General features: G+C 38.3%; 490 protein-coding genes, 1 tRNA gene, 7 pseudogenes, 4 riboswitches and 3 other annotated features (2 of these 505 only partly in view). Of the genes and pseudogenes, 341 read left to right on the top strand and 157 right to left on the bottom strand.

Annotated features, from left to right (window positions below):
- From IEV41_RS11840 to IEV41_RS11825, 4 genes and pseudogenes are all read left to right on the top strand, one after another.
- Positions 1-430: pseudogene (locus IEV41_RS11840) on the top strand (MIP/aquaporin family protein) (its annotated part extends 278 nt beyond the left edge of the window); the annotation flags it as partial.
- A gap of 79 nt (positions 431-509) precedes the next feature.
- Positions 510-2,000, top strand: coding sequence for a glycerol kinase GlpK (gene glpK, locus IEV41_RS11835; protein WP_188388574.1), 1,491 nt, complete (start codon positions 510-512; stop codon positions 1,998-2,000).
- 223 nt (positions 2,001-2,223) lie between these two features.
- On the top strand, positions 2,224-3,918 hold the full coding sequence (locus IEV41_RS11830) for a glycerol-3-phosphate dehydrogenase/oxidase (protein ID WP_188388573.1): 1,695 nt from the start codon (positions 2,224-2,226) through the stop codon (positions 3,916-3,918).
- A 136-nt stretch (positions 3,919-4,054) separates the two neighbouring features.
- A complete protein-coding gene (locus tag IEV41_RS11825) occupies positions 4,055-5,086 on the top strand; it encodes a flavin-containing monooxygenase (protein WP_188388572.1) in 1,032 nt (343 codons plus the stop codon).
- Between the two features lie 42 nt (positions 5,087-5,128).
- Here IEV41_RS11825 and IEV41_RS11820 read toward each other — a convergent pair whose 3' ends face one another.
- From IEV41_RS11820 to IEV41_RS11810, 3 genes are all read right to left on the bottom strand, one after another.
- Positions 5,129-6,094: an LCP family protein gene (locus tag IEV41_RS11820; protein WP_188388571.1), complete on the bottom strand. Its 966-nt coding sequence runs from the start codon at positions 6,092-6,094 to the stop codon at positions 5,129-5,131.
- Between the two features lie 111 nt (positions 6,095-6,205).
- Positions 6,206-6,460: a YhdB family protein gene (locus IEV41_RS11815; RefSeq protein ID WP_188388570.1), complete on the bottom strand. Its 255-nt coding sequence runs from the start codon at positions 6,458-6,460 to the stop codon at positions 6,206-6,208.
- 162 nt (positions 6,461-6,622) lie between these two features.
- Positions 6,623-7,171, bottom strand: coding sequence for a GNAT family N-acetyltransferase (locus tag IEV41_RS11810; protein WP_188388569.1), 549 nt, complete (start codon positions 7,169-7,171; stop codon positions 6,623-6,625).
- Positions 7,172-7,301: 130 nt separating this feature from the next.
- Here IEV41_RS11810 and IEV41_RS11805 point away from each other — a divergent pair, with 130 nt between their 5' ends.
- Positions 7,302-8,009, top strand: a complete 708-nt coding sequence (locus IEV41_RS11805) for a nuclease-related domain-containing protein (protein ID WP_188388568.1) — start codon at positions 7,302-7,304, stop codon at positions 8,007-8,009.
- Positions 8,010-8,080: 71 nt separating this feature from the next.
- On the opposite strand, the gene IEV41_RS11800 is transcribed toward IEV41_RS11805, so the two are convergent.
- Entirely contained in the window at positions 8,081-8,800 is a 720-nt protein-coding gene (locus IEV41_RS11800) for a pentapeptide repeat-containing protein (RefSeq protein WP_188388567.1), read from the bottom strand.
- Positions 8,801-9,035: 235 nt separating this feature from the next.
- Here IEV41_RS11800 and IEV41_RS11795 point away from each other — a divergent pair, with 235 nt between their 5' ends.
- A complete protein-coding gene (locus IEV41_RS11795) occupies positions 9,036-10,457 on the top strand; it encodes a SpoVR family protein (protein ID WP_188388566.1) in 1,422 nt (473 codons plus the stop codon).
- Between the two features lie 124 nt (positions 10,458-10,581).
- The gene (locus IEV41_RS11790; protein ID WP_188388565.1) at positions 10,582-11,367 is read left to right on the top strand and encodes an HAD family hydrolase; all 786 of its coding nucleotides are present in this window, start codon (positions 10,582-10,584) and stop codon (positions 11,365-11,367) included.
- A gap of 213 nt (positions 11,368-11,580) precedes the next feature.
- Here IEV41_RS11790 and IEV41_RS11785 read toward each other — a convergent pair whose 3' ends face one another.
- Positions 11,581-12,768 (bottom strand): RtcB family protein, encoded by a 1,188-nt coding sequence (locus IEV41_RS11785; protein ID WP_188388564.1) that lies wholly within the window; start codon positions 12,766-12,768, stop codon positions 11,581-11,583.
- 246 nt (positions 12,769-13,014) lie between these two features.
- On the opposite strand from IEV41_RS11785, the gene IEV41_RS11780 reads away from it, so the two are divergent.
- Positions 13,015-13,827, top strand: a complete 813-nt coding sequence (locus IEV41_RS11780) for a DUF368 domain-containing protein (RefSeq protein WP_188388563.1) — start codon at positions 13,015-13,017, stop codon at positions 13,825-13,827.
- 337 nt (positions 13,828-14,164) lie between these two features.
- Here IEV41_RS11780 and IEV41_RS11775 read toward each other — a convergent pair whose 3' ends face one another.
- From IEV41_RS11775 to IEV41_RS11760, 4 genes are read right to left on the bottom strand one after another with little or no spacing between them, the layout of a single operon-like run.
- Positions 14,165-15,109: a nucleoside hydrolase gene (locus IEV41_RS11775; RefSeq protein ID WP_188388562.1), complete on the bottom strand. Its 945-nt coding sequence runs from the start codon at positions 15,107-15,109 to the stop codon at positions 14,165-14,167.
- A 50-nt stretch (positions 15,110-15,159) separates the two neighbouring features.
- Positions 15,160-15,729: a manganese catalase family protein gene (locus IEV41_RS11770; protein WP_188388561.1), complete on the bottom strand. Its 570-nt coding sequence runs from the start codon at positions 15,727-15,729 to the stop codon at positions 15,160-15,162.
- A 12-nt stretch (positions 15,730-15,741) separates the two neighbouring features.
- Positions 15,742-15,969, bottom strand: a complete 228-nt coding sequence (locus IEV41_RS11765) for a spore coat protein CotJB (RefSeq protein WP_205181511.1) — start codon at positions 15,967-15,969, stop codon at positions 15,742-15,744.
- 32 nt (positions 15,970-16,001) lie between these two features.
- Positions 16,002-16,214 carry a spore coat associated protein CotJA gene (locus IEV41_RS11760; RefSeq protein WP_188388779.1) on the bottom strand — a complete coding sequence of 71 codons (213 nt, stop codon included), beginning with the start codon at positions 16,212-16,214 and terminating at the stop codon, positions 16,002-16,004.
- Between the two features lie 123 nt (positions 16,215-16,337).
- Here IEV41_RS11760 and IEV41_RS11755 point away from each other — a divergent pair, with 123 nt between their 5' ends.
- Together IEV41_RS11755 and IEV41_RS11750 are read left to right on the top strand one after the other, a co-directional pair.
- Positions 16,338-16,661, top strand: a complete 324-nt coding sequence (locus tag IEV41_RS11755) for a VOC family protein (RefSeq protein WP_188388559.1) — start codon at positions 16,338-16,340, stop codon at positions 16,659-16,661.
- A 153-nt stretch (positions 16,662-16,814) separates the two neighbouring features.
- Positions 16,815-17,792, top strand: a complete 978-nt coding sequence (locus IEV41_RS11750) for a LacI family DNA-binding transcriptional regulator (protein WP_188388558.1) — start codon at positions 16,815-16,817, stop codon at positions 17,790-17,792.
- A gap of 42 nt (positions 17,793-17,834) precedes the next feature.
- On the opposite strand, the gene IEV41_RS11745 is transcribed toward IEV41_RS11750, so the two are convergent.
- On the bottom strand, positions 17,835-18,605 hold the full coding sequence (locus IEV41_RS11745; RefSeq protein WP_188388557.1) for a Cof-type HAD-IIB family hydrolase: 771 nt from the start codon (positions 18,603-18,605) through the stop codon (positions 17,835-17,837).
- Positions 18,606-18,771: 166 nt separating this feature from the next.
- Between IEV41_RS11745 and IEV41_RS11740 the strand changes: the two genes are divergently transcribed.
- Positions 18,772-19,305, top strand: a complete 534-nt coding sequence (locus tag IEV41_RS11740; RefSeq protein ID WP_188388556.1) for an NADPH-dependent FMN reductase — start codon at positions 18,772-18,774, stop codon at positions 19,303-19,305.
- A gap of 234 nt (positions 19,306-19,539) precedes the next feature.
- Here IEV41_RS11740 and IEV41_RS11735 read toward each other — a convergent pair whose 3' ends face one another.
- Positions 19,540-19,683 (bottom strand): hypothetical protein, encoded by a 144-nt coding sequence (locus tag IEV41_RS11735; protein WP_188388555.1) that lies wholly within the window; start codon positions 19,681-19,683, stop codon positions 19,540-19,542.
- 221 nt (positions 19,684-19,904) lie between these two features.
- Here IEV41_RS11735 and IEV41_RS11730 point away from each other — a divergent pair, with 221 nt between their 5' ends.
- The 7 genes from IEV41_RS11730 to fakB (IEV41_RS11700) all read left to right on the top strand — a co-directional run bounded on the left by IEV41_RS11730 (position 19,905) and on the right by fakB (IEV41_RS11700) (position 26,001).
- Complete coding sequence (locus tag IEV41_RS11730) at positions 19,905-20,045, top strand: imidazoleglycerol-phosphate dehydratase (RefSeq protein ID WP_188388554.1); 141 nt, start codon at positions 19,905-19,907, stop codon at positions 20,043-20,045.
- A 91-nt stretch (positions 20,046-20,136) separates the two neighbouring features.
- Complete coding sequence (locus IEV41_RS11725; RefSeq protein ID WP_188388553.1) at positions 20,137-21,492, top strand: cytochrome ubiquinol oxidase subunit I; 1,356 nt, start codon at positions 20,137-20,139, stop codon at positions 21,490-21,492.
- Positions 21,485-22,510 carry a cytochrome d ubiquinol oxidase subunit II gene (locus tag IEV41_RS11720; protein ID WP_188388552.1) on the top strand — a complete coding sequence of 342 codons (1,026 nt, stop codon included), beginning with the start codon at positions 21,485-21,487 and terminating at the stop codon, positions 22,508-22,510. The genes IEV41_RS11725 and IEV41_RS11720 overlap by 8 nt, the downstream gene beginning before the upstream one ends.
- Before the next feature lie 124 nt (positions 22,511-22,634).
- A complete protein-coding gene (locus IEV41_RS11715; protein ID WP_373284190.1) occupies positions 22,635-23,321 on the top strand; it encodes a class I SAM-dependent methyltransferase in 687 nt (228 codons plus the stop codon).
- A 24-nt stretch (positions 23,322-23,345) separates the two neighbouring features.
- On the top strand, positions 23,346-24,038 hold the full coding sequence (locus IEV41_RS11710) for a glycosyltransferase family protein (RefSeq protein WP_188388778.1): 693 nt from the start codon (positions 23,346-23,348) through the stop codon (positions 24,036-24,038).
- Between the two features lie 162 nt (positions 24,039-24,200).
- Complete coding sequence (gene fakB, locus IEV41_RS11705) at positions 24,201-25,049, top strand: DegV family protein (RefSeq protein WP_188388550.1); 849 nt, start codon at positions 24,201-24,203, stop codon at positions 25,047-25,049.
- Positions 25,050-25,155: 106 nt separating this feature from the next.
- Positions 25,156-26,001 carry a DegV family protein gene (gene fakB / locus IEV41_RS11700; RefSeq protein WP_188388549.1) on the top strand — a complete coding sequence of 282 codons (846 nt, stop codon included), beginning with the start codon at positions 25,156-25,158 and terminating at the stop codon, positions 25,999-26,001.
- Positions 26,002-26,043: 42 nt separating this feature from the next.
- Here the strand turns inward: fakB (IEV41_RS11700) and IEV41_RS11695 are convergent, their stop codons facing one another.
- The 3 genes from IEV41_RS11695 to IEV41_RS11685 form a co-directional block, all read right to left on the bottom strand.
- Positions 26,044-26,610 (bottom strand): YdcF family protein, encoded by a 567-nt coding sequence (locus IEV41_RS11695; protein ID WP_188388548.1) that lies wholly within the window; start codon positions 26,608-26,610, stop codon positions 26,044-26,046.
- A gap of 106 nt (positions 26,611-26,716) precedes the next feature.
- Positions 26,717-28,402, bottom strand: a complete 1,686-nt coding sequence (gene argS / locus IEV41_RS11690; RefSeq protein ID WP_188388547.1) for an arginine--tRNA ligase — start codon at positions 28,400-28,402, stop codon at positions 26,717-26,719.
- A 41-nt stretch (positions 28,403-28,443) separates the two neighbouring features.
- Positions 28,444-28,655, bottom strand: a binding site (T-box leader).
- A 50-nt stretch (positions 28,656-28,705) separates the two neighbouring features.
- Entirely contained in the window at positions 28,706-30,136 is a 1,431-nt protein-coding gene (locus tag IEV41_RS11685; protein ID WP_188388546.1) for an amino acid permease, read from the bottom strand.
- 135 nt (positions 30,137-30,271) lie between these two features.
- A riboswitch (Lysine riboswitch) is annotated at positions 30,272-30,454 on the bottom strand.
- Between the two features lie 257 nt (positions 30,455-30,711).
- Between IEV41_RS11685 and IEV41_RS11680 the strand changes: the two genes are divergently transcribed.
- Complete coding sequence (locus IEV41_RS11680) at positions 30,712-31,620, top strand: EamA family transporter (protein ID WP_188388545.1); 909 nt, start codon at positions 30,712-30,714, stop codon at positions 31,618-31,620.
- A gap of 103 nt (positions 31,621-31,723) precedes the next feature.
- Here the strand turns inward: IEV41_RS11680 and IEV41_RS11675 are convergent, their stop codons facing one another.
- Entirely contained in the window at positions 31,724-33,160 is a 1,437-nt protein-coding gene (locus IEV41_RS11675; RefSeq protein WP_188388544.1) for an NADP-dependent glyceraldehyde-3-phosphate dehydrogenase, read from the bottom strand.
- A gap of 558 nt (positions 33,161-33,718) precedes the next feature.
- Between IEV41_RS11675 and IEV41_RS11670 the strand changes: the two genes are divergently transcribed.
- Together IEV41_RS11670 and IEV41_RS11665 are read left to right on the top strand one after the other, a co-directional pair.
- Positions 33,719-35,470 (top strand): ABC transporter ATP-binding protein, encoded by a 1,752-nt coding sequence (locus tag IEV41_RS11670; protein WP_188388543.1) that lies wholly within the window; start codon positions 33,719-33,721, stop codon positions 35,468-35,470.
- Positions 35,467-37,485 carry an ABC transporter ATP-binding protein gene (locus IEV41_RS11665; RefSeq protein WP_188388542.1) on the top strand — a complete coding sequence of 673 codons (2,019 nt, stop codon included), beginning with the start codon at positions 35,467-35,469 and terminating at the stop codon, positions 37,483-37,485. The genes IEV41_RS11670 and IEV41_RS11665 overlap by 4 nt, the downstream gene beginning before the upstream one ends.
- A 47-nt stretch (positions 37,486-37,532) precedes the next feature.
- Here IEV41_RS11665 and IEV41_RS11660 read toward each other — a convergent pair whose 3' ends face one another.
- A complete protein-coding gene (locus tag IEV41_RS11660; RefSeq protein WP_188388541.1) occupies positions 37,533-38,012 on the bottom strand; it encodes a hypothetical protein in 480 nt (159 codons plus the stop codon).
- 277 nt (positions 38,013-38,289) lie between these two features.
- Between IEV41_RS11660 and IEV41_RS11655 the strand changes: the two genes are divergently transcribed.
- From IEV41_RS11655 to IEV41_RS11640, 4 genes are all read left to right on the top strand, one after another.
- Positions 38,290-39,573 carry a hemolysin family protein gene (locus IEV41_RS11655; protein WP_188388540.1) on the top strand — a complete coding sequence of 428 codons (1,284 nt, stop codon included), beginning with the start codon at positions 38,290-38,292 and terminating at the stop codon, positions 39,571-39,573.
- Positions 39,574-39,809: 236 nt separating this feature from the next.
- Positions 39,810-40,697, top strand: a complete 888-nt coding sequence (murQ, locus tag IEV41_RS11650; protein ID WP_188388539.1) for an N-acetylmuramic acid 6-phosphate etherase — start codon at positions 39,810-39,812, stop codon at positions 40,695-40,697.
- 24 nt (positions 40,698-40,721) lie between these two features.
- Positions 40,722-42,143: a PTS transporter subunit EIIC gene (locus IEV41_RS11645; protein WP_188388538.1), complete on the top strand. Its 1,422-nt coding sequence runs from the start codon at positions 40,722-40,724 to the stop codon at positions 42,141-42,143.
- A 160-nt stretch (positions 42,144-42,303) separates the two neighbouring features.
- Entirely contained in the window at positions 42,304-43,149 is an 846-nt protein-coding gene (locus tag IEV41_RS11640; protein ID WP_188388537.1) for a MurR/RpiR family transcriptional regulator, read from the top strand.
- A 97-nt stretch (positions 43,150-43,246) separates the two neighbouring features.
- Here IEV41_RS11640 and IEV41_RS11635 read toward each other — a convergent pair whose 3' ends face one another.
- Complete coding sequence (locus IEV41_RS11635; protein WP_188388536.1) at positions 43,247-43,450, bottom strand: alpha/beta-type small acid-soluble spore protein; 204 nt, start codon at positions 43,448-43,450, stop codon at positions 43,247-43,249.
- A gap of 250 nt (positions 43,451-43,700) precedes the next feature.
- Here IEV41_RS11635 and IEV41_RS11630 point away from each other — a divergent pair, with 250 nt between their 5' ends.
- Complete coding sequence (locus IEV41_RS11630) at positions 43,701-43,943, top strand: hypothetical protein (protein ID WP_188388535.1); 243 nt, start codon at positions 43,701-43,703, stop codon at positions 43,941-43,943.
- A gap of 45 nt (positions 43,944-43,988) precedes the next feature.
- Here the strand turns inward: IEV41_RS11630 and IEV41_RS11625 are convergent, their stop codons facing one another.
- On the bottom strand, positions 43,989-45,350 hold the full coding sequence (locus IEV41_RS11625) for a YheC/YheD family endospore coat-associated protein (protein ID WP_188388534.1): 1,362 nt from the start codon (positions 45,348-45,350) through the stop codon (positions 43,989-43,991).
- Positions 45,351-45,357: 7 nt separating this feature from the next.
- Complete coding sequence (locus IEV41_RS11620) at positions 45,358-46,431, bottom strand: YheC/YheD family endospore coat-associated protein (RefSeq protein WP_188388533.1); 1,074 nt, start codon at positions 46,429-46,431, stop codon at positions 45,358-45,360.
- Positions 46,432-46,711: 280 nt separating this feature from the next.
- Here IEV41_RS11620 and IEV41_RS11615 point away from each other — a divergent pair, with 280 nt between their 5' ends.
- The 6 genes from IEV41_RS11615 to IEV41_RS11590 all read left to right on the top strand — a co-directional run bounded on the left by IEV41_RS11615 (position 46,712) and on the right by IEV41_RS11590 (position 52,652).
- A complete protein-coding gene (locus IEV41_RS11615) occupies positions 46,712-47,836 on the top strand; it encodes a DUF445 domain-containing protein (protein WP_188388532.1) in 1,125 nt (374 codons plus the stop codon).
- A 53-nt stretch (positions 47,837-47,889) separates the two neighbouring features.
- Positions 47,890-48,240, top strand: coding sequence for a YlbF/YmcA family competence regulator (locus IEV41_RS11610; RefSeq protein WP_188388531.1), 351 nt, complete (start codon positions 47,890-47,892; stop codon positions 48,238-48,240).
- A gap of 57 nt (positions 48,241-48,297) precedes the next feature.
- Positions 48,298-48,453, top strand: coding sequence for a DUF1540 domain-containing protein (locus IEV41_RS11605; RefSeq protein WP_188388530.1), 156 nt, complete (start codon positions 48,298-48,300; stop codon positions 48,451-48,453).
- Positions 48,454-48,596: 143 nt separating this feature from the next.
- Positions 48,597-49,469: a Cof-type HAD-IIB family hydrolase gene (locus IEV41_RS11600; protein ID WP_188388529.1), complete on the top strand. Its 873-nt coding sequence runs from the start codon at positions 48,597-48,599 to the stop codon at positions 49,467-49,469.
- 129 nt (positions 49,470-49,598) lie between these two features.
- Positions 49,599-51,095, top strand: a complete 1,497-nt coding sequence (locus IEV41_RS11595; RefSeq protein WP_188388528.1) for a coproporphyrinogen III oxidase — start codon at positions 49,599-49,601, stop codon at positions 51,093-51,095.
- Between the two features lie 768 nt (positions 51,096-51,863).
- On the top strand, positions 51,864-52,652 hold the full coding sequence (locus IEV41_RS11590; protein WP_188388527.1) for an enoyl-CoA hydratase: 789 nt from the start codon (positions 51,864-51,866) through the stop codon (positions 52,650-52,652).
- Positions 52,653-52,889: 237 nt separating this feature from the next.
- Here the strand turns inward: IEV41_RS11590 and IEV41_RS11585 are convergent, their stop codons facing one another.
- The gene (locus IEV41_RS11585; RefSeq protein WP_188388777.1) at positions 52,890-53,075 is read right to left on the bottom strand and encodes a YhzD family protein; all 186 of its coding nucleotides are present in this window, start codon (positions 53,073-53,075) and stop codon (positions 52,890-52,892) included.
- Between the two features lie 147 nt (positions 53,076-53,222).
- On the opposite strand from IEV41_RS11585, the gene IEV41_RS11580 reads away from it, so the two are divergent.
- The 5 genes from IEV41_RS11580 to IEV41_RS11560 all read left to right on the top strand — a co-directional run bounded on the left by IEV41_RS11580 (position 53,223) and on the right by IEV41_RS11560 (position 59,450).
- Positions 53,223-54,464: a metallophosphoesterase family protein gene (locus tag IEV41_RS11580; protein ID WP_188388526.1), complete on the top strand. Its 1,242-nt coding sequence runs from the start codon at positions 53,223-53,225 to the stop codon at positions 54,462-54,464.
- Positions 54,461-57,361, top strand: coding sequence for an AAA family ATPase (locus IEV41_RS11575; protein WP_188388525.1), 2,901 nt, complete (start codon positions 54,461-54,463; stop codon positions 57,359-57,361). Before IEV41_RS11580 ends, IEV41_RS11575 begins: the two co-directional genes overlap by 4 nt.
- 46 nt (positions 57,362-57,407) lie before the next feature.
- Positions 57,408-58,355, top strand: a complete 948-nt coding sequence (gene yhaM / locus IEV41_RS11570; protein ID WP_188388524.1) for a 3'-5' exoribonuclease YhaM — start codon at positions 57,408-57,410, stop codon at positions 58,353-58,355.
- 67 nt (positions 58,356-58,422) lie between these two features.
- The gene (locus IEV41_RS11565) at positions 58,423-58,626 is read left to right on the top strand and encodes a sporulation YhaL family protein (RefSeq protein ID WP_188388523.1); all 204 of its coding nucleotides are present in this window, start codon (positions 58,423-58,425) and stop codon (positions 58,624-58,626) included.
- Between the two features lie 104 nt (positions 58,627-58,730).
- Positions 58,731-59,450, top strand: a complete 720-nt coding sequence (locus tag IEV41_RS11560) for a 3-ketoacyl-ACP reductase (protein WP_188388522.1) — start codon at positions 58,731-58,733, stop codon at positions 59,448-59,450.
- Positions 59,451-59,561: 111 nt separating this feature from the next.
- Here IEV41_RS11560 and IEV41_RS11555 read toward each other — a convergent pair whose 3' ends face one another.
- A complete protein-coding gene (locus IEV41_RS11555) occupies positions 59,562-60,434 on the bottom strand; it encodes a peptidylprolyl isomerase (RefSeq protein WP_188388521.1) in 873 nt (290 codons plus the stop codon).
- Positions 60,435-60,639: 205 nt separating this feature from the next.
- On the opposite strand from IEV41_RS11555, the gene IEV41_RS11550 reads away from it, so the two are divergent.
- The 3 genes from IEV41_RS11550 to IEV41_RS11540 all read left to right on the top strand — a co-directional run bounded on the left by IEV41_RS11550 (position 60,640) and on the right by IEV41_RS11540 (position 61,431).
- The gene (locus tag IEV41_RS11550) at positions 60,640-60,717 is read left to right on the top strand and encodes a YjcZ family sporulation protein (RefSeq protein ID WP_188388776.1); all 78 of its coding nucleotides are present in this window, start codon (positions 60,640-60,642) and stop codon (positions 60,715-60,717) included.
- 79 nt (positions 60,718-60,796) lie between these two features.
- Entirely contained in the window at positions 60,797-60,880 is an 84-nt protein-coding gene (locus IEV41_RS11545) for a YjcZ family sporulation protein (protein WP_188388775.1), read from the top strand.
- Between the two features lie 206 nt (positions 60,881-61,086).
- Entirely contained in the window at positions 61,087-61,431 is a 345-nt protein-coding gene (locus IEV41_RS11540) for a DUF1878 family protein (RefSeq protein ID WP_188388520.1), read from the top strand.
- A gap of 1 nt (position 61,432) precedes the next feature.
- Here the strand turns inward: IEV41_RS11540 and IEV41_RS11535 are convergent, their stop codons facing one another.
- The 3 genes from IEV41_RS11535 to IEV41_RS11525 all read right to left on the bottom strand — a co-directional run bounded on the left by IEV41_RS11535 (position 61,433) and on the right by IEV41_RS11525 (position 63,014).
- Positions 61,433-61,990 carry an HTH-type transcriptional regulator Hpr gene (locus IEV41_RS11535; protein ID WP_188388519.1) on the bottom strand — a complete coding sequence of 186 codons (558 nt, stop codon included), beginning with the start codon at positions 61,988-61,990 and terminating at the stop codon, positions 61,433-61,435.
- Between the two features lie 176 nt (positions 61,991-62,166).
- The gene (locus IEV41_RS11530; protein ID WP_188388518.1) at positions 62,167-62,523 is read right to left on the bottom strand and encodes a YtxH domain-containing protein; all 357 of its coding nucleotides are present in this window, start codon (positions 62,521-62,523) and stop codon (positions 62,167-62,169) included.
- A 56-nt stretch (positions 62,524-62,579) separates the two neighbouring features.
- Positions 62,580-63,014, bottom strand: a complete 435-nt coding sequence (locus IEV41_RS11525; protein WP_188388517.1) for an HIT family protein — start codon at positions 63,012-63,014, stop codon at positions 62,580-62,582.
- A gap of 714 nt (positions 63,015-63,728) precedes the next feature.
- Here IEV41_RS11525 and IEV41_RS11520 point away from each other — a divergent pair.
- From IEV41_RS11520 to hemY, 7 genes are all read left to right on the top strand, one after another.
- Positions 63,729-64,466 (top strand): ABC transporter ATP-binding protein, encoded by a 738-nt coding sequence (locus IEV41_RS11520; RefSeq protein ID WP_188388516.1) that lies wholly within the window; start codon positions 63,729-63,731, stop codon positions 64,464-64,466.
- A complete protein-coding gene (locus IEV41_RS11515; protein WP_188388515.1) occupies positions 64,466-65,680 on the top strand; it encodes an ABC transporter permease in 1,215 nt (404 codons plus the stop codon). The genes IEV41_RS11520 and IEV41_RS11515 overlap by 1 nt, the downstream gene beginning before the upstream one ends.
- 41 nt (positions 65,681-65,721) lie before the next feature.
- A complete protein-coding gene (locus IEV41_RS11510; protein ID WP_188388514.1) occupies positions 65,722-66,465 on the top strand; it encodes an EcsC family protein in 744 nt (247 codons plus the stop codon).
- 43 nt (positions 66,466-66,508) lie between these two features.
- Positions 66,509-68,635 carry a transglycosylase domain-containing protein gene (locus IEV41_RS11505; protein ID WP_188388774.1) on the top strand — a complete coding sequence of 709 codons (2,127 nt, stop codon included), beginning with the start codon at positions 66,509-66,511 and terminating at the stop codon, positions 68,633-68,635.
- 339 nt (positions 68,636-68,974) lie between these two features.
- Positions 68,975-70,021 (top strand): uroporphyrinogen decarboxylase, encoded by a 1,047-nt coding sequence (gene hemE / locus IEV41_RS11500; RefSeq protein WP_188388513.1) that lies wholly within the window; start codon positions 68,975-68,977, stop codon positions 70,019-70,021.
- Between the two features lie 20 nt (positions 70,022-70,041).
- Entirely contained in the window at positions 70,042-70,968 is a 927-nt protein-coding gene (hemH, locus tag IEV41_RS11495; RefSeq protein ID WP_188388512.1) for a ferrochelatase, read from the top strand.
- A gap of 27 nt (positions 70,969-70,995) precedes the next feature.
- The gene (hemY, locus tag IEV41_RS11490) at positions 70,996-72,435 is read left to right on the top strand and encodes a protoporphyrinogen oxidase (RefSeq protein WP_188388511.1); all 1,440 of its coding nucleotides are present in this window, start codon (positions 70,996-70,998) and stop codon (positions 72,433-72,435) included.
- 568 nt (positions 72,436-73,003) lie between these two features.
- Here hemY and yhfH read toward each other — a convergent pair.
- Positions 73,004-73,132, bottom strand: a complete 129-nt coding sequence (yhfH, locus tag IEV41_RS11485; RefSeq protein WP_188388510.1) for a protein YhfH — start codon at positions 73,130-73,132, stop codon at positions 73,004-73,006.
- 144 nt (positions 73,133-73,276) lie between these two features.
- Here yhfH and IEV41_RS11480 point away from each other — a divergent pair, with 144 nt between their 5' ends.
- The 7 genes from IEV41_RS11480 (at position 73,277) to IEV41_RS11450 (ending at position 82,131) form a co-directional block, all read left to right on the top strand.
- Positions 73,277-74,008: an MBL fold metallo-hydrolase gene (locus IEV41_RS11480; protein WP_188388509.1), complete on the top strand. Its 732-nt coding sequence runs from the start codon at positions 73,277-73,279 to the stop codon at positions 74,006-74,008.
- A 3-nt stretch (positions 74,009-74,011) separates the two neighbouring features.
- A complete protein-coding gene (lplA, locus tag IEV41_RS11475; protein WP_188388508.1) occupies positions 74,012-75,007 on the top strand; it encodes a lipoate--protein ligase in 996 nt (331 codons plus the stop codon).
- Positions 75,008-75,266: 259 nt separating this feature from the next.
- Positions 75,267-76,796 carry a fatty acid--CoA ligase family protein gene (locus IEV41_RS11470; protein ID WP_188388507.1) on the top strand — a complete coding sequence of 510 codons (1,530 nt, stop codon included), beginning with the start codon at positions 75,267-75,269 and terminating at the stop codon, positions 76,794-76,796.
- Between the two features lie 131 nt (positions 76,797-76,927).
- Complete coding sequence (locus IEV41_RS11465; protein WP_188388506.1) at positions 76,928-78,193, top strand: M48 family metallopeptidase; 1,266 nt, start codon at positions 76,928-76,930, stop codon at positions 78,191-78,193.
- Between the two features lie 206 nt (positions 78,194-78,399).
- The gene (gene aceB, locus IEV41_RS11460; protein ID WP_188388505.1) at positions 78,400-79,983 is read left to right on the top strand and encodes a malate synthase A; all 1,584 of its coding nucleotides are present in this window, start codon (positions 78,400-78,402) and stop codon (positions 79,981-79,983) included.
- 30 nt (positions 79,984-80,013) lie between these two features.
- Positions 80,014-81,291 (top strand): isocitrate lyase, encoded by a 1,278-nt coding sequence (gene aceA, locus IEV41_RS11455; protein WP_188388504.1) that lies wholly within the window; start codon positions 80,014-80,016, stop codon positions 81,289-81,291.
- Positions 81,292-81,534: 243 nt separating this feature from the next.
- Entirely contained in the window at positions 81,535-82,131 is a 597-nt protein-coding gene (locus IEV41_RS11450; protein WP_188388503.1) for a competence protein ComK, read from the top strand.
- A gap of 218 nt (positions 82,132-82,349) precedes the next feature.
- Here the strand turns inward: IEV41_RS11450 and IEV41_RS11445 are convergent, their stop codons facing one another.
- On the bottom strand, positions 82,350-83,249 hold the full coding sequence (locus IEV41_RS11445) for an HNH endonuclease (protein WP_188388502.1): 900 nt from the start codon (positions 83,247-83,249) through the stop codon (positions 82,350-82,352).
- A 191-nt stretch (positions 83,250-83,440) separates the two neighbouring features.
- Here IEV41_RS11445 and IEV41_RS11440 point away from each other — a divergent pair, with 191 nt between their 5' ends.
- A complete protein-coding gene (locus IEV41_RS11440; RefSeq protein WP_188388501.1) occupies positions 83,441-83,590 on the top strand; it encodes a hypothetical protein in 150 nt (49 codons plus the stop codon).
- 81 nt (positions 83,591-83,671) lie between these two features.
- Here IEV41_RS11440 and IEV41_RS11435 read toward each other — a convergent pair whose 3' ends face one another.
- On the bottom strand, positions 83,672-84,625 hold the full coding sequence (locus tag IEV41_RS11435; RefSeq protein WP_229722195.1) for a thermonuclease family protein: 954 nt from the start codon (positions 84,623-84,625) through the stop codon (positions 83,672-83,674).
- Positions 84,626-84,785: 160 nt separating this feature from the next.
- On the opposite strand from IEV41_RS11435, the gene IEV41_RS11430 reads away from it, so the two are divergent.
- Positions 84,786-85,802 carry a S66 family peptidase gene (locus tag IEV41_RS11430; RefSeq protein ID WP_188388500.1) on the top strand — a complete coding sequence of 339 codons (1,017 nt, stop codon included), beginning with the start codon at positions 84,786-84,788 and terminating at the stop codon, positions 85,800-85,802.
- Positions 85,803-85,833: 31 nt separating this feature from the next.
- On the top strand, positions 85,834-86,370 hold the full coding sequence (lepB, locus tag IEV41_RS11425) for a signal peptidase I (RefSeq protein WP_188388499.1): 537 nt from the start codon (positions 85,834-85,836) through the stop codon (positions 86,368-86,370).
- Positions 86,371-86,421: 51 nt separating this feature from the next.
- On the opposite strand, the gene IEV41_RS11420 is transcribed toward lepB, so the two are convergent.
- Complete coding sequence (locus IEV41_RS11420; RefSeq protein ID WP_188388498.1) at positions 86,422-86,685, bottom strand: DUF3986 family protein; 264 nt, start codon at positions 86,683-86,685, stop codon at positions 86,422-86,424.
- Positions 86,686-86,793: 108 nt separating this feature from the next.
- On the opposite strand from IEV41_RS11420, the gene addB reads away from it, so the two are divergent.
- Together addB and addA are read left to right on the top strand one after the other, a co-directional pair.
- Positions 86,794-90,300 carry a helicase-exonuclease AddAB subunit AddB gene (addB, locus tag IEV41_RS11415; protein ID WP_188388772.1) on the top strand — a complete coding sequence of 1,169 codons (3,507 nt, stop codon included), beginning with the start codon at positions 86,794-86,796 and terminating at the stop codon, positions 90,298-90,300.
- On the top strand, positions 90,297-94,019 hold the full coding sequence (gene addA, locus IEV41_RS11410; RefSeq protein WP_188388497.1) for a helicase-exonuclease AddAB subunit AddA: 3,723 nt from the start codon (positions 90,297-90,299) through the stop codon (positions 94,017-94,019). Before addB ends, addA begins: the two co-directional genes overlap by 4 nt.
- Before the next feature lie 69 nt (positions 94,020-94,088).
- On the opposite strand, the gene IEV41_RS11405 is transcribed toward addA, so the two are convergent.
- The 7 genes from IEV41_RS11405 to IEV41_RS11375 are packed head-to-tail and all read right to left on the bottom strand — an operon-like array spanning position 94,089 to position 96,276.
- Entirely contained in the window at positions 94,089-94,304 is a 216-nt protein-coding gene (locus IEV41_RS11405; RefSeq protein WP_188388496.1) for a spore germination protein, read from the bottom strand.
- A 12-nt stretch (positions 94,305-94,316) separates the two neighbouring features.
- Positions 94,317-94,532 carry a spore germination protein gene (locus tag IEV41_RS11400; protein ID WP_188388495.1) on the bottom strand — a complete coding sequence of 72 codons (216 nt, stop codon included), beginning with the start codon at positions 94,530-94,532 and terminating at the stop codon, positions 94,317-94,319.
- Positions 94,533-94,537: 5 nt separating this feature from the next.
- Positions 94,538-94,978: a spore germination protein GerPE gene (locus IEV41_RS11395; RefSeq protein WP_188388494.1), complete on the bottom strand. Its 441-nt coding sequence runs from the start codon at positions 94,976-94,978 to the stop codon at positions 94,538-94,540.
- 18 nt (positions 94,979-94,996) lie between these two features.
- Positions 94,997-95,173, bottom strand: coding sequence for a spore germination protein GerPD (locus IEV41_RS11390; RefSeq protein WP_188388771.1), 177 nt, complete (start codon positions 95,171-95,173; stop codon positions 94,997-94,999).
- Positions 95,174-95,178: 5 nt separating this feature from the next.
- Positions 95,179-95,790 (bottom strand): spore germination protein GerPC, encoded by a 612-nt coding sequence (gene gerPC / locus IEV41_RS11385; RefSeq protein WP_188388493.1) that lies wholly within the window; start codon positions 95,788-95,790, stop codon positions 95,179-95,181.
- A 43-nt stretch (positions 95,791-95,833) separates the two neighbouring features.
- Positions 95,834-96,025 carry a spore germination protein GerPB gene (locus IEV41_RS11380; RefSeq protein WP_188388492.1) on the bottom strand — a complete coding sequence of 64 codons (192 nt, stop codon included), beginning with the start codon at positions 96,023-96,025 and terminating at the stop codon, positions 95,834-95,836.
- 29 nt (positions 96,026-96,054) lie between these two features.
- Complete coding sequence (locus IEV41_RS11375) at positions 96,055-96,276, bottom strand: spore germination protein (protein ID WP_188388491.1); 222 nt, start codon at positions 96,274-96,276, stop codon at positions 96,055-96,057.
- A 134-nt stretch (positions 96,277-96,410) separates the two neighbouring features.
- Between IEV41_RS11375 and IEV41_RS11370 the strand changes: the two genes are divergently transcribed.
- Positions 96,411-97,310 (top strand): fumarylacetoacetate hydrolase family protein, encoded by a 900-nt coding sequence (locus tag IEV41_RS11370; protein WP_188388490.1) that lies wholly within the window; start codon positions 96,411-96,413, stop codon positions 97,308-97,310.
- A gap of 46 nt (positions 97,311-97,356) precedes the next feature.
- Here the strand turns inward: IEV41_RS11370 and IEV41_RS11365 are convergent, their stop codons facing one another.
- Positions 97,357-98,565, bottom strand: a complete 1,209-nt coding sequence (locus IEV41_RS11365; protein ID WP_188388489.1) for an ornithine--oxo-acid transaminase — start codon at positions 98,563-98,565, stop codon at positions 97,357-97,359.
- Between the two features lie 139 nt (positions 98,566-98,704).
- Between IEV41_RS11365 and IEV41_RS11360 the strand changes: the two genes are divergently transcribed.
- On the top strand, positions 98,705-99,052 hold the full coding sequence (locus IEV41_RS11360; protein WP_188388488.1) for a DUF1516 family protein: 348 nt from the start codon (positions 98,705-98,707) through the stop codon (positions 99,050-99,052).
- 82 nt (positions 99,053-99,134) lie between these two features.
- Here IEV41_RS11360 and IEV41_RS11355 read toward each other — a convergent pair whose 3' ends face one another.
- Complete coding sequence (locus IEV41_RS11355; protein ID WP_188388487.1) at positions 99,135-99,680, bottom strand: DUF2777 family protein; 546 nt, start codon at positions 99,678-99,680, stop codon at positions 99,135-99,137.
- A gap of 148 nt (positions 99,681-99,828) precedes the next feature.
- Between IEV41_RS11355 and asnB the strand changes: the two genes are divergently transcribed.
- From asnB to IEV41_RS11340, 3 genes are all read left to right on the top strand, one after another.
- Complete coding sequence (asnB, locus tag IEV41_RS11350; protein ID WP_188388486.1) at positions 99,829-101,679, top strand: asparagine synthase (glutamine-hydrolyzing); 1,851 nt, start codon at positions 99,829-99,831, stop codon at positions 101,677-101,679.
- A 64-nt stretch (positions 101,680-101,743) separates the two neighbouring features.
- On the top strand, positions 101,744-102,019 hold the full coding sequence (locus IEV41_RS11345) for a hypothetical protein (RefSeq protein ID WP_188388485.1): 276 nt from the start codon (positions 101,744-101,746) through the stop codon (positions 102,017-102,019).
- Between the two features lie 171 nt (positions 102,020-102,190).
- Complete coding sequence (locus IEV41_RS11340) at positions 102,191-102,826, top strand: hypothetical protein (protein WP_188388484.1); 636 nt, start codon at positions 102,191-102,193, stop codon at positions 102,824-102,826.
- A gap of 40 nt (positions 102,827-102,866) precedes the next feature.
- On the opposite strand, the gene IEV41_RS11335 is transcribed toward IEV41_RS11340, so the two are convergent.
- From IEV41_RS11335 to IEV41_RS11320, 4 genes are read right to left on the bottom strand one after another with little or no spacing between them, the layout of a single operon-like run.
- Complete coding sequence (locus tag IEV41_RS11335; protein WP_188388770.1) at positions 102,867-103,637, bottom strand: class I SAM-dependent methyltransferase; 771 nt, start codon at positions 103,635-103,637, stop codon at positions 102,867-102,869.
- Positions 103,638-103,697: 60 nt separating this feature from the next.
- Positions 103,698-104,660 (bottom strand): DMT family transporter, encoded by a 963-nt coding sequence (locus IEV41_RS11330; RefSeq protein ID WP_188388483.1) that lies wholly within the window; start codon positions 104,658-104,660, stop codon positions 103,698-103,700.
- Between the two features lie 46 nt (positions 104,661-104,706).
- Positions 104,707-105,183 carry a DMT family transporter gene (locus IEV41_RS11325; RefSeq protein ID WP_239534587.1) on the bottom strand — a complete coding sequence of 159 codons (477 nt, stop codon included), beginning with the start codon at positions 105,181-105,183 and terminating at the stop codon, positions 104,707-104,709.
- A 13-nt stretch (positions 105,184-105,196) separates the two neighbouring features.
- Entirely contained in the window at positions 105,197-105,619 is a 423-nt protein-coding gene (locus IEV41_RS11320) for a DMT family transporter (protein ID WP_188388482.1), read from the bottom strand.
- A 124-nt stretch (positions 105,620-105,743) separates the two neighbouring features.
- On the opposite strand from IEV41_RS11320, the gene yeiL reads away from it, so the two are divergent.
- Together yeiL and IEV41_RS11310 are read left to right on the top strand one after the other, a co-directional pair.
- Complete coding sequence (gene yeiL / locus IEV41_RS11315) at positions 105,744-106,436, top strand: transcriptional regulator YeiL (RefSeq protein WP_188388481.1); 693 nt, start codon at positions 105,744-105,746, stop codon at positions 106,434-106,436.
- A gap of 206 nt (positions 106,437-106,642) precedes the next feature.
- On the top strand, positions 106,643-108,379 hold the full coding sequence (locus tag IEV41_RS11310; protein ID WP_188388480.1) for an ABC transporter ATP-binding protein: 1,737 nt from the start codon (positions 106,643-106,645) through the stop codon (positions 108,377-108,379).
- A 121-nt stretch (positions 108,380-108,500) separates the two neighbouring features.
- Here the strand turns inward: IEV41_RS11310 and IEV41_RS11305 are convergent, their stop codons facing one another.
- The 3 genes from IEV41_RS11305 to IEV41_RS11295 form a co-directional block, all read right to left on the bottom strand.
- The gene (locus tag IEV41_RS11305; RefSeq protein ID WP_373284188.1) at positions 108,501-108,845 is read right to left on the bottom strand and encodes a P-II family nitrogen regulator; all 345 of its coding nucleotides are present in this window, start codon (positions 108,843-108,845) and stop codon (positions 108,501-108,503) included.
- Positions 108,846-108,857: 12 nt separating this feature from the next.
- Positions 108,858-110,084, bottom strand: coding sequence for an ammonium transporter (locus tag IEV41_RS11300; protein ID WP_188388767.1), 1,227 nt, complete (start codon positions 110,082-110,084; stop codon positions 108,858-108,860).
- Positions 110,085-110,294: 210 nt separating this feature from the next.
- Positions 110,295-112,031: an alpha-glycosidase gene (locus IEV41_RS11295; RefSeq protein ID WP_188388479.1), complete on the bottom strand. Its 1,737-nt coding sequence runs from the start codon at positions 112,029-112,031 to the stop codon at positions 110,295-110,297.
- Between the two features lie 160 nt (positions 112,032-112,191).
- Between IEV41_RS11295 and IEV41_RS11290 the strand changes: the two genes are divergently transcribed.
- The 3 genes from IEV41_RS11290 (at position 112,192) to IEV41_RS11280 (ending at position 114,705) form a co-directional block, all read left to right on the top strand.
- On the top strand, positions 112,192-113,508 hold the full coding sequence (locus IEV41_RS11290) for an alpha-amylase family glycosyl hydrolase (RefSeq protein ID WP_188388478.1): 1,317 nt from the start codon (positions 112,192-112,194) through the stop codon (positions 113,506-113,508).
- A 113-nt stretch (positions 113,509-113,621) separates the two neighbouring features.
- Positions 113,622-114,128 carry a DUF4829 domain-containing protein gene (locus IEV41_RS11285; protein ID WP_188388477.1) on the top strand — a complete coding sequence of 169 codons (507 nt, stop codon included), beginning with the start codon at positions 113,622-113,624 and terminating at the stop codon, positions 114,126-114,128.
- An 88-nt stretch (positions 114,129-114,216) separates the two neighbouring features.
- Positions 114,217-114,705, top strand: coding sequence for a DUF4829 domain-containing protein (locus tag IEV41_RS11280; protein ID WP_188388476.1), 489 nt, complete (start codon positions 114,217-114,219; stop codon positions 114,703-114,705).
- Positions 114,706-114,742: 37 nt separating this feature from the next.
- Here the strand turns inward: IEV41_RS11280 and IEV41_RS11275 are convergent, their stop codons facing one another.
- Positions 114,743-115,060 carry a magnetosome magnetite crystal formation protein family gene (locus IEV41_RS11275; RefSeq protein ID WP_188388475.1) on the bottom strand — a complete coding sequence of 106 codons (318 nt, stop codon included), beginning with the start codon at positions 115,058-115,060 and terminating at the stop codon, positions 114,743-114,745.
- A 179-nt stretch (positions 115,061-115,239) separates the two neighbouring features.
- On the bottom strand, positions 115,240-115,731 hold the full coding sequence (locus IEV41_RS11270) for a YajQ family cyclic di-GMP-binding protein (protein WP_188388474.1): 492 nt from the start codon (positions 115,729-115,731) through the stop codon (positions 115,240-115,242).
- Between the two features lie 134 nt (positions 115,732-115,865).
- Here IEV41_RS11270 and IEV41_RS11265 point away from each other — a divergent pair, with 134 nt between their 5' ends.
- A complete protein-coding gene (locus IEV41_RS11265) occupies positions 115,866-116,726 on the top strand; it encodes a CvfB family protein (protein ID WP_188388473.1) in 861 nt (286 codons plus the stop codon).
- A 50-nt stretch (positions 116,727-116,776) separates the two neighbouring features.
- Here the strand turns inward: IEV41_RS11265 and IEV41_RS11260 are convergent, their stop codons facing one another.
- Entirely contained in the window at positions 116,777-116,908 is a 132-nt protein-coding gene (locus IEV41_RS11260; RefSeq protein ID WP_188388472.1) for a DUF3941 domain-containing protein, read from the bottom strand.
- A gap of 121 nt (positions 116,909-117,029) precedes the next feature.
- On the opposite strand from IEV41_RS11260, the gene IEV41_RS11255 reads away from it, so the two are divergent.
- Positions 117,030-117,875: a YitT family protein gene (locus IEV41_RS11255; protein ID WP_188388471.1), complete on the top strand. Its 846-nt coding sequence runs from the start codon at positions 117,030-117,032 to the stop codon at positions 117,873-117,875.
- A 70-nt stretch (positions 117,876-117,945) separates the two neighbouring features.
- On the top strand, positions 117,946-118,449 hold the full coding sequence (locus IEV41_RS11250; protein WP_188388470.1) for a hypothetical protein: 504 nt from the start codon (positions 117,946-117,948) through the stop codon (positions 118,447-118,449).
- Between the two features lie 77 nt (positions 118,450-118,526).
- Here the strand turns inward: IEV41_RS11250 and IEV41_RS11245 are convergent, their stop codons facing one another.
- The 3 genes from IEV41_RS11245 to IEV41_RS11235 all read right to left on the bottom strand — a co-directional run bounded on the left by IEV41_RS11245 (position 118,527) and on the right by IEV41_RS11235 (position 120,358).
- The gene (locus IEV41_RS11245; protein WP_188388786.1) at positions 118,527-118,676 is read right to left on the bottom strand and encodes a hypothetical protein; all 150 of its coding nucleotides are present in this window, start codon (positions 118,674-118,676) and stop codon (positions 118,527-118,529) included.
- A 69-nt stretch (positions 118,677-118,745) separates the two neighbouring features.
- On the bottom strand, positions 118,746-119,552 hold the full coding sequence (locus IEV41_RS11240; protein ID WP_188388469.1) for a Cof-type HAD-IIB family hydrolase: 807 nt from the start codon (positions 119,550-119,552) through the stop codon (positions 118,746-118,748).
- 227 nt (positions 119,553-119,779) lie between these two features.
- On the bottom strand, positions 119,780-120,358 hold the full coding sequence (locus IEV41_RS11235) for a TetR/AcrR family transcriptional regulator (RefSeq protein ID WP_188388468.1): 579 nt from the start codon (positions 120,356-120,358) through the stop codon (positions 119,780-119,782).
- Between the two features lie 198 nt (positions 120,359-120,556).
- Between IEV41_RS11235 and IEV41_RS11230 the strand changes: the two genes are divergently transcribed.
- The 7 genes from IEV41_RS11230 to IEV41_RS11200 all read left to right on the top strand — a co-directional run bounded on the left by IEV41_RS11230 (position 120,557) and on the right by IEV41_RS11200 (position 128,217).
- Positions 120,557-120,736 carry a YjzC family protein gene (locus IEV41_RS11230; protein WP_188388766.1) on the top strand — a complete coding sequence of 60 codons (180 nt, stop codon included), beginning with the start codon at positions 120,557-120,559 and terminating at the stop codon, positions 120,734-120,736.
- Positions 120,737-120,837: 101 nt separating this feature from the next.
- Positions 120,838-123,435 carry an ATP-dependent chaperone ClpB gene (gene clpB, locus IEV41_RS11225; RefSeq protein WP_188388467.1) on the top strand — a complete coding sequence of 866 codons (2,598 nt, stop codon included), beginning with the start codon at positions 120,838-120,840 and terminating at the stop codon, positions 123,433-123,435.
- Between the two features lie 72 nt (positions 123,436-123,507).
- Positions 123,508-124,161 carry a pyridoxine/pyridoxamine 5'-phosphate oxidase gene (locus tag IEV41_RS11220; protein WP_188388466.1) on the top strand — a complete coding sequence of 218 codons (654 nt, stop codon included), beginning with the start codon at positions 123,508-123,510 and terminating at the stop codon, positions 124,159-124,161.
- Positions 124,162-124,325: 164 nt separating this feature from the next.
- Entirely contained in the window at positions 124,326-125,441 is a 1,116-nt protein-coding gene (gene hppD, locus IEV41_RS11215; protein WP_188388465.1) for a 4-hydroxyphenylpyruvate dioxygenase, read from the top strand.
- A gap of 64 nt (positions 125,442-125,505) precedes the next feature.
- Entirely contained in the window at positions 125,506-126,123 is a 618-nt protein-coding gene (locus IEV41_RS11210) for a flavin reductase family protein (RefSeq protein ID WP_188388464.1), read from the top strand.
- Positions 126,124-126,138: 15 nt separating this feature from the next.
- Positions 126,139-127,044, top strand: coding sequence for a fumarylacetoacetate hydrolase family protein (locus IEV41_RS11205; protein ID WP_188388463.1), 906 nt, complete (start codon positions 126,139-126,141; stop codon positions 127,042-127,044).
- Positions 127,045-127,056: 12 nt separating this feature from the next.
- A complete protein-coding gene (locus IEV41_RS11200) occupies positions 127,057-128,217 on the top strand; it encodes a homogentisate 1,2-dioxygenase (protein ID WP_188388462.1) in 1,161 nt (386 codons plus the stop codon).
- 84 nt (positions 128,218-128,301) lie between these two features.
- On the opposite strand, the gene IEV41_RS11195 is transcribed toward IEV41_RS11200, so the two are convergent.
- Complete coding sequence (locus tag IEV41_RS11195; RefSeq protein ID WP_188388461.1) at positions 128,302-128,487, bottom strand: YjzD family protein; 186 nt, start codon at positions 128,485-128,487, stop codon at positions 128,302-128,304.
- 260 nt (positions 128,488-128,747) lie between these two features.
- Here IEV41_RS11195 and IEV41_RS11190 point away from each other — a divergent pair, with 260 nt between their 5' ends.
- The 6 genes from IEV41_RS11190 to IEV41_RS11165 all read left to right on the top strand — a co-directional run bounded on the left by IEV41_RS11190 (position 128,748) and on the right by IEV41_RS11165 (position 134,605).
- Positions 128,748-129,482 carry a lipase family protein gene (locus IEV41_RS11190; RefSeq protein WP_188388460.1) on the top strand — a complete coding sequence of 245 codons (735 nt, stop codon included), beginning with the start codon at positions 128,748-128,750 and terminating at the stop codon, positions 129,480-129,482.
- 56 nt (positions 129,483-129,538) lie between these two features.
- Entirely contained in the window at positions 129,539-130,309 is a 771-nt protein-coding gene (locus IEV41_RS11185; RefSeq protein ID WP_188388459.1) for a Rossmann-fold NAD(P)-binding domain-containing protein, read from the top strand.
- A gap of 71 nt (positions 130,310-130,380) precedes the next feature.
- Complete coding sequence (locus IEV41_RS11180) at positions 130,381-131,313, top strand: beta-ketoacyl-ACP synthase III (protein WP_188388458.1); 933 nt, start codon at positions 130,381-130,383, stop codon at positions 131,311-131,313.
- Between the two features lie 63 nt (positions 131,314-131,376).
- Positions 131,377-132,615, top strand: a complete 1,239-nt coding sequence (gene fabF, locus IEV41_RS11175) for a beta-ketoacyl-ACP synthase II (RefSeq protein ID WP_188388457.1) — start codon at positions 131,377-131,379, stop codon at positions 132,613-132,615.
- Between the two features lie 178 nt (positions 132,616-132,793).
- A complete protein-coding gene (locus tag IEV41_RS11170; protein ID WP_188388456.1) occupies positions 132,794-133,594 on the top strand; it encodes a DUF2268 domain-containing putative Zn-dependent protease in 801 nt (266 codons plus the stop codon).
- Positions 133,595-133,852: 258 nt separating this feature from the next.
- Entirely contained in the window at positions 133,853-134,605 is a 753-nt protein-coding gene (locus IEV41_RS11165) for a YjbA family protein (RefSeq protein ID WP_188388455.1), read from the top strand.
- 43 nt (positions 134,606-134,648) lie between these two features.
- Here the strand turns inward: IEV41_RS11165 and trpS are convergent, their stop codons facing one another.
- Positions 134,649-135,638: a tryptophan--tRNA ligase gene (trpS, locus tag IEV41_RS11160; protein WP_188388454.1), complete on the bottom strand. Its 990-nt coding sequence runs from the start codon at positions 135,636-135,638 to the stop codon at positions 134,649-134,651.
- Positions 135,639-135,694: 56 nt separating this feature from the next.
- Positions 135,695-135,906 (bottom strand) — a binding site (T-box leader).
- Positions 135,907-135,962: 56 nt separating this feature from the next.
- The gene (locus tag IEV41_RS11155; protein ID WP_188388453.1) at positions 135,963-136,337 is read right to left on the bottom strand and encodes a DUF3899 domain-containing protein; all 375 of its coding nucleotides are present in this window, start codon (positions 136,335-136,337) and stop codon (positions 135,963-135,965) included.
- 317 nt (positions 136,338-136,654) lie between these two features.
- Here IEV41_RS11155 and IEV41_RS11150 point away from each other — a divergent pair, with 317 nt between their 5' ends.
- The 18 genes from IEV41_RS11150 to IEV41_RS11065 all read left to right on the top strand — a co-directional run bounded on the left by IEV41_RS11150 (position 136,655) and on the right by IEV41_RS11065 (position 155,391).
- On the top strand, positions 136,655-138,271 hold the full coding sequence (locus IEV41_RS11150; RefSeq protein ID WP_188388452.1) for a peptide ABC transporter substrate-binding protein: 1,617 nt from the start codon (positions 136,655-136,657) through the stop codon (positions 138,269-138,271).
- A gap of 97 nt (positions 138,272-138,368) precedes the next feature.
- Positions 138,369-139,298 (top strand): oligopeptide ABC transporter permease, encoded by a 930-nt coding sequence (opp3b, locus tag IEV41_RS11145; protein ID WP_188388451.1) that lies wholly within the window; start codon positions 138,369-138,371, stop codon positions 139,296-139,298.
- Positions 139,295-140,317: an oligopeptide ABC transporter permease gene (opp3C, locus tag IEV41_RS11140; RefSeq protein WP_188388765.1), complete on the top strand. Its 1,023-nt coding sequence runs from the start codon at positions 139,295-139,297 to the stop codon at positions 140,315-140,317. Before opp3b ends, opp3C begins: the two co-directional genes overlap by 4 nt.
- A 19-nt stretch (positions 140,318-140,336) precedes the next feature.
- Positions 140,337-141,383, top strand: coding sequence for an ABC transporter ATP-binding protein (locus tag IEV41_RS11135; RefSeq protein ID WP_188388450.1), 1,047 nt, complete (start codon positions 140,337-140,339; stop codon positions 141,381-141,383).
- Complete coding sequence (gene oppF, locus IEV41_RS11130) at positions 141,373-142,311, top strand: ABC transporter ATP-binding protein (RefSeq protein ID WP_188388449.1); 939 nt, start codon at positions 141,373-141,375, stop codon at positions 142,309-142,311. The genes IEV41_RS11135 and oppF overlap by 11 nt, the downstream gene beginning before the upstream one ends.
- Positions 142,312-142,348: 37 nt before the next feature.
- Positions 142,349-142,489 carry a hypothetical protein gene (locus IEV41_RS11125; protein WP_188388448.1) on the top strand — a complete coding sequence of 47 codons (141 nt, stop codon included), beginning with the start codon at positions 142,349-142,351 and terminating at the stop codon, positions 142,487-142,489.
- Positions 142,490-142,627: 138 nt separating this feature from the next.
- A complete protein-coding gene (locus tag IEV41_RS11120; protein ID WP_188388447.1) occupies positions 142,628-143,323 on the top strand; it encodes a DUF2711 family protein in 696 nt (231 codons plus the stop codon).
- Between the two features lie 149 nt (positions 143,324-143,472).
- The gene (locus IEV41_RS11115) at positions 143,473-144,429 is read left to right on the top strand and encodes an SDR family NAD(P)-dependent oxidoreductase (RefSeq protein WP_188388446.1); all 957 of its coding nucleotides are present in this window, start codon (positions 143,473-143,475) and stop codon (positions 144,427-144,429) included.
- 154 nt (positions 144,430-144,583) lie between these two features.
- Positions 144,584-145,471 carry a WD40/YVTN/BNR-like repeat-containing protein gene (locus IEV41_RS11110; protein WP_188388445.1) on the top strand — a complete coding sequence of 296 codons (888 nt, stop codon included), beginning with the start codon at positions 144,584-144,586 and terminating at the stop codon, positions 145,469-145,471.
- 191 nt (positions 145,472-145,662) lie between these two features.
- Entirely contained in the window at positions 145,663-146,232 is a 570-nt protein-coding gene (locus tag IEV41_RS11105) for an AarF/UbiB family protein (protein WP_188388444.1), read from the top strand.
- A 149-nt stretch (positions 146,233-146,381) separates the two neighbouring features.
- On the top strand, positions 146,382-147,038 hold the full coding sequence (locus IEV41_RS11100) for a PIG-L deacetylase family protein (RefSeq protein WP_188388443.1): 657 nt from the start codon (positions 146,382-146,384) through the stop codon (positions 147,036-147,038).
- Positions 147,035-148,393 (top strand): glycosyltransferase family 4 protein, encoded by a 1,359-nt coding sequence (locus tag IEV41_RS11095; RefSeq protein WP_188388442.1) that lies wholly within the window; start codon positions 147,035-147,037, stop codon positions 148,391-148,393. Before IEV41_RS11100 ends, IEV41_RS11095 begins: the two co-directional genes overlap by 4 nt.
- Positions 148,394-148,406: 13 nt before the next feature.
- A complete protein-coding gene (locus IEV41_RS11090) occupies positions 148,407-149,582 on the top strand; it encodes a carboxylate--amine ligase (protein ID WP_188388441.1) in 1,176 nt (391 codons plus the stop codon).
- A gap of 6 nt (positions 149,583-149,588) precedes the next feature.
- Complete coding sequence (locus tag IEV41_RS11085) at positions 149,589-150,644, top strand: phosphotransferase (protein ID WP_229722194.1); 1,056 nt, start codon at positions 149,589-149,591, stop codon at positions 150,642-150,644.
- A 76-nt stretch (positions 150,645-150,720) separates the two neighbouring features.
- A complete protein-coding gene (locus IEV41_RS11080; protein WP_229722193.1) occupies positions 150,721-151,977 on the top strand; it encodes a glycosyltransferase family 4 protein in 1,257 nt (418 codons plus the stop codon).
- A gap of 156 nt (positions 151,978-152,133) precedes the next feature.
- Positions 152,134-153,000 (top strand): glucose-1-phosphate thymidylyltransferase RfbA, encoded by an 867-nt coding sequence (gene rfbA / locus IEV41_RS11075; RefSeq protein WP_188388440.1) that lies wholly within the window; start codon positions 152,134-152,136, stop codon positions 152,998-153,000.
- A 121-nt stretch (positions 153,001-153,121) separates the two neighbouring features.
- On the top strand, positions 153,122-153,970 hold the full coding sequence (gene rfbD, locus IEV41_RS11070) for a dTDP-4-dehydrorhamnose reductase (protein ID WP_188388439.1): 849 nt from the start codon (positions 153,122-153,124) through the stop codon (positions 153,968-153,970).
- A 32-nt stretch (positions 153,971-154,002) separates the two neighbouring features.
- Positions 154,003-155,391 carry a glycosyltransferase gene (locus tag IEV41_RS11065; RefSeq protein WP_188388438.1) on the top strand — a complete coding sequence of 463 codons (1,389 nt, stop codon included), beginning with the start codon at positions 154,003-154,005 and terminating at the stop codon, positions 155,389-155,391.
- Positions 155,392-155,515: 124 nt separating this feature from the next.
- On the opposite strand, the gene IEV41_RS11060 is transcribed toward IEV41_RS11065, so the two are convergent.
- Entirely contained in the window at positions 155,516-155,719 is a 204-nt protein-coding gene (locus tag IEV41_RS11060) for a hypothetical protein (protein ID WP_188388437.1), read from the bottom strand.
- A 467-nt stretch (positions 155,720-156,186) separates the two neighbouring features.
- Between IEV41_RS11060 and spxA the strand changes: the two genes are divergently transcribed.
- The 5 genes from spxA to pepF all read left to right on the top strand — a co-directional run bounded on the left by spxA (position 156,187) and on the right by pepF (position 162,399).
- Positions 156,187-156,585 (top strand): transcriptional regulator SpxA, encoded by a 399-nt coding sequence (gene spxA, locus IEV41_RS11055; protein ID WP_188388436.1) that lies wholly within the window; start codon positions 156,187-156,189, stop codon positions 156,583-156,585.
- A 288-nt stretch (positions 156,586-156,873) separates the two neighbouring features.
- Entirely contained in the window at positions 156,874-157,557 is a 684-nt protein-coding gene (mecA, locus tag IEV41_RS11050; protein WP_188388435.1) for an adaptor protein MecA, read from the top strand.
- Positions 157,558-157,687: 130 nt separating this feature from the next.
- A complete protein-coding gene (cls, locus tag IEV41_RS11045) occupies positions 157,688-159,229 on the top strand; it encodes a cardiolipin synthase (protein ID WP_188388434.1) in 1,542 nt (513 codons plus the stop codon).
- 120 nt (positions 159,230-159,349) lie between these two features.
- Positions 159,350-160,552, top strand: coding sequence for a competence protein CoiA (locus IEV41_RS11040; protein ID WP_188388433.1), 1,203 nt, complete (start codon positions 159,350-159,352; stop codon positions 160,550-160,552).
- 41 nt (positions 160,553-160,593) lie between these two features.
- Complete coding sequence (gene pepF, locus IEV41_RS11035; protein ID WP_188388432.1) at positions 160,594-162,399, top strand: oligoendopeptidase F; 1,806 nt, start codon at positions 160,594-160,596, stop codon at positions 162,397-162,399.
- 262 nt (positions 162,400-162,661) lie between these two features.
- Here pepF and IEV41_RS11030 read toward each other — a convergent pair whose 3' ends face one another.
- From IEV41_RS11030 to IEV41_RS11010, 5 genes are read right to left on the bottom strand one after another with little or no spacing between them, the layout of a single operon-like run.
- Positions 162,662-163,240, bottom strand: coding sequence for a DUF2812 domain-containing protein (locus IEV41_RS11030; RefSeq protein WP_188388431.1), 579 nt, complete (start codon positions 163,238-163,240; stop codon positions 162,662-162,664).
- A 44-nt stretch (positions 163,241-163,284) separates the two neighbouring features.
- Complete coding sequence (locus IEV41_RS11025; protein WP_188388430.1) at positions 163,285-163,848, bottom strand: DUF2812 domain-containing protein; 564 nt, start codon at positions 163,846-163,848, stop codon at positions 163,285-163,287.
- 33 nt (positions 163,849-163,881) lie between these two features.
- Positions 163,882-164,454: a DUF2812 domain-containing protein gene (locus IEV41_RS11020; protein WP_188388429.1), complete on the bottom strand. Its 573-nt coding sequence runs from the start codon at positions 164,452-164,454 to the stop codon at positions 163,882-163,884.
- Positions 164,455-164,483: 29 nt separating this feature from the next.
- On the bottom strand, positions 164,484-165,059 hold the full coding sequence (locus tag IEV41_RS11015) for a DUF2812 domain-containing protein (protein WP_188388428.1): 576 nt from the start codon (positions 165,057-165,059) through the stop codon (positions 164,484-164,486).
- Positions 165,060-165,069: 10 nt separating this feature from the next.
- A complete protein-coding gene (locus IEV41_RS11010) occupies positions 165,070-165,378 on the bottom strand; it encodes a PadR family transcriptional regulator (RefSeq protein ID WP_188388427.1) in 309 nt (102 codons plus the stop codon).
- Positions 165,379-165,710: 332 nt separating this feature from the next.
- Between IEV41_RS11010 and IEV41_RS11005 the strand changes: the two genes are divergently transcribed.
- Together IEV41_RS11005 and rpmG are read left to right on the top strand one after the other, a co-directional pair.
- On the top strand, positions 165,711-166,898 hold the full coding sequence (locus tag IEV41_RS11005; protein WP_188388426.1) for a GTP-binding protein: 1,188 nt from the start codon (positions 165,711-165,713) through the stop codon (positions 166,896-166,898).
- Positions 166,899-166,927: 29 nt separating this feature from the next.
- Entirely contained in the window at positions 166,928-167,077 is a 150-nt protein-coding gene (gene rpmG / locus IEV41_RS11000; protein WP_188388425.1) for a 50S ribosomal protein L33, read from the top strand.
- A gap of 184 nt (positions 167,078-167,261) precedes the next feature.
- On the opposite strand, the gene IEV41_RS10995 is transcribed toward rpmG, so the two are convergent.
- The 4 genes from IEV41_RS10995 to IEV41_RS10980 form a co-directional block, all read right to left on the bottom strand.
- Positions 167,262-167,702, bottom strand: coding sequence for a hypothetical protein (locus IEV41_RS10995; RefSeq protein ID WP_188388424.1), 441 nt, complete (start codon positions 167,700-167,702; stop codon positions 167,262-167,264).
- Entirely contained in the window at positions 167,699-167,899 is a 201-nt protein-coding gene (locus tag IEV41_RS10990; protein WP_188388423.1) for a helix-turn-helix transcriptional regulator, read from the bottom strand. The genes IEV41_RS10995 and IEV41_RS10990 overlap by 4 nt, the downstream gene beginning before the upstream one ends.
- Before the next feature lie 387 nt (positions 167,900-168,286).
- A complete protein-coding gene (locus IEV41_RS10985; protein ID WP_188388422.1) occupies positions 168,287-169,174 on the bottom strand; it encodes a DsbA family protein in 888 nt (295 codons plus the stop codon).
- 144 nt (positions 169,175-169,318) lie between these two features.
- On the bottom strand, positions 169,319-169,903 hold the full coding sequence (locus tag IEV41_RS10980; protein ID WP_188388421.1) for a CYTH domain-containing protein: 585 nt from the start codon (positions 169,901-169,903) through the stop codon (positions 169,319-169,321).
- A 157-nt stretch (positions 169,904-170,060) separates the two neighbouring features.
- Between IEV41_RS10980 and yjbM the strand changes: the two genes are divergently transcribed.
- Genes yjbM through IEV41_RS10965 form a run of 3 tightly spaced genes read left to right on the top strand, consistent with a single transcriptional unit; the run spans position 170,061 to position 172,413 of the window.
- Complete coding sequence (gene yjbM / locus IEV41_RS10975; RefSeq protein WP_188388420.1) at positions 170,061-170,684, top strand: GTP diphosphokinase; 624 nt, start codon at positions 170,061-170,063, stop codon at positions 170,682-170,684.
- Between the two features lie 29 nt (positions 170,685-170,713).
- Positions 170,714-171,508 carry an NAD kinase gene (locus IEV41_RS10970; protein WP_188388419.1) on the top strand — a complete coding sequence of 265 codons (795 nt, stop codon included), beginning with the start codon at positions 170,714-170,716 and terminating at the stop codon, positions 171,506-171,508.
- A 17-nt stretch (positions 171,509-171,525) separates the two neighbouring features.
- A complete protein-coding gene (locus IEV41_RS10965) occupies positions 171,526-172,413 on the top strand; it encodes an RluA family pseudouridine synthase (protein ID WP_188388418.1) in 888 nt (295 codons plus the stop codon).
- Between the two features lie 52 nt (positions 172,414-172,465).
- On the opposite strand, the gene prpE is transcribed toward IEV41_RS10965, so the two are convergent.
- A complete protein-coding gene (gene prpE, locus IEV41_RS10960; RefSeq protein ID WP_188388417.1) occupies positions 172,466-173,203 on the bottom strand; it encodes a bis(5'-nucleosyl)-tetraphosphatase PrpE in 738 nt (245 codons plus the stop codon).
- Between the two features lie 79 nt (positions 173,204-173,282).
- Positions 173,283-174,464 carry an FtsW/RodA/SpoVE family cell cycle protein gene (locus IEV41_RS10955; RefSeq protein ID WP_188388416.1) on the bottom strand — a complete coding sequence of 394 codons (1,182 nt, stop codon included), beginning with the start codon at positions 174,462-174,464 and terminating at the stop codon, positions 173,283-173,285.
- Between the two features lie 134 nt (positions 174,465-174,598).
- Here IEV41_RS10955 and mgtE point away from each other — a divergent pair, with 134 nt between their 5' ends.
- The 11 genes from mgtE to IEV41_RS10900 all read left to right on the top strand — a co-directional run bounded on the left by mgtE (position 174,599) and on the right by IEV41_RS10900 (position 185,393).
- The gene (gene mgtE / locus IEV41_RS10950; RefSeq protein WP_188388415.1) at positions 174,599-175,966 is read left to right on the top strand and encodes a magnesium transporter; all 1,368 of its coding nucleotides are present in this window, start codon (positions 174,599-174,601) and stop codon (positions 175,964-175,966) included.
- Positions 175,967-176,247: 281 nt separating this feature from the next.
- Positions 176,248-177,015: an enoyl-ACP reductase FabI gene (fabI, locus tag IEV41_RS10945; RefSeq protein WP_188388762.1), complete on the top strand. Its 768-nt coding sequence runs from the start codon at positions 176,248-176,250 to the stop codon at positions 177,013-177,015.
- Between the two features lie 325 nt (positions 177,016-177,340).
- Positions 177,341-179,230: a glycosyltransferase family 2 protein gene (locus IEV41_RS10940; RefSeq protein ID WP_188388414.1), complete on the top strand. Its 1,890-nt coding sequence runs from the start codon at positions 177,341-177,343 to the stop codon at positions 179,228-179,230.
- A 15-nt stretch (positions 179,231-179,245) separates the two neighbouring features.
- On the top strand, positions 179,246-180,154 hold the full coding sequence (locus IEV41_RS10935) for a glycosyltransferase family 2 protein (protein WP_188388413.1): 909 nt from the start codon (positions 179,246-179,248) through the stop codon (positions 180,152-180,154).
- Positions 180,155-180,173: 19 nt separating this feature from the next.
- Positions 180,174-181,298 carry a DegT/DnrJ/EryC1/StrS family aminotransferase gene (locus IEV41_RS10930; RefSeq protein WP_188388412.1) on the top strand — a complete coding sequence of 375 codons (1,125 nt, stop codon included), beginning with the start codon at positions 180,174-180,176 and terminating at the stop codon, positions 181,296-181,298.
- A 10-nt stretch (positions 181,299-181,308) separates the two neighbouring features.
- Positions 181,309-181,866 (top strand): GNAT family N-acetyltransferase, encoded by a 558-nt coding sequence (locus tag IEV41_RS10925; protein ID WP_188388411.1) that lies wholly within the window; start codon positions 181,309-181,311, stop codon positions 181,864-181,866.
- Positions 181,867-181,926: 60 nt separating this feature from the next.
- Positions 181,927-182,841, top strand: coding sequence for a glycosyltransferase family 2 protein (locus IEV41_RS10920; protein ID WP_188388410.1), 915 nt, complete (start codon positions 181,927-181,929; stop codon positions 182,839-182,841).
- A gap of 122 nt (positions 182,842-182,963) precedes the next feature.
- Positions 182,964-183,530: a dTDP-4-dehydrorhamnose 3,5-epimerase gene (gene rfbC, locus IEV41_RS10915; RefSeq protein WP_188388409.1), complete on the top strand. Its 567-nt coding sequence runs from the start codon at positions 182,964-182,966 to the stop codon at positions 183,528-183,530.
- On the top strand, positions 183,527-184,495 hold the full coding sequence (gene rfbB / locus IEV41_RS10910; RefSeq protein ID WP_188388408.1) for a dTDP-glucose 4,6-dehydratase: 969 nt from the start codon (positions 183,527-183,529) through the stop codon (positions 184,493-184,495). The genes rfbC and rfbB overlap by 4 nt, the downstream gene beginning before the upstream one ends.
- Positions 184,496-184,555: 60 nt before the next feature.
- Entirely contained in the window at positions 184,556-184,750 is a 195-nt protein-coding gene (locus IEV41_RS10905; RefSeq protein WP_188388407.1) for a hypothetical protein, read from the top strand.
- Positions 184,743-185,393, top strand: a complete 651-nt coding sequence (locus tag IEV41_RS10900) for a CotO family spore coat protein (RefSeq protein ID WP_188388406.1) — start codon at positions 184,743-184,745, stop codon at positions 185,391-185,393. Before IEV41_RS10905 ends, IEV41_RS10900 begins: the two co-directional genes overlap by 8 nt.
- A gap of 58 nt (positions 185,394-185,451) precedes the next feature.
- On the opposite strand, the gene IEV41_RS10895 is transcribed toward IEV41_RS10900, so the two are convergent.
- The gene (locus IEV41_RS10895) at positions 185,452-185,985 is read right to left on the bottom strand and encodes a CotY/CotZ family spore coat protein (RefSeq protein ID WP_188388405.1); all 534 of its coding nucleotides are present in this window, start codon (positions 185,983-185,985) and stop codon (positions 185,452-185,454) included.
- Between the two features lie 223 nt (positions 185,986-186,208).
- On the opposite strand from IEV41_RS10895, the gene IEV41_RS10890 reads away from it, so the two are divergent.
- Positions 186,209-186,565 (top strand): DUF1360 domain-containing protein, encoded by a 357-nt coding sequence (locus IEV41_RS10890; protein WP_188388404.1) that lies wholly within the window; start codon positions 186,209-186,211, stop codon positions 186,563-186,565.
- A 65-nt stretch (positions 186,566-186,630) separates the two neighbouring features.
- A complete protein-coding gene (locus IEV41_RS10885; RefSeq protein ID WP_188388403.1) occupies positions 186,631-186,774 on the top strand; it encodes a hypothetical protein in 144 nt (47 codons plus the stop codon).
- A gap of 127 nt (positions 186,775-186,901) precedes the next feature.
- Here the strand turns inward: IEV41_RS10885 and IEV41_RS10880 are convergent, their stop codons facing one another.
- A complete protein-coding gene (locus IEV41_RS10880) occupies positions 186,902-189,175 on the bottom strand; it encodes an ATP-dependent helicase (protein ID WP_188388402.1) in 2,274 nt (757 codons plus the stop codon).
- Positions 189,176-189,303: 128 nt separating this feature from the next.
- On the opposite strand from IEV41_RS10880, the gene IEV41_RS10875 reads away from it, so the two are divergent.
- The 22 genes from IEV41_RS10875 to IEV41_RS10765 all read left to right on the top strand — a co-directional run bounded on the left by IEV41_RS10875 (position 189,304) and on the right by IEV41_RS10765 (position 206,509).
- Positions 189,304-189,549: a hypothetical protein gene (locus tag IEV41_RS10875; protein ID WP_188388401.1), complete on the top strand. Its 246-nt coding sequence runs from the start codon at positions 189,304-189,306 to the stop codon at positions 189,547-189,549.
- A gap of 190 nt (positions 189,550-189,739) precedes the next feature.
- Positions 189,740-190,714: a Tle-like phospholipase domain-containing protein gene (locus tag IEV41_RS10870; protein ID WP_188388400.1), complete on the top strand. Its 975-nt coding sequence runs from the start codon at positions 189,740-189,742 to the stop codon at positions 190,712-190,714.
- A gap of 22 nt (positions 190,715-190,736) precedes the next feature.
- Positions 190,737-191,204: a hypothetical protein gene (locus IEV41_RS10865; protein ID WP_188388399.1), complete on the top strand. Its 468-nt coding sequence runs from the start codon at positions 190,737-190,739 to the stop codon at positions 191,202-191,204.
- Positions 191,205-191,343: 139 nt separating this feature from the next.
- Complete coding sequence (locus IEV41_RS10860; protein WP_188388398.1) at positions 191,344-191,523, top strand: hypothetical protein; 180 nt, start codon at positions 191,344-191,346, stop codon at positions 191,521-191,523.
- Complete coding sequence (locus IEV41_RS10855; RefSeq protein WP_188388397.1) at positions 191,510-191,860, top strand: Imm8 family immunity protein; 351 nt, start codon at positions 191,510-191,512, stop codon at positions 191,858-191,860. The genes IEV41_RS10860 and IEV41_RS10855 overlap by 14 nt, the downstream gene beginning before the upstream one ends.
- A 33-nt stretch (positions 191,861-191,893) precedes the next feature.
- Complete coding sequence (locus IEV41_RS10850) at positions 191,894-192,364, top strand: phosphate transporter (protein WP_188388396.1); 471 nt, start codon at positions 191,894-191,896, stop codon at positions 192,362-192,364.
- A gap of 114 nt (positions 192,365-192,478) precedes the next feature.
- Positions 192,479-192,907 (top strand): barstar family protein, encoded by a 429-nt coding sequence (locus tag IEV41_RS10845; protein ID WP_308420337.1) that lies wholly within the window; start codon positions 192,479-192,481, stop codon positions 192,905-192,907.
- 224 nt (positions 192,908-193,131) lie between these two features.
- Positions 193,132-193,623 (top strand): SMI1/KNR4 family protein, encoded by a 492-nt coding sequence (locus IEV41_RS10840; RefSeq protein WP_308420329.1) that lies wholly within the window; start codon positions 193,132-193,134, stop codon positions 193,621-193,623.
- A 140-nt stretch (positions 193,624-193,763) separates the two neighbouring features.
- Positions 193,764-194,381 (top strand): hypothetical protein, encoded by a 618-nt coding sequence (locus IEV41_RS10835; RefSeq protein ID WP_188388393.1) that lies wholly within the window; start codon positions 193,764-193,766, stop codon positions 194,379-194,381.
- Positions 194,378-194,545 carry an Imm53 family immunity protein gene (locus tag IEV41_RS20355; RefSeq protein WP_188388761.1) on the top strand — a complete coding sequence of 56 codons (168 nt, stop codon included), beginning with the start codon at positions 194,378-194,380 and terminating at the stop codon, positions 194,543-194,545. Before IEV41_RS10835 ends, IEV41_RS20355 begins: the two co-directional genes overlap by 4 nt.
- Positions 194,546-194,624: 79 nt before the next feature.
- On the top strand, positions 194,625-195,080 hold the full coding sequence (locus IEV41_RS10825) for a hypothetical protein (RefSeq protein WP_188388392.1): 456 nt from the start codon (positions 194,625-194,627) through the stop codon (positions 195,078-195,080).
- 88 nt (positions 195,081-195,168) lie between these two features.
- A complete protein-coding gene (locus IEV41_RS10820; RefSeq protein ID WP_188388391.1) occupies positions 195,169-195,852 on the top strand; it encodes a hypothetical protein in 684 nt (227 codons plus the stop codon).
- Entirely contained in the window at positions 195,845-196,519 is a 675-nt protein-coding gene (locus tag IEV41_RS10815) for a DUF7003 family protein (RefSeq protein ID WP_188388390.1), read from the top strand. Before IEV41_RS10820 ends, IEV41_RS10815 begins: the two co-directional genes overlap by 8 nt.
- A 123-nt stretch (positions 196,520-196,642) precedes the next feature.
- Entirely contained in the window at positions 196,643-197,350 is a 708-nt protein-coding gene (rluF, locus tag IEV41_RS10810; protein WP_188388389.1) for a 23S rRNA pseudouridine(2604) synthase RluF, read from the top strand.
- A gap of 174 nt (positions 197,351-197,524) precedes the next feature.
- Positions 197,525-198,247: a ribonuclease E inhibitor RraB gene (locus IEV41_RS20035; RefSeq protein ID WP_229722192.1), complete on the top strand. Its 723-nt coding sequence runs from the start codon at positions 197,525-197,527 to the stop codon at positions 198,245-198,247.
- A gap of 62 nt (positions 198,248-198,309) precedes the next feature.
- Positions 198,310-199,611, top strand: coding sequence for an SMI1/KNR4 family protein (locus tag IEV41_RS10795; protein ID WP_188388388.1), 1,302 nt, complete (start codon positions 198,310-198,312; stop codon positions 199,609-199,611).
- Positions 199,589-200,551 carry a YxiG family protein gene (locus IEV41_RS10790; protein ID WP_188388387.1) on the top strand — a complete coding sequence of 321 codons (963 nt, stop codon included), beginning with the start codon at positions 199,589-199,591 and terminating at the stop codon, positions 200,549-200,551. Before IEV41_RS10795 ends, IEV41_RS10790 begins: the two co-directional genes overlap by 23 nt.
- Positions 200,514-200,993 (top strand): DUF2716 domain-containing protein, encoded by a 480-nt coding sequence (locus IEV41_RS10785; RefSeq protein WP_188388386.1) that lies wholly within the window; start codon positions 200,514-200,516, stop codon positions 200,991-200,993. The genes IEV41_RS10790 and IEV41_RS10785 overlap by 38 nt, the downstream gene beginning before the upstream one ends.
- 19 nt (positions 200,994-201,012) lie before the next feature.
- The gene (locus tag IEV41_RS10780) at positions 201,013-201,381 is read left to right on the top strand and encodes a hypothetical protein (protein WP_188388385.1); all 369 of its coding nucleotides are present in this window, start codon (positions 201,013-201,015) and stop codon (positions 201,379-201,381) included.
- A gap of 333 nt (positions 201,382-201,714) precedes the next feature.
- On the top strand, positions 201,715-204,291 hold the full coding sequence (locus tag IEV41_RS10775) for a M60 family metallopeptidase (protein WP_188388384.1): 2,577 nt from the start codon (positions 201,715-201,717) through the stop codon (positions 204,289-204,291).
- Positions 204,292-204,467: 176 nt separating this feature from the next.
- Complete coding sequence (locus IEV41_RS10770) at positions 204,468-205,682, top strand: barstar family protein (protein WP_188388383.1); 1,215 nt, start codon at positions 204,468-204,470, stop codon at positions 205,680-205,682.
- Between the two features lie 53 nt (positions 205,683-205,735).
- The gene (locus tag IEV41_RS10765) at positions 205,736-206,509 is read left to right on the top strand and encodes a barstar family protein (protein WP_188388382.1); all 774 of its coding nucleotides are present in this window, start codon (positions 205,736-205,738) and stop codon (positions 206,507-206,509) included.
- A gap of 117 nt (positions 206,510-206,626) precedes the next feature.
- Here the strand turns inward: IEV41_RS10765 and IEV41_RS10760 are convergent, their stop codons facing one another.
- Both IEV41_RS10760 and IEV41_RS10755 read right to left on the bottom strand, forming a co-directional pair.
- Positions 206,627-206,827 (bottom strand): hypothetical protein, encoded by a 201-nt coding sequence (locus IEV41_RS10760; protein WP_188388381.1) that lies wholly within the window; start codon positions 206,825-206,827, stop codon positions 206,627-206,629.
- A 215-nt stretch (positions 206,828-207,042) separates the two neighbouring features.
- Complete coding sequence (locus IEV41_RS10755) at positions 207,043-207,750, bottom strand: alpha/beta fold hydrolase (protein WP_188388380.1); 708 nt, start codon at positions 207,748-207,750, stop codon at positions 207,043-207,045.
- Between the two features lie 137 nt (positions 207,751-207,887).
- Between IEV41_RS10755 and IEV41_RS10750 the strand changes: the two genes are divergently transcribed.
- From IEV41_RS10750 to IEV41_RS10735, 5 genes and pseudogenes are all read left to right on the top strand, one after another.
- Positions 207,888-208,796 carry a LysR family transcriptional regulator gene (locus IEV41_RS10750; RefSeq protein WP_188388379.1) on the top strand — a complete coding sequence of 303 codons (909 nt, stop codon included), beginning with the start codon at positions 207,888-207,890 and terminating at the stop codon, positions 208,794-208,796.
- 81 nt (positions 208,797-208,877) lie between these two features.
- A complete protein-coding gene (locus IEV41_RS10745; RefSeq protein WP_188388378.1) occupies positions 208,878-209,684 on the top strand; it encodes an alpha/beta fold hydrolase in 807 nt (268 codons plus the stop codon).
- A 396-nt stretch (positions 209,685-210,080) separates the two neighbouring features.
- Positions 210,081-211,139, top strand: a pseudogene (locus IEV41_RS10740) (chitinase); the annotation flags it as partial.
- Positions 211,134-211,601: a carbohydrate-binding protein gene (locus IEV41_RS20030; protein ID WP_229722228.1), complete on the top strand. Its 468-nt coding sequence runs from the start codon at positions 211,134-211,136 to the stop codon at positions 211,599-211,601. The pseudogene IEV41_RS10740 and the gene IEV41_RS20030, both read left to right, overlap by 6 nt.
- Positions 211,602-211,683: 82 nt before the next feature.
- A complete protein-coding gene (locus IEV41_RS10735) occupies positions 211,684-212,529 on the top strand; it encodes a YxiH-YxzG fusion protein (protein ID WP_188388376.1) in 846 nt (281 codons plus the stop codon).
- 20 nt (positions 212,530-212,549) lie between these two features.
- Here IEV41_RS10735 and IEV41_RS10730 read toward each other — a convergent pair whose 3' ends face one another.
- The 3 genes from IEV41_RS10730 to IEV41_RS10720 are packed head-to-tail and all read right to left on the bottom strand — an operon-like array spanning position 212,550 to position 213,862.
- Positions 212,550-212,879 carry a hypothetical protein gene (locus tag IEV41_RS10730; RefSeq protein ID WP_188388375.1) on the bottom strand — a complete coding sequence of 110 codons (330 nt, stop codon included), beginning with the start codon at positions 212,877-212,879 and terminating at the stop codon, positions 212,550-212,552.
- A gap of 40 nt (positions 212,880-212,919) precedes the next feature.
- A complete protein-coding gene (locus IEV41_RS10725; protein WP_188388374.1) occupies positions 212,920-213,342 on the bottom strand; it encodes a GNAT family N-acetyltransferase in 423 nt (140 codons plus the stop codon).
- 4 nt (positions 213,343-213,346) lie between these two features.
- Positions 213,347-213,862, bottom strand: a complete 516-nt coding sequence (locus IEV41_RS10720; RefSeq protein WP_188388373.1) for a YjcG family protein — start codon at positions 213,860-213,862, stop codon at positions 213,347-213,349.
- 169 nt (positions 213,863-214,031) lie between these two features.
- Here IEV41_RS10720 and IEV41_RS10715 point away from each other — a divergent pair, with 169 nt between their 5' ends.
- Complete coding sequence (locus IEV41_RS10715) at positions 214,032-214,292, top strand: YiaA/YiaB family inner membrane protein (RefSeq protein WP_188388372.1); 261 nt, start codon at positions 214,032-214,034, stop codon at positions 214,290-214,292.
- A 73-nt stretch (positions 214,293-214,365) separates the two neighbouring features.
- Here IEV41_RS10715 and IEV41_RS20025 read toward each other — a convergent pair whose 3' ends face one another.
- Positions 214,366-215,139 carry a YncE family protein gene (locus IEV41_RS20025; protein WP_229722227.1) on the bottom strand — a complete coding sequence of 258 codons (774 nt, stop codon included), beginning with the start codon at positions 215,137-215,139 and terminating at the stop codon, positions 214,366-214,368.
- Positions 215,140-215,257: 118 nt separating this feature from the next.
- Here IEV41_RS20025 and IEV41_RS20255 point away from each other — a divergent pair, with 118 nt between their 5' ends.
- Positions 215,258-215,902: a collagen-like protein gene (locus IEV41_RS20255; RefSeq protein ID WP_275583740.1), complete on the top strand. Its 645-nt coding sequence runs from the start codon at positions 215,258-215,260 to the stop codon at positions 215,900-215,902.
- A gap of 246 nt (positions 215,903-216,148) precedes the next feature.
- Here the strand turns inward: IEV41_RS20255 and IEV41_RS20015 are convergent, their stop codons facing one another.
- On the bottom strand, positions 216,149-216,796 hold the full coding sequence (locus IEV41_RS20015; protein WP_229722226.1) for a YncE family protein: 648 nt from the start codon (positions 216,794-216,796) through the stop codon (positions 216,149-216,151).
- 262 nt (positions 216,797-217,058) lie between these two features.
- Here IEV41_RS20015 and IEV41_RS20250 point away from each other — a divergent pair, with 262 nt between their 5' ends.
- The 4 genes from IEV41_RS20250 (at position 217,059) to IEV41_RS10685 (ending at position 221,526) form a co-directional block, all read left to right on the top strand.
- Positions 217,059-217,682, top strand: coding sequence for a collagen-like protein (locus tag IEV41_RS20250; RefSeq protein ID WP_275583739.1), 624 nt, complete (start codon positions 217,059-217,061; stop codon positions 217,680-217,682).
- Between the two features lie 614 nt (positions 217,683-218,296).
- Entirely contained in the window at positions 218,297-219,172 is an 876-nt protein-coding gene (locus IEV41_RS10695; RefSeq protein WP_188388759.1) for a DMT family transporter, read from the top strand.
- Between the two features lie 72 nt (positions 219,173-219,244).
- A complete protein-coding gene (locus IEV41_RS10690) occupies positions 219,245-221,146 on the top strand; it encodes an alkyl/aryl-sulfatase (protein WP_188388368.1) in 1,902 nt (633 codons plus the stop codon).
- Positions 221,147-221,301: 155 nt separating this feature from the next.
- Positions 221,302-221,526, top strand: coding sequence for a hypothetical protein (locus IEV41_RS10685; RefSeq protein ID WP_188388367.1), 225 nt, complete (start codon positions 221,302-221,304; stop codon positions 221,524-221,526).
- Positions 221,527-221,670: 144 nt separating this feature from the next.
- Here IEV41_RS10685 and IEV41_RS10680 read toward each other — a convergent pair whose 3' ends face one another.
- The 4 genes from IEV41_RS10680 to IEV41_RS10665 all read right to left on the bottom strand — a co-directional run bounded on the left by IEV41_RS10680 (position 221,671) and on the right by IEV41_RS10665 (position 225,169).
- Positions 221,671-222,489, bottom strand: coding sequence for a hypothetical protein (locus tag IEV41_RS10680; protein ID WP_188388366.1), 819 nt, complete (start codon positions 222,487-222,489; stop codon positions 221,671-221,673).
- Positions 222,490-222,874: 385 nt separating this feature from the next.
- On the bottom strand, positions 222,875-224,290 hold the full coding sequence (panF, locus tag IEV41_RS10675) for a sodium/pantothenate symporter (RefSeq protein ID WP_373284210.1): 1,416 nt from the start codon (positions 224,288-224,290) through the stop codon (positions 222,875-222,877).
- A gap of 20 nt (positions 224,291-224,310) precedes the next feature.
- On the bottom strand, positions 224,311-224,589 hold the full coding sequence (locus tag IEV41_RS10670) for a YhdT family protein (RefSeq protein WP_188388364.1): 279 nt from the start codon (positions 224,587-224,589) through the stop codon (positions 224,311-224,313).
- A gap of 109 nt (positions 224,590-224,698) precedes the next feature.
- Complete coding sequence (locus tag IEV41_RS10665) at positions 224,699-225,169, bottom strand: metal-binding protein (protein WP_188388363.1); 471 nt, start codon at positions 225,167-225,169, stop codon at positions 224,699-224,701.
- Positions 225,170-225,396: 227 nt separating this feature from the next.
- Here IEV41_RS10665 and putP point away from each other — a divergent pair, with 227 nt between their 5' ends.
- The 10 genes from putP to IEV41_RS10615 all read left to right on the top strand — a co-directional run bounded on the left by putP (position 225,397) and on the right by IEV41_RS10615 (position 237,961).
- On the top strand, positions 225,397-226,869 hold the full coding sequence (gene putP, locus IEV41_RS10660; RefSeq protein WP_188388362.1) for a sodium/proline symporter PutP: 1,473 nt from the start codon (positions 225,397-225,399) through the stop codon (positions 226,867-226,869).
- Positions 226,870-227,258: 389 nt separating this feature from the next.
- Positions 227,259-228,530 (top strand): D-alanyl-D-alanine carboxypeptidase family protein, encoded by a 1,272-nt coding sequence (locus IEV41_RS10655; protein WP_188388361.1) that lies wholly within the window; start codon positions 227,259-227,261, stop codon positions 228,528-228,530.
- 157 nt (positions 228,531-228,687) lie between these two features.
- Positions 228,688-230,061: an aldehyde dehydrogenase gene (locus IEV41_RS10650; RefSeq protein ID WP_188388360.1), complete on the top strand. Its 1,374-nt coding sequence runs from the start codon at positions 228,688-228,690 to the stop codon at positions 230,059-230,061.
- Positions 230,062-230,642: 581 nt separating this feature from the next.
- Positions 230,643-231,617, top strand: a complete 975-nt coding sequence (locus IEV41_RS10645) for an ABC transporter ATP-binding protein (RefSeq protein WP_188388359.1) — start codon at positions 230,643-230,645, stop codon at positions 231,615-231,617.
- The gene (locus IEV41_RS10640; RefSeq protein ID WP_188388358.1) at positions 231,614-232,465 is read left to right on the top strand and encodes an ABC transporter permease; all 852 of its coding nucleotides are present in this window, start codon (positions 231,614-231,616) and stop codon (positions 232,463-232,465) included. The genes IEV41_RS10645 and IEV41_RS10640 overlap by 4 nt, the downstream gene beginning before the upstream one ends.
- Positions 232,462-233,256, top strand: coding sequence for an ABC transporter permease (locus tag IEV41_RS10635; protein WP_229722191.1), 795 nt, complete (start codon positions 232,462-232,464; stop codon positions 233,254-233,256). Before IEV41_RS10640 ends, IEV41_RS10635 begins: the two co-directional genes overlap by 4 nt.
- Before the next feature lie 114 nt (positions 233,257-233,370).
- Positions 233,371-234,429 (top strand): ABC transporter substrate-binding protein, encoded by a 1,059-nt coding sequence (locus IEV41_RS10630; protein ID WP_188388357.1) that lies wholly within the window; start codon positions 233,371-233,373, stop codon positions 234,427-234,429.
- Positions 234,430-234,570: 141 nt separating this feature from the next.
- Positions 234,571-235,221, top strand: a complete 651-nt coding sequence (locus tag IEV41_RS10625) for a phosphatase PAP2 family protein (RefSeq protein WP_188388356.1) — start codon at positions 234,571-234,573, stop codon at positions 235,219-235,221.
- 2 nt (positions 235,222-235,223) lie between these two features.
- The gene (locus IEV41_RS10620) at positions 235,224-237,416 is read left to right on the top strand and encodes an MMPL family transporter (RefSeq protein ID WP_229722190.1); all 2,193 of its coding nucleotides are present in this window, start codon (positions 235,224-235,226) and stop codon (positions 237,414-237,416) included.
- Positions 237,417-237,520: 104 nt separating this feature from the next.
- Positions 237,521-237,961, top strand: coding sequence for a YodN-related protein (locus IEV41_RS10615; protein WP_188388355.1), 441 nt, complete (start codon positions 237,521-237,523; stop codon positions 237,959-237,961).
- 59 nt (positions 237,962-238,020) lie between these two features.
- On the opposite strand, the gene IEV41_RS10610 is transcribed toward IEV41_RS10615, so the two are convergent.
- Positions 238,021-238,647 carry a YitT family protein gene (locus tag IEV41_RS10610; RefSeq protein WP_373284209.1) on the bottom strand — a complete coding sequence of 209 codons (627 nt, stop codon included), beginning with the start codon at positions 238,645-238,647 and terminating at the stop codon, positions 238,021-238,023.
- A gap of 744 nt (positions 238,648-239,391) precedes the next feature.
- Here IEV41_RS10610 and adhE point away from each other — a divergent pair.
- From adhE to IEV41_RS10565, 9 genes are all read left to right on the top strand, one after another.
- On the top strand, positions 239,392-241,995 hold the full coding sequence (adhE, locus tag IEV41_RS10605) for a bifunctional acetaldehyde-CoA/alcohol dehydrogenase (protein WP_188388353.1): 2,604 nt from the start codon (positions 239,392-239,394) through the stop codon (positions 241,993-241,995).
- Between the two features lie 250 nt (positions 241,996-242,245).
- Positions 242,246-242,677 (top strand): S-Ena type endospore appendage, encoded by a 432-nt coding sequence (locus IEV41_RS10600; protein ID WP_188388352.1) that lies wholly within the window; start codon positions 242,246-242,248, stop codon positions 242,675-242,677.
- Positions 242,678-242,862: 185 nt separating this feature from the next.
- Complete coding sequence (locus IEV41_RS10595) at positions 242,863-243,243, top strand: S-Ena type endospore appendage (RefSeq protein ID WP_188388351.1); 381 nt, start codon at positions 242,863-242,865, stop codon at positions 243,241-243,243.
- 107 nt (positions 243,244-243,350) lie between these two features.
- Positions 243,351-244,277, top strand: coding sequence for an RluA family pseudouridine synthase (locus IEV41_RS10590; protein WP_188388350.1), 927 nt, complete (start codon positions 243,351-243,353; stop codon positions 244,275-244,277).
- Positions 244,278-244,437: 160 nt separating this feature from the next.
- Positions 244,438-244,866: a MarR family winged helix-turn-helix transcriptional regulator gene (locus tag IEV41_RS10585; protein ID WP_188388349.1), complete on the top strand. Its 429-nt coding sequence runs from the start codon at positions 244,438-244,440 to the stop codon at positions 244,864-244,866.
- Positions 244,867-244,895: 29 nt separating this feature from the next.
- Positions 244,896-245,531, top strand: coding sequence for a nitroreductase family protein (locus IEV41_RS10580; RefSeq protein WP_188388348.1), 636 nt, complete (start codon positions 244,896-244,898; stop codon positions 245,529-245,531).
- 189 nt (positions 245,532-245,720) lie between these two features.
- Positions 245,721-247,601: an FtsX-like permease family protein gene (locus IEV41_RS10575; RefSeq protein WP_188388347.1), complete on the top strand. Its 1,881-nt coding sequence runs from the start codon at positions 245,721-245,723 to the stop codon at positions 247,599-247,601.
- Positions 247,602-247,647: 46 nt separating this feature from the next.
- On the top strand, positions 247,648-248,238 hold the full coding sequence (locus tag IEV41_RS10570; RefSeq protein WP_188388346.1) for an undecaprenyl-diphosphatase: 591 nt from the start codon (positions 247,648-247,650) through the stop codon (positions 248,236-248,238).
- Between the two features lie 239 nt (positions 248,239-248,477).
- Entirely contained in the window at positions 248,478-248,903 is a 426-nt protein-coding gene (locus tag IEV41_RS10565; RefSeq protein WP_188388345.1) for a cytidine deaminase, read from the top strand.
- A 61-nt stretch (positions 248,904-248,964) separates the two neighbouring features.
- Here IEV41_RS10565 and IEV41_RS10560 read toward each other — a convergent pair whose 3' ends face one another.
- The 3 genes from IEV41_RS10560 to IEV41_RS10550 form a co-directional block, all read right to left on the bottom strand.
- Entirely contained in the window at positions 248,965-249,354 is a 390-nt protein-coding gene (locus tag IEV41_RS10560; RefSeq protein WP_188388344.1) for a VOC family protein, read from the bottom strand.
- A gap of 173 nt (positions 249,355-249,527) precedes the next feature.
- Positions 249,528-250,205, bottom strand: coding sequence for a hypothetical protein (locus tag IEV41_RS10555; RefSeq protein WP_229722189.1), 678 nt, complete (start codon positions 250,203-250,205; stop codon positions 249,528-249,530).
- A 181-nt stretch (positions 250,206-250,386) separates the two neighbouring features.
- Positions 250,387-250,815 carry a hypothetical protein gene (locus tag IEV41_RS10550; RefSeq protein ID WP_188388343.1) on the bottom strand — a complete coding sequence of 143 codons (429 nt, stop codon included), beginning with the start codon at positions 250,813-250,815 and terminating at the stop codon, positions 250,387-250,389.
- Positions 250,816-251,215: 400 nt separating this feature from the next.
- Between IEV41_RS10550 and IEV41_RS10545 the strand changes: the two genes are divergently transcribed.
- From IEV41_RS10545 to IEV41_RS10510, 8 genes are read left to right on the top strand one after another with little or no spacing between them, the layout of a single operon-like run.
- Complete coding sequence (locus IEV41_RS10545; RefSeq protein ID WP_188388755.1) at positions 251,216-251,923, top strand: phosphoadenylyl-sulfate reductase; 708 nt, start codon at positions 251,216-251,218, stop codon at positions 251,921-251,923.
- Between the two features lie 12 nt (positions 251,924-251,935).
- On the top strand, positions 251,936-253,009 hold the full coding sequence (cysP, locus tag IEV41_RS10540) for a sulfate permease (protein ID WP_188388342.1): 1,074 nt from the start codon (positions 251,936-251,938) through the stop codon (positions 253,007-253,009).
- 54 nt (positions 253,010-253,063) lie between these two features.
- On the top strand, positions 253,064-254,197 hold the full coding sequence (gene sat / locus IEV41_RS10535) for a sulfate adenylyltransferase (RefSeq protein WP_188388341.1): 1,134 nt from the start codon (positions 253,064-253,066) through the stop codon (positions 254,195-254,197).
- Positions 254,194-254,784 carry an adenylyl-sulfate kinase gene (cysC, locus tag IEV41_RS10530; RefSeq protein WP_188388340.1) on the top strand — a complete coding sequence of 197 codons (591 nt, stop codon included), beginning with the start codon at positions 254,194-254,196 and terminating at the stop codon, positions 254,782-254,784. The genes sat and cysC overlap by 4 nt, the downstream gene beginning before the upstream one ends.
- Before the next feature lie 12 nt (positions 254,785-254,796).
- Positions 254,797-256,425 (top strand): nitrite/sulfite reductase, encoded by a 1,629-nt coding sequence (locus IEV41_RS10525; RefSeq protein WP_188388339.1) that lies wholly within the window; start codon positions 254,797-254,799, stop codon positions 256,423-256,425.
- 12 nt (positions 256,426-256,437) lie between these two features.
- Positions 256,438-256,659, top strand: coding sequence for a DUF3906 family protein (locus tag IEV41_RS10520; RefSeq protein ID WP_188388338.1), 222 nt, complete (start codon positions 256,438-256,440; stop codon positions 256,657-256,659).
- A 13-nt stretch (positions 256,660-256,672) separates the two neighbouring features.
- The gene (gene cobA / locus IEV41_RS10515; RefSeq protein ID WP_188388337.1) at positions 256,673-257,443 is read left to right on the top strand and encodes a uroporphyrinogen-III C-methyltransferase; all 771 of its coding nucleotides are present in this window, start codon (positions 256,673-256,675) and stop codon (positions 257,441-257,443) included.
- Positions 257,444-258,202 (top strand): sirohydrochlorin chelatase, encoded by a 759-nt coding sequence (locus IEV41_RS10510; RefSeq protein WP_188388336.1) that lies wholly within the window; start codon positions 257,444-257,446, stop codon positions 258,200-258,202.
- Positions 258,203-258,323: 121 nt separating this feature from the next.
- Here the strand turns inward: IEV41_RS10510 and IEV41_RS10505 are convergent, their stop codons facing one another.
- Positions 258,324-259,082 (bottom strand): class I SAM-dependent methyltransferase, encoded by a 759-nt coding sequence (locus tag IEV41_RS10505; RefSeq protein WP_188388335.1) that lies wholly within the window; start codon positions 259,080-259,082, stop codon positions 258,324-258,326.
- 185 nt (positions 259,083-259,267) lie between these two features.
- Between IEV41_RS10505 and IEV41_RS10500 the strand changes: the two genes are divergently transcribed.
- Both IEV41_RS10500 and IEV41_RS10495 read left to right on the top strand, forming a co-directional pair.
- Complete coding sequence (locus IEV41_RS10500; RefSeq protein WP_188388334.1) at positions 259,268-259,438, top strand: hypothetical protein; 171 nt, start codon at positions 259,268-259,270, stop codon at positions 259,436-259,438.
- A gap of 372 nt (positions 259,439-259,810) precedes the next feature.
- Positions 259,811-260,812 (top strand): cytochrome d ubiquinol oxidase subunit II, encoded by a 1,002-nt coding sequence (locus IEV41_RS10495; RefSeq protein WP_188388333.1) that lies wholly within the window; start codon positions 259,811-259,813, stop codon positions 260,810-260,812.
- Positions 260,813-260,838: 26 nt separating this feature from the next.
- Here the strand turns inward: IEV41_RS10495 and IEV41_RS10490 are convergent, their stop codons facing one another.
- Entirely contained in the window at positions 260,839-261,600 is a 762-nt protein-coding gene (locus tag IEV41_RS10490) for a formate/nitrite transporter family protein (RefSeq protein ID WP_188388332.1), read from the bottom strand.
- Between the two features lie 148 nt (positions 261,601-261,748).
- Here IEV41_RS10490 and IEV41_RS10485 point away from each other — a divergent pair, with 148 nt between their 5' ends.
- From IEV41_RS10485 to IEV41_RS10470, 4 genes and pseudogenes are all read left to right on the top strand, one after another.
- Positions 261,749-262,054, top strand: coding sequence for a cyclic-phosphate processing receiver domain-containing protein (locus IEV41_RS10485; protein WP_188388331.1), 306 nt, complete (start codon positions 261,749-261,751; stop codon positions 262,052-262,054).
- 48 nt (positions 262,055-262,102) lie between these two features.
- Positions 262,103-262,384, top strand: coding sequence for a hypothetical protein (locus IEV41_RS10480; RefSeq protein ID WP_188388330.1), 282 nt, complete (start codon positions 262,103-262,105; stop codon positions 262,382-262,384).
- An 87-nt stretch (positions 262,385-262,471) separates the two neighbouring features.
- Positions 262,472-262,804 (top strand): annotated as a pseudogene (locus IEV41_RS20005) (ASCH domain-containing protein); the annotation flags it as partial.
- A 785-nt stretch (positions 262,805-263,589) separates the two neighbouring features.
- A complete protein-coding gene (locus tag IEV41_RS10470) occupies positions 263,590-263,883 on the top strand; it encodes a hypothetical protein (RefSeq protein WP_188388328.1) in 294 nt (97 codons plus the stop codon).
- Between the two features lie 219 nt (positions 263,884-264,102).
- Here the strand turns inward: IEV41_RS10470 and IEV41_RS10465 are convergent, their stop codons facing one another.
- The 8 genes from IEV41_RS10465 to phaQ form a co-directional block, all read right to left on the bottom strand.
- Positions 264,103-264,906 (bottom strand): TerC family protein, encoded by an 804-nt coding sequence (locus tag IEV41_RS10465; RefSeq protein ID WP_188388327.1) that lies wholly within the window; start codon positions 264,904-264,906, stop codon positions 264,103-264,105.
- A gap of 52 nt (positions 264,907-264,958) precedes the next feature.
- Positions 264,959-265,122, bottom strand: a riboswitch (yybP-ykoY riboswitch).
- A 56-nt stretch (positions 265,123-265,178) separates the two neighbouring features.
- The gene (locus IEV41_RS10460; protein WP_188388754.1) at positions 265,179-266,498 is read right to left on the bottom strand and encodes a TrkH family potassium uptake protein; all 1,320 of its coding nucleotides are present in this window, start codon (positions 266,496-266,498) and stop codon (positions 265,179-265,181) included.
- Between the two features lie 441 nt (positions 266,499-266,939).
- Positions 266,940-267,743, bottom strand: coding sequence for a TerC family protein (locus tag IEV41_RS10455; protein WP_188388326.1), 804 nt, complete (start codon positions 267,741-267,743; stop codon positions 266,940-266,942).
- A gap of 49 nt (positions 267,744-267,792) precedes the next feature.
- Positions 267,793-267,960, bottom strand: a riboswitch (yybP-ykoY riboswitch).
- Between the two features lie 110 nt (positions 267,961-268,070).
- Complete coding sequence (locus IEV41_RS10450; RefSeq protein WP_188388325.1) at positions 268,071-268,826, bottom strand: DUF8817 family protein; 756 nt, start codon at positions 268,824-268,826, stop codon at positions 268,071-268,073.
- Positions 268,827-268,995: 169 nt separating this feature from the next.
- The gene (locus tag IEV41_RS10445; RefSeq protein WP_188388324.1) at positions 268,996-269,184 is read right to left on the bottom strand and encodes an alpha/beta-type small acid-soluble spore protein; all 189 of its coding nucleotides are present in this window, start codon (positions 269,182-269,184) and stop codon (positions 268,996-268,998) included.
- A 117-nt stretch (positions 269,185-269,301) separates the two neighbouring features.
- Complete coding sequence (locus IEV41_RS10440) at positions 269,302-269,745, bottom strand: MaoC family dehydratase (protein WP_188388323.1); 444 nt, start codon at positions 269,743-269,745, stop codon at positions 269,302-269,304.
- A gap of 50 nt (positions 269,746-269,795) precedes the next feature.
- Entirely contained in the window at positions 269,796-270,320 is a 525-nt protein-coding gene (gene phaP / locus IEV41_RS10435; RefSeq protein WP_188388322.1) for a polyhydroxyalkanoic acid inclusion protein PhaP, read from the bottom strand.
- A 44-nt stretch (positions 270,321-270,364) separates the two neighbouring features.
- Positions 270,365-270,793 carry a poly-beta-hydroxybutyrate-responsive repressor gene (gene phaQ, locus IEV41_RS10430; protein ID WP_188388321.1) on the bottom strand — a complete coding sequence of 143 codons (429 nt, stop codon included), beginning with the start codon at positions 270,791-270,793 and terminating at the stop codon, positions 270,365-270,367.
- Between the two features lie 195 nt (positions 270,794-270,988).
- On the opposite strand from phaQ, the gene phaR reads away from it, so the two are divergent.
- From phaR to IEV41_RS10405, 5 genes are all read left to right on the top strand, one after another.
- On the top strand, positions 270,989-271,492 hold the full coding sequence (phaR, locus tag IEV41_RS10425; protein WP_188388320.1) for a polyhydroxyalkanoic acid synthase subunit PhaR: 504 nt from the start codon (positions 270,989-270,991) through the stop codon (positions 271,490-271,492).
- A 24-nt stretch (positions 271,493-271,516) separates the two neighbouring features.
- Positions 271,517-272,260 carry a 3-oxoacyl-ACP reductase gene (locus IEV41_RS10420; RefSeq protein ID WP_188388319.1) on the top strand — a complete coding sequence of 248 codons (744 nt, stop codon included), beginning with the start codon at positions 271,517-271,519 and terminating at the stop codon, positions 272,258-272,260.
- Positions 272,261-272,335: 75 nt separating this feature from the next.
- Positions 272,336-273,421, top strand: coding sequence for a class III poly(R)-hydroxyalkanoic acid synthase subunit PhaC (gene phaC, locus IEV41_RS10415; RefSeq protein WP_188388318.1), 1,086 nt, complete (start codon positions 272,336-272,338; stop codon positions 273,419-273,421).
- Between the two features lie 104 nt (positions 273,422-273,525).
- Positions 273,526-274,731 carry an NAD(P)/FAD-dependent oxidoreductase gene (locus tag IEV41_RS10410; RefSeq protein WP_188388317.1) on the top strand — a complete coding sequence of 402 codons (1,206 nt, stop codon included), beginning with the start codon at positions 273,526-273,528 and terminating at the stop codon, positions 274,729-274,731.
- A gap of 93 nt (positions 274,732-274,824) precedes the next feature.
- Positions 274,825-276,165 carry a TrkH family potassium uptake protein gene (locus IEV41_RS10405; protein WP_188388753.1) on the top strand — a complete coding sequence of 447 codons (1,341 nt, stop codon included), beginning with the start codon at positions 274,825-274,827 and terminating at the stop codon, positions 276,163-276,165.
- 55 nt (positions 276,166-276,220) lie between these two features.
- Here the strand turns inward: IEV41_RS10405 and IEV41_RS10400 are convergent, their stop codons facing one another.
- Positions 276,221-276,559, bottom strand: a complete 339-nt coding sequence (locus IEV41_RS10400) for a DUF3905 domain-containing protein (RefSeq protein ID WP_229722188.1) — start codon at positions 276,557-276,559, stop codon at positions 276,221-276,223.
- A 64-nt stretch (positions 276,560-276,623) separates the two neighbouring features.
- On the opposite strand from IEV41_RS10400, the gene ykzP reads away from it, so the two are divergent.
- Positions 276,624-276,779, top strand: coding sequence for a protein YkzP (ykzP, locus tag IEV41_RS10395; protein WP_188388315.1), 156 nt, complete (start codon positions 276,624-276,626; stop codon positions 276,777-276,779).
- Positions 276,780-276,801: 22 nt separating this feature from the next.
- Here the strand turns inward: ykzP and IEV41_RS10390 are convergent, their stop codons facing one another.
- Together IEV41_RS10390 and IEV41_RS10385 are read right to left on the bottom strand one after the other, a co-directional pair.
- Positions 276,802-277,053, bottom strand: a complete 252-nt coding sequence (locus IEV41_RS10390; RefSeq protein WP_188388314.1) for a hypothetical protein — start codon at positions 277,051-277,053, stop codon at positions 276,802-276,804.
- A gap of 155 nt (positions 277,054-277,208) precedes the next feature.
- Positions 277,209-278,966, bottom strand: coding sequence for a B12-binding domain-containing radical SAM protein (locus IEV41_RS10385; RefSeq protein ID WP_188388313.1), 1,758 nt, complete (start codon positions 278,964-278,966; stop codon positions 277,209-277,211).
- A 528-nt stretch (positions 278,967-279,494) separates the two neighbouring features.
- Here IEV41_RS10385 and mtnB point away from each other — a divergent pair.
- A complete protein-coding gene (gene mtnB / locus IEV41_RS10380; RefSeq protein ID WP_188388312.1) occupies positions 279,495-280,133 on the top strand; it encodes a methylthioribulose 1-phosphate dehydratase in 639 nt (212 codons plus the stop codon).
- Between the two features lie 24 nt (positions 280,134-280,157).
- Here the strand turns inward: mtnB and IEV41_RS10375 are convergent, their stop codons facing one another.
- The gene (locus tag IEV41_RS10375) at positions 280,158-280,940 is read right to left on the bottom strand and encodes a divergent polysaccharide deacetylase family protein (RefSeq protein WP_188388311.1); all 783 of its coding nucleotides are present in this window, start codon (positions 280,938-280,940) and stop codon (positions 280,158-280,160) included.
- A 221-nt stretch (positions 280,941-281,161) separates the two neighbouring features.
- Here IEV41_RS10375 and IEV41_RS10370 point away from each other — a divergent pair, with 221 nt between their 5' ends.
- On the top strand, positions 281,162-281,353 hold the full coding sequence (locus IEV41_RS10370; RefSeq protein ID WP_188388310.1) for an aspartyl-phosphate phosphatase Spo0E family protein: 192 nt from the start codon (positions 281,162-281,164) through the stop codon (positions 281,351-281,353).
- A gap of 223 nt (positions 281,354-281,576) precedes the next feature.
- On the opposite strand, the gene IEV41_RS10365 is transcribed toward IEV41_RS10370, so the two are convergent.
- The 3 genes from IEV41_RS10365 to IEV41_RS10355 all read right to left on the bottom strand — a co-directional run bounded on the left by IEV41_RS10365 (position 281,577) and on the right by IEV41_RS10355 (position 284,844).
- Positions 281,577-282,350 (bottom strand): flagellar motor protein MotB, encoded by a 774-nt coding sequence (locus IEV41_RS10365; protein WP_188388309.1) that lies wholly within the window; start codon positions 282,348-282,350, stop codon positions 281,577-281,579.
- On the bottom strand, positions 282,343-283,134 hold the full coding sequence (gene motA, locus IEV41_RS10360; protein WP_188388308.1) for a flagellar motor stator protein MotA: 792 nt from the start codon (positions 283,132-283,134) through the stop codon (positions 282,343-282,345). The genes IEV41_RS10365 and motA overlap by 8 nt, the downstream gene beginning before the upstream one ends.
- A gap of 192 nt (positions 283,135-283,326) precedes the next feature.
- Positions 283,327-284,844 carry an ATP-binding protein gene (locus IEV41_RS10355; RefSeq protein WP_188388307.1) on the bottom strand — a complete coding sequence of 506 codons (1,518 nt, stop codon included), beginning with the start codon at positions 284,842-284,844 and terminating at the stop codon, positions 283,327-283,329.
- Between the two features lie 135 nt (positions 284,845-284,979).
- Between IEV41_RS10355 and IEV41_RS10350 the strand changes: the two genes are divergently transcribed.
- Both IEV41_RS10350 and IEV41_RS10345 read left to right on the top strand, forming a co-directional pair.
- Positions 284,980-285,408 (top strand): MarR family winged helix-turn-helix transcriptional regulator, encoded by a 429-nt coding sequence (locus tag IEV41_RS10350; RefSeq protein ID WP_188388306.1) that lies wholly within the window; start codon positions 284,980-284,982, stop codon positions 285,406-285,408.
- Between the two features lie 71 nt (positions 285,409-285,479).
- Positions 285,480-286,181, top strand: coding sequence for a pirin family protein (locus tag IEV41_RS10345; RefSeq protein ID WP_188388305.1), 702 nt, complete (start codon positions 285,480-285,482; stop codon positions 286,179-286,181).
- 56 nt (positions 286,182-286,237) lie between these two features.
- Here the strand turns inward: IEV41_RS10345 and IEV41_RS10340 are convergent, their stop codons facing one another.
- Positions 286,238-286,855, bottom strand: a complete 618-nt coding sequence (locus IEV41_RS10340) for a TetR/AcrR family transcriptional regulator (protein WP_188388304.1) — start codon at positions 286,853-286,855, stop codon at positions 286,238-286,240.
- Positions 286,856-286,985: 130 nt separating this feature from the next.
- Between IEV41_RS10340 and IEV41_RS10335 the strand changes: the two genes are divergently transcribed.
- Together IEV41_RS10335 and IEV41_RS20000 are read left to right on the top strand one after the other, a co-directional pair.
- The gene (locus tag IEV41_RS10335) at positions 286,986-289,202 is read left to right on the top strand and encodes an MMPL family transporter (protein ID WP_188388303.1); all 2,217 of its coding nucleotides are present in this window, start codon (positions 286,986-286,988) and stop codon (positions 289,200-289,202) included.
- Positions 289,203-289,264: 62 nt separating this feature from the next.
- Positions 289,265-289,497, top strand: a pseudogene (locus IEV41_RS20000) (M3 family oligoendopeptidase); the annotation flags it as partial.
- Between the two features lie 19 nt (positions 289,498-289,516).
- On the opposite strand, the gene IEV41_RS10330 reads toward IEV41_RS20000, so the two are convergent.
- On the bottom strand, positions 289,517-290,086 hold the full coding sequence (locus tag IEV41_RS10330; RefSeq protein ID WP_188388302.1) for an ATP-binding protein: 570 nt from the start codon (positions 290,084-290,086) through the stop codon (positions 289,517-289,519).
- A gap of 112 nt (positions 290,087-290,198) precedes the next feature.
- Here IEV41_RS10330 and IEV41_RS10325 point away from each other — a divergent pair, with 112 nt between their 5' ends.
- From IEV41_RS10325 to pdxK, 6 genes are all read left to right on the top strand, one after another.
- Positions 290,199-291,896, top strand: coding sequence for a M3 family oligoendopeptidase (locus IEV41_RS10325; RefSeq protein ID WP_188388301.1), 1,698 nt, complete (start codon positions 290,199-290,201; stop codon positions 291,894-291,896).
- A gap of 67 nt (positions 291,897-291,963) precedes the next feature.
- Positions 291,964-293,661, top strand: a complete 1,698-nt coding sequence (locus tag IEV41_RS10320) for a M3 family oligoendopeptidase (RefSeq protein ID WP_188388300.1) — start codon at positions 291,964-291,966, stop codon at positions 293,659-293,661.
- 49 nt (positions 293,662-293,710) lie between these two features.
- Positions 293,711-295,408 (top strand): M3 family oligoendopeptidase, encoded by a 1,698-nt coding sequence (locus IEV41_RS10315; RefSeq protein ID WP_188388299.1) that lies wholly within the window; start codon positions 293,711-293,713, stop codon positions 295,406-295,408.
- Between the two features lie 42 nt (positions 295,409-295,450).
- Positions 295,451-297,148, top strand: coding sequence for a M3 family oligoendopeptidase (locus IEV41_RS10310; RefSeq protein WP_188388298.1), 1,698 nt, complete (start codon positions 295,451-295,453; stop codon positions 297,146-297,148).
- A gap of 75 nt (positions 297,149-297,223) precedes the next feature.
- Complete coding sequence (locus tag IEV41_RS10305; RefSeq protein WP_188388297.1) at positions 297,224-297,610, top strand: hypothetical protein; 387 nt, start codon at positions 297,224-297,226, stop codon at positions 297,608-297,610.
- Between the two features lie 132 nt (positions 297,611-297,742).
- A complete protein-coding gene (pdxK, locus tag IEV41_RS10300; RefSeq protein ID WP_188388296.1) occupies positions 297,743-298,558 on the top strand; it encodes a pyridoxine/pyridoxal/pyridoxamine kinase in 816 nt (271 codons plus the stop codon).
- Positions 298,559-298,717: 159 nt separating this feature from the next.
- Here pdxK and IEV41_RS10295 read toward each other — a convergent pair whose 3' ends face one another.
- Both IEV41_RS10295 and IEV41_RS10290 read right to left on the bottom strand, forming a co-directional pair.
- Positions 298,718-299,983 (bottom strand): ATP-binding protein, encoded by a 1,266-nt coding sequence (locus IEV41_RS10295; protein ID WP_188388295.1) that lies wholly within the window; start codon positions 299,981-299,983, stop codon positions 298,718-298,720.
- Positions 299,984-300,059: 76 nt separating this feature from the next.
- Positions 300,060-301,328: an ATP-binding protein gene (locus IEV41_RS10290; RefSeq protein ID WP_188388294.1), complete on the bottom strand. Its 1,269-nt coding sequence runs from the start codon at positions 301,326-301,328 to the stop codon at positions 300,060-300,062.
- A gap of 189 nt (positions 301,329-301,517) precedes the next feature.
- Positions 301,518-301,561, top strand: a riboswitch (PreQ1 riboswitch).
- A gap of 155 nt (positions 301,562-301,716) precedes the next feature.
- Here IEV41_RS10290 and queC point away from each other — a divergent pair.
- The 4 genes from queC to queF are packed head-to-tail and all read left to right on the top strand — an operon-like array spanning position 301,717 to position 304,073.
- The gene (gene queC, locus IEV41_RS10285; RefSeq protein WP_188388293.1) at positions 301,717-302,379 is read left to right on the top strand and encodes a 7-cyano-7-deazaguanine synthase QueC; all 663 of its coding nucleotides are present in this window, start codon (positions 301,717-301,719) and stop codon (positions 302,377-302,379) included.
- Positions 302,379-302,861, top strand: coding sequence for a 6-carboxytetrahydropterin synthase QueD (gene queD, locus IEV41_RS10280; RefSeq protein WP_188388292.1), 483 nt, complete (start codon positions 302,379-302,381; stop codon positions 302,859-302,861). Before queC ends, queD begins: the two co-directional genes overlap by 1 nt.
- Complete coding sequence (gene queE / locus IEV41_RS10275; protein WP_188388291.1) at positions 302,854-303,570, top strand: 7-carboxy-7-deazaguanine synthase QueE; 717 nt, start codon at positions 302,854-302,856, stop codon at positions 303,568-303,570. Before queD ends, queE begins: the two co-directional genes overlap by 8 nt.
- A gap of 5 nt (positions 303,571-303,575) precedes the next feature.
- Entirely contained in the window at positions 303,576-304,073 is a 498-nt protein-coding gene (queF, locus tag IEV41_RS10270) for a preQ(1) synthase (protein ID WP_188388290.1), read from the top strand.
- A gap of 43 nt (positions 304,074-304,116) precedes the next feature.
- Here the strand turns inward: queF and IEV41_RS10265 are convergent, their stop codons facing one another.
- The 3 genes from IEV41_RS10265 to IEV41_RS10255 form a co-directional block, all read right to left on the bottom strand.
- Positions 304,117-304,536 carry a YhfM domain-containing protein gene (locus IEV41_RS10265; protein ID WP_188388289.1) on the bottom strand — a complete coding sequence of 140 codons (420 nt, stop codon included), beginning with the start codon at positions 304,534-304,536 and terminating at the stop codon, positions 304,117-304,119.
- A 65-nt stretch (positions 304,537-304,601) separates the two neighbouring features.
- Entirely contained in the window at positions 304,602-304,787 is a 186-nt protein-coding gene (locus tag IEV41_RS10260) for a YkvS family protein (protein WP_188388752.1), read from the bottom strand.
- A gap of 316 nt (positions 304,788-305,103) precedes the next feature.
- Entirely contained in the window at positions 305,104-305,601 is a 498-nt protein-coding gene (locus IEV41_RS10255; protein WP_188388288.1) for a competence protein ComK, read from the bottom strand.
- 350 nt (positions 305,602-305,951) lie between these two features.
- Here IEV41_RS10255 and IEV41_RS10250 point away from each other — a divergent pair, with 350 nt between their 5' ends.
- From IEV41_RS10250 to mle, 3 genes are all read left to right on the top strand, one after another.
- Positions 305,952-306,293: an NIPSNAP family protein gene (locus IEV41_RS10250; RefSeq protein ID WP_188388287.1), complete on the top strand. Its 342-nt coding sequence runs from the start codon at positions 305,952-305,954 to the stop codon at positions 306,291-306,293.
- Positions 306,294-306,325: 32 nt separating this feature from the next.
- On the top strand, positions 306,326-307,210 hold the full coding sequence (locus IEV41_RS10245) for a GNAT family N-acetyltransferase (protein WP_188388286.1): 885 nt from the start codon (positions 306,326-306,328) through the stop codon (positions 307,208-307,210).
- A 333-nt stretch (positions 307,211-307,543) separates the two neighbouring features.
- On the top strand, positions 307,544-308,407 hold the full coding sequence (gene mle / locus IEV41_RS10240) for an alpha/beta fold macrolide esterase (protein ID WP_188388285.1): 864 nt from the start codon (positions 307,544-307,546) through the stop codon (positions 308,405-308,407).
- Positions 308,408-308,478: 71 nt separating this feature from the next.
- On the opposite strand, the gene IEV41_RS10235 is transcribed toward mle, so the two are convergent.
- Positions 308,479-309,198, bottom strand: a complete 720-nt coding sequence (locus tag IEV41_RS10235) for a phospholipase A2 family protein (RefSeq protein ID WP_188388284.1) — start codon at positions 309,196-309,198, stop codon at positions 308,479-308,481.
- A 148-nt stretch (positions 309,199-309,346) separates the two neighbouring features.
- On the opposite strand from IEV41_RS10235, the gene IEV41_RS10230 reads away from it, so the two are divergent.
- From IEV41_RS10230 to IEV41_RS10205, 6 genes are all read left to right on the top strand, one after another.
- Entirely contained in the window at positions 309,347-309,553 is a 207-nt protein-coding gene (locus tag IEV41_RS10230) for a hypothetical protein (protein ID WP_188388283.1), read from the top strand.
- A tRNA-Cys gene (locus tag IEV41_RS10225) sits at positions 309,549-309,619 on the top strand. Before IEV41_RS10230 ends, IEV41_RS10225 begins: the two co-directional genes overlap by 5 nt.
- 124 nt (positions 309,620-309,743) lie before the next feature.
- Complete coding sequence (locus IEV41_RS10220) at positions 309,744-310,322, top strand: sigma-70 family RNA polymerase sigma factor (RefSeq protein ID WP_188388282.1); 579 nt, start codon at positions 309,744-309,746, stop codon at positions 310,320-310,322.
- Positions 310,315-310,497: a hypothetical protein gene (locus IEV41_RS10215; RefSeq protein WP_188388281.1), complete on the top strand. Its 183-nt coding sequence runs from the start codon at positions 310,315-310,317 to the stop codon at positions 310,495-310,497. The genes IEV41_RS10220 and IEV41_RS10215 overlap by 8 nt, the downstream gene beginning before the upstream one ends.
- Positions 310,498-310,502: 5 nt before the next feature.
- Positions 310,503-311,135, top strand: coding sequence for a DUF3953 domain-containing protein (locus IEV41_RS10210; RefSeq protein ID WP_188388280.1), 633 nt, complete (start codon positions 310,503-310,505; stop codon positions 311,133-311,135).
- 39 nt (positions 311,136-311,174) lie between these two features.
- On the top strand, positions 311,175-311,573 hold the full coding sequence (locus tag IEV41_RS10205; protein ID WP_188388279.1) for a hypothetical protein: 399 nt from the start codon (positions 311,175-311,177) through the stop codon (positions 311,571-311,573).
- A 210-nt stretch (positions 311,574-311,783) separates the two neighbouring features.
- Here the strand turns inward: IEV41_RS10205 and IEV41_RS10200 are convergent, their stop codons facing one another.
- On the bottom strand, positions 311,784-312,344 hold the full coding sequence (locus IEV41_RS10200; RefSeq protein WP_188388278.1) for a histidine phosphatase family protein: 561 nt from the start codon (positions 312,342-312,344) through the stop codon (positions 311,784-311,786).
- A 102-nt stretch (positions 312,345-312,446) separates the two neighbouring features.
- On the opposite strand from IEV41_RS10200, the gene IEV41_RS10195 reads away from it, so the two are divergent.
- Complete coding sequence (locus IEV41_RS10195; protein WP_188388277.1) at positions 312,447-312,689, top strand: hypothetical protein; 243 nt, start codon at positions 312,447-312,449, stop codon at positions 312,687-312,689.
- Positions 312,690-312,726: 37 nt separating this feature from the next.
- On the opposite strand, the gene tet is transcribed toward IEV41_RS10195, so the two are convergent.
- Together tet and IEV41_RS10185 are read right to left on the bottom strand one after the other, a co-directional pair.
- On the bottom strand, positions 312,727-314,667 hold the full coding sequence (gene tet / locus IEV41_RS10190) for a tetracycline resistance ribosomal protection protein (protein WP_188388276.1): 1,941 nt from the start codon (positions 314,665-314,667) through the stop codon (positions 312,727-312,729).
- Between the two features lie 174 nt (positions 314,668-314,841).
- On the bottom strand, positions 314,842-315,402 hold the full coding sequence (locus IEV41_RS10185) for a GNAT family N-acetyltransferase (RefSeq protein ID WP_188388275.1): 561 nt from the start codon (positions 315,400-315,402) through the stop codon (positions 314,842-314,844).
- Between the two features lie 116 nt (positions 315,403-315,518).
- On the opposite strand from IEV41_RS10185, the gene ytfJ reads away from it, so the two are divergent.
- From ytfJ to ykzS, 3 genes are all read left to right on the top strand, one after another.
- Positions 315,519-316,067, top strand: coding sequence for a GerW family sporulation protein (gene ytfJ, locus IEV41_RS10180; RefSeq protein ID WP_188388274.1), 549 nt, complete (start codon positions 315,519-315,521; stop codon positions 316,065-316,067).
- A 145-nt stretch (positions 316,068-316,212) separates the two neighbouring features.
- On the top strand, positions 316,213-317,106 hold the full coding sequence (locus IEV41_RS10175; RefSeq protein WP_229722187.1) for a CPBP family intramembrane glutamic endopeptidase: 894 nt from the start codon (positions 316,213-316,215) through the stop codon (positions 317,104-317,106).
- A gap of 61 nt (positions 317,107-317,167) precedes the next feature.
- On the top strand, positions 317,168-317,362 hold the full coding sequence (ykzS, locus tag IEV41_RS10170; protein WP_188388750.1) for a protein YkzS: 195 nt from the start codon (positions 317,168-317,170) through the stop codon (positions 317,360-317,362).
- Between the two features lie 31 nt (positions 317,363-317,393).
- On the opposite strand, the gene IEV41_RS10165 is transcribed toward ykzS, so the two are convergent.
- A complete protein-coding gene (locus IEV41_RS10165; RefSeq protein WP_188388273.1) occupies positions 317,394-317,891 on the bottom strand; it encodes a sigma-70 family RNA polymerase sigma factor in 498 nt (165 codons plus the stop codon).
- Between the two features lie 215 nt (positions 317,892-318,106).
- Between IEV41_RS10165 and IEV41_RS10160 the strand changes: the two genes are divergently transcribed.
- From IEV41_RS10160 to IEV41_RS10140, 5 genes are all read left to right on the top strand, one after another.
- Positions 318,107-318,427 carry a hypothetical protein gene (locus IEV41_RS10160; RefSeq protein WP_188388272.1) on the top strand — a complete coding sequence of 107 codons (321 nt, stop codon included), beginning with the start codon at positions 318,107-318,109 and terminating at the stop codon, positions 318,425-318,427.
- Between the two features lie 115 nt (positions 318,428-318,542).
- Positions 318,543-319,226 (top strand): class I SAM-dependent methyltransferase, encoded by a 684-nt coding sequence (locus IEV41_RS10155; protein WP_188388271.1) that lies wholly within the window; start codon positions 318,543-318,545, stop codon positions 319,224-319,226.
- A gap of 65 nt (positions 319,227-319,291) precedes the next feature.
- Entirely contained in the window at positions 319,292-320,200 is a 909-nt protein-coding gene (locus IEV41_RS10150) for an AraC family transcriptional regulator (protein ID WP_188388270.1), read from the top strand.
- Between the two features lie 321 nt (positions 320,201-320,521).
- On the top strand, positions 320,522-321,844 hold the full coding sequence (gene brnQ / locus IEV41_RS10145) for a branched-chain amino acid transport system II carrier protein (protein ID WP_188388269.1): 1,323 nt from the start codon (positions 320,522-320,524) through the stop codon (positions 321,842-321,844).
- An 89-nt stretch (positions 321,845-321,933) separates the two neighbouring features.
- Positions 321,934-322,845 (top strand): alpha/beta hydrolase, encoded by a 912-nt coding sequence (locus IEV41_RS10140; protein WP_188388268.1) that lies wholly within the window; start codon positions 321,934-321,936, stop codon positions 322,843-322,845.
- A 96-nt stretch (positions 322,846-322,941) separates the two neighbouring features.
- Here IEV41_RS10140 and IEV41_RS10135 read toward each other — a convergent pair whose 3' ends face one another.
- Both IEV41_RS10135 and IEV41_RS10130 read right to left on the bottom strand, forming a co-directional pair.
- Positions 322,942-323,469: a DUF4871 domain-containing protein gene (locus IEV41_RS10135; protein WP_188388267.1), complete on the bottom strand. Its 528-nt coding sequence runs from the start codon at positions 323,467-323,469 to the stop codon at positions 322,942-322,944.
- A gap of 41 nt (positions 323,470-323,510) precedes the next feature.
- Positions 323,511-325,979, bottom strand: coding sequence for an Ig-like domain-containing protein (locus IEV41_RS10130; RefSeq protein ID WP_188388266.1), 2,469 nt, complete (start codon positions 325,977-325,979; stop codon positions 323,511-323,513).
- Positions 325,980-326,421: 442 nt separating this feature from the next.
- Between IEV41_RS10130 and nrdI the strand changes: the two genes are divergently transcribed.
- The 9 genes and pseudogenes from nrdI to IEV41_RS10085 all read left to right on the top strand — a co-directional run bounded on the left by nrdI (position 326,422) and on the right by IEV41_RS10085 (position 333,660).
- The gene (gene nrdI, locus IEV41_RS10125) at positions 326,422-326,781 is read left to right on the top strand and encodes a class Ib ribonucleoside-diphosphate reductase assembly flavoprotein NrdI (RefSeq protein WP_188388265.1); all 360 of its coding nucleotides are present in this window, start codon (positions 326,422-326,424) and stop codon (positions 326,779-326,781) included.
- Positions 326,768-327,895: pseudogene (locus IEV41_RS10120) on the top strand (ribonucleotide reductase barrel domain-containing protein); the annotation flags it as partial. The gene nrdI and the pseudogene IEV41_RS10120, both read left to right, overlap by 14 nt.
- 147 nt (positions 327,896-328,042) lie before the next feature.
- Positions 328,043-328,789 carry a hypothetical protein gene (locus IEV41_RS10115; protein ID WP_188388264.1) on the top strand — a complete coding sequence of 249 codons (747 nt, stop codon included), beginning with the start codon at positions 328,043-328,045 and terminating at the stop codon, positions 328,787-328,789.
- A 165-nt stretch (positions 328,790-328,954) separates the two neighbouring features.
- Positions 328,955-329,911 (top strand): annotated as a pseudogene (locus IEV41_RS10110) (ribonucleotide reductase barrel domain-containing protein); the annotation flags it as partial.
- Positions 329,912-329,982: 71 nt separating this feature from the next.
- Positions 329,983-330,951 (top strand): class 1b ribonucleoside-diphosphate reductase subunit beta, encoded by a 969-nt coding sequence (gene nrdF, locus IEV41_RS10105; protein WP_188388263.1) that lies wholly within the window; start codon positions 329,983-329,985, stop codon positions 330,949-330,951.
- A 342-nt stretch (positions 330,952-331,293) separates the two neighbouring features.
- On the top strand, positions 331,294-332,067 hold the full coding sequence (locus IEV41_RS10100) for a GNAT family N-acetyltransferase (RefSeq protein WP_188388262.1): 774 nt from the start codon (positions 331,294-331,296) through the stop codon (positions 332,065-332,067).
- 63 nt (positions 332,068-332,130) lie between these two features.
- Positions 332,131-332,529, top strand: a complete 399-nt coding sequence (locus tag IEV41_RS10095; protein ID WP_188388261.1) for a YrvL family regulatory protein — start codon at positions 332,131-332,133, stop codon at positions 332,527-332,529.
- A gap of 108 nt (positions 332,530-332,637) precedes the next feature.
- Positions 332,638-332,796, top strand: coding sequence for a YvrJ family protein (locus IEV41_RS10090; protein ID WP_188388260.1), 159 nt, complete (start codon positions 332,638-332,640; stop codon positions 332,794-332,796).
- Positions 332,797-332,847: 51 nt separating this feature from the next.
- Positions 332,848-333,660, top strand: a complete 813-nt coding sequence (locus tag IEV41_RS10085; RefSeq protein WP_188388259.1) for a hypothetical protein — start codon at positions 332,848-332,850, stop codon at positions 333,658-333,660.
- A gap of 38 nt (positions 333,661-333,698) precedes the next feature.
- Here the strand turns inward: IEV41_RS10085 and IEV41_RS10080 are convergent, their stop codons facing one another.
- Positions 333,699-334,943, bottom strand: coding sequence for an ATP-binding protein (locus tag IEV41_RS10080; protein WP_188388258.1), 1,245 nt, complete (start codon positions 334,941-334,943; stop codon positions 333,699-333,701).
- A gap of 152 nt (positions 334,944-335,095) precedes the next feature.
- On the opposite strand from IEV41_RS10080, the gene IEV41_RS10075 reads away from it, so the two are divergent.
- The 4 genes from IEV41_RS10075 (at position 335,096) to IEV41_RS10060 (ending at position 337,582) form a co-directional block, all read left to right on the top strand.
- Positions 335,096-335,944: a DUF72 domain-containing protein gene (locus IEV41_RS10075; protein WP_188388257.1), complete on the top strand. Its 849-nt coding sequence runs from the start codon at positions 335,096-335,098 to the stop codon at positions 335,942-335,944.
- 324 nt (positions 335,945-336,268) lie between these two features.
- Positions 336,269-336,688 (top strand): YhfM domain-containing protein, encoded by a 420-nt coding sequence (locus IEV41_RS10070; RefSeq protein WP_188388256.1) that lies wholly within the window; start codon positions 336,269-336,271, stop codon positions 336,686-336,688.
- Complete coding sequence (locus IEV41_RS10065) at positions 336,688-337,158, top strand: PH domain-containing protein (protein WP_188388255.1); 471 nt, start codon at positions 336,688-336,690, stop codon at positions 337,156-337,158. Before IEV41_RS10070 ends, IEV41_RS10065 begins: the two co-directional genes overlap by 1 nt.
- Positions 337,133-337,582, top strand: coding sequence for a PH domain-containing protein (locus tag IEV41_RS10060; RefSeq protein WP_188388254.1), 450 nt, complete (start codon positions 337,133-337,135; stop codon positions 337,580-337,582). Before IEV41_RS10065 ends, IEV41_RS10060 begins: the two co-directional genes overlap by 26 nt.
- On the opposite strand, the gene IEV41_RS10055 is transcribed toward IEV41_RS10060, so the two are convergent.
- Positions 337,562-337,804 (bottom strand): DUF2164 domain-containing protein, encoded by a 243-nt coding sequence (locus IEV41_RS10055; RefSeq protein WP_188388253.1) that lies wholly within the window; start codon positions 337,802-337,804, stop codon positions 337,562-337,564. The genes IEV41_RS10060 and IEV41_RS10055 overlap by 21 nt on opposite strands.
- A gap of 106 nt (positions 337,805-337,910) precedes the next feature.
- Entirely contained in the window at positions 337,911-338,618 is a 708-nt protein-coding gene (deoD, locus tag IEV41_RS10050) for a purine-nucleoside phosphorylase (RefSeq protein WP_188388252.1), read from the bottom strand.
- A 256-nt stretch (positions 338,619-338,874) separates the two neighbouring features.
- On the opposite strand from deoD, the gene IEV41_RS10045 reads away from it, so the two are divergent.
- The 4 genes from IEV41_RS10045 (at position 338,875) to IEV41_RS10030 (ending at position 340,951) form a co-directional block, all read left to right on the top strand.
- Entirely contained in the window at positions 338,875-339,249 is a 375-nt protein-coding gene (locus IEV41_RS10045; RefSeq protein ID WP_188388251.1) for an ArsR/SmtB family transcription factor, read from the top strand.
- Between the two features lie 19 nt (positions 339,250-339,268).
- Positions 339,269-339,781, top strand: a complete 513-nt coding sequence (locus IEV41_RS10040; RefSeq protein ID WP_188388250.1) for a GNAT family N-acetyltransferase — start codon at positions 339,269-339,271, stop codon at positions 339,779-339,781.
- Between the two features lie 12 nt (positions 339,782-339,793).
- On the top strand, positions 339,794-340,282 hold the full coding sequence (locus IEV41_RS10035) for a DUF456 domain-containing protein (RefSeq protein WP_188388249.1): 489 nt from the start codon (positions 339,794-339,796) through the stop codon (positions 340,280-340,282).
- A 108-nt stretch (positions 340,283-340,390) separates the two neighbouring features.
- Positions 340,391-340,951 carry a DUF7010 family protein gene (locus IEV41_RS10030; protein ID WP_188388248.1) on the top strand — a complete coding sequence of 187 codons (561 nt, stop codon included), beginning with the start codon at positions 340,391-340,393 and terminating at the stop codon, positions 340,949-340,951.
- A gap of 128 nt (positions 340,952-341,079) precedes the next feature.
- Here IEV41_RS10030 and IEV41_RS10025 read toward each other — a convergent pair whose 3' ends face one another.
- On the bottom strand, positions 341,080-341,280 hold the full coding sequence (locus IEV41_RS10025) for a hypothetical protein (protein ID WP_188388247.1): 201 nt from the start codon (positions 341,278-341,280) through the stop codon (positions 341,080-341,082).
- Between the two features lie 701 nt (positions 341,281-341,981).
- Between IEV41_RS10025 and IEV41_RS10020 the strand changes: the two genes are divergently transcribed.
- The 3 genes from IEV41_RS10020 to IEV41_RS10010 all read left to right on the top strand — a co-directional run bounded on the left by IEV41_RS10020 (position 341,982) and on the right by IEV41_RS10010 (position 344,882).
- The gene (locus tag IEV41_RS10020) at positions 341,982-342,587 is read left to right on the top strand and encodes a hypothetical protein (RefSeq protein WP_188388246.1); all 606 of its coding nucleotides are present in this window, start codon (positions 341,982-341,984) and stop codon (positions 342,585-342,587) included.
- A 439-nt stretch (positions 342,588-343,026) separates the two neighbouring features.
- The gene (locus tag IEV41_RS10015) at positions 343,027-343,977 is read left to right on the top strand and encodes a serine hydrolase domain-containing protein (protein WP_188388749.1); all 951 of its coding nucleotides are present in this window, start codon (positions 343,027-343,029) and stop codon (positions 343,975-343,977) included.
- Between the two features lie 80 nt (positions 343,978-344,057).
- Positions 344,058-344,882, top strand: a complete 825-nt coding sequence (locus IEV41_RS10010; protein ID WP_188388245.1) for an aldo/keto reductase — start codon at positions 344,058-344,060, stop codon at positions 344,880-344,882.
- 24 nt (positions 344,883-344,906) lie between these two features.
- Here the strand turns inward: IEV41_RS10010 and IEV41_RS10005 are convergent, their stop codons facing one another.
- Both IEV41_RS10005 and IEV41_RS10000 read right to left on the bottom strand, forming a co-directional pair.
- The gene (locus IEV41_RS10005; protein ID WP_188388244.1) at positions 344,907-345,083 is read right to left on the bottom strand and encodes a hypothetical protein; all 177 of its coding nucleotides are present in this window, start codon (positions 345,081-345,083) and stop codon (positions 344,907-344,909) included.
- 12 nt (positions 345,084-345,095) lie between these two features.
- Complete coding sequence (locus IEV41_RS10000) at positions 345,096-345,731, bottom strand: histidine phosphatase family protein (protein ID WP_188388243.1); 636 nt, start codon at positions 345,729-345,731, stop codon at positions 345,096-345,098.
- Between the two features lie 78 nt (positions 345,732-345,809).
- Here IEV41_RS10000 and IEV41_RS09995 point away from each other — a divergent pair, with 78 nt between their 5' ends.
- Entirely contained in the window at positions 345,810-346,250 is a 441-nt protein-coding gene (locus IEV41_RS09995) for a GNAT family N-acetyltransferase (protein ID WP_188388242.1), read from the top strand.
- Positions 346,251-346,880: 630 nt separating this feature from the next.
- Here the strand turns inward: IEV41_RS09995 and IEV41_RS09990 are convergent.
- Positions 346,881-348,983 carry a fibronectin type III domain-containing protein gene (locus IEV41_RS09990; protein ID WP_188388241.1) on the bottom strand — a complete coding sequence of 701 codons (2,103 nt, stop codon included), beginning with the start codon at positions 348,981-348,983 and terminating at the stop codon, positions 346,881-346,883.
- 742 nt (positions 348,984-349,725) lie between these two features.
- Between IEV41_RS09990 and IEV41_RS09985 the strand changes: the two genes are divergently transcribed.
- Positions 349,726-349,887: a hypothetical protein gene (locus IEV41_RS09985; protein WP_188388240.1), complete on the top strand. Its 162-nt coding sequence runs from the start codon at positions 349,726-349,728 to the stop codon at positions 349,885-349,887.
- Between the two features lie 439 nt (positions 349,888-350,326).
- Here IEV41_RS09985 and IEV41_RS09980 read toward each other — a convergent pair whose 3' ends face one another.
- The 3 genes from IEV41_RS09980 to IEV41_RS09975 form a co-directional block, all read right to left on the bottom strand.
- Positions 350,327-350,881: a delta-aminolevulinic acid dehydratase gene (locus IEV41_RS09980; protein ID WP_188388239.1), complete on the bottom strand. Its 555-nt coding sequence runs from the start codon at positions 350,879-350,881 to the stop codon at positions 350,327-350,329.
- A 75-nt stretch (positions 350,882-350,956) separates the two neighbouring features.
- Positions 350,957-351,085 (bottom strand): hypothetical protein, encoded by a 129-nt coding sequence (locus IEV41_RS20175; RefSeq protein WP_268235135.1) that lies wholly within the window; start codon positions 351,083-351,085, stop codon positions 350,957-350,959.
- A complete protein-coding gene (locus tag IEV41_RS09975) occupies positions 351,082-352,365 on the bottom strand; it encodes a tetratricopeptide repeat protein (RefSeq protein ID WP_188388238.1) in 1,284 nt (427 codons plus the stop codon). The genes IEV41_RS20175 and IEV41_RS09975 overlap by 4 nt, the downstream gene beginning before the upstream one ends.
- A gap of 196 nt (positions 352,366-352,561) precedes the next feature.
- On the opposite strand from IEV41_RS09975, the gene IEV41_RS09970 reads away from it, so the two are divergent.
- The 3 genes from IEV41_RS09970 to IEV41_RS09960 all read left to right on the top strand — a co-directional run bounded on the left by IEV41_RS09970 (position 352,562) and on the right by IEV41_RS09960 (position 356,469).
- Entirely contained in the window at positions 352,562-354,271 is a 1,710-nt protein-coding gene (locus tag IEV41_RS09970) for a M4 family metallopeptidase (protein ID WP_188388237.1), read from the top strand.
- A 257-nt stretch (positions 354,272-354,528) separates the two neighbouring features.
- The gene (locus IEV41_RS09965; RefSeq protein WP_188388236.1) at positions 354,529-355,755 is read left to right on the top strand and encodes an aminopeptidase; all 1,227 of its coding nucleotides are present in this window, start codon (positions 354,529-354,531) and stop codon (positions 355,753-355,755) included.
- Between the two features lie 186 nt (positions 355,756-355,941).
- Positions 355,942-356,469, top strand: coding sequence for a DUF4352 domain-containing protein (locus IEV41_RS09960; protein WP_188388235.1), 528 nt, complete (start codon positions 355,942-355,944; stop codon positions 356,467-356,469).
- Between the two features lie 204 nt (positions 356,470-356,673).
- Here IEV41_RS09960 and IEV41_RS09955 read toward each other — a convergent pair whose 3' ends face one another.
- On the bottom strand, positions 356,674-357,417 hold the full coding sequence (locus IEV41_RS09955) for a DUF5694 domain-containing protein (RefSeq protein WP_188388234.1): 744 nt from the start codon (positions 357,415-357,417) through the stop codon (positions 356,674-356,676).
- Between the two features lie 117 nt (positions 357,418-357,534).
- On the opposite strand from IEV41_RS09955, the gene IEV41_RS09950 reads away from it, so the two are divergent.
- The 12 genes from IEV41_RS09950 to IEV41_RS09895 all read left to right on the top strand — a co-directional run bounded on the left by IEV41_RS09950 (position 357,535) and on the right by IEV41_RS09895 (position 364,538).
- Positions 357,535-358,116, top strand: a complete 582-nt coding sequence (locus IEV41_RS09950) for a TetR/AcrR family transcriptional regulator (RefSeq protein ID WP_188388233.1) — start codon at positions 357,535-357,537, stop codon at positions 358,114-358,116.
- A gap of 83 nt (positions 358,117-358,199) precedes the next feature.
- On the top strand, positions 358,200-358,544 hold the full coding sequence (locus IEV41_RS09945; RefSeq protein WP_188388232.1) for a DMT family transporter: 345 nt from the start codon (positions 358,200-358,202) through the stop codon (positions 358,542-358,544).
- Between the two features lies 1 nt (position 358,545).
- A complete protein-coding gene (locus IEV41_RS09940; RefSeq protein WP_188388231.1) occupies positions 358,546-358,863 on the top strand; it encodes a DMT family transporter in 318 nt (105 codons plus the stop codon).
- Between the two features lie 143 nt (positions 358,864-359,006).
- Positions 359,007-359,468, top strand: coding sequence for an AAA family ATPase (locus tag IEV41_RS09935; protein ID WP_188388230.1), 462 nt, complete (start codon positions 359,007-359,009; stop codon positions 359,466-359,468).
- 91 nt (positions 359,469-359,559) lie between these two features.
- Positions 359,560-359,748, top strand: coding sequence for a hypothetical protein (locus IEV41_RS09930; RefSeq protein ID WP_188388229.1), 189 nt, complete (start codon positions 359,560-359,562; stop codon positions 359,746-359,748).
- A gap of 204 nt (positions 359,749-359,952) precedes the next feature.
- The gene (locus tag IEV41_RS09925; RefSeq protein ID WP_188388748.1) at positions 359,953-360,888 is read left to right on the top strand and encodes an ABC transporter substrate-binding protein; all 936 of its coding nucleotides are present in this window, start codon (positions 359,953-359,955) and stop codon (positions 360,886-360,888) included.
- On the top strand, positions 360,888-361,922 hold the full coding sequence (locus tag IEV41_RS09920; RefSeq protein WP_188388228.1) for a FecCD family ABC transporter permease: 1,035 nt from the start codon (positions 360,888-360,890) through the stop codon (positions 361,920-361,922). Before IEV41_RS09925 ends, IEV41_RS09920 begins: the two co-directional genes overlap by 1 nt.
- On the top strand, positions 361,909-362,718 hold the full coding sequence (locus tag IEV41_RS09915) for an ABC transporter ATP-binding protein (RefSeq protein ID WP_188388227.1): 810 nt from the start codon (positions 361,909-361,911) through the stop codon (positions 362,716-362,718). The genes IEV41_RS09920 and IEV41_RS09915 overlap by 14 nt, the downstream gene beginning before the upstream one ends.
- A 44-nt stretch (positions 362,719-362,762) precedes the next feature.
- Positions 362,763-363,086, top strand: coding sequence for an antibiotic biosynthesis monooxygenase (locus IEV41_RS09910; RefSeq protein ID WP_188388226.1), 324 nt, complete (start codon positions 362,763-362,765; stop codon positions 363,084-363,086).
- A gap of 120 nt (positions 363,087-363,206) precedes the next feature.
- Positions 363,207-363,377 (top strand): hypothetical protein, encoded by a 171-nt coding sequence (locus IEV41_RS09905; protein ID WP_188388225.1) that lies wholly within the window; start codon positions 363,207-363,209, stop codon positions 363,375-363,377.
- Complete coding sequence (locus IEV41_RS09900) at positions 363,374-363,988, top strand: DNA-3-methyladenine glycosylase (RefSeq protein ID WP_188388224.1); 615 nt, start codon at positions 363,374-363,376, stop codon at positions 363,986-363,988. The genes IEV41_RS09905 and IEV41_RS09900 overlap by 4 nt, the downstream gene beginning before the upstream one ends.
- 139 nt (positions 363,989-364,127) lie before the next feature.
- The gene (locus IEV41_RS09895) at positions 364,128-364,538 is read left to right on the top strand and encodes a hypothetical protein (protein WP_188388223.1); all 411 of its coding nucleotides are present in this window, start codon (positions 364,128-364,130) and stop codon (positions 364,536-364,538) included.
- Between the two features lie 29 nt (positions 364,539-364,567).
- Here IEV41_RS09895 and IEV41_RS09890 read toward each other — a convergent pair whose 3' ends face one another.
- Positions 364,568-365,317, bottom strand: a complete 750-nt coding sequence (locus IEV41_RS09890) for an AAA family ATPase (RefSeq protein WP_188388222.1) — start codon at positions 365,315-365,317, stop codon at positions 364,568-364,570.
- Between the two features lie 213 nt (positions 365,318-365,530).
- On the opposite strand from IEV41_RS09890, the gene IEV41_RS09885 reads away from it, so the two are divergent.
- The 3 genes from IEV41_RS09885 (at position 365,531) to IEV41_RS09875 (ending at position 368,125) form a co-directional block, all read left to right on the top strand.
- On the top strand, positions 365,531-366,307 hold the full coding sequence (locus tag IEV41_RS09885; protein WP_188388221.1) for a DUF8832 domain-containing protein: 777 nt from the start codon (positions 365,531-365,533) through the stop codon (positions 366,305-366,307).
- A gap of 17 nt (positions 366,308-366,324) precedes the next feature.
- Positions 366,325-367,146: an HAD family hydrolase gene (locus IEV41_RS09880; protein WP_188388220.1), complete on the top strand. Its 822-nt coding sequence runs from the start codon at positions 366,325-366,327 to the stop codon at positions 367,144-367,146.
- 103 nt (positions 367,147-367,249) lie between these two features.
- Positions 367,250-368,125, top strand: coding sequence for a ComEC/Rec2 family competence protein (locus IEV41_RS09875; RefSeq protein WP_188388219.1), 876 nt, complete (start codon positions 367,250-367,252; stop codon positions 368,123-368,125).
- Between the two features lie 232 nt (positions 368,126-368,357).
- Here IEV41_RS09875 and IEV41_RS09870 read toward each other — a convergent pair whose 3' ends face one another.
- On the bottom strand, positions 368,358-369,047 hold the full coding sequence (locus tag IEV41_RS09870; protein ID WP_229722186.1) for a thermonuclease family protein: 690 nt from the start codon (positions 369,045-369,047) through the stop codon (positions 368,358-368,360).
- 210 nt (positions 369,048-369,257) lie between these two features.
- Here IEV41_RS09870 and IEV41_RS09865 point away from each other — a divergent pair, with 210 nt between their 5' ends.
- Positions 369,258-370,388 (top strand): 3D domain-containing protein, encoded by a 1,131-nt coding sequence (locus tag IEV41_RS09865; protein ID WP_188388218.1) that lies wholly within the window; start codon positions 369,258-369,260, stop codon positions 370,386-370,388.
- A 131-nt stretch (positions 370,389-370,519) separates the two neighbouring features.
- Here the strand turns inward: IEV41_RS09865 and IEV41_RS09860 are convergent, their stop codons facing one another.
- The 3 genes from IEV41_RS09860 to IEV41_RS09850 form a co-directional block, all read right to left on the bottom strand.
- Entirely contained in the window at positions 370,520-370,879 is a 360-nt protein-coding gene (locus tag IEV41_RS09860) for a hypothetical protein (RefSeq protein WP_188388217.1), read from the bottom strand.
- Positions 370,880-371,218: 339 nt separating this feature from the next.
- Positions 371,219-371,491 carry a hypothetical protein gene (locus tag IEV41_RS09855; protein WP_188388216.1) on the bottom strand — a complete coding sequence of 91 codons (273 nt, stop codon included), beginning with the start codon at positions 371,489-371,491 and terminating at the stop codon, positions 371,219-371,221.
- 544 nt (positions 371,492-372,035) lie between these two features.
- A complete protein-coding gene (locus IEV41_RS09850; protein ID WP_188388215.1) occupies positions 372,036-372,602 on the bottom strand; it encodes a hypothetical protein in 567 nt (188 codons plus the stop codon).
- 116 nt (positions 372,603-372,718) lie between these two features.
- On the opposite strand from IEV41_RS09850, the gene bacA reads away from it, so the two are divergent.
- A complete protein-coding gene (gene bacA, locus IEV41_RS09845; RefSeq protein WP_188388214.1) occupies positions 372,719-373,519 on the top strand; it encodes an undecaprenyl-diphosphate phosphatase in 801 nt (266 codons plus the stop codon).
- 198 nt (positions 373,520-373,717) lie between these two features.
- On the opposite strand, the gene IEV41_RS09840 is transcribed toward bacA, so the two are convergent.
- Positions 373,718-374,104: a hypothetical protein gene (locus IEV41_RS09840; RefSeq protein ID WP_188388213.1), complete on the bottom strand. Its 387-nt coding sequence runs from the start codon at positions 374,102-374,104 to the stop codon at positions 373,718-373,720.
- A gap of 280 nt (positions 374,105-374,384) precedes the next feature.
- Between IEV41_RS09840 and IEV41_RS09835 the strand changes: the two genes are divergently transcribed.
- From IEV41_RS09835 to IEV41_RS09805, 7 genes are all read left to right on the top strand, one after another.
- Positions 374,385-375,497, top strand: coding sequence for a hypothetical protein (locus IEV41_RS09835; RefSeq protein ID WP_188388212.1), 1,113 nt, complete (start codon positions 374,385-374,387; stop codon positions 375,495-375,497).
- Positions 375,498-375,572: 75 nt separating this feature from the next.
- Positions 375,573-375,875 (top strand): hypothetical protein, encoded by a 303-nt coding sequence (locus IEV41_RS09830; RefSeq protein WP_188388211.1) that lies wholly within the window; start codon positions 375,573-375,575, stop codon positions 375,873-375,875.
- Positions 375,876-376,054: 179 nt separating this feature from the next.
- A complete protein-coding gene (locus IEV41_RS09825; RefSeq protein WP_188388210.1) occupies positions 376,055-376,975 on the top strand; it encodes an ABC transporter ATP-binding protein in 921 nt (306 codons plus the stop codon).
- Between the two features lies 1 nt (position 376,976).
- Positions 376,977-378,182 (top strand): ABC transporter permease, encoded by a 1,206-nt coding sequence (locus IEV41_RS09820; protein WP_188388209.1) that lies wholly within the window; start codon positions 376,977-376,979, stop codon positions 378,180-378,182.
- A 71-nt stretch (positions 378,183-378,253) separates the two neighbouring features.
- Positions 378,254-378,535 carry a hypothetical protein gene (locus tag IEV41_RS09815; protein ID WP_188388208.1) on the top strand — a complete coding sequence of 94 codons (282 nt, stop codon included), beginning with the start codon at positions 378,254-378,256 and terminating at the stop codon, positions 378,533-378,535.
- A gap of 79 nt (positions 378,536-378,614) precedes the next feature.
- Positions 378,615-379,343 (top strand): NUDIX hydrolase, encoded by a 729-nt coding sequence (locus IEV41_RS09810; protein WP_229722185.1) that lies wholly within the window; start codon positions 378,615-378,617, stop codon positions 379,341-379,343.
- Entirely contained in the window at positions 379,340-380,056 is a 717-nt protein-coding gene (locus tag IEV41_RS09805; RefSeq protein WP_188388207.1) for an NUDIX hydrolase, read from the top strand. The genes IEV41_RS09810 and IEV41_RS09805 overlap by 4 nt, the downstream gene beginning before the upstream one ends.
- A 43-nt stretch (positions 380,057-380,099) precedes the next feature.
- Here the strand turns inward: IEV41_RS09805 and IEV41_RS09800 are convergent, their stop codons facing one another.
- The 4 genes from IEV41_RS09800 to IEV41_RS09785 form a co-directional block, all read right to left on the bottom strand.
- The gene (locus tag IEV41_RS09800) at positions 380,100-380,849 is read right to left on the bottom strand and encodes an HAAS domain-containing protein (protein ID WP_188388206.1); all 750 of its coding nucleotides are present in this window, start codon (positions 380,847-380,849) and stop codon (positions 380,100-380,102) included.
- A gap of 43 nt (positions 380,850-380,892) precedes the next feature.
- Entirely contained in the window at positions 380,893-381,426 is a 534-nt protein-coding gene (locus IEV41_RS09795; protein WP_268235141.1) for a DUF1129 family protein, read from the bottom strand.
- A 236-nt stretch (positions 381,427-381,662) separates the two neighbouring features.
- On the bottom strand, positions 381,663-382,340 hold the full coding sequence (locus IEV41_RS09790; protein ID WP_188388204.1) for a DUF1129 domain-containing protein: 678 nt from the start codon (positions 382,338-382,340) through the stop codon (positions 381,663-381,665).
- A gap of 26 nt (positions 382,341-382,366) precedes the next feature.
- Positions 382,367-382,693 carry a PadR family transcriptional regulator gene (locus IEV41_RS09785; protein ID WP_188388203.1) on the bottom strand — a complete coding sequence of 109 codons (327 nt, stop codon included), beginning with the start codon at positions 382,691-382,693 and terminating at the stop codon, positions 382,367-382,369.
- A gap of 690 nt (positions 382,694-383,383) precedes the next feature.
- Between IEV41_RS09785 and IEV41_RS09780 the strand changes: the two genes are divergently transcribed.
- From IEV41_RS09780 to IEV41_RS09755, 6 genes are all read left to right on the top strand, one after another.
- Complete coding sequence (locus tag IEV41_RS09780) at positions 383,384-384,553, top strand: cation:proton antiporter (RefSeq protein WP_188388202.1); 1,170 nt, start codon at positions 383,384-383,386, stop codon at positions 384,551-384,553.
- Positions 384,554-384,643: 90 nt separating this feature from the next.
- A complete protein-coding gene (locus IEV41_RS09775) occupies positions 384,644-384,868 on the top strand; it encodes a YxzE family protein (protein ID WP_188388201.1) in 225 nt (74 codons plus the stop codon).
- A gap of 47 nt (positions 384,869-384,915) precedes the next feature.
- Positions 384,916-385,077, top strand: coding sequence for a hypothetical protein (locus IEV41_RS09770; protein ID WP_188388200.1), 162 nt, complete (start codon positions 384,916-384,918; stop codon positions 385,075-385,077).
- A 114-nt stretch (positions 385,078-385,191) separates the two neighbouring features.
- Positions 385,192-385,944 carry a polysaccharide deacetylase family protein gene (locus tag IEV41_RS09765; protein WP_229722184.1) on the top strand — a complete coding sequence of 251 codons (753 nt, stop codon included), beginning with the start codon at positions 385,192-385,194 and terminating at the stop codon, positions 385,942-385,944.
- A 301-nt stretch (positions 385,945-386,245) separates the two neighbouring features.
- Positions 386,246-387,430, top strand: coding sequence for a macrolide family glycosyltransferase (locus tag IEV41_RS09760; protein WP_188388199.1), 1,185 nt, complete (start codon positions 386,246-386,248; stop codon positions 387,428-387,430).
- 50 nt (positions 387,431-387,480) lie between these two features.
- Entirely contained in the window at positions 387,481-387,918 is a 438-nt protein-coding gene (locus IEV41_RS09755; RefSeq protein WP_188388198.1) for a YhfM domain-containing protein, read from the top strand.
- Positions 387,919-388,087: 169 nt separating this feature from the next.
- Here IEV41_RS09755 and IEV41_RS09750 read toward each other — a convergent pair whose 3' ends face one another.
- The gene (locus IEV41_RS09750) at positions 388,088-388,732 is read right to left on the bottom strand and encodes a response regulator (protein WP_188388197.1); all 645 of its coding nucleotides are present in this window, start codon (positions 388,730-388,732) and stop codon (positions 388,088-388,090) included.
- Between the two features lie 2 nt (positions 388,733-388,734).
- A complete protein-coding gene (locus IEV41_RS09745) occupies positions 388,735-389,553 on the bottom strand; it encodes a sensor histidine kinase (protein WP_188388196.1) in 819 nt (272 codons plus the stop codon).
- 174 nt (positions 389,554-389,727) lie between these two features.
- Here IEV41_RS09745 and IEV41_RS09740 point away from each other — a divergent pair, with 174 nt between their 5' ends.
- From IEV41_RS09740 to IEV41_RS09725, 4 genes are all read left to right on the top strand, one after another.
- On the top strand, positions 389,728-390,453 hold the full coding sequence (locus IEV41_RS09740) for a FixH family protein (RefSeq protein ID WP_188388195.1): 726 nt from the start codon (positions 389,728-389,730) through the stop codon (positions 390,451-390,453).
- A 68-nt stretch (positions 390,454-390,521) separates the two neighbouring features.
- Positions 390,522-391,895, top strand: a complete 1,374-nt coding sequence (locus IEV41_RS09735) for a PepSY-associated TM helix domain-containing protein (RefSeq protein WP_188388194.1) — start codon at positions 390,522-390,524, stop codon at positions 391,893-391,895.
- 11 nt (positions 391,896-391,906) lie between these two features.
- On the top strand, positions 391,907-392,365 hold the full coding sequence (locus IEV41_RS09730; protein WP_188388193.1) for a FixH family protein: 459 nt from the start codon (positions 391,907-391,909) through the stop codon (positions 392,363-392,365).
- A 193-nt stretch (positions 392,366-392,558) separates the two neighbouring features.
- Positions 392,559-393,275 (top strand): N-acetylmuramoyl-L-alanine amidase family protein, encoded by a 717-nt coding sequence (locus IEV41_RS09725; protein WP_188388192.1) that lies wholly within the window; start codon positions 392,559-392,561, stop codon positions 393,273-393,275.
- Positions 393,276-393,324: 49 nt separating this feature from the next.
- Here the strand turns inward: IEV41_RS09725 and IEV41_RS09720 are convergent, their stop codons facing one another.
- The 4 genes from IEV41_RS09720 to IEV41_RS09705 form a co-directional block, all read right to left on the bottom strand.
- Positions 393,325-393,519, bottom strand: a complete 195-nt coding sequence (locus IEV41_RS09720; RefSeq protein ID WP_188388191.1) for a hypothetical protein — start codon at positions 393,517-393,519, stop codon at positions 393,325-393,327.
- A gap of 2 nt (positions 393,520-393,521) precedes the next feature.
- Positions 393,522-393,833, bottom strand: coding sequence for a hypothetical protein (locus IEV41_RS09715; RefSeq protein ID WP_188388190.1), 312 nt, complete (start codon positions 393,831-393,833; stop codon positions 393,522-393,524).
- A gap of 103 nt (positions 393,834-393,936) precedes the next feature.
- The gene (locus tag IEV41_RS09710) at positions 393,937-395,271 is read right to left on the bottom strand and encodes a 6-phospho-beta-glucosidase (RefSeq protein ID WP_188388189.1); all 1,335 of its coding nucleotides are present in this window, start codon (positions 395,269-395,271) and stop codon (positions 393,937-393,939) included.
- Between the two features lie 189 nt (positions 395,272-395,460).
- Positions 395,461-395,889, bottom strand: coding sequence for a hypothetical protein (locus IEV41_RS09705; protein ID WP_188388188.1), 429 nt, complete (start codon positions 395,887-395,889; stop codon positions 395,461-395,463).
- A 219-nt stretch (positions 395,890-396,108) separates the two neighbouring features.
- Between IEV41_RS09705 and IEV41_RS09700 the strand changes: the two genes are divergently transcribed.
- The 5 genes from IEV41_RS09700 (at position 396,109) to IEV41_RS09680 (ending at position 400,551) form a co-directional block, all read left to right on the top strand.
- On the top strand, positions 396,109-397,200 hold the full coding sequence (locus IEV41_RS09700; RefSeq protein WP_188388187.1) for a DUF871 domain-containing protein: 1,092 nt from the start codon (positions 396,109-396,111) through the stop codon (positions 397,198-397,200).
- A 12-nt stretch (positions 397,201-397,212) separates the two neighbouring features.
- A complete protein-coding gene (locus IEV41_RS09695; RefSeq protein WP_188388186.1) occupies positions 397,213-398,112 on the top strand; it encodes an N-acetylglucosamine kinase in 900 nt (299 codons plus the stop codon).
- 177 nt (positions 398,113-398,289) lie between these two features.
- On the top strand, positions 398,290-399,420 hold the full coding sequence (gene nagA / locus IEV41_RS09690; RefSeq protein WP_188388185.1) for an N-acetylglucosamine-6-phosphate deacetylase: 1,131 nt from the start codon (positions 398,290-398,292) through the stop codon (positions 399,418-399,420).
- A gap of 2 nt (positions 399,421-399,422) precedes the next feature.
- Complete coding sequence (gene nagB / locus IEV41_RS09685) at positions 399,423-400,154, top strand: glucosamine-6-phosphate deaminase (RefSeq protein ID WP_188388744.1); 732 nt, start codon at positions 399,423-399,425, stop codon at positions 400,152-400,154.
- 211 nt (positions 400,155-400,365) lie between these two features.
- Positions 400,366-400,551 carry a hypothetical protein gene (locus IEV41_RS09680; RefSeq protein WP_188388184.1) on the top strand — a complete coding sequence of 62 codons (186 nt, stop codon included), beginning with the start codon at positions 400,366-400,368 and terminating at the stop codon, positions 400,549-400,551.
- Between the two features lie 185 nt (positions 400,552-400,736).
- On the opposite strand, the gene IEV41_RS09675 is transcribed toward IEV41_RS09680, so the two are convergent.
- A complete protein-coding gene (locus IEV41_RS09675; protein WP_188388183.1) occupies positions 400,737-401,336 on the bottom strand; it encodes a hypothetical protein in 600 nt (199 codons plus the stop codon).
- A 19-nt stretch (positions 401,337-401,355) separates the two neighbouring features.
- Positions 401,356-402,003, bottom strand: coding sequence for a hypothetical protein (locus IEV41_RS09670; protein WP_188388182.1), 648 nt, complete (start codon positions 402,001-402,003; stop codon positions 401,356-401,358).
- A gap of 302 nt (positions 402,004-402,305) precedes the next feature.
- Here IEV41_RS09670 and IEV41_RS09665 point away from each other — a divergent pair, with 302 nt between their 5' ends.
- The gene (locus IEV41_RS09665; RefSeq protein WP_188388181.1) at positions 402,306-403,052 is read left to right on the top strand and encodes a GntR family transcriptional regulator; all 747 of its coding nucleotides are present in this window, start codon (positions 402,306-402,308) and stop codon (positions 403,050-403,052) included.
- Positions 403,053-403,137: 85 nt separating this feature from the next.
- Here IEV41_RS09665 and IEV41_RS09660 read toward each other — a convergent pair whose 3' ends face one another.
- Positions 403,138-403,923 (bottom strand): HAD family hydrolase, encoded by a 786-nt coding sequence (locus IEV41_RS09660; RefSeq protein WP_188388180.1) that lies wholly within the window; start codon positions 403,921-403,923, stop codon positions 403,138-403,140.
- A gap of 146 nt (positions 403,924-404,069) precedes the next feature.
- Here IEV41_RS09660 and glcT point away from each other — a divergent pair, with 146 nt between their 5' ends.
- The 16 genes from glcT (at position 404,070) to IEV41_RS09580 (ending at position 429,646) form a co-directional block, all read left to right on the top strand.
- Complete coding sequence (glcT, locus tag IEV41_RS09655; protein ID WP_188388179.1) at positions 404,070-404,933, top strand: glucose PTS transporter transcription antiterminator GlcT; 864 nt, start codon at positions 404,070-404,072, stop codon at positions 404,931-404,933.
- A 440-nt stretch (positions 404,934-405,373) separates the two neighbouring features.
- Positions 405,374-407,431, top strand: coding sequence for a glucose-specific PTS transporter subunit IIBC (gene ptsG / locus IEV41_RS09650; RefSeq protein WP_188388178.1), 2,058 nt, complete (start codon positions 405,374-405,376; stop codon positions 407,429-407,431).
- 190 nt (positions 407,432-407,621) lie between these two features.
- A complete protein-coding gene (locus IEV41_RS09645; RefSeq protein WP_188388177.1) occupies positions 407,622-408,854 on the top strand; it encodes an MFS transporter in 1,233 nt (410 codons plus the stop codon).
- A gap of 73 nt (positions 408,855-408,927) precedes the next feature.
- The gene (locus tag IEV41_RS09640; protein WP_188388176.1) at positions 408,928-409,542 is read left to right on the top strand and encodes a TetR/AcrR family transcriptional regulator; all 615 of its coding nucleotides are present in this window, start codon (positions 408,928-408,930) and stop codon (positions 409,540-409,542) included.
- A 223-nt stretch (positions 409,543-409,765) separates the two neighbouring features.
- Entirely contained in the window at positions 409,766-410,317 is a 552-nt protein-coding gene (locus tag IEV41_RS09635) for a hypothetical protein (RefSeq protein ID WP_188388175.1), read from the top strand.
- Positions 410,307-411,377 carry an arginase family protein gene (locus IEV41_RS09630; protein WP_188388174.1) on the top strand — a complete coding sequence of 357 codons (1,071 nt, stop codon included), beginning with the start codon at positions 410,307-410,309 and terminating at the stop codon, positions 411,375-411,377. Before IEV41_RS09635 ends, IEV41_RS09630 begins: the two co-directional genes overlap by 11 nt.
- Positions 411,346-412,245, top strand: a complete 900-nt coding sequence (locus IEV41_RS09625) for a lysophospholipid acyltransferase family protein (protein WP_188388173.1) — start codon at positions 411,346-411,348, stop codon at positions 412,243-412,245. The genes IEV41_RS09630 and IEV41_RS09625 overlap by 32 nt, the downstream gene beginning before the upstream one ends.
- The gene (locus tag IEV41_RS09620) at positions 412,217-413,269 is read left to right on the top strand and encodes a polyamine aminopropyltransferase (protein WP_188388172.1); all 1,053 of its coding nucleotides are present in this window, start codon (positions 412,217-412,219) and stop codon (positions 413,267-413,269) included. Before IEV41_RS09625 ends, IEV41_RS09620 begins: the two co-directional genes overlap by 29 nt.
- A 514-nt stretch (positions 413,270-413,783) precedes the next feature.
- Complete coding sequence (nagE, locus tag IEV41_RS09615; RefSeq protein ID WP_188388171.1) at positions 413,784-415,673, top strand: N-acetylglucosamine-specific PTS transporter subunit IIBC; 1,890 nt, start codon at positions 413,784-413,786, stop codon at positions 415,671-415,673.
- Positions 415,674-416,305: 632 nt separating this feature from the next.
- Positions 416,306-416,572: a phosphocarrier protein HPr gene (locus IEV41_RS09610; protein ID WP_308420336.1), complete on the top strand. Its 267-nt coding sequence runs from the start codon at positions 416,306-416,308 to the stop codon at positions 416,570-416,572.
- Complete coding sequence (gene ptsP / locus IEV41_RS09605; RefSeq protein ID WP_205181508.1) at positions 416,569-418,278, top strand: phosphoenolpyruvate--protein phosphotransferase; 1,710 nt, start codon at positions 416,569-416,571, stop codon at positions 418,276-418,278. The genes IEV41_RS09610 and ptsP overlap by 4 nt, the downstream gene beginning before the upstream one ends.
- 536 nt (positions 418,279-418,814) lie before the next feature.
- Positions 418,815-420,071: a VanW family protein gene (locus tag IEV41_RS09600; protein WP_188388168.1), complete on the top strand. Its 1,257-nt coding sequence runs from the start codon at positions 418,815-418,817 to the stop codon at positions 420,069-420,071.
- 711 nt (positions 420,072-420,782) lie between these two features.
- The gene (locus IEV41_RS09595; RefSeq protein WP_188388167.1) at positions 420,783-422,774 is read left to right on the top strand and encodes a methyl-accepting chemotaxis protein; all 1,992 of its coding nucleotides are present in this window, start codon (positions 420,783-420,785) and stop codon (positions 422,772-422,774) included.
- 143 nt (positions 422,775-422,917) lie between these two features.
- Positions 422,918-424,906, top strand: a complete 1,989-nt coding sequence (locus IEV41_RS09590; RefSeq protein WP_188388166.1) for a methyl-accepting chemotaxis protein — start codon at positions 422,918-422,920, stop codon at positions 424,904-424,906.
- Between the two features lie 249 nt (positions 424,907-425,155).
- Positions 425,156-427,135, top strand: coding sequence for a methyl-accepting chemotaxis protein (locus IEV41_RS09585; RefSeq protein WP_188388165.1), 1,980 nt, complete (start codon positions 425,156-425,158; stop codon positions 427,133-427,135).
- A gap of 525 nt (positions 427,136-427,660) precedes the next feature.
- Positions 427,661-429,646, top strand: a complete 1,986-nt coding sequence (locus tag IEV41_RS09580) for a methyl-accepting chemotaxis protein (protein ID WP_188388164.1) — start codon at positions 427,661-427,663, stop codon at positions 429,644-429,646.
- A gap of 99 nt (positions 429,647-429,745) precedes the next feature.
- On the opposite strand, the gene IEV41_RS09575 is transcribed toward IEV41_RS09580, so the two are convergent.
- The gene (locus IEV41_RS09575) at positions 429,746-430,204 is read right to left on the bottom strand and encodes an RNA helicase (RefSeq protein ID WP_188388163.1); all 459 of its coding nucleotides are present in this window, start codon (positions 430,202-430,204) and stop codon (positions 429,746-429,748) included.
- An 80-nt stretch (positions 430,205-430,284) separates the two neighbouring features.
- Here IEV41_RS09575 and IEV41_RS09570 point away from each other — a divergent pair, with 80 nt between their 5' ends.
- From IEV41_RS09570 to IEV41_RS09555, 4 genes are all read left to right on the top strand, one after another.
- The gene (locus IEV41_RS09570) at positions 430,285-430,599 is read left to right on the top strand and encodes an aminotransferase yhxA (RefSeq protein WP_188388162.1); all 315 of its coding nucleotides are present in this window, start codon (positions 430,285-430,287) and stop codon (positions 430,597-430,599) included.
- Positions 430,599-431,816: a glutathionylspermidine synthase family protein gene (locus IEV41_RS09565; protein WP_188388161.1), complete on the top strand. Its 1,218-nt coding sequence runs from the start codon at positions 430,599-430,601 to the stop codon at positions 431,814-431,816. The genes IEV41_RS09570 and IEV41_RS09565 overlap by 1 nt, the downstream gene beginning before the upstream one ends.
- 95 nt (positions 431,817-431,911) lie before the next feature.
- A complete protein-coding gene (locus IEV41_RS09560) occupies positions 431,912-432,583 on the top strand; it encodes an HAD family hydrolase (protein WP_188388160.1) in 672 nt (223 codons plus the stop codon).
- Positions 432,580-433,026 (top strand): GNAT family N-acetyltransferase, encoded by a 447-nt coding sequence (locus tag IEV41_RS09555; protein ID WP_229722183.1) that lies wholly within the window; start codon positions 432,580-432,582, stop codon positions 433,024-433,026. Before IEV41_RS09560 ends, IEV41_RS09555 begins: the two co-directional genes overlap by 4 nt.
- Before the next feature lie 36 nt (positions 433,027-433,062).
- Here IEV41_RS09555 and IEV41_RS09550 read toward each other — a convergent pair whose 3' ends face one another.
- The 3 genes from IEV41_RS09550 to IEV41_RS09540 all read right to left on the bottom strand — a co-directional run bounded on the left by IEV41_RS09550 (position 433,063) and on the right by IEV41_RS09540 (position 435,384).
- On the bottom strand, positions 433,063-434,082 hold the full coding sequence (locus IEV41_RS09550) for a serine hydrolase (RefSeq protein WP_188388159.1): 1,020 nt from the start codon (positions 434,080-434,082) through the stop codon (positions 433,063-433,065).
- Positions 434,083-434,271: 189 nt separating this feature from the next.
- Positions 434,272-434,658: a hypothetical protein gene (locus IEV41_RS09545; RefSeq protein ID WP_188388158.1), complete on the bottom strand. Its 387-nt coding sequence runs from the start codon at positions 434,656-434,658 to the stop codon at positions 434,272-434,274.
- A 114-nt stretch (positions 434,659-434,772) separates the two neighbouring features.
- Positions 434,773-435,384: a nitroreductase family protein gene (locus IEV41_RS09540; RefSeq protein ID WP_188388157.1), complete on the bottom strand. Its 612-nt coding sequence runs from the start codon at positions 435,382-435,384 to the stop codon at positions 434,773-434,775.
- Between the two features lie 136 nt (positions 435,385-435,520).
- Between IEV41_RS09540 and IEV41_RS09535 the strand changes: the two genes are divergently transcribed.
- The 7 genes from IEV41_RS09535 (at position 435,521) to lysS (ending at position 442,263) form a co-directional block, all read left to right on the top strand.
- Positions 435,521-436,396 carry an NAD(P)-dependent oxidoreductase gene (locus IEV41_RS09535; protein ID WP_188388156.1) on the top strand — a complete coding sequence of 292 codons (876 nt, stop codon included), beginning with the start codon at positions 435,521-435,523 and terminating at the stop codon, positions 436,394-436,396.
- A 2-nt stretch (positions 436,397-436,398) separates the two neighbouring features.
- Positions 436,399-436,725, top strand: coding sequence for a DUF3909 family protein (locus tag IEV41_RS09530; protein WP_188388155.1), 327 nt, complete (start codon positions 436,399-436,401; stop codon positions 436,723-436,725).
- A 232-nt stretch (positions 436,726-436,957) separates the two neighbouring features.
- Positions 436,958-437,713 (top strand): DeoR/GlpR family DNA-binding transcription regulator, encoded by a 756-nt coding sequence (locus tag IEV41_RS09525; RefSeq protein ID WP_188388154.1) that lies wholly within the window; start codon positions 436,958-436,960, stop codon positions 437,711-437,713.
- Positions 437,710-438,621 carry a 1-phosphofructokinase gene (gene pfkB / locus IEV41_RS09520; RefSeq protein ID WP_188388153.1) on the top strand — a complete coding sequence of 304 codons (912 nt, stop codon included), beginning with the start codon at positions 437,710-437,712 and terminating at the stop codon, positions 438,619-438,621. Before IEV41_RS09525 ends, pfkB begins: the two co-directional genes overlap by 4 nt.
- A gap of 185 nt (positions 438,622-438,806) precedes the next feature.
- Complete coding sequence (locus tag IEV41_RS09515) at positions 438,807-439,679, top strand: hypothetical protein (RefSeq protein ID WP_188388152.1); 873 nt, start codon at positions 438,807-438,809, stop codon at positions 439,677-439,679.
- A 216-nt stretch (positions 439,680-439,895) separates the two neighbouring features.
- Positions 439,896-440,423: a GNAT family N-acetyltransferase gene (locus IEV41_RS09510; protein WP_188388151.1), complete on the top strand. Its 528-nt coding sequence runs from the start codon at positions 439,896-439,898 to the stop codon at positions 440,421-440,423.
- A 58-nt stretch (positions 440,424-440,481) separates the two neighbouring features.
- Positions 440,482-440,743, top strand: a binding site (T-box leader).
- Positions 440,744-440,802: 59 nt separating this feature from the next.
- A complete protein-coding gene (gene lysS / locus IEV41_RS09505; RefSeq protein ID WP_188388150.1) occupies positions 440,803-442,263 on the top strand; it encodes a lysine--tRNA ligase in 1,461 nt (486 codons plus the stop codon).
- Between the two features lie 51 nt (positions 442,264-442,314).
- Here the strand turns inward: lysS and IEV41_RS09500 are convergent, their stop codons facing one another.
- The 3 genes from IEV41_RS09500 to IEV41_RS09490 form a co-directional block, all read right to left on the bottom strand.
- Positions 442,315-442,821 carry a hypothetical protein gene (locus IEV41_RS09500; protein ID WP_188388149.1) on the bottom strand — a complete coding sequence of 169 codons (507 nt, stop codon included), beginning with the start codon at positions 442,819-442,821 and terminating at the stop codon, positions 442,315-442,317.
- The gene (locus IEV41_RS09495; protein ID WP_188388148.1) at positions 442,818-443,027 is read right to left on the bottom strand and encodes a helix-turn-helix transcriptional regulator; all 210 of its coding nucleotides are present in this window, start codon (positions 443,025-443,027) and stop codon (positions 442,818-442,820) included. Before IEV41_RS09495 ends, IEV41_RS09500 begins: the two co-directional genes overlap by 4 nt.
- A gap of 140 nt (positions 443,028-443,167) precedes the next feature.
- Entirely contained in the window at positions 443,168-443,623 is a 456-nt protein-coding gene (locus IEV41_RS09490) for a hypothetical protein (RefSeq protein ID WP_188388147.1), read from the bottom strand.
- A gap of 150 nt (positions 443,624-443,773) precedes the next feature.
- Here IEV41_RS09490 and IEV41_RS09485 point away from each other — a divergent pair, with 150 nt between their 5' ends.
- The 3 genes from IEV41_RS09485 to IEV41_RS09475 all read left to right on the top strand — a co-directional run bounded on the left by IEV41_RS09485 (position 443,774) and on the right by IEV41_RS09475 (position 445,606).
- Entirely contained in the window at positions 443,774-445,090 is a 1,317-nt protein-coding gene (locus tag IEV41_RS09485) for a metallophosphoesterase family protein (RefSeq protein WP_188388146.1), read from the top strand.
- Positions 445,091-445,152: 62 nt separating this feature from the next.
- The gene (locus IEV41_RS09480) at positions 445,153-445,371 is read left to right on the top strand and encodes a DUF1659 domain-containing protein (protein WP_188388145.1); all 219 of its coding nucleotides are present in this window, start codon (positions 445,153-445,155) and stop codon (positions 445,369-445,371) included.
- A 16-nt stretch (positions 445,372-445,387) separates the two neighbouring features.
- A complete protein-coding gene (locus IEV41_RS09475) occupies positions 445,388-445,606 on the top strand; it encodes a DUF2922 domain-containing protein (protein ID WP_188388144.1) in 219 nt (72 codons plus the stop codon).
- 40 nt (positions 445,607-445,646) lie between these two features.
- Here IEV41_RS09475 and IEV41_RS09470 read toward each other — a convergent pair whose 3' ends face one another.
- Positions 445,647-446,948, bottom strand: a complete 1,302-nt coding sequence (locus tag IEV41_RS09470) for an NCS2 family permease (RefSeq protein WP_188388143.1) — start codon at positions 446,946-446,948, stop codon at positions 445,647-445,649.
- Positions 446,949-447,407: 459 nt separating this feature from the next.
- Between IEV41_RS09470 and IEV41_RS09465 the strand changes: the two genes are divergently transcribed.
- Entirely contained in the window at positions 447,408-448,244 is an 837-nt protein-coding gene (locus IEV41_RS09465; RefSeq protein ID WP_188388142.1) for a YitT family protein, read from the top strand.
- 129 nt (positions 448,245-448,373) lie between these two features.
- On the opposite strand, the gene IEV41_RS09460 is transcribed toward IEV41_RS09465, so the two are convergent.
- Positions 448,374-448,793 (bottom strand): DUF2383 domain-containing protein, encoded by a 420-nt coding sequence (locus IEV41_RS09460; RefSeq protein ID WP_188388141.1) that lies wholly within the window; start codon positions 448,791-448,793, stop codon positions 448,374-448,376.
- A 201-nt stretch (positions 448,794-448,994) separates the two neighbouring features.
- Here IEV41_RS09460 and IEV41_RS09455 point away from each other — a divergent pair.
- The 3 genes and pseudogenes from IEV41_RS09455 to IEV41_RS09450 all read left to right on the top strand — a co-directional run.
- Positions 448,995-450,041, top strand: a pseudogene (locus IEV41_RS09455) (chitinase); the annotation flags it as partial.
- Positions 450,018-450,332 (top strand): fibronectin type III domain-containing protein, encoded by a 315-nt coding sequence (locus IEV41_RS20350; protein WP_373284206.1) that lies wholly within the window; start codon positions 450,018-450,020, stop codon positions 450,330-450,332. The pseudogene IEV41_RS09455 and the gene IEV41_RS20350, both read left to right, overlap by 24 nt.
- Before the next feature lie 205 nt (positions 450,333-450,537).
- Entirely contained in the window at positions 450,538-451,323 is a 786-nt protein-coding gene (locus tag IEV41_RS09450; RefSeq protein WP_188388139.1) for a CPBP family intramembrane glutamic endopeptidase, read from the top strand.
- 67 nt (positions 451,324-451,390) lie between these two features.
- On the opposite strand, the gene IEV41_RS20395 is transcribed toward IEV41_RS09450, so the two are convergent.
- Positions 451,391-452,185 carry a collagen-like domain-containing protein gene (locus tag IEV41_RS20395; protein ID WP_420850758.1) on the bottom strand — a complete coding sequence of 265 codons (795 nt, stop codon included), beginning with the start codon at positions 452,183-452,185 and terminating at the stop codon, positions 451,391-451,393.
- Here IEV41_RS20395 and IEV41_RS20390 point away from each other — a divergent pair.
- On the top strand, positions 452,163-452,462 hold the full coding sequence (locus IEV41_RS20390; protein WP_444544314.1) for a hypothetical protein: 300 nt from the start codon (positions 452,163-452,165) through the stop codon (positions 452,460-452,462). The genes IEV41_RS20395 and IEV41_RS20390 overlap by 23 nt on opposite strands.
- A 184-nt stretch (positions 452,463-452,646) precedes the next feature.
- Here the strand turns inward: IEV41_RS20390 and IEV41_RS09440 are convergent, their stop codons facing one another.
- Positions 452,647-453,234 (bottom strand): lipoprotein BA_5634 family protein, encoded by a 588-nt coding sequence (locus IEV41_RS09440; protein ID WP_188388137.1) that lies wholly within the window; start codon positions 453,232-453,234, stop codon positions 452,647-452,649.
- Between the two features lie 159 nt (positions 453,235-453,393).
- Here IEV41_RS09440 and IEV41_RS09435 point away from each other — a divergent pair, with 159 nt between their 5' ends.
- Positions 453,394-453,969 carry a LemA family protein gene (locus IEV41_RS09435; RefSeq protein ID WP_188388136.1) on the top strand — a complete coding sequence of 192 codons (576 nt, stop codon included), beginning with the start codon at positions 453,394-453,396 and terminating at the stop codon, positions 453,967-453,969.
- Positions 453,970-453,978: 9 nt separating this feature from the next.
- Positions 453,979-454,752 carry a TPM domain-containing protein gene (locus tag IEV41_RS09430; protein WP_188388135.1) on the top strand — a complete coding sequence of 258 codons (774 nt, stop codon included), beginning with the start codon at positions 453,979-453,981 and terminating at the stop codon, positions 454,750-454,752.
- A gap of 12 nt (positions 454,753-454,764) precedes the next feature.
- Here IEV41_RS09430 and IEV41_RS09425 read toward each other — a convergent pair whose 3' ends face one another.
- Positions 454,765-455,079 (bottom strand): DUF3221 domain-containing protein, encoded by a 315-nt coding sequence (locus IEV41_RS09425; protein ID WP_188388134.1) that lies wholly within the window; start codon positions 455,077-455,079, stop codon positions 454,765-454,767.
- A 53-nt stretch (positions 455,080-455,132) separates the two neighbouring features.
- A complete protein-coding gene (locus IEV41_RS09420) occupies positions 455,133-455,510 on the bottom strand; it encodes an FAS1-like dehydratase domain-containing protein (protein WP_188388133.1) in 378 nt (125 codons plus the stop codon).
- 147 nt (positions 455,511-455,657) lie between these two features.
- On the opposite strand from IEV41_RS09420, the gene IEV41_RS09415 reads away from it, so the two are divergent.
- Complete coding sequence (locus tag IEV41_RS09415) at positions 455,658-456,437, top strand: endo alpha-1,4 polygalactosaminidase (RefSeq protein ID WP_188388132.1); 780 nt, start codon at positions 455,658-455,660, stop codon at positions 456,435-456,437.
- 86 nt (positions 456,438-456,523) lie between these two features.
- Here IEV41_RS09415 and IEV41_RS09410 read toward each other — a convergent pair whose 3' ends face one another.
- The gene (locus IEV41_RS09410) at positions 456,524-457,135 is read right to left on the bottom strand and encodes a DedA family protein (RefSeq protein ID WP_188388131.1); all 612 of its coding nucleotides are present in this window, start codon (positions 457,133-457,135) and stop codon (positions 456,524-456,526) included.
- A 173-nt stretch (positions 457,136-457,308) separates the two neighbouring features.
- On the opposite strand from IEV41_RS09410, the gene IEV41_RS09405 reads away from it, so the two are divergent.
- The 6 genes from IEV41_RS09405 to IEV41_RS09380 form a co-directional block, all read left to right on the top strand.
- On the top strand, positions 457,309-457,632 hold the full coding sequence (locus IEV41_RS09405) for a hypothetical protein (RefSeq protein WP_188388130.1): 324 nt from the start codon (positions 457,309-457,311) through the stop codon (positions 457,630-457,632).
- A 199-nt stretch (positions 457,633-457,831) separates the two neighbouring features.
- Positions 457,832-458,077 carry a hypothetical protein gene (locus IEV41_RS09400; RefSeq protein ID WP_188388129.1) on the top strand — a complete coding sequence of 82 codons (246 nt, stop codon included), beginning with the start codon at positions 457,832-457,834 and terminating at the stop codon, positions 458,075-458,077.
- 184 nt (positions 458,078-458,261) lie between these two features.
- The gene (locus IEV41_RS09395) at positions 458,262-458,573 is read left to right on the top strand and encodes a hypothetical protein (RefSeq protein ID WP_188388128.1); all 312 of its coding nucleotides are present in this window, start codon (positions 458,262-458,264) and stop codon (positions 458,571-458,573) included.
- Positions 458,574-458,864: 291 nt separating this feature from the next.
- Positions 458,865-459,314, top strand: a complete 450-nt coding sequence (locus tag IEV41_RS09390) for a MarR family winged helix-turn-helix transcriptional regulator (RefSeq protein ID WP_188388127.1) — start codon at positions 458,865-458,867, stop codon at positions 459,312-459,314.
- Positions 459,315-459,331: 17 nt separating this feature from the next.
- Positions 459,332-461,071: an ABC transporter ATP-binding protein gene (locus IEV41_RS09385; RefSeq protein ID WP_188388126.1), complete on the top strand. Its 1,740-nt coding sequence runs from the start codon at positions 459,332-459,334 to the stop codon at positions 461,069-461,071.
- Between the two features lie 19 nt (positions 461,072-461,090).
- A protein-coding gene (locus IEV41_RS09380) for an ABC transporter ATP-binding protein (protein ID WP_229722224.1) crosses the window boundary here: on the top strand, positions 461,091-461,373 show its start. 1,493 nt of this gene lie beyond the right edge of the window; 283 of the gene's 1,776 nt are visible here — the first part of the coding sequence; the start codon lies at positions 461,091-461,093; its stop codon lies beyond the right edge, outside the window.

Below are 461,373 nucleotides of genomic sequence, written 5' to 3'. Positions count from 1 at the left end.
AGCAATCTTAGGATCAACATTTGTATTTTTATTCTTCTATCCACATTGGAAAGAAACAGAAGATCCAGGAACAAAACTTGGAGTATTTGCAACAGGCCCAGCTATTAAACACACACCTTCAAACTTCTTAAGTGAAATGTTTGGAACAATGTTCTTAGTATTTGGATTAAATGCGATTGGACTAAACTCATTCACGGAAGGATTAAATCCTCTAATTGTTGGTTTCTTCATCGTAGCAATTGGTTTATCATTAGGTGGAACGACAGGATATGCAATTAACCCTGCTCGTGATTTAGGTCCACGTATTGCGCACGCAATCTTACCGATTCCGGGAAAAGGTTCTTCTAATTGGAGCTATGCATGGATTCCAGTTGTTGCGCCACTTGTAGGAGGAGCAGTCGGTACGCTTTTATTCCAATTATTATTTAAGTAAAGTAGGTATTCATTCTTTTTGTTAAGAGAGAGAAGAGATATGAAATTAAACTATTAATTATATGGGGGTATTTTTAATGGAAAAGTACATTTTATCATTAGACCAAGGTACAACTAGTTCACGAGCAATTTTATTTAACAAACAAGGTGAAATCGTTCATACAGCTCAAAAAGAATTCACACAAATCTTCCCTAAGCCAGGTTGGGTAGAGCATAACGCAAATGAAATTTGGGGTTCTATTTTAGCGGTTATCGCAACAGTGCTTAGTGAGTCCGGCGTACATGCCGATCAAATCGCTGGTATCGGTATTACGAACCAACGTGAAACAACAGTTGTGTGGGATAAAGAAACAGGCCTACCAGTGTACAACGCAATTGTATGGCAATCACGTCAAACGTCAGAAATTTGTGAAGAGTTAAAAGCAGCTGGTCACAACGACTTATTCCGTAACAAAACAGGTCTTTTAATTGATGCGTACTTCTCTGGAACGAAAGTGAAGTGGATCTTAGATAACGTAGAAGGTGCACGCGAGAAAGCAGAGGAAGGGAAATTATTATTCGGTACAATCGATACGTGGTTAATTTGGAAACTTTCAGGTGGAAAAGCACACGTAACAGATTACTCAAACGCTTCTCGTACATTAATGTACAACATTCATGAATTAAAGTGGGATGAAGAATTGTTAGAAATTTTAACAGTTCCAGCGAAAATGCTTCCAGAAGTACGTCCATCTTCTGAAGTATACGGAACAACTGTTGCATACCATTTCTTCGGTCAAGAAGTACCAATTGCAGGTGCAGCTGGTGACCAACAAGCGGCATTATTCGGTCAGGCTTGTTTCAAGGAAGGTATGGCGAAGAACACATACGGAACAGGCTGCTTCATGTTAATGAATACTGGTGAAAAAGCCGTTAAGTCTGAGCATGGTCTATTAACAACAATTGCATGGGGCTTAGATGGTAAAGTGGAGTATGCATTAGAAGGAAGTATCTTTGTAGCTGGTTCTGCAATTCAATGGTTACGTGACGGATTACGTATGTTTAAAGATGCAAAAGATAGCGAAATGTATGCAGAGCGCGTAGAATCTACAGAAGGTGTATACGTTGTACCAGCATTTGTTGGTTTAGGTACACCATATTGGGATAGTGATGTACGCGGTGCAGTATTCGGTTTAACTCGTGGTACAACGAAAGAGCACTTCGTACGTGCAACATTAGAAGCGCTAGCATACCAAACAAAAGATGTATTAACAGCAATGGAAGCTGACTCTGGCATCGAGTTAAGCACATTACGTGTAGATGGAGGCGCTGTTAAGAATAACTTCTTAATGCAATTCCAAAGTGATATGTTAGGTGTACCAGTTGATCGTCCAGTAATTAACGAAACGACTGCATTAGGTGCAGCATACTTAGCTGGTCTAGCAGTAGGATATTGGAACAACCAAGAAGAAATTGCGAAACAATGGAATATCGATAGCTCATTTGACGCGAAAATGGAAGCAGACACTCGCAACGAATTATATGGTGGATGGAAAAAAGCAATTCGTGCAGCTCAAGCTTTTAAATAAGAACAGAGTGTGATATACTAAAGATAAGTTAATATCTGTCTGGAGATTAGGAGAGACCACAAACCATTATGATGTCTATATCATAATGTGATTTGTGGTCTCTTTTTTTGTAGTCTGTATACAGATAGCAAATAGAATAAGGAAATTTAATTTAACGAATGTTTTATATAAGAGAGTCTAAACATATAGAACAACGTGTTTACTTTACTAGGAGGAATTAGTGATGAGTGGATTATTTTCAAGCAAACAAAGAACGGAAGTATTGAAAGGGTTGCATAAGCAAAAAGTGGATCTTCTTGTAATTGGTGGAGGAATTACTGGTTCTGGTATCGCATTAGACGCAGTAACGCGTGGGATGAATACAGTTGTTGTTGAGATGCAAGACTTTGCTGCGGGTACTTCAAGCCGTTCGACGAAGCTTGTTCATGGTGGTCTACGCTATTTAAAACAATTACAAGTAAATGTTGTAGCGGAAACAGGAAAAGAACGAGCAATTGTATATGAAAATGGACCACATGTTACTAAACCAGAGTGGATGATGTTACCATTCCATACAGGCGGGACATTTGGTGCATTCAGTACATCAATTGGTTTACGTGTGTATGATTTCTTAGCAGGTGTTAAGAAGAAGGAACGTCGTCAAATGTTCAACGTTCAAACGACAATTGATCGTGAGCCATTAGTAAAGCGCGAAGGATTAAAAGGTAGCGGATATTATGTAGAATATCGTACAGACGATGCTCGATTAACAATTGAAGTAATGAAAGAAGCAGTAAAACGTGGTGCAACAGCAATTAACTACGCAAAAGTAGATTCATTTATTTATGAAAATGGCAAAGTAGTTGGTGTGAACGTAGTAGATCAATTAACTGGAGAAGAGTACGCAATGTATGCGAAGAAAATCGTGAACGCAACAGGTCCATGGGTAGATACATTACGTGAGAAAGATAACTCGAAAAAAGGAAAAGTTCTTCAATTATCTAAAGGTGTTCACTTAGTAATTGATCAATCACGTTTCCCATTAAAACAAGCGATTTACTTCGATACGCCAGATGGACGTATGGTGTTCGCTATTCCACGTGATGGCAAGACATACGTAGGAACGACAGATACATTCTACGATGCGGACAAGGCTAATCCACGTATGACAGTAGAAGATCGCGAGTATATCATTGATGCAATTAACTACATGTTCCCAACTGTGAAAGTAACAGTGGAAGATGTTGAATCAAGCTGGGCTGGTGTTCGTCCATTAATTTATGAAGAAGGTAAAAATGCCTCTGAAATTTCTCGTAAAGATGAGATTTGGACATCTGATTCAGGTCTTATTACAATCGCGGGTGGTAAGTTAACAGGATACCGTCATATGGCGCAAATGGTAGTAGATCTTGTTGCTACTAAATTTAAAGAAGAAGAGCAAGTGTTATTCGGTTCATCTCAAACAAAACATATGCCAATCTCTGGCGGTGATGTTGGTGGATCTACACACTTTGAAGCATATGTTGCTAAACAAGTAGAAGAAGGAGCAAAAGTTGGTCTTACAACTGAAGAAGCAGAGAAATTAGCTCGTTTCTATGGATCAAACGTAAGTAAAGTCTACGCATTAGTAAGTGAGCATGCTGAAAAAGCGAAAGAATTTGGCTTACCAGCTGATATTTACGCGACGGTTGTATATGCAATTGAAGAGGAAATGACAGCAACACCAATCGACTTCTTCATGAGAAGAACAGGTACATCTCTGTTTAACATTAAGTGGGTATACAAATGGAAACAAGCAATTGTTGATTGCATGAGTAGTTTATTAGAGTGGACTGCAGAAGAGAAAGCAGCATATATGAAAGCATTAGATAAACATTTACATGAATGTGCAACACCAGTTGACGAAAAGAAAGAACAAAGCGCATCAAAGGGTGCATAATAGATAATCAATAAAGAGAAATGGCTACTTTCATCTTGTGATAAACAGAATGAAAGTAGCCATTTCTATGTGGATATATCTTCCCTTATGCGTGTAGAGGGATTTATAATGGAAGAAAAAGGATAGTGGAATCAGTATGTACGATATTGTTGTGATAGGTGTGGGGCAAGCTGGTTTAAGCATTGCTTATTATTTGAAGCAATCGGGGTATCATTTCATTATTGTCGGTGCAGAAGAACGTATTGGAGACGCATGGAGAAAGCGATACGAGTCATTAGTGTTATTTACACCGAAAGTATATAGTGCATTACCTGGAATGGCAATGGAAGGTGACGTAGAAGCATTGCCGACAAAAGACGAAGTAGCTAATTATTTGGAAAAGTATGCAATGCATTTTTCATTTCCAGTTCAATTAGAAACAACTGTACAGAAAGTTGTAAAAGTGAATGATATATTTGAAGTTGTTACCAATAAAGGGGTACTATGCGCAAATAATGTAGTTATCGCAACAGGAGCCTTTCAGAAACCGTTTATTCCAGCTATTTCGAGTAACTTATATGAGGAGGTGTATCAACTGCACTCGGCTACGTATCAGTCACCAGATCAAGTAAATAAAGGGTCTGTTCTTGTGGTCGGTGGTGGGAATTCAGGTGCACAAATTGCAGTTGAACTGGCTGATACACATGATGTGACAATTGCGACAAGTCATCCCTCTACCTTTTTACCGACAAAGTTATTAGGAAGGAGTATTTTTGTTTGGTTAGATAGGATTGGGTTATTATATGCAGGGATTGATACGAGAAGAGGTCGATGGTTTCGAAAGAGAAAAGATCCTATCTTTGGTTTTGAATTAAAAAAACTACTAAAAGAAGGAAAAGTAAAAGGGAAACCAAAGGTTATACAAGCAGAAGGAAAAGAAGTTATTTTTGATGATGGTAGCAGAATGTTCGCTGAAACAATTATTTGGTCAACAGGCTTTATTCCTCATTATGAATGGATTCAAGTAGAGGGGGCGTTAGATGAGAGTGGATTTCCCTTTCATATAAGAGGTATAAGTCCAGTGGAAGGATTATATTATATCGGGTTACCATGGCAATATCAACGTGGTTCAGCGCTTATTTGTGGGGTTGGAAAGGATGCAAAATATATAGTAGATGCTATCAAGTAAATACCCGCAGTATTCTACTGCGGGTATTTACTCGTCCGTTGTTTATTTGCCTTTGTCTCTAATTACTGGAGCTGGTTCATCTACGAGGAATTCTTTTAGTGCTTCTTTATTTTTTAAGAAATCAAGTTCTAATATACTACCAGCATGAGAAGATTTTGAATTTCGATATGCAGAATTGAGTGGAATTCGCATTGTTTCAATATGTTCTACTTTATTTAATAGAACACTGCCACCTAATGAAAGGAGGGATTTCATACTCATATCTGTATCAATATAGTTAAGTACTTCTTCCCCAACAGTCGGAAGTTTAAAGACACCATCAACAGTTCCTAATCGATTCACAAACTCTTCTTTGAGAGAGGTTAAGACTTCCTGTTGGCGTTTTACACGGCCGAAGTCGCTTTCTCCATCATGACGGAATCGGGCGTAAGAAAGTAATTCTTTTCCATGTAGACGCTGCAGACCCGGTTGTAAGTTAAGAGCCATATCTTTAATAATGGCTTCTTTTACATTTACTTCAATTCCATCTGGTGCTACGAGATCCACTATTTTAATAAATCCTTTGAAGTCAATTGCTACGAAATGTTCTACATCAATGCTGAAGTTCTTTTTAATCGTTTTTCGTAATAATTCAGGGCCACCTAAGTAATAAGCGGTATTAATTTTATGAAATTGTTTCTTGTAGTTCGGAATCTCAACATAGGAGTCACGCATAATAGAAACAAGCTTGGCATGTTTGTTTTTTGGATTATATTGTGCAATCATAATTGCATCAGAGCGAGCTCTTTCATTATCTCTTGAATCAACTCCGACAATTAAGATATTTACTTTTCCTTTCGTATCTTTTACACCGTGAAATGGGATTTTTCCCTTGGCATTATGTTTTTCTTCGATATTTTGTAGTAAATGAGAAAGATCCTTTTCTGTGACATCATTGTTATGATGATTGATATTACAAGCGCTAAGTAGTAAGAGCATAAGTATGGATATATATATCTTTCGTTTCAATGTATCACATCCTAAATTATGAACTAGTCGCGAAAACCTTGTATGTAGTATGTGCCAATGAACGTTCATTATACTGATAAATATAAAAGAAGAGGGAATTCCCTCTTCTTTTTACATAAGTTGTTCTGGTATTTCTCCCTCAAACGGATATTCCGCTTGTTGGGCATGGTCTATATATTGAAATAGGAGTTGAAGTTTGTCATTTACAACAGAGAGGTCGCGTTCGTATTTGAACGCGTGTAGGAAATGCTCAATGCGCTTTGAGAATAATTCATCTTTTGTTTGTACCATCAAGAGCATTAACTGTTCCCAGTTGCAACTATACGTGAAAAACAACGCTTTATCATACTCGTTATAATGCACCATTTATTTCCTCCTTTAATGGAGTTACTTCTAGTTTGGTGAAGTTATAAGAGAAAAAAACAGAAATATTTTGTTAAGGGAGGAAATGATGTGATAGGGGTATAGATTTTTTTTAGATGAGAAAACTAATGAAAAAAAGACGATGCACGGGTGCAACGTCGTGTATTACTTATTTAAATCCCATTCTTTTCTTGTAAGTGAATAAATGATAGTGTCGTGTGACTTTCCATGTTGAAAAATATAATCTCGTAAGGTTCCTTCTTCTACAAATCCTCGTTTTAGAACAAGATTCTTTGAAGCGGTATTAGCTGGGAAGATAATCGCACCAATGCGGTGAAGACCTAATTTATTGAATCCAAATGTAAGAACCGTTTCCAACGCTTCTGTTGCATATCCCTTATGCCAATAGTCAGGGTGTAAGTCATAGCCAATTTCTGCACGCTTATGCAAAGCAAGAAGGCTATGAATACCAAACGTCCCAATTAATGTGTTTGTTTCCTTTAACACAATTCCCCATCGGTATCCTCTTCTTTGTTCAAATGTTTGCCCAAAGCTATCGAGTAATTTACGCGCATCTTCTACTTCTTTAAATGTATCCATGCCAAAGTATTGTGTGACGATATCCTTTGAAAAATAGGCATATAACGCATCTATATCACGTTCATCCATTTTCCTTAATAATAATCGCTCTGAATGTAGCATTGGAAACTCCATCTTTTCATCCCCTTTTTTGAATTGTCCTTATTTTACCAAAGATATACATAAGGTGATACGATAATGCCTCCACGAATATAGGAAAATGATGATATAATGAAGCATATTATAAGAAAATAGAGGTAAAAGAATGACATTACGTTTAACACATAAATATTGGTTATGGCGCATTGCGAGCTATGTGTTTCTTCTCCTTACGTTAGTGGGAATTGGTTTATCGGTATATGTAGGGTATGATCGGCTTGTTGTAAAAGGACTGTTCTTAAGCATTGCCGTTAGCTGTGAACTTATACGAAGAAAAGCATCGAAGCAAGCAAAGATTTTGCGGGCGGGTGTTGAAGGGGAGCAGAAAACGACAAAGCTACTTGCTTCACTATCAAAGCAATACAAAGTAGTAGGTGATACGACTGTTACGATAAACGGAAAAAGTAGCCAGTTAGATCATGTTGTTATAGGTCCAGCAGGTGTATTTGTTATTGAAACAAAGAACGTAAGCGGTAAGATTATCGGCCAAGTGGCTGATAACGATTGGTCACAGAAAAAAATTGATTACAAAGGAAAACCATATACGAAGACATTATATAATCCATTGAAGCAAGTTGGGACTCATGTAGAACGTGTATATGCGTTGTTAAAGCAAGCGAATATAAGTATTCCAGTGAAGGGAATTGTGTACTTCGTGCATAAAGATGCAGAAATAAATATGCGTAGTAATGAAGTGAAGATATTCTCTGCTAGGAAGCGAGAAGAACAAGCATTACTACAGTACGTACAACGTACACATGGAAAAGCGATGACGTCCCAAGAAGTAGAGAAAGTATACGCATTATTAAAATAGATGAGGAAAGGAGGGCTAAAGAAAGCTCTCCTTTTTTCATACCATTAACAATGATATAATCTCGTTCATCCCTATTTCCAATGTGATGGTCGGACGAGTGAGGATGGTAATTTCGTTTGGACATTTCCTTTTGCTGCATTTACCTGTACTTGGGTAAGAAAGATACTGCCTGTCAGGTCTGCACCCCTAAGATTTGTATCACGTAAGTCTGCCCCAATAAAATCAGCCATTCTCAAATTTGCATTTTGTAAGTCAGCTGCAATGAAACAAGCCCCTCGCAAGTTAGCGCCTGCTAAGTTTGCATTTTTTAATTTTGTACCAATAAAATTTGCTCGTTGATGATTTTTTCGTTTCCCTTTAAGGCCAGATGCCATCCATACGAGTTCGCTTGTTTGGATGAGTAAATCATTCACTGTTGTACGATGCAGTGGGATATGTATGTGTAGAAGTGATTCTACATCAAGATTAGATAAATGCTCTGTTTCTTCAAAGGCTAAACGAAGTTCCTCGTGGATGGGGCGGGTAGCTTCTAATGATAGTGCCTGTTTTAAGTAAAAGAGCATTTCGTGTAGTTGTTGTACAATTGGAAAGATATCATACATCTTCTTTGCCTGCTCTGGATTTTTTTTCCAGCTTACATCGTTAAAGGTATGTTGAGAAACTTTTTGCCCAGCACCGAAACATTCGAAGACGGTACACCCTTTAAATCCTTGCTCTCTAAGGTCTTTATGAATTCCACACTTGAAGTTTGCTTGTAAATTCGAACATGGTATACCACCGTCTTTGTTCATGGCAAAATCTCCAGAAGCTGCGAAAGGAAGTGCAACGCAACATAAGGCAAAGCAATTTTCGCAATCAGCTTGTAAGTGATTAGGAGTAGAAAGCAATATATACACCTCATTTGTTTTAATTGGTTGTTATTACCATTATATCAACGTAATAAGATTCATGCGCGTAAAGAAGCTCTTCATCTTTTGATGTGCTTATTCATACATTAGAGTAAAGCAGAGAAAAGGAGAGGGGCCTATGAAAGCAAGTGACTACAAAGCATTAGAATATGCGATTGATGAAATTACGGAAATTGCAAAAGGATTTGGGTTAGACTTTTATCCGATGCGTTATGAAATATGCCCAGCAGATATTATTTATACATTCGGAGCGTATGGCATGCCGACGCGATTTTCTCATTGGAGTTTCGGAAAACAATTTTTTAAAATGAAGTTACATTATGATTTAGGATTAAGCAAAATTTATGAGTTAGTTATTAACTCAAATCCATGCTATGCGTTCTTACTTGATACGAACACGTTGATTCAAAATAAATTAATCGTCGCACACGTATTAGCGCATTGCGACTTCTTTAAAAATAATGTTCGTTTCTCTAATACGAAACGGGATATGGTTGAAAGTATGGCCGCTACAGCCGACCGAGTAAAAGCATATGAACATCAATATGGAAAGAGGGAAGTAGAAGAGTTTCTCGATGCAGTGTTGGCAATTCAAGAACATATTGATCCATCGCTTATGCGTAGTAAGTTATCATGGTCATTAGATGATTTATATCTTGATGTGGAAGAAGAGAAGAAATTCTCTCCGTACGATGATTTATGGAAGTTAGATGAGAAGAAAGTGAAGAAGTCTGATTTACCACAAGCGAGGAAGAAAAAGAAATTTCCACCACAACCGGAGAAAGATTTATTATTGTTCATTGAAGAATACAGCCGGGAGCTAGAAGAGTGGCAACGTGATATTTTGACGATGATGCGAGAAGAAATGCTCTATTTCTGGCCACAAATGGAAACGAAAATTATGAACGAAGGCTGGGCTTCTTATTGGCATCAACGTATTCTTCGTGAAATGGATTTAACATCAGATGAATCGATTGAGTTTGCGAAGTTAAATGCAGGTGTTGTGCAACCGTCTAAAACGAGTATTAATCCGTACTATTTAGGAATTAAAATATTCGAAGATATTGAAGAGCGTTATAACAATCCTGATGAAGAGATGGTCCGATACGGTGCAAAGCCAGGGCGTGGCCGGGAGAAGATGTTTGAAGTCCGTGAAATCGAAAGTGACACATCATTTATCCGTAATTATTTAACGAAGGAACTCGTTTATAGAGAGGATATGTACTTATTCCAGCGTCAAGGCCGTGAATATAAAGTAGTTGATAAAGAGTGGGAACATGTTCGTGATCAGCTCGTTAATATGCGTACAAACGGAGGATTTCCATATATTATGGTCGAAGACGGAGATTACTTGAAGAATGGTGAATTGTATTTGAAACATTCTTATGAAGGCATTGAATTAGATTTGAAGTACCTAGAGAAAGTATTGCCTCACATTTATACACTATGGGGACGATCGGTGAATTTAGAAACATTGTTAGAGAATAAGAAAGTGCTCTTTACGTATGACGGAAAGACCGTGCATAGGAAGTATGTGTGAAGCCGCTGGAGACAGCGGTTTTTTTCTTGTAGGTTAGGAATATACAAGCACAGAACAGGTTGTTAAAATATGGAAAAAGAAGTAGTGTATTTAGGAGAAATACATAGTATGGGGGGATGGACGAATGGACTGTAAAGCGGATATTAAAGCAATTGTATTGGATTTAGACGGGACTTTATTAAATTCAAGAAAAGAAGTGTCAGAGAGATGTGAACAAGCAATTCTTACTTGTTATAAGAATGGAATGACAATTATTTTTGCAACAGCTAGAGCACCGAGGTTCGTTCGTATTTTTTTACCTCAGGAACTACGAGAAATTGCATCTATCATTTACTATAACGGTGCATTAATTGAGGAGTATACAACAAGTTATAGACGACATTATCCGATTGAACCATCTATTGCACATGAACTTATTGAATATATAGTTCTTCATGATGATGTAGCTCTGTCTGTAGAGTCAGAAGATAGATGGTACAGCACAAAAACGTTAGATTACAGTAAAGCAATGAACGCCGTTGTGAATCCAATTGTCGTTTCGCGGGAGGAATTAAAGAGTATACCAGCTTCCAAATTATTAATTTCAGACTATCCTAAGTATGAAATGTTACATCAACAATTCAAGGATAAAGTCAGTATGGTCTGTACGGATGAAGCAACATTAATTCAAATCATGGCACATGGTGTAACGAAGAAGAGGGAAGTAATGGAGTTATGTACCCGTCATCATATATCGATGGATTACGTGATGCCATTCGGTGATGATTGGAATGATATGGAATTATTTCAAGCTTGTCAGTATCCAGTTGCAATGGGAAATGCAATTCAAGAGTTGAAAGAAGTTGCATATCTAGTTACGAGTACGAACGATGAAGACGGTGTGGCGAATGTGCTAGAGCGGTTAATGTAAGATGCAGAGAGATTATATTAAAAAAGTGGTACAAAGGGGTTCTAAGATAATAATGGCCTATTCCTTTTTAATTGGAGACACATTCCAAATAGATATTGTAACGGAAGTATTGGATATTACACCAGCAACCGCATATAAAATATGAAGGTGAATAAGAAGAATGGAAGAAAAGCCTGTGGTCTCTACGGATTCTATAGAGACTACAGGCTTTTTCTAATTCGCCTTAAAGTTATAAATTGGTTTAATAATATGTTTAATATCGATAGCGTCCTTCGTATTTTCTACAATCTCATCGATGGGTTTATATACCATCGGTGCTTCGTCTAGTGTATTCTCATCAACGGACGTTGTCCATACGTTAGACATTGTTTGCTGGAATTCAGCTAAGTCTAGCGTTTCTTTCGCTTTCTTTCGGCTCATAATCCGGCCTGCACCGTGTGGGCCGGAGAAGTTCCAGTCTGGATTTCCTTTTCCGTAAGCGATAAGAGAACCATCTCTCATGTTAATTGGAATGATGACGCGTTCGCCTTGCTGGGCGGAAATTGCACCCTTTCGTAAAATCATATTGTCAATATTGATGTAGTTATGAATCGTTGTAAATTGGTCAACCGTTTCCCAGCCCATGCGAGTGACAATTTCATCCATCATTGCTTTACGATTTAATTCCGCATATTTTTGAGCAATTTTCATATCATTCATGTAATCTTTAAATCCCTGTCCTTCTAAGTAAGCTAAGTCTTTACGGATTTCAGGGAGTTTAATGTTCTTTAGTTCTGTTTGGATTTCTGATTCGCGTCCTTCTGCTTTCAGCTTGTCAATTAACTCTTGCTTTATTGATGTTACGTTTAGTAGTTGGTTGTAAGCGAGATGTTGGTAGTACTCAGCTACCTGTTTTCCTAAGTTACGCGAACCACTATGAATAACGATATAGACATTCTCATGTTCGTCTTCGTTTAATTCGATAAAATGATTCCCCCCACCAAGTGTACCAACACTTTTTTGCGCGCGTTTTAAGTTAAATGGTGCTCGCACATTTCGGAAATCAATCAGCTTCGAGAAGCGGTGTCGTCCTTCTCGGATATTAAAGCCACTAGGGACATATTTACGAATTGTTTCATCTACTTGATCAAAATTAATGTCAGTTTTTTTCTTATTAATGACGACAACTTCCATCCCACAGCCAATATCTACGCCAACGAGATTTGGAACAATCTTATCTTGGATGGTCATCGTCGTTCCAATCGTACATCCTGCTCCTGCATGTGTATCAGGCATAATGCGAATCTTACTGTCCTTTGTAAATTCTTGATCGCAAAGTTCTTTAATTTGTTCTGCGGCTATTTCTTCCACATTATTTGTAAATACTTTTGCTTTGTTGTATTTTCCTTGAAGTTCTAGCATTTGTTCTACTCCCTTCTTCAATAAAAGTAAACTTCTATTGAGTGTACTTCGCTATAGAAGTACATATTCGCTTAAAGTATAGTGTGTTCCTGTTATAATAATTTTCTTAAGTCATGGTACGTGCCTATTCCATTTGAACTGTTGTCCTCTTTCACCCTTTCTTGCTATACTGGTAAAGTCGTTTATAAGCAATAAGGAAATAAGAGGAATCTTATTTAATAGAGAAAAAAAGTGAGGAAAACAAATATGGAATGGAAGAATCTTTATCGTGGTCTACTAATGGGAATTAGTGATTTAATTCCTGGTGTTAGTGGCGGAACAATTGCGGTAGTACTTGGTATTTATGACCGATTACTTGATGCAATTAATGGCTTTTTCAGTAAGGACTGGAAACGTCATTTAGGCTTTTTAATTCCTTTAGGTATTGGGGTTGGAGCAGCGCTATTAGCGCTTAGTCGTGTAATTAGTTATTTATTAGAATATCATAAGGGACCAACACAGTTCTTTTTCTTAGGGTTAATCGTTGGGGTAATTCCTTTGTTATGGAAAGAAGCAGATGCGAAGAATCATTTTAAAGTACCACACTTTATGATGATTTTTATAGGAACTGTATTAGTTGCATCAATGGCATTCTTTACACCGGATAAAACAGGAACACCGATTACAGAATTAACGATTCAGAATGGTATTGGTTTATTCTTTGCCGGTTGGCTAGCAAGTATGGCAATGCTATTACCAGGAGTAAGTGGTTCGTTTGTCTTACTATTAATTGGTGTATATCCAACGGCAATTAATGCACTATCAACATTTAATATTCCTCTAATTGCCGTAATAGGAGCTGGAGTTATTGTTGGTTTTATTGTAAGTAGCCGTGGAATCCGTTTCTTAATGGTACGTTATGGATATATGACATATGCAGCTATTATTGGGCTTGTACTTGGTTCATTAGCGGTTATTTTCCCAGGATTTGCAATGAGTACGGTTCATTTAGTAGCAAGCGTCATTACATTTGTAGCAGGAATTACAATTGTGACACTGTTAGGAAAGCAAAGTAAATAATCAAGATAGATCGAAACCTTTCGTTTCATTTTGAAAACAAATGAACGAGAGGTTTTTGTATAGGAGATAGGTCGATTTCTATGTGGAGAGGTATAAGTTCTTATGATAGAATATCCTAATTTAGAAACCCACATTAACGAGTGTTCAATTAGATAAAGAAAATCGTTAGTAAAAAGAGAGAATGTATCATTTTATTGCGGAGTAGGTAGAGAAGACAGGAAGATTGATTACAAATAAGTATCTTTTTCAAGTAGAAACTGTTTTCCCTGTAGAGGCGAATAAAGTTACATGAAAGTAAGGAAAAAAGAACACGAGGCGTTGCCTCGTGTTCTTTTTTTCATCGTGACATAATGTTAATAAAGTCTTGAACGAATGCATCTGTATGTAAGTTGAGGCCAATACGGGTATCTTTTTTGTGTGATTTTTCTTGGGAGCGAGGGCGAAAATCAGCTACTGTGAGACCGCGCGTATTGCCAGTTCTACCTGTACTGACCACTTCTACTTCTCGGTACGTATATTCAACAAGGGATGGGTTTGATAAGGCGCTAAATGTTACTAAGTCGTGGAGAGGAGCTCCTTTTGAACCGGGCTGGAGTTTTTGATAGGACTTGAAATAATAATGGAAAATAGGTTGAATTAAAAATTCAAATGTTGCGTGGTTTTGCTTGAGAATATAGTCAATCATCGCTGGAGTAATGATGGCTTTGTTTGTTACGTTTAATGGAATCATGGTTACGCTTTGTGCTTGTTCGAGTACGATTTGGGTAGCGGTTGGATCGCCGAATACATTCGCTTCGGCGAGGGGAGTTACATTCCCTGGAGTAAGAAAAGCACCGCCCATTATATAATATTCTTTTACTTTTTTCATTGTTTCTTCGCCGAGGAGGAATGTAATAGCTAGGCTTGTAGAGCGGCCAACATCGATAATTGTTAATTCATTTTTGTATTGATTCACAAGGGAGAAAATAGTTTGGAACGGATATATTCTTACTTGTAAATTTGCTGGGGGACGAATGGGGCCAAGACCGCTTGGGCCATGAATTTCTGGATAGTATACATTTACTTCTCCACTCAAAGGTCTGATTGCACCTGCGATAATCGGGATATCTTCGCGCTTGGCAAGTTGGAGTAAGTAGGCAGCATTTTTCGTTGCTTGATCGCGTGAGACATTCCCATATCCAGCAACAATCCCAACTAATTCAATGTCGGGATGGAGGAGTGCATACATAATTGCTAAGGAATCATCGATACCTGGATCACCGAATAAAAGTACTTTTCTCAATTATTTCTCCCTCCTCGTTGCAGATTATATGGTGATAGATCTTTAAAGAATCAAAAATAAATTTTACGATCACGTTCTTCTTTTAATAGTTCAACAGCTTCACGGAAACGTTGTGAGTGGATAATTTCTCTTTCGCGTAAGAACCGTAATCCATCATTTAAATCTGGATCATCAGACATATCGATGATCCATTGATATGTTGCACGAGCTTTTTCTTCTGCGGCAATATCTTCATATAAATCGGCAATTGGGTCACCTTTTGACTGAATATACGTTGCAGAAAATGGATTACCAGCAGAATCATGATAGAACAGGCCGCTATCGTGAGAGGCATAGTGGGTGTCCAATCCAGCTGCTTTCATTTGTTCTGGTGTCGCGTCTTTTGTTAATTTATAAATCATTGTTGCAATCATTTCTAAATGAGCAAATTCTTCTGTACCGATATCAGTAAGAAGGCCAATTACTTTATCAGGGATACTGTATCGTTGATTTAAATATCGAAGGGCTGCAGCTAATTCTCCATCTGCACCGCCGTATTGTTCAACTAAATACTTCGCAAGCATTGGATTGCATGTACTGACTCGTACTGGATATTGCAATTTCTTCTCATAAATCCACATATGTTCCCTCCTTTATAATTGCCATGGCCATGGACCTTTGCTCCATTGCCACGGCGCATTTGAATAGCTATTCCCATATTGTTGGAGTGGCCCATACTTGTTTTCCATCTTTTCTTTTAAGAGCCGTCTTTTGTAGGAAAATTCATTGAATTGCTGAATACATTTAATATCATCAGGATGTGTATCTAAATAGAGGGTTAGTTCTACTAAAACGAAGTCATATTCTTGTAGTTCTGTCATCCATTCATAAAATTCATCTGGTAATGTTTCATTCAACGTTTTGCTCCTCCTGTCTTATATGGATTGTCATAATAATCATAGAAAGCAGGCCAGAGTGTTCCTTTTTGTAGTGCTTCTTTCGGTGAATATTGTGGTAAATTTGGTGGTTGGAATCCCATATATAAATGAGGGGGAGTGGAGTAAAAGTTTTTGCCAATAGACGGACAAGGATCATGTTTCCCATGATAAGGGACGTACGTTTTCATTGGTGTATGTTTATTTGTCATATCATGCACCTCCAAACGAAGCTTTACATTAAGTATCGTATTCGGATTTATAGATAAAATATGCCTTTCACGTGTAAGAAGTTTAAAAGGAGGGAAAGAAGAATGCATGTGACGTTGCCGGTGACAAATTTGAAACAATCCTTTTATTTTTATGAGGGGATTATTGGTTTTTCGGTATGTAAGGATCGACCTTCATTTTCTTATCCGGGCGTATGGTATAACCTTGGTTCGGGGCAATTACGTTTGCAACTTGTCCCACAGCATATAGATGAAGGAGTATATGTTGCAATTTCTGTTCGTGGTATGAATGAATTTATGAAGAAATTAGATTATTACGAAATACCTTATAAAAGGGAACGAATGTCTATCTCTATCGTTGATCCAGATGGGCATGTTCTTACATTTCATGATGTAGGAGAGATCTAAGAAAGAAGAGAATTAATCAATCAATGTTACGCTATAGAGATGACGCCAATGACTGGAATATTCTCCTCATGTCTACTATAGAAGATGAAAACATTTTCATATCAAGCAGAAAAAAATTTTTTTTTCATGTATGATATGAAAAGGGGGGATTTGATGGCAAACATTAAAGAAATTGCGAAGCTAGCAGGTGTTTCGATAACAACTGTATCACGCGTATTAAATAACCATCCTTATGTGAGTGAAGAAAAGCGGAAAATTGTACATGAAGTCATTGAGAAGATGGGTTATGCACGTAATGTAAATGCTGTTCATCTTGTCAAAGGAAAAACAAATATTATTGGTGTTATCCTTCCATATATCGATCATCCTTGGTTTGCCGGATTAATTGAAGGAATTATGCAGGAGGCACATACATATAACTATCGTATTTTGCTTTGTCCTACTAATTATGAGAAGGAAGAGGAAATTTCAATTCTTGAGATGTTGAAACATAAACAAATAGATGGGCTTATTATTTGTTCGAAAGCAAATACATGGGATCATGTAACAGAGTATGCACGTTACGGTCCAATTGTTGCATGTGAGAAGTCCAATCAGCATGAAATCTCATCGACATATATTAATTCGTATGCAGCTTCGGCTACAGGAATTGATTATTTGATTGAACAAGGGCATCGACATATTGGAATAGTTGTAGCCAGGATAAATAGTTTTAACAATTCACAGCGCTTTGAAGCGTATAAAGAGGCGCACCTTCGTTTACAGGAGCAACTGAGAGAAGAATGGATTTTTACTAATTATGTAACGATGAATGACGGAATCGAGCTCGTGCATAAATGGATGAAGATGGGTGAACGTCCCACAGCATTGTTAGTGGCAGGAGATACGGTAGCAGCTGGAATTGTAACAGAAGCCAGAAAGAATAGTATCTATATACCGAACGAATTGGCGATTATTGGCCTTGATAATCAACCTATTGCAGAAGCTTTGGATATTACAACAATCGCACAACCTATTCATGAAGTTGGGATGCACGCATTGAATATCATTCATCATAAGTTAACAGGTGATTGTAATGAAATAAGAGATATTGAATTACCTTACGAGTTAATTAAACGAAAAACAGTATGACAAAAAGAGGTAGTAATTAATTACTACCTCTTTTTGTCTATGTTAAATTAAATCAAATGTCTTTAATGCATGATAAATACCATCTTCACAGCTACTTGTTGTGATATGATTAGCAACCTCTTTTAACGGTTCTACTGCATTCCCCATCGCAACGCCTGTTCCAACGTATGCAATCATTTCTAAGTCATTTAGGCCATCACCGAATGCATACGTATTTTCTTGTGTGAATCCAGTTAATTCTAGCATTTTTGCAATTCCTTCTGCTTTTGAACCGCCTTTTGGTAATACATCAATTGATAAATCATGCCAACGGATGAAATCAAATTGAGGGTACTTATTCATGTAAAATTGTTCTTCTCCTTTTTCACAGAAGACACAGCATTGGAATAAGTCGTTGTCTTTATAATAGTCTTTATTTACTGCTGGATAGTCTAAACCTAAGTGTAAGTAACTTTCATTCACATGAGGATGATCTTCGTGTGTAATAATGACTTCTTTTTCATTCGTAAATAGCATTGGATGTTTATGTGTTGCTGCATCTTCTGCTAACATATGAAGAGCTTCTGTATGCATTGGATTGGTGTAAATTTCTTTTCCTTCAAAGACAACGTATTGTCCATTGTTCGAAATATAAGAATCAATGTTTAGCTCCTCACGAATATCTTCGAACATTTGCGGAGCACGTCCAGTTGCAATAGCAACATAAACGCCATTCTCACGTAGTGTGTTAATAGCATCTTTCGTTGATTGTGGGATTTTATTTTGTTTATTTAGTAACGTTCCATCTATATCAAAAAATACGATTTTCTTCATGTTATTCCACCTCGTTAGTTAGCTTAGTTGTATCATGATGTCACTATACGTTATGAAAAGCATTTCATAGCAAGTAAATTATAAGTTAAAATAATTTTCTGAAAATAAGAAAAATGTTATCCTGTTGGAAGAGGGGACTAAATACTTATAGAAGGAGTTGAAAATCATGAAATTAGTAGTGATTAATGGAACGCCTCGCACGTTTGGACGTACACGACTTGCGGCGAAATGGATGGAGAAGCATCACAATGCACAATTATTTGACCTAAGTACAGCAGGATTACCTTTATATAATGGTGAGAGTGAGCAAAGAGAAGTTGAATCAGTACAAGCATTACAAAAGCTCGTAGCCGAAGCAGATGGTGTAATCCTTTGCTCGCCAGAATATCATAGCGGAATGAGTGGTGCATTAAAAAATGCTCTTGATTTCTTAGGAAGTGAATTGACGCATAAACCAGTAGGATTATTTGCTGTTGGTGGTGGCGGTAAGGGCGGTATGAATGCATTAAATAATATGCGTATTGTTAGTCGTGGTTTATACGCGAATGTTATTCCGAAGCAAGTTGTTGTTGATAAGAACTTCATTCTTGAAGACGGGGAATTAGCTGAGAATGCAGTGAAATTAGTGAATGATTTAGTTACGGAGTTACGTATGTACATGGAGTTTTATCATGGAGTTGTGCGTAAACAATTATCTTAGTTAGAAAGATATGAATGGAAAGAAATAGTTTGAGTGTTATAAATCATCACTGGCAATCAGGGGAATAAGAAAACAAAGGCTTAGGAGAAATCCTAAGCCTTGTTTCTATTGTTGCTCGTTTTGTTTTGATTTACGTCGTTGTTTTGCTTTATCCTTTGCACTAACGTGGTTTGCGTCACTTGGACGATTTTTCTTTGAACCTCTAGCATCGTTACTCATGGATAGTTCCCTCTCTTACTTGTTGTTTTTTAATTTGCGCATATAAGCTTGATGATGTTCTTCCATCTTTTCACTCTTTGAATGAGCTGATTCTTCAGAGTGCCCGAATTGATTTACAGAGCTACGTTGTTTTCCTTTTTTCGTATGTCCATGTGCCATTGTTATCCCTCCTTACTATGTCTTTAATATTTGCAACTCCTACCGAAGAATACCGTATAAACGAGAAAAAATGTGACAATCTATTCGTAAGTGGAAGGGAGGACAACTAAATGGGAAAGACAAAAGCAAAAGGTTCAGCAAAGCATAAAGGGAACGAAACAATTGAATTAACATCATCAAAGAAAGCACGTCAAACGAAAAATCAATAGGAGGAGAGTAGCATGACAAGTCGAAATGGCAGTCGTGGAAGTGGCAACCAAGGATCACCGTCCGCATCGACATCCCATCCAATTAGCGGGGATGATAACAAAGGAAAAACATATCGTTCGAAAAAAGGTAGTAAATCAAAAGCAGGGAAGTAATCTCTTCCTGCTTTTTTCTTTTGTTTTCTTATGCATAATTTAACAGGAAATGTAGGAAAATACTGCTAAAACATGTGAAGGAGTTAGAGGCATGGATACAGTAGTATTAGCGCGAATGTTCTTTGGAAGCTCACTCGCATTTCATATTATTTTCGCGACGTTGGCAATTGGTTTGTCATTAATGATTTTTATTTTTGAGATTTTGTATCAAGTAAAGAAAGATAATAATTATGCAATTATGGCGAAGAGATTGACGAAAGGATTTGCAATTTTGCTTGGAGTAGCCATTCCAACTGGAACGATTGTAGGGGTACAATTATCACTTCTTTGGCCTGGATTTGCGGAAATCGTTGGTCAAGTTATTGCAGTTCCGTTTCAAATTGAAATTTTTGCCTTCTTTTTAGAAGCATTATTCATGTCGATTTATGTGTACGCAGCGGATAAGTTACCACGTTACTTACGTCTTATCTCGTTGTTCTTTGTAATGTTTGGGGCAACGGCTTCGGCTGTATTAATTACATCGGCGAATACGTGGATGAATACACCAGCAGGATTCTCGGTTGCAGATGATGGCACAATTTATAATGTTGATCCATGGAGAGCTTTCTTTAATCCAAGTTTCTTTGTTAGTTCATGGCACGTTGTTATTACAGCATTCGCTACAGGAGCGTGTGTTGTAGCTGCACTTGCTGGATTTAAATTGTTGCGAAGAAAGGCAAAGCATCAAGAGTTTGGTTATTATCGAAAGGGACTGTATGTTTCGTTAGTCGTAGCAGCTATAACAGGAACACTTATGATGTTCTCAGGTCATAGTTCGGCTGTTATGTTGCATGAACATTCCCCGGAAAAGTTAGCGGCGGCAGAAGGATTAATTGCAACACAAGCGAATGCAGGGTTAACGATTGGTGGATTTGTGAACCCAGATACGCTTGAAATGGAATATGGATTGGAAGTTCCTGGGGCACTTAGTATTTTGGCAGGTGGCACGTTTGATACAGTCGTGAAAGGATTAGAAGAATTTCCAAGGGAAACATGGCCACCGTTTTATACGCATGTGTTGTTTAATTTAATGGTAGGGCTTGGTTCTCTTATGTTTGGTATTGTTCTGTTCGCATTATTTATGTGGTGGTTATATAAACGGAAACAATCTGTACAGTTGCCAAAATGGTTGTTGTGGCTTGTGGTATCACTCGGTCCTGTTTCAATTCTTGCAATTGAATTTGGTTGGATTTTTAGCTGTAGCGGTCGTCAGCCCTGGACAATTTACGGGGTGCAACGTGTAACAAATGCAGCAACACGAGCTGATTATGTAGGGGAACTATATTTCTTATTCGTTATTTTATATATTGTCCTAGCAATTTTGACAGTAGTTGTATTAATTTCGTATTTCAAGCGTCATCCTCTTGCAAAAGAGCTAGAAACATACGGAGGAAAAAATCATGTATGAAGCAGATTTAGCCATTATTATTTTATGGACGTTACTTTCTGTATACAGCATTTTAGGAGCGATTGATTTTGGGACTGGTTTTTGGTCGATGGTATATGCGAATCATGAAACATTAGCAGGAAAAATAGCAAATCGCTTCTTATCTCCAACGTGGGAGGTAACGAACACGTTTCTTGTGTTTTTAGTTGTTGCCGTTATGGTCTTCTTTCCGAAAGCAGCATTCTCTTTCGCGACCGCTATGTTCGTACCTGTAACATTAATTTTAGTACTTATTGTACTAAGAAGTTCACTTATGGTGTTCTCGCATAGTTTTGAGAAATATAGCAAGTTACTACGAATTGTTTCGGGGATTACAGGGTTACTTGTCCCAATGTTGTTAATCATTGTCTTACCTATAACAGAAGGTGGATTTATTAGTGTTGTTGATGGGGTAGAAACACTGGACTTGGGGAAAGTATTTTCGAGCCCGACGATATACGCATATATGTTATTTGGTCTAGCTTCTGAATTGTTTTTATCTGCCTTATTTTTAGCTGATTTTTCTCGTGAATTAGGATCAGAAGATACATACATTATATATCGTCGCAATGCTTTGTTTTTAGGACCAGTTGCTCTTCTCATGGCTATTGTAGCATTAGGTGTAATGGATCCAGCTGCAAGTTGGTTGATGGCTAACTTACAAGATAAATTGCTTCTTTTTATGATTTCGTTGTTCTGCTTCATCCTTGGTTATAGTGCGCTTTGGTGGAGTTTACGAAATGAGAAGAATGTTGGCTGGCCACGTTTTGCGATGATTGCAATTGTATTGCAGTATGGTATTGCCAGTTTCGCATATGGTTCGGCCCATCTACCGTATATTGTGTACCCAATTATGACAGTAACAGATGGATTTACAACGGTAGAAACATTCCGTACTTTATTAATTGTATATGCAGCTGGTGTGGCTGTTTTATTACCAGGTTTCCTTATTTTTTGGAACGTATTTTTGAAAAATCGCAGTTTAATTCGAGAGGAATAAGATATAAACTCCAGAGAACATTCTCTGGAGTTTATTTTTTAGGGATAAGGTTGTGCATAGACACACTCAAAAAAGAAGAAGGCGACATAGTATGTGCAGGAGACACGTAGAAAGGATGAAGCGTATGGAACAAGAAAATTCTTCTCTCTATAAAGAGAAAGGAGATAGCTATTACGAAGGAGCTAATCCACATTTACTGAATCGGATAAAAGAAGGGTGGAAGGAAGTACTCGATATTGGATGTTCAAAAGGTGGGTTAGGAGCTGCAATTAAAGAAAAAGGAATACGTGTATCAGGGATTGAAGCCTTTGAAGACGTGGCTTCGGTTGCAAAATTAAAGCTAGATGATGTTATCGTAGGAAATATTGAAACGATGGAGCTGCCATATAAGGCAGAACAATTTGATTGTATTATTTTTGGCGATGTATTAGAGCATTTATTTGATCCGTGGGCAGTTGTAGAAAAAGTAAGACCATATATAAAGCCAGGCGGCATGATTTTGACGAGTATTCCTAATGTTGCACATATTTCAGTAGTGAAATCTCTTCTTAATGGAGATTGGACGTACGAGGAAATGGGATTAATGGATAAGACCCATATTCGCTTCTTTACGTATAAAGAGATTATTCATTTATTTGAAGGAGCTGGACTTGCCATTCGTCATGTGGAGCGAGTGTTATCGTATTCCGATACGTACGGGAAATTCATGGCGGACTTACATGCCGTATGTACGAAACATCAAATCGGTACGACGTTCCTATTAGACGCAATTACGTATCAATATGTGGTGGAGGCAGTGAAGCCGGTATAAAGGACAAGAAAGGAGGATTTCATGATTAAAGAGATGACTGTTTTATTCGTTGTTTGTGTGAATAATGAAGAACTATTTGAACAATGTGAAAAGCAAATTAAAAGTGTGTATATACCACCTGGTTTTCACATGCACATTCTTCCAATACGTCATGCAAAAAGCCTTACAAGTGCGTACAATCAAGCACTTTCTTTTCCGGCGAAATATAAAGTATATTTACACCAAGATACGTTTATTATGAATCCATATTTCTTTATGGAGATGCTTGTCCTTTTTACCTTGAATAAGGACCTTGGGCTTCTTGGAGTCATAGGATGTAAAGAATTACCGGAGAACGGTATATGGTGTGAGGGAAAGGAATTGATTGGGCAAGTATTGGAATATAAATGGGGACTCTATCAACTGTTATCGTTTAAAACGGAAAAATTTAAGCGTGATCGTTTTATACCTGTTCAAGCGATTGATGGCTTGTTGATGGCAACGCAGTATGATGTAGAGTGGCGAGAAGATGTTTTTGATGGATTTCATTTTTATGATATCTCACAATCACTTGAATTTCAGAAAGCAGGCTATGTAGTTGGTGTTGCAAATCAAACGAGACCATGGTGTATTCATAACATTAGAGATTATGTATTGGATGAAGCTACTTATGAAAAATATCGTAAAATTCTTGTAGAAGAGTATCCAGATGTGGGATTACAAAAGGAAGAAGGATAGGAAAGGAACCTCTAGCTAGGTAAATAATGCTAGAGGTTCTCTTCGTTGTTCTAATGCCTTATTTCGTATTTTTGATAAAAAATCCGTTGATTAATACTTGGTTATAAAATAAGATTATAATAATAGGTTTTAATACTAGGTTATAAAAAGGAGCGAAGATATATGAAAAAGATTGCATGGGTAACAGATAGTACGGTTTATATGTCAGAAACGTTAATGAATAATCCAGATGTATACGTTGTACCGTTAACCATTATTTTTGAAGACGAACAATATGAAGACGGTATTACAATTACAACGGAAGAATTATATAAAAAAATGAACGATTCCTCTATTTCCCCAACAACATCTCAACCATCCATCGGTACATTTGTTGCCTTATATGAAGAGTTGAAAGAAAAATATGATCATATCATGATGATTCACGTTTCAGATGCCTTGAGCGGAACGTTATCATCTAGTAAGCAAGCTGCGGATATCGTTGGTTTAGCATATACAGCAATTGATTCGAAATCATTGTCATATGGCATTACGTATTTAATAGAGGATGGCATTCGTATGCAGCAAGCTGGTAAATCAATAGAGGAAATGGCATCCTATATGGAGCGTGTTATCTCATCGCTTGAGAATTATATTTTAGTAGGGAGCTTAAAGCAACTTCACAAAAGTGGACGTATGAACGGTGCACAGTTTTTCTTAGGAACAATGCTTAGTATTAAGCCAATTATTCAAATTAACGAGGGTGTCATTCAAGTTGTTGAGAAAGTTCGCACAGAAAAGCGTGCTTTCTTAGAAATCGTGAAGAGAAGTAGTGCATCGATTAAAGTAAATCATGTACAAAAGGTGGCCATTTTACATGGAAACCGAGAAGAGGATGCACATTATTGGAAAGCGAAATTACTAGAAGAAAATCCATCGATTCAGATTGATATTGCACCAATTAGTACAACAATAAGCGTGCATGCAGGAGAGGGAACACTTGCCTTTTTATGGTATAACACTTTAGAATAAGTATGTCTGTAGAAAAAATGTCGTACATTGTAGATTTTTATATAGAATATATAGTAACATAGACGGAGAGTGGACATTTAGCTTATTACTTAAAGGAGAAAGTCGAATGAAAAAAAAGATTGCATGGGTGACAGATAGTACAGCTCATATAACGGAAGAACTTCAGCAGCATCCAGATGTATACGTTGTTCCAATGTCTATTATCTTTGGAGAAGATATATATGAAGATGGTCTTACTGTTACACCTGATAATTTATATACAAAAATTAGTGAATACCCAGAATTGCCTACGACATCACAACCACCTATTGGAAAATTCGTAACGTTGTATGAAGAGTTACAAGAAAAATACGAACAAGTCATTATGATTCACGTATCAAGCCTAATTAGTGGAACGTATGCTGGTAGTAGACAAGCGGCAGAAATGGTTGGGATTAAGTACCATGCAATCGATTCGAAAGCGATGTCTTATGCGATGACGTATATGTTACAAGATGGATTACAGTTACAAGAAGAAGGCAAAACAGTAGAAGAAATTGTTACGTATATAGAAGGAATGATTTCAGCGTTAGAAAACTATATTCTACTTGGTAACTTGAAACAAATGTACAAAGGCGGACGTATGAACGGAGTACAGTTTTTCTTAGGAACAATGTTAAACATTAAGCCAATTATTACGATTAAAGAAGGCGTATTCCAAATGTTTGATAAAGTTCGTACAGAGAAACGTGCAGTGCAGCGCCTAATGGATCAGTTTGCATCTGCATATGAGAAAGTAGCAATTAATCGTCTTGCTATCTTACATGGTAATCGTTTGCAAGATGCACAAAAATGGAAAGAAATGTTGGTGGAGAAATACCCAAGTCTTGCTATAGATATTTGCCCAATTAGTTCAACAATTGGTGTGCATGCAGGAGAAGGAACATTAGCAGTTTTATGGTTTAATAAGTAAGTAAAAAGAGCTACTTCATTTCAATGAAGTAGCTCTTTTTTATTAGTCTAAAAAGAATGATTTAACGAGTGCAACATATTCTCTTGCATGTAATTGAACAATAACGGAGTTAGGCGTTGCAGAAGCTAATGTTTCAACTGCTAATCCTTGTCGTTCTGCTAGTAGCTTTGCACGTGCAACGTGATAATTACTACTTACGAGAACGATATTTGTTGCATCATCCGGTAATAACTCTTTTGAGAATGAGATATTTTCTTGTGTGTTCGTTGCTTTGTCTTCTTGGATAATACGTTCAGCTGAAATTCCATTTGAAACGAGGTATTTTTCCATTACTTCTGCTTCTGAGTAAGCGTGTGAATTGCCCTTTCCTCCAGAAACAATGACCTTCGTTGTTGGAGATTCTTTCATGTATTCACTTGCTGTATCTAATCGATATTTCAGAGAAAGAGAAGGTTCATCGCCTCTTATACCAGCACCTAGAACGATTAAATAATCCGCTTCTTTTGTTGGTAGTTGTTTTGCGACGTGATGCATATATAAATGAGCTGATATCATATACGCTAATCCTAGAATAAGCAGAGAAATTAAGGTTATTAAGTACTTCTTCATATGTAATCTCCTTTACGAATAAAACTACTATTCTCTGAGCATAGAGATAGTAGCTTTATTATGTCATGCTTTGTTAGTCAGCATCAAGGAGATATTTCCAAGTTTTTTACATTTCTTCAGGAGCAGCAATGCCTAGGAGTCGTAATCCTTCTTTCAAAACAATCGCAACAGCTTCGACAAGAACGAGACGACTTTGGAGTTGTTCATCTTCGATCATAATATGAACATTGCCGTAGTACGTATTAAATGCTTGGGAGAGATCTACTACATACTTGGCGATGATGGATGGCTCTAATTTGTCGTGTGCTTGCTGGATAATAGTTGGGAAGTGATGCAGTAGCTTCACAATCGTCCAACTTAAGTCATCCTCTAGTTGTATTGTCGCTTGCCCAGGAGTATGTGATGCTTTTCGAAGAATTGAACAAGCACGTGCATATGAGTATTGGACATAGGGGCCTGTTTCTCCTTCGAATTTGAGCATATCTTCTAACGAGAATTCAATGTTGTTCATACGATCGTTTTTTAAGTCATGGAAGATGACTGCACCAACCCCAACTTGACGTGCAACTACTTCTTTCTTCGTAAGTGCTGGGTTTTTCTCGGTAATGTTTTGGGTTGCCATGTGAATAGCTTCTGTTAGTACCTCTTCAAGAAGTACGACTTTTCCTTTACGAGTCGACATTTTCTTACCGTCTTTTAAAATCATTCCAAATGGTACGTGTATCATGTTCTTCGCCCAGTCGAATCCTAACTTTTGTAAGACGGCGAATAGTTGTTGGAAGTGAAGACGTTGCTCGCCGCCAACGACGTAAATTGCTTGTGCGAAATTGTAGGTACGTTTGCGATATAATGCGGCCGCTATGTCACGTGTCGCGTATAATGTTGCACCGTCAGATTTTTTAATTAAGCAAGGTGGGAGAGGTTCTTCTAACATAACAACTTGTGCACCATTATCTTCTATAAGTAAGTGTGCTTCTTCTAGCAACGTTACAATTTCATCCATCTTATCATTATAGAAAGCTTCTCCATTTGTCGAGTCAAAGGAAATACCTAGTAAGTCGTATATTTTGTTGAATTCGATGAGTGATTCACTGCGGAACCATCCCCATAAGTGATGAGCTTCTTCATTACCATCTTCTAGTTTCTTAAACCAAGCACGTCCTTCGTCCTCTAATGCTGGATACTTCTCTGCCTCTTTGTGAAAGTGAACATATAGCTTTAGTAATTCTTTAATAGGGGTTTGCTTTATTTGTTCGGGAGAGCCCCATTTCTTATAGGCGACGATGAGTTTGCCAAATTGTGTACCCCAGTCGCCAATATAGTTGATTTTGATTGGCTTGTAGTCGCATTTTGCCATAATATTTGCGATTGCATTGCCAATTACGGTAGAGCGTAAATGTCCCATTGAAAAAGGTTTAGCAATATTAGGAGATGATAAATCGATTGGAACATGTTGTCCGTCTCCAATGGCCAAATTTCCGTATCGATTCCGCTCATCTAAAATGTGCGTTAAAACGGTATTGCTGACAATATGTCGATGTAAGAAAAAATTTACATATGGGCCAACTGCTTCTACATGGGAAACGAGCTTGTGTTGCAATGTATTAGCTAACTCAGATGCAATTCCTGCTGGTGATTTTCGTAATGTTTTCGCCAGTTCAAAGCAAGGAAAAGCAAGATCACCGTGAATAGCATGTTTCGGTTGTTCTAGTAAAGCTAAAATACGTTCTTCGTGTAATGCTCCGTCTAACGCATGAGAAAGGCAAGATGCAACGATTAATTTTTCATTCATTGTTTTTTCCTCCTAAAATAAAAAAACTCGCCTCTTCGTAATGAAGAGACGAGTTTTAATTCCCGCGGTACCACTCTATTTGTTCAAGATGAACCTCTTTGCATGGATAACGGATTGTTGTTCCGGCTTACCCTACTAGTATTCAAGTAAGCATCTTGAAAGTGCGCTTCCTTATATATTCGACACTAGGCTCTCACCATCCCTAGTTCGCTATGCTCGGCAATATAAGTACTCTCTTTGTCATCGATACTGTTTTCATTAAATTATCAACAGTATATAGAAAAGATGAAAGATGTGCAACACTTATGCTATTTTTTGTTCTTCGTTTACTTTCCTCATTTTTCGACGCTCATATTGTTCATTTAGTGGATATAAGATAAATCCGACGAAGAATAAGCCGATTCCTAATGCGAATGTTTTTATATCACCAGATCCAGAAATAATTGCGTAGACAGAGTAAGTAATTGCTAGTACTGCTAAAATAGCATCTCCTGTACGTGAGCCTCGAATTGTATCGTATGTTTCACCTGTGAAGACTAACTTTAGTTGGAAAATAGGTGAGACAAGATACGGGATTAAGTATGCTAATGTCGATACGACGATAACGAAATCATATGCTTCTGTAATGGAGCCTGATAACGTTGAGAAAATAAATAATTGCGACATAAAGTTTGTAATTAGTAATGAACGTGTCGGACTTCCTTTTTCGTTCTCATGCGCGAAGAATTTTGGGAAGAATCCTAATTTTGCTGCTTGATATGGTACTTCTGATGCAAGTAACACCCATCCAAGGATCGAACCGAATAAGCATGTTAATCCAAGTAGTGCCATCACTTGGCCACCACCTGTACCAAGAATAATATTTAAGGCATCAACAAATGGTTTGTCGGATGTTTTTAATACATCTGCTGGTACAACACCCATCGTTAATAACGTAATTGCTAAGTAAATTACTAATGTAATAAGTAGACCAAAGATTGTTGCTTGTTTCACAGCTTGTTGTGACTTGGCACGATTTGAGAATAGTACAGCCGATTCAATTCCGATGAATGCCCATAATGTTAAAATTGCTGCCTGATTTACTTGACCTAATAAGTTTAATGCCTCACCGTTTGGATTCACAACGGGTGTGTACCATTCGCCAAGTGTTGATGTTTGGAATGCAAATAGTGCTACGACAATGAATAATGCAAAGCCAATAATTTTAGTCGCTGTTGCAATAAATGTAATTTTTCCTGCACCGTGAACTCCTCGAACAAGTAAGAAGTGTGTTGCCCATAGTAACGATGAACAGATAAGGAAGGTGATTCCTTTTCCTACTTCTACTTCGAATGAACCAATTGTGAATAGTACATCAGGGCTTGTCATGACTGGGAAGAATGTTGTTAAGTACCCAGCAAATGACGTAATGATGGCAACGTTACTTGCCCAGTTTGCTACCCAGTAGCCCCATACCATGCTGAAGCCAGCGATGCGGCCTTTCTTTTTATTTGAGAACAGTGCATACGCGTGACTTTGTGGCCCAGTCGTTAAATCCGGACGACGGATTGCCAAGTTTCCAAAGACAAACGCAAGTGTTAGAACACCGAAACCTGTTAATAACCATGTAAGAATTGTTGCTAAAGGACTTGCTGTTTTTGCTAATGTGCTTGGTAGCATGAAAATTCCTGCCCCAACCATATTACCGACAACCATGGCAGTTAAAATACCAACGCCCCATTTTTTGTTTTGCATTGCTTTCCCCTCCAAAATGATATATGTTAGTTTGTCTATTTCTTCGTCTATCTATGATGATGGGACGGGTCGGACAAATAAAAAAACGCATAGAATAAATATCTACGCGTTTCGTATCGAACGAAACCCGCATCAATCTCTGATAGCTCTCCACAAGCAAATGCTTGTGACAGTTCTGCACTTGTTCAATGCAGCCCCAGCAAGTCAATAAGGTGGTTATTGTACTTACTTCGGCGATTATTCCTTTCACAGTTTGATCATCGACTCCACATAGTCTCCCAAACGCTACTCTTAATACTCGCAACCTCTACCTCACCGAGATTTAGATGAGGGTTTTAATATGTTATTGTTAAAAAATAATTCTTATCTATCGTACATGTGAAAAATAGCTTTTGTCAATATTTTTTCTTTGCATAATATATTTTTTATGTGCATCAATTCGTTTCTTCAAATTTTTTCAGGGAATGTAAGGTCAAAATGTTTCTTAAAATAAGAAAATCATGTACGATTATGCAAGATACTTATGTTGTATAGACAAGTGATAAAGAGATTGTAGCATCAAAGGAGAGTAAAGTATGTGGAAGTATGCATTATTAGTGTTGATTGGTTCATGTAGTTATGGTGTGTTATCAACTATTGCAAAGTTAGCATATAACGAAGGGTTTGTTGCAAGTGAAGTAGTAGCAAGTCAGTATTTCTTCGGCTGGATTTTTCTATTAGTTGCTACGCTGCTATTTTCGCGAAAGAAAGCACCATTTAAGCAAGTGATGTTTTTAATGTTCGTTGGGACATCAACGAGTTTGACGGGGATCTTCTATGGATTAACGTTAGAGCAAGTAACGGCATCGATGGCTGTTGTGTTGTTATTCCAATTTACATGGATTGGAATTGTATTAGAAGCTATTAGTGAACGAGCATTTCCTAGTAAAGAAAAGCTATTCGCTATTGCTGTGTTATTTGGTGGAACATTGTTAGCTGGTGGTGTTTTTGAACAAGGGCATACGACATTAAATACGTTAGGTCTTGTGTATGGATTGTTGTCGGCTGTAGCATTTGCCTTATTCATTTTCGTAAGTGGGCGTGTCGCAACAGAAGTACCAGCGTTAAATCGCAGCTTGTACATGGTTACAGGTGCTTTAATTTTAATTATGTTCGTTTTCTCACCAGAATTTTTATATAACGGTTCGCTAGGGAATGGATTGTTCAAATACGGATTAGCATTAGCAGTTCTTGGAACATTATTACCAGTTATATGCTTCTCTATTGCATCGCCAAAAGTAGGATCAGGTATCGCAACGATTCTCGGTGCGGTAGAACTCCCTGTGGCGGTATTAGTGTCGATGCTTGTATTAAAAGATAACGTATCTGCCGTACAGTGGCTTGGTATCGCTATTATTTTCATCGGTATTATGATTCCACAGTTTTATGTACGTAAACAAAAGTATATTCCAATGGATGTAGAGCAAGAGGTAAAAGTTTCATAGTAATTGAAAAGGATGCGCGTAGCTGGGGAGTTTCGCATATCTATCGGAAATAGTGGATATATAGAAGAAAAGGAGTTACCTCATGAGGTAACTCCTTTGTTTATTATTCTGTGATATTAACAATCGTTACTTTCTCACGTGTCATCGATTCGATGCTACGACGAATGCCTTGTGCACCCATACCAGATGCTTTAATACCGATGAATGGGAAGTGGTCTGGTCCACGCTCTGTACGTCCGTTAATTTGGACAGAACCTGTTTCGATTTTGTTTGCAATTGAGAATGCTTTGTTAATGTCTTTTGTGAACACACTTGCTTGGAGTCCGAAGTCCGACTTATTCGCAATTTCAATTGCTTCTTCGTCAGATTTCACACGAATGATTGGGAGAACTGGGCCGAATGGCTCTTCCCATGCCACACGCATGTCTGTTGTAACGTTATCAAGTAATGTTGGATAAATTAAGTTACCTTCACGTTTGTTACCTGTTACAAGCGTTGCGTGTTGAGTTAGTGCATCGTCAATTAATCCTTGTACGAAATCAGCTGATTTCGTATCAATTAATGGCACGATTGTTTTGTTTTCTTCTGGTGAACCGACAGAAAGTTTCTCTACCTCTGTTTTTAGTAATGTAACAAGTTCATCTGCTACATTTTCATTTACAAGTACACGTTTAATTGCTGTGCAACGTTGTCCAGAGTACGAATATGCACCTGAAATGATTTGGTTTGCAACAAATGATAAGTCTGCATCTTCACGTACGATTGCAGGGTCTTTTCCACCAAGCTCCATTACAAGTGGTACCATCTTCGCTTTTGAAGCGATGTGGTAGCCAGTTTCTGTACCACCAGTGAAGGAAATCATGTCAATTCCTTTATGTTCTACTAAGTAGTCACCAATTACAGAACCACGACCTGTAACAAGGTTTAGAAGTCCACTTGGTAAGCCAGCTTTATGAAGTGCTTCAATCATCTTAACTCCGCTAATTGCACCTTGTGTTGCAGGTTTGAAAATAACGGCATTACCAGCAAGAAGAGCAGGGGCGATTTTTGCTGCGGCTAAGTTAACTGGATAGTTGAATGGTGAGATTGCTAAAATAACGCCAAGTGGTACGCGCGAAATCATCGCCATTTTTGATTTCGATCCACCTGGGAAGCTGTCGCCTAACATGCTTTCGCCGTTCATATGAACGCCTTCTTCAATTGCGTAGCGAACTAAATCAGCTGTACGTTCTACTTCTTTCACTGCATCGTTATAGCCTTTTCCAACTTCTTTCATGATAACTTCAGCGATTTCTTCTTTCATCGCTAATAGCTCATCAATCCATTTGTATAAGTAAGAAGCGCGATCACGAATGGATAAAGTAGCCCATGCTTTCTGTGCAGCTTCAGCACCTTTAATTGCTTCATCTACTTCATCACGAGTAATTGCTTGTACTTTCCCGATTTCTTCTTGTGTATATGGGCAAGGAATTGAGATTGTTTCGTTTGAACCACTTTCTCTCCACTCGCCATTTAGTAAAAATGTATATGTTTTAGTCATTATACGACCCTCCAAAGATGTAAAAAAATAAAACTAAGGTAAAAAACTATTGTAACAAAACGATATTATTATGATTGTAAGACGAATGAGAATAAATTTCAAATAGAAATTTAAGTGGATGAATTAATTTTGTGTAATATTGCACATTTTTTCATGTTCCTTTTTTGCTTCATTTCCGTACAATAATACGTATACAAAGAAATAGTTAATTTTATTCAGAAATTTTAAAAAAGTAAAATAAATGTATTGACGATAGGAAAAAACTGGTGATACAATAACACATATCAAAAACATGAAAGGGAGGTTTGCGTGATGTTATTCATTGTAAGAGGTAAGAACATAAACAAACAATTAAATAAGATACACGTGACCACCTATTTGCATGTCTGATTTCATAGTAAAAGACGCGCATGGTTACGTTGTGTAATCGTGCGCTTTTTTATACGGGCAAAGAAAGAATTCTTTCTTTGGCTTAAGATTGCTGTGAAGGCATATCGTATAAATTTGCGATATGCCTTTTTATTTGTGCAAAAAAGAAGAAACGGAAGGGGAGACAACATGTTATCTGTATTAGGGAAATTAGGTTGGTACTTTAAAGAAAATAAAAAACGATACATCATCGCAATTGGATTTTTATGTGTCATAAATATCCTTGAAGTGATTCCGCCGAAGTTAATTGGGATGACGATAGATGAGATTAATAATGGGACGCTGACGGCGAGTAGTATGTATACGTACATTGGATTATTACTTGGAATTATGTTGATCTGTTATGTGAGTACGTATATATGGCAATATCAATTATTCGGTGGTGCATTCTTATTAGAGCGCACGTTCCGTGGCAAATTAATGAATCATTTGTTAAAGATGACACCGACGTTCTATCAAAAGAATCGTACAGGAGACTTAATGGCGCGTGCTACGAATGACTTAAAGGCAATTTCTATTACAGCTGGTTTCGGTATTTTGACACTTGTTGATTCTAGTATGTATATGCTCGTTATTCTATGTATGATGGGCTTTTCGATTAGTTGGGAGTTGACGTTTGCATCATTGATTCCTTTGCCAATTATGGCATTAATGATGTGGATATACGGAAAGAAGTTACATGAACGATTCACGGTAGCTCAAGATGCGTTTGGTGATATGAATGATCGTGTGTTGGAGTCCATTGCAGGGGTACGTGTCGTTCGTGCTTATGTACAAGAAAGAGAAGATGAAAAACGCTTTAAAGATATGATTGACGATGTATACGAGAAGAACATTCGTGTAGCAAAGATAGATACTTTATTTGAGCCGACTATCAAAGTACTAGTTGGAGCAAGTTATTTAATTGGTCTTGTATACGGTGCGTTTCTTGTGTTCCAGAATGAGGTAACACTAGGACAGCTCGTTACATTTAACGTCTATCTAGGAATGATGATTTGGCCAATGTTTGCGATTGGTGAGCTAATTAATGTGATGCAGCGCGGAAATGCGTCGCTTGACCGCGTGGATGAAACGTTAGCATATGAACCAGATGTGAAGGATGGAGCGATGACGCTTGTACCAACTAAGCCAGATTCCATCATATTTGACGGAGTAACATTCTATTATCCAAGCTCAGAAAAAGCAAATTTACGTAACGTATCGCTTTCATTAAAGAGTGGTCAAACGTTAGGAGTTGTAGGGAAGACCGGAAGTGGAAAGACAACGCTTGTGCGACAACTATTGCGTCAGTATCCACTTGGAACAGGAGCGATTTCTATCGCTAATACACCACTTGAAAAAATTCAAGTTGACCACGTATTAAGTTGGGTTGGATATGTACCACAAGAGCATGTTCTATTCTCAAAAACGGTACGAGAAAACATTTTACTTGGAAATGGGCAGGCTGACGATGAAACATTGGAACATGCAATTAAAATGGCAGCATTTGATAAAGATATTACGTTCTTATCAGACGGATTAGATACGTTAGTAGGGGAAAAAGGAGTGTCGTTATCAGGTGGACAAAAGCAACGTATTTCGATTGCACGAGCGATTGCGACAAACCCAGAGATTTTGATTCTAGATGATTCATTATCGGCAGTAGATGCGAGAACAGAAGCGAGAATTATTGAGAATATACGACAAGAGCGTGCAAATAAGACAACGATTATTACGGCACATCGTATGTCGGCTGTCCAGCATGCAGATTGGATTGTGGTGTTAGACGACGGGGAAATCATCGAGGAAGGAACACACGAAATGCTAGTATCCAGAAATGGCTGGTATCAGGAACAATTTGAACGCCAGCAGTTGATGGAGGAAAATGAGGTGGATGTATGAATGTAGGAAAAAGATTGTTTCAGTACGCCTTAAAACGGAAACGAACATTTATCTTTGCATTAGTGATGCTGATGCTTGCCGTAGCAGCAGAGTTATCGGGACCATTTATTGCAAAGCGGATGATTGATGTACACATCGTTGGGATAGAGAAGCCTTGGTATGAGGGGGCAACAGGTGATCAGGCAGTAGCGTATCAAGGAAAATGGTATAAGCGAGAAGATCGCTTTGAAGAGAATGAGACAAAAGGAAAAGAAGTCCGTATTTTACAAGTCGGAGTTTCGTATTACTTTGTTAATGAGGCGATTGCCTTTGATGGTGCAAGAGAAATAGACGGGGATACGTTGACGATTACCCGTAACAATGAAACGAAAGAATATAGTGCGGTGCAGTTAAGTAAGGATGAGTTATTGCCTTTCTATGATTCAGAAGTCAACGGATTATTAACGCTAGCTACTTTATATATTGGTTTAATGATTATGGCGAGCATTTTCACATATGGGAAAGCATTTTACCTCCAAAAAGCATCAAATAGCATTATTCGAGATATGAGAGAAGATGTATTCTCCCATATTCAGCGTTTACCGGTGAGTTATTTTGATAAATTACCAGCTGGAAAAATTGTATCGCGTGTAACGAATGATACAGAATCTATCCGTGACTTATACGTAACGGTACTAGCAACGTTTTTCTCGGGTGTTATTTATGTGACAGGTATTCTTATCGCATTGTTCTTGCTAGATGCAACGTTAGCGACCTATTGCTTGTTAATTATTCCGATTCTTTACTTATGGATTGTTTTGTATCGAAAGTACGCTTCGAGATACAATCACATTATTCGCGGCCGCTTATCTGATATTAACGGGATGATTAACGAGAGTATTAATGGAATGTCAATTATTCAAGCATTCCGTCAACAGAAAGAAACAGCGAAAGAATTTGGAGAGTTGAGCGATGATTATTATCGCCATCAAAATAAGTTACTTAGCTTAAACGCTGCGACGTCTCATAATTTAGTAGGAGTTCTTCGAAGCATTGCATTTATGGCGATGATTTGGTACTTCGGTGGTACGACATTAAGCGGACAAATGGTTGTAACGGTAGGGGTACTTTATGCATTTGTCGATTATTTAATTCGTATGTTTAGTCCTATAACAGGAATGGTGAATCAATTAGCGATATTGGAGCAAGCACTAGTATCAGCTGAGCGTGTCTTTGAGCTACTAGATGAAAAAGGAACGGATGTAAATGATACACATATAGATCGTTACAAAGGTGATGTATCGTTCCAAAATGTATCGTTCTCGTATAACAACAAAGACGTTGTGCTGAAAAATATTAATATTGATGTAAAGCAAGGGGAAACGGTCGCTTTAGTTGGTCATACTGGTTCAGGAAAGAGCTCGATTATGAACGTCTTATTCGGTTTCTATCCGTTCCAAGAAGGAAATATTACGATAGACAATTATCCTATTAAAGAAATGCCAAAGCAATTATACCGTGAGCATATGGGAATTGTTCTTCAAGATCCATTCTTATTTAGTGGAACAATTGCATCGAATATCTCCTTGGATAATCCAGCGATTTCGCGTGAACGGATTGAGAAAGTAATTAAAGAAATTGGAGCAGATGTATTCATTTCGAAATTACCGAAAGGATTAGATGAGCCGGTGCTTGAGAAAGGAAGTACGTTGTCTACGGGAGAGCGACAATTAATTTCATTCGCACGAGCATTAGCATTTGATCCAGCCATTCTCATTTTAGACGAAGCAACGTCTAGTATTGATACAGAAACGGAAAGTATCATTCAAGAAGCGCTTGAAGTATTGAAGAAAGGCAGAACGACTTTCATTATTGCGCACCGTTTATCAACGATTCGAAGTGCAGATCAAATTCTCGTATTAGACCGTGGAAACATTGTCGAGCGCGGTACACACGACGAGCTAATGGCGAGATGCGGAAGGTATTATAAGATGTATCAGTTGCAACAAGCAGGTAGTGTCACACATGCTTCCTAAAGGTAGAGAAACACCCCATGACTCAGGAGGAGTGATGGGGTGTTTTATTAATTAAGGAAAGAATATGTATTACCTGTTTTATTTTTGTATAGGTATCCATTACCGACCATGGCTTGGTTATTAATGTTGGTTATTTTTAATGTATATTTTCCTTCCTCCAGGAGTTCTTGCATTGTATAGCCGCTGTTGTAATTTCCATTTAAGTAGTGTGTTTTTACGATACTATCGTCTTTCATGTAATCAATTTGAATGTGTGCTGTATTAGAAGCATATTGTACACTTCCAAAGTTAACATAGGCACTTTCTTCAAGCGAGAATTGATAAAGAGCATGTTCATTTGGCTCTAATTCAAGATCTAGATTTGTAGATAAGACAGTGGATGGTAATGGTGTTGAAATATTTTTTGATGTCATTTCTGATTTTGGTATAGTGTTTTTGGTAGTTGTTTGCTCTTTTGTACATCCAACACTAACGATAGCCATTAGTGAAACAATTAGTACGAGTAATCTAATGTGTGTTCTTATCACGACAAAAATCCCCTTTTTAATTTATTATATAATTTTTATATGGATAATTATAGATTATAAGTTAATTTTTATCTTTTTATGTTGATCCACAATATTATTCTTAGTTTAAAAGAACTGGGTATACTAACAAAAAACATATAGTTTACCTTTTATTAGCATATTTGCACAGCTATTTGTGTAAAAATGAGGATAAGTATGTATTTTTTTGTGAATTTTTCTTATAATTATGCTTGTTAGTATATAATTCATTAAGAATATAGTAGGAGAGTGAAGATTCTTGGGCGACTTGCCACTGAGTACAATGTTTATTTTGATGATTCTTATTTTGTTATCTGCATTCTTTTCTTCCGCAGAAACAGCTTTTTCAAGCGTAAATCGCATCCGTTTGAAAAGTTATGTAGATGAAAAACGGAGAGGAAGCAAAAATGCATTGTATGTAACGGAAAACTTCGATAAATCATTGTCGACTATTCTTGTTGGAAACAATATTGTGAACATTGCAGCTTCTGCAATCGCCACAGCATTGGCGACAAAGTTTTTTGAAGGAGCAGAAGGTATTCTTGTTAGTACAGTTGTTATGACAATACTTATTTTAATTTTTGGCGAAATTTTGCCGAAATCATTAGCGAAGGAGAATGCAGAATCATTTTCCCTGCGTATCTCTGGTATTCTTGTTTTCTTAATAAGAATATTATCGCCTGTTACATATATATTTGTTGCCATTAAAAATGGGGTAACAAAGTTATTTAAAAATAAAGATAGTGAGCCACTTGTAACAGAAGAAGAAATTAAAGCGATGGTTGAAATAAGTGAAGAAGAAGGAGTCATTGATAAAGAAGAGAAGGAACTTATTACTCGTACGTTAGAGTTTAACGATATATTAGTGGCGGAAGTATTAAAGCCACGTATTGATATGGTTGCGGTAGAAGTGAATCAATCAGTTGAAGAAATTCGTGATTTGTTCCTGGAAGAACGTTATTCACGTATTCCTGTTTATGAAGATAATATCGACAATATTATTGGTATTTTATCGGATAAACAGTTCTTTAGCTATTTAGTACAAAATAGAGACATTACTATTCGTAAGTTAGTACGTACACCAATTTACGTTGTAGAATCGATGAAAATATCGACGCTACTTCCAGAGTTACAGAAGAATAAATCTCATATGGCAATCGTTGTAGATGAATTTGGTGGAACATCGGGACTAATTACGTTAGAAGATATTTTAGAAGAAATAGTTGGAGATATTTGGGATGAACACGATGAAACGATTAAAAATGTGACAGAGTTATCACCAAATCTTTATGAGTTCAATGCACAACTTCCATTAGATGATTTTATGGAAATGATGGATTTAGAAGATGACGATGACAGTGGTTATCATACACTGGGCGGATGGATATTCGAGAAGTTCGAGCGGATACCAAAAACGGGGGAGCAACTTCATTATAAGCATTTGACGATTACGATTCGAGAAGTGCAAAATCGTCGTATTAATAAAGTGTTAGTTCGAGTAGATAAAAACATAGAAGAAAAAAAAGGAGAGGAGTTAGCATAATGCTACTTCTTTCTTTTTTTGAGAGACAAACTATCATGCTTCTACTAATTAAAGGAGAATCAGCATTATGCTAATTCTCCTTTTTCTATTTGTAAATAAAAACAAAGGTTTGTTCACATTTTTTTAAAATTTTATTTCAAAATAAAAAATAAATAATTGAAATAAAATTTCATAGCTGTTATGATGAATTTATCAAAAGAAAACGTTTTCAACAATTTCCTAAAAGGGTGATAAATATGTTAGAGCATTTAACGACAGAGAAACGAAATGAGAAAACAATGAATTTAGATGAAATGAAAATAATAGATTTTCTTACAGTTATGAATGAAGAAGATGCAAGTGTGGCAGAAAGTGTGAAAAAAGAACTGCCACAAATCGCGAAGGCTGTAGAACATATTATTGCGGCAAGAAGAAACGATGGACGCCTTATTTATATAGGGGCTGGTACAAGCGGGCGCATTGGCTTATTAGATGCGGTAGAATGTCCACCGACTTTTGGCACAGCTCCTGAAGAAGTAATTGGTTTAATTGCTGGTGGAGAAAAAGCTTTTATTAAAGCAGTTGAAGGAGCAGAAGATAGAGAAGAATTAGGAGTACAAGATTTACAAGATATTACGTTAACAGATAAAGATATTGTAGTGGGAATAGCTGCTAGCGGACGTACCCCATACGTGATTGGTGGTTTGAAGTATGCGAATTCTATTGGGGCTAATACAATTGCGGTAAGTTGTAACAAAGAATCTGCGATTGGAAAAGTGGCTAACATTGCAATTGAGGTGCTTAGTGGCTCAGAAGTCTTAACTGGTTCAACTCGGTTAAAAGCAGGTACATCACAGAAATTAATTTGTAATATGCTATCAACCGCATCTATGATTGGTATCGGAAAAGTGTATGGAAACCTAATGGTAGACGTCCAACTAACAAATGAGAAGCTTGTAGAACGGGCGAAGCGTATCGTGATGGAAGCGACATCATGTGATTATGAAACAGCTACAGCATATTTATCAAAAGCGGATAACAAACCAAAAATTGCGATTGTAATGATTTTAGCTGGTTTCACAAAAGAAGAAGCAATAAAACGACTAGAAGAAACAAAAGGTTTTATTCGTAAAGCAGTTCAATAATCGATAGATAGTGTGGTGATTATAATGAGTAAATATCAAAAGATGGCTTCAGAAATTATCGAGGCAATTGGCGGCAGTGAGAATATATCAACCTTTACAAATTGTATGACACGTCTTCGTGTTACGCCAATTCACAAGCACCTTATTAATGAAGAAGCGGTGAAAAAAATACATGGAGTACTAGGTGTTGTAGATGATGAAACGTATCAAATTATACTTGGTCCTGGTGTCGTAACAAAGGTGGCAGAAGAAATTCCGAACCTGCTATCTGAGAGTAAGAGAAGCACAACGAATGAGACACCTTCTGCGGAGGAATTACAGGCAAAAGGTGCCCAAATGAAGGCAGAACAAAAGAAAAAGAATAATACACCGTTCAAAGCATTCCTACGAAAAATCGGAAGTATATTTATCCCGTTGATTCCAGCATTCGTTGGAGCTGGATTAATTGCTGGTATAGCTTCTATTCTATCTAATAATATTACAGCAGGAAATTTAGATGCTCACACATGGCAACAATATGTAACGGTGTTGAATGTTATTAAAAATGCGATTTTTAGTTATTTAGTGATTTACGTTGGGATTAATGCTGCCAAAGAATTTGGCGCTACTCCTTCACTAGGTGGGGTAATTGGTGGTGTAACGCTGTTAACTGGCGTGACACCTGATACGGCGATTACAAATATTTTTACGGGTGATCCGCTGACATCTGGTCAAGGTGGCGTGTTAGGCGTATTATTCGCAGTATGGATTTTCTCAATCGTTGAAAAACAACTACGTAAGTTTGTTCCAGATTCTATTGATATTATTGTAACGCCTACTATTGGATTATTAGTAGTTGGATTGGCAACAATTTTCTTCATTATGCCATTTGCAGGTTTTATCTCAAATAACTTACTTGGCGCAATTAATTGGTTATTAGTACACGGCGGTGTTGTATCAGGTTTTGTGTTGGGAGCATCGTTCCTTCCATTAGTAATGCTTGGTTTACATCAAGTGTTGCTACCAATTCATATTGAAATGATCAACGCTACTGGTGCGACTCAATTACTTCCTATTTTATCAATGGCTGGCGCTGGACAAGTTGGTGCAGCGATTGCATTATGGATGCGTTGTAGGAAGAATCAATCATTAACGAATATGATTAAAGGAGCACTTCCAGTAGGTATTCTAGGAATTGGCGAACCACTTATTTATGGTGTCACATTACCATTAGGACGTCCATTTATTACAGCGTGTATTGGTGGCGGTATTGGTGGAGCTGTAATTGGCTTGCTTGGCCAAGTTGGTGCAATCGCGATTGGACCATCTGGAGTTGCGTTAATTCCCCTTATCGCCAACGGAGGATGGATGAACTATGTAATTGGATTAGTAGCTGGTTATGCTGCAGGATTTGTTCTTACGTATTTCTTCGGTGTACCGAAAGAGGCAATGGTGGAGCAAGAATAATAACATAATTTTTATAGAAAGGAGCCCTCATAAGTTGAAGTTTGGACTTTGGGAGGCTTCTTTTTTTATTAGATAAGGTTTTTCTTTTGGAACAAGGTGTTTTTCTATATAATAGATGAAAAATAACTTGTTCGCATAAAAAATGAAAGGGTGAAGTCATTTGACGATAAATAGTATGCAAGCACAGATTCAACTAGCTCTGAAAGACTTACCATCTTCAGAACAAAAAATAGGTGAGTATATTCTTGCACATCCAAAAGAAGTGACAAAAATGACGATTCATCAGTTAGCGAAAGAAGCTGAAGCGAGTAGTGCGGCTGTTGTTCGCTTTTGTCGTTCATTAGGTGTAACAGGCTTTCCTGATTTGAAGGCACGTTTATTTGCAGAAATCGGCCATTCGGCAGTTGTAGGATACTTCGATATTGAACCGAATGAAGGTGTTTCTTCCGTTATTGATAAAACATTATCTAATACTGTCCAAACATTACACGATACAGTCGGGCAATTAAAGATAGAAGTCATTGAAGAAGCAGTTGAAATGTTGAATGAGGCTGACGTACTCTATATATATGGGGTTGGCGCTTCGTTTCTCATCGCTGAAGATATTGCACAGAAATGGCTTCGCTTAGGTAAAAAGGCTTTTGCTATCTCAGATCGTCATGTTTTAGCTGTTGCAATGGCTACTCAGTCAGAGAAGGCATTATTTTGGGGAATATCCTATAGTGGTGAAACAAAAGACGTTCTAGATTTAATGAAAACAGCAAAAGAATTAAGCATTCCAACAATGAGCCTTTCTCGTTTAGGGAATAGCAAAATATGTGAGTTAGCAGATGTGTCTTTATTTACAGCTCGCGCTCCAGAAGCACACATTCGTAGTGCGGCTACAAGCTCACGGTTTGCACAATTACTCGTTGTAGATATTGTTTTCTTCACGTACTCTTCTTCACAATACGATTTTGTTGTAAATCAATTAGAAAAAACAAAAAAAGCGGTGAAATTTTTGTAAGTATAAGGTGGAATGGAAAAGTCTATGATAGACGGCATATTTGAAAGCCCCCAAGCGAGCGCCTGGGGGCTTATAGCCATTGTATGAAATTGTTAAATTATTTTTGGAAGCCGCCTAATTGTTGCTCAGCCATTTGAACTAGACGTTTTGTAATTTCTCCACCAACTGATCCGTTAGCGCGAGAAGTTGCATCTGGTCCTAATTGAACACCAAATTCACTAGCGATTTCGTACTTCATTTGATCGATTGCTTGTTGAGCTCCATACACTGCTAATTGGTTTGAACTTTTGTTGTTTGACATGTATGAGTCATCTCCTATTTAAGTTTGTTTTGGTTGGATTAGCTGGATTTGCACCAGTAGAAACTAACTACTTAGTAGTTCTAATCCATTGAGTGGTTGTTGCTTACTAGTATTATGGTTTGTTGGATTCTTCTCTATGTATGATATTTATTGGTAATTAATGTAATAATCTTGTATGAAAGAATCGTATAGCATTTTATGATCTATTTCATACTAGGAGAAATACGTTTATTTAGTAGGGAGGATCATCATGAGTTTTTGTCCAAATTGTAATGGAATGAATGAAAACATGTATACGTGCTCAACATGTGCGGCAGAAATGATTGATACGGGGAAAGTAGTCGATTACTTAGATAACTATAGTCCGTATTTGGATATGAGTATATTAGAGCAAGTGGACGGTGTGCAACATGATCCAACATCGTCGTGTATACACCTTTATTATTGTTCTTCTTGTGGAGAAGATTATCGTATAGAAGTTCCATATGTATAGGAAAGTCGTATGCAGGAAGAGGATATTCTTGCATACGACTTTTTGTTAGGAATATATCTCGACGGGACGAAGAAGACTTTGCTCGGTTAAATACGTTGCATAGGATAGGAATAAGTTTTTCGTTAAAGAATTGTATTTTTGAAGAGGCGGATGATTGAAAATTGTCCGTCCTGGCTTAGAGTTTGCTTCAAATAACCAGACATTGTATTCTTTGTCGATGCCAATATCAAAGCCGATTTCTCCGATATATCCATCAATAACTTTATCAATTGCTTCACTTAATGAAATAGCTGCTTGCGAGATTTTTGTATACATCTCAGCTCGGTGTATTGGATCACTGAAAAGCTCTTCAAGTGATTTTACTTCCCCGCCGAATGTTACATGTGTTGTCATGCTTCCTCTACTTGCTACTTTTGCGGCGATAGCACTTAGCTTCCAGTTGCCACTTCGGTCTTTATTTGTGTGTACACGGAAGTCAACTGATTGCTGATCAAAGCGTAGAAGAGAAATACCTTGTTGAACGATAAAATCACGTAGTTGTTGGTCTTTAAATAAATGATTGACCAGTTGTTCAAGAGTTCGGTACTTATGCAATTTCTTTTTATTATTTTGATAGAAACGACAAAAATAAGCTTCCTCTTCTCGTTCATAGCGAATTTGATAGACGCGAGAGCCTAAGCTTCCGTTTGTTGGTTTAATATATAGATGCTGATGTTCGGCAAGCATTGTTTCAACACGGCTAAACGATGTGAACAGTGCTGTTTCTGGTAAGTAAGTATTTATTTCTTTATTTGTTTTTAGTTTTTGGTAAATATCCCATTTATTAAAGAAGCCAGGATTAAACCACGGAATCATATATTCTTTTTGAAGGCGGTGTTTGACTCGTTGAATACGAAGGTGATTTTCCGTCTTACGATTTGGTAGCCGATCGTACACAACATGTGGGAATGGAACGATATATTCTTGCCATTTTCCGTCCATATAGAAAAGTCCGTTAATTAGGCCTTCGCTCCACTTTATGCTATGGACGCTAAAGACAAAACTATATGATGCAGTAGGATGAAGTGATAATAAGTCCGCAAAGAAAGAAGAACGAGCTCCAATTGGTTCAGAAGAAGAGTTTGTCAGCCCAGCTGTGAACATTCCAATGAGTGGTCCAATGTGTAATGTGTCTTCATCAAAGAAAATTGGTGATAGTGTTTCAAAGGGAATATGCAAGGCATCAAATAGATCTGCTGGGATGGCGATTGTGTCAGTAAGTGTATTTGTTGTGGTGAACTTACAAGGAATGACGGTTGTACCGAAGCTAATATGCGTAATAGAGTGTGGGATATTTATTGTTTTTGGTAAAAGAATTGTTGCATGCTTCGTTTCTTTTTTCATGATACGATACGAGGACATATTCATATAGTCGTTACCTTCTTTCCTTTGCGTTTAGGTAAGCTAAAAAGGAACAATATTGTAGCGGCGCATGATATAGCTCTTCTTTAATGGGTGGATTAATAGTTAATAATACTTTCCGTCCAGGTTTTGAGTTAATATCTAATAGCCAAATAGCACATTTTTGATCAATGCCAATATCGATACCGAGCTCGAATAGTGGTGAAGAAGTATTCTCTAAATGAAGGGGGAGAATACGTGAAATTGTTTGGATAGCATCTTCAATAAGAAGTACTTCTCGTGGAGTATATTGTCGCTTCCATTCTTTGTAAGGAATAATAGAAGCACCTGCGCTTAAGTTAGAAACGAGATGATCTTCTTTTCCTTTTCGTACACCGACTCCTCTTGTTATCCACTTACCATGTTTGTTTTTTTGTAAGAAAAGACGGAGGTCGAATGGGCAGTTGGTCACATCTTGTAAAGATAGGAATGGCTGTGTGATATACGTACGTTTTTTGAGAAGAACAGTTAAGAAACGGATAAATGCTTTTTCCTCAAAAGTCTTAGTAATGAGTTCTTCTCCTTTTTGTGTGTGGACGTGTATGTTCCCTTTTTTGAAGGTGAATAAATAAATGCCTCGCCCTCCTGCTCCGCTCGCTGGTTTTAAGAGGAGCTTCTTCTTTTTTTGTAGCGTGGTAAGTATTGTTTGTGGCGTATCCACGAGTGTTGTTTTTGGTAAGTATGCCTTTAACAACTCATGTTCGGATATTAAGTGATGAATGTGGAGTTTGTCCGGTAACCCATAGCCGAGAAAGAACGTATTTGGTCGTTTCTTAAGCCATTCTACAATTGGCTTATGGCGTTTCGTAATAGGCTTTGTGTAGAAGCAACGGTCATATAAATAGGAAGGTATTGGGAAACTTTTCTCTTTCCACTTATCTTTTGAGTCGTCAAATGCAAGACCGGTTACCATTTCGGTACTTGGCTCAATGTTACTAGGGGAAAAACATACAACTTCCATATTATAATTTCCCGCACGCCTTGCAATTTCTGTGAAGTATTCCTGCTCTTTGCTGATGTCAAATGATAATATTCCAAGTGTTAACAAGAAAAATCACTCCTTTTTATTTGAAGGTTCTTATTTGATTTAACCTATAGGATAGGTGCCAGATATCATTCTTATATATGCAAAAGATGAGGTGAATTTGCCTACGTATAAAAGCAAAATTCGTATTGATAATTCTTGTGTAAGAATGGTAGGAAATACGAATTGTTCATTATATAATTATATTCACCAGTTTCCTTTTACATGTGTAGAGGAGAGAGAGAAATGGGAAAAGAAAGTATTTTATACAATAGATAGGTATGTAAAAATAGGAGGATGACAGATGAATGCGTTAATGCAAATTTTGTTTACGGTAGGATTAGGGGCCGCAATTGGTGGTTATACGAACTCCTTAGCAATAAAGATGTTATTTAGGCCGTATGAACCGAAATATATTGGAAAGTTTCGTATTCCGTTTACACCAGGTCTAATACCAAGACGACGAGCTGAGTTAGCTGAGCAAATGGGAAAAATGGTGGTGGATCATTTACTAACAAAAGATGCGATTGAAGCAAAGTTAATGCAACCAGCGTTAAAAGAAAAAATTGTGATGTTTGTTCAAGTGGAATTAATGAAGTGGTTCGAAAGTGAGAAATCAGTGAAAGAAGTGATGGACAAGCTAGGCATTGACTATTTGAGCGTAGATAATCAACTGAATCGTTTTATTCAGCAAACGATTCAACGCTATTTCTATACTAACAGTCATATGAAAGTAGGCGAAATTATTCCGAGTGAATGGCAAGAGAATGTCGAGAAGAAGATACCAGAAGTAGCGGAATATATTTTGCTAAAAGCACAAACGTATTTTGCGAGTGAGGAAGGAAAGCAACGTTTAACGAAAATGGCAAATGATTTCTTATTAAATAAAGGAATGCTTGGTGGCTTTGCACAAATGTTACTTGGAAATGTGGACTTAGGTGAAAAGTTACAACCAGAACTAATGAAGTTTCTGATGCATGATGGGACGCGTCAAACGGTGACTTCTGTCTTAATGAAGGAATACGAAAATGTGAAGCAATGGGATATGAAGAAAGTAGAAGAATATGTTCAAGCTGATGCAATTGCATCGACGATTTCTTCCTTTGTGAAAAAGAATGTAACGGCACCATTATGGGATAAGCAATTGAATGAACTTGTTGCATCATACAAAGAGCCTATCAAAGAGAAAATACCGGTGTTAGTGGATAAGGTACTTCAGTATGCACATAGGCATATACATGAAGTATTAGGCGCATTACAAGTCGAACAGTTAGTGAAAGAGCAAGTTGATTCTTTCCCGACAGCACGTCTAGAAGAAATGTTACTAGGCATTACGAGAAAAGAATTAAAAATGATTACATACTTAGGTGCATTACTAGGGGGGGCAATTGGGCTTGTGCAAGGAATTGTGTTATTATTGATTTCGTAACAAGCACCTGCTTTGTTATCGTAGAAAAGCGTATTTTTTAGGAGGATTACATAATGGCAACGAACATTCATGATATTGCGTACACATTACAACATGCATTAAAGGAGAACGAAGACTTTATTGCGTTACAAGAACAATATGAGAAAGTATTTGCAAACGAGGAAACAAAAGTATTATTCGAAGAGTTCCGTAACATGCAAATGGAACTTCAACAAAAAATGATGCAAGGCGAGCAGCTTTCAGAAGAAGATAACGAGAAAGCACAAGCAATCGTAACACGTGTTCAGCAAGATGTTAACATTTCTGCCTTAATGCAAGCAGAGCAACGTGTAAACATGTTGGTGATGGATTTAAACAAAATCATCATGCAACCACTTGAAACATTATACGGCGTACAAAAATAATTTTTGGTTAACACCCCTTTCATTTGGCTATTCTAAAAAATGAAAGGGGTGTTTTTCATGGCACAAGATGTGCTTTGTGAAGTAAATAATTGCACGCACTGGCGAAATGGAAACAAATGCAGTGCAACACAAATTTATGTAGTGAGTCATACAGGAGCACATGCAGACAGACAAGAAGAAACTGACTGCAAAACATTCGAACGAAACGCATAAAAGGCAAAGAAAAGAGGCTATCTATAAGGATGGCCTCTTTTCTTGTTATAGAGGCAAGAAGTGGAGATTGTTCTATTCCGTACACGTTGTTCATATTCTAAATAGTAAGTTCTACTACATCGTAGAGAAAGGAGCGAAGAATCGTGGTATATCGATTGCTCGCAATCAACATAGATGGCACGCTATTGGATTCAAAAGGGAAATTACAAAAAGGGATGAAAGAAGCAATTGATTTCGTTCGTGAGAAAGGTGTATATGTAACGCTTGTGACAAGTCGAAATTTCCAATCTGCAAGGAAAGTCGCAAAAGCGTTGAAATTAGATACAATTCTTGTGACGCATAGTGGGGCGTTCGTATCAGATTCATTAACCAATCCGTTGTTTGAACGTCGCTTCACTGCAGAGGAAACAGAGGAGTTAATACGATTGCTTGAACATTACAATTGCAACATTCGTCTGTCACATGAGCGTTTTTCATTAGGAAATCGGAAGAAGCTTCAATCAACATTAGTGGCAAAAGCGGTACTATCAAATGCAGATCCTATTTTTTATCCTATTCAATTTGTAGATTCAATTAGCCATGCGTTAAGTGAAGAGCCGGTAGAGGCACCAAAAATAGATGTAGTCTTTTTTGAACAAGAAGAAAAAGAGAGTGCGCTACAAAGTATTACCTCTATGTTTCCGCATGTACAAGTGATTGAAAGTGAACATCATAAAGTAGAGTTTCTCCCACAAAGCGTTTCCAAATTAGGTGGGTTACAAAAGCTTGGAAAGAAGCTCGATATTCCTTTGCAAGATATGGTAGCAATAGGGGATAGTGTATCTGATATGGAAGTAATTCGGAGCGTGGGGCTTGGAGTAGCGATGGGGAATGCGCCTGTTGACGTCAAGAAAGAGGCAGATTGGATTACGCGTTCGAATGATGATAACGGTGTATCATACATGATTGTGGAGCATTTTCGAAAGCAGTTTCCATTGCCATTTTTGAAACAACATAAAATCATTAAGCAACGATAATGACACCACTTGCGGGATGCTAGTGGTGTTCTTTTATGAGGGGATAATAAGAAAGAGTATAAAACGTTGACCTGTATTGCCCCTTTCTGTACACTAAAGGAAGTGTCAAGACAAGTAGGTGGATAAAAGATGAAAATAGATATTAGAGGATTACAGGACGAGCGTTTCAAACGTCCGTTAGAGTTAATTTGTGCTTTGTTTTATGAGGAAGTTGATGTGTCGTTAACGGAGCGAGAAGATGCGGTGATAACGATTGACATCGACCTTACAATTGGTGATACAGCACTAGCTCACGCTATAGCAGTAGAGCATACAACTAAAAAAGAAGGAAAAGCTTCTTATGATCGAAATATTTCTTCTTATACAGAAGAAAAAGAGAAGTTCAAGCATGTGAAGAGTGTTGTTTCGTATGTTGTTGTAGCTGCCCTGCAAGAGTTAACAGGTATGGAACAAAAGTGGGGTATCCTAACAGGAATACGTCCAACGAAAATTGTTCATAAGAAACGTCAACAAGGACTAACAAATGAAGAAATATATGCACAGTTAAAGGAAGACTACTTAATTGCCGATGAAAAAATCGATTTAATGAATCGCATCGTAGATCGTCAATTAGCAGTTGTACCTGATCTATATGAAGTGAAGAACGAAGTAAGTATTTATATTGGTATTCCTTTCTGTCCGACGAAATGTGCATATTGTACGTTCCCAGCTTATGCAATTAAAGGACATCAATCGTTAGTTGGTGGTTTCCTTGATGGCTTACATTACGAAATCCAACAAATCGGTCAGTTCTTAAAAGATAAAGGAATGAAGATCACGACTGTTTATTTCGGTGGAGGGACGCCAACGAGTATTACAGCGGAAGAGATGGATGCATTATATGAAGAAATGTATCGTTCGTTTCCACATGTAGAGAGTGTACGTGAAGTAACCGTAGAAGCAGGTCGTCCAGATACCATTACACCAGAGAAATTAGAGGTGTTAAAGAAGTGGAAGATTGATCGTATTAGTGTAAATCCACAGTCGTATCATCAAGAAACATTAAAGGCGATTGGACGTCATCATACAGTAGAAGAGACGGTAACGAAGTTCCAGTTGTCACGTGATATGGGTATGAACAACATTAACATGGATTTAATTATTGGGCTACCAGGTGAAGGTGTAGAGATTTTTCAAGATACATTGGACGAAACAGCGAAGTTAATGCCAGAATCATTAACGGTTCATACATTATCATTTAAGCGTGCTTCTGAAATGACGCAAAACAAACAAAAGTACAAAGTAGCCGGGCGTGAAGAAGTAATTGAGATGATGAATATGGCAAGTGACTGGACGGAGAAACACGACTATGCACCGTATTATTTATATCGTCAGAAGAATATTCTTGGTAACTTAGAGAACGTTGGTTATGCATTAGACGGACAAGATAGCATTTATAACATTATGATTATGGAAGAAGTACAATCAATTATTGGCCTCGGTTGTGGTGCATCAAGTAAGTTTGTACATCCAGTGACGGGTAAGATTGAGCGATTTGCGAATCCGAAAGATCCAAAATCATATAACGAAGGATTCGAGCATTATACAGAAACAAAATTGAAGATTTTAGAAGAGCTATATAAGTAAAGATTTCGTGATGAAATAAAATACAGCTGTTTTATATACGTTAAAGTGCCCTCTTATATTGAAAGAGGGCACTTTATTTTTTGAAAGAGATAATTTAACAATTAGTAAGAGTGACGTAAGATAAAGGGAAAGTTATATTTGAAGTTTTTCACTAAAAGATGGGGATGGCCCATACATTTCACTCCGAGTGGATGCTTTCCGCGGACGAGAGTGAGCCTCCTCGGCAAGCCTGCGGGGTCTCCCTTTCCTCGCTTTTCCCGCAGGAGTCACCACTCTATGTTCCGTGCATGAAATGTTTTCATTTTCAACAAATCAACCACATGATTTGATGAAGAGGCATTTTGATCTGTTTGTTAATGTTGGAGGTGAATCATTATTTTTAGCCGAAACTTTTGGATATTCAATGCTATAATAGCCGGTATGTTAGTGGGGAAGAGTATGTATCAATTAGTACATGGTTCGAGTTCTACAACACTTTTCTTTCTGTTATTGATTTTTGGTATTGCTTATAGTTTTGTAAGTATTTTTGCTTATCGGAGATTTATTTGGAAAGGACAATCAGCAAAAAACGATATGTGATTAAACTTTATTTTATGTAATATGTTAGTGATTAGTGTACGTTGATAGGATATAGTAAGGACTTTTTCTAAGGTGCTTCTCGCCTATTTTGTATCAAAAATGAATGAACTTTCATTCGGATATAATACCAAATATTGGACGTTATGCTATAATACAGGAGTAGTATATTATTCGAAAGGGTGGGGGAAAATGAAAGCTTCAAGCATGACTGATAGTGTACTTGTTTCATATGAAGGACGTATTGCAACAATTATGTTGAACCGTCCAGATGTATTGAATGCGTTAGATATCGATACGTTGAAAGCGTTAACAGAAAAGTTAAAAGAAGTACGTAATAGTGATTGTGATGTTGTTGTTCTTTGCGGAAATGGACGTGGATTCTGTGCAGGTGGCGATATTAAAGGAATGCTAGCAAATGAAGATAATTCATTTTTGATCCCTGTAATGGACACCATTTCAGAACTCGTTACAACTTTATACACACTACCGAAAATTGTTATTAGTGCCATTCATGGACCAGCAGCTGGACTTGGACTTAGTATTGCATTAGCTGGAGATTATATCATTGGGGATGCATCAGCTGTTCTTGCAATGAACTTCATTGGAATTGGATTGATTCCAGATGGCGGTGGTCATTTCTTCATGGAGCGCCGCGTTGGAGAAGCGAAAGCAACGCAACTTATTTGGTCAGGTAAGAAATTAACTGCACAAGAAGCAATGAAATTTGGGTTGTTAGATCAAGTAATTGAAGAAGACTTCCAAGAGAAAGTGAAAGAGAAGGCGGACATGTTCTTGCGTATGCCAACAGTAGCGATGATTGAAACGAAGCAAATTTACACATCTTCGAAGGTAGAAGCACTTCGAAACATTCTCAAATTAGAAAAAGAAGGGCAACAAAAGATGCGTGAAACAGCGGATCATCGTGAAGGAGTGCGTGCGTTTTTAGAAAAACGTCCACCAGCGTTTCAAGGAAAATAAAATAATAGAAGGTTGCCATGACGGCAACCTTTTTTATGTGTAGATTATCTAGTTGATGTTTTTTCGTTGGCGGGAAGAGGCATAGAAGATAGTTCCAACGAGAAATAAAATACTGTTAATCATCATTGTAATACCATTAAATTCGCTGTTGAAAACAGTTATATTTAGCAGTACGACAAACTGCATGATACAAAGAGTGATATATATACCTGTGATGTTGTTCATTCGTTTTTCTCCTTAAGATTTAAATAATACGAGCTTTCCAACTGGAGAAATGCAGCGGTGTGTTTTTTCATACACATCTTTTTCTTTCAACAGTTTCTCACCAATTCCTTTTGCTTCTTCATCACTTGCTGCTTCAAATGATTGCTCCAAAATTTTTTCTCCCGTCGGTTCAAATGCCGTTAGCTTGTACATGTGCATCATAATTCCCCCTTTTCTACTTGTACGTTTATTTTCTCATAAAATGGTAAAAGTAGCGAAAAAAACGTTTTTTGAGAACGTGCATTCGCTCTTTGGCGATGATACAATAAAAACAAGGATATTACACGGTGGAATGAGGTTAGACATATGGAAAAGGTAACGTTTATACACGTGGCGGATTTGCATTTAGACAGCCCGTTTAAGGGGCTTGGAACGATGTTGCACGAAAAAATTGTGGGAAAGATGAAGGAAAGCTCTTTTCACTCTTTGCATGAGATTGTAACAACAGCGATTAAGCGGAATGTAGATTTCGTGTTATTTGCTGGAGATATTTACGATAGCGAGAGTCGTAGTATACGAGCACAGGTGAAGTTTCAAGATGAGATGATGCGCCTTCAAAAAGCAGGAATAGAGGCGTATGTGATACATGGAAACCATGATTATATCGTAGCAAATCAAGCATCACTTCAGTTGCCAGATAATGTGCATGTGTTTGAAAAGCAAGAAGTAGAAGCGAAAGAGTATTGGAAGAACGGAGAACACGTTGCGAATATTTATGGATTTAGTTATGCGAGCCGTGCGGTAACGGAAAATATGACGCCGTATTATACGAGACGTGGACATGCCCCGTTTCATATTGGTATGTTGCATGGCAGTGTGGAAAGTAATACAACGCATAGTAGCTACGCCCCTTTTACAATCCGAGAGTTAAAAGAAAAGGAGTTTCATTATTGGGCACTTGGACATATACATATGCGAGAAGTGTTGTGCGAAGAGCCGCCAATTATTTATTCAGGTAATATACAAGGCCGTCACCGTAAAGAGTTAGGGGAGAAAGGGTGTTACTACGTTGAATTAACGCCTTTTGGGAGTACATATACCTTTATTCCAACTGCTTCAATTGAATGGAAACGAGTAGAAGTGAATATTGAAGGAATAGAGGATATACAGGCGTTGACGACACATTGTTCTAACCTATTGGAAGAAGAGCGAATAGAGGGAAAAGGAGTAGTATTATCGCTTCAATTTACTGGATATGGTCCAATTTCTTCATTCTTAAAAGATATAAATGAAACGACTGAATTGCTTTCGACATTAGTAGAATACGAAGAAGAGCGTGATGATTTCATAGCAATTGTTCGAGTAGATGATGCAACAACAAACTATGAAAGTCGAGAGCAGTTAAAAGAAGGCGATCATTTCATTCGTGAGCTATTAGATGTTATTGATGGGTATGAGGATGTAGATACTACCTTAACACCGCTTCTTGGGAATACTTTGGTGAAGAAAGTGCACCTTACGCTAACAGCAGAAGAAAAGGAAGAGATGATAGAAGAAGCTGAGCGGCTCTTACTAAATGATTTATTGAAGGGAGGCGGAAATAAGTGAGGATAAAGAAGATAACTGTGTACGGATACGGGAAATTGCATGATATATCGTTTGATTTGACATCACATTTGCATACATTTTTTGGAGAAAATGAGGCAGGGAAGTCGACGATACGCTCTTTTATTCGTCATATTTTATTTGGCTTTCCGACAAAGTCTCACCAAGAACAGCGATATGAACCAAAGACAGGTACGAATTACGGTGGAAGTATTGTGGTGGAAACGAAAGAACATGGTGATGTCACAATTGAGCGAGTTGGAAGAACTGCAACTGGCGATGTAACGGTTTATTTTGCTGATGGTAAGACAGCAGGAGAAGAAGTACTTTCTAAGATTTTATCTGGAATGGATAAGCAGTTATTTCAAGACATTTTTTCTTTTGACTTGCATGGTTTACAACGTATTCATTATATTGACGAAGGCGAGTTAGGAAAGTATTTATTCTCAGCGAGTATGACTGGGACGGATAAGCTAGTAGAAGTAGAAAAGAAGTTAGAGAAAGAAATGGATGCGCTGTACAAGCCAAACGGAAGAAAACCAGAATTGAACATAGAGCTTCAGCAAATGAAAGAGTTACATGAAGAGTACGGAAAGTGGCAACGTAAATTAGTTGAATATGAGCAGCTTGTAGAAACAAAGCAATATATAACAGAAGAGCTTCAGGCGCTAGCACATGAAAAAGAAAATGTGAAACGTACAATTCGTGAGATAGAAGCAATTATAACTGTTCAACCTCTGTTATTAGAAGAGAAGAAGTACACGGAATTTATACTGGAACTAGGAGAAGTAGAGCCGTTTCCAACAGATGGGATGAAACGGTATGATGCGTTACTTGCACAGCTTCAACCATTACAAGCGCAACTAATGACATATGAAAAGCGACAAGCAGAACTCATACAGGCACTTCAGACGATAGAAATAGATGAAAGTATATTGATGCAAGAAGCGATAATTCGTAAGCTCAGTAAGCAACGAGAGAAGTATGAACATTTTATGAGAGAGCGAGAAGTACTTGCTAATTCTTTACTTGGCTATAACAAACACATGGAGCATATAAAAGAAAAGACAGGAATTTCTGCTATTACAACAGTGGATACGAGTTTTCAAGTGAAAGATCGTGCGAAAGAGCTAGAAGAAAAGTACCGTTCGCTTCACGTAAAGAAACAGCAATTAGACGATAGTTTCTCTGTTGCACGTGATGAATTAGAACAGTGTGAAGCGAATGTTCGTCATATGCAAGAGAAAGTATTAAGTGACGATGAGAGACGTTTGTACGAACAAAAAGTACAAGCAACTGGTAGTATGTTTCATAGTCCTACATTTATTCAGCAATCAAAAGAGAAGCATGAACGATTAAAACAAAGTATGCAGAAGAAACATCAGCAATTGATTCTCTTTCTTGTCCCAACATGTATCGTTGCGATGTTTCTGTTTGGATATGGACTACTCAGCACACAACTAACACTTAGTCTAGTTTCTCTTGTGCTAATTGGTATGCTTTTATTTCTCTATGGCTTCATGAAGAAAGACCGAGCGGAAGCAGTGAGAGAAAGCAAGCGTGAGCTTCAACAACTAGAGCAGAGTGATAGTAGTTATGAAGAGCAGCTGAAGTTGCAACAAGATACACAATATCGTCAATTAGTAGAAGTAGAGATGTTTAAATATAAGCAAGCAGAGCGTACATATGATAATATCGTGCAGAAGTTTGAAGAATGGGAAAGACAATCTTTTGAAATAGAAAGGGAAACACGCCAGCTTTGTGTGGAAATGAATGTCCCACAAACGATGAGTGCTAGTCAATTATCATATATCATTCAACAGGTGGAAGAAGCCAAACATACGGTACACGAATGGACAGCAGGGAAAAAGAAAATGGAACTGATGGATGCTTTTTTAGACTGCTTTGAAAAAGAGGTTGCTGATATACAAATGAATATATCGCTTCGTGAAGAGGATACATTGTCTATTTTGACACTTGCTGTGGAAAAGATTGAACGAGAGAAAGAACTTTCCGAACGACGCAAAGTAATGGAAAGCAAAATAGAAGAATGGGCAGAACAAGTTACCTCACTTACATTAACGACAAGGCATTTGGAAGACGAGCTACATGACTTAATGCAAAAAGCAGAGGTTACGAATGAAGAAGCATATCGTGCGAAAGGAAAGGCGAAAGAATTGTATGATGATACGATGAAGAGTTTATCTTTCTTACGTACGCAAATATCTGCTTGTTCAGTAGAGAAAGATGTATATCTTGGTTATAATTATGATGATGAGTTGCAAACATTTGAGCAGGCATATGTATCCTTATCAGAAAAAGAGAAGGCCATTCATGAACAATTCGCAACGATGAAGGTACAACTTGAACAGATGGAACAAGGGAAAGCATACGCATCGCTTGTGCATGAGCTAGAGATAAAGAAAGCACAAGTGAAAGAGAAGATAAAGCGCTTCGGAGCATTAGCGATTGCAAAGCAAGTACTGATGGAAACGAAGCAGAAGTATCAAGAGGAACGATTGCCGCACATGATGAAATATGCGGAGGAGTATTTCCGCTTTTTAACGGACGGAGAATATGTGCGTATCTTCGCACCACTGGCGGATCAGATGTTTGTAATAGAACATCAAGATGGTCAACGCTTCTTAGCGACGGAAGTAAGCCAAGGAACGGCAGAACAATTATATTTATCATTACGTTTCGCATTGGCGAAAACGTATGAATCAGTGGAGAAATATCCACTTATTATTGATGATAGTTTTGTTAACTTTGACAAAAAACGAACAGAACGTGCGATAATGTTATTACACGAGGTTGCAAAGGAAAGGCAAGTGTTGTTCTTCACATGTCATGAACACTTGCTATCTTTGTTCCAACGTGAGACAAGAACCAATTTATAAGCATCTTTGACGAGATGAAATGATACATAAAGGTGTGGTGAAAACGATGAGTAAGAAGTTATTAGAACATGAAGTGGGCGAACAAATTGATAATTATGTCTTAATCAAATCAGTCACAAAAGGAACAGCGAGTAATGGCAATGCCTTTTTATCTGTTGCCCTGCAAGATAAGAGTGGCGAGATCGAAGCGAAGTTATGGAGTATTACGAAAGAAGATGAAGAAATATATATACCAGAAACAATTGTAAAAGTAGCTGGAGAAATTCAAAATTATCGCGGGCGTCTACAGTTGAAAATTAAAGCAATCCGTCTTGCGGGACCAAATGAACCAGTGGAATTGTCGGATTTCTTAGAGAAAGCACCACTTTCAAAAGACATTATGGTGGAGAAAATCACAGCATATATCTTTGAAATGGAAAATTCGAATATTCAACGTCTAACGAGACATTTACTGAATAAGCATAAGGATGCCTTTTTAGAATATCCAGCTGCTACGAAGAATCATCACGAGTTCGTATCTGGCCTAGCATATCATGTTGTATCGATGTTAGATTTGGCGAAAGCTATTTCATCATTATATCCGAGTTTAAATCGAGATTTATTATATGCGGGGGTTATCCTACATGATTTAGGAAAAGTAATTGAGTTATCAGGTCCTGTTTCAACGACGTATACAGTGGAAGGGAATTTATTAGGTCACATTTCTCTTATGATGATTGAAATTGGGAAAGCTGCCGAGGAGTTACAACTTGAGGGAGAAGAAGTTACAATTCTTCAACATCTTGTATTATCTCATCACGGCAAAGCAGAGTGGGGAAGTCCGAAACCACCGATGGTGCGCGAGGCAGAAATTCTTCATTATATCGATAATTTAGATGCGAAGATGAATATGATGGACCGTGCGTTAGCTCGCGTGAAGCCAGGAGAATATACAGAGCGTGTCTTTGCATTAGATAACCGTTCATTCTATAAACCAACATTTTCAGCAGAATAAGGAATATTTCATGATATGTACTCATATGGTAGAAGTAAAGAGCTTGTCTATAAAGGAGTGAAAAGCAATGGCGCTTTTACCATGGTGGGTGTATCTCGTAATTGTTGGGATTGTTGTGAGCGGATTTATGGTATTGTACACGGAGAAGAAAGAGCAAGAAATTGACGATGACTACATTGAACGTGAAGGAGAATTATATGTTCAGCGTATGCATGAAGAAAGAGAACGCCGTGCACAACAGAAAAAAGAATTAGAAGCGAATCATTTATGAGAAATATCCCGCTGTAGGAACGGCGGGATATTTCTTGTTTAGCGTGTCTGTGAAGAAAGATGTGGTATGATAATACGTGAATGCTTTATGAAGGAGAGATGTAAATGGCACAGTCATTACAAGGAAAGAATGCAATTATTACTGGTGCAGGGAAAGGTATCGGTCGCGCAATTGCAATCGCATTAGCGAAAGAAGGCGTGAACGTTGGTTTACTTGCTCGTTCAGAAGATAGCTTACAAGTGGTAGCAAAAGAAGTAGAAGCGGAAGGCGTAAAAGCAGTAATTGCAACTGCAGATGTGTCTGTATGTGAAGACATAACAAAAGCAATTGAGACATTACATGCTGGATTAGGATCGGTTGATATTCTAGTGAATAACGCTGGAATCGGGAAATTTGGTAAGTTCTTAGACTTAGAAGTGGCAGAGTGGGAAGAAATTATTCGTGTTAACTTATTAGGTGTATACTACGCAACGCGTGCAGCATTACCAAGCATGATTGAACAACAATCAGGTGATATCATTAATATTTCTTCAACTGCAGGTCAAAAAGGTGCACCGTTAACAAGTGCATATAGTGCTTCTAAGTTTGGTGTACTTGGCTTAACGGAATCATTAGCAATGGAAGTAAGAAAGCATAACATCCGCGTAACAGCTTTAACACCAAGTACAGTTGCGACAGATATGGCAATGGATTTAGGATTAACAGATGGTAATCCAGATAAAGTGATGCAAGCAGAAGATATTGCAGAATTTGTTGTGGCACAATTAAAATTAAACAAACGTACATTTATCAAATCTGCTGGATTATGGTCAACAAACCCATAAACAAAAAAGAGTGATGTTGCTTCAGGCGACATCACTCTTTTTGTATTGTGTAGTTTGTTTTAATGTGCCTACTGTGTAAGGCAACTCATCTAGTATACGAAGAAGGCTAGATTATTTCTTTTCTGCTTCTTCTGGTGCTTTGAATAGATCTTTGAAGTCGTCATCTTTTACTTCAACTTTTGCATCATCTAATTCTTTTTGGATGATTTTTTCAGCTGCGCCGTTACTATATTTTACTTGCATTGCTTGTTCCTTTGCAGCTTTTTGTTCTGCTTCTGATAACTCGCTATATTCTGTACGCTCTGTTGCTTTAATGATATGGTAACCGAATTTTGATTTTACAAGGTCACTTACTTCACCTGTTTTTAATTTTAAAGCAGCTGCTTCAAACTCTGGAACCATCTGACCTGGAACGATAGTGCCAACGTCACCGCCCTTTTCTTTTGTACCATCGTCTTCTGAATGTTCTTTCGCTAATGTTGCGAAGTCTTCACCTGCATCAACTTTTGCTTTTATTTCTTTTGCTTTTGCTTCTGCAGCCGCAGCATCTTTACCTTCTGTCTGAATTAAGATGTGACTTACTTTTACTTTTGGTGTATTTAATTCTTCTTCCGTTAAAGATTCCTCTATTGCTTTTTGAATTAATAATTGACCGTTTAAGAATTTCTTTAGAGCAGCTTCATCTTTTAGGCCAGCTTGCTTAAGGGCCATGTCAAATTTTTCACCTGTTTGCTCTTTAACTTTCTTGATTTCTTCATCAATTTCAGCATCTGTTACGTCGTATTTTTTATCAAGCACTTTCTCTGTTACTAACAGTTTCAATGTGTCACTTCCGCCAACTTTAGACGTTTTCATTGCTGTATATAATTCTTCTTTTGTTACATTTCCAGCACTTGATTCTACAACTGTGTCTGAATTATTTCCGCATGCAGATAAGACGAATAAGCTTGTACTAACTGCGATTGCAACGAATGCTTTTTTCATTATAAACAACTCCTACTAATTTTTTGATATGTATAGTTTGTGTAAACGGGTACACTTTTTTAAATATATCATATTTTTTATATAAATACGTAATTTTTCGATGAAGAAATTAACAAAATTATACTTTTGGTAGGATAGGCAATCGCATAGGCAAGGTGGACATTTCGCCATACGATATAGGGATGTACAGAAAGGGTGATGAGCGATGGGATATGAAAATGGGTTTGTGTTAGTTGTCGTGTTGTTCATTTTACTAATTATCATTGGCTGTGCGTATATTTAACACGAACAAAAGGATAAACGCCTAATCCATCTAGGGCAATTATGCATACGATATGATACAGAGAAAAGGGGGTGTTAGCATGGGTGGAGCATATGGTGGCTTTGCGTTAATCGTTGTTTTATTCATTTTATTAATCATTGTCGGTGCAGCATGGGTTTGCTAATGTAAATGGAAATGACCATACAAGCATTTGCTGCAAATAGGCAAGTGAACGTTAAGGGCTACCTTGTAATGAAGGTAGCTTTTTTCGTATGATAAAGAATAAGCAGGAGACATAATGGGAAATAAAGGTGATAGAGGAATTTTTGAATGGTACGAACGTTTGGAATGCAGTACAATAAGGATACTAAGGTGAAAGGTAGGAGCGCAATGAGGGATACATATGAAAAAAGATTGGAAACATTAGAATACCACATGTCGCTAATGATGATGATGTTAGATACGAGGAAGTTCCCTTTCTTTGCGTTAGTTGTTCAAAAAGGAGTAACGAAAGAAGAAGTGGAGCATTTATTGACGAGGTGTTCAGATATTGATCTAGAAATGGCCAAACAAAAAAGAGAAGGGCTATTGTGGTTCTATCCGCTTCTCCTGTCATTTAAAGAAGCTCTTCCTGCCAATCTCTCTTTGTTAGAAGTGATTAAAGCATTGGAAGAGCAAGGGTTATACACACAACTTATGTCCGAATTAAAGAAGTGTATGTTAGATGGGAAGTAGGTTATTTCTTATAAATTCGATCTCCTACTTCTTCAAACTCCTCTTCGATGTTCGTTAATGAACGTTCGAAAATATCAATGAAGTCTTTTCCGTAAATATGACGAAGAATCGCAATCAAGTCCATTGTATCCGGGAACTTCCCATAGAAGTCACGAATTGCAAGGGCACCGTTAAAGACTGCATTTGATTCCGGGTCATAATCCTCCATTAATTGAAGTAATAATTCTTCCCCTTTTTTTGTTATTTCGATATATGTGTTACGTTTATCGTCTTCTTTCTTTGAAAATACGAGCAAACCTCGCTCTTCTAACTTCTTCGAAAAGTTGAAAGCCGTCGATACGTGCATCACACCAAACTTTGCAATTTCCGAAATAGAAGCCCCTTTTAAATGATACGCAATTGATAAAATATGATGTTCGTTGATGTTCAAATCGTATGGTTTAATCCATTGTTGCCAATCTTTCTCAACTGACTTCCATAGTGCTTTTGAAAGTTGCGCAATACGTTGACTGAAGATTAACGCTTCTTTCATTGAATAATCCTTTTTCTCCTCATTCATCCTTTCACCCACTTTATTACAAATTTCTCCATCCCTTAGTATCTATTATGCCAGTAAAATAAAAATTAATAAAGAACTTTTGTTTGAATTATCAAAAAAATTACGAAAAAATTTTATATAGACGATATTTTAGGGCAAAAAGAAGGAGGGAATATTTATTTCCTCCTTCTTTTTGCTTATATTGTGACGTTTTTTTCTAATTGTTCGATAGAAGATTGGATGTTGTTAATCTCTTCTTGAATCTTCTCACGGTTTGGTAATGTCGTACGACTCCATTCGTTCATCGATTTTTCCACATCTGCTTTTACGTCAAGAAGAAGGTTTTTGTTGTCGGCAGCTACTTGCTTTACTTTCACTGTTAATTCTTTTCCTTCTTCTAATAAATCGTGCATTTGTTCTTTTAGTTCATTACTTTTATCTTTTAAATCAGCACGTACTTCTTTTCCGCTTTTTGGTGTTGTTAAGGCAACTGCTACTCCTGCTGCAATGCCTCCAAGTAATGCACCAATGAAAAATGTTTTTGTATTTGCCATTATTTTTTCCCTCACTTATTTGGTAGTCATACTATGCGTACTTGTTGCGAAATGAATCATTTGATTTCGCTTGCAATTGTATGCGCAATGTCTTGAAGCATGGCTGGTGTGTAATCTTGTTGATTGTTGTTCCACTTTGCTCCGAAATCATCTTTTTTCCCATATCGAGGAATAAGATGCATATGGTAGTGGAATACAGTTTGTCCAGCCTCAGCACCATTGTTATTTAGCGTGTTTAATCCAACTAGATCATACGCATTTTTAAGAGCGTTTGCAATTGTTGGTACAACAGAAAACAAGTTACTTGCGATTTCTGGTGTTAACTCGTAAAGATTTTCTTTATGTACTTTTGGAATGACAAGCGTGTGTCCTTTTGTCACTTGATCAAGAGCTAAAAAAGCAAGTACATGTTCATTTTCGAATACTTTCGCACTTGGAAGTTCGCCGTCTACAATTTTGCAAAAAATGCAATTGTCTTTGTTATGTGTCATCTTCTTCATCCTTTCTATTTTGTGACAATTTTTTCTCTACATGTCTATATGTAACAGTATTTTATCATAGGTAGAAGGCGGAATGCTACATCGTTCACGAACAGGATGTGAATAGAAAAAAGGCAGGAAGCATGATGTGGAATGCTTCCTGCCTGTATACGACACCCTTAAGACTAGACACGATTGTCAGCCAAGATGTCGGAAGAAGGAGTGTTAACTAGCACAATCATTTTATCCTGCATCGATACTGCCTTTCGTAGACACCTCATTTACAGAGAAAATTTGCTTCATTGCCTGTATCTAATTCTGCGATAAACACCTCATCTACAAAAAGATAAAAGCCACAAATTATTTGCTACTTAACGATCTTGTTCAAGCGAACCATCCCCTTATAATGTCTTCTTGTTAGAAGTATAACGGTGGTAACACACATCAAGAAATTACGAGATATACTCTCCTAGAGACACCTCATTTCTTTTAGTTGAAACAAAATCAGACAAACGTATGATGAGAAAACGATTTGTAGTCTTTAACAGACACCTCATTTCGATGAATATGGTCATCTACTGTGGTTGCGTTGTTAACTTGTTTCCCTCTTCCTCCATTATCATCTCCCGTTTTGAAAAGAATATACACAAAAAATAATAACGTTTTTCTCTGTGGAAAAGTTTGTTATGATAGAAGAAAGACAAGGTGACAAAAGGGGTAAAAATAATGAAACCTTTATTAGATATACAACACGTCACAGGTGGATATACGCGTACACCTGTCCTAAAAGACGTATCGTTTTCGATTAATCGAAAGGAATTAGTTGGTCTTATCGGATTAAATGGTGCTGGGAAGAGTACGACCATTAAACATATCATCGGTTTAATGGAACCAAAGCAAGGAAGTATTACGATTAATGGAGAATCGTTTCAAGATAATCCAACTCAGTATCGTTCACAATTTACGTTTATTCCAGAAACACCAATTTTATATGAAGAATTAACATTAGAAGAGCATTTAGAGTTAACCGCAATGGCGTATGGACTAGAAAAAGGTACATACGAAGAACGTATGCAAGCTTTATTAAAAGAATTTCGCTTAGAGAAACGCTTAAAATGGTTCCCATCTCATTTCTCAAAAGGAATGAAGCAAAAGGTGATGATTCTATGTGCATTTCTCGTTCAGCCTTCGCTATATATTGTTGATGAACCGTTTGTAGGACTTGATCCACTAGGAATTCAGTCACTTCTACAATTAATGGAGAAGATGAAAGAGCAGGGCGCAGGTATTTTGATGTCTACGCATATTTTGGCAACAGCAGAGAGATATTGCGATTCCTTTGTTATTTTGCATAACGGGGAAGTACGTGCAAAAGGAACGTTACGTGAGCTACAAGAGCAATTTGCAATGCCAGGTGCAACGCTTGATGATATTTACATAGCGCTGACGAAGGAAGAAGAATGATGGACGTACGAAGTTATTGGAAAACCCGTTTTAAGCTATTTGTGCAAGAAATTCAGAAGTATATGAAATACATGCTAAATGACCATTTGAAGTTCGTTCTTATTTTTGCGATTGGTGGGGGAGCATTCTATTACCAGCGTTGGCTTGAGACTTTACCACCTACTTTTCCAGCAGCATTTATTATTGCAGCGGTCATGGCACTCGTACTTACGAATGGGACAATTATTACATTCTTGAAGGAAGCAGATGCCGTGTTCTTTCTCCCATTAGAAGAGAGGTTAAAAGGATATTTCGCACGCTCGTTTTTCTTTACGTATCAATTGCATATTTATTTTGTTGTGGCGATGTTTGGGTTATTCATACCACTATATGCTAAGCAAATGAATGGAACGATGAATTCGGTGTTCTTATTGTTATTCATTCTTGTATTAACAAAAGGTTGGAATTTATGTGTAGCGTGGGAGAGTATGTATTTCTATGAACGAGGGCGAAAATTATTCGATTCCATACTCCGTATCGGGTTGAACTTTATACTTGTATACACGATGTTACTACCATCATTACAGTTATATACGTTTGTTGTGGTAGCTATCATGGGTGGATATTTACTATACTTATACGTCCAAACAAAGGGAAAGAGTTTACCATGGGAACGATTAATTGAACAAGAGCAGCGCCGTATGACGTTATTCTACCGCGTAGCAAATATGTTTACTGATGTCCCGCACATGAAAGGGCGAGTAAAGCGAAGAAAGTGGTTAGATGTTTTTGCACGTGGAATAACCTTTTCGCAAAAGGAAACATATTCGTATTTGTATGTGCGTACGTTGTTACGGAGTGGGGATTACGTAGGTGTATACATTCGTTTAGTAGCTGTTGGTATTATATTACTGGTGGTTGTTCCGAATCAGTATGTACAAATAACAATTAGTGTACTGTTTGTTTATTTAATTAGTTTTCAATTACAAACATTATGGTATCATCACCGCCATGTTATTTGGCTTTCACTATACCCAGTAGAGGAAGTACGAAAACAAGAAGCGCTATTACGCCTGATGTGGAAGGCGATGCTTATTGTTAGTATCCTCTTTGCCAGCACGATAATGGTAGCAACAAGTATTGTACTTGGTGTTGTTGCCGGGGCATGTAATCTTATGTTCGGCTATATGTACACGTATTTGTATGTGAAGAAGAAGACGAAGCCCCTTGTTTAATGAGCAAGGGCTTTTCTTTCATTTAAAAGGGGGAAATGAGGATGACGCCTTATGAAAGAACTGTACAGAAAGAATTAATGAAGTGGCAGAAGAAAATGTTGAAAAAATCGTCTTTTGTGAACCGAATATCAAAACGTATGCAGACAAAAGTACAAACGATGATTCCTGAAAAGGTACAACGTATGCTAACAGAAACAATTAAGCGGATGACACAAGTAATGTTATTTGGCTCAAATATTACAACGATTAAAAAATGTGAAGAAGGGCTTTCGTTGGCAGATCGTGATATATTAGTTGAACAAAAATTAAAAGAATATACGAAAGTTGCTGTTGTCGAAGGTGCAGGAACAGGTGCTGGTGGCATTATGCTAGGCTTAGCAGATTTCCCTCTTCTTCTTGGCATCAAAATTAAATTTTTATTTGATGCAGCAACGTTATATGGCTTTGATACGAAACAGAAAGAAGAGAGGTTATTTATTCTTCATATCTTCCAATTAGCTTTTTCCAGTGATGAACATCGTCACCGTGTGTTTCAAACAATTGATGAGTGGGATAGCAAAAAATATGAAATAGAAGAAATCGATTGGGAGAAATATCAGATTGAGTATCGAGACTATATTGATTTTATTAAAATGTTGCAACTCGTTCCTGGTATTGGGGCAGTTGTTGGTGCGTATGCCAACTATCAATTATTGGATAGACTGGGAGAATACACAATGAATTGTTATCGAATGCGCATACTAAAACAAAAAATGTTACATATTGGAAAGGTAAACGATGAATAATAAGCGAACAACGAAGAAGATTGTTTCTGAAAAGAACATGAAAATGAAAATGATAAAGAAAATACTCATTGGTGTAGCTGCTGTTATCGGCGTATTCGTTCTATCCCTTGTTGGATATATGACGATTATTTTTCTTGGTGATTACGGAATTGATGAGAAGAAACTTGTCTTTCCATCTGCTACGAAGTTAGTCGATGAAAGCGGAAATGAAATATCGAAGCTATACCGAGAAGATAGAGAACTAGTGGCCATTTCAGATATTCCAGCTCATGTGCAGCAAGCATTCGTTGCTGTAGAGGATGCAAGATTTTATGAGCATAGTGGAATTGATTTGAAGGCAATCGCACGCGCCGTATACAAAGATATATTGGCAAGGGCAAAAGTCGAGGGTGGAAGTACCATTACTCAGCAATTAGCGAAGAACGTCTTTTTAACAAATGATAAGTCCCTTTTACGAAAGACAAAAGAATTAACAATTGCGCTTAGTTTAGAGAATAAGTACACGAAAGATCAAATCCTTGAAATGTACTTAAATCACATTTATTTCGGACACGGTGCATACGGTATTCAATCTGCATCAAAGACGTATTTTAATAAGGATGTCTCGGAACTTACAGTGGACGAAGCGGCTGTTCTAGCAGCGTTACCGAAAGCACCAAATTCGTATTCGCCTATTAAGAATCCAGATAAAGCGAAAGGTCGCCGTGATGTTGTCCTATCGTTAATGGCGAAGCATGGCTATATCACTGCAGAAGATGCAGTCCGTTACCAAGGAAAGACGATTGCAGTACACCCGAAACAACTGCAAAAAGAACCTGCATTTGCAACATATACGGATATGATTATTCAAGAAGCGGAAGAGAAGTATAGCTTATCGTATGATGAATTGTTAGAAGGTGGCTATACGATTGTCATACCGTTAAATACAAAAGCACAAAAAGCCGCATATGAAGAGTTCAAAAATCCAAAGAACTTCCCAGGAAAAGATGCGAATGCAGAAGGTTCGTTTGTCTTAATGGACAGCAAGACGGGAGGTATTCAGGCTGCTATTGGTGGTAGAAATTATGAGAATCGTGGCTTAAACCGTGTGTATGTGAAGCGTCAGCCAGGGTCAACGATGAAACCACCGCTTGTATATGCGCCAGCGCTTGAAACCGGTGAATATACACCTTATTCGTTGTTAAGAAATGAACAAATGACATTTGATGAGTATAAACCACACAATTACGATAATCGTTATTCGACGGATATTACAATGTACGATGCAATCAAAAATTCGACGAATATTCCAGCTGTCTGGTTGCTGAATGAAGTAGGGATTAAAGAAAGCAAAACGTATTTAGAGAAGATGGATATGGGGATAGATGATAATGGTCTAAGTATTGCTCTTGGTGGGTTATCAGAAGGATATAGCCCACTGGAGATGGCGAAAGCATATCGTACATTTGCAGAAGGCGGTAAAATGGTTGAACCATATGTCATTAATGAAATTCGTAATCGCCACGGAGAGATTGTCGGAGAACATGACAAGAAAGAAGTGGATGTGTATTCGAAACAAACAGCTTGGCATATGACGCGCATGTTAGAAGCAGTCGTGAAAGAGGGAACTGCCAAAGCAGGTACATATAATGGTGCATTAGCTGGGAAGACGGGATCAACGAATATTCCTGGTATCAAAAATGGAATGAGAGATGCTTGGTTTGTTGGGTATACACCAAATCTCGTAGGTGCAGTCTGGATGGGATATGATAAAACAGACGATCAACATTATTTAGTAGGTGGCAGTAATTATCCAACGACAGTGATGAAAAATATTTTATCAGAAATAGATGCGGATGCTACACCAGCCTTTGCGAAGCCAGATGATGTAGAAGAGTTAGATGCACCGATTCGTCTTGATTTACTCAAAGATGTAGAAGCAGATTTAACATTCACACCACTTGGATTATTTACAGCAAAAATAACATGGACGCCACTTCCGGATGAGCGTGTTGAATATCGTGTGTACCGTGTAGACGGAGAAGAAGCGAAGTTAGAAGGTTCCGTAACAGGAGAGGGACATTACGAGGTTTCGTTCGTAAATGCATTCCGTCCACCTTCCTTTTACGTCGTACCATACAATCCACAGACAAATCAAGAAGGAGAGAAGTCGAAGGTAGTAACTCCATAGCTCTAGCTAATAAAATGAATTTTCATCGTGTAGCTAGAGATTCAATGATAGCTACATATAAATAAGATAAACAAAGGAAGGAGTTTTCTCATTTAGTAAGCGATTATACATATGAGAAAACTTTTTCTTCTTAACAGTATCTTTTTGACATCGTATGTAATTTAAATGATTTTCTCTGTTATTTTTGATATGATTGTAAGGGGTTTCTATTATTTTTCTATACATTTTGTCAATTTTCGGAACATTTAAGTGAATATATATACATTTCCTACTTTCAAACGTATAGTTAAATAGCTAAATATATGTTTCAGGGATATTGAAGAAGAGGGGTACACAGAAATGACGAGAGAGTTTAATGATACATTTTTAAAGGCATGTCGTGGGGAACAAGGCGACCATGTACCTGTATGGTTTATGCGACAAGCAGGGCGTTCACAGCCAGAATACCGCAAAATTAAGGAGAAATATTCTCTTTTCGAAATTACACATCAACCTGAGTTATGTGCATATGTAACGAAATTACCAGTAGACCAATATAACGTGGATGCTGCGATTCTATATAAAGATATTATGTCTCCGTTACCAGCTATCGGAGTAGACGTAGAGATTCAATCAGGAGTAGGTCCTGTTATTCATAATCCAATTCGTTCACTTCAAGATGTTGAAAAATTAGGAGAAATCACACCAGAAGAAGATGTACCATACGTATTAGATACAATTAAATTATTAACGAAAGAAATGTTAAATGTACCGTTAATCGGTTTCGCTGGTGCACCGTTTACTGTTGCAAGCTATATGATTGAAGGTCGTCCGTCAAAGAGCTACAACAAGACGAAAGCATTTATGTATGCAGAGCCGAAAGCATGGTTTGCGCTAATGGATAAGCTTGCTGATACGACAATTACATATATTAAAGCACAAGTAGATGCAGGTGCAAAGGCGATTCAAATTTTCGATTCATGGGTAGGAGCATTAAATGTAGCAGATTACCGTTACTATATTAAACCAACGATGGACCGTATATTCTCTGAGTTACGTACATGCAACGTACCGCTTATTATGTTCGGTATTGGAGCTAGTCACTTAGCGAAGGAATGGCATGACCTACCGCTTGATGTTGTTGGATTAGATTGGCGTTTACCAATTTCACAAGCACGTGAAATTGGTATTACAAAGACGGTTCAAGGGAACTTAGATCCAGCGTTATTATTAGCGCCGTGGGATGTTATTGAAAAGCATGCGAAGGCAATTTTAGACCAAGGAATGATGAGCCCTGGTTATATCTTCAACTTAGGACACGGAGTATTCCCAGAAGTAAATCCAGAAACATTGAAGCGTCTAACAGCATTTATTCATGAATATTCGGCAACAAAGTTAATGAAATAAGGATTAGGTTGGGTGATAGCATGAAAAAGAAAATGGGTTTATTAGTCATGGCATACGGTACGCCATATAAAGAAGAAGACTTAGAACGTTATTATACACATATTCGCCGTGGTCATAAGCCGTCGGATGAGATGGTACAAGAGTTAAAAGAACGTTACGATGCAATTGGTGGTATTTCACCGTTAGCACGTATTACGCTAGAACAAGCAGAAGCGTTAGAAGCGAAATTAAATAGCATGCAAGATGAGATTGAATTTAAAGCATATCTTGGTTTGAAACATATCGAGCCGTTTGTAGAAGATGCGGTAGAAGCAATGAAACGTGATGGTCTAACAGAAGCAGTAAGCCTTGTGTTAGCACCACATTATTCAACGTTTAGTGTGAAATCATACAATGGTCGCGCGCAAGCAGCAGCTGAAAAAGTAGGAGATCTTGTGATTCACGAAATCGATAGCTGGTATACAGAGCCCAAGTTCATCGACTATTGGGTTGAGCAAGTGAAAGATACATATGCGAACATGCCAGTAGAAGAGCGTAAACAAGCGGTATTAATTGCATCTGCACATAGTTTACCAGAGAAAATTTTACAATATGGTGATCCATATCCAGAGCAATTAAAAGAAACAGCACGTTTAATCGCAGAGAAAGCAGGCATTCCTCATTATGAAATTGGTTGGCAAAGTGCAGGAAATACACCTGATCCATGGATTGGACCAGACGTGCAAGATTTAACAGAAGAATTGTATGAAAAAGAAGGATACAAAGCATTCGTTTACATTCCAGTTGGATTTGTAAGTGACCATTTAGAAGTGCTATATGATAACGATATTGAATGTAAGATCGCGACTGACAAAGTTGGTGCAACGTATTACCGCCCAGCAATGCCAAATACGCATCCACTATTTATCGAGTCATTGTCAGATACAGTATTGAAAAAAGTGATGTAAGTAAGAGAAGGAAGGGCAGGAAAGTACATGGGACATACTCGTAAAAAGGTCGTTGTAATTGGTGGAGGAATTGCCGGTTTAGCTTCTACATATTACTTGCAAAAAGAGGCGAGAGAAAAGCAGTTACCGATCGATACCATGTTAATTGAAGCATCTGCAAAGTTAGGTGGAAAAATACAGACGGTAAAGCAAGATGGCTTTGTAATTGAACGAGGACCTGACTCTTTCCTTGCAAGAAAAACAAGTGCATCTAAATTAATTAAAGAAGTAGGCTTAGAGGATAGGCTAGTAAATAATACAGCAGGGAAAGCGTATGTATTAGTGAAAGATAAATTACATGGCATTCCAGAAGGTTCAACAATGGGAATCCCAACGAGAGTCATGCCGTTCGTATTCTCGGGACTCTTCTCTCCAATTGGAAAACTCCGTGCTGGTTTTGACTTTGTGATGGCACCATCTCAAGAAGAGGGTGATCAGCCGCTAGGGACATTTTTCCGTCGTCGACTTGGAGATGAAGTAGTAGAGAATTTAATTGAGCCGCTTTTATCTGGCATTTATGCAGGCGATATTGATCAGATGAGCTTAATGGCTACGTTCCCGCAATTTCACCAAATTGAGCAAAAGTACGGTAGTATCGTACGGGGGATGCGAAAAGCAATGCCACCAGCTGCACCGCCAAAACAAGGCGAGAAGAAGAAAGGTATCTTCTTAACGTTAACAGGTGGCCTTGGTTCGCTAGTAGAGGCAGTTGAGGAGCGTCTTGAAGAAGGAAGTGTGTTAAAGAGTGTACGTGTAGATCGTATTGAAAAGAATGAAGATACAGGTATGTACACGTTAACATTGAGTAATAAAGAAACGATTGAAGCGGATGCAGTAATTGCTGCAACGCCGCACCAATTATTACAGAAGATGTTCGCACCGTATAAGCAATTTGATTTCTTCAAGCATCAACCAGCGACATCCGTTGCGAACGTTGCAATGGCATTCCCAGAAAGCGCAATTAAGAAGGATATCGATGGTACTGGTTTTGTTGTTTCGCGAAATAGTGACTACACGATTACTGCGTGTACATGGACACATCGCAAATGGCCACATACAACACCAGAAGGAAAAGTATTATTACGTTGTTATGTAGGTCGACCTGGTGATGAGGAAATTGTGGAACAAACAGATGGTGAAATTGTTAATATTGTGTTAGAAGATTTGAAGCGTACGATGGATATTATGGAACAACCTGAATTTGCGGTTGTAACGCGATGGAAAGATGCAATGCCGCAATATACAGTTGGGCATAAAGAGCGATTAGCACAACTAGCAAAATTCATGAAGAAAGAACTGCCAGGTATTTATATCGCGGGAAGTTCTTACAGTGGATCTGGTCTGCCAGATTGCATTTTGCAAGGCGAAGAAGCGGTGAAGCAAGTGTTAGATTACTTATTCGCCCATGATGTACAACAAGTTGGATAGAATAGAGAAGGTTGCTAGGCGTATGCTTGGCAACCTTTTTTGTCACCCTATTGCTACAATGATGTAGTAAAGAAGAATAATTGAAACGATACCGATGCCAATGTTAAGAAGAAAACGCCGTAGTTTGAATATATGGCCGGAATAATAGGTGTCTCGTATGAGTAATACAATGGATGTAAGCAGGAGTCCAGCATTGGCATACAAAGATGTATGAAACAAAATAAGTAAGAGTATCGGTGGTTCCTGCATTTTATAGGCTATTGACAGCATGAAGCAAATAATAAATAAGGCGACTACGAAAGCGTTTATTGAACCGAGTAGCCATCTTCTTGTTGCAAAGAAAAAAGATGGACCGAGCACAAGAAGAATAATGATAATAAACATAAAATCCCCTCCATATCACTATTATACTTCCATAAACAGGGGATGTGGAGCGTGAAGGGGGACGAGGGTAGCTTAGAGTATACAACGAGTAGGAATGAGGACGAATGGATAACAAAACAAATCCCCTGTGACCATACAGATAATGGTAGAAGGGGACTTGTTTTGTATGAAAAAAATTGTGTGCTTACACTACTTGGAAGCAGTCTTCACACTTGTTAACGTAGCATTCATGTTGTTCATCGATTTTTTTTCCGCATTGTGCACATTTCTTAGGAGGTAAATTTCTGAAAAATTCAGTCACTTTAACTAGCATTTTCATCGCCCCTCATCTCATTTGTTATTACCATTGTATTAAAACAGTTTTATTTTTGTCAATACTGTTTTATAACAAATTGCGAAAAAAAGAAGAAATGATACAATAATAGATGTACATCTGAATAGAAAGAAGGTTATTTCGATGAAAGTAACAGTAGTAGGATACTGGGGCGGTTATCCGGAAGCAGAGGGTGCGACATCTGGATATTTATTCGAACATGAAGGATTTTGCTTATTAGTTGACTGTGGTAGCGGTGTATTAGCACAGGTTCAAAAATACATACAAGTAGAACAGTTAGATGCAGTCATCATTTCGCATTATCATCATGACCATATTGCGGACGTTGGTGTGTTGCAGTATGCAAGGCTTATTCGTTCATTCATGGTTCAGATGAATGAATTGCCGATTTACGGACATGCCCGTGATGAGAAAGGATTTGTATCATTAACACACGAAGGTCATACGAAAGGTATCGCGTATGAAGGAGATAAGGAATTAAAAGTTGGACCATTTACGATCACATTTATGGAGACGACTCATCCGGTTGTTTGTTATGCGATGAGCATTACAGCAGGAGGAAAAACAGTTGTGTACACAGCTGATTCTAGCTACAAAGAATCATTTGTGTCGTTCGCACAAGATGCTGATTTATTTATTACAGACTCCAATATGTATGACGGACAAGACGGTTCAAAAGCTGGGCATATGAGTAGTACAGAAGTGGCAGGCATTGCGAAAGAAGCAAACGTGAAAGAATTAATCTTGTCACACTTACCACATGCTGGGGATCATGCACAATTAGTAACAGAAGCGAGCAACGTATATAACGGAAAAATTACACTTGCACATGCAGGGTATATTTGGGAGGAATAAGAGATGTTATTTATCGATAATAATGGGATTACAGATCCACGAATTAACTTAGCTATTGAAGAATACGCAGTGAAAAACTTAGATATTAACAACACGTATTTATTATTTTATATAAATGAACCATCCATCATCATTGGAAAAAACCAAAATACAGCAGAAGAAATTAATCATCAATATATTAATGACAATGGTATTCACGTTGTACGCCGTCTGTCTGGCGGGGGAGCGGTGTATCATGATTTAGGAAATTTAAACTTCAGCTTCATTACGAAGGATGATGGTGAAAGCTTCCATAACTTCAAGAAGTTCACAGAACCTGTTATTGAAGCATTAGCGAAGATTGGTGTAAAGGCAGAATTAAGTGGTCGTAATGATATTCTTGCGGAAGGTCGCAAAATTTCAGGAAACGCACAGTTCTCGACAAAAGGGCGCATGTTCAGCCACGGAACACTTCTATTTAACTCGCAAATCGACGATGTTGTAAATGCATTAAATGTAAAGCTAGACAAAATCCAATCAAAAGGGATTAAGTCGGTTCGTAGTCGTGTTGCGAACATTTCTGAATTTTTACAAGAAGAAATGATGGTAGAGCAGTTCCGTGAAATGCTATTGAAGACAATCTTCCAAGTAGAAGATATAGCAGATGTTCCAACATATAAATTAACAAAAGAAGATTGGCAGAACATCCAAGCGTTATCGAAAGAACGTTATCAAAATTGGGATTGGAATTACGGAAAATCACCAAAGTCCAACATACAGCAATCACACCGCTTCCCAGTCGGACAAATTGACGTACGTCTTGAAGTGAACAAAGGAATAATTGAAAGTGTGAAAATTTATGGTGATTTCTTCGGTGTTGGAGAAGTGAAAGACATTGAGGATGCGCTTGTTGGGGTGAAATATGAGCGTCCAGAAGTAGAACAAGTATTAAGTGAAGTAAATATTCAGCAATACTTCGGTAACATTACGACGGACGATTTCTTGTCCCTGCTGTTTTAATGAGAAAATCCTCATGGAGCGAAAAATGCTTCATGGGGATTTTTTTGTGACGATTTATGTACAATTTGCGGATTTGTTGATGGTGTTATTTTTAATAAGAGGAATAAAAGAATGGAAACAAGTTGTGCTACGGCGTTTTTCGTGCAGATTGGTCAATGTTTGTTACCGCTTTCACGTTGTTGCGACAAAAAACGGGATGGAATATAATTGTAATTAATATTCTTAAAATTTAGAATTGTATAGTAGGAGGCTTGTTTGAATGAATGTTGTTCATCAATTTTCAGCAGTAGCAAAGCAGTATCCTGACCGTCCCGCATATATTTTCATGGATCAAGAGACGACGTACAGCCAACTAGAAGAGAACATTAACAGATTTGCAGATTCTCTAGTGAAACTAGGAATCAAGAAAGGGGATCATATTGCCCTTATTCTTGGAAATACACCACATTTCGTAATCGGAATGCACGGTGCACTCAGAATCGGGGCAACAGTAATTCCTGTTAACCCGCTCTACACCTCAGATGAAATACGCTACATATTAGAGAACGGTGATGTGAAAGCCATTATTACACTAGATATATTCCAGCCACAGATGCAGCAATTAATCCAACTCCTACCATTAATCGAACACGTTATTTTATGTGAAACACAACCTCAACAAAGTCCAATCCAACACGAAAAAATGAAATCGTTTATGCAACTTATTATGACAGGCGAAAATATTGTTCATGATGTAGAACTAGATGAAGAGGATGTAGCTGTTATCTTGTATACATCAGGTACAACAGGAAAACCAAAAGGTGCAATGTTGACGCATAAGAATATCTTCAGTAATGCCCGTGATGTAGGTACTTACTTGCAATATTCACAAGATGATAAAGTTATCGCAGCACTTCCAATGTTTCATGTGTTCTGCTTAACGGTGTCGTTAAATGCGCCGATTCTTTGCGGTGCAACAGTTATTATTATGCCGAAGTTCAGTCCTGCTGAAGTATTCCGTGTAACGAATAAGTACAAGGCAACTGTATTTGCAGGTGTACCAACGATGTATAATTTCTTATTCCAATATTCAGGGGGCCAAGTAGAGCATTTGCAATCACTACACTTATGTATTTCAGGTGGAGCTTCCATGCCAGTTGCACTTCTTCATAGCTTCGAGAAGAAGTTTGGTGTAGCTGTATCAGAAGGATTTGGCTTATCAGAAGCATCACCTGTGACGTGTTTCAATCCATTAGATCGCCCACGGAAGCCAGGATCAATTGGGACAAGCGTATTAAACGTGGAAAACAAAGTAGTAGATGAGCTCGGCGAAGAAGTACCAGTTGGTGAAGTAGGCGAGTTAATCGTTCGAGGTCCAAACGTTATGAAGGGCTACTACAAGATGCCAGAAGATACGAATCAAGCGCTCCGTGACGGTTGGTTATACACAGGGGATTTAGCGAAGCAAGATGAAGAAGGCTATTTCTATATTGTCGATCGCAAAAAAGACATGGTACTTGTAGGTGGATACAATGTATATCCACGTGAAGTAGAAGAAGTATTATATAACCATGAGGAAATTGTGGAAGCTGCTGTTATTGGTCAACCAGATGAGAACTACGGAGAAATTGTAAAATGTTTCATCGTAGTGAAGGATAAATCGTTAAACGAAGCAGATATTATTGCATACTGTAAGCAACATTTAGCGGTATACAAAGTACCATCAAAAATTGAATTTTTAGAGGAATTGCCGAAGAATACGACTGGTAAGATTTTGCGTCGTGCCCTTCGTCAAGCCGTAACAAGCTAATGAGGAACAGTTCATGAAGTCGCTTTGACTTTGTGGGCTGTTTTTTCTTGTGAAGAGAGCGTTCTACTTTCGTAGCTTGGCTACTACACTTATAGTACGAGCATGAGTTTTCGTAGAAGGAGTTGTGTAGAATGAGAAGGATTGTGAATATAACGATTCTTTTGTATGTGTTGTTTGGTGTTAGTATGTACATATATTTCTTCACTGGATCAGATATCGGAATTCCTGTTGAATACAAAGGAACGAGTGCAGATCCAACAACATTTATGAATGCACGAGAGCTTGTTCTGAGTGAAGAATATTCAAGTGTTAAAAATTTTCTATTTTTTTTAGGGACACCATTTGAATGGATTGTATTGTTTTTATTTATGGTCCTTGGTGTGTCAAGTAAGTTCGAGCAGTGGGCAAAAGCGATCACGTCGAAGCGTTTCGTACAGTTTTTTATTTACTTTTTTTATTTTTCTATCTCCATGTTTCTTCTCATCTTTCCATTTCGCTTTGTTAGTTATCAATTATCGAAGGCGTACCATATTTCCGTGCAATCTTTTTCAAGTTGGATGAAAGATATGACGATTGATTTCTGGGTGAACTTCATCATGATGTTTGTCGCAATGCACGTACTCCTGTTGTTAATGAAGAAAAGCAAGCGCCGTTGGTGGATATATGCGTGGTGTATGACGGTTCCGCTTACACTCTTTCTAACGTTTGTACAGCCAGTCTTGCTAGATCCGCTGTATCATGAATTTAGGCCACTTCAAAATAAGCAGTTAGAAGAGCGAATTTTGGAAATGGCAGAGAAAGCAGATATTCCTGCAAATCATGTGTATGAGGTGAACATGTCAGAAAAAACGACCGCGTTAAATGCATATGTAACAGGAATAGGTTCGAATTCACGTATTGTGTTGTGGGATACGACACTGGAGAAATTAGGCGAGAACGAAGTATTGTTTATTATGGCGCATGAGATGGCACATTATGTGAAGAAACATATTTATTGGGGAATTGGATTAGGGCTTGGTGTTTCTTTAGTTGGCTTCTTTGTTGTGTATAAGTTAGTGAGTTTTATTCAACGACGGTTTGGTAAGATGATGCGAGTGGAAGGAAAGGGTTCATTTGCAGTTATACCACTCTTATTGCTACTATTTTCGTTGTTTTCCTTTGTGATAAGTCCATTCACGAATTATGTATCAAGATATGAAGAGCGCCAAGCAGATACGTATGCGATTGAGATGACGAAGGATAATGAATCCGCGGTAAAAGCATTCCAAACGTTAGCGAAGACAGGATTAAATGAAGTAGATCCACCAATGCTTGTGAAAATTTTCCGTCATACACATCCGGCAATAGTAGAGCGCATTTTATTTTTGGAAAGCTATGATGGAAAGATAGATAGATGATATATGGGGATTACTGAAATAGCCAGAAGTTCTGTAAAGTGGCTGTTGTTACAGCAAAATAAAGGAAAAGAAGGAATGTATGGCAGACATCATTCTTTCTTTTTTCGTTTAATTTCAAAAAAATGGGTTGAAACATTCGGAATATTCTGTTATATAATATGTATAAGGTTTTCAAAACTGTTTTATAACACGAAAGGAATGAGCGTATGACAATGGAAATCGTACAGCTAGATGTTATGGCAGAGATGAAGGAGACCTATCATGAAATATTGAGCGAAGAAGCGTTGATGTTCTTGAAAAAATTGCATCAACAATTTGAACCTCAGCGTCAACAGCTACTTGAATGGCGTCAAGAGCGTATGGCAACAATTCATGAGGGGGATACACCGCACTTCTTGCCAGAAACAGAACATATTCGGAACGGGGATTGGACAATCAACAAGCTTCCGGCAGAACTCCATGACCGTAGAGTAGAAATTACAGGTCCAGTTGACCGCAAAATGATTATTAACGCGCTGAATTCAGGTGCTAAATTATTTATGGCTGACTTTGAAGATTCGACTTCACCGACATGGTCGAATGTAGTGGAAGGACAACTTCATCTACGTGATGCGGTAAACGGGACAATCGAACACGAAGAAAAAGGAAAAAAGTATACACTCAATGAAAAGCAGGCAGCGCTGATTGTTCGTCCGCGAGGCCTTCATTTGAATGAGAAACATATCGTGATTGACGGGAAACAAATGTCTGGTAGCTTTTTCGATTTCGGTCTTTATTTCTTCCATAACGCAAAAGCATTGCTTGAAAAAGGAAGTGGACCTTACTTCTATTTACCAAAATTAGAGAGTCATTTGGAAGCTCGCCTATGGAATGATGTTTTTGTGTTTGCACAGAACGAATTGAACATTCCACAAGGGACAATTAAAGCAACTGTTTTAATTGAAACAATTTGGGTGGCATTTGAGATGGATGAGATTCTATATGAATTAAAAGAACATTCGGCTGGTCTTAATTGCGGGCGTTGGGATTATATCTTCAGTTTCATTAAGACGTTCCATCAGCATCCAACTGTGCTGTTCCCAGACCGCTCGGAAGTGACAATGATGGTGCCGTGCATGCGAGCGTATTCACTGTTAGCTATTCAGACATGCCATAAGCGTCAAGCACCGGCAATGGGAGGAATGGCGGCGCAAATTCCGATTAAACATGATGAAGAAGCAAATAACGCAGCGTTTGAGAAAGTGCGTCAAGATAAAGAACGTGAAGCACACGACGGCCACGATGGCACGTGGGTAGCACATCCAGCATTAGTTCCAGTCGCGATGGAAGTATTCAACAAGTACATGCCTACACCAAATCAATTCCACAAACAATACGAACGAAAAATCACATCACAACATCTACTACAAATTCCAGAAGGAAACATTACCGAGCAAGGTTTACGAACAAATATTACAGTAGCTATTCAATATATCGAATCATGGCTACGAGGGCGTGGTGCGGTGCCAATCTTCAACTTAATGGAAGATGCAGCGACAGCTGAAATTTCACGTGCACAAGTGTGGCAGTGGATTCGTCATCCAAAAGGTGTATTAATGGATGGACGGAATATTACGCATGAATTAGTACAAACGATACAAGAAGAAGAAGTAAGAAAGATTGAACAGCACATAGGGGCAGATGCATATACTAAGGGAAAATTCGATGAGGCTGCACAGATGTTTACACAACTTATTGAGAGTGATCAATTTTGTGAGTTTTTAACATTACCAGGTTACGAGAAACTATGATTGAAATTTTAATAAAAGGGGATAGAAGAAATGAGAAATGAGCGTATTCAACAATTACAAGAGAGCTGGGAACTTGATACGAGATGGAAAGGAATTGAACGTCCATATTCAGCGGAGGATGTAATTCGCCTACGTGGATCAATCGATATGGAACATACATTAGCTCGCCGCGGTGCAGAGAAGTTATGGAACTTACTTCATACAGAAGACTATGTACACGCATTAGGTGCTCTAACAGGTAACCAAGCGATGCAACAAGTAAAAGCAGGATTAAAAGCAATTTACTTGAGTGGTTGGCAAGTAGCGGCAGATGCGAACCTTTCAGGCAATATGTATCCTGATCAAAGCCTATATCCAGCGAATAGCGTGCCGAGTGTTGTAAAACGTATTAACCAAGCACTTCAACGTGCAGATCAAATTCAGTATTCGGAAGGAAGCGAAGAAATTGATTACTTCGTACCAATCGTAGCGGATGCAGAAGCTGGGTTTGGTGGACAGTTGAACGTATTTGAATTGATGAAAGGCATGATTGAAGCAGGAGCTTCTGGTGTGCATTTAGAAGATCAGTTATCGTCAGAGAAAAAATGTGGTCACTTAGGTGGAAAAGTATTGCTTCCAACGCAAACAGCAGTACGCAACTTAATCGCAGCTCGCTTAGCGGCAGACGTAATGGGAACACCAACACTTCTTATCGCACGTACAGATGCAGATGCAGCAGATTTGATCACGAGCGACATCGATCCAGTAGATCAAGAATTTATTACAGGAGAGCGTACGACAGAAGGGTTCTTCCGTACGAAAGCGGGTCTAGATCAGGCGATTGCACGTGGATTGGCGTATGCTCCGTATGCAGACCTTATTTGGTGTGAAACATCTGAGCCGAATTTAGAAGATGCGAAACGTTTTGCTGACGCAATTCATGAGAAATATCCGAACAAATTGTTAGCATATAACTGTTCACCTTCATTCAACTGGAAGAAGAAATTAAGCGATGAAGAGATTGCGACGTACCAACAAGAGCTTGGTAAGCTAGGTTACAAGTTCCAATTCGTAACGTTAGCCGGTTTCCATGCGTTAAACCACAGCATGTTCGAATTAGCGAGAGGCTACAAAGAGCGCGGTATGGCAGCATACTCGGAGTTACAACAAGCAGAATTCGCAAGCGAAGTAAATGGGTATACTGCTACACGTCACCAACGTGAAGTAGGAACAGGATACTTCGATGAAGTTGCACAAATCGTATCAGGTGGAAAATCTTCTACTACTGCGTTAAAAGGTTCCACAGAAGAAGCGCAGTTTACAAAATAAGAGGTAGAAAGAAACAGCCCCACCAAGTCGCCCCCACGACTTGGTGGGGCTGTTTTGGCTGATAGGAGAAAATGAAAGAAGTACATATATTTTTAAAAAATATACCTAAAATGTATCTTTTTTACCATAAAATTCCGAACGTTTTGTGAAGTGTCTAGTTACATAGGGGAATGTAGTGGTACTATTTACATGTATACTAGTATATTTGTCTAATCTACTAAAAATTGTACAGGGGGAAATTGAATGAAAGCTCAAGCTGTAACAAAATTTTTGGATGAGTACGAGATTAATTCCCATACGATAGCCATACTTCCAGAATACGCACTAGAGAACACCCTCGTATCTCGAGTCTTAGAAATGAATAATGAATTTTACGTCGCACAAAAACCAACGGATATTGTGAAGAAAAGCTGTACATATTTCGGTTCTAGTTTCAAAGGAAGAACGGAAGGAACGAAGGCACTAATTGGAGTAACACATAAGTCACCAATTGCGATTAGTGCATCCAAGAATTTGTTCTTCTTTCCGACTACGTCTGCAACAAGGAAAGAATGTGCATGGATCTCTCACGTCCATGTGAAACATTGTGTCTATACACCAAAGCAATATACACGTGTGACATTTATAAATAGTCAGTGCATCGAGCTCGATTTGTCACTCGGTTCATTTGAAAATCAATTATTCCGCACAGGTCAACTACGAGCAGCTTTTCATGATCGCCAGTCGGCCCCACTTCTTCGTGAGTTTAATATGGTGAAAGAAGACGAATTAGGCGATTATTTAAAAAGAAAGAAGAAAGCATCTTCAACTTTTGAAGAGGAGGATGAAGGTGAAAAGTAGGTAGAAGAAAGGTGCTTCTATATCTTTCTTCTACCTAGGAATCTCTATATAGAGACAAAATCTCATCTGTTGGTTTATATGTTAGTTCTATGAGTGACAACGTTGCTGAATTAGTGTTGCGATAATAGCGAAATCGAATTAATAGACAACTATCAAAATCCTGTTTTTAAGGAGAAATAAAAGCTGGTAACTGTTCATGGAACAGTTGCCAGCAAGGGTTAGTTCGTTTGGAAAATATGTTTCTTATGCCATTTCACATATGGCTTATTCTCCGCATGAAGTTTGATTTTCATTTTTGGTGCTAATCCGTACATCGTGTAATCTTCTTCTTTCATCGTAGAAGAAATGTGCAGACGTCCTTGACCATCCAAGGTAATGAATCCTTCTTTATATAAGGCGTCGTGGTTATGACAAAGTAAGAGTCCATTATGTGGGTTGCTGCGTTCTTCATTTGTACTATCTTTCCACGGTTTTGCATAGCTTGCTTTTAGTAAGGATGGTAATTCAATATTGCATAAGGCACACTTATTGTGCCATAGGGGCATAACAGCTTTTCTGTATTTTTGTTGTTCTAAGCGGATTTTTGTTTTTACAGTTGATTCTATTTCAGCGAGGATAGGAATCAACACATTTCGTTCTGTTAATTTGACTTCGTCTACCGATAGTTCTAGTTGTTCTTCCTCTACGTAGTAAATATGTAGATCACTAATGAACTCGATTAATGTAATGGCTAGTTCATCATTACATGGGTATAAGTAGCCAGAGTTTCCGTGTGCATTTGGTTTGAAGGCTGAATACTTAACAGGTAAAAGTGGTAAGATGCTATCGAATTTTTCTTCTATATTAATCGGGTATTCTAGCTCATAATAGGTTAGTGGTATGATATATCCTTGTTCCTCGTTGTGCATCGTCGTTATGCTACAATCTCCTGTGGCAATACTAATTGCGACAATTTCTCCTCTCACATAGTGAAAGAGTTGATCGTCTTTTTTTACTTCCGTCATTCGTTTCCATGAATGAGGTACATTATCCCCTTTGTCTCGCTGCGGTGAGCGAATAACTCCTAATTCTTTCTCTTCTTGATATGTTTCTCCTTGCATGACGATAAAACTATTCATTATAGTCCTCCTACAAACACGTGCTTATTTCGCTAGTTTTATTGTATATCAAAATAGGAGATTCTGCATATGTTCCTTCTATATTTGTATAAATTGGTATGTAGAAATATCGCTTTTCATTGTTTCATTATATAATGAAAATAACAGTCTCATTAGGGAATACTAGAAGAAAAAGATGGGAGCGATGATAAGTGAACAAAGTCATCAAAGTATTAAAAGTAGTTGTTAAAGTTCTAACAATCGTTCAACTAATACGAGGGAGAAAATCAGCGAAACGTATGCTCAAACATAAAGGAAAAAAATCAGCGTTCAACGCCGTAAGAAAGTTGTTAAAGAAATAAGTTTATACTTGTCTGGTTCGATTGATAAAAACAAAAATGCGGATGTCCAAATGAAATGGACGTCCGCATTTTCTTTATATGCTATCGTTCACAACCAACTCCATCGCCGTCACCATCTAAATGTTTACCATAACCAGGGTCACCTTTGTGTACGGGTGCAGCGCCTGCTGCTTTCGCCGCTGCGCAGTTTTTGTAGTATACATTGTTGTTTTGTTTAGGTTCAGATTTTGGTTTAACTTCTTGTTTCGGTTCTTGCTTTGTACTTGGTGTTGAGGCAATTGCTGTGTTTGATGTTACTTTTGAGGCATTGTATCCTTTGTCTGTTGCGTAGTCTTCAATACTCCAAATACCACGTTTTGCTTGTTGTGCTTTCGTTTGTGTTTCTTTTAAGTAATCAACGTACTTTGTATTTGGTGCGTAAATATATCCAACTCGTGCTAAACCTTGTTCCACAATCATACGGTTTAACATTTGTCCGTCTACCCATATGTATGCTAGAAGACGGCCGTATTTCTCACGATCACTTACGTCAAATTCTAACGTTACTTCTTTCCCAACTGGTGCCATACGTTTCACGAAGGCACTGGCTTCTGGACCGAATGGCTGAACGCCTAGTTTTGGATGTTTTGTTTCTGGTGTATCAATTAATAAGAAACGAACATTTTCTTCTTTGCCGTTTTCTAATTTAACTTTGATTGTATCGCCGTCAATATTCTTTACAACTGTTGCTTTGACCATGCGTTTTTCGTTCGCAGATACGTTTGATTGCTCGTTTGCTACTTTAGGTGGTGCATTGTTAACAAGTGCAGCGTGTGCTAGGTCAGTTGTGTCAGATACATCTGATTCTTCGTCCGTTACATCTTCATATACGCTTGCTTCAACTTGCTCTTTTAGCTTGTTTTCACTATCTTTTGTTTTCTCTTCTTGTTTTGGCTCATCGTTCTTCGCTGTTTCATTTGATGTACAAGCAGCTAAGCTACCAGTAATCAGTATGACAGAGAGAATAACAAGTAACATACGTTGTAATTGCTTCATGAAATAAGTCCTCCTACTAAAAAAATCCCTTACTAGTATACTAGTAAATTTCCATTTTTCCTACCGTTTGAGCTGAATAAGTAATTTTCAAACAGTAATAGGAAAAGGATTTATCAGCTATGTGTGGAACATATACAAAGTATGAAAAGGGGGCTTATATATGATTATCTATCCATCACTCCAAAAAGGTGCAACAATTGGAGTAACGGCACCTTCATCTGGCGTGCCAGACGTATTGCATGGGATTATGAGGCAAGCATGTGAGCGAATGGAACAACGTGGCTACAAGATCCATTGCGGAGAAACAGTTTGGACACAAGAGAAAGCAAAGGCAGCGAAGGCAACGAAGCGAGCAGCTGAATGGATGGCAATGATGCAAGATGAAGACATTGATGCAATTATTCCTCCATGGGGTGGCCAATTGTTAATTGAAATACTAGAGGAAATAGAGTTTGAAAAGATAGAGCCAAAGTGGGTATTAGGGTATTCAGATACAAGTGTACTATTATTAGCAATGACACTTACGACAGGTATTGCGACGGCGCATGGGACAAATTTAATTGATCTTCGCGGGGAAGAAATGGACGCGACAACGGCGATGTGGGAGCAAGTGTTAGCAACTGAAACTGGCGGGACCATTACACAGCATTCTTCACCATACTATCAACGAGAGTGGCAACATGAGAATCTATCTCCGCATGTGTTTCATTTAACAGAAGAAACGAAATGGAAGACCATTTCAGGGGAAGAAGTGCATATAGAAGGTCGTCTACTTGGAGGATGTATCGATATGATTCGCCATCTAATTGGAACATCATTTGGTAGAGTAGAAGAATTTAGAGAGAAGCATTGTCCACAAGATTCGTTCATTTGGTATTTCGAGAACTGTGAAATGTTAACAACTGATTTACGCCGGTCACTTGTCCAAATGAAACTAGCAGGTTGGTTCAATCATTGTGCAGGAATCTTGTTTGGTCGAAGTTCAGCAAATCAACCTATTGATGGATATATAGTGGAAGATGTGTACCAAGAGCTGATGGACGAACTTCACGTTCCAATTGTATACGATATCGACTGCGGTCACGTTCCACCGCAACTCACACTTATAAACGGTGCTTTTGCCGAAGTGAAGGTGAAAGATAAAAAAGGGGTAATTATCCAACATTTCCGTCCTTAGGTAAGGTAGAATAATAATGGGGAGAGATAAGATGAAGAATAAGAAGTTAAAGAAAAACATATGGGAATATGGAAAAGCGATTGGGATTGGTTTATGTATTGCGTTATTTATACGGACGTTCTTCTTTTCCATGCACGTAGTAAGCGGTGAATCGATGGAACCAACGTTGCAAAATGGTAACTTCTTAGCAGTGAATAAGTTTCAATCCGTAGAAGAGAAATTAGAGCGCTTTGATGTGATTGTCCATGAGAGAGAAGATGGTGATTATAACGTAAAGCGTGTCGTTGGCATCCCAGGTGATACGATTGAATATAGAGACAATGTTTTATATGTAAATGGAGAAGCAACAGAAGAGCCATATTTGAAAGAAGATGAAGTGACGGCTAATTTCACGTTAATGGAGAAAACAGGCGAGAATCATGTGCCAGAAGGTCATGTGTTTGTCGTTGGAGATAATCGAAACTATAGTACAGACAGCCGTGTTTATGGTTTTGTGAAGATGGAACAAATTGTTGGAGAAGTAGATCTCCGCTTATGGCCACTGACGAAAATTAGTACGAAGTTTTAATAAATAGGAGGGGCATTCCAGTTATGAAATATAACTAGAATGCCCTTTTGTTTATGTACATTCAATCATGTTATTCTCTTTTAACCATTCTTCAAATCGTTTACATCCTATTTCATAGCTAATATTGTCTGCATTAATCGTGAAGATTTTGTATCCAAAGGTATGAAACCATTCATAAGGAAAGGGGAGTTCTTGATTACTCTCAAAGAAAAATACCCACGTATCTTTGTCTTGTATCGTATAGCCAATTGCTTCTACATCCATTCCATTTTCATAGTAACCTACATGCAAATGCATACTTGAGTCGAATTTCATTAATTACACATCTCTTCTTGTGAATAGTGTACACGAAGGTCTCATTGATATGAAGGAACGACTGTTCTATACTATATATTAGGAAGAAAAAAGAAGGGAGTGAATATGGTGTCACTACAGTTTGTTATAGGGAGAACGGGCAGCGGGAAGAGTGAACACCTCTTACGTGAGATAAGGAAATCGTTAGTCGAAAATCCTTCCGGAGAGGCAATTATTTACCTCGTTCCAAATCAGATGACATTTCAAGCGGAGCATGATTTACTGCATGCTTCTGAATTAGGTGGAATTGTTCGGGCACAAGTATTTAGTTTTACACGTTTGGCGTGGAAAGTACTGCAAGAAACAGGTGGTATTAGTCGTTATCATGTGAACGATGTTGGGGTGAACATGCTCCTTCGTAAAATTGTGGAGAAGCGAAAAAGTGATTTGAAAGTATTCCGAAAGGCAGCGGATCAAGCAGGTTTTTATGAACAACTTGGTCTAATGATTTCGGAGTTAAAGAACTATCAAGTTACACCAGAATCACTCGTTCAGTTAAAAGAAACAATTGAAAATACGACAAAATCAACAATTATTTCAAATAAATTACATGATATCCATATGATTTATGAAGAGTTTGAACAAGCGCTTCTTCATAAGTACGTCGATTCTCAAGATTATTTACGTCTATTAATCGAGAAGATTCCAGCGTCTACGTATTTACAGAAAGCGCATATTTATATTGATGGTTTCTATGAATTTACCCCGCAACAAGTAGCGGTTATTGAACAATTGATGCATCATTGTGCGAATGTAACGATTGCGCTAACTGGAGATATGAACCGAGTAGAAGCACAACTAGATGACTTGCAGTTATTTGCGAAAACAGCACGCATGTATGACCGTATTCGTCGTCTAGCGAGTGACGGTGGTATTACGATTGAAGAGGATATCTTTTTATCGAATGAACAAGGGAGGTTCGAACATAACGAAGCACTTGCTCATTTAGAAAAATATTATGACGTGCGCCCAACAAATCGTTATGGCCCACAAGCGTCTGTACAGTTTATTTCAGCGGTAAACCGACGCGCGGAAGTAGAAGGGGTTGCGCGTGAGATTCGTACACTTGTGCAAAAAGAAGGGTACCGTTACCGCGATATTGCTGTCTTGAATCGAAATGGGCAAGATTACTATGATTTATTAAAGACAGTATTTGAAGATTACGATATTCCACTGTTCATTGATGAAAAACGTCCGATGCACCATCATCCGTTAGTAGAGTTAATTCAATCGACACTTGAAGTTATTCAAGAAAATTGGCGGACGAGCGCAGTATTCCGTTGCGTTAAGACAGACTTATTGTTCGATGCGAAAGAAAATAGGTTGCGTCTTCGTGAGGAAATGGACTTCCTCGAAAACTACTGTTTAGCATACGGTATTCAAGGAAAGAGATGGACGGATAAGAAGCCGTGGACGTACCGAAAATATCGTACACTTGAAACGATGAATGCTGTCAAAACGGATGATGAGATGGAACAAGAAGAGCGCATTAATCGCCTGCGTAATCTTATCGTGACGCCAATTTATACGTTAGAGAAGCGCTTGAAGCGTGCAACAACGATTACAGAAATGTGTGAAGCAATGTATCGTTATTTAGAAGAATCCCGTATTCCAGAGAAGTTGGAACGCATGCGTCAACAGGCAGAAGAGAACAATCAACTTCTTGTGGCAAAAGACCATGAAATGGTATGGAATGCACTTGTCGATTTATTTGACCAATTTGTTGAAATGCTAGGCGATGAAGAGATGAGTGTCAAGGAATTTAAGGGGATTATGGAGACTGGACTACAGACGTTACAATTTGCGAACGTACCACCTTCCATTGATCAAGTCACAATTAGTAACGCTGATCACTCTCGTCTATCACATGTACAATGTGCCTTTATTATTGGTGTAAATGAAGGAGTAATTCCGAAAATTCCTGAAGATGCAGGAATGATTTCGGAGAAAGAGCGTGAGTTGTTAATGCAGTTTGGGGTAGAGTTAGCGCCGACTGGAAAGCAACAATTGTTGGATGAACAATTTGCTATTTATTTAATGTTAACATGTGCGTCACGTAAGTTGTACGTAACATATCCACTGGCAGATGCAGAAGGAAAGTCACTTCTACCTTCTAGTTTAATTAAGCGTTTGATAGAAATGTTCCCACCGTCAGCAAATGAAGCGAAGTTTATTACGAATGATGTGAATGATGTCGTATTAGAGCGCCAGTTAGACTTCGTCTCAAATCCAACATCGACGCTATCGTTCTTAGCGCAGAAACTTCAAAATTGGAAGAAGTACCACTTCGAAGATCCGGTTGGTTTCTGGTGGGATGTATATAATTTCTACACGGAACATGAAGAATGGCAACATGTTAGTCGCAACGTCCTTCGTAGTTTGACGTACAAAAACGAAGCAAGGACATTGCCAAAAGAAACGAGTATGGAACTGTATGGGAAGGAAATACGTGGTAGTGTATCGCGTATGGAATCATTCAAACGCTGTTCGTTCCAACATTTCGCTAATCATGGCTTGAAGCTACGCAAGCGTGAGCTACATAAATTAGAAGCGCCTGATATTGGACAACTGTTCCACTCGGCACTGAAATCATTAACGGAGAACTTGTTACATGAGAAGAAGACGTGGAGCGACGTATCGAAGCATGAGTTAGAGAAAATGTCGGTGGACGTGGTGGACTATTTAGCACCAGCCATTCAGCGTGAAATTCTTCTTAGTTCGAATCGCTTCCATTATATAAAGAGAAAGTTACAACAAGTTGTTCACCGTGCATCGCTCGTACTACGTGATCACAGTATGAAAAGTGGCTTTGCACCAGTTGGCATGGAAGTATCGTTCGGTAAGAAAGAAGCGTTGCCGTCGTTATCGTTTGATTTGCAAAACGGAGCGACAATGGATTTAGTTGGACAAATTGACCGTGTTGACCGCGCAATCTGTTCACAAGGAACACTATTACGTATTGTTGATTACAAATCAAGTGATCGTGCGCTTAATTTAGATGAAGTATACTACGGCTTAGCACTGCAAATGTTGACGTACTTAGATATCGTCATTACCCATGCGAATGAATGGCTTGGTGAGGAAGCATTGCCAGCGGGAATGTTATACTTCCACGTGCACAATCCATTTTTAAATACGAATAAGACGATGAATATTGATGAGATTGAAGAAGAGTTATTGAAGAAATTTAAGATGAAAGGGCTTCTTCTTGCGGACGAAGAGTCTGTACGTCTTATGGATAGTACATTAACGAGCGGTTGGTCAAATATTGTTTCAGCTGCAATTAATAAGACAGGTGGATTTAACTCGATGTCTTCAGTTGCGAGCCAGGAAGAATTCAATGTGTTAAAGAATTATGTGCGCCGTACATTCCAAGAAATTGGTCGCTCGATTACAGATGGTGAGATTGCGATTACACCGTACAAATTAGGCGAACATACACCGTGTACGATGTGTGATTTTAAATCGGTCTGTCAGTTTGATCAATCGTTAGAAGAAAATGATTATAAGCAGTTAAAGCCGATGAGTCGTAAAACAGCACTAGAAAAAATTCGAGAGGAGATCCTGAAGAAATGACGAAATGGGAAGCGAAACCAGAAGGCGTGAAGTGGACCGATGATCAGTGGAGAGCAATCGTCGCAGATGGACAAGATATCCTCGTTGCGGCAGCGGCTGGTTCGGGTAAAACAGCTGTCTTAGTAGAGCGCATAATTAAGAAAGTGATTCATCCTGCTCATCCAATTGATGTTGATAGTCTACTCGTCGTAACATTTACGAACGCATCAGCAGCAGAAATGCGCCACCGTATTGGTGAAGCGTTAGAGAAAGCATTATCACAAGATGTGCATTCAACACATTTACGTAAGCAACTTAGCTTACTGAACCGTGCATCAATTTCGACGTTACATTCATTTTGCTTAAATGTTATTCGTAATTATTATTACTTGCTTGATATTGATCCTGGTTTCCGAATCGGAAATGAAACAGAAGTCCAGTTATTAATTGAAGAAGTGTTAGAAGAGTTGTTAGAAGAAGAGTATGGACTAGAAGATAATGAGTTATTCTTCGAATTAGTTGATCGTTATACGGGTGACCGTGATGACCAAGAATTACAAACGATGGTACTGAAATTATATACAGATTCACGTGCGCATCCGGTACCAACAAAATGGTTAGAGCATCTTGTGAATTTATATGATGTACAAGGAAAAGAAGTAGAAGATACAGTATACGGTAAGATGTTGCAAGATAATGTTATGCTGAAGCTACACGGCTTGTCGGAGCAATTAGAGCAAGGATTAGAAGTGACGAAGCAACCAGCAGGTCCTGCGCCGTATGCAATTACGCTAGAAGAAGATAAGAAAATTCTTGATTTGCTTATCGACCAAAGTAGATTTGGCTGGCAAGCATTATATGAAGCGATGCAGACAGTGAAGTTCACTACGATTAAGCGTGTGAAAGCAGCTGACTATGATGCAGACTTAATTGAACAAGTAAAGAAAATCCGTCAAAAAATAAAAGATGGCATTAACGATATAAAAGACGAGCTATTCAACCGAGCGCCGGATCGATTTTTAAAAGACATGGAGGACATGTATCCACTTGTCCAAAAGTTAGTTCATCTTGTACATGAGTTTGCAGGTCGATTCGCAAAGAAGAAGCTAGAGAAAGGTATTGTCGATTTCAATGACTTAGAGCACCTTTGCTTAGCAATTTTACGTGATCAATCGTCAGATGAGGAGATAATTCCTTCATCGGTTGCTCTTGAATATCGTGAGAAGTTCACGGAAGTACTTGTTGATGAGTATCAAGATACAAACTTCGTTCAAGAATCAATTCTGCGCCTTGTCACAAAAGACGGGGAAGCAAGTGGTAACTTGTTCATGGTTGGAGACGTAAAACAATCTATCTATCGTTTCCGCCTTGCTGAACCTGGTTTATTTTTAGGGAAATACAAGCGTTTCACGAAGGACGGAGAAGAGTCTGGCCTTCGTATTGACTTGTCACAAAACTTCCGTAGTCGTGCGGAAGTGTTAGATGCAACGAACTTTATTTTTAAACAAATTATGGGTGAGCGTGTCGGCGAAATTATGTACGATAACGATGCAGAATTGAAATTAGGTGCGAATTATCCAGAGAGCGACCGAACGGCTGCTGAATTTATTGTGATTAATAAGAATGGTGGCGAGGAAGAGTCGAATGAAGGAGAATTTGATTTCGGTGATTTAGAAACATCGCAACTAGAAGCACGTCTTATTGCCTCGAAGATTAAAGAGATGGTCGCAAATGAATATGAAGTATTCGACCGTGATCGTAATGTGATGCGAAAAGTTATGTACCGTGATTTTGTTATTTTACTACGTTCGATGCCATGGGCACCGCAAATGATGGAAGAATTTAAGATTCAAGGTATCCCTGTTTATGCAGAATTAGCAAAAGGGTATTTCGAGGCGATTGAAGTAGCAATTATGCTGAACTTATTACGCATCGTTGATAATCCGCTTCAAGATATTGAATTCGTATCTGTTCTACGTTCACCAATTGTTAGTGTAACGGATGAAGAATTAGCGTTACTTCGTATTGAACAGAAGCAAGGTTCGTTCTATGAAGTCGTAAAGAACTATATGGCAGGTGGGAAAGATACAGCGCTGAAAGAAAAGTTAGCTCATTTCTATCACCAGTTACAAGCATGGCGTGATGTTGCACGGAATAGTGCATTATCTGATTTAATTTGGAAGATTTATCGTGACACAGGTTACTTTGATTTTGTTGGTGGTATGCCAGGTGGAAAGCAGCGTCAAGCGAACTTACGTGTCTTGTACGACCGTGCAAGACAATACGAAGCGACATCGTTCCGTGGGTTATTCCGTTTCCTTCATTTCATCGAACGTATGCGTGAGCGAGGGGAAGATTTAGGAACGGCACGGACGCTTGGGGAGCAAGAAGATGTTGTGCGTATCATGACGATTCATAAAAGTAAAGGACTTGAGTTCCCAGTCGTATTTGTAGCGGGATTAGGAAAACAATTTAACCGCCGGGACATCATGAGTAAGTTCATGTTGCATAAAGAACTTGGATTCGGTTCGAAGTATATGAATCCACGTCTTCGTATCGCGTATCCATCACTTCCACAGTTGGCGATTAAAGAGAAGATGAAGACGGAATTAATTGCAGAAGAGATGCGCGTCTTATATGTAGCGTTAACACGTGCGAAAGAGAAATTAATTTTACTAGGAACGGTCAAAGACAAAGAAAAAGCGTTGAAACAATGGAGCGAAACGGCAAATCAACCAGGATGGTTATTGCCAGATTATAACCGTTCAACAGCGAGTTCGTATATTGATTGGGTTGGGCCAGCATTGCTGCGTCACCGAGATGCGATAGGATTTGAACTAGAAGAATCTCCACATGTACAAGAAGACGTATATACATATCCATGTAAGTGGAAGATGTATAGTGTTGATGAGCGTGACTTACATCTTGTTGAAGAAGAAAAGATAGAACAAAACAAAGAGTTCTTAACACTTATTGAACAAGGAAAGCCAGTTCCTGCTGAGCATGAGTGGAAAGATGAAGTGGTATCACGTTTAACGTGGGAGTATGAGTATGAAGATGCAGTGAAACGTCGTGCGAAGCAATCTGTTTCGGAAATTAAACGATCGCATCAAATGTTTACGGAAGAAGTAGAAAATGTATATGAGCAGCGAAGCCGTATGCCAATTAGCAAGAGACCGCGCTTTATGGAGAAGAAAGGTTTAACTGCCGCTGAGCATGGTACTGCAATGCATATGGTGATGCAACAACTTCATATACAAGATGATATTTCGTTAGAAGGTATCGAAGAGCAAGTAGCACGTATGGTGAATCAGGAATTCTTAACAGAAGAGCAGGCGGAAAGCATTCACATCGATAAAATTGTAGCATTCTTCGAAACGGAGATTGGTGAGAAGATGCGACAAGTAGACAACATCGAGCGTGAAGTGCCATTCAACCTTGTTTTATCAGCGAAAGAAGCATATCCAGACTGGGAACATGAAGAAGATGAGACGATTCTTGTTCAAGGTATTATTGACTGCTTAGTAGAGGAAGAGGATGGATTTATCTTACTTGATTACAAGTCCGATAATATTACAGACCGTTTCGCAGGGGACTTTACCATGGCAAAAGATGTACTTCAAGAGCGATACGAATTACAAGTAAGATTGTATTCTCTTGCGATTGAGCGTATTTTCCACAAGCCAGTGAAAGAGAAGTATTTATATTTCTTCGACGGGGCGCATGTATTGGCATTGTAATTGGAGAATGTAACAAATTAGTTAAAAAAAGAAGGTATCCATCAATGAAAATGAGGACACCTTCTTTTTTTATGCGCCTAAAATTTGATCTTGGTCTAATACGTCAGCATCTAATGTATTTGTTGCGTTAAATCCGTTGAAGACAGCTGTTACGTCACCGACGTTAGCGCCCCCTTGACCAGAGAATACTTTCGTTGCTGTTTTTGGAGAGATATTGTTGAAGTCCCCCGTATTAATGGAGCCGTCGCTATTTTGAATGATAAATGCACCGATAATGGATGGCATGAGATTCACCTCCTATAAATCAAAGAGAAATACTTGGTCAAACACATCACAGTCGTTCACAAACGTTTCATTGGCATGATTGACGATTGTTTTGAGTTCGCCAACGCTATCGAATCCAGCGCCATGTGCACTTCTGAAATCTCCACGTGGCGCTAGTCGGTTACAGAATCCTGTACTAATGGCCCCGTTATTTTTATCTACAAAAACAACTCCTACTACTGCTGGCATATAGTTCACTCCTTTTCCTGTTGTACAATTCCGTCGAACATATCATGTAGTTCAGCCATTTGTTTATTTGTTTCCCCTGGCAAAATATCATACTCACGAATATGTTTAATTTTTGCTTGGAGAAAGACACGATTCGTAGACCCAACATGAAGAAGACTAGAAGAGCTGACCCCAAGTATACGAACGCGGTGAACGTGAATGAATGGCTTTTCATGAAATACCGCCATTCGTACTTCATCTGGGTAAGTAGGAAATGGCATTTCTTTTTGGGAAATTGCCTCGTGTTCTGCCGTGCCTTCATTGCCGTTAAAAGATGCAAAGCGTCGTTGCAAAGCAAATACGGCATCGTAGGCGACAATTTCATTTGAATCGCCAATTTGGCAAATCGAACTCTCGGCGAAAGAGTTGACGATAACACCATCGACAAGAGACGTACGTTTGAACAAAGAAAGCACCTTCTTTTCTTAAGATAACGAAAGTGGAACGAAAGGCCCGATAATAACAGATTCAGGCGGTGTATCGAATAAGGAAGCCATTGTAAGAGTTTCGGCATCTCCAATAAGGAAAAGCGAGGAGGAAGTAACACCGCCTACTTTAATATTGCACACACATAATTCACGATTTGTGACATGAAAGTTAATCATTCTTATCCGTCCTTTTTCAGATTAGTAGGGAAGTGTTGAATAAAGGCAATGAATGCTTGATCGATGTCTTGAATCATCTTCTGTAGAATCGTTTCTTTCAGGAGTGCAGGATTATTGATAATTTCGGGATGTTGTTGCATTTGTGAGAAGTAATAAGGGATACGTGGTTCCACTTGCACACGTATATCCTCAATCATTAATTGGCGGTATTGATCTGTTAATTGGATACGATATTCTCCTTCTAATTCACGAATGCGCGGTAGCCCGTGTTGGGTTAAATACGTATGAATGTCGCTTGAAATATCTTGTTCAATGGTTGGATTTTTGTATTCGTCCATGCGAATATTCACTTTTTGATTCGTAATTTCAAAGTCTTCGATACTAGTAGGTTCATTTAATGGATTCAAACCGATATTGAGCGTCCCTTCTAATGTTTCCACTTTTAGTTGGTCAAACTTGTATTCTATTTTTTCAATCGTAAGAGGCTTCTTCTTTATTTCTTCTACTTCTTTCTGTAAAGTGGTAACTTGTGTTTCTAATGTTCGTATTCGTGCTTCTTGTTGTTGGATACATGCGTGTAGCTGTTGAAGGTACTTGTATATTTCCTCCTGCAAGGAAACCACCTCCGATCATGCGGTTGCATAATAGTATTTTTCTCTATCTTGATGTTTTTATACTTTGTCCCTTTGCCTGAAGTGGAGGAGCTGCTTGCGTGAAGTTTCCTGTATTTCGTCCTTCTGCGAGTGCTTTAATCATTCCGACACTTCCAATTTGAAACACGGAAGAGTTCGTAATGCCTCCTACTTTGAGATGGTTAATAATAATGCTTTGGTTAATATAGAAATTCACGGTTCTTCCTCCTTCTAGGTGGTGAATGTTTATATATTTCCAACGATATTTTGGTCATTGAGGTCAGAGTCATTCACGCTTGTGACACTTTGTTGGTTATACACAGCTAGGCCGTCTCCAGTGTTAAAGGAACCTGCACCTGCGAATGTCTTTGCATTACTGACCGGATAAATTAAGTTAACGTCTCCAATATTGAAAATACTACTACCACCCATGTTCAAGATTTTGACGATTCCTACGTATGCAGGCATAGTGAACACCCTTTGTTGTATGAGTTAGTTTCTGTGTTATCATATGGACTTATGACTAAAGGTGTGAAGGATTTACATGGATGATTTCCGAATATATAAGAGAGGCTTTCATACTACAAGAGGAGTTGGAGAAAATGAAATTCGTAACGTTTCGTGTACAAGATGAGCAACATGTTGGAATAGTAGAAGAAGCAAAGCAGGAAGTCATTCATATTGGACGTGCAGTAGAAGAACTATGTCTTGATGCTGTTATTCCAGAAACGATGATTGCATGTATAGAGGTGGGAGAATTGTTCATTCATCTAGTGAAGGAAGTGCTAGATTCATATAATAAGCTAACAGAGAAGAGCATCTACAAATTAGCAGATGTGAAAATGGAAGCGCCAATTCCTTACCCACGTAAAAATGTATTTTGCGTTGGAAAGAACTACGCAGACCATGTATTAGAAATGGGAAGTAAAGACGATATTCCAGAGCATATGATGGTATTTACGAAAGCACCAACGTCGGTAATTGGAACAGAGGAAGAAGTATTATCTCATCACAATCTTACAAGTAAATTAGATTATGAAGGGGAATTAGCCGTTGTGATTGGAAAGAAAGGACGCGATATTTCAGTAGAAGAAGCGTTTGATTATATATTCGGGTATACGATTGTGAATGACATTACAGCACGTGATCGTCAAAAACAACATAAACAATTTTTCCTAGGAAAAACGTTAGATACGACGTGTCCAATGGGCCCTTATCTAGTAGAGAAGAGTAGCGTGGAAAACGCACAAAACTTATCTGTTGTAACGAAAGTAAACGGAGAAGTACGCCAAGATGGCAATACAGCTAGTATGATGTTCGACATTCCAACAATTGTATCAATTATTTCACAAGGTATGACGTTGGAGCCAGGTGATGTTATTGCAACAGGTACACCGTCTGGCGTAGGAAATGGATTCAATCCCCCGAAATTCTTGCAATCTGGTGATTGTATTGAAATTACGATTGAAAGTATTGGTACGTTACGTAATACAGTGAAGTAGTAGAAAAGGGACGAGGTATGATAACCTTGTCCCTTTTGTATATCTATTAGTTTTGAATTGTTTCTAATGATAGAACTTCGACAATTTTGTGTAATGCGTCGTCTAATTCTTCTTTTGTAATAATGAGTGGTGGTGCAATACGAATGACATTGTCATGTGTTTCTTTACATAGAATGCCTTTTTCTTTTAACTTCTCGCAATATGGACGAGCCGCTGTTGTTAGCTCAATACCAACGAATAGCCCTTTTCCACGCACTTCCTGAATAACTGGGTTATCAATTTCTTGTAGTTTTCCTAAAAGGTATGTTCCAAGTTCAAGAGAACGTTCTACTAGTTTCTCATCGTTAAGAACGTCTAATGATGCAATGGATACAGCACACGCAAGTGGATTTCCTCCGAATGTCGATCCGTGTGAACCTGGCTCGAATACGCTTAAGATGTCACGATTTGCTGCGACACAAGAAATTGGGAATACTCCGCCACCAAGTGCTTTACCTAAAATGTACATGTCCGGTGTTATATCATCCCAGTCACATGCGAACATTTTTCCAGTACGGCCGAGGCCAGTTTGGATTTCATCAGCAACGAATAGTACATTGTTTTCTTTGCATAGCTCTGCTACTTGTTTCAAGTATCCTGCTGGTGGAATAATGATGCCTGCTTCACCTTGAATTGGCTCCACGATAAATGCCGCTGTATTTGGTGTAATTGCTACTTTTAATGCTTCAATATCACCGTAAGGAATGACTTTCACACCTGGTAGCATTGGACCGAAGCCACGCTTGTACTCATCATTTGATGACATTGAAACCGCTGCCATTGTACGACCGTGGAAATTATCGATACATACGATGATCTCAGCTGCATTTTCTTCTACTTTCTTCACATCATATGCCCAGCGTCTTGCGGTTTTCACTGCTGTTTCGACTGCTTCTGCACCTGTATTCATTGGTAGAACCATTTCTTTGTTTGTGATGTTACTTACTTTTTCATACCATGCACCTAAGTTATCACTATGAAATGCTCGTGATGTTAGCGTAACGCGGTCTGCTTGGTCCTTGAGTGCTTGAATAATCGTTGGATGACGATGACCTTGATTTACTGCTGAATATGCACTTAACATATCCATGTATTTGTTACCTTCTGGATCTTCTACCCAAATACCTTCCGCTTTCGAAATAACGATTGGTAGCGGATGATAGTTCTTTGCTCCGTATGTTTCAGTTAATGCAATAATACCTTTTGTAGTTGTCATGCAATTCCCCTCCACTTTCTTAAAAGCATAGTACCTCAAGTATAGTATATCATTTTTACTAGACTAGTTCGAAATATTTCTATGTTGTATAATGTTCATGATATGATGAGCAAAAGGGAAAAGAAAGGGGATTGGCATCATGATCCATATGCATATTACGTCTTGGGCAGTAGTACTTCTATTATTTGTAGTGGCACTAATGGCGGGCAACGCAAAAACAAAAAAAATCGTACATATGACAGCGCGTATGCTGTATTTCGCTGTAATTGGTTCAGGAATTTGGATTTTATTATCTTTAACAAAGATTTCTGGCGAACACTATGGAAAAGCAGTACTTGGAGTTGTAGTAATTGCAGGTATTGAAATGGTACTTGTACGTACACAAAAAGGCAGACCGACAGGCATGGCTTGGGCAGTATTTGGTGTATCATTAGTATTAACAGTTGCTTTAGGATTACGCTTACCATTAGGTATGCATTTCTTATAAGGTATCGTAAAGGACTCGATTTCGGGTCTTTTTTTGTATGGATAACGAAAAAAATCAGCTATTGAAGCATAGCTGATTTTTGTTAGTGTATTTCCATCATAAGTCCATCTGTCCTGGCAAATGAAAAGCGATCCTTTACAATAGTAGCATCTCGAATGAATGAATGATGCAAGGAACATACTAAGTCTTCATTATCAAAGAGGAAAAAGTTAATACCTTGCGCACTTTTGTCTTTCGGTTGGAAGGACAAGAAGTTATGGCAATAGATGCAATCGTAAATAGAATAATCAAGCTCATTTAATGCATCGACTAATTTTGTGAATGCTTCATCGCTTAACTCATGCAGAAATTCTTGATAACTTGTTTGTAATTTTTTTCGAATGCGAATGTATTCACCGTGTTGTAGAAAGTATTGTTTGTTTTCGATTTGAATAACATCATCTTCAAAGAAATATGCTCGTATCCACACTTCATTCATATGAATTTCTAAATCTTCGCTAACAAAGTCAGCCAATAAGTATGCTTCATCACTTTCCTCATCAAAGAAGACCCACTCATTGTTTATATATTCGACATTCCCACTCGTATATGCTCGAGGTTGTTCTTGTAATAATTGATAACGATTCATCTTATCCCTCCTATCGTAGCTGTCATTTCTCGTTATAGACACATCTAGGTGAATTTATAACGTCCTTTCATAAAAAAGTTCACGTTTATACTGAATAGGCATATGTTATATATCATTTCAGTTCAAACGGAAGAGAGGATGAGGCGTGATGTGTGGAATAACGGGATGGATTGACTATACAGCGAATATCCAGACAGAGAGGCAAGCAATCGAGCTAATGACGAAATGTTTAGCGAAGCGTGGCCCAGATGATAAAAATACATGGCTAAATTGCCACGTTGCATTTGGGCATCGACGTCTTTCTGTTGTTGACTTAGAGGGTGGTAAACAGCCGATGAGTCGGAAGAAAGGGGATAACACATATACCATTTCGTATAATGGAGAATTATACAATACGGAAGATATTCGGAAAGAGTTGCTGAAGAGAGGATACACATTCCAGTCACATTCGGATACAGAAGTATTGCTAAAAGCATACATCGAATGGGAGGAAGAGTGTGTCCATCATTTGAACGGTATTTTTGCATTTGCGATTTGGGATGAACAGAAGGAGCAAGTATTTATTGCGCGTGATCGTTTAGGTGTAAAGCCATTATTTTATAAAAAAGAATATGGAAAGCTATATTTCGCATCCGAGTTAAAAGCAATTCTTGCTCATCCAAATGTGAAAGCAGAGATTGGATATGACGGTTTAGCGGAAGTATTTGGCTTAGGACCATCACGCTCTCCGGGACACGGTGTATTTGCTGGAGTCGAAGAACTTCGACCAGGGCATGTCCTTATATTTTCAAAAAACGGGTTGAAAAAATGGCGGTACTGGAATGTGAAAAGTGAAACACATACAGATTCATTTGATGAAACAGTCGAAAAAGTACGCTTTCTTGTGCAAGATGCGATTACAAGACAATTAGTGTCGGACGTTCCGCTTTGTACATTCCTTTCTGGGGGTGTTGATTCAAGCGCAATTACAGCCATTGCCGCAAAAGCATTTGAACAAGAAGGAAAAGGGAGCCTCCACACATACTCGATTGACTACGAAGATAACGAAAAATATTTCAAGGCAAATGCATTCCAACCGAATGCAGATGGGCCTTGGATTGAATTAATGTCGAATACATTTCAAACAGAGCATCATCGCTGTGTTATTGATAATGATACGTTATACAATCACCTTGTTGAAGCAGTACACGTACGGGATTTACCGGGGATGGCAGATGTAGATTCGTCGCTATTATGGTTCTGCCGTGAAATAAAAAAAGACTTTGTCGTAAGTCTTTCTGGTGAGTGCGCGGATGAAATATTCGGTGGCTATCCGTGGTTTCATCGTGAAGATGATTTGAATGCTAATTCGTTCCCTTGGATGCGCTCGACACACTTACGTGAGCAATTATTAAAAGAAGAGTGGCGTAAAAAGTTACGACTGAAAGAATACGTACAGCATCGCTATGAAGAAACAGTGGCAGAAACACCAGCACTAGAAGGGGAAAGCCCACTTGAAGCGAAACGACGTCAATTATTCTATATGAACATGACCTGGTTCATGACGACGTTACTCGATAGGAAAGATCGTATGAGTATGGGAGCAAGCTTAGAAGTTCGTGTGCCATTTGCCGATCATCGTCTCGTTGACTATGTATGGAATATCCCATGGGAAATGAAGATGCACAACAACCGTGAGAAAGGTCTACTACGTAAAGCACTTGAAGGTATCTTACCGGATGAGATTCTATACCGTAAGAAAAGTCCATATCCGAAGACACATCATCCACAGTATACGAAGGCAGTCGCAACGTGGCTTCAAAGTATCTTAGAAGATAAATCATCGCTCTTGCATGAGTTCTTTGACCGTAATCAGCTTCAAGAAATCGTCAATTCAGAAGGGAAAGCATTCCATGTACCATGGTTTGGACAATTAATGACAGGACCACAATTACTTGCACATCTAGGGCAAATCCATACGTGGTTTAATCACTATAATATTTCAATTAAAGGAAATTAATAGGTGAGTATAGAAGAGGTATATTAGAATATCTAATATATCTTTTTTTCATGGGGGGAGTAGTATGAAGCAGAAGACGAGGGAGAAATGGTGGCAAGTGTCATATGGGTATTCAAGTAAGACACGTCTTTATTCTTTTTTAACAACTTTTTCGTTGATAGTAGGTATAATATTTGGAGTGAAACATTGGCTGTTTAACTTTCGTGTAATTGGCATAGAGGATGGGATTTTGCCTCTTTCACTTGCTAGTGCGACACTATTTTTTATGATATATCGTCGCCTTGCGAAGGAAGAATATGAAGAGAAGGATTTAGGATATCCGGGAATATGGGAGAAATAGAAGCAGGAATACCTTCACAACTAGCAGAATAAGATAGAAACAGTGCTTTTTCTCTTTGTTCATGACGTATCATACCGACCGACTAGTAGTTCATCTCATTTATGTAGTAAGTAATTTGAAAGAAATGGTTAAGATGTAGGTGAATGATCAAAACGTAGGAGGTGAATTGGAATGGTACGAAAAATACTTATTCCGATGATAGCGGTAGGGCTACTTATCCCATTAGGAGTTGCCGCAGGAGATAAGGCAAATGAAGTGAGAGAGTCAGTGAAGGCAAAAGAGGCTAGTGAGACAAACCGACCAGCTATATTAAGTACATCAAAGCCAAAGCATCCTGCTGAGGAAACGAAACTTGGAAAAGGATATACAGCACAAGCGAAATATGCAGAGGATATTGCGAAGAAATACGGTTATACAGATATTATAGAGAGTTTAAAAAAGGTTCTTAATGAGAGAGAAGCATTGATTGAGAAAGCAGTAGCCGCGCGTGGAAGTAAATCCATGTTAGATCGAAGAGTAGAATTTGAAGAGAAACATAGAGACCGGTTAGCAGAGTTAGATGCAAAAGTAGCAGATAAGAAAATGTCCAGAGCAGAGGCGGATAATGCAAGAAGAGCCCTTTTTAATTCATACATGGGCTTTCAGGGACAAGATAACTTTTCTGGAAATGAATCGAAAAAAGTATATGCACAGTTAAAGAAAGTTGTTGCTGAAGCAAATCAAGCGAGCATTTTGCAAAGTTTGAAAGATGTTGTGAAAGCAGAACAAGCGTTAAACGATGAGCTTGCAAGGCGTGCTGGGAAATAAATAAGAAAAGACTGGGGAGAAATACGTTCCACAGTCTTTTTTATTTCTGGGCAAACCATATCGTCCAGCGATCCTGTTCGGTAATTGGTTCACTCTTTATTTTGTTTGAAATGGTATGAAGTAACATATTCATTTCATCATCTGATAGTTCATGAAGAATCGATCGACCAGTGCGAAGGGAAAGGTCGTGGAGAAGTGCTTCTTTCGTTGTGTATACGTTGCGTGTTTCCCATAGTTTCTGTTCTGTAATGTTTGTAAAGTTAGTATGTTGTAACCATTGGAGAATAGCAGCACTGGACGGCCGTCTCATGTTTTCTTTTTCTACTAGATGCGGGAAAGTCTCGAAGAAAAATCCTCGTAAGTGATGTTCACTCCCAGGAAGGGAACAGTCGTCTACTGTACGATCTTGGGTGATAAGAAGTCCGGATGGTTTGAGTAGTCTGTATGCTTCTTTAAAGTAAGCTTGAATATTTGGGAGATGATGAATAACAGCACGAGATAAAATGATATCAAATTGCTCATCCTCAAGTGGAATCTTAGTTGCATCACCGACTATGTAGTGTACATTCTCATACTCACGGCACATTGCTTTTGTTGTTTGAAGCATAACAGAAGAAGAATCAACCGCTGTAACAGATCCGGCTCCCATTTCGAGTAGTTTCTTCGTATAAATACCACCGCCGCATCCAATATCAAGGACGTGCTTTCCTTGGATAGATGTCATTTTCTCGATACATTGTTGCCATGAAACATCTGCGTCACGTGTTGCGTATGTAAAGGCGTTCTTTTTATCGTGAAAATTAATTCCCATCATTATCACCCTTTTCATTGAAATGAAGTCCACCTTCATTATACATAAAATGGTAAAAGGTTACGTGTGCAATGCTTTCATACGAACTTCTTTATGAGAAATATAACTATGCAAAATCATTCCAATCATAATAATGAACATACCAATCCACGAAAGGGGTGTAGGTATAGGAGCTGATAGTAGAATTACTTCTCCAGCGACGGCAAAGAGTACTTCCATCGATTGAGTTGCTTCGACCGCACCTAATTTTAACATATTGCCTTTCACCATATCTGTCGCTTGGAAGAATAGTATGGTCGCAATAACACCAGAGGAAATGGCAACGAATAGAGCTTGTATTGTTTGTTCTTGACTCGGTGCACCTGTTGTGAAAAGTCCATATAAGGAAAGGAGCAACCAAAACGGCAAACTAGCTAACGTCATTCCAAGCACACGTTCATAAGCATCTAGACGATTGCTACACACCTCCATCATTTTACGATTGCCAAGTGGATACGCAAAAGACGCGATAATAACAGGAATAATACCAAGTAACATTTCTGTACTAGAAAGAGAGGTTGCTAGTTCGACTTGCATAAGAATTATACCGAGAAGAATAACGAGCGACATCGCAATGCCCTTCATTGGTAACTTACCTCTCATTTTCAGTATTCCTTCTGGTGTCTCGATTGTTTGGATAAAAAGAGGGGCTAATAAAGAACCAGATATAATGGTTATTTGCCAAGTTCCTGCAATAATCCATCCGGGTGCATGGGCAGAAGCGAAGCATAACGGTGCATAAAATAGCCCGAATCCTACGAAACTCCATATGAACCATGGTTTTGGATTTTCCTTCATAATTGCTAGTAATGGACGTAACTTTTTTCTACCTATTACAAGGAGGAGAAGGAATGGAACCATGAAGATGAATCGTAATGAAGCACTCCATATCCAGCTACCTCCAGACAACTCCATTGCCCGGTTCAGAATAAACGTAAAAGCAAAAAAGAATGCAGCACAAATGCCTAAGAAAATTGGACGCAATGAATTCACCTCACTTTCTAAAAAAGAATACAAAGATGTTTCATCATTATTGGTTATTCATTAGTATATTCTTTTTCTGTTGTTGTTTAAATAGTTTGTCTTTATTATCGAGTGTAACATTGTAAATAAACCCAAGGAGTACGAGTAATCCGCCAATCAGTTTGCCAATGGATATATCTCCTAATGTGAAAAAGTCAATGATAACACCAGTGAACAGTTGCCCTACAAAGATGCAAATGGTTAAAGAGAAAGCAGAAACTTTCGGTGCGGTATAGTTTGATAAGACAATTGTGATGACACCAACGATTCCTCCTAAATAAACGAAAGGTGGAATAGACTTGAAAGAAGTCATCGACATAGAAAGGGATTCATCACTAATAAGTAGAATAACTAGTGAGAATAATAACCCAGTCACAAAGTTAAAAAAGGTTCCCTGGAATGTTCCGATTTCGCGAGCTAAGTTCGCATTAATTGTTCGTGCTACAACAATCGAAACACCAGCTAAAAAAGCAATAATCATCATGTATATCCCTCCATTAATAAAACGTCATCATCATAATTCCTGAGGCAATAAGTGAAAGGCCAATCATTTTCTTCGGTTGAAACTTTGCCACTGTCATTCCTAACAAGCCGAAATGATCAATAATAATAGAAGAAACAGATTGACCAAGTAGACTTAATGCAATGGTCATCGAGACACCAAGCTCTGTAAAGCTCATACTAATAAATAGAACAGTAAATACACCTATCGTTCCAGCGCTATATTGATAGATTGGAATGCTTTTTTGCAACGATAGTTTTGATTTTGTAACGAATAGTACAAGGATAATTGCTAGTAATCCAATCAAGTGAATAAGTACACTAGCTTTGTAATTTCCAAGCATCGTAGATAAGATGCCGTTCATTGGAATCATCATCGCCATACATATCCCGATGAAGATAGAAAGTACGTAATACATATTGATTCCCCCTTATTTTTTACATGTAATGTAGCATGCGCAGTGAAGAACTAGTTATGACGTATGTCATAGTCGAGCATGAAATTTTTCATTATAATGGTAAAAGGATGGGGGAGGGGATACGGTGAAACAAATACATGATGTATCTAAATTGGAGAAGTATGTGAAGAAACACCATATCGATACGTTTTTTAGTACGGATATGACGAATAAGATGGAGCTATTTCTCTTTAAGAAGCATGATTACATTTGCAAAGAAAATGAAGATATTTCTTACTTATATTTTTTTGTAGAAGGAAAAGTGAAAGCGTACAATACGCTTAGCAACGGAAAAGCATTGTTGCTACGGTTTTATGAGGGCTTACAAGTAGTGGGAGACGTAGAGTTAGTGCAAGCTCGTAAGACATCGGCAAATGTGCAAGCCATTGAAGATTCGTATTGTATTGGTATTCCATTAGAAAAACTTCGGGATCAATTGCTTAACGATGCGACATTTCTCCGTTTTATTTGTAGTTCCCTCGCTGAGAAATTTAGTAGGCTTTCAAAAAATAGTTCGATTAATCTATTGTATCCACTGGAAAATCGATTAGCGGGTTATATTCTTGCAACCCTCGAAAAAGGACAAGAGGATGAGAAGAAATTCATCTTCTATGGGAATTTAACCGCAATATCAGAATTATTAGGGACAAGTTACCGACACTTAATGCGTGTTTTACATACATTTGTAGAGCGTGGGATTATCCGAAAGAGGAATAGACACTTTGAAATTATGAATATGCAACTATTAGAAGAGTTAGCGGAAGATATTTATAAATGAGTATTTCATATAAGAAGGAAGGTGCACAAAATGCCTTTCTTCTTATATAATGTAAATGGTTCATAATCAACTGATATCCACATGTAACATACCTTCTGGCATTTCTTCAACAGATTCAATTCCTTTTTCAACATGAAAAAAGCATATGTTTTTTGTCACGGAAATACGAATGAATATGTGTATATGTAATAGAATGGAGGCTTTCTATGGAAGAACAACAAAAAGGATTTAAACCGTTTTGGAATTTAATCGTTGAATCGAAAATTCCAAAAGGAGCGCTGATACTTGGATTAACGACAGGTATCTTGACGACAGTCGCGGGATTAGCAATCCCTCTTTTAACGAAAAATTTGGTTGATGGCTTTAAGTTAGAGTCATTAAGTGTCATGTTAATGGTCTTAATTGGAGTAGCGTTCATTCTCCAAGCGGTCATTGACGGTGTATCGATTTATGCATTAAGTTTCGTGGGACAAAAAGTTGTCGCTGCGATTCGTGAGCGGATGTGGCTGAAACTTATTCGTTTACCAGTAAGTTATTTTGCTAAAGAGTCGAGCGGAGAAACAGTTAGCCGTGTTGTAAATGATACGAATATCGTGCGCGAATTAATTAGTAACCATTTCCCACAGTTTATTACAGGGATTATTTCAATTATCGGGGCAGTGTTCGTCTTATTATGGATGGACTGGAAGATGACGCTTATCATGTTAATCTCGGTACCGGTTACATTGGCGATTATGTTCCCATTAGGAAAACGTATGTCGACTATTTCCCGTGGTATGCAAGATGAAACAGCATCGTTAACAGGGGAAATTCAACAAACGTTAAGTGAAATTCGTTTGATGAAAGCATCGACTGCGGAAGGAAATGAAGAAGTAAAAGGGAAGAACAGTATTCACCGTCTATTTACATACGGGATGAAAGAGGCACGTATTTTCGCCTTTATTGGTCCAATTATGTATCTTGTTGTGATGCTTGTTATCGTAATAATTATTAGTTACGGTGGTATGCGTGTGGCAGATGGTTCGATGACAACGGGGGCACTTGTGGCATTCCTTCTTTACTTGTTCCAAATTATTTATCCGATGACGTCATTTGCCATGTTCTTTACACAGCTGCAAAAAGCACAAGGTGCAACAGAGCGCATTATTGAGATTCTAGAACAGTCATCAGAAGAAGGCCAGACTGGTGTCGAAATGAACATTGCAAACAAAGCTGTAACAGTATCGAATGTATCTTTTGCCTATAGTGATAACGAAGAAGAGAACATTTTATCGGACATTTCTTTTGAAGCAAATCCAGGTGAAATGATTGCTTTTGCGGGACCAAGTGGTGGTGGTAAAACGACGATGTTCTCGCTACTTGAGAGGTTCTATGAACCAACAGAGGGAGAAATCTGCATTGGTGATACGCCGATTAACGAGCTTTCCTTGAAATCATGGCGTAGCCAAATTGGTTACGTATCGCAAGAAAGTGCAATGATGGCAGGGACGATTCGAGATAATTTATGTTATGGACTAGATGATGAAGGTATTACAGATGAACGTTTGTGGGAAGTAACGAAAATGGCATATGCGGATGAATTTATTCAAGAGCTTCCAGAAGGGCTTGATACACAAGTTGGGGAGCGTGGTGTGAAGTTATCTGGTGGACAGCGCCAACGTATTGCTATTGCACGTGCATTCTTACGTGATCCGAAAATCTTAATGATGGACGAAGCAACAGCGAGCTTAGATAGCCAATCTGAAAGTATTGTTCAGGAGGCATTAACAAGCTTAATGGAAGGACGTACAACATTTGTGATTGCGCACCGCCTATCAACAATTGTTGATGCTGATAAGATTATTTTCATTGAAAAAGGAAAAGTAACAGGTATTGGCAAGCATAACGAACTAACACAGTGGCATAGCTTATACAGTGAATTTGCGGAGCAACAGCTGACATAAAGGGAAACGAACTCGATTTAACATCGGGTTCGTTTTTTTTATGGTTTTTGCATAATAGAATATAAAAAATCCGAGCACAACAAATATATTGTGCTCGGGTTAGATAGGGGGATTTGGAGTGTTACACTGCGTCACTCCCTTCTTCACCAGTGCGGATTTTAATAGCGTTTGTAATTGGATAGAAGAAAATCTTTCCGTCACCGACTTTGCCGGTAGTTAACGTTTGTTTCGCTGTATCTACAATAGATGAAACAAGTGAATCATCCACAACAAGCTCCACTTTGATTTTCTCGTTCATCGTAGATGCTAGTTTGCGACCACGATAGATTTCATCGATGCCCTTTTGTGTTCCACATCCTTGAACGGAAAATACTGTCATGCCTGTGACCTTAATTTTACTTAAGGCGAGGCGTAGTTCTTCAAATTTAGATGGCTGAGTAATGATTTCAATCTTTTGTAAACCCACGTTTATTCCTCCTTATAGAGCTTTCTCGTGATACGCTTTTTCCCCGTGTAAGGCAAGGTCAAGGCCGACTGTTTCGTCTTCTTCATCAACACGTACTTTAATGAAGAGATGGATGACACGAATAATGACGAACGTCATCGTTGCTGCAAATACATATGTTGCACCAATTGTAATAAGTTGTTTCCATAATAAGCTCCAGTCACCGTACAGGACACCATCAGCTCCAGCACTGTTTACGCTCGTTGTCGCGAAGATACCTGTTGCAATTCCACCCCACGTACCGCCAATGCCATGGCAACCGAATGCATCTAATGCATCGTCATAGCCGAACTTCTTCTTCATGCATGATACGGCAAAGAAGCAAATCCCTCCGCCAAGTAATCCAATAATAAGGGCAGACAAGGGTGTGACAAATCCGCAAGCTGGTGTAATTGCGACAAGTCCTGATACAGCTCCACTCACTGCTCCTAAAATTGTCGGTTTCTTCGTCACAAACCACTCGCATATAATCCAACCAATTGCAGCAGCGGCCGCAGCTGTATTTGTTGTCACAAATGCATTCAATGCAACGTCATTTAGGGTTAAAGCACTACCAACATTAAATCCGAACCAGCCAAACCATAGTAGACCTGTTCCAAGTACGGTAAATGGTAAGTGATGAGGTGCGGCTGTTTTGACTTCTTTTCGTCTCCCTAAATAAAGGGCGAGAACTAAGCCAGAAATCCCTGAGGAGATGTGAACAACGTTGCCACCAGCAAAGTCTAGTGCACCTAGCTCTCGGAGCCATCCACCAACTCCCCATACCCAGTGAGCAACTGGATCGTATACAAATGTCGTCCATAATAAAGTAAAAATGATAAATGCGGAGAATCTCATTCGTTCTGCGATGGCACCTGAAATAAGAGCAGGTGTTAAAATAGCGAACATAAGTTGGAACATCATGAATAAGTTATGAGGAAGTGTGCTGCTGTAGTCGGTATTAGGAGTAAATCCAACATCTTTTAGGGCGAACCAATCAAGGTTTCCAATCAGTCCATTTGTACTAGGTCCAAATGAGAGTGAGTAACCAATCAAAATCCATTGTACAGAAACGATAAAAATAGCGGTGTAACTATGCATCGTCGTACTAAGTACGTTCTTACTTCGTACCATTCCACCGTAAAATAATGCTAATCCAGGTGTCATGATCATAACCAATACAGTCGCAACAAACAAAAACACGGTATCTGCAGCATTAATGTGTTCCATTCATTCTTCCTCCCTTTTACGTACGTAATAAATAATTGCATTATATGTTTTTCTTTTACTAATGTTACATTTTATTACATGAGTTATCTTGTTATGTATCATAAACGATAAAAAACAGAAAATCAATAGAAAATTCAGAAAATTATGTGAGGTTTTCTGACATGGAATAGAAAGAGCCTTAGCGCACATCGGTTGCTAAGGCTACATGTGTAAAATTGCAAAGTCATATGCCTCTAGGACAAGGGAAATAGAGGACGACTCGTATGCCATTTCTTCGTCAGTATACATATTTGTAATTTTGGTTCCTTTCGTATACGGGAGTACAACTGTTTGTGGAGAAGCGGAGTTATTGAGGATAAAGAACAATGCTTCTTCGTTGCATTCTTTCTTGTACACAAGACAATCTTTCTTCTCTAAAAGCTGAAAAGTTGTCTCATTTCTAAATGTTTTGCGCAGCTTAATAAGCGTTTGAATGTGTGTGTATATTTCTTTGTTTTGTCTCGCCTCATCCCACACCATACACCGTCGATTGTCGGGGTCATTGTCACCAAGCATTCCAATCTCATCCCCGTAATAGATACAAGGTGAACCAGGATAAGAAAAGAGAAAGACGAGTAATAGTTTTACTTTCGCTACATGCTCCTTTGCCAATGTCAAAATTCGTGGTGTATCGTGACTGCCGACAATATTGAAGAGAACGTCCGTTACGTGCGTTGGATACAAAAAGAGTAATTCATGAAGTTGGAAGATAAACTGCTCTGTCGAACATGTACCATGTATAAAGTACGCTAAGCAGATGTTTGTAAATGGATAATTCATCACTGAATGAAATTGATCTCCGTGTAACCATGGCAAGGCATTATGCCACACTTCTCCAACGATGAAAATAGACGGTTTTACTTTTGTCATTTCGAGACGAAATTCTCGCCAAAATTGATGAGACACTTCGTTTGCTACGTCTAAGCGCCATCCATCAATATTTGCTTCTTCTATCCAATAACGTCCAACACGTAAGAGGTATTCTTTTACTTCTGGATGATTCGTGTTAAGTTTTGGCATTGTCTTTTCAAAGGCAAACGTTGCATACGTTGGCACTGGCCCAGTTCGAACCGGAAAGGAATGAATATGAAACCAATCTTTGTAGGCGGATTGTTCTTGATTCTTTAATACGTCTTGCCATTTATCAAAAAAGTAGCCAGCATGATTAAAGACTGCATCTAGCATCACCTTTATACCTTTTTCGTGACAGTGTGAGACGAGTTTCTTCAGTATTTCTTTGTTCCCAAATGCTTCATCGATTGTGAAGTAATCAATTGTGTCGTATTTATGATTTGAATGTGCGTTGAAAATGGGTGTTAAATAAATACCGTTAATGCCTAACTCATATAAATAGTCCAGTTTCTCGATAATACCGTCGAGATCCCCCCCGTAAAAGCTCGTCGGTGTTGGAGGCATACTTTCCCAAGCGATGGTTCCAACAGGATTATTTGTAGAATCCCCATCGCAAAATCGTTCAGGAAAGATTTGATACCACACAGTATCTTTCGTCCAAGAAGGAGCTTGGAACATATCACACGTATGAACAAAAGGAAAACAAAAGAAAGCGGAAACGTCATGTGTCGGCGCATGAATGAAAAAACCTTTTTCCATATAGTAAAGAGATTCCTCACTTTGTAAGGAAAAGGCATAACGTAGACGTCCATAAGGTGGCTGAACAGTGACAAACCAATAATCAAATAACTCGTTATACCCTGTTTTTTGCATGGCAATGGTGGAGGTTATCCAAGCACCATCACACCATTCATATTGGTCACCGTATAGTAAAGTGACGGCTTGCACATCCTGCTTTTTCGTACGTAAGCGGATGTGAACAGTGTGTTCATCTACTGCATAGACAAATGGATAGGTTGGAGAATGATAGACTGCTTCTTTTTGCATAGAACATCCTTCCTTCTTGTTAGTCTTTCTTTATGATATGAAAAATGTGAAATGTTACTCCCTTTTTTAACTTGTATTGTTAGAAGTTAGGACGAGGCTTAGTGTATAATAAAGTGAACCTTTGTTCAGGCATTCTCAAGAAGGTAGGGGAGAAAAAATCATGAAGAAAATTGGCTTATTTTCATTGTTGCTTGTGCTTCTTTGTTCCGCTGTTGCGACGGCAGAAGAAAGAACATGGCAAGATGAAAGTATATATGTTGTAACTGTAGACCGTTTTAATAATGGGGATAATACAAACGATACAGATGTGAATTTCAATAATCCAGAAGGTTATTACGGTGGAGACTTTGTTGGTATTGCGAAACGATTAGAGTACATGAAAGAAATGGGTCATACAGCTATCCGTTTATCACCGATTTTACAAAGTGAAGATTATGCAGGTGAGAAAGTAACGGATTATACGAAGCTAAATAAACATTTTGGTACAGAAGAAGACTTAAAAGCATTAGTAAGTGATATACATAAACAAGACATGAAAATTGTCGTGGAACTTATGGTAATGCCAGCTTTAGAAGCTGAGGCAATTGCAGCTGGTAAATGGTTAGTAAGTGAGTTTGGGATTGATGCAATTCAATTGAAGAAAAGTAGTGCTGTAACGAGTGAGTTTGTGTCTCGTTTCACAGAAGAAGTGAAGAGTGTGAACAAAGACGCGGCTGTATTTAACTTCCAAGCAGAAGAAAGCATTGATGGATTCATGGATGATGCATATTACAATGAGTTAGTGAAAGCACTTGTGAAGCCAGATCAATCATTGAAATCTTTATATGAAGCGTCAGAGAATGCAGATGGTCTTCACTATATGGATAACGCCGATACGCGACGTTTTGTAAACCGAGTGTTAGAAGGGAACGAAAATCTTGCAATTCGCTTGAAGATGGCACTGATGTATATGTATACAACGCCAGGGATTCCGAGTGTATATTATGGTACTGAAATTGCCTTAAACGGTGGAGAGACGCCTGATAACCGTAAATTAATGGACTTTAAACCAGATAAGAAGTTCTTAGAATACATTTCACGTATTGGACAAATGCGCCAAAAATTACCTGTGTTGCGCCACGGGGATATTGAGTTTTTATATGAAAAAGATGGTATGTTAGTGTTTAAGCGTACGTATAAAGATGAAGTTGCTGTTGTCGCAATTAACAACACAACGAGCACACAAAAGGTACAATTAACGAATGACCAACTTCCAGAAGGGAAGCAATTATTCGGTGCGTTTGAAGAGGATATTGTTCGCGGATCAGACGATGGATATGAAGTTATTCTGGACCGCGAAACATCAAATGTCTTCCTTGTACGAGAGAAAACAGGGTTGAATTATGGATTTATTGCTGGTGTACTTGCGGTACCTATTTTCTTCTTTTTCCTATTCTGGTATATGAAGAAGCGCGGTGAGCGTAGAGAGAAACAATAATGTGAGAGAACTATTCCATTTGGTGGGATAGTTCTTTTTTTGTGGAGAAAGGTAAAAGTCATGTATTATATAAATGGGTAAATATGTAAATATGTAAGGGTGGAGGCGTGTAGATGAATGGTGTAATGGTAGTATGTTTTATGTTAGCTTTTTGTTTTGTATTCAGTGGATGCACAAAAGAAACGGGGACGGAAGTAGTAAAGAAAGAGCCGGAAAAGGTAGAAACGGATACATCTGAAAATGAACCAGCAGAACCAGCCGCACAAAAAGTAGTAGAGGATTATTTCATATATATACATGCAAAAAATCAGGAGAAGGCAGACTCCTTATTCTATCAGAAATCAAAACATGATTACGGTTTTTCCACTCTAGAAGAGATAAAGTTGCTTTCAATTAAAGAAAATAAATCAAAAAACATAAGAAAATCGTTTGTGACACGCGGAATGGGTCAAGTATACGGTACGAGAATAGAGAATGTACGAATATATGAAGCTGAGTATGAAGTGAAATATACTGCTAATCATCATGGCCCGCTAGATAGTGGTGAGCATTGGATAATGTTTTCGGTTGTTCGTGACAACGAAGGAAGTCCATGGTTAATTGGTGACCTTGGTCAGTGAGAAAAAAATGATAGGACGTTAACAGGTAGATACGGTAATGAAGCAGAATATAAGTATACATAGAAATGAGTAGATAGGGGATGAATACGTGAAGAAACTTTCTTTGCTGAGTATACTCGTTGTGTTATGTATTGCTGTTATCGGATGTACGAAAGAAAACGATACGAAAGAGAATAATACGAAAGAAAACAACGTACAAGTTAGTAATCAAGACCCTAAGCAAGTAGTGCAAGATTATTTCACGTATAAGAATGAAAAGAACAAAGAAAAAGTGTTAGCTATGATGACGTCGAAGCAGAAGGATACAGATGTTGGACTCGATAATTTGCAAGAAATAAAGCTCTTATCCATACGAGAAGATACGACGGAATATGTACGGAATTCCTATTTATCTCGTCAAATAGGACAAGGTATGAAGGCTGAAGATATGAAGGTATATGAAATAATGTATGAAGTAGCATACAAGGACAAAACGATTGGTCCACAAGTGAGCGGAACATATAGTGGAGAATATTACTTCGTTATTCGTGAGAAAGAAGGAGAAAAGTGGCTAATCGATGAGATGGGTGTTTTTTAAAAGGGAAAAATAAAAAGTACTCCAATTGGAGTACTTTTTATTTTGCTGTTAACAGTTTAACGCCTTTTACAATATTCCAAATGAAATAGTAAACACTTATAAGACCAGCAATAGTGAATGATCCAATTATGATAATAGCATTTGTCGTTTCATTCATGAAGTTAGGTGCAAGTGCTAATGTAATGCCAATACTAATTGCAATCGCTATGTAAGGAATTAAGTGTGTCCAAAGTGCTTTCTTTGCATGATATTTCACGTCTTCTTCTGCTATAAAGTAGACAATAATTGGTAGTAAGAATGGTGCAAAGAAGATACTAAAGTAGCATAATGAAGATAAGATATTATTTCCTTTCATTTGTTTCACCTCTATAAATGTTATTAGTACGTTTTGTACGTTGTATATGTTTATTATGTCATGTAAAGAGAAAAGGGACTATCGGTGAATCTTACGTAAAGGTGACAATGTTGTAATAGATGGGTAAAAAGGAAAAAGAAAAGCTAACTCTGCATAATCGAGTTAGCTTTTGTGTGTGTTTAACGGAAGTTCATGAACTGAACATCAACTGTTAAGTCTGCTTTGCGTACAGCTGCGATAATTTGTTGAAGGTCATCACGGCTTTTTCCTGTTACACGAATTTGATCATCTTGAATTTGGCTTTTTACTTTTAGCTTTAAATCTTTGATGATGTTGTTAATTTTCTTTGCGTTGTCTTTGTCGATTCCTTGGATTAACTTCGCACGTTGACGTACTGTACCGCCTGACGCACCTTCAATTTTACCGTAGTCTAAGTTTTTCGTTGGAACTTCGCGCTTAATTAACTTGTTAATTAATACATCTTTCAGTTGATCTAATTTAAATTCATCGTCTGAAATTAATACGATTACCTCGTCCTCTAATTTAAGGTCACTTTTGCTTCCTTTGAAGTCGTAGCGAGTCTTAATTTCCTTCATCGCTGCATTAAGTGCATTGCGTACTTCAGGAAGATCTACTTTTGACACAATGTCAAATGAACTTTCTTTTGCCATAATTATGTACCTCCAATAAAAGATTTCTCTTCATATTATATAATTATTGCCAACAAATGCATAGATGATGATATAATCAAATTTTATATGGTAATTCTAATAGAGATAAGTTTATATAAGTGAGGTAATGACACATGAATTTTCAAGCAGGAGAGAAATTAACATTGCCTGTTTCAAGAATAACAGATATCGGTTATATGTTAGGTGATGAGCATGAAGAAGTATTCATGCATAAGAATGAAACGGAAGAAGAATTATTTGAAGGACAAGAAGTAGACGTATTCTTGTACCATGACCATAGTGGACGACTAGCTGCGACGGCGTATGTCCCGAATATTGGTATTAATGAACTTGATTGGGTAGTTGTAACGGACGTGAAGCCTGATTTAGGTGTATTCGTTGACATTGGTGTATCAAAAGATGTTCTAATTGGGCGAAGCGATTTACCAGCGCACGAAGAAGTATGGCCGGAAGTTGGCGATGAGTTATATTGCCGTCTGAAGCGTACAAGTGCAGGACGTCTAATTGGAAAATTAGCAAGCACAGATAATATGAAAGACATTTCAACAGCTGCGACACCAAGTATGCATAACAAAAACGTAAGTGGCCGTATTTATCGTACATTATACGTTGGATCTTACATTTTAACGGACGAGCGTTTCTTAGGTTTCATTCATGATTCAGAGCGTCAAGAAGAGCCACGTCTAGGACAACGTGTAACAGGGCGCATCATTGATGTGAAAGAGAACGGAGAAATTAACGTATCGTTACGCCCTCGTAAACAAGAAGGACAAGACGAGGATGCGCAAGTTATTTATGAATACATGGAGAGCCGCGGTGGTGCGATGCCATTCTGGGATAAGAGTCATCCCGAAGATATTAAGAATCGTTTTAACTTAAGCAAAGCGGCATTCAAACGCGCGATGGGTAAGTTGTTAAAAGAAGGAAAAGTATACCAAGAAGAAGGTTGGACATACTTCAAAAAAGGTGAATAAATCCATATAAAAAAATCGTCCGTGTATAAACGGGCGATTTTTCTAAAAAATTATAGATGGTCCACTTCTTTAGAGAAAGATTTCTTACCGTGCTGGGCGTTTTTCTCTGCGAGAATATTTTTCTCGTGATTTTTTGCGTTATTGTCACGCGCTTTTTTATCGTTATCGCTTGTTTTGGACATGAGGAGACCTCCTTATCATGATTTCATGATTATCGTAACCAAATATGTATAGAATATGTAGAAAAGCCGTTGTAAATAAATAGACTAATTATTATGATGATATAACAAGGAGGACGTGCTTATGAACTACACAGAATATGGAAAAAAGTTCCTTGTCGTAACATTTGGTGCATTGCTTGTAGCAATTGGAATGAATATGTTTTTGATTCCTGCGAACGTGTACGCAAGTGGATTTGCGGGACTAGCTCAGCTTTTATCTAAATTATTGGAAGGGGTCGCACCTTTTCTATCTCCAGGTATTGTATTAATTATTTTAAATGCGCCAATTATTTTAGTAGCCTGGAATAAGATTGGGAAGACATTTACATTCTTTAGTTTTATAAGTGTTGGAATGATGACAGTATTCTTAGAACTTGTACCGACTACAGTGAATTTTTCGGATGATATTTTACTGAATGCTGTTTTTGGTGGAGTAATTATGGCTGTTGGGGTTGGACTAACATTAAAGTACGGTGCTTCAACGGGAGGATTAGACGTTATTGCGATGATTATGTCGCGTATGAACGATAAATCAGTTGGTACATATTTCTTCTTATTTAACGCATTGATTGTTATCACGACAGGTGCGATATTTGAATGGGAGACGGCATTATATACACTTATTTCTTTATATGTAACAACACGAGTATTAGATGCAATATACACAAGCCATGTGAAAGTAACAGCATTTATTATTACGTCGAAACCAGAGGAATTACGCGAGGCAATTCATAATACGCTTGTACGTGGTATTACACGTATGCCTGCACAAGGTGCATATACAAATGAACAAAAAGAAGTATTAATGATTGTGGTAACACGTTATGAATTGTATGATTTGCAGAAATTAATCCAAGAAGTAGACCCGGAAGCATTTACAAATATTGTTGAAACAGTAGGAGTATTGGGCTTATTTAGAAAGAGCTAAGGAATAATAATCATTTTGTCACTCTTGTTAATATAATGTAATATGAACGCACGAAATGGGGTCACATATTATGTTGAAACGAATTTCTCTTTTTCTATTGGTGTGTTTGCTGTTCGTAGGATGCACACTAGCTGAAGAGCAATCACAAGTGGTGTCGAAAGACGATAAGCCACAGGTGGAAGAGATAGAGAAGAAAGACGTGACTAGACAAGAAGATAAGCAAAAAGAGGACAAACAAAAAGCAGTAAAACAAAAAGAACCAAAACCAAAGGCAGACATGACAGGGGAATTTACTGTATCTGATGTGAAAATAGAAGGAAAAGATGGCACATATAAAGTAACAGGAAGAGTTACTGGTAAGCTAGAGAAGTTATACTATTCAGTAGAAGATGGTCATCATGAGTTAGTGTACGGAGCAGAAGTTCCTGTGAAGGGTAATACGTTTACACTTTCGTTACAATTCAATAAAAAAAAGCTACCATCAAACGGTACATTAATTTTGTTTATGTACACGAAAAACGGGGATAAAATTACTCCCGTTCATACGTCTGCATTGCAACAATTTGGTCCATAAAAAAAGCCAGGAGAAACCGCCTGGCTTTTTTTGACAATATCCAAGTATTATGCGCGTACTTGTTTAAGTCGTACGTATTACAGAGAATAGAACGACTTGGTGGTGCTTTGCTGTCTTTCTTCAGCTTCGGCTAATGTGAAATGATAAGGGAATTTCTCGTCATATTTTGTTATTGAATCATGACTTTGTTGAATAAAACGTTTTGATTTATTCTTTTTACCCATCATTCAAAACCCCTTTGCTGAAAGAGTGTGACACATGGTGTGTCAGTTATAGTATGTTCATCTTACACAAAATTATAACTTCAGTAATTTCTCTAAATAAATAGCAATGCCATCTTCTTCATTCGTTAATGTAACATCATTCGCGCGATTCTTTAACTCATCAATTGCATTCCCCATCGCAATGCCGTATCCTGCATATTCAATCATTTCAAAGTCATTATCCTCATCACCAAATGCGATAATACGCTCTTGTGGAATGTTATAGTACTCTGCAATACGTTGCAAGCCGACTGCTTTGCTTAATCCAGTTCGAACAATTTCGATAACGTGCCACGGTGCAGCCCAGCGACGATGATCAATTACTTCGGCATGAACATTCGACAAATGTGTGCGTACTTTTTCGACTTCTTCTTCGTCTGCGTCAATAAGGAGACATGTCGGATCCCTACGTAACGTATCTAATGGATCACCCATGAAAATATTCGGATTACCCATTTGGAAAATATGGTCCAAGCTTTCATCTGGATAATGGATATATACATCATCAATTACTTCAGCTAGTACGTTTTTAATACCAATTTCACGACATTCTTGAATAATGTTCTTTGCGATGTTTACATCAAGTGGCGTATGTTGTACTTCCCATGATGAATCAAGTGGATGATGAACGTATGCGCCGTTGAAGTTCACAATAGGAGAATCTAACTGTAATTCGTTGTAGTAAATTTCACTTGCACGATAAGGACGGCCAGTAGAAATAACGACGTAATGTCCTTGCTCCCTTGCTTTTTGAAGAACTTGCTTAGAGCGGTCTGAAATTGTCTTATCGTCTTTTAATAATGTCCCATCTAAGTCAAGTGCAATTAAATGTTTTTGCATCGTCTCACCCTTTTTTCTTTTTATCTTAAATTCATACTTTCTTATCTGTCCATCATTTTGATTGTTTTTTTAGTATATGTCCTCTTTCATTCTTTCATGAAGATGTGAAAGTTGTGTGAACAAGTTGTAAATCATCCGTTAAATTGATAAAAACAAAAGTGAAAGGATGAACACCGAAAGCGTTCATCCTTTCACGAAAAATATACCTATAATGGCATTTTATCTTGCTATTTCGTTGTTGCTAAGCCGTTCACAATGTACGTTTCAAAGATAGAAGCAACTTGTTCGCTCGTCAACGCTGGGTGATTTTCTTCCCAATCAAATAAAAGGGCGTTGTACACCTTTACAACGAGGAACGAGACAACTTCAAGATCACATGGTTTGATTTTTTTCTTGTCGATAGCTAGTTGTAGTTTTTCTTTTACAATGGATTGAACAGTATGATCGATGCGGTTAATCATTTCAATTACTGTTGGAGTACCCATTTCTTTCGCTTCATGAATTAATTTCATCGTAATTTGAGATGTTTTACGCATTTCAAGCAGTGCGTAAAGGACACGGTGTGTATTTTCTAAGAAGGATAGCTCTGCATCAATTGCATCTGTCGCTACGATTTTCATGTCATGAATAATACCCTTCGTAATTTCAAAGAATAGTTCATCTTTGTTTTTGAAGAAGGTATAAATTGTTCCTTTTCCCACTTTTGCGGCCTTCGCTACGTGATCCATCGTTGTTGCTTTATATCCGAAATGGGCGAAAGATGCTGTTGCTGCATCTAATATTGCTTGTTTACGATCAAAGGACATTTGCTTCCTCCTATCTGACTAAATCATTACTAAAGTCATTTTCTTTTCTTTCATCGTAAAGCAAATAGGTAGAAAAAGCAATAAAGGAGCGGTTTTTCCTTAATAAATAGTGACGATATCGTGAAGGTTTGTCCGTACATGAAACAAAGGAAAGAAGGGTATGATACTAATGAAATTAGTGATGAGAGGATGGGTTATATGGGTCAAAATCGTCAATTCAAGCCAGGACAGAAAGCACCGAATAATGGTATATATGTCGAAATCGGTGAAACAGGAAGTGGTGTGAAGCACCCGAAGCAAGTACATTTACAAGCAGGAGATGAATTCCCAGAAACGTCGAACCATAACCGAATTTGGACGTACAAACGAAAACCGTAACACGAAGTCATCTCCTCTTATAGGAGATGCTTTTTTTCGTTCGTCTTTCATCTTATAATAGAAATAGATGGAAGAAATCGTGTAGAAGGATGTGAAGAGAAGTGGATCTTAATAAGATGACACAGAAGACGCAAGAGGCAGTGATGCGAGCACAATCGCTAGCAGTCGAGAATAACCATCAAGAAATTGATACGATTCATTTATTATTAGCTTTGTTAGAACAAGAAGAAGGATTAACGGTGCGTATTCTTCAAAAGATTCGTGTCGATCTAACAGACTTTACACAAAAGGCAACAGCGCAGTTACAGAAGCGACCGAAAATAACCGGAAGCGGTGTGGAAGCCGGGAAAATTTATATTACGAATGCCCTTCAACAAGTGTTCGTACGAGCAGAGAAGGAAGCAGAGAAATTAAAGGATGAATACATCTCTGTTGAGCACATCTTATTAGCTTTAACAGAAGAAAAAGCATCCACAAGTATTGGAAGTTTGTTTAATTATTTTCAAATTACACGAGACAAAGTGTTAAAAGTATTAGTAGATGTAAGGGGTAATCAGCGCGTGACTAGTCAAAATCCAGAAGTAACGTATGAAGCATTAGAGAAATATGGTCGTGATCTTGTTCAAGAAGTACGTTCAGGAAAAGTTGACCCTGTTATTGGACGGGATAGCGAGATTCGTCGTGTTATTCGTATCTTATCTCGTAAAACGAAGAATAATCCAGTATTAATTGGAGAACCAGGTGTAGGTAAGACAGCGATTGTTGAAGGGTTAGCACAACGTATCGTTCGTCGTGACGTACCAGAAGGATTAAAAGATAAAACGATTTTCGCACTTGATATGAGTGCATTAGTTGCAGGGGCAAAATTCCGCGGTGAATTTGAAGAGCGCTTAAAAGCAGTTTTAAACGAAGTGAAAAAGAGTGAAGGCCGTATTCTTCTCTTCATTGACGAATTACATACGATTGTTGGAGCAGGTAAAACAGAAGGCGCGATGGACGCAGGGAATATGTTAAAACCGATGCTTGCGCGCGGTGAACTTCATTGTATCGGAGCGACAACGCTTGAAGAGCATCGTAAATATATTGAGAAGGACCCTGCTTTAGAACGTCGTTTTCAACAAGTATTAGTAGGAGAGCCCACAGTAGAAGATACAATATCTATTTTACGCGGCTTAAAAGAACGTTTTGAAATCCACCACGGGGTTAACATCCACGACCGTGCGCTTGTTGCATCCGCAACACTGTCAGACCGTTACATCTCGGAACGGTTCTTACCAGATAAGGCAATTGATTTGGTCGATGAAGCATGTGCTATGATTCGTACAGAAATTGATTCGATGCCAACGGAGTTAGATGAAGTAACACGCAAAGTGATGCGTCTCGAAATTGAAGAAGCAGCACTTAGCAAAGAACAAGACGAAGCGAGTAGGAAACGTCTTGAAGTGTTGCAAAAAGAGTTATCAGATTTAAAAGATCAGGCAAATGAGATGAAGGCGAAATGGCAACAAGAGAAAGAATCTATTACAGCTGTTCAAGAAATTCGAGAACAACTAGAGAAATTACGCCGTGAATTAGAAGAGGCAGAAAACAACTATGATTTAAATAAAGCAGCGGAGCTTCGTCACGGTCGCATTCCGACATTAGAAAAACAACTAAAAGAAGCAGAAGAAATAGCTCATACGAAAGATGATAATCGTTTGCTCCGTGAGGAAGTAACGGAAGAAGAAATTGCTGGTATCGTCTCACGTTGGACAGGAATTCCAGTCATGAAATTAGTAGAAGGTGAACGAGAGAAACTTCTTCGCCTAGAAGAAATACTTCAAGAGCGTGTAATTGGACAGGAAGAAGCAGTCCAACTTGTTTCAGATGCGGTATTACGCGCTCGTGCAGGTATAAAAGATCCGAACCGCCCGATTGGCTCTTTTATTTTCCTAGGACCAACAGGTGTCGGAAAGACAGAGCTTGCGAAGACGTTAGCACAATCTCTATTTGATAGTGAAGAACAAATTATTCGTATCGATATGTCGGAGTACATGGAAAAACATGCAGTGTCTCGCTTAATTGGTGCACCTCCAGGGTACGTTGGATATGAAGAGGGTGGACAATTAACAGAAGCAGTTCGTCGTAAGCCGTATTCGGTTGTTCTATTAGATGAAATTGAAAAGGCACATCCAGAAGTATTTAACATTTTACTACAAATGTTAGATGATGGGCGTGTGACAGATTCGCAAGGACGTACAGTAGACTTTAAAAATACGGTTATCATTATGACCTCGAATATCGGTTCTCATGCATTACTTGAAGGTGGGACAGAGAACGGGGAAATAACAGAAGAAGCACGTGGCAGTGTGATGAGCCAATTGCGTGCTCATTTCCGTCCCGAGTTCTTAAATCGTGTCGATGAGATTATTCTCTTCAAGCCATTAACGTCTGAAGAAGTAAAAGGTATTGTTGATAAAGTTGTACGGGAATTACAAACACGTGTGGAAGATAAGCATATGACAATTACGCTAACAGACGCAGCAAAGACATTCATTATCGAAGCGGCATTTGATCCGAATTACGGAGCACGTCCGCTAAAGCGTTATATTCAACGTCATATCGAAACGAAATTAGCCCGTGCAATCATTGCAGGAAAGATTATGGACGGTCAAGAAATCACGATTGATGTGGAGAATAACGAATTAATAGTTAAATAAGCCAACAGAGAAGCCAACAGAAAAGAATACTTTTGTTGGCTTTTTTTTATGTTAATAAGGAGGGGTTAATAGATGGACAGTATTCGAAATAAAATCAAACAAAGTAAGTCTCTTGTTGGGCCATTTCCGGCATTTGATCTAGATGTAGTACCCGAGTATCCTCATGATTTGTTTTTAGAATGGTTTGACGTAGCGTTGCATCATGATGTACATGAGCCACATGCAATGACACTCTCAACGATCGATTATAGTGGCTCGCCAGATGCCCGTATTTTAATTTTGAAAGATGTTGATGAAGATGGATGGTATTTCGCATCGAGTTGTGAGAGTAAAAAAGGGAAGCAACTTGAAGCGAATAACCATGTAGCACTGACTTTTTACTGGTCTCTAATTGGGAGACAAGTGAGGATTCGTGGGAAAGTAGAGAAGATGGATATAGAGACGAATAAGAAAGACTTCTTACACCGAGGAGTAGTAGCAAGGGCTGTATCATTCATTGGGAAACAAAGCAGTGTTTTGCATGAACAAAATGACTTCAATCATGCTTTAGCAAAGCAACTTCATTATGTACAAGAAAATTCGACATCTGTGTATCCTGCATGGACTGTATACCGAGTTGTTGCAGGGGAAGTTGAGTTTTGGCAGGCTGATGAGGAGAGAAAGCATCGAAGGCTCTTGTATCGATTGGTGGAAGGACAGTGGCACCGTGAGAAATTATGGCCTTGATTTTTGCATTTTTCGTTATACGATTGATGTCGTTTTTTCCCGGGAAATGACGGAAGAAAAATAATTTGTATATATTTGTCCTTTTTTATTCGTGGGAAAGGAAGCATATTTATTTTATGCTAAGAAAGAAAACGCTTTCTATCTTAACGTATGGAGGGATTAATATGGAGAAGAACTTGAACGAAGAAGTTGTCCAAACGAAAGATTTATTTCCAGTGAAAGATGTAGACTATTTGGAGTTGTATGTTGGAAATGCGAAGCAAGCGAGTCATTATTTTTGTCATGCATTTGGCTTTAAAGTAGTTGCATATGCTGGTTTAGAAACAGGAAATCGTGAGAAAATTTCTTACGTCTTGCAACAGAAAAATATCCGCCTTGTTCTCTCAGGCACGTTAAATCAAGATAGTAAAATTGCACAATTTGTAAAGGTTCACGGCGATGGTGTAAAAGACATTGCATTATGTGTAGACGATGTAGAGCAGGCATTTGAAGGTGCTGTGGAGCGCGGTGCAATTGCGATTTCTCCTCCAGAAGTATTAACGGATGAAAATGGCACAGTAAAGCGAGCAGTAATAGGTACATACGGTGATGTAATTCATACATTGATAGAGCGAAAAGGGTATAAAGGGGCATTTATGCCAGGTTATAAAGCACTTGAACGTAACATCCCTTCTGAGCCAACAGGGTTAATTGGTGTCGATCATGTTGTTGGAAACGTGGAATATATGGAAGAGTGGGTAGAGTATTATGAGAAAGTAATGGGCTTTACACAAATGATCCACTTTGATGATGATGACATTAGTACAGAGTATTCGGCACTAATGTCGAAGGTAATGACAAATGGTGGGCGAATTAAGTTCCCGATTAACGAACCGGCAGAAGGAAAACGTAAGTCACAGATTCAAGAGTACTTAGAATATTACAATGGGGCAGGTGTGCAGCATCTTGCATTGTTAACGAGTGATATTATTGGCACTGTTGCAAAATTACGTGCGAACGGTGTGGAATTCTTGCAAACACCAGCTTCGTATTACGAAGAATTAACTGCACGTGTGGGCACAATAGATGAAGAGATTGAGAAGTTAAAGGAATTAAATATTTTAGTAGACCGAGATGATGAAGGATACTTATTACAGATTTTTACGAAGCCAATTGTTGACCGTCCGACGCTATTTATTGAAATTATTCAGCGTAAAGGATCAAAAGGGTTCGGTGAAGGAAACTTCAAAGCTTTATTTGAAGCGATTGAACGTGAGCAAGAACTGCGCGGGAATTTATAAAAAATATGATGGGAAGAGGAGGTATTCTCTTCTTCTTTTTCTTGTGAGAAAGGGATGGATACGAATGAATATTGAACCACATACATTGCCGTGGAAAGATGCATATAAGTTATTAATTGGCTCCGTGTTACCTCGTCCAATTGCCTTTGTATCAACAATTGATGGAGAGGGGAATACAAATGTTGCGCCGTTTAGTTTCTTTACAGGCATTTGTGCGGATCCATTTCTCGTTTGCTTTGCACCAATGGTACGTGGAAGTGATGGAGAGAAGAAAGATACACTTCGGAATATTGAAGAAACGAAAGAGTTTGTTATTAACATTGTTGGAGAGAAAATTGTCACACAAATGAATGAATGTGCGACAGAATTTCCTGCTTCTGTCGATGAATTCGCTGTTGCGAACTTAACGAAAGAAGCAAGTACAAAGGTAAAAGCACCACGTGTTAAAGAATGTGACGTACATTTGGAATGTGTATTGCATGAAGTACTTCATTTCGGTGAGAATGTTGGGGCTGGTAGCCTTGTTATTGGAAAAGTTGTTCTTGTCTCTGTAGGCGATGAATTATATGAAAATGGAAGAATTAATACAGATAAATTACAGCCAATCGGCAGAATGGCTGGCAGTGTATACACGCGTTCTAATACAGATACATTTGTATTAGAACGTAAAAAACAGTTGTAAGAGAGGGTCTTTCTAATGAAATTTGTGACATTTATACGAGCAGACGGTATGGAGCGAGCAGGTTGGTTAGAAGGGAATACAGTCGTTGATATGGAGCTTGCGAGTGAAGGGGCTTTACCAGCAGACTTATTAACCTATATAGAGAAGCAAGAGTATTACGAACAAATACGGCATGGATTACGGGTACCGAGTGAAGCGAGGTTTTTGATAGAGGAAGTGACGTTGGTAGCGCCACTACCGCGACCGCCAAGTATCCGTGACTTTTATGCATTTGAAGAACATGTGAAGAATGCACGTGCACGTCGTGGCTTAAATGTTGTACGAGAGTGGTATGAAGTGCCAGTCTTTTATTTTTCGAATCATCGGGCGGTTGTTGGACCTGAAGCGTATGTTAACAAACCAGCTAATACAGAGAAGCTAGATTATGAATTAGAAATTGCGTGTGTAATTGGAAAAAAGGGACGCAATATTTCAAAGGAAAAGGCAGAGGATTATATATTTGGCTATTGCATTATGAACGACTGGAGTGCAAGAGATATACAGCGTCAAGAAGTAGCTGTAGGTCTAGGTCCGGCAAAAGCAAAAGATTTCGCAACGTCATTCGGACCATATCTCGTAACGAAAAATGAGTTAGAGCCTTACCGATTAGGTGATGTATTTGACTTACAGATGACGGCTAAAGTGAATGGTATTGTGTTGACGGAAGGAAACATGCAGACAATTCATTATAGCTTTGCTAAGATGATTGCGCGTGCTTCTCAAGATGTAACGCTTTATCCAGGTGATGTTATTGGCTCAGGTACAGTTGGTAATGGTTGCTTGCTTGAGTTAGGAGAAGAGGTACATCGCTGGTTGTTACCGGGCGATGTGGTGGAATTGGAGATAACGGGATTAGGAGTGCTGAAGAACATGATTAAATAAGGAGGTACGTTCATGTTTTATCGTCAAATGGGAATGATTCCAAAAAAACGTCACACACAGTTTCGAAAAGAAGATGGGACGTTATTTCGGGAACAAGTAATGGGAACGAAAGGGTTCTCTGGTGTGCAGTCGATCTTATATCACCATCATATGCCAACGGAAATTGCTGAAGCATCTATTTATAAGAAGTGTGCGATTGAATATGAAGAAGACAGTGCGCTTCGTCATCGTCATTTTCGTACCGCAGCGTTTCAAGAAAAAGGCGATGTTGTGCAAGGTAGGCACTATTTATTAGGAAATGATGATCTTCTGATTAGTGTTGTTCATCCGACAGAGCCGATGGATTATTATTATCGAAACGGGGACGCAGATGAAATGTTCTTCGTTCATTATGGCTCAGGTACGTTAGAGACGATGTTTGGGAATATTACGTACCAACAAGGTGACTATGTATATATTCCAATTGGAACGATTTACCGTGTCATACCAAATGAGGGGGAATCGAAGTTTCTTGTTATTGAATCGAATAGCGAAATTACAACACCTCGTCGTTATCGCAACGAATATGGACAGTTACTTGAGCATAGCCCGTTCTGTGAACGAGATTTCCGTACACCGGAAATGCTTGTAAGTCATGAAGAGAAAGGGAAATATACAGTTTTAACGAAATCGCGACAATATTTGCATAAGCACGTCTTCAATCATCATCCATTTGATGTTGTTGGATGGGATGGACACTTATATCCGTGGGCATTCAATATTGCAGACTTCGAACCAATTACTGGACGTATTCATCAGCCACCACCTGTTCATCAGACGTTTGAAGGACATAATTTTGTTATTTGTTCATTTGTACCACGTTTATACGACTATCATCCAGAAGCAATACCTGCACCGTATTATCATAGCAACGTGAACAGTGACGAAGTATTATACTACGTCAAGGGGAATTTCATGAGCCGAAAAGGTGTGGAAATTGGCTCCGTAACGCTACATCCATCAGGTATTCCACATGGACCACATCCAGGGAAAACAGAAGGAAGTATTGGGAAGAAAGAAACGCTTGAACTAGCGGTTATGATCGATACATTCCGTCCGCTCCGTGCTGTAAAAGGAGTATCATTATTAGAGGATGAACAGTACATGTATGGTTGGGTGGAAGGGAAGGCCTAAGCGTGGTTTAACGAAAACCAATCATTGATGAGCGATAAAAAAACAAGAAAAAGGAGTGTCTACAGAGGAGACACTCCTTTTTTCTTAATGATGTTGTTCCACTGGTTCGTTCGGAATAATAGAACTTAGTAGAATAACACCAACTGTAAAGATTACTGTTAATGTGCAAGCTAATTGGAAATCGTAAGCCATACCTTTCATCGCACCTACAACGTATGCGAACATGTTAGATAAAGCGAACGCCCAAAATAGTGTCCAAAAATAACGCATGCTTTTCACCTCTTTATGAGCTATTGAGTAAAACTGTTGTTTTGTCATCGTCTACTTATTAGGACGATGTGCATGCGTCTTAGCATATTTCAGTTAGGAAATATGTTAAGGCACAGTTACCCCTATTGTACCATAGATGGGAAGGGAAATTCATTTGAAAACATCGCCCTTTTTGTCCATGTAGGTGTTCCTTTTATCATAATATGACATATCTTGTATAGGGATATATAAATAACCTTACAAATTAAGGTGTGATGGGAATGGAGATTACAGAAAGATATTTCCTTCAAGATGGACAATGGTGTGTCATTCATTTGCCAGAAAGACCAAGTGGTTTTGGGATATTATTGCTAGGGGATACTCAGCATCATGTCGAGAACAATACGAGCTTTTGGTTACAGCATGTAGGAAGAAAGAAAATACTCGAACGATTGAGAATAACAGGTTACACGATATTCTCTTCTAATTTGAACGGCCGCCATTATGGGAGTGATGAGGCAGTTCGACTAACGAAAAACCTCTATCATATGGTAATGAAAAAAGAAACGCTTAATAAACAAATTCATATTATCGCAGAAGGAATGGGAGCACTCGTTGCATTTGAATTAATGAAAAGTATGCCACAATATATTCGCTCTGTAAGTTTCATTGATCCACTCTTGCAGTTGAAAGATACGATTCAGCGCGAGAAGAAAAATAAATTTTTTTATAAACGATTAGTAAAAGACTTACAGAAAGCATATACATTAGAAGAAGACGATGTCATGCATATGATTGAAGACAAAGGATATGAGCAAGATACCTCTTCGATACCGGTTCAATTATTTCTTTCTACTCATGCGAAGGTAGATGGAAAGAGGCATGCTCGCATATATGAGCAAGTGAGAAGAACACAAGATAAACCAATTATATTGCTTTTCTACGTGCCAGAGCGTAAATATGAATGTAGTACGTCCATTTGTTTGTTCTTGAAAGCATATGAAAAAGAATATTGACGATGCCCTATGGAAGCAACGCAACATAGGGTTTCTTTTTGTAAGGAGGTAGGAGTATGAAAGCTGCATATGTACTCGGAGCATTTTCATTTATTGGGTATGCGATTGTAGAAGAATTATTACGACGTGATATTCAGGTATATGGATATCATCCATCTACCAAATTAACTCCGATGGAAGAGGAGAAATGGCTCCTTATTGGCCGTAATGCAAATTTCGAGTATGTCGATTCGTTAGAAGAGATGAAAGAGGTTGACGTGACATATTGTTGTTTGTATGAACCGAGCAAGCCGTTAGAAGAATGTGAGTTAGCGAGTATAAAAAAAGTAATTGAACAACATGTGTCTGGAAGAACAGTAGTTGTTTCAACAATGCTTACAGAGAAAAAGGAGTTTGTACATTTTAGAGAGTTAGAAGCATATGTGCAACAAGAAATAGAATCATATACAATTATAAAAGTTCCGACTGTATATGGTCCATGGCAGCCGGCGTATATGACATATCATCGCTTATTAGAAGGGCATCCCGTTAGCGATGCATTGTATCCGTTAGAGGTGGATACAGATGTGCTGTATATCGATGATCTTGCAGTGGCAATTGTCACGTTGCAAGAAGAAGGTAGTTTTTACTTTGCATCTGTTCATGAAAATGAGTGGGAAGCGGGAATCCGCATTTTATGTGAGGAACCATTTGTGCATACACAAAGTCCAAAACAAGACGTGAAACAAATAGAGAAACGAACAATTGCACGTTCGTTATCCATCAAAGAAGGATTGCAAAGACAAAGAGAACATATAAATAAATTTCAAGATGTATTTAAGGAATAGACAAATGATTTTTTTTAGTATAAAATTAGTACCAGGTAATAGAGATTGATTATAAAGATGGAGGTTATTCCATGAGCGTAGGTATTTGGGGAATTGGTAGTTATGTACCTGAACGAATTGTAACGAATGAAGATCTTGAGAAGATTTTAGATACATCTGATGAATGGATTAGAACGAGAACAGGTATTCATGAACGTCGCATTGCAGGCGATGATATGAATACGTCACATATGGCTTTAGAAGCTGCAAAAAGAGCAATCAAATCAGCAGGGATTGTGGCAGAAGATATTGAACTTATTTTAGTATCAACTGTTACACCAGATTATGCATTTCCAACTGTGTCATGTATCATTCAAGACCAACTTGGAGCGAAGAATGCAGCAGCAATGGATATTAGTGCAGCATGTGCTGGATTTATGTACGGTATGATAACAGCTCAGCAATTTATCGAAACAGGAGCATATAAAAATGTACTTGTCGTATCAGCAGAAAAGTTATCGAGGATTACGGATTGGGAAGATCGTAACACTGCTGTTCTATTCGGAGACGGTGCAGGAGCGGTTATATTAGGACCTGTAAGTGAAGGAAAAGGAATTCTTTCATTTGAACTAGGCGCAGATGGTAGTGGTGGAAAACATTTATACCAAGATACGCATATTAGAATGAATGGCCGTGAAGTATTCAAGTTTGCAGTTCGTCAAATGGGCGATTCATGTGAAAAAGTAATCGAGAAAGCTGGTTTAGAGAAGAAAGATGTAGACTTCTTAGTACCGCATCAAGCTAATACTCGTATTATGGAAGCTTCTCGTCAGCGACTAGAGTTAGATGAAGATAAGATGAGCGTAACGATTCATAAATACGGCAACACATCAGCTTCTAGTATTCCAATTGCATTGGTAGAAGAGTTAGAGAATGGTAAAATTAAAGATGGCGATGTTGTTGTATTAGTTGGTTTTGGCGGTGGCTTAACATGGGGAGCAGTTGCGCTTCGTTGGGGTAGGTAAGTGAAATAGAAATGTACGGGAAATCTATATAAAATGGTTGAAGTATAGAGGAGGTAACATAATATGCAGAAGAAACGTGTAGTAGTAACTGGTTTAGGTGCTGTGACACCACTTGGAAATAGTGTTCAACAGACATGGGAGAAATTAATTAACGGAGAATCAGGAATTGGGGAATTAACTCGCTTAGATAAAGAGGCATTCCCGGCGAAAGTAGCGGCGGAACTGAAAGACTTTGATGTGGAATCATTTATTGATAAGAAAGAAGCACGTCGTATGGATCGCTTTACACAATATGCGGTAGCAGCTTCGAAAATGGCAGTGGAGCATGCAGGGCTAACAATCAATGAAGAGAATGCAGCACGTGTCGGTGTATGGATTGGTTCGGGAATCGGTGGCATGGGAACGTTAGAGGAGCAATTCACAACGTTAAAAGAAAAGGGAGCACGTCGTGTAAGTCCTTTCTTCATTCCAATGATGATTCCGGATATGGCTTCTGGACAAGTATCGATTATGTTAGGTGCTAAAGGGGTTAACTCTTGCTCGGTAACAGCGTGTGCGTCAGGAGCGAACTCCATTGGTGATGCGTTCAAAGTAATTGAGCGCGGTGATGCAGACGTGATGGTTACAGGGGGAACAGAGGCGCCAATTACACAACTTTCTATCGCAGGATTCTGTTCAGCGAAAGCAGTATCACTGAATCCAGATCCGAAAACAGCATGTCGTCCATTTGATGCGAATCGCGATGGTTTCGTAATGGGTGAAGGTTCTGGAATTGTCGTATTAGAGGAATTGGAGCATGCATTAGCGCGTGGAGCGACAATTTACGCAGAAATTATTGGATATGGTTCAACAGGAGACGCTCATCATATTACAGCACCAGCACCTGGTGGAGAAGGTGGCTCTCGTGCAATGAGCGAAGCAATTCGTGATGCTGGATTACACCCGACAGATATTGACTACGTGAATGCACATGGTACAAGTACAGACTTAAATGATAAGTATGAAACAGCTGCAATTAAAGCTGTGCTTGGTGACCATGCGTACAACGTAGCCATTAGTTCAACGAAATCAATGACAGGTCACTTACTTGGTGCAGCAGGTGCAGTAGAAGCAATCTTCTCTGTTCTTGCCATTCGTGAAGGAATTATTCCACCAACAATTAATTATGAGACACCAGATCCAGATTGTGATTTAGATTATGTGCCGAACGAAGCGAGAAAGCAAGACGTTCGTGTAGTTATGTCTAACTCATTAGGATTTGGTGGACATAACACGACATTAGTATTTAAAAAGTATGAATAAATAGATAGTAGAAGGAAGTTGCTTTATCCAATGGATAGGGCAACTTTTTTTCGTGATGATTTATCGTGTTATTTTATACGTAACGAGTCTCTACATGCAATGATTTCAAGGGGACACTCCCAATTTACATACACGTTCATATAATAGAACAAATGTATACGAGCGTGGAGGGAAGAAGATGGGGATTATTCGAACAGACGCCTTGCTGCTAAAGTATTATGATAAGCCTCTTGAGGTATGTAAGAAGTTGTTACGTTATGTACCATTTTCCGATGAAAAAGAGATGTACACGTATTTGAGGATGCAAGGAATGTATGAGCCTGTTGACCGTGGAAAAGAAAGTGTGAAAGAACTGCAACATAAGCGTCTTTGGTTACAATTACAAGATGAATTTTTATCATTACGTCAATGGTTAAGTGGCCCGGATATTCCGGTATTCATCTTTCCGCTTTATCGACTATTTGCACTTGAAAGGAAAGTAAATAAAAATGGCATTGCGACGAGGAAATCCATCTTTTTATTTGGAGAACCTGATATTTCAATAGAAGAGTGGAAAGCATTGTTAACACATGAATATCATCATGTTGTACGGATTCATGCGCTAGAAGAGAAAGAGAACGATACATTACTTGATTCCATCGTAATGGAGGGGTTAGCAGAGTATGCTGTGTATGAGCGATATGGAGAAGAAGTAAATGCAGACTGGACGAAACTATATACGAAAGAAGAAGCCGGAATGATGTGGAAGAAATTAATGAGGAAGCATCATGAGGTGAAGAAACATACGAAGCAGCATGATTTTCTCTTAAATGGGCTTGGTTTCTATCCATCGATGCTCGGATATAATGTAGGCTATCATATCGTACAGGATGCGGTAGAACATACGAAAGCAACAACGAAAGAATTACTAGGGAAGAGTGCACAAGATATTATGGATGGTGCTGTCTCTTTCTGCCGAATGAGGCGCAGGTTTTTCTAGAAAAAAGGAATACTTTCCGCATATATCGTATATATAGTAAACAATATCTTGTTTCATTTCCGTAACATGGAGAGCATGTATCATACACGCCACTGTAGGTGGAGACTCCTGATGAAAGAATCTATTTGCAGTGACGTGTATATCGATAATTCCTATGTCTTTTGGTGAAGAATCAATATCTTTCCCTAATTGGAATAATTTATCTACCAAGTGAGCATAATGGTAGATACATACCGTTTTGAAGTGAGGGGTAAGAACATGTTGTATCTGCATGATGTATGGGTAAATTGGTTTGAAGGTGAAGAAAACGGATATAATGTTTGTCATTTTTTTGAATGGCGGAAGGAAGATAGTGTGGAGCTTTTAGATCAAGTTCCTGTTGTGAAAGTAGAAACGACTTTGTTTCATTACATCGAGAATGAACTAATGGAACTACCACCTGAGCTCTTACAAGATGTGTATCAAAAAGCGTATGTGCGTAAAAATCATGAACGAATTCAACTAGACTACTGTTTTGTCGTAACGGATGGAAAAGGAATATTAGCGGTAGATTCAATTGGATACAACATTCCAATTCGAAAAAGTCGTCTCATTCCAAGGCAAGAACAGATGGTACATGACATGATGGAGCAATTAGAAGCGAAAGTATATCACTTTCCACACGCTGTCTCGATACAATCGAAAGAACATCATATCTTATCACCGGCACCACAAATGATGAATGGGTTAACGCGTAAAGAAAGACAATTAAAGCAATTATTATTTATGGCATTAGATCAATTATATTCGACAAGACATACACCAGAAATTCGTTATTGGTACACAGAATGGGAACCGTCTTCGTATCGAGAAATTCAAGGGTTAGATTTCGAGGATATATGGAACCGTTTATATGAAGAAACAAAAATAGGTTGGACGGAGAAGCACGGTCAATTTTGTGAGCGGCTTATTAAAGGACAGCCATTCTTCGAGAAATTATGGGAATTAGAAAATGAACAAAAAGTAAATTAAAAGTGAAAATGGTGTCCATTTAGATGGACACCATTTTCTTTTATTAGCGACGTTTGCGGCCAAGGCCCATCGCATTTTCCATTTTGCGGAGCATTTTCATCGCTTGGCGATTTGCTTTCTCTGCACCCTTGTCTAAGATGATATCTAATTCTTCTGAGTTAATTAGTTCTTGGAATCGTTCTTGGATTGGACGTAATCCTTCTACAACTGTTTGTGCTACATCTGATTTGAACTCGCCGTATCCTTTTCCTTCATACATTGCTTCTAATTCCTCAATTGATTTGCCACTGAATGAAGCGTAAATTGTTAGTAAGTTCGAGATACCTGCTTTGTTTTCTTTATCAAACTTTACGATTCCATCTGAGTCTGTAACAGCACTCTTAATTTTCTTTTCAATTTGTTTTGGATCGTCTAATAAGTTAATCATTGATTTCGGATTCGGATCAGATTTACTCATCTTTTTCGTTGGATCTGTTAGTGACATAACGCGAGCACCGAATTTCGGAATGAAGATGTCAGGTACTGTGAAAATATCGTTATAACGCTTGTTGAATCGTTCGGCTAAATCACGTGTTAACTCGATATGCTGCTTTTGATCATCCCCAACAGGTACCACTTCTGTACCATACAGAAGAATATCAGCTGCCATTAATGGTGGATACGTTAATAATCCTGCTGGAATACTTTCATGCTTTTGAGACTTATCTTTGTATTGCGTCATACGCTCTAGCTCACCGATTGACGACACACATTGCATCATCCATCCAGCTTGTGCGTGTGCAGGAACTTCCGATTGAATGAATAATGTTACCTTCTCTGGATCGATTCCTACCGCTAAGTATAATGCCGCTAACGTACGAATGTTTTTACGAAGCTCTAGACGATCTTGTGGAACTGTAATTGCGTGTTGATCCACGATACAGAAGAAACAGTCATTCTCCTCTTGTAACTCAACAAATTGTTTCATTGCCCCTAAGTAATTACCTAACGTAACAACTCCGCTAGGTTGAATACCAGAAAAAATTGTTGCCATATATACTTCCTCCTAAAAAATGTAGTACAATAAAAAAGGCCCATCCATCCCTATATGGTAGGGACGAATGGACCGTGGTGCCACCCTATTTATTTCGCTAAAAAAGCAAAACATCTTAACCCAGTTAACGCTGGAAAACGCTAAAGCCTACTAAAAGTTCGGTTTAGTGCTCGAAAGTCCATTCCATCTTGTTTCAATACTTGTTCTCACCAACCACAAGCTCTCTAGAATTGTTACAAGATGTACTATTCTTTGTCATTGCATAATATATAAGTTACATACGATTATACCAATAGTTGCAATGGAATGCAAAGAGGCCTTCGTCTAAATCATCAAACTAATAATAGTAGTTAGCACACTCAGTATGATTCCACTTACTAAGAAAGGAATGGTGAGAGAATAACGGTTTCGTTCATATAACACATCTTTCAAATCTTGATTGTCTTCTTCAAGCAATTCTACTGGCTTTTTCTTATTTGTTTTTGCAAGTTTCTTCATCCCGTATTTCGTTACGTTAAAGAAACCTTGTCCTACTACAAATAACAGTCCACCTACTATACATGCAAACATCGAAAAGCTAAATAGTGTATTGATATACTTAATCGCAAATGATGTTCCTTCTACAAATGGAGAAAAAACAACTGATAATACGAGAATAGCAATTGATGTAATAATTGTTTTCTTATAATACTTTTCCAATATAACCGAACCCCTTATTTTATTATGTTAGTAAAAAGTTAAAAAATTCTGAAAAATCGAAAGCGTTTTCTTATCGTATATTTTAAAGGAATTAGCAAAGACTTACAATAACTATTGCATTTTTTTACTTTTTATAAATAATTTCGACAAAATTCGAAAAAGGTATTTTCATTTGTCTGAAAATATGTATAATGAGAATTACGAAATGATTTTTCAGAAAATATAGGGAAGTTTTTCAAAAAGAATATTCTGTTTATTTAATCTTTTTGGAAGATTTGTAGATTAATTAGACTAACATTTGTAGGAGGGAATGCAAAATGAAGAAACGATTAGCAATGTTGTTCTCGTTATCATTAATAACTAGCTCATTTTTAGCAGCTTGTAGTTATGGCAACGACTCAGCTGATGCAACAACAGGTGGGAAAAAGGTATTAAATATTGTTGAGCCTTCTGAAATTCCAACAATGGATTCAGGTAAAGCGAAAGACGCAGCTTCTTCGTTACCACTACGTAATACAATGGAAGGTTTATACCGAGTGGGTGAGGGCGATAAGATTGTAGATGGTATGGCAGAGGGTGAGCCTACAGTTAGTCCTGATGGTTTAACGTATACATTCAAAATTCGTGACGCAAAATGGTCAAATGGAGATACAGTAACAGCAAATGACTTCGAATACGCTTGGAAGCGTGCAATTGATCCAGCAACGAAAAGCCAATATTCATTCATCATGTTTGATTTAAAAAATGCAAAGAAAGCAAGCAAAGGTGAAGTTGGTGTTGATCAGGTTGGTGTAAAAGCACTTGACGAGAAAACGTTAGAAATACAATTAGAAAAACCAGTTCCATATTTCAAAAACTTATTAACGTTCTATACATTCTTGCCAGTGAACAAGAAAGCAGTAGAAGAGCACGGTGATAAATATGGAACAACAGCAGATACACTTGTATTTAACGGACCGTTCACGATGAGCGAATGGAAAACAACAAGTTACAAGTTAGTTAAGAATGACACTTACTGGGATAAAGATGTTGTGAAGTTAGACGAAGTCAACACACAAATTATCAAGGAAGTATCAACAGCAGTAAACTTATATGAAACAAATGAATTAGACTTTGCTCGTTTAACATCTGAGCATGTAGCAAATTATAAAGAACATGCAGAATTCGCAGTGAGACAAGATCCATCAGTATTCTACTTACGATTCAATCAAAAGAATGATGTATTAAAAAATGAGAAAGCGCGTAAAGCAATTGATTTATCATACAACAAACAAGGTATTGCAGAAACAATCTTAAATAACGGTTCTGTACCAGCAAAGTTCTTTGTACCACAAAACTTTGCGAAAGATGAAAACGGCAAAGATTTCCGTAGTTTAAATGGAGATTTATGGACAGGCACAACAGAAGATGCAAAGAAATTATGGGCAGAAGCAAAGAAAGAGCTTGGCAAAGATACTATGAAACTTGAGTTCTTAACATCTGACACAGAGTCTGCGAAAAAAATTGCTGAGTTCATTAAAGGTGACTTAGAGAAGAATTTAGCAGGTTTAACGGTGGATATTAAACAAGTTCCGTTCAAACAGAAGTTAGATTTAGAAGCAAAATCAGATTATCAAATGACAATGGTGGGTTGGGGACCAGATTACCAAGATCCAATGACATTCTTAGATATGTTCGTTAAAGGCCATACACAAAATAACTTTAACTATGACAACCCTGCGTATGATGAGTTAATTAAGAAAGCGCAAAACTCAAACGATAATGCAGAGAGATGGGCTGCAATGGCAGAGGCAGAGAAAATGTTAGATGCAGAAGCAGTCATTTCACCAATCTATCAACGTTCAACAGCATACATTTTAAAAGACAAAGTAAAAAATCTATACATGCATGCTGTTGGTGGAGAATTCAGTTACAAGTGGGTTGACCTTAAATAGTAATGGTTGAAACAAAGAGTATATGCACAGTAGTTTGCATGTACTCTTTGTCTATAAGAATTGATTAATAAAGAGAGAGTTGAAGGGGGGAATTATTGTGGGACGTTATGTACTACAACGATTAGGTTACATGGTTATCACGTTGTTCTTAATAGCAACGTTGACGTTCTTCTTAATGAAATTATTACCGGGTTCACCGTTTGCGAATCAAGAGAAATTAACGCCGGAGCAGAAACAAATTTTAATGGCGGAGTATGGATTAGACAAATCATTGCCAGAACAGTATTTGAAATATATGGGTAATTTAGTGCAAGGTGATTTAGGGGTATCATTTATGTATGATAACCGTGAAGTAACAGATATGATTAGTGAGCGTATGGGTCCTTCTGCACATTTAGGACTGCAAGCGTTAGTTGTGGGGACTGTATTAGGACTATTATTAGGAATTGTGTCAGCACTGCGTCATAATACGTGGTTAGACTACGGAGCTACAATCTTCTCGACAATCGGTATTTCTGTACCATCGTTCGTATTCGGGGCATTGTTATCATATTATATCGGGGTAAAAGCAGGATGGTTACCAGTAGCGTTATGGAAAGGGCCTGAATATACAATCTTACCAACAATTGCATTATCGGTATCTGTTATTTCACAAGTGGCTCGTTTCACACGTTCAGAATTATTAGAAGTAATGAGTTCTGATTATATTTTAACAGCGAAAGCAAAAGGAATTAGTAAACCAGTTATCGTAGTAAAGCATGCACTTCGTAATGCATTAATTCCAGTTGTAACGATTTTAGGACCGATTGCAGTTGGTTTATTAACAGGATCACTCGTTATTGAGAAAATCTTCGCTGTTCCTGGTATTGGAGATCAATTCGTAACAGCTATTACAACGAACGATTATACAGTTATTATGGGATTAACAATCTTCTTTAGTTTCTTATTAATCTTTGTTATCTTCCTTGTGGATTTATTATATGGAATCATTGATCCACGTATTCGTTTAGCGGGAGGTAAAAAATAATGAAACAAATAGCGAACAAAGAACTATCAAAAGATCTCTTCGAAGTAGTGAATAATGGTGTTGGACAGAATGAAGTAATTGCACGTCCAAGCTTAACATATTGGCAAGATGTAAAACGCCGCTTATTTAAGAATAAAGGGGCAACTGTTGGGTTAATTATTGTTATTATTTTAGCGTTATTAGCTATTTTTGGCCCATACATGACTGGCCATAACTCTGCTGATCAAGATTTAAGCCGTGCAAAAGTACCACCGAAAATTCCTGTGTTAGAAAATGTATCGTTTTTACCATTCAATGGATTAGATAAGGATGGAAAAGATGTATATGCTGCAAAGGGGATTACAGAATATTTTTGGTTTGGTACAGATGATTTAGGTCGCGATTTATGGACAAGAACGTGGGAAGGTACACGTGTATCGTTAGCAATCGCTCTTCTTGCTGCAGCTGTTGATATGTTTATTGGGGTAGCATACGGTGGTATTTCTGGTTTCTACGGTGGTAGAACAGATACTATTATGCAACGTATTGCGGAAGTTTTAGCTGGTATTCCATTCTTAATTGTAGTTATCCTATTCATCTTAGTATTCGAACCTGGTATTCTAACAATTGCGTTAGCGATGGTTATTACCGGATGGATTAGTATGTCTCGTATCGTACGTGGTCAAGTATTGAAATTAAAGAGCCAAGAGTATGTACTTGCTTCTCGTACGTTAGGTGCTAGTAACACACGATTAATTACGAAACACCTAGTGCCGAACGTATTAGGACCAATTATTATTATGACGATGTTTACAATTCCAAGTGCTATCTTCACAGAAGCATTCTTGAGCTATATCGGTTTAGGATTAAAAGCACCACTTGCATCGTTAGGTACGCTTGTGAGTGATGGACAAAAAGCATTACAAACAAATCCGTATATGCTGTTCATCCCAGCAACAGTAATCAGTTTATTAATTTTAAGTTTCAACTTATTAGCAGATGGATTACGTGATGCATTAGATCCGAAGATGCGTAAGTAGAAGGAGAGGAGAAGAGAACATGAGCAAATTATTAGAAGTGAAGGATTTGTGTGTCTCTTTTGATACGCATGCAGGAGAAGTTCAAGCTGTGCGTGGTGTTAGTTTTGATTTGAAAAAGGGCGAAACATTAGCGATTGTAGGGGAGTCAGGTTCAGGTAAGTCTGTTACATCGAAAGCGTTAATGGGCTTAATTCCAAATCCTCCAGGGCGTATTAAGCAGGGCGAAATTTTATTCGAAGGCAAAGATTTAACGAAAATGACAGAAAAAGCGTTACAAGGTGTACGTGGGAAAGATATCGCGATGATTTTCCAAGATCCAATGACATCGTTAAACCCAACGATGACAATTGGTAATCAAATAATGGAAGGTCTTATTAAACACCAAAATATGCCGAGGTCAGAAGCTCGTGCAAAAGCAGTTGAGTTACTGGATTTAGTAGGTATTATCAATCCGGAAGTGCGTCTGAAACAATATCCACATCAATTTTCTGGTGGGATGAGACAACGTGTTGTTATTGCGATGGCACTAGCATGTAATCCGAAATTATTAATTGCCGATGAGCCAACAACAGCGCTAGATGTAACGATCCAAGCACAGATCTTGGAGTTAATGAAAGATATTCAGAAGAAGACGGATGCGGCAATTATCTTCATTACGCATGATCTCGGTGTAGTAGCGAATGTTGCAGACCGTGTAGCGGTAATGTATGCAGGGAAGATAGTAGAAATTGGTACGACAGATGATATTTTCTACAATCCGAAGCATCCATATACATGGGGATTATTAGCATCGATGCCAAGCTTAGAGAGTGAAGAAGCGGAGTTAATTGCAATCCCAGGTTCGCCGCCGGACTTATTAAAGCCACCACAAGGAGATGCATTTGCAGCACGTAATCCACGTGCATTAAAGATTGATTTTGAAATGGAACCGCCGATGTTTAAGGTGAGTGATACACATTATGCAGCAACATGGTTACTGCATGAAAATGCACCTCCAATGGATCCGCCAGAAGTGGTGCAAAACCGTATTCGTCAAATGAAAGAAGGTGCTAACCATGGCAGCTAAGAAAGAGAAGTTAATTGAAATCAAAAACTTAAAGCAATATTTCGACGTTGGTCGTGGTGAAGTCGTAAAGGCAATTGACGATGTAACGTTTGATATTTACAAAGGTGAGACGTTCGGATTAGTTGGTGAGTCTGGTTCAGGTAAATCGACGACAGGAAGAACAATTATCCGTTTATACGATGCAACATCTGGAGAAGTACGCTTCGAAGGAGATAACGTACACGGTAAGAAATCAAAAGCAGAGTTAAAGAAATTTAACCGTAAAATGCAGATGATCTTCCAAGATCCGTATGCGTGTCTAAATCCACGTATGACGGTTGCTGATATTATCGCAGAAGGTATCGATATTCATGGCTTAGCGAAAAACGGCAAAGAGCGTATGGAAAAAGTATACGAACTACTTGAAACAGTAGGTCTGAATAGAGAACACGCAAACCGTTATCCACACGAATTCAGTGGTGGGCAACGTCAACGTATCGGTATCGCTCGTGCTCTAGCTGTAGATCCGGAGTTCATCATTGCCGATGAGCCAATCTCAGCACTAGATGTATCGATCCAAGCGCAAGTTGTTAACTTATTAAAAAAGTTACAACAAGAAAAAGGCTTAACGTACTTATTCATTGCCCATGATTTATCAATGGTTAAGTATATTAGTGACCGTATTGGTGTAATGTACCGTGGACGAATCGTAGAATTAGCGAGTAGTGAAGACTTATATGAGCGTCCAATGCATCCATATACAAAGTCATTACTATCAGCAATTCCGCTTCCAGACCCAGCATATGAGCGCAACCGTAAACGTATCGTTTATGATGCATCAGAGCATAACTATGGAACGGAAGAGCCAGTGTTACGCGAAATCCGTCCAGACCACTGGGTACTATGCTCAGAGGCAGAGTACAAAACATATAAAGGAATGTACGAGTAAGAATGGAAAAACCGCCTAGTGGATAGGCGGTTTTTTATTGTATGTTGGGTTTATCAGTGTAAACAAGCTTTTAATCATTGCGAATCGAGAAGGAATTGTGGCAAATGGAAAAATAATCGTCGAGAGCCGAGAAGAAATCATTGTGAATTCGCAATCATTATGTGAAAAAGAGGATTAATCGCCACTAGAAAGAACTAATCTAATAGCGGATAATAAGTAAAAATAATGCAATGATTTTCGATCTAGTGAAATGTCGCTTCATCACTATTTCTCTTTACATTCGTTCATTGTAAGTAATAGAAAAGGGGGAGTATACGTGAACGAGATTGTAAAAAAGTTAAGGTTCGGTGGAGAAGGACCAGTGTTGAGTTGGCTACCAGAAGGGTTCCAATCAGCTGTTTTTTTGCTACCGCCTTTCATTCAAATGCCTTCAAACTGGGATATTAACATGTATAATCACCTACCAACACGAACAGGACGGTGGGATAGAATTAATGAAGACATGTTGCAATATGGCCAACGTTTGTCGTGGAAACAAGTGATGAAAGATAGTGAGATTCATAGCGAAAAAGAACTTCTCCTTGCACTTTTATCATCGGGTGGTATGTTACATCCAACAATGCGTAGGTTAGACTTGTTAGAGAAAATGCAAGCGAACTTAAAGGACAATTGTTATCCACCAGACGAAGATATTATCTCTATTTCATTGCTTCCAGATGTTATTAATCTCCTTAGATCGAAAGGGACAAAGAGGCTATACCACGTTGATCCAATTTCAGAGGAAGACGGTTTCTTAGATGCTGAAACGGTTACCCCTAAGCAAATATGGAATTTAACGCGTGGAGAATTATTTATTATGGATGAAGAGATGAACTTTGTGGTTGGAAGTATGTTTGACTCCTTTACGCCTATGCTTTATACAAAAGAAGCGAATATCGAACCATGTATTCGAGTAATGAATGTTGAGGCGGTTATATGTGATGAACATACAACAATTGACTGGTTTAGATAAGAGGGGGATTTCCACTACGGAGATTCTTCTTTTTTTGCGTGGATGTCCATTAGTAAAAAGAGTTATTATTTATCTCCTTTGAAAATATACTGTAAATGTTTATACATGCACGTAATATGCCCTTATTTATAATCAAGGGGGGAATGTAAATGAAAGAAACGATCTTAGTAACTGGTGGTGCTGGCTTCATCGGTTCGCATATATGTGAACGGTACGCAAAAGACGGGCATACCGTTATTATTGTTGATGATTTATCCTCTGGTGGTCATGACAATATGGAATCATTTATTAAGCGTGATAACGTGTATTTCTATGAAGTGAATATTATGGATAAAGGTGCTTTGCGGACCATTTTTGAGAAGCGTCGTCCGACGGTTATTAATCATCATGCTGCGCAAAAATCTGTTCCATACTCTGTAGAAAATCCTCTTTTTGATATTGAGATTAATATGACAGGTCTACTTCATCTCATTACGCTAGTGGAAGAATTCCCAATTAAAAATTTCATTTACGTATCTTCAGGTGGGGCGCTATCGAAAGAAATTACTAGTAATGAACAATCTATTGAGACAGATACTCCTCAGTTTGCTTCTCCTTATTCCATTACGAAATTTGCAGGTGAACAGTATATACGATTGTATAGTAAGTTATTTAAGTTTGATTTTGCAATTCTTCGGTATGCGAATGTTTATGGGCCACGGCAAGTATCGGAAGGAGAAAGTGGCGTTATCCCAATTTTCGTCAACAACATTTTGGCAGGGCGAGAATCAAAGCTAATGACGTATCCAGACATGCCGCGTGGATGTACACGAGACTATGTGTATGTCTCTGATATTGTTGAAGCGAATGTGCTGTGCTTAGAGAAGAAGGTGAATGACAGTGTCAATCTCTCGTCTAGTACAGAGGCGCCGATATTAGATATTTATGAAGTCGTTCAAGATGTATTTCAATCGTCCTTAATGATTCATATAAAAGGTCCACGAGCCGGAGATGTAAAACGTTCTGTATTATGCAATAAACGAGCGAAAGACGTACTTGGATGGGAACCGAAAGTACAACTACGAGAAGGGGTAGAAGCTTTGCGAAACTATATATTGCACATTTAGTTACAGCTGCCTCTCTTTTAGTGAAAGAAAGAGAGAGGCAGGAAATTTGCTGAAATAGGAGGAATTATATAAGAGAGATATAATGGGCATGGGCAATTAGCTATTTCTTGGGCAGGGGAATATAGCGGAACTGTATACAGAATGGAGGATTTGTGTGAAATCACTATTCAGCGCAACTGCCGTAACGAGATTGCAAGATGGACGATTCATCTTAGCAACGACACATCAAGGATTGTTTCTTCGAGAACAAAATACGTGGAAGTGTTTATTAACAGGGTTCACGAAACGAATACGAGATTTACATAGTGATGGTAAGATTATTTATGGTGTTGGAGATGAAGGGATTTTCATTCGTAGTATGGATGGCGGAGAAAGTTGGGATGTTCAGCGGTTTCCGACGAAAGCATCTAGCTGGAATGTGTGTAGTGACGGAGAAGGGCTTGTTATTGCACACGGTGACAAAGTGATATATATGTCACACAACTTCGGTTTAACGTGGAAAGTGGTGCGTCCATTTGTACATGTCGGTGTACATGCACCGTCGATCCGCTCCCTTTTTCTACATAGAAATCAGTTGTTTATCGGAACGAAGATTCATCCCGTATATGGTGGAGTTTGGGTCTTACAAGTAGAGACTGGAGAGATACGGTGTATTAAGAAAGAGCGCGATAAGATGGTTTCAGCGATAACCGTCTCGAATGGCTATATCGTTGTAGGAAGTGGAGCTTGTCGAGGAAAGAGCGGGAATATTTCTTTTTGTCGTTTAGGTGAGATATACAACCAACAGAATATACAATGGCGTACATGTCGAAGTGAAGAACAGGAAAATAGTTATTTAGATTTAAGAGGAGACGGAGAAGCTCTTTATACGACTTCAACGCAAAATGAGAAGGGGATTAGTACTGTCTCTCGTATTTGTCTTGAAGAAGAAAGAATAGCAACATGTGGATTGATACAAGGTCATGGCTGGCGGATGGCAATTGAAAAGGATGCCTATTTCATCGCTGGTTCTACACAATCTATTTCTTCTTCTTTCTTTTAAGAGAGATATGATTGGGTGGAAGTGTATATAAGAGAAATAGAATAGAGAGAAAAAAGGCAGTGAGGTATAAACTCACTGTTTTTTTTTGTGGTTGTATCAAAAAATAGATGGTGTTGTCCGTTTCATCTGTCCGTTGTCCAACATAAAATGTCGAGTAGTGTCATAGATAGGGAGAAGAAAGGAGCAGGAACGTGAAATATTTTGAGACATCAAAAATAAGCAGACGTGATGTAAAGCAATACCCACTCATTGGAGATGGAAAAGATGGAGAGGTATATCAATTAGAAACTAACATATGTGTGAAATATTTCTTCCTCGAAGAAACGCAACGAAAAGAATTAGAAGCAATGCAAGCTGGACAATCGTCGAAAGTGATTCCGAAGTTATATGAGTATGGTACGAACTATATCGTGATGGAGTATGTACACGGAGTTTCGCTTGCTCGTCATTTAAAGAATGAAAGAAATATCAGTCCAGAGCTAACGGCCAAAATAGTAACGATGTTAAATGAGCTGAGAAGAATTGGTTTTAAGCGATTAGACACGGAAGTACGTCATGTTTTGATAAGTAATGATGGGCAGTTAAAAGTAATTGATCATAAGAGGGCATTTAGTTCTTATAACGAGGCACCAACGAAATTAATGACAGGTATGAAAAAGTTAGGCGTGATGGATAAATTTTTAGATCACGTTAAAAGCATTGACTCATCAGCATATGACAGCTGGTCAAGCAGACGTATCAAACGGAAGAAAAAGAAATAATACATGTCTTAGCGAATGAATTTGCTATTTTTATGCTCCTCTCGTCGAGGATGAAAATATACTAATTAATATATGAAGGTATCCGCTAATGACGGTTGCTTTTTACACCGTATATCATAGATTGTCTAGTACAAGGGGTGAAAATCATCATGACAGAGAGAGTTTTAGTTATTGGCGCTCATCCTGACGATGAGTTATTAGGAGCCGGAGGGACATTACGAAGATTAGTAGAAGAAGGACATGAAGTCGTTTCGGTTATTACAGCTTTAGGGAGAAAAGAAGAAGTACATCATATGCAGAAATTTAGTGAGCGTGCGAATAAAGTAATTGGAATCAATGAGGTTATCTTTCTAAAGCATGCGAATTTAGAATTAGAGTTAATTCCGCTTCATGAATTAACGAAAGAGATAGAGGAATTAATTGAAACGTATAAACCAAGCAAAATTTTTACGCATCATTACGGAGATTTAAATAGTGATCATCTCGTTACGTTTCAAGCAGTTCTAACAGCGACAAGGCCATTACCAGGTCGTGATCCAATTGAGCTTATTACGTTTGAAACGGTGTCTTCTAGCGAGTGGAACGTGGCGACGCCAGAAAAAGTATTTAAGCCGAATTATTTTGTCAATGTGACGAATCAAATGGATAAGAAGATTGAGGCACTGAAGCATTATGAAGTGGAAATGAGAGATTTTCCTCATCCTCGTTCATACGAAGGAGTTCGTCATTTAGGAAATGTAAGAGGCATGACAATTGGCGTACCGTATGCAGAAGCATTTGAAATTGTAAGGAGGATATGGAAATGAAGCTAGATGGCCAATTTCCATATCCACATATTGTCGAAGCGTTAGATGGATATTACAAAGGTTCAGGACGAAAAGAGAAAAAAGACAAGAAAGAAAAGAAAGAGAAAAAAGAAAAAAAGAAGAAAGAAAAGGAAAAGAGTACCAGTGAAGTACATGTTGAAAAGCCAGAAGCGCCTAGAACGATGTCCAATAGGCGGTTATCCATTTTAATTACGACATTTTGGGACTACCCTCACACAGGAGGGTTATCAAATTATATTAAAACGTTAAGTGAAGGGTTACGACGAATGGGGCATCGTGTTGATGTTGTTGCACCGAATCAATTCCCTGCCCGTGAAGTGAATTGGTTACGTGATGAGTGTGTTCCGTCATTACGCTCTTTCTTCAGCGAACGTTATGGCAGTTATAACAGTAAAATTTTGAGGAATCAACGCTATTTATATGTGTATGAACAAATGCTTCGCAAATACATTAATTTACGAAAATATGATGTGTTTCATGCACAGGATTTGTTTACAGCGAACATATTAGGAAGATTGAATGAAGAATACAAAAAACCACTTTTCTTCACCAATCACGGAATGTTTACATTTAATAGAGTGAAATTCGATATTTTCAAGAAAGATTCTTTAGAAGAAGCATACTACAAATCCATTGAGCAAAAAGCGATTTCCTATGCGAATCATCTCGTTATTTTGAGTGATGTATTTCGCACACCACTTATGCAATTAGGGGCAAAAGATGCAGATATGACAACGGTACTGACAGGGATTGAGTATGGGATGCCTTCGTATCGAACAAGTAAAGAACAATCAAAGAAATTTGTCATTGTATGTGTCGCTCGTCTCGGTCCACGAAAAGGACATAATCTGTTGTTGGATGCGATTACGCAGTTACCGAAAAGTATGAGGGATAATTTAGAAGTGTTAATTGTAGGAGACGGTGAGATGCGAGAAGCGCTTGAGAAACAGAAGCGCTCTCTAGGCTTATCGATGGTGGAATTTCTAGGAACGAGGGATGATGTTCCGTACTTATTAAGTAAGGCGGATGTATTCGTACTACCAACGTTAAATGATAGTTTGCCAGTTTCTATTATTGAAGCGATGCATAGTGGTGTATGTGTTATTTCTACATCAGTAGGTGGGATACCGGAACTTGTGAAGCATGGTAAGACAGGTATTCTCATTGATTCAGGTGATGCGAAGAAATTGGCAGGTGCACTGAAATTTACGATGACGAATCATGAAGCGCGAGAGAAATTAGCGGACAATGGTAAAAAGTTTGCGCGAACGCATTTGACGAGAGAAGCGATGATTAGTCATGTCACGGCGATTTATCAGAGATATGTAAGATGAGAGGGGGGATTCGATGGATCATCGATATCCAGCAGTTGTACTTGATTTAAGTGCGAACGGGGTAGGAATTATTCGTAGTCTTGCACGGCGAGGAATTGATGTGTACGCGTTTGATACAGAAAAGCCGTATCGAATCGGAAAGTCACGCCTTGCAACGTGTGGGATATGTCCTAGTCCATTAACAGAAGAAGAAGCATTATTAACATTCTTACTTAATTTAGGAAAGAGTTTTGAGAGAAAAGCAGTCTTATGTACCGGAGCAGATGATTATGTTGTGTTCGTTTCGAAATATCGTAATGAACTAGCAGACTACTACTTATTTCTATTACCAGAACATGAATTAATAGAGGCGGTATTAGATAAATATACGATGCATGAATTAGCCACAATGCACAACATTCCGTGTCCGAAGACATATATCATTAAAGAGCAAGCACAATTAGAAGAGGCACTACCTCATATGGAATATCCGTGTATTTTGAAACCGACGCTCGGTCATGAATTTCGGAAGAAGATTAACAAGAAAGCAATCGTACTTCAAAATGAATCAGAGTTGCGAGAAGGATATGAGGCGTATCGGCAATACGGTACGCTCATTTTGCAAGAGATTATTCCTGGTGACAACCAATGCTTTTACAAAGTTGCGACGTTATACGATGAGAACATGAATTTGTTAGCGTTGTTTTCGCTTCAAAAAAACCACCAGTTTCCTGCTGAGTTTGGCACAGGTGCGCACATTGTTAGTAAAACACTTCCGGATTTAATTGAGCTAAGTGTTCCACTCTTCGAGAAGTTGGGGTTAACAGGAATTGGGATGATTGAATGGAAGAAAGATCCGCGTGACGGTATCTATAAGTTTATCGAAATTAATCCGCGCTTTTGGTTAACGCATAGTTTGACAGGGGCAGCAGGTGTTGACTTTGCATATATCTATTATTTGTACGTAACAAACCAAAACCCGGCACCACAGTTAACGCACGAGGACGGTGTGAAATGGATTTATCTCGTCCGCTATTATTTAACATTCCGTCATAAGAAACGAGCAGGTGAAATGACGTGGAAAGATTTCTTCGCGGGCTTACGCGGGAAAAAGGAATTCGCGCTATTGGCATGGGATGACCTTATGCCTTTTCTACGGAGCACATGGTCACATTTGAGGAATGTTTGGAAACGAAAACGAAAGGGATGAATATCGTTGTACGATACGAGAGCATTGAGGCATTACTTTGAACGGTTCGGAGTAGAGAAGAAGCTCTCTCATTCAATGGGGGATAAGGTGTCCATCGATGTGATGGGCACCGAATGTTTGAAAACAACGAGAAGAATGAGTGTGTATAAAGTGCCAATCCATACGAAGACAGGACCTTCGCTTGTCATTCTCAAAGTGTACCACTCCGTTACTGCTCGAAATGAAATTGAGATTAATTTGTACATGAGAGCATATTCTGTCTTACAAGAATTTCTACCACCGATTTATTTAGTCGAACAGAACAAGGATGAAACATGGATTTTTATGGGATTCGTTCAACAAGTACGAGGACAAATTACATTTCAACCGGCACATTTTGAAAAGATTATTCCATCTCTAGCAAAGTTACATGCCAAAACATTTGAAGAGAAATTTTCAAAGCAAAGAGACATATGGACACCGTGGCTTCCTGTCTATAGTTCAACAAGAATGACGAGAGAACGGACTAAATATGTTGGTAATACGATTGAATTTCTGGATGAAGCAATGAGAATTGGAGCGTTAAGAGACATTATAAAGCCGCATTATAAGTCTGTCATGAAACTATATGAAAAAGGACCTGATTTCTTTCCAGAGTTAATTGGTAATGGTTCAGCAGTGACGCATGGTGATCTTCATCTACAAAACATTTGTAGCAATAACGTGACACCAACAGGAACGTGGAAGATTCAATTCATTGATTGGGAAGCAGCGAAATTTTCACCTGTATGGTTTGACATGGTTGTACTTGTAGAAATCTTAATTGCATTTCGTAAAGATTGGCAAAGTCGAAGTGATGAAATTCGTACCAACTGTGTAAAGGTATATACAGAAGAAATGGCGAAGCAAGGAATTCGCTTCAAAACAGACCCAATGAAGTTAATTAAGATGGCGTATGTACAGCGTACACTTGAAAAAGGGTTGCATACGCAACTACGCCGTATCTTTGATAATCGCGGTGGAGAGTTGTTACCGTACCATTTGGAAAGAGCGACAACATGGGCGAGAGAATTAGGATTATAAGAGAAAAACATCAATCAGTGTGGGAGATGTATTATCCACACTGATTGTATTTTTTGATATAGAGGGAGCGTCGAGGATGGCTGTGTTTCATGAAAGTCTGGTACGTGTCATGGATATCTATTACGGCGTTGCGAAGGAAGAAGAGAGCATACTTGTTGCTCCGAAGTATAGTTTGCAAGGAAGAAAGAGTGGTAGTCTTAATATTTTATATGTAACGTTTCTTCGTTATCCGAATACAGGTGGTCTATCGAATTATATTACGTCCTTGCAGATGGGGATGAAGCGACGTGGTCATCAAGTAGATGTTTTCTCCCCTGTTCAAATGCCACCTATCTATTTTGATACGTATATTCCAGAAGCAGCCAAAGAGGCACGAAGTTTCTTGAAGGAACGGTACAATATTGAAAATGAGAAACTAGTAAAGAATAGTAGTTATTTACATGCCTTTACACGTTTTTTGCGCAATCAATCATTAGAAGAGTACGATGTGATTCATGCGGAGGATTTGTTTGCGCTATTTCTATTAGGTCAGATGAAAGAAGTGCATAAGAAACCGTTATTTTTCACCCCTCATGGATACTTCACAAGAAGTCGAATGAAATTTGGGAAGATACGTACTGGATCGATAGAAGAGGCGTATTTTACTGGAATTGAGAAGCAAGGGATACACGCCGCAGATAAAATCATCACGATTAGTGATTCGTTTCATCTACCATTACGCGAATACGGGGCAACGGACGAACAACTCGTGACAGTGCACACAGGAATTGATTTTTACCCGGTTGTTTCGACAGAAGAAGATCACTTGGTCATAGTATCGGTGGCTCGTCTGGCCCCCCGAAAGGGACACGACTTGTTAATTGAAGCGGTTGCACGTATGCAGGAGGAATTAGAGGGTGTAGAAGTGTGGATTGTCGGTGATGGAGTTAGAAGGCAGCAATTAGAAAAAGAGGTTAAGAAGAAAGGTCTACAACAGGTGAAGTTTCTCGGTAGGAGAGAAGATGTTGCGAATGTTTTAGCTGCATCTACCATTTACGTATTACCGACATTAAATGATAATTTTCCGATTTCCATTATAGAAGCGATGTTTGCCGGGAAAGCCATTATTACAACAACTTGTGGCGGTATTGTAGAAATGATTCAGCACGGAGAAACTGGATTGTTATGTGAACCGGGTAATGTAGAGCAGTTAATACAAGCGCTTCGATTGCTACTTACAAATAAAGCATTACGCAATAAATTAGGAAAACAAGCACACGCATATGCAAAGCAACATTTTACCCAAGAAGATATGGCGGCAAAGATGGAAACAATTTATCGTTCCTTTTCATAGGAATTTTCTTGGAACTAAAGACAGGCTGAAACGATAGTATAGGAATGTGATAGGAGGGCAATTGCCTAGTTACCATTTGTACTACACTATTTAGGTTATTAATATGATGTAGAAATGATGGTAACAATTATTCATCATGTGTGTGGAGGTGGCGATATGAAGGGAATTATTCTTGCTGGCGGATATGGAACGAGACTTTATCCTATGACAAAAGTTGTGTCAAAACAACTGTTACCGATCTATGACAAACCGTTAATTTATTATCCGCTCTCTGTCTTAATGTTAGCGGGTATTCGAGAGATATTAATTATTTCTACACCTCTTGATACAAGTCGATTTGAAGAATTGTTAGGGGACGGAACGCAATTAGGTATACACATTGAATACGCCGTACAGGAAAAGCCCGATGGTTTAGCACAAGCATTCATTGTTGGAGAACAATTTATTGGAGAAGATTCAGTGTCGCTTATTTTAGGAGATAATCTTTTCTATGGTCATAATTTCACGACAATTTTAGAACGAGCAGCATCGCGTGAGAGCGGAGCAACTGTATTTGGATATCATGTGAAAGATCCAGAACGATTTGGTGTAGTCGAGTTCGATGAAACAGGAAAAGCTATTTCAATTGAAGAGAAGCCTCTTCATCCAAGATCAAATTATGCCGTGACAGGCCTTTATTTCTACGATAACCAAGTAGTGGACATTGCGAAGAAAATTAAACCATCTGCCAGGGGAGAACTAGAAATTTCGTCGATTAATGAAGTGTACTTACAACAAGGAGAACTGAACGTAGAAATATTAGGACGAGGAGTTGCATGGCTCGACACAGGTACGTATGAGTCGTTACTACAAGCATCATTATTTATTGAGACAATTCAAAACCGTCAAAGTTTAAAAATTGCTTGTATAGAAGAAATTGCGTATCGAAAAGGATATATCTCGAAAGAACAAGTACGAGTATTGGCGGAACCGCTCAAAAAAAATGAATATGGTCAATACCTTTTAAATATAGTAGGTAAGTAGCTTGCTAATTTAGAGGTGGTGAAGGGATGGGCATTTTCGTGATGTATATGGAAGCTCCTTTTAGTAGGCGCTTTCTTTTGAAGAAGGCTATTTGTTCACTCATCAAAAAGGAAGTAAGAGGATGAGAGTACTTATTACAGGCGCAGAAGGACAGCTTGGGAAGGAATTATGTAGCATGTTTCGGCAGGAAGGTTATACCGTATTCCCGCTAAATAAGAAAGAGTTAAATATTACAGACGTGTCTCATATTAATGGTGTACTTGACCAACTAAATCCGGGGGTCATTATTAATGCGGCTGCTTTCACAAAGGTAGATCTTTGTGAAACGGAAATAGACAAAGCACTCGCTATTAATGCTCTCGGGCCGTATTATTTGGCAAAAGAAGCGAAGAAGCGAAAGATGAAGCTTCTTCATATTAGTACGGATTATGTATTTAGTGGGGAAAGTGTGTTGCCGTATAAAGAAACCGATACAATGCAGCCGATTAATATGTATGGAAAAAGTAAACAGTTAGGCGAAGAGCTTGCATGTGCAATAAATAGTGACATAACGATTGTGCGAACATCATGGTTATATGGACATAGTAGTAGCAATTTCGTTCATACGATGAAACGATTAGCAGAAACGAGAGATGAAATTCATGTCGTTCACGATCAACAAGGATGCCCAACGTATACGAAAGATTTAGGGGTAGCGATAAAGAAGCTATTAGCTGCACCGCCTGGAATATATCATGTGTCTAACTCTGGCAGTTGTACATGGTTTGAGTTTGCAGCGGAAATTATGAAATTGTTAAACAAACCAACAAAAGTCATTCCTATTTCGAGTGAGGAATATAAGATGGCGGCAAAGAGGCCGAAGAATTCTGTTCTATGCCACGAGAAAATGAATCAATTAGGTATTCATGTAAGACATTGGCAAGAAGGGTTACGTGAATACATAAGAGAGGAGTGGGGAACGAAGGGATAAGTTGTATGTATTCATAAAGAGGAGTGAATAGGTTGAAGACGAGTATTGTAATATTGACGTACAATCAATGGGACTTAACGAAGAAATGTTTTGATAGTATCTTGAAATATACAAATATGGATGAAGTGGAAATGATTATTATTGATAATGGTTCCACGGATGGTACGAGAGATCACCTAAGTGATTTTCCATCGTTTAAAGTAGTCTTGAATGAGGAGAATAAGGGATTCGCCGGTGGATGTAATCAAGGGTTAGAGATAGCAACAGGCGATAATGTGTTGTTTTTGAATAACGATACGATTGTAACGGAAAATTGGTTAGATTCGATGATTTCTCTCTTGTATAGTAAGGAAGCAGTCGGTATGGTAGGACCGGTAAGTAATTATGTAAGCGGGGGCCAGTGTATTCCATTTGATTACACAGATATTAGTGGTATTGATGCATTTGCTACTTGCTATTGTGCAGAAAACAAAGGGAAATCAAAGCGGGTATTACGCTTAGTTGGTTTTTGCCTATTAGCAAAAAAGTCTGTGTTAGATAAAGTTGGTGGCTTTGATGAGCGGTATGGATATGGTTCATTTGAAGATGATGATTTATGTGTTAGAACAGTAAGTGCGGGATACCAATTGCGCATTGCCTTGGATTCCTTTGTACATCATCACGGCCATGCGACGTTCACGGGGAATCAAATTAATATGAACCACCTGTACTTTGAAAATCGTGCACGTTATAAAGAAAAATGGGGCATGGACTTAACGTATTATACGTATCCACGTCCAGAAATTGTGGCAATTGTTCCAGATGATGCAAAACGTATTCTTGATGTAGGATGTGGGGCTGGAGCAACAGGTCTCGAAATTATGAATCGCAACATTGGAAGTGAAGTGTACGGAATTGAGATTAATGACTTCGTTGCTAATCTTGCGAAGAATCATTACAAAAGTGTAGAGAGTACAGATGTAGAAACGCTAGATTTACCTTTCCCGACAGAGTATTTTGATGTTATTTTATGTAATGATGTACTTGAACATTTACGCGATCCGTGGAATGTTGTTCGTAAATTAGCAACTCATTTGAAGCCTTCGGGATATATTATCGGTAGCATCCCAAATATCACACACACAGAAGCAATACTCCCGCTCATGCTCGGTAGTTTCCCTTACGTCGATGCAGGGATTCTAGATCGTACACATTTGCGCTTCTTTACCCCACAAACGGTTCATACCCTATTCCCGGCAGACATCTTCGAATCATTTAGCCCAACATATGTAACAATACCACCAGACGCCACTACAAACATATTTTTCACAGCGGTGAGCCAATTAGCTAAGCAATTCGGTTATCAAATGGACCAATTTGCCGAGTACAGTTCTATTTATCAAATGATTGTAAAGGTGAAAAAGAGAGAAGTGGAAGAATGAAAAGCTTGTCTCTTACATGTGTGAGGGAGAAGTAATGAAAAAAGCCACCCGTGTGTATGTCTACTGGTGGCTCTCTATGTATCTCTATCGTTATCTGTCATATTCCATGATGTTGTGGGTTTTATTAGTATGTCTTCTTGCGGTAAATACCTTTTCCGCCAACACGTTTCCAGCCAGCTTGCATTTCGGCAGATTTGTCTACAAACTTACTGCGATCTTTCCTTCCGAACACTTTCTCTCCGATTGTATTAAGAAAAACACCGATGATTGCGGTAATTCCTATGACGAAAGTAGCTACGAGTAATACGTCAATCGCATATGAAATCATGTCCCCACCCTTTCCTTATATGGTACTTCTATTTTAGATGAAATAGCGAAAAAATGAAAGCGTTACACCTATTGGTACAACAAAGTAGAAGCGTTTTTTGGAGAAGGATATTTTTCTTTCCGTTTTTTTGAAAAAAAGTGTATATTTTTGGTTGGTTGTCATGTATAATGACAGTAGAAATTACCTTTTAACAATCATTATAATTTACTGTATTTTGTTTCAATCTTATCGCACTACATACTTATTTTATGTAAATATATGTGCTATGTAGCACAAAGGAAGAAACAATGTGCAGGGGAGAACGAACACCTTTAGGAAGAGGTTAGTGTAAATGGTTCTACTAGACTGCTTATCGTTCAGCGACAGGTTAGTAGTCACTAATAACTATCATCGTGATATGAATAAACGTGATAGCACATTATATAGAATATCTATATAATAATGCTCATTTGGGGGAGTGGGTAGAGATGGTGATATTATATAGTTCACCTAGTTGTACATCTTGTCGTAAAGCAAAGCTTTGGTTAGAGGAGAATAACATTCCGTACACGGAACGAAACATTTTTTCAGAGTCTTTATCGATTGATGAAATTAAGGGTATTTTACGTATGACAGAAAGTGGAACAGACGAAATTATTTCAACCAGATCGAAAATCTTCCAAGAATTAAACATTAATTTAGAGTCGTTGCCGCTGCAGAAGCTCTACAAAGTAATTCGTGATTATCCGGGCTTATTACGCCGTCCAATTATTGTGGATGAGAAGAGATTACAAGTAGGCTATAACGAAGATGAAATCCGTCGTTTCTTACCAAGAAATGTGCGTACATTTCATTTAAGACAGGCGCAGCTTCTTGTGAATGAATAAACACAAAATAAGCTTCTACACATAGATGTGTAGAGGCTTTTTCTTTTCTGAAAAAAGAAGCGATTTTTTGTTTCCATTCGCTACTATGTATCATAAAATAAAGTACAAGTGTAAACTGGATTATTCTCTTATATAATGATAAAATTAATGGAATGGATGTTTGCAGTTTCATTCTATAGCATCTTAGGGGTATACAGTTCCCTTCATATAAAAAGTCTTCCAAGTGAGAGAATCTTTCATGAAGAAAGGAAGAAGGAATACGTAAGCATGAAGAAGGGAGAGAGCAAATTGGATATCGAACGTATTAATGAACATACAGTTAAATTCTACATTTCGTATATGGATATTGAGAAGCGTGGCTTTGATCAAGATGACCTTTGGTACAATCGTGAGAAGAGTGAACAGTTATTTTGGGAGATCATGGATGATTTATCATTAGAGGAAGAATTCATGCCAGAAGGTCCTTTATGGGTGCAAGTACAAGCACTTGAGGAAGGAATCGAAGTAGTTGTTACACAAGCACAGCTTTCAAAAGATGGTCAAAAGTTAGAATTACCGGTTGGTACAGATAAAGTAATTGATGTACCAATTGATGAACGAATGGAGGCTCTTTTTGAGCAACATTTCGGAACTTTAGATGAAGAGTTAGCAAAAGTTTCGAATGTGCAAGAAGAACCGTACTCTTTTGTATACCGATTCGATGACATTGAACATATTATTTCGTTAAGTCATCGTCTAGAATTAGAGAGTGTGATAAATAGTTTACATGTGTTTGAAAAGCGCTACTACTTATACGTCGAATTTGACGAGGAGTTACACGGAGAAGAGGACATTGATGGAATCTTAAGTGTTATTTCTGAGTATGGTAGTGAATCAACTATAACGATTCATCGTATAGAAGAATATGGTAAGGTTATTGCTTTAGATAATGCGTTACACGTATTTCAAAAATCATTTTCTTTACGCTCTTAAGCCGGTTTCTCTTTGTGAAATCGGCTTTTTATCCCTCTTAAGGGGCAAATGGGGTCTGTTATTCGGTAGCAAGATAGTCCTATTGAATAACAGATTCTATGTAAAATTTGACATGCTGAGGTAATGGACTATGAAATTATGGTTAAAAGTTCTAGTGTTTGTTCTAGGATTCGTCGGTGTGTTGTATTTAGATCGTGTATATTGGTTTGTACTGCCAATATCTCAATTCTCAACAACTTCCATCGTTTCATTTGAAGGAATGATTAGCCTTCTCTTTATGATTTCGGTCGTCTTTGTAGCATTTATTATTTCATTAGAAAATCGAAACCCATCAAGGACGTTGGCCTGGTTAATGGTATTAGGGGCATTTCCTGTTGTTGGTTTCTTCTTCTATTTACTCGTAGGACAAAGTTACCGAAAGAAGCGAAATTATGCGAAGAAAAAGCTTGTTGATGAACAATCATTTATGCTGTATAGCGACAAGCAGCCAGCGCAAGAACATGCATACATACGCGAGCATCAGCAACGGGTGTTAACGTTAGCCCAACATTTAAGTAATACACCTATTTCAAATCATACATATACAAAGGTATTAACGAACGGAGAAGAAACGTTTCGAGAAATAATTGAAGCCTTGAAGCGAGCAAAGAATCATATTCATTTGGAATATTATATTGTTCGTGATGATCATTTAGGCAATGAAATCAAAGATATTTTAGTACAAAAGGCATTAGAAGGTATTGAAGTTCGGTTTTTATATGATGCGGTAGGAAGTTTTCAATTATCGGACGAATATATAGGAGCTTTAATAAAATCTGGGGTGCAAGTCGAAGCATTTTCACCAGTATATATTCCAATTGCCAATGACAAAATGAATTACCGTAACCATCGCAAAATCGTTGTAGTGGACGGTATTGTTGGATTTGTTGGGGGGTTAAATATTGGAGATGAATATTTAGGGAAAGATAAATATTACGGATTATGGCGCGACACACATTTGAAGTTAGAAGGGGAAGCGGTAAAGAGTTTGCAACTCATCTTCTTACATGATTGGTGTTACGAAACGGAAGAGGATATTGTAGAAGCAGATTACTTTGCACCACCAAAAGATCTTCCGTGCCACACGGGTGGCGTCCAAATTATTGCTGGTGGACCGGATAATGAGTGGGATGTGCTAAAGAAGATTTTCTTCTCGATGATTACATCAGCAAAGCAATCGATTTGGATTGCAAGTCCATACTTCGTGCCAGATGAAGATATTTTGTCGGCGATTAAAGTCGCAGCACTTAGTGGCATAGATGTACGTATTTTAGTACCAGACCGTCCGGATAAGCGTCTTGTATTTTATGCATCACGTTCGTATTTCCCTGAATTATTAGAAGCAGGCGTGAAAATTTATGAATACAAAAAAGGCTTTTTGCATAGCAAAATATTGATTGTTGATGCAGAACTAGCATCGATTGGAACTGCAAATATGGACATGAGAAGTTTCCATTTGAACTTTGAAATAAATGCGTTCTTGTATCAGACAGATAGTACGAAAAAGCTTGTAGAAGACTTTGAACAAGATGTGCTAGATTCAAATCAGTTAATGAATGAACAGTTCAAGAAACGTCGATTCTTCCTACGTTTGTTGGAATCGATTGCGAGATTATATTCGCCGTTATTATAATGTTTTATAGTGAAATAAGAGGAAAAGACAATTTTAACGATTGTCTTTTTTCTTTGTATTATGCTTCAGAAATGGCGTGATACACTAGATGTAAACAAGACTAGTGGAAAGGATGTTTATATGCTGAGTGCGGTGACAGAACAAGGAAAGAAAATATGTTTATTTGAGCATTGGTCGTGGGACGAACTTACGGCGTTAAGGAAGAAAGAAGTGTTTTATTGTGCGGTATGTAAGCATCGTGTCCAGTTACGACTAGGAAAGAAAAAACGATTTCATTTTTCGCACGTTCAAGATGCAACGTGTGATGTTGAGATGGAGCATGAATCGATGTACCATCTAGAAGGAAAACTTCAGCTCTATTATTGGCTCAAAAATCAAGGGATTGAAGTAGAGATAGAGAAGTATTTGCCCACAATCAAACAGCGTCCAGACTTATATTTCATGTATCAAAATAAACCTGTTGCACTTGAATATCAATGCTCTCTCATGAGTCAGTCAACGCTTTTGAAGCGAACAAGCATGTATAGGGAACAAGGTATCTATCCATTATGGATACTCGGTGGAAATATGTTGAAACAGAAGAAACACTCATTCTTTTCTTTATCCAACTTTCAATCCATGTTCGCTACGTATTACCATAAACAAATGCAAGTTCTCTATTATTGTTCTGACACGAAAGCCTTCTTACATATCACCCCTCTTTATCCTTTTTCAAAAATGACAGCCCTTGCTGAACTACATTCATCTCCAGCAGAGTCAATCCCTCTCTTTTCTCTATTTGAACCGAAACCAACCTCCCTTTATATGCATCACCAACAGTGGTGTGCAAAGCAGAGGAAATGGCGTATGTATATGCATCAAACAAATAATAGACAGTCGAAGCAACTTTTGCGTTTTCTATACGAAAATCATTTTTCGTACATCCCCCCGCAAGCATGTGTCCCTTTAGCTTCGTCTTTTTTCATTGAAAGTGCTCCGTATGTGTGGCAAAGCTATGTGTATATTGATATGATTAAGAGGAGAAAGATAGGTGAATGTATCACAATCTTTCAGTTGTATCGCTATTTCTTTTCACAAGTTCGAAAGGGGATTATTTCATTGCGCCAATTACCTCTAATAGAAGAGTCTGCGTACACAATAGCCATTGATGAATATGTGTTGTTTCTTGTTGAAGCAGGAGTATTAGTGAAACGGAATGAAACGACCTATGAAAAGATGCATGAGCCATCGGTCCCGTCTTGCTTGCAAGAAATATTTTCGCAAGATTCTGACATGGTAAAACGTGCACTATACATAGAGCAAAGGAATAAATGTGCACATTAGCGAATACTAAGTAAAGATTCATTATTTTAGGAGGGAATACAATGGCAAAAAAATTACCAGAGCGTCACGAAATCCCAGTAGGAATGACGTGGAAATTAGAAGACATTTTCACAACAGATGAAGCGTGGGAACAAGAATTTAAAGCGGTGAAAGAGAGCATTCCGCATATTACAACATACAAAGGAAAATTAGGTGACTCAGCAGAGACATTATTAGAAGCATTTGAAACGCAAAATGAGTTAACAAAGCGTTTACGCATTCTTTATACATATGCACATATGCGTTATGACCAAGATACAACAAATTCGTTCTATCAAGCGTTAGATGCGCGCATTAGAAACTTATACACAGAAGCGGCAAGTGCAATGAGTTACGTAACACCAGAACTTCTTGCGATTGAAGAAGAGAAAATTAACGGCTTCTTAGAAGAAAATGAAGATTTACGTCTGTACAAACATGCGTTAGCGGAAATTAACTTACAACGTCCACACGTATTATCAGCAGAGCAAGAAGCACTTCTTGCGCAAGCATCAGAAGCGTTAGGTACAGCAAGCAACACGTTTGGTATGTTGAATAACGCAGACTTAGTATTCCCGACAATTCAAGATGAGAACGGGGAAGAAGTAGAAGTAACACACGTCCGTTATTCGAAGTTCTTAGAAAGCTCGGACGTACGTGTTCGCCGTGATGCGTTCAAAGCGGTATACGATACATATGGAAAGTTTAAGAACACATTTGCTAGTACGTTAAGTGGTACAGTCAAGAAAGACAATTTCTATGCACGTGTACGCAACTATGAGAATGCGCGTCATTCCGCACTTAGCAACAATAATATTCCAGAAGAAGTGTATGATCAATTAGTAAATACAGTAAACAATCATTTGCACTTATTACACCGTTACGTAGCATTACGTAAACGTGCACTAGGTTTAGAAGAGATTCATATGTACGATCTATACACGCCACTTGTACAAGATGAGAAAATGCCTGTTACGTATGAAGAGGCACAAGAATTATTAGTGAAGAGTCTAGCAGTACTTGGCGACGAGTATGTAGATATCTTAAAAGAAGCATACGATAACCGCTGGGTAGACGTGCATGAAAACAAAGGGAAGCGTAGTGGTGCTTATTCATCAGGTACGTATGGTACGAACCCATATATCTTAATGAACTGGCAAGATAACGTGAATAACTTATTCACATTAGCGCATGAGTTCGGACATTCTGTTCATAGTTACTACACACGTAAAAACCAACCTTACGTATATGGTGACTATTCGATCTTCGTTGCGGAAGTAGCATCTACATGTAACGAAGCATTATTAAATGACTATTTATTAAAAGTAACAGAAGACAAGAAGAAACGCTTGTACTTAATTAACAACTATTTAGAGTCATTCCGTGGCACAGTATTCCGTCAAACAATGTTCGCTGAATTCGAGCATCTAATTCATAAGAAAGCACAAGAAGGCGAAGCGTTAACACCGGACTTATTAACATCACTATACTATGATTTAAATAAGAAGTACTTTGGTGAAGGCATCGTCATCGATGAAGAAGTTGGCTTAGAGTGGGCACGTATTCCACACTTCTACTACAACTATTATGTATACCAATACGCAACTGGTTTCAGTGCGGCACAAGCGTTATCGAAGCAAATTTTAGAAGAAGGCGAACCAGCGGTAGAACGCTATATCAACAACTTCTTAAAAGCGGGAAGCTCAGACTATCCAATCGAAGTATTAAAGAAAGCTGGCGTAGACATGGCATCACCGCAGCCAATTAAAGAAGCACTAGCTGTATTCGAAGAAATGTTAAATGAGATGGAAGCATTGTTGTTTGAATAGAATAAAGGAAAGCCTCTCATCACGTTGGTTATGAGAGGCTTTTTGGATTGTCGATGGAGAAAGCGGTTGAAGTGATCAAATTTCGATAGGTAATTGACGAGAAAACTCGGTTAATTATTGCTAAAGCGGAATAATCATCGTGGACGAGAGAAAAATTGTTGAGAGAAAAGAAAGAATATTAACCAATCGACCGGTAGTCGTATCAAATGGCATAACATAAAAAAGAATCTCCATGTTTTAGAGATTCTTTTTTGCAGTATTACTAATGTGTGTTTTCTTGTGTTAAAAGTAATTTGTATGCTTTTCGATGTTTGTAATAAGTAATACAAGCAGGGATACCCATTGCTGCTAATATACCAATGATACCGCCGATGAAGAATTCTCGTTCATAAATAATGTAAAGAATAAAGGGAATGAGAGCTGATATAATACTAATTAGTATATCGATTCGTGCATTGGACATTCTTCGTTTTTCACGTTCTTTATACGATTCTAAATCAGAAAAAATATGCCGCGTATTATTTTGTATATCTGTATAAAAGATATGTTTTGTGTACATTATTCCTTCAGAAAGAAGTGTCCATCCTGTATCTTCAAAGAGATTTCGATACTCTTCAAATTCGTCCTTTTTAGAAAAAATTCGATAGTCAACTTTATATGTATAGTTTCGTTGTTTCTGTTGCTGAATAGGCGCAAATACATATTGGCAACTGTCTATATCATCAGCGCTGTATCCTTTTAATACCCATCCTTCATCTAACATGCTTTGAAGCCATTGCTCTTCTTGAGTAAAACTATTAAACTTCTTGTTAATCCTTCTTAACGAACGTTTGTTGGGCATAGGAATTATTCCTCCTCTTCGTGATTGTCGGATTTTTGTTGATATTATTTAGTCATGAGTGATCGATATATTTTTCGATGTTTATAGTAAATGATAGCGGATGGAAAACCAAATAAAAGTACATTTAATATTGACGCGGTGTAAAGATCCCAGTCATATAGAATGTCTGTAAAAAGGGATACAATAAAAAAGGAAGCACTTACTAGTACCATGTTACGTGCACTCGCCATTTTGCGCTTTTCGCGTCCCTTGTACGATTCAACATCTGAAAAAATCGTACAATTTGCATCTGGCTGATTCGTGTAAAAAATGTGTTTTGCATATAGTTTATCTATCGATAGAAGTGTCCAACCTGTATCCTCAAAAATACTTTTGTATTCAAGGAAATCATCTTCTTTCCGAAATACACGGTAATCAATTTTGTATGTACGATTCTTTTGTTCTTCATATTGAATTGAATCGAAATAGTAGGTACATGGCTGTAGTTTTTCTGGATGATATCCCTTAAGTACCCATCCTTCGTTTAACATATGTTGAAGCCATTGTTCTTCTTCTGTAAAACTATTGAATTTTTTGTTAATCTTCTTTTCAGCAGGTGGATAGTACATATGTGTAGTTCCTTTCTTTTTTATATAAGCAATTTAGTTTTGTTGTGCGACAAGTGATTTATATGCTTTACGGTGTTTGTAGTAAGAAATCATCGATGGTATTGTGGAAAATAACGTTATAAAACTAACCCCACCAAACGAAGTAATTCGATAATTTAAGTAAAGGATAAATAAAATAATAAACATAGATGTTCCAATTATTATATTTTGAAGAGAGTTAGACATTCTTTCTTTTTCACGCTCGATATACGATTCTGAATCTGAAAAAATATCTGAATTTTTATTTTGGATTTCTGTATAAAAAATTCTTCTTGGCTCGTTCAATTTCTTTTTAATTACTGTCCATTTAGTCTCTTCGAAAAGGCTAATGTATTCTTCAAAGTCATCTTCATTAGAGAAGGAGCGATAATCAATTTTGTACGTGCCTTCTTTTTGTTCTTCATGCTTAATAGGTTCAAATACATAGTCGCAGTTTTCTTCTGTATCATCGGAATCGTAGTTTGTAAGAATCCATCCGTCTTGTAATAGCTGTTGAAGCCATTGTTCTTCTTTTGTAAAGTTATCAAATTTTTTCGTTTCTCTTTTTACGGCACGCTTTTTAAACATAGTTTAATCCCCTTTTTTTCGCCATGAAATTAATTTTGCTTCGCTACAAGTAATTGATAAGCTTTTCGGTGTTTATAGTAAGACGCCATGGATGGGACTGCTGATCCAAACATGAGAAAGCATAGACCGCCGACCATCGGACTTCGGTAATTTGCATAAAGGATAAATAAAATAATGGATAATGTTGTACTAACCATTATATGTTGAAGCGATTTAGACATCTTTCGTTTTTCACGTTCAATATACGATTCTGTATCTGAAAAAATTGTTCGTTTCGCATGTGGAAGAGCGGTATAAAAAATACGTTTCGCTTCTCGTCTATCAAATCCGATTACTGTCCAACCAGTCTCTTCAAACAAGCTATTATACTCCTCGAAATCCTCTTGGCTAGAGAAGGAACGATAATCGATTTGATATGTCCCATCTTTTTGTTTTTCATCTGGAATAGGCTCAAATATATATTCGTAGTTTTCTTCGTCTGGATCATCGTTGTTGAAACTGATTAGTATCCAACCTTCCTCTAACATCTGCTGGAGCCATTGTTCTTCTTCTATGAAGTTATCGAATGTTTTATAAATTTTCTGTGAATAAGCAATATTAGACATGTTTTTACCTCTATTTTCCCATAATTTTCTCCGTGAACTGGACCATGCTTTGGAATCGTTTGAATTCTGCTTGCAAGATGTCTTTTCCTTTGGCTGTAATGCAGTATGTTTTCTTTTTTCGGCTAAATGTTTCTTCTTTTACTGTTTCAATTAATTTTTGTTTCTGTAAATTGTTGAGGACACCGTATAGTGTTCCTGGAGCGATAATGAATGTACTACCACTAACATCTTCAATGCTTTTAATAATTCCGTATCCATGTAATGGCTCATGATAGAGCGCCAATAAGACTAAATACGTTGATTCGGATAAAGGATTCATTTGTTTTCACTCCTTTTCGATACCTTGACACTCGATATATTGTTACTCATACTATAAAACGCAATATATCGAGTGTCAAGATATTACAATTTTGTTTATTATTAATAACGGGCTGATCAGACACATTTTTACAGAGCTAGATTCTTTGTTACATCAGGCTTTGTAGAAGGGGGGAGTATATAAACATATGTGCTATACGATAAAAGCTACTTGACTTAATAAAAAATAGTGTTAATATTAAATCGTAATGAATACGATTTGAGAAGTGGTGTTTTTTTCGTCAGTAAATCGTAATGATTATTATTTGTAGGGGTTTCACAGGAGGAAAGGAAATGGTTAATAAGATACCAGTTACTGTGCTAAGTGGTTATTTAGGTTCGGGTAAAACAACATTGTTAAACTACATATTGAAAAACAAAGAAAATAAAAAGATAGCTGTCATTGTAAATGATATGAGTGAAGTAAATATGGATGCTTCCATGATAAAGCAAGGTGGTTTTTCACGAACAGATGAAAAGTTAGTAGAACTTCAAAATGGATGTATATGCTGTACATTAAGAGAAGATTTAATGATTGAAGTAGAGCAGCTTGTTAAGGAAGGAGATATTGATTATATCGTAATAGAGTCGACTGGCATTTCTGAGCCTGTACCAGTTGCACAGACGTTTTCTTATATGGATGAAAACTTAAAGATAAATTTAACGGAGTTTTGTAAGTTGGATACGATGGTAACAGTTGTCGATGCAAATCGCTTTTGGCATGATTTTGCATCGGGAGAAACGTTACTAGAACGAAAACAAGCAAATGATGAATTGGATACCCGTGAAGTTGTTGATTTATTGATTGATCAAATCGAATTTGCCAATGTTTTAGTATTAAACAAAATTGACTTAGTAGAAAATGAGGATGTTAAAGAATTAAAAGCGGTTCTTCTAAAATTAAATCCTGAAGCAAAGATTGTAGAAACTGTTCATTCTCAAGTACCATTAACGGATGTTTTAAATACGGATTTATTTGATTTTGACAAAGCAAGTCAAGGTGCAGGTTGGATAAAGGAATTGACTGAGGAGCATACTCCGGAAACGGAAGAGTATGGAATTTCTTCTTTCGTTTATCGAAGAAGAAGACCGTTCCATCCTGAAAGATGGATGAAATGGTTAGAGGAGTGGCCAGTTGATGTTATTCGTGCAAAAGGGTTCTTTTGGTTGGCAACTCGGAATAACATGACAGGATTATTGTCACAAGCAGGTCCTTCTATTACAATCCAAGGTGCCGGAGAATGGATTGCATCCTATTCTGAACAAGAAAGAAAGCTAATTATTAAGGATGAGCCTGAATTGTTGGAGAAATGGGATGAGGAGCATGGTGATAGGATAACGGAGCTCGTAATGATTGGTATTGATATGAATCGTGATGAAATTGAGTATTCGATAGATAAGTGTTTATTAACAGATGAAGAAATGCAACAGGATTGGACCACATTTAATGATCCACTCCCAGTATTTACAATTAGTAATTAAAATTATTAACGGATAATGGAGGAAAAAACATGAGAGTAAAAATTACATTAGCTTGTACAGAAACAGAGGATCGTAATTACATTACAACAAAAAATAAAAGAAACAATCCAGATCGTATTGAATTGATGAAATACTCCCCACGATTGCAAAAGCGAACGCTGCATAGGGAAACAAAATAAAAGCGAACCGTGTTTCCAAATTTATCGTTTCAGTTAGCTTCTCGTTCTGTAAGTTACGGAACGGAGAGTGGGGACTCCTGCGGGAATAGCGAGGAAAGTGAGACCCCGCAGGCTAGCCGAGGAGGCTCACTCTCGCCCGCGGAAAGCATCCACTCGGAGTGTAGTGTATAGATTCACTCCGATGTTATAAATTTCTATTCTTTTTGTAAGAACGGCGTAACGAAACCAATCTGACGACGATGAGAAGGGTGTTTGAGGTGATCGTTACCCCGATAATGTCTATAAGGGGTCTATCTTGAATAAGGATTAATTGTAAGACAAAGAGGGTGATGGTGTACCCAGGAAGTTCAATAAAAAAGAATCGATTTCTCTTCTTTTTATAGTCTTCTTCTGTAAAGAGGTCAGTATATTCAATGCCTGATAATAAATAACGACCAAATACATAGAAGAGAAAGATAACTGGCATAGCGAACATAAATAGAATATCAATCCCATAGTAAAGGTGAAGAGCGAATATCAAAAAACTACCTACAAGTTGAATAATAGCCCCTTCCGCAATAAATGCAAGTAATTGCTTCTGCTTATACTCATCATTTGATAAAAACTTCGTAATCCATGAGTTCATTCTTCATCAACCTCCCAAAATAAATCATCTAATGTTTTGTGTAATGCTTTTGCGATTGCAACACATAATTGCAGACTTGGGTTGTAGGCACCTTTTTCAATTAGTCCAATTGTTTGGCGTGTTGCACCAACTTGTGTGGCTAGTTGTTCTTGGGTAATACCTTGCTTCATACGTGTGAACTTGACGTTGTTTTTCATGTTACACCTTCTATACTATGTAATATATATATTGCTTATGTAATGTATATTTTACATTGAGGGTGATGTATTGTCAATTACATCCATATGAGGAAGTAACTTTTTCTTGTGATAGTTACTTTTTATTATAAAACATGACAAAATACCTATGAAAACGATATCATTGTGTCGAAACTGTGAACAGTTATGCCTAAAGTCTTGTCAAAATTAGTCGAATGATGTAATATTACAGGAGTGAAGTATTTCACAAACACATATACCCCTTTGTTTGAACGTGAAAATTTCTCCCATCCCCTGTAATGCCAATAAAGGCGTTACAAAAAAGACCCAATCATTTGATTGGGTCTTTTTTTATGATGATGAAAGGAAGGGCCCTTTCATCATCATTTATACTCTTCCGTCGATAACCTGCCAAAATGTTGCTTGATCTATTTTTTCTCGTTTTACTTTTTGTTGAAGCATAAGTTTTTTCATTTCATGTTCTACTTCAGCATAGGTCATGGAGTAGACAAGTGCTAACTCAGCTGTTGAGAATAGTGGTTTTCGTTGTAAGTATTCTTCTAGTGGTGGTGGTGATTGTGGTTGTATATCTTCTTTAATGATGTCTTTTAAGAGCTGGGCATATATATCATAAGGATATAGACCCGAAATCTTCACACCATCTTCTTCTGCATTATCGCTAAATAATACCATTGTTGGTACTTCGCATATTTGTAGCTCATTCGTTATTTTGAAATCGGATTGATAAGCACGAATGGCGACTTCTGATTGAAGGTCTGACCTGAATTCTTCGACATCTAAATTTGCTCGTTCGGCACAGTTTATAAGGATATTGATATCTTGTAAATTCGTCTTGTGCAAGAAATGTTCCATTTGTAAATGATATAAGAACTTAATTCCAGCTATTTTCCCTTGTAATTCAGCTGCCTTTAGCGCAATGGAAGCAATGTGCGGAGACGTAATTGGATTGGTAATCCATATATTATTGTCTCCATTTGGATCAGATGGATGTGTAGCTCGTTCTATTAAATACGTGAACTGGTTTAATTTCATGCTTTTTTTACAAAGTGGCGAAAGAACTTTGTTTGTTTGGACGTATGTTAATTTAAAATAGTCTCCGTATTCTACGCGTAATTTTTTTATAATTGGTTGAATTCCCCAGCAACACGAACAAAAAGGATCGAAGAAAACATAAATCTCCACACACTTTTTTGGTTGCATATGATTGGCATAGGGCATCATTGTATTTGTTTCATATGTATTTTCTACGTTCATGAACCTCACCTTAATTACACTAAAATAGTGTGTATTCATTAAGCCTTTTAACTTCAAAAAAGAATAAAAAAGAAGGAGTGATATATACCTTCTTTTATTCTTTTTTATTGTAACAATCAGAGAATATGGAAGCAAATAGTTAGCTTATTGTGTTGCTTCCTTCTGCTTTTGTAAGAAAAAGCGTTTAATCTTGTTGTCTGTTTTTCGCTTTGGGATACAATATGTTTCTAATAACGATATGAATGAAGTATATCCTGCTGCTTCGTCTGTTACTTCGTATTCTAGTTCGTAATCGTTGCATGATAAGTAATGGCTATGATCGAGAACAAGCACACCGCCTTCATATTCTGTTTCTGCACGACTTGTTGTAAGTTCTCCTAAATATGTAAGGGAAGATGGAGAAATACCTAATGCTTCAATGCGACTCGCAATTGTGCTGTTTGGAATTAGCCCCTCATCGATAATACGCATGGCTTCATCTTTTGTTAATGTTTCATGCGTTTCGAATAACCCAACGTCATGCGGTTGTTTCAATGTGAGTGTGTATGTGTTTTTTTTCACTCGAATGCGAAGGGCTGCACCGTGGTCTTTTAATGATAGCGCCTCTGTATCGAAGTAGTAATTTGTTTGAGAGATGAAGGAATTGTGCAGCGAAAATGTATCTGTTAGCAATTCGAACTCCTCTTTTGTTACTAAATTTTTGAATTCAATTTCAATTTCTTGTTTCATGACAAAAATCGTCCTTCCTGTTGAAAGATATGATATATTGTTACGTCCTATTACATATAGAATGGCTGACTTTCTACAATATAATAGCAGAAATATGAAGTGTTATGGGCTAAATGTGTTAGAATAAGAAGAGTAATGAAGAAGTGGTGGTGATAAGATGGATCGAAATTGGGAAGAGTTTTTAGCCCCGTATCACCAAGCGGTTGGGGAATTAAAAGTGAAATTAAAAGGGATGCGCTCACAGTTTGAACTACTTAAACAACATTCACCAATAGAATTCGTCACGGGTAGGGTAAAGTCTATCCGAAGTGTATTGGATAAAGCTGAAAAAAGAAATATACCACTAGAAACATTAGAAGAAATGCAAGACATTGCAGGGCTTCGTATGATGTGTCAGTTTGTAGATGATATTAAAATGGTAGTAGAGCTGTTACGTGAGCGTAATGACTTTGAAATCGTGGAAGAGCGAGATTATATTACACAAAAGAAAGAAAGTGGCTATCGTTCGTATCATGTTGTCATTGCGTATCCTGTGCAAACTATTCAAGGTGAAAAGAAAGTATTAGTCGAAATTCAAATTCGTACATTGGCGATGAATTTCTGGGCAACAATTGAGCATTCATTAAATTATAAATATAAAGGGCAATATCCAGAAGATATTCATGCACGATTGCAGCGGGCAGCTGAAGCGGCTTTTCAGTTAGATGAAGAGATGTCTTTAATTCGTCATGAAATTCAGGAAGCGCAAGCAATTTTCTCAGAGAAGAAAGAGAAAGAATAAAACTAACATATACAGAGGGTGTTGGAAAGATGAAGTTTGCTATCCAGTCAAAGGGAGATGAGTACTCCGAATCGATTAAGCGACAGATGGAACAGTATTTAGTTGATTTCGATGTACAGTTAGATGAAGTGGAACCAGATATTGTCATTTCAATTGGTGGCGATGGAACGCTTTTACATGCGTTTCACCGCTATAACCATCGTTTGAAAGAGACAAGCTTTGTAGGAGTACATACGGGTCACCTAGGATTCTATGCGGATTGGGTACCTGATGAAGTAGAGAAGTTAGTCATTGCGATTGCAAAAACACCAATTCAAGTAGTGGAGTATCCACTGCTTGAAGTAACAGTCCGTCATTTAGATGGTGGGAAAGAAACACAATACTTGGCACTTAATGAATGTACAATCAAAAGTACAGAGGGAACGCTTGTCCTTGACGTGGAAATTCGTGGGGAACATTTTGAAACATTTCGTGGAGACGGGTTATGCATGTCAACACCTTCTGGAAGTACCGCTTATAATAAAGCGCTCGGGGGAGCGATTTTGCACCCGTATATTGATGCGTTCCAAATGACAGAAATGGCATCCATTAATAATCGTGTGTTTCGAACAATTGGTTCTCCACTCGTTTTTCCGAAGCATCATACATGCGTCCTAAAGCCAATTAGTGACGTTAAATTTCAAATTACAGTTGATCATCGAACAATCGTCCATGAGGATGTGAAGTCGATTCAATTCCGTGTTGCGAATGAGAAAGTTCGTTTCGCTCGTTTCCGTCCACTCCCATTCTGGAAAAGGGTGCGTGAATCATTTGTCACGGAGTAAGAGAAAGGATTTTCGTTGTGAAGCCATTTACGTTAACATGGACTATTTCTCCTGCTGAGGCAGGAAAACTATTACGTGAGTGTTTGAGAGAAAAGCATATTTCAAAAGCAGCACTAACGGATATTAAATTTAAAGGTGGTCATCTGCTTGTTAATGATGAACATGTTACGGTTCGATACATTGTACAAGCTGGGGACGAAGTAGAAGTTGTATTTCCGCCAGAAATTCGTAGTGAAGACATGGCTGCTGAATGTATTCCACTCGATATTGTATATGAAGATGATTACGTGCTAGTTATTAATAAAGAGGCAGGTATACCGACGATTCCGTCGCGTGAACATCCTACAGGTACACTTGCGAATGCCTTGCTTGGTTATTATGATACAATCGGTCTCATGAGCACCGTGCACATTGTAACAAGACTCGATAAGGATACGTCGGGCCTCATGTTAATTGCGAAAAATCGCTTCGTACATCATTTGTTAGCAAAGCAACAAAAGACGCATAAAATCGCTCGTATGTATGGTGCCGTTGTTCACGGAAAAGTGGAGTGTGCATCAGGGACAATTGATGCACCAATTGGTCGTAAAGATACGAGTATTATTGAGCGTGAGGTGCGTATGGACGGCCAGAAGGCAGTGACGCATTATATAATAGATAGTATCGGTGAAGGTTACTCTGTAGTGACATTACAGTTAGAGACCGGACGAACGCACCAAATCCGTGTGCATATGTCACATATAGGGCATCCCTTACTTGGTGACGATTTATACGGCGGTCGGACAGATGTGATAGAACGACAAGCTTTGCATAGTAAGCAATTGACGTTTACACATCCATTCACAGATGAGCAGTTAATGTTGCATGCCGAATTACCAGAGGATATGGCACGTACTGTTACATAAGGATAAGAAAAATCCACGGGGGGATGCCCGTGGATTTTTTATTATGACTTTTCTAGTTAAATGAACGGAATTTCTCTTCGACAAGTGGCATGGAAGATGGAACGGATATGACGTCCATTTCTGGATAACGGAGTGCGCTTAAGTTACCTCCGAATACACAGCCAGTGTCAATGTTCACTGTATGATTAATGAAGCGAGCTTCTCGAACTGGCGTATGTCCGTACACAATCCATGCTTTTCCTTTGTATTGTTGCGCCCAGTCACGGCGAACCGGAGAACCGTCTGGATGCGTTTCACCTGTAATATCCCCGTACAGGACGAATGTTTGTACTTTGTTGTTTTGTTTACCAAGCAATGCGTCATTAATACCAGCATGGGCGATGACGAGTTTCTTGTCGTCTAGTTGATGATAGAGCGGTGCATGCTCGTATAGTTCAATCATCTTGTTTTTGATGTCTGTTTGTCCCGCTGAAGACAGTGCTTCATATTCGGCAACGGTCGTTTCTAGTCCGTGTGTAACTTGAACCTTTCTTCCCAAAAAGTAGCGGTATAATTTATTACAATGATTTCCTGGTACATAATAGGCACGCTTATGTACCATCACTAGTTTCCATACAAGATCAACAATGCCAAGTGAATTTGGTCCTCGGTCTGTTAAATCACCAACGAAGCCAAGTATACGCGATGGGTGAAGGGGTACACCTTCTGACCAATCATAGCCGAGCTTCACTGTTAAGGCGTGGAATTCATCGTAGCACCCGTGTATATCTCCAATAATATCTAGTTTCATTATGCGTTCCACCTTTCTCTTTTATCATAAGCGAACAAAGCCTATCTATACGAAAAAAAGAGAACGCACGTGGCGTTCTCTATTCTTTCTCTTTGAACATAAATGTTTGTGTTCTAGACCGGACGTTTAAGACGAACCCGATTGCCATCATATAGGTGGCAAGTGAACTTCCTCCGTAGCTAAGGAAAGGAAGTGTAATTCCCGTAATCGGAAGTAGTTGGATACCCATGCCGATGTTTTGGAATACTTGGAATGTAATCATGGCGATTACTCCTGCGCATATATAACTACCGAACGGATCGTTACTTTCTAAGGCAATTTGAATCATGCGATAGATGAACAGGAAGAATAAGCAAATAACAATGCTTGTCCCGATAAATCCAAACTGCTCAGCGATAACAGCGAAGATGAAATCGGTATGAGCCTCTGGGAAGTATACTTCACTTGTGCCCAGTCCTTTTCCTGTTAAGCCACCTGAACCAGACGCCATCATAGCAGTCTTAAGTTGGTATCCCTGTGTTGGATATTCCTCAGGGGATAACCAGCCATAGAAACGGTTAAGTTGGTACTGTTGTAAGATATGTGCTGTGAAAAAATCTTTATTAATAAAGTAAATTGCAACAAGAGTGGCACCAGCAGTTACAACACTACCAACAAGGATTAGTATATATTTCCATCGTATACCAGCTACTAAAATCATCACTGCAACGATGAAACTAATTACCATTGTGTTTCCTAAGTCAGGTTGCTTTGCGATTAATAGTAATGGTGGTAAACTCGCGGCGAAAATTTTTCCTAATAAAAATAAATCATCCTCTGGTCGTTTTGCTGTATATAATTGATGATGCTGAGAAATCATCGTTCCTAAGACGAGAATCATAATAACTTTCATTAGCTCAGACGGCTGGAAGTTACCAAGTCCTCCTGGTAATGTATACCAACCTGTCGCGCCATTAATTGTCTGTACTTTACCCATAACAGGGATGCCGAGTTCAAGACCGAGTAGCATGACAATTCCAATGCCGTATAGGAACCAACATATTTTCGTGTAACGGTCGAAGTCGATAATCATGATGACGGCGATAACAAAGCATCCAATACCGTACCACATAATTTGTTTTTGTATGAAGTTTTGATTTTGTAATTTAACTGGTAACTTTGGTTCTACACCTATTAGAGCCACAATACTTACAGTAGCTAATAAGAAGAGAATAATCAGTAATATATAATCAATTTTTAATTTTGAATTTCCTTTTTCCATCCTACGTTCCTTTCAACATTATTAACGTTTTGTGATATTTCTATTATATCGATGAAAACATCGTTTCACAACATAAGTAAAATGTTATCATAAAGAAGGAAAATAGAACAGAGAAAACGAGAGGGGGATATATCATGAATGATATGTTAGAACATGAGCAACCATTATTTGATGAGAAAGTGGTTGAAACAGCGATAGAACAAGAGGATATATCAACATTCAGACAAGAATTTTTGAGCTTCCTCCCGTATGATCGTATGCAGTTCTTTGCAAAGCAGCCAAAAGAAGTACGTCTGGAAATTTATAATTATTTATCACCACAAGAGATGGCGGAAGTATTCCAACATTTGGAGCAGGAAGATATTCCAATGTATGTTGATGAAATGTCACCGTTTTTCGTAGCGGATATGTTGGCAGATATGTATGCCGATGATGCGGTAGATATCTTGAATCAACTTAGAAAAGAGCAAGTTGCAAGTTTGTTAACAATTATGGATGTACAAGCTGCCCGTGAAATAAAGGAACTTCTTTATTATGAGGAACATACAGCTGGTAGTTTGATGACGACGGAGTTTATCGCCATTAATGAGAATCAAACTGTTCGTTCAGCGATGTATATTCTAAAGAAAGAAGCACCGGAAGCAGAAACTATTTATTACATATATGTGACGAATCGATATAAGCAATTAGTTGGTGTTGTATCGTTACGTGATTTAATTGTTTCAGACGACGATACGATGATTAGTGAAATTGTGAATGATCGTATTGTGACAGTATCCGTTGAGGAAGATCAAGAAGACGTAGCACGAAAGATGCGTCACTATGATTTTCTTGCCTTGCCGGTTGTTGATTATCAGCATCATCTATTAGGTATCATTACAGTCGATGATGTGATGGATGTAATGGAAGAGGAAGCGTCGGAAGACTACTCGAAGTTAGCGGCTGTATCAGAAACGGAACGAACGGACGATAATCCGTTTGTAGCAGCAAGGAAGCGTTTACCGTGGCTTATTATCCTTCTTTTCTTAGGAATGTGTTCAGCGACACTTATTGGAAAATTTGAAGCAACGCTTGAACAAGTCGCAATATTAGCTGTGTTCATTCCGCTTATTGCTGGAATGGCGGGAAATACAGGTACGCAAGCATTAGCTGTAGTTGTACGAAGCATTGCGACAGGTGAAATGGATACGGAGCAGAAGCGAAAGTTAGTATTCCGTGAAGCCGGGACAGGACTTATTACAGGAGCAGTATGTGGCGTGTTAGTAACGGGAATTGTATTCGTTTGGCATGGACATTTATTTCTTGGAATTTTAGTTGGTATTTCTATTTTGACAACATTAGCAATTGCTACATTAGCAGGAGCGGTTGTACCACTCTTAATGCACCGTTTTAATATTGATCCAGCTGTTGCATCAGGTCCATTCATTACAACAATTAATGATATGATTAGTATTCTTGTGTATTTCGGTCTAGCGACAGCATTTATGAGTTATTTAATTTGAGAAGAAAAGTTGCCTATGCAGATGGGCGACTTTTTTGTTGTAGATGAATTGGTGAAAGTGAAATTCGTACTAGCTTCTCATTAGTAAAGAGTAAAAAAGTAAACCATCGAATTATGCTTGTCCTCTCTAATAATGGTAAAATATATTTGCAAATACATAAAAATATGATATATTTATAGCACTAGGTAATAATAACTGATAATAAAACGATATAGATACCAAAACGATTACCCGTGTATACGGGAGATATTCTTCAAAAAAAGGTGGGGAAAGAAATGGGCATGAACTTACTAGAAGGAAAAACATATGTGGTAATGGGTGTAGCAAACCAACGAAGCATTGCTTGGGGGATTGCGCGTTCATTGCATTCTGCTGGAGCGAAGTTAATCTTCACATATGCTACAGAGCGTATGGAGAAGAGTGTTCGTGATTTAGCAGCGACATTAGAAGGACAAGAATCACTTGTCTTACCGTGTGACGTAACAAGTGATGAGGATGTTGCATCTTGCTTCAAAGCAATTAAAGAAGCAGTGGGGACAATCCACGGTGTTGCGCACTGTATCGCATTTGCGAACAAAGAGGAATTAAAGGGTGAGTATTTAAATACGAACCGTGAAGGTTTCCTATTAGCGCAAAACATTAGCGCATATTCATTAACAGCAGTAGCGAAAGAAGCACGCACATTAATGACAGAAGGCGGAAGCATTGTGACATTAACGTATTTAGGTGGCGAGCGTGCGATCAAGAACTACAACGTAATGGGTGTGGCGAAAGCATCATTAGAAGCAAGTGTGAAGTATTTAGCGAGCGATTTAGGGAAAGACGGAATCCGTGTAAATGCGATTTCAGCCGGTCCAATCCGTACGTTATCGGCAAAAGGAGTAAGTGACTTCAACTCGATTTTACGTGAAATCGAAGAACGTGCACCACTACGCCGTGCAACAACGACAGAAGAAGTTGGCGATACAGCGGTATACTTATTCAGTCATTTATCACGTGGGGTAACAGGGGAAAACATTCACGTTGACTCTGGGTACCACGTTTTATAAAAAAGAGGTTGTCCTTTATGGACACCTCTTTTTTTATGATATAGAAATTGTCACTATTGAAGCTGGATTTCGCTCCATCGAATTATCTTACATTATTGTCACTTCTTTGTAAGATAATTCGATGGAGCGGTGAGGCTAAGTTAGGTAAGATAGACATAGAGAATGAGAGGTAAACAGGGCATGATAATATACCTTAGTTACCGATTCGAAGGATATTATCAATCTCATTCTTTTATATACATAGGTAAGGAAGTCCATAATGGACTTCCTTTTTTGGCGTTCTAAAGTATGTAGGACAATAATATACATTGTTTGGAGATAGGTAATGAAAGGGATGAAGCATGTGGAAAAGGACAATTCTCTTCCTCTTGTCAGTGTATTAATTCCGACGTATAATCGCCCTCATTACGTAACGTTAGCCGTACAGAGTGTGCTACGCCAGACGTATCCAAATATCGAAATTATTATTACAGATGATAGTACGAATGATGCAACAAAAGAAGCACTCGTACCATTTGTAAACAGCTGTCACAATCTGACGTATATCAAAAATGACCATAACCTCGGTGGAGAGAAGAACTTTCAGAAAGTATACAGCCTCTCGAAGGGGGAATATGTCAATTATTTAATGGATGATGATTTGTTTCTTCCAGAAAAAATAAAGCGAATGATGGAGTATTTCTTACAGGATAAATTCGGAACAATCAAGCTTGTGACATCACATCGTAGAGCAATTGATGAATATGGAAGAGAATTATCAGATAGTAAATATACAGAACCACGTGCTGCACAAGAAGTGATAATGAATGGATGGATTGCAGGAAATAGCATTATTTCTGAGTTTAACTGGATTGGTGAACCGACAACGGTATTGTTTCGAAAGAAAGATTTAATTGAACCATTTGGGACATTTTGTGGTAGACAATACCGCTCTGGAGTGGACGTAGCATCGTGGCTTGTATTATTAGCACAAGGAAATATGGCTTACATACCAGATACATTAAGTTACGGTCGTTATCATGAATCGAATTTAAGCAAATCAGAGGATACTCGTTTGCGCGCCATTATGGACTGGATACACCTTATTTTCCATAGTTATAAAAAAGGTTTTTTGCGTTCTACTGTTGATCGAAAAGGCGCGATTGAATCTTGTATCCACCATATTCAGATGATTAAGCCGACCGTTGGAGAGAAAGGAAAACAAGAGCTAGCCTTTTATGCGCATCTTGTAAAACAGCAGGCAGCAGAAATGGAAGAAAAAGAAGCCTCATATATGAAAAAGTACTACCGATTTAAAACGAACACAGCAAAGCCGCTTCCGCTTGTTAGTGTACTCATTCCAACATACAATCGCCCTCATTATGTACAATTAGCGCTAGAAAGTGTTCTTCATCAAACATACCCAAACATTGAAATTATTATCGGTGATGACAGCACGAATAATGACACGAAAGAAGTACTTAAGCCTTATTTACACTGCTATCCATTTATTACGTATTACAAAAATGAACAAAATATCGGTGGAGAGTTGAATTTTCAAAAGGTATATGAGTATTCCAAAGGGGAATACATCAATTATTTAATGGATGATGACTTATTTCATCCGCAAAAAATCGAATGGATGATGGAATATTACTTAGATGATACGGACGAGAATTATAAGCTAGTGACTTCCTTTCGTCCGATTATAGATGGAGAAGGGGAAATTATTCCAGAAGGTTTGTATCAACGGTATCCACACGATCTTGTGATCAATGGTTTAGAAGCAGGAGATTCACTTGTAGAGGAGTTTAATTGGATTGGGGAACCAACAACAGTATTATTTCGCCGGAAAGATTTAATCGAACCATATGGGTCTTTTGCGGGACGACAATATTATAACTCTGTTGATGTTGCATCGTGGCTAACGTTATTAGCGCAAGGAGATATGGTATATATCAAAGATCCCCTAAGTTTTACTCGATCACACGACAATCAAGTAGGGAATCGTCAAAGTCTACGTGTTAGCACAACAACGGATTGGGTGCATGTTCTTTTCCACGGGGAGAAGAAAGGTTTCTTGAAAGATGTAGGAAAGAAGAGGAGGTCGATTGCATTATGTATGTCACATATTCATCATGTTATGGTACATTACCCGCTAACAAGTGCACAGGTACAGGAGATGATGTTCTATAAAGCATGTCTACAACAATATCTTCATACATTGCAAGAGTAGGAGGTGAAGAGGAGCATGCAACAACCACTTGTTAGTTTCTTAATGTTCACGAAAGATAATCCAGATTATGCAGATTTAACATTGAAAAGTATTGTGCTCCAGACGTATGACAATATTGAAGTCCTTATTTGTGACACAAGTAAGGATAATCATATAGAGGAATTAGTAAATAAGCAATTTAAGCCGCATTTTTCCTATATTACGTATGTTCGCAAAGAGATAGATACGAGTCAGGTTGTCCAAGCACAAGTGTTAATGAATATGGCAAAAGGAGAATATGTGAATTTTGTATGTAATGGTGATTTGTTGTATCCCCAGAGAATTGAACGGTTGATGAAATATTTCTTAGAGGATAACCAAAGAGGGATACAAGTTGTTATGTCCAATAGTGCTCACTTTAGTAATCACGGTATCGTTGCAGAAGGAACACATGGAAGAAAGAAATTATTTTTGAGAGAGAGCGTTGTGGAAGGACGAGGAATTGGAATGTTTATTCTATCGGAATCTCACCGCTTTCTAGGGACAATAACAGCGGCACTATTCCGTAAATCGGCTATTTTTTCTGTCGGAGAGCTTCATGGACACGTATATTCACTATGCTGGGATTTGGCGACGTTACTTACTGCACTTAGAAAAGGAAGTACTTTCTATGTTCCACATACATTTGTATATAGCCGCGACGAGGAGCGTGTAGCCGCACAAGAAGATAACGTATGGAATGAGTTAATAGAAGAATTAGAGATAAGTAGCGAAGTCATGAAAAAGAATGATTTCAACATGAACAAAGAGAAGACAGAGGAACTTGTAAATGTGAAAGTTGCCCAAATTGAGAATGCGCTAAAATCGATGATGGATGTTCAAGCGAGAAATCGATTAATGAAAATAAAAGGAGAGATGGAAAGTCTTTTGCAAGAAATAAGATGACAGAACGAGAGGTGTTGCGATGAGCATTCAATTGTTTATGCCGACGTTTCAAGTAGAAGAATGTTTGAATGAAATACGCGAATGTTTGGAAAGTGGTTGGACTGGTATCGGATATAAGACAATTGAATTTGAGAAAGCATGGAGTGCGTATACGGGACATCCATATGCACATTTCGTTCATTCGGCGACGGCTGGTTTACATTTAGCGGTAAAGCAGTTGAAGATGAAATATAACTGGACGGATGAGGATGAAATTATTTCGACGCCACTCACATTCATATCGACGAATCATGCAATTTTGTATGAAAAGATGAAAGTAGTTTTCGCGGATGTAGATGAATATTTATGTCTTGATCCAGCTGATATTGAACGAAAAATTACGCCACGTACAAAAGCGATTATGTACGTCGGAATTGGTGGTAGCGTTGGGAAATATGAAGAAGTTGTGGCACTATGTCAAAAATATGATTTAGCACTAATTCTTGATGCAGCGCATATGGCAGGGACACGCTTTAAAGGAGAAATACCTGGAAAAGAAGCAGATGTTGTTGTGTATTCATTTCATGCGGTGAAGAACTTGCCAATGGCGGACGGTGGTATGGTTTGTTTCCGTGACAAAGAAGACGATGAACTATGCCGTAAATTAACATGGTTAGGCATTAACAAAGATACATTTTCTCGGACAGATACGAAAGGATCCTATAAGTGGAAATATGATGTGGAGCATGTTGGTTTTAAGTATCACGGTAATTCTATTATGGCAGGCATTGGTTTAGTACAGCTAAAGTATTTAGACCGTGATAACGCATATCGTCGCCAACTAGCGAATTGGTATGATGAGGGATTAGCAGCTAGTAAGATTCATACTGTAGATATTCCATCAAATTGTGAATCATCGAGGCACTTGTATATGATTCTTGTGAATAATCGAGATGAGTTATTGCTAGCGCTCAACCAAGTTGGTATTTATCCAGGAGTGCATTATCAAGATAATACAGCATATCGAATGTATAGTGATGGGAGAGGGACGTGTCCGAACGCGCATCGATGCAGTGAGCAATTAATGTCGTTGCCAATGCATTTACAAATGACAAAAGCGGATGTTACTTATATTTGTGAGCAAGTTATCACATATGCGAAATAAGGGGGAGAGAATGATTCGACACATTGTGGAGAATAGTGAGATTAGGCTCCGAGAAATTGAAGTGGAGGACTTGGAATTTATTCGTCAATTACGTAATCATGATGATATTCGGAAGTATTTTATTAACCAAGCAATTATCACGGAAGAACAACAGCGGAAGTGGTTTCTATCTTATGAGCAGAGTACAACAGATATTATGTTTGTCATTGAAGAGAAGAATAATGATAATCGTCGAGTTGGAACATTGGCACTTTGTAACGTAGATATGGGGCGTAACTTTGGTGAATTAGGCAGAGGAATGATTGGGAAGGAAGGACGGGGCAATAACTACTACAAAAAAGCGATGACAATGCTTTGTCATTATGGTATTCAAGTGCTTGGCATGAAGACGTTGTACGGGGAAATACTGGAATTTAATGCTGTACCGCTGAAAGTTGTGCCGACAATCGGTTTTGATTTTACGGGGAAAAAGGATGATCTTGTGTTAATTGAATTGAATATAGAGCGATTCTACGAGTGGAACGAAGCGTTCTTAGCGGATGTGACGACTGGTGGTAAGGAAGCGTAATAGATACGGGGATTTTTGCATCCGTATCTTTCTTTTTATAGGTGGAAAAGAGGTGCAGAAATGAAGGAGAGTGGTTTGCCGCTTGTTAGTATTTTAATCCCGACGTACAATCGTCCGGCACTATTGCAAGAGGCGTTGGAATCGGCAATAGATCAGACGTACCCACATACTGAGATTGTTATTAGTGATGATAGTACAAATGATGAGACGGAGAGGCTCATTCGTGAGTATTATGCACCGTATTATCCGCACATTCGTTATAAGAAGCAACCGAAGACGCTTGGGGGGCTTCGGAATAATCAATTTTTGCTGGAAGAAGCAACTGGTGAATGTGTGAATTATTTAATGGATGATGACTTGTTTGCACCGACGAAAATAGAGCGAATGATGGCGTTCTTCCTAGAGGATAAAGAGGTGAAGCTCGTTACCTCTCATAGACAATGTTTCTTTGGGAGTGGGATGCATCGTTTAATGACATCGACGGTCAAGAAGCATTATGAGGAAGATACGATTGTTGACGGAATTGAACTCGGAAATTATTTGTTAATGTACAATCATAATATTATTGGAGAACCGACAACCGCTTTATTTCGGAAGCGAGATTTACATGTACCATTTGGAACATATGAAGGGAGAGAGTACGGATGTAACGTGGATAAAGCAATGTGGTTACATCTATTACGCCAAGGAAAAGCGGTGTATATTGCAGATACGCTAAGTTATTTTCGTCTACATCAAGGACAACAATCAAAGAGACAACCCATTTTATTGAAAGGCTTAGAAGACTATGCGCACGAGGTGACGGCTAGTTATCGGTGTGGTTTTTTGCAGGGGGATGGTCAGTATAAAAAGGCACTTTTGAAAGTATTAGAGTATGCTTGCTACATTGGAGAAGAGCATGGATTAATAGATAACGAGACGTATAAAGGTGTGATAGAAGCAATTCAAATGGAGTATAACGAGGTTGCCTACTAGGCAAAAGCGGAAAAATATTCCCTCTCTCCTCTTTGGGCATGTAGCAACTATCTCTTTCTATACATATGAATAATAAAGTCTAAATCATGGATGAGAGCGGAGGAGAAAGGAGTGAGATAGGCATGAAGGTGAACCACACGTTATTTGATGATGTAAAGTTAATCGATCCGACCGTTCATAGTGACCACCGTGGTTTTTTCAAAGAACAGTACAATGAACAGACGATTCGAAAGGTTGGTATTACATGTACGTTCGTTCAAGATAATGTCTCGTTTTCGAAGGAGGCAGGAACACTTCGTGGATTGCATTTTCAACGAGAACCGAAAGCGCAGGCGAAGCTAGTCAGTGTCCTAGCTGGTGCAATATATGATGTGATTGTAGATCTTCGTCATGAATCACCAACATTTAAGCGGTGGCAAGGATATGTATTAAGTGAACATAATCACCGTCAGTTATTTGTGCCACGAGGATTTGCACATGGATTTTGTACATTAGTGCCAAATACAATCGTCATGTACAAAGTGGATGAATATTATTCGAAAGAGCATGATAGTGGGATCTATTGGAATGACAAAGATTTGCAAATCTCATGGCCAGTAAGCGTGCCAATCTTATCAGCAAAGGACCAACAGTTACCTTTGTCGGCGCATACAGATGCTAATTTTAACGATGGGGATGGAGCAAAATGAGAATTTTAGTAACAGGTGGGGCAGGATTTATTGGTAGCAACTTTCTTCACTATATGACAACGAAATATCCAACGTATCACTTTATTAATTATGATGGATTAACATATTGTGGGAATGTAGATAACGTGAAGGAGCTAGTAGCAAAGCCAAATTATACATTTGTTCACGGTGATATTCGAAATAGCGCGTTATTCCGTCATGTATTGAAAGAACATAAGGTTACGCATATCGTTCACTTTGCGGCAGAGTCACATGTGGACAGGAGTATTACAGAACCGAGTATTTTCTTCGATACAAATGTCGTCGGTACAAGCGTGTTGTTAGAAGGAGCATATGAACATGGAATTGAGAAATTCGTTCATGTGTCCACGGATGAGGTGTACGGAACACTTGGTAGTACGGGATTATTTTTAGAGAGTACACCACTAGCCCCGAATAGTCCGTATTCTGCAAGTAAAGCGGGTTCTGATTTAGCGGTTCGTTCGTACGTAGAGACATATGGATTGAATGCGTGCATCACACGTTGTTCAAACAATTATGGCCCTTATCAATATCCTGAAAAACTACTGCCGCTCCTTATTACTAACATAATAGAAGAGAAAGATCTGCCTATTTACGGAGATGGTAAAAATATTCGAGATTGGCTTCACGTTGAAGACCATAACCGAGCAATTGATGTTGTTTTGCATCAAGGGGAAAAGGGAGAAGTATACAACATCGGTGGGAATAATGAGCGGACGAATAGTGAGATAGCAGCATTACTTCTTCAAAAAATGCAACCGGCTAAGAGTGAAATTACATTCGTAGCGGATCGACTTGGTCATGATAGACGTTATGCAATCGACTCTAGCAAGCTACAACGTGAGCTGGGATGGAAACCTTTCTATTCTTTTGAAGAAGGGCTTGATGAAACAATTGAATGGTATCGAACAAACGTAACGTGGTGGAAGAAATTAAAGAGATAACATATACAGGTTCATTCGTCCATATGAAATTATGAAAATCTGTAATGGAGTGAAAGCTTTGTGAATATGGTAGTAACAGGTGTTACTGACATGCCTAAGCTCACCTATGTGCAAACGATGGCAAGCCATGTTACACGTAGCGAATATATGTCTAATCAGGTAGTTATTTCGTTGCCAAGACGAATGGAGATGTTGAGAAAGAAGAGAAACGGTAGTTACCGTAGTGAGGCTAAGGAGGAAATAGTGTATGAATAAAAAGGGAAATAATCGCCCGTTAGTGTACATTACAGAGCCAGCTGTGCAGAAGGTATCACGAAATATGCAGCAATCATTTTATTCACGTCCTAATAAGAAAGTAAAGCAACCTACACAAGAAACAGAAGTAGTGCAACCGATTGAGGATAAACAAGAGGTTGAGCAGAAGCATGTTGAAGAACAAAAGCAAGTAGTGGAATCGAAGCAACATCTATTCGAAGAAGTAACAAAGCGTTCTATTTATGAAGAGTTAGAAGAGCTGCAAGAAGATGTACCTGTACAGGAGCAAGTGATAGAACAACCGACGATGAAGAGCGTGACGGAAGAGGTTGAAACAAAAGAAGTGGAAGAAGTAGAAGTAGCTAAAACAGAGGATGCAGAGGTAGAAGATGAAGAGGTAATTGCTAGAAAAGCATTTAAGGACATGACAATGGAAGAGAAAGTATTGTTTATACTAGCTCGGCCACATTATATCCCAAAAGTGAAATGCCGTGTGAATACAAGAAGGAATTGGTATATCGGGTATATCGCCCAGTTGAAAGATAACGTTGTCTATTTGAAAATCCCAACACGATTAGAACCAATTTCGCTTCGCCTTGATGATATTCAATCTATTCAAATGATCGGCACACACGAATCATAAAAGGGTGGTAGATGAAAATTCATCTACCACCGAATGTTTGTTATGCTTTACGTTTGCATTACATGCAAGGTAGTGCTACATCACGTAAACATTGGATACCGCAGAAGCAGCATAAGTCAACTGTGATGCATGTGTTTGTTCCAACAAGTGTAGATGCTGGATTGTTTAAGAATACGCCGAGCGCTGTTCCTGGTTCGCTAGGATTTTGAACCGTGCCGTTCAATGCAACTGCGAGTACGCGCAGTACTGCACAGCAACCGTCGATGCTTTCTACTCGGAAGATGAATGAGCGAGCTAAACCTGTTGTAGCTCCAGTGTTCGAGAAGAATGCCTCGAATGGACAACCGTTTTTATTTAATAAAGTAAATGGTCTAGTGTTAGCAATTGGTAATGATGGATTTGCGCCTAAGAATGGAAGGTCGCACCCATTTGAACAGCAGCTTGAGTTTGCGCAGTCTTGTAAGTCGTTAATAAAACATACTACGTCGCATACACAGCTACCTGATCCGCAAGAGCCGTTACAAGAATGACATGATTTTCCTTTTGAACCAGATCCAGTACAAGATCCAGAACCACTATGACTTGATCCCATTGAATTCACTCCTTATCGTGAAGTTTGATTACATTAATAGAATATTGAGAAGGGGCACAAACGGTTACTGCACAACGGCCCAATTTGTGGAATTGGGCCAGAAAAGGGTGGATAAGCAGGAACGGGCTTGTACAAGGCGGGACTCGGAACAAAAAATCTGGTAGGACATATGATAAATCTTGGGTATGTGACATATAGTGTGGAGGGAAAGGAAGAGTACGACATGATTATTCATAACTGGTATATGTTTATGTTGCTTGCTTTCGCAGTATTTCGATTGACAAGGTTAATTGTATTCGACAAAATCACCGAACCGTTCAGAAGTTTGTTTTTAGATGATGTCGAAGTAAAAGGGGAGGATGGCACGGTTACGACGTATGTGAAACCGAAAGAAGGTGCCATTCGTGGATTCTTTGGGGAATTACTTAGTTGTTATTGGTGCACGGGAATATGGTGTACGATTTTCTTATTTTGTCTGTATTGGTTCTATCCAACAATTGCCTCACCGCTTATCCTTGTACTAGCAATTGCTGGAGTAGCAGCTATTATTGAAGCAATTGTGTCAAAGTTAGTTGATTGACATGGTTAACGAACGAGCTGTTACTTTCATATGATAGAGGTATATTTGGAAAGGAGACGATATACATGATGAAATCAGGGTATGAAAAACATGCATTTATTCAATCTGTTCGACCATTACAAAAACCACAATCGTACTTAACGAAAAAGGGGAATTGCGGTTGTAGTAAACCGAAAAAGGTAGGGCCGAAAAAGGAAGGACAAATGTAGCCTGCCTTCTTTTTCATTTGTTCGTTTTTATATAAAAAAACTCCCCTCCTCAACTGGAGAGGAAGGGAGACTGTCCATACGGAATATCGGAATCTAGATATTCTTTCTGTTAGGCATGCCTTTTATTTTACTGCAATGACTGGAGGAAGCGGGAGGAGTAAGTCGTTCTACCACGCCTCATTTGCGGGATTGAAATATATAGTGTTTCTTGTGCACGCGTCATCGCCACATAACATAATCTTCGTTCTTCTTCTAGTGGTGCATGGTCTCCGTTACGCAATGATTCTAAGGCGTAATCGTGCGGAAGGGAGCCATCCACCATACTTAATAAGTATACGTGTTTGTATTCTAGACCTTTTGAACGATGAATAGTTAAAAGGGAAATTGCTTGTTTGTATTGCTTGCTTAATTTCTTCATTTCTTTGTTCTTCGCAATCATATCATCAACATGATCGAGCAGTTGCTTAATGGTTGTGAACTTTCGTGCAACTACTTTGAAGTCACGTATATCATCAGAACCTTTATCCATGACATTCCCTTCATTTCCTCGCTTCTTCACGAAATCAGAGAACCCCATATCCTTCTCAATCTTCTCAATCGCAACGGCAGGAGAAAGTTTGTGTAAGCCTTTAAATAGAGGCACAAGTTTCTTCAATTTGCGTTGTTGGAAGGACTGTACATTCGTTAATTTTCCTAATGCTTCAATGTAGGAACAATCTTCTAAAATACTGAGTGCCTTAACGTCTTGTAGTGCCGATTGCTTTAAGAATAAGGATACTAATAAGTGTTGCAGTGCTTGTTCATCATTATCATTGACACTAAGACGAAGGAATGCAAGTAAACTCTTAATCATACGGCGTTCGTAGAAAGATTCGGCGTCTTGTTCAATAATAAATGGAAGGCTCGACTGTGTTAACCGTTCAAATAATGCACGAGAAGCTGTATTCGTGCGATACAAAATCGCAAAATCAGACGGATTTGCTCCCTTTTCGATGCGTTCTTTTATATCTTGCACAATCATCGTTGCTTCTTCCTCTTCATCATATGGGAAGAAGAAAAGTGGTGTTTTGTCGCTATCGTACTGTGCTTTCATTTTCTTCGCACGGCGCTTCTTATTAAGACGAATGACGTTGTTTGCTGCTGATACAATACGGTGGCTAGAGCGGTAATTTTCGCTTAGCGTAATGATTTTTGCATCTGGATAATGCTGATCGAATTCAAGGATAAACGTTGGATCGCTACCACGGAATGCATAAATCGATTGATCATCATCACCAACGATACATAAATTGTTCGTATGACTTGATAATAGGCGAATAATTTCATATTGCACGGTATTAATATCTTGGAACTCATCGATTAAGAAATAGTGGAAACGACGCTGATAACGGGCAACTAAATCAGGATTATTCTTTAGTAACTCATAGCACCCATACAGCATATCGTCAAAGTCAAAGTAGCCGTGTTGTTGTTTCTCTTCTTCATATCGTTTGTATAAGTAAGAAACGGTCTCTTCCCACTCATCTGCTGGCTTAATTGACTCAGGCGACGTAAGTGTATTCTTCCAATAACTAATTTGCTGCATCGCTGCGTCAAAGGCGAATTCTTTCTCATCTAAGTCCTTTTCCCTTGCTATTTCTTTCATAATACGATCTCGTTGCCATTCGAACTTCAGTAAGCGAGAAGAACCCCAGCGTACAGAATCATGATGCAAAATGATTTTGTAAAATAAGCTATGAAATGTTCCAATTACGACGTCTTGTACATCTTGTCTCGTTAACATTGGGAAGTGATTGATACGCTCTTTCATTTCAGCAGCTGCCTTTGCTGTGAAGGTCACAAGCATAATAGACTTCGCTGGAATGTCCTTCTTCGCAATCATATATGCTGTGCGTGCGGTTAATACACGCGTCTTCCCACTTCCTGCCCCGGCAAGAATAAGGAGAGGCCCTTCTGTTGTTGTGACTGCTTTATATTGCTTCTTATCTAATGGAAAGTTCGTATCATCCGAAAGAGAATATTGCTCTTCGTGTATTTCTTCCATGAAAGCAGGAATCTTCTTAACCGTTTGTTTCGCTTTCCATGTAACAGTGTCTTCTTTTGTATCTGAAATTGCTCGTCCTGTTGGGATACGGAAGCCATTTTGTTCTTTGTACGAAACTTCTGTTTCTTTTTTTTCTTTTTTGGCAGGAACAGAGAGGTGAGAACATGCCGCATGTGCGTCTTTGTTTGGATGATAGAAATACGGTGCGCGCTCAATCCCAAGATAAAACCGAACTGGGGTATGGCAATGGACGCAACTTACATCATCCCGAAGACTAGCTTCATAGATAATTTGATAGGAATCTCGAGACATTGTTTCTAGTCGTATCTCCTGTTTATTATAATGTGCGATATCCATGAAAAGCTCTCCCTTGTTAAATAGTGATACAACAAATCATATCAAATAACAGAAGGAAACAAAAGAAGCATAAAATTTCAGAAAATTCCGTTTGTATGTTATAATGAACGTAGAAAGGCGGTGGCAAGATGGGATACTTACCTCCAATTTTTTATGACCAAAGCAATGTGTATGTGAAGTTAACGGACAAGCGCCTACACGATCCGCTGCAATTTCATCCAGTTAGACCTGTCTATGTGGAAACGAAATTACGAGAACCGAAGGACGAATGGTGGTATAAGAGAGAGAGCGACAAACGAGTATCCAAGCATCTACCATCCACGAACTTCAGCAACATTACAGGAAAAGGCGTGTTGTTTGATCAGTTCGCATAAGCAGAGAAAAGAGGCAGAACGAGGACGCAAGGTTCCCTGTTTTATGTCTCTTTTTTTGTGAATCTTAGCAAAAATTTTCTATTTCGAAAAAATTTTTCGATTTTTGAAGGAATATGATAAATTATGTCGAATTTTCTATACTTTGTGTGCTATCAAGAATCTTTATGCAAACGAGTAGGGGGAAATTAGGTTGAAGAAGAGAAGGTTAGGTACAATGACCTTAGCATTTACGATGCTAATGGGCTACAGCACAACGGCTTATGCCAACACGGAGGTAACTCCAAAAACAAATGAAGGTGTGGAAACACACTACGCAACAGGGGAAGAAGTTCGCGCGAATAAATACTTCCAAATGGAAACAGAAGTATTGGAACAACCGAAGGAATTACATGATGTATTAGAAAAGCCGGGAGCACCAAAGGCAGATTCAGCACCTGCTAGTGGCGAAATGAAGGCAGACGTCCAACCAATGCCAACGCCAAATGTCATGTATTACATGTCAAGCGCAGCGTATTCAGACCATGCAGTAGGTCAGGAAATTGGTGGATGGAAACTGATTGAAGATACGTATACAGATTTCGCAACATCATTCTCAGGCCAAATCTATCGAAAGCCAGCAGAAAATGGTCTTTTCTCTTATGCCTTCGCATTCCGTGGTACAGCGGAAAAGATGGATTACGTTGTGGACCTTCGCACAGTTATGTTAAATAATGCGAAGTTACAATTAACATCAGCAGAGAAATATGTAGAAGAGCGCCTTGCGAAATATGGTCCAACGATGAAAGACGTGAAATATACTGGTCACTCGTTAGGTGGATACATTGCATCATGGATTGCATCGCAAGCACAAGATGGTGTATTACCAAATGGTAAAATGAAACCGTTCTCAGCACTAACATTTAACGCACCGGGACTATCACCAAACGTTATTCCAATTTGGTACCCATCAAAAGACTTCAAATTTGAAGTAGCATCAAAAATTGTGCGTGACAAATTATACCGTTATGATAAAGTTATCCATAACTACCACATTAAATGGGATCCAGTTGCAATCTTCGGTGACAACTTAGGAATCGTGAAAATCTTCAACGCGAAAGACACATACACGAACCCATTCAATTATCATAAGTTAGTACGCTTCTCTGAAATTGATTTAGGGGCGTAATACGTAAAAAGAGGAAGGTTAGATGAATAAAAATATGATAAAGATACTGGCAATTGTCGTAAGTATTTTTATAACGATAGCACTCATTTATTTCATCGCAACAAAAGTTTCAAGCTTTATGAAAGACGCATCCGAGCCAGTAGATGATGGACAGCGTGAGGTAATTGCGTTCCAAGACATCGATCTGAAGTTACTTTCAGAACAAAGCAATCATGCGCTAGTCGATTCGATTAGTTATACAGTTGGTTCTAATGAGAAGAAAGTACGCTATGAGATGTACCCATCGTTCTTCCAGTTACTAAACAAGCACACAACTAACGTACACGAGGAAGAACAACCGAATACATTTAAAGTCTATATCAAATTCGCCAAGCGTCCGAATATCAACGCCGTAACAGACAACGATCCACGCCTTAATGGAAAAGAATGTACAATATACATCGACAAGTCGTTGCTGCAACAAGTAGAGAAAATCGGACCGGGAAGTTGATTACTAGATAGCGAGAAGAAGGCAAGCTTTGAGAGAGGCTTGTCTTTTTTATCCTATAAATTGACCAGAAAAGTTGTTTTGTACTAGTTTAGACGTGTGTCCGACGTAAAGTTACATTAGATGAGAGAGGTAAAGCAACATGGAATATGAGTATGTAGTACGTTGGTGTTCATTCTGCAATCAAGGATGGATTCACATTGTGATAGAGGACATTGTTCAACTGGAACGCGAGCGCCGGAAGAAGGGCGATGCATTTCATTTAGCATTATTCGAGGAGTTTTTAGAAAAGGTAAAGGGAGAATACGATGATTATTCCTAAATTATATGATTTGTTCATTCTAGAGGAAGAATGGGGCAAATACGAGAAAGATTTCAAAGTAACAGTTGAAGCATTCATAGGTAGTAATGGAAAAGAAGAACATGAAGAAGTATTTACTTTCTATGTGGTTAGTCCTACATATTTAGATGTAGTAACAGCAAAGTCTTCTGTTGAAGTAGGACGAGGACTAATCATTATGAAAGATTTCAATATAGGTGTAGTGGAAACGCAAATTACTAGATTATTACCCCATTGTTCAGGAGATACATGGGAAAAGGTATCTATGCTGCTGAATAGATATGGATACGGGGAGTATGAAAAACATCCGTTTTTATGATTAAGATAGATGAGAAGAAGGTGAGATGAAGTGATGGAGAAGTATGAGAAGAAGAAACAGCATTCTATTATCATTAGTACGAACAATGCATTTAATGAGGAGGAAGGTTCTTATGAGATAATTATGAACACAATTAGCAAAGTCGTTCACTTCTTGGATCAAGAGTTTTCTTTATATGAATATCATAAATGTAGATCGAAGGTATCTTTACCTTTTTACGTGGAAGAGAAAGGAATCTTTACTAATAAAATAATTGGATTTTGGCCGTTACATCCTTCAGAGGTGGACAAAGAAGTTGTTTCGGATATGTATATTATTGGTGATAAAAACATAGAGGGATTTTTAAGAGATATACATGAAAGAAAATTCGATTCAATTACGGAGCTGTGGGATTACTTCGAAGATAATTGTGCAATTATGTGTCAAATATATGACTCGGCACATATTGAAGTGCATTCGAAAGATATAGCGATTATTACGAAGATTGATCAGCTTATTGAGTAGAAAAATTAAAGCTAAGATTGTAGCGATAAATATAGTAGGGCATAGAGGAGATACAAGCATGAAACATATGGAGGATATCTACAATCAAGTAGATTATTTAGAAGAAAAATATCCATACTTTATTCCCCAGCAACAAACAAAGTACTTACACATGTAAACAATACGATAGATAAAGTCTATGAGATTAATGGTGAAGAAGTTTGCACGATGCAACAATTTTTCCAGTGGACTAAGCATACGTTGTCGCAAGACCCACGCTTAAGTGGACATGTTAATTTCGATGGTTTGAATGATTCAATATGGGGCGGATTCACAGAGGCCCGTGAAGAAAAAATAGCAATTGTATGGCATCATTCGCATCATATAAGGAATCATGATAGGACGAAGTTTGGAATTCTTGTTGAATGTTTTGAGGAAATAGCGGAAGGTCTTTTGTCAGAAGAATATGGAATAGAGAAGCCAACAACGTTGGAGGTCATATTTTTAGGTGAGGAAGTGCAATACGGGAAGGCTTCAACGAATTTGTACATTAGAGAAGTATAAAGGTGCACTCCGCCATAGCATTACAGTAGGAATGTCGATAGAACAAGCGAAAAAACGAAAAAACTTGAACCTAGGTTAACCTATCATGAAGGTGAAGGAGCCTATTATATAGAAGATGTTGAAGGTGTCGTAATTGAAACAGATGTGAATGGTGCGACGATAGAAATGATTACAGTATATGTATAAAGTTTAATGAAGGTTGATTGGTGGGGAGAAAAATGAGCATGAAATCATATGAAAGAGCAAAAGAGCTGATTTTGAGTAACGACGAATTGGGAGATTTTAATGACGGTGTTTCACATGAATTAATAAAATTGGCCGAGGAAAAGATAGGCTTGAAGTTTACTGGTTCATATTTAGATTTTCTGCAAACATTTGGAGTTGGGGATTTTGGATCGCAAGAAATCTATGGAATTATTCATGAAGACTTTGAGAATTCATCTACTCCAGATGCGATTTGGTATACGTTAACGGAACGAAAGGAAGGAGATTTTCCTAATCACCTTCTTGTTATTTATAATACTGGATTTGGTGAGATTTTTTGTTTAGATTACAGCAATCTTGATGATACACAAGAACCGAAAGTAGTGGCTTATTCTCCAGGATTTGAATTAGAAGTTCAAACATACGAATTAATTGCAGATACATTTGGTGACTTTTTACTAGCCTTAGTGGAAGAAGAGCTGGAAGAAGCTGATGATGAAGATTTCGATTGATATATGAGCTGGTGCTGACTTGATAGTGTTTCACATCATTCATGGGTAAACATTATGTCTAAATGGAGGGGACAAAATGAGATGTTGGATAGAAATAATAGACAATGCCTTTTCTTATTTTCCATCTTTTTTTTGAAGAAATGGCTAGAAAGCATGTTGGATATGTCCCGAAATTAAGTTTAGTTAGTATGACAAGTACTATGGTATTTTATAAGCAAGAAAGAGAGTTATTTCTCCGTTTATGTAGCAAATTAATAGCAAGGTTAGTAGAGAAAGAAGAGATGAAGGAATATCGTTTCTTCTTGCTTTGTGTGGCAGAAAGAGGCCATGAAAGCCCGAGGTTTTTTAATTATTATAAGTTATGGAAAGGACTAGGACGACGTGTTGACCTTCGTAATTTTCATCTAGGGCCAGAAGTGGAGTATATAGAAGATGGAGAGTTACGTTATGTTAGTATCGCTGAATGCACTGTTAGTGATGTGCATAGCGCTATGAAGCTAATGCTTAGTAATTGTAGCAGTTTTGTGATTTTCTTCAGTAAAAGGAAAGATTGTATGACGGAAGCATTTATTCGATCCTTAGTAGAAAAAGTGTACATAGATGGAGAAATAAATTGCTTCAAGCTTGCGTTAACTCGTTGTCTCGAAGGTGACCTTGTATTCAGATGGGGAGATTCTTCGGAGGAATGTGAGTTAGCTATTATCATGTTAGAGGAGTATAAACAGATATTTAACAGTGTTTCTTTTCATGATGAATAAATGATGGAACAACTAATGAAAATAAGCCTTTTGAAACAATTGAACAAGAGAGAACACATGAAGACTGGATACATTGTAAAGTGGAGAATACTATATTTTATGGGTATGGTGGACCTATGAATTTGGCAGAATTACTTCAACTATTTAGAGGGTATTGCGAATAGATGATTAAAGTTCGGAATATTACGTGATAGAAATAAGCTATATGATGAATCATTCTAGCAGAGAGAAGATGTGACGAAGATGAAAAAAACAGCTTTTTGTCTAAGGTTACGTGGTGAGACGTTCTTTCGTGATGAGCTTTGTTGTTTAGGATGGCAATTTGCAGAGATATTGACGCGTCTTATCGAATATACGGAAGGTCATCATTGGTATGTATTTGATGTAGCAGGTGGTGGTCACGTCTCTTTTCTTGAGTTGTTTCCAAGGAACTCGGAAGGAATGTGTGTTATTTGTTCCACGGAAGAGTTAATACAGAAAGTAAAAAAAGTGAATCAATTCGAATCCGGAGTATTCATTGCTATCAAAAAGGGTGAACCCGTGGAATGGGATATTCATTATTTACCAGAAACAGAGGAAGAGGAAGGATTACAGCATCCCCTTGCTGCGATAGAAATTCGCCTTTTTGATTTTTCTTATTTTGAGATATACGGGAATGACTTGGCTGTGGAAAGAATGTTTCAAATGATGGAGAGATAGACTTTAGTAGTACGTATTGATATACAGAGTGAGTGTTCAAACGTATTATATGAATAGGGAAGTAAGCAACGAAGAGGGGATGTACAGAATGAGCAAATATACATTTAATATAACGAGAGACAGTCTATGGAAGGGATGTGTCCTAAGATCTATTGCGTATGCGATTGGTACAGCTCAGTATCCAGAGTTTTCAAATGAAAGCTCGTGGGACGGTTTCAATTACAGTATGCAAGATAGTACGGGAGCACGCGGTACAATTACCTTCCATCCAGATTACTGTATCGTGGCATTTCAAGATTTACATAGTGAGCGATGCCAAGCATTGGAAGAAGCAACTCATTATATAAGAGATGCATCAGAAGCACTTATTCAAGTGGCGGAAAAGGAAGCATTTCAATACTTATTGGATGAAGTAGAGGGAGAAACGATACCGGTTGTGACAACCGCGTTTTGGATAGAAGATGATAAAGCGTATTCGATGGATACATACGAAGACTTCGAAGAGCATAGTGGGTCATTAGCAGATATACTATTAGTAGACTTTGAAACAGCAAAAGAAGTTCTTGAAGAGGAATTTGAGTTTGAAGAGGAACAGATGCATGTATTGGAATCTCTCTATGAAAGAAAAATTAGCTATCCTAATGAGCGAATTATTCTGTCGAAGCGAGAGATAGCGATGCTTGGAGCGGAAGATCCAGAAGGCTTGGAGGAAAGTCGTGAATGTTTCGAAGAAATGAATATTTATTGGGGAACGGAAGAGGACGATGAGTAGTAGTATTCTTACATTATTAGATGGGATACAGAAGCAGTCTGACTCTTTAATGTTAGATAATTTCCATACAGATCTTGCCCAAACGAAAATAAGCATTCTCCTAAAAGATGAAGTGGATTGGATAATTATTTTCCAGGTAGTCGGAGTAGACAAACTTGGCATTACAAATTCGATTTACGCATATAGTAATAAAATTCCTGGGACGTATCATCTATTTACGGATGATGGCATTGTGTTTTTAGATGAGGAAGAAACAGCGTTGTTTAATGATGATGGGGAGTTTATTCCTTGTTTATACAATGGAACAGTGAGTATTCAACAACAAGATGTGACCTATTCTTTTACGCAGCAAGAGTACGAAGAAGCTGGCATTGAGGTTCGAACGGAAGAAGCGTATTCAACATATTTCTTAAGAATGCTATCTTCAAAGAAGGAAATACGTGAATTACTTTGGTTGAGTACGTCACAGATGTTGGATTACATAGAGATGGAAGATGATTGGGAAGCATGGTATGAAACAGAAGAGTGGCAGCATGTAGTCGATGAGAAGGTAAGTGAAAATGTATTCTTTCAATCTGTCGTAGAAGCAATCGAGAAAAAAGATAAAACACGTATTAAACAAGGTGTGCCAAATACACATTGGAAACATTGGATAGATTCAGATTAGGAAAATCAATAAGGGAAAGACATTTCATGGATTATTCGCATGTTTTTTCATAGATAGTTGCAAAGAGAGCTTTAATCCAGTATTTTTATACTATATAATTTTCTACTTAAGGTTGTGTTTATTATGCGTATTAATAAGTTTATTAGTGAGTCAGGAAAAGCATCAAGACGTGGTGCAGATAAATTAGTTGAGGAAGGAAAAGTAACGATTAATGGGAAGGTTGCCAAAATCGGTAGCCAAGTAAATCCAGGTGATGTCATTCGTGTAAATGGTAGCGAAATTCGTGTGGCACGTGATAATGTGTATCTTGCTTTGAACAAACCAATTGGAATTACAAGTACAACAGAAAAGAAAGTAAAAGGGAACATTGTTGACTTAGTAAATCATCCATTACGAGTATTCAATATCGGACGACTAGATAAAGATTCAGATGGTTTAATCCTTCTTACGAACGACGGGGACATTGTGAATGAAATTTTGCGTGCTGAAAATAAGCACGAGAAAGAATATATCGTAACAGTGGACAAACCAATTACACCTGAATTTTTGAAGAATATGTCTGAAGGTGTGAAAATATTAGGTACAAAAACGTTGCCTTGTAAGATGGAACAACTATCGAAATATGTTTTCAAAATTATATTAATGCAAGGGTTAAATCGTCAGATTCGTCGTATGTGTGAAGCACTTGGATACGAAGTGTGCCGATTACAACGTACCCGCATTATGAATATTGAGTTAGGTAATCTCCCTGTTGGACAATGGAGAGACTTATCGAAGAAAGAACGTACTCAATTATTCCGCGAATTGAATTACGAGCCAAAAGAGTGGTAGGAAGAGATAGATCAAAACATGTGAAAGCTGTTTTGATCTATTTTTTTGATAAAATACATATTTAAATAACTTAATAATCTGTTTACATTTACTGATATGGATAATTATGTTAAATTCAGGTTATGTCTTAAAGTTATCGTTTTTTGATGAGTTATCTAGAGAAGGAGTAAGAAAATGAGATTTCCAAATGATGAAGATGGACATGTATTACATACGTTATATAAAGAAGGATTAGATTTCAGTCAGGAACATGTTGTGGATTTTTTCGTAGTAGTGCCAAATCAACAGAGTGGAGAAGCGTTATTACCGCTCATAATGGGAGCTGGATTTGATTGCGAATTGCAGTATAGTGATGAGTATGAAGATTGGACGTGTTATTGCTCAAAGAAAATGTTTGTACGTTATGAAAAAATCATTGCTATCCAACAACAACTGAATGAACTAGGCGAAAAAGTTGGTGGTCATATCGATGGATGGGCTACGCTTGTAGATAATAGTGTAGGAGGAAATGAAAAGATGGCGGAATTGTTAGAAGAGCGACAACGACGTGAGCAAGAAGATATAGAGACGATTGAAGCACTTGCAGAAGCAGGTTCAAATATGAAGAAAGAGCATTATTTAGAGCATTATTTTGTCTTAGATACGATCGACATGGCAGAGAATATTGCAGATGATTTACAGATGGAAGGGTATGACGTATACGAACCGATGGAACATACAGAAGGTGGTAGCGTTGTTTATATATTTGCGGTAGGCAAGTCTTGTATGCCGACGAAAGAAGCAGTATCGGCCGAGACGAAGCGAATGGCAGAATTAGCGATTACACACTTTGGTAGTACTGATTATTATGATGGCTGGGAAGCAGAAGTAGTGAAGAAACGATTTTTCTTCTTTTAAGAGAATGAAGGAGCCTCTACGAGATATATTGTTCGTAGAGGTTTTTTTATGGAGGGATTTTAATGAGAGAGCTAATACGTAAATGGCAGAATACCATTCAAAAAGTAGCTGGTTTAGGCGGAGATACACAGTTTTTTGTAGATGATGTTGCTTCTATAGTGGAAGTAGAAGAAATCGAGAAATCGTTGCAAATAACGTTACCTAAAGAGTTTCGGGAAGCTTTGTTAACTCTATCAAAAGAGGTAAATCTGTATTGGAAGTTACCGTATGATAAGACTCTTCCAGAACCGTTAGAAGACATAGTGGACGGCGAATTGAAGTGGGATATACATGAGTTAGTGGAGTTAAATGAAGGTTACCCACTCAAAGGAATGATTGTATTCTCGTTACTATCATTAGGTGATCGATTAGCGATTGATGTAACACATCGACCAGGAGCAGTTGTGTATTGGATGGACGGAGATGAAGAGGCTGTTTATTTAGCAGATACCTTTGCTATATATCTTGAAACAATAACGGCTCTTCATTTTGTAAACGTTGATGATTTAGGTCATGAGAACTTTATGGGAGAGGCTAGGCTTTCACTTCATACTCCGTATTCAAAAGCATGGATGGAATGGTTTGAATATCCGCTACCCCAAAAAGCAGAGAGTGAAATAGAGCAGTTGTTAGCGATGGTTCTTAGGTATGGCGGTAAAGGAAAGGGAGACAGTAGCATCCTTCACAACATCCCTAAGGAAGAATTGTTCGAAGCTATGACGAATCGACTGATTAGAGGGGATAAGTATGAACAAGTTGTATTAAGTAGAGTACTTGTTAAATTGTTTGGCAGCGATGCCGCGAAATGGATACGTTCACTTTGGCAAGAAGAAACGAGTATACACATACATATACGTTCTTATTTAACAGCGAAGTGTTTGCCACATGCAGAAGGGCTTCTCCTTGTACTGACGTTTCTTGAACAACAAAACCTAGACGGTTCAGAAGTTTTCTATCATTTACAGCATTTCCACTCCCCTCTAATTGTCGAGTGGATGGAAGATAAGGTGAAACTCCCTGTCGACGGCTGGGCAGCATTATTTGCACGTTGTAATCCAGAATGGTCTGTGATGAAGAAATGGATGTATATGGAGAGGCATCATTCAGACATTTTGTTGCATACTTTTCGTTATATGATGGAAGAAGGCCGACTTCATATTACCGGTCTTCCAGAGAAAGAAGTGTTTATTGCCTTTTGGACTAATTACAAAGAGAATGGAAAGTGGAAGCGTAAATTTCATATGATTGATGAGATTATATACGGAGTGAATAGATTCTATGAGGATGTTAAGGGGATGAATAATGAATCTAACAGAGATATTTGATGATTTATGTGGAGCTGTTATTTTAGATATACATATAGATATGTTAAATGACGCAATTACAATGAAATTAAAGATAGTTGAGGATGATCAGATTCGAAATCATGAAGTAGTTTTTCTTGATGTAGCTAGCTATTATTATACGAAAAATGAACAAAATCATCGTTATGACTTCTATGACAGCGAGCAAGTAAATTATTTAGAGGTCACAACGGTTGAACAGCTATATCCTTTAGGTAAGGTAAAGCTACATATACCAGATAACGAAGAATGGAGTGAGTGGTATGGTACGGATGTAAATATTATGCTGGAGATTTGGAATGCAATCTTGTGTATCGATGCTAGAAGGATTTCTTTTGATGGTGAGCTGTTTGAATTAAAGCCAAAAGCAGAATTTGAGTTAACAACAGATACAGAGATGGAAGGGTATGCTAGGTTTGTTCATTATACAGATGTTTATTGTGCAACCCTTTTAGGAGAAGGACAGCATAGTCATTTTAATGATTGTATGAGTTTGTTTCAAGGGCGGATGAATAAATTAATCGTCGCTGGTAATGCTGATGTATCGCAAACGTTAGAAAGGGAACGGGTGGAGCGTTGCATTCCGTATAAGGTAGTGCACGGATATACGATCTTCGAAGCTGTTACACCTGAACAAGAGGAGTATATAGCAGAACTCTTTTACTCTATAGGATCTATCAATACATGGGCTGTTCTTTGTATCGGAGAAGGGGTAGAGATAGAATTTGAAAAGATAAAGCGCAAGAAACTAGTTGAGTATATATTCGGCGAGCGTTGGGAACCAACTTTTCGCTTGAAGCCAGGAACGGCGTGTGCATTTCTTCGGTATGATGGTGCAGATTTAATGTTAGTAGAGAATGAATTTGAGATGGGAGACGTAAAGGATGGAGAATTGGATTCCGTTAACGGAAAAAGAGTATGACCATATTTGGGATAAGGTATATAAAGAGTTGAAGTTTGAACCAAGTATTTCGGTATTTCCATCCTTCCAACTTTCTAGCCCATTTATTACGTACGATATTTCTCATTGCTTTGAAGAGGCTGAATATGATGATTTGGAAGAGAAAGTATGGTGTGTCTTTCAAGAGTTAACCTTATCCAATGAATATATACTGGCACTCGATTGGCAACATGAGTGTTATTGGGTAAATTCCCATTTGAATTTTGGAAAAGATGAATTTGTCGGCCAGATACTATCGCTTTTTCCAGATGGTGATTATTATTTCTTCATTCAAAAGGATTTCAAGTGGGGGTATTTAGGACATCCATGGGAAAAGAGTATTACAATATTCGGGGAAGAACTAGTAAATGCTGTTCACAAGCATAAGCCGAGAATGTTTCATAAAGTTTTGAGACAAAGATGATAGAAAAGGAGAGCTAATTATGAATACGTATCCTTCTGAGCTGGATTTCATTTCTTTGTTTGAGTGTCTACCTACTAAGAAAGATAAAGACGAGTTATATGAGTATGATGAAACAACATTTACATTTGAGGTAGGAAATCATGCATGTGATATAATGATTTGTCCTTTTTATAGCCAATTTTCTCTAGAGGTGAAAACGATAAACGAGAATGAACTAGTATGTTTTTATCATTTCCAAAGTGTGGACCGGATTGAAATACTATCAGATAAAAAAGAACACTCTGCAACCCGTCTATTCATGGAAGGAGATAGAGATAGATTTATGACGATTATGGAGATTACATTCAAACCGAGATTCAAGGTAATAATGAAAGAGATATTCGGATAATAAGTCTAATAGGCTATGAAGAAAAATAGAAGATAGATAGGCGTACATATGTATCTTTAGGTGGATTGAAACAACGCAGGTAAGAAAACAAGTGGCGTGGATCATGGAAAGGAGCGATATCGCTCCTTTTTTCATTATGTACAAACATAAGGAAATTTCACTGTTTTCATGGAGTGGCTAGTAGAATATAACGAGTTATACGGACAACTGTTCATTTGCTTTTTCAATCAATATTCCTGATTTAGCTAGTTAAAAGATGCAAAGAACTACCCTTGTTCGTTTTTGGCGGAATATGTAGCATGTACATGTAACGCATAATTAGGAGGTAACAGCATGTTGAAGGGGAAAAAATTAATAGCAGCAGGATTATGTATGACTACATTGATAGCACCGTATGTAGTAGAAATGCCAAAGGTATATGCGACGGAAGAGATAGGAACGGTGAACGCTAACTATGAGCAACGCACGTTCAACCTTACGGCAAGAGGAGATGTCAAAGATGTGCGTGATATGCACCGACGTGAATTTAGTTTTTCTCCGTATGAACCAACAGGTATTTATGCGAAAGTAGATGAGAATTTAACGATTAACGTAGAAGGAACGGAGTCTATCCAAGCATATATTGGGACGTATGGATATGACAAAGAAAGTCCGAAGAAATTCACGTTACAGCCTGGTGAAAATATCATTTCATCTCCAAATGGAGGAGCTTTATACTTTTCTAATACGAATAAAGCAGGAAATGTAAAAGTAAATGTAACAAGTGGTGGAAGCCATTTTCCACTGTTCATTTTAGGAAAACATACGAAAGCAGATTGGGAAAAGATGCTTGCGACATATAAAGATCCGTACGCGGTAGAGTTAAAAGGAGAAAAATCTCTTATTACGTCTACATTTGCAAGTGTGGAAAAACACATGAAAAATACGAATCCAATAGAGTTACTGAAGAAGCATGATGAATCTATCCGTATTCAACATGCATTATCAGGAATGTCAGCTGATGCGGTTGGTGTTGCGAATGAAGGGGAACACCTTATTCATTTCGCAGAAAATCAGCATCGAGATGGGTGGATGTATGCGACGAATTATCATACTGGCTATCACCCAAATGCGATGGATCGTGTCTTAAATGTAGAGAAATTTACGAAAGATGGATGGGGTCCGTGGCATGAAGTAGGACACCAACACCAGCAAGGACCATGGGAATGGGATGAAGTAGTTGAAGTAACAGTGAATATTTATAGCCTAGCTGTACAAAAGGCATTTGGACAACCTTCTCGTCTGGAAGTAGATGGTCATTATAAGAAGGCAATGAACTATCTTAATCAACCAGAGGTCGGGAAAAATTATAATAAAATTGATGACCCATTCGTTCAAGTAGCGATGTTCTGGCAATTACATTTAGCCTACGGTGATCAATTCTATCCGAAGCTTCATCAATTGTATCGTACAATGCCGACAGAAGAATTACCGAAGTCAGATGTAGAGAGACAACAGCGATTCATTTATATGGCATCAAAAGTAGCGAACCAAAACTTAGTACCGTTCTTTACGAAGTGGGGACTACATCCAACGAGCGAGACAGTGGAGCAAGTAGGCAAGCTAGCATTACCTGAACTAACGAAGCCAATTTGGGAGTCGACAGATAGTAAGCCAATTGTTGAGAAGCAAGTAGATGCATATGTAGCGCCGTACGGAGAAGCAACAACGAACATGCCAAATATATTGATTGGTGAGACGTTTGAGAAGCGAAACTTACATGAATTCGTTCGAAATTTAGGGAAGAACGTGAAACCAGTAAGCATTGTGGAATTTGGAAAACAAGAAGCAGGAACACAACAAATGAAGGTGAAACTAGCAGATGACAGAGGAAATGAGAATGTTATCTCAGTTCCAGTAAATGTTGTATACGGTGATAGCTTTGTTTTCCAAGGATTAAGCAATGATATTAAGTCTGTCGTAACACTTCATCATGACACGAAAAAATTAAGTGCAACAGCAACGAAAGATGACATTCATTATTATTTCAAAGATGAGTTATACATGGGAATGACAGTGTATGATGCGAATAAGAAAGAAAAAGTACATATTGAGGCGATGGGAACAGAAAGCTCGGAGAATTTTGCGAGCAAATTGAATGGCCTAGCATTTGAATATGGTGATATTATCAAAGTGCACCATAGCGAATCAGACCGCTTGAAAGTGTATCAACAAAACAACTTAACACAGCAAGGAAAAGCGCAAGCAACGTTCTGGGAAGTCACACCACAAGGATTTAGACAAATTGATAGTTTAGTAGAAGTAAAAGCTGTACCACAAAACGTGGTAATTGGGGCGACAATGGATGCGAAAGATTTCGTAGAAGTAGTTGGTGGAGGCACACTGGAATATGCGAAATTTGTTCGTACGCCGAACTTCTCAAAAGTAGGAAAACAGACAGTAAACGTAGAAACGAAAGATGTGTACGGAGCGAAGAAAGTAATCGATGTTCCAGTTACTGTAACGTACGGTGATAGTATCGTCTTTACTGGACTTGGTGATGTAGAAAGATCGGTGATGACGCTTCATCATGACACGAAGAAATTCCATGTAACAGGAGGAAGTAGCCAAATTCATTCTTACTTCCCAGACGAAATCTACATGGCAGTAACTGTATACGATAAGAATAATAATGAAAAGAAACATATCGCTGCAAAAGGAACAGACAACTCGAAAGCGTTCCAAGAGCAAATAAACGACATGATGTTTGAGTACGGTGAAAGTGTAAAAGTGTACCACCGCGAATCCAATCGTCTAAAATGGTATGACAATAACACATTTGTTAACCAAGGCAGGCAATCTAAAGCAATGGAAATTACATTTGACGTAACGCCACAAGGGTTTGTAGAGCGTACGAGTATTTTGAAATAAGGATAGAAGGAGTTTTCTCATGTGATGAGGAAACTCTTTTTATTTTTTATTCCCAGTAAATGATTGTGTTTAAAGAGGAAAGTATTTACTTTTCTTTCTTTTTTTATATTATTTTTTTACGGAATAATGAGAAAGTATGATTGTTGGAGAGAGAGAAAGAAAGTACAGGTGAGAAAATGTTACAACAGGTTATGGCGTTTGCGGAGGAGTATATATTTACCCTTTCCACATTGATAATGGTAATCGTAAGTCCACTTTATATGTTAATGATTGTTTATTCCATTCAAAATAGGTTCTTAATAAGTGTCGGTACGTCCGTTGTATGTTATGTTCTGTTTGTCGTGGATATCTATACAAATATCCTTTCAGATGTAGTAGAGAGTTGGTCTCCTATTCCTAGTATATCTGATTATCTTTTTATTTTCTTCATTGCTATTCCTATTGGAGTATTTCAAGGGAATGTAGAGTTGAAAATGGAGAGTATGGAAGAGGATGAAGACGGAACATTGAAGATACTAGTTCAAGAGGAAGCGGAATTTTGTGAATATGTAGAAGAAGCTATAGGTGAGAAGAAGAAGGATGAAGTATGTATTATAATAGATGGAAAGAATTGTAGTAATGTACGTAATTTGTTTCGAGAGTTTGCTTATAAGTTCGAGTTTCCAGATGATTTCAATGAGAATTGGGATGAGTTTGGTGAATGTATGAATGACCTATATTGGATAGAAGAAGAAAGATGTACGGTTTATATTCATAATAGTGATCAATTGCTACAAGATTATGTAGAAGATTTTAATGTATTTATGAGTCATCTAGGGGATGCATGTATGACATGGGACAATGAAAGAGAAGTAGATGGTTTTTGTATGGTCATGCATTGTATACCAGCAAAAGAAGAAGAACTGATGGCGAAGTTAGAAGTGGCTAAGTGTGAGGGGAAATATGTGTATGAACAAGAGCTAATTGAAATTATTTACGACGTGCATACGCTAGAAGGTACAAATTATATTGAGATTCTTCCAGGTGAAGGAGAAATAGAGTATTGGAGTGAGTCTTCTATCTTCTTCAAAGAAGAACATTTTGGCTATATAATGCCTGCATTTGAAAAGTACTATGAGAGGTTTGATTATTGCGGTATAAATGAAATACGTATACATACATGGAATGAAATTCTTGCGGAATTAGAAGAGATAAAAGAATACTTAATGAGTCACCCAAATCCGCATTCATTAGGGCATGTTGTAGGGTTTATTTATGAAGGGGTAGAAGCAGCTTTCATGCAAAACTACGCCGAAAATAGAAACCAATTAATTGTTATGATTACAGATTCCCAAGCATGGATTGAGGAGCAAAGCAAGACAACGAAGGTTATCACTGTGTTGGGAATGTAAATAGAGAGAAGTCCTTTTAATTGAATAAAAAAGTTGAAAGGTTAGGGGTATAAGTGGAAAATATAGTTTCGTTTTTGCAGAGTGAGTTATTTTTCCCGGTAACCGTGAGGGTGTTAATAGTAGGTGGGCTGATTGTTAAGATGATATACGATTTTCTTCGAGAGAAGTTATTTATAAGTGCCAGTATAGGAGTGGTTTGGCTGGCCTTTGTACTTATTGTTAACTATACAGAGTGGAGAGAAGTGGATATAACAGATATGCCTATTTCCGGCTGGGTAATACCTATTCTTTTTGTTGTCCTTACTATCTTCATAATTGGATGGGAAGAAAGAAAGAAGGATACGAGTGAACGATTTTCTCTAATGGTGAAAGAAGAAGGTGCATTTTACGAGTATATGGCAGAGTATCCACTAGATAAGAGGGATAAGTTTGTTTATGTATCAATAGACGGAAGTAAGTGTCGGGATATAGATAGTTTATTTCAAGAGTTTGAAAGGAAGCTAAAGTTTCCAAGTCACTTCAAGCACGACTGGTCGAATTTTGAAGTGTGCATAAATGATTTAAGTTGGATGAAAGCACCAGGGTATCTCATCTTTATTTGTAATCTTGATCAAGTGCTCCCCGAGGATGATGAAAACTTTGAAGTATTTATTCGTTCGTTGAAAAAAGCGTGTAGGGAATGGAAAGTGAAGAAACGTATCATTTTAGGGGTGGATTTGTATATTGAGGCTCATTGCACACCAGATAAAGAGGCAGGGATGATGACTAGGTTAGAAAAAATTGAACTAACAGAAATAAAAGTGATAAATAGGACTATACCTGAATAGTATTTAACTTATTTGTGGGATACGTAGAATGAATGTATCTTGTAGGTGTATAGTTAACGAACTATACATGTTGATTCATCTTAAGATATAGCATGAAGTAGCCGAATGGCTGCTTTTTTATTTGGTTTGATATTTTTTTTGTTTCTTAATATCTTGTACACTCATTATGAATAAACCGAAACTTGCTAGAGTGAGTAAAGCTCGCAGCCAATCGAAGGTATGCCCTGCTAATAATTTTGAGGTTAGTAGGGAGCCATTATAAAGAAAACTAAGAAAAAATATAATCAATTCCCATTTTAAAGACTTCAATCTTTTCATAATGCTTGCCTCCTAAGCGTAATTTAATAGTTCCCTTTATATTACAAGGGATTACTTTGAACAGCAAGATAGGGACAATTAGTGTGAGGTGATTGAGGAGATATAAATAGTATTTGGAAAAATTGTTGGCGAATATGTTGAAAGAATTTCTAGCCAATTTCCGTTAACTAAAAAAGTCAGGATTATTCATGTGAATAGTCCTGACTTTTTTAGTATTAACGTAATTGGTGTAAATGCTCTACAAGTTCATCTGGCTTCGAGAAGAACGGAGAATGATCCGCTTCTAGCGAGATGATTTGTTTGCATGGTGTTTCTGTATTCATGATGCGTTGGAAGTCGATTGGAATAGCATTGTCCAATGTTGTCTCCATGTAATAACGATCTACACTACCAAATTTCTCTTCAGAAATGCTTATCTGTTGCTGGAATGGTGCTAATGCTTGAGGACGCATCTTCTTGAAAGCCGCTTCTTTAATTGCTTCATCATTTGTTGCGTTTAAAAATGTATTTTCAATCGTTTCGGGTACAAGGACAGCGGTCATATCAGCTTCATTCACCGTGAATTGAGGCCCTTTTTGTCCTGTTAGTTTTGAACCAAGGCTTTCACCATTTTTCGGTAAAAATGCGCCAACATATACTAATTTATCAATTTTGTCCGATACATGTTCGGCTGTTTGTGTAATGACAATGCCACCCATGCTATGCCCAACTAGAATAACTTTCTCATTTTGTTGGTTAATGACATCGGCTACTTTCGTAACGTATGCATCTAATGTTACTTGTTGTGGATGTGTCATATCTTGTCCACTTCCCGGTAAATCAAGTGTAACGACTGTGTGTCCTAATGATTCTAATTTCGGCTTTACTAGTTCCCAAGCCCATTCTCCTTGCCATGCTCCGTGAATTAATACATACGTACTCATTTATGAATCTCTCCTTTATCGTTCACTGTAGTTGTTCTCACTTCAATTTCTATCCTTAGTGTATACTAAGCACATTGATAAATATAATGAAGGTTATTTATGAATGATATAAATATCTTTTATAGAAGGAGAAATAGATGAACCTGTTTGATTTCCAAGTTTTTAAGTATGTAGCGAAGTTTCAAAGTATTAGCTTGGCGGCGAAAGAATTACATATGACCCAACCAGCTATCACACATATTATCAACAAGATGGAGAAGAGTTATGCTTTAGCATTATTTGAGCGTTCAAGGAGTGGAACAATTCTTACAGATAGCGGCAAGAAATTATTGGTGAGCGTGGAGCGCCTTCTTGAAGAATATGAAAGGTTAGAGGGTGTAGTAGCTGAGTTGCAAGGCAAGCATCTTTCGACTATTGTGTTAGCGACATATCCATCTGTAACACTATACTGTTTAGCGGAATGTATGCAATCAGAGGATTTCAATCAAAGCAAGTATGTATTATCTGTTCGCGAAGGTAATTACGGGAAAGTTGTAGAGTGGTTATCTTCTGGAAAAGCAGATTTTTCGATTTGCAGGAAGGAAAACGTTATAAAAGGTTTCCGCTATGAAGTCATTGGAGATGATCCATATGTTATGGTTTCTCCAACAACTGTTCCAGCGAATCTTACGATAGAAGATATAAAGAAATATCCATTTGTAATGCCTCTGTCAGGGTGCAAAGAGGAATTAGAACCTTATCTAATAGCGAACAATATTATTATTAATAAAGTGATGGAGTCAGAAAGTATCACCTCTACATTAGCACTGGCACAACAATTAAAAGGTGTCACCATTGTGCCGCTATCTAGCTTGAACAAGCATATCCGACATGAATATACTATTCAACCAATCGAAATTAACATTCAACGTGAGCTTATCATGCAGTGGTCTTCGAAGAAGGAAGTGGATACGTCTTTCATGTCATTTATTCGTCATTTGTTATTTCAATTACAAGAACGAGCAAAGAGAAGAGACCTACATATAGAGGCGAATTGTACCGAATGATAAAGATGGACAACTAGTTGACGAATATCTAGCGATTGCATGCCATACGATGGAGTAAAGGTCCAATGAGGGGGCTATGCGATGTATATTGAAGTGGAGAAAGGCGTTCATCTGTTTGTACAAGATATTGATCCTGGCCCTGGTAGTAAGCCTATTTTTTTCGTTCATGGATGGCCGTTAAATCATAAGATGTTTCAATATCAATTTAATGTGTTGCCACAGTACGGTTTTCGTTGTATTAGCATGGATATTCGGGGGAATGGTCAATCAGATAAACCGTGGGGAGGATATTCGTATAATCGTTTAGCGGATGATCTAGCAGTTGTATTAGATGCATTAAAGTTGGAAAATATCGTGTTACTTGGTTTTTCGATAGGAGGAGCCATTACCATTCGTTACATGTCGAGGTACGGTGGACGTCATGTAGCGAAGTTAGCGTTAGTGGATGCGGTGTCTCCAGCTTTTGTGAAAAGTCCTAATTCTCCTTACGGTGTCCCAAAGGAACAAGCAACAACACTTATTAATCAAATGTATGACAATCTTCCGAAGTTCCTTGATGATGTATCATTAACATTTTTTAATCGAAATTTAGGTGCGGCTACATTAAATTGGTTCGCTGAGCTTGGACGCGAATCTGCTTCGTACGCACTTATTAAGTTGTTACAAGAAGCGGCACGAGAAGATGTCACCGATGATTTAAGCAAAATTAATGTTCCGACAGCAATTTTCCACGGTGTTCACGATCAGCTTATTCCATTTAAAAGTGGGGAGCTTACGAATCAGAAAATCAAAGGCTCACAGCTATATCCTCTTTACAATAGTGGACACGGCTTACCAATTGATCAATCACATGAGTTCAACAAACTGTTAATGCAGTTTGCGAAATAAGGCATCTCCAAGTGGAGGTGCCTTATTTCATATGGAGAATGAAACAGAAGAAGAAATTTCTCGTTAGTTGTTTTTTACTATATGAGGAGGTTTTTGACTACTATTCGGAATATTTCGGCCTAGCTATGTGATTTATACAGCTAATCTGTTAAGTAGGATGTAAGTTGAGAAACTTGTCGTCTATTTCTGGAGTTTAGTAGCTGTTTTTAGAGGTTTTTAAATCTAGTTTTTATAGAAGGATTCTGACAGGAATTAACGAATTTAAAACAAGACGGCATATATGGAAGAGAGATTAGTAGAATCGATCATCCTAGCATATACCGCCTCTTTTCTGTTGTTTATTTTTACATAAAACAGGCAGTATATAGCCTCATTTCATAAAAGGGAGTGGGAATGATGAAGGGGAAAAAATCGTTAAATGTTTCATTAGCTTTAAGTATGGTAGCAGCAGGGATTGGGTTGACTACACAACAGCTTGTCTCTAGTGCGAACGCAACAACACAAGTCGTGGATGCGGCATCTCAAATGCCATCTTTGGAGAACAAACAAGTTCTTGTTGGGTATTGGCATAACTGGGCACCAAAAAGCGATGGGTACCAGCAAGGAACTGGTGGTGATGTGAAACTATCTGAGACACCAGCAGGCTATAATGTTATTGATGTTGCATTTATGAAAGCGGATGCAACGAATCGTATGCCGACATTTAAACCGTATAATATGACTGACAGTGCGTTTCGTGCTGAAGTAGCGAAATTAAATGCACAAGGTCGTGCTGTTATTATTTCATTAGGTGGTGCAGATGCGCACATTCAGTTGCGAACAGGAGATGAGCGCCCTCTTGCAGATGAAATTATTCGTCTTGTGGAAACGTATGGATTTGATGGTTTAGACATCGACTTAGAACAAAATGCGATTACAGCAGGTGATAACCAAACAGTAATCCCAGCGGCACTCAAGCTTGTAAAGGATCACTACCGTGCAAAAGGTCAAAACTTCCTTATTACAATGGCTCCAGAATTCCCGTATTTAAGAACAGGTGGTAAGTATGTTCCGTATGTTCAATCCCTAGATAGCTATTATGATTTTATTCACCCACAACTATATAATCAAGGCGGTGACGGTGTGACAGCCGCAAATGGAAGATGGCTTGCACAAAATAACGATGCAGTAAAAGAAGATTTCTTATATACAATCTCAACACAAATGGCAACTGGAAATGGTTTTGTTAAGATTCCAGCACATAAATTAGCGCTTGGTCTTCCTTCGAACCCAGATGCAGCAGCGAACGGTTACGTAAGAGACCCACAAGCGATACAAAATGCATTAAATCGTCTAGCGGCAGATGGTAATAGAGTGAAAGGATTAATGACATGGTCAATTAACTGGGATGCAGGTGTAAGTAAAAGTGGCGTTGCCTACAACAATGGCTTCGTGAACACGTATGGACCGATGATTCATAATAGTACACCACTACCAACTGATACGACAGCACCGTCTGTACCAAGTAATCTCCAATCATCATCACAAACAAGCTCAACGATTTCCTTACAATGGACAGCTTCTACTGATAATAGAGGAGTAAGAGAATATGAGATTTATAGAGGGACTACGAAAGTTGGTACATCAACAACGACTACATTTACAGATAGTAATTTAACTGCTAATACAGCATATTCATATACAGTAAAAGCAGTTGACACAAGCGGGAATGTATCTGGCGCTTCAGCTGCGCTTAGTGTTACTACAAAAGTAACTGGTCCAACTCCAAATCACCCAGCATGGACAACGGGTGTAAGTTATAAAGTTGGCGAAAAAGTAACATACAATGGGAAAACATATGAGTGTACGTACGCTCACACATCACACATTGGCTGGGTACCGGATTTAGCGACGACGCTTTGGAAAGTGGTTCAATAGATTGTTTTCATAGACTAATCCTGAGAGATGGGTTAGTCTATTTTTATTTAGAACATGACAGGATAGAAAGGTACATACTAGTATGGAAAAGATGTATGTTAAAAAGGTAATTGATTTCAAGGAAGATAGCACGAAAAAGATATGGATTGACCGAGAAAATAATCTTGTGCTATTGGCGATAGATGAGAAGGGTGAAGGATATATTATGCATTCTAATATGACTACTTCTGTTCAAAGATATTTCCCTATAGATACCGAATTCAATCTAGATTATTTGTTGTTTGTGCAGCCAATTGGAGTGGAGAATTGGTTATTAATTATGTGGGGAGAAGAAGGAGAAGACAATCGGGCGGTAATTGTGAATGAAAAAGGAGAGAAGATAAGTGAATTCGACGTTGGTGAAGGGATTGCAGATTGCCAAGTAGATAAGGACGATATTATTTGGATTAGTTACGTTGATGAAGGTGTGTTCAGTGGTCATACATTAACACAAGATGGTATCATCGCCTTTAACAAAGACGGTGAGGTTGTTTTTCAGAAGTACGGTCAATTTGTAGATGAAGGAATCGTTCGACCAATTAATGATTGTTATGCAATGAATGTGACGAATGATAGTGTATGGCTATGTTATTATTCAGACTTTCCGCTTGTGCAGTTGAAAGATGGGAAGATTCATAGGCAGTGGGATGTCGAGCCATATATTGAGCGCCCACATGATTTTGCGGTTGGAGAGGATAAAGTATTATTTTGTAGTTCGAATAAGTTAGAAGTTTATTCTTTAACAGATAATGGTGTCTTTTCTGCTATTCCGTATAACGAATATGATGAAGAAATTCAGTTTCATCATTGTTTTGGTCGAGGTTCTATTCTTTATTTACAAACAGAAGAGGCGCTATATTGTATAGATGTGAAAAATTCCGATCGATAGTGGCCGGAATTTTTATGTAGCTACATAATTGGTTCTCTATTTTTGTGTACAACTTCTTCAATAAGACTGACCATTTTTCTTTCATATGTTCCATAAGTCCATTGCTCAAAAAGTGATTTCTTCCCACCACATGTAAGTAAGGTGAGGTGGTTCGCATCTTTCTTGAGTAGAAGTGTGTAAGATATTTTGCAAGAGGCAGAAAAATAATGCTTTTGCGTAACAATCAATGTGCTGTCCGTTAGCTCTTCGATAAAAGGGTGTTCAAATTTTGCTTCTCGTAGTGCATAAAACAGATTACTAATAAATTTAGATCGATCATCTAAAGAAAGTGTACAAGTATATGTTAGCAATAGTATCACTCCTAATAAAGAATGAAAGCAGCTGTAATGTCTACAGCTGCTTTGTCATTGTTACGTGTGGAATATTCGCGTCCATGAACACATCGGATACTGTTTCATATCCTAACTTCTTGTAGAAGCCTTCTGCTTGTGTTTGGGCGTTTAATTTTGATTTTGTCATGTTTTGCTCACGTGCAAGTTCTTCTAGTTTCATCACGATATGTTTGCCGTATCCTGCACTACGGTAGTCTTTCATAATGCAGATACGTTCTAATTTACCGTAGCCATCGACGAGACGAAGGCGTGCAGCCCCAATTGCGTTGTCGTTATCGTACACCACAATGTGTGTTGCAGTTGCATCATGCTCATCAATTTCCTCTTCTATCGGTACGTGTTGTTCGTGTACGAATACAGCGGTGCGCACATCGTATGCGTCTTGTAGTTGTTCTTTTGTTGTTACAAGTTCAATGTTCAATTTTTTAGCAGTCCTTCCCAAGATGAAATGTTTCGTATACTGTCCAGAATCCGTCTTCCAATTGATAGAGAAGATGGAAACGGTCAATGACTTGTTCGTAATGATAATCAAGCATTTTCAAGCGTCCTAATACGTCCGCATGTTCTGCATCTGATAAATTTTGTCCGATTGTTAAGTGTGGCACGAATGCATATTCCTTCTCTGTTGCGAGAACACCATCATGCATTTTATTGTTTAGTGTTGCCAAAGCTTCAGACTGTGCAATTTTGAAATAAATAACGTTATTCGTTGGATAGAATGAGCTAACATTTCCTGATGTTAATGTAAAAGGTTGCACTTCGCTGGCGATATGACGCAACTCTTGTACAATCGCTTCAGTAGTATGCTCATCCGCTTCAAATGGATACTTCAATGTTACATGAGGTGGGATAAGCCCGTAGTGTGAATCATAGCGCTTTCTTAATGAGTTTGCCTTATCTTGCAATGTTTTCGATGGAAAAATTACAATTCCGTATTTCATTATATATACCCCCTCTTAATTAGTAATAAGCGAAAAAATACATGCCTATGTTTTATTATAACAAAGAATAAGCAAGCGAGGTAATATTACGCAAAATAGTTTGAAAATTCATATAATATTATGTAGTGTAAAGATGTAGAGAGTAATGGTGAATGGAGAGGGGAAAAAGATGAGAAAACGAAATACGCAAGCTTTTACATTTTTGTCGTGGGTATCATTTGTGTGTGCATTTGCAGGTATGTTAGTTGGTATCTACACATTGGAAGAGCCATTAAGTGTGAAAGGGTACTATTTAATTGGAACGTTGTTTTTAACAATGTCTTGTTTCGTGTTACAGAAGACAATTCGTGATAATGAGGAAGATAAGTTAGAACAAGAACACATTCAGAAGCGAAGTCAAGTGGTGAAAGAAGAGCAAGTGAAGCAATAAGTAAGAAAGGAAATCTTCTAGTCAATTGTCATTGATTAGAGGATTTCCTTATGTTTTGTTAGTAAAGAATGTTTTAAGGATTCACTCCTATTCCGGTAGGGGTATCGCCTCCAATAGATATACTCGTAATAATTGTGTTTGATATCCCATCAATAACGGTTATATCTCCATTTTCACCAGCTACATAAATTCGATTTGTTAGTGGGTTTACTCCTATTCCGAGAGGGTGTGGATCTCCCGCTAAAGTTATAATTACGTTATTGGTCGCTCCGCTTATTATTGAGATGGTATCGTCTGAAAAGTTACCTACATAAACGAGATTAGTGGATGTATTTACCCCTATTGGTCCAGGAATGGCACCTACGGAAATGGTTGTAATGATGGAATTATCTGCACCGTTAATGATAGAGACAGTGTTGTCTCCAGAATTAGCTACATAAATGACATTAATTAATGGATTTACTCCTATTCCGGCAGGGGTATTTCCAACAGGAATAGTTGTAATGATAGAATGATCTATCCCGTTGATGACGGAAACATTATTGCTATTCCGATTAGTTACATAAACGAGGTTAGTGGATGTATTTATGCCTACGGCAGAAGGCTGATCCCCAACAGTAATGGTTGTAATGACAGAGTTATCTGTACCGTTAATGACAGAGACGTTATCGCTTCCTTGATTAGTCACGTAGATGAGATTAGTGGATATATTTACACCTACTCCAAAAGGTTGGTCTCCAACAGATATCATTGCAATGACAGAGTTAATCGCACCGTTAATGACGGAGACATTATCACTATTTTGATTAGCTACATAAATTAAATCGGTTGCTGGGTTTATTCCCACTCCAATAGGGAGATCTCCTACAGGTATCGTTGTAATAATGGAATTAGTAGCACCATTAATGACGCGGACATTATCCGATCCGGTAGCTACATAAATCATATTTGTACCAGTAGACCCGGTGGCTCCAGTATTACCAGTAGGTCCAGTGTCACCAGTAGGCCCAGTATCGCCAGTAGGCCCGGTATTGCCAGTGGGTCCAGTGTCACCAGTAGGCCCAGTATCACCAGTGGGTCCAGTATTGCCAGTAGACCCAGTGATGCCAGTAGGCCCGGTGTCGCCAGTGGATCCAGTGGGTCCAGTGTCACCAGTAGGCCCAGTATCGCCAGTAGGCCCGGTATCGCCGGTAGGTCCGGTAGCACCAGTAGGTCCAGTGTCGCCGGTAGATCCACCACCAGGCCCGGTAATGCCAGTAGGCCCGGTATCGCCGATAGGTCCAGTAATGCCAGTAGGTCCAGTGTCACCGATAGATCCAGTGGGTCCAGTATCACCAGTAGGTCCACCACCGGGTCCGGTAGCACCAGTAGGTCCAGTATTACCGGTAGGTCCCACAATGCCAGTCGCTCCGGTATTGCCAGTAGACCCGGTATTACCGATAGGTCCGGTAACACCAGTCGCTCCAGTAATGCCAGTAGGCCCAGTTGTCCCTGTTACACCGGTAGGTCCGGTTGATCCGGGGGCATTGTCTCCCGGAGGGCCTGGAGGGCCTGCGGGTCCAGTTGGGCCTGGTGGCCCCGGTGGTCCCGGAATTGACGGAGAAAAATAGGTTAATGGAAATAATGAATCATTGATAGTAAACATTTTTGTCCTCTCCTAAACGTATTATAACGAAATATTTTATATACAGTAAATGCCAATGTAAGGGGAAAAGATACTATGTAACCGATATGTTTTGTTGTTTTTCGTATGAAAGAAGAGTAGATGAATCCGTAGGAAAGGTAATCAGCTAGTCGATTATTGATGACTAGTTGATTACCTTTTTCTTGTTTGTTATTAGTAACGAAAGAATGATTTAAGGATTTACGCTCACCCCCAGAGGGCTCAATACACCAAGTATATTAGTAATTACTGTATTCGAGATTCCGTCAATAACTGTGACAGAATCATTCAAGTTGTTCGCTACATATATTCGATTTGTTACTGGGTTTATTCCTATTCCTACAGGTAAACTGCCTACAGGTAAGGTCATGATGACGTTATGGGTCACACCGCTTATGACGGAGATGGAATTGCTGAACTCATTAGCAACATAAATGAGGTTAGTAGATGTATTTAATCCTACTGCAAAAGGTTGATTCCCTACGGGAATCGTTGTAAAAACAGTATTGGTCATACCGTTGATGACGGAGATAGAGTTGTTAAATTCATTAGCAACATAAATGAGGTTCGTTACTGAGTTTATTCCGATTGCAATAGGGAAATTTCCTACAGAAATAGTTGTAAGAATAGAATTATTGGCACCGTTGATGACCGAGATATTATTGTTTAACGAATTAGCAACATAAATAAGATTTGTGGATGTATTTACGCCTATTCCGATAGGTTGACTTTCTACAGGGATGGTAGTGAGGACGGAATTATTGGCACCATTGATGACCGAGACAGAATTGCTGACCTGATTAACGATATAAATGAGATTAGTGGATGTATTTACTCCCACTCCAACAGGGAACCCTCCTACAGGAATAGTTGTAACGATGGAATTATCCGTACTGTTAAGGACTACGACATCATTAGTATTAGAGTTGGTCACATAAACGAGGTTAGTAGATGTATTTACGCCTACTCCAACAGGGAAATTTCCAACAGGAATAGTGGAAAGAACAGAATTAGTTACGCCGTTTATAACGGTGACAGAACCCGGTATACGACTATTTGTAACGTAAATTAAGTTTGCATGAATAGATCCTGGTGGTCCAGTGTTGCCAGTAGGTCCGGTGTCACCAGTGAGCCCAGTGTCACCAGTGGGTCCGGTATTACCGATAAGTCCAGTGTCACCAGTGGATCCGGTGTTGCCAGCAGGTCCGGTGTTGCCAGCAGGTCCGGTGTTACCAGCAGGTCCGGTATCGCCGATGGGTCCAGTATTACCAGATAGCCCAGTGTTACCAGTAGGTCTGGTATCGCTGATAGGTCCAGTATTACCAGTAGGTCCAGTGTCACCAGTGGGTCCAGTATTACCGATAGGCCCAGTGTCACCAGTGGGTCCGGTATTACCGATAGGTCCAGTGTCACCGGTAATCCCGGTATCACCAATAGGCCCAGTATCGCCAGTAGGTCCAGTTGCTCCGCCGCCAGGTCCAGTGTTGCCAATAGGTCCAGTGTCACCAGTGAGTCCAGTAATACCATGCGCCCCAGTGTTACCAGTGGGTCCAGTATTACCGATAGGTCCGGTATTACCGGTAGCCCCAGTGTTGCCAAGAGGCCCAGTGTTACCGGTAGGTCCAGTGTCACCAGTGGATCCAATTGGAGAAGGTCCCCCTGGTGGGCCTGGAGGACCTGCGGGCCCAGTCGGACCTGGTGGCCCTGGAATGAGTGGAGTGAAGTAGGGTAATGGAAATAATGAATTATTAAAAAGAAACATCGCTCTTATTCCTTTCCTAGATTAAAGTAGTTTATTAAAAGGTGCTTTATACTCAGTAAATTCGGGTATGAGAGGAAGGGATACTGTTTTGGTATAAAGCAACGGAAATATTTAGAAGGGTAGTTGGTGAAGTAAGCCAATGGGATGCTTCGTAAGTCAAATTTATTGAATGATTAATCCTTCTTTATTGTGGAAAGAAGGATTAATCACCGCAAAACAAGAAATGTTCCTTGTTAATCAAATACTTCACAGCATTTGTAGAACTTTTTTGTTTCAAAGAAGTATGGGGAGGAAGGTATAATATAAATACATACATGGAGTGGCATATGGTAGCCAAGTGAATATTCTTCAAGTGCGTGCATTGAAAGTAGTAGAATATATGTTGGGGAATAATGTATACAAGATGTGTTATAGAAGGAAGCAGGTTCTCTATGTGCAACAAGCATGTAAAAATAGCCCAAGCGATGCACGAAGAAGAAATAAAATTGGTAGTCTTTTTGGGGATGTAACTGGAGAATTTCTAGTGGAAAAAGAGGGGACAACGTGAACACAAAAATTAGTAATCAAACAATTAGTATTATGCTTATAGTGGGGATTATTGCAATTTCAACGTCGGCGATTTTTGCGAAGTTAACGACAGCTTCACCATCAGCGCTTAGTATGTATCGTCTATGGATGGCATGTATTTTCTTATTGCCTGTCGTTGTGATGAAGTGGAAGGAATGGAAGAATATTAACGGCAAAGATTATGCAGTATTATTCTTCTCGGGGCTCTTCCTCGGACTTCATTATTTACTTTGGTATGGCTCGCTTGAGTACACATCTGTGGCAAGTTCTACCATCATTTTGGCGTTGCAGCCTCTTATCGCATTAATTGGAGGTTTTTTCTTATTTAAAGAGAAAGCAACGAAAGTAACCATTGTTAGTATGATTGTCGCTATTATTGGTGTTGTTGTTATCGGATGGGGAGATGTTAGTGCAAGTGATGAGGCATTATACGGTGATTTTCTTTCGTTTTGTAGTGTAGTGGCAGTTGTCGGTTATTTATTAATTGGGCAAAAGATTATCAGTAAATTGTCGCACTGGGTGTATAGCTTCATTGTCTTTTTCGTAGCAGGGGCAGTGGCTTGTTTGTATAACATTGTGATGGATATTCCGTTCGTTGGATATACACAATTTGATTACCTACTGTTTTTAGCAACAGCTATTATTCCAACGATGGCAGCGGTTATTCATAATTGGTTGCTTAATTATGTGAATGCAACGACGATTTCAATGAGTATATTAGGAGAACCAGTTGGTGCGACGGTGTTAGCGTATTTCATTTTGCAAGAGACGTTAATTTCTTCTCATTTAATCGGCGGCGTACTCGTTATTATCGGTGTGTCGTTCTTCTTGCTTCAGCAACAGCAACCAGAAAAGCATATTGTTAGTGAACAGCAGAAGCATGTGTAGGCATGCTTCTTTTTTTCGGGCAAAAAACAAAGTAGCGACATATAGTAGTGTATTGGCAGGAGGGGGAGTGTAATGAGAGAGTTAACACCAGAAAGAAAAGGAGCAACGAGTAAAACACGCGAAATTAATGCTCATTCATATGAAAAGATTGCATGGGAGAAAGTAAAAAGAGAACAAGAGTTAGTAAGGAAAAATACACTTGTTGAAGTGCCGCTCTTAACGATTGATGGGAACAAACATCCTTGGCCTGTGTGGAACATGAAACGATATGAGTTTCTACAGCAGGAGGGGCTACCTGCTACTGCTCATCCGAAGCTTTGGGAGCAGGCGAAGTTAAATCTTCATGCAGGATTATATCAAGTGACCGAGCGTATTTATCAGGTAAGAGGCTTTGATATGGCTAATTTGAGTGTTGTGAGAGGAGACACAGGATGGATTGTGATTGACTGTCTTACTTCTGAAGAAACAGCAAGGGCTGCTTTTCAACTAGTAACGGATTATTTTGGGGAGATTCCAATTCGTGCTATTATTTTGAGCCATTCTCATACGGATCATTACGGCGGGATTTTGGGGATTTTGCAACCGCATACGGATGTATATGCACCAGAAGGTTTCATGAAAGCGGTCATCGAAGAGAATGTTACGGCTGGGGTGGCGATGTCTAGGCGCGGCGTGTATATGTACGGACAAGGGTTGCGCCGTGATGCCAAAGGACACATTGATAACGGAATCGGAAAAGAGTTATCGACGGGTATTGTTACGTTAACGAATAATGTAACAGAGGTTGTGAATGATGGTAGTGAACTGTATGTTGAGAAAATAATTGATGGTGTGTGTATCCAATTTCAATTAACGCCAGGAACAGAAGCACCAGCAGAGATGAATATGTATATTCCACGTGAACGATCGTTATGTATGGTGGAAAATTGTACGGTGACAATGCACAATTTATATACGTTACGGGGTGCGAGAGTTCGTGATCCAGTAGCTTGGGCGTATTATTTACAACAAGCAATCGAGTTATTTGGTGCGTCTTTAACAAGTATATTTGGTGTTCATAATTGGCCACGATTTGGCAACCAAGCGTGTCTCGAGTATATGGCAAAACAAAGGGACGTCTATCAATATATAAATGATCAAACGTTGCGGCTTATTAACAAAGGATACACATTGGAGAATGTAGGGCGAATGATAAAGTTGCCAAATAGTTTAGATGAGTGGTATACAAGTCCTTTCTATGGGACGTTGAATCATAACGCGAAGGGAGTCTATCAAAAATATCTTGGTTGGTACAATAGCAATCCAGTTGATTTAAATAAGTTAGTGCCAGAGGAATCAGCAAAGAAATATGTGGAGTATATGGGGGGAGAGGAGGCGATTTTAGAGAAAGCACGGAAATCATTCGAAGACGGAGAGTACCAATGGGTAGCGGAAGTAATGAAGCATGTTATTTATGCAAATCCAACGAACAGAAATGCAAAATTACTATGTGCAGATGCATTAGAGCAACTAGGATATATTACGGAATCGGGACCGTGGCGTAATGAGTACTTAACAGGAGCTCAGGAGTTACGTTTTGGTAAAATACCGATGCCAATTTCCATTATTACGAAAGAAGTATTAGATGCAATTCCACTGAAAGATATACTGAATTTATTTAGCATCCGAGTGGACGGTATAAAAGCAGGAGAGTATGAGTACAAACTTAATTTCATTATCCCTGATCGACAGGAAGTAGCATCCACCGAAATCAAACGTGGCATCTTTCGGTATTTGAAGAGTGACATAGATATGGATGCAGAAGTGACTGTGACCATGTGGAAAGACACATTGTATGAATTAGCAACAACGAATACAAAGTCGAGTCATGCCCTCATCATTATTCAAGGAGATAGTGAGAAATGGCATGCATTCTTATCGGTACAAGATTCAATAAACCCTGATTTTCCTATTGTTACGCCTGTTGGTTACTAAATCGTGAGCCCTGCTATGTAATGGTTTCTCTTACACCTACAAGGATTTAGTATTCTACCACGTCTTATTGTTCGTAAGGCATAATTACTAGGTTGTGAAAAAAATAAAACATTTGTTCTATTTTTCTGTTGAAAAAACAGAACAGGTGTTTTATAATGAGTTTACGAACAAAAGTTCTGTTCAAACATTACATAGTCGGAGGTATTAGAAAGATGTTTATTATTCCAATGGTTTTTAATGAGTTTGCAGGAACGGTAGAAACGGCAAGAGAAATCGGGACGTATGTAGGAGTTGCATTAGTGGCAATTGCATTTACGTGTGCATATGTAACAATGGATAAGAAGATTTATAAGAGCGCAATGAAATCAACAAGGCGTTAGTGAGGATAATCGTATGAGGAAATATATAAAAGAAGCTACGTGATACATAGAGAGATAGAGTATCGTGTAGCTTCTTTGTTTTGTATAGAAAGAAAAAAGTAGCACGAATATGTGCTACAAAGAAAGTAAGTATAAGTGCATATGTTATACGAGTTTGACTAGCTTTTCTAAGTTGATGCCTTTGTTCTTTAGAGAACGAAGCTGTTGCAATGTTTGAATTGTTTCGCTATCTAAATATGGCGGAGCTCCTTGAGCTGCTAGTTCGTCTTTTAATGATTCAATTGCATCATCTATGTCAGCGCCTAAATCCCAGTTACGACAAATTTCTGTCGTTCTTGTTAGTAGTCGCTTATATTTCTTTTCGATTTCTGGTGTGTTGTGCGTTGTTTGTGGGTCAATTGGTTTGACTGGTTGCACAACTCGTTCTGTTTTTACAGGAGCAGGAGCTACTTTCGGAGTGGATGGTTGTACGTTACGGACTAGTTCTTGTTGTACTTCCTTCTTCGGTGCCTCTTGCTTAATTCCTTCTACTTTCACCACTTCTTTTTTCACTGGCTTTGCGATTTCTTGTGCCGGATGAGCTGGTTTTTCTACTTGTTGTGGCTCAGGTTGTGGTGCTTCTTCTACTTTGACAGCTTCTTGTTGCGGCTCTTTGCGCCACATGATTTTTTCGATCTTTAGCGTCACGTTGTTTTTGTGCATGCCGTCTAAGATAACTTTTCCGATTTCAGCTTTGCCTGTGAAGTCAACAATTTTGTAGATAACACTGTAGTTCCAGTCAATTTCGCCAGTTGAGAAAATTTCTTCGTTTGACTTTGGGTGTAGTCCCTCAATTTTGATTTCATCATTAATTCCGTCATTGCTGTATACCATTACGGTAGAAGCGGTAACGTCTTTGTCACCTAGCATTAATTCACGTGCCATCTTTGCAGTTCGGATTGCATTATGCTTTTTTGCACACATTTTGTATCTATCTCCCCTCAATGTAGATTGTGTCATGTAGTGTTTTTTGCATAGAAAACAGAGGCGAGTTTTGAACAAACTCCTTCCTTTGTTTCATGCGATTGCGTCTTGTTCGTACAGCATACAACATAAAAAATAAAAGCGACGCCGGAGTTAGTTAGTATGTGTAGATGTGCTTGTTTTTAGAATCGAAGCAACTAGGGTGTAATATTTGGTAAACGTGTTGCGTTCGTTTCTTTTCCCTTTACTCAAAGCGGAACGTTCAAAAAAATATCAACCTTTTTATAATATAAAATCTCTATCCCAAAAGGCAAGCATAGAAAAAGAAAACAATGAAAAAATTTTTTAGGACCTCTTACTCATGAGAAAAGCTAAGGGAATTTCCTTAGCTAGATGGAAGTTTTTTTTCTGTCACAAGACTTCCGATGATATATCCAACAAGCGATAAGCAGAGTGGTAGTACAACTGTATGCATCCCAAGTGGATTTGGATAGAGACGATCGAATAAAATATAGGATCCTACACCAACAATCATCGATGTAATGGCACCATTTGCATTTCCTCGCTTCCAATATAGACCTAAGACTATTGGCCATACGAAAGCAGCTTCTAGTCCGCCGAAGCTAAATAAGTTTAACCAAATAAGGAAGTCAGGCGGATGAATACTTGCGATGAAAATGAAAATACCGAGTAAAGCAGTAACGGTCATGCTTGCACGTTTCACAATTGTTTCACTTGCGTGTGGATTCACGTAGTTAATATAGATGTCTTTGACAATGGATGAGCTTATAAGTAATAAGAGTGAGTTCACAGTCGACATAATTGCTGCCATCGGTGCTGCTAAGAAGATACCAGCTAACCACGGTGGTAATACTTCTAGAGCAAGAAGTGGCATGACTGTGTCTCCAACCTCTATCCCTGGCAATACAACACGTGCGAATACACCGGTTAAGTGCATACCAAGCATGATTGTTCCAACGACGATTGTCCCGATAATCATGGCACGGTGCATGGAACGAGTATTTTTGTAGCTCATGGCACGAACACTAATTTGGGGAAGTCCAACAACACCTACGCCAACTAATACCCAGAACGAACTGACGTAAAGAGCGCTTAATGAGCCGTCAGGTCCAAATGGTGTGACAAGGTTAGGGTTAATTTCAATAAGCTCTTGCATAATATTTGTGACACCGCCACCAGCGATTGTCGTTCCAATTAAAATAATAGCTGTTCCGCATAACATAATAATGCCGAGTAAGCAGTCTGTAATCGCGACAGCGCGGAATCCGCCGATTACAACATATAGCACGACAGAGATGGAGAAAATAAATAATGAAGCAGTATACGGTAATCCCGTTAGCGATTCAATTAATCGTCCACCCCCAACCCACTGTGCGACAGTAGAAGAGAAAAGAAAGACGATAATGCTAAGTGCTGAAAGGATGACAACTAGTTTATTGTTGTATCGTCCTTTTAAATAATCGATTAACGTAATTGCTTTCATTTTTCTCGCGATAATGGCGAATTTCTTGCCTAATGTTGTTAGAACGAAATAACCTGTTACAACTTGAATCATGGAAAGTAGTACCCAGCCAAGTCCCATTTTGTAGGCAATTCCAGGTCCTCCAATGAAGCTACTTGCACTTCCATACGTTGCAATCATTGTCATTGCAAGGAGTAGCCCGCCAAGTTCCCGTCCTCCTAAGAAGTATTCTTGAAGGAAAGAAGAGTTAGTGGAAGTTTTCATTTGCTTAGATGTGTAAATCCCAATGGCGAAAGTAAAAAGAAGGAACAAGATCATTGGGATAATGGTGTAATAATTCATTCTGTGTCATCTCCTTCTTCGTCTAGTGGTACATCTTTGAATACAGTGTAGACGAGAATAGTTAGAAGGATAACGATTACGATGAAGCCGACGATACAGCTGTAGAAGAACCACGCTGGAAATCCGAATATGTATGTATATTCCTCAACTGGTTGGGAGCCGAATCCGTATGCGAATCCGTACCACCAAATAAAATGAATGAATGCTAAAGCTAGTCCAATTAATGCCTCGCGATGAGCGATTTTAAAACGACGGTCTTGTTTATGATTGCTCATGTTCGTTTCCTTTCTATGTACAAGATATGGGATTCATTATACACAAAAAAGGTAGTGCATTCTATTACCTGTGCGACAAAAAACGGTAAGAAAAGAACGAATTCTTTTCTTACCGTTTTTTGCGTCGCTTTGGTTTATAAAACTTATCTAATACGATATGAAACGTGCTAGCAGTAATTACTCCAAGAATAAGAACAAAAAGAACGTCACGATGTTCTTCTAACCAAACGAGAAGCGTTGTTTCTCCGTATTGCTTGTTCACGAATGAAGCGAGAGGGAACAAGATAATGGATAAATAGAGAATACGGATAATATCTCCAATTAAAAGGCCATGCGAGAGAATGGATCGGTGCGGGATGAATTTCTGATATGGATACCAGAGGAAGCGGAATAAGCCCCAATTGTTGTAGCAATCACTCTCTGTATCAAGGTCAGGAGTGAGCAAGTATGTCCCGATTAAAAAGCCGGCTGCGTATACAAATATTGCCTCGTAGTGAAGTGGGTGAAGTAACGCGAGTGGTGCAATGATAACGGGGAGACCGATAAGATTGATTTTCGTATGTGTTTTTCCTGATGGCATAATTCATGTTGTCCTTTCTAAAGTATACGAATATACGTTCTTATTATATATGATTTTTCATGTAAAAAGAAGAAAATAATGATGATATAAATTTGATAATTTCATTTATTGATACAATAATGAAAAATATTATGGTGATAAAGCAAAGAAATCGGTATAATAAAGAAATTCGTCTAGTATAGTTCAAGTTTTTTGCTAGGGAAAAAAGAGAAAGGAGAAGAAACAGCATGGATACACAATTGCTTTTTTCAATTGTCATTTATATGTTCGGCATGTTACTTATCGGGTACTGGGCATATCGAAAAACATCTAATTTATCAGATTATATGCTTGGAGGTCGCTCTTTAGGCCCCGCAGTAACAGCTTTAAGTGCTGGAGCCTCTGATATGAGTGGATGGTTGCTAATGGGATTACCTGGAGCAATGTATGTAACTGGATTAAGTAGTTCATGGATTGCCATTGGGTTAGTAATTGGTGCGTATGCAAACTGGTTGTTTGTAGCGCCGCGCTTGCGTGTTTATTCGGAAGTAGCGAGTAATGCAATTACGATTCCACAGTTTTTAGAGAACCGATTCAAAGATACGTCGCATTTGTTACGTCTTGTATCTGGTCTCGTTATTATGATTTTCTTTACATTCTATGTTTCATCTGGTTTGGTGTCAGGTGCAATTTTATTCGATAATACATTTGGGATTGGATATGAAAAAGGTCTTTGGATTATTGCGGTTGTAGTAGTCGCATACACATTATTTGGTGGATTCTTAGCAGTTAGTTGGACTGACTTCGTACAAGGATTGATTATGTTCCTTGCATTAATTATCGTACCAGTCGTAACAATTTGGAATGTTGGCGGTGTTGAAGAAACAACAACCATTATTTATGAAGTAAATCCAGCGTTATTTAATTTATTTGAAGGAACAACGTTTATTGGAATTATTTCACTATTAGCATGGGGATTAGGTTATTTTGGACAACCTCATATTATTGTACGCTTCATGGCTATTTCTTCTGTAAAAGAAATGAAAAAAGCGAGAGCAATTGGAATGGCATGGATGATTTTCTCAATTGGTGGCGCGATGCTAACTGGATTTATTGGGATTGCTTACTTTACAGGACAAGGAACGCCATTAGTAGGAGCAGCGGCAGAAACAGTATTTATTGAATTGTCTCGTCTTCTATTCCATCCAATTATTTCAGGATTCTTATTAGCGGCTGTATTAGCAGCGGTAATGAGTACTATTTCGTCACAGTTACTTGTAACGTCTAGTGCAGTGACAGAAGATTTATATCGTACATTCTTCCGTCGTTCGGCATCAGATAAAGAGCTTGTGTTAGTTGGACGTCTAGCTGTGTTAGTTGTTGCAGTAATTGCTATCGGTATCTCGTATAGTAAGAGCGAAACAATTTTAGCACTTGTTGCGTATGCCTGGGCAGGATTTGGTGCTTCATTTGGTCCAGTTGTTCTATTAAGTCTATACTGGAAACGTATGACGAAGTGGGGGGCACTTACAGGAATGATTGCAGGGGCAAGTACTGTTATTATATGGAAAGAAGTGTTAGGATTATCAGACTTCTTATATGAAATGGTGCCAGGATTTGCCGTATCTACTGCATGTATCATATTTGTAAGCATTGTAACGAACGTTAATAAAGCATCGATAGAAGAAGATTTTACAGAGGTAGAGAAGATGCTTAAATAAGAAAAGACCGCCTGGTGATGGGCGGTCTTTTCTTATTTAGTTCGTTTCTTTTTCTCTACATGAATCCACAGGTAGTACGTAGCCCAGAAGAGGAGAGTAATAAGATAGGAGAAGGTTTTTTTCTCTTGAGGAGCGTATAGAATGATTGCGAGGCCAAGGAAGAAACACGGAACTCCAAGGGAGAGGTATTTTCGCCAATGCATAACAGATACTCCTTTTTCTTCCATTTTATCATGTCTTTCTTTTCATGGAGAAAGTAAAATGATTATTATTGTATTATATTTTAAATTTGTCATGAAAAAGAAATATTTCGAGAGAATATAGTTTGCTATACTATGTGAGGATGGTTTTTTTAACCAAAAAACGATACAGCAAAGGTGAAAAGAGTGATGAACAGAATGAGAAGGGGAATGGCATATGTATTAGCATGTGTGATGTTGCTGTGCATCCCAACGCAGGCTTATGCCGAGATGCAATTAACGAGTGAAGCAGCTGTTTCACTAGAAGCTACGACAGCAGAAATAATCTTTGATAAACAAGCTCATGAAAAGCATTTCCCAGCAAGTATGACGAAAGTAATGACAGGTTTACTTTTGATGGAACATGCAAAGGCAAATGAACGTATTGTCTTTTCTGAGAATGCTTTGAAACAAGAAAAGAGTAATTATATGATTGAGTTTCAAGCAGGGGAATCTGTCGATAGAGACACGGCATTATATATTTTGATGGTGTTAAGTGCGAATGACATGGCGTATGCGATTGGAGAGCATATTGCGGGCAGTGAGGAAGCATTTGCGAAGATGATGACAGAGCGAGCGAAAGAACTCGGTGCGAATGATACTAATTTCGTAACTGCTAGTGGTTTGCATCATCCAGAACATTATTCTACTGCATATGATATTGCTCTTATTACGAGAGAAGCATTGAAGCATGATGTACTTGTGAAAGCGATGGGAACGAAGAGCTTAGATGTAACAACTTCTCACCAAAAAAAGTTCATCCGAAACAAAGGGCGGGCATTTGAGAATCCACATTTCTTCGCAGCGAAGACAGGATTTACTGATCAAGCAGGTAACACGCTAGTAGAGGTTGATCAAGTGGATGGCAAGCGCGTTATTAACGTTGTAATGCAATCGAAGAACCCAGCATATTATGAAGATATGCGTAACATTTCTAGCTATGCCTTCTCGCAGTTGGAGAAGAAAGTTGTCTTGGACAAGCAAAGTTGGAGAGAAAATGTGGTGTTTCTGGACAAGCAAGTGAAAGGAACAGTGGAGCAAAGTGTGGAATTGTTTGTTCCAAAAGATAAACAACCAAATATTACAACGGAAATAAAATTAGTAGAGAAAAAGAATGAAGACTTATATATAAATGGTATTAAAAAAGGTGATGTCATTGGGCAGTTAGATGTAAAGAACAATGGACAAATTATTCAAACAGTTCCAGTTATAGCTACTGAGGCGATGATATTTGAGAAAACAGTGGGGAAAGTATTATCGCCTGGAACTAGTATGATAGAACGTATCTCATGGGCTGCTGGAACGGCATTCGTAAGTGTTGTTCTGTTAATTGCCATTCGTCGTGTATTCATCGTAAGAAAACGTATGAAGAGACGACCTATGAAAAGAAGACCTATAAAGAGACGACCTAATTCTTATTAGAAGATAGAGAAGGCAACGACGGACAAGTTGTCTTCTTTTTTATGCGAAAAAAGAAAAAAACGGACGTGCAAATAGGTGGAAATGTGCTATCATTTGAGACAGGTTAACATTTTCGCAAGATGCGAAAATGCACGTTAGTTAAAGGGGGAAATTCCTGATGAAACATGAAATAGAAGAGTTGATGATAGAGCAACGAGCGTATTTTCATAGTGGTAAAACAAGAAACATGGATTTACGTATATTACGATTAAAAGCCCTTTATTACGGTATCTTAAAGTACGAAAAAGAAATTATGTCTGCGTTAAAGCAAGACTTAAATAAAAGTGAATTTGAAAGTTTTTCAACAGAAATAGGAGTGACGCTAAAAGAAATTAGTTTCACTTTAAAGAATATAAAGAAGTGGGCAAAAGTGAAACGAGTGAAAAATTCGTTAACACATGTTGGTTCAACGAGCACATTACTCCCTGAACCGTACGGGGTAACGCTTATTATTGCACCGTGGAACTATCCGTTTTACTTAGCAATTGCACCGTTAATCGGAGCAATTGCGGCAGGTAACACAGCAGTTGTGAAGCCATCTGAATTAACACCAAATGTTGCTACTGTTGTAAGGAATTTATTAGAAGAGCTATATCCAGAAGAGTTCGTTGCTGTTGTGGAAGGTGGCGTAGAAACAAGTCAGCGATTACTTCAACAAAAATTCGACTATATTTTCTTTACAGGAAGTACTTCAGTAGGAAAAGTGGTCATGGAAGCAGCATCTAAACAATTAATTCCAGTAACACTAGAACTAGGTGGAAAGAGCCCAACAATTGTTCATCACGATGCGAACCTTGCACTGGCAGCAAAGCGAATTGTGTGGGGAAAATATATGAATGCAGGACAGACGTGTATTGCGCCAGATTATGTATACGTGCATCATGAAGTGAAAGAGAAGTTTCTTGTGCATGTGAAGCGAGAAATCGAAGTATTATATGGAAAGAAACCGTTAGAAAATACGGAGTATACGAGAATTGTTAGTAAGCGTCACTTTGATCGCCTTCTTTCCTTCCTAGAAGATGGTACAACTGTTGCTGGTGGAAAGTCGAAAGAAGAAACATTAACAATTGAGCCGACAGTTATTGATAATGTGGATTGGAACATGCCGATTATGCAAGAAGAAATATTTGGTCCTCTGTTACCAGTGCTAGAATACCACAACATCGATGCAGTCATTGAGGAAGTTGTGAATCGACCGAAGCCACTTGCTTTGTATGTTTTCTCTGAGAATAAAGACATCCAACAAGAAGTGGTGACACGTATTCCATTTGGGGGTGGCTGTATTAATGATACGATTTATCATATTGTACAACCGAACTTACCATTTGGTGGAGTTGGGGAAAGTGGAATTGGTCGTTACCACGGAGAGTATAGCTTCCAGACATTCTCTCACTATAAAGGCGTCGTGAAGCAGACGACGAAATTTGACTTGCCGGTACGTTATTCAACAACAAAGTATGCACTTAGCATCCTTCGTAAACTATTCAAATAACAAAAAAAAATCACTACCGCAACATAAAGATGGTTGATAGAAAGTGAATGATAATATACATGGAATGGAAAGTGACTGGTTGGATTGTATCTCTATAAGTTACTTTCATCCCTTCGTAGTAAACCTAAAAAAGAAAGAAAAGGAAGTACTTTCTTTTCTTTCAAAAAAATAGATGTTCTTGAGAGAAAAAGGATGCAAAAAATCATGAAAGAAATATGATAAAACGGTAGTGTAATTATCATTTATCTAGTATAATTTCGTATTGTATTGCATTTTTTGACGAACATACTTATAACGTGTTGAATGAAAGTGCTAGATACTATATCATAGTACCTAGACTTTCTTTTTGTGTGACCAAAAATAAGGCGAAAAGACGATTGAAGTAGGTGTAAGTACCTGTAATCGTTGCATTTCTTTATTATATGATCGTGTTTCACGAGCGAAAAGGGGACCCTTCTAGCGTAGGGCCCCTGTTTAAACTACATTCGAAAGGAGGAAGTGCAGGAATTGTTTTGTCACGAGAAAGCGTGCATTCCTCCCCCGACGATGAATGAGTCGGAGTATCCTGCACGAACAATCTAATGAAAAACATCATAACGATTGAAAATGTTGAAAAACATTTTGCGAACCAAGTTATTATTCCTTCTCTATCTTTGGATATTCAAGAAGGGGAGTTTCTGACAATATTAGGACCAAGTGGTTGCGGAAAGACAACTCTTTTACGCATGATTGCAGGGTTTGAGAAGCCATCAAAAGGCGCAATTAAGTTAGACGGCAAAGTGATTAATGACTTAGAGCCCTACAAGCGCGACATGAACATGGTATTCCAAAACTATGCTCTCTTCCCACATATGACAGTAGAAGAAAACATTCGTTTCGGATTAAAGATGAAGGGTGTATCAAATAAAGAGCAAAAAGAGCGTGCGGAAGAAGTGCTTCATTTAACACAATTAACGGAGTTACGTAGCCGCAAGCCGAAGCAATTATCTGGTGGACAACAACAACGTGTTGCAATTGCACGTGCAGTTGTAAATAATCCGAAAGTGTTGCTACTAGATGAGCCACTAGGAGCATTAGATTTCAAATTGCGTAAAGATTTACAGCGTGAGTTAAAGAACTTACAACGTAACTTGGGTATTACATTCGTATACGTAACGCATGACCAAGAAGAAGCAATGAGTATGAGTGATCGTGTAGCAGTAATGAATAACGGGAAGGTGGAGCAACTTGGCACACCAGAAGAAATTTATTACAAGCCGAAGAGCTTATTCGTTGCAACATTTATTGGTGAGAATAATATCGTGAAGGATGGAGAGCGTCTCTTTGCCCTGCGTCCAGAGAAAATTAGGACTGGTTCACCGTCCGATACAGGGATGCGTACAGGTGTTGTAGAAGACGTTGAATTCTTAGGTAACCACCATAAAATGTATATCCGTGAAGAATCTGGCGAAAATCTATTTATTGCGTATCAACCAACAGATAAAGATGCACATTATAAAGTGAACGATATAATTGGATTTGGATGGAACAAGGAAGATGAGGTGGACGTGACGTGAAAAAAGGAAAATTATTAGCTTTACCAGCAACGGCTTGGTTGCTTATTTTCTTCCTTGTTCCACTCTTGTTCATTGTAGGATATTCTTTCCTTGAACGTGGCATGCACGGCACAGTTATCATGAACTTTAACTTTGATAACTATGCAAATGTGTTTGACCCACTTTATATGGGCGTATTAATTGATACGGTAGTAATTGGGGTAGTGACGACTGTGCTAACGCTACTTATTGCATATCCGTATGCGTATACGATTACGATGGTAAATCCGAAATGGCAAAAGCTATTGTTATTACTTGTGACGATTCCATTTTGGATTAACTTCCTTATTCGTTCGTATGCATGGATTATTATTTTACGTACGCAAGGACTTGTGAATACTTTCTTATTAGACATGGGGCTAATTCAAGAGCCACTAAATTTACTGTACAATACGCCTTCTGTCGTTTTAGGGATGGTATATACGTTGTTACCATTTATGGTACTGCCAATTTATGTATCAATGGAACAATTGGACCATCGTAAACTTGAAGCAGCGTATGATTTAGGAGCGACACCGATAAAAACATTTTGGCACGTAACATTACCGATGACGATGAGCGGTGTGGTGACAGGATGTATTTTAGTTTTCGTTTCTTCGTTAGGAATGTTCGTTGTTTCGGACGTAATGGGTGGTTCGAAAGCAACGTTAATTGGGAATGTTATTCAGAACCAATTCTTATCAGCAGGTAACTGGCCGTTCGGTTCGGCATTATCCGTTGTATTAATTATCTTTACAGTTGTGCTTATTTTCATGTACTACAAAGTAACGATGAGAAAAGCAGTAGAAGGTGGGGGTGAAAAAGGTTGAGCAAAAAGCTTCTGCTTGGCTATGTAGCTGCCATTCTAGCGTTTATTTACATTCCAATTGGCGTGTTAATCACGTTCTCATTTAATGAATCACGTGCAAGTACGCAATGGACAGGTTTTACGCTTGATTGGTACAAAAAGCTCTTTAATAATGAGCAAGTTATCGATGCATTAATGAACAGTTTGACAATTGCAATTACGGTTACGGTTATTTCAACTGTACTCGGAACACTTTGTGCTATTGCACTGCACCGTTATAAATTCCGTATGAAAACGGCAATTAGTGGATTAGTATACTTACCAATCCTTGTACCAGACCTATTAATGGGCTTATCGATGCTTATTCTTTTCACTCAGCTTGGTATGGAACTTGGTACAAAGACAGTTATGATTGCACACATAACGTTCTGTATTTCATTCGCTGTCGTCGTGATTTCAGCACGTCTGTCAGGTATGGGAGAAGATATGGAAGAAGCGGCGAACGATCTTGGTGCGACGCCATGGCAAACATTTAGACACATTACGCTTCCGACAATTGCACCAGGAATAATTGCAGCGGCGTTATTAACATTTACGTTATCTATTGATGATTTCGTTATTAGTTTCTTCGTGTCTGGTCCTGGTTCCACGACTCTACCGGTATATATTTACGGTCTAGTGAAGAAAGGTATTTCTCCGGAAATTAACGCTTTATCGACAATCTTAATCGTGTCGATTGTGTTCTTAATGTGCTTATCAGAAGTATTCAACCGCAAAGGTGATACGAAAGGAAAGGGTAATCTACCTTTCTAAAGAAACAAGTAACTATTCAATGGTGGACGTTCGTGTTCATCATTGGATTTACCTAGTTTGCTTATGTTGCATAAGCAAGCTAGCATACATATTTTATATTGGAGGGATGTTCTCATGAAGTGGACGAAAGTTCTTTTTATGGCAATGGCTAGCATGTTAGTAGTGGGAATGTTATCAGGTTGTGTAGGTTCAAAGGAAGAGAAGCAAGTGTTGAACTTATACAGCTGGGCAGATAACTTCAATCCAGATTTAATTAAAGAGTTTGAAGAGAAATACAATGCGAAAGTTAATTATGATATATTCGACAGCAACGAAACGATGTTAGCGAAGTTACAAGGCGGTGCAAGCTACGACTTAATCCAACCGTCTGATTACATGGTAGAAATTATGAAGAATCAAGGTTTATTAGAGAAGTTAGATAAGAATAACATTCCAAACCTTGAAAAAGTGAATATGACAATTAAAGATACGCCGTATGACCCAAATGGTGAGTACTCAGTTATTTATATGTATGGTATTACAGGTATTGCGTACAACGAAAAGTATGTGAAAACACCACCAACAGAGTGGAACAACTTATGGAATGCATCATATAAAGACCGTGTAGCCTTATTAAGTGATAGCCGTGAAGCATTAGGTATGTCATTAATTAAGAATGGTTACTCAAATAACACGAAAGACTCAAATGAGTTAAAAGTAGCAGCTGATGATTTAAAGAAATTAAAGGTAATGACGAATCCATTAGTGGATACGAATACAATTAAAGATAAATTTATTTCAGAAGATGCATGGATCGGTACGTTATGGTCTGGTGATGCAGTATTTGTTCAACAAGATAATAAAGATGTGAAGTATATGATTCCGAAAGAGGGAGCAACAATCTTCGCGGATACATTTGCAATTCCAAAAGGAACGAAAAATAAAGAGCTTGCTGAGAAGTTCATTAACTTTATGTTAGAAGAAGATGTAAGTGTACGTAACTATGAGCATACAGGTTACATCAACCCAGACGAGAATGCATTTGCTAAGCATAGTGATGAGTACAAGAACAACGAAGTAATTAAGTACGTTCGTGAGAACTTAAGTTCATTAGATGTTCGTTGGATTGAAGACTTAGGTGATAAGTCGACAGAATACGCTCGTTACTGGGATGAGTTTGGCGCAACGAAATAAAGTAGATAAGAAGACGATTTTCCGTGTTGGAAGGTCGTCTTTTTTTCTATCGTTTCCGTTGCTGGACAAACTACATATTTGTTTCTACAATGGAGAAAGATTACATACATAAGAAGTTCTTTACAACAAGGAGGAAAAAGCATGCAACGAACTAGCACACCCACGTCGTATATCGTTATGTTTGGAACGGTTATGGTTGGGCTATTCGCTTATTTAACGTTCCGTATTATGGGGGATAACCCGATGTGGATTGATACGTATATTCGAGAGGTACTCGTACGACCTGATTCATCATCCATTTATACGTTTTTCCGTTATTTTACGAAGTCGGGATCAGCAATTGGTGTTGTCATTTTGTTAGTACTATCTGTCCTATTCTTTTATATGCGGGACAAAGATTTTAAAGCGATGATTTTGCTTCCGATAGCTGTCTTAATGACACATTTCTTAAATGACGGAGTGAAAGCATTAACACAACGTGATCGTCCAGCAATTAATCCAATTATCGATGCAGTTGGGTATAGTTTCCCAAGCGGTCATGCGATGATTAGTATGGTCGCATATGGACTAGCCGCATACTTAATCGTATGTAAGCTACGCAGTGACGTAGCAAAATGTATTGTTACGTGTGTAGCAATTGTGTTTATTTTCTTAAATGGCCTCAGCAGAATTATTTTATCTGCCCATTATCCGACCGATGTAATTGCTGGTTATATATTTGGCGGATGTATTTTGTATGGATGTATTTACGTGTACAATACGCTTGGAAATAGAGAGGGAATGAGGGGATAGACGTGGATTTTTGGAAACGTGTGGGATTGTTTATTTATCGTTTTCGAGTGACATTTACTGTTGTATTACTAGCTTGTGCAATTAGTTTAACAATGTTTGCAATGAAGTTACCATCTATTTTGCACGGTGATGGTTTCCGTACCGATGGTGATCAAGAAATTGCCAAAGAAATTTTGGCAGAAGACTTTAAGCAATCAAGCAATACGTTACTCGTTGTCTTTGAAAAAGAAGAAGGTGTGACGAAGGAAGTATTCCAGCAGGAGATGCAGAAGGTCGTTACTGATATGGAGAAAGCTGAACATCTCGATACGATTGTACATCCATTCAACTCTCCAGATAAATGGAAAGATGATATTGCCTATGCGGCAATGATATTCGAAGGCGCAACGAATGAAGAAGAAATAAAACACGCGCTTGCATTTGCTGATACATTAAAAGATACATCGAATAAAAACGTAAAAGTAACTGCGACAGGCTTTCCTGTTATTAATGACGAAGTGAATGCGATGTCGCAAGAGGACTTGAAGAAGGCCGAATTAATTGGTGTTCCAATTGCGTTTCTTGTATTACTTTTCTCATTTGGAAGCTTGTTAGCATCTATCTTACCGATTATTAACGGTGCACTAAGCGTTATTAGTACGATGGGAATTTTATATTTCATCGGGGATTATATGTCCCTGTCCATTTTCGTATTGAATGTAACACCGATGATTGGTCTTGCGCTGTCCATTGATTTTGCATTGTTATTTGTCAATCGTTTCCGTGAAGAAGCGAAACATCTGTCGGTGAAAGAAGCAATTGCAGCGACGTATGCGACAGCTGGACGAGCAATTATGTTCTCTGGACTGTGTGTATTCGTTGGATTGTCGGGATTGTTCTTCTTCCAGATTGATTTCATTCAATCGATTGCAGTAAGTGGAATGATGGTTGTTATTTTCAGCTTGCTGTTTTCATTAACGTTATTACCAGCAATGCTAGCGATGCTTGGTGCGCGTATTACGAAAGAAGGTATTATTGAAAAATGGCTGAAGCGAGGAGGAGATGGTGCAGGCTTCTGGCGTAAATTCGGTATGTTTGTCATGCGTAATCCAGTGAAGATGACAGTACTTGTTGTTCTTTTTATCGCAGTGAGTTTATTACCAATTCGTCAAGCAGACTTGCAGTTCCCTGGTGTTGAGACATTACCAAGTTCTAGTGAAAGTCGCGCTGCATATGAGCGCTATGAGGAAGCATTTAATGCAGACGCGAAAGATTATGCAATGGCTACAATTGTTGTGGAAACAGATGGCGAAGTAGAGAAGAACCTATCTGCTATCGAGGAATTTGTGCGTGATGTGAAGGAAGACGAGCACGTGAAGAATGTGACGAGTTTCTATACATATATGGACGGCGTGGACAGCACAACACTAGAGTTGATGCTACAAACAGAGCAACGAGCAACCGTACAACCAGTACTCGATTCATTTGTCAAAGATAATCGCACATACGTACAAGTCACATTGCATGATGGACCGAAATCATCAGAGGCAAAAGCGTGGGTACGTGACTTCAAGAAAACATACGAGCGGGAGGATATGACGCTCTTTGTTGGCGGCATGACGAAGTTCACACAAGAGTTAGAAGACGAAATTATTGAGGAAATACCAATTGCAGCAGCGGTTATTCTTGGCTCGACGTTCATCATTTTAATGCTTGCATTCCGTTCATTACTTATCCCGTTTAAGGCAATTGTGATGAACATCTTAAGTTTAAGTGCTACAATCGGAATCGTATTTTGGCTCTTTAACGGTGGGCAGTTTGGTTTAGAGCAAGGAGCTGTTATGTTCACGTTACCAGTGTTTATCTTCGGTTTAGTATTCGGTCTAAGTATGGACTATGAAGTATTCCTTATTTCTCGTATGCAAGAGTTATACAATGAAACAGGGGATAACGATTACTCGACACTGGAAGGACTCGTTTCAACGAGTAAAATCATCACATCAGCGGCACTCATTATGATTGTTGTGACAGGTGCATTTGCCTTTACGGAAATTTTACCGATGCAACAAATGGGTGTCGGCGTTGCATTAGCTATCTTTATTGATGCGACAATCGTTCGTATGGTACTTGTTCCAAGCTTGATGAAAATGCTTGGGCATTGGAACTGGTGGTTACCATTTGTCGAAAGAAAACCAAAACGAACAAGGTCTTCATAAGACCTTGTTCGTTTTTTTATGGATCTATGATTGAGAAGGCCGAAGTAAAAGATAAGCATATCCCTCCGCTATTTAGCAAATAGTATAGAAAAGGGGGGACTACGTTGTTTCGTTATTTTAAATTTCGATTAAATGATAAAGTAAAATTCAAGGAAGCTGACGGACATATTTATCGTATTGTCGGTTATCGATTAGAGCGAAGTTTCTATCCTAGTGAGGACTGGACAACGATTGTGTATGAATTATATCGTGATTTTGATGGACTAGCAGTTGATGCAGAAGAAGATGATCTTGTGCTTATGTCTAAGCGAGATGAAGGAATCGTACCATCTATCATGATTTTGAAAACATTGCGTGATTCGCTTTTCTCTTCAGAAGAAAAAGGACAAGCAAAGCCTTGCTATGACGTTGATATACTATTAGATGAGTATAATGACTATAAGCGACTTAGTGAATTTTTTGAAGACACGACGTATGAACAGAAGATGCATATTGTCATGGAAAAGTTGGCGAAATATACGGAAGTGATGAAAGAGCCAATGTGATTGGCTCTTTCGCTATTAGTATATAAAAAAGAAGCCAATCATATTGGCTTCCTCGTCTATTAGCTTGCAACGTGTTGCTGCTGTTTTGTTTTTGGTAATGAAACAACAGTAGCTTCTGTTTCTTTTTCTTCTGATGAATAGTACATGTAATCCATCACTTTTGAACAAATTGCGATTGCAAGAATCGTAAATGCTACTTCTGTCCATGTTAAATAATATAAAGAAAGTGCAATAATCACTGCATCGAATACGAAGAACACTTGACCGATTGTTAACTTCGTATACTTGCTTAGTAGGATAGAGATAATGTCATCTCCACCGGTTGCACCACCAAATCGTAAAATCAACCCTAATCCTATTCCTGCTAACACTCCACCTAAAATTGCGGCAGCCCACAAGTAATTTGTTAAATCGATTGTAAATGGAGAGTAGTTTTCCATGAGTGAATAGAACACAGAAAAGGATGCTGCACCAATAAATGTATTCACAACCATACGCATTCCTAATAATTTTGCAGCTGCTAAAATGATTGGGATATCCATTAAAATAGTGGAGATTGATGGTGAAATACCAAACAGATTTTTCAGAATCAAGGCGATTCCAATAAATCCTCCCTCTACTAAATGGTTTTGAAAGTGAATATGGTACAAGGTTGTAGCTAATATGAATGATCCTAGTAGAATCATTCCAATCTCTTGACATCGGATCTTTTTCATTGTTATTTCCTCTTTTCGTAGTTAGTTGGTTTTGTTCTTGGAACTAACTACTTGCGAGATATTACCACATGTAGTTAGTCTAAAAAGGTTTTAAACATAACTACGGCGCTATATATCGCTGAAGAAATAACAGATAATCCTGTCACACATAATTTCGCCTACCTTCGTTTTTTTATTTAGCATGTTTTCTTGGCATGATCTAAATAAAAAACGCTACGTATACGATAAATCTTTCTTTTGCCAAATACTCCTGGCAACCATAATGTCTCCTACCTCTCTGTTTTAGTTAGATATGAAATACCTAAATGAAACAGCTACGTGTAAGATAAGTCTTTTCTCTGCCAAATGCTCCTTCGAGCAATCATGGTATCGAAATCCTTTCTTTTTAAGATTCTATTCATTATACCACATTTTCATCCGTCACAGCCGGGGAGTTTTTGTAAAGCGCTAATCAAAAGTAGACAAAAAAATACAAAAACTAATTTGTGAAACATTTCACAAATTAGACACAGAATTATCCGAAGAGTTGGTGTATAGTAAAGGTGTGGAAGAAAACAACACTGCAACAATAAGTGAAACTCTTCACAAACTTTAAATTACAAAATCATTACTCTTTACTAGTGATAATCGCTAGTAAAAAAAATTTACATAACAGGGACAAAAAAAGTCTACATAGGACAAAATATGTCCCTGATTCCAAGGAGGCTGACAAATATGGTTGTGAAAGAAAAAGTTGTAAATGAAGTGCAAGAAGTAACGAACATGATTGGTGAGTTAGTAGGAAATGCTCAAAAAGCTTTGGAAACATTCGAAACATATAATCAAGAACAAATAGACAATATCGTTCATGCAATGGCTTTAGCTGGTGTTGAGCACCATATGCCACTAGCAAAGATGGCGGTTGAAGAAACAGGTCGCGGTGTATACGAAGATAAATGTATTAAAAATATCTTCGCATCAGAATACATTTGGAACAGCATTAAATACAACAAGACAGTAGGAATTATTAATGAAGACCCACATACAGGTGTCATTGAAATTGCAGAACCAGTTGGAGTAGTTGCAGGGGTAACACCGGTAACGAATCCGACATCAACAACAATGTTCAAAGCAATGATTGCAATTAAGACAAGAAACCCAATTATCTTCGCATTCCATCCATCTGCACAGAAATGTTCAGCAGAGACAGCAAGAGTATTACATGAAGCTGCAGTGAAAGCAGGAGCACCAGAGAATTGCATTCAATGGATCGCGAAACCTTCTATTGAAGCAACGAAACAACTGATGAATCATGAAGGAACAGCGTTAGTACTTGCGACAGGTGGAGCGGGTATGGTGAAATCAGCTTACTCAACTGGGAAACCAGCATTAGGTGTAGGACCTGGTAACGTACCATGTTATTTCGAAAAAACAGCGAATGTGAAGCGTTCAGTTAATGACTTAATCTTATCAAAAACATTTGATAACGGAATGATTTGTGCATCAGAACAAGCAATTATCGTTGATAAAGAAATTTATACTGAAGTGAAGCAAGAAATGATCGCGAATAACTGTTACTTCGCGAAAGAAGACGAAGTAGCAAAATTAGAGAAATTAGTTATTAACGAGAATACATGTGCAGTAAATGCTGATATCGTTGGTAAGTCTCCATACTATATTGCGAAGTTAGCAGGTATTAATGTACCTGAAGATACAAAAATGTTAGTAGTAGAAATTGCTGGTGTTGGTGCGAACCATCCACTGTCTCGTGAGAAATTAAGTCCGGTACTTGCTTGCATTAAAGCGAACAGTACAGAAGAAGGAATGAAACGTTGCGAGGAAATGTTACATCTAGGTGGACTAGGTCATACAGCGGTTATTCATTCTACAGATGAAGCGGTGCAACGTGAATTTGGCTTACGAATGAAAGCGTGTCGTATCCTTATTAATGCACCATCAGCACAAGGTGGAATTGGCGATATCTATAATGCATTCTTACCATCATTAACACTTGGTTGTGGCTCATACGGAAAGAACTCTGTATCAGAGAACGTATCGGCAGCGCACTTAATCAACGTGAAACGTCTAGCTGACCGCAGAAAAAATATGCAGTGGTTTAAATTACCACCAAAGATTTTTTTTGAAAAGCATTCAACACAATATTTAGCAAAGATGAAAGGGATTAAGCGAGCTTTTATCGTAACAGACCCTGGAATGGTTGAATTAGGATATGTTGATGTTGTTGAACATTATTTACGCCAGCATAAAAATGATGTGCAAATTGAAATGTTCTCAGATGTAGAACCAGATCCATCAGATGTTACAGTGTTTAAAGGTGCAGAAATGATGCGTCAATTCCAACCAGATGTAATCATTGCGCTTGGTGGCGGATCAGCGATGGATGCAGCAAAAGGTATGTGGTTATTCTATGAGCACCCAGAAACAAGCTTCCATAACTTGAAGCAGAAATTCATTGATATTCGTAAGCGTACATTCAAATATCCTGAGCTAGGAGAGAAAGCACAGTTTGTTGCAATCCCAACAACATCTGGTACAGGTTCAGAAGTAACACCGTTTGCGGTTATTACAGATAAAAAACGTAATGTTAAATACCCATTAGCGGATTATGAGTTAACACCAGACGTAGCAATTGTTGACCCTCAGTTTGTTATGACAGTGCCACCGCATGTAACAGCAGATACAGGAATGGATGTCTTAACACATGCGATTGAATCATACGTATCTATCTTGGCAAATGATTATACAGATGGATTAGCGTTAAAAGCAATTGAACTTGTATTCAACTATTTACCACGTGCATACAAGAACGGGGATGACGAAGAAGCACGCGAAAAAATGCATAATGCTTCTGCAATTGCAGGTATGGCATTTGCGAATTCATTCTTAGGTATTAACCATTCATTAGCACATAAAATTGGACCAGAATTCCATATCCCACACGGTCGTGCGAATGCTATCTTAATGCCACACGTTGTAAGATACAATGCAATTAAACCAAGAAAACATGCATTGTTCCCGAAATATGAGCATTTCGTAGCAGATGAAAGATATGCACAAATCGCAAGAATGTTAGGATTGCCAGCAAGTACAACAGAAGAAGGCGTTGAATCATTAGTTCAAGCGATTATTAAATTAGGTAAAGAATTAAATATTAAAATGAGTATTGCTGCACAAGGTGTAAGCAAAGAAGCATTCGAAGCTGTAGTTGACTCATTAGCAGATCGTGCATTTGAAGACCAATGTACGGGAGCGAATCCGAAATTACCGTTAGTAACAGAGTTAGCAGAAGTATATCGTAAAGCATACAAAGGTGTATAAGAAAGTTCCTTATCACACATAACTGTATTTCCTACCATTATATAGCATAGTAAGAAGAAAGCCGATGAGTCTCCTCTCATCGGCTTTTGATAGTTTGTTCACCCTTATTCTGGCTAGGCTTAAGGCGATTGAAATAGAGTTGTCCTGCTGTAATTTAGGTATCACCAATCTGTATCGTGTTCTATAAACTAAGTATGAAAGATTCTTTATGTATGTGTTTGTCGATTTTAAGATAGTGGGGGTGAAGAAAGTGGGTAGCAAACAATGTCATTCTCCTAATAAAAATATTTGTTGTATTGGAGTTCCGATTCCGCCAGTTCCACCAACTCCGCCAACTCCACCAACGTCTAGTTGTGACATTATTGGAGATGAGTTATGTGGGAACATCTTTATTGTCCAAAACCAAGTTGTAAATTCAGTCTTGTGGGAATCATTAATAGATACCCCTGTAACAGGAACAGTGAATATTTTTAACGATGAGAGCAATAGCGATCCAATTGTTGTGCAAATAATTGGGAACATTGTTCGAGTAATTACCGTTGAACCAGGAAATACGCGTTCTGTCTCTGTTTCTGATCTTCAATCCGTCGTATTAATTAACGACGGTGCGAATGCAAGTGTGATTCATGGGAAGTACTGTATTAATGTAACGTACTATCGGGTTTGCCCGATACCATTGTAAAACCATAGTGTAGCATGAAAAATCTCCTCCTTTATGTTAGGGGATTTTTCACTATGATATAGCTACAGAAAAGAGAGAAATTTTGGTGAATTAGTTATATGTAATGGACAATCAGCGCTTCCCATGCATTTACTATATCGAGAGGGAGAGCAAGGCTCTTAATATGCATGAAGGAGAGAATAGATATGTGCGGGAAAAATGTTATCTTTACCGGTGCGAATAAGGCATGTTGTCCACAAGCGACATTACTTGTAGATGAGTTCTGTAATAATTTTGACAACGCAATATTTGTAACGAATCCTCCGTTCTTTGGGATTAGCCTTTGGTTTGAATTTTCCAATCAAAGAGGAACATTCACATTAACGAATAATGCGGATTCGACAGGCATTGCGGCATTTACATTTTTAGATGCGAATGGCGATGTTGTTGCGACTTTCTTTGTAACACAAGGGGATTCACTAACGGTATCGTTGAGTGGTGTATCTAGCTTATTCGTTGCGGCGTTTGCACCAGAGACAACAGTATCAGGGACAGTGTGTGCGAAAATCTTTAGAAAGTTTTTCTAACACACGATGAGAGGAAACTCCCTTACTTGTAGGGAGTTTTTTTGCGTGGTTGCAATACATACAATTAGTTGAGATAATACGTGCAGACAATAAGGGAGGCAACATAGATGAAATTAGAGCGAAAAGGCGAATGGTGCGAACTAGTAGTTCCATCACGTTGGCAAGGGAAAGCAGTACAAGATGTTTTTAGAGAAGAGTTTCAATTATCCAAGAAGTTAATACATGAGTTTCGCATGGAGAAGCGTGTACAAGTGAATGGTGAAGTAGCGAATTGGACGAAGCCGCTACAAAAAGAAGACAGTCTATACATTCAATTATTTGTTGAGGAAGAGTATGGTGTCGAGCCTGAGTATGGAGAATTAGAGGTCTTATTTGAAGATGATCACGTACTAATCGTATACAAACAAGCAGGGATGGATACACATCCGAACGAAGATGGACAAGGAGGGACGTTAGCTAATCTTGTTGCAGGTTATTACGTAAGCAATGGCATTCAAACGAAAGTACGTCATATTCACCGCTTAGACAAAGACACGACTGGAGCGGTTATCTTCGCAAAACATGCAATGGCAGGTGTAATCATGGATAGATTGCTTGCAGAGCGCCATATTAGACGCCATTATGCGGCTGTTGTACATGGTCTTGTAAAGAAGAAAAAAGATACAATTCATGCTTCGATTGGCCGTGATCGTCATCATGCTACAAGACGAAGAGTGTCACCGAATGGACAAGAAGCGATTACGTACTATGAAGTGCTACAGACGTTCCCAAAAGAAGGAACAACGCTTGTTTCCTTGCAATTACAGACAGGGCGGACGCATCAAATTCGTGTCCATATGAGCTATCTAGGTCATCCACTTCTTGGTGACACATTATATGGTGGGAAGACAACAGTGTTGAAACGTCAAGCGTTACATGCATACAAAGTATTGATGAAACATCCGATGACGAATGAGCGTATTATCGCCTATGCACCGTTCCCAGAGGATTTAGCTGCATACAGTCAGTATATCGGGGAATTGAATAAAGGTTAATTTGTAAAAAAAAAACGTACATCTTTCTGTTGGATGTACGTTTTCTTTTTGTAATTTTGATAAAATAGCTTGCATGTGAAGAAAACATTTACTATAATACTTGATATATCAAACATTGATATATCAATCAATTGACGATACGTACAAAAGGAGGAATAAAATGACGAATTCATGCTTGAAGGAATCGATGATTGCATATAAATTACATTTGCTTAACAAAGAGATTGGTTCGAAGTCTGGGACATGTATGAGCATTAGTCAGTCTAAATTTGAACTGTTGTATCAAATATATCAAATAGATGAAATGAGCCAAAAAGATCTTCAACAAGCAATTGGAATTGATAACGCAGCCATTACACGTCATTTAAAACAGCTTGAAGCGAGTGACATGATTAGTAGACGTAAAAGCCCTAGAGATAATCGTATCACCCTTGTTCGTCTAACAGAACATGGTCGCAACAAGATTCAATCTTTCAAAGAAGAGAATAATCAATTTGCTTCTGCAATCTTAAAAGGGTTTAGCGAAGCGGAGTTAGATGCACTCTTAGATGTACTTAATCGTATGGAACAAAATATCGCCGACTTGTAATCGGCAACAAATAAAAGGAGAATCCACCGATGAATACACAACATACAAATGACTTTACAGAAATTATGACAGGACGTCGTTCGATTCGTCAGTACGACACATCTGTGAAAATTAGCAAAGAAGAAATGGAACAAATTTTAGCAGAAGCAACGTTAGCACCATCTTCGATTAACTTACAGCCATGGCGTTTCGTTGTTATCGATAGTGAAGAAGGAAAGGCAACATTAGCACCACTTGCATCATTTAACCAAAAGCAAGTACAAACATCTTCTGCAATGATTGCTATTTTTGGTGACTTACAAAGTTTTGAGAACGCAGAAGAAATTTTAGGCACAGCAGTAGAACGTGGCTACATGCCTGTTGAAGCAAAAGAGCGTCAAATGGAAATGATTAATGGTGTTGCGGCGACAATTACAAAAGAAGCAATGAAAGACGTTGTATTAGTTGACGGTGGACTTGTAGCAATGCAATTAATGTTAGTTGCTCGTGCGCACGGATACGACACATGCCCAATCGGTGGCTACGATAAAGCAAATATCGCGGAAGCATTCGGCTTAGACAAAGAACGTTATGTTCCAGTTATGTTAGTATCAATTGGTAAAGCAGATGATGCTGGTTACACATCTGTACGTCTTCCAGTTGAAAAAGTTGCACAGTGGAAGTAAGAAATAAGGTGCCCCAATGACTCTTATAAAAGTCATTGGGGCTTTTTTGATGTTTCTTGTTGGTACTTAGAAGTGTATAGGTCCCAATTAGTTGTTTAAATGACAAAAATGTAAGAAACGTGTAAGAGAGTTCTATGGTTGATACAATGCGTGCTATGTAAAGTAAAGAGAAGAAGGGAGTAGGTATACATGACTTTTTCTCAATTAGCATGGACAAATATACGTAGCAGCAAACGAAAATATGCGGCGTATTTCGTCAGTAGTGCATTCGTTATGATGGTATATTTCGTCTATTCATTCTTCGCATTTCATCCAGCCTTCGCACAAAGTGAAATTGGTGAGTATGTCACAATTGGAATGCGCTTTGCTCAATCTATTATTTATGTATTTTCATTCTTCTTTATTCTTTATTCAATGGGAGCGTTCTTGAAAGCAAGGAAGAAGGAATTTGGGATTTTGACAATGGTCGGAGCAAGTCATACACAGTTACGGAAGTTAGTTTTCTTAGAGAATATGATGATTGGTACATTGGCGAGTATCGGGGGAATTGCCGTAGGTATTACTGTATCGTGGTTATTATTGCTATTTGGCTCACATGTTATTAGCATGGATGAACCCCTTGCTTTTTATGTGCCAATAACGGCAATATGGACAACGTTTCTCTCGTTCTTCATCTTGTTCTTTATCATTTCTATTTATAAGGTCATAGCTATTAAGAATAGTAATCTTCTTGAGTTGTTAAAAGGAACGAGAAAGCCAAAGCCAGAACCGAAAGCATCTACGTGGAAAGCTTGGTTAGCGGCGTTCTGTCTCTTTGTCGGCTACGTTGTTGCACTTCTTGTGAAAGGAGCGTTCGTCATAGCAGCAATGATTCCAGTAACAATTATCGTATGTATTGGTACATATTTGTTATTTACACAGCTTAGTGTATATATCATTACGAAGTTAAAGCAAAAGCAGACATTCTTCTGGAAGGGAACGACCTTGATTTCGTTGTCTGATTTAGCTTATCGAATGAAAGATAATGCAAGGATGTTTTTCTTTGTGGCGATTATTTCAACCGTTGCTTTCTCGGCAATTGGTACACTTGTCGGCCTCATCTCAGGTAGTTATAAGCAGTTAGACGCAAGTTATCCATTTGATTTTAAATACGCATCGAGTGTCCAAAATGAGAAGGAGGCAGAACATCAAGCGCTCATCGAGCGAATGTTAGGTGAGGAAAGACTACCTTATGAAAAGTTCACTATTACATACGCGACAGAACAAGATGAAAACGGAAGAGCAACAGCTGTTATTCCAGTTTCTACGTATGAGAAGTTTGCTGATTGGGCGGGGGAAGAGAAAGTATCTGTAACAGGAAATGAAGCAGTGTTCTTTATGGAACCTACTCATCTATGGCTTGCAAATAAGCAAACAGAACGAACACTTGCGAACGAAACATTTGCGATTCAAGATACGAAAGCTAGCTCTAAAATAGTAAGCTTATCGCCAGCAAGTGAGATGGTTGTTTCTGATGAAGCATATGAGCATGTATCGAAAGAACGTCGTACGAATGTTACCATTTATGAAATTGCAAGAGAAGAGGATTTGCAAGCAATAGGAGAAACATTAACGAAGGCGATTGGAGAACAAGAACAGGAGAAATACACGTTTGAAGCACGAGAATACGTGATGGCAACTGCGAAGCAAGGTGGGGGTGTCATCTTGTTTGTCGGTCTCTTCATTGGTGTTGTGTTCTTTGTTGCAGCTGGAAGTTTCTTATACTTTAGGTTGTACGCTGACGTAGAAGATGATCGTCGTCAATTTGACAGATTAAAGAAGATGGGGTTAATACAAGAGGAATTATCACGTGTTATTACGACACGGCTAGCACTGTTGTTCTTTGTACCCATTATCATTGCGACGCTTCATGGCTATGTAGCTCTTACATCTATGCAAAATATATTCGGGTATAATTTATGGAAAGAGCGGATTATTGTATTAGGTAGCTTCGTTTTGTTTCAATGTGTATACTTCTTCTTTGTACGAAAAAGCTATCTTCGTCATGTAGAAGAGGGGTTGCGAAATTAGGGGTGGTCATGTATTGTTAGTATTTTAAGAAAGAGGAGGTTAACCTATGTCGTTATCAGAAGTAAATATTGAACTCTTTCATTGGATCAATGATATAGGGATACATTATCCAGCTATAAATCCAGTGTCGATTTTTTTCGCTGAGTATACATTGTATTTCTTAATCTTGGCGACACTTATATATTGGTTCACACGAACAGAGAAAAATCGAATGATGGTTATTCAAGGTGGTGTTGCATTCATCTTGGCAGAAGGGATGGCCAAAATCGCTGGTCAATTTCATTTTCACTACCAACCATTCCATGTGTTAGAAGGTGTGAATAAACTGATAGATAAAGAAATAAATAACTCATTCCCAAGTGACCATACAATTTTATTTGTATCAATGTGTGTGTCATTCTGGCTCGTTCGTCGGAATGCGTGGTGGCTTGTGTTTGCGTCCTGTGTAGCTATTTCACGTATTTTAGTAGGGGTACATTATCCAGTTGATATTGTAGTAGGAGCATTGTTCGGAATTGTTTCTGCTTATCTTGCATATGTGTTTGTACCACGAATTTCTTTTGTGAAGAGACTACTAGTAACGTATGAAAAAGTAGAGAAACGCGTGTTACCTGTGAAGGGTAAGTCGACTGATTGATAAAAATGAAAAATATTATCCCTTTATATAGGAGATAGAAGGAAAGAAGTGTGGGCGAGGTTGCTCACACTGCTTTTTTACTCCTCTATATTTTTAATAGATTAAGGTGGTTTTAATTTGATGTATCTGCAAACCTTATTATCCTATGCTAAACAAATCTTTCTATTTTGAATGTGCTCTACATTGTGGTTTATTTAAGGTATGACAGTAAACTGTATATAAGGGAAAGGGGATGTGGTTTGGATATGGAGGAGCAACTATATGAAGTAGTGATAGAGTTAATTGAGAAGCGCTACCAAGAAGGATGGGGTGGTGCTGCTGCAGTAAGATTGGAAGATGGTACAATCTTAACGAGTGTAGCGCCGGAGGTCATTAATGATGGAACGAATTTATGTATGGAGACAGGAGCGATTTTAGAAGCGCATAAATTAAATCAGAATGTGACGCATTCTATCTGTGTTGTACGTGATGATGAGAAATCAGAGTTCAAAGTGTTGACGCCGTGTGGAATATGCCAGGAACGATTATTTTATTGGGGCCCAAAAGTAAAAGTAGCTATTACTTCACTCGGACAACCACTGACATTTAAGACATTAGCGGAAGTACAGCCGTATCATTGGAGTAGGGCATACAAGGAGTTTCATGAGAAATGGGAAAATGTATAAAAGGACTCGTTAGTAAGAGTCCTTTTTATGTTTTACATATTTAATGGAAATGAGTGTCATCTTAGCTCTCTGCATTCATTAGTACAATTCTCCAACCATCAGGATCTTCGATTGTCGTTCCTTTTTCCTTCCAATATGGATTCTCTGGTTCGACTTCATCGTATCCTAGTGTGGCTAATCTAGTAGCTATTTTGTCAATTTCATTTTTATCAGGAATATAGAAAACAAGTAAGTTATCTTTCGTAGGAGCAGGGCATGGACTTCCATCTACATGTCGTGTGAATTCTAAATGATATTCTGCTTCAGGTAATCCAAACATGACGCCGTCGTATCCTTCATGATTTTGAAATTCCTCTATGCGCTTTAAACCAAGTCCTTCTTCATAAAAATGTATCACTTCTTCAAACTTATCGGTAGGTCTTGCGAATCGAAATTGAACCCAACTTTTCATATAGATTCCTCCTTCATATTGGTAAAAGCTTTGTATATTTCTATTTTAAGGTAAACCTATATGGTTTAAATCCCCTATTAGTAGTAGGAGGGAGTAAGACATTGGGGTGAGCAGTTTTTTTCGATTTCAATAGAAGAGGTCCTATCTACATGGATAGGACCTCTTTGTACGGATTAACCAGAATATGTGAATTCTACTTTAATTGTATGTGTTGCCGTCATACCAGATACTTTAACCGTAGCGCTGCTCCATGCTCTTGGAATAAAATCTCCAAATGCTCTATAGTTATATCCCCATCCAGTAGTATAAGAGAAAGTGTTTGATGTCGGAGCTTTAGAGATTTTCTTCCCATGTATAGATCCAGAATGTGCATCAACTTTTCTATTTGTCACAGAATAGAGACTAGAGCTTGGAGTCCAGCTGCCATATACTCTATTCAATCTAACTTGTTCATTATTTGCACTAACATCATAGTTAACATTTAATCTAGCAGTTACACCACCTGAAGTTTTTACGCCACCATCATCTGTCGCAGGTGTGATACCAGAAGAGTTTGAATTTGTAAGAGGGACGAACACTTCATATCCTACGTCTAATGAGTCGTTGCTAGATTGAAGAGAACGAAATTTTATACTATCTTGTACTATTTTTGGATGTAAAACAGTCGTTTCCCCAGTTTCATCGTTTGTTACAGTCACTTTAACTTGTCCTTTATTTATGTCTAACAATCCCAAACCTGATACATCGTTACTTGCATGTGCTTTACTGGTTGAGAATAACCCAAAGACCAATAGTGCAAATATAGTGGTAAAAAATACTAAACCTCTCTTAATACTCGGAAATAATGTCATGAAAAATCACCCTTTCTTATTTTGACTATATACTAACATGTCAAAAATGGTAAATAAATATAGTTTTGTAAGTTTGTACAAATGCACAATTAGAGTGATTAGTATGTATATAGGGAAAAGAAAGAGTGTCCTTCTTTTATTTATGTTGCTTTTTTCTTTGGAAATCCAGCTGATTTTATCCTTATTTATACTCTTTCCATTCTCCTTTTGAATACGTTTTTGTAATTGTTCCTTCACCAGAAAGGAATTCAATGATTTCACCGTTTAGTTGATAAGTGGTAGTTGGAAACGTGATTTCGAGTTTTTCGTATTCAGGATGATCGAGTGTGAGAAAGAGGTGGTGAGGAATGATACTAGATATGCCGGACAATACCTCGTCTCCCATCCAGTATGTGTGGTCTTCTTTTTGGAGAGTATTTCCTAACTCGGTTTGTTCACTTAAAATAACAGACATATCCTTTACCGTAACAACTTTCGTGACGAAATTCTCTGTCTTATTGAAGTGGGCTTGAACATATGTAAATGCCCGGTCGTATGTAGTAGCGATAAAAAGAATGAGTACACAAACAGGTAAAAAGAAAATAATGATGGCTGTTTTAAACTTCTTCAACAGAATCCCTCCTTTTTAGTATTAATACGCTTCTGTTGTATAGAAGATACCGACATTCAGTCAATGTGTTTGCCTACTATTTCCCCACCGTTCCCAAATTATAAATCATAAGAATAAGGGCGAGAACTTTCGATTTTCCTTTTGCTTGTGGCATATGTATTTTTTCTTTAATAAAAAGGGAATATAGCGTTCGATTGTCTTGTTTATTTTTCACCCTCTTTTTCTACATAAAATACGTTATTGCTAGCCGAAATCCTCTTTGGTTTTCCTGTGATTCATGCACATTTTTTGAAAAAACGCGCTATTTTAAATTCCGATATGAAAAGTAGGATTGAAATGTCAGAAAAATGTGGTAAAATGAAGATTATTCACTTAATGAGAATTGTTGGAGGGGAGAACGATTTTAACGTATAACAACTGGGTGGAAGCAGATGTACCTAAGTTTGAAGAGGAGAACGAAACAAAGGGCGCATTAGACGTGTTGAAGTGGGCATATGACACGTATAAAGAAGATATTGTGTATGCGTGTAGTTTTGGAATTGAAGGTATTGTGTTAATTGATTTAATTGCACAAGTGAATGATTCAGCGAGAATCGTCTTTTTAGATACCGGGTTACATTTCAAGGAAACGTATGACGTCATTGAAAAAGTACGAACACGATATCCAAGTTTGAGAATTGAAATGAAGAAGCCTGCATTAACGGTAGAAGAGCAAAAAGAGCAATACGGTGATGAGTTGTGGAAGCATAAGCCTGGACGATGTTGTGAAATGAGAAAGGTCATTCCACTGCAAGAAACGTTAAGTGGCAAGACAGCCTGGATTTCAGGGTTACGAAAGGACCAGTCACCAACACGGAAGTATACGAAATATGTGAACCGTGATTACCGATTTGAATCTCTTAAAGTATGTCCGCTTGTACATTGGACGTGGGATGAGATTTGGGAATATGTCCGAAAGTATGATTTAGCGTATAACGTGCTTCATGATCAAAATTATCCGAGCATCGGTTGTGAGATGTGTACATTACCAACAACTGATCCAAATGATCATCGTGCGGGACGTTGGTCAGGGATGGATAAGACCGAGTGCGGATTGCACCGCGATTAGAGGAGAACAATTATGTTAATTATAATGGCCTTCATCATTGCTTTCTTCTTTGCGATGAACATTGGAGCAAGTGGTGGAGCTGCGGCGATGGGTGTTGCGTATGCATCCGGTTCAATTAAGAATAAGAACATCGCCTTGATTTTATGTGGAATTTGTATTGTGATTGGCTCGGTTGTAGCCGGAGATAAAGTAACGAAGACGATAAGTTCAGGTATTGCACCGCAGACGATTTTTACAGTAGAAGTGGTAGTGGTGACGTTAATTGCTGCGACACTTTCCTTATTTATTGCGAATATGTTAGGTATACCATTGTCGACGAGTGAGATTACGATTGGTGCTGTGGCAGGTGTCGGAATTGCGTTTGAAATGTTATATATTCAGCAATTAGTACTTATCATTATGTTTTGGTTCATCGTCCCAGTTGTGGCATTTGGTATTAGTTATGTAACTGGAAAAGGAATCTTATCTTTCACGAAGAGGCGACCACACATCGAAGCGAAGTGGAAGAAACCACTGACATTTCTCGTTATTCTCGCTGCTTGTGCGGAAGCATTTTCAGCAGGAATGAAAAATGTGGCGAATGCGATAGGACCACTAGTGAGTGCGAATCTATTAGGGATGCAAGATGCAGCTTTATATGGTGGATTGTTCGTGGCATTAGGGGCATTTCTATTAGGAAGAAAAGTACTAGAAACAAACGGAAAGAAGATTACTAGTTTCACTTTACTAGAAGGTATTGCGATTTCGACGACGAGTGCGGCATTAGTGATAACGGGTGCATTATACGGATTACCATTACCGATTACACAAATTACGACGTCTTCCATTATTGGGATTGGATCAGCGAAAAACGGAGCTGCCGTCTTGAAAAAAGGAATTGTCGTTCAAATGTTAAAAGTATGGTTCGCGGCACCATTTCTATCAATGGTTATCGCATACGTCTTAGTTAAAGTATTTATTCAATCAGATTTTTACGCTGTGGCAATTGTCGTAGCTGTCTTCTTAGCGACGATTGGATTAATTAGTTTAGTGCAATCTATTCGTCAAGAAAGGCGCTCCATACATGAAAATGGCGGGGGTATTTAACACTATAAAACCAAGTAAATTCATAAGAATAGTAAAGGATGAGGGAGAGGTACAATGAAACCACATGGCGGTGTATTAGTAAATAGATTAGATGAGACGGTTTCGCTAGACGGAATTCAAGTAGAAATCGAACTAGATGCGATTGCGTTAAGTGATTTAGAGTTAATCGGCAACGGTGCGTATAGTCCATTAACGGGCTTCTTGAAACAAGAAGACTATGAATCTGTCGTAGAGAAGATGCGTTTATCAAATGGAGCGGTATGGAGTATTCCAATTACGTTACCTGTTACAGAAGAGAAAGTAGCACAACTAACAATTGGTTCACGTGTCAAGCTCGTTTCAAATGGAAACGTATACGGTGTCTTAACAGTTGAAGACATTTACACGCCAGATAAAGAGATAGAAGCAATTCGTGTGTATCAAACGAACGACCGTGAACATCCTGGTGTAAATAAATTATTCACTCGTCCAAATGTATACGTTGGTGGTTCTGTTGTTCAAGTGAGACGTGTACAGAAGACATCGTTTGAAGAATATTATTTAGATCCAAGTGAAACACGTGCGACATTTGAGAAATTAGGATGGAAACGTGTTGTCGGTTTCCAAACGCGTAATCCTGTACACCGCGCGCATGAATATATCCAAAAAGCAGCGCTTGAAGTTGTAGATGGCTTATTCCTAAATCCACTCGTTGGGGAGACGAAGTCAGACGATATTCCAGCACAAGTAAGGATGGATAGTTATCGTGTGTTGCTTGATAACTACTATCCAAAAGATCGTGTTTTCTTAGCTGTATTCCCGGCAGCGATGCGTTATGCAGGACCACGTGAAGCGATTTTCCATGCGATTGTTCGCAAAAATTATGGTTGCACACACTTTATCGTTGGTCGTGATCATGCGGGAGTAGGAAATTATTACGGCACGTATGATGCACAGAAAATTTTCAGTAACTTCACGCCAGAAGAATTAGACATACAGCCATTATTCTTTGAGCATAGTTTCTACTGCACGAAGTGTGAAGGGATGGCGTCATCGAAGACGTGCCCACATGACAGTGAGAGCCATGTCATCTTATCTGGTACGAAAGTGCGTGAGCTATTGCGAAACGGTGAGCTACCACCGAGCACATTTAGCCGACAAGAAGTAGTTGAAGTGTTAATAAGAGGTATGGTGGAGGAAGTGAAATGAGTAATTTAACGTGGCATACAGCCTCTATTTCAAAAGAAGATCGCCGTAAGCGTAATGGGCATCATAGTTTTGTTTTATGGTTTACGGGTTTATCGGCATCTGGAAAATCAACGATTGCGAATCGTGTAGCGGAAAGGTTGTTTAGCGAAGGAAAACAAAGTTATGTTCTGGACGGAGATAATGTTCGCTTCGGTTTGAACAAAGACTTAGGTTTCTCTGATGAGGATCGTACGGAGAATATTCGTCGTATTGGGGAAGTGGCGAAATTATTACTTGATAGCGGGACGATTGTGTTAACAGCATTCATTTCACCGTTCCAACAAGATAGAGATAGCGCTCGCTCCATTCTTGAAGTAGATGAATTCATTGAAGTGTTCGTTCATTGTCCAGTAGAAGAATGTGAAAAGCGTGATCCAAAAGGATTATATAGCAAAGCAAGAAACGGAGAGATTAAAGAGTTCACGGGCATTAATTCTCCGTACGAAGCACCAGAAAATCCAGAGATTACGGTGCATACACATGAGAACACAATTGATGAATGTGTCGATCAAATTGTCGCGTACTTAGAGAAAAAGCGTTTCATTTAAGGGGGAAGTAAGATGGCATACGATAAGTTTTGGAAAGATAATCCGAAGTTAAATAAGACAGAAGTAATGAAATTAGAGAAAGACGGACTGCAAATCTTTAATGATATTCCGTATTATGCAGCAAATGGATTTGATTCCATTCCGAAAGAACAGTGGGATATGTTCAAATGGGCAGGGCTTTATTTACAACGTCCGAAAGAAGCGGGCTACTTCATGATGCGTGTGAAAGTAACATCTGGCTTAATGACGAATGAACAAGCAATTGCGCTTGCAGAAATTGCTCGTGACTATGGACGTGATGTAATCGACATTACAACACGTCAAGCAATCCAGTTCCACTGGTTAACAATTGAGCAAGTTCCAGATATATTAGACCGTTTAGACAAAGCGGGCTTATCATCCTCAGGAGCATGCGGTGATATTACGCGTGCAATCGTAGGAAATCCACTTGCTGGTATTGATCCAAATGAGTTATACGATACGACAGAGCTTGTACAAGAAGTGAATGATTACTTCGAGAACAATGAAGAATTTTCGAACTTACCACGTAAATACAAGTTGTCGATTAGCGGTAACATTCATAATGCAGCGAATGCGGAAATCAACTGCCTGTCTTTCACACCGGCAACGAAAGAAATTGATGGAGAGAGAAAAGTAGGATTCCATGCAATTGTTGGTGGTGGTCTATCATCCCGTCCGTTCTTAGCTCAACCTCTGAATATCTTTGTTCTTCCAGAGAGATTGAAAGAAGTGGCAATTGCGATTACAACTATCTTCCGTGACTTCGGTTATCGTGAGAAGCGTCATCTATCTCGCTTGAAGTTCCTTGTGGCGGACTGGGGTGTTGAGAAGTTTACGGAGAAGGTGCTAGAGTACACAGGGCCACTACCGACAAAAGGAACGAACGAGTTAGTTGGTTGGAATGCAGGCTACTTCTACGGTGCACATAAACAAAAACAACCTGGACTGAATTATATCGGCTTTAACGTACCAGTAGGACGCCTTAATTCAGCAGAGTTAATTGAATTAGCACGCGTAGCAGAGAAATACGGAAACGGTGCGATTCGCACATGTAACTCTCAAAATGTTATTATTCCAAACGTACCAGACGAGAATGTGGATGGGATTTTGCAAGAGCCGATTTTTGATCGTCTGAAAGAACGTCCGAATTCATTCGTTGGTTATTCTGTATCGTGCACAGGTATTGAGTACTGCAACTTAGCATTAACAGAAACGAAAGGAAGAATGCTTCGTATTGCGGAGTTTCTAGATGAAAATATTGTTCTTGATGTACCAGTTCGTATGCATATGGTCGGTTGCCCGAATTCATGCGGTCAACGCCAAATTGCTGATATTGGTTTCCAAGGCATTAAGATGAAGACGAAAGAGAAAGGCATGGTAGAAGCCTTTGAAATTTACGTTGGTGGTACGTTGCTTGATGGAGGTAAATTCAACGAGAAATTAAAAGGAAGAATTGCAGCGGACGACTTAGGTACGGTCGTACTGGAATTATTAACATACTTCAAAGACGAAAAAATACCTGCGGAGACATTCTTTGAATTTGTTAGCAGAGTTGGGCTGGAAGAACTCCAAGCAAAGCTCGATGAAATCTTGGCACAGTTAGTGGAGAACGCTTCGTAAGGGGGAAGAAACATGGATTTATATCGTTTTGAAGTTGTCACGAATGAAGACGTTATTCACGTTGTGATTGCGGCAAGTGACGATGAACAAGCATTTAAATTAGTTGATGTAGAGTTAGAAAAATACTTTTTGAAATATCCAGATGTACAAGAAATTACGTTGTTTGAGAAGAAGAAAATTCGTAAAGGGAACGGATTTGTTTTGCATGAGAAAGAAACCATTTTAGAGAAATAGGGAGTGAATACGGATGGGGAAGGTATATTTAGTAGGGGCAGGACCGGGTGATCCAGAGTTAATTACGGTGAAGGGACTAACGTGTATTCAGCAAGCAGATGTCATCTTATACGATCGTTTAGTGAATGAACAATTGTTATCGCATGCGAAAGAAGGAGCGGACTTGATTTACTGTGGTAAGTTGCCAAACTATCACACGATGCAACAAGAAACAATTAATCATTTCCTTATGAAACATGCGAAAAAAGGAAAGGTCGTTGTTCGTTTAAAGGGTGGGGATCCATTCATCTTCGGTCGTGGTGGCGAGGAAGCAGAGAGCTTAGCGAAGCACAATATTCCGTTTGAAATCGTACCTGGCATCACATCGGGCATTGCAGCACCTGCCTATGCTGGTATACCAGTAACCCACCGCGACCTTAGTGCGAGCTTTGCTGTTGTAACAGGTCATCGCCGTAAAGGAAAAGAAGATACGACGAACTGGGAAGCACTCGCATCTGGCGTGGATACACTCGCTATTTATATGGGAGTTAGCAATTTGCCGTATATCGTTGACCAATTAACGAAATACGGTAAGCACCCACAAACACCAGTTGCGCTTATTCAGTGGGGCACATTAGATGACCAACGCACGGTAACAGGAACACTTGCGACTATTGTGCAAGTAGTAGCGGAAAATGAGGTAACGAATCCAAGTATGATTGTCGTTGGGGAAGTTGTAAATCTTCGTGAAAAGTTACAATGGTATGAAGCGAAGGAACTTGTTCGGATGAGCGAGGCGTTATAAATGGAAGCAGTCTTATTCGTCTGCCACGGCAGCCGTGTGAAAAAAGCATGTGAACAAGCAAAATCATTTGTTGAAACGAGTATTGCTTCTATGGGGCATGTGCCGATTAAAGAAATATGCTTTCTTGAACTAGCCGAGCCATCGATTGAACAAGGTGTAGCGGCATGTGTAAGGCAAGGCGCAACAAGTATTGCTGTTGTTCCTGTCTTGCTTTTAACAGCTGTTCACGCAAAGAAAGATATTCCAGAGGAACTACATCACGTATGGCGGAAGTATCAACAGATTACGATGACATATGGCCGACCATTTGGTGTACACGAAACGATTATTCCAATTTTAGAGGAACGTATTCATGCAGAAACTGTGCCGCCCGAAGGTGCGACTGTTTTATTAGTAGGGCGAGGTAGTAGTGATGCAGACGTGAAGCATGATTTAGAAGAGATTGCATGGATGCTCGAGAAATATGGTATGTATACACGTGTTGATACGTGCTACTTAGCAGCAGCGACACCGCGCTTTGAAGAGAAATTAGCAGAACTCGTAAGCACGGAGAAACATGTCATTGTCGTCCCGTATTTATTATTTACTGGTTTACTTATGAACGGGATGGAACGCGAAGTACGTCAATACGAGAATGTCACGTTATGTCAGTATTTAGGCTATCACCCTGCATTACAGCAGATTTTGATTGATAGAGCAGAAGAAGCGAGAAATGGCTTGTATCGAATGGAGGAAGAAGGATTAGTGAAACACTCGTGAATACGAGTGTTTTTCTTTTTATATACTGTTTCGAGTGATAAAGCTTGAAATGGACTGCAAAGTATCAAGGAGAATAACAAGATAAGAAGCTGTTGCAATCTCAATGCAACAGCTTCCAATTTTATTTTCGTACGGCTTCATATGTTATTATTTGATCCCCACGTGACGGTTCTTGTCCATATATGTAATCAGCAGAGCATGTAATATTGGTGAAGCCTACTTTCTTAAGAATGAGTTTGAATTCTTCTATTCCATACCATCGAAGTGCAAAGCGTTGTAATTCTGTTTGGACTAATGATCCATCGCACCATTTTTCATACTTCAAGTAAGACACAGTCCGTTGATGGAGCCAGTCCATTTCAATTGATTTATTTTCTAGTATAATTCCGTCTCCATTTGGTAATTGGTAAGTGGATGTTGTGATGTCTCCGGTCTTCCAGTCGTACGGTAAGAGAAGATCTACTAATAAACGTCCACCTGGCGCGAGATGTGTATGAAAACATTGCAGTGCATCGAGTGCTTCTTCATATGTATCAAGTAAACAGAAAGACCCAGTCGGAACAATAATTGCTTCATAGTGAAATGGTAATGAGAAGTGTTGTAGAGTTGCTTCATATAAATGAGGGGTTAATCCCCGTTTTTCACAGCGTGTACGACAAGAAGTTAACATTTCAGAAGAGGAATCGATACCATCAACTGTATAGCCTGCTTCAAGGAGTGGAATCATCATGCGACCAGAACCAACCGCAGCCTCTAATACACGACCTTCGCATCCAGCTAGGCGTTCCTTGTAATATTCGATGTCGCCACCCAACGAATGTCCTACAGGCTTAGTTAAATCATAAATTTCGGTACAAAGTGTACTATAAGAACGAAACATATATGTATTACCTCCAATTTGTTATTTATACAAAGATGCTTTGTAGCTCTTGAGATGATCTATAGTATATATTTCAGAAAAAAATGAATATTCCTTGTCGATTTTAAAATATTGCACTAAGTATTTTTTCATTCTGTTATAATGGTGGAAAGTTTAGAAGGGATATGAGGGGTATATTCATCTTAATGAATAGAACGAATGCTTGTTGTATTTATAGTAGTAATTCTTATTGTTGTGTATACAGTGAAATTTGTGGGCAAAATGACTATGTAGAAATCGGTTACTTATTATTTCAAGCAACATCCACAAGTAGAAAGCAAGATAGAAGATATAGATTATACGTATTATTTATTTAAAGAGGTTCAATTGGTAGAGATTACGTTCAAAGACGAGCCGATGGTTACTTAATTTTTATAAGTATGTAAAACGTGATATAATCCTGTCATTTTACTATATTGGAGTAAGTCATATCGATAGGGAGATGGATATGAAAGAGTACGAAGTGAAATATTGTAACAAATCATTTTTGTTTGAACGCAATAAATAAGCAAATCGACACATAACGTTCACATTTATATGAGCTTTATATTTGGCATTTACTTTACACTGTATGTATAGTGGTTATTAGGTTAAAAAAATAAATGATAGCAGGAGTTGTGAAATGGAAATCACGGCTGCTGTTTTTTCTTGTATAAAAACGAGTAAATGGAAAAAGGAGATGCAAAAAGTTGATAGGTCTTGCTGTATTGTGGATATTGTTATACGGCTATGTAATCATTGCGTCGATTGACTTCGGGGCAGGATTTTATGCATATTATGCGAGGTGGCAGAAGAAAGAAGGACGTTTAGTTACATTAATGGGTGATTACTTGTCACCTGTATGGGAAGTGACGAATATTTTCTTCATCTTCTTTATTGTCGGAATTGTGGCATTGTTCCCGGAAACGGTGTATTACTATGGAACAGCACTTCTTATTCCAGGGATTGTGTCATTCGTATTGCTTGCGGTGCGTGGTTCGTTCTATGCGTTTGAGGCGTACGGTTCGAGAGAAAGTAAAAGTTACTTATTTGTGTACGCATTAACGGGGCTACTTATTCCAGCTTCGTTGTCGACAATGTTGACCGTATCAGAAGGTGGCTTTCTTATCGAGGAAGGGACAGAAGTTATTTTTCTAGCAAAGGAATTATTAACGAGCTCCTATTCATGGAGTGTTGTGTTCCTTGCGATTGTTTCCGTACTCTTTATTAGTGCGACGTTTTTAACGTATTATGCATCACGTGCGAATGATAGTGTGTCTCTTGTGACGTTACGAAAGTTTGCGTTGTTCTGGAGTTTGCCGACATTAGTGGCGAGTGGTGGGGTATTTATTGCATTAAAAGGGCATAACCTTCGTCATTACGAGAAAATGTTGGATATGTGGTGGGTCTTTGCAATTTCCTTTTTCTTCTTCCTTATTGCAACGTTCCTTATTTATCAAAAGAAGAAGTACGGTACAGCATTCTTGTGCGTAATGTTCCAATTCTTATTCGCCTTTTTCGGATATGGTATCGGGCATCTTCCGTATATTTTAGAGCCGTTCATTACCGTTGATTCTGCAATAAGCAATAGCATTGCTAACATTGCACTATGCATTATTTTTGTTCTAGGAAGCATTATTATGATTCCACCTTTCTATATGTTAATTAAATCATTCTTCTTTCCGGTGAATCATCTGGAAGAAGAGGTATAAAAAAAGCGAGTACATGTGTACTCGCTTTATTTTTTGCGATTTAAATATCCGTAGAACATGCCGACAAATACCATTCCACCAACAATATTCCCAAGTGTAACAGGAACTAAATTATGGAGTGTTGACGTTACGTCTAGACCATATGTGAAGAAAGCGATGCTAAATAGTCCCATATTTGCGACGGAGTGTTCATACCCGCTTGAGAAAAAGACAAGTACGGTTAAGAAAATCGTGATAATCTTCGCACTTTCACTTTGCATACGAGTCGGTAAGAAACAAGCTAAGCAAACAATCCAGTTACACAAAATAGCACGGAAAAATAGTTGTATTGTATCAGCGGATAATTTGCCATTTACAACGCTATGCAAGAAGTGATTATCTGGGATATTTGCGAAAATACCAGCATAATAGAAGATCACAGCGAATAAAATAGCGCCTATGAAATTACCAATATAGCAGGCAGTCCATATTTTTAGTGTATCTCCAATCGTTGTTTTCTTACGCATTGTAGAGATGGTGAAGTACATCGTATTACTCGTAAATAGTTCTGCATTTCCAAAAATAACAAGAATAAGGGCAATCCCGAAAAATAACGAGTAAACGAAATACGTCGCTTCTGAGCCTGCAGCGTGAAAAGGCTGGGCAAACTTAATGCACATGACGAATACAAAGGCAAGTAATGCACCTGCGAAACTAGCACGTAAAAAATAGTCTAGTGGAGTTTGCTTCAACATATTTTTTTTGTTTTCTGTAATATGTTCAATATACTCAATTGATTTAGCTTCCATAGATGTGAGTCTCCTCTTTCATGAAGTAAATATATCTACTTCAAACATTACGCTCTTGTCTCTATTCTTGCAATTCATCTACTAGAAAGTTACGATTTTCGTAAAGAAATAGTGACAAAATAGACACAATATAGAAAGGAAGAAAAGAATGAATATTTTCATGGATGATACAAGACCAGCCCCGTACAAGTATATGCTCGCCCACACGGTAGAAGAAGCATTGGCATTTATTCGAGCAAATGAAGTGGATATTGTATCCCTCGATTACAACATGGGTTTTCGTAGATTGAATGGATTTGATTTCGTAGAGATGTTTTGTAAGGAAGGATTATATGTGAAAGAAATTCATCTTCATAGTGATGATGTGATTGGTGTGATGAAGATGAAGGAACGATTATGTGTTGCGAAGGAGAATGGGCAAATAGATAGGAGAATTGTAGTGAGAAGAGTATGAATATATGGTAGAATATTCATACAATTTGTTTTTTTGAAGGGGTATGCAATGGAACATCAGAAACCGCGTGAATGGTATTTGAAAGGCACATTTGTTTTCTTATTTTGTGTGATTTTTTCGGTTATTGGTTTAATCTTTGTATTAATGAACAGAAAGAAATGGACGGAGAGAGAAAGGGTTACATATCTTCTATTCTCGCTACTAACCGTTTCGTTAGAGGTCATCACGACATTCATCACGCGCGATTTCTTGATAGTAAGTACACATTATATTCTTTGTTTGGCTATTGTGCTTATGCATGTTATGCCGATGAAAAATATGGCAAGATAGGACAACCTAGTAATAGGTTGTTTTTTTGTTCAATTTAATTGTCGGAAAATTATGTTTGTATTATCCTGAATGAAGGGAGGGGAAGAAATGAAGCATGCAATGGGGTTATATGAAGAACCATTTGAATCGATAAAGACAGGGAAAAAAGTATATGAAGTACGATTATACGATGAGAAGCGACGAAAAATTAACGTAGGAGATGTCATTGAGTTTACAAGAATTCCTGAGAATGGTGAAACGTTAGAGGTGGAAGTTCTTGAACTATGCCAATACAACACATTTCGAGAGATGTATGAAGCAATCCCATTTTCTTTGTTTGACTGTGAAGGTTGGATGATGGAGGAAATGCTGGACGGAACATACGAGGTGTATACGAAAGAACAAGAGAAGCAGTGGGGGACACTCGCAATTAAGGTGAAACAAAGAACGATAGAAGATATAGCGAGTAACTGGCGTATGTATTGTATAGATAGGAATTTCATTGGTATAGGTTCGACGCGAAAAGTGTACCGAGTAGGTAAGTATGTGGTGAAAATACATAAGCATCCAATTGGCTACAAACAATCACTGAACGAGTTGGAAATATATACGTGGATGGTCGAAGCTGGGCTAAGTGAGCTGTTTGCTAAAACATATTATGTAGATGAGAATATTACAATTCAGCAATATGTTGAACAGCTAGAGCTTCGGAATAATCAATGTTTCGAAATTGATATAGAGAACGATCAGGCATTATTGCCACCTCATTATGAAGAAGTATATCGTATATTAGATGAGAAGTTTGATAGCTTTGATTTAAAAGATAGTAGTAACTATGGATTAGATATACATAACAAGCTTGTTTTCATTGATTATGGCATGACGAAGAAATTATATGAAGATGAGTGGGTGCCGTTAGCTGAGTCAGGTGTGTTGCCGCAAATGGAGCTTACGACCTGTAGCGAGTGCGGTCTGGAAAAAGAAATACGCGTGTACGGAGAGAATGATACGGACAAGCGTTGTTATGCGTGTGGGAAAGAATAAAGAAGTCCGTGGAAATCATTCACTCGTAGTGCCAAAGATGCATTCAGCTTTTGAAAGATAAAAAGAGGATATAATGAGTAATTGGTGTACGTATGAATAAAAAAATATAGTTTGACTGTGGTTGGCTCATTGATGAAGGTTGTAGGTTTTTATATTGATAATGAAAAGTAAGGAGAAAAATCATGACAAAAACTGCATATATAGGTCAATTGATTTTAGGGATTATCTTTTTAATTTATTTCCTTTTCGACACAGGCATTGAAGGGACGTATAGATTTGTAGACTTAAGAGCTCAAGGTATTTTAGAGAATCATTTAACACTCACTACTATTAATGATGATGAAGCAGGCATTCTAGTGGACATTGATAAATTTATTTTTATGTTAGGTATATCTGTGAAGCCTTATATATGTATTTTCATTTTCATCTATTTAATCATTATTTCTGTTCTTTTCATCAAAAAAAGAGATAATTAAATATACAAAGCCTTGTCAGAGTGACAAGGCTTTGTATATTTAAAAAATCCATAGAATTCGCATGTGGCTGTCGGATTACTCAACTTTGCATTTTTTCTAATTGCTTTTGATTTATCCCATGACAATCAAGAAATTTCCTTAGGAGACCTTTTTTCTGCCAGCCAACGTACTTAGCAATTTGAAAAAAGGATGCCAATATTGGCATCCTTTTTATACATATTACATATTTTCAGCTTTTTTTACTTCAGCTTGCTCTTCTACTTTTGTTGTCGGTGATAAGAACCAACCTAGAGCAGCGATTGCTACTAATACGCCGTAGAATGTTAGTTTCCAAGCTAATGAGTGTGAGAAGTCTGCTGGAAGAATACCAACATCTTTATGTGCTAACGTTGCAACAGTTAGCTTAACACCTACCCAACCTACGATAACGAAGGCTGCAGTCTCTAGACCTGGACGTTCTTGTAATAACTTAACGAAGTACGTTGCTGCGAAACGCATGATGATTAATCCGATAATACCACCTGCTAAGATAACCATGAATTGTCCAGCATCTAAGCCACCGATTGTACCGATGTTAAGTGGTGTTACCATTGCCGCAAGGGCAACAGCTGCTAAGATTGAGTCAACCGCGAATGCGATGTCTGCAAGCTCAACTTTGAATACTGTCATCCAGAAACCACTTTTCTTTTTCGAAGTTTCTTCAACTTCTTCGCCTTCTGGCACATCTTTATCTTTCTTCACATATGCTTTGAATAGGTGATTGATAGAAATAAAGATTAAGTATAGAGCTCCAAGTGCTTGCATTTGCCATACGTTTACAAGGAATGAAATTAAGAATAGCGATGCGAATCGGAAGACGAAAGCCCCCATTAACCCGTAAAACAATGCTTTCTTTCTTTGCTCTTCTGGTAAGTGTTTTACCATGATTGCTAGTACTAGGGCGTTATCTGCAGATAATAGACCTTCTAGCGCAACTAGGACAAGAATTACCCAGCCGTATTCCAAAATTAATGAAACATCCATGTTTGTTTCCCCTCTCTTTTGTATAAAGTGTGATACGTAATCCGTCCGTGCCATTACCATAGCAGAGAAAAGAACGCAAAAAAGACCTCTGCCATGAAAAACGGCAAAGGTCTTGCTAGACATCTATGTGCCAACAAAGCCGGTGAACAAATGCTCACGGAATGACGACTTTGTTTCAGGTTCAACAACCTGACGCTACTCCCCTTTGGAAATATTCGATTAAGTATATTTTCATTGTATAGAGATTAGAAATAGTTGTCAATACGTTTTTATCAACCTGTAAGGATTTCTTCGTTTGGATATTTAATCTTTGAATTATCTGGTTTCGCTAACGAGAATACGAGTGTCAGTGGACCTACTTTGCCAAAGAACATCATAAATGTAATGACAAGTTTTCCAATTGCAGATAGCTTCATCGTTAATCCTAACGTTAAACCAACTGTACCGAATGCAGATACGACTTCGAACAAGATGTTTCGAAGTGAAGTATCTTCTGTTATAGATAGGACAAGTACAGAGGCAAAAATAAAAATTAAACTAATGACACAAATGGCAAGTGACTTCAAGACAATTTGATCACGCAATGTTTTTTTGAAGATAACGATGTTCCTCTGACCTTTTAGGAACTTTCCTACACCAAGGAAAATAACAAGGAATGTTGTTAGCTTGATACCACCACCAGTTGAGCCACTTCCAGCACCGATAAACATAAATAAGACCATGACTAATACGGTTGCACTTTCAATATTAGCTAAATCAATCGTATTAAAACCTGCTGTACGAAGTGACGTGGCTTGGAAATAAGCTGCAAACCATTGTTCAACAGTTGATAATGGGCCAAGCGTATATTGATTATTGTATTCTAAGAAAAAGATAGTTAGCATTCCGATAATGTTCATTGCAAGTGTCCCGATAATCATTAGACGTGAATGAAGACTTAACTTATGGAACGAACGTCTTTTCCACACATCTACCATTACGGTAAAACCAATTCCACCTAATATAAATAAAGACGAAATAACGAAATTGACAATTGGATTACCGACAAAGTCGATTAAGTTGTTGCTAAATAGAGCGAATCCTGCGTTGTTGAAAGCTGATACGGCATGGAATAAACTGAAATACAAACCTTTTACTAAGCCGAACTGTGGTACCCATACAATAGCAAGTAATAAGGTCGCAATACCTTCAATGATTAGGGCGAATACAAATAGTCTTCGTAATAAGCGAATAATACCACCAACCGATGTTTGGTTAAGTGATTGCTGTAGGATGATACGACTTTGCAAGGAGATTTTCTTCCCTAGCATAATAAAGATGAGTACAGCGAAACTCATCACTCCAATTCCACCAACCTGAATGAGACACATAATGACGACTTGTCCAAAAACGGTGAATGTCGTTGCAGGATCGACAGTGGATAGTCCTGTTACCGTAAGTGCTGACGTTGTTACGAATAAGGAATCTAACCATGAAATTGGTGTCGTTGTCGCAAATGGTAATTTAAGTAACAATGTACCGACTCCCATTAAGGAAAGTAAGCTTATAATAAGCAACTTCGGTGGATCGATTTTTAACATACGAGAACGAATCATTGTGTTATACCTCTTGTTCAAAAGAATGAAGTAAGTATAGCAATATTTTTTTTGAATGTTAATACTTTTTACAAAAACTTCACAAACGACGAAATATGTAAGAAACCGAGCGGACGAATCGCTCGGTTTCTTTATTAGTTATGCCGCTTTTTTTGTGTGTTATGCGGATTGTGTGGACTATTTTTTTACTTACAATGAGTAAATTTAAATGAACATTTTATTAAAAGACGGGAGAATGTACGCACTGCACTCCGAGTGGATGCTTTCCGCGGGCGAGAGCGAGCCTCCTCGGCAAGCCTGTGGGGTCTCACTTCCCTCGCTATTCCCGCAGGAGTCACCACTCTCCGTTCCGTGCATGAAATGTCTGAAAAGTTCTCCACCAAAACTCCAGAGAATTACATCAAAAAGCGAGACGTCAATTTCTCCTGTTTCCGTGTATTATATATTTTGAGCCTTTTGTAAGTTAGTCTGTTCTTCTACTTTCTTAGTAGGTGATAAGAACCAACCTAATATAGCAATGCCAACTAATACTCCGTAAAATGTTAGTTTCCAAGGTAATGAGTGTGAGAAATCTGGGCTAAGTACGCCGATTTTTTCGTGCGCTAAAGTCGCAACAGCTAACTTCACACCTACCCAACCTACGATGACGAAGGCGGCAGTCTCTAGACCAGGACGTTTTTGTAGTAACTGTACGAAATACGTAGCTGCGAAACGCATGATAATTAATCCGATGATTCCACCTGCTAAGATAACCATGAATTGTCCAGAATCTAAACCACCGATTTCACCAATACCAAGAGGTGTTACCATTGCAGCAAGAGCTACAGCTGTTAAGATTGAATCGATCGCGAATGCGATATCTGCAACTTCAACTTTAAATACTGTCATCCAAAAGCCGCTTTTTTTCTTTGGGGATTTCTTACCTGCTTTGTTCTCTAGAGCATGCTTGTTTTTCTTCATATATGCTTTGAAGAGGTGATTAATTGAAATAAAGATTAAGTACAGCGCTCCAATTGCTTGTATTTGCCATACTTTTGCAAGAAATGAAATTAAGAATAGAGATGCGAATCGGAAGACGAAAGCTCCCATTAACCCGTAAAACAATGCTTTCTTTTTTTGTTCTTCTGGTAAGTGTTTTACCATAATTGCTAATACTAATGCGTTATCTGCTGATAATAATCCTTCTAGTGCAACTAGGACAAGAATTACCCAGCCGTATTCCAAAATTAATGAAACATCCATGTTTGTTTCCCCTCTCTTTTGTATAAAGTGCGATACGTAATCCGTCCGTACCATTACCACAGCAGAGAAAAGAACGCAAAAAAGACCTCTGCCATGAAAAACGGCAAAGGTCTTGCTAGACATCTGTTATGTCAACAAAGCCGGTGAACAAGTATTCACGAAATGACGACTTTGTTTCAGGTTTAAGAACCTGACGCTACTCCCCTTTGGAAATATTCGATTAAGTATATGTTTATATTAATAAATAGTGGAAATGTTTGTCAATATTTTTGTGCAGGCTATCTAATAGAGATTAAAAGGAAAGGTGAGATGTATGTGATCGAATTATCAGATAAGTTCTTGTTTCAATGCAATAAACCTGTCTATTTCATCCGTTAATATCTTCATTTCTTCTTCTGTTAACTCAATAGTCTCAATATCGGCTAGTTTTGATGTTGCTTTTTTTAGTTGGCCGAGCGTGTACAAGACGTCGAGTTCCAGTACGCTTGCTTTGTATCGTAACTCATTTGAAATACCGTCGCTATGTTTAATAAATGCGTATTCTAATACGTTTTTGGCAGCACGGAAATCTTCTTTTGAATAGGCGAATCGATATGCTTGTTTATACTTTTTTTCAAATGTAGAAACACCTTTTAAGCTCTCTTCTTCTGCTTGCATCATTGATGTTGAATCTCCAAGAGGTTGCCCAATGATTAATGTATTTCCACTTGGATCGGTGACGTTGATTCGTCTATCTTCCGCTGTTTGATTTACTCTAGAAAAGCGGGGTAAGCCACGTGTAGGGATTTTTCCGTAGTAGCTTTTCAAATTAGTTTTTAATTCGTTATAGACTTCCCCTATATTAGGAACAACAATATAGCAGCCTCCAGCTTTATTTTCGGCATCGTAGTTTTTATCGCCGTAAAAACTTATTTCTGCAATGTCATGTTTCACAGAAGCGAATCGATACGGAGCTTTCTGGTAGTAAGTTATCTTAAAGCCAAGTGCCGTATAAAATTCGAGTGTATCATCGATTTCAAACATACAGTTGAAAATAGGTATAATGCGATTTCTTGTGAGTTCTTGCAATTCATTCGTATTCATCGATTTTTCTCCTTTACTTATGTAGTAAAAAGCCGAGCATGCTTGGCCTTGTGCATTTCTAAAGTATAACAAGGATTTTTTTGAATTTCCTATTAAATTTTTTGTGGGAAATTTCTTTTATGATATAAAAAACCCGAGTGAGAGAGTCACTCGGGTTAGCCATGTTTATTTATTTGTGATTGAATTGACTTTGCGCTAAAGCAACAAGACGTTTTGTGATTTCGCCGCCAACAGAACCGTTTGATTTTGCAGCTGTGTCAGAGCCTAAGCTTACACCAAATTCACTTGCGATTTCGTATTTGAATTGTTCTAATGCTGCATCAGCACCTGGAACTAACAATTTGTTACGTGTTGTCATAGTTGTGTTCTCCTTTGTAGTCGATGAACGGGAAGGAAATGTCCTTCCTTGTTCATTATTGTTGCCGGATATGATGTGTGAATACGTAGCAAAAAATAGAAAAGGATAGCCAAATGACTATCCTAATTTCTTAATGCTTGCCGTTCCTTCGACAACGAGTGTGTCATGTTGGTTATAGACGTTTGTTTGCAACGTGACAATCTTCTTATCATCGCGTTTTGTTAGTACTTCAACAACGACGGTAATGGTGTCGTTGATTTTGACAGGTGCTTTGAATGAGACACTTTGGGACAAATAAATGGTGTTTTTTCCAGGTAAGTCGGTGCCAAGAATAGTCGATATATAACTCGATACAAGCATGCCGTGAGCGATGCGTTCTTTGAATATCGTATCTTTTGCGAAATCATCAAGTAAATGAATTGGATTGACGTCACCTGTAAGTGTCGCGAATGTTTGGATATCTTCGTTTGTAATGGTGTGGCTAAACAAAGCCTTATCCCCAACGTGGATGTCCTCATACTTTCGTTCTTGTACTAGGGTTGCTTTGTGTAAAATGTCCATAGGTACCTCCTTTTTGTTCATATTCATATGACCAAAAGGAAAGAAGGTGCTTACTTTTTTCCAGCGTATTGCTTCGTTTGTTCCTCGAATTGTGCTACAAGGTCTTTTTGTGCTTTCTTTACGTCTGTTAAGAACGTATCGAATTGCTTTTGGAATTCTTCACGGTTCTTTTCTTGCTGAGATACCAATTGCTTTAATGTTTCGGTGAATTGTTCTTGGGATTGTGTGAGGGTTGTTGTCATTGTTTTTACTGGTGCGTGTGTTAATTGGTGTAGTTCTTCGAAGTAGTGTAACCATTTTGTATTCCATTCTTCTAGTTGCGTTGAATTTGTATCGCCTGTGAATTGTTTTAGATAGTCAACCATTTGTGTATTGGCTTCTTTAAGTGATTGTTTTGTTTCTTGTTCTAATGCATCGATACCTGTCGCAAGGCGCTTCCAGTTCTCTTGTTGAAGAGATAATGTATCAAGTGTTAATTCCTCTACTTGCTTGCCTGCTGTGTTTAATGCTTTTACTGCGTTGAACCAATTATTCCACATTGTATCGTATACATTTTTTTGTTTTACCGCTGCCATTTTGAAATCCTCCTTGAAATATAAACTATTTATCGTGAATGCAGTTATTCTGCATCATCACCAGATTCAGTTTTGTCTTGATGAGAGAACGGGAACATCACATTTGTGTACATTGTAAAAAACGTTCGTAACATCTTTTGATAATGTTCGAAGGAAGAGACACATGTTTCTAAATATTCTTCTCCGTATTTTGTTAACGAGTAAATACGTTTTGCAGGTCCTCCTTCATTCGTATCCCACGTAGAAGAGATGAGATTATCTTTCTCTAGTTGGCGTAGTGTTCGGTATACATTTCCTTGATCGATAGATGAGAAGCCAAGAGCAGTGAGTTGTTGGATGAGTTTGTATCCGTGTAGACTCCAACCTTTTAAGCTAAGAAGTAGGAACGGAACGAGGAAATTCTTTGGTATTGCACTAGGTGTTTTTTCTTTTTTCTCCGGTGTTGGAGAAGACGATGACTCGTTGTTTGTCATATGTACCACCTCGCAAAAATATAGAAATAAATGTAAAAGGTTCTTACATGTAATTTACACCTAGGTGCGAAAAAAGTCAAATAAAAAATCAGACAATTCCAAATTGTTTATGATACAATATACATGTTATTTCGGTAAAAACTTCCAAAATAACTAAAAGAACGAACCGATTTATGGAGGAGGGAGAAGGAAACTATGTCGAATAATAACACATTAGACCCGTTAAAAATGTGGAAAGAAATGTATGACCAGACAGAGAAGTTCTGGGGGAAAGCAATGAATGAAGCTGTCCATAAGGAAGAATATTCTGCATGGATGGGAAGCGTCTTGGAGATGAATTTGTTTCATCAGAAGATGATGACAGATATGACGAGAAGCTATTTAGAAAAAGTGAATATCCCATCGAAAGAAGACATTGCAAGCGTTGCCTCATTAATCGTCAACTTAGAAGCAAAAGTAGACGCACTAGAAGAGCTCATAGAAGAGAAGCTCGACGAACTTGGACAAGTTGGAATTACGAAGAGCAGTCTTACACGACTAAAGAATGATGTGAAAGCAGTTGACGGGAAGGTCGAACTAATCTCTTCCACTCTGCAAGCACACGGAGAATTACTAGAGAAATTACAACACGTTCAACCTCAACAAATACCTACACAATCCGCACAAGAACAAACAAAATCAAAAAAAGAAGATAAATAATAAAATATAGGGGGAGAAATGAACATGGCACACTTAGATGGAAAAGTAGCAATTATTACAGGTGGCGCAAAAGGAATTGGAAAAGCGATTACAGAATCATTAGCAAAAGAAGGCGTAAAAGTCGTAATTAACTATAACAGTAGCGCTGCGGCAGCAGATGAAGTAGTGAAATCATTAACAGAACAAGGATATGATGCACTTGCTGTACAAGCAGATGTTTCAATCGTAGAAGAAGCAAAGCGTCTAGTAGAAGAAACAGTAGCGAAGTATGGACGCTTAGATATTCTCGTGAACAATGCTGGTATTACACGTGACCGTACGTTCAAGAAACTAGGCAAAGAAGACTGGGACCGTGTTATTGATGTGAATTTAAATAGTGTCTATAACATGACATCTGCTTCATTATCGCACTTATTAGAGTCTGATAATGGCCGTGTTATTTCTATTTCCTCGATTATTGGTCAAGCGGGTGGATTCGGACAGACGAACTATTCAGCAGCGAAAGCAGGAATGGTTGGCTTTACGAAGTCATTGGCGCTTGAGTTAGCTCGTACAAATGTAACGGTAAATGCAATTTGCCCAGGATTCATCTATACAGATATGGTAGCGGAAATTCCAGATAACGTGAAAGAACAAATCGTGTCGAAAATTCCGAAGAAGCGTTTCGGTACAGTAGATGAAATCGCAAAAGGCGTTCTGTATTTATGCCGTGACGGAGAGTATATTACAGGGCAACAATTAAATATTAATGGCGGATTATACATGTAACACACCTATATGCTCTTTACATATAGTGGGGTATAGATTCAAATAAAGCATGCGTAAGAGAGAGGAGTGCCTAGCGTGACGAATGTACTGAAAGAGTGGGAAAGTCAGTTAGATACGTTGCCTGAAGGTGTGAAGAGTGCGTGGAATCGTTACAAACGTGCATCGGAAGTGTTGCTAAAAGACGCAGAGCCACTCGTTGGTCAAACGCCAAAAGAAGTAGTATGGACGAAGAATAAAACGAAGTTATATCGATATGTGCCAAAGCAAGAGAAAGTGCATCCTGTACCAATTTTGCTTGTATACGCGCTTATTAATAAGCCATACATTTTAGATTTAACACCAGGCAATAGCCTTGTGGAGTATCTAGTGGATAAAGGGTTTGACGTGTACTTATTAGACTGGGGTACACCGGGACTTGAAGACCGTCACCTGAAATTTGATGACTTTGTTTTAGATTACATTGCGAAAGCAGTAAAGAAAATGTTGAAGAAGTCACAAGCGGAAGAGTTCTCGATGCTCGGCTACTGCATGGGCGGAACGTTGACGTCTATTTATGCAGCACTTCATCCAGAGGTGCCACTTAAGAACTTAATCTTTATGACGAGTCCGTTTGATTTTTCAGAAACAGGATTATACGGTTCATTTTTGAAAGAGGAATATTTCAATCTAGATAAGGCGGTTGATACGCTTGGGAACATTCCGCCAGATATGATTGATTTCGGAAACAAGATGTTAAAGCCATTGACGAACTTTGCAGGCCCGTATGTGTCCTTGTTAGATCGTTCGGATAACCAAAAGTTCGTGACGAGCTGGCAGCTTATGCAGAAGTGGGTAGCGGATGGTATTCCGTTCCCAGGTGAGGCGTATCGTCAATGGATCCGTGAGTTTTATCATAAGAATAAGCTTGTAAAAGGTGAGCTTATGATTCGTGGTCGTCGTGTAGATCTCAAGAATATTAAAGCGAATGTGCTTAATATTGCTGCTGAGCGTGATCATATCGCGATGCCATGCCAAGTAGAAGGATTGCTTCCACACATTTCAAGTAAAGATAAGCAATATGTATGTTTGCCAACTGGTCACGTATCTGTTGTGTTCGGTGGTGCGTCGCTGAAATTGACGTATCCAACAATCGGTACGTGGTTAGAAGAGCGTTCGAAATAATCGTTAAGCCGTCCATTCATGCGGAATGGACGGCTTTTTTCGGTTGAAAAAGAACCCTTTGTCTCATACTAACTGTACAGATGAATAGAAGGGGTTTTTTCGGAATGAACTTACACACTGGGAAGTTATTTTGGCCACATACATATGCAGAAAAGGTGTATCCACCGCTGGAAGAGGATGTTAGTTGTGATGTGCTTATTATTGGCGGAGGTGCATGTGGGGCACATTGTGCATATTTTCTTGGTTTAGCAGGTATCTCTACAGTTCTAGTAGAGAAGCGGGGTATTGGTGGTGGGAGCACGAGTGCGAATACAGGCTTGTTACAGTTTTGCAACGATAAGACGCTAACATCCTTCATTCATACATTAGGAGAAGAAAAAGCGGTGCGGTTCTATACGTTATGTAAGCAAGCAGTTGATCAATTAGGAGAGATAACAGCAACGCTTCCTGTTTACCCTGATTTTGTACGAAGAGGTAGCTTATATGTTGCAAGTAGAGAAGCGGATGTCCCTGCACTACATGAAGAATATATGATGCTCCATAAGCATGGATTTGCGGTCGAGTATATGTTAGATCATCATATTCGTGCAAAGTTTCCGTTCACAAAGTCAGCTGCAATTTATACACATGGGGATGCGGAAGTAAATCCATTCAAACTTGTTCATGGATTGGTCGGAAAAGCAAAGGAACATGGTGTACGTGTATACGGGAATACAGAGATTGTTCATCATATACAAACGGAAGAAGGGCTTGTTTTTTGGACGAAAGAGAAACGACAAATTCGAGCTAAGCATGCAATCTTTGCACCAGGATATGAAGGGCAAGACATTGTGAAGGATAAAAATGCTGTGTTAACGAGTTCATACGCGGTCGTAACGAATACTATCTCAAATATGGACAGTTGGTATGAGCGGTGTTTAATATGGGAGACGGCTCGTCCGTATTTGTATATGCGCACCACAGTTGATAACCGTATTGTTATTGGGGGAAAAGATGAAGTGACCATTATTCCAGAGAAGCGAGATAGCATGCTTATCCATAAGCGTTATGAGTTGATGAGCGAATTACGTATGCTTTTTCCAGCGTATGAGGTGGAGCCAGAATTTTACTGGAGTGCGACGTTTGGAAGCACACATGACGGCTTGCCTATTATCGGGCAGTATGAAGGGTATGAAAATTGTTATTTCCTATACGGATATGGTGGGAATGGGACGATTTATAGCGTCCTTTTTGCACAAATTGTTCGCGATTTAATTACGAAAGGAACTCATCCACACGCAGACCTCTTTTTGAGCACAATGAGAAGGTAATGTGACATTTTGTTGGAAGTTATGTACAATGGATGTATTGTGTTTTTTGTGTAAGAGGTATGAAAAGTTTGGGTGAAAAATGTGAAAAAAAAGATGAAAGAAAAAGTGAAAGTCTTAACGACCGTACAGCTTATTGTCCTATTTTATTTAATAGCGGTAGCAATATCTGTTATGTTGCTAAGCATCCCTGCAGTACATAAGGAAGGTATCGATTTATCTTTCCTAGATATTTTATTCACAGCGGTGAGTGCAATTAGTGTAACCGGGCTAACCGTCATTCCAATTGCTGATTCATTTAATGAATATGGAATCGCAATCTTAGTACTTGCTTTCCAATTTGGTGGCGTTGGTATTATGACGATGGGAACCTTTTTATGGTTAGTAACAAAGCGAAAGATAGGATTAAAAGAGCGTCAATTAATTATGGCGGACCAGAATCAAACAGGTTTAAGTGGTCTTGTTAACTTAATGCGCCAAATCATCATCATTATTATTTCGATTGAGATAATCGGTATTCTTGTTCTTGGTTTCCACTTTATGAGTTATTACAGCACATGGCAAGAAGCGTTCTATCATAGTACGTTCGCATCAATTAGTGCGACGACGAATGCGGGTTTTGATATTACGGGGTCTTCGATGATGCCGTTTAAAGATGATTATTTCGTGCAGAGTGTTATTATGCTACAAGTTATTCTTGGGGCAATCGGTTTCCCAGTATTAGTTGAAATTCGTGCTTTTTGTGCACATAGAGGGAAGAGAGCGTATCAATTCTCGCTTTATACGAAATTAACGACGTCGATTTTCTTCATCTTAGTTATTTTCGGATTTTTATCGACTCTTTTATTGGAGTTTAATCATTTCTTTAAAGATAAAGCGTGGCATGAGATGTTCTTCTATTCGCTATTCCAATCCGTTACAACGAAAAGTAGTGGATTGAGTACAATGGATATTCATGAGTTCTCGACTCCTACGTTGCTTATCATTAGTATTTTAATGTTTATCGGGGCATCACCAAGCTCAGTTGGTGGTGGTATTCGAACGACGACAATTGCGTTAAATATTTTATTCCTGTATAACTTTGCGAAGCGTAACCGTACAGTAAAAGTTTTTAAACGTGAGTTGCATGAAGAAGATATTTTAAAGTCTCTTGTTGTTACGATGATGGGATTCATTCTTTGTTTCACATCCCTATTTATTTTAACCATTACTGAGCCGTTTTCGATCATGGAATTGATTGTTGAAGTGTGTTCGGCGTTTGGAACAACTGGGCTTTCATTAGGAATTACGCCTGAGCTAAGTGCAGTTGGAAAATGTGTCTTAATGGTCTTAATGTTCATTGGTCGCATCGGTATTATGACATTTATTTTCTTATTAAGTAAGGAAGAGCGAAAAGTGAAGTATCGTTATCCAAAAGAGCGCGTTATTATTGGATAATTGCTCGTGAAAAAAGGCTGTCCTCGTGTTGATGAGGCAGCCTTTTTTATAGTTGTTAATCGTTAATGCCACGTTGTGGGTGTGTAAAGATATTTTGTGTATCGACAGTATCTTTTTGTAAAAGTTCTTGGTTCTCTGGCGTAATCCAGCCAATGTCATTTGTTGGATGAACCCATTCATCACCAGCCATAATAGCTGGGTCCACTTCATCACTCCAATGATTCAGTGGAGAATTGGGAGAATTATATTTGCTGTCACCGATGACGACACCGTGTTTGTTTACAAATGGTGGTTCCATTTTCTTTCCCGTTCCTTTGTAAGAAGGGAAGTCAATTTGGTGGGGAAGGGTTTCATCGAGAATCGGTGAATCGATGTTTTCATTTTTTTTCGTCATGGTCTGTCTCCTTTTTTCATAGTATGCCGACCTTTGCAGCATACTACACACGAAGGAGTTGATAATGATGAAGCGTAAAGTGAAACATAATGCGGCAGCGAACAACAATAAGACACCGAAAGAAAGCTTACCCGATACGGAATTTGCGGCACAATATGACGTAGAAGACGTAGCGAAAGCAGCGAACCGTAATAGTAAACAAGGCAAACAAAAAGGATAGAGCGTGCTCTATCCTTTTTGTCTTATTTGCTGAATAAGAAGCTTGTCCCGTTATTTTGTTGGAAAACACCTTTTTTGATAGATGAGTTCTCAATCGTCGTTTGTTCCTCAGCTGTGATTGTGATAGAAGTGTCTTGACCTGCTATTTGTATGCTTTCGCGAATAGTTTGTTCTTCTTTTGTTACGGTGATAGAACGATCTTCACTGAAAGCAGTGTTAACTGGAAGGGCAAGTAATCCTGCGAAACAAAGGCTAAACATCATTTTTTTATTCATAATAAACCTCCTTATTTTCCCATTTTCTTTTCTATCATAGCAGAGACTAGGTGGTATGTCAGTTTGTTTGTTGTATTGTGGTAGAAAGGAATCTTTTTGAAAGAATGCTTATTACTACATGGAAAAACAGAGACCTATAAAAGGCCTCTGTTTTTTTAGAACGCTAATGCGCTAAGTGGTGTTGTATATAACTTACATACGGCTTCTTTCGGATCGAAGTAAGCGAGCATTAATGTTGGTGTTGCAATGATTTCGCCTGTTTTGAAGAATGTGTTGTAGTCAAATGGTAAGAAGTCTAGCATTGTATGCTTGTACACATCTTTCTCCGATAGGCGCTGCTCCGCAAAACTGTCGCCAAGTACGTGTGGATTCTCGATAATCGCTCGGTAGTAAGGAGATAATGTATCCTTTTCGATTGATTGCTCCCACCACGGCTTTCGTGGTTTGTGCTTCTGGTTGCGAAGGTAGTCAATTTTCATTAAGCCTTCAACAACATCTAAGTTCTTAATATTTTGTTCACGTAAGAATACGTGTAGGCGTCTAAATAAGTCTTCTAATTGGTGACCGATGCGCTCCCAGCCTTTATTCATCCAGAATGAACCGAAGTCTTGGAAGAAGTCGAATGGTGTTGGGAAGACGTTATCTACTAAATATTCAATTGTGAAGTCCATACGGTGGTCGTTCCAATACTTCTCTAGTACGTCTTCTACTTCTTTAATGCGAGCGATATCATCGAACGTTAAGACGTTGTTCTTTAAGATTTCATACGGTGAGTGGTCCATATATACATATTGGTGATCTGCCGCGCGTAGACGCAAGCCTGTTCCGCGTAACATCTTTAAGAATCCTAGTTGCAACTCTTCTGGACGAAGGGCAAACACATCATTGAATGTTTGTTTGAATGAGTTGTAGTCTTCTTCTGGAAGTCCAGCAATTAAGTCTAAATGCTGAGCAATTTTACCACCGTCTTTAACCATCGTTACGGTACGTGTTAACTTCTCGAAGTTTTGACGACGTTGAACTAATTCATTTGTTGCATCATTCGTTGATTGCACACCGATTTCGAATCGGAATAGTCCTTCTGGCGCGTTATCATTTAAGAATTGAATAACTTCTGGGCGCATAATATCGGCAGTAATTTCGAACTGGAATACTGTTCCCGGTAAGTGCTCATCGATTAAGAATTGGAACATGTCCATTGCGTAACTACGACTAATATTGAACGTACGGTCGACGAATTTGATGACGCGTGCGCCGTTTGCCATTAAGTAGCGAATATCATCTTTAATACGTTCACGGTTGAAGTAACGAACGCCAACTTCAATAGATGATAAGCAGAATTGGCAATTGAACGGGCAACCACGGCTTGTTTCAATATACGTCACACGCTTTCCTAAGTGTGGAATGTCTTCTTTGAAACGATATGGTGACGGAATCGAATTTAAATCTAGTTTCCCACGCTGTGGGTTAATGATATAGGTATCGTCTTTCTTGAAGGCGATGCCATCTACTTTCTCATAGTTTTGGTCGCCATCGATTGCAGTAAGTAAGTTCTTTACGGAGATTTCCCCTTCACCAACAATGATGAAGTCTACTTCTGGAATGCGATCTAACCAGTCACGTACATCGTAGCTTACTTCTGGTCCGCCAATAACGATGATTAGGTTTGGGTTAATTTTCTTTAACATGCTGATAACTTGAATTGTCTCTTCGATGTTCCAAATATAGCAACTAAATCCGACTACGTCTGGTTTGCGACGGTATAGGTCGGTGACGATATTAATTGCTGGATCTTTAATTGTATACTCAGCTAACTCAATTTCGTATTCTGGTTGTGCATATGCTTTCAAGTAGCGAATCGCTAAGTTCGTGTGAATATACTTTGCATTTAATGTGCTAAATACTACATTCATGGTGATTTTTACCTCTTTTTCTTCTTAAAAATGACAATACTTCATTTTTATTATAGCCGATATAATCCCTCTGTTTATACATTGTGCCGCAATTATTTTTCCTAGCATGTATCAAATTTGCATGTGCGTCATACTATTTACTAACAGAAAAAAAGTTGTGTGTAGGAAAGAAGGGGACATTATGAGGTCTGTGCGGTCTATGAATAAGTTGTATATATATGTCATGTTATTATATAAGTTACACATTATTAATGAAATAGAACGAGATGAGATGTTGCATCAAATGGGAACATCGGTAAGTGGATAGAAGGAAAGCACCTTTTGTAGAATTTTTCTACAAAAGGTGCTTTTGGGCGTGAAAAATGTCTAAATATAGAGGAAAGAATTAGCGTCTAACTTTGTGAAATCGTGTTGACAAAAATATCTCCGCATGTGATAATTCAATTAAATTTTAAGAATTATCAAAAAATTAAAACCCATGTAGAAATACATGTATGGATAACAACAAACTATGCGGGGGTGAAGACAGTGAACCTTTTTTTGAGTAAGTGGAAACAATTAGTAAGTGTGAAGCGTGAGTTATCAATGAGAGACTGGTGTTTAGGTGCAAGCGGTAGTATGTCTGCGAAGATTGCAGAAGATCCACTTCTTTTTCTCATTACAACAGAGGGAACGGATAAGCGCAAGAGATGTGAGGAAGAGTTCACAATTGTGAATGAGTGTGGAGAGAAAGTATTTGAAAGCGACGTGAAGCCACCTGTCGATACAGTTATTCATTCGACCATTTATAGGGAGACAGATGCAATGTGTATCTTGCATGTGCATACAGTTGATAATAATGTTATTTCGGAAGTATACAGAGACGAGGAGGAAGTAGTCTTTTATAACAACGAGATGCTACACGTATTCTCGGAAAGTCAAAGAGGAGAAAATGATAGCGTTTCCATACCTATTGTCGAGAACGATAGCGATTTTTCAAAGTTAGTGGAGCGTTACCTTCCACACATACAAGATGGAATTGGAGCGGTGCTTGTACGTAACCGTGGCTTAACAGTGTGGGGACCAGATGTGATTGAAACAAAGAAGTGGTTGGAAGGATTGGAATTCTTAATGAGCTACCGCGTGAAGCTATTAATGATTCAAGGGGAGAAGAGCTCTGTTGTGTAGAAAAGAGCGTACAAAAAACGTCTACTAGGAGGAAGAGACGTTTTTTGTACGTTTTTTTGTGTGGAGTAACTCGGATACAAAGCATGGATGCGTCGTTTCTTGCAAGCGTGGGATGTATTGTTTCAAGACGGATGATGTATACATACCTGATCTTCCAACGTGTCCAATCGCAATTATCTTGTCCATATTACGCGACTTTGTTAGCAGTAATTCCATTTGACGCGAGACATGGGAATAAGACGGAATATCATCGAGAAACAGTTGATTCTCTATGTATGGAACACCTAACTCTATTGCGACTTTACCAACGACACTTCGGTAATTCGTATGGCTATCGAGGAAAAATAAGCGATGTTCCTTGCATACTTGTAAGACAATGCGCATAACACGTTCATCGGCTGTTGCTTTTGATCCCATGTGGTTGTTCATACCAACTGCATGTGGAACGCTTTTGATAGCTGCTGTCACGCGCTTGCGAATTTCTTCGTCGGATAAGTTTGTTGTAATTGGATTTGGTCCGAGCCAGCTTTGTTTGCCGCTCTTTGGTTCCATCGGTAAATGGATAATTATTTGTTTGCCACTTTTGTGGGCACGTATGGCATCTTCTTTTGTTGTAGATAGAAATGGCATAACCGCGACCGTCAAAGGGATTGGGAGTGCTAATATTTCGTCTGTTCCTTTCATGTTGTTACCAAGATCATCAATAACAAGTGCGACGCGATGTTTCGACGTTTCTGCTTGTACAAGTGAAGCTGGTTGTAGCATACATAAAAAAAGTAATAGATAGGAAACGACATGTTTTGTCATATGCTAGCCTCTTTTCTCTAAAATTCACTATACGTAGTATGCGAAAAAACGTGAAAGTTAGTCATAAATAGTGATAAAGGGTGAGGAAAGTACAGCAAAGGAAAAAATGTATAAAAAAAATGTCTATTATTGCGAATGTATTTACAAATGGGTCATTTTTTGCCATAATTTCCAAGTAAGAATGATTAAGAGATGTACTAGAATGGAGAGGGGAAAAACATATGTCAACGACGCTAAAATGGATGGAGAAGGAGTTATTGCAAACCATTTCGTTAAAACGTCAAGAAATGATTCGGGTAGGGGAAAAAACAGGACTGACGTCTGAAGAAACATTACAGATTAGTCAAGAATTAGATGAGGTCATCGTAAAGTATCAAGCAATTAAAACAAGTTCCTTTTTCGCCATTGCATAGAGATAGAGAGGCGGAAGGAATAGACGAATGAATTGTTTAGACAACGAATAAAATGTAGCTTATATAGACATATATTGGACAGGCATTATGCCTTCATATGTTTATTTATTTATAGAAATAGGATATGTACAAAGAAAAATTCATTAATTATTTTAATAGGGAGAGTATTTGTGCGTTTGTGGGGGAAGAAAAAGCTCGGTCAATTGACCGAGCTTTTTCTCGTTTATTGTGCAGGTGAGACTGCTTGCTTCGCAGGAGAAATGAAAACTTCAACGCGTCGGTTCGTAGCACGACCTTCTTCTGTATCATTTGATGCAATTGGAACAGTATCTCCATGGCTTTTTAAGCTAAAGCGATTTTGATTAAGCTGTGTATTTTGTGACATAACAGTTAAGAAACTGCGTGCACGGTCGAAGCTTAAATCCCAATTTGATCGATACTTTGAGTTGCTAATTGGGACGTTATCGGCATGCCCACTTACAACTATGTCTAATGGTGCTGTAGAAACAAGGGTAGCTGCGATATCTTGTGCGATAAGTAGTTGTTCTTGTTTCAAGTCTGCTTTACCTGAATCGAATAAAATTTCACTCTTAATACGAATAAGAAGACCTTCCTCTGTTAAGTTAGTTTCTAAGTTGTTTTCTAATTGATTCGCCGATATGTATGCATTCATTTGTTGTTGAATCTCTTTTAGAGGCTTCTGTGGATCTTCTGCGTCTTTTTTCTTTAATTGTTCTTCCAAAATAATCTTTTCAGCTGCTTGAGCTACGGATGTATCGGAATATGGTGATGATTCATCCATGATTCCAGTATTTCCTAAGAAAATCTGGTTGAATACATCGGACATTTTCTTCATCTTCTCTGAATCAGATGAGCTTACTGCATATAGAACAATGAATAGAGCAAGTAGTAATGTTAATAAATCAGAATACGGCAGTAACCAAGATTCATCAATATGACCTTCTTCGTGTTTACGCTTTTTTCTTCTTTTACTCATTTACTTTCTCTCCTGTACCACTTGATACGAGGTGACGCTCTTTTACTGGTAAGTATACTTGTAATTTTTGTTCAATAATAGCTGGTGATTGTCCTTCTAAAATAGACAAAATACCTTCGATAATAATTTGTTTACGTTTTACTTCTTTTTTTGATTTTTGCTTTAATTTGTTTGCGAAAGGATGCCATAACATGTAACCAGTGAAGATACCAAGTAATGTTGCGACGAACGCAGCAGCAATTGCATATCCTAGTTTCTCTGTGTCTGACATATCTCCAAGCGCCGCAATTAAGCCGACCACGGCACCAAGTACTCCAAGCGTCGGAGCATATGTACCAGCTTGAGTAAAGATTAATGCACCTGTACTGTGGCGTTCTTCCATTGCTTCAATTTCTTCCGAAAGGACATCTTGTATGTAATCTGGTGATTGACCATCAATCGCAAGTGTTAATCCAGATTTCAGAAATGGATCGTCTACTTCATCCAGCTTTGTTTCAATCGCTAGTAATCCGTCACGACGTGCAACAAGTGCAAGATCTGAGAATTGTTTAATAACATCAACGAGACGATCTTCTTTTTCTGTGAAAATAATTTTGAATAGTTTAGGGACATTTGCAATGTCTTTAAGTGGGAATGCAATTGTAACAGAGCCAATTGTTCCTAAAATAATGATAAGTAGTGCGGCTGGATTTGCAAGGGCAGAGACATCTACTCCTTTTAATACCATTCCAACTCCAACAGCGATAATACCAATAAGTAAACCAAAAACCGAGGACTTATCCATAATGTGACCATTCTTCCTTTCTAGTGCATACAGTTATTCTTTATATCGGTTGAAATATACTGTTGTTAAAGGAATTTGTTGTAATTGACTCTTTTCATGCTAAAATTCCTAGTTAGAGAAAGTGATATAGTACCTTTGACTGATGTAAAAAACGGAGATCATTGATAGATGATCTCCGTTTGATACCATTATTTACTCTGTGCATAGTGGGAAAAATACTTGAACGGTTGTTCCTTTTCCTTCTATACTATTGATGATGATTTTTCCGTTGTACGTGTCGACAATACGCTCACAAATGACAAGGCCAAGTCCAGTTCCTGTATCCTTTGATGTATAGAATGGTTGGAAGATATTTTCTAGACGATCTTCGGGGATACCTTCTCCTGTGTCTTTAACGATGAGTTGGACATAGTCTTCTTTAATACGTACTTTAATTGTTAACGTGTCATCTTCTTTCATTGCTTCTAATGCATTCTTTGATAAATTTAGTAAAATTTGTTTAATATGATTTTTCGAGCAATAAATAGGTGTCGGTTTCGTTGTAAACTGGTGTCTTACGCGAACACCATTCATCTTTGCTTCTAATTGAATCATTGGGAATACTTCATGAATAATCGCTGTTAAGTCATGTTGTTCCTTGGCGAATTCTACTGGCTTTCCGAGTACAAGGAAATCACTAATAATCTCGTTAATGCGTGTAATTTCATCTTGGATAATCGAGAAGTATAGATTATCTTCGGGATTATCATACTTCTGACTAAGTAACGTAACGAATCCTTTAATACCTGTTAGTGGATTACGGATTTCGTGTGCCGTGCTTGCTGCTAGAGAGCCGATTAATTCAATTTTTTGAATTTCGTTTTGTCTCTTTTCAAATGCTGTTTCCTTCTTGAGCATATAATACAGAATTAATAAGTACAAAATATGTGTTACAACAAGAGCGAATAGAACAGCTGGAATACAGCGTTGAATAATTTCGTCAGCAGTTACACTGTTTGCATATACTGTTACACTCCAAGGAACACGATCTTCCGCTAACTGTTCGGTATGTGGATAATATTTCTTTCCGTCTGTTGGTGCCTGACCAATAATTTGCTGGCCTTTCTCATCTTGTACAGTATAGTAAGGATAACTCACAACAGATTTAATTGTATTTTCCATGTTTTGCAGATGTAGTATTGCAATAAGAATACCAACTAGCTCTTTCTCGTCATTTTCTACTGGGGTAGCAGCGATAATAGATTCTTGGTTTAGTACACGGTCTGTGACAAAATGAGAGAATACGGTTACTCGTTTCGTAGACACTTCTTCAAAGTAATCTCGATCAGTAATATCAACCGGAGCATCAATGGGATGAGAGCCTAAATATAATTGACCTTCTGGGCTCGCATAGTAATAATAAGAGAAGTCCGTAGGGCTATTTGATAATTCACCAAGTAGATATTCAATTTTCGCATCTTCACTGTCATTCTTTACATTTTCATTCTTTATGGCACTTGCCATTAAGCTTAATGTTTCAAGACTTGTAATCGTATTGCTCATGAATTTGTCTAAGTTTTGTTTGTATGAAAAAGCATTTTTCTGTGCTTCTTTCTCTTTTTCCATATGTAAATATTGCCTGTTATGTGAATAGAATAAAACGGCGACGAATAAAGTTGGGATAATAACAATGAGTATGTACAATACCCCTTTATGTTTATGGATGTTCACAATCTACCTCCTTACCATGTTTTATTATAGGGGAATTTGTCGAAAAAGGAAGGGGAAAAGAAGATGTTTGCTTTTTCTATTTTTTTTGGTATAATTATCTCAAATTCAAGATATTGAGAGAGGATTGAATAACAGATGAATGAGAGGGAAGATATTCAGCAATCGTTAAAATTGTTTGTTGTGCTATCTAGGGCATATCGCTCCATTCAAGATATTAGCGCGAAGTCTATTAAGAGTTTTGGGCTAAATCCGACGGAGTTTGCTGTGTTGGAGCTATTATTTCATAGAGGGCCACAGCCACTTCAACAAATTGGAGACAGGATTTTGATTGCAAGTGGTAGTATCACATATGTTGTTGATAAACTAGTTGATAAAGAACTGGTTATCCGTAAGCCATGTGAAAAGGACCGTCGTATTTCGTATGCGAAGTTGACGGACAAAGGTAATGTGTTCATGGAAGACATCTTTCCGCAACATGAGGAAGTACTACATGAAGCGTTACAAACTTTAACAGCAGAAGAGAAAGATGATGTTATTGGCCTGTTAAAGAAGCTAAAAAAATAGAAATAAAAAAATAAAAACAAAATTTTTTTACATGAATATCTCGAATTAAAGATAAATAGGAGGAATATAAAATGATTAACATTTATAAAAGCGAATCACGTTACAATGCAAACCACGGGTGGTTAAATAGCCGTTTTAGCTTCTCATTTGCGGAATATATGGATCATGATAATATCTTATTTGGACCAATGCGCGTCTTAAATGACGATCGCGTTGCAGGACATCGTGGTTTTGGAATGCATCCACATCAAGAGATGGAGATTGTGTCGCTTGTATTGGAAGGACATTTACAGCATGAAGATAGTAAAGGACACAAAGCGGTAACGACATTTGGTGAGATTCAACGTATGTCAGCTGGAACAGGTATTTATCATTCGGAAGTAAATCCATCAACAGAGGAAGTACACTTCTTCCAAATGTGGTTCTTACCAGAAGTACAAGGATTAACACCGTCTTACGAAAAAACAGCGTATGACATTACAAAGATGAAGAATAATTTACTTCCAGTCGTAACGAAGAATCCAGATAGCAATGAAGTTGCTCATATTCACCAAGATTTAACGATTTATTTATCGGATATTGAAGCAGGCTATACAATTCCGTATAAGCAAGCAGAAGGTCGTCGTATCTTCATCATGGTTATTGAAGGAGATATCGCAATTAACGGTGGTGAGACGTTAACAACAGGTGATTCGGCTCGTATTACAGATACAACAGATGTAGAAATCACTTCAACAAACGGCGGAAGATTTATGTTTATTGATTTACCATAAGGAATAGAAAAAGACAGCTAATCGATGCATCAATTAGCTGTCTTTTGTATGTGTAGCTATTCATTTAATCCGTTCCAATATAGATTAACAAGCTGTATTGCTAACGCATCTAAATCTTGGATGATTGGTTGTTGATTTGTATCTTTGTAGTTTCCTACTGCTAGGATAGATAAGAAAGCGTGTGCCGCTAATTGTGGGTGAGAGGAAGGAATTTCGCCGTCCGCCATTGCTTTCGTTAATGCTTCTTCTAATACCGCATATAACTTATCTTCTACTTCTTTCATTTGCTGGAGTTGTTCCTCGGATAACGAAATTTTCGCTTCCTTCATAAACCCTTTTAGATCAATATCTACCGTCGCTTTTAACTGAGCCTTCGCAAGTTCAAGTAATCGTTCTTTGAGTGGTGTCTTAGCGGATAAAATGTGTGCCATTCGTTGTTGAATGCGTATCATCATTTGCACCATTGTAGCGGTGAAGAGGTCAGCCTTTGTTGCGTAATAGTAGTAAATCGTTGCTTTCGTGACACCACATTCTTTTGCAACATCATCGATCGATACGAGTTGGTAGCCTCTAGTAAGAAATAGCATAGTCGCTACGTCGATAATCACATCTTTTGTCGGCTTTGCCTTTTTGTCTTGACGCGGTCTTCCAAGTGGGCGATGTTTCTGTTCCAATGTGCTCTCTCCTAACTTTTTTACAGTTATAATTAGTATATCATATTACAAAAATAGCTCTTGATTAATTAACTAACCAGTATATATAATTAGTGAAAAGGATAAAAATGAGAAAAGGTGGGATTTTTATATGAAAAAACATCCTCTCTCTACGTGGGGAAAAGCCGTTGGAGGTTCGAAGACGAGGTGGATAACACTTATCATGTGGGTTCTATTGACACTTGTGTTATCGTTTGCTTGGCCATCTGCGAACGAAACAAAAACAGATCAAGTAACAAATCTTCCTGATACAGCATTATCTGTACAGGCGAATGAGTTAATAAATAAGGAATTCCCAAATGATGCAGGTAATCCATTATTAATAGTGTGGCATAAGGATAGTAGTTTGCAGAGCACGGATTATGAAGCAATTCAGCGTATGTACAAAGAGCTACAAGAAACGCCGCTTGAAGGCCAAGCAATGTTGCCGCCACCACCGCAAGCATTGATGCAACAAGCATCAGAGAATGGAAGTACGCTTGTAACACCTATCTTTTTTGACGAGTCAGCAGGCACGGAAGTACTTCAAGCGAATATGGAGGAATTACAGAAACGCATTACACATATCTTCGGTGATAATCCATTTGAACGTGAATTATCGGATGAAGGCTTACACGTTCGTCTATCAGGGCCTGTTGGTATTCAAACAGATGCAGTAGCGTTATTTACACAAGCGGATGTGAAGTTGTTAATCGCAACAGTAGTACTTGTATTAGTGTTACTTATTCTTTTATATCGTTCACCGATTTTAGCCATTTTACCGTTAATTGTTGTTGGATTTGCGTATGGTATTATTAGCCCTGTTCTTGGCTTTCTGGCAGAAAAAGGCTGGATTGTAACGGACTCACAGGCGCTTGCAATTATGACGGTGCTCTTATTCGGTGCAGGAACGGATTATTGTTTATTCCTTATTTCGAGGTATCGTGATTATTTACTAGTAGAAGGAAATAAGCTGAAAGCACTTCACATTGCTATGAAGGAGTCGGGTGGTGCTATTTTCATGAGCGCACTTACTGTTGTATTTGGATTAGGAACGTTATTACTTGCGCATTATGGGGCGTTCCATCGATTTGCAATTCCATTTAGTGTGGCGGTACTCATTATGGGTATTGCAGCGTTAACGATTCTACCAGCGATCCTTGCGGTTATTGGGAGAGCGGCATTCTATCCATTTATTCCGCGAACAGATGAGATGAATGAAGTATTAGCGAAAAAGAAAAACAAGCCGTATAAAGAGAAGAAGACGAAGAAAGTCATTAGTGAGAAGGTAAGTAGTATCGTTACACGTAAGCCGTGGACAATTATTTTCATTAGCCTTGTGTTATTAGGTGGATTAGCATCATTTGTTCCTCGTATTCAAGTGACGTATAACTTACTCGAATCCTTCCCGAAAGATATGCCGTCACGAGAAGGATTTGAATTAATTTCGGAACAATTCTCAGCTGGAGAATTGGCACCAGTGAAGATTGTCGTAGATGAAGGTGACAAAGGGCTTGCTGTGAAAAGTGAGCTAGAAAAACTTCCTTTCATCGAGGGAGTGAAAGAGCCGATGAAAGGAAAGGATACTCCTCAATTAGTGTTGTATGAAGTGTCCTTGCAAGAAGATCCATACTCTATCGAAGCGATGAACCACATTCCAGAGTTACGCAGTACGGTCGCAGCAATTGTACGTGATGCTGGAATAAACGAGGTAGAAGAACATGTATGGATTGGCGGTGAGACAGCTGCACTGTACGATACGAAACAAACAACGGAGCGTGATCAAGCTGTTATCATTCCAGTAATGATTGGCATTATTGCGTTATTGTTACTTGTGTATTTACGTTCAATTGTTGCGATGGTTTACTTAATTTTAACGGTTGTCTTATCATTCTTCTCTGCACTAGGAGCAGGGTGGCTTATTCTTCATTACGGTCTAGGAGACCCGGCAATCCAAGGAGCGATCCCACTGTATGCATTCGTCTTTATCGTTGCATTAGGAGAAGATTATAATATTTTCATGGTATCAGAGATTTGGAAGAATAAGCATAAGCAATCCCATATAGAAGCTGTGAAGAACGGCGTTGTACAAACAGGTAGTGTTATTACATCTGCCGGTCTTATTTTAGCCGGAACGTTTGCAGTATTAGCAACCTTGCCCATGCAAGTGCTCGTTCAGTTCGGTATCGTAACCGCAATCGGTGTATTACTCGATACATTCATTGTACGACCACTTCTCGTCCCAGCAATTACTGTCGTGTTAGGCAAATATGCTTTTTGGCCAGGGAAGTTATGGAAGAAAGAAGAAGTAGAGAAATCACATATGTGACTAGTGAAAAGAGATAATGAGTTGTTATCTTTTTTGGATTTTTCTGTAAAATAAGCTGGTTATTTTATTATATTGATTACACGTTAGCACAGATTTGTGCATTACAGTTCTGGAAGAGAATGCATGAGAACCGTGGAACGATTACGTAGAGTTATGTAAGCAAGGTGGTACAAAATCATTCTTACAATTAGTTGAAGTAGCAAACCTTATTTCACCGTTTGAAGATGGATGTGTTGCATCTATTATTGGGGAAATTGATTCGTACCTAGAATCAGTGGATGACAAAGCGTTATAAGAAGGAAAAACCGCTCATTTTATATGTTGAGCGGTTTTTGGTTTTTTGCCAGATGGATGATTTCTTGCATAACTGATTCCACTTCTGAGCTATCTTTCAACACAAACAAATAATCAGCTTCTCCTTCTATTGGATCGATGACATCTTCTCGATGTTGATGGCTTAATAGTTCTTCAAATGTTAACGTTGCATCTCGAAAGATAGCTGTACTTCGTGCACTCGTTGTTACTCGTTCATGAAGTACTTCATCTGCTAAATCAAAATGGACGAGGATACGAACAAATCTATCGCTAGGAAACAGTTCGTCTAGTAAATAAGCTCGGCTGTCTCGACTACGATTTGCATTGCAAATAATGAAATGTAAGTCGGTTTGTTCCATTGCATGCTTGACAATTACTTGCGAAAGCGCGTGTTTCAATGTATTCGGCCCTTCTGTGGGGAGCAAGTTCTTATAATACGTGTTGAGAAACAGAGCTTGATTATCTTGGTCCATCACAAATGAGTTTGGTAAGACATCCTCTAGCATTCTAGCAAAGGCTGTTTTTCCACTATGTGTTTTGCCTACGGTAATAATAGCTAATCGTTTCATTATTTCCACTCCAATATTTTTAATTACCTACTATTATAAGTTAATTGAAAATATTCAGTTAACTTTATTATCTATTCTATGTATAATAGAAGAGAAATGGAGGAGATACATAATGGGTTTTTCAGAATATACATACGTACGTCCAAGTGTGAAAGAAGTAGAAGCGAAGTTTACAGCATTAGTAGAAAAGTTTGCAAAGGCAACGACTGCTGATGAGCAAGCTGATGTATTAAACGAAATTAACGTTCTTCGTAACGATGTAGATACGATGGGAACGATTGCGTCTATTCGTCAATCGATTGATACGACAGATGAATTTTATAATGCAGAACAAGAATTTTTCGATGAAGCAGGTCCAGTAATGCAAAGTTTTGTAACAAAGTTATACAAAGCGTTACTAGCTTCACCTTTCCGCACGGAGCTAGAGGAGAAGTATGGAAAGCAATTCTTCTTACTAGCAGAGTTAGAAGTGAAAACATTCGATGATGCTGTATTAGAAGACTTACAACAAGAAAACAAATTATCTTCTGCGTATACGAATTTACGTGCATCTGCAAAAGTTCTATTTGAAGGAAAAGAGTACACATTAGCGCAATTACAACCGTTCATGGAAGATGAAAACCGTGAGCGTAGAAAGAAAGCGCATGAAGCGTACAATAGCTTCTTTGTAGAAAATCAAGAAAAGTTCGATGATATTTACGATAAGCTTGTAAAAATACGTTCAACAATTGCGAAGAAGTTAGGATTCAACAACTTCGTGGAGCTTGGTTATGCACGAATGAAGCGTACTGATTATAACGCAGAGATGGTGCAAGCGTTCCGTAAGCAAGTGGAAGAAATCATCGTACCAGTAGCGACGAAGTTACGCGAGCGCCAACAAGAGCGTATTGGTGTAGACGCATTACGTTACTATGATGGTGGAGTGATGTTCAAATCAGGTAATGCAACGCCAAAAGGTGAGCCTGAGTGGATCATTGAAAAAGGTGCGAACATGTACAAAGAATTATCGCTTGAAACAGACGAGTTCTTCACGTTCATGCGTGACAATGACTTAATGGACTTAGTAGCGAAGCCAGGAAAAGCAGGTGGCGGATACTGCACGTACTTACCGAATTACAAAGCGCCGTATATTTTCTCAAACTTCAACGGTACGTCAGGGGATATCGACGTATTAACGCACGAAGCAGGTCACGCATTCCAAGTGTACTCAAGCCGTCATATCGAAACACCTGAATGTGTATGGCCAACATACGAAGCGTGTGAAATCCATTCAATGAGTATGGAATTCTTCACATGGCCGTGGATGGAAGGGTTCTTCCAAGAAGATACAGAGAAATACTACTTTGATCATTTAAGTGGTGCACTTCTATTCATTCCATACGGTGTAGCAGTAGATGAGTTCCAACACGTAATCTATGAAAATCCAGACTTTACGCCAGCAGAGCGTAACCTTGCATGGCGAGAAATCGAAAAGAAATACTTACCACATATTAACTATGATGGATTTGAGTATTTAGAAAAAGGTGGGTTCTGGCAACGTCAAGCACACATTTATAACGGACCGTTCTACTATATTGATTACACGTTAGCGCAAATTTGTGCGCTTCAGTTCTGGAAGAGAATGCATGCAGACCGCGACGATGCGTGGAAAGACTACGTAGAGTTATGTAAGCAAGGTGGAACGAAGAGTTTCCTAGAGTTAGTGAAAGTAGCAAATTTAATTTCACCATTTGAAGACGGATGCGTGGCATCAGTTATTGGGGAGATTGATTCATATTTACAATCTATCGATGACAAAGTGTTAGTATAAGCTTGTAGCCCCTTAGAAAATAATTTTTTTCAAGGGGCTTTTCTGTATATAGAAAGGGGAGAGAAATATGGGGTTTTCAAATTATACATATACAAGACCAAATCGAGAAGAAGTAGAAGTGAAGTTTCATACAGCGTTAGCAGCTTTTGAGAAGGTAACAACTGCCAAGGAACAAGAAGAAGTAATGGACGAAATAACATCTATATTTCATGATGTATACACAATGGGAACAATTTGTTCGATTCGTCACTCTATTGATACGAACGATGCCTTTTATAAAGAAGAGCAAGATTTCTATGATGAATATGGACCTGTGTTGAAGAGCTACAATACAAAGTTGTACAAAGCACTTCTTGCTACACCGTTTCGTAATCAATTAGAAGAAACGTATGGCAAGCAATTATTCAAACTAGCAGAGTTAGAAGTGAAAACATTTAATGATACGGTGTTAGAAGATCTTCAGGTAGAGAATAAATTAGCTTCTTCGTATACGAAATTACGCGCATCGGCAAGTATTCCGTTTGAAGGGAAAGAATATACACTGGCACAGTTGCAACCGTTCATGGAAGATGAAAATCGTGAGCGAAGAAAGAAAGCAACAGAAGCATTTGTCCGTTTCTTTGAGGAAAATAAAGCAGAGTTCGATGATATTTTCGATCAACTTGTCAAAGTACGTACAAAAATTGCTAAGAAGTTAGGCTTTAACAATTTTGTCGAGTTAGGGTATGCACGAATGGCGCGTACAGATTATGACGCAACAAAGGTGCAAGTGTTCCGTAAACAAGTAGAAGAAATTATTGTACCAGTGACGACGAAGCTAAGAGAACAGCAACGAGAGCGTATCGGTGTAGATACGTTACGTTTCTATGATGAAAGTGTCGAGTTCAAATCAGGTAATGCTACGCCAAAAGGTGACCCAGAATGGATTGTAGAACAAGGAACGAACATGTACAAAGAGTTATCACCCGAAACAGATGAATTCTTCACGTTCATGCGTGATAATGACTTAATGGATTTAGTTGCGAAGCCAGGGAAAAGAGGCGGTGGTTATTGTACGTATATAGCGAACTACAAAGCACCGTACATTTTCTCGAACTTCAACGGGACTTCTGGTGATATTGATGTGTTAACACATGAGGCAGGACACGCGTTCCAAGTGTATTGCAGTCGTGATATTGCTATTAGTGAGTATTTGTTCCCAACAGCAGAAGCATGTGAAATTCACTCGATGAGCATGGAATTCTTCACATGGCCATGGATGGAGCAATTCTTTAAAGAAGATGTCGATAAATACTACTTCTCTCATTTAAGCAAGGCTTTATTATTTATTCCGTACGGCGTGGCAGTAGACGAGTTCCAACATGTTATTTATGAAAATCCAGAATTAACACCAGCAGAGCGAAATGCAGCATGGAGAGAATTGGAGAAGAAATATTTGCCACATCGCGATTACGAAGGATTGGAACATTTAGAAGCAGGAGGATTTTGGCAACGTCAATTACACATTTATATTTATCCGTTCTACTATATTGACTATACATTAGCGCAAATTTGTGCTCTTCAGTTTTGGAAGCGAATGCATGAGAATCGTACTGAAGCGTGGAGTGACTATGTGAAGCTATGTAAGCAAGGTGGAACGAAGAGTTTCTTAGAATTAGTGAAAGAAGCGAATCTTATTTCACCATTTGAAGACGGCTGTGTTGCATCGGTTATTGGTGATATTGATGCCTACTTAACATCGATTGATGATAAAGTATTAGTATAAGAGACTAGGCTCCTTCATAGTAAGGAGCTTTTCGTAAAGGAGAATCGTAATGAGTTTTGAAAACTATGCATATATACGTCCAAATGAAAAAGAAGTAGAAGAGAAGTTTCAGCAGGCATTAACAAAGTTCGAACAGGCGGCGACATTTGAAGAACAAGATAATGCGATGAAAGAGATTAACGCTATTCGTGATGATATTGATACGATGTGGAATCTTTGCTTCATCCGCCATTCGATTGATACGAAAGATGCTTTTTATAAAGACGAGCAAGAATTTTTCGATGAGTACGATCCAGTTACAGATGGTTATGTAACAAAGTTTTATAACGCATTACTAGTGTCACCATTTCGCCAACAGTTAGAAGACAAGTACGGAGCGCAATTGTTCAAGTTAGCAGAATTAGAAGTGAAGACATATGATGATGCGGTGCTAGAAGATTTACAACAAGAAAATAAATTATCTTCTGCATATGTGGAGTTAAAAGCATCGGCACAAATCGAGTTTGAAGGAAACACGTACACATTAGAACAAATGCAGCCACTCTTAGAAGATGCAGATAGAACAAGACGTCAAAAAGCGTCTGAAGCATACAACAATTTCTTCGCGGACAATCAAGCACAGTTTGACGATATTTTTGATAAGCTTGTAAAAGTGCGTACAAAAATTGCGAGAAAGTTAGGTTTTGATAACTTCGTAGAGCTTGGTTATGCTCGTATGAAACGTACAGATTATAATGCAGAGATGGTAGAAGTATTCCGCAAACAAGTAGAGGATATTATTGTACCAGTTGCGACGAAGTTACGTGCGCGTCAACAAGAGCGCATCGGTGTTGATACGTTACGTTTCTACGATGAAGGAATTGCATTTAAGTCAGGTAATGCAACGCCAAAAGGAGAACCGGAGTGGATTGTTGAACAAGCGACAACGATGTACAAAGAGTTATCGCCTGAAACAGATGAGTTCTTCACATTTATGCGTGAGAATGACTTAATGGATTTAGTTGCAAAGCCAGGAAAAGCAACAGGTGGATTTTGTACGGCGATAGTCAACTATGATGCACCGTACATTTATGCGAATTTTAATGGTACATCAGGTGATGTTGATGTGTTAACGCACGAAGCAGGTCATGCGTTCCAAGTATATTCGAGCCTTCATTTTGATCTTCCAGAATACGTGTCACCAACGTATGAAGCGTGTGAAATTCATTCGATGAGTATGGAATTTTTCACATGGCCGTGGATGAAGAATTTTTTCAAAGAAGATATTGAGAAGTATTACTTTGGACATTTAAGCGGGGCGCTTCTGTTCATACCATACGGTGTAGCAGTTGATGAGTTCCAATATGTGGTTTATGCAAATCCAGATTTTACGCCAGAAGAACGCCATCAAGCGTGGCGCGAAATCGAAAAGAAATATTTGCCGCATCGTAACTATGAAGGGAACGAGTATTTAGAGATGGGCGGTTTCTGGCAACGTCAAGGCCATATTTATGAAGATCCTTTCTATTATATTGATTATACATTAGCAGAAATTTGTGCCCTTCAATTTTGGAAGAAGATGCGTGAGAACCGTGAAGATACATGGAAAGATTATGTGGAATTATGTAAGCAAGGTGGAAGTAAATCATTTGTTGAGTTAGTGAAAGTGGCAAACCTTATTTCACCGTTTGAAGATGGTTGTGTAGCATCTGTCATCGGAGAAATTGATGCGTATGTATCGTCGATTGATGATAAAGAGTTAGGATAAGTAGCTAAGTACAGGAGCTTTTTTAAACAAAGGAGAAGAATAATGAGCTTTAAAAAATATGCATATATACGTCCAAATGAAACAGAAATAGAAGTCAGGTTCCACGAAGCATTAACAAAGTTCGAACAGGCATCGACGTTTGAAGGACAAGATAATGCGATGAAAGAGCTTAACACTATTCGTAATGATATTAGTACGATGTGGAATCTTTGTTTCATTCGCCATTCTATCAATACGAAAGATGATTTCTATAAAGCGGAGCAAGAATTCTTCGATGAATATGATCCAATTGTGGATGGGTATGTGACGAAGTTTTATCATGCATTGCTAGCATCACCGTTTCGTGCAGAGTTAGAAGAGAAGTACGGAACACAGTTGTTCAAGCTAGCGGAATTAGAAGTAAAGACATACGATGACTCAGTTGTAGAAGAGTTACAGCAAGAAAATAAATTATCATCTGCATACGTAGAGTTAAAAGCATCGGCGCAAATAAAGTTTGAAGGGAAAGAATACACAATTAAACAAATGCAGCCGTTTTTGGAAGATATAGATAGAGCAAGGCGTCAACAAGCGTCTGAAGCATACAACAATTTCTTCGTAGAGAATCAAGCACAGTTTGACGATATTTTTGATAAGCTTGTAAAAGTGCGTACGAAAATTGCGAGAAAGTTAGGTTTCGATAATTTCGTCGAGCTTGGTTATGCACGAATGAAGCGTACGGATTATAACGCAGAAATGGTAGAAGTATTCCGTAAGCAAGTAGAAGACATTATTGTACCTATTGCGACGAAGTTACGTGCGCGCCAGCAAGAGCGTATTGGTGTCGATACGTTACGTTTCTATGATGAAGGGATTGAATTTAAGTCAGGGAATGCAACGCCAAAAGGAGAATCAGCGTGGATTGTTGAACAAGCGACAACGATGTATCACGAGTTATCATCTGAGACGGATGAATTCTTCACGTTTATGCGCAAAAATGATTTAATGGATTTACTTGCGAAGCCAGGAAAAGCAGTTGGAGGATTCTGTACAGAAATAACAAATTACGATGCGCCGTACATTTTCGCGAACTTTAACGGCACGTCAGGTGATGTGGACGTGTTAACGCACGAAGCTGGTCATGCGTTCCAAGTATATGAAAGTCGTCATTTTGACCTTCCAGAATACGTAGCACCAACGGATGAATCATGTGAAATTCATTCGATGAGTATGGAATTCCTCACATGGCCGTGGATGAAATATTTCTTTAAAGAAGATACAGAGAAGTATTACTTTGGGCACTTAAGCGGGGCACTCCTATTCATCCCGTACGGTGTAGCTGTCGATGAGTTCCAACATGTGATTTATGCAAATCCAGATTTTACGCCAGAAGAACGCCATCAAGCGTGGCGCGAAATCGAAAAGAAATATTTGCCGCATCGTAACTATGAAGGAAATGAATATTTAGAGATGGGCGGTTTTTGGCAACGCCAAGGCCATATTTATGAAGATCCATTCTATTATATCGATTACACATTAGCCGAAATTTGTGCCCTTCAATTTTGGAAGAGGATGCGTGAGAACCGTGAAGATACATGGAAAGATTATGTGGAATTATGTAAGCAGGGTGGAAGTAAATCATTTGTTGAGTTAGTAAAAGTAGCAAACCTTATTTCACCGTTTGAAGATGGTTGTGTAGCATCTGTCATCGGAGAAATAGATACGTATTTATCGTCGATTGATGATAGAATGTTAGTGTAAGGAACAATGTAATGTTTCTGTAAATTTTTGTCTAAAAATATATAGTAGACTAAGAGCGAGAGGGGAGAGGGTTGAATGTTAAAGAAAATATTAATTATTCTTGGTATTCTTCTATTGTTAATGGGAGGATGTACATATGGTGTATACAAACTTGTTGAGAGTCAAATTACAGGTCTTGTTGATGTAGCAACACAATTAAATGACGTGCAAAATGTAACATCGGATCAAGCGTTCCAAGAGAAAATGGAAACAATTCGTTCATTGTATGCAGAGAACAAAGACGCATTTGACGAGATTGTGAAACAAGTTCCAGAAGCAGCAGTTGTAACAGAGCTGGTTAATGCGACGTCATTAGCGGAGTTCAAAGAGAAGATTGGTGCAGAAGGATTTGCGAAAGTACAAGAGGCATTAAACACATGTAATGAAAGCTTGATTGAGTGTGCAGCCTTAATTGGCCAATAAGAAAAGAAGAATTACAGTAGGCACTAGCTTGCTGTAATTTTTTTGAGAAATAAAAGGTGAAAAAAGTTCATTTTTTGTATAAAATGATGATAAGTTTTGTTTATAAGTACATAGCAGATAGGAGAATGAAGAATGTCATTAAAAAAAGTATTAACTTTAGCAGGTTCAGACACGAGTGGTGGTGCTGGGATTCAAGCGGACTTAAAAACGTTCCAAGAGCGTGATGTGTTCGGTATGACGGCACTTACAACAATCGTAACAATGGATCCAGAAAATAACTGGGCACACAACGTCTTCCCACAAGACATTAACACAGTGAAAGCACAGTTAGCGACAATCCTTTCTGTTGGTATTGATGGTATGAAAACAGGAATGTTAGGCTCAGAAGAAATTATTAAGCTAGCAGCAGAAACAATCGAGAAGTATAACGTGCCAAACGTTGTTGTTGACCCAGTAATGGTGTGCAAAGGTGCAGATGAAGCTCTTCACCCAGAAACGAACGAATGCTTACGTGACGTATTAGTACCAAAAGCAACAATCGTTACACCAAACCTATTCGAAGCATCACAACTTAGCGGTGTAGGCCCAATCACATCTGTGGAAGAGATGAAAGAAGCAGCAGTGAAAATTCACGCACTTGGTACGAAGTATGTATTAATTAAAGGCGGCGCGAAATTAGGTACAGAAAAAGCAGTTGACCTATTATTCGACGGCGAAACATTTGAATTATTAGAATCAGAAAAAATTGAAACAACATATACACACGGCGCAGGTTGCTCATACGCAGCATGCATCGCAGCTGAATTAGCAAAAGGAAATAGCGTACGCGACGCTGTATACACAGCGAAGAAGTATGTAACAGAGGCAATCCGTAATGGTTTCCCATTAAACGAGTACGTAGGGCCACTACGTCATAGTGCATTACGTGTATTAGGCTCAGAAGCATAAGAAGATGACACCCACGATTGTGGGTGTTTTTTTGTCGGTTGATTTAAAGGACGAAGTATCTTCATACATGTAGAGGCAATTCAGTTCGAACAAATCTCTTTACATCAAAAATAACCTCCCTAGCACAGATTTATTCATACTATCTGTGCTAGGGAGGTTTTATACGTCTTTTAGTGGGAAAACAAGCGTGAATGTCGTACCTTCATTTTTCTTACTGGCGATGTTTAATCTTGCACTCATTGCCTTTAAGATGCTAAAGACGACCATCATACCAAGGCCTGTCCCTTTTTCTTTTGTGGAGTAGAACGGTGCACCGAGTTGCCTTACTTGTTCGTCAGTCATGCCAACACCGTTGTCTGCGATGGTGATATAGGCATCGTTTAGTTTCTTTCCGACATGAATCTTTAGTGCACCGCCGGTTGGCATTGCTTCAATGCAATTCTTTAATAAGTTTAAGAAGCATTGATTTAACTTTTGCTTTTCCCCGTCAATATATAGTTCTTCGTCAATGCTAGCGAACTGAATAGATACGTTCGACATATTAGCGAGAGGTGTAATTAAATTAATCGTTTTATGTAGCTCTTGCTGGATGTGCAACTCTTCTATTTCTTCAATTGTTGGCTTGGCGAATGTTAAGTAATTTGTAATAACCTCATCGGCCTGGGCAATCCCTTCTAGAGCAAACTGAATATATATCTTTCGTTTTTCTGGACATATATCGTCGCCTTCTAATAATTGGAGAAAGCCTTTCGTTGCGGTTAATGGGTTACGGATTTCATGTGAAATGGATGCGGCCATCTCACTAATTAATTGGAATTTCTCCACGTGAATGAGTCGCTTTTGAAATTCATTTTGCGATTTCAGTACCATAATTAAATACATAATAAGCGCAGTTCCTAACGCTTCAAATAGATAGAAGACAATTAATTCGTACCGAGCATGATACGTTTCCTCTTTATCTAAAAAGAGACTTAGACAAATAAAGGCGGAAAAGAACGTGATGAATACACTTACTAATACTTGTTGGATAATACGCATTCGTTGGAAATAGGTATAAATAAGTATGCTTGAAATATAGATGATAGTCGTTGCAAGGACGGAAGCAATGGCATCATTTCCACCAACGAAAAGGTGCACAATATTCATGAAGAGAAAGAGAATTCCCCCTGCGAGTCTACCGCTAAAGAAAATGGTAACGAGAATCAAAATGTGTTGGAGATTTAAGCGGATGCCTTCTTCAATCGTTGTTGAGAAGAAAATACATAGTACAGTTGTTATTAAACAATATACAACGTGTAATGGTACTTTTAAAGATGATAACTTTCTCTCTTGTTGCAACCAAAAGGAGTAGTAGAGTAAGACAGATACCATAATAAATAAAATATTTAAGAGTAAGTTCATAATAAGTTCTTTCATATTACCCATTTCACTCCTTCTGTTATGTTTATTGGTACACATTCACACATAGTAAGCGGGAGACGATTGTTCCCGCTTACTTTTGTTAGATTGCTACTTTTTTCATGCGAGCGAATGTAATATGGATGGATGTACCGTCGTTTTGTTTACTTGAAATAGCAAGCTTTGCATTCATTGCTTGCAAAATACTGAAGACAACCATCATACCAAGACCTGTCCCCTTTTCTTTTGTCGAATAAAAAGGAGAACCAAGCCTATTAAGTTGTTCTTCATTCATCCCAATACCAGTGTCTGTAATAAGCAAGGACGGGGTAAATTGTTCTACTCTTAACGAAATAGACAATGTTCCTCCCGTTGGCATTGCTTCAATACTGTTTTTTAAAATGTTTAATAAACATTGATGGAATCGTTGTTTCTCGCCGTACGTATACGCTCTAATTAGTGAATATTCGGCCTTAATAGTAATGTTCGATGCCGATGCGAGTGGTGTAACAAAGCGAACAGCTCGTCGAATTTCCTCTTGTAATAGGATTCTTTCATATGAAATCGTAGCTGGTTTGGCGAATGTTAAGTAGTCTGTAATGACATTGTTCGCTTGATCTATCCCATCTAGTGCTAGTTTAATATAGAACTCTTCCTCTTTTTTAGAGAGCGAATCATTTTGCAACAATTGTAAGAAACCTTTCGTTGATGTTAATGGATTGCGAATCTCATGTGAAATAGAGGCAGCCATTTCGCTTAACATTTGTGCTTTTTCCGTTTCAATTACGCGAGCTTTTAACTTTTGTTGAGATGAAACGACGTTAATTAAATAAATAACGATGCTAGTTCCTAGTACATTACAAAGCAAATAGATAACTAATTCACCTAGTGGAATGTCCAATTGAAACGTAGGTATCGAACTTACTAGCCAAACGAAAGATGAAAACAGCACGAGTATATTTGCAAAAACAAGGCGGTTTCCAAGTCGTAATTGCAACCAATAAGGACGGACAGCTAATGTTAGAGAAAACATACTAACAGAAATAATAAAGTATAAGGCAACCTCTGTATTAAAGAAGAAGCGATGACTGTTCATCACAAGTAGAGTGCTACCACCGCCAATTGGTCCACCTAATAAGGTTGCGAGTGGAATGATAGCACTTCGTAAGTTAGAGTGGAAGCCACTATCAAATCCTGTTGACACTGATACGCATAAGATAGCAACAATATTACCAAGCAAGATAAATAGTGGGACATGTAAATACGGTTTCTGCTGATTTCTTCTTGTTCGAAAAAAAGCATATATAAGAACACCCACAATAAAAAATAGCAAGTTCAGTAATAAATTCGTAATAAGAAATTTAATGGCCATCTAATTTATTCACCATATCCTTTTGTTAAATCATTCACTTTCTTTACTTTTCTATCATAGGAAAATTATGCTACATTTTCAATAAAAAACGACAAATAGTGTCGGCTCCTTTCGAAAAAAGTTGCTTTTCTAAAACGGTATGATAGAATGAGAAGGAAAAAATGAATAACAAATCTATGTGTATATCACATAGGCGAGGTTCGTAATCTCCCTCGATAAAAAACTAACGCGAAGCGATACATACACAATTCGTGTCTTTCGTTATGCCCTTTCCATGTCTAGAGAAGGGGTATTTGTTGAGGATGTTTTTTGACAGAGATTACTTACTTTGGTGAGTAGTCTCTTTTTTTGTTATAGATGTTTTTGTTATAGAAGGGAATGGATAGGGATGAAAAATGAAAAAGCACTTGTTGTCTTCAGTGGGGGACAAGACAGCACGACTTGCTTATTTTGGGCGCTGAAGAATTTCCGCGAAGTAGAGGTTGTAACGTTTGATTATAATCAACGCCATAAAGAAGAGATTGAATGTGCGAAAGAAATTGCAGCCGAACTGAATGTACCGCACACCATTCTTGATATGAGCTTATTAAATCAATTAGCACCAAATGCATTAACACGTGATGACATTTCGATTGAGGAGAAAGAGGGGGAGTTACCGTCGACATTTGTGGATGGACGTAACTTATTATTCTTAACGTTTGTCGCAATCGTGGCGAAACAAAAAGGAGCCCGCCACATTATTACAGGTGTGTGTGAAACGGACTTTAGCGGCTATCCAGATTGCCGTGATGTGTTTGTGAAATCATTGAACGTGACATTAAACTTATCGATGGATTACAACTTCGTGATCCACACACCGTTAATGTGGTTAGATAAAGCCGAGACGTGGGAACTAGCAGATGAACTAGGTGCATTTGAATTCGTACGAGAAAAAACATTAACGTGCTACAACGGAGTAAAAGGTGATGGGTGTAAAGAGTGCCCAGCATGTCACTTACGAAACAAAGGATTACAAGAATACGTAAGCAAAAAAGAAGGGGCGGTCAACTAATGTATATTCCATTTAGCATCGTAGACAAATTACAAAAAATCAATGAAGATATTCAACCTAATCAATTAAAATACCACAACAAGCGTGTCCTTGTAAGCAAAGAATTCACATTCGACGCTGCGCATCACCTTCATTTTTACGAAGGAAAATGTAAGAACTTACACGGTCATACGTACACAGTAATCTTCGGTATTAGCGGATTTGTGAATGAAATCGGTTTAATGATTGACTTCGGCGATATTAAAGAAATTTGGAAGCAAAAAATCGAAGTACATTTAGATCACCGTTACTTAAACGAAACATTGCCGCCAATGAACACAACAGCGGAAAACATGGTTGTGTGGATTTATGAAAGAATGGAAGAAGAATTACAAGCAAGTGAACAATTCCAAGCACAAGGAGCACGAGTAGAATTCGTTCGCTTATTCGAAACACCAACTAGCTATGCAGAAGTTAGACGGGAGTGGATGATCGGTGAGTAATATTCCCGTTCTGGAAATATTCGGCCCGACGGTCCAAGGAGAAGGAATGGTCATTGGTCAGAAGACGATGTTCATTCGTACAGCTGGCTGTGATTACCGTTGTGCGTGGTGCGATTCTGCATTCACATGGGACGGTTCAGCAAAGCATTTAATTAACCAAATGAGTGCAGAAGCCATTTGGGCAGAACTACACCAACTTGGTGGTGATAAGTTCTCGCATGTTACAATCTCAGGCGGAAATCCTGCTCTGTTGAAAAACATGGGAGAGCTTGTCACGCTTCTAAAAGAAAAAAACATTCGCATTGGCCTTGAGACGCAAGGAAGCAAGTGGCAAGATTGGCTACGTGAAATTGATGACATTACCATTTCACCAAAGCCACCTAGTTCGGGAATGGATACGGACTTTGCTGCTCTAGATAACGTAATCGAGAAGCTAAGAGGATGTAACATAAGTTTAAAAGTTGTCGTCTTCGATGATGCAGATTTCGATTATGCGACAACGATTCATACGCGTTATAAGGATGTTCCGTTCTTCTTACAAGTTGGGAACGAAGACGTGCACACGACAGACGATCACTCATTAATTGCAAGATTACTAGAGCGATATGAATGGCTAATAGAAAAGGCAATCCATTCATCTGAGATGAACGATGCGAAAGTATTACCACAACTTCACACCCTAGTATGGGGAAATAAGAGAGGGGTTTAATTATAATGGCTGGAAGAAAAGACTCAGAATTACAAGACATCACGTTACTAGGAAACCAAGGAACGAAGTATTTATTTGAATACTCACCTGAAATCTTAGAAACATTCGACAACAAGCACCAAGGTCGTGACTATTTTGTAAAGTTCAACTGTCCTGAATTTACATCGTTATGTCCGATGACAGGTCAACCAGACTTCGCAACAATTTACATTAGCTACATTCCTGATGTGAAGATGGTCGAAAGTAAAGCATTAAAGCTATACTTATTTAGCTTCCGTAACCACGGTGATTTCCATGAAGATTGCATGAATATCATCATGAACGACTTAATTAAGTTAATGGATCCACACTACATCGAAGTATGGGGAAAATTCACACCACGCGGTGGCATCTCAATCGATCCGTACACAAACTACGGTCGCCCAGGTACAAAGTACGAGCAAATGGCTGAGTACCGTATAATGAACCACGATTTATACCCAGAGAAGATTGATAATCGATAAGAGAAATCCTCCTATGTGCGGCATAGGAGGATTTTTATTTGTTCTATGAAGGGTTCGATACGTGTATAACACGTAATAGTTGCTCATATTGGGTATCATTCAGCTTGTAATAACCAGTTGCATCACTAGAGATGAGTGTTTGTCCTTTTTCGAAATCATCCCAAATTGATAGTTTTTCTTCTTTTGTATTTTCATACGTAAGTCTCATTTCGAGATTTGGTTCACCTGCAAGTTTGAAATCAATATTCTTGGAGAGAGATTTGCTTTGGTTGAGGATGTTTGTAATATCGGAGAGTTTTTCTTTTTCGGTAATATGTATCGTTTCTTTTAGATGTTTGGTTTTTATATCTTTAATAGTAAAAAACGATGCATTAGGCAAGTTCCGATTGGGGCTATGAAAAAATAATAGGTAGCCTAATCCTCCAATTGTAATGACCCATACAGCAATCATTATTTTTTTCATAAGATAGATTCTCCTTGTTCTACAAAGAAAGCTCCCATGCCACGCATAGGAGCTTTCTCATATTCTTATATCTGTTCTTGTAAAATACGATAATTTTTATGATTTACAACTGTTAAAGGTTCTAAATCTAGCTGACGGAAATTCTCCGTAATTGTAATGTCGACAATGACAGAGTTTTGGTTGACCTTTTGGACAACACCTTTTAAGCCTTGCTTAAATTCGATAATGTTACCAGGTTGAGCAATATTCATACGTAGTCTGTCTGTAAAGGTATTTACAGACAGATACACCACCTTTCTCCTCTGTATTTTGTAATGCTGTATCAACAGGTTATTCAACTATACATGTTCTCATTTCATTAGCGATTAGGTACTCACGTTCGTTATACAAAGCAGAAAAACAAAGAGGTAAGCGCTAACAAAAAGAGTTGCGTAAATAACAGTGCCAATAAGTTGACATCTGGTGATTTATGTAAGTGTTATTATCTAGTTTGCAATATATATATCACGAAGTAAAGGGTTTCATGAATATTTTCTGAAAAAATTTCATGTAAGACAAGCTAAATTATTAAAATTGGGTACTTAATACGCTTGTCGGTTGTGCTGTTCCAAATACAGGCGAAAAGAGTACAACACATGATTCTGTCCGTTGTATTTGTTTCTGTAATGTAGCAGACGAGATATCGACAGTTAGCGTTGCACCGTTATGAAACGTTACGATTGTTGTTTCATGATTGATCCGTTTGAACTCTTTAATATGGCGATAGAATAGCCATGTACAATTCCAATTCGTCGGTGAACATGTAGGAAATGCGAAGACACCTTCATTAGGAATGACTGGTATCGGTGTACGTTGCTTAAATCGTTTCAAATGTGCCACAGCTTTTTTCCGTCCGTCATAGGTAGAACCCCCTTGTAAACATCCTTCTTCCATGAGATTCATTCCTTTTCTAGAACAGTAATAAATGCCGTGCTTGTCATATATTTTAGTTTGATACATTGTATGGTTATTGAAAGTAATAGCCATTGTTGTAGGTGAAACTTCATATTCTTCGTATATTTCCATACCAATGTCCACCTCCTAATTAATGTATTTACATTTTATAGGGTAACATAGTAGAGATGTCTAGCTATATAGATATTATGAACGATTTATGAAAATTTCATTTTCCGAGGAACGAAATAAAGGGCAAGATGGAATGAAAGCAGGTTGTATCTATTGTTTGAGTTACCATGTTTGTCAATCTCCCTCGATATATTTATATTTTGGGAGAATCATGGAGGAGGAAATTTTATTTTGTACGTTTGGAGAAAGATGTTTGTACGGAATTTTAAGAATAAATAGATATTTATTGTCGAAAAATGGTAAAATTGTCTGTAGATGAACGAAAAACATGGTTACAATAGGAGGTCGTCATGTTTCATAGAAGAAAGTATTACATTATCAAAAAGGAGTTTGTTGAAATCTTTAATAATCATTTCAATGAGACGAATTTACCAAACCAGTTGAAGCACGGTGCTCGTCTCGTTGGAAGGTGGATGAGAGACAACGAAGATGATACGGTCGAAATCTTTGCGATATGGGAGTATGACAGTTATGAAGAATACGTGCGAATTGAAAAGAATGTACGAAGTGACGAAGCACATTTGCAACGTATTCAAGAATGGTATGAAAAGCACGGCGGTAGAGCGCATGTGATACGAGAATATATTGTAGCGATGCAAAATGAAGCGATTGTGTCGACTGTGAGAGAGTGAAGAACTCTCTTTTTTTATAGGGGGGAATGAGAGTGAACATACGCGCTTACACAGAAGCAGAAAAAGAAAAAGTACTACATCTCATACCAGCATCGTTCAAAGAACAATCAGCATTCAACATGTACATGAACTGGGGAACATTCGATGAAGGTGTGCCAAACATTTTTGTAGTGGAAGAGAATGGAGAAATAATCGGTGTGATGCGCGTGCGGAAGCAAGCGTTCCATCCGTATGCGGTCTATCTTGGTATAAGTGCGAAAGAAGAGAAATGCATTTCAACGTTTATTCGTTACGTCGAAGAAGTGAAGAAAGATAAGCTACCACTTATTATACGTACGAGTGACGTACATCCTTCGTTTCATGCGTATGAGCAATGTGGATTCCGTGAAATGCGCCGTACGTATGAAGCAACAGTACAAGAAACTCGCATAACAGCGGAGGAAAAAACATATCCTTATGAAATTGTTTCGCTGGAAGATAGCGTGTTAACTCCTAGTCAAACAACACAACTCGTTCGTTTAATGAAGCGTTGTTATACTATTACACACAAGGACAATCCAGTTGGAGAGTTTGATGATACAAGATGGCGAATGTGCCTTGAGGATGAGGACGTTGTAAAAGGTGCAAGTTATGTTGCACTAGACGGAGGAGAAGTTGTGGCATATGTTTTTGCTCATGATGACGGAGAGGGAACAGTATTAGAACTTGGCTGGAGTGGAAGGCATGATGAAATCGATCAACAAATCATTACAGTACTAACGAAGCAGCAAATCGTGTATGCACGTGGTCACGGATATGAAAAAGTAATGTTCCTTGAATTAGATGACACAGATGTATACAGCTATCCATTGCTGAATGAATTTGCCTTTGATGTGCAAGAACCATTTATTACGTGGATGAAAGGGGAACTGAAGTGACGAACTTTCAAGTAGGTATTGTACAAGTACGTGGGAATGCATATGAAAATGGTTTGGCAATGGGATAGTTGAGAAGGATATAGCGAAGCAGATGATGGTAAATGAAAAAATCCCATGTGAAATACATGTAACATACTTTATAATGGAGAGATAGGATATACTCCTATTACTTGTTTAAAGGAGAGTTTGTTCAATGATTATTCACTTTATGCGCTTACGTTAATTCTAGGTACATTTCATTTATATTTGTCCATATTGTTTTACATGACATTTGGATTTATTTGAGTGTACCTTTCTAAGATCACCAAATTCAAATGAGACGAGGAAGAAATAATGAATGAAAAAATGACTAGAATTAACGGAGTTATTATATGTACAGAGAGTTTTGGAAACCCAACAAATCAAGCGATTTTATTAATTAATGGAGCGATGAATTCGATGGTTTATTGGGATGCGGAGTTTTGCCAGCGATTAGCTGATACAGGAAGGTACGTTATTCGATTTGATAACCGAGATGTTGGCCGCTCAATGAATTATGAACCGGGTACTTCTAACTATACGGTAGTAGACATGGCAAATGATGCTGTTGGAGTACTAGATGCTTATAATATTAACAAGGCACACGTTGTTGGAATGTCATTAGGTGGTATGATAGCTCAAGTGACAGCATTTCATAATCCAGAGCGAGTATTAAGTATGACTGCTATTGCATCCAGTCTGTTCGGCTCTGATGATAATAATCGAGGCTTACCAGAAATGGATGAGAGATTGTTTACTTATCATGCTAAAGGAGCTACGTTGGATTGGACAAATGAAGAAGCTGTTATTGACTATTTAGTTGAAGGTGCACGTATGCTTTGTGGTCCAAGTCATCTATTCGATGAGAAAAGAGTTCGTGAGTTAACGACACAAGACTTTAACCGAGCAACTAATTTGCTTAGCATGTTTAACCACGCTCTGCTAAAAGGCGACGATTATTACGAGGATAAGATAAAAGAAATAGCTGTTCCTGCATTAGTGATTCACGGCACACATGATACAATTCTTCCTTATGAGCATGGTATAGCGCTTGCTGATGAACTTCTAAAAGCATCCTTACTAACGCTTGAAGGAACTGGTCATGAAATTCATGCTGATGACTGGGATCACATAATTAATGCAATCTTTACCCATACTTCTGTTTCGAAGCTAGTTTAATGGGCTAATAGGTCTTTATATATCGATAAAAATCCCCCCATCTATCTTTTAATAGATGGGGGGATTTTGTATTAGCAAAACATCGATTTCAATTTAAATGCGAGAATCACTCGGTCTGTACCAGCATTGTCTGTCTTCGATGCGCAGTCAATTAGCTTCTTGTCACAGCTACATACACTTTCTGTTGTGTCGTAGCAACTATCGTGTGCTTGGCAGCAAGTATCTAACGGATTAATTGGTGTTCCAGAACCACAACCTCGACCACACCAATTGTATTTCACGAGTGGGTTCCAAGGTAAGCCGTTGTAGCGGAATGAGCAACATCCATTTAACCAGCAGTCGTCGATGGAACTAGTTGGTGTAGCGTTATCTTGATGAGGCATATATTCTTCGAAGGTCGGAAGATAGACTTGTTGGTCGTCTGTAGAAAGATCCACATCGGTAAGAAGATCACCGTCTAGGAATGTGACAATTTGTTTCTGATCGTTCCCTTTTAAATATTCAGCACGTGCGATGCTTCCGAAATGTTCGTTGTCGCTCGTTAAGATACTTACTTTCACGTTGTTATTATACTTTAAGAAGCTTGTTGTTACATTCACTGGTAGTGCTTGTTCGTTTTGTTCAAATGTATAGCGGTCTTCGTATACTTTCTGCTCAGCTGGTTCTACTATTAATAGTTGGTCTTGTCCGATTTTCACCAATACTTGTTGTAACAATGTACGCTTTTGGTCTGGCATCGCATATACAGGCGTGTTTGTCCCAAATGCCAATGTATGTCCTACAATTTTCATTTTTTCCAACTCCCTTTTCATTTTGTAATCGCGCGATTTACTGTATAAAGAGAGCGGAAAGCGTAATTATCAAAATGAGGAGGAAAAATCTTTTTCTTTGATATTTCTTTGTTTCTTTCTCTTACAATAACTACAGGAGGTGAATAGGATGAGGACGTTAGAAGAAGATTTAGTAAGATGTTGTGAGTTGAGAGTGGGATTACTTCATGTGTCGAAGGAAATTTGCCAATGTGATGAAGAAGAGAAAGACTTTTATAAAGATTTAGCGTGTATGTATGCGAAAAGAATAAAACAATTTGATGCGCACATACAGAAGAAACACGGCATATATATTTCATATAACGAATTATGGTGATATAGCCAAGCGGTAAGGCGCTGGTCTGCAAAACCTTGATCGCCGGTTCGAATCCGGCTATCACCTTTTCCCTCTTCGACCACTATATAGTGGTCGTTTTTATTTTGGTTAAATAATCAAAATTTTTAGTTTGTTCTTATTTACAGAACATATGTTTTGTTTTATGATGGGTGTAAAAGGAGGAGGCAGTATGACGAAGGAACAACTCGATGCATTTTATGAGAAGTATAAGACGAAATTGAACGAGCCTATCATGATTCGTTTTCTACAAGTAGCAGAAAATAGGCAATTAGTGGATAACTACATCTTGTCACCAACTCCGCACAACAAAGAGCAGCTTGACGAGGCGTTCACCGAACATTTTCGGAACGCGAAGATGTATAGCTATATAAGTAAGCTAATCAAGTTCTATACGATTGATTTCGATAAGCGGTTAAATAAGCAAAGGAAACAAGTAATGTATGAAGGGACAGACGAGGGTATTTCGCTTGATAAGCTGCATACAAATATAGAAGATAGCACGTTTAGAGAAGTAAGTGAGTTGTCCTATTTTTTAGAGGAGCATATTGAAAATGAAGATGTTTACAGGGCGCTTAAGCAGTTGAATGAGTTGCAGATGAACATTCTCAATTTAATCTATGTCCATCAACTTTCGAATAAAGAAGTTGCGAAGCTACTCGGAGAATCCGAACAAAAAATTTCGTATAATCATAAAAGTGCGTTGCAGAAAGTGAAAAAAATGATAGAAAGAAGGGATAAGAATGTATGAAATAGAAGTAGTGTTACAAGCAGTTACACCAATTATTAAGAAGAACATCTATTACACGTCTCCGCAAGAACGAGAAGACTTAGAGCAAGAATTGAAAATGAAAATTTTCGAGAAGCAGGCTATATGGCAACAGACAGACACGCCGACATTTTTACAATTCATAGAAAGGGACTAGGGGATATGGATACACTCAAAAAAATAAATAGGTACATTTTTGTTTTACTTGTCGTATTGGCGATTGGAATGATTGGATTTTCAGTATACTCGTTACTTATTCCAAGTGATGCCCCAGATGCAGGGCAATCGAAGTTAGGTTTTTTGTGGAGCATGTGGCATACAATCTTTTTTCTTGTATTGCTGTTGTCTTCCTTTTTGGTATATAAATTTTGGGACAAATTATTCCCAGCTAATACGCCACTTGCGATTTTGTTGCTTGGATTTTCCTTTTTCTTTTCGTTTGTGACGTTTATGTTTGGCTGGATTTCCTTGCTTGGATTGTATGGAATGATATTCGCATTGATTGTTTCAATCGTACTAGCCATTGTCAATTACGTGTATATGTTCAACAAAGGTGCAGGAGAACTGCATATATGGCTGACAATTAGTAAAATTATTCTTGTTAGTATCACGCTCATCGTATTTATTAACGCATTACTAACACGAAACTTTAGTGGGATGGCTGTTTCATTGTCATGTGTAGGATTATTGATGATTGTCCTTGGAGTAGAGGAATTTCAAAAAAAGAGCAAAGTATTTTTTGTGCTTAGTATAGTGGCGGCATTCTTCCTCTTTCTTATTGCGATTCAAATGTAAGGTGAAGGAATATGGAGTCTGAAAAAGGAGTAGATGAACATGGAAATGTTGAAAAAAGTAAACAAGTACGTGTTAATTACTTTGATTGTCCTTGCGATTATTACGTTGAAATTCGCTATTTATTCCATTAGTGCCAAGGAAGGGTTAGCTGGATTTGTGTTCCTTTGGAGTATGTTTCACACGATATTTCTTTTTCTGTTCGTTATTTTCTCTGTTTTACTGTACAAATTTTGGTCGTATTTATTCCCGGTTAATATTCCGTTAGCGATTGTATTACTTGGATTTCTTTACTTCTTTCTGTTTATTACGTTTATGGGTGGCTGGGTTGTGTTACTTGGAGCGAGAGGGTTGCTTATCGCGTCGATTAGTGCGGTTTGTGTCATGATTGGTAACTATGTATATCTATTAATTGATCGGTACCGTGGAGCAAAAGAATAGGTGAGAGCATATCGTATTGTACGTTATGCATCCCTAATAGTATGTTTTGTTGTGTGCATTCTTTTTTGGGGAGAGCGATTATTTTCTGTTGGACCTATCCTACTTGCTAGCGGTTGGTTATATAGTAATTTAGAGTTTCGTCATATGTATGAACCGAAGATATTTTTCTTCATGCAAATGTTGTTGGTACTAATCATGCTTACTTGGATACTAGTATTCTCGTTTTTGCACACGTAGTAAATGGAAACCGCTGAATGTTGCTTGATAAATATCTGGTTTTTCGGTAGATTTCCAAAATGTATAGTCAAAAGAGGAATCGAAATAATGTAAGATAGTTGTCATAATGTTACCATGCGTCCCAATGGCAACGTGCTGGTATGCTTGATTTTCAAGAATATGAAAAATGATAGGAAGGGATCGGTATTGTGCTTCGCGAAGAGCCTCACCGCCCTCTAAACAAAAATCTACATCTCCAAATGACTGCATGTGTGCATGTTCTCGCTTCTCTTCAGGTAATCGGTAGTCTCCTTTCAAAGCACGTTCGCGTAAATTTTCTTCTATTACAATAGTTGCTGGGTCTATTAGTCCGTCTAATGTTTGGATTGCTCGTATATAAGGGCTGGAAAAAACAGCGTCAAACGGGATATTCTTTAGCGATTCTACAACTCTTTTAGCACTTTGTACCCCTTCTTCTGAAAGAGGGCGTTCTCGTTCTTGACCGAAAATGAACGGAGAATCTGCATGGCGGATGAAATAAATATTCGTTTCCATTTTAATCACTCCTAGTATGAATAGGTAATCCAATTATAGGTCAAAAATAGTGAATATTGCATGTGTTTAGATTGTATGTATAGCTAAAAAGGGGCTGATTATATGTATCAAGAGAGAGTGTGGCAACGCGGAATCGATTTGTTGCTTTTTACCGTGTTTGTCGTATCTTTTTATCTTGGAGAGTATTATTTTTTAATCGGACTTATTCTGATAGCTGTTGGCATCCCATTTCGCATATTCGTATGGCAAAGGGCATATGGTAGGATAGACTTTTTTATCTTATTAACGTTAGGGGTACTGGCGATTGGTATTTGCGTGTTTCAGCTATTTGTGTATTTCATGTAAGTAGGCATACTCTGATACGGAGTATGCCTGTTTTCTTTTAGTATGTTCGAAGTACATGCAGTAAATAATCTTTTCGATTCAACGGATTGTAGTCTACTCGTTTTCGGGTTGGGAAAGGAGCTGTTAACTCCTTATATCCATACGGTTTTGCGAGAAAGACGCCTTCGCCTTCCGTAAAAGAGTATAAGCCACGTTTGAATTCTTCTGTTTTTGCCATTGGTAATGTTCCTGTTAAATGGAACGAACCATGTTGCATCATTGGCTCTGTAAATGTTGCTTGCATTGCTGACAGTCGATATATCGCTGTACTAATTGCACGTGTAGGAGCAGTTAATTCGAATTCATTTATTGGTTCGAATACGGTTGTACCTGCTTGCTTTAAGGCTTCCATTAAGACAAGCGGTGTTAAATTTCTGAAGTCACCTGCTGTTGAAACAGAACTACCATAGCCACTATGTGTTAAGGTAACAATGATATCTGTTACTTCCCAACCATACAACCCTTGTTTTAATGTTTGATGTACTGTTTCTTCAATTGCTTTATGGAATGACAAAGGCAAAGAGCCTAGTTCGACATCTAATTGATATGTGATGCCAGATTTGGATGGGCCTCGTTTTACACTCAAGCCAATGGTTGCGTAAAATGGATTCGTCCGTTCACCCATTTGTTCAACCACATGCCCGCTCCGGAGTGGCTTTTCGATACAGACGATTCTCGTAGCAGAGAATCGTATCTCTAGCCCGTATTTATCTCTTAGTGTCGCTTCTACCACTTCTTTTTGTACGTCACCAAATAGTCGAATGTATAATTCTTGATGAATATCGTCTTTCCATATGTGAATGAGCGGATCTTCTTCCGCTAGCTCTGTTAGCGCCTCAAATAAGGCGTGTTCATTTCCTTGTTGTGTTGCTTGAATCATTGCCTCCATTTGTGGCTTTACAAAGGAAATATCTTTTATATAATGCGAGACTTCACCGACAACGTCTCCAATCTTAATATCGTGAAGCCCCCATACTTTGCAAAATTCCCCCGCATGAACAGACGGTACTTGTATCGTCGTTCCTTGTTGAAAGATATGCAGTTTTTTTACCTTTTCTCGATGAGATAGTGCATTGTCACGACATATGTCGATATCTTTTCGAACGTATAAAAACCCAGAGAATAAGCGGATGTATGCAACCTTTTCTCCAGAAGGTTCTCGTTCAATCTTGAAAACAACTCCAGACAATATGTTAGTGGTTCGAGGCGTTGGTGGAATCATCATTGAAATACGTTCGAGTAATTCAGATATACCGATCCCCGTCATTGCTGAACCGAGAAAAACTGGATAAACATTTCCTTGTTGAACGTGATGAATGAATTCTTTTTGTAATGTTGCTTCTGATATACAATCACCATTCACATATGATTCAAGTAATGACTCGTTGTGCGGTGCTAACACTTCGATGTATGCTTCATGCATGTTAGATTGATAAATTGCAGCGTACTTTGTTCCTTCGTCTATTGCTTGATAAAAAGGGAGAATGTTCTCTGAAAGAGTTTCCCTTATTTGTTTAATGACATTTTGCGTATGTGCACCACCGCGATCAATTTTGTTTATAAAAATCATCGTTGGAATTCGCAGTTTCTGTAATGTCCGCATCAATACTTTCGTCTGTGCTTGCACACCTTCAACTGCTGAGATAACTAAGATAGCGCCGTCTAACACACGGAAAGACCGTTCCACTTCTGCGATGAAGTCTGCGTGTCCTGGTGTGTCGATGAGGTTCACCTTTGTATCATTAATCAAAAAAGATACGACGGATGCTTTAATTGTGATACCTCGTTGCCTTTCTAACTCCATCGAGTCTGTTTGGGTATTCCCTTTATCTACTTGTCCAATCTGGTCAATAACATTTGTTTCAAATAAAATACGCTCAGTCAAACTCGTCTTTCCGGCGTCCACGTGCGCCACAATCCCTATATTTATTGTTTTCATGTATGATAATCCTCATTTCGCTTCTCATTTTTCTCTCCTCATTTCGTTTATTCATTTTTTGCATTGAAATCACTCCAGTCTTTTATAATATCTTTATTATACGATAATTCTGATAATTTTCAACGTATAGAAAGATAAAAACGGCATACCCCGTTGCAGGATATGCCGTTTCTATTATGCTAATTCTTTCACCATGTAATAAAACTTCTTGCCGATAATCGTAATTGTTTTTTCTTCTTTGAAGCCGACTTTCGTATATAGGTTGTGTGCACGTTCATTATCGTACTCGACGTTTAACGAAATTTTGTCGTAGCCTTGTTCTTTTGCATAGTCTTCGGCAGCTTTCATTAAGTCTGTGCCGATACCTTGGCCACGGAATTCTGCGTTTACCGATAATGTATCAATATAGTAAGCATCTTCTTCCGCTTCTTTATCAATTGTAATTGTTGCATCATTTTTTAATGTACGTAAGTGTTCGATAATTGGAGCATCGATTGCTTCAGCGTCTTTGCCGTGATAGGCAATCATAATGCCAGCTAATTTGTTGTCGATGACTTTAACGAATGCATTTGTATAGTTCAGACGGTTTACTTCTTGCTGGAAGAAATCTTCTAGTGTAGCTAGTACTTCTTCGTCTGTTGTACCGCCCGTTAACTTTACTGCAATGCCTTCTAATGTTTCGTACAGTAGAATCGCTGCTTCTTTTGAATCTGCTTTGATTCCTTGTCTAATCATTGTTATCGCCTCGTTTTTCATTTTTTTCTATTCCATTATAGCATTTTTTCGGATATAGGAATGAAATAATAAATTATGGAAAAAATAGGGGGGAATACATAAAGGAGGAATAAATCATGGCAGATCATCCAATTCAAGGGCTTATGAAAGCTACGATGGAAAATTTAAAACAAATGGTGGATGTGAATACAATCTTAGGCGATCCGATTCAAACACCAGATGGTGGCGTTATTTTAACGGTATCAAAGGTTGGTTTTGGATTTGGTGCAGGTGGTAGTGATTTCAACGCATCGTCAAGTGCATCGTCTAAGCAAGAGCATAACAAGCCAGTAACATCTTATCCGTTCGGTGGAGGTAGCGGAGGTGGTGTATCCATTTCTCCAGTTGCATTCCTAGTTGTGAATCAAAATGGTATCAACATCATGCACTTAAAAGACGGCACGCATTTAATTGAAAAAGTAATCGATGTTGCGCCGCAAACATTAGACAAAATTAAAAGCATGATGGGTGGAGGTAACCAAGCGCAACAACAAGCGCAACAACAAGCACAGCAACAGGCGCAAGCAGCTCAACAAGCAGCACAAACACCGCCGCCAAGTACACCACCACCAACATCATCAAGCCAATCGACGCAAAAGAAAGACGAACTTGATCCATTTGCGTGAGTAGAATAAGTGTTCAAGGGTACATCACGTATTTCGTGATGTACTTTTTCTTTTGTATAATAAGTTAATTATTTCCATGATTGTGTAGGTGTATTATAATGGCATCGATGTGGAAAGAGGGAATATAAAAATAGGGGTGGGAAATGTGGACGTACGTTATCCTATAGTTGGTCGTGTTATTGGAAGTGTAGGTATTGTTATCTTTTTTGTTGCAACATGGTGGTTAGTATGGAGTGGTAATGTATCTATCCGTTATACCGCAGATCATGAGGGGACGATTCCCATATGGAACCGGTGGATACCTGTTCTTGTTGGTATTATACTCATTCGTTTTCTGCTTTTTCGTCTTGTTATGCATCAGCCGCTTAGTACTCTACACAAACAGTTACTTCTTATTCAAACGTGGGCTTTAACGATAGGAGCACTCTTATTTACGACGTCTCTTATGTTAGTAGATAACAAGGAGGAGGCAGAGTTCCAGTTATGGTATGTCATACTCAAACTTGTTTTTTTGTTGGTTATTCCATTGGCTATGTTCTACATTTCGAGGTTTTATCACGTTGAACAGTCTGCATCTATAAAGTCTGCTTCTTCTACTAGGTGGCATTGGTTTGGTCCTATTATTATTTTTGGTGTGTGGTTTTATATAAATTTCTTTTCCGTGTATGCTGTGCCGTATGTGTCAAATGATAGAGTGGATATAGCTATGTTAGCAATAGCGTTAATTGTTGGTTTCTTCATTAATAGTTTGCTAGAAGAAATATTTTATCGAGTTTGGTTGCAAACTCGTTTGGAGGTGTTGGTAGGAAGGTGGCCTGCTATCCTTTTTACATCTATCCTTTGGGCGAGTTGGCATATGGTTATTCAAAGTACTGGAGCAACGAGTGTAGATTTAGCATCTGTGATAGCTAATCAAGGCGTGACGGGTTTATTCCTTGGATATCTTTGGTCTAAATATCGTAACGTTTGGGTGTTGATTCTAATACATGGATTCATCAATGCTACGCCTCATCTGCTTATGGAGCTAGTCCAGATGTAAGAGTAATATTCTGTTTTTACCTCCCCGCTATTTCTGTTAAAATAGTGGGGAGGTGAAGATGATGGACTTTCAGTTAGCAGAAGATGTTTTGAATAAATTACAAAATCGCGAGCTGCATGAATATCGTGTGAAGAAGGATGAATTTCTAACGTTTCGCCAAGTGCTAATTAAACGTGAAGATTTCAAGCATTTCCGCGGTATTGCGAAGCGTGGCGGCGATTTTGTGTATACATATTTAGATGAACCACGTAGCTAAGCAATCGGCAGAAAGAAGGTGGGCATAATGCCTATCTTCTTTTTTCTTGGTGGCGTAATTTTTCTAGGGCGTAGCGGTACCAGGAACGGACCTTAGTGAGAGGTACGCCTTCTTCGGTGGCAATCTCTTCGAATGATTTGTTGTGTACAAATTTGGATATGATTACCTTCTGTTGAGTTGGTGATAATCGTTGACAGTAGCCTTCAATTATTTCTTTTTGTAAGACAATGTCGCTTTTACCTTGAAAGAAATCACACATAGTAGTATCGTAGAAATGATGAGCTTTGTTGTACTTATGTTCGTCGCGCAAAGCGGTAAGTAAACTACCACGTACATGAACGAATACGCACGTAGTGAATGTACCTTTATTTGGGTTATAGTTGCGATACGCATTCCATAATCCAATCATGCCAACTTGATAGAATTCGTCGAACTTTCTCGGATCAATCTTGAGTCGCTTAATTTGGTTTTTAATGAATCCTTGATATAGATTAACAGTTTCGTCAAATGTAGCTGGTTTTTCATTCACGTGGAAAACATCCTTTTGACAAGCGCTTATCACGTATTCCTAGGTGCTTTTATCGTAGCGTAAGCTGTAGCATTCCTCATCAAGATGAACTGGTTGAAAAGTAGAAAATATTCTTTCGTCAGAGGTGTATGACAGGAGAGAATGGCATATATAACATAAAACGCATATGCGTTGAATAGATGTAAGTAGAATAGAGAAGAAAAGGAGGAGAAGGAATGGAACGTATACCACATTGGGACTATGTTTGGGAGAATGACGAAAATAAGAAAATGATGGGTATGATTATTTTCCCGAATAGTCAGGGGAAACATATGCATATTATGAAGAAAATGTTGAAAGAGGCACATCGAAGCAAGAAAACGGTGCCGATTACGATTTTGCAAGATAACACGATTGTGGAACTACAAGCAGTTGTATGGGAAGTAGATTTCATGGAGAGTGCAATTACGTTAAAAGATTTATACGGGAATTTCCATGACGTTCGCATGTACAATGTAATTAACATTGGTAGTAAGCGACGTGGGAAAGAGGAGTAAGAGGACCATATTCTGAAGGTGCAAAGTAGGTGTACTTTTCGGATGGTCTTTTTTTGTTGTCGAAAAAAGGAAAAATGTGTACAGTGGCGAAACGATACAACAAGGAGGCGAGAAGATGGAGAGGATTGCGTATATACGTCAAAAGGAAAAAGAGTACCATGAAACATGTTATAAGGAACATGAATTGTTTCAATCGGGTTCGTGGCTTCATAAGCCTGTGGCATTTGTCCTAGAAGTTGCGGAGAAATTAGATAAGCCACTACGTATACTTGATCTCGGTTGTGGAGTCGGACGACATAGTATTCCGCTTGCGAAGTACGGAAGCGTTGATTGTGTTGACTTACTGCCAATTGCATTAGAAAAGCTAATGGAGTACGGTAACCAACATAACGTTGCACATAAGTTAACATGTATGGAAGCTGAAATTGATACTATGCACATCGAAGAAAATACATACGATTATATCGTTGCGATTTCGAGTCTTGAACATGTTTCATCGGAAGCGGTTTTACGGAAATTTTTGCGACGAATGAAAGTTGGTACGAGGGCAAATGGGATGCATTATTTTGTGGTGAACAGTAATATAGAAGAAACTGATGTCTTGACAGGTGTTAAATTAGAACCGTTACTAGAAGTGAATATGAAAACGGAAGACATGTTAGCGTTACTCGACGATACATATAGAGGATGGACAAGTATTAAGAGGGAGGTAAAGCATTTACAATTTACTATTCAGCGAGATAAGCAAGATATACATTTGAAGACAGATGCCATTACATATGTCGTGCAACGAAGTTAGCAAGAAACGTCAAGAACGAATGTTTTGTTTCCAGTATGATAAGAACTGTAAGGTAGGTGAACGAAATGAATGAGTACGAGAAACAAATACAACGCAGTATCGATTATATTGAAACAGCGTTAGCAGAAAAAGTGAGTTTAACAGACTTGGCGATGGTTGCAGGATTCTCTGACTATCATTATCACAGGGTGTTCCACATGATGACGGGAGATACCGTCATGGAATATGTACGTAAGCGAAGGTTGGCGCGCGCGGCTTATGACATTTCCCATACGGATGAGAAAATTCTCGATATTGCGCTTACGTATGGTTTCCAATCTCATGAAACGTTGACTAGAGCCTTCAAGAAGTTATTTGAGATGACACCGAGTGAATATAGGAAGAGAGGGATACACGCACCTGTGTACCCGAAGATCGATGTGATGAAGTACCAACTACATTCTTATTTGGGAGGAATTAAGATGGATTATCGTATTGAAACAAAACCGGGGTTTGATTTAATTGGCTATGCAATGGAAACATCAATGAAGGGTGAAAAAAATCAAAAAGACATTCCAGCGTTCTGGCAAGATTATTTACAAAAGGGTTTGGGAGATAAGATTCCATACCGTGTGCATACAAATGAATACGTGGAACTAGGTCTTTGTACGGATTATAATTTCGAGGCAGGGAGTATCACATATATTATTGGAATGGAAGCAACCTCTTTGGAGAATGTGCCAGAAGGAATGATAGGGCGTTCATTCCCAGAAACAACGTATGCAGTCTTCACGACACCGAAAGTGGAGAAGGAAGAGTTTGTGGCATCGATTCAACAAACGTGGCAAAAAATCTTTGCTGAGTGGTTCCCACATTCCGGTTACGAGCATGCAGGAACGTTCGAGTTCGAGCGTTATGATGAAAAGTGCCACGAAGATAAGAATGACTTACTACAAATTGAGATCCACATTCCAGTACGAAAAGTAACGAAGTAAGATAAGAGCCAATCTCCTATGAAGGAGGTTGGCTTTTTTTGTGAGAATATAGAATGGGTGATGTGAGATTTTCTAGGAAGAAGGTCTCCTATTTAGCTGGAAATGAATGAAATATAAGGAAATTGGTCGAAAATTGTAGAAAAAAATCAAAAAAAGGTTGAAATAAGTACGAGGTCTTACTATAATAAAACACGTATTCACTTTAAATTATGAGAAAATTTAAAAAATATAAAAACACTAGTGAACCTGTATGTACAGGTAGAATTTGCTAGATACTAAACCGATTACTTATCGGATTTTACAAAAGGATAGGGGATAGCTATGAATACTACATTACGACCGTCACAAATTATCTCATTAGGATTTATGTTATTTGCCATCTTCTTCGGTGCAGGTAATTTTATTTTCCCGCCGTTGTTAGGAGCGCAAGCAGGTACAAACGTATGGCCGGCATTAATTGGATTTCTCGTGACAGGGGTCGGATTACCATTATTAGGAGTAAGTGCTGTAGCTTTATTTAATGGAAACGTACGAACATTAGTTGATCGTGTTCACCCGCTATTTGGGGCTGGATTCGTCTTAGTTCTGTACTTAGCAATCGGACCGTTTTTTGCGGTACCACGAACAGCTACTGTTACATTCACAATGAGTGTACAGCCATTCCTTCCAGCTGAACTAGCGAATGAATGGTACTTATTATTAATCGTGACAGCTCTTTATTTCACTGTAAACTATTTCGTTTGTTTAAATCCTACGAAATTAGTAGATGCGATTGGAAAGGTAATGACACCAATTTTATTAGTTATTGTTGGTGCAATTATTATTAAAGCATTTGTTACGCCAGTAGGTGATATGGCAATGCCGAACGAAATGTATCAATCACGTGCATTTTTCCAAGGGTTCGTAGAAGGATTCTTAACGATGGATGCGATGGCAGCATTAGTTATCGGAAGTGTTGTCGTTATTTCGGTAAAGCAGTTTGGTATTGAGAAACCAAGTGTTATTTCAAAATATGTCATTATTTCAGGTGTTATTGCCGCAGTAGGTTTATCATTAATTTATTTCGGCTTAACGTATATTGGCGCGACGAGCGGAGCTTTAGGACAATTCGATAACGGCGGTGTATTATTAACGACTGTGGTGTCTCACTTATTCGGTGAATTGGGCCTTGTATTGTTGGCAATTACAATTGCTGTTGCGTGCTTATCAACATCTGTTGGATTAATTTGCGCATGTTCAGAGTACTTTACGAAAATCTTCCCACGTATTATGTACAAGCAGTGGGTATTATACATTTCTATCTTTAGTTTCGGTATTGCGAACTTAGGATTAAATTCATTAATTGCATTATCATTACCAGTCTTAAAAATCATTTATCCAGTTGTAATTGTGTTAATCTTATATGCGTTTATCGATCGCATTATTAAAGATCGTCCAGCTGTATATATTGCTGGTGTGAGTGTAACGTTCCTTATTAGCTTAATTGTTGAGCTGGATGCATTGAATATCGTGATTCCAGGTGTAACGAGTGTAGTACGTTCTATTCCTTTATATAATGTAGGGATGGGCTGGTTACTTCCAGCAATCGTTGTGACACTTGTGATGATGGTAGCGACGAAGAGACGAGAGGCAGTAATAAACTAACCGTTATCCAGAAATAATGGTGCAAATGTGGAAATAAAGTATAAATCATCATACAATAGAGTAGATAACACAACATGTGGAGGATTTATATGAAGAAAGTATTAAAGGTTCTAGGTGTAACAGCAGCCGCAACAGTTGGTGCAGGATTATATTTTACAAATAAATTAATGTATATGAAGAAGAAAACAGAAGAAGAGATTGAACGAAAAGAAGGCCAATCTGACCTGTTTGATAAAGAAGTATTCGAATCATTACGAAAAGAAGAGATTCATATCCCTTCACCGTATGGATATAAATTACATGGTTACTTCATTCCGAGTGAAGGATCAACAAAATACATGGTTTTCTGTCATGGTGTAACGACGAGCTACTTAAACTCTGTGAAGTATTGCTTATATTTCTTAAAGAAGGGATACAATGTAATCATTTACGATCACCGTCGTCATGGCAAATCAGGTGGAAAAACGACAAGCTTCGGTTATTATGAAAAGTATGACTTAAAAGCGGTTGTTGACTGGGTACGAAAACGTTTCGGTGACAACATGACATTAGGTATTCACGGTGAATCGATGGGTGCTTGTACATTATTGCAGTATGCAGGATACGTGGAAGACGGCGCAGACTTCTATATTGCAGACTGCCCGTTCTCTGACTTCCAGGAGCAGTTAATTTACCGCTTGAAGGAAGACTATAAGTTACCAAAATGGCCACTTATTCCGCTAGCGAACTTATTTTTACGTATGCGCGACGGATACCGTGTGGAAGAAGTATCGCCAATTGAAGTAATCGACAAAGTGAAGAGTCCTATTTTATTCATTCATAGTGTGGATGATATGTATATTCCGGTTCATATGACAGAAGAGTTGTATGAGAAGAAGCAAGGGGATAAACAGCTATTACTTGCACCAAATGGAGGACACGCGTTGTCCTACCCAGAAAATATCGAAGCGTATGAAGAAGCAGTAGACACATTCTTAACAACATATGTAGATAAGAAGTAACAGAAGAAGACCGAGTGAATGCTCGGTCTCCTTTTGTTTCGTTAAAGGTATAAGAAAAGGTCGAGTATATGTGCTCGACCTTTTTTGGATGGTTGTTTATTTTACATGGATGATAATTTGCTCGGTTAATACTTCGCCAATATATGCGTTTAGTACCCACATGCCTGATGATGGAAGCATCATGTTGACTGCTAGTTGACCGTGTTCGGCGTAATCGACATTATCCATTGTAATTGGTGTTGTTGACCACACTTTTGTCGCTTCGTCTTGGAGAACAATAGCTTGAATGGGCTCAGTTGTCCCTTTTTTCACTGCCATAATACTAAATGGTCCTGTTGGGATACGTTCGCCAAAGAAGTGCCACGTTGCTTTTGTAATCACTCCTGATTCCCATTCGGTTGCGACGACGCCACCTTTTCCTTTCGTTCCAGTTACGTTCTCTCCGTCGTAATGAAAGGTTGAACTTTCTTTCCAAACGACGTTCTCCATATTGGTTTCTTGGAAGAAAGATGGGACGAGGTCTGGCGTGAATGCCATTTTATCCTCTCGCATTAACTCCGTAAGTGGGGTACACCCTGTTAAAGCGATACATAGTGCAATACTAATCCATCGTTTCTTTTTCAACGATTATTCCTCCTACTACTAGGCCATGTCTCTTATGATGATTATTCGCCGTGGTGTGAGCCTTCGTTATGGTGAACGACTTGACGACTTTGAACCATGAATTTCGTCAAGTTGACAGTGAAAAATTCTTCTTGCATCGAATTTCCTTTTCTCGTTAAATAACTAAACGTTCCAAAGTCTCCTTTTGTATTAACGAGCTTAAATGGTGTTGCTTCGTCGTCATGATGACTAAGTGAAACTGGGATAAGTGAACGCTTATGAACGAGTTGTAAGTTGTAATGGTGGAATGAGGGCATACTTGCTTGCGCCATATTCGCTCCTAACGGCATGAGAGATTGTTGTACAGGGGTTTCTTGTTGCAGAGTAGGTTCCTCTTGTTGTGGTTCCGTTTCATCAATTGCGCCCATATATGCCGCTTCTAGTACGTTAAGCGACAAAGGGGCTACAGGTTCTTGTTCCTGTGTGTTACTCGTAGCGTCTATTGGGACTTCTTCTGTAGTAGGCTCTATATTCAGAACAATATGCTCGTTAGGTAAAACAGTCTCCTCTTTCACAACAGGGTTACTTTCCATTATAGTCGGCGTTTTATTTAGAATAACATGTACGTTATGCAAAAAAGTTTCTTTCTTAACAACGGGGTCATCTTCCCGTATAGTGGGCTCTGCATTCAGAACAACATGTTCGCTATGCAGAATAGTCTCTTCTTCAACGACGGAGTTCCCTTCTCCCATTCCTTTTTCTTCCATATAAATAGTCTGTTTCGCTTTTTTGGTTTGTTCAACTATTTGTTTCGTGTCATGAGGAGTGAACATGATGTCATCAAACGAAAGTTGTTCTGCTATGCCAGCTTCTTCTTCTAATTCATCCATGAGGTCGTCAAAGGTGAGTTGTTCTTCTATTTCAGCATGAGAATTACTTATCGTATTTATGATAGATTCTTCATGCGCAAGGGTATCTTCATTGAAAGAAGTCTCTTCGTTAGAAAGAACAAGTTCTGCATGAATAGGTAATTGATCGTCCGAAGTAGCAGGTTCATCAATAGGTAGAATTTCCACGTAAATAGGTGGTCGCTCATTGGAAGAAATAAGTTCGTTAGTAGGAACAGATTCTATATAAATGGGCAGTTGCTCGTCAGCAGTTACATTTTCATCAATAGGAATGTTTTCTGCAAGAATAGGCGGCTGTTCATCGGAAGAAATAAGTTCGTTAGTAGGAACAGATTCTATATAAATAGGCAGTTGCTCGTCAGCAGTTATATTTTCATCAATAGGAATGTTTTCTGCAAGAATAGGCGGCTGTTCATCGGAAGAAATAAGTTCGTTAGTAGGAACAGGTTCTATATAAATAGGCAGTTGCTCGTCAGCAGTTACATTTTCATCAACAGGAATGTTTTCTGCAAGAATAGGCGGCTGCTCATCAGAAGAAAGGTCTTCATTAGTAGGAATGCTTTCTGTGTAAAGAGGTAGTTGTTCATCGTATGAGCGATTAAGGCTATTAGGAGAAAAAGACCCATAACTAGATGGCTGCTTATTGTACGTATTGTTTTCGCTTGTAAGAACAAAAGTATCCGTAGTAGGTGTTCGTTCCTCGCTGGAAATCGACTGCTCTGAAATAGGCGAAACGTCAAGTTCAGGAGAAGGTGAAATAGTAGGGATTATTTCCTTCGCTTCTGGTTGTGAGACAGTGATTGCTTTTGCTCGATTATTCATATTTCTTCGTCCATCGTCGTGTTGGATGATGGTTGGGTGTGTTGGTGAAATAATTTTCTGCGTAGAAATTATCATATTGAAGTAATATTTGTTTCCGAAATGATCAAATATATCGATGATAAAGAAATCTGTTCCGATATGGTCTTGGTATGGTGTATATGACCATTTACCTTCTGTATTAATGTCGGCTATTCCATGTTTTGGTTGACGTTGAATTTGAAATGATACGTAATGTGTTTCGCGTAAATTACCTTCCGCTCGCAGGTTCATGGGCGTTGAAATACGGTAATCATAGACGATTGGAATATTTATTTTCTGTGCAAAGCGATTCATAAATGATGTATCTGATTGATCTGATGAATTTGTTTGTGGGACGTGTGAACCGGTTGATGATGCAGTTGTAATAGCAGTAAGAGAGTGCGGATCTGTCGTAATTGTGTATTCCGTTTCAATAGCGGTGTACGTAACGGTGCTCGAACTTGCATACAGAAGAGAAGTGGGTCGATTTGTAATGAGTATTTGGTAGTAAAACGTCACTTGTTCGTAGGCCTCTAGTGTATGGCATGTTAATATCGCAGAAGCTTGATCGATTGTTAGTCGTGCATTTTCACACGAAAAGCTATCGGGAAGTAAAAGTACATCAGGGGAAATATTTTCTACGATAGTGAGTCCTGTGACCATATATGGAAAATCATTATGGAGTGTCACGGAATACCGGACGATATCCCCAATGATGACTTTTTCTTTATCCGTTCGCCGAATGATACGAATTGTTGGAGCTATGTCTTGTTCATCCTTCATTTTCTATTCACCTTCCATTTTATAGTAAGGATATCCTAGTATATGCGGAGATGAAAGAGAGGATGAAATAAGTTGAAAAATAGGCGGACAAATTTTTAGGCTTGTCACATTTCGACCTTAGAAAGTTGAAAAATTATGATTATTTTTTATTAGAAAAACAAGAAAATACGTTCGGTCCATGTGCCCCAAGGCTTCGCGGTTTTTTGTAAAAATATCGATAAACAATTTGACAAAAAACATTTTTCCCCCTGTATTGACATCAGTTTTAAAATGCTTTTTTATAGAGTTTATATATGTAAAAATATGTCCTTCCTTCGTGTCGTTTTTCTTTCGAAAATAAAACCAACATATATCTTGTGTTGTTTTGAAAATGGTACTACAATATGTAGTAGAATTTAAAAAGACGCAAGTACAACATATCCGTGCTGGGGGAGGAATCGGAATGGTAATTGTTTATGATTCAATGACGGGGAATGTCAAACGCTTTGTTAATAAGTTGCAAATGCCGTCAATAAAAATACACGACGATCTGAAGATGGATACGGACTTTATTCTTGTGACGTATACGACAGGGTTTGGAAGTGTACCGGATTCTGTAAGGGATTTTTTAGATGAAAATGCACGATATTTACGAGGTGTTTCTGCAAGTGGGAACCGTAACTGGGGAACTTCATTTGCAGCGAGTGCGGACAAAATATCTGTAGAATATAACGTGCCAGTGTTAACGAAGTTTGAGATGGCGGGCACAACGAAAGACGTAGAACATTTTATTAAAGGAGTAGAGCAGCTTGAAGCATGTTGAGTTGAATAATGAGATTACGAAAAAAGTGGACGGGTTCTACCAACTAGAGAAAGACAAGGAAGCGATGGAAGCATTCTTGGAGGAAGTGGAAACGAAGAAAGTAACATTCTCTACAGTTGAAGAACGACTAAGATACATGGTGGAGAATGATTATTACTACGACGTATTTGACCAATATACGGTGGACGAGCTAGAGGAAATATACCAAGTAGCATACGACGCGAACTTCTCGTTCCAATCGTACATGGCTGCATCGAAATTCTATATTGACTACGCCTTAAAGACGAATGATGGAAATCAATATTTAGAAGGATATGAAGAGCGTGTAACAATCGTTTCTCTATACTTAGCAGCTGGTGATGTAGAAAAGGCGAAGCAATACGTTCGCATGATTATTAAGCAAAACTACCAACCAGCAACTCCAACTTTCCTAAATGCAGGAAGAAGTCGCCGCGGTGAGATGGTATCATGTTTCTTACTTGAAATGGACGATAGCCTGAATTCAATTGGATTTAACATTAATACAGCGATGCAACTATCGAAAATCGGCGGTGGTGTGGCACTTAATTTATCAAAATTACGTGCGCGCGGTGAAGCAATTAAGGAAATTGAAAATGCTGCAAGTGGTGTTATGCCAGTTATGAAGTTGTTAGAGGATTCATTCTCTTATGCCAACCAACTAGGCCAACGTAAAGGTGCCGGAGCAGTATACTTAAACATTTTCCACTGGGATATTATAGAGTTCCTTGACTCGAAGAAAATCAATGCCGATGAGAAGACGCGTATTCAATCGTTATCAATCGGTGTTATCGTACCGAACAAATTCTTCGAACTAGCGGAGCAAGATAAGCCGTTATATGTATTCGCTCCTTACACAGTATTCAAAGAGTACGGCAAGCATTTAGACGATATTGATATCGACGAAATGTACGACGAGTTAGTAGCGAATCCGAATGTGAAGAAGAAATCACTAAGCTTAAGTGCGCGTGATATGTTAATCAAGATTGCGATGATTCAGTTGGAGTCAGGTTATCCGTACTTCATGTACAAAACAAATGCGAATGACCAACATCCACTGAAAGATCTTGGACAAGTGAAGATGAGTAACTTGTGTTAATTGCTAGCACCTTCGACTAGAAATAGTCGTCGAAAACTCTGTTAAACGGGGAAAGCGTCTCTGACGTAACCTACCGTGCTAAATCTTATCGTAATGTAAAGATTCCAGTTGTATAGCCTAATTTGATTGATGGGGGATTGCAAAGTGGAACGGAAAGTGCCTTATGGGTTTGTATATGAAACGATTAATATGGTTAATGGTATGAAATATATTGGGAAATGTATCTATCATAGACAAAATAGCTGGCGTACGTATCTTGGTTCAGGTCTTTACTTAAAAAGAGCTATTGCCAAGTATGGAAAGAATAACTTTAAGAGAAGAATTCTTTGCCAAGCCTACTCAGATGAAGAACTTAATATACTTGAGGAACAATTGATTAAGATGTATGATGCTGTAGAATCATCGCTTTACTATAATATTAAATTGACTTCAATTGGTGGAGATACTTTTATAACTAATCCTCATAAAGAGATAACTCGTGAATTGAAGAGACAACATATGAGTGGTAAAAAGAACCACCAATACGGTAAAGCTAAGACTCCTCATATGATTGCTTCCGTTAAAGAAGCAAATAATAGAGCGGTTATGATTGAGGGGATAACCTATAGAAGTCAGAGTGAAGCAGCAAGATGTCTTAATATGAATGTTACAACTATAAACTACCGTTTGGATTCAGACGCATATCCTACATGGGAAAGGGTTGTACCAAAGAACAAAGTGATTCGGAAGGTAAACAATCACCCTACCTGTACTGTAGAGATAGACGGTGTAATCTACTCAAGTATAAAAGAGGCTTCATATGATATAGGGGTTTCTGTTGCGACTACTATTAGAAGATTAGATAATAATGAATTTCCTACCTATAAGAGACTTTCTGAACGATTACGATAAGTAAAAGCCTAACGACTATCCCATATGGGAGTACACTCAAGCGAGTGGAAAAGCAGAGCACCTGACCAGATAAATGCTGAAGGTGATGATATAGTCTCCTCTGTATGGCGACATGCAGCAGCTGTAAAGCGGGTAAGACGTAGCGACTCTTACTGAAGAGAAAGGACAGAAATCTTCCAGCTTCAAGAAACATCTGAAATTAACGATTATGGCACAGAAGATGTGATTCGCCGTGATATTAACTGTAACTTAGGTTCATTAAATATTGTGAACGTAATGGAAAATAAAGAGATGAAAGAAGCAGTTCATGCTGGTATGGAAGCACTGACAGCTGTATCGGACATGACGACAATCCCGAATGCACCGACAGTGAAGAAAGCTAATGATGAGCTTCATTCAGTAGGCTTAGGAGCAATGAACTTACATGGCTACTTAGCGAAGAATAAAATTGCCTTTGAAAGTGAAGAGGCGAAAGACTTTGCACGTACATTCTTCATGATGCTGAACTTCTACTCGATTGAGAAGAGTATGCTAATTGCGAAAGAGCGCGGTGTAGCATTTAAAGGCTTTGACCGAAGTGAATATGCAAAAGGCACATACTTCATGAAGTACGAAGAAACAGATTATGCGCCGAATTCAGAGAAAGTACAAGCGTTATTCGAAGGTATGCACATTCCGACGCAAGCGGACTGGGCGGCGTTAAAAGAAGAAGTACAAGCACATGGCTTATACAATGCATATCGCCTAGCAATTGCGCCGACACAGTCGATTAGTTACGTGCAAAATGCAACGTCAAGTGTGATGCCGATTGTAAATGTCATCGAGTCACGCACATATGCGAACTCAACGACGTACTATCCAATGCCTTACTTATCGCGTGAGAACTTCTGGTTCTATAAATCATCGTACGACATGAATCAATTTAAGATCATCGATTTGATTGCGGAAGTACAAGAACATATCGATCAAGGTATTAGTACAATACTATATGTAAATAGTGATATTTCAACACGAGAACTTGCACGCTACTACATTTATGCGAACAAAAAAGGCTTAAAGAGCTTATACTACACGCGTACGCGTAAACTAAGCGTAGAAGAATGCGTAGCTTGTGTTGTGTGATATAGAAAGAACAACAGCGAATCGAAGCCTCTACTTGGCTTCGATTTTTAAGAGTGAATAGGGGGCCTATCATGCGAGCGGTTAACTGGAATAAGAAAGAAGACGATTATAGCTTAGTATTTTGGAAACAAAACATTGCACAGTTCTGGACGGAAGAAGAGATCGCTGTTTCCTCTGACATGAACACATGGATGAAGTTATCAGAAGCGGAACAAGAGACATACAAGAAAGTGCTAGGAGGCTTAACACTTCTTGATACGAAACAAGGTGGCGAAGGAATGCCGCTTATCTTACTACATGTTGATAACTTACAAGCGAAGAGTGTCCTTGCTTTCATGGGTGCAATGGAAGAGGTTCACGCGAAGTCATACAGTCATATTTTCACGACATTAGCGACAGAAGAACAAATTGATGAGATTTTCAACTGGGTCGATAACCACCCACAATTAACAAAGAAATCAGCGTTGATTACAGAGCGTTACTTAAAGTTATTTACACCAAATGCGCCAAAGCGTGACGTGTACATGGCAATGGTAGCGAGTGTATTCCTAGAGAGTTTCTTATTCTACAGCGGCTTCTTCTATCCACTATACTTAGCTGGACAAGGAAAGCTGACGGCGAGTGGGGAAATTATTAACTTGATTATTCGTGATGAGTCCATTCACGGTGTGTTTGTTGGTCTTCTTGCGCAAGAAACATTTGCCTCTCTTTCTGAACAAGAGAAAGCAGAAGTAAGCAAGGAAACAGTAGAATTACTAGAAGCATTATATGAAAATGAGCTATTATATACAGAAGATATTTATACATCAATTGGCATGGTAGATGAAGTAAATAAATTCATTCGTTACAATGCAAATAAAGCAATGATGAACTTAGGATTAGACCCATACTTCCCAGAAGAAGACATCAATCCAATCGTTGAAAACGGCTTGAAAACAGATACAAAGAACCATGACTTCTTCTCTGTAAAAGGAAACGGCTACGTAAAAGCAACAAACGTAGAGAAATTAGCAGACGAAGATTTTGCGTTTAACTTTTAATGGTAAGAACCTCCTTTTTTAAGGGGGTTTTTATTTTATTTATCATGAATGATGTAACTAATTTTTGGGGAGGAAAGGGGCATTTCATACACGGAACGGAGAGTGGTGACTCCTGCGGGAAAAGCGAGGAAAGTGAGACCCCGCAGGCTTGCCGAGGAGGCTCGCTCTCGCCCGCGGAAAGAGTCTACTCGGAGTGCAGTACGTAGGCCCCTTTTTTTAGTAAAGAATTACTATTTTCATTTAAATTTGATTACTATCAGTTATATAAACAAATGATTTGACTAAATTTTTCGGAATGTTCAAGATGAAAGGAAGGATACAACAAAGAAAGTAGGGATACGGATGATTTACGAAGCAACGAATGAAGGGAAGAAGAAGATAGCGCCAATGTTCGAGGGGATGCTAGATACCCTTATTCTTTCGTGTCTACAAGGGCATATGGGAACAGCTTGGGTGAATGATGTAGACAATCCAACGGCAGCTCAAATTATCGTCGGAGACTTTGCGTTTTATGCTGGGGATGCGTATGCGACCGGGGTAGAAGAATTACTGAGAAATATTCCGGAGCATATGTTAATCATTGTAGATACGGATGAATGGAAAGAGCGAATAGAAGAGGTTCATGCAGGTTCGTTAGATAAATTTCTTCGTTATCAGTTTTACAAAAATCCAGAGCACTTAAAGAAAGAGCATGTACAAACATTCTTATCACACCTTCCAACAGGATATGAATTAGTGAAACTTGATACGTCTATCGTCCATGAACCTACACTACATGAGCTTTCAGATGATTTCATCGCTAGATTTGACTCAGGTGAGGATTATGTGGAAAGAGGGATTGGTTACGCTATTTTACACGAGGGAAAAGTTGTATGTGGTGCAGGTTCATATAGTATTTATGATAGCGGGATCGAAATTGATATCGTGACGCATAAAAATCATCGTCGTAAAGGGCTAGCGACGGTCGCAGCCGCCGCGTTAATAATGGATTGCTTGGAACAAGATAAGTACCCAAGTTGGGATGCAGCGAATACAAATTCAGCTAAATTAGCTGAAAAATTAGGCTATGTATTCAAAGAAGCATACGATACATATTATATTCATACAGAAAAGTAAGTCCTAATTTCGTCTATCTATGCTAGAATAGGAGACAGTAGTAATAGGTAGGTGGATGACAGGATGAAACGCAATATAATTGGTGTTCTTGCAGCTACAAGTGTTATGGCGCTTGTGTGTGCTTTTATTTTCTTCGCACACGTTGGATTGTTTCGTGTACTAGGAATTCATTATGATTCGACGGGTGTGTTAATTAACTTTTTGCTAGTGGGTATGTTGTTAGAAGTGGTTTTGCTAATTGTAGGTACAATTATTATCAGGATGTTATCGAAGTACGGGGAAATTTCGGTTAGTGCAAGGGTACGAGCGAGTGTGACCCTTATCGTTGATTTTGTATCGATTCATTATATTGATGAGATGATGAAAGGAATTACAATTGAAACGTGGACGGAGCTAGCATTAGCAGCTATTTTCCTTCTTTTAAATAAAGTATTTGAAGAAGAGGACGTAAATCGTAAATAAATAGATTCCTAGAGAAAAGTATGTCTGTTAATAGTCAGACATACTTTTTTCTTTTTATGACAAATGGTGCGTGTAACTTGCTATATACATAGTGAGGAGGTGAAGAAGATGAATGAACTCCTGCCTTTTATTAGCGACGTTGGATTTCCGATTGTTGTGACGATGTATGTGCTTCTTCGTTTGGAGCAGAAGTTAGATGCAGTACGCCAATCAATCGAACAACTACCCGCTCATTTAAAAGAAGCGACTTCTTCTTCGGTCCACTAGTTGACTCCCACTTCCTCGGAGGTGGGAGTATTTCTTTAGGAGGAATGAAACGTGAACAGCATTATTAAACGACGAAAAGCCACAAGCTATGCTCAAATACATAACAACGCCTTACAGCAACTAGAGGATGTACGTGCAATTGGATTACTTGCACATTTAATGTCCTTACCTGTTGATTGGGAGATTAAGAAAGTATATTTATATAAAAAGTTTGGTCGATCTGCGGTGACGAAAGCAGTAGCCGAATTGGAGACGAAGAGGTATTGGGTACAAATTAAGTACCGTGATGGAAAAACAAATAATTTTGCATACTACATTTCAGATATACCGTTTAAAAAGGAAGAGGTTCTCGGATTCATGAAAGAGATTATCGAAGCGGGATGTTCTATTATGGATATAAGTTCTCCCTTTTTTTACCTTCTTTCAAGTGTCGATTTTCAGCAATTGAATAGGAACAGTTCATCTTCAACAGTTGAAACGAGTCAGCTATTAAAGAAAGAGAAAGAAACAAAGAAAGACAAACAATATATAGACAAAGAAAATATTGTTACTAGTAACAAATTCTTACCAATTGATGAGTTTGAAGTTGTATTGAAAGAAGCGTGTAATAGTTTATATGCTAATTTCTCATTAGGAAGATGGTCAAAAGAAGGATGGAATAAGTTAGTGACGAAATTTGTGAGTGAAACGATTGAAGAAAGACGCAACTTAACCATTCCGGTGCAATACATACAAGCATACGCAACAGAGGCCATTAGAAATATGGCGAGGCGTTCGGATGTAAAGCATGGAAGAGAGACGGTAATTTCTAAAAAGCTTACGTGGTTTTATCATTGGTTGGAAGAGGATACGGTTACTTGCTGATAGAAGGGTTGTTTCTATATCATAAATGAAAGGACCCATTATGAATGAGTCCCTGTTTCGTCTATTATAATTGGCAATTCAATGACGAAGGTTGTTCCTTCGCAGGATGATGTTGCTTTAATAGTGCCTCGGTGGTTATGAATAATATTTCGTGTTAGTGATAAGCCAAGGCCTGTGCCGGTATCTTTCGTTGTAAAGAATGGATCGAAAATGTAACTGACAATAGATTCTGGAATACCGATACCATTGTCAGAGAAGGTGATTTTGGCATGGTCATTTTCAAGCATACTTTGAACGATAATATGTAGTGGTTTGTCACCTGCTGCATCTTTGGCGTTTTGTAGTAAGTTCAAGAATACTTGGATAAGTTGATTCTTATTACTTTCCACTCTACAATTGTGTAATTCTGGTGCAAGTATATATTCAATCTGAATATTGTTTAGATGCGCTTCACTTAAGAGAAGAGGTTTTATATAATCTTGTATAAAGCAATTAATAGATACATCTTCTGCTTGAATGGATTGCGTCTTCGTGATCGAAAGGAAGTCACAAATGATACTATTGGCGCGATCGAGCTCTGGGATAAGTAAGGATTGGAATAAGTGTTGAATATCTTCAGCCACTTGTGCTTGTAAAAATTGCAAATAACCACGCACTGTTGTGAGTGGATTGCGAATTTCGTGAGCAATCCCTGCGGCAATTCGACCAGCTAATGCAAAACGTTCAGCATCACGTTCTGTATTTAAAAATTGGAGCGTGTAAATGACACGCAACATGTTTCCGTGCTCATCACGTATAATATGGGTATTAATAATCCCATAATGATTATCGAGGACGGTTTCGTTACGAAACTCTTTTCCTGTTGAAATTGTTTCTAGAGCAAGAACTTTATGCTCAGGTAGTTGCAAGATATCTTTGATGTGCTGTCCGATAACTGCATTACGTTCGGTGTTCATATCTTCGACCATTTTCTTGTTGCATAATGTTACGATGCCATCTGTATTTAGAAAGACGACGTGATGCGGAATCGGATCAAAGATTTTTCCACACTCTTTTTCTAGCGCAGCAATACCATTGGATGAACAAAAATCCATCGTTAATGTTGTTGCATCGTTATAGACTTCTTCAATTTCAAGTGGGCTACTGTCTGTTTTTTTGTGCAATGATAACTGTGTTCTTTCATCTGAAAAAGAAAAAGAGAATGGAAGTTGCGAAATGAAATTTTCGTATAGTTGTATTTTGTGTTGATCGCTGATGTATGAGTACTTGTTAATTATTTTCATAGAACATACACACCTTTTCTCCCCATTTAAACCCCTGTTATACAAATAATAATAAATAGATAAAAAATGGATATATTTGTACAATTATAAATTATATCATATTTCGACAAAATATGATAAAAAATACATCGCATGCATAAAGAGGTGAAAAAATGGTAATTAAAATAGGCGTAACTGGTTGGGGGGATCACGATAGTTTGTATCCCGATACATATACGAATAAAAATAAATTAAAAACATACAGTAACCACTTTCCAATTGTTGAGGTAGACTCGGCGTTTTATGCAGTACAGTCCGAGAGAAATTATGCGAAGTGGGTACAAGAAACTCCTAGTCATTTTTCATTCGTTGTAAAGGCGCTTGGTACATTGACTGGGCATACGAGAGAAGGAATAAAAGCAGCGGAGCTTGATGCGTTGTTTGACCGTTATTTAAGCTCCGTAGAACCAGTAAGAGAGGCTGGGAAGCTAAAGGCGCTTCTCTTCCAATTTCCACCGTGGTTTGACTGTAAGGCAGAAAATGTTCATTATTTACGCTATATAAAGGCGAAGCTCGGTAATATTCCTGCAGCGATTGAATTCCGTAATCAAACGTGGTTTCGAGACAATTACCGGGAGCGCACACTCTCATTCATGGAAGAGGAAGAATGGATTCACACGATTTGTGATGAACCACAAGCAGGAGCAGGTTCTATCCCAACCATCCTTCATCCAACGCACAAAAATTTGACGTTAGTTCGCTTTCATGGTCGTAACGTACATGGATGGAATAATCACGGCCAAGACAATTGGCGTAAAGTACGATTCCTCTACCGTTATACAAAAGAAGAGTTGGTAGAATGGGTGAATCATATCCGTGAGTTAGAGAAGAAGACAAAAGAAATATGCATTTTATTTAACAACAATTCTGGTGGAGATGCAGTGCATAATGCCAAGCAACTAATGGGATTACTGAACATTGAATACGGTGAGAAAATGCCGGAGCAGATGGAGTTATTTTAAAATTGGAGACTACTTATTCATTAGTAGTCTTTTTTTTTTTCCTTCTTTAAATGGGAAGGAAGGAATGATATGATGAGATTAATAGGTAAAATATGTAAATGTAGAGACTGTGCGCGATTAATGATTGGTGTGTTTGTTCTCTTAGAAGAGTAGTGATACAAAGGATTGAGTACGGACCTGTAGGCGCAAATGAATATAATTCTATATTAGTACGTCTTGTAGTTGTATTAGCTGTTAGTCTATTCTTTTGGTTACAAAAGCAGTGAAAATGTCGACTATTCCCCTTGCTTGGTTCATATAATGCCAAAAAAGGGAGGAATGTGTATGAGAAGATGGGTGTTTATATGTATGGGTGTTGTTGTTATTGCCATTAGTTGCTACATCCTATTTTCAAGGGCATTTTCACATATTGAATATGTAAGTGTAGAAAAATATGCGAAAGAAACACAATCGTTTATGGAAAGCATGACCGTAGATAACGCCACATCGCTTGGGAAAATAAAAGATATTTTAAATAGTGCAAGGCATGAATCTCCCGCTACCTATGAAATGGCTCATCAAGAAGATTATCAACTCACGATTACATACGAAGATGGAACGACAGATAAATTGGTTGTATGGGCAGAAGTTGGGGACAGTATTCTGTTACTGAGACCAGAGAAGCAGGATGCGTTTCGGATTAATCGTAAGAGTCACCAAGAGGCATTCTTACGTATTATGAATGAAAGGGAGTGGGGAGAATAATGGTATTCTACTCAAAGTTTGATCGATGGTTAATGGTGATGAACATCATTGTGTTACTAGCAGCGGCTCTAGGTATTGGTGTCAGTCTACTTGCGATACAAGAAGCGTTATGGTTGCGTTTAGTAGTAGTGGTAGTACTTTTGCTGGCCATGTATTTTTGTTTTAGAGTATTTACGCTTCGTTATATTGTTCAAGATGATACGTTGTCTATTATGTTTTTATACGAAGAGAAAATTAATATCTACTCGATTACTAGCATTCGTGCGACAAATGACATTATCTCAAGCCCTGCCATGTCAACGGATCGGATTGAAATATCTTTTGGAGAGAAGAAGTCTATCCTTCTTTCTCCAAAAGATAAAAAAGCGTTTATCGATGCACTAGTAGCAATCAATCAACATATTGAAGTAGATGTGAATTTGTCTTATATGAAAAGAGGGAAAGATGATGGTGTTCCATCCGAAACGTGATAAATGGTTAATCATAAAGGATTGTTTATTAATATTAGCTTTGCTTGTTGGTGCTGTTGCGAGTCTATTAACGATGTATGAACCGTTATGGCAACGTGTGTTAATAGCTGGTATGTTAGTTCTTGCCAGCATTTATTTCTTATTTGGCTCCTTCAATCTTCGCTATATTATTCAAGACTATTACTTGCACGTTGCTTCTGTTTTATCTAATGAGAAAATCGCCATTCATAAAATTACGCGTATACGTAAGGCAGATGATTTTTTTTCGAGGAAGGGATTATCACTCAACCGAATTGAAGTGGTTTACGGAGAGGATAAGGTTATTCTTCTTTTTCCAAAAGACAAGAAAGGATTTATCGATGAACTCATCGCAATTAATCCGCATATTAAAGTTGATGAACGCTTATTTCGGACGTTTTCGTAATGCATACAAGTCATCTTCAAATGTCGTAAAGCGGTCGAGGACGAAAGACGTCGCATCATCGATCCCTTTGTTGTAGAAATAAGGTTCTAACTTGCTCGCAAAAAATTCTAGTAATAGTTCTGCCTTCAACTGGCTAATTTCTTCGTCATATTCATCAAGGAAAAATGATTGGACAGAGGTAACTACTTGTTCTTTTTCTTCTTTTGATAAATTCATTCGCATATGAAGTCCCTCCTATTAGTAGAAAAGGACTTGCCTGTTTTGTTACATGCAAGTCCTTTATAGTCTCGTATTTACAGTCTGTAAACATCCGAGAAGTCGAGCTATATTATTCTTGAATTGCAGCTTCTAATGCTACTTCAATCATTTCATTGAATGTTGTTTGACGCTCTTCTGAAGATGTTTCTTCACCTGTGAAGATGTGATCACTTACTGTTAAGATTGTTAGCGCGTTCACGCCGAATTTTGCAGCGATTGTGTAAAGGGCAGTTGTTTCCATTTCTACTGCTAATACACCGTAGCTAGCAACTTTTTTGTATAAGTCCATGTTTTCACGGTAGAACATATCTGCTGTGAAGACGTTACCTACACGGATTTTTAAGCCTTTTTCTACACCAGCATCGTATGCTTTCTTCAGTAAACCGAAGTCTGCTACTGGAGCGTAGTCGATGCCTGGGAAGATAATGTTGTTCATATTAGAGTCTGTGCATGATGCTTGTGCAATGATCACGTCACGAACTTTTACATCGTCTTGAATAGCGCCACAAGTACCAACGCGAATTAAATTCTTCACGCCGTAGCTTTGAATTAATTCATTTACGTAAATACCGATTGATGGGATACCCATACCAGTTCCTTGTACTGAAATACGTTTTCCTTTATATGTTCCTGTAAAACCTAACATTCCACGTACGTTGTTGTAGCATGTTACACCTTCTAAGAAGTTCTCTGCGATATATTTCGCGCGAAGAGGGTCTCCTGGTAAAAGAATTGTTTCAGCTACTTCACCTTGTTTTGCTTCAATATGTATGCTCATTCGTCATACCTCCTACCTCATTGTGTACCCTTACATTTTACACAATAATAAGAAAAATAACCACTGTAAACCGACACATTTCCTAAGAAGATTTACGTGATGTAGTATATATTCCTATACCAAGTATAAGAGACATGCATTTATTAATAGAGAGGTTTGTATAGAAACGAGGACGTATGAGAAGATTAGTCCTTTTGACGGTAGAGAAAGAACTGATTATAATGAAGGAAAATAAAGGGGACGGAGTGAATATAGTATGCATGATGACCGTTGTGAAATTACATGTGTAGATGAAGAAAAAGTAAAACGAGCAAAAGAGGCAATTGTACAAGATGAAATGTCTGGCATGGTGAAACTATTCAAGGCATTAGCAGATCAAACACGCATGAAAATTGCTTTTTCGTTATATAAAGAAGAAGAGTTGTGTGTGTGTGATGTGGCGAATGTGATTGATTCATCCATTGCGACGGCCTCCCATCATCTGCGTCTCTTAAAAAATCTAGGTCTTGCGAAGATGCGCAAAGAAGGAAAATTAGTGTACTATTCGTTAGATGATGATCATGTGAAAGACTTAATTCGTGTTGCATATGAACATCATAAAGAAATGGAAGATGTAAACCGAAACGAGTAAGAGTGAGGGGGATGTTTCAATGATTGAAATAAGATGTTTACAGAAAGCGGATGTAGAGGCATTTTGGAAGTTACGTTTAGAAGGGTTACACAATAGCCCACTAAACTTCGGTTCATCGTATGAAGAAGTTGCCGCACGACCATTTGAACGTGTCCAAGAAACATTTTTACAGCAAGAAGATTCATTCATCATTGGAGCATTTGAAGGCGATCAACTAGTTGGGATGATGGGCTTTTCACGAGAGACGGGAAAAAAGAGCTTACATAAAGGAACAATTTGGGGTGTCTATGTGACAGAAGCGAAGCGTGGCAAAGGATTGGCAGGCTTGCTGTTGCAGATGACATTAAAGCATGCGAGACAAATAGACGGATTAGAGCGTATCTTGCTTACTGTATCTGCGCATAACGAACATGCAATTCGTCTTTATGAGAAACATGGTTTCGTCGCATATGGCAAAGAGCCTGAGGCATTAAAGGTAGACGGACAATATGTAGATGAAATCTATATGTCATTTGCATGGAAAAAAGAATAGGAGAGTGGAAGAATGGCAGTAGAAATCGTATGGTGGATCGTTGCGATTCTATGTTTTGTATTATCATTTGTGGCATTAATTAAGCCAGTATTACCGGGGTTACCCTTATTTTTAGTTGGTATTGCGGTGTATCACTTTGGAATTAATAATAAGGAATTAACTGTATCATTCTGGATCATTTTAGCGATTTTCTCGGCGGTTATTTTCTTCGCAGAAATACTTGCAAATCGCTATTTCTTAAAGAAATACGGTAGTACGAAGTGGGGCGAACGAGTTGGTTGTTTATCATTAATTGTTGGTTCGTTCGTCTTCCCACCGTTTGGTTTGATCTTTGTTCCGTTTATTTCTGTATTCGTTGCGGAAAAGGTTCAAGGAAAAGACAACAAAGAAGCCGCGAAAGTTGCATGGGGAACCGTTATTTCGTTCTTAAGTAGTTCAGTTGCAAAGGCAATCTTGCAGTTAATCATGCTTGTTATTTTCGTGTTGTATATTATCTTTTAAGCGAATTGCTCCGTATGCTGGGGCGATTCGTTTTTATTTGTCGAAAAAAATTGTAAATAACTGTATAATGAGTGTGTATAACCAATATAAGGAAAAGGGGATGGTGTAATGGAACTAGAAACGCTAAGGGATGATTTAGCGGTAAGAAGCAAACGAGGATTGCATTTTATTTTGACATCAATTGTACTTTGGATTGGTATTTTAGTAGTGTGGTTACTTCCGATAAAAGAAGTAGCGATAAAGAACTTATTAACATTTTGTATACTTGGTATGCTTGCCCCAATTGCTTTCATGATGTCTAAACTAATAAAAGTAGAATTTTCGATTAAAGACAATCCACTTAACAAGCTAGTACTTGTACTTGTTGCGAACCAAGTATTATACATTTTCATTGCGATGTGGATTTATCAAGCGGTTCCCGATAAAATGGCGATGATTATCGCTGTCATATTCGGCGCACATTTATTACCATTCGGTTGGGTATACAAATCGAAGGCGTATTTTGTGATGTCTGTTGTGATTTCTATTGCTATTCTATTAATAGGCATTACCTTTAGCACAGTCATCGTAGCAAGTGTGATGATTGGTTTTGAGATTTTATTTGCGATTTGGTTGAGTATGGAGAATAAGAGCGTATCTATTTCTACTAATTCGTCAGTTCGTACATAATGTTCCATCTTCATTATGACGTAAGGTATAAAAATAAGACAAGGTAAGCTCTATAGCCTATCTTGTCTTATTATTTTGTACTTATACAATCTTAATGCTATGAATGTAGAACATCAGACGAATGACAGTTATTGTCTCTCTAGTTCAGCTTCGTTCCAGCCTTCCATGAAACCTGTATAAAATGAGTCGGCGAACTCCGGAAATCCTGTAATAAGTAAAGCCATAACGATTCCAATGCCAATCCCTTTTCGTTTTCCCTCTCCTTTTACCCACATAAAAATGCCGATAATCATTAGTGAAATTGCTAGTATGCTAGTTACTATTTCCATATTATATCCCCTTTTCAAAATATTTCTAAAATGGATTTCATTATACCTTACAATGGATGAAATTGAAAGAAAAGCAAATTAATCGGTCATGTATAGACTGGATATGACTGTCTTTAAATGTGTAAGAGGAGGGGGGAGTTTTATAGATAATATTGATGCGATAACCATAACCTATTATCCGATTGAAAAAAGCCCTCAGTAGTATGGAACTACTGGGGGCTTTTTATAGAGTTAAAAGTAGAAATTTTATGTTTGGAGAATCTCTCTACTTATCGCTTAAATGAGATTAATGGTATTAACTACTTCATATTTTACATCGAATTCAGGAATTTAAAAAATAAATCACTTTTGATTTTTTAGAGTAGTTAGAAGAATTCTAGCTGAATCATACTTACATGGAATATCTGAGAATTTGGTCGCTAGAATAAATGTGTCGCTTATAAAGTGTTGTATGAATTCATATATATTATCGAAACGAAAAAGAGCTTCCTATTTATGGGGCTTTTTATGGTTTATTGAATAATACATAGTGCATTAATATAATCTTCTTTATTGGTCATCTATCGCGTTTATTTCCAATACTCGAGATATTGTGTATGTTCCGCGATATGACAGGTCATGTCGATACCTCTTCATGGACTTATTATGATGAGGCAAATAAAATGAAATCTGCTGGGACATGATAAAGGAGATAAAATGGAATGAATAATGAAAATTACGAAAATGCAGTGGGTTGGTGCCCGCTCTGCAAACAAGGTTGGATTTGGATTGTGAAGGATATTAAAACGCATAAGTTATTTCTGCAGTGTCAGGAATGTCAGCTTGAATTTGATAGTCCAACTAAGATGATAGAATCCAAAGCTAGACGGGAACCTTGTACAATGGATTGGTTGGTACCAACGATAGATGAAGTTAAGGAGATGCAGTGGGATAAATATCTTTTAATGGTAGAAAGAGAGCTATTGTTTATGCAATTTATTTGGATGAAAAATCAGTGGCTTGAAACCTCATTAGAAAGTTTAGAGGGAAATACCGATTTAACGTGGTCTAGTTGTGGAGAGGAATATCAAAAGCTGAAACACTTATTAAAAACCAAGAAAGATAAAGAAGTATATGAGAAAGTAGTAAATGAATTAATAGTAAAGACTATTCATTCTATATTAGAGGCGATAGATGATGAAGATGACTTTGCAGGCGCGTATATATATGATTTGGTAGTTAAAAATAATAATAATAAATCATTAAAAGAGAATGGTGTTTTGCGTAAGAGTTTCCAAAAACATATAGAAACTTTTGGAGATCATTAAGACGATTCAATAGTAAGTTTGAGAATATAGGTCATAAATAAAAATGTATTTATGATTGTTAGAAAGATGAAGTGAAAAGAATTAGGCATATATTTTTAAGTAGCTTGCGAGGCATGAGTTTTGTATTGTACAAAACTCATGCCTTTTCGTTTTTCCTCCATTCAAACGCTATTGTCGCAATGAATATATGTTTTGAGTTTTGCTTTGAAGTGTCCCATGTTCTTGAACGCTTGTAACTAGAGTAATAAAGAGTAATGACTTCTATGGAAGGCTTTCACTTGGAATGTAGCTTATGTTTCTTCTATTTTTTATATTTAATTTTTTTTAGAAAGGAGAAGGTTGTTAAAACATAGAATATTACTTTAGCTATGTGTAAGGAGGAATCATTGTGGAAGCCATTGATACGTTAATAAACGAGCAATTTTCTGGTGTGGTTTATATGAAAGCTGAGAAGCAAGTTTTAATGGAGTCGGCGTTTGGTTATGCGGATAGAGCTAATCAACGAGTGAATACGGTACATACTCGTTTCGGTATTGCGTCTGGGTGTAAGTTATTTACAGCTGTTGCGATTTGTCAGCTTGTTGAAAAAGGGGTGTTATCGTTCGACACACGATTGGAAGAGTGTTTGGATATAGCTTTTCCGCATTTTCATAAAGATGTAACGATTCATCACCTTTTGACGCATACGTCTGGTATACCAGACTATTTTGACGAGGATGTGATGGGGGATTTTGAGGATTTGTGGAAAGAAAATTCTATGTATCTTTTGCATAGTGGAAAAGACTTTCTTCCATTATTTCAAAATGAGAAGATGTTGTTCCAGCCGGGGGAGAAGTTCTACTATAATAATGCGGGATGTATCGTATTAGGGTTAATTGTTGAACAACACTCAGGGCTTTCTTTTACTGACTATGTGGAATTGAATATTTTTAAGCGATGTGGGATGACGGAGTCGGGATACTTTTTATTAAATCAACTTCCGTCAAATACAGCGAATGGATACGTTGATCATGAAGATGGAACGTGGAGTACGAATATATACTCTCTTCCGATAAAAGGTGGCGCAGACGGAGGAGCATTTACTACTGCACCGAACATGATAACATTTTGGGAAGCGCTGATGAATAGGGAGCTTTTAAGTGCGGAATATACGAATCTATTACTACATCCACACGTGCACGTAAAAGAAGGCGTGGCGTATGGCTATGGAATTTGGATTGGGAAAAAGGAAGATGCAATTGTGAAGTATCATGTGATGGGGTATGATCCTGGAGTGAACTTTCATTCTGCCTTCTATCCAAAGTCTGGAATGAAGCTAGCGATAACGTCAAACAAAAGTTCAGGAGCATTTGATGTGATGAAAGCTGTAGAAGAAAGGTTCAATTTGTAAGAAGCTAAAACTTTTCCACTTATGATAGGGAAGGCGTATAATGGAGAGGTAAGGTAGAAAGAACAAGGGAGGATTCAGCAATGTTCGTTACATTAAATAATGGTGTGAAAATGCCGCAACTTGGCTTCGGTGTATGGCAAGTACAAGACGGAGAGCAAGTAACAGAAGCAGTGAAGAAAGCATTAGAAATAGGGTATCGTTCAATCGATACGGCAGCGGTATATAAGAACGAAGCAGGAGTTGGCGCAGCCATTCGTGAGGCTGGTATCCCACGTGAAGAATTATTCATCACAACGAAAGTATGGAATAGCGATCAAGGATATGAAGAAACATTAAAAGCATTTGACGTAAGTTTAGAGAAGTTAGGCTTAGACTACGTTGATTTATATTTAGTTCATTGGCCAACGCCAGCACAAGATAAGTACGTAGATACATACCGTGCATTAGAGAAGTTATACAAAGACGGAAAAGTACGTGCAATTGGTGTATGTAACTTCCACATCCATCATTTAGAGCGTCTAATGGCAGAGTGCGAAGTGAAGCCTGTCTTAAACCAAGTAGAGTGCCATCCATTCTTATCACAAGAAGAGTTACGTGCATTCTGTGCAAAGCATGATATTTTCGTAGAAGCATGGAGCCCATTAATGCAAGGGGGCGACGTGTTAAATCACGAGGTGATTGTGGCACTTGGGGAGAAATATGGAAAGACGCCGGCACAAGTAATTATTCGTTGGCACTTACAGAATAACGTTATTGTTATTCCTAAGTCTGTTACACCATCACGCATTGAAGAGAACTTCGGTGTATTTGATTTCGGGTTAACAGCAGAAGATATGTCAGTAATCAATAAGTTAAATGAAAATAGAAGAAAAGGTCCAGATCCAGAGGACTTTAACGTACTTTAATAATGAGAAGAAGCCGTTGAGTAATCAACGGCTTTCTTTTCGTTCAAATGCCCAGTTGAAAAACCATAAAAAGAGCATGAAAAAGGCTAATTGAAAAATATTTTCTCCCCAATTGAATGTTTTATCTCGCCAATAATCAAAGAGAACAAAAACGATATACAGAATGATGAATAGATACCAAGTTTTACGGAAGTAGCGCATTAACCTCCTCCTTTAACGATATGTAATTTCGTTCGCGAAATCTTCAATATGCGACATATCCGCATCCTTCAAGAAAGTAACATTGTCATCTTTCACAGTGAAGACAGTTAAGCTTGTTCCGTGAATGTATGGATCATCCCAAATTTGTTCATAGGGAAGGTTTTTGTAATGTCTCGTAATACTCTTGAGTGTAATGGCATGTGTAACGAGTAAAATCGTCCCATTTGGATATTTTTCTACTATCTCATGTAGAAATGGTAACACGCGTGTATATAAATCCATATATGATTCGCCTGTTTCGGGTGTATAAAGAGTTGGTTGGCTCCAGAAGTAGTCTAGTTGTGTGGCATCATGTTGCTTTACTTCTTCTTGTGTACGTCCTTCCCAGTCACCAAGGTGCATTTCCTTTAGGCGTTCGTCTGTTTGAATAGGGAAGGTGCGGTCACCGAGAATGTGTTGTGTGGTTGAGAGAGCACGTCCGCTCGTACTAGAGAATACAGCGTCGAAATGCACATATTGCAGTGATTTCCCTAATGCTTGTGCGTAGGCAATACCTTTTTCAGTGAGAGGGGAATCGTTCCATCCTTGCATTTTTTTTCGTACATTCCATTCCGTTTCTCCATGTCTAGTAAGATAAATAGTCGTCATAAGGATGCTCCTTTAGTTGATATTTTCTAAGATTAATAATAATCTAATTGTAACAAATTGTAAGAGGGGGCGTCTATTGTGCATGTTAGAGAAGTGACAGAGAGTGATGTACACAAAGTAGTTCCATTGTTTGATCAGTACCGTATGTTTTATCAGCAATTTTCAGATGAAGAAGGAGCACACGCTTTTTTAGAAGAGAGAATTAGAAAAGCAGAATCCGTTATGTATGTAGCGGAAGATGAGGACGGCGAAGCAAGTGGATTTGTGCAGTTGTATCCGAGCTTTTCGTCGGTATCCATGAAGCGCTTATGGATATTAAATGATTTATATGTGACCGAGCAAGCAAGGGGAAAAGGTGTTGGAGTAGCATTACTAGAAAAAGCGAAAGAACTTGCTATTGAAACAAAAGCAAAAGGACTTATGTTGCAGACAGCAGAAGATAATGTGCGTGCGCAAGGCATTTATGAAGAGTTCGGATTTAAGCAGGAGAAGGATCGTTTTTATGTATTGTTTCTATAACAAAAAGGCGGACTGTACATGTGTACAGTCCATTTTTTAGGTTTGTAATTCTTTCCGTAGATCCTCTAACTAGCTTCTTATTGAACTTGCACTTGATCTCGTCGAGTTGTTCCTAAAGAGAGAAAGAGGAAAGGGTTCGTGTAGCAGTGATTGCTATAATGTCTTTCTCAAAATATCTCCTGTGGGCATGCTCATTCTTATGAAACTTGTATTTTTGCTTCTTTAAAGCCTCCGCATACTTCCTAAGTGTCGATACGTCTATCCCTAATAGGTCGGGCAGGGGAAAACACTGTCTGTTTTGTTTCCATAGCGCTATATGCCTCCATGCTGTATGTCGTTATACGTACTATTCCTCTCAGAAGGGAGAGGTTTTCCTATAAAATAAGAAATTTGACGAAAATTATCTCACCATCCAAAATGAAAATGAAATAAGATGATTTTTATTTTATACATAAAAAAGACCGATCCTGAAAGGACAGGTCCTTGTAATAACGAAATGCTTGTGCTTAGCGTGTTCCGTACAGTCTATGCACTAAGTAACGCGATTAGCATTTGAAATATGAGAAAATGAAAAGAGCCATCTATCCAGACAGCTCTTTTCATTGCTACACTATGTACTAGCTTTTTCTTTTAAAAATGATATTTAAAAGTTTTACGATAACCACCTAAAGCCCATAATCCCTTATTTTCACTTTGAAGCAGCGTTGTAATTGGAATATCTGTATATGGGCGTCTTAAATACATTTCATGAGAAGGTGCCATATCATGATGACCTCGAATAAAATGATCCCCTCTTAGATGCATGAATACGCTGTATCGATAATCAATTGCTGGCAAATTAACGAAGCCCCAACCTTTAAATGGAATTCCAACTTCATGCTGCACCGTAAACTCCAAGTATTTCTTTGTAGATACATCGGTTCTCAACGATATTCCACTATTTGAAGCAGTTTTAGTAATGGTACCATCTTTAGGATGTATCATTATACTTGGCCCAACTTTTGCCTCTAGTAATTTGACACTTGAACCACTATTAGTAAATCTAGCTAAAACTTCGGTCTTTGTACGATATGAAATTGCATTATAATAAAATCCTCTTCCATCTCCATGAAGCACTGTCCCTTTTCCGAATGCGCGATCTGTCATCCAATCGCTAACTGTAGCATCGGGTATGAAAGTTTGATACCTAAATTGATATTGGAAATCATATTCATAAGAAGGTATCGTTATTCGTGCAGGAGATGCATAAGTGAAATCTTCTAACGCCTCAATAATAGATTCATTTCCAACTTCATAATAATGATAATAATTACCATCCTTTTCCGGACTACCACCTTTGTCCTTTATCTCCTGTATTTCTTTTGCATCCGTTACTTTTGTCTTCCCTATAAATTTATAAAAATAATGTGAGCCTGGACTAACAGTTGTATCTATAAAGCAAGGAGACTGTGTTTTTCCAATTCTAACATCATTTCGATAAATTTCATACGTACCATCATCATCTGGAATAATACCATACCATTTTTGTTCAATTTTATCCTGAGCAATATTAGCAACTACTTGTACATTATCTAAAACTGTAGTAACAGAAGGCGACGCTACTGCAGCCGAACGTGCCACTGCTAGGTTTTTGTTTTCTTTCGTCATTGCTTGTACAGTGCTTATATCCATAGGTTTATTATTGTTATCAAAAGCAACTACTTTAAACGTATATCGCGTATTACCATCTAAATCTTTATGTGTATAAGTTGACTCACTTCCAGACCAAACTAATTGGTCTTTCACGTAAACATTATATTTGTCCGATATATCATTCCATTTTAAAGTCACACTATCACTAGTAGATTTAGAATCTACATTTAGCCTTGGTACATTAATTGTTGGAGCATAAGCTCTTGCAGCAGCTTTTGGTACATTATCATTTCTACCACAAGCTATAGGATTAGTTACTTCATTAGGAAAAATCCACTTTGATCCTTCCCATGTATCAACTTTCCACCAACCATCCGAACGCTTTTCTAATACAATCATTCGTTGTGGAGTATACACACCACCATTATTTGCTTTTTGAGAGTGGGGCGAGGGTTCATTATACGCATAAAAATTTTTATTTATATCAAAAATATCCGCCTTTGGAAAAATCCATTTTAGGCCTTCCCATGTCTCGATTTTCCACCAACCATCCGAACGTTTTTCTACTACATTAGGGGATTGCGGGATATAAGCTTTATTATTATTTGCTTTCTTAGATCTGAATGTCGGATCATCAAATGCAAAAAATTCCTTATCTATTCTTGTGCTGTGATGATAAGTCCACTTTGCGCCTTCCCATGTATCAATTTTCCACCAACCATCCGAGCGTTTTTCTATTATAATTAGTGGATGGGGGGGATACTCAATACCTCTATTTGCTTTGGCAGCTTCGAATGTTGGCTCATTATACACATGAAAATTAAAAGCTTTGTGATAAATCTCCGCTTTTTGAAAAATCCACTTTGGTCCCTCCCATGTCTGGATTTTCCACCAACCATCCGAACGCTTTTCTAATACAAGAATTGGTTGCGGTTTGTATACACTATTATTATTTGCTTTCTTAGATCTGAACGTTGGCTCATTAAACGCAAAAAATTCTTTGTCCATCATTTCTCTAGTACCATTTGCAGATAAATCACCTTGAGAAACAAATAATAAAACAAATAGCATAGATATAATTCCTAAACTTTTTTTAATCAAAAAATCTACTCCCTTTCTTTCAATCTAATTCTCTAATAAAACTACGAATCTTAAATACTCTAGATTCACACATAAAAAACCTTTCTAAATGAAAGTATAAGGTTCACTTACCATATACTCGTTAGAAAGGTAAATTATTCTAGAAAATAATACATAAAAAAACTCATTAATGCAATAGTTTTTCAACATGAGCGTGTTGTTATCTTATTAAAATCAAAAAAAAACCTACCTCTCAAAGGATAGGTCTCGATAATAACGAGTTCTAGTGCTTGTTGCTTAGCACTTTCCTTACAGTCTATGCCGAAGCATAATAAAGATGATTCTTCTACCAATAAACGAAAAAACGCCCTATCCAATGAAAAGATAGTACGCCTTAAACAAATATAATATACTCGTCGCCACCTCTCTCATAATGGCGACGAGTATATTGGTAAATAAAGACCTGTGAAAACTTTATCTACCTATTTGCTTTACTTAGAAATATCGTTATTATGCGCGTTATGATAACAGTATCTCCACCTTTATTATAACAATAAATACCATTATTTTCTAATGAAACAAAAAATATAAATATATAAACAAATATGAGTTAGGATTTTAGAATTTATTCATCTATTTTCCAAACATATCCATTACGAAATATTATAAAACTTTCCCTTTCTAATTGGGGTGATGAAACTGCCTATCAAATCCACTAGATAATTTGATAGAAAAAATACTAATGAGCAGAGGAGGTGTTTTTATGCTTAAAAAGGTAATAATAGGAGCATTAGCGGTTGGAATTGCACTATCTGCTGGCACTGCACAAGCAGCAAGTTGGACGCCAAAGCATCCAGATTTATACGATGAAAATACTTCATGTTCTTATTACCATGATCAACCACTGTCTGCTTCATTCTTATAGTGCTATACACCTCCAGTCTATATGTCGTTGTACGTACTATTTCTTACAGGAGAGGTAACTAAAAATAGAAACAGCATCTACATGGTTTCTATTTTTTAAATCATGACTTCACAAATATATAATTTTCGAGTACATAAATTGTCGTGACTCCTAATACTATGTAGAAAAAACATCTTAGCACTAAATTCTGTGATAGTTTATGTGACACAAGTTCGTATGCCACCATTAAAATTAAGGCTAAATAGAGAAAACTGCTTGTTTCTAAAAAGACATACAATAGAAAACCTACAGTATTAATGGAGGCAGCCACATACTTCCGATTTCCATATTTTTCTCTTATTTCTTCTAGTTTCACTTTAACTTCCTCCTTTTCGGTAACTTCCAAAAAATATATCTGAATGTTCTTATATCTTTTTTATTCTACTGTACAGTCCATTTTTTAGCGTACATATCGTTTATACATGAATGTTTCTTCATCGATGGACGTTGCTAGTTCAAATGCTTCTTGCTCGCTTTTCTTGTTTTGAATACGTTCATACATAAACCGTAGTACAAATATGAGATTGGCGTTGCCATCTATGTAGTCGTCTGGTCCGATGTACGACTTGCAACCACATGAGAGAAATGCGTTTGCGAGTTCTTCTTCACCTAATGTACATCCCGATGCGATAATGTGTGTATCGTTTAACTTCGCATACCGTTTCACATCTTCAGCGTTGAAAAATTCTCCTCGAGGCTCATCTTCTTCATACACATCATCACCAAGTTCTGGCATACAAAATCTCCCATCATCTCCGTGGAAATTTAAGATGACGTAATCTACTTTTTCATCTAAGTCTTTGCCATTCAATACATCGATGAGATCATTTGGTCTTCCTACTAAGTGCAAGGTCACTCTTGCACCAAAATACTCAAGGGTAGAACGGATAGCGAATGATTCTGTCTCACAATTTGGACCGACAATTAAGCTAATATATCGTTCGGGTTTGCTCATGGGATTGTTTCCTTTCAAAGGGATTAGGTTGGAATAGAAACAAAAAAAAGAAGCGACAAGGCTTCTTTTTTTCGTCTACTTTTCTTTTCCTACTTCTGGTGGATGAACACCACCAAGACCACCGTTTTGTGTAAAGACATCACCAGCATTGGTGCTTACTATTAAAGCAAAACTTAAAAGTAAAAACATAGAAACTTTTTTCATATTGATTCATCTCCTTCCTTTTTAATATGCATAGCTAAATGATAATAATCGCTAGCAATTTTATACTTACGGTTTGTATAATATAGCTTTCCTAGCAATTCGTAGTATTCAGCCAAATAATGAATATCATTTTTGGCTTGGAAGAACGGGATAACCGCTTCTTCTAAATAAAGAATGAGTGTTTCCTTCTCAGATGAAGTATCTTCTAGTTGATATTTTAAACAAGTAATGAGAATATGCTCTGTATTGTCTTTTGTTGGAGGGATTTGTAGTGCTTTATCAATATAGTGAGAAGCTTCTCCTACTCGTTCTTCTTCATATAGTAGTTTGGCTAGTTGGTATAACGTTTGTAGACAAATTTCTGGATACATATCATATTTTAAGCACTCTTGATAAAGAGCGATGGCTGTTTCTATCTTATTAATATGTGCATGTAAGTATGCTAAATTATGAAGAGTTAGAGCTTTTGTTCGATGTAATTCTAGGGAGTCAGCTAATTTGAGTAACTGATCATAAGTGGTTAATGCTTTTTGATAATTCTTTGTTCGTGTATAATTAATCCCTAAAATCATTTGACAATACAAGCTTTGTATGTAATTCACTTGTTCGTTATACATTTTAAGTGCTTCATTTGCATGGCAAATAGCAGCATGTTTGTTTTTTAAATGGCTATGGGTAAGTGCAAGATGATAGAGTAGGAATGGTTTGATGAGCTGAAGTTCTTCTGCTAGTTCTTTAGCTTTCTTTAAAGAAACAAGGCTATCATAATGTTTTTTTCTTAAGCAAAAATAAATTCCCTGTAAATGATAAAAGTTTAGTTGTTGTAGTTTGGACAAGCTTTCTACAATAGTAGAGAGCTTGTGGATAAATTGTTCTGCGCTTTCAACATCAAATGTATGGATAGCGTGTACGAGAGAGATTAATTGGTATTCTGTATAAACAGTAGGATGTTGAAGGAAGTCATTATAAGCAAGAAGTGATTCATATAGTTCTTCGATTTTATCCGAATTATTCCGTTCATGTTCTTGATATAGTTGTTCGAATATGATTTGAACGTTCTCTAGTGCTTCATCTAGTTCTGGTCCATTTGTGATATGGACACCAAGCCTATTTCCTAGTAGCACGACAATTTCGTCACTTGGGAGCATTTTTCCATTTTCTACTTTGCTTAAGTAGGTGATGGAACAAATCCCTTCACATAGTTTCTCTTGCGTAATGCCTTGTTGTTTGCGGTGCAAACGAATGAAGTTTCCAATATGAGAATATTCTACATGACTCAATAGATCACCTTCTTTTGAAAGTTGAGAAAAAATAGAGGAGAATGTGGAATTAAAACTAGGAAATTATTTTCTTTTTTCTCCATACTATTTTCAGAATCTTTCGTTTATATTTAATTTAGCATATCCAAGCGGGAATATCTATTAAGAAATTTTGTCAGCGGTATGCAAGGAACGACAATTTAAGGGAGGATTGCAAATGAAGAAAAAAGGGATGGTTGTAGCGTTAACAGTAGGATTGCTAGGGAGTAGTCTAGCAGCACCGACGTTAGCAGAAGGAAACAAAGAAGTTGCTCCAAACGTTTTATCAACGAAAAAATTTAACGAAGCGGTGAAATCACCAGAATTCGTGTCAGGTGCATTAACGAGTCCGTCAAGTAAGAAAGCAAATGATATTATTTTAGATTATATTGATTCTAAGAAAGCCGAGTATAAACTAGGTTCAAAATCTGCGAAAGAATCTTTCGTTGTGAAATCCACAGAGAAAGATAAGTTAGGTAATACAATCGTGCGCTTACAACAAGTATTTAATGGAGTAGAAGTGTGGGGATCTACACAAGTAGCGCATGTAAATGATAAAGGTGTGTTAACAGTTGTTTCTGGTACAGTTCTACCAGATTTAGATAAAGTAGAAGTATTAAAACAAAAACCAAAAACAACTGCAAAGCAAGCAGTTGAGACAGCGAAGAAAGATTTAGGTCTTACACCGGAATTTACATCAGAGCCAACTGTGAAGGCGATTGTGTATAAGAACGGTGATAACGTATCATTCGCATACGTAGTAGGCTTAAACTTCTTATCACCAGAGCCTGGTCGTTATGAATATTTCATTGATGCGAATACAGGAAAAGTTGTCGATAAATACAACATAATCCATAACCATGGATCAGAAGACGGGGAACATAAAGAAGGCAACGTAAAAGAAGGTGAAACAAAAAATCCAGTAAACGTTGACGTTGTTGGTACAACAGTTAATGGAACAGGAACTGGTGTACTTGGTGATACAAAATCATTCAAAATGGTGAAATCAGGTGCGTATTACTACTTACAAGATGATACGCGTGGAAAAGGTGTTCATACATTTGATGCGAAAAACCGTACATCACTTCCAGGAACATTATGGAGAAGCACTGACACGTTATTAGATGCAGCGTATGATCGTGCGGCAGTAGATGCTCACGCATATGCATCACAAGTATATGATTACTATAAAGACGTGTTCGGACGTAACTCGTTTGACAACAACGGTGCAATCCTAAAATCTGTTGTGCATTATGGTCGTAACTACAACAACGCATTCTGGGATGGAACTCAAATGGTATACGGTGATGGTGATGGTACAACGTTCACATCATTATCAGGTGGCTTAGACGTAATTGCCCATGAGTTAACGCATGCGGTAACAGAGCGTACATCTAACTTAATTTACCGTAATGAGTCAGGTGCGTTGAATGAATCTATTTCTGATATTTTCGGAACTTTATTAGAGTTCCATACAAATAATAACCCTGATTATTTAATTGGTGAGGACATTTATACACCAAATACGCCAGGTGATGCATTCCGTTCGATGAGTGATCCGACAGCTTATGGTGATCCAGATCATTATTCGAAACGTTTCACAGGAACTGGTGACAATGGTGGGGTTCATATTAACAGTGGTATCATCAACAAAGCGGCTTACTTATTAGCAGTAGGTGGTACACACTACAATGTGAGCGTTACTGGTATTGGTAATGAGAAGATGGGTCAAATCTTCTACCGTGCAAACACAACATACTTCACGGCTTCTACAACATTTAGCCAAGCGCGTGCAGGTCTTGTGCAAGCAGCAGCTGACTTATTCGGTGCAAATTCACAAGAAGTTAATTCTGTGAAGCAAGCATTTAATGCAGTTGGCGTACAATAATCGGTTTTCCCCTTTTTCCCTTTAAGGTATATAGATGTGGAAAAGCTAGTTCCAAATGGAGCTAGCTTATTTTTTGTCATGTTGTCTTAGAATGCACTAATTGTTTTCATAAGCAGTTGTCGTATGATGACCGCTCTGACTTGAGCCGTGTATGTGAAAAGATTTTGAACGACTATTGTAAGAAAAAGACTTGTACTACTTCTTTCGCCAACGTGGTATAATAGAAAAAATATTCTCACAATACAGGAGGACTACAAATGATCTCTCAATACATAGAAAATTACGCGGAAATCGCGGTGAAATTAGGATTAAACGTACAAAAAGGACAACAAGTTGTTGTACATGCACCAATTGAAGCGGCGGAATTCGTTCGCAATTTTTCAAAGAAAGCATATGAAGTAGGGGCGAAAAATGTTCGTGTATTTTGGAGTGACCAAGCATTAGAGCGCATCCACTTTGACTTAGCGCCGGACGAAGCATTTACAGAGTTCCCGAATTGGCTTGCGAAAGGATACGAAGCAATGGTTGACGAGAAGTCAGCGTTCTTAAGTATCGTGATGAGTAATCCAGATTTAATGAAGGGTGTAGATCCGAAGCGTCTTGCGGAAAGTGCAAAAGCGAGAGGAAAGGCACTTGATAACTACCGTCAAGCAGCCCAATCAAATAAAGTAAGCTGGTGTGTACTTGGTTATCCATCACAAGAGTGGGCAGACAAAGTATTCCCAGATGCACCGAAAGAAGAGCGTTTCGAAAAATTATGGTTCGCCATTTTAGACGCAACGCGTGCAACACTTGATAACCCAATTGGTGCATGGGAAGAGCATTCAGCAACCCTTCATCAAAAAGGTTCGTCCTTAAACGAAAAAAAATACAAAGCATTACATTTCCAAGCACCAGGAACAGACTTAACAATCGAACTTCCACCGACACATTTATGGGCGGGTGGTAGTGAAAAGAATGAAGATGGTGTACCATTCGTGGCAAATATTCCGACAGAAGAAGTATTTACACTTCCGTTAAAAGAAGGTGCAAACGGCTACGTAACAAGTACGAAACCGTTAGTATACCAAGGAAATATTATTAATAACTTCACGTTAACGTTTGAAAAAGGAAAAGTAGTCGATGTGAAAGCAGAAGAAGACTTAGAAATTTTACAAGACTTAATCGCTTCAGATGAAGGTGCAAGTTATTTAGGAGAAGTAGCACTTGTTCCACACGAGTCACCAATTTCACAATCAAACTTAACGTTCTACAACACATTATATGATGAGAACGCATCTGTTCACTTAGCAATCGGTAGTGCATACCCAGTGTGCATCGAAAATGGCAGTGAGATGTCAGCCGAAGAATTAAAAGCACACGGCGTAAATACAAGTATCGTCCATACAGACTTCATGATTGGTTCAGCTGATATGAATATCGACGGTATCACAGCGGAAGGCACAAAAGAGCCATTATTCCGTAATGGAAACTGGGCGGTTTAAGAATACACTCATAGTCTTAAAAGAGTTACTTAAAATTAAACTACCTTTATTATTATACCGCTTAATAATAGAGGTAGTTTCTTTATAGCTAAAATCTCATCAAAGAAGAATGGGAATTATGCACAAAATTACTTATATTTATGGTACAATTAGTACGAAATTACTACATATTGGGAGAGGGTAGAGATGAAAAAAATATTATCACTAGGGCTTGCGGCTGTTGCATCTACGTTTATTATGACTGGTTGCACAGATGCAGCAAAAGACGAACCAAAGAAAGTAGAAGAAGCTGCCGCAAAAAAAGAAGAAGCTAAACCAGAAAAAACCGAATTCAAAATTGGTGAGACTATTGAACAGAATGGCTATACTTTACTAGTGAAGAAAGTAGAGAAAAAAGCTAAACTAAGCGAATTCATGAAGCCAGATGAAGGAAAGGAATACGTTGTAGTTGATGTTGAACTATCAAACGTTGGTAAAGAAACAATTCCTTTTAATTCTATGTATTTCCAAATGCAAGACGGTGACAATGTTATCCTGAACACTGATGCTTCTGGATTTGGACTTAGTGATAGTTTGAAATCTGGAGATTTAGCGACAGAGGGTAAGGTTGCTGGGAAAATAGTATTCCAAGCAAAAAAAGGTGATAATAACTTGACAGTAATCTACAAACCATTGAATTTCAGTGGTACAGAATTAAAGATTAAGTTGCAGTAATATATGATGGATTGCACCCCAATTGTTAGACAAAAAGCTAACAATTGGGGTGTTTCGTTAAGGTTATATATTTTTAGAAGTGAAATTAATTAATCCCATGCTTACTTTAGTAGTATAATTGCCCTTCAACAGTGAGTGTGAGAACAGACTGATAAATTAGAGTGATATGAAAATGAATAATAGAAAAATAGTATAACAAATGTGTTATATTAAATAATTACTCGCTACTTCGACATGACAAAGATTGCTTTCACGTAGAAACTGCAATAGAAGTGGAAGATGTCCGGCACCGTATAGCACAAAGATACGTTCTTCATTTGAAGTAATAAGCTCCATAATATTTTTATAAATAAGCATGTTGCGGTAGTGCCAATAATTTGCAGTCCACTGTGCGCCGACGGGTTCTTCTTCTCTGCCAAGTAACATTAACTGGGCATAAAATTGTTGTGTAGCTTGAATGCGTTCTTCTTTGTTTAGGTATACTAAAAACTCTCTTATTGTATGAGTCGCGAAATACTTAGCTATTTCAGATGTTTCTTGTTTGCCTACTTGCAGAAGTTTGTCAAAATGCTCAGACGGGTTCTCTTTCGTCCATGTTCCGATGTTTGGAACTCCTTCAATCTCCTTATTCCAATCAACCGCGAATATTGTGTCGTGCCTCATTTCTTTTGCTAAGCGGAAGCCAATTTGATGTGATTTGTTTTGTGATAGTTGGAAATCATCGTTAAGATAAGCGTGATATTGTTTGTCGTATTCAGGTTGAAGTTCTTTTGGCCATTCGATTGCTACTTTCGTTGGGCGAAACTCCTTCAAACAACCAATGACTTCTTGAATATGTTGTTGGCGTTTTTCACTTAACATATCGTCGGTTTTCATTTGAATTAAGTCACCATTATCATGATTAGAGAAATGGTTTGTCCCAAGGAGGAAAATAGTAGGCTTACTCATGCATGCACCTTTTTCTGGAAATTCTTTCTTTCAAATTGTAGCATATACCCTTGACACTTTCTAACAAGTAGCATATAGTATAGATATCAACAAACTAACGGTCGGTAGGTGAAGGGTATGACGGCAAATCGGATTAAAGAAGCAGCGTTTTTTCATTTTGCAAAACACGGATATGCAGGAACATCGTTAGCAACGATTGCGGCTGATGTTGGTATTAAGAAACCTTCTATTTATGCTCATTTCAAAGGTAAAGAAGAGTTATATTTTACTTGTTTAGAAGAAGCATTACATCGTGAGCAACTATTTTTACAAGAACATGTAAAGAAGAATGAAGGGCATCCAACAAAAGATGGTCTATATTCACTGCTTATCACATACGGTGAGCGCATGATGGCGAAGGAAGAAGTTCGCTTTTGGTTAATGGCCTTTTATTTTCCACCAGATGCGTTCCGTGAGGAGATTACAGAGAAAGCAAATGAATATATTTACACATTTGGCGAGGCGATTAAGCCGTTAGTAGAAGAAGCAGTGTTACGTGGTGAAATTCATCAAGATGTAGAAATTGATGATGTTGTTGAAGCATATTTATGTTTATTTGATGGCTTAATTATTGAGTTAACATATGGTGGATATGAGAAGTTTCAACGTCGTTTGCAGGCAGCATGGTCCATTTTTTGGCGCGGTGTTGCAAGAATTTAATAGCATGGAAAAAGGCGGCATTCCAACTTAGGGATGTATCTTTTTTTGATGATAAACTAACAACCGGTAGGGAGGAAACAACCATGGCATGGTTATACGTATTTTTAGCAGGATTTATTGAGATATTTTGGGTGCTTGGTTTAAAGCATGCGGATTCAATTCCGATGTGGATTGGTGTAGCGGGCTTAATTGCAGTGAGCTTCTGGCTCGTTATTAAAGCATATGATGAGTTACCAGCAGGAACAGTATATGCTGTATTCACAGGTATGGGAACGGTCGGTATCGTAATAGTGGACATCGTGTTCTTCGATGCACCAGTTTCAATTGCAAAGCTAGCATTATTAGCTCTATTATTAACAGGAATTATTGGATTAAAGCGTCTAACAGGATCAAGTGCAAGCGAAGACGGCGAGAAAGAGGTGGCGTAACATGGCTTGGGTATTCTTAATATTAGCTGGATGTCTTGAAATTATTGGTGTTATGTTAATGAAACGATACAGTGATACGAAGGAGAAATGGACGATAATTGGTCTTATTATTTCTTTCTCGTTCAGTTTCACATGCTTATCCCAAGCGATGAAAGGAATTGATATGGGAACGGCTTACGCTGTATGGACAGGAATCGGAACAGCAGGAAGTGCGTTAGTTGGCATGGTTTTCTTCAAAGAATCAGCAGAATGGAAACGAATTATGTTCTTAAGCTTTATCTTAATCGGTGCAGTTGGATTGAAATTAGTTGGAGCTTAATAGAGTAAAAACCGCCTTGAAGAAGGCGGTTTTTTTAGTTATATAGCTGATACGTTGACATAAGACCATGTGATGGTGGTATGATGATAGAAAGATATTTTTACAATATAATCCATTTTCTTCGAAGGGAGGAGAAGGGAGAAATGAAGAAGTTTCTTGCAATGATGGTGGTTAGTGTACTTGCACTTGTTGGATGTAATCAAGCAGAGTCTAGTACCGACACTCAAGAGATGAAGGATAGCTTTCAAACGTTAGAAAAAGCACAGAAAATTGAGGTGTATGCAGGTGATGTGATGTTATACACCATTCAACAAGAGGAAGTTGGTATATTTGCTGACCATCAACAAGTGGATAAATGGGAACCTGTTTCGTCGCTACCAAAGGATATCGTGAAAGAGCATGAGTATGTGTTTTATCAAGAAGAGACATTGAAGCTTGGGGAGAAGAGAGAGCCGAACAGACCGATGTATGAAACAGCAAGGCTTCGTACATACAAAGATGTTCCGTATGTAACATTTGCGGTATCCTTTATGAAATTGGAGATGACATTCAATATGAAAGTACCTGAAGAGACGAGGGAATATTTAGCTCGCCGTTCTTTTTAACGTTGCACTCTATTTGTTAGAGTGTTTTTTTGAACATAAAAGGATATATATGTATATAACAGCATACTCAATTGAAAAGGAGAGAGGCAGAATGGATATGTTTATGCTTTTTAAAATTTTTCTTGGTATTGTCGTTATTGCTCTAGGTGTTTTTATGATTAGAAGGTTACGAAAGAAAGGTGTCTATGGCAAAGAGAAGGCAGACGGGTATTTGCTTGGGCTAGTTGCATTAGAGTTAATATTGCTCCCGCTTTTGCTTATTCTATTGAAGGGATCTTGATGAAAGAAGGAATCTTGCCAAGGCGAAGTGGCAAGGTTTTTTTATTGTTTCTCTGGCTATAAAAAATAGTTTAAAAGAATATGACAATATTATTGACAATGATAATCGTTATCATCTATACTAACAACGTAATTGATAACGATTATCATTATTAGTGAAAACATAGAAAAGGTGGAATACATAGTGAAGAAGAAATCAATTCTCATGTTGGTAGTTGTCATGATGATGACACTCGTATTTGCAGCGTGTGGCAAGAAAGAAAGTGAAGAAGCATCTACATCAGCAAAAGAAGAGAAGAAAACAGCAGAGATTAAGGTGAAAGACTTTACGGATCGTGAAATTGTGTTCAAGGAGCATCCGAAGAACATTGCAGCATTAAGTTCAGGTGATGTAGATATTATTCATGCGCTTGGTGGAACTATTGTAGGTCGCCCATCATCGAAAGTACCTCTAGCATCTGAAGAACTTGAGAAAGCAACACAAATCGGAAACCTACACCAACCGAACTTCGAGAAAATTGCAAGTGTACAAGCAGACGTATTAATTGCAAACAGTGGTTTTGAGAAGCACGTTGCGACAGTAGAACAAGGCAAAACGAAAGTATTCCTATCTGCAACAAACTCAGTAGAAGACTTACAAAAGAGTATCACAACGTACGGCCAAATGCTTGGCAAAGAAGACAAAGCGAAAGAATTAGTAACATCAATTGATGACAAATTAAAGAGCGTGAAGCAAGAGAAGAAAGTTCGTTCTCTATTAGTATACGGTGCACCAGGAACATACATGGCAGCACTTCCAACATCATTATCAGGTGACATCTTAGAAAAAGTTGGCGGAGAAAACATCGCGAAAGACTACGAAGCAACGAAAGAATTCCCACAATACGCACAGTTAAGTGTGGAGCGTGTCGTGGAAAGCAACCCAGAAGTAGTGTATTTAATTACTCATGGTGATCCAGAAGCAGTAAAGAAAGCATTTGAAGAAGAAATGAAGAAAAATGCTGGCTGGAAGAACCTTGATGCAGTGAAGAATAACAAAGTAGTAATCCTACCTTCTCACTTATTCGGTACAAACCCTGGGACAAAAATCAATGATGCGATTGACTTCATGGCAAACAGCATCAAAGAAGTAGCGAAATAATGAGCAGTGAAGCACTGATTGGGAAGGAGCAGGCACATCCACTCGCGAAAAAGCGATGGATCCTGCTTCTTTCTATAAGTATCCTATTAATTGTTTCCTGTATATATGGACTGCTTGTCGGTTCTGTATCGTTTACACTACAAGACATTTACCAGGGGATTATGAGTGAGGAAGATACGATGGCAAGGCGTATTATTTGGGATCTTCGTATTCCACGTGTCATCGTGGGGTTATTAGTTGGAATGTGTCTTGCGGTAGCTGGAGCGTTAATGCAAGGTGTGATGCAAAATCCACTTGCAGATCCAGGTATTATTGGGGTATCATCTGGTGCTGGTTTAATGGCGACAATCATCATGATTTTGTTTCCTGCTTATATGATATTTGTTCCATTAGCAGCCTTCTTAGGTGCGTTCGTGACAGCGATGGTTGTATACGGATTAGCATGGAAAAACGGTGCATCACCAGCACGTATTATTTTAGTCGGTATTTCAATCAATGCCCTTATCGGTGCAACGATGTCGACAATTATGCTTTTACATAGTGACAAAGTCCAGTCTGTTCTGCCATGGTTAGCTGGCGGGGTAGCAGGTGTTAGCTGGGCACATGTCGAAATGATTTCTTATTACGCAATTGGTGCACTCGTATTATCCTTATTTGGTATTAAGCATGTTCGCCTCTTATCACTTGGGGATGAAGTGGCGACCTTACTTGGACATAATGTGGAAAGAAGTCGTTTCTTCTTGATTGTATTAAGTACATTGCTAGCAGGAATTGCGGTAAGTGTAGCAGGCCTAGTCGGCTTCGTAGGATTAGTTATACCGCATATGGTACGATTACTGATTGGAAACGATTATCGCTATTTATTACCGATTTCGGCACTTGGTGGTGGCTTCTTAGTAGTCTTGACAGATACAATCGCAAGAAGCGCATTTGATCCAATTGAATTACCAGTTGGATTATTACTATCGTTCATCGGTGGTCCGTTCTTCTTATTTTTAATTCAGCGAGGAGGAAAAGGGCGTGCTATTAGCTAAAAGTATTGATTACAACCATTCTGAGATTTTCGGCTTAAAGGCAGTTGATCTTGAGATTAAGCAAGGAGAAATTGTCGGCTTAATTGGTCCGAATGGTTCAGGGAAGTCAACGTTTCTTCGCCTTTTATCACGTTTACTTACACCAGAGAGTGGCGAGATTGTATTAGACGGAAAGAGCATCCAGCAAGTAAAGAGTATCGACATTGCAAAGCAACTAGCGATGTTACCACAAATGAATGAACATCGCCTTGATATTACAGTGCGCGACCTAATTGAGTTTGGACGACATCCACATAAGAATTGGTTTGACCGTATGAATCAAGAAGATGAAGACATCATTCGTTGGGCATTGTCTTTGACAAAGTTAGAGAAGTACGAGCATCGTGCCCTTCACTCATTATCTGGTGGGGAACGACAACGTGCATGGATTGCGATGGCGATTGCTCAGCGTCCGAAAATATTACTACTAGATGAGCCGACAACGTATTTAGATATTGCACATCAACTAGAAGTAATGGAACTTGTGCAGACACTTAATCGAGAATTTGGGATGACAGTTGTGATGGTGCTTCATGATATTAACCAGGCAGCACAGTATAGTGATCGGTTAATCGTCATGAAAGATGGTGCTATTGAATACGATGGCAATCCACAGTGCGTGTTATGTAAAAACATGTTCCAACATATTTTTGATATAGACGTTGATATTTACAATGATGGTGAGAAACCATTTTTCACACCAAAGCGCATTTGTGTGCGTAAAGATGCGTGTGAAAATGCGGCAATGTGTGAGTAACATATTATAATAGAAGAAACTAATTACGGAGAGGGGTTATATGTATGTATATTGTAACAAATACAATTCGTGTAAAGACTGGTTTTGGAGATGAATTAATTGCTCGTTTCAAAGAAACGAAGGCAATTCAAGAGTTCGAGGGGTTCGTTCGTTTAGAATTATGGCGTACAGAAGGAGTAACTGAATTCGAAGAGTTGAAAGTATGCACAACGTGGGACAAGAAAGAATCATTCGAAGCATGGTTTAAGAGTGAATCATTCAAGAAAGCCCACTCAGGCAAAAAAGGAAAAAGCGGAAACGTTATTGGCAGCGACATACACAAGTATGAAGTAGTTGTCGAGCACGCAGCAGCTGTACCGGTGGAATAAAGGGGAGAGCGAAATCAACTTGGTTTCGCTTTTTTTATGTTTTAGGGAGAATGGTGCAGGATTTTGATAGATGATGTAGAAAAGAGAAGGAATCATTATCGCTTGGGGGGGACAAATAGAATGGTGCAATTTGTATGGAATTACATCGTCCCATTTTTTACATCTATTCAATTCTTTATGACTATAATTCCGGTCAACTATCCTTCTTTTTGGGGAGAATATAGTGGAATGCCAAGTGATGTGTATCAGATGATGAAATTATTGAAAGCACAGAAGGGGATAGAACAATGAAGGCGCCTATATCTTTTTATGAAGGGGAAACATTACATATTGCAAAGCGTTTGCTTGGTCAGAAGCTCGTTCATGTAGTGGACGGAGTGAAGAGAAGTGGTTATATTGTCGAAGTGGAAGCATACAAAGGGCCAGATGATAAGGCGGCTCATAGTTATAGCGGAAGAAGAACGAATCGAACGGAAGTGATGTTTGGCGAAGCTGGATATGCGTATGTGTATCTCATTTACGGGATGCATCATTGTTTCAATATTGTTACTGCCGAGATAGATATTCCACATGCAATTCTTATTCGTGCAATAGAGCCAGTTGATGGAATTGAGGAGATGAAGATATCTCGCTTTAGTAAGACAGACATTACAAAAGCACAATACCGCAATTTGACGAGTGGACCAGGAAAGTTATGTCGTGCGCTTGGGATTACGTTAGAGCAACAAGGTCACTCGATGCAACGAGACGATTTGTATATTGAGCTTGTGCCAGAAGAGGAGCATCTATCTTCTAGTTATGCTGTTGCTGCTGGTCCGCGTATCAATATTGATTACGCCGAAGAGGCAATTGATTATCCGTGGCGTTTCTATTATGAAGGGCACCCGTTTGTTTCGAAGTGAGTACTTTTTTCATATCTATACATATGCTAGCAAAGCTGGTTGTTTTTTCTTCGTATATTGTAACTTTTTTGTTGCAAAATGAAGGAGGAAACGTATTAGCATAGAAGAAGGATGTATTACGGAAAAGGTGGATTAGTAGATGAGACGGTATTTCACAGGAAGCGCAATTGCGTTCATGTTCTTTTGCGCATCATTCTTCATAATAGGCTTACTAATGAATAAAGTAGAGATTATGCTACACGTATTCTCGAAATTATTTTTCTACATTCCCATTGCAGTATACGTGGGAACGTTTGTATTTGAACTTATCTATCATGCAATACGAAAATATTTATCGCATAAGCTAGCACCGTGGTTACAATGGGTTATAGCAGGTGCTATCGTTCTTGTGCTCGTTTGTTTTGTCACACATAAACATGTGTTGCTTCTCTTCCAAGCAGCACTCGGTCTTGTAGGATATTATTTAGGAACGAAAATATCAGATAAAACATTATCGTTCGGTGTCATTTTATTGACGGTATTGTTATTTATCGTTTCATATATGATATAAAAATAGCCATCGCATGTGCGATGGCTATTTTATTGTTCCTCATGAAAAAGATGGTGTAGCAGTCGGTCTTTGTCGTTTACGAATTGCTTCATAAGTGAGAAGTGTGATGTTTCTTCTAGTGTCGTCTCTTCAATACCATTTTCCGTTAAATTGTAGAGTGTTGCTTCTGGGTACGCCATTAAGATTGGCGAGTGTGTCGCAATGATAAACTGTGAGCCACCTTGGACGAGTTCATGGATGCGAGAAAGCATCGATAATTGGCGGAATGGTGAGAGTGCTGCCTCTGGCTCATCAAGAATGTATAAGCCTTTTCCACCGAAGCGATGAGTGAATGTTGCAAAGAACGCTTCACCGTGCGATTGCTCGTGTAAAGATGTACCACCGTAAGATTCAATGATTGGCACTCCTAAACTTGATTCACGGTCGAGCTTGTTAATTTCAGAAGCAACGTTATAGAACGATTCCGCGCGTAAGAAGAATCCGTCTTTTGGTCGATCGGCACCACGGACAGGTCGAAGATATTCATGTAAATCAGAATGAGAATCTTCTGTTGAAAATGAGAAGTTCAACGTTCCCCCCTCAGGATTAAACCCTACAGCAATTGCAATTGCCTCAAGTAGCGTTGATTTTCCCATCCCATTCTCTCCAACGATATATGTCACATTCGGATGAAATGCTAACGTTTCTAGTTCTTTAATAGTTGGTAATGAAAAAGGGTAGTGTTTATAACTTGGAATATCATCTCGCTTTACTTCGATTCGTCGTATGTATGTAGTCATTGTATTCGCTCCTTCCTTTAGATGAGTATAGCATAGGGGAAGAGGTGAACGTTCACATAAACTACAATTAAATGTGTAGTCAGGAAGAGTGCAGACTCGTGAGGTATGTTGATTCTTGCAACTTTTGCCGACTTTTGTCTGTCTAACACCTATACTCCTTGTCCTACTCGTGTGGTACTATTTTAAGTAAGTATTGGGGGAAGAGGTGAGAGAATGAAGCGATTGATGGTGCCGGTTGTTTGTTTGTTTTTGCTTCTTATTGTGTTAATCTTTTATCAAAAGGGATTTATAGGTGGACAGAAGAATACGATGCGAACACTTGAGGCAACGAGCGCCGAGTGGGATGTAAATGGAAATACGGTAACGATTCGCTTAAAGGATAAGAACGGGGAAGCTGTCACGTCTCTTGGAGAAGTTGATAATAAGAAGTTACATGTTGCGGCAGCAAATCAAGATTTTTCGTTCTTTTATCTCAACAACGTAACATATAGTGGAAAAGGTATATTTAAAGTAACAATTCCTTTCAAGAAACAAGAGCCGCATGCGTTCATTCTGTATTTACATGATGAGGAAAAAGCATATAAAATAGATAATTACAAAATGGATGGTTGGAAGGAAGGTACTATCAAGAAGGATATTGCAATGACAAGAGACATAGATGGACTCCAAGTGAGTTTAGCTTCTGATGTGTTGTTTGAACATTCATCAGTTACGTTAACCTTCATGTTCCAGGAGAAAGGAAAAAAAGAAACGAAGACGAAATTTCATCCGCTAAAAGAGGATGAGGGTATGGTCTATTTAGTCGATGCAGAGATGGAAACGATTGCCCTTGCTCATCCGAATGAAAAAACAGATGAGTCTCCGGAATTATCATTTGACGTGCCGCTACCAAATGGAGGCATGTACTTATTGTATAGTGTCTTTGAGTGGGATGGGAAAGAACATGAACTTCCTTATGGTGTCGAAGTCATCAAAAAGAAAAAAGAGTAAACAGAAGGGAGAAACGTATGAAGGCGTTAATTGAGAAATGTAAGGTCATTATTTTTGATTTGGATGGAACATTATATGAGGGAACATGTCACTTCGACTACTACGCGGAGCAAATTAAGAATGAGTTGCCAAAAGAATTACATCAAGATTTTGAACGTGATTATGAAGCGATGAAGCAGGGCGACCATGCGCTGAAGATTGGAAAAGTATATGATATGGAGAAAGATGTCATTTTGACACTTGATCCAATGACATTTTCTGTAGTAGAAGGTCATACGTGGGAAGGACAACTACTTCCGAATTCGACAGTAGAAGAATGGTATAACGAACCGATTGTGTATGACGAAGCGCGCATGATTGCGGTTGGTGATGGTTGGTGGTTACCTTATGTGAACGGTGCACATCATGGAGTGAAAGATACATACCATTGTTACGATAAGACAAAGGAATACATGGTAAGCAAAGATTTCGTCTTGCCAAAAACAGAGGGATTAAAAGAAGCATTGATGAAGTTAAAGGACGAGAAGAAACTTGTTCTACTTACTAATTCCGATTATGAAGACGTTCAACGCCTGTTGAAAGAATTAGAGCTACACGGGTTATTTGATTTTGAAATTACGGATGCATACAAGCCTTTTGAAACAGAACAACATTTGCAGAAGCTCATGATTCTTTATTCAGTAGAGCCACATGAAGTTGTATCAATTGGTGATAATTTTATGAATGAAATTGCACCTGCCCTCAAACTAGGGATGCATGGTGTATATATTTCGGAACACGGACATACGTACAGTAATGATTCGCTTGTTATTGTACCAACATTAGCAAGAGCTTTTTAGGAGAATGGAAAAAAGACACGCATGCTTATTTGTATGTGTGTCTTTTTTTTGCGTTTAATCTTATTGTCATGTGCCATACTAAAAAGAAAAAGGGGCGTACAAGATGTGGCGATTGCTTATGTTATTCTCTGTTGCCGTTTTGTGCTTATATGTTCCTTTCCGAACGGTTCCTGCGTATGAAAATAAGGAAGGTACCTTGCAGATGACGTTCTTTAACGTTGGACAAGGAGATTCGACGCTTATTATTTTGCCAAATGGAAAGAAAGTGTTAATTGATGGTGGACCACCAAAAGCAGGAGTTGGTCTTGTACAGAAACTTCGTGCGATGGGTATAACATCGCTTGACGTTGTTGTTGGTACGCATCCGGACTTTGATCATATTGGTGGATTACTTGAAGTACTCAAAGATATGCATGTAGGGATGGTTGTTGATAGTGGAAAAAAGTACGTGACAAATATTTATTATCAGTACGTCCGTCTTATTAAGAAAAAGAAAATCCCGCTTATGTATGCAAAGAAGGGACAGTATTTAACATTGGATCCGTTGGTCGAAATGAGGGTGTTAAATAACGGTGTTCAGCGTGATGAAAATAACGAATCATCGATTGTGCTGAAAGTATCATACAAGCATGCTGACTTCCTCTTAACAGGAGATGCCGACATATATGCGGAAAATCAAATGATGAAGAAAAAGTATAACTTACAAGCAGACGTATTGAAAGTGGGTCATCACGGATCGTACACGTCAACGTCTGATGCGTTCCTTGATCACGTTCATCCAATTTACGCAATTTTGTCGTACCAAAAAGGAAATCCGTTCGGTCACCCGCACCAAGTCGTAATGCGGCGTTTGAAGGAACATGAAGTAGGAATGTACGAAACAGCTATCCACGGAGATATCGAAGTAGAGACAAATGGATACTTGTTACAAGTAGAAGACGAAGCACCATTTTTGTTAGCAGTTGATGGCGTGAAATAATTGATAACCATTCCCATTTATGATAAGATGATAGCTAGATAAAAGATGATAATGATTATCATTATGACGGAGGCGACTAACATGGTATACGCATTTATTGCTGGGACGGTTGTTGTATATGCAGTGTTAACGAAATATGTATTAAAGAAAGTAACGAACTAAGCCACTCTGAGATGAGTGGCTTTTTTTATGGATGAAAAAGGGAAGGCGTCCACTCATGGTAGAGTGCTCGTTACTTCAATATCTCTTGCTTAAATCCTTTATCCGTTGCGTAGTCTTCGATGCTCCAAATACCACGCTTTTCTTGTTGAGCTTTCGTCTGGATTTCTTTTAAGTAGTCGACGTACTTTGTATTTGGGACATAAATATAGCCGACACGAGCAAGCCCTTGTTCAATTAACATGCGATTTAATAGTTGGCCATCCACCCAAACGTAAGCGAGGAGGCGCCCGTATTTTTCACGTTCACTAACGTCGAGCTCTAGTGTGATTTTTTTTCCAGTTGGTGCGATGCGTTTCGTGAAGGCACTTGCTTCTGGACCGAATGGTTGGACACCAAGTTTTGGGTGTTTTGTTTCCGGCGTGTCTACTAATAAAAAGCGGACGTTTTCTTCTTTTCCATTTGTAAGACGTACCTTCAGTGTATCACCGTCGATGTTTCGAATGACCTCGGCTTGTTCCATTCGTTTGGAGTTTGCGCGAATCTTTTCTTGCTCATTTGGAACGGTAGTGACGCCAGCATCTATAAGCTCTGGATGTTTAATATCGTTTGCTTTCTCCGATTCTTCTGTGACTTCTTCTTGTTGAGAAATATCTTCATACTCATTTCCTTCTTTTGGTGTTACGTTTTCTTCTTTGCCAATACAGCTGACAAGGAGTGTAAGTAATAGGGCTGCTAAGATGATTTTTTGTATTATTTTCACGTAGGTGACCTCCTTTTCCATATTTTATCTTGTCAAAAATACCCACCGTATATACATCATAGAAAGCGTTTGCTGTTATGTAGGCTTATTATGATAGAAAATAAAATGAAATGTTTGTTACATAAGTGAAATATTTTGTTAAGGAATCAACACCATAGTCATATTTTTTTGTGTTATAACTAGTAGATACTAAGAAAGGGGAAAGATATCATGACTATGAAAAAAGTACTAAGTAGCTTCCTCATCACGTGTATTATTTTTATGAGTATTAATGTGCAGGGTACAGCCCATGCAGAACAAAGTAATAATGAACTTATACATATTGAGCAACAATTACGTGATCAACATAGTGGTTTGAAAGAAATGCAAGAAGAGAAAGAAGCAATGTTGAAGGAAGTACAGAAGATTCAAGATGATGTGAAAGCATTGGACGGATCGATTATGAAGAATCAACAAGAACTAGTAGCCATTGAAAACAAAATAGCGGAAGCCTCTGCCTTAATCGAACAGAAGAAGGAAGAGATTATCGAAGTATCGAACAAGATTCTTGAGCGCAAAGAAATTATGAAGAAACGTATGGTATCGATGCAGCAAAATCCACAAGAAGATATTTTCGTAGAGTTAATGACGACAGCGGAAAGCATTATGGATATTGTGAAACGTTATACGTATATGAGTCAAATCTTCAATTCAGATGAAGACTTATTCCGTACACAAGAAGAAGATCTTGAGAGCATTGAGCAAGATAAAGAAGTAATTGCGAAACAAGAGGAACTTCTAAAGAAAGAGGAACAAGCACTTCAGAAGAAGCAAGAAGAGTTACGTGCTCAATATGATGCTGTACAAGCTTCTCTGCAAGAAGCTGAGAAGAAACATAACGATGCGGCGAGTGCTTTAACAGATGCAACGACGCAAGCAGATCAGCTAAAAGCACAAAAAACAGCACTTGAAGAAAAAGCAAAAGCAATGCAAGAGTTAGAGAAGAAGCAATCAGAAGTAGTACCGCAACAACCTTCTGTTCCAGTTGATGGACAGTCAATTAAAGGTCGCGAAATGTATGTAGAAGCAACTGCATATACGCCAGCGGAAAGCCAAGGTGCACACGCAATTACGAAATACGGTGGCTACAACATTTTAGCGAAACCAACACCTCGTCTTATCGCAATTGATCCACGCGTTATTCCACCATTATCGAAAGTGTATGTGGAAGGATACGGTTATGCAATTGCAGCTGACACAGGCGGTGCAATCAAAGGTTATAAAATTGATGTGTTACTTCCAACAAATGAAGAAGCATATCGTTGGGGTCGTAAGAAAGTAAAGTTAACGATTATAGAATAGAAGAAAGTCGTTCATCTATGAAGATGGACGACTTTCTTTCTATAAATCTAGCATTTATTAAACGTAATCGTTATGAATAGAAAAAATCACGATAAAAAAGGTATCTCTAACAGACAGAGATACCTTTTTTCTTATGTGAGAACAAGTAAGTCATGATACGTGAAGGTGATTTGTGGAATAGTTTCCCCTTTTTTAAGAGCGAGAAAGATATTTGTTGGTTCACCGAGCAGATGTTGGAGTGTTGGGAAGATGGAGATGTCGACTTTTTCTTTTAAGTAGGATGCTGCGATGGAGAGATTTAGTTGTAAATCATTTTCTTTGTAAGTTGCTTCATACCAAATCGTACCATCGAAGGAATCGAAAGGACCAGATATTTCTTCTTGTTGTTTCGAGTACGGAGCTTGTAGGGCACGTTCAATAAGTGTCAAAACGATGCGTTCTTCTCCAAGTTTTAAGGAACGCTTGAACAAACTAATTTGAATTTTTTTCACAAATATCCACGCTCCTTCTGTCTTTGATGTATACAACATGCAGCAGTGGAGAAAGGTGACTAATTGAGTTTATGTGAAAAAATAAAAAAGAGAACCATTTCCTCGTTCTCTTTCTGCCTGTTGTGTAGTTAATGATGTTGTCTATTAGTAAAACCACATATAGACGGTCCATATTCCGAGTGCAATGGTGACGAAAATAGAAATAATTGCGAGCGCTTTTACAATTTTCTCTTTCAGCATAGGCCACCTCATTTATAAAGATAAAAAAATTCTCATAGACAGAACCTGTAGTTTTGTGTATAAATGGAAGGGATAGGGAATGTATCGGCATACAGACGATTATTCACTCTCTTCCTCTTTTTGTGCATCGTCTTTTCCTTCATCTTTCTTATCTTTCTTTTCTTGATCTGGGCCTTGGTCCTTTTCTTTATCTTTTTCATCTTGCTTAGAGGAATCTTCAGAATCTTTGTTTTCATCTTTTTGATCAGTATTACTATCTTCTTTTTGTTCTTCTTTGTTGTCCTTTTTTTCATCTTTATTATTATTCATACATCCAGTGGATAACGTCATGATGATTGCGAATGCTAAGCATAGTCGTAAAAATCCCTTCATAAAACCAAACCTCCTTTTTTCGCTAGTTTCTCCATGTATTTCTATTTTATGTAGAGATGACAAATCTGTAAGGTTTATGTAAGGCATTTCAATGGGTGTATGACGTATAGTACGATATGATAATAAAAACAAGTGAAAGGAGCAGATGAGATGCAGAAGCTATTACTCGTATTGTTCTTTATCCTCGTTCTTATCTGTATCCTGTACGGGGTGTGGGGATAAAAAAAGAAACGTGCGTTTACTCTGAGCACGTTTCTTTTTTTGTACATACGTTTTTTAATTTATATATTCCTACGATAAGAATGGCACCTGATAATACGCATAATCCCCATGCGAATTTTTTGATGTTCATATGAAATACCTCCTCTTATTAAATCTATGTCTATTGTAAGAACAATGACGAGAGTGAACCATTGAAGAATCTTACGGGAAACTTACACTTTTGTCACACTTTAAAAGGTAAAATATGTATATTTTGCACACGAACAAATTATAGCGCTTTCTTTTCTCCTTGTCTAGTCGTATGCATAGAAAGAGCTCCTTCTTATGAAAGGAGCTTGAATGACTTCATAATAATTGGTACGTCTTTTTCCATCACGCGTTTCCATTGTTCTAATTTCTTTTCGTTCTTTGCTTGATAAAAAGTATCTGGTGCTTCGTCTGCTTGAATAATAAAGAAGTGATGAGTATTGTTTTTCCCTACAAATGTGTAACTTTGGGAGTCTTTGTAGGATGCAACTTTCTCACTTGGCACAGCGACGACGCTGAAGATAAGTGATTCTTGTCCCTCAATTGGTATGTGGAACTGAACGGTATCATCATCTAATTTTGTATGTGTTGCTTTTATTTTGCCAAGATCAGCTGGGAATTTGAGTTCGAATGGATATGTCTTATCTTTGTATGTTGTGTACAATGTTTCGCTTTTTTTATCACTTGGTTTTTGGATAGATGGCTCTTTTTTTGTTTGTTCTTTATTTGTTGAACCGCTTGTCGGTTTGTTTTTCTCTTCTGTTTTTGTTGCTGTTTCGTCTTTCGGAGTGTTTTCTTTTTCATTAAGGCATCCTGTAAGTAGAAAAATACATAGGGAAACGAGTAGTAATGAAATTCGCATTATTCTCCATCCTTTTGTTCTTATTTCGGATAAAATAAAAATTTTGTTGAATACCCTTCAAGTTGTATTATAATTAGTGGCATGTGTGTATTTTAAGAAAATGTGGAGGAACAAAAATGGCAGATTGGCTAATAGGTATCATTATGGGTATCGTAGAAGGCTTAACAGAGTTCTTACCTGTGTCATCTACGGGCCATTTAATTTTGACAGCAGAAATCTTAAATTTCCAAGACGACCCTCGTGCTTCAATCTTTGAAGTTGTGATTCAACTTGGATCAATTTTGGCAGTTGTAGTTGTATTCTGGAAACGATTATGGTCGATTGTTGGTGTGAAGACAGAAGGGTATAAAAGCTCTCGTCTGAACGTATTACATATCATCTTAGGTGGTATTCCAGCGATTGTTGTAGGACTATTATTACATGATTGGATTAAGGCAAACTTATTCAGCATGGAAACAGTACTAGTGAGTTTAGTTGCTGGTGGTATTCTAATGATTGCGGCGGAAGTGCTTCCAAAAGGGCCGAAAATCGAATCATTAGATGATATGACGTACAAGCAAGCATTCACAATTGGTCTATTCCAAGTATTAGCATTATGGCCAGGATTCTCTCGTTCTGGTTCAACAATGTCTGGTGGTATGTTCGCTGGCGTATCTCGTAAAACAGCAGCAGAATTCTCATTCATCTTAGCTGTACCGATGATGGTTGGGGCAAGTGGACTTGATATTGTGAAGAACTTAGACAAGCTATCAACAGCAGATTTAACGTTATTCGCATCAGGTTTCGTCACAGCGTTCATCGTTGCGATGTTTGCAATCTTCGGATTCTTAAAATTATTAGAAAGCGTGAAGTTAACGACGTTCGCAATTTACCGCTTCATCTTAGCAATTGCTTTCTATATCGTATTCATCATGTAAGAAGTGGCGTATGCCGCTTCTTTTTTTATTATTTATAATGAGCAAGTATACACTCCGAGTGGGCGCTTTCCGCGAGCGAGAGTGAGCCTCCTCGGAAAGCCTGCGGGGTCTCCCTTTTCCATCTCTTATTTAATGATGAATCCTTTCTTTAATATGTGGAAAAGTATGGACGATTTTTTATTGATAATTAGTTGTTAACTATTTGTAATCCGACCAACCATCTTTCGTATGGACGCGTAGAATTTCGCCTTTTCCTGTGAAAAATTCAATTGTTTCCCCGTTTTTTTCGTAGGTGATGAGTGGAAGTTTAATCTCTAGTTGATTGTAGTGGGGATTGTCCACCATGATATCTAAGTTGGAGTACATATCTATTGCTGCTTTTAACATTTCGTCGCTAAGGGATTGATTTTCTTCTCGTAAGTCATTTGCGAGTTCTCGTTGGTTTCGTTCGAGCCAATATAGGTCGTCTTTCGTCACAATTTTCGTCACGTACTTTTCCGTCCTTTTTTCAGATGGTAAGAAAATAAGGGTGAAAATGAAAGCAAGGAACAGAAATAAAAGGATTCCTTCTTTCTGTTTAACCAACAAAATTCCCTCCATTTATCGCTAGATTGTATTCACCCATTTATGCAGAGATGAATATGCTTTTTTGTATTCGACAACGCTGTACAGAATCCTTTTTCCTAATTTTTTAATTTTGGTGATATATGTGTAATGAATGAAATATATAATGTGGTGGAAGAACATAAAAACAAAAGGGAGGGGAGTCCGTCTGTCAGATTCGAGAAACACCTTTTGAATATATGAAATCTTTATATGAAATATACATAGCTGTGTTGTACGATGTTGTGACAACGGGAAATGAATGAGTGAAGTGGGAAGCATAGGAAAGAAGGAGCGTGAAAGCCTTCTAAACTGGAAGCGAATATTCCTTGCATTAGCGATTGGAGTTATCACAATTTGTGTGTTAGTTAGCTTATCGTATACAGATAAGAAGAAACATAAAGAAGAAAGTCTACTCGCTATGGATGAGCAAGAACTACTAAAAACAGAGGAAGAATTGCGTAATCATCAAGGGGACGAACAGTCGAAGGTGGAAATTGAAAATCGTCTAGCGCAAGTGAAGCTTCGTTATGAACGACATCTCCAACTGGCACAAGGCGATTGGAAATCGATTATTCAAGAAGAGATAAAGGCCGCCGAAGAAATACTGAAAGATCAGGATATAGATGTGTACATGAGAGCCGAAGTAGGGAAAAAACTGAAAGAGCATCAGTATTATATAGAGAAGGATGTACGACCGTTTTTTGAATTACCAGGTCAAACAAGGTCTGCTTCACGAGAGTTTATTAGTCTTTATTCTGTATTAGGGACACTCGTACTCCCAGGATTAGTCATCTTCCTAGTGACGAGTAATGTTGTTGGTCGAATGAAGACAGCGATTGGCACGTGGTGTATGAATAGTAGTATTGTCTTTATTTTTTCGCTTCTATTTTATGCTATAGTGTGGCTTTTATTAAGTGTTATATATGGCTTTTCCTTAGGGGTGTTTGAAGCGAGGTGGCTTGATATTGAAACAACAATAGTACTGGATGTAAGCGGTGATAGTGGTCATATACAACGATTAGCACGTCAAAATATAGACTACGCATACCTTGTGCCAAGTTGGTTATTTATTCTTTATATGATTGGATTATCGACATTTGGGATGATTGTTGTCGCAACAATCGCATTCCTATGTAGGACGTTATCAAAAGCAATAGGTGCAGGGTTAGCATTCATTGTACTTCTCATCGGTGAGGCAATCTCTCGTTCCGTAGAGGAATCGACGTGGTTATTCTCCTATCATTTAAATATTTGGCCAGGTGAGATGGTCCCACCGATGATAACAAGTATTGTTGTCTTAAGTATTTGGCTAATCGCAGCATTAATCCCATCACTTTTTGTCTATGCAAAACGTGATGTTTCACATAGATGAAGAAGAGACACCTTTGTCAGTAGATGAAGGTGTTTTTTGATATACTTCTAGATAAAAAGAAAAGGGCGGAATGAGATGGAGCAATATGAATTTACGGATGAATATGTAAGAAGAATGATAGAACGCACGATACGTAATGAACAAACACATAATCAATTAGCAGAATGGTGTTGCCGCTATGTACGGGAGGTAGAACATAACGACTATATCGAACCGAAGCCATTGAGTGAACATGTAGCAGAGGTAGTCAATGATATTGATACTCAGTGGGAGTTGTACCTTGTGAATACATTCGATGTTTCGGAATTAGCAACGTTGGATTTGCAGACGGTACAAATGCCAGAAGAATGGCTTGTTAATTGGTATAAAAAGTGTTAGAAGCATAGAATTTCCTCCTCGTGATGAGGAGGTTTTTTCTTAAGAATTAATGAAGAATGCCTTCAATTAGCCCTTATTTCTTAAGAGTTTCTGAAGATTGCTCGAATCCCCTATTATTCCACTAGAAAACATGTATAATATGGAAACATAAGGGAACTGTCTCGTGAAGGAGGAGAAATATGTCGTATGTATTAGAAGTGAAAAATGTAAAAAAGAAAATTGGTAATAAGTTAATTGTGAAAGGCTTGAACATGACGATTGGAGAAGGTGAGGTATATGGATTCATCGGACCAAACGGTGCGGGGAAAACGACAACAATTCGAATGCTTGTCGGGTTAATCCGCCCAAGTGAAGGGGAAATTCTCATTGGTGGCCATAACGTCCAGAGCGATCGCAGTAATGCTCTTTCACAAGTTGGTGCAATTGTTGAGAATCCTGAACTGTACGGAGACATGTCTGGTCGAAAGAACTTGCTTCACTATGCACGATTAGCGAGAGTGCCGAAGAAAGAAATAGATACACGTATTAATGAAATGGCGAAGCTAGTAGAGTTAGACAAACGCCTTGATGATAAAGTGCGTACATATTCACTTGGAATGCGTCAGCGTCTTGGTATCGCACAGGCGTTAATTGGGAACCCATCGCTACTTATTTTAGACGAGCCGACGAATGGACTTGATCCAAATGGTATTCGTGATTTCCGTGCGCTTATTAAGAAAATTTCGAGCTCTGGAATTTCTGTTTTTATTTCAAGTCACTTACTAAGTGAAATTGAGATGATTTGTGACCGCGTGGCGATTTTGAAAGAAGGAGCGGTCGTTGTTGAGAAGCAAGTGTCTGACTTACTTGTGGCAGAGGAGCAATACGATTTCAAAGTAGATGATATAAAACGTGCGATAGAAGCGCTGACAGGTACAGCATATGTTACCACGGCAATCGATGCCCGAACGGTTCGTATTGATGTAACAGAAGAGAACATTCCAGCCATCGTCGAGATGTTCGTACAGAATGGTGTGAAAGTGTACGGCATTCAAGTGGAGAAAGAGACATTAGAAGATAAATTCTTGAACATCGTTGAAAATTTGCAGGAGGTGAACTAACGTGGGAGATGTATTAGCTGTTGTACAGAATGAATGGATGAAATTAAAGCATCGTAGAAGATTGCTTGTTGTATTGGCAATTGCGATTCTGATGCTTTGTGCATTGACAGGAATTACATATATAGATGCAAAGAGAAGTGAGGAATGGAGAAATCCTCTGAACCAATTAAAGAATCAAATTGAAATGTATGAAGCAGACTTACGCAACTTTGACAGTGCTAGTGTTACTGAAGGAGGCCGTATGCACGGCGGATCAAAGGAAGAGTTAGAAGCACAGCTTACGAATGTGAAAAAGGAGTACGAACGTGCAAAAGAGTTTGCAACTGGTGATTGGAAGGCCGTTTTACAAGAAGAGAAAAAAGAAGCCGAAGCAATTATAAAAGATCCAAATGTTTCTAAAGAGGAGAAATCCTATAAAATAGAAGAGTTAGAGAGAATTAACTATCACTTAGAAAATGATGTGAAGCCACTAAGAGGATTGGGAACATCGGGGTATAATGAGTTACAAAATATGAACGGAGCTCTTGTTATGTTATTTGTCCCATTTCTTGTCATTTTCTTAGTGGCGGATATGGTATCGAGTGAATCTTCTTCAGGTACGATTAAGCTCTTGTTAATTCGTCCAATTTCTCGTTTCAAAATTTTACTCGGAAAGTGGATTGTTAGCATTCTGGCAACGATTCTCTTCTCGGTTGTGTTCTATACGTTATTATGGGTAATGTTAAGCATCATATTTGGATTCACAACAGGAATGTACGAACCGCAGTGGTTAAATGTAGTGACAGAAACAATCTCAAGAGTAGATGAGTTTGGTAAGAGTAGTATGCAAACAATTCAACATTATGATAATGCGTATCTCATACCAAGTTGGTTATACCTCATCTATCTGATAGGAATGTCAACGGTCGCAATGATTCTTATTGCCACGATTGCTTTCTTCTGTACGACGATTTTCAAAACAGTAATTATGAGTACAGGTGTAGCATTCGTTGTCGTCGTAGTTGGTATGGTGTTGAATATGGTTATTCAAGCACCATCAAATAAATTATGGTTATTCACGAATCATTTAGACTTAATGCAACATTGGTCAGGAACTACAGTTCAAGCATCATTAACGACAGGCTTCATGGTATTAGGAATTTGGCTCGTTGTAGCAATTGTTCCGACGTTCTATGTTTTCACAAAACGCGATGTATTTAACGCGTAGAAACGAGGATAGGTGCAACAGGACAACGCCTACTGAATAAAGTGATAGAAAAAACAAGTAGGTGGAATGTGGTGAAGAAAAAGACGCCATCTAGAACGTCCTTAAATGAACAAATAAATGGAGAAAATGAGATAACCATCGTCCCAAGTTTAAAAATTGCGTTAATAGCTGACATTATTATTGCAATAGGATACGCAATGGAAGTATATGCAGCAAGATTAGAAATTGATGAAGCCATCGAAGAACAAACAGAGCAAAAAGAAATAGATAAAGCAACAGAGATTCAAATGAAATCGATGCAGGAGCAACTAGATAAATTGCAGCGAAGACTTGATAAAATGCAGTCATCATGAATAGAAATACCTTCATCCAGTTTGGGTGAAGGTATTTTTTATATTTTGTCGAAATATACAGGAATTGGGAGGGGGATGTATGATGTATAAACGACAAACATATGAGATAACTCCAGAAATGTACGAGGCATGTACGGTATTTTTTCATACATATGTATTACCAAATCAATTCACACAAGGTGCTACGTTAGTAGGCAGGTGGGTAACAGCAGATAAGACAGAAATTACGGTTATATGGGAATATACGAGTCACGAAGTGTATGAACGTACGGAACATCCATATGCGGAAGAAGAACGTAGTTTGTACCGGAGTATGAAGGAAGAATTTCTCGAATCGACAGACAATTATGCATATCCAACACATATTGTCGCCGTGAGTGGGCTTATTCGAAATGAACAAGGCGAAGTATTACTTGTACAAGTTAATAACCGTAGTGATACATGGGAAACGCCAGGTGGACAAGTGGAGCGTGGTGAAACGTTGGAGGAAGCACTTCGCCGAGAAGTAAAAGAAGAAACGGGTGTTGATATTGCAGTAGGGGAAATGATTGGCGTCTATCAAAATATGACGATGGGCTTGTATTCTATCTTGTTCCAAGCAACGTACGTAGGAGGCGAGATTGCAATTCAACCAGAAGAAATAAAAGAAGCAGCATTTGTACCATTAACAATTGATAATATTGCTTCGTATATTACTAGGCCACATATGAGGAAACGAACAGAGGATGCTTTGCAGGGGAGAAATAATGTGTACGAAGCATTTACACTGCAACCGTATAAAACTGTAGTAGGGGGCGAAAGAGGATGATTCATGTACGCAAAACATATGAAATAAATCCAGATATGTATGAGGCATGTCATGCATTTTTTCATACGTATGTGTTGCCAAACAGCATCAAACAAGGTGCGTGGTTAATTGGGAGATGGGTAACAGCTGATAAAAGAGAAATAACAGAAATATGGCAATACATAAGTAAAGAAGCGTATGAGCGGGGTAAATATGATGTTCCTTCTAATTTGTACATAGAACAGAAAGAAGAGATGTTAGAATCAACAGGAGCATATCACCCTCCAACCCATACGGTCGCCGTGACTGGACTTATTCGAAATGAGCAAGGCGAAGTGTTACTTGTCAAAGTGAAAAAGCGTAACGATTCGTGGGAAGCGCCAGGCGGGCAAGTCGAGCGTGGCGAGACACTTGAAGAAGCATTCCGCCGTGAAGTGAAAGAGGAGACAGGTGTTGACATAGAAGTTGGAGAGATGATTGGTGTCTACCAAGTAGTGGAACGAAGCGTCTATATCATCATGTTCTATGCGACGTGTAAGAGCTGTGAGATTACTATTCAGCCAGAAGAAATCGAAGAAGCAGCGTTCATACCACTAACGATGGACAATATCGCTGAGTATATGCCTCGTCCTGGTATAAGAGGAAGAATAGAAGATGGCTTGCTAGGAAAGAAGAACGTGTACCGTGCATATAGGATAGATCCATATAAAATAGTAGCGGAGATTGTTCGTTAAGGAAGAAAAAAGCACTGATATACCAAAAGAAGCAAGCATTGCACTAGGCGTTACTTACTTCTTTTGGTGATCTTTTGCTGTCATATAGGAACAAGATAGCGAGTAGACCGAATGTCGTAACGGATTCGATGAGAAGGGATGCTTCACCTTGTATACCGATTACTTCTAAGATGATTTTAGGTCCTGTTAAGATAAGCGGTACGCCAATCCATATCCAGCTCTTTTCTTTCCATGCTACAAGTGTAAAGAAAAGGAGACAACTAGCAACAACTAGCCAGCGGTATGCTCCGTCAACAACGATAATTGGCTCCATGATGAAGCGGTCTACTAAAGCGACAATAAGTGTCGTGATACATGTAACAAAAAGGAAAAGGTATAGAATAGCAAAGCCTTTCCATTTTGAGCGGAACGAAGATGTACGGACACCGATTATAAGTAGGATACTATTTACGACGAATATCACTGGATATCCAATAATGCCAAGCAGCGAGAAGCTTAATTCCCCGCGTATAGCAGGAGTCATTAATGTATACGCAACAAAGCTGAAGAAGACAAGTGGGAGATAATATATCCACCCTTTTTCGACATTCATTTCCCGGGAAAGTTCATCCGCATATTGCTTTGGGTGTTCGCCAAATACGTCTTGTACTGTTTTTCCATTTGCCTCTGCTTCAAGAAGATGGGCTTCCGCTTCTTCGATGAATTCTAGTCGTTGTTTGTCACTAACGCCTTTTGTGAGCAAGTAGCCACTTAGGTCACAAATGAATAATTCGCCTTCTTTCGATAGTTTCATGTGTGTGCCTCCTTAAGCTAACCTTTTATTAGTAGATAAAAGCTTATATAAGATACCAAATATAATGCCTACTACGATTCCCAACCAGATTGGTGTAGCGATAGTTAGTACTTCCGCTTTTTTTTAATGCCAAATATCCTTTTGTCGTAGCTGTACCAAGTATCCAGTACAGAACGAATAATGCTCCGTTGAAGAGCTGTGAACCAAGTCTTTTCTTCATGACAGCTGTTTTTCGTGAATGTTTTGGCGATAGAAAAAGCATAATCGATGCAAGAAGTATAATTAAGAGAATACCTAATGGGTTGACGATAAACGTTTGTGCATTTGTTTCAGCTTGATTAAGGAAGAAGGATACAATCGTATCGACGATAAGAATAAAAGAAAGCATAAACATATATACAAACAAGGAATCATTTACTCGCTGCCAAAAAGTTGGTTTTGGAAGTGCCTCGATAAGCTCATCACAGTATTTTTTTGGCTCTTTTCCAACTACATTAAAAGCTGTTTTTCCATTCTTCTGTGCTTCAAGGAGGTGATCAAGTACATCCATTAGCACTTCCTCTGAATGATAATCAATAAGATTTGCAGCTCGTACATACTACAACATTTGTTCATATATTTCTTTGTTTTCTTCGGTTAATTATGCCCGTTGTTCACGGTTAAGTAGACTTAGCTTTCATTCATTCATTATCATCTCTCCTTTACATCGTAGTAGTGCTACGAGAGAATCATTTGCTCGTATACCGCTTTTTTTGTGAGCACGTTTTCGCGATTGAGTAGGCTTATTTCATATATGTTTATTGCTATATCCTATTATTTTTCTCGCCTATTGAACGAAATTTTATATAATGCGTATGACAAGATACTTAGCAGAATCCCAAGCCCTAATGGAACTGAGAAGGTCAACCAGCCGAGCTTTTTAAATAAAATGTTCCCACCAATGACACACCCTATTATGATGCTTGTAATAAGCCACGGTAAGAAAAGAGAGCGAATGGTTTCTTTATCTTGCTTGAATGCAGATTTTCGTATATATTTTTGTGCTAAAACAAGAAGCAAGAAGACGAAGAAAAATTCACATAAGATACCTAATGGATTGATAATAAAGGTTTGAACTTCTTCTCTTGGATGCTCAAAAATACGAGCAATAACAACAGAAATGACTTCAAGGGAAAAGGTAATACAAAGCAAGAGATAAGGAATAAATCGATATGCATATATTTCCTGCCATAATGTATACTTAGGCAGTGCCTCAATCAACTCATCGCAATATTCTTTTGGATTTTTTCCAAATACATCATAAGCTGTTTCACCGTACTCTTGTGCATCAAGTAGATGGTCAAGTACGTCTATTAACACTTCTTCAACATGATGTTCAGCGATACTAGCCATTCTGATGTACACAAGCATATTACTGTAGATTCGTTCATTTTCTTCTGTTAACAATTCACGTTTTTCATTATTCATTTCAATTAACTGTTGTGGATTCATGAATAGTTCCCCCTTTGTTCTAGTCGTTATTCTCGATGTTTCGCGAGTAATTTGCCGACACTCGTTGATAATGCATCCCATCTCGTTATGAATTCGCGCAGTTCTTCATGACCTTTGTCTGTCAGTGAATAATATTTGCGCTTTGGTCCACTTGGCGATGCTTTCATTGTCGTAGAGACTAGTTCGTCTTTTTGCATCCGCATGAGTAGTGGATAAATGCTGCCTTCACTTACCATCGAGAATCCATACAGAGATAATTTCTCTGTCATCTCATAGCCATACGTTTCACCTTCTGCGATAACGGCAAGTAAGCAGCCTTCTAATATTCCTTTTAACATTTGACTAGAAGACATGATGATCTCCTTTCTATCTTGCAAAGCAAGATAGGTGATGAAAAATAAGTATCTTGTTTTACAAGATAGTGGCGTGTAATGGTAACTTGTAATGCAAGATACCATTATTATATGCATCTTTACCGAAATTTGGCAAGTGAAAAGTTCGTGTCGGTATAAAAAGTGAATAACGTCCATAAGAATAAAGAGGGAAGAAAATCGTGTGAAAAAATTTCATTTGAAGATAAAAGGCATGTTCATTTTTCGTTTTCTGCCGTGATGAACATCCCTTTTTCTTTTTGTTTTCACGAGTTCATATGAACTTTTGCGTGAATGTGTCGTAAAAACTAGCCATGAAAAAATTTTTTTTAAATAAATTTTGGATGTTTTTTACGTACTATATTAATAGGAAGAAGTACGTTTTTTTTGTCGAATGGCATGATAATGGTAGGTTTCTCATGGTTGCAACGTATGTTCATAATCTATTAGAATAGTAGTAGGAATACTATATTGGGAATTGCGTATTTTGTCATAATTTGAAGAGGTGCTAAAAAAACCGATGACAATCTCGTCTTTAAGTTATGTGTAAATATGCAATTCTATTCATTTTTATTCAAAAATGAATATGTGGAAGATGTTTTTGGGCGTGGTTTCCATGGATAAATGCGCTTGCACATAGACAAAACTAACAAGACAAAGGAGAGATGACTAATGTACTTTTTCTTTACATTAGCAATCATTTTGCTATGTACGAAACTTGCGGGTGACTTAAGTGTTCGTCTTGGTCAACCGTCTGTACTAGGAAAATTAATTGTAGGTATTATCATCGGCCCAGCGATGTTAAACTGGGTTCCAGAATCAGACATGTTAACACAAATGGCTCAAATCGGTGTTCTATTACTAATGTTCATGGCGGGTCTTGAGACTGATTTAGATGAATTAAACAAAAATCGTAATTCAGCGGTTGCTGTCGCGGTTGGAGGAATCATCTTCCCGTTCCTTCTTGGTGGAGGAGCAGCTTATGCCTTCGGACTTAGCATGGAAACATCAATTTTCATCGGTTTATTACTTTCAGCAACGTCTGTAAGTATTTCGGTTCAAGCATTACGTGATCTTGGTCAATCAGGTTCAAAAGAAAGTACAACAATGCTTGGTGCAGCGATTGTTGATGACATTCTTGTTGTTATCGCACTTGCATTTGCAATGACGTTCTTAGGTGAGGCTGGGGACATCAGCTTATCGATGATTGTTCTGAAGAAATTTATCTTCTTTGCAGCAATTTTCTTCTTAGGTTGGAAAGTAGTACCGTTAGTATTACGCCTATTGTCACCACTTAATGTAACAGAATCATTAATTAGTGCGGCATTAATTATCTGTTTCTCATTTGCATACTTTGCGGAGCAAATGGGTATTGCTGGAATTATCGGAGCGTTTGCTGCTGGTATCGCAATTTCACAAACGAAATACAAGCACGATGTTGAGCATAAGTTAGAGCCAATCGCCTATGCGATTTTCGTGCCAATCTTCTTCGTAAGTGTTGGAGCACAAATTTCATTTGACGGTGTAATGGATAACATGTGGTTCATCGTTGTATTATCAATTGTAGCAATCATTACGAAGCTAGTTGGTGGCGGTCTAGGTGCTCGCTTAACTGGATTCGGCAAAACATCATCATTAGCAATTGGTGCCGGAATGGTATCACGTGGTGAAGTTGCGTTAATCATTGCGACAATGGGATTAGATTCTAAATTATTACCACAAGAATTATTCACGTCGGTTGTTATCGTTGTTATCTTAACAACAATCGTAACGCCACCAATGTTAAAAGTTATTTTTGACAAAAAAGCACGTGAAGATGCAGCGAATAAACAAGCTGTATAAATAGATAAGAAGAAGCTTGCGGTCTATGTACTGCAAGCTTCTTTTTTGGTAGAATAAGGTAAAAATTTGTATTGTAAGGGAGGGAATACAATGATAGCTATACCATTCATCGTTATCATTGTTATGTTGGCGTTAATTGCTTTAGCAATTGTGAAAGGGTCAAATGGAACGTATTCATCGAAAAAAGTGAAGAGTAAGTCAAGTGATTCAGACATTCCTTCACCAGTTTTCTTTTCCCATACTAGTGACAGTGCGAGTTGTGATAGCAGTAGCAGTAGTGGTGGCGACTGCGGCGGAGGAGGCGGAGGAGAATGACAATACTGCACTTCTTAGCATATACATAGTATATGGAGGGGAAGAATATGGTGTGGATTTTATTGTTTTTTCTTCTTGTCGGGTTGACGCTTGTGATTGTATGGACAGGTGGTTCGGATTCTCATTATAAGTCACCGTATTCTTTTTACTGGGATCGCCAACAAATTGATTCCGAAGAAGAAGAGGAGAACCATCAGGAGAAAGATTAAATGTGGGATAAATTGTGCCGAGCCTATACTATAGGTTCGGCGTTTTTGTGTGTATGAAGGACGAAGAGAATGCAAAGGATAAAGGTATTATAGAGGAAAGCAAGGCGTCATAAGATGAAAAAACGATATGTTGTACTTATTTGCAGTTGGTTGTTATGTGTGGCCCCTGTTGTTTCGGGAGAATCGTTGCAACGGAAAGACTTGGAGCGAGGATATCCAGTTGTATGGGAAGCACCGATGAAGGAAAAGCTTATTGCAATTACGTTTGACGATGGACCTGATCCGATTTTCTCGTCGCAAGTGTTAGATGTGCTTAAAGAGCACCAGGCGAAAGCGACGTTCTTTGTCGTTGGTGAATATGCGAAAATGCATCCCGAAATTATAAAGCGAGAGATTGCCGATGGACATGAAGTTGGGAATCATACGTTTACGCACATTGACATTTTAAAGGTAAGCACATCTAAGTTGAAAAAAGAAATTGAGAAAACAGAGCGTATTATTTACCGAGAAGGCGAGCCTGAATTGAAGTTATTTCGCCCACCTCTTGGTAACATTAGTTGGCCGTTAGTAAAGATGATGGAAGAGAAAAATTATAAGGTTGTGCTTTGGTCATGGCATCAAGATACGCGTGATTGGGCTGGACGAGGGGCAGGATCAATGGCAACACAAGTGTTAACGAATCTTCGGAACGGAGACATCATTCTTTTCCATGATGCTGGAGGAGACCGTACGCCAACAGTACAAGCGCTGAAGATGATCTTACCGAAGCTAAAGGAACGAGGATATAAATGCGTGACAGTATCGGAGCTATTAAAGAGTCATCCTACCTATAAAAAATGGTTTTTTGAGCCACCCTTTGGTAATTAACACCGCTAGAATTCTAGCGGTGTTTTTTCGTATGTATATGGGATAGAGGTTGGACTTATATGTACTTTGTGAACATCCATCATGCTATTTTGAGTATCCCATCAAAGAAATATGTGTAGACAATAGCTACTCTTTTCATCTATCGTAACCTGGCTGTCCAATTTAGATAGCAAGTTGAACATAGTGGTTAGGAAACGACAGTTAATCGCTTTATGTTATATAATGGTAATTAGGCAGGCGTTATGAATTCACATTTTCACATCACTAGTATATGTTTGGTATGAAAAAGGAGGAATACAACGTGTCAAAGGTACTCTTTATGAATGGGCCGGCTGAAGGACATATGAATCCTACATTGGGCTTGGTTGAGGAATTAATTCGCCGCGGGGAAGAAGTTGTTTATTTCACGACAGAAGAATTTCAAGACAAGATTGAAAAGACGGGTGCGACATTTCGCTCTTATGAAAACTACATGAAAATATTACCCCCACCTACTATGCCAGACTTTACCCTCATGCATTTATTACAAATTTTATTACGTTCATCTGAAATCATCGTTCCTACAGTATTGGAGAAAACAAAAGGTGAGAAATTTGACTATATTATTCACGATTCAATGTTCGGGAGTGGAAGGATGCTTGCGCAATTATTAAAAATCCCTTCCGTGTCATCTGTTACGTCATTTGCTTTTCAAGGGTTGGATAATTTTCCTCCTGAAGTGATTGGGCCTAAAGAGTTTCTTGATGAAACAAAAGCATTGGCTAGTGAAATTTCGCAAAAGTTCCAATTAGAAACACCGAGTTTAGATGAAATATTTTTCAGTTATGGTGATTTGAACATTGTATACACATCAAGATTATTTCAGCCTTTTTCGGAAGGGTTTGGAGATGAATTTGTTTTTGTGGGTCCATCTATCACCGATCGTCAAGAAGATATAGAGTTTCCATTTGCTGAATTAGAAAAGAAGAAGGTTATTTATATATCTTTTGGGACGGTAGTAAACGAAAATATTGACTTTTATCATACTTGTTTTGAGGCACTTCGTGATTTTGATGGGAAAGTTATTTTGTCTGTTGGAACGCGTATTGACCTTCAGTTGCTCGGAGATATTCCTTCAAACTTCATTGTAAAACGTTATGTGCCACAATTAGACGTATTAAAGTATACAGATTTGTTTATCACACACGGAGGCATGAATAGTACGAGTGAAGCATTGTATTATCATGTACCGTTACTTGTAATTCCACAAACGTCAGATCAACCGTTCATTGCAGCAAGAGTTGCGGAGCTCGGAGCAGGTGTTTCTATTTTTACGTCACCAGTTACTGCTCACAATTTAAGAGAAGCGGTACAAACGGTCCTCAGAGATACGTCTTTTCAGAAGAACAGTACAATGATTGGTGAATCATTTAAAGAAGCAGGTGGATTTACGCGGGCTGTAGATAAGATTTTTACATTTAAAAAATTGCACAACATACGTGGATAATGCTTGTGGGAGGAGCGTAGAAAATACTTTTTGCGAAAGGGGATAGTTGTGTGAAGAGGAAAAAGTTTTTGATTGGATGGGTTGTCGTTATGTTGTTACTGATAATGGGATGTGAGAACGAAGGAAATCAAGATACACACTTGTATAAACGAGCTATTCATGTTGAAAAGCAAGTTGGTGATAGTGGCAACTATGAACAAATTCGCAAAGTACAAGAAGGAAAAGAAGTGAAAAGATTAAAAGATGCATTAGATCAAAGTGAATGGCAGAAAGAAAAGATACAGATGAATCGTCCACCAAATTATCAATTTATATTTGCATTTAAAAATACTCAAATTACAGATGACCCCGTACAATACAAAGTATGGATTACGCCAGATCATCGTCAATTAGAAGTTGTGAGCGGAGATAGTGCATATACAAAGCTACCGATAGAACAGTCTGCCACAGTGTTTGAAGTGCTAACAGGAGAGAAGTTAGAGCAATAAGATGCATGATATTTGTTTACTAGCATGCAACATTAGAGTCATCTCATAAAAGAGGGATACATTCATGGCTACACTAGGATTAATGTTTGCGATGATTGTTACGACGGTGGCGTTTTTGTTCTAACGAGCTTCGCTAAAAAAGAAACTCAGAGTTGAACTCTGAGTTTTTTCACGTTTGTATCCATCCTTGTTCGTATGCATAGCATGCAAGTTGGACACGGTTCTCTAAGTGTAGCTTCTGCAAAATATTCTTTAAATGGTTCTTCACCGTATGTTCTGAGATGAAGAGTATATCAGAAATTTCACGATTTGTTTTTCCTTTCGCTACGAGATGAAGGACATCTTGTTCGCGATTAGAAAGAGGGTTTTGTTTCGTGTCTTTCGTCTTTTGTTTCGATATTTCTTCAATAATTTGAAAGGCGAGTTCTTTTGAAAGAGGAACTTCATCCATCGCAAATGCTTTTAAATGTTCGTACCAATTGGCAGCGTAAATATTTTTCAATAAGTACCCTTGTGCACCGCGCTTTAATGCTTCGAATAAGTGCGTAATATCGTCCGATACGGTAATCATGACGATTTTCACATATGGGAAGCGTGCTTTAATTTGTTTTGTTGCTTCAAGCCCATTTACAATGGGCATTTGAATGTCCATCAAAATTAAGTCCGGCATGAGTTGTTCCGTTAGTCCAATAACTTCTTGTCCGTTCGTTGCCTCACCTACAACTTCAAAGTCATCGTATTCTTCTAATAAATCACGAATGCCTTCGCGAGCATGTTCGTGATCATCTGCGATAATAATTCGATATGGTTGCATCGTTATCCCACCTTTTCAACTTGCACAATGGTTCCAGCATTTGCTTGTTTAATGTATAAGTTCCAGTTCATTTTCGCTGTTCGATCTTTCATGATTTCGAGTCCGTATCCTTTTTGCGGTGTGTGCATAGGGAAGCCAACGCCATCATCTTGGACGATGCACTGCCACCCGTGTTCTGTCTTTACGCTTTGAATCCATAATTGTTTACAGTTTGCATGTTTCATCGCGTTTGTAATGGCTTCTTTTATACATGCGAATAGCGTAACTTTTTCTTTCGGGCTAATAAGTTCTTCTTGTATCGTCCAGTCGAAATGGACAGTGATGTCGCTTTCATATTTTACTTTGTCAATAAACTCTTGTAAGGAGCTAATTAATGAAAAAGGTTGTGGCGACGGTGTTTCACGTAAATTTTTAATCGATTGGCGCACATCTTCGTGGACGTGCTGCAATGTTTGGACCATTTTTTGATAATGTTCGTGGTCTTGTAAGTTCAATTCTTTCTTTAATTTGTTCATTTTTACCGATAACAAAAAGAGTGACTGCGCGATGCCGTCGTGTAACTCACGCGCAATATTTTCACGTTCTTCTAAGGATGATTTTAAGGCACGTTCTTGTTTCAGTTCTTCTTGGCTTCGTTCCATGTGACGGAATAACTTTAGTAATGGAAAGACTGTCACGAAGAAGACGATGAATGGCGATAAGACGTTTCCTAAGTCCATCGATAAATATGGTAGTAGAAATTCGTGGCGAACATATTCCCACATCCCAATGGCGAACGGAGGTATTAATAGAATCAATGCTTTAATCTGCTTGTCTGTCATATGAAAATTCCCCTATCCTTTGAATTTCTATCTCTTATTTTAATAGAAAAAATATCAGAATACTATTAATTCGGAAAGAATAGCCCTATGTAGCTATAGTGAAAATGGTAGCAAATGATTTATAGTAGTATGTGGGGAATGTAATACTATTTATATACAGAGGAGATTGAAACGATGAAAAAGTGGTTAATCGCAATGTCAGCTATCGTACTAGTGTTATCAGCATGTACGAAAGAAGAGAAAAAAGAAGAAGCGAAAGCAGAAGATGTGGCACCTCAGCCGTTAAAAGTAGAAGTGAAAACAAATCCAGAAACATTAAAAGCAAATGAAAAAATAGAAATTCAAGCGATTGTAACACAAGGCGAGAAGAAAGTGACAGACGCTAGTGAAGTGTTATTCGAAATTAAGCATAACGATAAGAGCGAGAAAATCGAAGCGAAGCATAAAGGTGATGGTGTATACACAATCGAGAAAACATTTGAGGCAGACGGTGTGTACAGTGTAATCCCGCATACAACTGCAAATGGCATGCACACAATGCCAACAGTAGAATTAACAGTAGGTGCTGGTGAGAAGAAAGCAGAAGGTCACGGCCATGGGGGGCACGGCGGTGATACAGCGTTACACTTCATGCAACCAAAAGATGTGAAAGTGAATGCAGATACAACATTAACAATGCACGTACAGCATAAGAAAGAAGCGTTAGCGGGCGCAAAAGCAAAGTTTGAGATTTGGAAAGATGGCAAAGAAAAGCATGAGTTCGTAGAGGCGAAAGAAACGAAAGCTGGTGAGTATCAAGCAGTAACGAAATTCGCTGAAGCAGGTACATACAATGTGAAATTACATGTAGAAAAAGGCGAAATCCACGAACACATCGAAGAGAAAATCGAAGTGAAGTAAGAGTGAGGACTGTCCATGTGAGTGGGCAGTCTTTTTTATAAGGAGAAAGCTACTGAGGGGGAAACAGTGTGGGAGTTGCGAAAGAAGAAGTTGGATCACTAGAGTCATCAAAACGACGCACGAGGGCTGCCATATACCAAACGGTGTGGAGATGGCACTTTTACGCAGGTCTTATTTTTTCACCGTTTTTAATTATTCTTGCGTTTAGTGGTGGGGTGTATGTATTTAAGCCACAGATTGAGTCGGTTTTGTATAAGGATCAGTATTATGTACAAGAAGTGGGCGAGAAAAGCTTACCTTATTCGACACTTGTATCGAATGTGCAAGATGAATATCCTGATGGAACGATACGGTTTGTGAAGCAGTATGAGGAAGTGAATCGAACAATAGAAGTGGGTTTACTAGAAGATGAGCATATGTCTTCTGTGTTTGTTGATCCATATAGTGGGGCTATTACTGGAAGTATTAACAATGAAGAGCGATTTACTGAAATATTTGTGAAGCTACATAGTGAATTAATTGTTGGAGGAACGGCGGCGAATTACCTTGTTGAACTTGCTGCGTGTTGGGCAATTATTTTATTAATTACAGGTCTTTACGTATGGTGGCCACGAAATAAAGCATCGGTTTGGGGAACAATTTTACCAAGGTTACGTAGTAAAGGAAAGACATTTTGGCGTGACATGCATGCTGTGCCAGCGTTTTGGTTATCGATCGGTATTCTATTATTAATTATGACAGGGTTGCCATGGTCAGCTGTATTAGGTCCACAAATTCAAAAAGTATCTGTTCCGCCGGAATATGGATATAGTTACGGAGAGAAGCCGACATCGATTACGTATACGAAAGATGTAGCAGTTGATATTCCATGGGCAAACGAAACGTTACCAGTACCATCATCAACGGTTGGGGAGTACGTACCATTAACAGTAGATGAGATTCATTCTATCGCAAAGAGTTCGAATATTGCTACACCTTATGCGGTTTCCATGCCAGCTGGCAAAGAAGGTGTATATATCATTTCAAGCAGCTATATTCCAAATGATTTAGCAACGATTCACGTCGATCAATATAGCGGTGCAATTCTTAGTGACGTTCGTTTCGCTGATTTTGGTCTAGGTGCGAAGTTAGTCGAAACTGGAATCGCCTTCCACGAAGGACGATTATTTGGACTAGCTAATCAATTACTCGGTTTAGTCATTTGTGTAGGACTTATTTTCATTATCGTTAGCTCATTCGTTATGTGGCGAAAGCGCAAGCCAGAAGGAAAACTTGGTGCACCTTCTAAGTCGAAGGATAAGAAAGTTACACGTACAGTGTTCTTCATCATGTTAGTGCTTGGTATAGTGATGCCTCTTGTTGGAATTTCCATCCTTGTTGTATGGTTGCTAGACTTTTTTGTGTTATCAAAAGTAAAACAACTACACCAATGGTTTAATTGAGGAGGATTGAGATGAAGAAATTTTTTATTGGTATTGTAATGGCTATGCTAGCAGCTGTTGCAACAGGGTGCACAACAAGTGAACAAACGAGTAAGAAGCCAGAACCAGTAGTCGCATCTATTTTCCTACCAAAAGATCTTGCATTACATGAAGAGAATGTATTGAAAGTACAAGTAACACAAGGTGAAGAGGCAGTCGATGACGCTTCTGAAGTTCAGTTTGAAATATGGAAAGGGAAAGAAGCGAGTGAATTGATCATGGCCAAGCATGAAGAAGGTGGCGTCTACTACGTGAAAAAGACGTTCAAAGAAGACGGTATTTACTTTGTCAAAACACACGTCTCTGCTAGAGGCACACACGTCATGCCAACGAAACTATTCACAGTTGGTAATGTATCAGAAGAAGAAATAAAAGCTATAAAGGAACAATTTAGTCAGAAAGAACAATCGAATCATAGTCATCATCATTAATGGAAAGTTGCATCTGGTCTTGTGAGGCCGGGTGTTTTTTTGTGAGAGAAAGGGATAGTAGCAAATTAGATTGTGTCACAATCCATAATTGTTTTCTTTAATTTATATCGATAGCATCTGCATTTTATCTTTACGTAGTGACTTTATTCTAAGCCTAGCAAGTAAGAAAGGAATGTCTAGAGAGGGAATAAAGATGAAGAAACTATTATCTATTATTATATTAGTTACTATATTAGCAGTCGGTGCAGGTGCTATGTTATTAACAGGACAAGCATCAGAAAATAATATATCGCCAGAGGGGAGAAGTGCTAGCGGTGGAGGTCGACCACTAGCAGGGAAAACAATTGTGTTAGACCCAGGTCACGGCGGAAGAGATGGGGGAACGACTGGATTAACGCATGGAACGAACGAAAAAGAATTAAATTTGAAAGTAGCAAATAATATTCGTGAAGAATTGCAACAAAGGACAGGTGCGAACGTATTGTTAACGCGAGAAGATGACAACAGCTTACTTGGGGGAACAGATCAAAAAGCAGAATTACAAGCGCGTATCGATTTTGCAAAGTCAAATAAAGCAGACTTATACATTAGCATTCACCACGATGCATTTGAAGATAGAAATGTAGAAGGGATTACAACGCATTATGCTCCGAGTAAGTCATCCTCACATGTAACATTAGCCAAATCTATTCAAAAGGGGATTTTCGAACAAAATGTGGATACACGAGATAGAGGTGTGAAAGCAAGTGATTATATGGTACTAAGAGAAAGCTCAATTCCAGCTGTGTTACTTGAATTAGGTTTCACTTCAAATGAAAAGGACGAGCGACGTATGAATTCGGCAGAGTTCCAAGACAAGTCGAAAAAAGGAATCGTGGATGGTATTCTTGACTATTTTGGTGCTAAGTAGTGAAAAAATCGTACTCTACCTGACCTAAGTGGTCGGATAGAGTACGATTTTATTCGTCTTGTGGTATCGAAAGTACGCGTTTAATAAGTAAGACGATACCAGTAATGTTACATACGATACTTATCCCAAGTGTGATGCTCCATAAGATAATGGAAGAGGCAAAAACAAATGAAAGGAACATAAGAGCGATACCAACTAGTACAAGGACAAAGCCGAGTATATACGGTTGAATGATTTCCTTCATAGCTATTCCTCTAAGGAGCTTTTTACGACTTTATCTTTTTTCGAGTAGTCGATGTAAATGATGATTTCTTCGTCTTTTTTGTTGTCAGCGTAGCCTTTTACTTCAATAATTGCTTCCCCTAGTTCAGAGTCCTTTGGAAGTACTTCTGTTGATGTTGTCGTGAAAGACGAGAGGCCTTTATCTTCCGTATGTGCCGCTGCGGCTTCAACAGCACGTTGGATTGTACGTTCTTCCGCTTGGAAAAATGGAATAAGTCCAACGACAATAACGATCATCACAAGTGCTCCGAGGACGATGAATTTTGATTTCTCCATGTAAAATCCCCTTTATGTACATTGTTCATGTTCATTGTACCACGACTGAAAAGAAGAAAAAAAGCATCTCGCTAGGAGATGCTTTTTCTCGTAATCTATGAACTTAATTCTTTACTGTTTCTTTCGGAAAGAACTGTGGTAAGTATTCTTTATGTGCTTCTAACATTTCATCTAAAATCACGCGTGCTACTTCATCTGATGGCACAAGCGGGTTAATTGTTAGAGCTAGAAGTGCTTTGTTGTAGTCACCTGTTATAGCGGCTTCAATACTTACGCGCTCGAACGATTTAATTGCTTGCACAAGTCCGTTCACCGCAATTGGAAGTTCGCCAACTGTGATTGGTTTTGGACCGTCTTTTGTGATGACACAGTTCACTTCAACTGCTGAGTCAGCTGGAATACCAGCGATTGCGCCGTTGTTGCGAGTGTTTACTGGTTGAATGTCACGACGATCGTTATATATAGAATCTATTAAACTACAAGCTGCGTCAGAGTAGAATGCACCGCCGCGGCTTTCTAATTGTTTTGGTTTTTCTTTTAAATCTGGGTTTTTATAAATTTCGAATAATTCATTTTCGATTTGTTGTACAACTTCAGCACGAGTCTTTCCTTCTTTTGCGTGCTCTTTCTCTTCTTCTAAAATATTTTTTGTTTTGTAGTAGTAACGGTGATATGGACACGGTAAAATGCCTAATCCTTTAATGAACTCAGGGTCATATCCCATATCAGAGATATTACGCATCGTGTAGTTTGCGTCACCGCTTGCTAATTTTTCAATAACATCATCAATGATGGATACGCCGTCTAAGTATACGTTTAACCCATATACCATATGGTTTAAGCCAGCAAAGTCGATGTGTAAGCGAGATGGATCTACTTCAAGTGCATTTGCGATACCCATCTTCATACCGATTGGTACGTTACATAGTCCAATAACTTTTTGGATATTCGTATGGCGAAGTACAGCTTCTGTTACCATACCTGCTGGGTTTGTGAAGTTAAGTAACCATGCATCTGGACATAATTCTTCCATGTCTTTTGCGATATCAAGGATAACAGGAATTGTACGAAGAGCTTTAAATAATCCGCCTGGTCCGTTTGTTTCTTGACCAACAACACCATGCTTAATTGGAATACGCTCATCTTTTGCACGAGCTTCTAATAAGCCAACACGAAGTTGTGTTGTAACGAAGTCAGCGTCTTTTAACGCTTCACGACGATCTAATGTTAAGTGAACTTCAATTGGTAAGCCAGCTTCTTTGACCATACGCTTCGCTAAATTACCAACGATCTCTAACTTTTCTTTACCTTCTTCAATATCAACAAGCCATAATTCACGAACGGGTAGTCTATCATAACGCTTAATGAAACCTTCAACTAGCTCGGGAGTGTAACTAGACCCTCCGCCGATTGTTGCAATTTTAATCCCTTTAGTCATTGTGTGTACCCCCTATGTACGATTGTGAGCAATGTTATGTCATCGCTTACATTTCCATTATAAGAAATGAATGTCTAATTGTCTATACTAATATGTATGCGCTTTATGAAAAAAGAGAAGTCACTCTATCAAGAGTGACTTCGAAAAAATAACCATTTTAAAATGAATGTATCAGCTAAAAGCCTCGCCTTACGGGCATCCTTGTTCTAATCGAGCTTGAATAACTTTCTGTGCAACGTATTGAAGCGATTTGTTTTCTGTTGGAATGTTGTATTTCTTTGCTTCCGCATAGATGAGTGGTTTATACGCATTTAATTTGTAGTTGTAAATTTCGTATAGTAAGTCGCGAACATTTTTGTTTGCGGTTGGAATGTTAATTAATTGTGCATCACATAGCGCTTTCTTTCCGACTATTTCTTGTTCTTTTTTATCAAGTTTACTGTAAAAAGTTGATGCCATGTAGTAATAAATTAAATCCGTCCAAGCTGTCGCGCTAAGGAGTAGCTTTAATTCATCGTCTGGTGTTAATTCCCTTTGTTCGGTTTCAGTTGCATAGATAGGCTGAACGGCCGTAGTTAACATGCAAGCTAAAAGGAAACAGCTAATCAGTTTTTTCATCGCATATCTTCTCCTTTATGTGTACGATATATGGTCGGTTGTTAGTATACCCACAACAATGAAAATATTGCACAGACTTGTCAAAAAGAGGAGTAAGATTGTATAGACAACTACAATACGTTAGTGTAGTATTGGTGTTGGAAGCGTTTTAAAAACGCGCTATTCCACATATTCTGATTATCGTAGTTTGCAATTTTTATATAAAAGGGAGAGATTTACATGCGTCGTTTAGGTATTTCACTGTATCCAGAAAATTCAACAATGGAAAAAGATAAAGAGTATATTACACTTGCTGGGAAGTACGGATTTAGCCGTATTTTCACATGCTTATTATCTGTTGATGGTGACCGCGAGAAAGTGGTAGAAGAGTTCAAAGAAATTATTGCACATGCCAATACATACAACATGCAAGTAATCGCGGACGTAGCACCAAGTGTGCTTCGTGAACTGAACATTAAGTACGATGATTTATCATTCTTCCACGAATTAGGGGCATATGGAATTCGCCTTGATGAAGGATTCTCAGGACTTGAAGAATCAATCATGACGTGTAATCCATACAATTTAAAAATCGAAATTAATATTAGTAACGGAACGAAATATTTAGACAACATTCATAGCTTCCGTCCAAATACGAGCAACTTAATTGGTTGCCATAACTTCTATCCACATCGCTACACAGGATTATCATATGATCATTTCATGAAAGCGAACAAACAAGTAAAAGAATACGGTATTCGTACAGCGGCATTCGTTGGCTCACAAGCAGAAGGAACATTCGGTCCATGGCCAGTATCAGAAGGATTATGTACATTAGAACAACATCGTACATTGCCAATTGACGTACAAGCGAAGCATTTATTTGCGACAGGCATGATTGATGATGTAATCATTGCGAATGCCTATGCGACAGAAGAAGAATTAGCAGCACTTAGCAAGTTAAATCCAGAATTAATGACATTTAGCGTGGAATTCTCAGCAGACGCGTCAGAGTTAGAGAAGAAAATCGTATTAGATGAGTTCCACTTCAACCGTGGTGATGTATCTGAATACATGATTCGCTCGACACAAAGCCGTGTGAAATATAAGAACGAAGCATTCCCAGCACATACAACACGTGATATTAAGCGCGGGGATATTATTATCGACAACGACCTATATGGACGTTACAAAGGGGAATTACAAATTGCCCTAAAAGATATGCCGAACTCAGGACGTACGAACGTAGTGGGACACATTGTTGAAGAAGAAATCATGTTATTAGATTACGTAGAAGCGTGGGATAAATTTGCTTTCTTAGCGAAAAAGTAAGGAGGAACGTAGATGAAATTTATTATTGGCGTCGACGCTGGTGGCACGAAGACAGAAGCGGTTGTATACGATGAGCAAGGGAACGTTGTAAAACAAGCGATTACAGGATTCGGGAACTTATTAGTGCATTTCGATGAGGCGATGAGCAATTTAACGAAAGCGATTGATACGTGTACGGAAGGCCTTTCGATGGCAGATTGTGCGGGTATTTATTTAGGCGTAGCTGGTATTGAGAGTGGGAACTTGCGTCAAATAGTTGATGAAACGTTAAGCGCCAAGTACGGTGTGTATGTAGAGTCGATGAATGATGCATTTATCGCTCATGCAGCATTGCTACAAGGAGACAACGGTGTCTTAACAATTGCAGGAACAGGTTCTATTGCTCTTGCAATGAAAGATGGTGTTGCAGCAACAGCTGGTGGTTGGGGTCACTTACTTGGTGATGAAGGAAGTGGCTACTGGATTAGTGTCGCTGCATTTAAAGCAATGATCGCAGATGAGGACGAAGGCAAACCAGTAAGCTCATTAAGCAAGAAAATATTAGATGAGCTTGGTGTAAGCAAAGTCGGCGATATTATTGGCTTCATCTATAACGAGCCAAAAGCATCAATTGCAAAATTCGTACCAATTGTTGTAGAGGAAGCGAAGCTTGGCAATGAGATAGCTATTCGTGTTTTAACGCAAGCAGGAGAAGACTTGGCGCATACAACTATTCAAGCTGCACGTAAGTTAGGGGTAACAACGAACGTGAAAATTGGTTTGCGTGGTGGAATTCTAACGAACGTATCGTTTGTGAATGAGCCATTTATGACGAGTGTGAAGGAAGCATTTAACGATGCAACATTTGTATCAGAAGATGTATCGTCAACAAAGGGTGCATATTACTTAGGAAAAGAAAAAATCATGAATTAATTCATATAACTATAGGGAAGATAAAGGGTAGTCATATACTCTTTATCTTCCCTTCTTTTGGATAAGAGTGGGAAGAAAGAAATGAATTTTTCACAAAATGTTAAAATGTATAGACATCTATGTTTGCGTATTTTAATATAGTAGTAGTATAGAAGAAAATATAAAGGTGGTTAAACCATGCAAGTACTTACAAACGTCAAAATCTATACGGGTGAAGGCGTAATCGAAAACGGGTTTATCCGTTACAACGAGCAAATCCAAACGATCGGCAACATGGAGCAATTTGTACAAGAAAAGACGGATATTGTAACAGATGGTCAAGGAAAGCTTGTTATCCCAGGAATGATTGATTGTCATCTTCATGGCGGCTATCACTTCGATGCAATGGATGCCGACAGCGATGCATTAGTGAAATTTAGTAACGATTTAATGAAAGAAGGTGTCACAACGTTCTTCCCAACGACGATGACACAATCTATTGAAAATATTACGAAAGCATTAGAAGCGTGTAAGGAAGCGAAAGAAAAAGGTGCACACTTTGAAGCTATTCACTTAGAAGGACCATTCGTGAACTACGATTGGAAAGGTGCACAACCAGGAGAGTACGTAATTAATCCAGATGTAGCACTATTTAAGAAATGGCAAGAAGCTTCAGGTAATTTAATTAAATTAGTAACATATGCACCAGAAACAGAAGGCGCAAGAGAATTAGAAGCGCATTTTGAAGAAACAGGTGTAATTGGTACATGTGGTCATACAGGTGCATACTACAAAGACTTAGTAGGACGAAACATTAAGCATGGTACGCACTTATTTAACCAAATGCGTGGGTTACATCACCGTGAACCTGGTGTTGTTGGATATGTGTTATTAACGCCTGGTGTGAAAGTAGAAATCATCACAGATGGCATTCACGTATGCCCAGAAATGGTGAAATTAGCATATAAAATGAAGGGTGCAGAAGACATCCTTGTTATTACAGATGCAATGCGTGCGAAAGGTCTAGAAGAGGGCGAGTACGAATTAGGTGGTCAGCCAGTATTTGTCAAAGACGGAAAAGCAACATTAGCAGACGGAACACTTGCAGGAAGTGTGTTAACAATGGACGCAGCGTTCCGTAATGTGATTGAATTCACAGGATGTACGATTGAAGAGGCAGTATTAATGACATCAGTTAACCAAGCGAAGCATTTTGGTTTTGACAATAAAGGAACATTAACAGTAGGTAAAGACGCAGATTTCGTATTAATGACAGAAGAGCTATACGTGCATAATACAATATGTCTAGGGAAAGGAATGAATGCATAATGATTAAAGTTATCGCAGTGAAGAACGCAGAGGAATTAGCGCAAAAAGCATATGAGAAAATCGTTTCTGTAATGGAATCAAAAAACGAGGTTACATTAGGATTAGCAACTGGTGGATCACCACTTGGTATCTACGCATTAATGCGTGAAAACAAGCCAGCTACAAGCCATGTAACAACAATTAACTTAGACGAGTACATTGGTTTAGAACCAACTCATGATCAAAGCTACCGCTATTTCATGAATGATCAATTATTTAATCACTTACCATTCAAAGCGACTTACGTACCAGACGGTATAGCAGCTGATTTACAAAAAGCATGTGGTGACTACGAAGCAATCATCGCAGCAAACCCAGTTGACTTACAGTTACTAGGTATCGGTGAGAACGGTCATATCGCATTCAACGAGCCAGGCACATCATTCGATTCTCCAACACAAGTAACTGGCTTAACAGAATCAACAATCAATGCCAATAGCCGTTACTTCGAGAAGAAAGAAGATGTACCAACAAGCGCAATTACAATGGGAATTGGCTCAATCATGAAAGCGAAAGAGATCTTATTAATCGCATCTGGTGAGAAGAAAGCAGAAGCAATTAAGCAAATGTTAGAAGGAAACGTAACAGAAGCTTGCCCAGCAACAGCTCTTCAACACCATGCAAATGTAACGGTAATCGCTGACGAAGCTGCATTATCACTTTGCCAAGACAAAAAAGAAGCACAAGCAGTTTAATATATCGAGAAACGCAAGGATGTTAGATCCTTGCGTTTTTTTATTTTTAGGTGTTGAAGCTTCCCATATATATGAAAGATAAATCGATTAGTCATTTGGCGGAATGTATTCGATGTATATTTCGTGTATAAGAGATTTCGATTGGAAAATAGATGTACAACTGTTAAAATGTATTTTCAGTATAATATTGGCAGCAAAGGTGGTGGCGTCAATGAAAGTAAAATGGGGAAGCGTTATACTATATGTACTTTGCCTTATTGCATTAGCTGATGATGTAGAAAAAATTATAGAGGGCACAGCGGCGTATTATAATTATATATTTGCTATTGTCATATCAACCTTATTTTTAGTTGAAGCGTATATGTATGTGAAAAAACGTCGCACACAAGAAGCATAAGAAATAGACCTCGCCTAGTTAGGTGAGGTCTATTTCAAGTATTGATTTCGATTTTGTGGATAAGGGGAGTAATCTTGAAGAAAATCATTTATTATTGCTTGTCTTTTGTTAGCTTCCATATTTTCAACGACATAAAAAGTTAGCTTCGTTAGATCTTGAATATTCATATTAGCAGCGTGGAGACTTTATTTTCGTTTAATTTTAATTGTATTTGTATCAAGTCCTACTCGTTGTTTCAGTTCGTCGGTGATAGTGAGTGTAATAGTTTGTCCATTCTCTACGTTATCGAAAATATAATGGGATCCTACGACAACTGTTCCGGCAGACATATCGGTATTACTTGGTTTCGGATTAATTGCTGTAATGTGTTCGAAGTATTCACCACTAACGGCTCCGCTATAAGTAGAATCATATGGTAGGATCCCAACTGTTAAATCTCGTTGACTTAACACTACTTCAACTTTGTTATCATTGATTTCAATTGTACCTTCTTTTGGAATTAGTTGTCCGTTCACAGAGAATGTATAACTCCACAATAAGGCTTTTAATTCTTTTTGATCTGTAGGCGATAATTTTGTAGCTATCTTTTCGATTGCTTTTGTGTAGATTACGCTTCCTTTTTCTTCAAACTCTTTGGAAGTTTGAAGTGCCTCATTTTCCATTTTTAATTCTTCGAGCTGCTTTTCTAGCTCTTTCGTTTCACTTCCTGAAGCTTTTTCATTGCTACATCCGAAGAGAAGAGAAGTTAGGAGTATTGCTGTAGATAGTAGTAAAAGTTTCTTCATTAATCTGTCCTCTTTTTGTTTATTTTCGTTTAATCGTAATTGTTGTCGTCTCGAGTTCTAATCGCTGTTTCAATTCGTCGGTAATCGTGACGGTAATTGTATTTCCAGATTCCATATCTGAAAATACATGATAAATAGACGAAACAACAGTACCATCGCGTCCGCTTGTTTCGCTTGGTTTCGGTTCGACGTTGGTGATGTGCTTTTCAAAGCCGTCGCTAATAGTTCCTTTATTATGGATGTCTAGTGGGAAGACTGGTTCGTTTAATTGTCTAGAAGTTAGCTCTATCTCGATATTATCAGCGTCTACTTCTATCACCCCGTTCTTTGGAGTTGGTTCTTTATTGGCAGTGAGTTGATAGTGCCACGATAACTTTCCGAGTTCTTCCATCTCCTCTTTGTTTAGATTTTTAACCATTTCTTTTGCAAGCGTGGTGTACATAGAGATTTCTTCTTCATGAATTTTGTTGATGTCTGCTAGTAGGGATTCATTTCCTTGTGTGTTTTCTATTTCGTTGATTTTCTGTTCTAATTCTTTGATCTTGTTTTCGGCAGTTGCTAATTCTTCTGTCTTGGTATTTGTTTCGCTTGATGTGCCATCTTCACAAGCGCTTAGAAGGAATCCGACACTTAGTATGCTTGTGAAGAAGATAATGTTCTTTTTCATACAAACCCCCTCATTTTTCCAAATTATACAATATTAATTGTACAGTAATTATGTGAAACAGTACACATAATTTTGCAAATATTTTAGAAGGTAATATGATTTATGCTTGTATTTTGACAAAACTAAAATATAATGAATAAAGAAGAAAGATATCATTTTGCTTGCTATTATTTTATTTCGTACTACAATAGTAAATATGATTACAATAGATGGTTACGCTTACATTATAAATACTAGGGGAATGAAAGTTAGCAAATGAAGGGAGGACTGCTACAAATCATACGTGATTATGTAGCACTAACATGGTAATCGATAAAGAATCTCCGCTTCCGATTTATTATCAAATTCAAGAATCATTAAAAGAAAAGATAAAATCTGGGGAGCTTAGACCTGGGGACAAAATCCCATCAGAACATGAGTTATGCGAACAATTCAACGTTAGTCGGATGACAATCCGTCAAGCGATTAATAATTTAGTAAAAGAGTCTTACTTATACAGAAAAAGAGGGATTGGTACATTCGTTCAACAGCCGAAAGTAGAACAACGTCTTCAAGGCTTAACGAGTTTCACAGAAGATATGGAAGCGCGTGGCTTAACGCCAACGAGCATTCTTATCTCGTTTGAGGTTGTGGAATCGAAAAAGAGTGTAGCCGATGCATTAGCAATTGAAGAGGGGACACCGGTGTATCGTATTCACCGTAGTCGTCTAGCGAATGGAGAGCCAATCGCGCTAGAATGGGCGTATATTCCAGTAACGTTAATGCCGCACTTAACAGAAAGTGTTGTGCATCGCTCTCTATACAACTATGTAGAGAAAGAGCTAGGACTAACATTAGGACGCGCAACGCAAACGATTGAAGCGGCACTAGCAACAGAAGTAGAGGAAAAGTGGTTAGAGGTAGAGAGCGGCGATCCAGTTCTTATCGTTGAGCAGTGCTCTTATTTAACAGAGAATCAACCACTAGAACTTGTAAAATGTGTGTACCGCGCAGATCGTTACAAATTCATCACAAATATTGAACGTACAGACAACACTAGTCCGATGTAAGGATTAGTGTTTTTTTATTGAGTAGCGTGATAGCAGCTGAAAATTGTACGAAAGTGTTCAAATTTAGCAAAGAAAAAGCTACCCGTTACACACGAGTAGCTAAAATAATGTCAATCGCATCTTTGACAGAGGGAACAACATATTTTGTATGTTTCTTCACAGCATCATCGGCATTTTCCATTGCGAAGCTGTTCGGAATGACTTTAAACATCGGAAGGTCGTTATATGAATCACCAATGCAAGCCGTTTCTTCTGGCTTTAGGCCTAATGTTTCTAATAGCATCATGATGGAACCGCCCTTACTTACGTTAGCGGGAACGATGTCGAGACATTGCGGTGCAGAAATATAGGCGCTGATACGATCGCCAAATTGTGCCGAAATTTTCTTTTGTAAGGTAAATAAGTCTTCTGTTTCGCCACCGATGGCGAATTTGACTGGATGAATTGTGTTTCCAATTTCTTCGTATAATGTAGGTAATTCAATTGATGTTAAGTTCGCACGTTCTTCGATTTCTCGTACCAAATCACACTTCTTTTTGATATAATAAGTATTCGCATCCGAAATATAGACAACAAAATTATCGCCTTCTACAGCTTCGAGTAAATCAGCAAGAATATCTTGCTCAAATGCTGTTGCATGTAGCTGTTCATTCGTATGTGTATGAATAAACGCACCGTTTTGACTAATACGGTGAAAAGGTACATTTGTTTCTTGTAAGAGATGTGTAATTTCGTTATCAAGACGACCAGAAGCAAAGCATAGTGTTACGCCTTGTTTCACGGCAGTATGTAAGGCATCGATATCATGAGGAGAAATGGTGCCGTTATGTAGAATTGTCCCATCAATGTCACTTATAAATAGTTTAATCATTATCCACTACTCCTTTTTTGCAAAGTCACTCTCATTATAGCCTTCGTCTCCATCAATTGGCAATGAGTTGACATTGACGGGGAAGTGTGTAATTTGTAAGATAAATTCAGATAAATATAAGAGGTTTGTAGAGAGGAGGAAGTGGGATGTTAGATGGATATGTAGTGAAGAAAGTGTTGAATAATAATGTTATTATTGCGACGGATTCCTCGAAAGAAGAAGTTGTTGTGATAGGAAAAGGAATTGGATTCGGCCGGAAAACAGCAGACTTCATCGCGCATGAAAACGTCGAAAAAATCTTTATTTTGAAAAATGAACAAGAAAAAGAGCAGTATAAAATGCTGATGGGCCATGTTAGTGAAAAGTTGGTTGAGTTCATGAATGAAGTTATTTCATTTATTCAAGAATCAGTAGACAAGCCGCTAAATGAACGTATTCATATTGCGTTAACAGATCATATTGCGTTTGCGATTAAGCGTATTAAGACGGGAATGGCAATTAGCAATCCGTTTCTTGTTGAGACGGAAGCTTTATATCCAGAAGAGTATAAAGTTGCGACACGTGTTGTTAACATGATTCGTCAAAGGTTGAACATTGATTTACCGGAGGGAGAAATCGGCTTTATTGCACTTCATATTTATAGTGCTATGGCGGATGAATCCTTCACAGAAGTAAATAGGCATTCGCGTTTTATTGCAGAAATTGTAGATTTAATTGAAGGGGAATTAAACATTACATTGAAGCGTGATAGTGTTCATTATTTACGTTTTGTACGTCACTTATTATTTACGATTCAGCGTATGAAGACGGGTGAAGTAGTAGAAGAGCCAATACGAATTGGAGAATTATTGAAACAGGAATATCCAGAATGCTACTCACTTGCGTGGAAGATTATGAAGTTGTTGCAAAATCGTTTACGTATGGATGTGCCAAATGCAGAAGCGGTGTACTTAACGATGCACTTACAGCGTTTTGTAACAGGTAGACAAGAAAAGAGTGAAGGGAAATGAGTGATTATTGTCGAAAGTTGACGAAAAACATTCGTTTTTTCTTAAAAAGTAGTTGATTTTCTCGAAAAATAATCATATAATCAAACTTGTTCAATCACTGAAAATGCTTTCAATGATTTGACCGCTATTATCAAATATTTTTACGTGTTACTAACACATGTTAGGCATGAGTAAAGAAGAGCGTATGACAGAAGTCTATGTATATGGGAAGACGATATACATTGGAGTCATTTCGTACCCTTTTTTCTACTCATGCTTTTTTGTTTTGTGGCAACGCAATCGTTTGCGTTAATCTGCAATCCTTTCGTTACTGGCATGTGTGGGAAAAGAAGAATGAAGGAGATAATCAAGGGCAAGATACTGTATATGTAGACTGCATTTATTCTCTTTTCTCTGTCATTATTGAAAGGCTTTTCACCATAGAAAAAGGAGGAAATACAATGTTTAAGAAGATTTTTGGTGTTCTTCAAAAAGTAGGTAAAGCATTAATGTTACCTGTAGCAATCTTACCTGCAGCTGGTATTTTACTTGGTATTGGTAACGCATTACAAAACCCTGATGTACTAGTGAAATTACCATTCTTAGATGTAGCTTGGTTCCAAACTGTAGCCAAAGTAATGGAACAATCAGGCGGAATCATTTTTGATAACTTATCGTTATTATTCGCAGTTGGGGTAGCCGTTGGTCTTGCTGGCGGTGAAGGGGTAGCAGGTCTTGCTGCTATCGTAGGTTTCTTAATTATGAACAAGACAATGAGTGTTTTCCTAAGTGTTGGCGATCATGTTGTTCTTGATACAGCAAATAACACAGCGAAATTTACAGATCCAGCATATGCGTATGTATTAGGAATTCCAACGTTACAAACAGGAGTATTCGGTGGTATTATAATCGGTTTAGTAGCAGCTTATTGCTATAACAAGTTCTTCCGTATTGAATTACCATCGTACCTAGGATTCTTCGCTGGTAAGCGCTTCGTTCCGATTGCAACAGCAACGTTAGCAATTATCGTAGGTATTATTATGTGCTTTATCTGGCCAACTGTACAAGATGGCTTAAATACATTCTCTAGAAGTATGATTGATGCGAACTTAACAGTAGCAGCATTTATCTTCGGGGTAATCGAACGTGCGTTAATCCCGTTCGGATTACATCACATTTTCTATGCGCCGTTCTGGTTCGAGTTTGGTTCTTACACAGACTTAGCTGGTAACATTGTACGAGGAGACCAAAAAATCTTCTTCGCACAATTAAAAGACGGTGTGGAATTAACAGCTGGTACGTTCATGGTAGGTAAATTCCCATTCATGATGTTCGGTTTACCAGCAGCAGCATTAGCGATGTACCATGAAGCAAAACCAGAAAACAGAAAAATGGCAGGTAGTATTCTTGGAGCGGCGGCATTAACGTCATTCTTAACAGGTATTACAGAGCCACTTGAATTCTCATTCTTATTCGTAGCACCAGTATTATTCGGTATTCACACAATCTTTGCAGGTCTATCATTTATGACAATGCAGTTATTAAATGTAAAAGTTGGTATGACATTCTCAGGTGGTCTAATTGACTTCCTATTATTCGGTGTTCTTCCAAACCGTACAGGATGGTGGTGGATTATCATCGTGGGTCTATGCTTAGCTGTAATTTACTACTTCGGATTCCGCTTTATGATCCGCAAGTTTAACTTAAAGACGCCAGGTCGTGAAGATGCAACAGCAGATGTAGCAGACGGCGCAGCAGCAGATACAGATGAATTACCACACGAAGTATTAGCGGCATTAGGTGGACAAGCAAACATCGCATCATTAGAAGCATGTATTACTCGCCTACGTGTAGAAGTAAAAGAGAACGGTAATGTTGATAAAGACAAACTAAAAGCATTAGGTGCTTCAGGTGTCTTAGAAGTTGGTAACAATATTCAAGCAATCTTTGGTCCACGCGCAGAAACAATTCGTGGTCAAATGAAAGATATTATGGAAGGTAGAACGCCGGCTCGTGTGAAAGAAGAGCCAAAGGCAGCACCAGCTCCAGTGAAAGAAACAAAAGAAAAAACAACAATTGTTTCACCAATTAAAGGGGAATTAAAATCAATTACAGAAGTACCAGACCAAGTATTCTCTGGTAAGATGATGGGTGATGGATTTGCTATCCTTCCAACAGACGGAACAGTTGTGTCTCCGGTAAATGGTGAAATCGTAAATATTTTCCCGACGAAGCATGCGATAGGCCTTATTGCAGAAGATGGGACAGAAATCTTAATTCACTTCGGTATCGATACAGTGAAATTAGGCGGCGAAGGCTTCGAAGCATTCGTTGAACAAGGTGACAAAGTAACACAAGGTCAAAAGTTATTACAAGTAGACCTTGAGTATGTAGGTGCAAATGCTCCGTCATTAATGACACCAATCGTCTTTACGAACTTACAATCAGGTCAAGAAGTTGTAATCAACAAAGAAGGCCAAGTGGAGTTAAAAGAAGAAGGTATTATTACAATTAAGTAATGAATATGGTACCTGTTATTCTAAAATGTTGAAGATGAATAATGGGGAATATAAGGTTTGAAAAAAGGTACGTTGCTCTTTCTAGAGTAACGTACCTTTTTTGTATATATTCTAGAAAAAACATTTACATAATTTTACAATGTGAGATAATAAAAACTAACTAGTCATTTTTTTTGAAGGAGGTAGAGATTTGAAAGTAGAGGTACTAAAAAATCGACATTTTTGTTTGTTTTTATTTTCTAGCTTCCTCTTATATTTGATAACCCAATTTTATTTTTTAGCACAAGTTTCATTAGTATTAGAGTTAACTGAATCCACTATTTTATTAGGTACAATCTTAATGGTGATGGCTATTCCTCGTTTAATTATCTTACCTATTGGGGGAATGTTGACAGACAAATTTAGTGAAAAGAAAGTTCTTATTGTAGGTTATTCTGCATTAATACTTATTCTAGCTGCATTAGGGGTAATAGAAAGATTGAATCAATTATCACTTACTAAGCTGTTCATTTTTGCAGGGTTGTTTGGTGTTTCGAGTGCTATTATCCTTCCGGCAACGTATTCGATTGTACCAAAATTGGTGAGTGATTCGAATTTACAAAGTGCAAATGCTTTAGTGCAATTTTTAAATCAATTATCTTTCTTTATTGGACCTGCGATTGCCGGAATATTACTAGGGATAGTTGCGGTGGATATTTTCTTTTTTGCGATGGGAGGGGTACTTTTAGCGGCCATTTTCTTACTATCTGGAATAAAAATAATAGATGATACTAATGCGGATACGAAGGATATGAATAAAGGGATGGTGAAAGGCTTTATAGATGTTTTGAAAAATAGAGTGATTATCATGCTTATTCTTTTTACATCTATATTAAATGTAGGTGTTATTGGACCACAACAAGTGGGGCTACCTGTTTTTGCAGAAAGTTATTTGAAATTGGATACGACAGGATTAAGTTACTTATTATCAACATTTGGTTTAGGTTCGTTAATGGGAGTTCTTATCGGAGGATTGTTACCTCGTAACAAAAATAACTTTGTAATCATGTCGTTCATCGCTGCTGTTTTTGGTGTTATATGGGGAGCATTTATTTGGACGAATAGTACATGGCTTGTATTTATTTTATTATGTGCATCGGGATTACTCATTTCAATTATTAATATACTTTTTATTACAACTTTGCAAACATCAACTCCAAAGCATTTGCTGGGTAGAGTAATGAGTTTGCTATTTATGGGTTCTACAGGATTGCAACCTATTTCCTACTTAATGACAGGGATTTTAATTGATTTAATAGGTTTGCAGAGGACATATAGTATAGCGGGAGCAATTATTGTTGTATGTTCTTGTCTATTTATGGCGATGTCAGGAGTCGAAAAAAGGAGAAAGGTTGGAATTGACATAAAAAGGTACAAGATATAATATTTGGTTATAGATAAAAAACTGACTGTGCAGTTTTGTTTAGAGAAAACGTGCATTGGTTGAGGAGATAAGGATGCCTAAAATTTCAGAAGCAAAGCGTATAGAACGAAAACAACTAATTTTAGAAAAAGCACTTGAAGTGTTTTCAGAAAAAGGATATTGTTCCACTTCGATAGATGATATTGGAAAGAAAGCGAATATTAGTAAAGGATTGATATATACCTATTTTAAAAGTAAAGAAGAACTCTTTTTAGAAATAGCGGAAAACTGGAATAGGATGCAACAACAAGGTAATGTTCCAGATAACGATATAAAGAACAGTGATGGATTAAAAATTTCTGATAAACTTATTATTCTATGGGATGAAATTGTTAATCAGTGGACAAGTGAGAATCTTATGTTTGCTAGAATTTTATACGAGTTTTGGTTCGAGTCATCGAAAATTCCAGAACTTCAACAAATTATGATGAAAAGGTCACAAGCGAGTTTGGGTCTTGTAGAGAAGATTATTCTAGAGTCTAATCCTACAATAGATCCTGCGATGTCTACTGCATTCTCGAGATTATGGTGGGCACAAATTGACGGATTAGTTGTATACTTTGTTAATCATGGGAAAGTACCAGATGAAGGTGAAATGTCCCGAATTAGAAGTATTATAAAACATATGAGTGAGTTTTTTGATAAATGATGTTCGTGATTTGAAAGGAGGTGATACAGATGGAAAAGCAACCAAAACAACCAAAACCATTAACAGCTGAAGAATTAAAACAACTAGAAGCAGATCGCAATGTAATCCGCTGCGTAATCCGCTGCTAGTAGTCTTTTTTTATAAGTTGTATTCCGAAAATTCAACTTATTAAACAAAGAAGGAGGGCGCAATCCTCCTTCTTTTAGTATAATGGGGTGGTTTCTTGTTAGCCATGTTTTTTATTCTTTTATTATATATTATTTTCATGGTAATTATACATGAGATTGGTCATGTAATAGCAATTTATATAATTGGTGGTCGGTTAAAGAGATTCGAATATTCCTTTTATTACATTAGAGGGATATTTGAATATCCTGATAATCTAACATTTAACAAATATTTTTTCTTTACTGCTAATGGGGTAATTATACAATTACTGGTGTCACTATTAGTTGTTTTTGGTGTACAGGATTTTAGGGTGAGCTCGTTAGCCTTCTTTTATTTGTGTGTAATTGCGATTAATTTAGTGCCATTGTCTATGACGGACGGGGCATTTATATTTAAAGCTTATCCTATTAGTAAAGTGAAAAAGGTATTATGGTTATCGGTAGGAGGCTTGTTCCTATTCTCTTTATTTGGGCTAGTACTTTTATGGGCTCAATATGATGTTGAGTTAGAGAATAAAATAGTCTTAACCTTTTTTTACATATTTATGTTAGTCATGTCTATTCGTAGAATATTTATCTTAAATACGGAGGAAGATTATGGAACATAGAAGATATGAAATTGTTAATCAAAATAGTGAATATTTATTTTTAAGAGATATCAGCAATAATACTTACTGCAAAGTAGACTATACGTATAGTGATGAGCATTGGCAAGCGTGGTCGATACATGAAGATAAGCCTTTCTTCAATTACATATTAGTAGATGATAAACCAGATACAGTCATTTTTGGAGTCCCTTTCAAGAATGGTAGTCGTGCTTCGACTTCAACGGCTGATAAATTTCCAACTATCTTAAGGCAAGCTTCATACAAATTACTACACCCTAATCAATATCCCGATTCTATTCCTCTAAATCTATTCCATCTTGATACGAGCAAATTAATTGAATGTGGAAAAATAATGGATGTAGGCAATGTCACAATGAATGGAAATCTTTCTGAAAGAGAATCGATTAGTCAAGTAACGAGTTATTGTGTAAAAAATTCTCTTCCGTTTATTTGTGTGGGTGGAGACCACTCTTATACATTTGATGTAGTAGCTTCATTAGAATTGCTTAATAAACCAATAGTTTTATGGGTTCTTGATGCTCATAATGACCTATATGGAAATGAAAGTCACTTAGATCATGGGAATGTGTTCTCTCATATCGCCAATCTTCCATTCATAAAAGCTATTGTTCAAGTTGGAAGTAGAGGATATCGAACAGTTGGACAAATAGTAGAACATCCAAAAGTTATTCAAATACCTAAAGCTCAATTTTCTTCAGAGTTAATGAAGCATTGGCTACAAGAATTTTCAGATTATGCGAATTATATATCGATAGATTTAGATTGTTTAGACCCACAGTTATTTCCCTATGTTGACTTTGGTGTACCTGGTGGATTTAGCAGGGCGGAGTTGTTATCGATTGTTGATATGATATTTAATGAAAATGGACAAGTTGTCGGTGTGGATATTGTAGAGGGAACAGAAGGTGGGAGTGTGATGAAAGGGGATTATGATATTCCGCTTGAAATCCTACTTTCTATTTTGAATCAATTTTTCATTCATCCTAAAAAAGAGGGGTTATATAAGAGTGACTACAGTCGAAAGGGTATTGAGTTTTGATTACTTTATGTCGTTGTCTAACATTATTAAGGAATTAACCTATTTTGGTGCGTACGATCCTATACAAGTTTGGGAAGGTTATTGTAAATATATTGAGAAATCAGAAAGTCATAAGCAAAAACCTATTCCCACTAAAGGTTTTCAGAAAATTAGTGGTTTTAGTTTAGAGGGGCTCCAAGAACTGTATAAGGAACGAGGTTTGGCGTTAGTATTAATGCATTATGGGAATTATCGTTATACAAAATCCACCATCCTTAATGCGATTATGAAAATTAAAGCAGAAAAGCCAGTGTTGTTAGTAGTGGATGAGGAATCTTACAAGAGTGAAAGTCAATTTGAAGTAATCGCTAAACTATATTCCGAATTAAATATACAGATGATTATAGCAGAAAATGCATCGAGTGGATTGCGTATTGCGAGACACCTTAAAAATGGAGGAATTGTAGTACTATATTTAGATGGTATGACAGGATACGGTAAAGATAAAAGTCCAATTCGTGTACCATTTATAAGCTCCGAGATTTCATTACGAAGTGGATTTTTTCGTCTTCTCGAAAAAACACAGGTGCCCGTCATAGGTGCAATATCGCCGACAGATGATGAGCTTCTAATTTCTTTGCCCATCATTTCTGATAAGTTTGAAGCAACAGCCTCATCACTAATGAGTTTTTTTAGACAGACGTTATTGGCAGATCCGTCTCAATGGAGGTTATGGTATAGGCACCATTTATTTGTTGAAGGATTACCAAATACGATGAATATGCAAAAAAAACCTAATACCACTACTTGGATATGTAATCAAGTTTCACCCAAAATAATGTTAGAAGAGGAGACAGGCGATGTCTATCAGTACATGGAAACTAATTGATGATCATATTGTAGTTGTTGATAAAAAGACAGGAACACCAACAGAGCTTAAACATTCTGTTATTGTCAAAGATTTATTGACGTATAAATATTGGGATTACTTAGCTTGGTCTGTGGCTACGTTAAGAGATAGTGAAGTACTTGCGGTAGGTTATGGGGCCGGTACATTTACACAGCTATTAACTAAATGGGGGATACCTTCAACTGGAGTAGGCATAGAAATAGATGAAAATTATAAAGAGCTGCATTCCTTGTATCCTAGCTATGAAGTGAAATACTCTGATTTTAGAAGTGGTTTAGCTGATATTAAATCGACATTTGATACGGTTATAATTGATGTATACGATGAAGATGGATATGTTGATGATGCATATGATGTAGAGTGGATGAAAACGTATCTTTCTTTAAGGAAGAAGAACGGAAGGGTTGTTTTTCATTGTATGGACTTACTTGCTACGCTTTTGGCGGCAGAAGTTCCACTACCTACAACTCCAACTATTTTGTCGACAATGCTTCATAGAATTCGCTCGGTGACCGATGAACCTGTATATATCGTACCACTATGGTCTAGCTATTTACTATGGATTGGACCTCCTCCTGAAAGAATTGAAACAAATATTCCTCATGTTCAGTGGTTAGATTCATTTCTGTGCTCCAGAATGAAATTAGTCGATGTGAGTGAAAGTAAGTCCATATTCTCTCGCCCTTGGACGTATACAAATATAGCGGAAGTTAACTCTAATGTACTTCTAGAATTAAAACAATCAGTTCCCGAATTGTTAGAACGATTCAATACTTTGGTGGAAGTAATGGGACCTGTTCTTCAGAAACCACCTACAGATGATCAAATATATAGCGCAATAAATAGTTTGCAAGGCTCTGCTCTTTGTGAAGCTAGAAATATTCATGCGCTAAGTTTTCTTTATGCTATGCTTGGTAATTGGCAAGATTCTTCCAAGGGACTTGAAGAGAAGAACCTTGAATTTTTAGGATGGCTAGAAGACTTTTCGTTGAAGAAGATGTAATGAGGATGCAGTTGTTAGTAGGGGAGAGTTTAATTAAATGGAAAGTAGATTTCTTTTTATATACAAGAAATCTACTTTCGATAATTGTGCTGAACTGTTTATGCAAATTGAGAAAAGAATCCTTTAAAAGATATAAATGTAATTTAATAGGAATAATTGGTTTATAATGGCGTTAAATGTGTATTTTTTGTGATAGAATAGCATTTTCATATTGCCAACTATTTTATTTCTGTATTATAATCAAGACCTAAGAAAGCACTTTCAACAAATTGGTGCACTTATTGTGGTCTATACATCTGAATGTATAGGGTAGTCTAACTACTTACTTCTTACGTGTTACTGATTCGATCAGGCATGAGTGAAGAAGAGCTTAAAATAGAAGGGATACGTGTAAGACAAACTGCGTATACTCTTTTTAGTAGTACTTATTATTAGTACTAAGCTCTTATTTACTCATGCCTATTTTGATTGTTGAGAGTGTAAATAAAACAATATTCAAGAGGAGGAAAACAAAATGCGCAGTCAAGTTTTCTCGTTTTTTCAACGTATTGGTAAGTCATTAATGCTACCAATCGCTGTTCTACCAGCTGCTGGATTACTTCTTCGTTTAGGCCAAGAGGATGTATTTAACATCCCATTCATGGCTAAAACTGGAGACGCAATTTTTGCTAACTTAGCACTAATCTTCGCAATTGGTGTAGCAGTAGGTTGGGCACATGATAACAGTGGTGCCGCTGCCTTAGCAGGTGCAGTTGGATACTTAATTTTATCTAATGGTTTAACAGCATTGAATGATACACTAGATATGAAAGTTTTAGGAGGTATCATTGCTGGTCTTGTAGCAGGTGCATTGTATAATCGTTTTTATGATATTAAATTACCGGATTATTTAGGATTCTTTGCAGGGAAACGGTTTGTTCCAATCGTTACAGCTGCTGCAACGATTTTATTAGCATTAATCTTTGGATATGTTTGGGCACCAATTCAAGCAGCGATTCATAATTTTGGTGAGTGGATTATTAGTTTAGAAGCAATTGGTGGAGCTGTATTCGGTACAGTGAACCGTCTATTAATCCCAATCGGATTACATCACGTATTAAATACGATGTTCTGGTTCGACTTCGGCTCATTTACAAGTGCAGCTGGTAATGTTGTCCATGGTGACATTGCTCGCTTCATGGCATTAGATCCAGAAGCAGGATTATACATGACTGGTTTCTTCCCAATCATGATGTTCGGTCTTCCAGCAGCAGGATTTGCGATGATCGCAGCAGCGAAGCCACAACATCGCGCACGTGTAAGTGGTATGATTATTTCATTAGCGTTAACAGCGTTCTTAACAGGTATTACAGAACCAATTGAATTCTCATTCATGTTCTTAGCGCCTGTATTATACGTAATTCATGCTTTACTAACAGGTTTATCATTCTTCATCACAATTTCTTTAGGTATTAAAGACGGATTCACATTTAGTGCAGGTGCAATTGACTATGTACTAAACTTCGGAATCGCAACAAAACCTTTATTATTAGCGCTTGTTGGTCTAGCATTCGGAGCAATTTACTTCGTATTATTCTATTTCGCAATCGTGAAGTTTAACTTAAAAACACCAGGTCGTGAAGATGACGCAGATGTGGAAGTTGATGGTGTATCTGCAGAAGAATTACCTGCAAACATCGTAGAAGCATTCGGTGGTAAAGAAAATATTTTAGTACTTGGCGCGTGTATTACACGTCTACGTATTGAAGTTAAAGACAAAGAAAATGTAGACAAAGATCGTCTAAAATCATTAGGTGCTGCAGGTGTGATGGAAGTTGGAAACAACGTTCAAGCAATCTTCGGTACTCGTTCTGACCAATTACGTGGTCAAATGGAAGCAGTAATGGCTGGTCGCACAGTTGTTGTTGAGAAAAAAGAAGAACCAAAAGCAGAAGTTTCTAAATCAGAAGCAAAAGCATCATTCGTTTCTCCAATTGAAGGAGAATTAAAACCAATTACAGAAGTACCAGACCAAGTATTCTCTGGTAAATTAATGGGTGATGGATTCGCAATCTTGCCAACGAACGGTACAGTTGTATCGCCAGTAAATGGTGAAATCGTGAATATCTTCCCAACGAAGCACGCATTAGGTATCGTAGCAGAAGACGGAACAGAAATCTTAATTCACTTCGGTATCGACACAGTGAAATTAAAAGGCGAAGGTTTCGAAGCATTCGTAGCCCAAGGCGACAAAGTAACACAAGGTCAACCACTTATTAAAGTTGACTTAGAGTACGTAGGAGCAAATGCACCGTCATTAATGACGCCAGTTGTCTTCACGAACTTACAACCAGGCCAAGAAGTTGTTATCAACAAACAAGGTCAAGTTGCATTAGAAGAAAAAGACATCATTACAATTAAGTAATGAAGAAAGACATCTCTAGCGATAGGGATGTCTTTTTTTCGTTATCATCTAGTTGGTTTTGGAAGATAGAGGACATTAGATGAACGGAACGGAGAGTGGTGACTCCTGCGGGAAAAGCGAGGAAAGGGAGACCCCGCAAGGCTTGCCGAGGAGGCTCGCTCTCGCCCGCTGAAAGCATCCACTCGGAGTGCAGTGGATGTGTCCCTCACGCTTTTTCTATGTAACAGGTAAAAATATCCATGATAGGTGGATATTTATTCAAAATCCAATGAAAATTCATTGAAATGACGGACAAATTTCGTTATAATAAGATATATCTGTACAAACGGAATAAATATTTTATGTGTTACTGATTCGATCAGGCATGAGTAAAAACTAGAAGAGACAATGCGTGCAGCTGTATATGTAAGCGTGTTAGTAATTGCCTTATCTTTTCTTTACTCGTGTTTTTTTTATGAAAAAATGTCGAATTATGTCGGGGTTTTTCATAAATAAGACAAAAAATGTTTACAATATAAGAGGAAGGTGTGGTTGACGATGCCCAACCTTTTATATAAAATGTACAGTGATAGACTATTTGTCTATACGACTAACTATGTATAAAAATTTATTTACATAAAAGGAGAATGATTATTATGGAAAAAACTTTCAAAGTAACTGCAGACTCAGGTATCCACGCTCGTCCAGCGACAGTATTAGTAAACACAGCAAGCAAATTCGGTGCTGATATTAACTTAGAATTCAACGGCAAAGCTGTTAACTTAAAATCAATCATGGGCGTTATGAGCCTTGGAATTCCTCAAGGAGCTGAAATCAAAGTTACAGCTACTGGTGATGATGCAGAAGCTGCATTAAACGCTATCCAAGAAACTCTTAAGAACGAAGGACTAGGTGAATAATGTTTAACATTAAAGGTATTGCTGCATCAAGCGGTATCGCAATTGCAAAAGCATACCGTTTAGAGAATCCAGAACTAGTTATTGAGAAGAAAGCTGTTTCTGATGCTGCGGCTGAGATTGCACGTCTTGAAGACGCTATCGCAAAATCACACGTAGAATTAGAAGCTATCCGTAATCACGCTAACGCTGAGTTAGGTGCGGACAAGGCTGCTATCTTCGAAGCTCATTTATTAGTATTAAATGATCCAGAATTAGTAAACCCTGTTAAAGATAAAATTACATCTGAAAATGTAAACGCTGAATTTGCGATGAACGAAGTTGCACAAATGTTCGTTTCAATGTTCGAGTCTATGGACAATGAATACATGAAAGAGCGTGCAGCTGACATTCGTGACGTAACGAAGCGCGTATTAGCACACATTTTAGGTGTACACTTCGCGAACCCAGCGACAATTTCTGAAGAAGTAGTTATCATTGCAGAAGACTTAACACCATCTGATACAGCTCAGTTAAACCGTAAGTATGCTTTAGGTTTCACAACTGACATCGGTGGTCGTACGTCTCACTCTGCAATCATGGCTCGTTCATTAGAAATTCCAGCAGTAGTAGGTACGAAAGAAGTAACTTCAAAAATTGAAAACGGTGTAATGGTCATCGTTGACGGTTTAGATGGCGAAGTAATCGTTGACCCAACGGAAGACGTAATTCGTCAATATGAAGAGAAAAAAGCGAAATTCGAAGCGCAAAAAACAGAGTGGGCGAAGCTAAAGAACGAACCAACTGTATCGAAGGATGGTCAACATGTTGAGCTAGTAGCAAACATCGGTACACCAAACGACGTAGAAGGTGTAATGAACAACGGTGGTGAAGGTGTAGGTCTTTACCGTACGGAGTTCTTATACATGGGCCGTGACAACTTCCCAACAGAAGAAGAGCAATTCGAAGCGTACAAAGCTGTATTAGAAGGCTTATCTGGTAAGCCAGTTGTTGTACGTACATTAGATATCGGTGGCGACAAAGAGTTATCATACTTACACTTACCGAAAGAAATGAATCCATTCTTAGGTTACCGTGCAATCCGTATGTGCTTAGACCAACAAGATATCTTCCGTACACAATTACGTGCATTATTACGTGCATCTGTATACGGCGACTTAAAAATCATGTTCCCAATGATCGCAACACTGGACGAGTTCCGTGCAGCGAAAGCGGTACTTGAAGAAGAGAAAGCGAAGTTAGTTGCAGAAGGTACACAAGTATCTGATTCAATCGAAGTTGGTATGATGGTTGAAATTCCAGCTTCAGCAGTAATCGCTGACTTATTCGCGAAAGAAGTAGACTTCTTCTCGATTGGAACAAACGATTTAATCCAATACACAATGGCTGCTGACCGTATGAATGAGCAAGTATCGTACTTATACCAACCATATAACCCAGCGATCTTACGCTTAGTTAAAATGGTTATCGATGCTGCGAATAAAGAAGGTAAGTGGGCTGGTATGTGTGGTGAGATGGCTGGTGACGAATTAGCTATCCCATTATTACTAGGCTTAGGATTACATGAGTTCTCAATGAGTGCAACATCAATCCTACCTGCACGTACACAAATCGCAAAACTTTCGAAAGTTGAAATGGAAGAGTTAGCTGCTAAAGCACTTAACATGTCAACGGCTGAAGAAGTTGTAGAATTAGTAAAAAGCATCTAATCATGCTTGAGAAAGACACCTCTGATGAGGTGTCTTTTTTATGGTTGAGGTAAGTGAGTTTTTTGTAGGATTTTATCTGAACATAGTGAGATATGAAGAAAATAAAATGTGTCAAAAAACAACAAACAAACGATTTTGATAATAGATGGATCTTTCTTGTATGATAAAAAATACTTCTATAGTACTATGGTAATAAACATCGATGAAAAGTCAGTGTTTACACGTGTGCTTTTGTAACAAATATTTCGGAAATTATAGAGATAAAAAGTAATTAATGGAAAAATAATACTTTTAATAGTTAGAATTCGTAATAAAAAAGAACTATTCGACATTTTTCTTTACAGGAATGTTACAAGTTTTTCTTCTGTGTAACGAATTTATCCTTTATTATTCAATAGAAGTTTGATAAAATAGTAGATAGATAAAGTAATCATTTTCTTAGGGATAATGTGTAATATTTGGAAATTAACTTTTAAAATATTGTTGTTACATATTAGAGAAAATAAAAAAAAGCTAGAGGGTAAAGGTGTAGATGGATGAAATTTAAAATTCCTATTATTGCTGCCGTTGTGTCGTTTGGGGTATTGGGGGGAGTAGCTGGTGCTACGTACTACAATCATACAGCAGAGCTAAACCAAGAATTAGATACATATGTTCTTCAAGGAACAACATTTGAAGGTGTTGATCTGAAAGGAAAGACGCGTGAGGAAGTCGAGCAAATTGTTCAAGCTAAGGTCGATGAGTGGAATGCAACACAATTAACGCTTACTTTAAATGGTCAAAATAAGACGCTCACATGGGGAGACTTAGGTGTTAGCTATGAAGGAACAGCAATTGCTGATGACATCTTTAGTGGCCAAGAGGCTAATTATGGTGACCGTGTTGATATGAAGAAAGAAGCAGAATCAGGTGTACGAACACGAGTGTATAACTTGAAGCAAGTATTCTCTCCTGAGAAGTACGATGAAGCGTTACAGTCAGATTACAACAAACCATTAACTCAACCGAAGAATGCTTCTGTATATATGGCAGGTAGCCAAAAGCAAATTACACCAGGGAAGAATGGTGTGATGGTTGATAAGGAGAAGTTAAAGGGGCTTGTAGAAACTGCGGTAGTAGAGAAGCAAGCGACAGTAACGGTTCCAACGAAAGAATTTGCGCCAAAGCGTACGACAGAAGATGTACAAAAGATGGATTTCAGTAAGACGGTTGCCGGGTTTGGATCACCGATGACAGGACGTGAAGGAAACACACGTTTTAATGTAGAGCGTGCGGCAAAAAGTATAGATGGTACACTTCTTGAACCAGGTGAAGTATTCAGCTTCAAAGGAGAAGTTGGGCATGCGAACAAAGCGAATGGATACAAGGAGTCAACTGTATACGTGAACGGAGAATTGTCGACAGATTATGGCGGAGGAATTTGCCAAGTGTCGAGTACGTTATATAATGCTGTACTAAATGCTGACTTAGATATTGTTGAACGTGTGAATCATAGTCGTACAGTGGGGTATGTACCAATCGGGTTAGATGCGACAGTTGCAGATTACGGTCCAGACTTCAAATTTAAGAATTCACTAGATTATCCGTTATATGTTCAAGCAATTCCATCAGGAAGTACATTAACTATTAATTTATTAGGAAAAGAAGCAACAGGAAAACAAGTTACACTTACATCAAAAAAAGATAGCGAAACAGATACACATATTAAAGCATCTGCATATAAGACAGTGAAACAAAATGGTAAAGTAATTGTGGAGAACAAATTGATTGGTCGAAGCACATATAAGAAATAAAAGCCTAGACAATAATTTGTTCAAAATTAGTAACTGGCATAGCAATAATATAGGTTCATAATAGAAAAATCCCCCTTTCTCAGAGGAGAAAGGGGGATTTTTCTATTATGCGACAAGGCTTGACTCTTTTTTTCTTTTTTAAGAAACTAAGCGCGATATTACGTACTTCACAATCGATGAGTAAAACAAGTCCTACATCACTGAAGTAACATATAACTGTAGATAAAACTACGGCAACGGAGAACATGTCATAATCACCTTCTATAATTGCATTGCCAAGCACGATTGTCACAAAGGAAATGACAAACTTGAGACAATATTTTCTATAAAAAGATAGGAAGCCTTTTTCATAATTTTATTTGTATTCATATCTATATCGTTCTAAGTAATAAGAACTATTTTATAATCCATAAACTCGATCCCCAGTGAATGAGAACGTATAGCAGGGAGTATCACAAGTATAGGTACCTTCAGATAGGTAAAAGGTTTGGTCTTATTTCGACAAAATAGGACAATATTTTCATTTTTTGTGAACAATGCGAAAATAAGAAAAATGTTATGAAAATAAGTGATATAATGAACAATGTTTTTGCACTAGTTATATTGAAGTTTTATTTTCTAAGGGTATTGTACTAAAGGTAATCAAGCGTGCAATTCATACATAAATGGTGGGGTTATCTTTTGTAACGAAGATATAAAGGGGAGAAATGAATGAAGAAGCTACAGACAAAGATGATACTTATTTTCACAGCACTTGTGGCAATTTCGCTTGTTACGACACAAGTTGCTCTTTTTATACAAGTGAATAATAAGTTACAAGAAGGCGTCAAGACAGAATCACAATTGATTGTGAAGAATATTTCTGAACAGTTAAATTATACATTATCAACAATTGATATTGATATTGCACGATATGTTGAGTCTGAAATAATCAGAACAGCATTTAAAGATGAGACGAAAGAAACAGCAAAAGAGAAAATAATGGATGAATTCGAAATATATGCGGATAAGTATCAGCATATTGCTTCGATTTATATGGGAACGAAAGAGAAAGCTTTCATGACTTCATATGATCGTGGAAGAAGTCATCCTGCAGATTACGATCCGACATCACGTGATTGGTACAAAGATGCACTGAAGGCTGGTGGAAAGATCGCATGGGGAACACCTTATGAGGACGTTGCATCGAAAGAGTTAGTTGTAACAGCTTCACGAGCAATTATGTCAGCAGATGGAAAAGAAGTATTAGGTGTTATTGCGGTAGATTGTTCGTTAGCTGGTATTCAAACGATGATCAAAGAAATGGATATCGCACACGGTGGACAAGCATTTATTATTGATTCTGTGAATAAAGCAGTTGCATATCCAGAGAAGAATGGACAAGATGTAGCAGGAGAACCACTTGTACAGGCATTACAGAATAGTAAGAATGCCATCTTTAAGAGCCAATTAAATGATAAAGAAGTGGAAGTACACACTCTTCATTTAGACAAGTATGGATGGAATATTGGGGTTATATACCCAGTAGAAAAATTACAAGAAGCATTAAATGAGTTTAAGATAATTTCGGTTATCATTGGAGTGGTTGCGTTACTAATTACAACAGCAATTGTGTATTTTGTAGCAATCCGTATTGCCAAACCAATTCGTACGTTAAGTGAAGAAGTAGAGAAAATGGCAGATGGTGATTTAACCGTACGTCTAGAGAGTGAATCAAAAGATGAAGTTGGACAACTGACAAGGAATTTCACGGACATGGTAGAACAAATGAATGAAATGGTTCGTTCAATTCAACAAAATGTTAGCAGTGTAGAAGATGCATCGGGACAAGTATCTAACTTAACGCAGGAAACAATTGCAACAAGTAAAGAAATCGCAAGCGCGATGGATAGTGTGGCAAATAATGCGACGCATCAAGCGAATGAAATCGAAGGTATTTTAGGTCGTATGGAGCGTATGTCGCAATCGGTAACAGGTGTAAATAACTCGGTGATTTCAATGGATAAATTATCGTCAGAAGTAGATATGTCGTCACAAGAAGGGATGAACAAACTACGTGAGTTAAGTGCAACATCTCGTGAGGCGAATGGACAATTACATGAAGTAGAGAATGTCATGAATCAATTAGTAGAACGTGTTCATATGATTAGCAATGTAATGGAAACAATCCGTTCTATTTCGGATCAGACGAACCTTCTAGCATTGAATGCAAGTATTGAAGCAGCGCGTGCTGGCGAACATGGAAAAGGATTTGCTGTTGTAGCGACAGAAGTACGTAAGTTAGCAGAGCAGTCGAAAGAAGCAACAGAACATGTAAGCATAACGATTAAAGGTATTCAAGAAGAAACGAAAAAAGCAGTAGAAGCAATGCAACATACACGTGAGATGGCAGATGAACAACAACAATCTGTTGGGAATACAGAGCAAGCATTCCAGTCGATTATTGCTGCATCAGAGCGTCTAACGGAATCTGTTCAAGAAGTAACGAAAGAAGTAGATAGTATCGCTGAAGAGCAAGAGGCATTTGCCGGAGTAATTCAAGTATTTGCAGCGGGAAGCCAAGAGACAGCAGCTGCATCAGAAGAAGTAAATGCATCAACAGATGAGCAATCAACGTATTTACAACATGTCATGACAACATCAGAGAACTTACAAGAAGAAAGCAAGAAGTTAAAAGAGTTAGTAGAGCGTTTTCGTGTGTAAGGAATGAGACAAGAAAGGAGGACTGAAATGGTCTTCCTTTTTTCTCATAGATTGTGCTGGAGAGGTTAAGAATGTCGAATTTTGACCGATATATATAATATTATTAATCAGAATTATTTTTCCGCACAGCAGGAGGATGACAGATGAAGAAAATTCAAACGAAAATGATGCTTTTTTTCACATTACTAATGGCGGTCTCGCTTATTGCGGCACAAACAGTGACGTACATACAAGTAAGTCAAGATCGTACAGAGAAAATTGAAGATGATGCACATTGGTATGTATTAGAAGTGTTAAAGAAAGTTGAAAGCGTATTTAAAGATAAAGAAGTTGATATGACACGTTATGTGCAATCGGATGTCATGCAGCGAGCAGCAAGAGAGAATGCAAGTGAGGAAGATAAGAAGAAGTTAACAACAGAATTACGCTTATACAAAGAATTACATCCAGAAGTGCTTGCTGTATATATGGGCAAGCCGAACAAAGAATCTTTTGCTTCTGATGCAGAAGGAGAAGAAGTGACGAATTATGATCCAACTGTCAACGCGTGGTATACGAAAGCAATGGAGAAGCGTGGGCAATTCATATGGAGCGAACCTTACAAAGACTCAGTGTCTGGAGAAATGATTATTACAGGTTCCAAAACAATTATCGATTCCGATACATATGCTGTGACGGGTGTCGTAGGAATGGATATTCCATTAGCGACGTTTAATCAATATTTACAAGACTTAGAAATTGATTTCGGTGGTCAAGGATTTATATTAGATGCACAAAATCGAGCGATTGAGTATTTAGATAAAGATGGGGAAGATGTTTCGAACGAACTTATTGTTCAAGAAGCAAGCAAGCGAGTAGAAGGTGTCTTCACACATGAAGTAGATGGAAAAGAGATGAAAGTCTATCATTCTATGCTTGGGAAGTTAAGGTGGAATATTGGTATAATGTTCCCTGTAGAGAAGTTAGAGGAAGAGTTAACGAACATGCGTAATACGACGCTTATTGTGTTATGTCTAGCAGTAATTGTTACATTAGCAATTGTATATGTGATTGCGAGAACCATTGCACGTCCAATTCAACAGTTAAACAAAGAAGTACAAAAGGTAGCAGAAGGGGACTTAACGGTTCGAATTCAGTCTAAGCGAAAAGATGAAGTTGGTCAGTTAACAGAGAACTTCAATCATATGGTAGAAGAGATGCATGGTATGGTGCAAACAATTGAACATAGTGTAACGAATGTCCAAGAAGCATCAAACGGTGTCCATCATTTAGCACTGGAAACAATCGCAACAAGCAAAGAAGTTGCAAGTGCGATGGATAGCGTTGCGAATAATGCAACAGACCAAGCCAATGAAGTAGAAACAATCACAGAGAAAATTGAACGCATTAGCGGATCTATTGCCGATGTGAATGTATCAATTGGATCGATGACGCATTTATCAAATGAATCGGATAGCGTTTCACAAGCCGGTGTAAGTAAGTTGGGAACGTTACGCAGTGCATCAGATGTATCGAATACACAACTGCAAAGTGCAGAAGCTGTTATGGGTGAACTGGTAGAACGTGTTCGATTAATTAGCGATGTTATTGGTACAATTCGTTCCATTTCAGATCAAACGAACTTACTAGCGTTAAATGCAAGCATCGAAGCGGCACGCGCTGGTGAACACGGAAAAGGATTTGCTGTCGTTGCCCAGGAAGTACGCAAACTAGCAGAACAATCAAAACAAGCAACAGAGCACGTAGCAGGAACGATTAAAGGTATCCAAGAAGAAACACAAAAAGCAGTAGAAGCAATGACGCAAACACGTCAATTAGCGGATGAACAGAAGCAATCATTAACAGAGACAGAAGACGTATTCTTAGTTATCACATCAATTGCTGAGCAAGTACGCTTATCAATTGCGGATATTTCAACGGCAATGAACAATATTGGTAACGAACAAGCTGCATTCGGTGAAATTTTACAAGAATTTGCGGCAGGAAGCGAAGAAACAGCAGCGGCATCTGAAGAAGTAAATGCATCAACAGATGAACAGTTACAACATTTACAACAAGTAGTCGAAACGTCGGAACAACTAATTGAGCAAACGGATGAATTACGAGAATTAGTGAAACGTTTCAATATATAAGTAGAGAAGCCTGCGGGAATTTCAATCCTGCAGGCTTTTTTTGATGTCGAGCAAGTGGTATGTAAGGTTGTACGCTTCATTTTGTAAGAAAAGAGGAAGAATAGCACTTGTAGAAAAGTAATTATTTTGCATATATAAGTCCCATTTCTTATTTTATTTGGAAAATAAGGTAAACTACTTCCCATATATTGCCGATATACATAGTGGTTATGTTTCATAATTACTTTGTCAAATAGTGGGGGACGGCAGATGAAAAAAATACAATCAAAGATAACGCTCATTTTTACATTACTTATGGCGGTTACGTTTACAATAGTACAGCTTATTACTTATATGTTGGTTAGTGACCAACGTGAAGTAACGATTGAAAAAGATGCCAATCAGCGTGTGCAAGAATTAGTGACAGCGATTGAGGAAAAATTCACAGCGAAAGAAGTAGAATTCATTCGCTATTCAAAAGATGATGTGTTAGAAAACGCTCTCAAAGCAGATGCGACAGAAGAGGAAAAGAAAAAGTTAGTACACGATTTCAAAGTGTATGCAGATTTGCATCCCGAAATTCTATCGTTATATGTAGGGAAGGGTGACAATAGTTTCATAGATGCAAAAGAAGGTCTTATTAACTACGATTCAACAAGTAGGGAATGGTATAAGCAAGCAATGGATAACTCGGAGAGAATCATCTGGAGTACTCCTTATGAAGACGAAGAAACGAAAGAAATAATCATTACAGGATCTCAAAAAATTATTGATCCAAATACGCAACAAGTTCTTGGTGTAATGGGGATGGATATTTCGCTAGATATGCTAAAGGCATATGCGGAAAAGGTAGACGTTGGTTTTGATGGACAAATATTTATGTTAGATAGCTCGAATAAAGCAATTATTTATCCAAACAAAGATGGACAAGATGTCTCAGGCGAAGCGATTGTACAAGAAGTGAACAAAAAAGTAGATGGCGTATTTACTCATGAATTAGATGGTGAAGAAGCGCGCGTGTATCATTCAGATTCTGGTAAGTTAGGATGGAAGGTAGGTATTATTTTCTCTGTTGAAAAATTAGGGGCAGAGTTGATGGGTATTCGTGACGTAACAAAGCGTATTGTCATTGGTGCAATCCTTCTGACAAGCGTAATTGTATTTATGTTCGCAAAAACAATTGCACGCCCGATTCAACGATTAAATAAGGAAGTACAGAAAGTAACTGAAGGCGATTTAACTGTTCGTATTGAATCGAAAGCGAAGGATGAAGTCGGTCAATTAACGAGGAACTTTAGCCACATGGTCGAAGAAATGCATGGTATGGTACAGACGATTGAGCATAGTGTGACGAACGTACAAGATGGATCAAGTGGTGTCCATCATTTAGCGGCAGAAACAATCGCATCTAGTAAAGAAATTGCGAGTGCAATGGACGGCGTTGCAAAAAATGCAACAGAACAAGCCAATGAAGTAGAAACAATTACAGAGAAGATTGATCGTATTAGCGGATCAATCGCCGATGTGAACGTATCGATTAGCTCGATGACGCATTTATCGAACGAATCTGACAGTGTATCACAAGCTGGTGTAAGCAAGCTAGCAACATTACGTAGTGCGTCAGACGTATCGAATACACAATTGCAAAATGCAGAAAGTGTTATGGTAGAACTAGTAGAGCGTGTCCGATTAATTAGCGATGTAATTAATACAATTCGTTCCATTTCGGATCAAACGAATTTACTAGCGTTAAATGCAAGTATCGAAGCGGCACGTGCAGGTGAACATGGAAAAGGATTCGCTGTTGTTGCCCAAGAAGTACGCAAACTAGCAGAACAATCAAAGCAAGCAACAGAGAACGTAGCAGGAACAATTAAAGGTATTCAAGAAGAAACACAAAAAGCAGTAGAAGCAATGACACAAACACGTCAATTAGCAGATGAACAGAAGCAATCATTAACAGAGACAGAAGAAGTCTTTCTTGTTATTACATCGATTGCAGAACAAGTTCGCCTTTCTATTACCGATATTTCAACATCGATGAACCATATTGGAGAAGAACAAGTAGCGTTCGGTGCAATTTTACAAGAATTCGCAGCTGGAAGCGAAGAAACAGCAGCTGCATCTGAAGAAGTGAATGCATCAACAGATGAACAGTTACAACATTTACAGCAAGTAGCCGAAACGTCGGAACAACTAATTGAGCAAACAAATGAATTACGAGAAGTAGTGAAGCGTTTCAATATATAAGAAAAGAAGCCTGTGAGGGAATTAGATACCTCGCAGGCTTTTTGTATCGGTAGAAGCATAGAGTACATCGGCACTCAATCTCCAACAATGCGATCTGCACAGATTCAGCCATATTTTTAGCTTCAATAATGATAGCTGTTAATCCTTCCTCTGAATAGGTAGTATGGCTCTCCCCTTTCTCCCAGTAGACAGCTTCCTGATTTGTTCGTCATTCGCACCGCTTACGATTCCACTTCCTTCTAAGACGAGAAACAGTTGTAAAACCACGGCTTCGTGTTAATGAAAGGTTTGAAAAGCAGCAATATGCTTACTTATTTCTTGCTTGAACGTATATTGTTTCATAAGTAACTTCTTTCTTTTCGACAGTAACGCATATTTTACAATTTATTGACGGTTTTTTCGATATTTTTAGAAAATAACAAACATATAAGTGGTGAAAGTAGGAATGAATGTTTATAATAGGAAATAATTTAGTGATTTTATATGACATAAGACCTATTAATTTGACGTCTAGAGGTGAAAGTGATGAAAACATTGCAAGCAAAGATGATATTTTTCTTTACATTATTTGTCGGAATCGTATTAATTTCTTCTCAACTAGCTTCTTATTTGTTAGCAACTACACAAGCAGAGAAGCATGTTGATAGAGAAACAAAAGCCATTGTACATGATGTAACTCAATTTGTTGAAAATGAATTACATAATGTAAATATGGATTTGCAGCAATATGCAAAAAGTGATCTTATTCATCGGATTTTTGAAACAGAAAATATAGATGAAGCGAAAGGGAAATTAGTAGATGATTTTCAGTTATATGCGAAGTTACATGCATCTGTTGAGTCTATTTATGTAGGGACGAAGGGCGGGGAAACATTAACTTCATTGAATACGTGGAGTAATCAGGGGCCAGGATATAACCCAATTGAAAAAGAGTGGTATACGGAAGGTGTGAAAGAAGGCGGGAACGTTTGGAGGAGCCAACCGTATAAGGATACAGTAACGGGAAATATGGTTATTACGAATTCTATCGCAGTGCATTCTCCTACAACTGGTGACGTAGTAGGGGTAGTAGCGGTTGACTTATCTGTAGACTATTTTAAACAAATTATGAAGAGCATGAACATTGCATATGGTGGACAAGGATTTATTCTTAGTAATAATCATATTGCCTTTACATATCCAGGGAAAGATGGAGAAGATTTATCCGGTGATCCACATGTTCAACAGATGAACGCAATGGATGGATCATTTGAAGGGACATTAGAAGAAGAGAAAGTAAAGTATTACTACGCAGGTACACCACTAGGGTGGACAGTAGGTGTTGTATATCCGATAAATGAATTAATGGCAGAAGCAGTGGAGTTCCGCACAATTTCTATCCTAATGTTTGTTGCTTCTGTTGTTGTTACGATTATTATTGTATACGTAATTGCACGACGTATATCAATCCCAATCCGCCGTTTGCGAAATGGAGTGTGTAAAGTAGCGGAAGGTGATTTGACAGTGCAGCTTGAAAGAGCCAAAAGTCAAGAACTTAATCAGCTAACGACAGCATTTAATGACATGGTAGTGCAAATGCGCAACATGGTTGGAGCCATTCAAACAAACGTTGTGACAGTACAAGATGTATCGAAAAAAGTATCTGTGTCTGCACAGGAAACCATTTCTTCTAGTAAAGAGGTGGCAGGTGCAATGGAAAGTGTGGCAGGACATGCCACGAAGCAAGCTTATGAAATTGAAGGCATCATGATTCAAATAGATAACATGGCAGATTCCATTACCGATGTGAATACATCCATGTTATCGATGAGTGAGATGTCGACAAAAGCAGAAGGAGCATCGCGTGCAGGAAGAGAAAAATTACATGGATTACGTAATGCTTCAAGTGAATCGAATATGAAACTAACAGAAGCGGAGCGTGTCGTTGCGGAATTAGTAGAACGAGTAGAGATGATTAGTGAAGTGATTAGTTCGATTCGAACAATTTCGGATCAAACGAACTTACTTGCATTAAATGCTAGTATTGAAGCAGCACGTGCTGGTGATCACGGAAAAGGTTTTGCGGTTGTTGCCCAAGAAGTACGCAAGCTAGCAGAACAATCAAAGTTAGCAACAGACAATGTAAGTGAAACGATTAAAGGCATTCAAGAAGAAACGAAGCGTGCTGTGGAGGCAATGAAAGGCACACGCAATATGATGGACGAGCAAGGGAAATCAGTAACAAATGCAGAAAGTGCGTTTTTAGAGATTACATCGATTGCTGAAGTGTTAGGTGAGTCCATTGGAGACGTTACAAAAGCAATGAAAACAATTGCGGAGGAACAAGAACACTTTGTCGAGATTGTTCATGTCTTCTCCGGAGGTAGCCAAGAAGTAGCTTCTTCATCGGAAGAGGTACAAGCATCAACAGACGAACAGCTTCGTCACTTACAACATGTAGTCGAAACATTAGACGATTTAACAGAAGAAAGCAATAACTTAAGCGAAACAGTCCAGCATTTCAAAATATAAAAAAGAAAGGATGTCCTCCGTAACAGAGGGGCATCCTTTCTTTTTGAGAGTTTATAGATAAGCGTGTTATCAGTCTGTTGATACGTTTATCTAATCGATTTAGTATGTATCTGTCGTCACATAAATGACATAGCATGCACGGTCCTCATCAATTTCTGCTGAGTCGCGTTTACGAATACCAACTGTCGGGATGTGTACGTAATCTTTCAGTAAATAACGCATCGCTTTGAAGTGTGGATTATCGTATGGATTCATCGTTAATTTGTATAAAATCGGCATATCATATTCGCTGCGGTATTCACGGAACTCAATTGTGATGCCGTCTTTGTATGTTTTTTCGTCTTGGAGTGGTTTAGCTTTACCAACCTCTTCCACGATTAACATATCTGTATCCTCTTCCATTTCATTCGATAGTAAGCGGTATTGAACACCGTGCAGTACTGCGTATTCACAAAGTTGTCTTGCGTAGATTTCGCTCGGATCAATTGTTCCTTTTTTATAATCGTACAAAGCTTTGTATGATTCATCTTCGTTCATGGTGAAATAAGTTAAATTCACAAGCCGTTCCCCCTTTTCCAAATTCTGTTTCTATTATATCATTAATATAGAGAGAGTTTGAATGAGGGGGACACCAACCGATGAAAAAAACAAAAAAAGCCTTAATCGGGGTTACAACAGCACTTGCTGCTACGTTAGCAGGGTGTGAAGAGGACAGCGCAAATTTACCCGAGAAGCCGAGTGATGCAGAGTGTAGCGACTGGGACTTTGAAGAGGAAGAAGGCGTATGGGTATGTGACGAAAAAGGTTCTTCTCGTTACCGTAGTTATTATTACGGGGGAGCCTATTTTGGAACGAAGAATGCATTAAAAGCAGATAATAATTACAAAACATATACACAAACACCACAATTTAAGAGTGGATTTGGCTCTGGTTCGAAAAGTAGTGGTTCATAATGCATGAAATAGAAAGAAAGAAGCTATACGAAGGCATTCTAAATTTTTGGTATGACTTATACGGGGAGCCTTATGCATTATATGATAAAGACTTGTTGTCATCAAAACAGCACACCACTTTAAAACTCGCAACGAAGCGAGTGAGTGCGCTCTTTTATAAAATGACAACATTGCTTCAACACGTCCATGACGACACGTTACTTGAGATGGGGTATCCGAAAGCATCCCTTCATTTTATAAAAAAAAGCTCGGCCCTTGCACCGAGTGTTATTGCACGCCTTGATTTCGTTGCAGATGGAAATACGTTTAAAGTACTGGAGTTAAATAGTGACACGCCTACTTTCATTAAGGAATGTTTCCATGTGAATGGGAAGGTGTGCGAAGCGTTTTCTGTCGAAGATGTCAATGAAGGGGAAGAGGCTGTTCTTCAGCGGGCCATTGAACATGCGATTACATCTGTTACGACGGATGGATACGTCGTGTTTACATCTCATGAAGATGATGTTGAAGATCGAGAGACGGTGTTGTATTTGCAACAGTTATGCCGTTATCCATCTCGTTATGTACCGCTCCATAAGTTACAACTCATTGAAGGAGAAGGATTATTTGATGAGTTGGGTCAGAAGATTGATGTACTTTACCGTCAGACGTTTCCGATTGAAAGTCTTCTATTAGATAAAACAGAAGCGGGCGAACCACTAGGTGAAATGCTCCTCCAACTTGTCTGTGATGGAACGCTACATTTCATCAATCCACCGTCTGCTTTCCTTCTGCAAAATAAAGCGGTACAAGCTATCATTTGGGGCTTGCATGAAGAAGGTAATACGTTCTTTACGGAAGAAGAGCATCAATGGATTCAGGAATATTTCTTACCAACGTATTTAGAAGCGGATGAGTTTGTGAGAACAAACACGAAGTATGTCAAAAAACCTCTCTATGGTCGTGAAGGTGACACAGTTGAAATATACGATGGTGCCGGAACGAAAGTGTTAGAAGAGAAGCAGAAGACGTATGAAGAATACGGATTTATCTATCAACAATTTGCATCGCTACCGAAAATAGAAGTAAATGTAAATGGCACGAAGAAAACATTGCATCAAATGTTTGGATCCTTCGTCTTACACGGCAAAGAAAGTGCAATCGGTTGCCGTGTCGGAGGACAGATTACCAACAATTTATCGTACTTCTTGCCAGTCGGAAGAGAGAAATCCTGCTAGTGGGATTTCTCTTATTTACATAGGTGAGAAGTATATCTTTTCAAGTATCTGTCGTGGTGGCTTTATTTAGTAATGATGGGGGGAGATGAAGGACAATGAAGGAAGCTGTCTTATTTGATTTAGATGAAACATTGCTGAACAGACGTGCGAGTGTGCGAAGTTTTATAGAAAATCAGTATGAGCGATTGTATACATATGTTGGACATGTCGAGAAAGATGTGTACATAGATTCTTTTCTTACACTCGAACAAAACGGTTACGTATGGAAAGATGTTGTGTACGAAAAGATGGTTCGAGCGTTTGGGATAGAAGGCATAGCACCGGCTGAGTTACTAGATGATTATGTAACAGGATTTTCCCTACATTGTGTACCGTTTCCTTCGTTGCATGAGATACTTCGTGAGCTGAAAGAACGAGGATTTTTGCTCGGAATAATTACGAATGGTTACGGGGAATTTCAAATGCGTAACATCAAAGCATTAGGGATCAAAGAATACTTTGATGTCATTCTCGTCTCAGAATGGGAAGGGATGAAAAAGCCAGAAGCAGAGATTTTCCATCGTGCTCTTCAGAAGCTGGAGGTTGAGCCGCACGCGAGTATATTTGTTGGCGATCATCCATTATACGATGTACAAGCAGCACGTAATATTGGCATGAAAGGCATTTGGAAGCGGAATGATTACTTTACGTTAGAAGCGGAAGCCGATGCGACAATTGATGATTTAGTAGAAATACTTGCCTTCGTACAGATAGAGGTGAGAAAATGAACTTTTGTAAAATGACGCAACAAGAAGCCGAGTACATCGCTGCGTGGGAATACGAAGGCATGTATTCATTCTATAATATGGAGAATGACAAAGACGATCTAGAAGAATTTATGAGTGAAGAGAGAAGAGGCGATTGCTATTTCTCTGTTTATGATGGGACGGAACTAATTGGTTTCTTCGCGTACTATCCAATGGAAACACGTATGTGTATCGGTCTTGGGATGAAGCCTTCTCGAACAGGAAATGGCCAGGGACTAGTATTTGTCGACGCTGGATTGCAGTTTGGGTATGAGCAATTTGGGACGACCGCTTATGCATTAGCAGTTGCCACGTTTAATAAGCGTGCAATTCATCTCTATGAGAAAGTAGGATTTGTACCAGTACGCACATACACGCAGGAGACGAATGGTGGAGAGTATGAGTTTTTGTATATGATACGGTGAAAGAAGCCAGTCGCATTCTATGCAACTGGCTTCTTCTTATTTCAATGTGTTACGGAATGATTCGTTTGTTAACGTCTCAAAGAGAAAATTATCCCAGTTTTCATGTAAGAAATTAGACTCGTAAGGTGTTAAATCATTCGTTAGGAGAACAATTTCGGTTTTGTTTCCTTGCTTGTCTGTTACATAGACCGAGTCTGTTAACACAAATTCAGTTGACCCGCCTTTCGTACCTAAATGAGTAATCCATTCATGATTTTCTTGGTCTGGTATAAGCCATTCCATCACCTCATCTAACTCTTTTTGTGTAGTTGGTGAGTAGGTGTTTTTCTCATTTAAGAAGGTCATCACTTTTATATAGTCATTTGCTGTTGCCGCTGGTAATCGGTCTGACCATACACGTTGGAAGTCCATGGAGAGCAACGGTGCAAAGTTTCGTTTCTTGAATGTCTCTGGGTTAGACATTGCTTTATGAATTTTATGTGTATATGCGCTATATTCTTCTTTCGAAAGCCTCCTCATGTGCTCTAACGTATCTTCTTCTGATAGTTGGTATGCTCGTTGTACAACGTTACTAACATACAAGCTAGCTCCAAATGGGGCCAGTTCGTCATGATTCGTCAAGCCAAGTTGGTCTCGAACTGCGTTTACATTGTCAAATCCAAGGCGTGTTAGCAAGTAATCAGTATTGGCATTTGAGCTATAACGAATCATGCCTTTTACAACTTCGGATAATGGAACGTGGTTGCCTTTAATTTTATCTAGCCAATCCGGATGCGCTCCGCCATCTGTATGTGGAACGTAATACTTTTCTAACTCTGAAAGAGGAACGAGTTCATCTTTCTTAATCTTGCCGCTTTCTAATTGGTTCGCGTATTCAATTGCAACAAGTATTTTGGCCATACTTGCAAGTGGCAATGCAACATCCTCATTTGTTGAATAAATACGCTCGCCGTTTCGTTGGATGATGAGAGCGACTTCTTTGGAACCTTTCTTCGCATCAATAAATTCTAACATCGTATCATAATTTTCTGCGTACGTTCTTCCTACTCCAATCATAGTAGTAAGGACCCCTAGTATAAGAAGAGCATGAATCCATTTTTTCTTCAAATTCCCTCACCCTTTCACAAAAAATTCCAATTATAGCGTATCATGTCTTTCTTATTTCCTTCAATTAATTTGTTTAACAAAAAGATCCATCTAGCTGTTTCATCCAAACAAAAAAGCAAACCCCATCAGGTTTGCTTCTTACATATCATACTCATCGCTTTCTTCGTATTCCTCATAGTAAGGCATGTCTTCATTAATTACATAAATTGGACCGTTGGCGAGGTCGATGCGGATTGTCCATTCCCATGGAATAGATAAGCGTTTGTATAATGCTCGATAGAATATGACGAATTCCTTCTCAAATGCTTCTAAGTCTTGTAGTAATTCACGGTATGATCCGGTAAATTGGAAGTTTCCTTCTTGTAGACGTGTTAAGGCGTGATGTTTGTATTCTAACTCTGTTGCTAGTTCCATTTCTTCTTCTGTTGCCATCCCGATAATTGTGCCGTCGATTGGCTTCACGTCGTAAATGTTTTGAATTTCCACATACTCTGAATCTACTACACGGAACTTATTCTTTTTCATCGCTTATCCCTCCAATAAAACAAGTATGCCTAATTATACCAAACGTTACTGGAGAGAGGGAATATTCTTCTAATAAAAAAACCTCCCTCGCATACGCGAAAGAGGTGTAGGGAGTTATTTCCACTCTGTCATTCGTTCTACTGAAAGACGAGGTGTCGGACGCCCTGGTTGTTTTTCTTTACCGATTGTAATAAGCATGATTGGCGTGTAGCGCTCATCGATGTTGAATTCTTTCATAAATGAAGGAGCATGGAATCCACCGATTGCGTTTGTTCTCCAACCGCGCTCTTGTGCTGCATACATGAATGTCATGGCTGCTAATGAACCGTTAATAAGTCCAGCTTCACGTGCTTTTTGCTTATCGCTATATGCACCGTTAATTTGTCCATGAAGAGCATTTGCTACTTCTTCTGCTAAGAAGCCAGCTTTTACTGCTGGTAAAAACACTTCATCAAAGTTACGGTATGATTCTGTATCACCTAAAATCATTACTGTTGCAGATGCATCTGCAACTTGCTGTTGGTTGTATGCAATAGGAAGTAACTTTTCTTTTGCTTCTTTGCTCTTGATAACAACGAAGCGCCAATGTTGTAGGTTCCAAGAAGAAGGTGATTTCGTCGTTACTTCAAGAATTTCCGTTAATTCTTCGTTTGAGATTTCTACTTCTGTATCATAAATTTTCACAGAGCGACGTTCTTGTGCGATTTCTGTAAATGATTTTGTCATATTTAATTCTCCTCTATATGGTAAAGTAACTTTTAGTATATAAGAAAAGCATTTTTATTGTCAACGAAATGAAATAGATGATAGAAAGCGCTTTTTCCTTGTATAATAAAAGAAAAAAGAAGTGGGGGATGAGAGTATGACAGCAATCGGTTTTATCGGAATTGGTGTAATGGGGAAAAGCATGGCAGGTCACTTATTAGCAGCAGGACATGATGTACATGTGTATACACGTACGAAAGAAAAAGCGTTAGATTTAGTAGGAAAAGGTGCAGTGTGGGAGGAATCTCCTGCTCACGTGGCGAAGAAAGCTACTGTTGTAATGACGATGGTTGGTTATCCACATGATGTCGAAGAAGTGTATATGGGAGAAGAAGGCCTATTTGCACATGCAATAGAAGGGACAATCTTTATTGACTTTACAACATCGACACCATCACTTGCGAAAACATTATACGAAGAGGCGAAGATACATAGCATGCATACACTCGACGCCCCTGTTTCTGGTGGAGATATTGGTGCGAGAGATGCACGCCTTGCAATTATGGTCGGTGGGGACGAAGAAGTATATGAGAAGTGTGTACCACTCTTACAACTTCTTGGCACGAACGTCATCTATCAAGGAGCGGCAGGAGCTGGTCAGCATACAAAAATGTGCAACCAAATTGCCATTGCATCCAATATGTTAGGCGTATGTGAAGCACTGGCGTATGCGAAAGGTGCAGGATTAGATGAAGAGAAAGTACTGCAAAGCATTTCAACAGGTGCCGCAGGAAGTTGGTCATTATCGAACTTAGCACCGCGTATGTTACAAGACGACTTTGATCCAGGTTTCTACATTAAACATTTTGTAAAAGATATGGGTATTGCTAGGTCGGAAGCAGAAGGGATGGGCGTGAGTGCACCAGGGCTTGACCTTGCGTATAAGCTATATGAATTATTGATTGAAAAAGGTGAGGAGAACAGCGGTACACAAGCATTGTACAAGTATTATACAAATAAGCTGGAGGGATAAGGATGGACAACATTCATTTATTCGATGAACGGCTAGACGTAGTACAACGAACATTGTTAACGAAAGTAACGGAAGCGCAAATAGATGCGTTTGATCAAAAGTACGGATTTCGCCCAATCTTTGAGTATGGACGAGATGAGAACGAGCATTATGTGCTTCGTACGACGAAAGAAGTGTTTAAAGAGCTGGAGTATTACTGTGCATTAAAGTATGAACAAGATCATATTGCGTTGTATATCGAAGCCGAGATTGGTACGACAACCTATGTAGTTGTTGCATATAGTCAAGATACGACACATTTGGCGGAACTATTTCAATTTTTAGGATAGCATGAAAAGAGCGAGAAATCTCTCGCTCTTTTCGGTTTTACCAAAATATTATCAATTGAGATGTATAGACGTCTGTATGATAAATGGTATACAATAGATGAAGAGTAAAGTACCTATTATAAAGTGTGAATATTTATTTTTTTTAGGACATTTAGTATATGATATAGAATATGTGGTGTTTTTTGGGAAATTCTAATCATTAGGAGATTAATAGAGAAGGGATAGGGGAAGTATGTTAACACCAGAACGTCATGAACTAATTTTGAATATGATCAGAAGACAAGGGATTGTAAAGCTACAAGATCTTGTTCGTGTAACAGAAACATCAGAATCGACAATTCGTCGAGATTTAAGTCTCTTAGAAAATAATAATTTATTAAAGCGTGTTCATGGCGGTGCTTCGCTTCTGCAATCAAAAGGAATAGAACCGACAATGCACGAGAAATCGGGAAAGAACTTAGTAGAGAAGCAACAAGTAGCAGCATTTGCAGCGGCGCTTGTGAATGAAGGCGATTGCATTTTCTTAGATGCTGGAAGCACGACATACGAGATGATTCCATATTTAGCGAAGAAGAATGTAACGGTCGTAACGAACGGTTTAATGCATATTGAATTACTAGCAGATCATGATATTACGGCGTATTTACTTGGCGGAAAAATAAAAGGGTTAACGAAAGCGTTAGTCGGAAGTCAGGCGTTAGAAAGTATGATGAATTATCGTTTTGATAAATGTTTCTTAGGGGCAAATGGTATTCATTGTGAGTTAGGGTATACAACGCCAGATCCAGAGGAAGCATTAGTAAAGAAGAGTGCATTGAAGTTATCTGGACAAAAGTATATACTGGCAGATCATAGTAAATTTTCGGAAGTATCCTTCTCGAAGTTTGCTTCGATTGACGAAGCAACGATCATTACGAACGAAATGGATGATGAAATTTTAAGTTTATATGAAAATAAAACGTTGACAATAAAGGTAGGAAAAAAATGATTTATACAGTAACGTTGAATCCTTCTGTTGATTACATTGTAGAAGTAAATGATTTTCAAACTGGACATTTACATCGTATGAAACGTGAGGAGAAATTTCCAGGGGGGAAAGGGATTAATGTCTCACGTGTCTTAACACGCATGAATGTTCCAACGAAAGCGTTGGGGTTTATTGGTGGGTTTACTGGGGATTATATTAAAGAAACGTTACAAGAAGAAGGTACATCATCAGCCTTTATTTCGGTTGAAGGAGATTCACGGATTAATATTAAATTAAAGTCGGGCCAAGAGACGGAAATAAACGGGGATGGTCCGTCTATTACGGAATTTCACATAAAGAAATTGTTCCAACAATTAGAGGCGGTAGAGGAAGGGAGTATCGTTGTAGTAGGCGGTAGTATCCCATCTAGTCTTCCTCGCAATTTGTATGAAATGATTGTGCGTACATGCTCGCAAAAAGGCATTCGTGTTGTTGTTGATGCGAGTGGTGAAGCGTTACGCCAAGCTATTTTGGCACAGCCATTTTTAATTAAGCCAAATCAGTACGAGCTAGAAGAATTGTTTGAGACAAAGATTCATACGCTGGAAGAAGCAATTCCATTTGGTCGAAAGCTTGTCGAGATGGGGGCGCAACATGTCATTGTTTCAATGGGAGCATTAGGTGCTGCTTTATGCACCGATAATCGTGTCTATATCGCACATGTACCACCAGGAGACGTTATTAATTCAATAGGAGCTGGTGATTCATTAGTGGCAGGATTTATTGGTACGTACTGGAGAACAAATGACAAAGAAGAAGCCTTTAAAATTGGTGTCGCAACGGGAAGTGCCACGGCTTTCTCGCATGACTTATGTACGGTGGAACATGTTCAGCAATTAGTCGGAAAAGTTCATATACGAGAAATATAGTCTACGGAAGAAGGGGATCCGTAGGCTTTTTTTATGGAGAAGTGGATGATGGGAAGAAAAGAAGGGTGTAAGGATTAGGCTTGCTTTCTTCCTCGTACCCTACTTTTAGGCTTATTCCCTGGGAACTCCTTATTTCTATGAACCATATAGTACATAGAAGGAAGACATGAGAGGAGTTACATGTAATGATTGGATTCTATGATATGGACGAGGAACAAAGATTGCAATATGAGTATGAAAGAGTTATGCCAACACCACAACTGCCGAATATAAACATGCAAGATGGAATGATGCCACAACAAGGGATGCCAGGAATGATGCCACAACAAGGGATGCCAGGAATGATGCCACAACAAGGGATGCCAGGAATGATGCCACAACAAGGGATGCCAGGAATGATGCCACAACAAGGGATGCCAGGAATGATGCCGCAACAAGGGATGCCAGGGATGATGCCACAACAAGGGATGCCGGGAATGATGCCACAACAAGGAATGCCAGGAATGTTTCCGCAATCAGATACGTATAATACCGTCATTTTACCAGGGGCAGGTATACCGGGTAGCTCGGATATATACGGTATGCCACCAGTAGTTGCGCCAGTTATGCCTGTACCACCGATAGTAGCACCGATTCCAGTACCAGTTCCATATGGCGGAGGATGGGGTGGAGGTTATTACGGTGGCGGAGGTGGCCATCACCATCACGGAGGTCATCACGGAGGTCATCACGGAGGTCATCACGGAGGCGGTCACGGAGGCGGTCACGGAGGCGGTCACGGAGGTCATCACGGAGGCGGTCACGGAGGTCATCACGGAGGCGGTCACGGAGGTCATCACGGAGGCGGTCACGGAGGTCATCACGGAGGTGGTCACGGAGGTCATCACGGAGGTCATCATGGAGGCGGTCACGGAGGTCATCATGGAGGCGGTCACGGAGGTCATCACGGAGGCGGTCACGGAGGTCATCATGGAGGCGGTCACGGAGGCCATCATGGAGGAGGCCACGGAGGCCATCATGGTGGACAGCATGGAAAGAAGAAGAGATTGGAATTTTAGCATACAAACATCACGCGTAGCAGAGAATGGCGTGGCTACGCGTATTTTTTATGTTTTTTTGTTAGGAATTGAAAAAAGTTATGAGTGAGATGCCTAGGTTGATAAAACAAGATGTAGAATGATAAATAATTGAACAAGCTACGTTGCGAATTTGATTATTTGTAAAATAATGATAATTTTTGTACGATGGTGAAAACAAGCGGGGGGGGGGATACAATGAATATTCGACAAGCAAGCGTAGAAGATGTAACTGGAATTGCCAACGTGCACGTCGCAAGTTGGAAAACAACGTACGCAGGTATTATGCCAGATGGAGTACTGCAAAACTTATGTGTCACAGAACGTGAAAAGATGTGGGAAATAGTATTAACGAAGTATAAAGATCAAACAGCGGTATATGTTGCAACGACAGAGGACGGGACAATCATCGGATTTGCGAGTGGTGGAAAAGAGCAAACAGGCAAGTTTGATATCGCAGCGGAATTACATACGATTTACTTATTAGAAGCGTATCAAGGACAAGGTATTGGTCGGAAATTATTCTTATGCGTTGTGGAAGACTTACAGACAAAAGGATATAAGTCAATGATGACATGGGTTGTGAAGAATAATCCCGCAACAAAGTTTTACGAGTCATTTAAACCAGAATGTATCGCTGAAGAATATGTAGAAGATTTACAGGTAGACGAAGTGGCATACGCATGGCGGGATTTACATAAAACTATTTCGGAAAATTCTGATTAGAAAGTTGACGAATTCAATTCGTTCTATTATGATAGGACATAATTATCGAATACGGAATACAAAAGCAATGAAGAGAAAAGTAGTGTTGAATGGTTATTTTCAGAGAGCTGCGGTTGGTGAGAAGCAGCAATAATGTTCTTCATGAAGAAAGGCTCGGAGCTTCGTACGAATCTACCAGTAGGGTAGTGATGCTGCGACGGGATCTCCCGTTATCGAGATAGAGTATCGCAATCATGTATTGCTGTACTTGAAGAGGTTCGTGTGGCAACATACGAACAAACTGAGGTGGTACCGCGAAGTTTACAACTCTCGTCCTCAAGATGAATAGTCTTGATGGCGGGAGTTTTTTATTTTTTATATACATACTGGAGGGAATAATATGCAAAGTGAACAAATGATACGTCGAGTGGAAAAATTAGATGCATTGAGAGGAGAAGGAATCGAAGTATATCCAGAACGATTTGAAACGAATTATGAATTGTATGAAGCAGGGAAACTTGAAGACGGTACATCAGATGTTCGTGTTGCCGGGAGGATTATAAGTGTTCGTAACTTCCGTACATTCAGTTTCGTTACGGTGTCAAACATTGAAGGTAGCTTACAATTATTAATTCGCGAGGGAGAAGTGGACGATGTACAATATCGCCAATTTCATGAGTTCCTCGATATTGGTGATTTTATTGGTGTAGAAGGAACGATGTATACGACGAAGACAGGGGAAAAGACGTTACGAATGGAGCGGTATACGTTTCTTGGAAAAGCACTTCGTCCGCTTCCTGAAAAATGGCACGGTTTAACGAACATAGAATTACGCTACCGCCAGCGCTATTTAGATTTGATTATGACGAAAGAAACGCAACAACGTCTGTTAGTTCGTTCGAAAATGATTCGTGCTATTCGTACTTTTTTTGAAGAACGACATTTTATCGAAGTAGAAACACCAGTGTTACAACATACGTCATCAGGTGCACTCGCAAAGCCTTTCACGACGTATCATAACTCGCTGCACACAGACTTGAATTTACGTATTGCACCGGAGACATATTTAAAACGACTGATTGTAGGTGGTTTTACGAAAGTATTCGAATTTGCGAAATGTTTCCGGAATGAAGGGATTAGTCCACAACACTTACAGGAATTTACGATGCTAGAAGGGTACGCGGCGTATTGGGATTACAATGATACAATGGCATTCATGCGTGAGATGTTTCTGGAGGTATTAGAGAGAACATTTAGTACAACACATATTGAAGTTAAAGGACAAATAATTGATTTTGCAGAGGAATGGGAGGTTGTTTCATTCCACGAATTGATTTTACGTGACACGGGTATAGATATTACTAACTACCCGAATGTTGAGGGGTTATATGAAGCAACAAAAAGAAGAGGAATTGACTTAGAGCATGAAGATGTCGAATCACTTGGAAGAGGGAATTTTATCGACCTTCTGTACAAAAAAGTGTCTAGACCAAACATTGTAAAACCAACATTCTTAGTCGAGCACCCTATTGATTTATCACCACTTGCACGAGCGAATGATACGGATGAAACGTTAACAGACCGCTTCCAATTAATTATTAATGGTGCAGAAATTATTAATGCGTACTCCGAGCTAGTTAATCCAATTGAGCAACGAAGAAGATTAGAAGACCAAGCATTGTTAAAAACCAACGGTGATGCCGAAGCGATGGAGATGGATGAAGATTACTTACTCGCGATGGAGTACGGCATGCCACCAATCTCCGGATGGGGATTCAGTGTTGAACGTTTGCTTATGGTATTAACAGGTAGTGAGACGATTAAGGATTGTGTGTTCTTCCCGTTGACGAAGAAGGTGTAGGGTATTACAAAAGATAAACTACCTGTCATGATGAACAGGTAGTTTATCTACTTAATTTTCTTTTTTTATCTGTGCTCGAACTGCTAGTAATCCAATAACTCCTGCTAAAAAGGAGCCAGGTAAACTATATAGTACGTAGCGCCAATCGTCAGTTAGAAAGGAGATACATAGAAAGATACTTGGTACAGCAGTTAAGACAAATATAGAGATAAAGAACGCTAGCTTCTGGTTACGATTCTTACGTTGTTCTTCCCAATCGATTGTATCGCGAACGTTAACATATATGGTTAAGATACCCCACGATCCCACATGAATGAATAGAAGAATGCCTAATAGTTGAGCACTAGAAAATGAAACTCCAGCTATATATAAGAAGAACATCGCGTAAATGTAAACTGTTGTAACAATCCAGCTGTTCGCTCGTGCATCTCGTGCACGTTCTACATAGCGTTCGTCTAGACCTCTTACTTCTCTTGCTTTCTTTCTACCAAACCACCAGCCACCTAAGGCGCAAGCTATACCAACCAAAAATCCAATTATGCCGTAATTAACGTTCATTTCTTTTCCCTCGCTTCCTCAAAAATGAAAATATCTTCAATCTGTAAGTGAAATACTTGGGCAATTTTAAAAGCTAATTTTAACGACGGATCGTAGCGCCCGTTCTCAATGGAAATAACCGTTTGTCTTGAGACGCCAACGCGCTCAGAAAGTCCTTCTTGTGTTAAGTCATGTTGCATGCGTAATTCACGTAGTTTATTTTTCACTTTGTCACCACCTTGAAGTAAAGCTTCCTTTACGTATAGTGTACTTGACATTCAGTAAAAGTGTTCCAAAGAAAAAACGCCTTTTTTTACAAAAGGTACTAAAAAAGAGAACTCTAATTTACTAGAGCTCTCTGCGTTGCTTAGAAGTAATTATTCAAGCCTTGTGATAAATAAAGCATAAATGGAAGCGAAAAACTGAAAATAATGAGTAGCTTTCCAGGTTCTTTTTGGCGTTTCTTTAAGAGGAGTTCTGTCATAACTAACAAGATCATAGCTCCGAGAATAGCCCCGTAAAAAATGAGTCCAAACACGATATGTAGTGCCCCTGAAACAAAGATTTCCGCTTTTTGTTTTCCTGTTTTCGTTGCAATAAGTTTTCCAATTTCATCACTAATGATAGATGTGATAAAACAATAAACTGCAACGATTGGAAAGGCGAATACCATAAGTGTATGTACTGATGCAATCGCATAAGAAATATGTTTTTGGAAAGTTAGATTTTCGGCCCCGTACGTATTCGGCCAAATGAATGATACGAGTACAAAGAATATGCAAGCTGCTAGTGATGTTGCCACCGCTTTTCGTAGTAATGCCATGTGATGTTTCCCCCCTGTTACGCCCCCTATCTTACCATATTTTATATAGAAGAAATGAAAAATCGGAATAAAAAACCGCTTAATTTGGGACATTAAAAAGAAAAATGGGCGGAGGTATGCTTCATGTGGAAAAGGGTAAGGTGGATCGGGATGATCGCCCTGATGTGTGTGATAACATTCCCAACTGTGATGAAGCAAGTGACAACATACGGTGAAGAGAGTGACTATGCATCGGCAGAGGTGGAACATACAACGCATGACGAACAAGAAAATCGTGTTACGTTTGCCGTGATGAGCGATGTGCAGATGAAAGATAATGATGACGACGATATTTCCAAGCTAGAGCGTGCACTCGATATGGTGAACAAATATGCACCGAAACAAGATGCAATTGCAGTAGTCGGAGATTTAACGAACAATGGACGGGAGAAACAATATAATCGGTTCATGACAACTTTTTTAGAAAAAAAGCAACAAGAGGCAGTGTCATTACTAGCGATTGGTAATCATGATTATTGGAATAACTTGTCGGCACGTAATTCTCATAAGCGTTTCAAGGATAAAACAGGAATGAAGAATATTTTTTATCATCATGTCATTAATGGCTATCACTTTATTGTACTAGGAACAGAAAGTGGAACGACACACGGCTTATATTCGATTCCTCAAATAAAGTGGTTGAAACGTCAATTGAAAATGGCGGAGAGGGATAATCCAACGCAACCGATTTTTGTCTTTTTGCATCAACATGTGAAAGGGACAGTATATGGAAGTGACGAGTGGGGCACATCAACGAATCATACTTTTCTCTATAAAGCACTAGCTCAGCATCCGCAAGTAGTCACCTTTTCTGGGCATTCTCACTATCCACTTAGCAGTCCGAAAAGTATTCATCAGCGTGATTTCACGTCCATTGGACTTTCATCTGTGAATTATATGGAAGTAGAAGAGGGAATGACACAAGGGAGTTTTCCGACAGGGCATACGGATGTGAGCCAAGGAATTGTTGTAGAGGCGAATGGTGACAATGTGAAAATTAAGCGAATTGACTTTTTAGCAGGGAAAACGATTGGGAAACCATGGGTTATAAGAAAGCCATCGAAAGTGACGACATTCAGTTATACGGATAATCGAGATAAGGTTAAGCCAATATTTCGAAACGATGCAAAGGTTAGTATTGATGAAGGGAAAAGTTCGAAAAAGTCACTTGAAATCACATTTGATCAAGCACTGGATAATGAATGTGTACATGCATACCGGATTAAAGTAATTGACCAAGAAACAAATGAAGTGGTAAGTGAGAAACAAATGTTCTCCGAATTTTATAAAACACCAATGCCGGTGAAGTTAGATGCGAAGATAGAGGGTTTGGAAAAAGGGAAGACGTATCGCATTGAAATTACGGCGATTGATTCGTTTTTAAATGAGAGCGAGGCACCGCTAATTGTACAAGGTACGACAAAATAAAAAATAAACAACAAAAAGTGACTTCTTACTTGCTATATATATAGTGAAAGGGGATGAGGAACATGGCAAACGAAACAAAAAAATTGTTAACGTTGCAGTTGGAATTCAAAGTAGGAGAAGGTAGTGAAGGAGAGGTACTAGTGAAGCGTAAAACGTACCGAAACATTCGTCCAGCTGCTTCTGCGGCAGAGGTTCTTCCGATTGCCCAGGCAATTGCATCGCTTCAAACGTTATCATTACATGAAGTAAACACAATTGTTACATCTGAATTAACAAACTAAGGGGAGGGAATAAGAAATGGCACAAGTTCTAGAGATGAAGTTTTTGAATGAGGACAACAAGACGGTTACACTTACAATTGAACATCCAATCGTACCAGTTGATGAGAAGAAAGTGGACAAGGTGATGGAGACAATTGTCGCGGCGAATATTTTTCAGTCAACAGGTGGCATGATTGTTGCATCAAAGAGTGCACGAATTGTGGAACGTACAGTAACAGACATTCCGTTAGCATAAGAAAAAACAGGCAAAGAGTGACGGCTCTTTGCCTGTTTTTTTAGTGTGGTAGAAAGATTAGTTGGAAGAGGAATAATACCGCAATCACATAAGCGAGTGGATGGATGTCACGGTATTTTCCTTTTACAATCTTCAAGATTGGATACGAAACGAATCCTAATGCAATTCCAGTTGCGATGCTAGATGTAAGAGGCATCGTCAAAATAACGAGGAATGCTGGAAGTGCTTCGTCAAATTGTTCCCATTCAATATGCTTCACATGCGAAATCATAAAGCTACCTACGATGATAAGCGACGGAGCCGTAATTGCCGCTACACCAGAAATAGCATCTACAACATTGCTGAAGAAAGCTGCGATTAGGAACAATCCTGCCACGATGACAGTCGACAATCCTGTTCTTGCACCTGCTGCAACACCAGCCGATGACTCTACATATGCACTCGTTGGCGTTGTTCCGAACATGGAACCAATTGCTGTTGCAAGCGAGTCCGAGAATACAGCACGTCCTGCTTTTGGCAACTTGCCATCTTTCATGACGCCAGCTTGTTGGGCAACACCAAGCATTGTGCCAGTCGTATCAAAAATCGTAATTAATACGTACGTAAAGACAACGCCGTACAGGCCGTACTCCGCAACAAGTGCAATTGCTTCAAGCGGGTTCCACACAATGACACCGTCTGGTAAGTGTGGGATGGATACGATTTGTTCTTTAAATGATAGTTGACCAGTAAAGAAAGCAATCGCACCAGTAATGAACATACCGATGAACAGTGCGCCGTTCACGTTTAACCCCATTAAGATGATTGTGATAAGGAAACCAATTAACGTTAAAGCAACTGCTGGGTCACGTAAGTCACCGAGTGCTACATAGTTAGTCGGGTGACTTACGATAATCTTCGATAAGCGAAGTCCAATGAAGGCAATGAATAAGCCAATCCCAGCTGCAATTGCATGCTTCAAGTTGTGCGGAATTGCATCAATTAATTTCACACGGAACGGTGTTAGTGATAAGAGTAAGAAAATGATTCCACTTACGAACACCGCAGCAAAAGCTACTTTGTAATCAATTCCAGCTTCCGTATTTACAACTGAATAGGCAAAGTACGCATTTAGTCCCATCGCCGGCGCAACCGCAATCGGTAAGTTTGACGACAATGCCATCGTTAATGTTCCGATAATCGTCGCAATAATTGTCGCCGTAAAGCTTTGATCAAACGGTACTCCTGCATCTGCAAGAATAATAGGGTTTACGATAATAATGTACGCCATCGTCAAGAACGTCGTCAGTCCCCCAACAATTTCACGGCGCACGTTCGTCTGTCTGTTTCGTAAATCAAACATGCTAATTCCCCTTTATGTAAAATTTGTATAGTGTAAATATTCCGTATTATATGTCGTATTTCCTTATACATCATGCCATAACTTTTCGGGGATGTCTACTTAAAAAACGATTATTTTTTTTGAAAAGTTCATTAATGTACGTGTTTTAATTGTTTTTATGTATTTTTTGTGCAGGTATGTTCTGGTTTTTGTCTTTTTTATGGGATAGATACTTATTTTATATGTTAATTGATGACATGATTCGTGTGAAAGGACAAGGGGGAATTTCTATATGATATCAAAAAAATATTTTTTTTCATAAAAACCTCCTATGAGTTGGCATATTAATTGTATAGGAGAAGAAGGAGGAATGTTCGGTTTTATCTATTTCTGACTAATTTGAAAAAATGGTCATAAATCGCCTAAATAGACAGAAAGTATGTTAAAATAAAGGTAACCACTATATAAAGGAGGAATTTAATGAAAAAGGTAATAGACTATTTGTTATTAACGGTTGGCTCAATTATTGTTGGTGGAGCGCTTGAGCTTATATTAGCACCGAATGATTTAGTAGACGGTGGTGTGACGGCGATTGCGATTATGGTCAACAATTTATGGGGTTTGCCAATTTACACGGTATTCCTTGGAATTAACTTGCCGATTCTGTTATTTACAGCGAAAGAGATGGGTAAGAAATTCTTTGTTCGCACGTTGTATGCGAATGTCATTACAACGATTGCATTAATTTACTTGAAACCATTCCCAGCAATTACGACGTCCGAGTTATTAATCGTGTTATACGGCGGAGTATTGTTCGGTGTAGGTGTTGGGATTGTTGTCAAGGCTGGCGGGGCAATTGATGGTTCAGAAATGTTAGCTGTTTGGGTGAACAAACATTGGAACATCCCAATTAGTACGTTCTTATTAGCGCTAAATGCTATTATCTTCACATTTGTTGCCTTTGTGTTTACGATTGAACATGCGATGTTCTCGCTTGCGATTTTCTATATTGTCACGAAAATGATTGATGCTATCTTAGATGGATTTAATCGCGGAAAATCGGTCATGATTATTTCAGGGAAAAGCGAAGAAATTGGCGCAGTATTAATGAATGAATTAAAAGTGTCGATTACGTATTTACATGGAGAAGGCGGATTCTTAGGGGATAACCGAAAAGTAATCTACTGCATTACGAACCGTCTTGTCTATCCGAAATTAAAAGATGTTGTCTTATCGATTGATCCACAAGCTGTGTTAGAAGCTTCTTATGTAAGCGAAACAGCCGGTGTGAAGAATCGCTTGAAATCGTCATCTTAATAAAAAAGCTCTATTCTTCACTAGGAGGAATAGGGCTTTTTTGTATAGAAGGAATAAGTATGAGAAGTTGTGTTATTCATTTCGGTATACGTTGTGAAGGGACGGTCTTTTTGGACAGTCCCTTTTTCTTTAGTGCAACAAGTTATCCAATAGAGCAACATGTTCTCGGTCTTTGTTCAAAATATCGCGAATGAGTTGATGGCTTTCGATGTCTAAGTTTCCTTTCACGATGTCTTCTGATACTTCCACTCCGTAGTAACTTTCACCTTTTCGCGCCTGTTCGATAATTCCTTCTAGTGTGTCAGAGCTGGTGAATGTACTGATGAATCCTTGCACAGAACCAAGTAGCCCTTCGCTATCTACGGGTACTCCTCCGAGGTTTTGAATACGCTCGGCCACTTGCATGGCATGTTGTTTATGGTCTTGTTGGATTTGTTGGAAGGTTATTTTTATGTGTGGGTCTTCAATTTTTTCAATAAAGTGTTCATAGGTGTGAATCCCCATGTATTGACCTTTTAGAAACTCATTTAACGTATGAATGACGTCCATTTCTTCATCTCCTATCTATGTAGGTAGTATGTGATGAAGGAAAACATTTTATTTCCCTTTATCCGACAAAACTAGAACATTTTCATCAAAGGATTCATATAGAAGTATCTCTAATTACTAATAGGGTGACAACACGAACCAACATGTCTATCCAACTAGATATCTAACATAATAGAATTTAAGAAAAGAGGAGCGGGAATAATGAAAAAGTCATTAAAAGTTTCATTAGCGTTAAGTCTTATGGCATCAGGATTAGGGGTAATGGGACAACCAACAGCTGCGAAAGCATCAGAATCAGTGAGTGATGCGGCGTCACTTATGCCATCTCTTGAAGGGAAAAATGTTATCGTTGGTTATTGGCATAACTGGTTAGGAAAGAGTGATGGGTACCAAAATGGAACGTCCAACAGTGATAGATTGTCGGAAACACCGTACGGGTATAATGTTGTAGATGTCGCTTTCATGGTCGCAAGTGAAGATAATCGTATTCCAACGTTCAAACCGTATAATGGGACAGACAGTGAATTCCGTGCAGAAGTAGCGAAGTTGAATGCAGAAGGTCGCGCGGTTATCCTTTCGATGGGTGGTGCGGAAGCTCATATTGACTTTGAAGAGGGAGACACACAAGCATTTGCGGATGAAATTATTCGTCTCGTTGAAACGTATGGATTTGATGGCCTTGATATCGATTTAGAGCATAAGGCAATTACAGCTGGAGCAAATCAAAAGGTTATTCCAGAAGCACTGAAAATCGTCAAAGAGTATTACAAAGAACAAGGAAAGAACTTCCTTATTACAATGGCACCAGAGTTTCCGCATTTACGAACAAATGGTAAGTATGTGTCATATGTGAAAGACCTTGAAGGATATTATGACTTTATCCATCCACAACTGTATAACCAATGGGGCGATGGTGTGACAGGTTTAGACGGGAAATATCTTGCACAAAACAACGATGCGGTGAAGGAAGACTTCTTATACACTATTTCCCATTACATGATCAAAGGGAATGGATTCGTCCAAATTCCAGCACATAAATTAGCGCTTGGTTTGCCGGCGAATCCTGATGGTGCAGGTAATGGTTATGTAAAAAATCCAGAAGATTTGAGACGTGCATTGGAACGTTTGAAGGCAGATGGAACGCCAATTAAAGGATTGATGACGTGGTCGGTAAACTGGGACGGTGGATGGGATAAAAATGGAAACCCTTACAACCATGGCTTCGTGAACACATATACGCCAATTATTCATAACGGTGGTGTTGTAGACAAGGAAGCACCGACAGTTCCAGGAACGTTAGCATCAAAAGTACAAACAAAATCAACTATTACATTACAGTGGAATGCATCTGCTGATAATGTGAAAGTGAAAGAATACGAGATTTATAGAGATGGTAAAAAGATTGGTACATCAAACAAAACAAGTTTTACAGATAAAGGCTTAGTATCTGGAAAAGCATACTCGTACGTCGTAAAAGCGGTAGATACAAGTGGAAATGTATCGGATGCTTCAAGTGCGGTACGTGTGAAAACAAAATAATACTTAAAACTGCATATTTATAAGAAGGCGGACCTTGTAATTGTATTTTTCGACAATTGCAGGGTTTGTTTTATGTAATGAAGAAGCTTTTTATTTGTGTTTTACTTTTTGGCATCCCTTCATACTTATGATAAGGGGAGATTTTGTCATTTAGGTAGGATGATTTGAGCGAAGAGAATTGAATTTGTGCATTGGAGGTTATGTCGTGCCGAGAATAATGAAGCAATATATCATGTGGACGTATGCAATCTTTCTTTGTTTTTTGGTTTTAATTGGGGTCGTTATGATGGTATTCAAGATGGAAACGCTCGCTGATATATTAAAAGTTGTGTCAGCGTGGACTTCTACATTTGTTTTTATTGTTATGTTCCGTAAAATCAAACCAGGGGTTAAGTTGGCAAGCTATGTAAAAAGCCAATTTAGTGAAAAGTTGAAAGTATCTACAGTGCTATGGATTATCTTCCTTCAAGTTTCGATTTTTGTAGGAGTTCTTTTCTATAGAAGCACGGTTGATGGTATTTCGATAACGGAACAAGTTATTACATCTTGGTTAATGCTGCTAGGGGTATTTATTCATATGTTACTTGGAGGTCCGTTAGGAGAAGAACTTGGTTGGAGGAGTTATGTATTAACGGATTTGCAACAGACATGTAGTCCGTTGAAATCAGCAATTATTGTGGGTATATTATGGGGGTTTTGGCATACGCCATTATGGTTTTTGTCAGGATATGGAGGAATGCAGTTAGTTCAATATATTATTTGTTTTATGGTTTCTATTATTGCGACATCTATCATTATGACGACATTTTATAACATAAATCGTAACCTTGTGATTCCAATTATTATTCATCAGCTGTTTAATTACTTTATGACAATTCAAATAGGAAATCGAGTAGATATTTTCGTTAGTACGGCTATTTTATATGTGATAGCGGCGGTAGCTTTGATTTTAATTAATTATAAACAATCTTTATATAAACGTAATATATGATAGATTCGTATATACATAGAAGGAACCCCCTCCTTTCATTATGAAGTGAGGGGTTCTTTCTAGTTTGTTACGGGGATGGAACTCTTGCTGCTGAAAAGCTTGTGAATTCTCCAGAAGCTAGAATTGTTCCTCCAGATCCGTCTCCGTTATCTAGTGTAAAGGTGACTGTAACAATGTCGCCAACATTTAGTTGAAGGATGGTAGAGATGGAATTGGAATTATCAACGGTTAATCCTGGTACAAATATATTAGTAGAGACGACTTGTCTTACAGCGTTCACTTCAATATTCATCGTGATGGAACTCGCGATAGCCCCGTTAGTTGGGACAAATCCAACACTAGCACAAATATAATAGACACCTGTTTGAGTAGGAACGAACGAATTTGGTGTATATTCACTGTTTAAATCAAATATTTCATCAGGAAACATGACAGTAATAGATGTGCCAGTTGAAGCAATAATTTGAGGTGTTGTATTATTTTCTGCCCTAAATGCTGATTGTGGACTTTCAGCGGTAGAGCCAGTCGCCCCGGTAGAGCCAGTCGTTCCAGTAGGTCCAGTGTCGCCGGTAGGTCCAGTGGGTCCAGTCGCTCCAGTAGGTCCAGTGTCACCAGTAGAGCCAGTCGCCCCGGTAGGTCCAGTCGCTCCAGTAGGTCCAGTGTCGCCGGTAGGTCCAGTGGGTCCAGTCGCTCCAGTAGGTCCAGTGTCACCAGTAGAGCCAGTCGCCCCGGTAGGTCCAGTCGCTCCAGTAGGTCCAGTGTCGCCGGTAGAGCCAGTCGCTCCAGTAGGTCCAGTGTCGCCGGTAGAGCCAGTCGCCCCGTTTGAGCCGGTAGGCCCAGTGTCGCCAGTAGAGCCAGTCACCCCGGTAGGTCCAGTCGCTCCAGTAGGTCCAGTGTCGCCGGTAGTACCTGGTGGCCCTGGTGGTCCGGGAGGTCCGTTTGAGCCGGTAGTACCTGGTGGCCCTGGTGGTCCGGGAGGTCCGTTTGAGCCGGTAGTACCTGGTGGCCCTGGTGGTCCGGGAGGTCCGTTTGAGCCGGTAGTACCTGGTGGCCCCGGTGGTCCGGGAGGTCCGTTTGAACCGCTGGTGCCTGGTGGTCCAGGGGGACCTGGAGTAAATGAGCTAAAATATATTTTTTGAAATAGGTGGTTAGTTGAAGGAGAAAAATACATGTACGTGACTCCTTTCTAGTATTAAAAAGTCAGGTGAATACGCGCTATGTACTTAGTAAATGATGGTGGTGGAGAAAGTGTACCCTTTATAGAACAGGGAATTCAAAAAAATAGGCAAAAAAAGATTACCCTCCGTGAGAGGGTAATCTTTTTTATTTAATCGACACTAACTGGAATAATTCTACTTTCTTTGAAATATCGACTGTTTTTTCTTTTGGATTCTTCTCGAAGTGTAAGATACCCATTGTTTTATTTGTACCTTGGATAGTTTGGAAAGTAGTATCATCTACAATCGTAAATGAGTCAACGTAACGGCGACCTTCTCCGATAATTGTGTTTCCTTCATATTTCAGTGCTTTGTTGTTTAGGGAGAAGTTATTCATTGCGCTTTTCGCAAAGTAAATGCCAGTGTCGGCTGTTACAGTTGGTAGGCTCTTTAATAATTCTGTTTCATCTCCGCTTGTAACTGTATAGAATAACTCTTTCTTTTGTAAGTCTTCTGCTGTTGATTTACTCATCACTAGTGTTTTTTGATTATTTACTTCAACGATTTTGATTGCATGTGTGTTGCTTGATTTTACTTCCTTTTTATATTCGTTCATTGTTGTTTCTACTTGTGCTTGGTCACCATATACGATAATACCGTGAGCTTGTTTTGAGATGATATCCATTAATCCGCATCCAGAGAATATCGAGATGGAAAGGATAGCGATGAATGCTATTTTTAATTGATTTTTCATAGAGTTTTATCTCCTTTTTTGTAGTGTGTATATGTAGTATAGAAAAAATAGATCAAAAGAAATATCGACTTCTCTTACAGGAACATTACATTGTTGTCATGTGTGAAAAAATGGGAATGTGGTATGATAGAAGTAATACGAAGAAAAAGGAGATGCAACATGAAGAAATCAACGATTATTTTACTCTCTGTACTCGGAGTGGGCGTTATATTAATAGGAATGTTCTTTTCGAGTTATAACGGTTTCGTATCTGCAGAGGAAAATGTAAATGCGAAATGGTCGCAAGTAGAGAACCAATTGCAACGAAGATCCGATTTAATTCCGAATTTAGTCGAGACAGTAAAAGGATATGCGTCGCATGAGGAGAAAATTTTTACAGATGTAGCAAATGCGCGTGCGAAGTTAGCTGGTAGTACGACACGACAACAACAAGCAGCAGCAAACGATGAATTATCAGGTGCATTAAATCGCTTACTCGTTGTGTCAGAAAATTATCCACAGTTAAAAGCAAACGAGAACTTTAGGCAATTAAGTGACGAATTAGCTGGAACAGAGAACCGTCTTGCGGTAGCACGTAAAGACTATAACGATACAGTAGCTGAATACAATAAGAAAGTGAAGAAAATGCCAGGAGCAATTATTGCCAATATGTCTGGATTCCGTGAGAAAGAATATTTCAAAGCAGCACCAGGCGCAGAGCAGCCGGTAAAAGTGGACTTTGGTACAAATAAGTAGGTGAGAGCGATGTGGAAAAAAATCGTACTCGCTTGTTTCGCGTTGTTTTTGATCTATCCATCCGTTACGTTAGCGGATATAAAAGATGATATTCCAAATCAAAAAGGTGATATTTATGTACAAGATCCATACAATTACCTTTCTCCAAGCGTTAAGCAAAAAGTAAACCAGCAAGCGAAAATAACAGATCAACAAACGACAGCGCAAATTGGTTTCTTACTTGTCCAATCGTTACATGGTAATACAATTCAAGAATATGCAGTAGAGGCATTTCGAAAATACGGATTAGGGGACCCAGAAAAGAACAACGGAGTACTTGTTGTTATGTCGATTGAAGACAGGAAAGCGTGGATTGAAGTTGGTTATGGCTTAGAAGGAGTATTACCTGACGGGAAAGTCGGACGTATTCTTGATGAATATACGACTCCAGCACTCAAAGGTGGGAACTATGATGCAGCAGTAGAGCAGACGTATACCGTACTTGTTAAAGAAGTGATGAGTGAGTATAACGGCACGGCAACACCAGCTAAGGAGGCAAGTGGTAATCCATTCCTTTGGGCGATTGGTTTACTTGGTGGAGGGGCTATTGCGTTTGTACTTTGGAAAGTTCTTACGCGTAACATGAATAAGGAAGAGAAGGCGCATGTGCTCTTCGTCTTCCTGCAACTGTTCCAAGTTATTTTGAGTGCAATTGCACGAAACAATAACGGTGGTAAAGGTGGCGGAAATTCATCTGGACGAGGTGGTTCGTCTGGTGGAGGTGGAGCTGGTCGTGATTGGTGATTGGTGATATAGTTAATCGACCTTTTCATACGTATCAACAATAATTTTCCCAGGATAGGATTCAAGGATGTGCCGAGCCCATACCTTCACTTTGTCACCTGTTTGCAAGTCATGGCCCATTTGCTGATTAGGAAAGACGAGGAAAGAGTGGGCTTCTCCTTTTTGTTCCTCAAAGAATACCCGATTTTCTTTGAGGACGGCGTATCCTTCTAATAGGAAAGGTCTTAGTTCGATTGGATCTGAACGATCTACTTTACTCATTAATAACGCAATACAAATAATGAGAAGAATGCATGTGGCACCAATGCGGATGAGCCACTTACGCATATACATCGCCTCCTAGAAATGTTCAAAAGCTACATGCTTTTGAACATTTTTCTTTAATCACGAATAATGCCGTGACTTGTTCCAATTAAGACTTCCTTATTATGCTGATTTGTATATACTGACTTAATTTCGACTTTCTTGAATCCTACTGCTTGTTCGATGTTCGTAAGTGTTACGTTGCATGTAATGGTATCGCCTGTGAATACTGGGCGGATGAACTCGCTATTCAGTTGCCTGGCAATATAATTCATGTCACCGCCAATTTTCGTCCCAATACTTGCGGTTAATAAGCCGTGAACCATGAGTCGCCCTTTCTCATCGTGCTCCATATGATGTCGACCTTTGTCACCTGAAATACGAGCAAATTGTAGTACTTCTTCTTCACTAAATGTTCTCTGCCATGTTAATACATCACCGATTGTAAAAGTCATATGTACCTCCTTATCAATATTTTTCTGTATATTCAGAATATAACACAACGGATGTGCATTTTCTTCATTTTTTGTAGAAATAGGCGAACCTCTTGTCTACTCAGAAGGTGGACGTGAATAGTATAGGGTATATGGGTGGTGAAATCGATGTACCAATATAACGAGATCCTCGCCGACCGATTAGAAAAATTAAAAAGTTATCGGTTTTATTACGGGGAAGTCACCAGCACGATGATAGAGGAAGCAAAGCAATATGAATTGCTTATTGTAAATCCGTCTTTTTTTACGAAAGAGCAAGTAAAAGAACTACAACAACAAGGTGTGCTTATGATTGGGTATATAGATGTAGCGGAAATAGATGCAGAGAATAACCAGAAGCATAATATCGTCCGAGAAGATGACTATTATAAGGTGGACAAAGAGAGAGTATATTACTGGGAACACGATTCGTATTTAATGGATATGTCTTCACCGCATTATCGAACATTTTTGTTAGAGGAATTGAAACAACATATCCATAAAAAAGGATTCAACGGTATTTTACTAAATACAATTGAAACGATAGAAGAAGAGTTTCTTGGGAGGCCAGAGGAATTACAGAGGCAAGCAGAAGGATTTTCTCGCTTCCTTCAACAAGTACGTAGCCGTTACCCACATTACATTATTTTGCAAAATGGTGGCCTTACGATTGTGGAAGAATATAGTCATGTGTATATTGACGGCGTTGTATTAGAAGGTCTCCATTACAAAGATGTCGTCGAAGAACCGGAAGTGCTACGTGCTACAACGAAGCTTTATCAATTTAACAATCGTATGGATCTTTCTGTCTTTACCGTCTCCTATGTAAACAAAGTGAAGAACACACAACTGGCAAGAAAATTAGGATTTAAACATTACCACGAAAAAGGCGATTATGATACATGGTAACACCCAGCTCTTATCATATGATAAGAGCTGGGTGTTTGTTTTTTATACTACAAAGCCAGTACCTTATACGGGTACTGGCTATTATGTTATGCACGTTCTTTACGTTTCTTTACGTACCATACAATCACGAGTATACCGAGAATGGCTAGAACAGCGTAGATAACGTTAGAGAATACATCCATGTATGCAACAATATCTTTCCACGATGCACCAACTGCAGCCCCGACATTAACTAAAATCGTGTTCCAAATAAGTGTTCCGATTGTCGTAAATAATAAGAACAATGGGAAGTTCATGTTCGACATCCCGGCAGGAATGGAAATAAGGCTTCGAATTAGAGGGATCATACGGCAGAATAATACCGTCCACATACCGTACTTATCGAACCAAGCATCTGCTTTATGGATGTCTTCTTTTGTTAAACGCAAAATGTGTCCATAGCGATCAATGATTTTTTCTAAGCGTTGTACGTCTAAGAGGCGACCAACACCGTATAACAGAACCGCACCAACGACAGAACCGATTGTTGCGACAATAATAACCATTGTGATAGTTAAATCTGATGTTGTTGTGACAAATCCACCAAACGTCAAGATTACTTCTGACGGGATAGGCGGGAATAAATTTTCAAGAGCAATTAAGAAGAATATCCCCCAATATCCGAACTGCTCCATAATTTGTATAATCCAAGATTCCATGAAATTCTCCCTTTGTTATACATTGTTTTTTGTATGTAGATTTCCCTATTATACGCATAAAAAAGGTAAGAAACTAGTCTCATTATATTACGAGTGTGTAACTTTTTTGTAAATTTTGAACTTGTTTCTGTTAAATGATGTGTTATTATCTTCTTAAAGGAGCGTGTTACTTTGTGAAAAAAGATTTTAATATTATTCTCATCTTACTATCCATTGTAGTAGTTGTTCTGACTGCTATTAGCATAAAGAAATTTTTTCTCATAGATGACAGCAGCGGTACGTATGAAGGATATGTTATAGAAAAACAAGGAATGAGAATCATCGCTAGAGAAACGCTTTTGGAAGAAGAGAAGTCAACAGAAATTCATTTTATGTTTTCAAATGAAAATATAATCCAAGATATAAAAGTAGGACAAAAAGTATCCATTACGCACGGGGACATCGTATCTACCGAACCAACAACAGCTCATGGGGATACAATCACTATAATAGAATAGTATAGTGATTTCTACCTATAGATTTCAGAAAAATTAGACAAATAAAAGAAATGCGTGCTATACTTTTACATATAACAGTAGGACAAGAAGAAAGGAAGCGATTTTTATCAGTAGAACAGTGTTAGCACTAGACGTAAAAGTAGACAAAAGTAATCCAGCTTTAACTGAAGGAGAAAGAAAAATTGCGGGAGTTCTATTCTTGAATATATGTGTGGCAGCAATTACAGGCGCAATAGGTACTGATGTGCGAATGAATCCATTAGAGCGAGGAGAAGATGCTATTTTCCATCATCGTTTTTCATGGATAGCAGCTATATCAGAACAACAAGCACATGAATTACGAGTAAATTTAGTACGCCGTATGCAAACAGCAGGAATTATGGCTGGGATTGAGGAAGGAATGGATGTTTCCGTGGAACTTCCTGTACTTGGTGGCGTGAAATAAATAGAAGTGATAAGGAGCTGTCTACGGATAGTTCTTTCTTTTTTAAAAAATTAGGGAAAATTAGACATGTATAAAGGTATGTGGTATCTTTTGTAAGAATATGTTAAAGGTTCCTTGCATATTCCATACGAAATGAAGATAAAAGGGAGAGGTTTTTATTAGTAAAACAGTACCAGCAGTAGACGTGAAAGTAGTCAAAAGAAATCATGATTTAAGCGAGCGTGAATTAAAAATTTTGGATGTTTTTATTTTGAACTTATGTGCAGCTACAAATGCAGTTGTAACGGGGAAAGGTATGGCACTTAATCCATTAGAGGACAAAGAGGATGTTATCTTTCAAAGGCGCTTAGCTTGGCAATCAGCAATTTCAGAAGAACAAGCAAATCAATTTAAAGAAATGGTAACACGTCGCATCGAAACAGCAATGGAAATGTCAGGGGTTGAAGAGAATGTGGAAGTTTCCGCTGAGGACGTTGTATACGGTGGCGTGAAATAATAGAGAAAAAAGTAGTTGTCCATGGACAACTACTTTTTTTGAAGGGAAACTCATTTGGTATAAAGGTATTAATTACATACATAGACGAATGCTGCTACGGATAGATAGAAGGGTGGATAGGGCACCAGCATATTTCATTGAACCCACTCCTTAGAAAGTTAATTCCCTGTATTTTATACATACTTCTCCGAAGGACAACCAGAATAATCTGGTTGTTTTTGTTGACGTTTCCATTTTCATCCTTTAATATTTAAGTTAATTAATTATTTCATAAAGAAAGGAATTAATTGTATGATGGAACACGATTTAGAAAAGATGCAACGTATTCAACTGTTAATGATGTCGGTAAGGAGGAAACAGCGTCCTATTTTCCATAAGGCAATCCAACCATTTAATGTGACTCCGCAGCAATATTATGTGTTAAAGACTTTGTATAATGATGGAAGTGCGCGTGTGAATCAACTTGCAGAGAAGATGCAAGTGAAGCCCAGTGCAATTACGATTATTGTGAACAAGTTAGTTGAGCAAGAATTAGTCATTCGTGAGTATGACGAAGAAGATCGTCGTGCAGTGAATGTGTATTTGACGACAAGCGGAGAAGAATTAGTGAAGAAAGCAAGACGCCTACATGGGGAACTAATGCGTCGTTATTTTGCACGCTTTTCAGAGGAAGAGCTAGAAACATTCATTACGTTATATGACAAATTAGATATGATGATGCAACAAGAAAGCATGGACTAAAAGTAAGGGGGAGTCGCATGAATTCGATGCGTGCATTAGTAGGATATATGAAGCCGTATCGTCTGTTCGCGATTATCGCGCCACTTCTTATGGTGCTTGAGGTAGCAATGGACCTACTACAACCAATGATTATGCAACACATTATTGATGTTGGTATTGCGAATAACGATACGGAGTATGTACTCAAGATGAGCCTACTTATGATTGGAGCGGCAGTGCTCGGTTTAGTAGGTGGAATAGGGTGTATGATTTATTCGGCGAAAGCGTCCGTGAACTTTGCGACAGATATTCGCCAAGATGTATTTCAAAAGATTGAAACATTCTCAAGTCGCAATGTGGATACATTCGGAAAAGGAAAGTTAATTACAATTGTGACGAACGATATTGCGACCATTCAGCTTGCGGTGACGATGACGCTTCGTATACTTGTTCGTGGACCACTTATGTTCTTAGGCAGTATTATTATCGTCTTCTTCACAGCGAGAGAACTATTTCCAATTTTAATGGTTGTCGTACCAATTATGCTGGTCGCTATTATTGTGTTATCGAGTAAAGGTGGCAAACTATTCAAAAGTGTACAAGAAGCAGTCGACAAAGTGAATACGAAGCTTCAAGAAAATTTAGCTGGTATTCGTGTGGTGAAAGCGTATGTGCGCAAGCGACACGAAGTGGAAGGGTTCGAGAAAATTAACAATGAATTAACGTCACGAAGCATGGTGGCAGTGCAAGTTGTTTCGCTTATGTTGCCTATTATTATGCTCGTCGTTAGTTGTGCAATTGTTGGTGCCCTTTGGCTTGGTGGCGTTCAGGTAGCAGATGGCATCATTGATATTGGAGTTATTCTTGCATTCATTAACTATTTGAATCTTATTTTAATGGCGATGGGGACAATCAGCATGGTATTCATGCAAATCGCGAAAGCATTCCCGTCGGCAGACCGTGTGCAAGAAGTATTAACGACAGAACCAGATATTCAGCAACCATCTAGTTCATACAATCCAGCTACGGTAAAAGGGGATGTAACATTCCAAAACGTTTCCTATAGTTATGTGAAGAACGATGAACAAGTATTGAAAGACATTTCCTTCTCCGTACAGGCGGGACAAATGGTTGGTGTCATCGGTTCGACTGGTAGCGGAAAAACCACATTAGCGAAATTGTTACCACGTTTGTATGATGTCGATGAAGGGGTCGTTCACATAGACGGTATCGATGTACGTAAATTTGAGTTACAAACATTACGTTCGGCAATTGGATTTGTTCCGCAAAAAGCATCGCTCTTCTCAGGAGAAATTCAGACGAATATTCGCTTCGGAAAAGAAACAGCAACAAATGGTGAACTAACGAATGCAGCGGAATATGCATGTGCGCTTGAATTTATCGAGAAGCTAGAAGACAGTTTCGCTCATACGTTAACCCAAGGAGCGACGAACCTTTCTGGTGGACAGAAGCAACGTGTCTCGATTTCACGTGCGCTCGTTCGAAAGCCAGCTATCCTCATTTTAGATGATTCAACTTCGGCAGTGGATGCCAAGTCAGAACAACATATTCAACAAGCACTGAAAGAACACTTTATTGGTACAACAACGTTTATGATCGCATCAAAAATTTCATCCATTCATGAAGCGGATAAAATTCTCGTACTCGACAACGGTGAACTAGTGGGCGAAGGAACGCATGATGAACTTCTTATGCATTGTGACGTCTACAAAGAAATTTACGTGTCGCAAGGTGGAAAGGTGGTGCAACATGGCTAACCAAAACCGTACTCATCAAATGTTTGGCCGTGTCGGTAGACCAGGAGCACCAGCAGAAAAACCAAAAAACGCAAAGGAAACGGTAAAACGTATTTGGCAATACATGGGTAGACAACGGTTACCACTTGTAATGGCAATTGTTCTCGTTATTATTACAACACTACTAAGTTTATTTGGTCCATATATGATCGGGATAATCATTGATGAACATATTATCCCGCGCGATGTAGAAGGTACGATTCGCATGGCACTTATTCTCTGTGCTATTTATGTTGTGACGGCACTTTTATCATGGCTACAAA

The sequence above is a fragment of the Priestia taiwanensis genome (assembly GCF_014638355.1).
GTDB lineage: Bacteria > Bacillota > Bacilli > Bacillales > Bacillaceae_G > Priestia_D > Priestia_D taiwanensis.
This window is presented reverse-complemented; position numbering and strand designations above follow the sequence as displayed.

What these genes read in the sequence shown, in the direction of transcription:
- IEV41_RS11695 (WP_188388548.1), bottom strand. Translation starts at nt 26,610, where the DNA reads ATGAAGAAGTACTTAATAACCTTAATTTCTCTGCTTATTCTAGGATTA.
- IEV41_RS10265 (WP_188388289.1), bottom strand. Translation starts at nt 304,536, where the DNA reads ATGAAAAAAATAATGATTGCTGTATGGGTCATTACAATTGGAGGATTA.
- IEV41_RS09970 (WP_188388237.1), top strand. Translation starts at nt 352,562, where the DNA reads ATGAAGAAAAAAGGGATGGTTGTAGCGTTAACAGTAGGATTGCTAGGG.
- IEV41_RS09935 (WP_188388230.1), top strand. Translation starts at nt 359,007, where the DNA reads ATGAAGAAGTTTCTTGCAATGATGGTGGTTAGTGTACTTGCACTTGTT.
- IEV41_RS10755 (WP_188388380.1), bottom strand. Translation starts at nt 207,750, where the DNA reads ATGAGTACGTATGTATTAATTCACGGAGCATGGCAAGGAGAATGGGCT.
- tet (WP_188388276.1), bottom strand. Translation starts at nt 314,667, where the DNA reads ATGAAAACAATAAATATAGGGATTGTGGCGCACGTGGACGCCGGAAAG.
- IEV41_RS10235 (WP_188388284.1), bottom strand. Translation starts at nt 309,198, where the DNA reads ATGAAAATTGTAGGACATACATTGGCATTTGGGACAAACACGCCTGTA.
- IEV41_RS10015 (WP_188388749.1), top strand. Translation starts at nt 343,027, where the DNA reads ATGAAAGCTGAGAAGCAAGTTTTAATGGAGTCGGCGTTTGGTTATGCG.
- nagE (WP_188388171.1), top strand. Translation starts at nt 413,784, where the DNA reads ATGCGCAGTCAAGTTTTCTCGTTTTTTCAACGTATTGGTAAGTCATTA.
- IEV41_RS11635 (WP_188388536.1), bottom strand. Translation starts at nt 43,450, where the DNA reads ATGTCAAACAACAAAAGTTCAAACCAATTAGCAGTGTATGGAGCTCAA.
- prpE (WP_188388417.1), bottom strand. Translation starts at nt 173,203, where the DNA reads ATGAAACTAGATATTATTGGAGATATACACGGGTGCTACGATGAATTC.
- ytfJ (WP_188388274.1), top strand. Translation starts at nt 315,519, where the DNA reads ATGGCAGATCATCCAATTCAAGGGCTTATGAAAGCTACGATGGAAAAT.
- IEV41_RS10775 (WP_188388384.1), top strand. Translation starts at nt 201,715, where the DNA reads ATGTTGAAGGGGAAAAAATTAATAGCAGCAGGATTATGTATGACTACA.
- IEV41_RS10030 (WP_188388248.1), top strand. Translation starts at nt 340,391, where the DNA reads ATGGAACTAGAAACGCTAAGGGATGATTTAGCGGTAAGAAGCAAACGA.
- IEV41_RS09420 (WP_188388133.1), bottom strand. Translation starts at nt 455,510, where the DNA reads ATGACTTTTACAATCGGTGATGTATTAACATGGCAGAGAACATTTAGT.
- IEV41_RS10760 (WP_188388381.1), bottom strand. Translation starts at nt 206,827, where the DNA reads ATGAAAAGATTGAAGTCTTTAAAATGGGAATTGATTATATTTTTTCTT.
- IEV41_RS11260 (WP_188388472.1), bottom strand. Translation starts at nt 116,908, where the DNA reads ATGTCCAAAACAAGCGATAACGATAAAAAAGCGCGTGACAATAACGCA.
- IEV41_RS11605 (WP_188388530.1), top strand. Translation starts at nt 48,298, where the DNA reads ATGGCACAAGATGTGCTTTGTGAAGTAAATAATTGCACGCACTGGCGA.
- IEV41_RS11265 (WP_188388473.1), top strand. Translation starts at nt 115,866, where the DNA reads ATGAATTTTCAAGCAGGAGAGAAATTAACATTGCCTGTTTCAAGAATA.
- IEV41_RS10650 (WP_188388360.1), top strand. Translation starts at nt 228,688, where the DNA reads ATGAAACATGAAATAGAAGAGTTGATGATAGAGCAACGAGCGTATTTT.
- IEV41_RS10290 (WP_188388294.1), bottom strand. Translation starts at nt 301,328, where the DNA reads ATGGCCATTAAATTTCTTATTACGAATTTATTACTGAACTTGCTATTT.
- IEV41_RS09585 (WP_188388165.1), top strand. Translation starts at nt 425,156, where the DNA reads ATGAAAAAAATACAATCAAAGATAACGCTCATTTTTACATTACTTATG.
- IEV41_RS11760 (WP_188388779.1), bottom strand. Translation starts at nt 16,214, where the DNA reads ATGAAAACGTACGTCCCTTATCATGGGAAACATGATCCTTGTCCGTCT.
- phaQ (WP_188388321.1), bottom strand. Translation starts at nt 270,793, where the DNA reads ATGACAAACAACGAGTCATCGTCTTCTCCAACACCGGAGAAAAAAGAA.
- IEV41_RS10005 (WP_188388244.1), bottom strand. Translation starts at nt 345,083, where the DNA reads ATGCGCTACTTCCGTAAAACTTGGTATCTATTCATCATTCTGTATATC.
- IEV41_RS09725 (WP_188388192.1), top strand. Translation starts at nt 392,559, where the DNA reads ATGAAGAAACTATTATCTATTATTATATTAGTTACTATATTAGCAGTC.
- IEV41_RS10520 (WP_188388338.1), top strand. Translation starts at nt 256,438, where the DNA reads ATGGATTTATATCGTTTTGAAGTTGTCACGAATGAAGACGTTATTCAC.
- IEV41_RS11310 (WP_188388480.1), top strand. Translation starts at nt 106,643, where the DNA reads ATGGAAGAACAACAAAAAGGATTTAAACCGTTTTGGAATTTAATCGTT.
- IEV41_RS10575 (WP_188388347.1), top strand. Translation starts at nt 245,721, where the DNA reads ATGACTTTTTCTCAATTAGCATGGACAAATATACGTAGCAGCAAACGA.
- addA (WP_188388497.1), top strand. Translation starts at nt 90,297, where the DNA reads ATGACGAAATGGGAAGCGAAACCAGAAGGCGTGAAGTGGACCGATGAT.
- IEV41_RS10685 (WP_188388367.1), top strand. Translation starts at nt 221,302, where the DNA reads ATGAGTTTACGAACAAAAGTTCTGTTCAAACATTACATAGTCGGAGGT.
- IEV41_RS09775 (WP_188388201.1), top strand. Translation starts at nt 384,644, where the DNA reads ATGATAGCTATACCATTCATCGTTATCATTGTTATGTTGGCGTTAATT.
- rluF (WP_188388389.1), top strand. Translation starts at nt 196,643, where the DNA reads ATGCGTATTAATAAGTTTATTAGTGAGTCAGGAAAAGCATCAAGACGT.
- IEV41_RS11830 (WP_188388573.1), top strand. Translation starts at nt 2,224, where the DNA reads ATGAGTGGATTATTTTCAAGCAAACAAAGAACGGAAGTATTGAAAGGG.
- IEV41_RS10855 (WP_188388397.1), top strand. Translation starts at nt 191,510, where the DNA reads ATGATTATTCCTAAATTATATGATTTGTTCATTCTAGAGGAAGAATGG.
- IEV41_RS09880 (WP_188388220.1), top strand. Translation starts at nt 366,325, where the DNA reads ATGAAGGCGTTAATTGAGAAATGTAAGGTCATTATTTTTGATTTGGAT.
- IEV41_RS10920 (WP_188388410.1), top strand. Translation starts at nt 181,927, where the DNA reads ATGAAGGAGAGTGGTTTGCCGCTTGTTAGTATTTTAATCCCGACGTAC.
- IEV41_RS09490 (WP_188388147.1), bottom strand. Translation starts at nt 443,623, where the DNA reads ATGGCATTACTACGAAAAGCGGTGGCAACATCACTAGCAGCTTGCATA.
- IEV41_RS10665 (WP_188388363.1), bottom strand. Translation starts at nt 225,169, where the DNA reads ATGCCATCAGGAAAAACACATACGAAAATCAATCTTATCGGTCTCCCC.
- IEV41_RS09810 (WP_229722185.1), top strand. Translation starts at nt 378,615, where the DNA reads ATGATGTATAAACGACAAACATATGAGATAACTCCAGAAATGTACGAG.
- IEV41_RS11015 (WP_188388428.1), bottom strand. Translation starts at nt 165,059, where the DNA reads ATGTCTAATATTGCTTATTCACAGAAAATTTATAAAACATTCGATAAC.
- IEV41_RS10405 (WP_188388753.1), top strand. Translation starts at nt 274,825, where the DNA reads ATGAAAGAAAAAGTGAAAGTCTTAACGACCGTACAGCTTATTGTCCTA.
- IEV41_RS09905 (WP_188388225.1), top strand. Translation starts at nt 363,207, where the DNA reads ATGGTGCAATTTGTATGGAATTACATCGTCCCATTTTTTACATCTATT.
- IEV41_RS09640 (WP_188388176.1), top strand. Translation starts at nt 408,928, where the DNA reads ATGCCTAAAATTTCAGAAGCAAAGCGTATAGAACGAAAACAACTAATT.
- IEV41_RS09565 (WP_188388161.1), top strand. Translation starts at nt 430,599, where the DNA reads ATGCATGAAATAGAAAGAAAGAAGCTATACGAAGGCATTCTAAATTTT.
- IEV41_RS09780 (WP_188388202.1), top strand. Translation starts at nt 383,384, where the DNA reads ATGTACTTTTTCTTTACATTAGCAATCATTTTGCTATGTACGAAACTT.
- IEV41_RS10205 (WP_188388279.1), top strand. Translation starts at nt 311,175, where the DNA reads ATGGAAATGTTGAAAAAAGTAAACAAGTACGTGTTAATTACTTTGATT.
- IEV41_RS10010 (WP_188388245.1), top strand. Translation starts at nt 344,058, where the DNA reads ATGTTCGTTACATTAAATAATGGTGTGAAAATGCCGCAACTTGGCTTC.
- IEV41_RS11585 (WP_188388777.1), bottom strand. Translation starts at nt 53,075, where the DNA reads ATGCACATGTACAAGCTAACGGCATTTGAACCGACGGGAGAAAAAATT.
- IEV41_RS10480 (WP_188388330.1), top strand. Translation starts at nt 262,103, where the DNA reads ATGGAACATCAGAAACCGCGTGAATGGTATTTGAAAGGCACATTTGTT.
- IEV41_RS11755 (WP_188388559.1), top strand. Translation starts at nt 16,338, where the DNA reads ATGCATGTGACGTTGCCGGTGACAAATTTGAAACAATCCTTTTATTTT.
- IEV41_RS10465 (WP_188388327.1), bottom strand. Translation starts at nt 264,906, where the DNA reads ATGGATGTTTCATTAATTTTGGAATACGGCTGGGTAATTCTTGTCCTA.
- IEV41_RS10790 (WP_188388387.1), top strand. Translation starts at nt 199,589, where the DNA reads ATGAATCTAACAGAGATATTTGATGATTTATGTGGAGCTGTTATTTTA.
- IEV41_RS11170 (WP_188388456.1), top strand. Translation starts at nt 132,794, where the DNA reads ATGGGGATTATTCGAACAGACGCCTTGCTGCTAAAGTATTATGATAAG.
- IEV41_RS09515 (WP_188388152.1), top strand. Translation starts at nt 438,807, where the DNA reads ATGATTGGATTCTATGATATGGACGAGGAACAAAGATTGCAATATGAG.
- IEV41_RS10025 (WP_188388247.1), bottom strand. Translation starts at nt 341,280, where the DNA reads ATGGAAATAGTAACTAGCATACTAGCAATTTCACTAATGATTATCGGC.
- IEV41_RS10955 (WP_188388416.1), bottom strand. Translation starts at nt 174,464, where the DNA reads ATGGAAAAAGGAAATTCAAAATTAAAAATTGATTATATATTACTGATT.
- IEV41_RS10840 (WP_308420329.1), top strand. Translation starts at nt 193,132, where the DNA reads ATGAAATCATATGAAAGAGCAAAAGAGCTGATTTTGAGTAACGACGAA.
- IEV41_RS10295 (WP_188388295.1), bottom strand. Translation starts at nt 299,983, where the DNA reads ATGGGTAATATGAAAGAACTTATTATGAACTTACTCTTAAATATTTTA.
- IEV41_RS09750 (WP_188388197.1), bottom strand. Translation starts at nt 388,732, where the DNA reads ATGCAACCATATCGAATTATTATCGCAGATGATCACGAACATGCTCGC.
- IEV41_RS11550 (WP_188388776.1), top strand. Translation starts at nt 60,640, where the DNA reads ATGGGATATGAAAATGGGTTTGTGTTAGTTGTCGTGTTGTTCATTTTA.
- IEV41_RS10305 (WP_188388297.1), top strand. Translation starts at nt 297,224, where the DNA reads ATGTTAAAGAAAATATTAATTATTCTTGGTATTCTTCTATTGTTAATG.
- IEV41_RS09825 (WP_188388210.1), top strand. Translation starts at nt 376,055, where the DNA reads ATGTCGTATGTATTAGAAGTGAAAAATGTAAAAAAGAAAATTGGTAAT.
- IEV41_RS11735 (WP_188388555.1), bottom strand. Translation starts at nt 19,683, where the DNA reads ATGGCACATGGACATACGAAAAAAGGAAAACAACGTAGCTCTGTAAAT.
- IEV41_RS10220 (WP_188388282.1), top strand. Translation starts at nt 309,744, where the DNA reads ATGACGAAGGAACAACTCGATGCATTTTATGAGAAGTATAAGACGAAA.
- IEV41_RS10195 (WP_188388277.1), top strand. Translation starts at nt 312,447, where the DNA reads ATGTATCAAGAGAGAGTGTGGCAACGCGGAATCGATTTGTTGCTTTTT.
- IEV41_RS09710 (WP_188388189.1), bottom strand. Translation starts at nt 395,271, where the DNA reads ATGACTAAAGGGATTAAAATTGCAACAATCGGCGGAGGGTCTAGTTAC.
- IEV41_RS11165 (WP_188388455.1), top strand. Translation starts at nt 133,853, where the DNA reads ATGTTGTATCTGCATGATGTATGGGTAAATTGGTTTGAAGGTGAAGAA.
- IEV41_RS11740 (WP_188388556.1), top strand. Translation starts at nt 18,772, where the DNA reads ATGAAATTAGTAGTGATTAATGGAACGCCTCGCACGTTTGGACGTACA.
- fakB (WP_188388549.1), top strand. Translation starts at nt 25,156, where the DNA reads ATGAAAAAAAAGATTGCATGGGTGACAGATAGTACAGCTCATATAACG.
- IEV41_RS10345 (WP_188388305.1), top strand. Translation starts at nt 285,480, where the DNA reads ATGATTAACATTTATAAAAGCGAATCACGTTACAATGCAAACCACGGG.
- IEV41_RS09390 (WP_188388127.1), top strand. Translation starts at nt 458,865, where the DNA reads ATGATGGAACACGATTTAGAAAAGATGCAACGTATTCAACTGTTAATG.
- IEV41_RS11505 (WP_188388774.1), top strand. Translation starts at nt 66,509, where the DNA reads ATGAAAATGATAAAGAAAATACTCATTGGTGTAGCTGCTGTTATCGGC.
- IEV41_RS10695 (WP_188388759.1), top strand. Translation starts at nt 218,297, where the DNA reads ATGCTTATAGTGGGGATTATTGCAATTTCAACGTCGGCGATTTTTGCG.
- IEV41_RS10880 (WP_188388402.1), bottom strand. Translation starts at nt 189,175, where the DNA reads ATGGATATCGCACATTATAATAAACAGGAGATACGACTAGAAACAATG.
- IEV41_RS11565 (WP_188388523.1), top strand. Translation starts at nt 58,423, where the DNA reads ATGGCGCTTTTACCATGGTGGGTGTATCTCGTAATTGTTGGGATTGTT.
- IEV41_RS09430 (WP_188388135.1), top strand. Translation starts at nt 453,979, where the DNA reads ATGTGGAAAAAAATCGTACTCGCTTGTTTCGCGTTGTTTTTGATCTAT.
- IEV41_RS11470 (WP_188388507.1), top strand. Translation starts at nt 75,267, where the DNA reads ATGAATGTTGTTCATCAATTTTCAGCAGTAGCAAAGCAGTATCCTGAC.
- IEV41_RS11555 (WP_188388521.1), bottom strand. Translation starts at nt 60,434, where the DNA reads ATGAAAAAAGCATTCGTTGCAATCGCAGTTAGTACAAGCTTATTCGTC.
- IEV41_RS10445 (WP_188388324.1), bottom strand. Translation starts at nt 269,184, where the DNA reads ATGACAACACGTAACAAATTGTTAGTTCCAGGTGCTGATGCAGCATTA.
- IEV41_RS10035 (WP_188388249.1), top strand. Translation starts at nt 339,794, where the DNA reads ATGGCAGTAGAAATCGTATGGTGGATCGTTGCGATTCTATGTTTTGTA.
- IEV41_RS09960 (WP_188388235.1), top strand. Translation starts at nt 355,942, where the DNA reads ATGAAAAAAATATTATCACTAGGGCTTGCGGCTGTTGCATCTACGTTT.
- hemY (WP_188388511.1), top strand. Translation starts at nt 70,996, where the DNA reads ATGGGACATACTCGTAAAAAGGTCGTTGTAATTGGTGGAGGAATTGCC.
- IEV41_RS09555 (WP_229722183.1), top strand. Translation starts at nt 432,580, where the DNA reads ATGAACTTTTGTAAAATGACGCAACAAGAAGCCGAGTACATCGCTGCG.
- IEV41_RS10255 (WP_188388288.1), bottom strand. Translation starts at nt 305,601, where the DNA reads ATGGAAATATACGAAGAATATGAAGTTTCACCTACAACAATGGCTATT.
- IEV41_RS10815 (WP_188388390.1), top strand. Translation starts at nt 195,845, where the DNA reads ATGAGTAGTAGTATTCTTACATTATTAGATGGGATACAGAAGCAGTCT.
- IEV41_RS10200 (WP_188388278.1), bottom strand. Translation starts at nt 312,344, where the DNA reads ATGGAAACGAATATTTATTTCATCCGCCATGCAGATTCTCCGTTCATT.
- IEV41_RS10670 (WP_188388364.1), bottom strand. Translation starts at nt 224,589, where the DNA reads ATGAGCAATCATAAACAAGACCGTCGTTTTAAAATCGCTCATCGCGAG.
- IEV41_RS10455 (WP_188388326.1), bottom strand. Translation starts at nt 267,743, where the DNA reads ATGGATGTTTCATTAATTTTGGAATACGGCTGGGTAATTCTTGTCCTA.
- IEV41_RS11770 (WP_188388561.1), bottom strand. Translation starts at nt 15,729, where the DNA reads ATGTGGATTTATGAGAAGAAATTGCAATATCCAGTACGAGTCAGTACA.
- mgtE (WP_188388415.1), top strand. Translation starts at nt 174,599, where the DNA reads ATGAATGATATGTTAGAACATGAGCAACCATTATTTGATGAGAAAGTG.
- IEV41_RS11530 (WP_188388518.1), bottom strand. Translation starts at nt 62,523, where the DNA reads ATGGCAAATACAAAAACATTTTTCATTGGTGCATTACTTGGAGGCATT.
- IEV41_RS10850 (WP_188388396.1), top strand. Translation starts at nt 191,894, where the DNA reads ATGGAGAAGTATGAGAAGAAGAAACAGCATTCTATTATCATTAGTACG.
- IEV41_RS10780 (WP_188388385.1), top strand. Translation starts at nt 201,013, where the DNA reads ATGAATACGTATCCTTCTGAGCTGGATTTCATTTCTTTGTTTGAGTGT.
- IEV41_RS09500 (WP_188388149.1), bottom strand. Translation starts at nt 442,821, where the DNA reads ATGAACGTTAATTACGGCATAATTGGATTTTTGGTTGGTATAGCTTGC.
- IEV41_RS11815 (WP_188388570.1), bottom strand. Translation starts at nt 6,460, where the DNA reads ATGGTGCATTATAACGAGTATGATAAAGCGTTGTTTTTCACGTATAGT.
- IEV41_RS11295 (WP_188388479.1), bottom strand. Translation starts at nt 112,031, where the DNA reads ATGCAAAAAGAAGCAGTCTATCATTCTCCAACCTATCCATTTGTCTAT.
- IEV41_RS11195 (WP_188388461.1), bottom strand. Translation starts at nt 128,487, where the DNA reads ATGCGTTATTTTTGGACACTATTTTGGGCGTTCGCTTTATCTAACATG.
- IEV41_RS10510 (WP_188388336.1), top strand. Translation starts at nt 257,444, where the DNA reads ATGGAAGCAGTCTTATTCGTCTGCCACGGCAGCCGTGTGAAAAAAGCA.
- IEV41_RS11060 (WP_188388437.1), bottom strand. Translation starts at nt 155,719, where the DNA reads ATGATTTCATATGCGATTGACGTATTACTCGTAGCTACTTTCGTCATA.
- IEV41_RS11320 (WP_188388482.1), bottom strand. Translation starts at nt 105,619, where the DNA reads ATGTATTACGTACTTTCTATCTTCATCGGGATATGTATGGCGATGATG.
- IEV41_RS11810 (WP_188388569.1), bottom strand. Translation starts at nt 7,171, where the DNA reads ATGGAGTTTCCAATGCTACATTCAGAGCGATTATTATTAAGGAAAATG.
- IEV41_RS11795 (WP_188388566.1), top strand. Translation starts at nt 9,036, where the DNA reads ATGAAAGCAAGTGACTACAAAGCATTAGAATATGCGATTGATGAAATT.
- IEV41_RS11765 (WP_205181511.1), bottom strand. Translation starts at nt 15,969, where the DNA reads ATGACAGAACTACAAGAATATGACTTCGTTTTAGTAGAACTAACCCTC.
- IEV41_RS10365 (WP_188388309.1), bottom strand. Translation starts at nt 282,350, where the DNA reads ATGAGTAAAAGAAGAAAAAAGCGTAAACACGAAGAAGGTCATATTGAT.
- IEV41_RS09985 (WP_188388240.1), top strand. Translation starts at nt 349,726, where the DNA reads ATGCTTAAAAAGGTAATAATAGGAGCATTAGCGGTTGGAATTGCACTA.
- ykzS (WP_188388750.1), top strand. Translation starts at nt 317,168, where the DNA reads ATGGACTTTCAGTTAGCAGAAGATGTTTTGAATAAATTACAAAATCGC.
- IEV41_RS10000 (WP_188388243.1), bottom strand. Translation starts at nt 345,731, where the DNA reads ATGACGACTATTTATCTTACTAGACATGGAGAAACGGAATGGAATGTA.
- IEV41_RS09385 (WP_188388126.1), top strand. Translation starts at nt 459,332, where the DNA reads ATGAATTCGATGCGTGCATTAGTAGGATATATGAAGCCGTATCGTCTG.
- IEV41_RS10750 (WP_188388379.1), top strand. Translation starts at nt 207,888, where the DNA reads ATGAACCTGTTTGATTTCCAAGTTTTTAAGTATGTAGCGAAGTTTCAA.
- IEV41_RS10560 (WP_188388344.1), bottom strand. Translation starts at nt 249,354, where the DNA reads ATGAAAAGTTGGGTTCAATTTCGATTCGCAAGACCTACCGATAAGTTT.
- IEV41_RS10865 (WP_188388399.1), top strand. Translation starts at nt 190,737, where the DNA reads ATGAATAAAAATATGATAAAGATACTGGCAATTGTCGTAAGTATTTTT.
- IEV41_RS09410 (WP_188388131.1), bottom strand. Translation starts at nt 457,135, where the DNA reads ATGGAATCTTGGATTATACAAATTATGGAGCAGTTCGGATATTGGGGG.
- rfbB (WP_188388408.1), top strand. Translation starts at nt 183,527, where the DNA reads ATGAGAATTTTAGTAACAGGTGGGGCAGGATTTATTGGTAGCAACTTT.
- IEV41_RS09980 (WP_188388239.1), bottom strand. Translation starts at nt 350,881, where the DNA reads ATGAGCAAACCCGAACGATATATTAGCTTAATTGTCGGTCCAAATTGT.
- hemH (WP_188388512.1), top strand. Translation starts at nt 70,042, where the DNA reads ATGAAAAAGAAAATGGGTTTATTAGTCATGGCATACGGTACGCCATAT.
- IEV41_RS11135 (WP_188388450.1), top strand. Translation starts at nt 140,337, where the DNA reads ATGAGCAAATTATTAGAAGTGAAGGATTTGTGTGTCTCTTTTGATACG.
- mle (WP_188388285.1), top strand. Translation starts at nt 307,544, where the DNA reads ATGAATGAAAAAATGACTAGAATTAACGGAGTTATTATATGTACAGAG.
- phaR (WP_188388320.1), top strand. Translation starts at nt 270,989, where the DNA reads ATGTCGAATAATAACACATTAGACCCGTTAAAAATGTGGAAAGAAATG.
- IEV41_RS09560 (WP_188388160.1), top strand. Translation starts at nt 431,912, where the DNA reads ATGAAGGAAGCTGTCTTATTTGATTTAGATGAAACATTGCTGAACAGA.
- IEV41_RS09955 (WP_188388234.1), bottom strand. Translation starts at nt 357,417, where the DNA reads ATGAGTAAGCCTACTATTTTCCTCCTTGGGACAAACCATTTCTCTAAT.
- rfbD (WP_188388439.1), top strand. Translation starts at nt 153,122, where the DNA reads ATGAGAGTACTTATTACAGGCGCAGAAGGACAGCTTGGGAAGGAATTA.
- glpK (WP_188388574.1), top strand. Translation starts at nt 510, where the DNA reads ATGGAAAAGTACATTTTATCATTAGACCAAGGTACAACTAGTTCACGA.
- IEV41_RS10080 (WP_188388258.1), bottom strand. Translation starts at nt 334,943, where the DNA reads ATGAAAATAATTAACAAGTACTCATACATCAGCGATCAACACAAAATA.
- IEV41_RS11750 (WP_188388558.1), top strand. Translation starts at nt 16,815, where the DNA reads ATGGCAAACATTAAAGAAATTGCGAAGCTAGCAGGTGTTTCGATAACA.
- IEV41_RS10525 (WP_188388339.1), top strand. Translation starts at nt 254,797, where the DNA reads ATGGCATACGATAAGTTTTGGAAAGATAATCCGAAGTTAAATAAGACA.
- IEV41_RS10440 (WP_188388323.1), bottom strand. Translation starts at nt 269,745, where the DNA reads ATGGACATTTTACACAAAGCAACCCTAGTACAAGAACGAAAGTATGAG.
- IEV41_RS11240 (WP_188388469.1), bottom strand. Translation starts at nt 119,552, where the DNA reads ATGCAAAAACATTTAATTGCACTTGACTTAGATGGGACATTATTAAAA.
- asnB (WP_188388486.1), top strand. Translation starts at nt 99,829, where the DNA reads ATGTGTGGAATAACGGGATGGATTGACTATACAGCGAATATCCAGACA.
- IEV41_RS10315 (WP_188388299.1), top strand. Translation starts at nt 293,711, where the DNA reads ATGAGTTTTGAAAACTATGCATATATACGTCCAAATGAAAAAGAAGTA.
- yjbM (WP_188388420.1), top strand. Translation starts at nt 170,061, where the DNA reads ATGGATCGAAATTGGGAAGAGTTTTTAGCCCCGTATCACCAAGCGGTT.
- IEV41_RS10505 (WP_188388335.1), bottom strand. Translation starts at nt 259,082, where the DNA reads ATGTTTCGTTCTTATAGTACACTTTGTACCGAAATTTATGATTTAACT.
- IEV41_RS11595 (WP_188388528.1), top strand. Translation starts at nt 49,599, where the DNA reads ATGAAAATAGATATTAGAGGATTACAGGACGAGCGTTTCAAACGTCCG.
- IEV41_RS10075 (WP_188388257.1), top strand. Translation starts at nt 335,096, where the DNA reads ATGGTAATTAAAATAGGCGTAACTGGTTGGGGGGATCACGATAGTTTG.
- IEV41_RS11245 (WP_188388786.1), bottom strand. Translation starts at nt 118,676, where the DNA reads ATGATGGGTAAAAAGAATAAATCAAAACGTTTTATTCAACAAAGTCAT.
- IEV41_RS10785 (WP_188388386.1), top strand. Translation starts at nt 200,514, where the DNA reads ATGGAGAATTGGATTCCGTTAACGGAAAAAGAGTATGACCATATTTGG.
- IEV41_RS10410 (WP_188388317.1), top strand. Translation starts at nt 273,526, where the DNA reads ATGAACTTACACACTGGGAAGTTATTTTGGCCACATACATATGCAGAA.
- lepB (WP_188388499.1), top strand. Translation starts at nt 85,834, where the DNA reads ATGAAGAATAAGAAGTTAAAGAAAAACATATGGGAATATGGAAAAGCG.
- IEV41_RS09770 (WP_188388200.1), top strand. Translation starts at nt 384,916, where the DNA reads ATGGTGTGGATTTTATTGTTTTTTCTTCTTGTCGGGTTGACGCTTGTG.
- IEV41_RS11520 (WP_188388516.1), top strand. Translation starts at nt 63,729, where the DNA reads ATGAAACCTTTATTAGATATACAACACGTCACAGGTGGATATACGCGT.
- IEV41_RS11250 (WP_188388470.1), top strand. Translation starts at nt 117,946, where the DNA reads ATGTTGAAACGAATTTCTCTTTTTCTATTGGTGTGTTTGCTGTTCGTA.
- IEV41_RS09440 (WP_188388137.1), bottom strand. Translation starts at nt 453,234, where the DNA reads ATGAAAAATCAATTAAAAATAGCATTCATCGCTATCCTTTCCATCTCG.
- IEV41_RS10735 (WP_188388376.1), top strand. Translation starts at nt 211,684, where the DNA reads ATGGAAAAGATGTATGTTAAAAAGGTAATTGATTTCAAGGAAGATAGC.
- IEV41_RS10590 (WP_188388350.1), top strand. Translation starts at nt 243,351, where the DNA reads ATGAAATTAGAGCGAAAAGGCGAATGGTGCGAACTAGTAGTTCCATCA.
- IEV41_RS20035 (WP_229722192.1), top strand. Translation starts at nt 197,525, where the DNA reads ATGAGATTTCCAAATGATGAAGATGGACATGTATTACATACGTTATAT.
- queF (WP_188388290.1), top strand. Translation starts at nt 303,576, where the DNA reads ATGGCTGGAAGAAAAGACTCAGAATTACAAGACATCACGTTACTAGGA.
- IEV41_RS10330 (WP_188388302.1), bottom strand. Translation starts at nt 290,086, where the DNA reads ATGAAACGATTAGCTATTATTACCGTAGGCAAAACACATAGTGGAAAA.
- IEV41_RS10470 (WP_188388328.1), top strand. Translation starts at nt 263,590, where the DNA reads ATGACAAAAACTGCATATATAGGTCAATTGATTTTAGGGATTATCTTT.
- IEV41_RS11545 (WP_188388775.1), top strand. Translation starts at nt 60,797, where the DNA reads ATGGGTGGAGCATATGGTGGCTTTGCGTTAATCGTTGTTTTATTCATT.
- IEV41_RS10065 (WP_188388255.1), top strand. Translation starts at nt 336,688, where the DNA reads ATGGTATTCTACTCAAAGTTTGATCGATGGTTAATGGTGATGAACATC.
- IEV41_RS11285 (WP_188388477.1), top strand. Translation starts at nt 113,622, where the DNA reads ATGAATGGTGTAATGGTAGTATGTTTTATGTTAGCTTTTTGTTTTGTA.
- IEV41_RS09835 (WP_188388212.1), top strand. Translation starts at nt 374,385, where the DNA reads ATGAGTGAAGTGGGAAGCATAGGAAAGAAGGAGCGTGAAAGCCTTCTA.
- IEV41_RS11230 (WP_188388766.1), top strand. Translation starts at nt 120,557, where the DNA reads ATGGGTCAAAATCGTCAATTCAAGCCAGGACAGAAAGCACCGAATAAT.
- brnQ (WP_188388269.1), top strand. Translation starts at nt 320,522, where the DNA reads ATGAATACTACATTACGACCGTCACAAATTATCTCATTAGGATTTATG.
- IEV41_RS09700 (WP_188388187.1), top strand. Translation starts at nt 396,109, where the DNA reads ATGCGTCGTTTAGGTATTTCACTGTATCCAGAAAATTCAACAATGGAA.
- IEV41_RS10970 (WP_188388419.1), top strand. Translation starts at nt 170,714, where the DNA reads ATGAAGTTTGCTATCCAGTCAAAGGGAGATGAGTACTCCGAATCGATT.
- IEV41_RS10055 (WP_188388253.1), bottom strand. Translation starts at nt 337,804, where the DNA reads ATGCGAATGAATTTATCAAAAGAAGAAAAAGAACAAGTAGTTACCTCT.
- IEV41_RS11325 (WP_239534587.1), bottom strand. Translation starts at nt 105,183, where the DNA reads ATGATGATTATTGCTTTTTTAGCTGGTGTTTCGATTGTTGTAGCACGA.
- IEV41_RS20175 (WP_268235135.1), bottom strand. Translation starts at nt 351,085, where the DNA reads ATGAAAAAAGTTTCTATGTTTTTACTTTTAAGTTTTGCTTTAATAGTA.
- IEV41_RS10645 (WP_188388359.1), top strand. Translation starts at nt 230,643, where the DNA reads ATGAAAAACATCATAACGATTGAAAATGTTGAAAAACATTTTGCGAAC.
- motA (WP_188388308.1), bottom strand. Translation starts at nt 283,134, where the DNA reads ATGGATAAGTCCTCGGTTTTTGGTTTACTTATTGGTATTATCGCTGTT.
- IEV41_RS09900 (WP_188388224.1), top strand. Translation starts at nt 363,374, where the DNA reads ATGAAGGCGCCTATATCTTTTTATGAAGGGGAAACATTACATATTGCA.
- IEV41_RS11115 (WP_188388446.1), top strand. Translation starts at nt 143,473, where the DNA reads ATGAAAGAAACGATCTTAGTAACTGGTGGTGCTGGCTTCATCGGTTCG.
- IEV41_RS09890 (WP_188388222.1), bottom strand. Translation starts at nt 365,317, where the DNA reads ATGACTACATACATACGACGAATCGAAGTAAAGCGAGATGATATTCCA.
- IEV41_RS09595 (WP_188388167.1), top strand. Translation starts at nt 420,783, where the DNA reads ATGAAGAAGCTACAGACAAAGATGATACTTATTTTCACAGCACTTGTG.
- IEV41_RS10595 (WP_188388351.1), top strand. Translation starts at nt 242,863, where the DNA reads ATGTGCGGGAAAAATGTTATCTTTACCGGTGCGAATAAGGCATGTTGT.
- IEV41_RS10155 (WP_188388271.1), top strand. Translation starts at nt 318,543, where the DNA reads ATGGAGAGGATTGCGTATATACGTCAAAAGGAAAAAGAGTACCATGAA.
- IEV41_RS09425 (WP_188388134.1), bottom strand. Translation starts at nt 455,079, where the DNA reads ATGCGTAAGTGGCTCATCCGCATTGGTGCCACATGCATTCTTCTCATT.
- IEV41_RS11715 (WP_373284190.1), top strand. Translation starts at nt 22,635, where the DNA reads ATGGAACAAGAAAATTCTTCTCTCTATAAAGAGAAAGGAGATAGCTAT.
- IEV41_RS11480 (WP_188388509.1), top strand. Translation starts at nt 73,277, where the DNA reads ATGAAAGTAACAGTAGTAGGATACTGGGGCGGTTATCCGGAAGCAGAG.
- fabF (WP_188388457.1), top strand. Translation starts at nt 131,377, where the DNA reads ATGCAGAAGAAACGTGTAGTAGTAACTGGTTTAGGTGCTGTGACACCA.
- IEV41_RS11375 (WP_188388491.1), bottom strand. Translation starts at nt 96,276, where the DNA reads ATGCCTGCATACGTAGGAATCGTCAAAATCTTGAACATGGGTGGTAGT.
- IEV41_RS11025 (WP_188388430.1), bottom strand. Translation starts at nt 163,848, where the DNA reads ATGTACTATCCACCTGCTGAAAAGAAGATTAACAAAAAATTCAATAGT.
- IEV41_RS11210 (WP_188388464.1), top strand. Translation starts at nt 125,506, where the DNA reads ATGAATATTGAACCACATACATTGCCGTGGAAAGATGCATATAAGTTA.
- IEV41_RS10690 (WP_188388368.1), top strand. Translation starts at nt 219,245, where the DNA reads ATGAGAGAGTTAACACCAGAAAGAAAAGGAGCAACGAGTAAAACACGC.
- IEV41_RS09535 (WP_188388156.1), top strand. Translation starts at nt 435,521, where the DNA reads ATGACAGCAATCGGTTTTATCGGAATTGGTGTAATGGGGAAAAGCATG.
- IEV41_RS09415 (WP_188388132.1), top strand. Translation starts at nt 455,658, where the DNA reads ATGTACCAATATAACGAGATCCTCGCCGACCGATTAGAAAAATTAAAA.
- IEV41_RS09740 (WP_188388195.1), top strand. Translation starts at nt 389,728, where the DNA reads ATGAAAAAGTGGTTAATCGCAATGTCAGCTATCGTACTAGTGTTATCA.
- IEV41_RS09660 (WP_188388180.1), bottom strand. Translation starts at nt 403,923, where the DNA reads ATGATTAAACTATTTATAAGTGACATTGATGGGACAATTCTACATAAC.
- IEV41_RS11275 (WP_188388475.1), bottom strand. Translation starts at nt 115,060, where the DNA reads ATGAAAGGAAATAATATCTTATCTTCATTATGCTACTTTAGTATCTTC.
- IEV41_RS10820 (WP_188388391.1), top strand. Translation starts at nt 195,169, where the DNA reads ATGAGCAAATATACATTTAATATAACGAGAGACAGTCTATGGAAGGGA.
- IEV41_RS09630 (WP_188388174.1), top strand. Translation starts at nt 410,307, where the DNA reads ATGGAACATAGAAGATATGAAATTGTTAATCAAAATAGTGAATATTTA.
- IEV41_RS11680 (WP_188388545.1), top strand. Translation starts at nt 30,712, where the DNA reads ATGTGGAAGTATGCATTATTAGTGTTGATTGGTTCATGTAGTTATGGT.
- IEV41_RS11180 (WP_188388458.1), top strand. Translation starts at nt 130,381, where the DNA reads ATGAGCGTAGGTATTTGGGGAATTGGTAGTTATGTACCTGAACGAATT.
- IEV41_RS11190 (WP_188388460.1), top strand. Translation starts at nt 128,748, where the DNA reads ATGGAGATTACAGAAAGATATTTCCTTCAAGATGGACAATGGTGTGTC.
- IEV41_RS11010 (WP_188388427.1), bottom strand. Translation starts at nt 165,378, where the DNA reads ATGAATCCTTTATCCGAATCAACGTATTTAGTCTTATTGGCGCTCTAT.
- IEV41_RS11360 (WP_188388488.1), top strand. Translation starts at nt 98,705, where the DNA reads ATGATCCATATGCATATTACGTCTTGGGCAGTAGTACTTCTATTATTT.
- IEV41_RS09580 (WP_188388164.1), top strand. Translation starts at nt 427,661, where the DNA reads ATGAAAACATTGCAAGCAAAGATGATATTTTTCTTTACATTATTTGTC.
- IEV41_RS11525 (WP_188388517.1), bottom strand. Translation starts at nt 63,014, where the DNA reads ATGACACATAACAAAGACAATTGCATTTTTTGCAAAATTGTAGACGGC.
- IEV41_RS11590 (WP_188388527.1), top strand. Translation starts at nt 51,864, where the DNA reads ATGAAAGCTTCAAGCATGACTGATAGTGTACTTGTTTCATATGAAGGA.
- IEV41_RS09930 (WP_188388229.1), top strand. Translation starts at nt 359,560, where the DNA reads ATGGATATGTTTATGCTTTTTAAAATTTTTCTTGGTATTGTCGTTATT.
- IEV41_RS09875 (WP_188388219.1), top strand. Translation starts at nt 367,250, where the DNA reads ATGTGGCGATTGCTTATGTTATTCTCTGTTGCCGTTTTGTGCTTATAT.
- panF (WP_373284210.1), bottom strand. Translation starts at nt 224,290, where the DNA reads ATGATCTTGTTCCTTCTTTTTACTTTCGCCATTGGGATTTACACATCT.
- IEV41_RS11510 (WP_188388514.1), top strand. Translation starts at nt 65,722, where the DNA reads ATGACGCCTTATGAAAGAACTGTACAGAAAGAATTAATGAAGTGGCAG.
- IEV41_RS11515 (WP_188388515.1), top strand. Translation starts at nt 64,466, where the DNA reads ATGGACGTACGAAGTTATTGGAAAACCCGTTTTAAGCTATTTGTGCAA.
- IEV41_RS10400 (WP_229722188.1), bottom strand. Translation starts at nt 276,559, where the DNA reads ATGACGAAAAAAAATGAAAACATCGATTCACCGATTCTCGATGAAACC.
- deoD (WP_188388252.1), bottom strand. Translation starts at nt 338,618, where the DNA reads ATGAGCATACATATTGAAGCAAAACAAGGTGAAGTAGCTGAAACAATT.
- IEV41_RS11365 (WP_188388489.1), bottom strand. Translation starts at nt 98,565, where the DNA reads ATGACAACTACAAAAGGTATTATTGCATTAACTGAAACATACGGAGCA.
- IEV41_RS09965 (WP_188388236.1), top strand. Translation starts at nt 354,529, where the DNA reads ATGATCTCTCAATACATAGAAAATTACGCGGAAATCGCGGTGAAATTA.
- IEV41_RS09790 (WP_188388204.1), bottom strand. Translation starts at nt 382,340, where the DNA reads ATGAATCCACAACAGTTAATTGAAATGAATAATGAAAAACGTGAATTG.
- cls (WP_188388434.1), top strand. Translation starts at nt 157,688, where the DNA reads ATGAAATTATGGTTAAAAGTTCTAGTGTTTGTTCTAGGATTCGTCGGT.
- IEV41_RS11720 (WP_188388552.1), top strand. Translation starts at nt 21,485, where the DNA reads ATGTATGAAGCAGATTTAGCCATTATTATTTTATGGACGTTACTTTCT.
- IEV41_RS09570 (WP_188388162.1), top strand. Translation starts at nt 430,285, where the DNA reads ATGAAAAAAACAAAAAAAGCCTTAATCGGGGTTACAACAGCACTTGCT.
- IEV41_RS10825 (WP_188388392.1), top strand. Translation starts at nt 194,625, where the DNA reads ATGAAAAAAACAGCTTTTTGTCTAAGGTTACGTGGTGAGACGTTCTTT.
- IEV41_RS09855 (WP_188388216.1), bottom strand. Translation starts at nt 371,491, where the DNA reads ATGAAGGGATTTTTACGACTATGCTTAGCATTCGCAATCATCATGACG.
- yhaM (WP_188388524.1), top strand. Translation starts at nt 57,408, where the DNA reads ATGAGTAAGAAGTTATTAGAACATGAAGTGGGCGAACAAATTGATAAT.
- IEV41_RS10420 (WP_188388319.1), top strand. Translation starts at nt 271,517, where the DNA reads ATGGCACACTTAGATGGAAAAGTAGCAATTATTACAGGTGGCGCAAAA.
- IEV41_RS10215 (WP_188388281.1), top strand. Translation starts at nt 310,315, where the DNA reads ATGTATGAAATAGAAGTAGTGTTACAAGCAGTTACACCAATTATTAAG.
- IEV41_RS11095 (WP_188388442.1), top strand. Translation starts at nt 147,035, where the DNA reads ATGAAGCTAGATGGCCAATTTCCATATCCACATATTGTCGAAGCGTTA.
- IEV41_RS09910 (WP_188388226.1), top strand. Translation starts at nt 362,763, where the DNA reads ATGTATATTGTAACAAATACAATTCGTGTAAAGACTGGTTTTGGAGAT.
- cysP (WP_188388342.1), top strand. Translation starts at nt 251,936, where the DNA reads ATGTTAATTATAATGGCCTTCATCATTGCTTTCTTCTTTGCGATGAAC.
- IEV41_RS11005 (WP_188388426.1), top strand. Translation starts at nt 165,711, where the DNA reads ATGGTTAATAAGATACCAGTTACTGTGCTAAGTGGTTATTTAGGTTCG.
- IEV41_RS11630 (WP_188388535.1), top strand. Translation starts at nt 43,701, where the DNA reads ATGAGTTTTTGTCCAAATTGTAATGGAATGAATGAAAACATGTATACG.
- yhfH (WP_188388510.1), bottom strand. Translation starts at nt 73,132, where the DNA reads ATGCTAGTTAAAGTGACTGAATTTTTCAGAAATTTACCTCCTAAGAAA.
- IEV41_RS10875 (WP_188388401.1), top strand. Translation starts at nt 189,304, where the DNA reads ATGGGATACTTACCTCCAATTTTTTATGACCAAAGCAATGTGTATGTG.
- aceA (WP_188388504.1), top strand. Translation starts at nt 80,014, where the DNA reads ATGAGAAATGAGCGTATTCAACAATTACAAGAGAGCTGGGAACTTGAT.
- IEV41_RS11645 (WP_188388538.1), top strand. Translation starts at nt 40,722, where the DNA reads ATGAGTAAATATCAAAAGATGGCTTCAGAAATTATCGAGGCAATTGGC.
- IEV41_RS10070 (WP_188388256.1), top strand. Translation starts at nt 336,269, where the DNA reads ATGAGAAGATGGGTGTTTATATGTATGGGTGTTGTTGTTATTGCCATT.
- nagA (WP_188388185.1), top strand. Translation starts at nt 398,290, where the DNA reads ATGCAAGTACTTACAAACGTCAAAATCTATACGGGTGAAGGCGTAATC.
- IEV41_RS11090 (WP_188388441.1), top strand. Translation starts at nt 148,407, where the DNA reads ATGGATCATCGATATCCAGCAGTTGTACTTGATTTAAGTGCGAACGGG.
- IEV41_RS10925 (WP_188388411.1), top strand. Translation starts at nt 181,309, where the DNA reads ATGATTCGACACATTGTGGAGAATAGTGAGATTAGGCTCCGAGAAATT.
- IEV41_RS10715 (WP_188388372.1), top strand. Translation starts at nt 214,032, where the DNA reads ATGAGAAAACGAAATACGCAAGCTTTTACATTTTTGTCGTGGGTATCA.
- IEV41_RS10625 (WP_188388356.1), top strand. Translation starts at nt 234,571, where the DNA reads ATGCAACGAACTAGCACACCCACGTCGTATATCGTTATGTTTGGAACG.
- IEV41_RS09550 (WP_188388159.1), bottom strand. Translation starts at nt 434,082, where the DNA reads ATGATTGGAGTAGGAAGAACGTACGCAGAAAATTATGATACGATGTTA.
- IEV41_RS09805 (WP_188388207.1), top strand. Translation starts at nt 379,340, where the DNA reads ATGATTCATGTACGCAAAACATATGAAATAAATCCAGATATGTATGAG.
- IEV41_RS10500 (WP_188388334.1), top strand. Translation starts at nt 259,268, where the DNA reads ATGAATAGAACGAATGCTTGTTGTATTTATAGTAGTAATTCTTATTGT.
- IEV41_RS09785 (WP_188388203.1), bottom strand. Translation starts at nt 382,693, where the DNA reads ATGTCTTCTAGTCAAATGTTAAAAGGAATATTAGAAGGCTGCTTACTT.
- IEV41_RS09620 (WP_188388172.1), top strand. Translation starts at nt 412,217, where the DNA reads ATGTCTATCAGTACATGGAAACTAATTGATGATCATATTGTAGTTGTT.
- IEV41_RS11780 (WP_188388563.1), top strand. Translation starts at nt 13,015, where the DNA reads ATGGAATGGAAGAATCTTTATCGTGGTCTACTAATGGGAATTAGTGAT.
- IEV41_RS11335 (WP_188388770.1), bottom strand. Translation starts at nt 103,637, where the DNA reads ATGGGAATTAATTTTCACGATAAAAAGAACGCCTTTACATACGCAACA.
- IEV41_RS10160 (WP_188388272.1), top strand. Translation starts at nt 318,107, where the DNA reads ATGGAACGTATACCACATTGGGACTATGTTTGGGAGAATGACGAAAAT.
- IEV41_RS11560 (WP_188388522.1), top strand. Translation starts at nt 58,731, where the DNA reads ATGGCACAGTCATTACAAGGAAAGAATGCAATTATTACTGGTGCAGGG.
- IEV41_RS11785 (WP_188388564.1), bottom strand. Translation starts at nt 12,768, where the DNA reads ATGCTAGAACTTCAAGGAAAATACAACAAAGCAAAAGTATTTACAAAT.
- glcT (WP_188388179.1), top strand. Translation starts at nt 404,070, where the DNA reads ATGTTAGATGGATATGTAGTGAAGAAAGTGTTGAATAATAATGTTATT.
- IEV41_RS09670 (WP_188388182.1), bottom strand. Translation starts at nt 402,003, where the DNA reads ATGAAAAAGAACATTATCTTCTTCACAAGCATACTAAGTGTCGGATTC.
- putP (WP_188388362.1), top strand. Translation starts at nt 225,397, where the DNA reads ATGGATACACAATTGCTTTTTTCAATTGTCATTTATATGTTCGGCATG.
- IEV41_RS10100 (WP_188388262.1), top strand. Translation starts at nt 331,294, where the DNA reads ATGATTTACGAAGCAACGAATGAAGGGAAGAAGAAGATAGCGCCAATG.
- hemE (WP_188388513.1), top strand. Translation starts at nt 68,975, where the DNA reads ATGACGAGAGAGTTTAATGATACATTTTTAAAGGCATGTCGTGGGGAA.
- IEV41_RS11080 (WP_229722193.1), top strand. Translation starts at nt 150,721, where the DNA reads ATGGCTGTGTTTCATGAAAGTCTGGTACGTGTCATGGATATCTATTAC.
- IEV41_RS09925 (WP_188388748.1), top strand. Translation starts at nt 359,953, where the DNA reads ATGTTGGTAGTTGTCATGATGATGACACTCGTATTTGCAGCGTGTGGC.
- IEV41_RS09665 (WP_188388181.1), top strand. Translation starts at nt 402,306, where the DNA reads ATGGTAATCGATAAAGAATCTCCGCTTCCGATTTATTATCAAATTCAA.
- IEV41_RS11615 (WP_188388532.1), top strand. Translation starts at nt 46,712, where the DNA reads ATGAATGCGTTAATGCAAATTTTGTTTACGGTAGGATTAGGGGCCGCA.
- IEV41_RS10370 (WP_188388310.1), top strand. Translation starts at nt 281,162, where the DNA reads ATGTCAACGACGCTAAAATGGATGGAGAAGGAGTTATTGCAAACCATT.
- fabI (WP_188388762.1), top strand. Translation starts at nt 176,248, where the DNA reads ATGAACTTACTAGAAGGAAAAACATATGTGGTAATGGGTGTAGCAAAC.
- IEV41_RS09530 (WP_188388155.1), top strand. Translation starts at nt 436,399, where the DNA reads ATGGACAACATTCATTTATTCGATGAACGGCTAGACGTAGTACAACGA.
- IEV41_RS10835 (WP_188388393.1), top strand. Translation starts at nt 193,764, where the DNA reads ATGGCTAGAAAGCATGTTGGATATGTCCCGAAATTAAGTTTAGTTAGT.
- IEV41_RS11675 (WP_188388544.1), bottom strand. Translation starts at nt 33,160, where the DNA reads ATGACTAAAACATATACATTTTTACTAAATGGCGAGTGGAGAGAAAGT.
- lysS (WP_188388150.1), top strand. Translation starts at nt 440,803, where the DNA reads ATGCAAAGTGAACAAATGATACGTCGAGTGGAAAAATTAGATGCATTG.
- IEV41_RS09695 (WP_188388186.1), top strand. Translation starts at nt 397,213, where the DNA reads ATGAAATTTATTATTGGCGTCGACGCTGGTGGCACGAAGACAGAAGCG.
- IEV41_RS09435 (WP_188388136.1), top strand. Translation starts at nt 453,394, where the DNA reads ATGAAGAAATCAACGATTATTTTACTCTCTGTACTCGGAGTGGGCGTT.
- IEV41_RS09465 (WP_188388142.1), top strand. Translation starts at nt 447,408, where the DNA reads ATGAAAAAGGTAATAGACTATTTGTTATTAACGGTTGGCTCAATTATT.
- IEV41_RS10090 (WP_188388260.1), top strand. Translation starts at nt 332,638, where the DNA reads ATGAATGAACTCCTGCCTTTTATTAGCGACGTTGGATTTCCGATTGTT.
- IEV41_RS09715 (WP_188388190.1), bottom strand. Translation starts at nt 393,833, where the DNA reads ATGGAGAAATCAAAATTCATCGTCCTCGGAGCACTTGTGATGATCGTT.
- IEV41_RS10490 (WP_188388332.1), bottom strand. Translation starts at nt 261,600, where the DNA reads ATGGAAGCTAAATCAATTGAGTATATTGAACATATTACAGAAAACAAA.
- IEV41_RS09470 (WP_188388143.1), bottom strand. Translation starts at nt 446,948, where the DNA reads ATGTTTGATTTACGAAACAGACAGACGAACGTGCGCCGTGAAATTGTT.
- IEV41_RS11150 (WP_188388452.1), top strand. Translation starts at nt 136,655, where the DNA reads ATGAAGAAACGATTAGCAATGTTGTTCTCGTTATCATTAATAACTAGC.
- IEV41_RS10045 (WP_188388251.1), top strand. Translation starts at nt 338,875, where the DNA reads ATGCATGATGACCGTTGTGAAATTACATGTGTAGATGAAGAAAAAGTA.
- IEV41_RS11100 (WP_188388443.1), top strand. Translation starts at nt 146,382, where the DNA reads ATGACAGAGAGAGTTTTAGTTATTGGCGCTCATCCTGACGATGAGTTA.
- IEV41_RS10630 (WP_188388357.1), top strand. Translation starts at nt 233,371, where the DNA reads ATGAAGTGGACGAAAGTTCTTTTTATGGCAATGGCTAGCATGTTAGTA.
- IEV41_RS11405 (WP_188388496.1), bottom strand. Translation starts at nt 94,304, where the DNA reads ATGCCATCCATTATCGGTGCATTTATCATTCAAAATAGCGACGGCTCC.
- IEV41_RS09600 (WP_188388168.1), top strand. Translation starts at nt 418,815, where the DNA reads ATGAAATTTAAAATTCCTATTATTGCTGCCGTTGTGTCGTTTGGGGTA.
- hppD (WP_188388465.1), top strand. Translation starts at nt 124,326, where the DNA reads ATGGAGAAGAACTTGAACGAAGAAGTTGTCCAAACGAAAGATTTATTT.
- IEV41_RS10890 (WP_188388404.1), top strand. Translation starts at nt 186,209, where the DNA reads ATGATTATTCATAACTGGTATATGTTTATGTTGCTTGCTTTCGCAGTA.
- IEV41_RS09850 (WP_188388215.1), bottom strand. Translation starts at nt 372,602, where the DNA reads ATGCGAATTTCATTACTACTCGTTTCCCTATGTATTTTTCTACTTACA.
- IEV41_RS10485 (WP_188388331.1), top strand. Translation starts at nt 261,749, where the DNA reads ATGAATATTTTCATGGATGATACAAGACCAGCCCCGTACAAGTATATG.
- pfkB (WP_188388153.1), top strand. Translation starts at nt 437,710, where the DNA reads ATGATTTATACAGTAACGTTGAATCCTTCTGTTGATTACATTGTAGAA.
- IEV41_RS11200 (WP_188388462.1), top strand. Translation starts at nt 127,057, where the DNA reads ATGTTTTATCGTCAAATGGGAATGATTCCAAAAAAACGTCACACACAG.
- IEV41_RS11255 (WP_188388471.1), top strand. Translation starts at nt 117,030, where the DNA reads ATGAACTACACAGAATATGGAAAAAAGTTCCTTGTCGTAACATTTGGT.
- queC (WP_188388293.1), top strand. Translation starts at nt 301,717, where the DNA reads ATGAAAAATGAAAAAGCACTTGTTGTCTTCAGTGGGGGACAAGACAGC.
- IEV41_RS09800 (WP_188388206.1), bottom strand. Translation starts at nt 380,849, where the DNA reads ATGAAACTATCGAAAGAAGGCGAATTATTCATTTGTGACCTAAGTGGC.
- IEV41_RS09720 (WP_188388191.1), bottom strand. Translation starts at nt 393,519, where the DNA reads ATGAAGGAAATCATTCAACCGTATATACTCGGCTTTGTCCTTGTACTA.
- phaP (WP_188388322.1), bottom strand. Translation starts at nt 270,320, where the DNA reads ATGGCAGCGGTAAAACAAAAAAATGTATACGATACAATGTGGAATAAT.
- IEV41_RS09705 (WP_188388188.1), bottom strand. Translation starts at nt 395,889, where the DNA reads ATGAAAAAACTGATTAGCTGTTTCCTTTTAGCTTGCATGTTAACTACG.
- IEV41_RS11430 (WP_188388500.1), top strand. Translation starts at nt 84,786, where the DNA reads ATGATTATCTATCCATCACTCCAAAAAGGTGCAACAATTGGAGTAACG.
- IEV41_RS10655 (WP_188388361.1), top strand. Translation starts at nt 227,259, where the DNA reads ATGAACAGAATGAGAAGGGGAATGGCATATGTATTAGCATGTGTGATG.
- IEV41_RS10150 (WP_188388270.1), top strand. Translation starts at nt 319,292, where the DNA reads ATGAATGAGTACGAGAAACAAATACAACGCAGTATCGATTATATTGAA.
- pepF (WP_188388432.1), top strand. Translation starts at nt 160,594, where the DNA reads ATGGCAAAAAAATTACCAGAGCGTCACGAAATCCCAGTAGGAATGACG.
- IEV41_RS11610 (WP_188388531.1), top strand. Translation starts at nt 47,890, where the DNA reads ATGGCAACGAACATTCATGATATTGCGTACACATTACAACATGCATTA.
- IEV41_RS11205 (WP_188388463.1), top strand. Translation starts at nt 126,139, where the DNA reads ATGAAATTTGTGACATTTATACGAGCAGACGGTATGGAGCGAGCAGGT.
- IEV41_RS10935 (WP_188388413.1), top strand. Translation starts at nt 179,246, where the DNA reads ATGCAACAACCACTTGTTAGTTTCTTAATGTTCACGAAAGATAATCCA.
- IEV41_RS11535 (WP_188388519.1), bottom strand. Translation starts at nt 61,990, where the DNA reads ATGAATGAGGAGAAAAAGGATTATTCAATGAAAGAAGCGTTAATCTTC.
- IEV41_RS10130 (WP_188388266.1), bottom strand. Translation starts at nt 325,979, where the DNA reads ATGAAGGATGAACAAGACATAGCTCCAACAATTCGTATCATTCGGCGA.
- IEV41_RS10930 (WP_188388412.1), top strand. Translation starts at nt 180,174, where the DNA reads ATGAGCATTCAATTGTTTATGCCGACGTTTCAAGTAGAAGAATGTTTG.
- IEV41_RS10720 (WP_188388373.1), bottom strand. Translation starts at nt 213,862, where the DNA reads ATGAAATACGGAATTGTAATTTTTCCATCGAAAACATTGCAAGATAAG.
- IEV41_RS10995 (WP_188388424.1), bottom strand. Translation starts at nt 167,702, where the DNA reads ATGAACTCATGGATTACGAAGTTTTTATCAAATGATGAGTATAAGCAG.
- IEV41_RS09885 (WP_188388221.1), top strand. Translation starts at nt 365,531, where the DNA reads ATGAAGCGATTGATGGTGCCGGTTGTTTGTTTGTTTTTGCTTCTTATT.
- IEV41_RS10210 (WP_188388280.1), top strand. Translation starts at nt 310,503, where the DNA reads ATGGATACACTCAAAAAAATAAATAGGTACATTTTTGTTTTACTTGTC.
- IEV41_RS10680 (WP_188388366.1), bottom strand. Translation starts at nt 222,489, where the DNA reads ATGTGTGCAAAAAAGCATAATGCAATCCGAACTGCAAAGATGGCACGT.
- IEV41_RS09460 (WP_188388141.1), bottom strand. Translation starts at nt 448,793, where the DNA reads ATGGACGTCATTCATACGTTAAATGAGTTTCTAAAAGGTCAATACATG.
- bacA (WP_188388214.1), top strand. Translation starts at nt 372,719, where the DNA reads ATGGCAGATTGGCTAATAGGTATCATTATGGGTATCGTAGAAGGCTTA.
- IEV41_RS11800 (WP_188388567.1), bottom strand. Translation starts at nt 8,800, where the DNA reads ATGAACAAAGACGGTGGTATACCATGTTCGAATTTACAAGCAAACTTC.
- IEV41_RS10580 (WP_188388348.1), top strand. Translation starts at nt 244,896, where the DNA reads ATGAATACACAACATACAAATGACTTTACAGAAATTATGACAGGACGT.
- IEV41_RS10555 (WP_229722189.1), bottom strand. Translation starts at nt 250,205, where the DNA reads ATGACATTATTTCCGAGTATTAAGAGAGGTTTAGTATTTTTTACCACT.
- IEV41_RS11730 (WP_188388554.1), top strand. Translation starts at nt 19,905, where the DNA reads ATGACAAGTCGAAATGGCAGTCGTGGAAGTGGCAACCAAGGATCACCG.
- IEV41_RS10795 (WP_188388388.1), top strand. Translation starts at nt 198,310, where the DNA reads ATGAGAGAGCTAATACGTAAATGGCAGAATACCATTCAAAAAGTAGCT.
- IEV41_RS11020 (WP_188388429.1), bottom strand. Translation starts at nt 164,454, where the DNA reads ATGTTTAAAAAGCGTGCCGTAAAAAGAGAAACGAAAAAATTTGATAAC.
- nrdF (WP_188388263.1), top strand. Translation starts at nt 329,983, where the DNA reads ATGCGAGCGGTTAACTGGAATAAGAAAGAAGACGATTATAGCTTAGTA.
- IEV41_RS09540 (WP_188388157.1), bottom strand. Translation starts at nt 435,384, where the DNA reads ATGACAAAATCATTTACAGAAATCGCACAAGAACGTCGCTCTGTGAAA.
- IEV41_RS11625 (WP_188388534.1), bottom strand. Translation starts at nt 45,350, where the DNA reads ATGAATATGTCCTCGTATCGTATCATGAAAAAAGAAACGAAGCATGCA.
- IEV41_RS11290 (WP_188388478.1), top strand. Translation starts at nt 112,192, where the DNA reads ATGAAGAAAATTGGCTTATTTTCATTGTTGCTTGTGCTTCTTTGTTCC.
- IEV41_RS11235 (WP_188388468.1), bottom strand. Translation starts at nt 120,358, where the DNA reads ATGTCCTTTGATCGTAAACAAGCAATATTAGATGCAGCAACAGCATCT.
- IEV41_RS10060 (WP_188388254.1), top strand. Translation starts at nt 337,133, where the DNA reads ATGATGGTGTTCCATCCGAAACGTGATAAATGGTTAATCATAAAGGAT.
- IEV41_RS11580 (WP_188388526.1), top strand. Translation starts at nt 53,223, where the DNA reads ATGGAAAAGGTAACGTTTATACACGTGGCGGATTTGCATTTAGACAGC.
- IEV41_RS10980 (WP_188388421.1), bottom strand. Translation starts at nt 169,903, where the DNA reads ATGAAACAAGAAATTGAAATTGAATTCAAAAATTTAGTAACAAAAGAG.
- IEV41_RS11270 (WP_188388474.1), bottom strand. Translation starts at nt 115,731, where the DNA reads ATGGCAAAAGAAAGTTCATTTGACATTGTGTCAAAAGTAGATCTTCCT.
- aceB (WP_188388505.1), top strand. Translation starts at nt 78,400, where the DNA reads ATGACAATGGAAATCGTACAGCTAGATGTTATGGCAGAGATGAAGGAG.
- IEV41_RS11400 (WP_188388495.1), bottom strand. Translation starts at nt 94,532, where the DNA reads ATGCCAGCAGTAGTAGGAGTTGTTTTTGTAGATAAAAATAACGGGGCC.
- IEV41_RS10310 (WP_188388298.1), top strand. Translation starts at nt 295,451, where the DNA reads ATGAGCTTTAAAAAATATGCATATATACGTCCAAATGAAACAGAAATA.
- IEV41_RS11465 (WP_188388506.1), top strand. Translation starts at nt 76,928, where the DNA reads ATGAGAAGGATTGTGAATATAACGATTCTTTTGTATGTGTTGTTTGGT.
- IEV41_RS10350 (WP_188388306.1), top strand. Translation starts at nt 284,980, where the DNA reads ATGAATGAGAGGGAAGATATTCAGCAATCGTTAAAATTGTTTGTTGTG.
- IEV41_RS09545 (WP_188388158.1), bottom strand. Translation starts at nt 434,658, where the DNA reads ATGAAAAAGAATAAGTTCCGTGTAGTAGATTCAGAGTATGTGGAAATT.
- IEV41_RS09865 (WP_188388218.1), top strand. Translation starts at nt 369,258, where the DNA reads ATGACTATGAAAAAAGTACTAAGTAGCTTCCTCATCACGTGTATTATT.
- IEV41_RS09745 (WP_188388196.1), bottom strand. Translation starts at nt 389,553, where the DNA reads ATGACAGACAAGCAGATTAAAGCATTGATTCTATTAATACCTCCGTTC.
- IEV41_RS10040 (WP_188388250.1), top strand. Translation starts at nt 339,269, where the DNA reads ATGATTGAAATAAGATGTTTACAGAAAGCGGATGTAGAGGCATTTTGG.
- IEV41_RS10020 (WP_188388246.1), top strand. Translation starts at nt 341,982, where the DNA reads ATGAATAATGAAAATTACGAAAATGCAGTGGGTTGGTGCCCGCTCTGC.
- IEV41_RS10230 (WP_188388283.1), top strand. Translation starts at nt 309,347, where the DNA reads ATGAGGACGTTAGAAGAAGATTTAGTAAGATGTTGTGAGTTGAGAGTG.
- IEV41_RS10320 (WP_188388300.1), top strand. Translation starts at nt 291,964, where the DNA reads ATGGGGTTTTCAAATTATACATATACAAGACCAAATCGAGAAGAAGTA.
- nrdI (WP_188388265.1), top strand. Translation starts at nt 326,422, where the DNA reads ATGGTAATTGTTTATGATTCAATGACGGGGAATGTCAAACGCTTTGTT.
- trpS (WP_188388454.1), bottom strand. Translation starts at nt 135,638, where the DNA reads ATGGCAACAATTTTTTCTGGTATTCAACCTAGCGGAGTTGTTACGTTA.
- oppF (WP_188388449.1), top strand. Translation starts at nt 141,373, where the DNA reads ATGGCAGCTAAGAAAGAGAAGTTAATTGAAATCAAAAACTTAAAGCAA.
- IEV41_RS10990 (WP_188388423.1), bottom strand. Translation starts at nt 167,899, where the DNA reads ATGAAAAACAACGTCAAGTTCACACGTATGAAGCAAGGTATTACCCAA.
- pdxK (WP_188388296.1), top strand. Translation starts at nt 297,743, where the DNA reads ATGTCATTAAAAAAAGTATTAACTTTAGCAGGTTCAGACACGAGTGGT.
- IEV41_RS11220 (WP_188388466.1), top strand. Translation starts at nt 123,508, where the DNA reads ATGGACAGTATTCGAAATAAAATCAAACAAAGTAAGTCTCTTGTTGGG.
- IEV41_RS11445 (WP_188388502.1), bottom strand. Translation starts at nt 83,249, where the DNA reads ATGAATAGTTTTATCGTCATGCAAGGAGAAACATATCAAGAAGAGAAA.
- IEV41_RS09485 (WP_188388146.1), top strand. Translation starts at nt 443,774, where the DNA reads ATGATCGCCCTGATGTGTGTGATAACATTCCCAACTGTGATGAAGCAA.
- IEV41_RS11825 (WP_188388572.1), top strand. Translation starts at nt 4,055, where the DNA reads ATGTACGATATTGTTGTGATAGGTGTGGGGCAAGCTGGTTTAAGCATT.
- IEV41_RS09680 (WP_188388184.1), top strand. Translation starts at nt 400,366, where the DNA reads ATGAAAGTAAAATGGGGAAGCGTTATACTATATGTACTTTGCCTTATT.
- IEV41_RS10610 (WP_373284209.1), bottom strand. Translation starts at nt 238,647, where the DNA reads ATGATTCTACTAGGATCATTCATATTAGCTACAACCTTGTACCATATT.
- IEV41_RS10585 (WP_188388349.1), top strand. Translation starts at nt 244,438, where the DNA reads ATGACGAATTCATGCTTGAAGGAATCGATGATTGCATATAAATTACAT.
- IEV41_RS11670 (WP_188388543.1), top strand. Translation starts at nt 33,719, where the DNA reads ATGTTATCTGTATTAGGGAAATTAGGTTGGTACTTTAAAGAAAATAAA.
- IEV41_RS10385 (WP_188388313.1), bottom strand. Translation starts at nt 278,966, where the DNA reads ATGAATGTAGTATTTAGCACATTAAATGCAAAGTATATTCACACGAAC.
- rfbC (WP_188388409.1), top strand. Translation starts at nt 182,964, where the DNA reads ATGAAGGTGAACCACACGTTATTTGATGATGTAAAGTTAATCGATCCG.
- IEV41_RS11805 (WP_188388568.1), top strand. Translation starts at nt 7,302, where the DNA reads ATGACATTACGTTTAACACATAAATATTGGTTATGGCGCATTGCGAGC.
- IEV41_RS10250 (WP_188388287.1), top strand. Translation starts at nt 305,952, where the DNA reads ATGTTTCATAGAAGAAAGTATTACATTATCAAAAAGGAGTTTGTTGAA.
- sat (WP_188388341.1), top strand. Translation starts at nt 253,064, where the DNA reads ATGAAACCACATGGCGGTGTATTAGTAAATAGATTAGATGAGACGGTT.
- IEV41_RS10985 (WP_188388422.1), bottom strand. Translation starts at nt 169,174, where the DNA reads ATGAACGTAGAAAATACATATGAAACAAATACAATGATGCCCTATGCC.
- IEV41_RS09475 (WP_188388144.1), top strand. Translation starts at nt 445,388, where the DNA reads ATGGCACAAGTTCTAGAGATGAAGTTTTTGAATGAGGACAACAAGACG.
- IEV41_RS10140 (WP_188388268.1), top strand. Translation starts at nt 321,934, where the DNA reads ATGAAGAAAGTATTAAAGGTTCTAGGTGTAACAGCAGCCGCAACAGTT.
- IEV41_RS09525 (WP_188388154.1), top strand. Translation starts at nt 436,958, where the DNA reads ATGTTAACACCAGAACGTCATGAACTAATTTTGAATATGATCAGAAGA.
- IEV41_RS11685 (WP_188388546.1), bottom strand. Translation starts at nt 30,136, where the DNA reads ATGCAAAACAAAAAATGGGGCGTTGGTATTTTAACTGCCATGGTTGTC.
- IEV41_RS11725 (WP_188388553.1), top strand. Translation starts at nt 20,137, where the DNA reads ATGGATACAGTAGTATTAGCGCGAATGTTCTTTGGAAGCTCACTCGCA.
- IEV41_RS11540 (WP_188388520.1), top strand. Translation starts at nt 61,087, where the DNA reads ATGAGGGATACATATGAAAAAAGATTGGAAACATTAGAATACCACATG.
- queD (WP_188388292.1), top strand. Translation starts at nt 302,379, where the DNA reads ATGTATATTCCATTTAGCATCGTAGACAAATTACAAAAAATCAATGAA.
- IEV41_RS11030 (WP_188388431.1), bottom strand. Translation starts at nt 163,240, where the DNA reads ATGCCCAACAAACGTTCGTTAAGAAGGATTAACAAGAAGTTTAATAGT.
- IEV41_RS10390 (WP_188388314.1), bottom strand. Translation starts at nt 277,053, where the DNA reads ATGAATAAAAAAATGATGTTTAGCCTTTGTTTCGCAGGATTACTTGCC.
- IEV41_RS09480 (WP_188388145.1), top strand. Translation starts at nt 445,153, where the DNA reads ATGGCAAACGAAACAAAAAAATTGTTAACGTTGCAGTTGGAATTCAAA.
- IEV41_RS10335 (WP_188388303.1), top strand. Translation starts at nt 286,986, where the DNA reads ATGAAAAAACATCCTCTCTCTACGTGGGGAAAAGCCGTTGGAGGTTCG.
- spxA (WP_188388436.1), top strand. Translation starts at nt 156,187, where the DNA reads ATGGTGATATTATATAGTTCACCTAGTTGTACATCTTGTCGTAAAGCA.
- IEV41_RS10860 (WP_188388398.1), top strand. Translation starts at nt 191,344, where the DNA reads ATGGAATATGAGTATGTAGTACGTTGGTGTTCATTCTGCAATCAAGGA.
- IEV41_RS11185 (WP_188388459.1), top strand. Translation starts at nt 129,539, where the DNA reads ATGAAAGCTGCATATGTACTCGGAGCATTTTCATTTATTGGGTATGCG.
- cobA (WP_188388337.1), top strand. Translation starts at nt 256,673, where the DNA reads ATGGGGAAGGTATATTTAGTAGGGGCAGGACCGGGTGATCCAGAGTTA.
- IEV41_RS11040 (WP_188388433.1), top strand. Translation starts at nt 159,350, where the DNA reads ATGCTGAGTGCGGTGACAGAACAAGGAAAGAAAATATGTTTATTTGAG.
- ykzP (WP_188388315.1), top strand. Translation starts at nt 276,624, where the DNA reads ATGATGAAGCGTAAAGTGAAACATAATGCGGCAGCGAACAACAATAAG.
- IEV41_RS10940 (WP_188388414.1), top strand. Translation starts at nt 177,341, where the DNA reads ATGAAAGGGATGAAGCATGTGGAAAAGGACAATTCTCTTCCTCTTGTC.
- cysC (WP_188388340.1), top strand. Translation starts at nt 254,194, where the DNA reads ATGAGTAATTTAACGTGGCATACAGCCTCTATTTCAAAAGAAGATCGC.
- IEV41_RS09945 (WP_188388232.1), top strand. Translation starts at nt 358,200, where the DNA reads ATGGCATGGTTATACGTATTTTTAGCAGGATTTATTGAGATATTTTGG.
- IEV41_RS11450 (WP_188388503.1), top strand. Translation starts at nt 81,535, where the DNA reads ATGAAAGCTCAAGCTGTAACAAAATTTTTGGATGAGTACGAGATTAAT.
- IEV41_RS10570 (WP_188388346.1), top strand. Translation starts at nt 247,648, where the DNA reads ATGTCGTTATCAGAAGTAAATATTGAACTCTTTCATTGGATCAATGAT.
- murQ (WP_188388539.1), top strand. Translation starts at nt 39,810, where the DNA reads ATGTTAGAGCATTTAACGACAGAGAAACGAAATGAGAAAACAATGAAT.
- IEV41_RS09590 (WP_188388166.1), top strand. Translation starts at nt 422,918, where the DNA reads ATGAAGAAAATTCAAACGAAAATGATGCTTTTTTTCACATTACTAATG.
- IEV41_RS09830 (WP_188388211.1), top strand. Translation starts at nt 375,573, where the DNA reads ATGGAGCAATATGAATTTACGGATGAATATGTAAGAAGAATGATAGAA.
- ptsG (WP_188388178.1), top strand. Translation starts at nt 405,374, where the DNA reads ATGTTTAAGAAGATTTTTGGTGTTCTTCAAAAAGTAGGTAAAGCATTA.
- IEV41_RS11345 (WP_188388485.1), top strand. Translation starts at nt 101,744, where the DNA reads ATGAAGCAGAAGACGAGGGAGAAATGGTGGCAAGTGTCATATGGGTAT.
- IEV41_RS09895 (WP_188388223.1), top strand. Translation starts at nt 364,128, where the DNA reads ATGAGACGGTATTTCACAGGAAGCGCAATTGCGTTCATGTTCTTTTGC.
- rpmG (WP_188388425.1), top strand. Translation starts at nt 166,928, where the DNA reads ATGAGAGTAAAAATTACATTAGCTTGTACAGAAACAGAGGATCGTAAT.
- IEV41_RS11745 (WP_188388557.1), bottom strand. Translation starts at nt 18,605, where the DNA reads ATGAAGAAAATCGTATTTTTTGATATAGATGGAACGTTACTAAATAAA.
- IEV41_RS11435 (WP_229722195.1), bottom strand. Translation starts at nt 84,625, where the DNA reads ATGAAGCAATTACAACGTATGTTACTTGTTATTCTCTCTGTCATACTG.
- IEV41_RS10900 (WP_188388406.1), top strand. Translation starts at nt 184,743, where the DNA reads ATGAATAAAAAGGGAAATAATCGCCCGTTAGTGTACATTACAGAGCCA.
- IEV41_RS10375 (WP_188388311.1), bottom strand. Translation starts at nt 280,940, where the DNA reads ATGACAAAACATGTCGTTTCCTATCTATTACTTTTTTTATGTATGCTA.
- IEV41_RS10185 (WP_188388275.1), bottom strand. Translation starts at nt 315,402, where the DNA reads ATGATTAGACAAGGAATCAAAGCAGATTCAAAAGAAGCAGCGATTCTA.
- IEV41_RS09730 (WP_188388193.1), top strand. Translation starts at nt 391,907, where the DNA reads ATGAAGAAATTTTTTATTGGTATTGTAATGGCTATGCTAGCAGCTGTT.
- IEV41_RS10885 (WP_188388403.1), top strand. Translation starts at nt 186,631, where the DNA reads ATGATGAAATCAGGGTATGAAAAACATGCATTTATTCAATCTGTTCGA.
- IEV41_RS10095 (WP_188388261.1), top strand. Translation starts at nt 332,131, where the DNA reads ATGAAACGCAATATAATTGGTGTTCTTGCAGCTACAAGTGTTATGGCG.
- IEV41_RS09920 (WP_188388228.1), top strand. Translation starts at nt 360,888, where the DNA reads ATGAGCAGTGAAGCACTGATTGGGAAGGAGCAGGCACATCCACTCGCG.
- IEV41_RS09765 (WP_229722184.1), top strand. Translation starts at nt 385,192, where the DNA reads ATGAAAAAACGATATGTTGTACTTATTTGCAGTTGGTTGTTATGTGTG.
- IEV41_RS11790 (WP_188388565.1), top strand. Translation starts at nt 10,582, where the DNA reads ATGGACTGTAAAGCGGATATTAAAGCAATTGTATTGGATTTAGACGGG.
- IEV41_RS10745 (WP_188388378.1), top strand. Translation starts at nt 208,878, where the DNA reads ATGTATATTGAAGTGGAGAAAGGCGTTCATCTGTTTGTACAAGATATT.
- argS (WP_188388547.1), bottom strand. Translation starts at nt 28,402, where the DNA reads ATGAATGAAAAATTAATCGTTGCATCTTGCCTTTCTCATGCGTTAGAC.
- adhE (WP_188388353.1), top strand. Translation starts at nt 239,392, where the DNA reads ATGGTTGTGAAAGAAAAAGTTGTAAATGAAGTGCAAGAAGTAACGAAC.
- IEV41_RS10770 (WP_188388383.1), top strand. Translation starts at nt 204,468, where the DNA reads ATGTTACAACAGGTTATGGCGTTTGCGGAGGAGTATATATTTACCCTT.
- IEV41_RS20030 (WP_229722228.1), top strand. Translation starts at nt 211,134, where the DNA reads ATGATTCATAATAGTACACCACTACCAACTGATACGACAGCACCGTCT.
- fakB (WP_188388550.1), top strand. Translation starts at nt 24,201, where the DNA reads ATGAAAAAGATTGCATGGGTAACAGATAGTACGGTTTATATGTCAGAA.
- rfbA (WP_188388440.1), top strand. Translation starts at nt 152,134, where the DNA reads ATGAAGGGAATTATTCTTGCTGGCGGATATGGAACGAGACTTTATCCT.
- IEV41_RS09940 (WP_188388231.1), top strand. Translation starts at nt 358,546, where the DNA reads ATGGCTTGGGTATTCTTAATATTAGCTGGATGTCTTGAAATTATTGGT.
- IEV41_RS11355 (WP_188388487.1), bottom strand. Translation starts at nt 99,680, where the DNA reads ATGAATCGTTATCAATTATTACAAGAACAACCTCGAGCATATACGAGT.
- IEV41_RS09510 (WP_188388151.1), top strand. Translation starts at nt 439,896, where the DNA reads ATGAATATTCGACAAGCAAGCGTAGAAGATGTAACTGGAATTGCCAAC.
- lplA (WP_188388508.1), top strand. Translation starts at nt 74,012, where the DNA reads ATGTTATTTATCGATAATAATGGGATTACAGATCCACGAATTAACTTA.
- IEV41_RS11420 (WP_188388498.1), bottom strand. Translation starts at nt 86,685, where the DNA reads ATGAAATTCGACTCAAGTATGCATTTGCATGTAGGTTACTATGAAAAT.
- IEV41_RS11340 (WP_188388484.1), top strand. Translation starts at nt 102,191, where the DNA reads ATGGTACGAAAAATACTTATTCCGATGATAGCGGTAGGGCTACTTATC.
- IEV41_RS09675 (WP_188388183.1), bottom strand. Translation starts at nt 401,336, where the DNA reads ATGAAGAAACTTTTACTACTATCTACAGCAATACTCCTAACTTCTCTT.
- IEV41_RS09950 (WP_188388233.1), top strand. Translation starts at nt 357,535, where the DNA reads ATGACGGCAAATCGGATTAAAGAAGCAGCGTTTTTTCATTTTGCAAAA.
- IEV41_RS11370 (WP_188388490.1), top strand. Translation starts at nt 96,411, where the DNA reads ATGAAATTCGTAACGTTTCGTGTACAAGATGAGCAACATGTTGGAATA.
- IEV41_RS11665 (WP_188388542.1), top strand. Translation starts at nt 35,467, where the DNA reads ATGAATGTAGGAAAAAGATTGTTTCAGTACGCCTTAAAACGGAAACGA.
- IEV41_RS10450 (WP_188388325.1), bottom strand. Translation starts at nt 268,826, where the DNA reads ATGAATACGAATGAATTGCAAGAACTCACAAGAAATCGCATTATACCT.
- IEV41_RS10325 (WP_188388301.1), top strand. Translation starts at nt 290,199, where the DNA reads ATGGGTTTTTCAGAATATACATACGTACGTCCAAGTGTGAAAGAAGTA.
- IEV41_RS10260 (WP_188388752.1), bottom strand. Translation starts at nt 304,787, where the DNA reads ATGAATATTGCTCAACCTGGTAACATTATCGAATTTAAGCAAGGCTTA.
- IEV41_RS10895 (WP_188388405.1), bottom strand. Translation starts at nt 185,985, where the DNA reads ATGGGATCAAGTCATAGTGGTTCTGGATCTTGTACTGGATCTGGTTCA.